Source organism: Rhodococcus sp. LMD (assembly GCF_056108245.1).
In genome coordinates this window covers 3,655,951-4,117,323 of the sequence record NZ_CM148557.1, presented here as the reverse complement: position 1 = coordinate 4,117,323, position 461,373 = coordinate 3,655,951, and the positions used below count along the sequence as shown (strand labels likewise).

395 protein-coding genes, 4 tRNA genes, 3 pseudogenes and 2 riboswitches (2 of these 404 cut by a window edge) are annotated in these 461,373 nt (G+C 71.0%); of the genes and pseudogenes, 265 read left to right on the top strand and 137 right to left on the bottom strand.

The genetic code is table 11. From position 1 onward, the window contains the following. Both ACWPQI_RS18840 and ACWPQI_RS18835 read right to left on the bottom strand, forming a co-directional pair. Nucleotides 1-710, bottom strand: the 5' portion of a protein-coding gene (locus ACWPQI_RS18840; RefSeq protein ID WP_040270668.1) for a glycosyltransferase family protein. It extends 349 nt beyond the left edge of the window; 710 of the gene's 1,059 nt are visible here — the first part of the coding sequence; the start codon lies at nucleotides 708-710; the stop codon falls past the left edge of the window. 283 nt (nucleotides 711-993) lie between these two features. Continuing rightward, on the bottom strand, nucleotides 994-1,461 hold the full coding sequence (locus ACWPQI_RS18835) for a pyridoxamine 5'-phosphate oxidase family protein (RefSeq protein ID WP_010593184.1): 468 nt from the start codon (nucleotides 1,459-1,461) through the stop codon (nucleotides 994-996). A 63-nt stretch (nucleotides 1,462-1,524) separates the two neighbouring features. Here ACWPQI_RS18835 and ACWPQI_RS18830 point away from each other — a divergent pair, with 63 nt between their 5' ends. Next, nucleotides 1,525-2,475, top strand: coding sequence for a helix-turn-helix transcriptional regulator (locus tag ACWPQI_RS18830; protein WP_017680713.1), 951 nt, complete (start codon nucleotides 1,525-1,527; stop codon nucleotides 2,473-2,475). 128 nt (nucleotides 2,476-2,603) lie between these two features. Here the strand turns inward: ACWPQI_RS18830 and ACWPQI_RS18825 are convergent, their stop codons facing one another. Then, entirely contained in the window at nucleotides 2,604-3,254 is a 651-nt protein-coding gene (locus ACWPQI_RS18825) for a hypothetical protein (RefSeq protein ID WP_010593182.1), read from the bottom strand. 264 nt (nucleotides 3,255-3,518) lie between these two features. Between ACWPQI_RS18825 and ACWPQI_RS18820 the strand changes: the two genes are divergently transcribed. Beyond that, nucleotides 3,519-4,808 carry an adenylosuccinate synthase gene (locus ACWPQI_RS18820; protein ID WP_010593181.1) on the top strand — a complete coding sequence of 430 codons (1,290 nt, stop codon included), beginning with the start codon at nucleotides 3,519-3,521 and terminating at the stop codon, nucleotides 4,806-4,808. A 19-nt stretch (nucleotides 4,809-4,827) separates the two neighbouring features. Here ACWPQI_RS18820 and ACWPQI_RS18815 read toward each other — a convergent pair whose 3' ends face one another. Then, nucleotides 4,828-5,367 carry a methylated-DNA--[protein]-cysteine S-methyltransferase gene (locus ACWPQI_RS18815; protein ID WP_474738431.1) on the bottom strand — a complete coding sequence of 180 codons (540 nt, stop codon included), beginning with the start codon at nucleotides 5,365-5,367 and terminating at the stop codon, nucleotides 4,828-4,830. 66 nt (nucleotides 5,368-5,433) lie between these two features. Between ACWPQI_RS18815 and yczR the strand changes: the two genes are divergently transcribed. Together yczR and ACWPQI_RS18805 are read left to right on the top strand one after the other, a co-directional pair. Then, the gene (yczR, locus tag ACWPQI_RS18810; RefSeq protein ID WP_017680711.1) at nucleotides 5,434-6,897 is read left to right on the top strand and encodes a MocR-like transcription factor YczR; all 1,464 of its coding nucleotides are present in this window, start codon (nucleotides 5,434-5,436) and stop codon (nucleotides 6,895-6,897) included. Between the two features lie 110 nt (nucleotides 6,898-7,007). Then, a complete protein-coding gene (locus ACWPQI_RS18805) occupies nucleotides 7,008-10,487 on the top strand; it encodes a protein kinase domain-containing protein (protein WP_474738430.1) in 3,480 nt (1,159 codons plus the stop codon). A gap of 70 nt (nucleotides 10,488-10,557) precedes the next feature. Here ACWPQI_RS18805 and ACWPQI_RS18800 read toward each other — a convergent pair whose 3' ends face one another. Both ACWPQI_RS18800 and ACWPQI_RS18795 read right to left on the bottom strand, forming a co-directional pair. Beyond that, entirely contained in the window at nucleotides 10,558-11,655 is a 1,098-nt protein-coding gene (locus ACWPQI_RS18800) for a CaiB/BaiF CoA transferase family protein (protein ID WP_010593175.1), read from the bottom strand. Nucleotides 11,656-11,744: 89 nt separating this feature from the next. Next, entirely contained in the window at nucleotides 11,745-12,125 is a 381-nt protein-coding gene (locus ACWPQI_RS18795; protein ID WP_006945477.1) for a nuclear transport factor 2 family protein, read from the bottom strand. A gap of 85 nt (nucleotides 12,126-12,210) precedes the next feature. Here ACWPQI_RS18795 and ACWPQI_RS18790 point away from each other — a divergent pair, with 85 nt between their 5' ends. Then, nucleotides 12,211-12,591, top strand: coding sequence for a VOC family protein (locus ACWPQI_RS18790; RefSeq protein WP_010593174.1), 381 nt, complete (start codon nucleotides 12,211-12,213; stop codon nucleotides 12,589-12,591). A 27-nt stretch (nucleotides 12,592-12,618) separates the two neighbouring features. On the opposite strand, the gene ACWPQI_RS18785 is transcribed toward ACWPQI_RS18790, so the two are convergent. Continuing rightward, nucleotides 12,619-15,258, bottom strand: a complete 2,640-nt coding sequence (locus tag ACWPQI_RS18785) for a vitamin B12-dependent ribonucleotide reductase (protein WP_102031416.1) — start codon at nucleotides 15,256-15,258, stop codon at nucleotides 12,619-12,621. 44 nt (nucleotides 15,259-15,302) lie between these two features. On the opposite strand from ACWPQI_RS18785, the gene purT reads away from it, so the two are divergent. Together purT and ACWPQI_RS18775 are read left to right on the top strand one after the other, a co-directional pair. Next, nucleotides 15,303-16,508, top strand: a complete 1,206-nt coding sequence (purT, locus tag ACWPQI_RS18780; RefSeq protein WP_048772145.1) for a formate-dependent phosphoribosylglycinamide formyltransferase — start codon at nucleotides 15,303-15,305, stop codon at nucleotides 16,506-16,508. Further along, complete coding sequence (locus tag ACWPQI_RS18775) at nucleotides 16,505-16,987, top strand: DUF456 domain-containing protein (RefSeq protein ID WP_010593171.1); 483 nt, start codon at nucleotides 16,505-16,507, stop codon at nucleotides 16,985-16,987. The genes purT and ACWPQI_RS18775 overlap by 4 nt, the downstream gene beginning before the upstream one ends. 91 nt (nucleotides 16,988-17,078) lie before the next feature. On the opposite strand, the gene ACWPQI_RS18770 is transcribed toward ACWPQI_RS18775, so the two are convergent. After that, on the bottom strand, nucleotides 17,079-18,464 hold the full coding sequence (locus tag ACWPQI_RS18770; RefSeq protein ID WP_010593170.1) for an FAD-dependent oxidoreductase: 1,386 nt from the start codon (nucleotides 18,462-18,464) through the stop codon (nucleotides 17,079-17,081). Between the two features lie 294 nt (nucleotides 18,465-18,758). On the opposite strand from ACWPQI_RS18770, the gene ACWPQI_RS18765 reads away from it, so the two are divergent. The 10 genes from ACWPQI_RS18765 (at nucleotide 18,759) to ACWPQI_RS18720 (ending at nucleotide 28,284) form a co-directional block, all read left to right on the top strand. Then, nucleotides 18,759-19,187, top strand: coding sequence for an Rv0361 family membrane protein (locus tag ACWPQI_RS18765; protein ID WP_102031415.1), 429 nt, complete (start codon nucleotides 18,759-18,761; stop codon nucleotides 19,185-19,187). A gap of 62 nt (nucleotides 19,188-19,249) precedes the next feature. Further along, complete coding sequence (locus ACWPQI_RS18760; RefSeq protein ID WP_010593168.1) at nucleotides 19,250-19,660, top strand: rhodanese-like domain-containing protein; 411 nt, start codon at nucleotides 19,250-19,252, stop codon at nucleotides 19,658-19,660. After that, nucleotides 19,657-20,880 carry an O-succinylhomoserine sulfhydrylase gene (locus ACWPQI_RS18755; RefSeq protein ID WP_010593167.1) on the top strand — a complete coding sequence of 408 codons (1,224 nt, stop codon included), beginning with the start codon at nucleotides 19,657-19,659 and terminating at the stop codon, nucleotides 20,878-20,880. The genes ACWPQI_RS18760 and ACWPQI_RS18755 overlap by 4 nt, the downstream gene beginning before the upstream one ends. Before the next feature lie 238 nt (nucleotides 20,881-21,118). Next, complete coding sequence (locus ACWPQI_RS18750; protein WP_474738429.1) at nucleotides 21,119-22,069, top strand: DUF808 domain-containing protein; 951 nt, start codon at nucleotides 21,119-21,121, stop codon at nucleotides 22,067-22,069. Between the two features lie 39 nt (nucleotides 22,070-22,108). Further along, a riboswitch (cobalamin riboswitch) is annotated at nucleotides 22,109-22,251 on the top strand. An 85-nt stretch (nucleotides 22,252-22,336) separates the two neighbouring features. Beyond that, nucleotides 22,337-23,296, top strand: a complete 960-nt coding sequence (locus ACWPQI_RS18745) for an ABC transporter substrate-binding protein (RefSeq protein WP_474738428.1) — start codon at nucleotides 22,337-22,339, stop codon at nucleotides 23,294-23,296. After that, nucleotides 23,293-24,321 (top strand): FecCD family ABC transporter permease, encoded by a 1,029-nt coding sequence (locus ACWPQI_RS18740; protein ID WP_017680701.1) that lies wholly within the window; start codon nucleotides 23,293-23,295, stop codon nucleotides 24,319-24,321. Before ACWPQI_RS18745 ends, ACWPQI_RS18740 begins: the two co-directional genes overlap by 4 nt. Then, entirely contained in the window at nucleotides 24,318-25,124 is an 807-nt protein-coding gene (locus tag ACWPQI_RS18735) for an ABC transporter ATP-binding protein (protein WP_048772153.1), read from the top strand. Before ACWPQI_RS18740 ends, ACWPQI_RS18735 begins: the two co-directional genes overlap by 4 nt. Continuing rightward, nucleotides 25,124-26,470 carry a bifunctional adenosylcobinamide kinase/adenosylcobinamide-phosphate guanylyltransferase gene (locus ACWPQI_RS18730; RefSeq protein ID WP_010593161.1) on the top strand — a complete coding sequence of 449 codons (1,347 nt, stop codon included), beginning with the start codon at nucleotides 25,124-25,126 and terminating at the stop codon, nucleotides 26,468-26,470. Before ACWPQI_RS18735 ends, ACWPQI_RS18730 begins: the two co-directional genes overlap by 1 nt. Before the next feature lie 355 nt (nucleotides 26,471-26,825). Then, nucleotides 26,826-27,530, top strand: a complete 705-nt coding sequence (locus ACWPQI_RS18725) for an MspA family porin (protein WP_017680698.1) — start codon at nucleotides 26,826-26,828, stop codon at nucleotides 27,528-27,530. 64 nt (nucleotides 27,531-27,594) lie between these two features. After that, nucleotides 27,595-28,284, top strand: coding sequence for an MspA family porin (locus tag ACWPQI_RS18720; RefSeq protein ID WP_010593159.1), 690 nt, complete (start codon nucleotides 27,595-27,597; stop codon nucleotides 28,282-28,284). Nucleotides 28,285-28,481: 197 nt separating this feature from the next. Here ACWPQI_RS18720 and ACWPQI_RS18715 read toward each other — a convergent pair whose 3' ends face one another. Both ACWPQI_RS18715 and ACWPQI_RS18710 read right to left on the bottom strand, forming a co-directional pair. Next, a complete protein-coding gene (locus ACWPQI_RS18715) occupies nucleotides 28,482-29,240 on the bottom strand; it encodes an HAD-IIA family hydrolase (RefSeq protein WP_051009369.1) in 759 nt (252 codons plus the stop codon). A 65-nt stretch (nucleotides 29,241-29,305) separates the two neighbouring features. Then, entirely contained in the window at nucleotides 29,306-30,076 is a 771-nt protein-coding gene (locus tag ACWPQI_RS18710) for a sulfite exporter TauE/SafE family protein (RefSeq protein ID WP_010593157.1), read from the bottom strand. 378 nt (nucleotides 30,077-30,454) lie between these two features. Here ACWPQI_RS18710 and ACWPQI_RS18705 point away from each other — a divergent pair, with 378 nt between their 5' ends. The 10 genes from ACWPQI_RS18705 to fgd all read left to right on the top strand — a co-directional run bounded on the left by ACWPQI_RS18705 (nucleotide 30,455) and on the right by fgd (nucleotide 43,160). Then, complete coding sequence (locus ACWPQI_RS18705) at nucleotides 30,455-32,374, top strand: hydantoinase/oxoprolinase family protein (protein ID WP_064065810.1); 1,920 nt, start codon at nucleotides 30,455-30,457, stop codon at nucleotides 32,372-32,374. A gap of 53 nt (nucleotides 32,375-32,427) precedes the next feature. Continuing rightward, the gene (locus tag ACWPQI_RS18700; RefSeq protein ID WP_017681267.1) at nucleotides 32,428-32,850 is read left to right on the top strand and encodes an acetone carboxylase subunit gamma; all 423 of its coding nucleotides are present in this window, start codon (nucleotides 32,428-32,430) and stop codon (nucleotides 32,848-32,850) included. Nucleotides 32,851-32,880: 30 nt separating this feature from the next. Further along, the gene (locus ACWPQI_RS18695) at nucleotides 32,881-35,007 is read left to right on the top strand and encodes a hydantoinase/oxoprolinase family protein (RefSeq protein WP_059174701.1); all 2,127 of its coding nucleotides are present in this window, start codon (nucleotides 32,881-32,883) and stop codon (nucleotides 35,005-35,007) included. A gap of 25 nt (nucleotides 35,008-35,032) precedes the next feature. Further along, on the top strand, nucleotides 35,033-37,357 hold the full coding sequence (locus ACWPQI_RS18690; protein ID WP_017681269.1) for a hydantoinase B/oxoprolinase family protein: 2,325 nt from the start codon (nucleotides 35,033-35,035) through the stop codon (nucleotides 37,355-37,357). Nucleotides 37,358-37,458: 101 nt separating this feature from the next. Beyond that, nucleotides 37,459-38,268: a hypothetical protein gene (locus tag ACWPQI_RS18685; RefSeq protein ID WP_048772162.1), complete on the top strand. Its 810-nt coding sequence runs from the start codon at nucleotides 37,459-37,461 to the stop codon at nucleotides 38,266-38,268. Nucleotides 38,269-38,343: 75 nt separating this feature from the next. After that, complete coding sequence (locus ACWPQI_RS18680; protein WP_010593150.1) at nucleotides 38,344-40,179, top strand: sigma-54-dependent Fis family transcriptional regulator; 1,836 nt, start codon at nucleotides 38,344-38,346, stop codon at nucleotides 40,177-40,179. 147 nt (nucleotides 40,180-40,326) lie between these two features. Beyond that, nucleotides 40,327-40,797, top strand: a complete 471-nt coding sequence (locus tag ACWPQI_RS18675) for a hypothetical protein (RefSeq protein WP_454297153.1) — start codon at nucleotides 40,327-40,329, stop codon at nucleotides 40,795-40,797. Nucleotides 40,798-40,870: 73 nt separating this feature from the next. After that, the gene (locus tag ACWPQI_RS18670; RefSeq protein ID WP_010593148.1) at nucleotides 40,871-41,611 is read left to right on the top strand and encodes a hypothetical protein; all 741 of its coding nucleotides are present in this window, start codon (nucleotides 40,871-40,873) and stop codon (nucleotides 41,609-41,611) included. After that, nucleotides 41,608-42,075, top strand: coding sequence for an RDD family protein (locus tag ACWPQI_RS18665; protein WP_017681271.1), 468 nt, complete (start codon nucleotides 41,608-41,610; stop codon nucleotides 42,073-42,075). Before ACWPQI_RS18670 ends, ACWPQI_RS18665 begins: the two co-directional genes overlap by 4 nt. Nucleotides 42,076-42,146: 71 nt before the next feature. Then, a complete protein-coding gene (gene fgd / locus ACWPQI_RS18660) occupies nucleotides 42,147-43,160 on the top strand; it encodes a glucose-6-phosphate dehydrogenase (coenzyme-F420) (protein WP_026137887.1) in 1,014 nt (337 codons plus the stop codon). A 78-nt stretch (nucleotides 43,161-43,238) separates the two neighbouring features. Here fgd and ACWPQI_RS18655 read toward each other — a convergent pair. Beyond that, a pseudogene (locus ACWPQI_RS18655) lies at nucleotides 43,239-44,182 on the bottom strand (AraC family transcriptional regulator). Between the two features lie 237 nt (nucleotides 44,183-44,419). On the opposite strand from ACWPQI_RS18655, the gene ACWPQI_RS18650 reads away from it, so the two are divergent. From ACWPQI_RS18650 to ACWPQI_RS18630, 5 genes are all read left to right on the top strand, one after another. Continuing rightward, the gene (locus ACWPQI_RS18650; RefSeq protein ID WP_026137888.1) at nucleotides 44,420-44,992 is read left to right on the top strand and encodes a flavin reductase family protein; all 573 of its coding nucleotides are present in this window, start codon (nucleotides 44,420-44,422) and stop codon (nucleotides 44,990-44,992) included. Between the two features lie 31 nt (nucleotides 44,993-45,023). After that, nucleotides 45,024-46,643 (top strand): 4-hydroxyphenylacetate 3-hydroxylase family protein, encoded by a 1,620-nt coding sequence (locus ACWPQI_RS18645; protein ID WP_048772167.1) that lies wholly within the window; start codon nucleotides 45,024-45,026, stop codon nucleotides 46,641-46,643. A 19-nt stretch (nucleotides 46,644-46,662) separates the two neighbouring features. Then, nucleotides 46,663-47,511, top strand: coding sequence for a catechol 1,2-dioxygenase (gene catA, locus ACWPQI_RS18640; protein ID WP_461874628.1), 849 nt, complete (start codon nucleotides 46,663-46,665; stop codon nucleotides 47,509-47,511). Nucleotides 47,512-47,595: 84 nt separating this feature from the next. Next, complete coding sequence (pta, locus tag ACWPQI_RS18635; protein WP_017681275.1) at nucleotides 47,596-49,680, top strand: phosphate acetyltransferase; 2,085 nt, start codon at nucleotides 47,596-47,598, stop codon at nucleotides 49,678-49,680. Then, nucleotides 49,677-50,876 carry an acetate kinase gene (locus tag ACWPQI_RS18630; protein WP_234574693.1) on the top strand — a complete coding sequence of 400 codons (1,200 nt, stop codon included), beginning with the start codon at nucleotides 49,677-49,679 and terminating at the stop codon, nucleotides 50,874-50,876. The genes pta and ACWPQI_RS18630 overlap by 4 nt, the downstream gene beginning before the upstream one ends. 83 nt (nucleotides 50,877-50,959) lie before the next feature. Here the strand turns inward: ACWPQI_RS18630 and ACWPQI_RS18625 are convergent, their stop codons facing one another. Both ACWPQI_RS18625 and ACWPQI_RS18620 read right to left on the bottom strand, forming a co-directional pair. Beyond that, entirely contained in the window at nucleotides 50,960-51,829 is an 870-nt protein-coding gene (locus ACWPQI_RS18625; protein WP_234574691.1) for an endonuclease domain-containing protein, read from the bottom strand. 163 nt (nucleotides 51,830-51,992) lie between these two features. Further along, entirely contained in the window at nucleotides 51,993-54,083 is a 2,091-nt protein-coding gene (locus tag ACWPQI_RS18620; RefSeq protein WP_420803896.1) for a serine/threonine-protein kinase, read from the bottom strand. On the opposite strand from ACWPQI_RS18620, the gene ACWPQI_RS18615 reads away from it, so the two are divergent. Continuing rightward, on the top strand, nucleotides 54,073-54,462 hold the full coding sequence (locus ACWPQI_RS18615) for a hypothetical protein (RefSeq protein ID WP_443216034.1): 390 nt from the start codon (nucleotides 54,073-54,075) through the stop codon (nucleotides 54,460-54,462). The genes ACWPQI_RS18620 and ACWPQI_RS18615 overlap by 11 nt on opposite strands. Here ACWPQI_RS18615 and ACWPQI_RS18610 read toward each other — a convergent pair. Beyond that, nucleotides 54,459-55,424, bottom strand: coding sequence for a glutamate ABC transporter substrate-binding protein (locus ACWPQI_RS18610; protein WP_010592245.1), 966 nt, complete (start codon nucleotides 55,422-55,424; stop codon nucleotides 54,459-54,461). The genes ACWPQI_RS18615 and ACWPQI_RS18610 overlap by 4 nt on opposite strands. Further along, entirely contained in the window at nucleotides 55,421-56,779 is a 1,359-nt protein-coding gene (locus ACWPQI_RS18605; RefSeq protein ID WP_474738427.1) for a hypothetical protein, read from the bottom strand. Before ACWPQI_RS18605 ends, ACWPQI_RS18610 begins: the two co-directional genes overlap by 4 nt. Before the next feature lie 128 nt (nucleotides 56,780-56,907). On the opposite strand from ACWPQI_RS18605, the gene ACWPQI_RS18600 reads away from it, so the two are divergent. Further along, nucleotides 56,908-57,759, top strand: a complete 852-nt coding sequence (locus tag ACWPQI_RS18600) for an NUDIX hydrolase (protein WP_010592243.1) — start codon at nucleotides 56,908-56,910, stop codon at nucleotides 57,757-57,759. A gap of 66 nt (nucleotides 57,760-57,825) precedes the next feature. Here the strand turns inward: ACWPQI_RS18600 and thiE are convergent, their stop codons facing one another. After that, nucleotides 57,826-58,515, bottom strand: coding sequence for a thiamine phosphate synthase (gene thiE, locus ACWPQI_RS18595; protein ID WP_040270720.1), 690 nt, complete (start codon nucleotides 58,513-58,515; stop codon nucleotides 57,826-57,828). A gap of 26 nt (nucleotides 58,516-58,541) precedes the next feature. Continuing rightward, nucleotides 58,542-58,654: riboswitch (TPP riboswitch) on the top strand. On the opposite strand from thiE, the gene thiO reads away from it, so the two are divergent. From thiO to ACWPQI_RS18555, 8 genes are all read left to right on the top strand, one after another. Next, a complete protein-coding gene (thiO, locus tag ACWPQI_RS18590; protein WP_225222524.1) occupies nucleotides 58,652-59,710 on the top strand; it encodes a glycine oxidase ThiO in 1,059 nt (352 codons plus the stop codon). (Overlaps the previous riboswitch by 3 nt.) A gap of 5 nt (nucleotides 59,711-59,715) precedes the next feature. Next, nucleotides 59,716-59,931, top strand: coding sequence for a sulfur carrier protein ThiS (gene thiS, locus ACWPQI_RS18585; protein ID WP_010592240.1), 216 nt, complete (start codon nucleotides 59,716-59,718; stop codon nucleotides 59,929-59,931). Next, a complete protein-coding gene (gene thiG / locus ACWPQI_RS18580) occupies nucleotides 59,924-60,706 on the top strand; it encodes a thiazole synthase (protein WP_040270724.1) in 783 nt (260 codons plus the stop codon). The genes thiS and thiG overlap by 8 nt, the downstream gene beginning before the upstream one ends. 290 nt (nucleotides 60,707-60,996) lie before the next feature. After that, complete coding sequence (locus tag ACWPQI_RS18575) at nucleotides 60,997-61,626, top strand: antibiotic biosynthesis monooxygenase (protein ID WP_010592238.1); 630 nt, start codon at nucleotides 60,997-60,999, stop codon at nucleotides 61,624-61,626. Nucleotides 61,627-61,847: 221 nt separating this feature from the next. Further along, nucleotides 61,848-62,792 carry an ABC transporter ATP-binding protein gene (locus ACWPQI_RS18570; protein ID WP_029539854.1) on the top strand — a complete coding sequence of 315 codons (945 nt, stop codon included), beginning with the start codon at nucleotides 61,848-61,850 and terminating at the stop codon, nucleotides 62,790-62,792. Next, on the top strand, nucleotides 62,789-63,598 hold the full coding sequence (locus ACWPQI_RS18565; protein WP_064066344.1) for an ABC transporter permease: 810 nt from the start codon (nucleotides 62,789-62,791) through the stop codon (nucleotides 63,596-63,598). Before ACWPQI_RS18570 ends, ACWPQI_RS18565 begins: the two co-directional genes overlap by 4 nt. 13 nt (nucleotides 63,599-63,611) lie before the next feature. Continuing rightward, on the top strand, nucleotides 63,612-65,072 hold the full coding sequence (locus ACWPQI_RS18560; protein WP_190242316.1) for a M20/M25/M40 family metallo-hydrolase: 1,461 nt from the start codon (nucleotides 63,612-63,614) through the stop codon (nucleotides 65,070-65,072). Continuing rightward, nucleotides 65,065-65,889 (top strand): adenylate/guanylate cyclase domain-containing protein, encoded by an 825-nt coding sequence (locus tag ACWPQI_RS18555; RefSeq protein WP_474738426.1) that lies wholly within the window; start codon nucleotides 65,065-65,067, stop codon nucleotides 65,887-65,889. The genes ACWPQI_RS18560 and ACWPQI_RS18555 overlap by 8 nt, the downstream gene beginning before the upstream one ends. Here the strand turns inward: ACWPQI_RS18555 and thiD are convergent. Then, nucleotides 65,861-66,703 carry a bifunctional hydroxymethylpyrimidine kinase/phosphomethylpyrimidine kinase gene (gene thiD, locus ACWPQI_RS18550; protein ID WP_010592233.1) on the bottom strand — a complete coding sequence of 281 codons (843 nt, stop codon included), beginning with the start codon at nucleotides 66,701-66,703 and terminating at the stop codon, nucleotides 65,861-65,863. The two genes, ACWPQI_RS18555 and thiD, sit on opposite strands and share 29 nt — an antisense overlap. Before the next feature lie 211 nt (nucleotides 66,704-66,914). On the opposite strand from thiD, the gene ACWPQI_RS18545 reads away from it, so the two are divergent. Further along, the gene (locus tag ACWPQI_RS18545) at nucleotides 66,915-67,265 is read left to right on the top strand and encodes a GNAT family N-acetyltransferase (protein WP_010592232.1); all 351 of its coding nucleotides are present in this window, start codon (nucleotides 66,915-66,917) and stop codon (nucleotides 67,263-67,265) included. Between the two features lie 25 nt (nucleotides 67,266-67,290). Here the strand turns inward: ACWPQI_RS18545 and ACWPQI_RS18540 are convergent, their stop codons facing one another. The 3 genes from ACWPQI_RS18540 to ACWPQI_RS18530 are packed head-to-tail and all read right to left on the bottom strand — an operon-like array spanning nucleotide 67,291 to nucleotide 69,676. Next, a complete protein-coding gene (locus ACWPQI_RS18540; protein WP_010592231.1) occupies nucleotides 67,291-68,094 on the bottom strand; it encodes an exodeoxyribonuclease III in 804 nt (267 codons plus the stop codon). Between the two features lie 9 nt (nucleotides 68,095-68,103). Then, nucleotides 68,104-69,072, bottom strand: a complete 969-nt coding sequence (locus tag ACWPQI_RS18535) for an N-acetylglutamate synthase, CG3035 family (protein WP_017681287.1) — start codon at nucleotides 69,070-69,072, stop codon at nucleotides 68,104-68,106. A gap of 7 nt (nucleotides 69,073-69,079) precedes the next feature. Further along, on the bottom strand, nucleotides 69,080-69,676 hold the full coding sequence (locus ACWPQI_RS18530) for a peptide deformylase (protein ID WP_010592228.1): 597 nt from the start codon (nucleotides 69,674-69,676) through the stop codon (nucleotides 69,080-69,082). A 134-nt stretch (nucleotides 69,677-69,810) separates the two neighbouring features. Here ACWPQI_RS18530 and ACWPQI_RS18525 point away from each other — a divergent pair, with 134 nt between their 5' ends. From ACWPQI_RS18525 to ACWPQI_RS18505, 5 genes are all read left to right on the top strand, one after another. Further along, complete coding sequence (locus tag ACWPQI_RS18525) at nucleotides 69,811-70,170, top strand: DUF3263 domain-containing protein (protein ID WP_017681288.1); 360 nt, start codon at nucleotides 69,811-69,813, stop codon at nucleotides 70,168-70,170. 48 nt (nucleotides 70,171-70,218) lie between these two features. Then, on the top strand, nucleotides 70,219-70,758 hold the full coding sequence (locus ACWPQI_RS18520; protein WP_010592226.1) for a LytR C-terminal domain-containing protein: 540 nt from the start codon (nucleotides 70,219-70,221) through the stop codon (nucleotides 70,756-70,758). A 59-nt stretch (nucleotides 70,759-70,817) separates the two neighbouring features. Next, a complete protein-coding gene (locus tag ACWPQI_RS18515) occupies nucleotides 70,818-71,468 on the top strand; it encodes a superoxide dismutase family protein (protein WP_010592225.1) in 651 nt (216 codons plus the stop codon). A gap of 79 nt (nucleotides 71,469-71,547) precedes the next feature. Further along, entirely contained in the window at nucleotides 71,548-72,669 is a 1,122-nt protein-coding gene (locus ACWPQI_RS18510; protein WP_017681291.1) for a glutamate--cysteine ligase, read from the top strand. A 64-nt stretch (nucleotides 72,670-72,733) separates the two neighbouring features. Continuing rightward, nucleotides 72,734-74,065 carry a phosphatase PAP2 family protein gene (locus ACWPQI_RS18505; RefSeq protein ID WP_048772191.1) on the top strand — a complete coding sequence of 444 codons (1,332 nt, stop codon included), beginning with the start codon at nucleotides 72,734-72,736 and terminating at the stop codon, nucleotides 74,063-74,065. Between the two features lie 31 nt (nucleotides 74,066-74,096). Here the strand turns inward: ACWPQI_RS18505 and mnhG are convergent, their stop codons facing one another. Genes mnhG through ACWPQI_RS18475 form a run of 6 tightly spaced genes read right to left on the bottom strand, consistent with a single transcriptional unit; the run spans nucleotide 74,097 to nucleotide 80,265 of the window. Then, the gene (mnhG, locus tag ACWPQI_RS18500) at nucleotides 74,097-74,429 is read right to left on the bottom strand and encodes a monovalent cation/H(+) antiporter subunit G (RefSeq protein ID WP_010592222.1); all 333 of its coding nucleotides are present in this window, start codon (nucleotides 74,427-74,429) and stop codon (nucleotides 74,097-74,099) included. Beyond that, nucleotides 74,426-74,683 (bottom strand): monovalent cation/H+ antiporter complex subunit F, encoded by a 258-nt coding sequence (locus ACWPQI_RS18495; RefSeq protein ID WP_064066349.1) that lies wholly within the window; start codon nucleotides 74,681-74,683, stop codon nucleotides 74,426-74,428. The genes mnhG and ACWPQI_RS18495 overlap by 4 nt, the downstream gene beginning before the upstream one ends. Next, complete coding sequence (locus ACWPQI_RS18490; protein WP_010592220.1) at nucleotides 74,680-75,246, bottom strand: Na+/H+ antiporter subunit E; 567 nt, start codon at nucleotides 75,244-75,246, stop codon at nucleotides 74,680-74,682. Before ACWPQI_RS18490 ends, ACWPQI_RS18495 begins: the two co-directional genes overlap by 4 nt. Continuing rightward, the gene (locus tag ACWPQI_RS18485) at nucleotides 75,243-76,832 is read right to left on the bottom strand and encodes a Na+/H+ antiporter subunit D (RefSeq protein ID WP_010592219.1); all 1,590 of its coding nucleotides are present in this window, start codon (nucleotides 76,830-76,832) and stop codon (nucleotides 75,243-75,245) included. The genes ACWPQI_RS18490 and ACWPQI_RS18485 overlap by 4 nt, the downstream gene beginning before the upstream one ends. Beyond that, the gene (locus tag ACWPQI_RS18480) at nucleotides 76,829-77,437 is read right to left on the bottom strand and encodes a Na(+)/H(+) antiporter subunit C (protein WP_010592218.1); all 609 of its coding nucleotides are present in this window, start codon (nucleotides 77,435-77,437) and stop codon (nucleotides 76,829-76,831) included. The genes ACWPQI_RS18485 and ACWPQI_RS18480 overlap by 4 nt, the downstream gene beginning before the upstream one ends. Continuing rightward, the gene (locus ACWPQI_RS18475) at nucleotides 77,434-80,265 is read right to left on the bottom strand and encodes a Na+/H+ antiporter subunit A (RefSeq protein WP_017681293.1); all 2,832 of its coding nucleotides are present in this window, start codon (nucleotides 80,263-80,265) and stop codon (nucleotides 77,434-77,436) included. The genes ACWPQI_RS18480 and ACWPQI_RS18475 overlap by 4 nt, the downstream gene beginning before the upstream one ends. Nucleotides 80,266-80,496: 231 nt before the next feature. Here ACWPQI_RS18475 and ACWPQI_RS18470 point away from each other — a divergent pair, with 231 nt between their 5' ends. After that, the gene (locus ACWPQI_RS18470) at nucleotides 80,497-80,919 is read left to right on the top strand and encodes an NUDIX hydrolase (RefSeq protein ID WP_010592216.1); all 423 of its coding nucleotides are present in this window, start codon (nucleotides 80,497-80,499) and stop codon (nucleotides 80,917-80,919) included. A gap of 11 nt (nucleotides 80,920-80,930) precedes the next feature. Here the strand turns inward: ACWPQI_RS18470 and ACWPQI_RS18465 are convergent, their stop codons facing one another. The 6 genes from ACWPQI_RS18465 to ACWPQI_RS18440 form a co-directional block, all read right to left on the bottom strand. After that, a complete protein-coding gene (locus ACWPQI_RS18465; RefSeq protein WP_461874612.1) occupies nucleotides 80,931-82,097 on the bottom strand; it encodes a hypothetical protein in 1,167 nt (388 codons plus the stop codon). Between the two features lie 2 nt (nucleotides 82,098-82,099). After that, entirely contained in the window at nucleotides 82,100-84,277 is a 2,178-nt protein-coding gene (locus ACWPQI_RS18460; RefSeq protein WP_342659651.1) for an AAA family ATPase, read from the bottom strand. A gap of 21 nt (nucleotides 84,278-84,298) precedes the next feature. Beyond that, the gene (locus tag ACWPQI_RS18455) at nucleotides 84,299-85,150 is read right to left on the bottom strand and encodes a CDP-alcohol phosphatidyltransferase family protein (RefSeq protein ID WP_003937424.1); all 852 of its coding nucleotides are present in this window, start codon (nucleotides 85,148-85,150) and stop codon (nucleotides 84,299-84,301) included. 59 nt (nucleotides 85,151-85,209) lie between these two features. Continuing rightward, nucleotides 85,210-85,923 carry a phosphatidylserine decarboxylase gene (locus tag ACWPQI_RS18450; protein ID WP_010592213.1) on the bottom strand — a complete coding sequence of 238 codons (714 nt, stop codon included), beginning with the start codon at nucleotides 85,921-85,923 and terminating at the stop codon, nucleotides 85,210-85,212. Nucleotides 85,924-85,997: 74 nt separating this feature from the next. Continuing rightward, on the bottom strand, nucleotides 85,998-86,465 hold the full coding sequence (locus ACWPQI_RS18445; protein WP_010592212.1) for an SRPBCC family protein: 468 nt from the start codon (nucleotides 86,463-86,465) through the stop codon (nucleotides 85,998-86,000). Between the two features lie 54 nt (nucleotides 86,466-86,519). Next, nucleotides 86,520-87,044, bottom strand: a complete 525-nt coding sequence (locus ACWPQI_RS18440; protein WP_461874608.1) for a DUF1707 SHOCT-like domain-containing protein — start codon at nucleotides 87,042-87,044, stop codon at nucleotides 86,520-86,522. A gap of 123 nt (nucleotides 87,045-87,167) precedes the next feature. Here ACWPQI_RS18440 and ACWPQI_RS18435 point away from each other — a divergent pair, with 123 nt between their 5' ends. Both ACWPQI_RS18435 and hutH read left to right on the top strand, forming a co-directional pair. After that, nucleotides 87,168-87,779 carry a PadR family transcriptional regulator gene (locus tag ACWPQI_RS18435; protein ID WP_474738425.1) on the top strand — a complete coding sequence of 204 codons (612 nt, stop codon included), beginning with the start codon at nucleotides 87,168-87,170 and terminating at the stop codon, nucleotides 87,777-87,779. Nucleotides 87,780-87,912: 133 nt separating this feature from the next. Next, nucleotides 87,913-89,460 carry a histidine ammonia-lyase gene (gene hutH, locus ACWPQI_RS18430; protein ID WP_210062956.1) on the top strand — a complete coding sequence of 516 codons (1,548 nt, stop codon included), beginning with the start codon at nucleotides 87,913-87,915 and terminating at the stop codon, nucleotides 89,458-89,460. Between the two features lie 3 nt (nucleotides 89,461-89,463). Here hutH and ACWPQI_RS18425 read toward each other — a convergent pair whose 3' ends face one another. From ACWPQI_RS18425 to hutU, 4 genes are read right to left on the bottom strand one after another with little or no spacing between them, the layout of a single operon-like run. Further along, complete coding sequence (locus tag ACWPQI_RS18425; protein WP_210062955.1) at nucleotides 89,464-90,702, bottom strand: NAD(P)/FAD-dependent oxidoreductase; 1,239 nt, start codon at nucleotides 90,700-90,702, stop codon at nucleotides 89,464-89,466. A 37-nt stretch (nucleotides 90,703-90,739) separates the two neighbouring features. After that, entirely contained in the window at nucleotides 90,740-91,735 is a 996-nt protein-coding gene (hutG, locus tag ACWPQI_RS18420) for a formimidoylglutamase (protein ID WP_474738424.1), read from the bottom strand. Further along, nucleotides 91,732-92,916, bottom strand: a complete 1,185-nt coding sequence (gene hutI / locus ACWPQI_RS18415; protein WP_203010994.1) for an imidazolonepropionase — start codon at nucleotides 92,914-92,916, stop codon at nucleotides 91,732-91,734. The genes hutG and hutI overlap by 4 nt, the downstream gene beginning before the upstream one ends. Nucleotides 92,917-92,920: 4 nt before the next feature. Continuing rightward, nucleotides 92,921-94,603: a urocanate hydratase gene (gene hutU, locus ACWPQI_RS18410; RefSeq protein ID WP_048772219.1), complete on the bottom strand. Its 1,683-nt coding sequence runs from the start codon at nucleotides 94,601-94,603 to the stop codon at nucleotides 92,921-92,923. Between the two features lie 198 nt (nucleotides 94,604-94,801). On the opposite strand from hutU, the gene htpG reads away from it, so the two are divergent. The 4 genes from htpG to groL all read left to right on the top strand — a co-directional run bounded on the left by htpG (nucleotide 94,802) and on the right by groL (nucleotide 100,118). Further along, nucleotides 94,802-96,733 (top strand): molecular chaperone HtpG, encoded by a 1,932-nt coding sequence (htpG, locus tag ACWPQI_RS18405; RefSeq protein WP_010592203.1) that lies wholly within the window; start codon nucleotides 94,802-94,804, stop codon nucleotides 96,731-96,733. Nucleotides 96,734-96,838: 105 nt separating this feature from the next. Next, nucleotides 96,839-97,615, top strand: coding sequence for an HAD-IIA family hydrolase (locus ACWPQI_RS18400; protein ID WP_010592202.1), 777 nt, complete (start codon nucleotides 96,839-96,841; stop codon nucleotides 97,613-97,615). 100 nt (nucleotides 97,616-97,715) lie between these two features. Continuing rightward, on the top strand, nucleotides 97,716-98,243 hold the full coding sequence (locus ACWPQI_RS18395; RefSeq protein ID WP_010592201.1) for a DUF6764 family protein: 528 nt from the start codon (nucleotides 97,716-97,718) through the stop codon (nucleotides 98,241-98,243). Between the two features lie 249 nt (nucleotides 98,244-98,492). Further along, complete coding sequence (gene groL / locus ACWPQI_RS18390; protein ID WP_010592200.1) at nucleotides 98,493-100,118, top strand: chaperonin GroEL; 1,626 nt, start codon at nucleotides 98,493-98,495, stop codon at nucleotides 100,116-100,118. Nucleotides 100,119-100,585: 467 nt separating this feature from the next. On the opposite strand, the gene ACWPQI_RS18385 is transcribed toward groL, so the two are convergent. From ACWPQI_RS18385 to ACWPQI_RS18370, 4 genes are all read right to left on the bottom strand, one after another. Beyond that, nucleotides 100,586-101,575 (bottom strand): bile acid:sodium symporter family protein, encoded by a 990-nt coding sequence (locus tag ACWPQI_RS18385; protein ID WP_029539851.1) that lies wholly within the window; start codon nucleotides 101,573-101,575, stop codon nucleotides 100,586-100,588. A gap of 113 nt (nucleotides 101,576-101,688) precedes the next feature. Then, nucleotides 101,689-101,895, bottom strand: a complete 207-nt coding sequence (locus tag ACWPQI_RS18380) for a PspC domain-containing protein (protein ID WP_003937438.1) — start codon at nucleotides 101,893-101,895, stop codon at nucleotides 101,689-101,691. 85 nt (nucleotides 101,896-101,980) lie between these two features. Further along, nucleotides 101,981-102,364 carry a phage holin family protein gene (locus ACWPQI_RS18375; protein WP_048772226.1) on the bottom strand — a complete coding sequence of 128 codons (384 nt, stop codon included), beginning with the start codon at nucleotides 102,362-102,364 and terminating at the stop codon, nucleotides 101,981-101,983. A gap of 94 nt (nucleotides 102,365-102,458) precedes the next feature. Next, a complete protein-coding gene (locus ACWPQI_RS18370; RefSeq protein WP_474738423.1) occupies nucleotides 102,459-102,941 on the bottom strand; it encodes a PASTA domain-containing protein in 483 nt (160 codons plus the stop codon). Between the two features lie 111 nt (nucleotides 102,942-103,052). Here ACWPQI_RS18370 and ACWPQI_RS18365 point away from each other — a divergent pair, with 111 nt between their 5' ends. Together ACWPQI_RS18365 and ACWPQI_RS18360 are read left to right on the top strand one after the other, a co-directional pair. Next, a complete protein-coding gene (locus ACWPQI_RS18365) occupies nucleotides 103,053-104,084 on the top strand; it encodes a patatin-like phospholipase family protein (RefSeq protein WP_010592196.1) in 1,032 nt (343 codons plus the stop codon). A 9-nt stretch (nucleotides 104,085-104,093) separates the two neighbouring features. Next, entirely contained in the window at nucleotides 104,094-104,945 is an 852-nt protein-coding gene (locus ACWPQI_RS18360; protein WP_017681260.1) for an alpha/beta hydrolase family protein, read from the top strand. Between the two features lie 3 nt (nucleotides 104,946-104,948). Here ACWPQI_RS18360 and ACWPQI_RS18355 read toward each other — a convergent pair whose 3' ends face one another. Then, nucleotides 104,949-106,961 (bottom strand): prolyl oligopeptidase family serine peptidase, encoded by a 2,013-nt coding sequence (locus tag ACWPQI_RS18355; RefSeq protein ID WP_474738422.1) that lies wholly within the window; start codon nucleotides 106,959-106,961, stop codon nucleotides 104,949-104,951. A gap of 84 nt (nucleotides 106,962-107,045) precedes the next feature. Between ACWPQI_RS18355 and ACWPQI_RS18350 the strand changes: the two genes are divergently transcribed. From ACWPQI_RS18350 to ACWPQI_RS18325, 6 genes are all read left to right on the top strand, one after another. Continuing rightward, entirely contained in the window at nucleotides 107,046-108,362 is a 1,317-nt protein-coding gene (locus ACWPQI_RS18350) for a wax ester/triacylglycerol synthase domain-containing protein (RefSeq protein ID WP_474738421.1), read from the top strand. Nucleotides 108,363-108,498: 136 nt separating this feature from the next. Continuing rightward, on the top strand, nucleotides 108,499-109,338 hold the full coding sequence (locus ACWPQI_RS18345) for an SDR family oxidoreductase (RefSeq protein ID WP_017681257.1): 840 nt from the start codon (nucleotides 108,499-108,501) through the stop codon (nucleotides 109,336-109,338). A 135-nt stretch (nucleotides 109,339-109,473) separates the two neighbouring features. After that, the gene (gene lpdA, locus ACWPQI_RS18340; protein WP_040270821.1) at nucleotides 109,474-110,877 is read left to right on the top strand and encodes a dihydrolipoyl dehydrogenase; all 1,404 of its coding nucleotides are present in this window, start codon (nucleotides 109,474-109,476) and stop codon (nucleotides 110,875-110,877) included. A 153-nt stretch (nucleotides 110,878-111,030) separates the two neighbouring features. Continuing rightward, a complete protein-coding gene (locus ACWPQI_RS18335; protein WP_026137882.1) occupies nucleotides 111,031-112,128 on the top strand; it encodes a ferredoxin reductase in 1,098 nt (365 codons plus the stop codon). 16 nt (nucleotides 112,129-112,144) lie between these two features. After that, nucleotides 112,145-113,548, top strand: a complete 1,404-nt coding sequence (locus ACWPQI_RS18330) for a fatty acid desaturase family protein (protein ID WP_010592190.1) — start codon at nucleotides 112,145-112,147, stop codon at nucleotides 113,546-113,548. A 169-nt stretch (nucleotides 113,549-113,717) separates the two neighbouring features. After that, nucleotides 113,718-114,611, top strand: a complete 894-nt coding sequence (locus ACWPQI_RS18325; protein WP_474738420.1) for a hypothetical protein — start codon at nucleotides 113,718-113,720, stop codon at nucleotides 114,609-114,611. 53 nt (nucleotides 114,612-114,664) lie between these two features. On the opposite strand, the gene atzF is transcribed toward ACWPQI_RS18325, so the two are convergent. The 13 genes from atzF to ACWPQI_RS18260 form a co-directional block, all read right to left on the bottom strand. Then, a complete protein-coding gene (gene atzF / locus ACWPQI_RS18320) occupies nucleotides 114,665-116,392 on the bottom strand; it encodes an allophanate hydrolase (RefSeq protein ID WP_474738419.1) in 1,728 nt (575 codons plus the stop codon). Further along, nucleotides 116,389-119,934 (bottom strand): urea carboxylase, encoded by a 3,546-nt coding sequence (gene uca, locus ACWPQI_RS18315; RefSeq protein ID WP_474738856.1) that lies wholly within the window; start codon nucleotides 119,932-119,934, stop codon nucleotides 116,389-116,391. Before uca ends, atzF begins: the two co-directional genes overlap by 4 nt. Nucleotides 119,935-120,045: 111 nt before the next feature. Beyond that, nucleotides 120,046-120,741 carry a GntR family transcriptional regulator gene (locus ACWPQI_RS18310; protein WP_048772241.1) on the bottom strand — a complete coding sequence of 232 codons (696 nt, stop codon included), beginning with the start codon at nucleotides 120,739-120,741 and terminating at the stop codon, nucleotides 120,046-120,048. A 70-nt stretch (nucleotides 120,742-120,811) separates the two neighbouring features. Continuing rightward, the gene (locus tag ACWPQI_RS18305) at nucleotides 120,812-121,342 is read right to left on the bottom strand and encodes a carboxymuconolactone decarboxylase family protein (RefSeq protein WP_010592183.1); all 531 of its coding nucleotides are present in this window, start codon (nucleotides 121,340-121,342) and stop codon (nucleotides 120,812-120,814) included. Nucleotides 121,343-121,347: 5 nt separating this feature from the next. Then, nucleotides 121,348-122,037 carry a GntR family transcriptional regulator gene (locus tag ACWPQI_RS18300; RefSeq protein ID WP_048772243.1) on the bottom strand — a complete coding sequence of 230 codons (690 nt, stop codon included), beginning with the start codon at nucleotides 122,035-122,037 and terminating at the stop codon, nucleotides 121,348-121,350. Then, a complete protein-coding gene (gene urtE, locus ACWPQI_RS18295) occupies nucleotides 122,037-122,729 on the bottom strand; it encodes an urea ABC transporter ATP-binding subunit UrtE (protein ID WP_048772245.1) in 693 nt (230 codons plus the stop codon). The genes ACWPQI_RS18300 and urtE overlap by 1 nt, the downstream gene beginning before the upstream one ends. Nucleotide 122,730: 1 nt before the next feature. Next, the gene (gene urtD / locus ACWPQI_RS18290; protein ID WP_048772247.1) at nucleotides 122,731-123,513 is read right to left on the bottom strand and encodes an urea ABC transporter ATP-binding protein UrtD; all 783 of its coding nucleotides are present in this window, start codon (nucleotides 123,511-123,513) and stop codon (nucleotides 122,731-122,733) included. Continuing rightward, nucleotides 123,510-124,628, bottom strand: a complete 1,119-nt coding sequence (gene urtC / locus ACWPQI_RS18285) for an urea ABC transporter permease subunit UrtC (RefSeq protein WP_474738418.1) — start codon at nucleotides 124,626-124,628, stop codon at nucleotides 123,510-123,512. Before urtC ends, urtD begins: the two co-directional genes overlap by 4 nt. After that, the gene (gene urtB / locus ACWPQI_RS18280) at nucleotides 124,628-125,512 is read right to left on the bottom strand and encodes an urea ABC transporter permease subunit UrtB (protein WP_017681249.1); all 885 of its coding nucleotides are present in this window, start codon (nucleotides 125,510-125,512) and stop codon (nucleotides 124,628-124,630) included. Before urtB ends, urtC begins: the two co-directional genes overlap by 1 nt. 37 nt (nucleotides 125,513-125,549) lie before the next feature. Next, nucleotides 125,550-126,818, bottom strand: coding sequence for an urea ABC transporter substrate-binding protein (urtA, locus tag ACWPQI_RS18275; RefSeq protein WP_017681248.1), 1,269 nt, complete (start codon nucleotides 126,816-126,818; stop codon nucleotides 125,550-125,552). Nucleotides 126,819-127,002: 184 nt separating this feature from the next. Further along, complete coding sequence (locus ACWPQI_RS18270) at nucleotides 127,003-127,989, bottom strand: hypothetical protein (protein ID WP_268965424.1); 987 nt, start codon at nucleotides 127,987-127,989, stop codon at nucleotides 127,003-127,005. A gap of 159 nt (nucleotides 127,990-128,148) precedes the next feature. Continuing rightward, entirely contained in the window at nucleotides 128,149-129,561 is a 1,413-nt protein-coding gene (gene ramB / locus ACWPQI_RS18265) for an acetate metabolism transcriptional regulator RamB (RefSeq protein WP_017681246.1), read from the bottom strand. 51 nt (nucleotides 129,562-129,612) lie between these two features. Then, nucleotides 129,613-130,767 (bottom strand): globin domain-containing protein, encoded by a 1,155-nt coding sequence (locus ACWPQI_RS18260; protein WP_010592174.1) that lies wholly within the window; start codon nucleotides 130,765-130,767, stop codon nucleotides 129,613-129,615. Between the two features lie 532 nt (nucleotides 130,768-131,299). Between ACWPQI_RS18260 and aceA the strand changes: the two genes are divergently transcribed. The 5 genes from aceA to ACWPQI_RS18235 all read left to right on the top strand — a co-directional run bounded on the left by aceA (nucleotide 131,300) and on the right by ACWPQI_RS18235 (nucleotide 137,442). Then, entirely contained in the window at nucleotides 131,300-132,589 is a 1,290-nt protein-coding gene (gene aceA / locus ACWPQI_RS18255) for an isocitrate lyase (RefSeq protein ID WP_010592173.1), read from the top strand. Nucleotides 132,590-132,706: 117 nt separating this feature from the next. After that, the gene (locus ACWPQI_RS18250; protein WP_003937464.1) at nucleotides 132,707-133,603 is read left to right on the top strand and encodes a 3-hydroxybutyryl-CoA dehydrogenase; all 897 of its coding nucleotides are present in this window, start codon (nucleotides 132,707-132,709) and stop codon (nucleotides 133,601-133,603) included. 108 nt (nucleotides 133,604-133,711) lie between these two features. Next, nucleotides 133,712-135,997, top strand: coding sequence for a 5-methyltetrahydropteroyltriglutamate--homocysteine S-methyltransferase (gene metE / locus ACWPQI_RS18245; protein WP_010592172.1), 2,286 nt, complete (start codon nucleotides 133,712-133,714; stop codon nucleotides 135,995-135,997). A gap of 68 nt (nucleotides 135,998-136,065) precedes the next feature. Further along, entirely contained in the window at nucleotides 136,066-137,106 is a 1,041-nt protein-coding gene (locus ACWPQI_RS18240) for an NAD(P)-dependent alcohol dehydrogenase (protein ID WP_102031383.1), read from the top strand. 69 nt (nucleotides 137,107-137,175) lie between these two features. Beyond that, entirely contained in the window at nucleotides 137,176-137,442 is a 267-nt protein-coding gene (locus ACWPQI_RS18235; RefSeq protein ID WP_010592170.1) for a DUF4235 domain-containing protein, read from the top strand. Between the two features lie 29 nt (nucleotides 137,443-137,471). Here the strand turns inward: ACWPQI_RS18235 and ACWPQI_RS18230 are convergent, their stop codons facing one another. Together ACWPQI_RS18230 and ACWPQI_RS18225 are read right to left on the bottom strand one after the other, a co-directional pair. After that, nucleotides 137,472-138,269 carry a SigB/SigF/SigG family RNA polymerase sigma factor gene (locus ACWPQI_RS18230; RefSeq protein ID WP_010592169.1) on the bottom strand — a complete coding sequence of 266 codons (798 nt, stop codon included), beginning with the start codon at nucleotides 138,267-138,269 and terminating at the stop codon, nucleotides 137,472-137,474. Continuing rightward, on the bottom strand, nucleotides 138,266-138,697 hold the full coding sequence (locus tag ACWPQI_RS18225) for an ATP-binding protein (protein ID WP_010592168.1): 432 nt from the start codon (nucleotides 138,695-138,697) through the stop codon (nucleotides 138,266-138,268). The genes ACWPQI_RS18230 and ACWPQI_RS18225 overlap by 4 nt, the downstream gene beginning before the upstream one ends. Before the next feature lie 281 nt (nucleotides 138,698-138,978). Between ACWPQI_RS18225 and ACWPQI_RS18220 the strand changes: the two genes are divergently transcribed. Next, the gene (locus ACWPQI_RS18220; RefSeq protein WP_010592167.1) at nucleotides 138,979-139,398 is read left to right on the top strand and encodes an STAS domain-containing protein; all 420 of its coding nucleotides are present in this window, start codon (nucleotides 138,979-138,981) and stop codon (nucleotides 139,396-139,398) included. Nucleotides 139,399-139,462: 64 nt separating this feature from the next. Here the strand turns inward: ACWPQI_RS18220 and ACWPQI_RS18215 are convergent, their stop codons facing one another. The 3 genes from ACWPQI_RS18215 to ACWPQI_RS18205 form a co-directional block, all read right to left on the bottom strand. After that, the gene (locus ACWPQI_RS18215; RefSeq protein ID WP_010592166.1) at nucleotides 139,463-139,924 is read right to left on the bottom strand and encodes a DUF4383 domain-containing protein; all 462 of its coding nucleotides are present in this window, start codon (nucleotides 139,922-139,924) and stop codon (nucleotides 139,463-139,465) included. A gap of 98 nt (nucleotides 139,925-140,022) precedes the next feature. Further along, on the bottom strand, nucleotides 140,023-140,385 hold the full coding sequence (locus ACWPQI_RS18210) for a hypothetical protein (protein WP_026137879.1): 363 nt from the start codon (nucleotides 140,383-140,385) through the stop codon (nucleotides 140,023-140,025). Between the two features lie 9 nt (nucleotides 140,386-140,394). Then, nucleotides 140,395-140,628, bottom strand: a complete 234-nt coding sequence (locus ACWPQI_RS18205) for a hypothetical protein (RefSeq protein WP_010592164.1) — start codon at nucleotides 140,626-140,628, stop codon at nucleotides 140,395-140,397. 213 nt (nucleotides 140,629-140,841) lie between these two features. Here ACWPQI_RS18205 and ACWPQI_RS18200 point away from each other — a divergent pair, with 213 nt between their 5' ends. The 3 genes from ACWPQI_RS18200 to ACWPQI_RS18190 all read left to right on the top strand — a co-directional run bounded on the left by ACWPQI_RS18200 (nucleotide 140,842) and on the right by ACWPQI_RS18190 (nucleotide 141,729). After that, a complete protein-coding gene (locus tag ACWPQI_RS18200; protein ID WP_119699949.1) occupies nucleotides 140,842-141,105 on the top strand; it encodes a DUF6480 family protein in 264 nt (87 codons plus the stop codon). 99 nt (nucleotides 141,106-141,204) lie between these two features. Then, a complete protein-coding gene (gene mbp1, locus ACWPQI_RS18195; RefSeq protein ID WP_010592162.1) occupies nucleotides 141,205-141,444 on the top strand; it encodes a microaggregate-binding protein 1 in 240 nt (79 codons plus the stop codon). A gap of 84 nt (nucleotides 141,445-141,528) precedes the next feature. Continuing rightward, nucleotides 141,529-141,729, top strand: coding sequence for a hypothetical protein (locus ACWPQI_RS18190; protein ID WP_010592161.1), 201 nt, complete (start codon nucleotides 141,529-141,531; stop codon nucleotides 141,727-141,729). Here the strand turns inward: ACWPQI_RS18190 and ACWPQI_RS18185 are convergent. The 3 genes from ACWPQI_RS18185 to ACWPQI_RS18175 form a co-directional block, all read right to left on the bottom strand. Continuing rightward, the gene (locus tag ACWPQI_RS18185) at nucleotides 141,686-142,435 is read right to left on the bottom strand and encodes a PAS and ANTAR domain-containing protein (RefSeq protein ID WP_017681244.1); all 750 of its coding nucleotides are present in this window, start codon (nucleotides 142,433-142,435) and stop codon (nucleotides 141,686-141,688) included. The two genes, ACWPQI_RS18190 and ACWPQI_RS18185, sit on opposite strands and share 44 nt — an antisense overlap. 59 nt (nucleotides 142,436-142,494) lie before the next feature. Next, nucleotides 142,495-143,067, bottom strand: a complete 573-nt coding sequence (locus ACWPQI_RS18180; protein WP_017681243.1) for a type 1 glutamine amidotransferase domain-containing protein — start codon at nucleotides 143,065-143,067, stop codon at nucleotides 142,495-142,497. 63 nt (nucleotides 143,068-143,130) lie between these two features. Continuing rightward, nucleotides 143,131-144,669 carry an FAD-dependent oxidoreductase gene (locus tag ACWPQI_RS18175; RefSeq protein WP_048772253.1) on the bottom strand — a complete coding sequence of 513 codons (1,539 nt, stop codon included), beginning with the start codon at nucleotides 144,667-144,669 and terminating at the stop codon, nucleotides 143,131-143,133. Between the two features lie 113 nt (nucleotides 144,670-144,782). On the opposite strand from ACWPQI_RS18175, the gene ACWPQI_RS18170 reads away from it, so the two are divergent. The 6 genes from ACWPQI_RS18170 to ACWPQI_RS18145 all read left to right on the top strand — a co-directional run bounded on the left by ACWPQI_RS18170 (nucleotide 144,783) and on the right by ACWPQI_RS18145 (nucleotide 149,637). Beyond that, entirely contained in the window at nucleotides 144,783-145,790 is a 1,008-nt protein-coding gene (locus ACWPQI_RS18170; protein ID WP_010592157.1) for a DNA topoisomerase IB, read from the top strand. Nucleotides 145,791-145,880: 90 nt separating this feature from the next. Then, on the top strand, nucleotides 145,881-146,339 hold the full coding sequence (locus tag ACWPQI_RS18165; RefSeq protein WP_228287080.1) for a hypothetical protein: 459 nt from the start codon (nucleotides 145,881-145,883) through the stop codon (nucleotides 146,337-146,339). After that, entirely contained in the window at nucleotides 146,336-147,565 is a 1,230-nt protein-coding gene (locus ACWPQI_RS18160) for an Nramp family divalent metal transporter (RefSeq protein ID WP_010592155.1), read from the top strand. The genes ACWPQI_RS18165 and ACWPQI_RS18160 overlap by 4 nt, the downstream gene beginning before the upstream one ends. Further along, nucleotides 147,562-147,966: a hypothetical protein gene (locus ACWPQI_RS18155; RefSeq protein WP_017681240.1), complete on the top strand. Its 405-nt coding sequence runs from the start codon at nucleotides 147,562-147,564 to the stop codon at nucleotides 147,964-147,966. Before ACWPQI_RS18160 ends, ACWPQI_RS18155 begins: the two co-directional genes overlap by 4 nt. Next, complete coding sequence (locus tag ACWPQI_RS18150) at nucleotides 147,953-148,270, top strand: PRC-barrel domain-containing protein (protein WP_010592153.1); 318 nt, start codon at nucleotides 147,953-147,955, stop codon at nucleotides 148,268-148,270. Before ACWPQI_RS18155 ends, ACWPQI_RS18150 begins: the two co-directional genes overlap by 14 nt. A gap of 185 nt (nucleotides 148,271-148,455) precedes the next feature. Beyond that, on the top strand, nucleotides 148,456-149,637 hold the full coding sequence (locus ACWPQI_RS18145; protein ID WP_010592152.1) for a zinc-dependent alcohol dehydrogenase: 1,182 nt from the start codon (nucleotides 148,456-148,458) through the stop codon (nucleotides 149,635-149,637). A gap of 30 nt (nucleotides 149,638-149,667) precedes the next feature. Here the strand turns inward: ACWPQI_RS18145 and surE are convergent, their stop codons facing one another. From surE to ACWPQI_RS18130, 3 genes are all read right to left on the bottom strand, one after another. Next, nucleotides 149,668-150,459 carry a 5'/3'-nucleotidase SurE gene (gene surE, locus ACWPQI_RS18140; RefSeq protein WP_010592151.1) on the bottom strand — a complete coding sequence of 264 codons (792 nt, stop codon included), beginning with the start codon at nucleotides 150,457-150,459 and terminating at the stop codon, nucleotides 149,668-149,670. A gap of 4 nt (nucleotides 150,460-150,463) precedes the next feature. Beyond that, nucleotides 150,464-151,438, bottom strand: coding sequence for a PfkB family carbohydrate kinase (locus ACWPQI_RS18135; protein WP_010592150.1), 975 nt, complete (start codon nucleotides 151,436-151,438; stop codon nucleotides 150,464-150,466). Nucleotides 151,439-151,512: 74 nt separating this feature from the next. After that, entirely contained in the window at nucleotides 151,513-152,151 is a 639-nt protein-coding gene (locus tag ACWPQI_RS18130; protein ID WP_017681239.1) for a DUF2231 domain-containing protein, read from the bottom strand. 72 nt (nucleotides 152,152-152,223) lie between these two features. Here ACWPQI_RS18130 and ACWPQI_RS18125 point away from each other — a divergent pair, with 72 nt between their 5' ends. The 6 genes from ACWPQI_RS18125 (at nucleotide 152,224) to ACWPQI_RS18100 (ending at nucleotide 156,854) form a co-directional block, all read left to right on the top strand. Beyond that, nucleotides 152,224-153,303: an NAD-dependent epimerase/dehydratase family protein gene (locus ACWPQI_RS18125; RefSeq protein WP_010592148.1), complete on the top strand. Its 1,080-nt coding sequence runs from the start codon at nucleotides 152,224-152,226 to the stop codon at nucleotides 153,301-153,303. Between the two features lie 35 nt (nucleotides 153,304-153,338). Beyond that, nucleotides 153,339-153,797, top strand: a complete 459-nt coding sequence (locus ACWPQI_RS18120) for an SRPBCC family protein (protein WP_010592147.1) — start codon at nucleotides 153,339-153,341, stop codon at nucleotides 153,795-153,797. Further along, nucleotides 153,794-155,389, top strand: a complete 1,596-nt coding sequence (locus tag ACWPQI_RS18115; RefSeq protein ID WP_017681237.1) for a phytoene desaturase family protein — start codon at nucleotides 153,794-153,796, stop codon at nucleotides 155,387-155,389. Before ACWPQI_RS18120 ends, ACWPQI_RS18115 begins: the two co-directional genes overlap by 4 nt. Before the next feature lie 69 nt (nucleotides 155,390-155,458). After that, complete coding sequence (locus tag ACWPQI_RS18110) at nucleotides 155,459-155,824, top strand: hypothetical protein (protein WP_017681236.1); 366 nt, start codon at nucleotides 155,459-155,461, stop codon at nucleotides 155,822-155,824. A gap of 120 nt (nucleotides 155,825-155,944) precedes the next feature. Continuing rightward, nucleotides 155,945-156,568, top strand: a complete 624-nt coding sequence (locus tag ACWPQI_RS18105) for a HemK2/MTQ2 family protein methyltransferase (RefSeq protein WP_010592144.1) — start codon at nucleotides 155,945-155,947, stop codon at nucleotides 156,566-156,568. Nucleotides 156,569-156,644: 76 nt separating this feature from the next. Beyond that, the gene (locus ACWPQI_RS18100) at nucleotides 156,645-156,854 is read left to right on the top strand and encodes a CDGSH iron-sulfur domain-containing protein (RefSeq protein WP_026137877.1); all 210 of its coding nucleotides are present in this window, start codon (nucleotides 156,645-156,647) and stop codon (nucleotides 156,852-156,854) included. 126 nt (nucleotides 156,855-156,980) lie between these two features. Here the strand turns inward: ACWPQI_RS18100 and ACWPQI_RS18095 are convergent, their stop codons facing one another. Beyond that, a complete protein-coding gene (locus ACWPQI_RS18095) occupies nucleotides 156,981-157,136 on the bottom strand; it encodes a DUF6131 family protein (protein WP_003937495.1) in 156 nt (51 codons plus the stop codon). A gap of 165 nt (nucleotides 157,137-157,301) precedes the next feature. On the opposite strand from ACWPQI_RS18095, the gene ACWPQI_RS18090 reads away from it, so the two are divergent. Next, entirely contained in the window at nucleotides 157,302-157,715 is a 414-nt protein-coding gene (locus ACWPQI_RS18090; protein ID WP_010592142.1) for a DUF5709 domain-containing protein, read from the top strand. A 60-nt stretch (nucleotides 157,716-157,775) separates the two neighbouring features. Here ACWPQI_RS18090 and ACWPQI_RS18085 read toward each other — a convergent pair whose 3' ends face one another. After that, entirely contained in the window at nucleotides 157,776-158,789 is a 1,014-nt protein-coding gene (locus tag ACWPQI_RS18085; RefSeq protein WP_040270851.1) for an iron-containing redox enzyme family protein, read from the bottom strand. Between the two features lie 74 nt (nucleotides 158,790-158,863). On the opposite strand from ACWPQI_RS18085, the gene ACWPQI_RS18080 reads away from it, so the two are divergent. Further along, nucleotides 158,864-159,778, top strand: coding sequence for an SDR family oxidoreductase (locus ACWPQI_RS18080; protein ID WP_371851033.1), 915 nt, complete (start codon nucleotides 158,864-158,866; stop codon nucleotides 159,776-159,778). Nucleotides 159,779-159,784: 6 nt separating this feature from the next. On the opposite strand, the gene ACWPQI_RS18075 is transcribed toward ACWPQI_RS18080, so the two are convergent. Further along, nucleotides 159,785-160,273 (bottom strand): DUF6328 family protein, encoded by a 489-nt coding sequence (locus ACWPQI_RS18075; protein WP_010592139.1) that lies wholly within the window; start codon nucleotides 160,271-160,273, stop codon nucleotides 159,785-159,787. A gap of 133 nt (nucleotides 160,274-160,406) precedes the next feature. Here ACWPQI_RS18075 and ACWPQI_RS18070 point away from each other — a divergent pair, with 133 nt between their 5' ends. After that, nucleotides 160,407-160,628, top strand: a complete 222-nt coding sequence (locus ACWPQI_RS18070; RefSeq protein WP_010592138.1) for a hypothetical protein — start codon at nucleotides 160,407-160,409, stop codon at nucleotides 160,626-160,628. Between the two features lie 13 nt (nucleotides 160,629-160,641). Here ACWPQI_RS18070 and ACWPQI_RS18065 read toward each other — a convergent pair whose 3' ends face one another. The 3 genes from ACWPQI_RS18065 to ACWPQI_RS18055 are packed head-to-tail and all read right to left on the bottom strand — an operon-like array spanning nucleotide 160,642 to nucleotide 162,659. Then, complete coding sequence (locus ACWPQI_RS18065; RefSeq protein ID WP_010592137.1) at nucleotides 160,642-161,502, bottom strand: PPK2 family polyphosphate kinase; 861 nt, start codon at nucleotides 161,500-161,502, stop codon at nucleotides 160,642-160,644. A gap of 30 nt (nucleotides 161,503-161,532) precedes the next feature. Then, nucleotides 161,533-161,877, bottom strand: a complete 345-nt coding sequence (locus tag ACWPQI_RS18060) for a DUF4873 domain-containing protein (RefSeq protein WP_010592136.1) — start codon at nucleotides 161,875-161,877, stop codon at nucleotides 161,533-161,535. A 41-nt stretch (nucleotides 161,878-161,918) separates the two neighbouring features. Continuing rightward, complete coding sequence (locus ACWPQI_RS18055) at nucleotides 161,919-162,659, bottom strand: TetR/AcrR family transcriptional regulator (RefSeq protein WP_040270853.1); 741 nt, start codon at nucleotides 162,657-162,659, stop codon at nucleotides 161,919-161,921. A gap of 152 nt (nucleotides 162,660-162,811) precedes the next feature. Here ACWPQI_RS18055 and ACWPQI_RS18050 point away from each other — a divergent pair, with 152 nt between their 5' ends. The 7 genes from ACWPQI_RS18050 (at nucleotide 162,812) to ACWPQI_RS18020 (ending at nucleotide 169,567) form a co-directional block, all read left to right on the top strand. Further along, entirely contained in the window at nucleotides 162,812-164,065 is a 1,254-nt protein-coding gene (locus tag ACWPQI_RS18050; RefSeq protein ID WP_225222515.1) for a DUF445 domain-containing protein, read from the top strand. Nucleotides 164,066-164,125: 60 nt separating this feature from the next. Further along, nucleotides 164,126-164,659: a helix-turn-helix domain-containing protein gene (locus ACWPQI_RS18045; RefSeq protein ID WP_010592133.1), complete on the top strand. Its 534-nt coding sequence runs from the start codon at nucleotides 164,126-164,128 to the stop codon at nucleotides 164,657-164,659. Nucleotide 164,660: 1 nt separating this feature from the next. Beyond that, nucleotides 164,661-165,500, top strand: a complete 840-nt coding sequence (locus ACWPQI_RS18040) for a hypothetical protein (protein WP_010592132.1) — start codon at nucleotides 164,661-164,663, stop codon at nucleotides 165,498-165,500. A gap of 75 nt (nucleotides 165,501-165,575) precedes the next feature. Continuing rightward, on the top strand, nucleotides 165,576-165,869 hold the full coding sequence (locus tag ACWPQI_RS18035; protein ID WP_003937507.1) for a DUF2516 family protein: 294 nt from the start codon (nucleotides 165,576-165,578) through the stop codon (nucleotides 165,867-165,869). Between the two features lie 82 nt (nucleotides 165,870-165,951). Beyond that, nucleotides 165,952-166,854 carry an AurF N-oxygenase family protein gene (locus ACWPQI_RS18030; RefSeq protein WP_010592131.1) on the top strand — a complete coding sequence of 301 codons (903 nt, stop codon included), beginning with the start codon at nucleotides 165,952-165,954 and terminating at the stop codon, nucleotides 166,852-166,854. Between the two features lie 70 nt (nucleotides 166,855-166,924). Continuing rightward, nucleotides 166,925-167,962, top strand: a complete 1,038-nt coding sequence (locus ACWPQI_RS18025) for an alpha/beta fold hydrolase (RefSeq protein WP_017681229.1) — start codon at nucleotides 166,925-166,927, stop codon at nucleotides 167,960-167,962. A 63-nt stretch (nucleotides 167,963-168,025) separates the two neighbouring features. Further along, nucleotides 168,026-169,567, top strand: a complete 1,542-nt coding sequence (locus ACWPQI_RS18020; RefSeq protein WP_082061230.1) for a molybdopterin-dependent oxidoreductase — start codon at nucleotides 168,026-168,028, stop codon at nucleotides 169,565-169,567. Nucleotides 169,568-169,585: 18 nt separating this feature from the next. On the opposite strand, the gene purU is transcribed toward ACWPQI_RS18020, so the two are convergent. Both purU and ACWPQI_RS18010 read right to left on the bottom strand, forming a co-directional pair. After that, nucleotides 169,586-170,473, bottom strand: coding sequence for a formyltetrahydrofolate deformylase (gene purU / locus ACWPQI_RS18015; protein ID WP_010592127.1), 888 nt, complete (start codon nucleotides 170,471-170,473; stop codon nucleotides 169,586-169,588). 43 nt (nucleotides 170,474-170,516) lie between these two features. Then, nucleotides 170,517-171,377 carry a class I SAM-dependent methyltransferase gene (locus tag ACWPQI_RS18010; RefSeq protein ID WP_017681767.1) on the bottom strand — a complete coding sequence of 287 codons (861 nt, stop codon included), beginning with the start codon at nucleotides 171,375-171,377 and terminating at the stop codon, nucleotides 170,517-170,519. A 436-nt stretch (nucleotides 171,378-171,813) separates the two neighbouring features. On the opposite strand from ACWPQI_RS18010, the gene ACWPQI_RS18005 reads away from it, so the two are divergent. Beyond that, nucleotides 171,814-175,347, top strand: coding sequence for a protein kinase domain-containing protein (locus tag ACWPQI_RS18005; protein ID WP_459178870.1), 3,534 nt, complete (start codon nucleotides 171,814-171,816; stop codon nucleotides 175,345-175,347). A 73-nt stretch (nucleotides 175,348-175,420) separates the two neighbouring features. Here the strand turns inward: ACWPQI_RS18005 and ACWPQI_RS18000 are convergent, their stop codons facing one another. Continuing rightward, complete coding sequence (locus ACWPQI_RS18000; RefSeq protein WP_010592124.1) at nucleotides 175,421-175,969, bottom strand: GNAT family N-acetyltransferase; 549 nt, start codon at nucleotides 175,967-175,969, stop codon at nucleotides 175,421-175,423. A 64-nt stretch (nucleotides 175,970-176,033) separates the two neighbouring features. On the opposite strand from ACWPQI_RS18000, the gene deoC reads away from it, so the two are divergent. Continuing rightward, on the top strand, nucleotides 176,034-176,699 hold the full coding sequence (deoC, locus tag ACWPQI_RS17995; protein ID WP_010592123.1) for a deoxyribose-phosphate aldolase: 666 nt from the start codon (nucleotides 176,034-176,036) through the stop codon (nucleotides 176,697-176,699). A 13-nt stretch (nucleotides 176,700-176,712) separates the two neighbouring features. Here the strand turns inward: deoC and ACWPQI_RS17990 are convergent, their stop codons facing one another. Further along, complete coding sequence (locus tag ACWPQI_RS17990) at nucleotides 176,713-177,450, bottom strand: LmeA family phospholipid-binding protein (protein WP_474738417.1); 738 nt, start codon at nucleotides 177,448-177,450, stop codon at nucleotides 176,713-176,715. A 102-nt stretch (nucleotides 177,451-177,552) separates the two neighbouring features. On the opposite strand from ACWPQI_RS17990, the gene ACWPQI_RS17985 reads away from it, so the two are divergent. Beyond that, a complete protein-coding gene (locus ACWPQI_RS17985; RefSeq protein ID WP_010592121.1) occupies nucleotides 177,553-178,170 on the top strand; it encodes a type IV toxin-antitoxin system AbiEi family antitoxin domain-containing protein in 618 nt (205 codons plus the stop codon). Here the strand turns inward: ACWPQI_RS17985 and ACWPQI_RS17980 are convergent. The 3 genes from ACWPQI_RS17980 to ACWPQI_RS17970 form a co-directional block, all read right to left on the bottom strand. Continuing rightward, entirely contained in the window at nucleotides 178,116-178,949 is an 834-nt protein-coding gene (locus ACWPQI_RS17980; protein WP_064065787.1) for a hypothetical protein, read from the bottom strand. The genes ACWPQI_RS17985 and ACWPQI_RS17980 overlap by 55 nt on opposite strands. A 9-nt stretch (nucleotides 178,950-178,958) precedes the next feature. Next, complete coding sequence (locus ACWPQI_RS17975) at nucleotides 178,959-179,465, bottom strand: DUF2505 domain-containing protein (RefSeq protein ID WP_064065786.1); 507 nt, start codon at nucleotides 179,463-179,465, stop codon at nucleotides 178,959-178,961. A 63-nt stretch (nucleotides 179,466-179,528) separates the two neighbouring features. Next, a complete protein-coding gene (locus ACWPQI_RS17970; protein WP_124258998.1) occupies nucleotides 179,529-180,053 on the bottom strand; it encodes a DUF2505 domain-containing protein in 525 nt (174 codons plus the stop codon). Nucleotides 180,054-180,124: 71 nt separating this feature from the next. Here ACWPQI_RS17970 and ACWPQI_RS17965 point away from each other — a divergent pair, with 71 nt between their 5' ends. The 4 genes from ACWPQI_RS17965 (at nucleotide 180,125) to ACWPQI_RS17950 (ending at nucleotide 184,863) form a co-directional block, all read left to right on the top strand. Further along, a complete protein-coding gene (locus ACWPQI_RS17965) occupies nucleotides 180,125-181,171 on the top strand; it encodes a UDP-N-acetylmuramate dehydrogenase (RefSeq protein ID WP_010592118.1) in 1,047 nt (348 codons plus the stop codon). A 66-nt stretch (nucleotides 181,172-181,237) separates the two neighbouring features. Continuing rightward, nucleotides 181,238-182,413 carry a L,D-transpeptidase gene (locus tag ACWPQI_RS17960; protein WP_043804083.1) on the top strand — a complete coding sequence of 392 codons (1,176 nt, stop codon included), beginning with the start codon at nucleotides 181,238-181,240 and terminating at the stop codon, nucleotides 182,411-182,413. Nucleotides 182,414-182,736: 323 nt separating this feature from the next. Then, nucleotides 182,737-183,144, top strand: a complete 408-nt coding sequence (locus tag ACWPQI_RS17955) for an alpha/beta-hydrolase N-terminal domain-containing protein (RefSeq protein WP_325051589.1) — start codon at nucleotides 182,737-182,739, stop codon at nucleotides 183,142-183,144. Nucleotides 183,145-183,264: 120 nt separating this feature from the next. Next, nucleotides 183,265-184,863, top strand: coding sequence for an MFS transporter (locus ACWPQI_RS17950; protein WP_010592115.1), 1,599 nt, complete (start codon nucleotides 183,265-183,267; stop codon nucleotides 184,861-184,863). 213 nt (nucleotides 184,864-185,076) lie between these two features. Here the strand turns inward: ACWPQI_RS17950 and ACWPQI_RS17945 are convergent, their stop codons facing one another. Both ACWPQI_RS17945 and ACWPQI_RS17940 read right to left on the bottom strand, forming a co-directional pair. After that, a complete protein-coding gene (locus ACWPQI_RS17945) occupies nucleotides 185,077-185,820 on the bottom strand; it encodes an SDR family NAD(P)-dependent oxidoreductase (RefSeq protein ID WP_010592114.1) in 744 nt (247 codons plus the stop codon). 62 nt (nucleotides 185,821-185,882) lie between these two features. Further along, complete coding sequence (locus ACWPQI_RS17940; RefSeq protein ID WP_432794205.1) at nucleotides 185,883-186,839, bottom strand: TauD/TfdA dioxygenase family protein; 957 nt, start codon at nucleotides 186,837-186,839, stop codon at nucleotides 185,883-185,885. A 395-nt stretch (nucleotides 186,840-187,234) separates the two neighbouring features. On the opposite strand from ACWPQI_RS17940, the gene ACWPQI_RS17935 reads away from it, so the two are divergent. Then, nucleotides 187,235-188,491 carry an ROK family protein gene (locus ACWPQI_RS17935; protein WP_010592111.1) on the top strand — a complete coding sequence of 419 codons (1,257 nt, stop codon included), beginning with the start codon at nucleotides 187,235-187,237 and terminating at the stop codon, nucleotides 188,489-188,491. Between the two features lie 78 nt (nucleotides 188,492-188,569). On the opposite strand, the gene ACWPQI_RS17930 is transcribed toward ACWPQI_RS17935, so the two are convergent. Genes ACWPQI_RS17930 through ACWPQI_RS17920 form a run of 3 tightly spaced genes read right to left on the bottom strand, consistent with a single transcriptional unit; the run spans nucleotide 188,570 to nucleotide 190,877 of the window. Then, entirely contained in the window at nucleotides 188,570-189,604 is a 1,035-nt protein-coding gene (locus ACWPQI_RS17930; protein ID WP_119699938.1) for a tocopherol cyclase family protein, read from the bottom strand. Nucleotides 189,605-189,609: 5 nt separating this feature from the next. Beyond that, a complete protein-coding gene (locus tag ACWPQI_RS17925) occupies nucleotides 189,610-190,071 on the bottom strand; it encodes an SRPBCC family protein (RefSeq protein WP_010592109.1) in 462 nt (153 codons plus the stop codon). A 23-nt stretch (nucleotides 190,072-190,094) separates the two neighbouring features. Further along, nucleotides 190,095-190,877, bottom strand: coding sequence for a PIG-L family deacetylase (locus tag ACWPQI_RS17920; RefSeq protein WP_010592108.1), 783 nt, complete (start codon nucleotides 190,875-190,877; stop codon nucleotides 190,095-190,097). On the opposite strand from ACWPQI_RS17920, the gene ACWPQI_RS17915 reads away from it, so the two are divergent. Both ACWPQI_RS17915 and ACWPQI_RS17910 read left to right on the top strand, forming a co-directional pair. Continuing rightward, the gene (locus tag ACWPQI_RS17915) at nucleotides 190,876-192,066 is read left to right on the top strand and encodes an MFS transporter (protein ID WP_010592107.1); all 1,191 of its coding nucleotides are present in this window, start codon (nucleotides 190,876-190,878) and stop codon (nucleotides 192,064-192,066) included. The two genes, ACWPQI_RS17920 and ACWPQI_RS17915, sit on opposite strands and share 2 nt — an antisense overlap. Before the next feature lie 5 nt (nucleotides 192,067-192,071). Beyond that, nucleotides 192,072-192,893, top strand: a complete 822-nt coding sequence (locus ACWPQI_RS17910) for an alpha/beta fold hydrolase (protein WP_119700324.1) — start codon at nucleotides 192,072-192,074, stop codon at nucleotides 192,891-192,893. Here ACWPQI_RS17910 and ACWPQI_RS17905 read toward each other — a convergent pair. Continuing rightward, nucleotides 192,868-194,046 (bottom strand): acyl-CoA dehydrogenase family protein, encoded by a 1,179-nt coding sequence (locus tag ACWPQI_RS17905; RefSeq protein WP_203010968.1) that lies wholly within the window; start codon nucleotides 194,044-194,046, stop codon nucleotides 192,868-192,870. The two genes, ACWPQI_RS17910 and ACWPQI_RS17905, sit on opposite strands and share 26 nt — an antisense overlap. A 63-nt stretch (nucleotides 194,047-194,109) precedes the next feature. Between ACWPQI_RS17905 and ACWPQI_RS17900 the strand changes: the two genes are divergently transcribed. From ACWPQI_RS17900 to ACWPQI_RS17885, 4 genes are all read left to right on the top strand, one after another. Further along, nucleotides 194,110-194,811, top strand: a complete 702-nt coding sequence (locus tag ACWPQI_RS17900) for a winged helix-turn-helix transcriptional regulator (protein WP_040270891.1) — start codon at nucleotides 194,110-194,112, stop codon at nucleotides 194,809-194,811. 107 nt (nucleotides 194,812-194,918) lie between these two features. Beyond that, nucleotides 194,919-196,256: a D-inositol-3-phosphate glycosyltransferase gene (mshA, locus tag ACWPQI_RS17895; protein ID WP_010592103.1), complete on the top strand. Its 1,338-nt coding sequence runs from the start codon at nucleotides 194,919-194,921 to the stop codon at nucleotides 196,254-196,256. Next, nucleotides 196,253-196,771 (top strand): type III secretion system chaperone family protein, encoded by a 519-nt coding sequence (locus ACWPQI_RS17890; protein ID WP_026138013.1) that lies wholly within the window; start codon nucleotides 196,253-196,255, stop codon nucleotides 196,769-196,771. The genes mshA and ACWPQI_RS17890 overlap by 4 nt, the downstream gene beginning before the upstream one ends. A 379-nt stretch (nucleotides 196,772-197,150) precedes the next feature. Continuing rightward, nucleotides 197,151-197,489, top strand: coding sequence for a transglycosylase family protein (locus ACWPQI_RS17885; RefSeq protein ID WP_474738416.1), 339 nt, complete (start codon nucleotides 197,151-197,153; stop codon nucleotides 197,487-197,489). A gap of 84 nt (nucleotides 197,490-197,573) precedes the next feature. Here ACWPQI_RS17885 and acmB read toward each other — a convergent pair whose 3' ends face one another. Together acmB and ACWPQI_RS17875 are read right to left on the bottom strand one after the other, a co-directional pair. Beyond that, nucleotides 197,574-198,740, bottom strand: coding sequence for a methyl acetate hydrolase AcmB (acmB, locus tag ACWPQI_RS17880; protein WP_048772321.1), 1,167 nt, complete (start codon nucleotides 198,738-198,740; stop codon nucleotides 197,574-197,576). A gap of 124 nt (nucleotides 198,741-198,864) precedes the next feature. Continuing rightward, nucleotides 198,865-199,881, bottom strand: coding sequence for a helix-turn-helix transcriptional regulator (locus ACWPQI_RS17875; protein WP_040270895.1), 1,017 nt, complete (start codon nucleotides 199,879-199,881; stop codon nucleotides 198,865-198,867). A gap of 197 nt (nucleotides 199,882-200,078) precedes the next feature. Here ACWPQI_RS17875 and ACWPQI_RS17870 point away from each other — a divergent pair, with 197 nt between their 5' ends. Continuing rightward, nucleotides 200,079-201,665: an AMP-binding protein gene (locus ACWPQI_RS17870; protein ID WP_102031358.1), complete on the top strand. Its 1,587-nt coding sequence runs from the start codon at nucleotides 200,079-200,081 to the stop codon at nucleotides 201,663-201,665. A gap of 4 nt (nucleotides 201,666-201,669) precedes the next feature. Here ACWPQI_RS17870 and ACWPQI_RS17865 read toward each other — a convergent pair whose 3' ends face one another. Continuing rightward, on the bottom strand, nucleotides 201,670-203,334 hold the full coding sequence (locus ACWPQI_RS17865) for an FAD-dependent oxidoreductase (RefSeq protein ID WP_407040993.1): 1,665 nt from the start codon (nucleotides 203,332-203,334) through the stop codon (nucleotides 201,670-201,672). 117 nt (nucleotides 203,335-203,451) lie between these two features. Then, nucleotides 203,452-205,218, bottom strand: coding sequence for a hydroxysqualene dehydroxylase (locus ACWPQI_RS17860; RefSeq protein ID WP_203010964.1), 1,767 nt, complete (start codon nucleotides 205,216-205,218; stop codon nucleotides 203,452-203,454). A gap of 131 nt (nucleotides 205,219-205,349) precedes the next feature. On the opposite strand from ACWPQI_RS17860, the gene ACWPQI_RS17855 reads away from it, so the two are divergent. The 3 genes from ACWPQI_RS17855 to ACWPQI_RS17845 all read left to right on the top strand — a co-directional run bounded on the left by ACWPQI_RS17855 (nucleotide 205,350) and on the right by ACWPQI_RS17845 (nucleotide 208,223). Next, a complete protein-coding gene (locus ACWPQI_RS17855; protein WP_010592094.1) occupies nucleotides 205,350-206,096 on the top strand; it encodes a phosphoglyceromutase in 747 nt (248 codons plus the stop codon). 145 nt (nucleotides 206,097-206,241) lie between these two features. Then, nucleotides 206,242-207,429 carry a sensor histidine kinase gene (locus tag ACWPQI_RS17850; RefSeq protein ID WP_010592093.1) on the top strand — a complete coding sequence of 396 codons (1,188 nt, stop codon included), beginning with the start codon at nucleotides 206,242-206,244 and terminating at the stop codon, nucleotides 207,427-207,429. A 104-nt stretch (nucleotides 207,430-207,533) separates the two neighbouring features. After that, nucleotides 207,534-208,223 (top strand): response regulator transcription factor, encoded by a 690-nt coding sequence (locus tag ACWPQI_RS17845; protein ID WP_010592092.1) that lies wholly within the window; start codon nucleotides 207,534-207,536, stop codon nucleotides 208,221-208,223. Here the strand turns inward: ACWPQI_RS17845 and ACWPQI_RS17840 are convergent. Further along, nucleotides 208,205-209,035 carry a DUF3109 family protein gene (locus ACWPQI_RS17840; protein WP_059174371.1) on the bottom strand — a complete coding sequence of 277 codons (831 nt, stop codon included), beginning with the start codon at nucleotides 209,033-209,035 and terminating at the stop codon, nucleotides 208,205-208,207. The two genes, ACWPQI_RS17845 and ACWPQI_RS17840, sit on opposite strands and share 19 nt — an antisense overlap. Before the next feature lie 45 nt (nucleotides 209,036-209,080). Between ACWPQI_RS17840 and ACWPQI_RS17835 the strand changes: the two genes are divergently transcribed. The 3 genes from ACWPQI_RS17835 to ACWPQI_RS17825 are packed head-to-tail and all read left to right on the top strand — an operon-like array spanning nucleotide 209,081 to nucleotide 212,138. Beyond that, entirely contained in the window at nucleotides 209,081-210,034 is a 954-nt protein-coding gene (locus ACWPQI_RS17835) for a Ppx/GppA family phosphatase (RefSeq protein WP_082061233.1), read from the top strand. Continuing rightward, a complete protein-coding gene (locus ACWPQI_RS17830) occupies nucleotides 210,031-211,161 on the top strand; it encodes a hypothetical protein (RefSeq protein WP_140188757.1) in 1,131 nt (376 codons plus the stop codon). The genes ACWPQI_RS17835 and ACWPQI_RS17830 overlap by 4 nt, the downstream gene beginning before the upstream one ends. 14 nt (nucleotides 211,162-211,175) lie before the next feature. Further along, nucleotides 211,176-212,138 carry a sugar phosphate isomerase/epimerase family protein gene (locus tag ACWPQI_RS17825; protein WP_017680057.1) on the top strand — a complete coding sequence of 321 codons (963 nt, stop codon included), beginning with the start codon at nucleotides 211,176-211,178 and terminating at the stop codon, nucleotides 212,136-212,138. Here ACWPQI_RS17825 and ACWPQI_RS17820 read toward each other — a convergent pair. Then, a complete protein-coding gene (locus ACWPQI_RS17820) occupies nucleotides 212,094-212,513 on the bottom strand; it encodes a hypothetical protein (RefSeq protein ID WP_017680056.1) in 420 nt (139 codons plus the stop codon). The two genes, ACWPQI_RS17825 and ACWPQI_RS17820, sit on opposite strands and share 45 nt — an antisense overlap. An 82-nt stretch (nucleotides 212,514-212,595) precedes the next feature. On the opposite strand from ACWPQI_RS17820, the gene ACWPQI_RS17815 reads away from it, so the two are divergent. The 7 genes from ACWPQI_RS17815 (at nucleotide 212,596) to ACWPQI_RS17785 (ending at nucleotide 218,044) form a co-directional block, all read left to right on the top strand. Then, a complete protein-coding gene (locus ACWPQI_RS17815) occupies nucleotides 212,596-213,345 on the top strand; it encodes a MerR family transcriptional regulator (protein WP_474738415.1) in 750 nt (249 codons plus the stop codon). Then, nucleotides 213,342-214,196, top strand: a complete 855-nt coding sequence (locus ACWPQI_RS17810; protein WP_017680054.1) for a thioesterase family protein — start codon at nucleotides 213,342-213,344, stop codon at nucleotides 214,194-214,196. The genes ACWPQI_RS17815 and ACWPQI_RS17810 overlap by 4 nt, the downstream gene beginning before the upstream one ends. A 49-nt stretch (nucleotides 214,197-214,245) precedes the next feature. Next, the gene (gene proC, locus ACWPQI_RS17805) at nucleotides 214,246-215,064 is read left to right on the top strand and encodes a pyrroline-5-carboxylate reductase (RefSeq protein ID WP_026137606.1); all 819 of its coding nucleotides are present in this window, start codon (nucleotides 214,246-214,248) and stop codon (nucleotides 215,062-215,064) included. A gap of 121 nt (nucleotides 215,065-215,185) precedes the next feature. Continuing rightward, nucleotides 215,186-215,422, top strand: coding sequence for a helix-turn-helix domain-containing protein (locus tag ACWPQI_RS17800; protein ID WP_003937551.1), 237 nt, complete (start codon nucleotides 215,186-215,188; stop codon nucleotides 215,420-215,422). 202 nt (nucleotides 215,423-215,624) lie between these two features. Continuing rightward, the gene (locus ACWPQI_RS17795) at nucleotides 215,625-215,726 is read left to right on the top strand and encodes a 30S ribosomal protein bS22 (RefSeq protein ID WP_003402602.1); all 102 of its coding nucleotides are present in this window, start codon (nucleotides 215,625-215,627) and stop codon (nucleotides 215,724-215,726) included. A 234-nt stretch (nucleotides 215,727-215,960) separates the two neighbouring features. Next, nucleotides 215,961-217,031, top strand: a complete 1,071-nt coding sequence (locus ACWPQI_RS17790; protein WP_017680052.1) for an NAD-dependent epimerase/dehydratase family protein — start codon at nucleotides 215,961-215,963, stop codon at nucleotides 217,029-217,031. Beyond that, nucleotides 217,028-218,044, top strand: coding sequence for a lysophospholipid acyltransferase family protein (locus ACWPQI_RS17785; RefSeq protein WP_040270916.1), 1,017 nt, complete (start codon nucleotides 217,028-217,030; stop codon nucleotides 218,042-218,044). Before ACWPQI_RS17790 ends, ACWPQI_RS17785 begins: the two co-directional genes overlap by 4 nt. Before the next feature lie 9 nt (nucleotides 218,045-218,053). On the opposite strand, the gene ACWPQI_RS17780 is transcribed toward ACWPQI_RS17785, so the two are convergent. Further along, nucleotides 218,054-219,070 (bottom strand): HAD family hydrolase, encoded by a 1,017-nt coding sequence (locus tag ACWPQI_RS17780; RefSeq protein WP_026137603.1) that lies wholly within the window; start codon nucleotides 219,068-219,070, stop codon nucleotides 218,054-218,056. Between the two features lie 185 nt (nucleotides 219,071-219,255). Here ACWPQI_RS17780 and ACWPQI_RS17775 point away from each other — a divergent pair, with 185 nt between their 5' ends. From ACWPQI_RS17775 to ACWPQI_RS17730, 10 genes are all read left to right on the top strand, one after another. Beyond that, nucleotides 219,256-219,546 (top strand): glutaredoxin family protein, encoded by a 291-nt coding sequence (locus ACWPQI_RS17775; RefSeq protein ID WP_010592079.1) that lies wholly within the window; start codon nucleotides 219,256-219,258, stop codon nucleotides 219,544-219,546. Between the two features lie 160 nt (nucleotides 219,547-219,706). Then, the gene (locus ACWPQI_RS17770; RefSeq protein WP_082900274.1) at nucleotides 219,707-220,699 is read left to right on the top strand and encodes a redox-sensing transcriptional repressor Rex; all 993 of its coding nucleotides are present in this window, start codon (nucleotides 219,707-219,709) and stop codon (nucleotides 220,697-220,699) included. Continuing rightward, complete coding sequence (locus tag ACWPQI_RS17765) at nucleotides 220,696-222,150, top strand: glutamyl-tRNA reductase (RefSeq protein ID WP_010592077.1); 1,455 nt, start codon at nucleotides 220,696-220,698, stop codon at nucleotides 222,148-222,150. Before ACWPQI_RS17770 ends, ACWPQI_RS17765 begins: the two co-directional genes overlap by 4 nt. After that, nucleotides 222,147-223,160: a hydroxymethylbilane synthase gene (gene hemC, locus ACWPQI_RS17760; protein WP_010592076.1), complete on the top strand. Its 1,014-nt coding sequence runs from the start codon at nucleotides 222,147-222,149 to the stop codon at nucleotides 223,158-223,160. The genes ACWPQI_RS17765 and hemC overlap by 4 nt, the downstream gene beginning before the upstream one ends. 63 nt (nucleotides 223,161-223,223) lie before the next feature. Continuing rightward, the gene (locus ACWPQI_RS17755) at nucleotides 223,224-224,789 is read left to right on the top strand and encodes a bifunctional uroporphyrinogen-III C-methyltransferase/uroporphyrinogen-III synthase (RefSeq protein ID WP_474738414.1); all 1,566 of its coding nucleotides are present in this window, start codon (nucleotides 223,224-223,226) and stop codon (nucleotides 224,787-224,789) included. 71 nt (nucleotides 224,790-224,860) lie between these two features. After that, nucleotides 224,861-225,838, top strand: a complete 978-nt coding sequence (gene hemB / locus ACWPQI_RS17750) for a porphobilinogen synthase (protein ID WP_010592074.1) — start codon at nucleotides 224,861-224,863, stop codon at nucleotides 225,836-225,838. Further along, nucleotides 225,835-226,398, top strand: a complete 564-nt coding sequence (locus ACWPQI_RS17745; protein WP_436799901.1) for a hypothetical protein — start codon at nucleotides 225,835-225,837, stop codon at nucleotides 226,396-226,398. The genes hemB and ACWPQI_RS17745 overlap by 4 nt, the downstream gene beginning before the upstream one ends. Before the next feature lie 204 nt (nucleotides 226,399-226,602). Further along, the gene (locus tag ACWPQI_RS17740; protein ID WP_010592072.1) at nucleotides 226,603-227,088 is read left to right on the top strand and encodes a DUF3093 family protein; all 486 of its coding nucleotides are present in this window, start codon (nucleotides 226,603-226,605) and stop codon (nucleotides 227,086-227,088) included. A 25-nt stretch (nucleotides 227,089-227,113) separates the two neighbouring features. After that, the gene (locus tag ACWPQI_RS17735) at nucleotides 227,114-227,398 is read left to right on the top strand and encodes a metal-sensitive transcriptional regulator (RefSeq protein ID WP_003937563.1); all 285 of its coding nucleotides are present in this window, start codon (nucleotides 227,114-227,116) and stop codon (nucleotides 227,396-227,398) included. A 20-nt stretch (nucleotides 227,399-227,418) separates the two neighbouring features. Beyond that, nucleotides 227,419-228,573, top strand: coding sequence for a PQQ-dependent sugar dehydrogenase (locus tag ACWPQI_RS17730; RefSeq protein ID WP_010592071.1), 1,155 nt, complete (start codon nucleotides 227,419-227,421; stop codon nucleotides 228,571-228,573). On the opposite strand, the gene soxR is transcribed toward ACWPQI_RS17730, so the two are convergent. Beyond that, entirely contained in the window at nucleotides 228,570-229,025 is a 456-nt protein-coding gene (soxR, locus tag ACWPQI_RS17725; protein WP_010592070.1) for a redox-sensitive transcriptional activator SoxR, read from the bottom strand. The two genes, ACWPQI_RS17730 and soxR, sit on opposite strands and share 4 nt — an antisense overlap. A 58-nt stretch (nucleotides 229,026-229,083) precedes the next feature. Between soxR and ACWPQI_RS17720 the strand changes: the two genes are divergently transcribed. The 3 genes from ACWPQI_RS17720 to ACWPQI_RS17710 all read left to right on the top strand — a co-directional run bounded on the left by ACWPQI_RS17720 (nucleotide 229,084) and on the right by ACWPQI_RS17710 (nucleotide 232,605). Continuing rightward, nucleotides 229,084-230,526: an MFS transporter gene (locus tag ACWPQI_RS17720; RefSeq protein ID WP_302069424.1), complete on the top strand. Its 1,443-nt coding sequence runs from the start codon at nucleotides 229,084-229,086 to the stop codon at nucleotides 230,524-230,526. Between the two features lie 71 nt (nucleotides 230,527-230,597). Then, entirely contained in the window at nucleotides 230,598-231,740 is a 1,143-nt protein-coding gene (locus ACWPQI_RS17715; protein ID WP_202637480.1) for a PQQ-dependent sugar dehydrogenase, read from the top strand. 13 nt (nucleotides 231,741-231,753) lie between these two features. Beyond that, nucleotides 231,754-232,605 carry a cyclase family protein gene (locus ACWPQI_RS17710; RefSeq protein ID WP_010592067.1) on the top strand — a complete coding sequence of 284 codons (852 nt, stop codon included), beginning with the start codon at nucleotides 231,754-231,756 and terminating at the stop codon, nucleotides 232,603-232,605. Nucleotides 232,606-232,627: 22 nt separating this feature from the next. On the opposite strand, the gene ACWPQI_RS17705 is transcribed toward ACWPQI_RS17710, so the two are convergent. Both ACWPQI_RS17705 and ACWPQI_RS17700 read right to left on the bottom strand, forming a co-directional pair. Further along, on the bottom strand, nucleotides 232,628-234,565 hold the full coding sequence (locus tag ACWPQI_RS17705) for an acyl-CoA dehydrogenase family protein (RefSeq protein WP_474738413.1): 1,938 nt from the start codon (nucleotides 234,563-234,565) through the stop codon (nucleotides 232,628-232,630). Between the two features lie 9 nt (nucleotides 234,566-234,574). Then, nucleotides 234,575-236,143, bottom strand: coding sequence for an ATP-binding protein (locus ACWPQI_RS17700; RefSeq protein ID WP_010592065.1), 1,569 nt, complete (start codon nucleotides 236,141-236,143; stop codon nucleotides 234,575-234,577). A gap of 81 nt (nucleotides 236,144-236,224) precedes the next feature. Between ACWPQI_RS17700 and hemL the strand changes: the two genes are divergently transcribed. The 7 genes and pseudogenes from hemL to ACWPQI_RS17665 all read left to right on the top strand — a co-directional run. After that, nucleotides 236,225-237,547, top strand: a complete 1,323-nt coding sequence (hemL, locus tag ACWPQI_RS17695; RefSeq protein ID WP_010592064.1) for a glutamate-1-semialdehyde 2,1-aminomutase — start codon at nucleotides 236,225-236,227, stop codon at nucleotides 237,545-237,547. A gap of 52 nt (nucleotides 237,548-237,599) precedes the next feature. Continuing rightward, nucleotides 237,600-238,250, top strand: a complete 651-nt coding sequence (locus ACWPQI_RS17690; RefSeq protein WP_003937572.1) for a histidine phosphatase family protein — start codon at nucleotides 237,600-237,602, stop codon at nucleotides 238,248-238,250. Further along, on the top strand, nucleotides 238,247-238,861 hold the full coding sequence (locus ACWPQI_RS17685) for a TlpA disulfide reductase family protein (RefSeq protein ID WP_040271939.1): 615 nt from the start codon (nucleotides 238,247-238,249) through the stop codon (nucleotides 238,859-238,861). The genes ACWPQI_RS17690 and ACWPQI_RS17685 overlap by 4 nt, the downstream gene beginning before the upstream one ends. A 1-nt stretch (nucleotide 238,862) precedes the next feature. Then, nucleotides 238,863-239,723, top strand: coding sequence for a cytochrome c biogenesis CcdA family protein (locus tag ACWPQI_RS17680; protein WP_474738412.1), 861 nt, complete (start codon nucleotides 238,863-238,865; stop codon nucleotides 239,721-239,723). After that, complete coding sequence (gene resB, locus ACWPQI_RS17675) at nucleotides 239,720-241,396, top strand: cytochrome c biogenesis protein ResB (protein WP_017680036.1); 1,677 nt, start codon at nucleotides 239,720-239,722, stop codon at nucleotides 241,394-241,396. The genes ACWPQI_RS17680 and resB overlap by 4 nt, the downstream gene beginning before the upstream one ends. Then, nucleotides 241,393-242,376, top strand: coding sequence for a c-type cytochrome biogenesis protein CcsB (ccsB, locus tag ACWPQI_RS17670; RefSeq protein ID WP_010592060.1), 984 nt, complete (start codon nucleotides 241,393-241,395; stop codon nucleotides 242,374-242,376). The genes resB and ccsB overlap by 4 nt, the downstream gene beginning before the upstream one ends. A 35-nt stretch (nucleotides 242,377-242,411) precedes the next feature. Next, nucleotides 242,412-243,422, top strand: a pseudogene (locus ACWPQI_RS17665) (MinD/ParA family ATP-binding protein); the annotation flags it as partial. Between the two features lie 156 nt (nucleotides 243,423-243,578). Here the strand turns inward: ACWPQI_RS17665 and ACWPQI_RS17660 are convergent. Then, nucleotides 243,579-243,779 carry a hypothetical protein gene (locus ACWPQI_RS17660; RefSeq protein ID WP_010592058.1) on the bottom strand — a complete coding sequence of 67 codons (201 nt, stop codon included), beginning with the start codon at nucleotides 243,777-243,779 and terminating at the stop codon, nucleotides 243,579-243,581. A 126-nt stretch (nucleotides 243,780-243,905) separates the two neighbouring features. Continuing rightward, the gene (locus ACWPQI_RS17655) at nucleotides 243,906-244,115 is read right to left on the bottom strand and encodes a BldC family transcriptional regulator (RefSeq protein WP_006935908.1); all 210 of its coding nucleotides are present in this window, start codon (nucleotides 244,113-244,115) and stop codon (nucleotides 243,906-243,908) included. 243 nt (nucleotides 244,116-244,358) lie between these two features. On the opposite strand from ACWPQI_RS17655, the gene ACWPQI_RS17650 reads away from it, so the two are divergent. The 6 genes from ACWPQI_RS17650 to ACWPQI_RS17625 all read left to right on the top strand — a co-directional run bounded on the left by ACWPQI_RS17650 (nucleotide 244,359) and on the right by ACWPQI_RS17625 (nucleotide 247,805). Continuing rightward, nucleotides 244,359-244,628, top strand: a complete 270-nt coding sequence (locus ACWPQI_RS17650; protein WP_172603578.1) for a DUF4229 domain-containing protein — start codon at nucleotides 244,359-244,361, stop codon at nucleotides 244,626-244,628. After that, nucleotides 244,629-245,720, top strand: coding sequence for an L-cysteine desulfhydrase Cds1 (gene cds1, locus ACWPQI_RS17645; protein ID WP_017680034.1), 1,092 nt, complete (start codon nucleotides 244,629-244,631; stop codon nucleotides 245,718-245,720). 65 nt (nucleotides 245,721-245,785) lie between these two features. Then, on the top strand, nucleotides 245,786-246,523 hold the full coding sequence (locus ACWPQI_RS17640) for a lysophospholipid acyltransferase family protein (RefSeq protein WP_010592054.1): 738 nt from the start codon (nucleotides 245,786-245,788) through the stop codon (nucleotides 246,521-246,523). A 67-nt stretch (nucleotides 246,524-246,590) separates the two neighbouring features. Then, nucleotides 246,591-246,806 (top strand): hypothetical protein, encoded by a 216-nt coding sequence (locus ACWPQI_RS17635; protein WP_003937583.1) that lies wholly within the window; start codon nucleotides 246,591-246,593, stop codon nucleotides 246,804-246,806. Nucleotides 246,807-246,812: 6 nt separating this feature from the next. After that, nucleotides 246,813-247,367: a Clp protease N-terminal domain-containing protein gene (locus ACWPQI_RS17630; protein ID WP_010592053.1), complete on the top strand. Its 555-nt coding sequence runs from the start codon at nucleotides 246,813-246,815 to the stop codon at nucleotides 247,365-247,367. A 54-nt stretch (nucleotides 247,368-247,421) separates the two neighbouring features. Beyond that, nucleotides 247,422-247,805 carry a phage holin family protein gene (locus ACWPQI_RS17625; RefSeq protein ID WP_010592052.1) on the top strand — a complete coding sequence of 128 codons (384 nt, stop codon included), beginning with the start codon at nucleotides 247,422-247,424 and terminating at the stop codon, nucleotides 247,803-247,805. 19 nt (nucleotides 247,806-247,824) lie between these two features. Here the strand turns inward: ACWPQI_RS17625 and ACWPQI_RS17620 are convergent, their stop codons facing one another. From ACWPQI_RS17620 to ACWPQI_RS17595, 6 genes are all read right to left on the bottom strand, one after another. Beyond that, nucleotides 247,825-248,694, bottom strand: a complete 870-nt coding sequence (locus tag ACWPQI_RS17620; protein WP_010592051.1) for a 1,4-dihydroxy-2-naphthoate polyprenyltransferase — start codon at nucleotides 248,692-248,694, stop codon at nucleotides 247,825-247,827. A 98-nt stretch (nucleotides 248,695-248,792) separates the two neighbouring features. Further along, nucleotides 248,793-249,935, bottom strand: coding sequence for an o-succinylbenzoate--CoA ligase (gene menE, locus ACWPQI_RS17615; protein ID WP_010592050.1), 1,143 nt, complete (start codon nucleotides 249,933-249,935; stop codon nucleotides 248,793-248,795). Then, a complete protein-coding gene (locus ACWPQI_RS17610; protein ID WP_010592049.1) occupies nucleotides 249,932-250,231 on the bottom strand; it encodes a DUF3349 domain-containing protein in 300 nt (99 codons plus the stop codon). The genes menE and ACWPQI_RS17610 overlap by 4 nt, the downstream gene beginning before the upstream one ends. A gap of 12 nt (nucleotides 250,232-250,243) precedes the next feature. After that, a complete protein-coding gene (locus ACWPQI_RS17605; RefSeq protein WP_010592048.1) occupies nucleotides 250,244-250,582 on the bottom strand; it encodes a DUF3349 domain-containing protein in 339 nt (112 codons plus the stop codon). 37 nt (nucleotides 250,583-250,619) lie between these two features. Continuing rightward, nucleotides 250,620-250,883: a hypothetical protein gene (locus ACWPQI_RS17600; protein ID WP_017680030.1), complete on the bottom strand. Its 264-nt coding sequence runs from the start codon at nucleotides 250,881-250,883 to the stop codon at nucleotides 250,620-250,622. Further along, nucleotides 250,880-252,094: an inorganic phosphate transporter gene (locus ACWPQI_RS17595; protein WP_010592046.1), complete on the bottom strand. Its 1,215-nt coding sequence runs from the start codon at nucleotides 252,092-252,094 to the stop codon at nucleotides 250,880-250,882. The genes ACWPQI_RS17600 and ACWPQI_RS17595 overlap by 4 nt, the downstream gene beginning before the upstream one ends. 275 nt (nucleotides 252,095-252,369) lie before the next feature. Between ACWPQI_RS17595 and ACWPQI_RS17590 the strand changes: the two genes are divergently transcribed. The 5 genes from ACWPQI_RS17590 to ACWPQI_RS17570 all read left to right on the top strand — a co-directional run bounded on the left by ACWPQI_RS17590 (nucleotide 252,370) and on the right by ACWPQI_RS17570 (nucleotide 257,991). Next, nucleotides 252,370-253,788, top strand: coding sequence for an ABC transporter substrate-binding protein (locus ACWPQI_RS17590; RefSeq protein WP_010592045.1), 1,419 nt, complete (start codon nucleotides 252,370-252,372; stop codon nucleotides 253,786-253,788). An 85-nt stretch (nucleotides 253,789-253,873) separates the two neighbouring features. Continuing rightward, nucleotides 253,874-256,159 (top strand): branched-chain amino acid ABC transporter permease, encoded by a 2,286-nt coding sequence (locus ACWPQI_RS17585; protein WP_102031348.1) that lies wholly within the window; start codon nucleotides 253,874-253,876, stop codon nucleotides 256,157-256,159. After that, complete coding sequence (locus ACWPQI_RS17580) at nucleotides 256,152-256,889, top strand: ABC transporter ATP-binding protein (RefSeq protein WP_010592043.1); 738 nt, start codon at nucleotides 256,152-256,154, stop codon at nucleotides 256,887-256,889. The genes ACWPQI_RS17585 and ACWPQI_RS17580 overlap by 8 nt, the downstream gene beginning before the upstream one ends. Continuing rightward, nucleotides 256,886-257,629: an ABC transporter ATP-binding protein gene (locus ACWPQI_RS17575; protein ID WP_010592042.1), complete on the top strand. Its 744-nt coding sequence runs from the start codon at nucleotides 256,886-256,888 to the stop codon at nucleotides 257,627-257,629. The genes ACWPQI_RS17580 and ACWPQI_RS17575 overlap by 4 nt, the downstream gene beginning before the upstream one ends. Nucleotides 257,630-257,631: 2 nt before the next feature. Continuing rightward, nucleotides 257,632-257,991 (top strand): hypothetical protein, encoded by a 360-nt coding sequence (locus ACWPQI_RS17570; protein ID WP_010592041.1) that lies wholly within the window; start codon nucleotides 257,632-257,634, stop codon nucleotides 257,989-257,991. A 51-nt stretch (nucleotides 257,992-258,042) separates the two neighbouring features. On the opposite strand, the gene ACWPQI_RS17565 is transcribed toward ACWPQI_RS17570, so the two are convergent. The 3 genes from ACWPQI_RS17565 to ACWPQI_RS17555 all read right to left on the bottom strand — a co-directional run bounded on the left by ACWPQI_RS17565 (nucleotide 258,043) and on the right by ACWPQI_RS17555 (nucleotide 259,900). After that, nucleotides 258,043-258,423 carry a VOC family protein gene (locus ACWPQI_RS17565; protein ID WP_010592040.1) on the bottom strand — a complete coding sequence of 127 codons (381 nt, stop codon included), beginning with the start codon at nucleotides 258,421-258,423 and terminating at the stop codon, nucleotides 258,043-258,045. Between the two features lies 1 nt (nucleotide 258,424). After that, complete coding sequence (locus ACWPQI_RS17560) at nucleotides 258,425-258,871, bottom strand: hypothetical protein (protein ID WP_026137596.1); 447 nt, start codon at nucleotides 258,869-258,871, stop codon at nucleotides 258,425-258,427. Between the two features lie 135 nt (nucleotides 258,872-259,006). Next, nucleotides 259,007-259,900, bottom strand: coding sequence for a 1,4-dihydroxy-2-naphthoyl-CoA synthase (locus ACWPQI_RS17555; protein ID WP_003937599.1), 894 nt, complete (start codon nucleotides 259,898-259,900; stop codon nucleotides 259,007-259,009). Between the two features lie 151 nt (nucleotides 259,901-260,051). On the opposite strand from ACWPQI_RS17555, the gene ACWPQI_RS17550 reads away from it, so the two are divergent. From ACWPQI_RS17550 to ACWPQI_RS17540, 3 genes are all read left to right on the top strand, one after another. Then, nucleotides 260,052-260,690 carry a PaaI family thioesterase gene (locus ACWPQI_RS17550; protein ID WP_010592038.1) on the top strand — a complete coding sequence of 213 codons (639 nt, stop codon included), beginning with the start codon at nucleotides 260,052-260,054 and terminating at the stop codon, nucleotides 260,688-260,690. Continuing rightward, a complete protein-coding gene (locus ACWPQI_RS17545) occupies nucleotides 260,687-261,670 on the top strand; it encodes an o-succinylbenzoate synthase (RefSeq protein WP_474738411.1) in 984 nt (327 codons plus the stop codon). Before ACWPQI_RS17550 ends, ACWPQI_RS17545 begins: the two co-directional genes overlap by 4 nt. Nucleotides 261,671-261,740: 70 nt before the next feature. Continuing rightward, nucleotides 261,741-262,181, top strand: a complete 441-nt coding sequence (locus tag ACWPQI_RS17540) for a DUF6918 family protein (RefSeq protein ID WP_064066045.1) — start codon at nucleotides 261,741-261,743, stop codon at nucleotides 262,179-262,181. Nucleotides 262,182-262,234: 53 nt separating this feature from the next. Here the strand turns inward: ACWPQI_RS17540 and ACWPQI_RS17535 are convergent, their stop codons facing one another. Together ACWPQI_RS17535 and ACWPQI_RS17530 are read right to left on the bottom strand one after the other, a co-directional pair. After that, entirely contained in the window at nucleotides 262,235-263,074 is an 840-nt protein-coding gene (locus ACWPQI_RS17535; RefSeq protein ID WP_017680025.1) for a siderophore-interacting protein, read from the bottom strand. Between the two features lie 76 nt (nucleotides 263,075-263,150). After that, a complete protein-coding gene (locus ACWPQI_RS17530; RefSeq protein WP_010592034.1) occupies nucleotides 263,151-263,738 on the bottom strand; it encodes a flavin reductase family protein in 588 nt (195 codons plus the stop codon). Between the two features lie 104 nt (nucleotides 263,739-263,842). Here ACWPQI_RS17530 and menD point away from each other — a divergent pair, with 104 nt between their 5' ends. The 4 genes from menD to ACWPQI_RS17510 all read left to right on the top strand — a co-directional run bounded on the left by menD (nucleotide 263,843) and on the right by ACWPQI_RS17510 (nucleotide 267,901). Then, nucleotides 263,843-265,462 (top strand): 2-succinyl-5-enolpyruvyl-6-hydroxy-3-cyclohexene-1-carboxylic-acid synthase, encoded by a 1,620-nt coding sequence (gene menD, locus ACWPQI_RS17525; protein WP_010592033.1) that lies wholly within the window; start codon nucleotides 263,843-263,845, stop codon nucleotides 265,460-265,462. 7 nt (nucleotides 265,463-265,469) lie between these two features. After that, on the top strand, nucleotides 265,470-265,883 hold the full coding sequence (locus ACWPQI_RS17520; protein ID WP_010592032.1) for a DUF3592 domain-containing protein: 414 nt from the start codon (nucleotides 265,470-265,472) through the stop codon (nucleotides 265,881-265,883). A gap of 88 nt (nucleotides 265,884-265,971) precedes the next feature. After that, nucleotides 265,972-267,114: a glycosyltransferase family 4 protein gene (locus tag ACWPQI_RS17515; protein ID WP_474738410.1), complete on the top strand. Its 1,143-nt coding sequence runs from the start codon at nucleotides 265,972-265,974 to the stop codon at nucleotides 267,112-267,114. 88 nt (nucleotides 267,115-267,202) lie between these two features. After that, nucleotides 267,203-267,901 (top strand): demethylmenaquinone methyltransferase, encoded by a 699-nt coding sequence (locus tag ACWPQI_RS17510; protein ID WP_026137594.1) that lies wholly within the window; start codon nucleotides 267,203-267,205, stop codon nucleotides 267,899-267,901. A gap of 11 nt (nucleotides 267,902-267,912) precedes the next feature. On the opposite strand, the gene ACWPQI_RS17505 is transcribed toward ACWPQI_RS17510, so the two are convergent. Next, nucleotides 267,913-269,184: a geranylgeranyl reductase family protein gene (locus ACWPQI_RS17505; protein ID WP_010592028.1), complete on the bottom strand. Its 1,272-nt coding sequence runs from the start codon at nucleotides 269,182-269,184 to the stop codon at nucleotides 267,913-267,915. Between the two features lie 137 nt (nucleotides 269,185-269,321). Here ACWPQI_RS17505 and ACWPQI_RS17500 point away from each other — a divergent pair, with 137 nt between their 5' ends. Together ACWPQI_RS17500 and htpX are read left to right on the top strand one after the other, a co-directional pair. Then, nucleotides 269,322-270,368 carry a polyprenyl synthetase family protein gene (locus tag ACWPQI_RS17500; protein WP_010592027.1) on the top strand — a complete coding sequence of 349 codons (1,047 nt, stop codon included), beginning with the start codon at nucleotides 269,322-269,324 and terminating at the stop codon, nucleotides 270,366-270,368. Nucleotides 270,369-270,472: 104 nt separating this feature from the next. Beyond that, a complete protein-coding gene (gene htpX, locus ACWPQI_RS17495; protein WP_010592026.1) occupies nucleotides 270,473-271,333 on the top strand; it encodes a zinc metalloprotease HtpX in 861 nt (286 codons plus the stop codon). Between the two features lie 75 nt (nucleotides 271,334-271,408). Here htpX and ACWPQI_RS17490 read toward each other — a convergent pair whose 3' ends face one another. Then, nucleotides 271,409-271,900, bottom strand: a complete 492-nt coding sequence (locus ACWPQI_RS17490; protein WP_010592025.1) for a YajQ family cyclic di-GMP-binding protein — start codon at nucleotides 271,898-271,900, stop codon at nucleotides 271,409-271,411. Between the two features lie 147 nt (nucleotides 271,901-272,047). On the opposite strand from ACWPQI_RS17490, the gene ACWPQI_RS17485 reads away from it, so the two are divergent. The 27 genes from ACWPQI_RS17485 (at nucleotide 272,048) to ACWPQI_RS17355 (ending at nucleotide 299,160) form a co-directional block, all read left to right on the top strand. Continuing rightward, nucleotides 272,048-272,130: transfer RNA gene (locus ACWPQI_RS17485), tRNA-Tyr, on the top strand. A 229-nt stretch (nucleotides 272,131-272,359) separates the two neighbouring features. Continuing rightward, nucleotides 272,360-272,432 (top strand) — tRNA-Thr (locus ACWPQI_RS17480). 44 nt (nucleotides 272,433-272,476) lie between these two features. Next, nucleotides 272,477-272,552 (top strand) — tRNA-Met (locus ACWPQI_RS17475). A gap of 58 nt (nucleotides 272,553-272,610) precedes the next feature. After that, nucleotides 272,611-272,778, top strand: coding sequence for a 50S ribosomal protein L33 (rpmG, locus tag ACWPQI_RS17470; protein WP_003937613.1), 168 nt, complete (start codon nucleotides 272,611-272,613; stop codon nucleotides 272,776-272,778). A gap of 87 nt (nucleotides 272,779-272,865) precedes the next feature. Further along, nucleotides 272,866-273,441 (top strand): (3R)-hydroxyacyl-ACP dehydratase subunit HadA, encoded by a 576-nt coding sequence (gene hadA, locus ACWPQI_RS17465; RefSeq protein ID WP_010592024.1) that lies wholly within the window; start codon nucleotides 272,866-272,868, stop codon nucleotides 273,439-273,441. Continuing rightward, a complete protein-coding gene (gene hadB / locus ACWPQI_RS17460; protein WP_010592023.1) occupies nucleotides 273,428-273,853 on the top strand; it encodes a (3R)-hydroxyacyl-ACP dehydratase subunit HadB in 426 nt (141 codons plus the stop codon). The genes hadA and hadB overlap by 14 nt, the downstream gene beginning before the upstream one ends. A 174-nt stretch (nucleotides 273,854-274,027) precedes the next feature. Continuing rightward, nucleotides 274,028-274,100 (top strand) — tRNA-Trp (locus tag ACWPQI_RS17455). A gap of 32 nt (nucleotides 274,101-274,132) precedes the next feature. After that, complete coding sequence (secE, locus tag ACWPQI_RS17450) at nucleotides 274,133-274,555, top strand: preprotein translocase subunit SecE (RefSeq protein WP_010592022.1); 423 nt, start codon at nucleotides 274,133-274,135, stop codon at nucleotides 274,553-274,555. A 46-nt stretch (nucleotides 274,556-274,601) separates the two neighbouring features. Continuing rightward, on the top strand, nucleotides 274,602-275,444 hold the full coding sequence (gene nusG / locus ACWPQI_RS17445) for a transcription termination/antitermination protein NusG (protein WP_010592021.1): 843 nt from the start codon (nucleotides 274,602-274,604) through the stop codon (nucleotides 275,442-275,444). 70 nt (nucleotides 275,445-275,514) lie between these two features. Further along, the gene (rplK, locus tag ACWPQI_RS17440; protein ID WP_003937618.1) at nucleotides 275,515-275,949 is read left to right on the top strand and encodes a 50S ribosomal protein L11; all 435 of its coding nucleotides are present in this window, start codon (nucleotides 275,515-275,517) and stop codon (nucleotides 275,947-275,949) included. Between the two features lie 123 nt (nucleotides 275,950-276,072). After that, nucleotides 276,073-276,786 (top strand): 50S ribosomal protein L1, encoded by a 714-nt coding sequence (rplA, locus tag ACWPQI_RS17435; protein ID WP_010592020.1) that lies wholly within the window; start codon nucleotides 276,073-276,075, stop codon nucleotides 276,784-276,786. 372 nt (nucleotides 276,787-277,158) lie between these two features. Continuing rightward, the gene (gene rplJ / locus ACWPQI_RS17430; protein WP_003937620.1) at nucleotides 277,159-277,692 is read left to right on the top strand and encodes a 50S ribosomal protein L10; all 534 of its coding nucleotides are present in this window, start codon (nucleotides 277,159-277,161) and stop codon (nucleotides 277,690-277,692) included. 105 nt (nucleotides 277,693-277,797) lie between these two features. Beyond that, nucleotides 277,798-278,184 carry a 50S ribosomal protein L7/L12 gene (gene rplL / locus ACWPQI_RS17425; protein ID WP_003937621.1) on the top strand — a complete coding sequence of 129 codons (387 nt, stop codon included), beginning with the start codon at nucleotides 277,798-277,800 and terminating at the stop codon, nucleotides 278,182-278,184. Nucleotides 278,185-278,497: 313 nt separating this feature from the next. Beyond that, nucleotides 278,498-279,598: an ABC transporter ATP-binding protein gene (locus ACWPQI_RS17420; RefSeq protein ID WP_026137592.1), complete on the top strand. Its 1,101-nt coding sequence runs from the start codon at nucleotides 278,498-278,500 to the stop codon at nucleotides 279,596-279,598. 8 nt (nucleotides 279,599-279,606) lie between these two features. Then, nucleotides 279,607-280,407 carry an MlaE family ABC transporter permease gene (locus tag ACWPQI_RS17415; RefSeq protein WP_010592018.1) on the top strand — a complete coding sequence of 267 codons (801 nt, stop codon included), beginning with the start codon at nucleotides 279,607-279,609 and terminating at the stop codon, nucleotides 280,405-280,407. Between the two features lie 4 nt (nucleotides 280,408-280,411). Next, a complete protein-coding gene (locus ACWPQI_RS17410) occupies nucleotides 280,412-281,272 on the top strand; it encodes an MlaE family ABC transporter permease (protein WP_026137591.1) in 861 nt (286 codons plus the stop codon). Continuing rightward, entirely contained in the window at nucleotides 281,269-282,636 is a 1,368-nt protein-coding gene (locus ACWPQI_RS17405) for an MCE family protein (protein ID WP_010592016.1), read from the top strand. Before ACWPQI_RS17410 ends, ACWPQI_RS17405 begins: the two co-directional genes overlap by 4 nt. Continuing rightward, nucleotides 282,633-283,712, top strand: coding sequence for an MCE family protein (locus tag ACWPQI_RS17400; protein WP_040271964.1), 1,080 nt, complete (start codon nucleotides 282,633-282,635; stop codon nucleotides 283,710-283,712). Before ACWPQI_RS17405 ends, ACWPQI_RS17400 begins: the two co-directional genes overlap by 4 nt. Continuing rightward, nucleotides 283,709-284,704 carry an MCE family protein gene (locus ACWPQI_RS17395; protein WP_010592014.1) on the top strand — a complete coding sequence of 332 codons (996 nt, stop codon included), beginning with the start codon at nucleotides 283,709-283,711 and terminating at the stop codon, nucleotides 284,702-284,704. The genes ACWPQI_RS17400 and ACWPQI_RS17395 overlap by 4 nt, the downstream gene beginning before the upstream one ends. Continuing rightward, nucleotides 284,704-285,951 (top strand): MCE family protein, encoded by a 1,248-nt coding sequence (locus ACWPQI_RS17390; RefSeq protein ID WP_017680018.1) that lies wholly within the window; start codon nucleotides 284,704-284,706, stop codon nucleotides 285,949-285,951. Before ACWPQI_RS17395 ends, ACWPQI_RS17390 begins: the two co-directional genes overlap by 1 nt. Continuing rightward, complete coding sequence (locus ACWPQI_RS17385) at nucleotides 285,948-287,222, top strand: MCE family protein (protein ID WP_026137590.1); 1,275 nt, start codon at nucleotides 285,948-285,950, stop codon at nucleotides 287,220-287,222. Before ACWPQI_RS17390 ends, ACWPQI_RS17385 begins: the two co-directional genes overlap by 4 nt. Beyond that, nucleotides 287,222-288,469: an MCE family protein gene (locus tag ACWPQI_RS17380; RefSeq protein ID WP_010592011.1), complete on the top strand. Its 1,248-nt coding sequence runs from the start codon at nucleotides 287,222-287,224 to the stop codon at nucleotides 288,467-288,469. Before ACWPQI_RS17385 ends, ACWPQI_RS17380 begins: the two co-directional genes overlap by 1 nt. A 95-nt stretch (nucleotides 288,470-288,564) precedes the next feature. Further along, nucleotides 288,565-289,161, top strand: a complete 597-nt coding sequence (locus ACWPQI_RS17375; protein ID WP_040271969.1) for a type II restriction endonuclease — start codon at nucleotides 288,565-288,567, stop codon at nucleotides 289,159-289,161. A gap of 21 nt (nucleotides 289,162-289,182) precedes the next feature. Further along, nucleotides 289,183-290,043 carry a hypothetical protein gene (locus ACWPQI_RS17370; protein WP_474738409.1) on the top strand — a complete coding sequence of 287 codons (861 nt, stop codon included), beginning with the start codon at nucleotides 289,183-289,185 and terminating at the stop codon, nucleotides 290,041-290,043. Nucleotides 290,044-290,383: 340 nt separating this feature from the next. Continuing rightward, nucleotides 290,384-293,890: a DNA-directed RNA polymerase subunit beta gene (gene rpoB, locus ACWPQI_RS17365; RefSeq protein ID WP_010592008.1), complete on the top strand. Its 3,507-nt coding sequence runs from the start codon at nucleotides 290,384-290,386 to the stop codon at nucleotides 293,888-293,890. A gap of 111 nt (nucleotides 293,891-294,001) precedes the next feature. Next, nucleotides 294,002-297,973, top strand: a complete 3,972-nt coding sequence (locus ACWPQI_RS17360) for a DNA-directed RNA polymerase subunit beta' (protein WP_010592007.1) — start codon at nucleotides 294,002-294,004, stop codon at nucleotides 297,971-297,973. Between the two features lie 197 nt (nucleotides 297,974-298,170). Beyond that, entirely contained in the window at nucleotides 298,171-299,160 is a 990-nt protein-coding gene (locus ACWPQI_RS17355; protein ID WP_119699923.1) for an iron-siderophore ABC transporter substrate-binding protein, read from the top strand. A 106-nt stretch (nucleotides 299,161-299,266) separates the two neighbouring features. Here the strand turns inward: ACWPQI_RS17355 and ACWPQI_RS17350 are convergent, their stop codons facing one another. Beyond that, nucleotides 299,267-299,758: a SixA phosphatase family protein gene (locus ACWPQI_RS17350; protein WP_010592005.1), complete on the bottom strand. Its 492-nt coding sequence runs from the start codon at nucleotides 299,756-299,758 to the stop codon at nucleotides 299,267-299,269. 23 nt (nucleotides 299,759-299,781) lie between these two features. Then, the gene (locus ACWPQI_RS17345; RefSeq protein ID WP_140188748.1) at nucleotides 299,782-300,636 is read right to left on the bottom strand and encodes an acyl-[acyl-carrier-protein] thioesterase; all 855 of its coding nucleotides are present in this window, start codon (nucleotides 300,634-300,636) and stop codon (nucleotides 299,782-299,784) included. 154 nt (nucleotides 300,637-300,790) lie between these two features. Here ACWPQI_RS17345 and ACWPQI_RS17340 point away from each other — a divergent pair, with 154 nt between their 5' ends. The 8 genes from ACWPQI_RS17340 to ACWPQI_RS17305 all read left to right on the top strand — a co-directional run bounded on the left by ACWPQI_RS17340 (nucleotide 300,791) and on the right by ACWPQI_RS17305 (nucleotide 307,516). Next, nucleotides 300,791-302,485 (top strand): FAD-dependent oxidoreductase, encoded by a 1,695-nt coding sequence (locus ACWPQI_RS17340; protein ID WP_010592003.1) that lies wholly within the window; start codon nucleotides 300,791-300,793, stop codon nucleotides 302,483-302,485. A gap of 304 nt (nucleotides 302,486-302,789) precedes the next feature. Beyond that, nucleotides 302,790-304,319, top strand: a complete 1,530-nt coding sequence (locus ACWPQI_RS17335) for a DHA2 family efflux MFS transporter permease subunit (RefSeq protein WP_010592002.1) — start codon at nucleotides 302,790-302,792, stop codon at nucleotides 304,317-304,319. Between the two features lie 101 nt (nucleotides 304,320-304,420). Next, nucleotides 304,421-304,909 carry a Rieske (2Fe-2S) protein gene (locus ACWPQI_RS17330; RefSeq protein WP_017680013.1) on the top strand — a complete coding sequence of 163 codons (489 nt, stop codon included), beginning with the start codon at nucleotides 304,421-304,423 and terminating at the stop codon, nucleotides 304,907-304,909. Between the two features lie 88 nt (nucleotides 304,910-304,997). Then, nucleotides 304,998-305,636 carry a hypothetical protein gene (locus tag ACWPQI_RS17325; RefSeq protein ID WP_029539835.1) on the top strand — a complete coding sequence of 213 codons (639 nt, stop codon included), beginning with the start codon at nucleotides 304,998-305,000 and terminating at the stop codon, nucleotides 305,634-305,636. Between the two features lie 35 nt (nucleotides 305,637-305,671). Next, nucleotides 305,672-306,235 carry a DUF6529 family protein gene (locus ACWPQI_RS17320; protein WP_040271976.1) on the top strand — a complete coding sequence of 188 codons (564 nt, stop codon included), beginning with the start codon at nucleotides 305,672-305,674 and terminating at the stop codon, nucleotides 306,233-306,235. A 42-nt stretch (nucleotides 306,236-306,277) separates the two neighbouring features. Further along, nucleotides 306,278-306,730 carry a QcrA and Rieske domain-containing protein gene (locus ACWPQI_RS17315; RefSeq protein ID WP_017680010.1) on the top strand — a complete coding sequence of 151 codons (453 nt, stop codon included), beginning with the start codon at nucleotides 306,278-306,280 and terminating at the stop codon, nucleotides 306,728-306,730. Between the two features lie 59 nt (nucleotides 306,731-306,789). Further along, nucleotides 306,790-307,158, top strand: coding sequence for a YidH family protein (locus tag ACWPQI_RS17310; protein ID WP_010591997.1), 369 nt, complete (start codon nucleotides 306,790-306,792; stop codon nucleotides 307,156-307,158). A gap of 37 nt (nucleotides 307,159-307,195) precedes the next feature. Continuing rightward, nucleotides 307,196-307,516, top strand: a complete 321-nt coding sequence (locus ACWPQI_RS17305) for a DUF202 domain-containing protein (RefSeq protein WP_010591996.1) — start codon at nucleotides 307,196-307,198, stop codon at nucleotides 307,514-307,516. 75 nt (nucleotides 307,517-307,591) lie between these two features. Here ACWPQI_RS17305 and ACWPQI_RS17300 read toward each other — a convergent pair whose 3' ends face one another. Continuing rightward, nucleotides 307,592-308,023, bottom strand: coding sequence for a PaaI family thioesterase (locus ACWPQI_RS17300; protein WP_040271979.1), 432 nt, complete (start codon nucleotides 308,021-308,023; stop codon nucleotides 307,592-307,594). A 63-nt stretch (nucleotides 308,024-308,086) separates the two neighbouring features. Here ACWPQI_RS17300 and ACWPQI_RS17295 point away from each other — a divergent pair, with 63 nt between their 5' ends. Next, on the top strand, nucleotides 308,087-309,004 hold the full coding sequence (locus tag ACWPQI_RS17295; protein ID WP_017680005.1) for a LysR family transcriptional regulator: 918 nt from the start codon (nucleotides 308,087-308,089) through the stop codon (nucleotides 309,002-309,004). Between the two features lie 118 nt (nucleotides 309,005-309,122). Further along, complete coding sequence (locus ACWPQI_RS17290) at nucleotides 309,123-310,763, top strand: MFS transporter (RefSeq protein ID WP_017680004.1); 1,641 nt, start codon at nucleotides 309,123-309,125, stop codon at nucleotides 310,761-310,763. A 25-nt stretch (nucleotides 310,764-310,788) separates the two neighbouring features. On the opposite strand, the gene ACWPQI_RS17285 is transcribed toward ACWPQI_RS17290, so the two are convergent. Further along, entirely contained in the window at nucleotides 310,789-311,670 is an 882-nt protein-coding gene (locus ACWPQI_RS17285; protein ID WP_026137587.1) for an EamA family transporter, read from the bottom strand. Nucleotides 311,671-311,815: 145 nt separating this feature from the next. Here ACWPQI_RS17285 and ACWPQI_RS17280 point away from each other — a divergent pair, with 145 nt between their 5' ends. The 15 genes from ACWPQI_RS17280 to tuf all read left to right on the top strand — a co-directional run bounded on the left by ACWPQI_RS17280 (nucleotide 311,816) and on the right by tuf (nucleotide 328,506). Next, complete coding sequence (locus ACWPQI_RS17280; protein ID WP_010591990.1) at nucleotides 311,816-312,607, top strand: TIGR03084 family metal-binding protein; 792 nt, start codon at nucleotides 311,816-311,818, stop codon at nucleotides 312,605-312,607. Between the two features lie 71 nt (nucleotides 312,608-312,678). Further along, nucleotides 312,679-314,364 carry an acyclic terpene utilization AtuA family protein gene (locus tag ACWPQI_RS17275; RefSeq protein WP_474738855.1) on the top strand — a complete coding sequence of 562 codons (1,686 nt, stop codon included), beginning with the start codon at nucleotides 312,679-312,681 and terminating at the stop codon, nucleotides 314,362-314,364. Then, nucleotides 314,361-315,509, top strand: a complete 1,149-nt coding sequence (locus ACWPQI_RS17270; RefSeq protein WP_237210768.1) for an acyl-CoA dehydrogenase family protein — start codon at nucleotides 314,361-314,363, stop codon at nucleotides 315,507-315,509. Before ACWPQI_RS17275 ends, ACWPQI_RS17270 begins: the two co-directional genes overlap by 4 nt. Further along, complete coding sequence (locus ACWPQI_RS17265) at nucleotides 315,506-317,104, top strand: acyl-CoA carboxylase subunit beta (RefSeq protein WP_010591987.1); 1,599 nt, start codon at nucleotides 315,506-315,508, stop codon at nucleotides 317,102-317,104. Before ACWPQI_RS17270 ends, ACWPQI_RS17265 begins: the two co-directional genes overlap by 4 nt. A gap of 7 nt (nucleotides 317,105-317,111) precedes the next feature. Further along, the gene (locus tag ACWPQI_RS17260) at nucleotides 317,112-319,352 is read left to right on the top strand and encodes an acetyl/propionyl/methylcrotonyl-CoA carboxylase subunit alpha (protein ID WP_432794161.1); all 2,241 of its coding nucleotides are present in this window, start codon (nucleotides 317,112-317,114) and stop codon (nucleotides 319,350-319,352) included. Next, nucleotides 319,352-320,512 carry an acyl-CoA dehydrogenase family protein gene (locus ACWPQI_RS17255; protein WP_010591984.1) on the top strand — a complete coding sequence of 387 codons (1,161 nt, stop codon included), beginning with the start codon at nucleotides 319,352-319,354 and terminating at the stop codon, nucleotides 320,510-320,512. Before ACWPQI_RS17260 ends, ACWPQI_RS17255 begins: the two co-directional genes overlap by 1 nt. A gap of 11 nt (nucleotides 320,513-320,523) precedes the next feature. After that, entirely contained in the window at nucleotides 320,524-321,303 is a 780-nt protein-coding gene (locus ACWPQI_RS17250; RefSeq protein WP_010591983.1) for an enoyl-CoA hydratase family protein, read from the top strand. A 147-nt stretch (nucleotides 321,304-321,450) separates the two neighbouring features. Beyond that, on the top strand, nucleotides 321,451-322,107 hold the full coding sequence (locus ACWPQI_RS17245) for a TetR/AcrR family transcriptional regulator (RefSeq protein ID WP_010591982.1): 657 nt from the start codon (nucleotides 321,451-321,453) through the stop codon (nucleotides 322,105-322,107). After that, nucleotides 322,104-322,733: a TetR/AcrR family transcriptional regulator gene (locus tag ACWPQI_RS17240; protein ID WP_010591981.1), complete on the top strand. Its 630-nt coding sequence runs from the start codon at nucleotides 322,104-322,106 to the stop codon at nucleotides 322,731-322,733. Before ACWPQI_RS17245 ends, ACWPQI_RS17240 begins: the two co-directional genes overlap by 4 nt. A gap of 9 nt (nucleotides 322,734-322,742) precedes the next feature. Further along, the gene (locus tag ACWPQI_RS17235; protein WP_048773952.1) at nucleotides 322,743-323,285 is read left to right on the top strand and encodes a DUF3558 domain-containing protein; all 543 of its coding nucleotides are present in this window, start codon (nucleotides 322,743-322,745) and stop codon (nucleotides 323,283-323,285) included. Continuing rightward, on the top strand, nucleotides 323,282-323,815 hold the full coding sequence (locus tag ACWPQI_RS17230) for a DUF3558 domain-containing protein (protein WP_010591979.1): 534 nt from the start codon (nucleotides 323,282-323,284) through the stop codon (nucleotides 323,813-323,815). Before ACWPQI_RS17235 ends, ACWPQI_RS17230 begins: the two co-directional genes overlap by 4 nt. Nucleotides 323,816-324,125: 310 nt before the next feature. Continuing rightward, a complete protein-coding gene (gene rpsL / locus ACWPQI_RS17225; RefSeq protein WP_003937662.1) occupies nucleotides 324,126-324,500 on the top strand; it encodes a 30S ribosomal protein S12 in 375 nt (124 codons plus the stop codon). Then, entirely contained in the window at nucleotides 324,500-324,970 is a 471-nt protein-coding gene (gene rpsG / locus ACWPQI_RS17220) for a 30S ribosomal protein S7 (RefSeq protein WP_003937663.1), read from the top strand. Before rpsL ends, rpsG begins: the two co-directional genes overlap by 1 nt. A 147-nt stretch (nucleotides 324,971-325,117) precedes the next feature. Beyond that, a complete protein-coding gene (gene fusA, locus ACWPQI_RS17215; RefSeq protein WP_010591978.1) occupies nucleotides 325,118-327,220 on the top strand; it encodes an elongation factor G in 2,103 nt (700 codons plus the stop codon). A gap of 95 nt (nucleotides 327,221-327,315) precedes the next feature. Further along, on the top strand, nucleotides 327,316-328,506 hold the full coding sequence (gene tuf, locus ACWPQI_RS17210; RefSeq protein ID WP_003937665.1) for an elongation factor Tu: 1,191 nt from the start codon (nucleotides 327,316-327,318) through the stop codon (nucleotides 328,504-328,506). Nucleotides 328,507-328,734: 228 nt separating this feature from the next. On the opposite strand, the gene ACWPQI_RS17205 is transcribed toward tuf, so the two are convergent. The 5 genes from ACWPQI_RS17205 to ACWPQI_RS17185 are packed head-to-tail and all read right to left on the bottom strand — an operon-like array spanning nucleotide 328,735 to nucleotide 331,297. Beyond that, the gene (locus ACWPQI_RS17205; RefSeq protein ID WP_010591977.1) at nucleotides 328,735-329,304 is read right to left on the bottom strand and encodes an Asp23/Gls24 family envelope stress response protein; all 570 of its coding nucleotides are present in this window, start codon (nucleotides 329,302-329,304) and stop codon (nucleotides 328,735-328,737) included. Then, nucleotides 329,301-330,338, bottom strand: coding sequence for a DUF6286 domain-containing Asp23/Gls24 family envelope stress response protein (locus ACWPQI_RS17200; RefSeq protein WP_010591976.1), 1,038 nt, complete (start codon nucleotides 330,336-330,338; stop codon nucleotides 329,301-329,303). The genes ACWPQI_RS17205 and ACWPQI_RS17200 overlap by 4 nt, the downstream gene beginning before the upstream one ends. Next, on the bottom strand, nucleotides 330,331-330,525 hold the full coding sequence (locus tag ACWPQI_RS17195; RefSeq protein WP_010591975.1) for a hypothetical protein: 195 nt from the start codon (nucleotides 330,523-330,525) through the stop codon (nucleotides 330,331-330,333). Before ACWPQI_RS17195 ends, ACWPQI_RS17200 begins: the two co-directional genes overlap by 8 nt. Beyond that, nucleotides 330,522-330,839, bottom strand: coding sequence for an Asp23/Gls24 family envelope stress response protein (locus ACWPQI_RS17190; protein WP_010591974.1), 318 nt, complete (start codon nucleotides 330,837-330,839; stop codon nucleotides 330,522-330,524). The genes ACWPQI_RS17195 and ACWPQI_RS17190 overlap by 4 nt, the downstream gene beginning before the upstream one ends. Then, nucleotides 330,836-331,297, bottom strand: a complete 462-nt coding sequence (locus ACWPQI_RS17185) for an Asp23/Gls24 family envelope stress response protein (protein WP_010591973.1) — start codon at nucleotides 331,295-331,297, stop codon at nucleotides 330,836-330,838. The genes ACWPQI_RS17190 and ACWPQI_RS17185 overlap by 4 nt, the downstream gene beginning before the upstream one ends. Before the next feature lie 179 nt (nucleotides 331,298-331,476). On the opposite strand from ACWPQI_RS17185, the gene ACWPQI_RS17180 reads away from it, so the two are divergent. Together ACWPQI_RS17180 and ACWPQI_RS17175 are read left to right on the top strand one after the other, a co-directional pair. After that, entirely contained in the window at nucleotides 331,477-332,667 is a 1,191-nt protein-coding gene (locus ACWPQI_RS17180) for an NAD(P)/FAD-dependent oxidoreductase (protein ID WP_010591972.1), read from the top strand. A 31-nt stretch (nucleotides 332,668-332,698) separates the two neighbouring features. After that, complete coding sequence (locus ACWPQI_RS17175; protein ID WP_010591971.1) at nucleotides 332,699-333,514, top strand: glutamate racemase; 816 nt, start codon at nucleotides 332,699-332,701, stop codon at nucleotides 333,512-333,514. Between the two features lie 13 nt (nucleotides 333,515-333,527). Here the strand turns inward: ACWPQI_RS17175 and ACWPQI_RS17170 are convergent, their stop codons facing one another. Both ACWPQI_RS17170 and ACWPQI_RS17165 read right to left on the bottom strand, forming a co-directional pair. Continuing rightward, nucleotides 333,528-334,139, bottom strand: a complete 612-nt coding sequence (locus ACWPQI_RS17170) for a TetR/AcrR family transcriptional regulator (protein ID WP_010591970.1) — start codon at nucleotides 334,137-334,139, stop codon at nucleotides 333,528-333,530. 105 nt (nucleotides 334,140-334,244) lie between these two features. Then, a complete protein-coding gene (locus ACWPQI_RS17165; RefSeq protein WP_010591969.1) occupies nucleotides 334,245-334,610 on the bottom strand; it encodes an SPW repeat domain-containing protein in 366 nt (121 codons plus the stop codon). A gap of 227 nt (nucleotides 334,611-334,837) precedes the next feature. Between ACWPQI_RS17165 and ACWPQI_RS17160 the strand changes: the two genes are divergently transcribed. After that, nucleotides 334,838-336,085, top strand: coding sequence for an MFS transporter (locus ACWPQI_RS17160; protein ID WP_017679998.1), 1,248 nt, complete (start codon nucleotides 334,838-334,840; stop codon nucleotides 336,083-336,085). Between the two features lie 19 nt (nucleotides 336,086-336,104). On the opposite strand, the gene ACWPQI_RS17155 is transcribed toward ACWPQI_RS17160, so the two are convergent. Then, nucleotides 336,105-337,160, bottom strand: a complete 1,056-nt coding sequence (locus ACWPQI_RS17155; protein WP_040272178.1) for a ferredoxin--NADP reductase — start codon at nucleotides 337,158-337,160, stop codon at nucleotides 336,105-336,107. 318 nt (nucleotides 337,161-337,478) lie between these two features. Between ACWPQI_RS17155 and mdo the strand changes: the two genes are divergently transcribed. The 4 genes from mdo (at nucleotide 337,479) to ACWPQI_RS17135 (ending at nucleotide 342,303) form a co-directional block, all read left to right on the top strand. After that, on the top strand, nucleotides 337,479-338,750 hold the full coding sequence (gene mdo, locus ACWPQI_RS17150) for an NDMA-dependent methanol dehydrogenase (protein WP_010591966.1): 1,272 nt from the start codon (nucleotides 337,479-337,481) through the stop codon (nucleotides 338,748-338,750). Nucleotides 338,751-338,835: 85 nt separating this feature from the next. After that, on the top strand, nucleotides 338,836-339,939 hold the full coding sequence (locus ACWPQI_RS17145) for a MadB family AAA-type ATPase (RefSeq protein ID WP_017679997.1): 1,104 nt from the start codon (nucleotides 338,836-338,838) through the stop codon (nucleotides 339,937-339,939). Nucleotides 339,940-339,943: 4 nt separating this feature from the next. Then, nucleotides 339,944-341,500 (top strand): MadC family VWA domain-containing protein, encoded by a 1,557-nt coding sequence (madC, locus tag ACWPQI_RS17140; protein WP_048773962.1) that lies wholly within the window; start codon nucleotides 339,944-339,946, stop codon nucleotides 341,498-341,500. Between the two features lie 176 nt (nucleotides 341,501-341,676). Beyond that, on the top strand, nucleotides 341,677-342,303 hold the full coding sequence (locus ACWPQI_RS17135; RefSeq protein ID WP_017679995.1) for a carboxymuconolactone decarboxylase family protein: 627 nt from the start codon (nucleotides 341,677-341,679) through the stop codon (nucleotides 342,301-342,303). Here the strand turns inward: ACWPQI_RS17135 and ACWPQI_RS17130 are convergent. Then, on the bottom strand, nucleotides 342,284-342,643 hold the full coding sequence (locus ACWPQI_RS17130; RefSeq protein WP_234420101.1) for a hypothetical protein: 360 nt from the start codon (nucleotides 342,641-342,643) through the stop codon (nucleotides 342,284-342,286). The genes ACWPQI_RS17135 and ACWPQI_RS17130 overlap by 20 nt on opposite strands. 310 nt (nucleotides 342,644-342,953) lie before the next feature. Between ACWPQI_RS17130 and ACWPQI_RS17125 the strand changes: the two genes are divergently transcribed. From ACWPQI_RS17125 to ACWPQI_RS17115, 3 genes are read left to right on the top strand one after another with little or no spacing between them, the layout of a single operon-like run. Further along, nucleotides 342,954-344,129 carry an iron-containing alcohol dehydrogenase gene (locus ACWPQI_RS17125; protein WP_010591962.1) on the top strand — a complete coding sequence of 392 codons (1,176 nt, stop codon included), beginning with the start codon at nucleotides 342,954-342,956 and terminating at the stop codon, nucleotides 344,127-344,129. Continuing rightward, nucleotides 344,126-345,565: a MadS family sensor histidine kinase gene (locus ACWPQI_RS17120; RefSeq protein ID WP_010591961.1), complete on the top strand. Its 1,440-nt coding sequence runs from the start codon at nucleotides 344,126-344,128 to the stop codon at nucleotides 345,563-345,565. Before ACWPQI_RS17125 ends, ACWPQI_RS17120 begins: the two co-directional genes overlap by 4 nt. After that, nucleotides 345,562-346,230, top strand: coding sequence for a MadR family response regulator transcription factor (locus ACWPQI_RS17115; protein WP_010591960.1), 669 nt, complete (start codon nucleotides 345,562-345,564; stop codon nucleotides 346,228-346,230). Before ACWPQI_RS17120 ends, ACWPQI_RS17115 begins: the two co-directional genes overlap by 4 nt. A gap of 20 nt (nucleotides 346,231-346,250) precedes the next feature. On the opposite strand, the gene ACWPQI_RS17110 is transcribed toward ACWPQI_RS17115, so the two are convergent. Further along, nucleotides 346,251-346,736, bottom strand: a complete 486-nt coding sequence (locus tag ACWPQI_RS17110) for a hypothetical protein (RefSeq protein WP_010591959.1) — start codon at nucleotides 346,734-346,736, stop codon at nucleotides 346,251-346,253. 291 nt (nucleotides 346,737-347,027) lie between these two features. After that, nucleotides 347,028-348,245, bottom strand: a complete 1,218-nt coding sequence (locus tag ACWPQI_RS17105) for a lipase family protein (protein ID WP_043804041.1) — start codon at nucleotides 348,243-348,245, stop codon at nucleotides 347,028-347,030. Nucleotides 348,246-348,400: 155 nt separating this feature from the next. Between ACWPQI_RS17105 and ACWPQI_RS17100 the strand changes: the two genes are divergently transcribed. After that, a complete protein-coding gene (locus tag ACWPQI_RS17100) occupies nucleotides 348,401-349,363 on the top strand; it encodes an ABC transporter ATP-binding protein (RefSeq protein WP_010591957.1) in 963 nt (320 codons plus the stop codon). Beyond that, nucleotides 349,360-350,994 carry an ABC transporter permease gene (locus tag ACWPQI_RS17095; RefSeq protein WP_040272188.1) on the top strand — a complete coding sequence of 545 codons (1,635 nt, stop codon included), beginning with the start codon at nucleotides 349,360-349,362 and terminating at the stop codon, nucleotides 350,992-350,994. Before ACWPQI_RS17100 ends, ACWPQI_RS17095 begins: the two co-directional genes overlap by 4 nt. A 127-nt stretch (nucleotides 350,995-351,121) precedes the next feature. On the opposite strand, the gene mftM is transcribed toward ACWPQI_RS17095, so the two are convergent. Together mftM and mftR are read right to left on the bottom strand one after the other, a co-directional pair. Continuing rightward, nucleotides 351,122-351,931 (bottom strand): mycofactocin oligosaccharide methyltransferase MftM, encoded by an 810-nt coding sequence (mftM, locus tag ACWPQI_RS17090; protein WP_010591955.1) that lies wholly within the window; start codon nucleotides 351,929-351,931, stop codon nucleotides 351,122-351,124. Next, the gene (mftR, locus tag ACWPQI_RS17085) at nucleotides 351,928-352,587 is read right to left on the bottom strand and encodes a mycofactocin system transcriptional regulator (RefSeq protein WP_010591954.1); all 660 of its coding nucleotides are present in this window, start codon (nucleotides 352,585-352,587) and stop codon (nucleotides 351,928-351,930) included. The genes mftM and mftR overlap by 4 nt, the downstream gene beginning before the upstream one ends. A 124-nt stretch (nucleotides 352,588-352,711) precedes the next feature. On the opposite strand from mftR, the gene mftA reads away from it, so the two are divergent. From mftA to ACWPQI_RS17050, 7 genes are read left to right on the top strand one after another with little or no spacing between them, the layout of a single operon-like run. Further along, nucleotides 352,712-352,807 carry a mycofactocin precursor MftA gene (gene mftA, locus ACWPQI_RS17080; protein ID WP_010591953.1) on the top strand — a complete coding sequence of 32 codons (96 nt, stop codon included), beginning with the start codon at nucleotides 352,712-352,714 and terminating at the stop codon, nucleotides 352,805-352,807. Further along, on the top strand, nucleotides 352,792-353,127 hold the full coding sequence (gene mftB / locus ACWPQI_RS17075; protein WP_010591952.1) for a mycofactocin biosynthesis chaperone MftB: 336 nt from the start codon (nucleotides 352,792-352,794) through the stop codon (nucleotides 353,125-353,127). The genes mftA and mftB overlap by 16 nt, the downstream gene beginning before the upstream one ends. 46 nt (nucleotides 353,128-353,173) lie before the next feature. Beyond that, entirely contained in the window at nucleotides 353,174-354,421 is a 1,248-nt protein-coding gene (mftC, locus tag ACWPQI_RS17070; RefSeq protein ID WP_010591951.1) for a mycofactocin radical SAM maturase, read from the top strand. Nucleotides 354,422-354,458: 37 nt separating this feature from the next. After that, nucleotides 354,459-355,634, top strand: a complete 1,176-nt coding sequence (mftD, locus tag ACWPQI_RS17065; protein ID WP_010591950.1) for a pre-mycofactocin synthase MftD — start codon at nucleotides 354,459-354,461, stop codon at nucleotides 355,632-355,634. Nucleotides 355,635-355,650: 16 nt separating this feature from the next. Continuing rightward, nucleotides 355,651-357,549 carry a mycofactocin system FadH/OYE family oxidoreductase 1 gene (locus tag ACWPQI_RS17060; RefSeq protein WP_040272191.1) on the top strand — a complete coding sequence of 633 codons (1,899 nt, stop codon included), beginning with the start codon at nucleotides 355,651-355,653 and terminating at the stop codon, nucleotides 357,547-357,549. A gap of 36 nt (nucleotides 357,550-357,585) precedes the next feature. Then, nucleotides 357,586-358,398 carry a mycofactocin-coupled SDR family oxidoreductase gene (locus tag ACWPQI_RS17055; RefSeq protein ID WP_010591947.1) on the top strand — a complete coding sequence of 271 codons (813 nt, stop codon included), beginning with the start codon at nucleotides 357,586-357,588 and terminating at the stop codon, nucleotides 358,396-358,398. Beyond that, nucleotides 358,395-360,365 carry a mycofactocin system FadH/OYE family oxidoreductase 2 gene (locus tag ACWPQI_RS17050; protein ID WP_102031333.1) on the top strand — a complete coding sequence of 657 codons (1,971 nt, stop codon included), beginning with the start codon at nucleotides 358,395-358,397 and terminating at the stop codon, nucleotides 360,363-360,365. The genes ACWPQI_RS17055 and ACWPQI_RS17050 overlap by 4 nt, the downstream gene beginning before the upstream one ends. Before the next feature lie 57 nt (nucleotides 360,366-360,422). On the opposite strand, the gene ACWPQI_RS17045 is transcribed toward ACWPQI_RS17050, so the two are convergent. Together ACWPQI_RS17045 and ACWPQI_RS17040 are read right to left on the bottom strand one after the other, a co-directional pair. Beyond that, entirely contained in the window at nucleotides 360,423-360,830 is a 408-nt protein-coding gene (locus ACWPQI_RS17045; RefSeq protein WP_228287072.1) for a hypothetical protein, read from the bottom strand. Between the two features lie 75 nt (nucleotides 360,831-360,905). Further along, complete coding sequence (locus tag ACWPQI_RS17040) at nucleotides 360,906-361,637, bottom strand: hypothetical protein (protein ID WP_010591944.1); 732 nt, start codon at nucleotides 361,635-361,637, stop codon at nucleotides 360,906-360,908. Between the two features lie 126 nt (nucleotides 361,638-361,763). On the opposite strand from ACWPQI_RS17040, the gene ACWPQI_RS17035 reads away from it, so the two are divergent. Further along, nucleotides 361,764-363,332, top strand: coding sequence for an HD domain-containing phosphohydrolase (locus tag ACWPQI_RS17035; protein ID WP_210062928.1), 1,569 nt, complete (start codon nucleotides 361,764-361,766; stop codon nucleotides 363,330-363,332). A gap of 67 nt (nucleotides 363,333-363,399) precedes the next feature. Here ACWPQI_RS17035 and ACWPQI_RS17030 read toward each other — a convergent pair whose 3' ends face one another. The 3 genes from ACWPQI_RS17030 to ACWPQI_RS17020 form a co-directional block, all read right to left on the bottom strand. Beyond that, nucleotides 363,400-364,413 (bottom strand): DUF1648 domain-containing protein, encoded by a 1,014-nt coding sequence (locus ACWPQI_RS17030; RefSeq protein ID WP_474738408.1) that lies wholly within the window; start codon nucleotides 364,411-364,413, stop codon nucleotides 363,400-363,402. Further along, on the bottom strand, nucleotides 364,410-364,763 hold the full coding sequence (locus ACWPQI_RS17025; RefSeq protein ID WP_010591941.1) for a GntR family transcriptional regulator: 354 nt from the start codon (nucleotides 364,761-364,763) through the stop codon (nucleotides 364,410-364,412). Before ACWPQI_RS17025 ends, ACWPQI_RS17030 begins: the two co-directional genes overlap by 4 nt. A 90-nt stretch (nucleotides 364,764-364,853) precedes the next feature. Next, nucleotides 364,854-365,477 carry a TetR/AcrR family transcriptional regulator gene (locus ACWPQI_RS17020; protein ID WP_225222521.1) on the bottom strand — a complete coding sequence of 208 codons (624 nt, stop codon included), beginning with the start codon at nucleotides 365,475-365,477 and terminating at the stop codon, nucleotides 364,854-364,856. A 55-nt stretch (nucleotides 365,478-365,532) separates the two neighbouring features. Between ACWPQI_RS17020 and ACWPQI_RS17015 the strand changes: the two genes are divergently transcribed. Continuing rightward, a complete protein-coding gene (locus ACWPQI_RS17015; RefSeq protein ID WP_474738407.1) occupies nucleotides 365,533-366,351 on the top strand; it encodes an alpha/beta fold hydrolase in 819 nt (272 codons plus the stop codon). Between the two features lie 16 nt (nucleotides 366,352-366,367). Here the strand turns inward: ACWPQI_RS17015 and ACWPQI_RS17010 are convergent, their stop codons facing one another. Further along, the gene (locus ACWPQI_RS17010; RefSeq protein ID WP_017679985.1) at nucleotides 366,368-367,363 is read right to left on the bottom strand and encodes a GNAT family N-acetyltransferase; all 996 of its coding nucleotides are present in this window, start codon (nucleotides 367,361-367,363) and stop codon (nucleotides 366,368-366,370) included. 32 nt (nucleotides 367,364-367,395) lie between these two features. Here ACWPQI_RS17010 and ACWPQI_RS17005 point away from each other — a divergent pair, with 32 nt between their 5' ends. Continuing rightward, the gene (locus ACWPQI_RS17005) at nucleotides 367,396-368,184 is read left to right on the top strand and encodes a hypothetical protein (protein ID WP_474738406.1); all 789 of its coding nucleotides are present in this window, start codon (nucleotides 367,396-367,398) and stop codon (nucleotides 368,182-368,184) included. A 67-nt stretch (nucleotides 368,185-368,251) separates the two neighbouring features. Here ACWPQI_RS17005 and ACWPQI_RS17000 read toward each other — a convergent pair whose 3' ends face one another. Together ACWPQI_RS17000 and ACWPQI_RS16995 are read right to left on the bottom strand one after the other, a co-directional pair. After that, a complete protein-coding gene (locus ACWPQI_RS17000) occupies nucleotides 368,252-369,523 on the bottom strand; it encodes an RNA polymerase sigma factor (RefSeq protein WP_119699911.1) in 1,272 nt (423 codons plus the stop codon). Then, a complete protein-coding gene (locus ACWPQI_RS16995; RefSeq protein ID WP_010591935.1) occupies nucleotides 369,520-369,864 on the bottom strand; it encodes a YciI family protein in 345 nt (114 codons plus the stop codon). Before ACWPQI_RS16995 ends, ACWPQI_RS17000 begins: the two co-directional genes overlap by 4 nt. Before the next feature lie 162 nt (nucleotides 369,865-370,026). On the opposite strand from ACWPQI_RS16995, the gene ACWPQI_RS16990 reads away from it, so the two are divergent. Beyond that, complete coding sequence (locus tag ACWPQI_RS16990; protein ID WP_010591934.1) at nucleotides 370,027-371,028, top strand: endonuclease/exonuclease/phosphatase family protein; 1,002 nt, start codon at nucleotides 370,027-370,029, stop codon at nucleotides 371,026-371,028. A 5-nt stretch (nucleotides 371,029-371,033) separates the two neighbouring features. Here the strand turns inward: ACWPQI_RS16990 and ACWPQI_RS16985 are convergent, their stop codons facing one another. Further along, nucleotides 371,034-371,399, bottom strand: a complete 366-nt coding sequence (locus tag ACWPQI_RS16985) for a dihydrofolate reductase family protein (protein ID WP_010591933.1) — start codon at nucleotides 371,397-371,399, stop codon at nucleotides 371,034-371,036. A 220-nt stretch (nucleotides 371,400-371,619) separates the two neighbouring features. On the opposite strand from ACWPQI_RS16985, the gene mftE reads away from it, so the two are divergent. From mftE to ACWPQI_RS16935, 10 genes are all read left to right on the top strand, one after another. Further along, nucleotides 371,620-372,306 (top strand): mycofactocin biosynthesis peptidyl-dipeptidase MftE, encoded by a 687-nt coding sequence (gene mftE, locus ACWPQI_RS16980; protein WP_010591932.1) that lies wholly within the window; start codon nucleotides 371,620-371,622, stop codon nucleotides 372,304-372,306. Next, on the top strand, nucleotides 372,303-373,691 hold the full coding sequence (gene mftF / locus ACWPQI_RS16975; RefSeq protein WP_474738405.1) for a mycofactocin biosynthesis glycosyltransferase MftF: 1,389 nt from the start codon (nucleotides 372,303-372,305) through the stop codon (nucleotides 373,689-373,691). The genes mftE and mftF overlap by 4 nt, the downstream gene beginning before the upstream one ends. Before the next feature lie 17 nt (nucleotides 373,692-373,708). After that, nucleotides 373,709-375,184 (top strand): mycofactocin dehydrogenase MftG, encoded by a 1,476-nt coding sequence (gene mftG, locus ACWPQI_RS16970; RefSeq protein WP_342661282.1) that lies wholly within the window; start codon nucleotides 373,709-373,711, stop codon nucleotides 375,182-375,184. Nucleotides 375,185-375,233: 49 nt separating this feature from the next. Continuing rightward, entirely contained in the window at nucleotides 375,234-376,535 is a 1,302-nt protein-coding gene (locus ACWPQI_RS16965; protein ID WP_010591929.1) for a helix-turn-helix domain-containing protein, read from the top strand. A 100-nt stretch (nucleotides 376,536-376,635) separates the two neighbouring features. Beyond that, nucleotides 376,636-378,159 carry an aldehyde dehydrogenase gene (adh, locus tag ACWPQI_RS16960; protein WP_003937356.1) on the top strand — a complete coding sequence of 508 codons (1,524 nt, stop codon included), beginning with the start codon at nucleotides 376,636-376,638 and terminating at the stop codon, nucleotides 378,157-378,159. A gap of 159 nt (nucleotides 378,160-378,318) precedes the next feature. Beyond that, nucleotides 378,319-378,855, top strand: coding sequence for a DUF779 domain-containing protein (locus tag ACWPQI_RS16955; protein WP_407040981.1), 537 nt, complete (start codon nucleotides 378,319-378,321; stop codon nucleotides 378,853-378,855). 116 nt (nucleotides 378,856-378,971) lie between these two features. After that, nucleotides 378,972-380,426 carry an ethanolamine permease gene (gene eat / locus ACWPQI_RS16950; RefSeq protein WP_017679980.1) on the top strand — a complete coding sequence of 485 codons (1,455 nt, stop codon included), beginning with the start codon at nucleotides 378,972-378,974 and terminating at the stop codon, nucleotides 380,424-380,426. After that, nucleotides 380,423-381,838, top strand: a complete 1,416-nt coding sequence (locus ACWPQI_RS16945; protein WP_017679979.1) for an ethanolamine ammonia-lyase subunit EutB — start codon at nucleotides 380,423-380,425, stop codon at nucleotides 381,836-381,838. The genes eat and ACWPQI_RS16945 overlap by 4 nt, the downstream gene beginning before the upstream one ends. Then, nucleotides 381,835-382,599 (top strand): ethanolamine ammonia-lyase subunit EutC, encoded by a 765-nt coding sequence (eutC, locus tag ACWPQI_RS16940; protein WP_010591923.1) that lies wholly within the window; start codon nucleotides 381,835-381,837, stop codon nucleotides 382,597-382,599. The genes ACWPQI_RS16945 and eutC overlap by 4 nt, the downstream gene beginning before the upstream one ends. 121 nt (nucleotides 382,600-382,720) lie before the next feature. Then, nucleotides 382,721-383,269: a hypothetical protein gene (locus ACWPQI_RS16935; protein WP_010591922.1), complete on the top strand. Its 549-nt coding sequence runs from the start codon at nucleotides 382,721-382,723 to the stop codon at nucleotides 383,267-383,269. An 8-nt stretch (nucleotides 383,270-383,277) separates the two neighbouring features. Here the strand turns inward: ACWPQI_RS16935 and ACWPQI_RS16930 are convergent. After that, nucleotides 383,278-383,701 (bottom strand): annotated as a pseudogene (locus ACWPQI_RS16930) (protein-tyrosine phosphatase family protein). A 215-nt stretch (nucleotides 383,702-383,916) separates the two neighbouring features. Between ACWPQI_RS16930 and ACWPQI_RS16925 the strand changes: the two are divergent. From ACWPQI_RS16925 to ACWPQI_RS16900, 6 genes are all read left to right on the top strand, one after another. Continuing rightward, nucleotides 383,917-385,284 (top strand): MFS transporter, encoded by a 1,368-nt coding sequence (locus ACWPQI_RS16925; RefSeq protein ID WP_371851035.1) that lies wholly within the window; start codon nucleotides 383,917-383,919, stop codon nucleotides 385,282-385,284. A 166-nt stretch (nucleotides 385,285-385,450) separates the two neighbouring features. Then, nucleotides 385,451-387,109, top strand: coding sequence for an AMP-binding protein (locus tag ACWPQI_RS16920; protein WP_304433821.1), 1,659 nt, complete (start codon nucleotides 385,451-385,453; stop codon nucleotides 387,107-387,109). Next, complete coding sequence (locus ACWPQI_RS16915) at nucleotides 387,106-388,752, top strand: sigma-54-dependent Fis family transcriptional regulator (RefSeq protein WP_010591918.1); 1,647 nt, start codon at nucleotides 387,106-387,108, stop codon at nucleotides 388,750-388,752. Before ACWPQI_RS16920 ends, ACWPQI_RS16915 begins: the two co-directional genes overlap by 4 nt. Nucleotides 388,753-388,873: 121 nt before the next feature. Next, on the top strand, nucleotides 388,874-390,373 hold the full coding sequence (locus tag ACWPQI_RS16910; RefSeq protein WP_017679973.1) for an aldehyde dehydrogenase family protein: 1,500 nt from the start codon (nucleotides 388,874-388,876) through the stop codon (nucleotides 390,371-390,373). Between the two features lie 25 nt (nucleotides 390,374-390,398). After that, complete coding sequence (locus ACWPQI_RS16905; RefSeq protein WP_017679972.1) at nucleotides 390,399-391,511, top strand: NDMA-dependent alcohol dehydrogenase; 1,113 nt, start codon at nucleotides 390,399-390,401, stop codon at nucleotides 391,509-391,511. A gap of 155 nt (nucleotides 391,512-391,666) precedes the next feature. After that, the gene (locus ACWPQI_RS16900; RefSeq protein ID WP_010591915.1) at nucleotides 391,667-391,933 is read left to right on the top strand and encodes a GlsB/YeaQ/YmgE family stress response membrane protein; all 267 of its coding nucleotides are present in this window, start codon (nucleotides 391,667-391,669) and stop codon (nucleotides 391,931-391,933) included. A gap of 73 nt (nucleotides 391,934-392,006) precedes the next feature. On the opposite strand, the gene ACWPQI_RS16895 is transcribed toward ACWPQI_RS16900, so the two are convergent. Continuing rightward, the gene (locus tag ACWPQI_RS16895) at nucleotides 392,007-392,645 is read right to left on the bottom strand and encodes an SACE_7040 family transcriptional regulator (protein WP_010591914.1); all 639 of its coding nucleotides are present in this window, start codon (nucleotides 392,643-392,645) and stop codon (nucleotides 392,007-392,009) included. Between the two features lie 114 nt (nucleotides 392,646-392,759). Between ACWPQI_RS16895 and ACWPQI_RS16890 the strand changes: the two genes are divergently transcribed. The 12 genes from ACWPQI_RS16890 to ACWPQI_RS16835 all read left to right on the top strand — a co-directional run. Further along, a complete protein-coding gene (locus ACWPQI_RS16890) occupies nucleotides 392,760-394,367 on the top strand; it encodes a carboxyl transferase domain-containing protein (RefSeq protein WP_010591913.1) in 1,608 nt (535 codons plus the stop codon). Between the two features lie 11 nt (nucleotides 394,368-394,378). Further along, nucleotides 394,379-396,400 (top strand): acetyl/propionyl/methylcrotonyl-CoA carboxylase subunit alpha, encoded by a 2,022-nt coding sequence (locus tag ACWPQI_RS16885; protein WP_474738404.1) that lies wholly within the window; start codon nucleotides 394,379-394,381, stop codon nucleotides 396,398-396,400. 10 nt (nucleotides 396,401-396,410) lie between these two features. Continuing rightward, nucleotides 396,411-397,571, top strand: a complete 1,161-nt coding sequence (locus ACWPQI_RS16880; RefSeq protein WP_119699904.1) for an acyl-CoA dehydrogenase family protein — start codon at nucleotides 396,411-396,413, stop codon at nucleotides 397,569-397,571. Beyond that, complete coding sequence (locus tag ACWPQI_RS16875; protein ID WP_040272224.1) at nucleotides 397,568-398,053, top strand: MaoC family dehydratase; 486 nt, start codon at nucleotides 397,568-397,570, stop codon at nucleotides 398,051-398,053. Before ACWPQI_RS16880 ends, ACWPQI_RS16875 begins: the two co-directional genes overlap by 4 nt. Next, a complete protein-coding gene (locus ACWPQI_RS16870) occupies nucleotides 398,050-398,886 on the top strand; it encodes an HpcH/HpaI aldolase/citrate lyase family protein (protein WP_474738403.1) in 837 nt (278 codons plus the stop codon). Before ACWPQI_RS16875 ends, ACWPQI_RS16870 begins: the two co-directional genes overlap by 4 nt. A gap of 144 nt (nucleotides 398,887-399,030) precedes the next feature. After that, the gene (locus ACWPQI_RS16865; protein WP_279635709.1) at nucleotides 399,031-399,888 is read left to right on the top strand and encodes an HpcH/HpaI aldolase/citrate lyase family protein; all 858 of its coding nucleotides are present in this window, start codon (nucleotides 399,031-399,033) and stop codon (nucleotides 399,886-399,888) included. Beyond that, nucleotides 399,885-401,846 (top strand): acetoacetate--CoA ligase, encoded by a 1,962-nt coding sequence (locus ACWPQI_RS16860; RefSeq protein WP_040272228.1) that lies wholly within the window; start codon nucleotides 399,885-399,887, stop codon nucleotides 401,844-401,846. The genes ACWPQI_RS16865 and ACWPQI_RS16860 overlap by 4 nt, the downstream gene beginning before the upstream one ends. Before the next feature lie 77 nt (nucleotides 401,847-401,923). After that, nucleotides 401,924-402,271 carry a hypothetical protein gene (locus ACWPQI_RS16855; protein WP_017682323.1) on the top strand — a complete coding sequence of 116 codons (348 nt, stop codon included), beginning with the start codon at nucleotides 401,924-401,926 and terminating at the stop codon, nucleotides 402,269-402,271. Nucleotides 402,272-402,559: 288 nt separating this feature from the next. After that, nucleotides 402,560-423,376, top strand: a complete 20,817-nt coding sequence (locus ACWPQI_RS16850) for a non-ribosomal peptide synthase/polyketide synthase (protein ID WP_474738402.1) — start codon at nucleotides 402,560-402,562, stop codon at nucleotides 423,374-423,376. Nucleotides 423,377-423,519: 143 nt separating this feature from the next. Next, a complete protein-coding gene (locus ACWPQI_RS16845) occupies nucleotides 423,520-453,063 on the top strand; it encodes a non-ribosomal peptide synthase/polyketide synthase (protein ID WP_474738401.1) in 29,544 nt (9,847 codons plus the stop codon). A gap of 218 nt (nucleotides 453,064-453,281) precedes the next feature. Then, on the top strand, nucleotides 453,282-460,670 hold the full coding sequence (locus ACWPQI_RS16840; protein ID WP_474738400.1) for an amino acid adenylation domain-containing protein: 7,389 nt from the start codon (nucleotides 453,282-453,284) through the stop codon (nucleotides 460,668-460,670). A 183-nt stretch (nucleotides 460,671-460,853) separates the two neighbouring features. Continuing rightward, on the top strand, nucleotides 460,854-461,373 hold the 5' end (the start) of the coding sequence (locus ACWPQI_RS16835; protein WP_474738399.1) for a non-ribosomal peptide synthetase. 11,609 nt of this gene lie beyond the right edge of the window; the window shows 520 of its 12,129 coding nt (coding positions 1-520); it begins with the start codon at nucleotides 460,854-460,856; the stop codon falls past the right edge of the window.

Genomic DNA, 461,373 nt, shown 5'->3' with positions numbered 1-461,373 from the left:
TCGACGCCCGGCCGGTCCCCGAAGGCGAGGATCTTCGCCCCGGCCTCGGGGGCGTACCAGTGGTTGTCCGGATCGAAGATCTCGTCGTGGACGTTGATCCGCAACTGCGCGCCCGGCAGGTCACGGACGGTGTGGGAGAGGACGTCGAGGACGGGGAAGACGTCCATGTTGGCGCGCAGGCTCTTCGCGTGCACCCCGACGACGAACGGCTCGTCCGGGGACCGGTTCGCGCGCGCGAACCAGGGCTGTTCGACGACGTGTGGGTGGGGCAGGACGGTGGGGGTGCGGCCCCACATCGTCTCGATCCGTCCGGCGGCGCCCTCGGTGAGGGTGATCAGTTCGGTGGCGGCGGGGATCAGGACGTCGAGCTGCTTGTGGTGGGTGCCCGACGTGGGGTGGTGCGGGTTGCGCAGGTCGTGCACGGTGTAGACGAGCGGGATGTCGTGGTCGGCGAGTTCCGCGACCACGTCCTGCAGGGCCTCCGGTTCGATCGCGTCGAAGCCGAAGTGGATGTGGAACACGTCGAACTCGGTGTGGTTGGCGGCGATCCATCCCGGCTCGAGCATCAGCGGCGGCCACCATCCGCCCGGTACCTTGCGTCCGTCGGCGGGCACCGGATCGGCAAGCCGCACCACCTCGTCGTCCCCGTGCGGTCCGGTCAGATGCCGGACGTAGACGTGCGACGCGGGCACCGAGGCCACTCGGATCATGTCTCACCCTCCCCGTGACAAACGACCGGCCACGCACGCGGAGCGGCCGGCTCCGAGGGGCGGCTACCCGTTCGGCGGGGAGTCCACACCTCGCCCGCTCGGGCGTCGCGGGGAGCGATTTCGGGTCCGGAGGTTTCGACCGCGCCGCAGGGGGCACAACGGTCGGGGCTGTTCCGTAGTCCGGATGCGGGCCGGCCAAGGCGCCCCGGGTTGAACTCGACAGCCCGGGGCGCCGAACTCTCCGTGCCGAACCTCTCCGTGCCGGGCCGCGCGGCGGGCCCGGTCAGCGGACGAAACGCTCGACGGCGGCCCCGGGCCGCCACAGATCCACGTACAGGTGTTCCTCGTCGACCGTGGTGAGCACGGCCTCGGCCAGGTCGAGTTCGAACAGGTGCATCGGCCCCGGCGGCACCTCCTCCGGGTAGGCGGCGAGCACGGCCGCCTTCACGTCGTCGTGCAGTTCCCGGGCCCGGCCGCGGACCTTCGCGTCGCCGCCCGTCATCGAGTGGTGCCCGGGATTGGAATGCAGGGCGTAGCGCGGATCGCGCTGCAGGTCGCGGGCTTTCCTCGCGCCGGGCATCGACCCGAGCACCAGTCGGCCGTCGACGATCTCCACCTCCGTCCCGCTGACGCGCGGTGAACCGTCCCGCCGCAGCGTCGCCAGGACGTGATGCTTGTGCGCCTGTAGTCGTGCGGCGATCGCCTGTGCCAGATCCGGTGCCTGCTCGGAGAACTCTTTCCATGGACTCATGAGGTCAGGATGCGCCGATATCACTGACATCGAGTGTCAGTGATTTTTGCGTAGGCTGCGGTCATGCGATCGGCACGCCTGCTCGCGATGATGCTGCGTCTGCAGGGCACCGCGGGCCTGACCGCGCAGCGGCTCGCGGACGATCTCGGCGTCTCGGTGCGCACCGTGTACCGCGACGTCGGTGCCCTGTCCGCCGCGGGGGTCCCGGTGTGGACGGAGAGCGGACCGGGCGGCGGCATCCGCCTGCTCGACGGGTGGCAGTCCCGGCTCAGCGGGCTCACCAGCGACGAGAGTGCCGCGCTGATGCTGCTGGGGGTGCCCACCCTCGCCGCCGACCTCGGTGTGGAACTCGATGCGGCCCGCGGCAAGCTGCTCGGGTCCATGCCGGTCGCCCTGCGCAGCGCCGCCCAGGCCTGGCGCGACCGGGTCCACGTCGACGTCCCCGGCTGGTTCGCCGCACCGGGGGACAACACGCACCTGCCGGCCGTCGCGTCCGCCGTGTTCGACGAGCGCCGCCTGAACATCCGCTACCGGCGCGGCGACCGGACCGTGGCGCGCACCCTCGACCCGCTCGGGCTCGTCGCCAAGGCCGGGGTCTGGTACCTCGTCGCCGCGCACCGCGGTCACGTCCGGACCTACCGGGTCGGGCGCATCGCGTCCGCCGCCGTCCTCGACGCCCCGGCCCGACGGCCCGACGGATTCGACCTGCCCGCCTACTGGGCGGCGTCCGCGGCGGAGTTCGATCGTGCGCTGCGCAGGTTCGCCTGCACACTCCGTCTCGGCCCGGCCGCGTGGCGGCGCCTGCCCCGCGTGGTGGGCACCGACGCCGCCGACGTGGAACCGGGACCGCCGGACGCGGACGGGTGGGTGCGGGTGGACCTGTTGCTCGAGTCCGAGGAGGTGGCGCTCGACCAGCTCCTCGCCCTCGGCGGCGGGGTCGAGGTCGTGGCCCCGGAGTCGTTGCGGGCCGCACTGCGCGCCGCCGGCGAGGCCCTCGCCCGGTGCAATGCGTGACGCCGGTGAGGGCTGCGCCCGCGGACCCCGCCCGCGGCGGAATCCGGTGTGCGGGTGTCCGGCGGGGGCGGAGGAAATCACGACAAGCGCTCAGCCGGAACGGCTTTCGTACCGCGACGGCAGCCCGCTCAGCGCACCAGCTTCCACTTGTGCTCGTGCCGGTAGAAGGTGGAGCGCTTGACCGCCCGCGGATTGGCGACCCCGTCGCGGGTGAGCACGGCGCCGGGTGAGCCGAGCTGCACGGCACGGCCGGTCACCCAGCGGTAGCCGCCGAACCAGCGCGGCCGATCGATCGCCGCCCGCAGTCCCGGCATGTCGACGGTCGGCTCGATCCGCACACCCGGGGTCATCCCGCTGAACAGCCGGGTGTCGTCGACGTACGCCTCGCCCACCAGCTCACCGACCTCGCCCTCGACGAGGGCACGCCCGACGAGGGCGATGCCGGCGTCGTCGCGGATGAGCGGCACCGGCCGTGCCGTGCCCTGCAGTGCGACGGTCGCGGCCTTCGATCCGAACCGCAGTCCGTACGCCTCGGCGGCCGGGGTGCGTCGCTCCGGCACGTAGGCCAGTTCGATGCCGAGCCGCTCGGTGCGCATCATCCGGGTCAGCGTCGCGGCGAAGGCGGCGTCCCCGCCCACCACCACGAGCCGGGGGTCCTCGACCGACTCGAGATGCGCGAACACGTCCTCGAAGTCGTCCTTGCCGGGCAGAGCCGGGGCGGTCAACGTGGTCAGGGATGTCAGTGTCAACGGCAGTGGGGCATCACCGCACTTGAGCACAACGGGGGTCAAGAGCACTCCTCTCGCGGGCGACGATGCTCCACTCACTCTAGTCACGACTCGCCTCACCGCCGGACGCTCGAACGCGGCACGGTGAGTCGGGTGGATCGTCGGCACCCGTCACAGTCGGGACGGCGGCCCGCGGACGCCGGGGGCGGTGCCGCACGTGTGGTCCGCTAGACTGTCCCCCCGGCTTCTGTTCTGTGACGGCAGAACCCTGCAGGCGGAGGGCGCCCGCACGTCGACACCCTAGGAGACAGCGAAATGCCGGCAATCGTCCTGATCGGCGCCCAGTGGGGCGACGAGGGCAAGGGCAAGGCCACCGATCTGCTCGGTGGCCGGGTGCAGTGGGTGGTGCGCTACCAGGGGGGCAACAACGCCGGCCACACCGTCGTCCTCCCGAACGGGGAGAACTTCGCGCTGCACCTGATCCCTTCCGGCATCCTCACTCCCGGCGTCACCAACGTCATCGGTAACGGCGTGGTCGTGGACCCGGGCGTGCTGCTCGACGAGCTCGCCGGTCTCGAGAACCGCGGGGTCGACACCACGAACCTGCTGCTCAGCGCCGACGCGCACCTGATCATGCCGTACCACGTGGCCATCGACAAGGTCACCGAACGCTTCCTCGGCGCCAAGAAGATCGGCACCACCGGCCGGGGCATCGGCCCGTGCTACCAGGACAAGATCGCCCGCGTGGGCGTCCGCGTCGCCGACGTCCTCGACGAGAAGATCCTCACCCACAAGGTGGAGGCCGCCCTGGAGTTCAAGAACCAGGTGCTGTCGAAGATCTACAACCGCAAGGCCCTCGACCCGCAGCAGGTCGTCGACGAGGTGCTCGGCCAGGCGGAAGGGTTCAGGCACCGCATCGCCGACACCCGGCTGCGCCTGAACAAGGCCCTCGAGGCCGGCGAGACGGTACTGCTCGAGGGATCGCAGGGCACGCTGCTCGACGTCGACCACGGCACCTACCCGTACGTGACGTCGTCGAACCCCACCGCCGGCGGCGCGGCCGTCGGATCGGGCATCGGTCCCAACCGGATCGGCACGGTGCTCGGCATTCTCAAGGCCTACACCACCCGGGTGGGGTCGGGTCCCTTCCCGACGGAACTGTTCGACGAGCACGGCGCCTACCTGGCCAAGACCGGCGGCGAGGTGGGTGTCACCACCGGCCGGGCCCGGCGCTGCGGCTGGTTCGACGCCGTGATCGCCCGCTACGCGACCCGCGTCAACGGCATCACCGACTACTTCCTCACCAAGCTCGACGTCCTGTCGAGCCTCGAGACCGTGCCGATCTGCGTCGGCTACGAGGTGGACGGGGTCCGCGTCGACGAAATGCCGATGACGCAGACCGACATCCACCACGCCACGCCGATCTACGAGGAGATGCCCGGCTGGTGGGAGGACATCTCCGAGGCCCGCACCTTCGAGGACCTGCCGGAGAACGCCCGGAACTACGTGCTGCGGCTCGAGGAACTCTCGGGTGCGCGGATGTCGTGCATCGGTGTCGGCCCGGGCCGCGACCAGACGATCGTGCGCCGCGACATCCTGAGCTGAAACCCGCTGCGGCCCCGCGTCAGAACAGGGTCGGATCGCCGAAGCCGGGGGCGTGCTCGAGGGCGAGCAGCTCCCGCTTCGTGACGGTGCTTCCGGGCGCGGAGAAGCCGCCGATCCCGCCGCCCGCGGCGAGGATCCGGTGGCACGGCACGATCAGCGGAACGGGGTTGCGTCCCAACGCCTGTCCGACGGCCTGGGCGCCGGCCGGCCGGCCGACCCGGCGCGCCACCTCGCCGTAGGTTGCGACCGCGCCGGGGGCGACGGTGCGGGCGAACTCGTAGACCGCCGTGTCGAATTCGGAGACGTTCCGGTAGTCGACCGGAACCCGGCGCAGGTCGTCGGGCGCCCCCGCGAGATGCGCGGCGACGGCGTCGATCACGGGCTGCACCCCCGCCGGGACGGGCCGCTCGACCGCGGCCGGGAACCGGCCGAGCAGTGCGTCGCGCGTGGGTTCGGGCGCGGTCTCGGGCAGTTGCACGCCGACGACGCCGGCCGCGGACCACACGAGCCCGCACGTGCCGACGGCGGTGTCGAACAGGGTGTAGCCGAGGGTGGTCACGCCGTCAGTATGAACTGGCCCGGGGACAGGTGACCACCTCGCCGACTGGACTGCGATACTGGACTGGTGATCACGCGTGCGATCGGAGCCGGTTCCCTGGCCCGCGACCTCGGCAACTGGCAGGACACCGCCGATCGGCGGCCCGCGTACCGGGCTCTCGCCGACGGGATCCGGCTGCTGGTGCACGACGGTCGCGTTCCCCTGGGCGTGGCGCTGCCCAGCGAGCGTGAGCTCGCCGCCGCCCTGGCGCTGAGCCGCACCACCATCACGTCCGCGTACACGGCTCTGCGCGAGGCCGGCTACCTGCGCAGCCGGCAGGGTGCGCGCAGCACCGTCGCGCTGCCGCCGCGGCGACGGGGCACGCCGGCGCGTTCCGCCGCCCCGGCCGCCGCGGAAGCGCCGGAGCCCGTGGATCTCAGCTCCGCGTCCATGCCGGCGCCCGCCGCCGAGATCGAGTCGGCCTACGCCGCCGCGCTGCGGTCGGTGCCCGCCTACCTCGACTCCCACGGCATGGAACCGATCGGCCTGGCCCTGCTGCGGGAGGTGATCGCGCGGCGCTACCGGGACCGCGGGCTGCCGACCGGGGCGGACCAGATCATGGTCACCTCGGGCGCGCAGCACGCGCTGCGCCTGCTGCTCGGCGTGCTCACCGACGCCGGCGACCGGGTGATCGTCGACCATCCCACCTATCCCAATGCGCTCGAGGCGATCCGGCGGCACGGGGCGCGGCCGGTCGTCGTGCCGGTGCGGCCCGAGGGCGGCGCCGACGACGGCTGGGACCTGGAGGGCCTGCGCAGCGCCGCCCGGCAGACCGCGGCGCGAATGGCGTTCCTGATCCCGGACTTCCACAGTCCCACCGGGCTGTGCATGGGCGCGGCGGGCCGGGCCGAACTCGTCCGCATCGCGGAGGAGACCCGCATGACGCTCGTCGTGGACGAGACGATGGTGGACCTGTGGCTGGACACCCCGCCGCCGCCCGCCGTCGCCTCGTACGGCGCGGACCGCTCCGTCGTGACGGTGGGCTCGACCGGCAAGTCCCTCTGGGGCGGTCTCCGGGTGGGCTGGATCCGCGCCGACCGATCCCTGATCACCCGGCTCGTGGGGGCGCGCTCCGCCGTCGACCTCGGCACGCCGGTCATGGAGCAGCTCGCCGCGGCGCACCTGCTCGGCGACGTCGAGGACCTGCTCGAGCGGCGACGCGGACAGCTGCGCCGCCGGCGGGCGGCGATGCTCGGCGCGCTCGACGAGTTCCTGCCCGACTGGACGTACACGGTCGGACCGGGCGGGATGTCGCTGTGGGTGCGGATGCCCACGCCGGTGTCGACCGCGCTCGCGGCGACCGCCCCCACTCACGGTGTGGTCCTCGCCGCGGGACCCCGCTTCGGGGTGGAAGGCGCCTTCGAACGGTTCCTGCGGCTGCCCTATGCGCGCGAGGCCGACGAGGTGCGCCGGGCGGTCGCGTCCGTGGCCTCGGCGTACGACGCGCTGGCCCGCGGCCGGGACCTCGTCGAACCACACCTCGTGGTCTGATTCGGGGGTGGCCGGACCCCGACCGGGAACGGGTCCGCGGCGTTATGCTCGAGGGGTACGAACGGGTGGCCGCCTGGGAGTCGCCATATCGGACGGATGCGAGAGTTACTGTGGCCGAACACGATCCGTACGCGACGCAACGCGACGTCGGGGTCGACCTCGCCGCCGAGCTGGCCGACGCCGGATTCGACGACGCGCGTGAGATCGGGCGCGGCGGTTTCGGGGTCGTCTACCGCTGCTACGAGACCGCACTCGACCGTCCGGTCGCGGTGAAGGTCCTCACCTCCCACATGGACCCCGACAATCTCGAACGCTTCCTGCGGGAGCAGCGCGCGATGGGCCGGCTGTCCGGGCACCCGAACATCGTCAACGTCATGCAGGTCGGCACCACCCGAACGGGACGCCCGTACCTCGTGATGCAGTACCACTCGCGCGATTCGCTCGACGCGCAACTGCGCAGTACCGGCCCCGTGCCGTGGCCGGAGGTGCTGCGCATCGGCATCAAGCTGGCCGGCGCCCTCGAAACGGGCCACCGCGCCGGCATCCTGCACCGCGACATCAAGCCGGGCAACATCCTGCTCACCGAGTTCGGCGAGCCGCAGCTCACGGATTTCGGCATCGCACGCGTGAGCGGCGGCTTCGAGACGGCGACGGGCGAGGTGACCGGGTCGCCGGCCTTCACCGCCCCCGAGGTGCTCAGCGGACGTGCGCCCACACCGGCCTCGGACGTCTACAGTCTCGGCGCCACGCTGTTCTGCGTGCTCACCGGACACGCGGCGTTCGAACGGCGCAGCGGCGAGCGGGTCGTGGCGCAGTTCGTCCGGGTGACCACCCAGCCCGTTCCGGACCTGCGGGAGCGGGGGATCCCGGATGCGCTCTCGTCGGCGATCGAACGCGCCATGTCGGTGGACCCGCAGACCCGGCCCGCGAGCGCCGCCGAGTTCGGGGAGATGCTGCGCGAGGTGCAGGCGGACGAGGGGCTGCCGGTCGACGAACTGCCCGTAGCCGGGGAACTCGAGCCGGGTTCGGAGTCCGGTCACCATCCGTCGCCGTCCGTGGCGGAGCGACGGGGCACCTACCGGTCCGGTGTGCGCGCGACCACCCCGCCGGCTCCGGCCACGCGGTTCCGGCCGCCGTCGACGCCGCGCCGGCTGGTGCCGCGCCGGCGCCTGCTGTCGATCCTCGACGCGGACCAGCGACGGAAACTGACCGCCATCCACTCGCCACCGGGATTCGGCAAGACCATGCTGGCCCTGCAGTGGCGCTACGTGCTCACCGGGAAGGACGTGCCCGTCGCCTGGCTCAACGTCGACCACGACGACAACAACGTGGTGTGGTTCCTGACGCATCTCGTCGAATCCATCCGGCAGGTCCGGCCGTCGCTCGCACGCGAACTCGGCCAGGTGCTCGACGAACACGGGGACGAGGCGGAACGCTACGTGCTCACCTCGCTCGTCGACGAAATCCACGAGGCCGGTGAACGACTCGTCGTCATCATCGACGACTGGCATCGGGTGACGGATCCCGCGACGGTCGCCGCGATGGCGTTCCTGCTGGACAACGCCTGCCACCATCTGCAACTCGTCGTCGTCGGGCGCACCCGCTCGGGCCTGCCCACCAGCCGGATGCGGGTGCGCGACGAACTCGTCGAGATCGACTACGAGCAACTGCGTTTCGACGTGGACGAGGCCCGCGTGTTCCTCGTCGACCTCGCCGGCCTCGACCTCGACGACGACGAGGTCGCCGACCTGACCGCCGCGACCGACGGGTGGGCGGCGGCCCTGCAGCTCGCGGCGATGTCGCTGCGCGGGCGCGACGACCCGGAGGAGCTGATCTCACATCTGTCCGGCCGGCACCGGGCGATCGGCGAGTTCCTCGCCGAGAACGTGCTCGCCTCCCTGCCCCCGGCCGACGTCGAGTTCCTGCTCGCCTCCTCGATCACCGAACGCATCTGCGGCAGCCTCGCCACCGCCCTCACCGGGCACGAACGTGGCCAGGCGCTCCTCGAGAGCATCGAGGAGCGGGATCTGTTCCTGCACCGGATCGACGAGGACGGCCGCTGGTTCCGGTATCAGCCGCTGTTCGCCGAATTCCTCCGGCAACGGCTCGAACGCGAACACCCCGAACGCATCCCGGCCCTGCACCGGACCGCGTCCGAATGGTTCGAGAGCCATGCCATGGTAGGTGAGGCCGTCGACCATGCCCTCGCCGCGGGGGACGAGGACCGCGCGACGGATCTCGTCGAGGAGAACGGGCGCCGGCTGCTCGAACACGGCCATGCGACCACCCTGCTCGGCCTCGTCGCCAAGCTGCCGCGCCGGGCCGCCTCGGGCCGGATCCACCTGCAACTGTCCATCGCGTGGGCCAACATCCTGCTGCACCGCTCGGCACCGGCGCTGCGCGCGCTGGAGGTGGTCGAGGCGGCGGTCGCGGACTCCGGCACGGACGCCGAGGAGGCGGCCGACATCGCCGTCGAGGTGGAGGTCGTGCGCGGCGTCGTCGACCTGCGGTGCGACCGCATGGAACGCGCCGACGATCTCGTCGAGCACTGCCTGGCCCGGGCCGACACGCTGCCGCCGCTGGTGATCGCGTCCGGGCTCAACGTCGCCACGTTCGCTGCGGTCTACCGCGCGGACTACGACGAGGTGGTTCGGCTGCAACAGCTGGCCCAGCCGTATCACGACCTCAACGAGGGGCCCTACAACCTCATGCACGGCCGCGCCCTGCTGGGCCTCGCGGCGATCGAACAGCTCGACGTCGCCGGCGCCGAGGAGCACTTCCGGGCGGGTCTGCGGGCGGCGCGCCGGGGCGCCGGCCGGCACTCGTCGGCGGCGATGCTGGCCGGGTCGATCCTCGGCGAGCTGCTCTACGAACGAGGCGAACTCGACGAGGCCGAACGGCTGCTCGACGACGGCTACGCCCTCGGGTCCGAGGGCGGGGTCGTGGACTTCAAGATCTCGCGGTACGTCGTCGGTGCGCGGCTCAAGGCCGTGCGCGGCGACCGCGACGCGGTGGTGTCGCGACTGGCGGACGGTGGCCGCGCGGCCGCCGTCATGGACCTGGAGCGGCTGGCGGCTGTCGTGGAGAACGAACGGGTCCGGCTCGGGCTCGGGCCGTTGCCGGGGGTGGCGCCGCCGCCACCGGTGTCCTACGGCACGCGTCCGCGACCGGACCACGGCACGGCGGCCTGGACAGCGCAGTTCGAGGAGACCACGGCCATCCGGTTGCTGCTGGCCGACCCCACACCGGAGAACACCGAACTGGCGTGCCGGTGGGCCGGCGAGTGGGTGCAGCTGCTGCGCGGCAGCCGCCGGGAGCGGAGGCTGTTGCGCGCGGAGCGACTCGAGGTGGCGTGCCTGGCCGCGGCCGGACGGCACGAGGAGGCGGTGACCCTGCTGGCCTCCGTCGCCGCGCGATGCGAACGAGCGGGCCTGCACCGGTTCCTGCCCGACGGCGGCCCGCTCGTACTCGACGTCGCGCGCCGCCTCGCGGACGAGCTCACCGCAGGCAGGGGCCGCGCCGGCCGCCCGGACGTGTCCCCGGCGTTCCTGCACGAGGCCGTGGACACGGGCGCCGTGCATCTCCTGTAGGCGCCTGCGGCGCCGGTGTGTCCTTTGGGCGGCCCTGGCCGCCCAAAGGACACACCGGCAGCTTCGCTGCCTAGCGCCAGACGGAGTCGATGTCGGTGGCCTCGCCGGCCGGGGGGGTGGGGGCGCCGGCCGGGGTGCGGGAGAAGCGGGGCGCCGGGGCGTGCTGGGTGACGCCGTCGAGCTCGATCAGCGAGCCGCGGGCCGCGATGTGCGGGTTGGCCGGGGCCTCGCCGAACGTGAGCACGGGGGAGACGCACGCGTCGGTGCCGTCGAAGATCGCGGCCCACTCGTCGCGAGTCTTGGACAGGAACTTCTCCGTGAACAGCTTCTTCATCTGCGGCCACGCCGACGTGTCGAGCTGCTGCGGCAGCTCGGCCGGGTCGAGCTCGAGACCCTGCAGCAGCAGCGCGTAGAACTGCGGCTCGATCGAGCCCACCGCCATGTACCTGCCGTCGGCGGTCTCGTACACGTCGTAGAACGGTGCGCCGGTGTCGAGAAGGTTCACGCCGCGCTCGTCCGACCACACGCCGCGGCCGCGGAACGCCCACATCATGTGCGAGAGCGCGAGCGCGCCGTCGACCATCGCGGCGTCGACGACCTGTCCCTTGCCGGAACTCTGGCGTTCGACGAGGGCGGAGAGGATGCCGAAGATCAGGAACATCGAGCCGCCGCCGAAGTCACCGACCATGTTCAGCGGCGGCACCGGCCGCTCACCCTTGCGTCCGACGGCGTGCAGCACACCGGTCAGCGAGATGTAGTTGATGTCGTGCCCGGCGGCGTGGGCGAGCGGCCCCTCCTGCCCCCATCCGGTCATCCGGCCGTACACCAGGCGCGGATTGCGGGCCAGCGCGACGTCCGGGCCGAGGCCCATGCGCTCGGTGACCCCTGGGCGGAAGCCCTCGATGAGCACGTCGGCGCGTTCGATCAGCCCGAGCACCTTCTCGACCTGCTCGGGATCCTTGAGGTCGGCCTCGACGACGCGGCGGCCGCGCTGGATCTGGTCGCGGTGCCCGGCGGGCGGAATCAGACCCGGACGCTGCACGCAGACGACGTCGGCGCCGAGGTCGGCGAGCAGTGTCGCGGCGTGCGGGCCGGGACCGAGACCCGCGAACTCGACGACGCGGATACCCGCGAGCGGACCCTTCTTCTCAACAGCTTCAGCGGACACTCGTCGAACCTCACTCGGGTGCGTTGGGACCATTCCCCGAGGAGGCTACCTTAGCGATCGTTAGGGTGTGCCGAGGGTCACGGCGTGCCCTATCCCTCGTACAGATCACCCTCGTTGAGGCGAGTGGCCTCGAACGCCTCCTCGAGCGTGTCGTGCCGGTACACCGAGACCACGTGGTCGCCCACCACGCGGAACGCGATCGCTTCACTACGCGGGTGCTCCGGATCGGCCGCCCACGTCGCGGTCTCCTCGACGACGACGATGCCCTCGTGCACGAACATCCGGCCCGGCCGGAACGTCACGCCCGCCGTCGTCGCCCACTCGCGCAACTCGTCGAGGCCCTGGTCCTCGTCGTCGTCGCCGGTGGGCAGCACGATGTCGTCGCTCGACAGCGCCAGCAGGGTCTCGATGTCGTTGGAGTTGACGGCGTCGTGCCAGGCCAGGACGGTCGCGATCTCGGAGGTGCTCATGTCGCAGATGCTAGTACTCCGGGCCCGCCACGCTCGGATTGTCGCGTCCTTGCCTGGCCGCGAGGCGAGGCGCACAGTGGAGCCCATGACGATCAGCGGTCAGCTCGTGAGCTTCCTGCCCAGTACCGACCTCGACATCTCGGAGATGTTCTACGTCGACACGCTCGGTTTCGAGAAGCTGTCCCGGGACCATTTCACGCTGATTCTCGACGGTGGCGGTGGCGCACCGGTCCGGGTGACGTTGGTGCAGTCCCGCTCCGACACCGGCTACACCGCGCTGGGGTGGCGGGTGCCGAACCTGGACGCGACCGTCGACGCCCTGCGGGCCAAGGGTGTCGAGTTCGTCCGCTACAACGGAATGGACCAGGACGACCACGACGCGTGGACCTCGCCCGAGGGCATGCGGGTCGCATGGTTCCGCGACCCGCACGGCAACGTCCTGTCGCTGATGGAGGTCGCCGGCTAGGCACACCCGGGCGGGGTCGCCGCCTCGTCAGCTGCACCCGCTGGTGTTTCCGCACGACGGACACGCGTGGCAGGAGCCGGAACGCTGCATCTGCACCCCGCACTGCATGCAGTACGGCGCGTCGCTGCCGCGGGCGCGTCCCTGGCGCGTGTCCACGACGACCTCGGCGGCGGGCTCGCTGCGTTCGGCGCCGGTGCGGATGCCGAGTTCGGCCCGCTCGTCCGCGTCGAGGTACTCCACCGCCAGGCGCCGGAAGATGTAGTCCAGGATCGACGTCGCGATCCGCAGGTCCGGATCGTCGGTGATGCCCGCCGGCTCGAATCGGGTGCTCGTGAACGCGTTGACGAACGTGCGCAACGGAACCCCGTACTGCAGGCCGTAACTCACCGCCATCGAGAACGCGTCCATGATCCCGGCCAGGGTCGAGCCCTGCTTTGCCACCCGCAGGAACATCTCGCCCGGACGGCCGTCGTCGTACTGGCCCACGGTGACGAAGCCCTTGCAGTCCGCGACGCGGAACTCGAAGGTGCGCGACCGGCGCAACCGGGGCAGCCGTTCCCGCCGCGGCCGGGGCACCGTCGTCGCGCGCGGCGCGGCCGTGGCCGACAGTGGTTGTCCCAGTTTGCAGTTGTCGCGATACACCGCGATCGCCTTGAGTCCGAGCCGCCACGCGTCGAGGAACAACTCCTCGATGTCGGCCACGGTCGCCGCCTCCGGCAGGTTCACGGTCTTCGAGATCGCGCCCGAGAGGAAGGGTTGCACCGCGGCCATCATCAGTACGTGTCCGCGCGGTTCGATCACGTTGTCGCCCATGGAGGTTGCGAACACCGGCAGATGCTCGGCCCGCAACTGCGGCGCGCCGACGACCGTGCGGTGCGTGTCGATGTGCGTGAGCAGCTCGGCCACCCGATCCGGGGGATAGCCGAGCCGGGACAGGGCCCGCGGCACCGTGCGATTGACGATGGACAGCGTCCCGCCGCCGACCAGCTTCTTCGTCTTCACCAGCGCCAGATCGGGTTCGATACCGGTGGTGTCGCAGTCCATGGCGAGGCCGATCGTGCCGGTCGGCGCGAGGACCGTCACCTGGCTGTTGCGGACCCCGTGTGCCTGGGCGAATGCGCACGCCGCGTCCCAGTCCTCCCGCGCCGCGGCGAGAACGTCGGCGGGCGCGAGTTGTTCGTCGATGTCGTCGACGGCGCCACGATGACGAGCCAGCACCGCGAGGGTGTGCTCCCGGTTCTCGGCGAATCCCTCGAACGGCCCGAGCCGACGAGCCATCCGCGCCGAGACCGCGTACGCGTGCCCGGTCATCAGGGCCGTCAGAGCCGCGGCGTAGGCCCGGCCGGCGTCACTGTCGTAGGGCAGCCCCAGCGCCATCAGCAGCGCCCCGAGATTGGCGTAGCCGAGGCCGAGCTGCCGGAACCGCCGCGACGTCTCCGCGATGCGTTCGGTGGGGTAGTCGGCGCGGCTCACGAGGATCTCCTGGCCGGTGAGCACCACCGCGACGGCGTGCCGGAACCCGGCGACGTCGAACGTGCCGTCGTCGCGCAGGAACGCCAGCAGGTTCAGGCTCGCCAGGTTGCACGCCGAGTCGTCCAGGTGCATGTACTCCGAACACGGATTCGATCCGTTGATCCGGCCCGTCGCGGCCGCGGTGTGCCAGCGGTTGACGGTGGTGTCGAACTGCAACCCCGGATCGGCACACTCCCAGGCGGCGGCGGCGATCCGGTGGAACAGGTCGCGGGCGGGCACCGTGCGCACCGTCGCACCGGTGGTGACCGCGCGCAGCGGCCACTCGGCGCCGTCCGCGACGGCCTGCATGAACTCGTCGCTCACCCGCACCGAGTTGTTGGCGTTCTGGTACTGCACCGAATGGATGTCGCGACCGTCGAGCCCCATGTCGAACCCGGCCTTCGCGAGCACCCGCGCCTTGCGTTCCTCGATCGCCTTGCAGTCGACGAACTCCTCGACGTCGGGATGGCCGACGTCGAGGATCACCATCTTCGCGGCCCGGCGCGTCTTGCCGCCGGACTTGATGGTGCCCGCCGAGGCGTCGGCGCCGCGCATGAAACTCACCGGGCCCGACGCGGTGCCCCCACCGGCCAGCGGCTCGGCCGACGACCGGATGCGCGACAGATTCGCCCCCGCGCCCGACCCGCCCTTGAAGATCACCGCCTCCTGCCGGTACCACTCGAGGATCGAATCGATGCTGTCCTCGACCGACAGGATGAAGCACGCGCTGGCCTGCTGCGGAGTGTCGGGCACCCCGATGTTGAACCACACGGGGCTGTTGAACGACGCCCGCTGCGTCAGGACCAGGTAGGTCAGCTCGGCGGCGAACGCCTCCGGGTCGTCGAGGTGGCCGTCGGCCGCGCCCCACGCGGTGATCGTGTCCACGATGCGCGCGACGACGTCGCGCAGCGACCGTTCCCGGGCGGCGGTGCCCGGAGCGCCGCGGAAGTACTTCTGCGCGACGATGTCGGTCGCGTTCTGCGACCAGGCGGCGGGGAACTCGACGTCGCGCTGTTCGAACACCACCGCGCCGGTGCCGTGGTGGACGATGCGGGCGTCGCGCCGCTGCCAGTCCATCTCGTCGGCGGGATCGATCCCGGCCGTGGTGAAGAACCGTCCGGTGTCCGACTCGAGATTCGGTTCGGCGACGTCCATCGCGACCTCCGGGTGCGACCTGAGGGGCACATATAGTCCCCCCCATGGTCTCACCACGAATCGGTACCCCGCTGACTCCCGGCGCCCTGCGCGTCATGCTCCTCGGTGCGGGTGAGCTGGGCAAGGAGGTGGTCATCGCGCTGCAGCGGCTCGGTGTCGAGGTCATCGCGGTGGACCGGTACCCGAACGCGCCCGGGCATCAGGTGGCGCACCGCGCGCACACCGTCGACATGAACGACCCGCAAGCCCTGCTCGCACTCGTCGAAGCCGAGCAACCCCACCTGGTCGTGCCCGAGATCGAGGCGATCGCCACCGACGCGCTCGCCGTCGTCGAGGAACGCGGTCTCGCCGAGGTCATCCCGACCGCGCGGGCCACCCGGCTGACGATGAACCGGGAGGGCATCCGGCGCCTCGCCGCGGAGGAACTCGGGTTGCCCACCTCCCCGTACCGCTTCGCCGAATCCCTCGACGAGGTCCGCGCCGCCGCGGCCGAGGTCGGGTTCCCGTGCGTGATCAAGCCCGTGATGTCCTCGTCCGGCAAGGGCCAGTCCACGGTCCGCACACCCGACGAGATCCCCGCCGCCTGGGATTACGCGCTCGCCGGCGGGCGCGTCGACCTCGGCCAGGTCATCGTCGAGGGATTCGTCGACTTCGAGTACGAGATCACCCAGCTCACCGTCCGCGCCGTCGGACCGTCGGGGCAGGTCGAGACGTACTTCTGCGAACCGATCGGGCACCTGCAGCGCGCCGGCGACTACGTCGAGTCCTGGCAGCCCCAGCCGATGAGCGAGCGGGCCCTGGCCCGGTCCCGGGAGATCGCGGCGACGGTGACCGGCGCGCTCGGCGGCCGCGGCGTCTTCGGGGTGGAACTGTTCGTCGCGGGCGACGACGTGTACTTCTCCGAGGTGAGCCCCCGCCCGCACGACACCGGCCTGGTGACGCTGCGCTCGCAGCGGTACTCCGAGTTCGAGCTGCACGCCCGCGCGATCCTGGGCCTGCCCGTCGACACCGCACTCCTCGCGCCCGGGGCGTCCGCGGTGATCTACGGCGGCCTCGAGGCCGCCGGCGTCGTCTTCGAGGGCGTCGCCGACGCGCTGTCGGTGCCCGACACCGACCTGCGGCTGTTCGGCAAGCCCGAGTCGTTCGTCCGGCGTCGCATGGGGGTGGCGGTGTCCACCGGTCCCGACGTCGAGACCGCGCGGGCCCGCGCGGTCGAGGCGGCCGCTCGCGTGCGGGCGGTCGCACCGTGACCGCCGGGGCGGAGGTGCTCGTCGGTCTGGCCGTCCTCGTCGGCCTCGTCGGCATCGTCGTGCCGATCCTGCCGGGCACCCTGTTGATCTTCGGGGCGATCGCGGTGTGGGCGTGGCTCACCGGCGGCACCGTCGCGTGGACGGTGTTCGCCGTCGCGACGACGGCCTTGCTGGTGACCGGCATCGTGAAGTACACCTGGCCGGGCGGCCGGATGCGACGGGCCGGGGTGCCGACGCGGTCGATCGTCGCCGGCGGCCTGCTCGGCATCGTCGGGTTCTTCGTCGTTCCCGTGATCGGGCTGCTGCTCGGGTTCCTGCTCGGCACCTACCTGTCCGAGGTGCAGCGGCACCGCACCCACCGTGACGCCTGGGTGTCGACCGTGCACGCGACCAAGGCGGTGGCGCTGTCGATCCTCGTCGAACTGCTCGGTGGCCTCGTCGCCGCCGGCGTGTGGCTCGGCGCGGTGCTGTTCACCTGACCGGACGTGCCCCGGTACGACTGTGGCCGAATGTCACATCCGGTCGATCGAATCGACGCGATGTGACATTCGGCCACCAGGGGTCGGGGTGTCAGGCCTTGTGCGGCTCGGACGCGCGGAACATGTCCTCACGCTCGACGACCTTGACGCGCTCGCGGCCCTCGGCCTCGCCGAGGCTGCGCTCGTGCGCGTCGAGCCGGTACCAGCCCTGCCAGGTGGTGTAGGGCAGCTGCTTGTCCTCGAGGAAGGCGACGATCGCGTCCTCGGACGGATCCTCGGGGGTGTTCAGCAGGCCGTGGGCCCGGTCGGCGAGCAGGTTCGCGACGGTCTCGTTCGCGTCGCCCTTGGTGTGGCCGATCAGTCCGACGGGACCGCGCTTGATCCAGCCGGTGACGTACGTGGCGGGCAGGAAACGCGCGGGACCCTCGGCGGACTCGTCGGCGACGACGCGTCCGGCCTCGTTGGGCACGGTGCCGGCCTGCTCGTCGAACGGCAGCTTGGCGATGTTCTGCGACAGGTAGCCGACCGCCCGGTACACGGCCTGGACGTCCCAGTCGCGGAAGCGGCCGGTGCCGCGGACGTTGCCGGTGCCGTCGAGCTCGGTGCGCTCGGTGCGCAGGCCCACGACCTTGCCGTCCTCGCCGAGGATCTCGGCCGGGGACTCGAAGAAGTGCAGGAACAGCTTGTGCGGGCGGTCTCCCACGTCGCGGATGGCCCAGTCCTGCAGGGTGTTGGCGACCATGTCGACCTGCTTGGAATTGCGGCGCGCGGCCTCCGAGCCCTCGTCGTAGTCGATGTCCTCGGGATCGACGATGACCTCGATGGTGGGCGAGTGATCGAGTTCACGCAGCTCGAGCGGCGTGAACTTGGCCTGAGCGGGACCGCGGCGGCCGAACACGTGCACCTCGACGGCCTTGTTGTTCTTCAGGCCCTCGTAGACGTTGGCGGGGATCTCCGTCGGCAGCAGCTCGTCGCCGGTCTTGGCGAGGACGCGCGCGATGTCGAGGGCGACGTTGCCGACGCCGAGCACGGCGACCTTCTCGGCCTCGAGCGGCCAGCTGCGCGGCACGTCGGGGTGGCCGTCGTACCAGGAGACGAAGTCGGCGGCGCCGTAGCTGCCGTCGAGGTCGATGCCCGGGATGTTCAGGGCCCGGTCGGCGTTGGCGCCGGTGGAGAAGATCACCGCGTCGTAGAAGCGGCGCAGGTCGTCGAGGGTGATGTCGGTGCCGTAGTCGAGGTTGCCGAGCAGCCGGACCTGGGGCTTGTCGAGCACCTTGTGCAGGGCGGTGATGATGCCCTTGATGCGGGGATGGTCCGGCGCCACGCCGTAGCGGATGAGACCGAACGGCGCGGGCATCCGCTCGAACAGGTCGATGCTGACCTCGGTGTCGGACTTCATGAGCGCATCGGCGGCGTAGATACCGGCGGGGCCGGCACCGACGATCGCGACGCGAAGGGGACGAGTCTGATCGGTCATCAGGGGTCAACTACCTCTTCGGTGTGCGGACGGACGTGATTCAGCTTAAATGAGGAAGGGAGTCGGCAGGGGTGGCTGCCAGGGGGCACGCGGGAGCGGCAAGAACTGCGCGACGAACCGGGCGTGACGAGAATTCGCTTCAGCGACAACACATGTGGGCGCTCACTCGACACAGGTCGACGGCGAGACGTCGAACGAGGTGCGTAGAGGCCATGGCCAATTCCTACCTCGAGAGGGTTTATCGGGGCAAATGCGCCCGCGTGGGGCCGTGCCGGTGCCGCCTAGGATCACCCCATGGCAGCCGAACGCGCACCCGAGCCCGACCCGGACGAAACGGACCGCAGCAGCGCGACGCCGTTCCTCGCGGCACTCGCGATCATCGTGGTGCTCGTCGTCGGGGTGTTCGTCGCCCAGCTGGTGTCGCCGTCGGACCGCAGCGCCACCGGCACCGAACTCGTCGTGCGGACGGTCGACGACTACGTCCGCGCCCACAACGCCGGCGACCGCGCCGCGCAGGACCGGCTGCGCTGCGACCGGCTCGCGGCCGACCGGGCCCCCTGGGCCGGCGTCGACGGCGAGGTGCAGCTCGAGGCCGTCGAGAACGTCGAGACGGACGACGACCGGGCCACCGCCGACGTGCGTGCCCGGTCCGCCGGCGGCGAGCAGACCAGCACGTGGCAGTTCGTCCGGATCGACGACGTCTGGCGGATCTGCACGTTCTGACCGGCGGCCGGCACCACCCGCCCGCCTGGTCGGCTCGCCGTGAGCTGTGAAAAGCTGGTGCGGTGAGCTACGCAGGTGATATGACGCCGCAGCAAGCCTGGGAGCTGCTGCGCGAGAACCCGGACGCCGTGCTCGTCGATGTGCGTACCGACGCCGAATGGAAATACGTGGGGGTTCCCGAGACGTCCTCCATCGGGCGTCGCGCCCTCTTCGTCGAGTGGGTGCGCTACCCGAACGGCGCCCGCAACGAGCACTTCGTCGACCAGCTGAAGGACGCCGGCGTGACCGGCGGGCCGATCGTGTTCCTGTGTCGCTCGGGACAGCGTTCCATCGCCGCCGCGGAGGCGGCCACCGCCGCGGGCCTGGCCCCGTCGTACAACATCCTCGAAGGATTCGAAGGCGGCCTCGATGCCGAGAGGCATCGCGGCGCCGAGGGCTGGCGGGCCGCGGGCCTGCCGTGGAGGCAGTCGTGAGCACAATTCCCAGGGGCGGCGCGTTCGAGCGGCCGCTGCCGGCATCGGTGCGTCCCGCCACGCTCGGCGTGCGCGGCGGCACCATGCGGTCCGGATTCGAGGAGACCTCCGAGGCGATCTACCTCAATTCCGGCTTCGTCTACGAATCGGCCGAGGCCGCGGAGCAGGCGTTCACCGGCGAGGTGGACCACTTCGTCTACTCCCGGTACGGCAACCCGACGGTGAAGATGTTCGAGGAGCGGTTGCGGCTGCTCGAAGGCGCCGAGGGCTGCTACGCCACCGCCTCGGGCATGTCGGCGGTCTTCACCGCGCTCGCGGCGCTGCTCGGCAAGGGCGACCGGCTGGTCGCGGCCCGCAGCCTGTTCGGCTCCTGCTTCGTGGTGTGCAACGAGATCCTGCCGCGCTGGGGCGTCGAGACCGTGTTCGTCGACGGTGAAGACCTCGACCAGTGGGAGCAGGCCCTGTCCGTGCCCACGACGGCGGTCTTCTTCGAGACTCCGTCCAACCCGATGCAGACCCTCGTCGACGTGCGCCGGGTCTCCGAAATGGCCCACGCCGCCGGCGCCAAGGTGGTGCTCGACAACGTCTTCGCCACGCCCCTGCTGCAGCGCAGCCTCGATCTCGGCGCCGACATCGTCGTGTATTCGGGCACCAAGCACATCGACGGTCAGGGTCGCGTACTCGGCGGGGCGATCCTCGGCCCGCAGGACTACATCGACGGCCCGGTCCAGCACCTCATCCGCCACACCGGCCCGGCGCTGAGCCCGTTCAACGCCCACACCCTGCTCAAGGGCCTCGAGACGATGGCGGTGCGGATCCGGCACTCGGTGGAGTCGGCCGAGCGGATCGCCCGGTTCCTCCAGGACCACGCCGCGATCCGGTGGGTCAAGTACCCGTTCCTCGAGTCGCACCCCCAGTACGACCTGGCCCGGTCCCAGATGAGCGGCGGCGGAACGGTCGTCACCTTCGAACTGGACGCCCCGGAAGGCGCCGGCAAGAAGCGCGCGTTCGAGCTGCTCGACGGGCTGCGCATCGTCGACATCTCCAACAACCTCGGCGACGCCAAGTCGCTGATCACCCATCCGGCGACGACGACGCACCGGGCGATGGGGCCGGACGGCCGGGCGGCGATCGGCCTGTCCGACGGCGTGGTGCGGCTGTCGGTGGGGCTCGAGGATCCGGAGGATCTGCTCGAGGACTTCGAGCAGGCGCTGCGGTAGCCGGCGGCGAGGTCGAGGGCCGCAGCCGCATCGAGGCCCCGTCGACGTGGCGGGGCCCCGATCCACCGCCCGGAACTGCCGGGGCGACGACACCGGCCGGACCGGGCAGCGCCGGAGACCCGACCCCGCGGTCGCGCGCGCTTCGGTAAGTTCGTGCGCGCTTCGGTAAGTTACAGAGTCGACCCGCAACTGCGTGTCGTTCGATCGGCTCTGCACAGCCGAACTGTGGGAGGTTCCCGTGGCTGGTGGTCTCGTCGCCCTGCTGGACGACGTCGCGGCACTGACGAAAGCGGCAGCGGCGTCCATCGACGACATCGGCGCCGCGGCCGGCAAGGCCGGGGTCAAGGCGGCAGGTGTCGTCGTCGACGACACCGCAGTCACCCCGCGCTACGTGCACGGGTTCACCCCGGACCGGGAACTGCCGATCATCCGCAAGATCGCGATCGGGTCGATCCGCAACAAGCTCCTGATCATCCTGCCGGTGGCGATGCTGCTGAGCCAGTTCCTACCGCAGGCGCTGCCCTACCTGTTGATCGCCGGTGGCCTGTTCCTGTGCTTCGAGGGAGCCGAGAAGGTCTACGAAGCGCTCACCGGCGGTTACCACGACGACGACACGACGGCGGCGCAGAGCGGCCCCGAGTTCGAGAAGGCGATGGTCGGTGGCGCGATCCGCACCGACCTCATCCTCTCGGCCGAGATCATGGTGATCTCCCTGTCGTCGGTCGAGGACGAACCGTTCCTCACCCGGCTGGCGGTGCTCGTCGTCGTCGCGATCCTCATCACCGCGCTGGTGTACGGCGCGGTCGCGCTGATCGTGAAGATGGACGACGTGGGCCTGTCGCTCGCCGGCCGCCGGTCGTCGTTCAGCCGACGGGTCGGCCGGGGGCTCGTGGCCGCGATGCCGAAGGTGATGACGGTGCTGACCGTGGTCGGGATCGCCGCGATGCTGTGGGTCGGTGGCCACATCCTGCTCGTCAACGTCGGCGAGGCCGGATTCCACTGGCCGGCCGATCGCCTGCACGATCTCGAACACTGGTTCGGCGATCTCGTCCAGGGCGGCTTCGGCGGTGTGCTGTCCTGGACCGCGGGGACCGTGGTGTCCGCGCTCGTCGGGCTCGTCGTGGGCGCGATCATCGTGCTGATCGCGCACCTGATTCCGAAACGGAAGAAGCGCGAGGCGGCGCACTGACGGACCCCGGGCTGCCGTCCCCGGGCCCGGAGCCCTGCGATACGCTGCGGTGACCCCGCTTCCGGGTGGGGTGCCGCAGCGTATCGGTGAAGTCCGGTGTAATCCGGCACTGTCCCGCAACTGTGAGGCCGGCAGCGCGCTGCCGGACGAGTCAGGTCGGCCGGCGCGGCGGTCACGTACTGGTCCTCGGACGAAGGACGGTGTCGTGCCGCAACGGTGATCGTTGCAGCCGTGCTGTTTTCGTCCTCCGCCTCACGGAGGATGGTTGTGCCTGCCCCCACTGTGCCGGCCCGCCGGCTGTTCGCCGCCGGACTCGCCGCGTTCGCCCTGTTCGTCGCGTCGTGCGCCTCGAGCGGCGGCTCCGAACCGGCCTCCGCGCCCTCCGGGGACGGGAGCTTCCCCGTCACCGTGAGCTCCGGCGACGGAGCGATCACCCTCGATGCGGCCCCGGATTCGATCGTCTCCCTCAGTCCCACCGCCACCGAGATGCTCTACGCCGTCGGCGCCGGCGACCAGGTCGTCGCGGTCGACGACCAGTCCGACTTTCCCGCCGGGGTGCCCGTCACCGGCCTGTCCGGATACTCACCGAACGTCGAGGCCGTGCTCGGCTACGAACCGGATCTCGTGGTGGCCATGGACGACGTGGGCGACCTCGTCTCCGGCCTCGATGCCGCCGGCGTCCCCACGCTCCTGCTGCCGGCCGCCACCACTCTCGACGAGGCGTACACGCAGATCGAACGGCTCGGCGCCGCCACCGGGCACGTCGGTGACGCGGCCGAACTCGTCGCCTCGATGCGCAGCGACATCGACGAGGTCGTCGCCGGGTTGCCCCCGCGCCCGGCTCCGCTGACCTACTACCACGAGCTCGACGACACCTACTACAGCGTCACCGGCGACACCTTCGTCGGGGGCATCTACGAAATGCTCGGCCTGCGTTCCATCGGCGACGCCGCCGGTGCCGACGCCTACCCGCAGCTGTCCGCCGAGTACGTCCTCGACGCCGACCCCGACCTGATCTTCCTCGCCGACGGGCAGTGCTGCGGCGTCACCCCGGAAACCGTGGCCGCCCGCGCCGGCTGGGGTGAGCTGACGGCCGTCCGGTCCGGACAGATCCACGTGCTCGACGAGGACGTCGCCAGCCGCTGGGGACCGCGGGTCGTGGACCTCGTGCGGAACCTCGGGGCGATCGTGGCTGCCGCCGAACCCGCCGCCCAGCCCACCCGGTGACCCGCGCCGCGCGCCATCCGGCCCTGGTGCTCGGCGCGGCAGCCCTCGTCCTGGTGATCGTGCTGCACGTCGGGGTGCTCGTCGGCCCCGCCGGACTGACCGTGCGCGGCGTGTTCCTGGAACTGATCGACGCCCTGCCCTTCGTCGACGTCGACTCCGGGCTGACGACCCGGCAGCAGGCCATCCTGTGGAACATCCGCATGCCGCGGGTGGCGCTCGGTGCGCTGGTCGGCGCGATGCTCGCCATCGCCGGCGCCACCTACCAGGGGGTGTTCCGCAACCCGCTGGCCGACCCCTACCTGCTCGGGGTGTCGAGCGGCGCCGGCCTGGGCGCGACGCTCGCGATCGCCCTCGGCGGAGTGCTCGCGTCCGTCGGGGTGCCGGTCGCCGCGTTCGCCGGCGGCCTCGTCGCCGTCGCCGCCACGTACGCGCTCGGGCGCAGTGTCGGCGGGATGCGCTCGGAGGTGGTGATCATCCTGGCCGGCGTCGCGGTGGCGGCCTTCGCCAACGCGGCGCAGACGTTCGTCCAGCAGCTCTACGACGACACCCTGCGGCAGGTGTACACGTGGCTGCTCGGCCGCCTCAGCACCGACGGCTGGTCCGACGTGGTCGTGGTCCTGCCGTACGTCGTGGTGTCCGCGGCGGTCATCCTGCTGCACCGCCGGATGCTCGACGTGATGGCGGTGGGCGACGTCGAGGCCGCGAGCCTCGGGGTGAACCCGGCGCGGGTCCGGCTGATCCTGGTGTGCGTGGCGACCCTCGGCACCGCCGCCGTGGTCGGCGCCAGCGGCCTCATCGGTTTCGTCGGAATCGTGGTGCCGCACGCCATCCGGCTGATCGTCGGACCGGGGCACCGGCTGCTGCTGCCGCTGTCGCTGATGATGGGAGCTGCCTTCCTCGTCCTCGCGGACGTGCTGGCCCGGACCGTGATGTCCCCGGCCGAACTGCCCATCGGCGTGGTGACCGCGGCCGTCGGCGCGCCCTTCTTCCTGGTGGTGCTGCGCCGGCATCGGGGGGTGTCGTGAACGCCGTCGACTGCCGGGGCCTGCGCGTCGACCGCGGCGGCAAGACCGTCCTGCACGGGGTGGACCTGACCGTCGGGCAGGGGGAGTGGATCGCCCTCGTCGGGCCCAACGGTGGGGGGAAGACCACGCTCCTGCACGCGCTGGCGGGACTGGTACCCGCAACCGGCCGGGTCCGCGTCGGCGGACTGGACCCCGCTCACGCCGGGCGCCGGGCGATGGCCCGGACGGTGGCGCTCATGCCGCAGCGGCCCGTCGTGCCCGAGGGCATGACGGTCACCGACCTGATCCGGCTCGGCCGCACCCCGCACCTGCCGCGGTTCGCGACCGAGTCGGCGCACGACCGTGACGTGGTCGAGTCGGTCCTCGACCGGCTCGACCTGCGCGGGCTGGCGGCCCGTCCGGCGACGGAACTGTCCGGCGGCGAGCTGCAACGGGTGGTCCTCGGGCGCGCACTCGCGCAGGAGCCGCAGGTGCTGCTGCTGGACGAACCCACTAGCGCCCTCGACATCGGCCACCAGCAGCACGTGCTGGACCTGGTGGAGTCGATGCGCGCGGAGAACGGGATCACGGTCCTCGCGGCGATGCACGACCTGACCTCGGCGGCGCTGTACGGCGGACGGCTGGTACTGCTCACCGACGGTCGCGTGGTCGCCGACGGTGCGCCCCGGCAGGTGCTCACGGCCCGGCGCATCGCCGAGGTGTACGGCGCGCGCGTCGAGGTGCTGGACCGTCCCGGTTCCGGTCCGGCCGTCGTGCCGGTGCGCGGAAGTTCTTCGGGCCGAGTCGAATCGGAGGATCCGTGATGGAGGTACTGCTGCTGGGCACGGGTGCGGCCGACGGCTGGCCGAATCCGTTCTGCCTGTGCCGGTCCTGCTCGGACGCCGCCGCCCGCGGCGAGATACGCGGGCAGACGGCCGCACTCGTGGACGACGTGCTCATGCTCGACTGCGGTCCCGAGGCGCCGCGCGCGGCCCTGCGCCACGGCCGCACGCTCGCCGGGGTGCGGCACGTCCTGCTCACCCACTCCCACCCCGACCACCTCGGTCCGCAGGCGCTGCTGTTCCGATCCTGGGCGGCAACGGATTCCGAGATCGAGGTGATCGGCCCAGTCGACGCGCTGGACCAGTGCCGGGACTGGATCGCACCCACCGACCCGGTGCGGTTCGTGCCGGTCGCGGCCGGGGACGTGCTGACAGTCGGCGAGTACCGGGTGCGGGTGCTGCCCGCCGCGCACCGCGTCCTGGTCGACGGAGACTCCGTGCTCTACGACGTGCAGGGCCCCGGTGGTGACCGCATGTTGTGGGCATGCGACACCGGACCCCTGCCCGTGGAGTGGTTCGACCGGGTCGCCGGTGCGGAATACGATGCGGTGTTCCTGGAGGAGACGTTCGGGGACCGACTGGATCTGGGCTCCGCGCACCACACGCTGCCGGCGTTCGGCGAGACGGTGCGCACCCTGCGCGCGTGCGGGGCGGTGACCGAGCGGACGGAGGTGGTGGCCGTGCATCTCGGCCACCACAACCCGCCGGTGGGGCAGTTGCGGATCCGGCTGGCGGCCAGCGGGGCGCGACCAGGCGACGACGGTGAGGTGACGACGGTGGGACGCACGACCGGCAAAGCCGCTGCGACGCAGCGCACTCTGGTACTCGGCGGTGTGCGTTCCGGCAAGTCGCGGCACGCCGAGGAGTTGCTCGAATCGTTCCCGGCGGTGACGTACGTGGCGACGGGCGGCACGCGCGACGGCGACGCGGAGTGGGCCGAGCGCGTCGCGCTGCACCGTGCCCGCCGGCCGCGGTCGTGGACGACGGTCGAGACCGACGACGTGGCGGCCGTGCTCCGCGAGGCGGACGAGCCGTTGCTGATCGACTGCCTGGGGACCTGGCTCACCGCGCGCCTGGACCGTCACGACGTGTGGTCGGGTGGGGACCTCGCCGCGGTCGAGGCGGATGTCGAGCAACTGCTCGATGCGTGGCGTTCGTGTGCCGTGCCGGCGGTGGCGGTCAGCAACGAGGTCGGCAGCGGCGTGGTCCCGCCGACGGCGTCCGGCCGGCTGTTCCGGGACCTGCTCGGTCGGCTCAACGCACGGGTCGCGGCCGAGTCGCAGGCGGTGACGTTGGTCGTCGCGGGCATCCCGACGCGGTTGCGCTAGATCATCGAACTGCGTTCTGCGCAAGTAGGATTCCCAGTCACAGATAACCCCTCTGCCGCACACGGCTGTGCTCAGATGTGATCTGGAACACAGGCGTAACTGTTTAGTGACCCTTTGCACCGGGCGTGTTATCGTTCCGAAACGAACTGGGGTCCGAGCGGGGGTGTCGGTCCACAGTGCCCCTCGGGGCAGGCACACCAACGACACCTGAATCCGCTTGTGCGAGAAACCGACCGGTATCTCGCCCCGACCTGACCAGAATGCACATCCGAATCGACCGCGGCGGCTGCCCGCGGCCGTGATCAGCCGTGCCCGGGGGCGCCCGGGTAACCGCACACCTGAGTAGGGGAATGAATTGAGCAACAAGCACACGTCCGGCCTCCGCCGCGGCGCACGCATCGGTGGTGTCGCAGCAGCGGCCGCCGTCGCCCTGGGCTTCCTGTCCGCAGGTGCGGCGAACGCCGACACCTTCGTGCCGCTGCCCGACGGCGAGATCGTCGCTCCCGACGGAAACCGCATCACGAGAGTTGCCGAGAGCGCTCTGATCTCGCCCTCGCTCGCGGCGAACGGGGCGGGTCGCGTGGCCTGGGTGTCCGGCACGGTGACGGCCGAGGCGAAGAATGTTCCGGCCGACGCGAAGCAGGGACCCACCAACGGTGGCATCAACATGAACGATCTGACCGGCACTCAGGGTACGGGCGGCACCTCCACCGACGGTGTACCCCGTCTGACCACCGGTTACATCGTGGGTTGCCAGATGGACATCGCCGGCCTGAAGGGCAGCTTCGGCGGCGGTATCGACGTCGGTCCCTCGGCCGGCGGCGGCAGCCTCTCCGGGTCCATCAGCGTTCCGATCGCTGCCGGTCAGGTGAAGTTCGCGCGCGTGGACAGCAAGGCCATCCCGGCGGACGGCACGTACACCATCCAGTACCAGGACGCGCAGATCGAGGTCCAGGGCTGCGGCGGCTTCGCGCAGGCACGCTCGTACACGGTCCTGGAGATCACGGGTGCGAACTACTCGAAGACCACCCTGTACGGCCAGCCGTTCAGCATCGGCTGATTCTGTCGCCGCCCTCCACCCGACTCTTCGCTCACGCGAGCATCGAAACCTCGAGAGAGAGAACATGAAGACCAGCATCGCCAACGGCCTGCGCCGTGGTCTCAAGGCGGCCGGCGTCGGCGCCACCGTCGCCGTCGCCATCGGATTCGCCTCCGCCGGTGCGGCCAATGCCGACACCTTCGTCGAACTGCCCCGCGGGGAAATGACGCAGACCCTTCCCGACGGAACCTCCGTGACCGTCCGGCTCGACCGGGAGACCGCCAACATCTCCCCGTCCATGGGCGCCACCGCGCTGCACCGCAACGTGTGGGTCTCCGGACAGGCGAGCGTGCAGCTCGACGGTCCGGGAGCAGCAGCGGCCAAGACCAAGCTGCAGCCCGGCTACATCGTCGCCTGCCAGCTCAACCTCGGCGGCACCGCCGGCGTCGGTGCCGGCGTCAAGGCGAGCTACGCCGGCCAGAACGGCTCGATCACCCCGTCCGCCAACGGCAACGGGACCGTCACCCTCGGCCCCGGGCAGGCGATGGACTTCAAGATCATCGACCGCACGATCGCCAACGCGTTCGACGAGGAACAGCACCTGCCCTTCAACCAGATCTCGGGCCCGCAGAGCGTGACCTGGCAGGATTCGACGATCGCCATCGGCGGGTGCGCCGGCTACGCCCAGGCCCGCAGCTACGTCAAGGCCACCGTCGAGACCGCAACCACGACCCAGCAGGTCACCCTCTGGGGCCAGCCCTTCAGCATCGGCTGATCGAGGCGCCTTCCGGAGGTGAGCAGCCCCGCCGACGAGAACCTCATCCTCTCGTCGGCGGGGCGTTGTCGCTGCCCGGTCCGGTGGGGGCCGGGCAGTGGCGCTGTGGGGTGAACAGCGAGAGGGAGGTTGTCGCGGCATCGCCCGAGTGGCATGCGCGAGAACCTCCCTCTCGCGGCCGGAACCGCCCGCTCCGGTCAGAACGGATTCGCCGTGCGCCCCACCAGTTCCGCGACGGATTCGATGACCCGGGTGGGCCGGTAGGGGAACATCTCCACGGACTCGCGGGTCGAGATACCGGTCAGCACCAGCAGCGTCTGCAGACCCGCCTCGAGGCCGCAGACGATGTCGGTGTCCATCCGGTCGCCGATCATGAGCGTGTGCTCCGAGTGCGCACCGATCGCGCGCAGCGCGGACCGCATCATCAGGGCATTCGGTTTGCCGACGAAGTACGGTTCGCGGCCCGTCGCGCGGGTGATCAGCGCCGCGACGGCCCCGGTGGCGGGGAGCGAACCCTCACGCGACGGTCCGGTCGGATCCGGATTGGTGGCGATGAACCGGGCGCCGCGCTCGACGAGCCGGATCGCGGTGGTGATCGCCTCGAACGAGTAGGTGCGGGTCTCCCCGAGGACGACGTAGTCCGGGTCGTTGTCGGTCAGGACGTAGCCGATGTCGTGCAGAGCCGTGGTCAGTCCCGATTCGCCCACCACGTACGCGCTGCCGCCGGGTCGCTGATTCGCCAGGAACGTCGCGGTCGCCAGCGCCGACGTCCAGATCGCCTTCTCCGGGATGTCGAGGCCGGTGCGTAGCAGCCGGGCGCGCAGATCCCGCGGAGTGCGGATCGAGTTGTTGGTGAGCACCATGAACGGTGTGCCGTTCTCCCGCAGTTCGGTCAGGAACGCGTCGGCGCCGGGTATCAGGTGTTCCTCGTGCACCAGGACGCCGTCCATGTCCATGAGGTAGTTCCAGACCGGCGCGGGTACGGGTTCGTCGTTCACCGTTCGAGTGTGTCACCGACCGCTCACGCCAGCAGCCGGTACAACCCGATCGAGCCGACCACGACGATGACGGCCCGCAGTGCCGTGGGCGAGAGCCGGCGGCCGTACCGGGAGCCGAGGGCGCCGCCGATCAGCGAGCCCACGGCGATCAGCGCCGCCGCCGTCCAGTCGATCCGGTCGAACGCAACGAGTGTGTAGGCGACGGCAGCCACCACGTTGACCAACAGCGAGAGCAGGTTCTTCGCGGCGTTCTGCCGCTGGATGTGGTCGTGCAGCAGCGCCCCGAACAGACCCATCAGCAGGATGCCCTGCGCGGCCGTGAAGTAGCCGCCGTACACGCCCACGGCGAAGGTGCCGACGACCAGCGCCGTCATGCGCGCCGGCCCGATCTGCTCGGCCGGGCCGCTGGAGCGTCGCAGCACCCACTGCTGCAGCTTCGGCTGGAACACGACCAGGAGCAGCGCCAGCACGAGCAGAACGGGCACGATCGTCTCGAAGGCCGTTTCGGGCAGGTTCAGCAGCAGCCACGACCCGAGGACCGCGCCGGAGACGGAGGCGGGGATCTGCCATCGCAGCCGCGGCCACTGCCCGCGCAGCTCGCGCCGGTACCCCCACGTGCCCGACACCCCACCCGCGACGAGCCCGACGGCGTTGGACATCGTGGCGGTCACCGGGGGCAGCCCGAAGGCGACGAGGGTCGGGAAGGTGATGAGGGTCCCGGAGCCGACCAGCGCGTTGATCGCGCCGGCGCCCAATCCGGCCAAGGCGACGACGAACAGTTCCAGCGGTGTCACCGAGCCGACCTTACGTCAGCGGCCGAGGTGAGCGGTCGCCGCCACCCCTGCTCGGCACGCCTGTCCGAATCCGGTGTCCGGAGGGGGCTTTCGCAGCCGCCGACGCGGGACTGAGCGGCCCGCCGCGCCGGAAACCTCTACCCGGCTGCGCACCGTCCCATTTCGGGACACCGCTCGTCGGCGGGAGCCGTCCCGCAACCGGGGCGGCCGGACGTCCCGGTGCCGTGCCGCGCCGAACCCGCAGGTAGAGGCCGCCTCGAGCCGGAAGATGAGCCACGTCATAGCCGGTGTCCGGAAGTGGCACACTTCACATCCCACGGCCGGGCCCAGGCTTTCCCCATTCGAACCGCAACACGCAACCCGAACGGGGGACACCCGATGGACAGACTCATCAACATCGACAACGGTGGCACGCTCACCGACATCTGCGCCTGGGACGGCCACGAATTCAGCTTCACCAAGACCCTCACCACACCGTTCGATCTGTCGCAGTGCCTGTTCGACGGACTGACGAAGGTGTCGAAGGAGATCTACGGCGCCGAGGACCTGCCCACCCTGCTGCACTCCACGGCGCACATCCGCTACTCGACCACGCAGGGGACGAACGCGCTCGTCGAGCGCAAAGGTCCCCGCATCGGCATCGTCACGGACTCGGCCACCCTCGTCGACGAACTGCGCCGCACCCCCGAGCAGCGGGCGCTGTTCGACGACCTCGTCGGCACCCGCGTCGCCGTCGTCGACACCGACGCGGCGGACCTCGAAGGCGAACTGGTCGCCCGGGTCAACCGTCTGACCACCGACGGCGCCGCCCGCATCGTCGTCGCCGTCGGGAACACCGACGACGGACGTGAACGGACGCTGCGCGGCATCCTGCTCCGCAAGTTCCCGCGCCACCTGCTCGGGTCGGTTCCGTTCCTGTACTCGTGGGACTTCACCACGGACCGCACGCCGGCCCGGCGGGTCTGGTCGGCCGTGATCAACACGTTCCTGCACCCGACCATGGAACGGTTCCTCTACAACGCCGAGCACCGGCTGCGCGACCACCGCGTGAAGAACCCGCTGCTGATCTACCGCAACGACGGCGCCTCCTCGCGCGTCGCGAAGTCCGTGGCCCTCAAGACGTACTCGTCCGGCCCGCGCGGCGGACTCGAGGGCACCCGGGCGCTCGCCGAGATCTACGGGCTCAAGCACGTTCTCATGATCGACGTCGGCGGCACCACGACCGACATCGGCACGGTCGCCGGACGCGAGATCCTCACCGACCGCCGCGGCACCATCGCCGGCATCCCGACCTCCTTCCCGATGTCGAACGTCGAGTCGGCCGGCATCGGCGGCAGCTCCGTCATCACCGTCACCGACGGGGCGATCACCGTCGGACCGGAAAGCGTCGGTGCGGCACCCGGACCGGCCTGCTTCGGCTTCGGCGGCACGTCCGCGACCATCACCGACGTCAATCTCCTCCTCGGCGTGCTCGATCCGGCCACCTACCTCGACGGCGACTTCACGCTCGACGCGGACCGGGCCCGCGCCGTCGTCACCGCCACCGTCGCCGAACCGCTCGGACTCACCCTCGACGAGGCCCTGCTGGCGATGGAACAGGCGTACTTCACCGCGATGGGCAACGCCGTCGCCCCCGCGGTGTCCGACGCCGACGAGACCACCATTGCCGCGTTCGGCGGCGCCGGCCCGATGAGTGCCTGCGGCGCGGCACGGGTCGCGGGCGTGCGCAGCGTGCTCGTCCCCAAGCTCGCCGCGGTGTTCTCCGCCTTCGGCATCGGGTTCTCCGACATCGGGCAGAGCTACGAGGCCGACGTCGCAGACACGACCGAGACGACCCTCGCCGCGGCCGTGACCGACCTCCTGGCCAAGGCCGAGCGGGACATGTTCCAGGAAGGGCACGCCCTCACCGACTGCGAGCTGTCCTGGACGCTGACCACCGAGGATGCGCACGGCGCCACGGTCGACGAGACGCCGTACGAGCCCGGGGAGTGCGTCGAGCTGCTGCCCGGCGCGTCCACCGCACTGACCCTGGTGGCCACCCGCCGGATGAACCGGATCGAGCTCCCGCACGGCTCCTTCGCCGAGGCCCGCGCCCCCCGCGCGGCGGGCGAGCGCACCGTGCTCGGAGCCGCCGGCCGGCAGCCGGTGCCGGTGTTCACGCTGGCCGACCAGGAGCCCGGCGCCACCGCCGAGGGCCCGGCCATCGTCGAAGGCCCCTTCTTCACCGCCCGGGTGCAGGAGGGCTGGAGGTTCGAGGTCACCGCCGGCGGCGACCTGCTGCTCACCGACACCCACTGACCGACAGATCCCGAAGCCTGTTCGACCGCAGGCTCGTTCGAAGGACGCACGACATGCAGATCCCCATGACCGAATACCTGGTCATCGACCTCGACAGCGAACTGTGGGTGTGCCGGGTGTGCCGGCACGAACTCGGCAGCGCCCGCGGCAACTACAAGGAAGGCACCCTGGTCTACGACCGCGACCCGCGCGAGATCCACCAGCCCATCATCGATCCCGACCGCTACGAGTTCACGTTCTCGCCGGATCCGAACTACTGCCGCATCCTCGAGTACTACTGCCCCGGCTGCGGCACCCAGATCGAGACCGAGTACATCCCGCCCGGACACCCCCCGACCGTCGACATGGAATGGGACGTCGACGCCTTGCGCGCCCAGTGGCTCGAACGCGGCACCGATCCCGGACAGGTCGTCACGTACGGCCCCGGCCAGGACGCCGAGGGCGAGTTCGAAGGCCGGCGCCACAACCACCACTAGTCACCGCGACCCGCAAGGAACCCCGTCACCATGAAACGAATCTCCGTCGACATCGGCGGCACCTTCACCGACTGCTTCTTCGCCTGGGACGACAAGTACGTCGAGGCCAAGGCCCTCACCACTCACCACAACCTGGCCCAGGGTTTCAACGAGGCCCTCGACCTCGCCTGCCGCCGCGCCGAGCTGGACCGGGACGACGTGCTGTCCCAGGTGGATTCGGTCCGCTACGCCACCACACTCGGCACCAACGCCCTCATCGAACGCAAGGGTCCGCGCGTCGGTGCCATCGTCACCCACGGCTTCGAGGACACCATCCCGCTCTCCCGCGGACGGGGCTACGGTGAGGGCCTCGATCCGTCGATGCAGCAGAACCTTCCGGCCGCGGAGCGCCCCGACCCGCTGGTCCACCGCAGCCTGATCCGGTCGGTCCAGGAGCGGGTCAACTCGGCCGGCGAGATCGTCGTCCCGCTCGTCGAGCGGAACGTGCGCGAGATGGTGCGCGAGCTCGTCGACGCCGGCGCGCAGGCGCTCGTGGTGTCGCTGGTGAACGCCACCGAGAATCCCACCCACGAGCTGCGGATCATGGAGATCATCCAGGAGGAGTACCCGGAGCATCAGCTCGGCGCGATCCCGGTCCTGCTCGGCCACCAGGTTTCCGGACGCAAGGGCGAGTACGTCCGCGCGACGTCCACCATCGTCGACGGCTTCCTGCACGGCATCATGTTCCACGCCATGAGCCAGCTCGCGAACAACCTGCGGGACTCGGGCTACGACAAGCCGATGCTCATCATCCACAACTCCGGTGGCATGGCCCAGATGAACTCGACCGATGCCCTGCAGACCATCCACTCGGGACCCGTCGCGGGTGTCAGCGCCGCCGAGCATCTGTCGGAGTCCTCGGGGATCGGCAACATCATCACCACCGACATGGGTGGCACGTCCTTCGACATCGGCCTGGTGCCGGCGGGCGGCGTCAAGCACTACGACTTCCAGCCCACGATCGACCGCTGGCTGGTCTCGGTCCCGATGATCCACCTCGAAACCCTCGGCGCCGGAGGCGGATCCATCGCGAGCTACGACCGGATCCACCACTCGGTCCGGCTCGGGCCCGAGTCCGCCGGCTCGGACCCCGGTCCGGCCTGCTACGACCGCGGCGGGCTGCGCCCCACGGTGACCGACGCCGACCTGCTGCTCGGCTACCTGGACCCGGACAACTACGCCAACGGTTTCATCAAGCTCAACCGCAAGCGCGCGGTGTTCGCCGTCGAGGAACAGCTGTGCGACGAGCTCGACCTCGACGTCATCGACGTCGCCAAGGTCATCAAGCGATCGGTCGACGAGCAGATGGCGATCGGCATCGCCAAGGAGCTGCGGGTGCGCGGCTACCTGCCGGAGGACTTCACGATGCTCGCCTACGGCGGCAACGGCCCGCTGCACGCGTGCGGGATCGCCGACCAGGCCGGCATCCGCAAGATCCTCGCCCCGCCGTTCTCCTCCGTGTTCTCCGCGTGCGGTGCCGGCAACATGAAGCAACTGCACATCCACGAACGCGGCGTCCACGTGGTGCTCTACAACGCCACCACCCGCGGGCTCTACGACAGCTACGACGAGTTCAACGAGATCGTCGCCGCGCTCGAGGCCCGGGGCGCGGAGGACCTGCGCCGTCAGGGCGTCGGCGACGGCGCGATCGAACACCGCCTCGAGATGGACCTGCGCTACGGCAACCAGCTCGTGACGACCGCGGTGGCGTTCGACATCAACCGGATCCACGGGGTCGGCGACGTGCTCCACCTGATCCGCACGTTCTCCGACATCTACTCCAAGCGCTACGGCGAGGGGTCGGCCGCACCCGAGGCCGGCATCCGCGTCCAGACCATTCGCGTCGCGTCCTACGTCAACGGTGAGACCGTCGAGTTCGATTCCCTGCACCACGACGGGAAACGGACACTGCCGGCCCCGGTCGGGCACCGCGACGTCCACTTCGTCGCGCATCCCCGGGCGATCACCACCGCGATCTACGACGCCGACGCGCTGAGTCACCACCACGTGATTCCCGGTCCGGCGATCGTCACCACCGAGAACACGACCTACCTCGTCGAGCCGGGCTGGCGCCTCGAACCCTCACCGCAGGGCGCCGTCTGGTTCCTCAAGGACTAGCGCAGAAAGCACAGGAGACACAGCCATGACCGCACTTCACGACGACCTCGCAACCGCTGCGGAGCAGCGCCTGACGGCATCGCTGAACGAGCAGGAACAGCAGTGGGTCGACGACTTCATGGACGAGACGACGCTGTTCCTCGGCCCGGATCGCGACATCATGCGTTCGCACCACATCACCTCCCGCAGCGAGTTCGAACAGCAATGCCTCGCTGACGGTGTCGACCCCCTGCAGGTGGACCGCATCCGCAAGCGCCTCGCCGGCGCCCTCGACGAGGGCTTCGAGATGTGCGAGGCGATGGGCGCGGCACCGGGCGCCAAGTGGGGCGACCTCACCACGGCCATCTACACCGCGGCCGGGGACGTCACCTACCTGTCCTGCCACGGCGTGATCGCGTTCTCCGCGATCCTGCACCACCCGATCCGGTACATCATGAAGTACTGGAAGGACGAGCCGACCGTCGGAATCCACCCCGGCGACGGGTTCATCCACAACGACGCCCGCTTCGGCAACGTCCACAACACCGACCAGTCGATGATCATGCCGATCATCCGGGACGACCGCATCATCGCCTGGGTGGCCGCCACGATCCACGAGGGCGAGAACGGCGCCTGCGAACCGGGCGGCATGCCCTCCGGTTCGGAGACCCCGTTCGACGACGGGCTGCGGATGAGCCCGTTCAAGATCGTCGAGCGCGGCGAGTTGCGCCGCGACCTGCTCACCTTCCTGCAGCACTCGGTTCGCGACCCGAAGCTCCAGCTCGCGGACCTGAAGGTGAAGATCGGTGCGGTCCAGCGCATCCAGGAACGCGTCGACAAGATCATCGACGAGGTCGGCGTGGAGACGTTCGTCGCGGCGCTGCGGATCACCGTCGAGGACGTCGAAGCCGAGGTGCGCCGGCGCATCCGGGAACTGCCCGACGGCACGGTCCGGTTCAACCAGTTCATGGACTCCACCCTCAAGGAGAACATCCTCATCAAGCTCGCCTGCTCCATCACGGTGAAGGGCGACAAGATGACCATCGACCTGCGCGGCAGCGGACCGGAGATCCTGAACCGGGCCATCAACTCGCCGCTGTGCTCGGTCAAGTCGATGATGATGCAGGCCATCCTCGCGTTCTGGTGGCCGGACCTGCCGCGCTGCACCTCCGCGATGAGCCCCATCGAGATCATCTCCGACGAGCACACGTGGTCCGACGCCGGCTACGACGCCCCCATGGGCCAGTCGCTGCAGGCCTCCTTCCGCGGCTTCTCGGCGCTCCAGAACCCCTGGGCCAAGTTGCAGTTCTCCAACCCGGAGAAGTTCTCCAACGTCATCGCGCCCTGGTTCAACCAGATCAACACCTTCCTGTGGGGCGGGGTCACCCAGCACGGCGACCAGGTCGGCAACCTGTGCGCCGACCTGAACGGAATGGGCGGCGGCGCCAAGGCCTTCCGCGACGGCGAGGACGCGGTCTCCCCGCTCTTCTGCGCGATGGCCGACACGGCCGAGCAGGAGGTCATGGAGGAGGAGGTGCCCTTCATGCAGCTGGTGAGCAAGCGGATCGTCCGCGACAACCAGGGATTCGGCAAGTACCGCGGCGGCATGGGCTACGAGATGATCGTCGCGGCCGAGGGCACCCCGCTGTGGGGCTTCATGACGGTGACCTCCGGCGCGAAGTTCTCCTCCGTCAGCGGGCAGTTCGGCGGGTACGGCTGCAACACCTACCCCCTCGCGACGGTCAAGGGCGTCAACGTCTACGACGAACTGCGCCGCAACCCGGAACGGTTCGACCTGTCCATCGAGAAGGTGATGAACGAACAGCCCTTCGAGGGCGCCGAGTACAGCACCAGCCACATGGGTCTGCAGTTCGACGTCGCCAAGGACGGTGAGCTGTACATGATTTCGCAGGGCACGGGCGGAGGCTACGGAGATCCGCTCGAACGCGCCCCGGAGGACGTGGTTGCCGATCTCGAGATCGACCGGATCTCCGCGAAGGTGGCGCACGACATCTACGGCGTCGTGTACGCGCCGGACACCTTCGTCGTGGACGTCGACGCCACGGAGGCGCTGCGTGCCTCGATGCGGCGCGACCGGCTCTCGCGCGGTGTGCCCTACGGGGAGTTCGTCGAGAAGTTCGTGACGCCGGAGCCGCCGCAGGACCTGCTGTACTACGGGTCCTGGGGCGACACCGAGGAACTGACGGCCACGCACTTCACCGTCCACGGGGCCGAGCGGGTCACCACGACGATCGACCGGATGCCGATCATCATGATGCCCGACCGCCGGGAGCTGAAGATCGCCGAACTCGCGGCCCGGGTGAAGGAACTCGAGTCGAAGCACGGCGAGATCGTCCACCGCAAGTCCTGAAGCCGGTCCGGCCCGCTCCGGCCACCGGATCCACCCCGAACCGGGTGCCCGCACGTGTGCTCCCCTCACCGTGCGGGCACCCATTCCCTGGAGTCACGATCATGACCATCTCGTTTCCCGCCATTCTCGACGCGCCGGTCTCCGGGCGCCGGGTCCCCCTCGTCGTCGACCATCTCGACTACAGCCGCCGGGTCCTGCTCCGCGGCAACCCCGTGCCGTGGACCGATCCCACCGCGCTGTCGAACTTCCTCAACCAGGCGCACGGGCTGCTGCGGCCGGACGTCACACTGCTCGATCTCGGCGAGTTCTACCGCCTCGCGGCGGACGACCCGCGGCTGGGCGAGGCGATGGCCGCCCGGTCCCGGACCGGGTACGCGTTGCGGGCGCTGCTCGCGGACGCCGCGACCACCCGCGCCGTGACGACGCTCGCCGCCACGGTGGCCGGCACCACCCGGTTGCCGCTGCTGCTGCAGATCCCCTCACCGCGGGCCTGGCTGGCGGCGACCCATCCCGGAGACGTCGCGGACCTGGACGCGGACCGTGTCGAGGCCGCGGCCATGTACGTCGCGGACTGGCTGCGCGGCTTCGCCGAGGTGCCGGTCGCGGCGGTCCTGCTCGACGAGCGGATCGCGCCGGGCGCTGCCGCCGCGTTGCCGCCGGCCGATCCGCAGTCGTACGTGCCCGTGACCAACGTGGCCGCGCACTACCGGTGGGAGATCGGACTGCGCGGCGAGGACACCGTCTCGATCGGCGAGCACGAGGGTGACGTCCTCGGCTCCGAGTACTGGCTCGCCGACGAGGCTGCCGTCCCGGACACGCACGGCGTGTTCCGGCTCGCGCACCTGCCGGCGGACGCGGTCCCGGAGACGGTGCTCGCCCGGCTGGCCGCACTCGACGGCCCCGGTGCCTGATCGTGGACGACCTGCACGCCGGTGCCGCGGGGAGCGGCACCGGCCGGAGGACGGGCGCTACCCTGGAGACGTGACATGCATCACGACCACACCGGGGCGGGGCGGCCGGTGAAGAGCGCGGACCGACGGCTGCGGGTGGCGGTGGCCCGGGCCGGATTCCTCGACTCCGGCGAACCGGACGATTCGCTGGTCTCGTCCGTCGTGTCCGCGTCGTGGCGACGCTCCGCCGCGGCGGGCGTCCGCCCGTCCGGTGGGGAGGTCCGGTTCGCGGGTGAGGTCGACCGGGCCTCCCGCCTGGTCCAGTGCTCGCTGCCGGTCCTGGACCGGCTCGCGGAGGAGACCGTCGACGTCCCGGTGAGCATCGCCCTGACCGACGCCAAGGCGCAGGTGCTGATGCGCCTCGACGGTGCCCGGGCCATCGGACGGCTGCTCGACCACGTCTCGCTCGCACCGGGCTTCGACTACAACGAGGGTCAGATCGGCACGAACGGCGTCGGCACGGTGCTCGAATCCGGGCGGGCCGTGCAGATCGAGGGCGCCGAGCACTTCCACGAACGGTTCCAGCCGTTCGCCTGCTCCGGGGCACCGATCCGGGACCCGTTCAGCGGACGCGTCGCCGGCGTCATCGACATCAGCTGCCTCACCGAGCATTCGTCGCCGCTGCTCACGACCGTGGTGCGGACCGCGGCAGCGGAGATCGAACAGAATCTGTTCCGCGACCGCAGCGCCCGTCAGCACGCGCTGTTCGACGCGTTCGTGCGCGCCGACGCCCGCGGCGGGGCGGCCCTCATGGCGATCGGGAGCGCGATGTCGCTCGCGAATCCGCTCGCCCACACCCTCCTCGCGCCGGAGGACCAACGCCGGGTCGGTGAACACGTCGACTACGTCATCGGGCACCGCGCGCGAATCGACGAACTGCTCGAACTGAGCACCGGCCTGTCCGTCCGGGTCCGGGCGACCCGGATCCTGGCGGGCGAGGACACCGCCGGATACCTCGTGGAGGTCTCCGAAGCGGCCGCGTCCGCGGCACCGCTGCCGTCCGTGCCGAACCGCGTTCGCGAGCACCGCATGCACTCCGGACGGGTCGGTCTGGCCGCGGCCGGCACGGATCGTCTCCGCTCGAGCGGTTCCTCCGCGCTGTGGATGCGCGCCTGCGACGAGATCGAGGAGGCCCTGTCCGCCGGGGCGAAGCTGCTCCTCACCGGCGAGCCGGGCACGGGGAAGGCCTCTCTCGCGTCCGAGATCTTCCACTCCCTGTACGCCGGGGGGCGGAGCATCCTCGTGGACGGCAGCGAGACCGATCTGTCCGGGCTCACGGTGCCCTCCGCCAACCCCACCCTGTACGTGCTGCGCAACATCCAGGCGATGCCCGGCCCGCTCACGACCACCCTGGCCGAGACCCTGGCGGAACCCGTCGCCGAGCACGTCTTCGTCGTGGCCACCATGGAGGAGTCCGAGGAGCCGCCCTCCGAGACCCTCGCCCCGCTGCTCGCGGCGCTCGACCGGACGGTGCACGTTCCCGCCCTGCGACACCGCACGGACGACATCGCAGGAGTCGTGGCCCAGGTCCTCCGCAAGATCACCGGATCGCAGAGCCGCACCGTCGCTCCCGACGCCATGCGGGTGCTGGCACGCTATCCGTGGCCGCGCAACATCCACGAGGTCGAGGCGGCGCTGCGCTGCGCCGTCGCGCACCGGCCTGCCGGTGCCATCACGGTCGAGGACCTACCCGAGTGGTGCCGGCACGGTCCGCGCCGGCAGCTCAACGCGGTCGAGTCCGCCGAACGGGACCTCATCGCCAAGGTCCTGCGGGAAACCGGTGGCAACCGGGTGCACGCCGCGCGCGCCCTGGGAATCTCCCGGTCGTCGCTGTACCGGAAACTGACCCTGTTCGGTTTCACCGGCGAGTAGGCCCCCGCCGGTCGTCGAATCTGCCGCCGGTGCTCGCACGGTGCGAACCCGTGTCCGGATGTGGGACAGTTCACGACCGCCCCTCCTGCCGAAGATGGAGACAGCACATCTCGTCAGCGCGAAGGAGGAACGAGAGTCGTGGACGTCATGGACGAGCCGTTCTTCAGCTGGAACCGGCGACGAATGATCCTGCACACCAAAAGATGTCCGGTCCCCGAATCGTCCGGGTCGCCGGCCGGCGCCGAGCTCGTCTCGGACGTCCCGCTGACGGTCGGAACCCGGCGAGGGCGTCTGATCACCGTCGTCGTCGACGACGACGAGTACGTGGCACTGGTGGTGGGCGACGTCCGGGGGCGGCACGATGTGCCGGTGCGCCGGGTGGTCACCGAAGGGTTACTGATCGAGGGGAGCCGCAGCCGGCTCGACGCGGAGATCCTGTTGCCCGTTTCGGAGGCACCCGTCGTTCCCGTACCGGATGTCCGGCGGATCCCGGACCCTCGGGGCCCGTACACCGAGGCGGTGCAGGCACTCCTCGCGTACTCCGGAGCCCGGTCCGTCACCGTCGAATTCGCCCCGGCGTCGCGTCCGGCCGCTCGGGTCCTGAACCGATCCGCGTGAACGTTCCGGTCGGAGATCCCCCGCAGATCGGGAACTACGTGCATTTCGGGCGCCGGAGGGCTTTGATATCGGTATGAACGGCAGGACCGCCCCGGACCCGGTGCGCGTGGCGGTGGGGGCCGCGGCCACCGTGGGCGACGGGATTCGTCGCATGCTTCTGTTCGGCGTCGACGCAGCGCGCCGGCTACCGGGTGTGGACCCGGCGCTCGTCGCCCTCGAGTCGCGCGGCGCCGAGACCCTGCGCGCCGGGGACGAGATCGCGGACCGGGTGCTGCACACCGTGGTGCGCAGGGTGGTGGACGCGGCCCTGGACGTCGTGGACATCACCGCCGTCGTGCGGGACCACGTGGACCTCGACGTCCTCGCGGAGGGGATCGACATCGAGCGGATCCTCGACCGGGTGGACATCGACGCCGTCGCGGCACGCATCGCGATCGCACCGATCCTGGCCCGCGTCGACATCGACGCGGTCGCCGCGCGAGTGGACGTGGCGGCGATCGTCGACCGCGTGGACCTCGACGCGCTCGCGGCGAAGATCGACGTCGAGGCGATCATCGACCGCGTCGACCTGGACGCGCTCGCGGCGAAGATCGACGTGGACGCGATCATCGGGCGGGTCGACCTCGTCGGCCTCGCGAACGCGGTGATCGAAGGGGTCGACCTGCCGAGCATCATCCGCGAGTCGACGGGGTCCATGTCCACCGAGGCGGTCCGCGGCGTCCGCAGCCAAGGGATGCACGCCGACGACGCGGTGTCCGGGTTCGTCGGGCGGTTCTTCGGACGCGTGCCGGAAACCCCGGAAGCACCCGCGTGACCGGCGGCGGGCAGCCGCACGGGCCGGCGGGGATCGTCACGCGGGGTATCGCGGCTGCCGTCGACCTCGGCGTGGTGCTCACGGTGATGGGCGGGATCTACCTGGCCGTGCTGTTCGCGCGACTGCTGTTCTCGCCGCAGGAGTTCACCCTCCCGGACGCACAGATCCTGCTGTCCGTCGCCGTGTTCGTCGGTGTCGCGGTGGTGTACCTGACGGCGTGCTGGGCGACGACGGGACGAACACTCGGCGCGGTGGTGATGGGGCTACGGGTGGTCAGCCGCAACGGCGACCTCGTCGGGTGGATTCGTTCCGCGGCGCGGGCCTGGCTGTGCGTGATGTTCGGCTTCGGGTTGCTGTGGGTGGCGGTGGACCGGCGCCGGCGGTCTCTGCAGGACATCCTCCTGCGCACCAGCGTCGTCTACGACTGGCAACCGCATCTGCATCCGGCCGAATTCGAGACGTGACGTCGCGCCCGTCACAGTCGGCTGGGCATACTCGAACCCGGCTGAGAAACGTAGACGGGTAGGAGTTCGTGGTGTCGCAGGGTCTGAAGTTGGGGTACAAGGCGTCGGCGGAGCAGTTCGGGCCGCGGGAGCTGGTGGAGCTGGCGGTGCTCGCGGAGGAGCGGGGGATGGATTCGGCGACGGTGTCGGATCATTTCCAGCCGTGGCGGCACAACGGGGGGCATGCGCCGTTCTCGTTGGCGTGGATGACCGCGGTCGGGGAGCGCACCTCGCGGTTGCAGCTGGGCACCTCGGTGCTGACCCCGACGTTTAGGTACAACCCGGCGGTGATCGCGCAGGCGTTCGCGACGATGGGGTGCCTGTATCCGGGGCGGGTCATGCTCGGGGTGGGGACGGGGGAGGCGCTCAACGAGATCGCCACCGGCTACGAAGGCCAGTGGCCGGAGTTCAAGGAACGCTTCGCGCGGTTGCGCGAATCGGTGCGGCTGATGCGGGCGTTGTGGACGGGGGAGCGGGTCGACTTCGACGGCGAGTTCTACGCCGCGAAGGGGGCGTCGATCTACGACGTGCCCGAAGGTGGGATCCCGGTGTACATCGCGGCGGGCGGTCCGGTGGTGGCGCGGTATGCGGGCCGGGCGGGGGACGGGTTCATCTGCACCTCGGGCAAGGGCATGGAGCTCTACACCGAGAAGCTGTTGCCGGCGGTGGCGGAGGGCGCCGAGAAGGCCGAACGCGACGCACGCCGGATCGACAAGATGATCGAGATCAAGATTTCCTACGACACCGATCCGGAGAAGGCGTTGGAGAACTGCCGGTTCTGGGCGCCGCTCTCGCTCACGCCGGAGCAGAAGCATTCGATCGACGATCCGATCGAGATGGAGGCGGCGGCGGATGCGTTGCCGATCGAGCAGGTGGCCAAGCGGTGGATCGTGGCGTCGGATCCGGACGAGGCGGTCGAGCAGGTCGCCGCGTACGTGAAGGCCGGGCTCAATCATCTGGTGTTCCATGCGCCGGGGCACGATCAGCGGCGGTTCCTGGAGTTGTTCGAGCGTGATCTGGCGCCGCGCCTGCGTGCGTTGGCCTGACGCGGCTGACGCCGCCGGTGTGCCTTTTGGGCTGCCCTGACCGCCCAAAAGGCACACCGGCGGCGGAGGCGCCTGGGATCAGGCGGTCACGCCGCGCAGCGTCTCGGACGGGCTCACGCCGTACTTGCGCCGGTACGCGGCCGCGAACCGTCCGGTGTGCATGATGCCCCAGTGGAGCGCGACATCGGAAACAGTTGCGGTGCAATCGCTCACGGACAGATCTGCATGGACACGCTCGAGCCGGACGTCGGCGAGGTATTCCATCGGTGTCATGCCGACGCACTCGCGGAACCCCTGCTGAATGCGACGGACACTGACGCCGACGAGTTCGGCCATGTCTGCGGCGGTCCACTGACGCGCCGGATCCTGCTGGATCGCGTCCATCACCCTCTTGACGGTCCGCGGACGTGCTCCGGCCGGGCAGTCGCGGTCGTCCGGCGCGGCGGCGAGCACGAGGGCTGTCGTGACGGCGCGGCACAGCTGCTCGGCCACCTGGTCGCTGCGGAGCAGGACGTTGTCCCGCAGCGACTCGTCCGCGATCGCACGCACGAGACGCAACCAGTCGGCCCCCGCGCCGGACCGCAGATCCAACTGCGCGGGCAGCCGCCTGCCGGGGCGGGGGAGCAGGCGGTCCATCTCGCGCTGCACGTAGTCGCGGTCGACCTTGAACCCGATGATCTCGCACGAACTGCTCCACCGGGTGATGACGGTCGGCTCCCGGGCGGGCAGACCGTCGCCAGCCCGGGAGCCGACACGACCTCGTCGCGGCCGACGGCGGTGACGAGGTGCCCGGTCAGGGGAATGTTGATGCCGTACGCGCCGGGGTGCTCGGAACGGATCGACACGTCCACCCCGAAGCCGATCCGCGCCAGCCGCGAGGCGCCGAGCTGGGTCGATTCCAGCGACGTGCGGGCTGCGGGCCCACGGCCGAGAAGCGTCAGCTGGTGCGGGAAGTACGCCTGGGACACCACGTCGTGCACTTCGTCCCAGTCCGTGAAGCCGCGGCTCTCCGGTGCTCGCATTCGCCCTTCCAACCCTCCCAACTGGTGCTGTGCCGGTGTGTGGGCAACTCCCCACGCTAGCACCGTACTGTGACGACGGTCACGTGTCGCCCGGTCGATCCGGCCTGGTCCGAGCCCGCTTCGCAATGCGGATCGCCCCTTCGCAACGCGGATCGACGGAGTGTGATCCGGGTCATACGTTGGTTCTCGTTCCGGATCGACCCGCAATCGCACATCGTGCAGGAAGGCGGTCTCCCCATGGACCAGCGAGCACTTCGCAACATCTTCGGCCAGTTCGCCAGTGGGGTCACGGTGGTCACGTGCGCCGGCGCCGAGGGCACCCCGCACGGGGCCACGGTCACCGCCTTCACGGCCGTCTCGCTGGAGCCGAGGCTGTGCCAGGTGACGCTGACGCGGACGTCGAAGGCGTGCGGCTACCTCACCGACGCGCCGTTCGCCGTGAACATCCTCGCGGCCGACCAACTCTCCACCGCACTGCATTTCGCCGGCAGGCCGCAGGCCGTCGCACCGGACTGGGACGACACCGGGATCGCACCCGCCTTCCCCGGTAACGCCGCCACCCTGATCTGCCGGCCGTGGGCCGAGTACGACGGCGGCGACCACGTCATCTTCGTCGGCGAGATCGTCGACGCCTCCGTCGACGCCGAGAAGGACCCGCTCCTGTTCTTCCGCAGCACCTTCCACGACCTCGGGGACCGATCCGGCTCGACCGCATGGAACGGGTGCCTCGACGATCCGCACAGCGGATGGTTCGACGCCACAGCCACATTCACCCCACTGCCCGCGCAGCTCGCCCGCGCTGCCTCCTGATCCCACGCCCGCCTCTCTCGAAGGGAAGAGCATGACCACCACCGAAGCAGCCCCCGCCACCGGCACCGTCGACCGGTCGAAGGTCAACGTCGCCGCGGACCACCCGACCAATCAGCAGCAGAACTTCGCCGCCCGGCCCATGACCGGCGACGAGTACATTGCGTCGATCGACGACGGCCGCGAGATCTACCTGCACGGCGAGCGCGTGAAGGACTTCACCAACCACCCCGCGTTCCGCAACTCCATTCGCATGACCGCCCGGCTGTACGACGCGCTGCACACCGGCGAGCACGTCGGCACCCTCACCACCCCCACCGACACCGGCAACGGCGGGGTGACCATGCCGTTCTTCCGCACCCCGAAGTCCGCGGACGACCTGCGCGCCGACCGCGACGCCATCGCCACCTGGGCGCGGATGACGTACGGCTGGATGGGCCGGTCCCCCGACTACAAGGCCTCCTTCCTCGGCACGCTCGGCGCCAACGACGAGTTCTACTCGCCGTTCCAGGACAACGCCAAGCGCTGGTACCGCGAATCGCAGGAGAAGGTCCTGTACTGGAACCACGCCATCATCAATCCGCCGGTGGACCGGTCGCTGCCCCCGGACGAGGTGGGCGACGTGTTCATGAAGGTCGAGAAGGAGACCGACGCCGGCCTGATCGTCTCCGGCGCCAAGGTCGTCGCCACCGGCTCGGCGATCACCAACTACAACTTCATCGCCCACTACGGCCTGCCGATCAAGAAGAAGGAATTCGCCCTGATCTGCACGGTGCCGATGGACGCTCCCGGCATCAAGCTCATCTCGCGGGCCTCCTACAGCCAGAACGCCAATGTCGTCGGCTCGCCGTTCGACTACCCGCTCTCGTCGCGCATGGACGAGAACGACGCCATCTTCATCTTCGACAAGGTGCTGGTGCCGTGGGAGAACGTGTTCATGTACGGCGACGTGGAGAAGATCAACAACTTCCTCGGCGGCTCCGGCTTCCTCCAGCGCTTCACCCTGCAGGGCTGCACCCGTCTGGCGGTCAAGCTCGACTTCATCGCCGGCCTGCTGATGAAGGCCCTCGACGCGACCGGCGCCGGCGGGTTCCGCGGCGTGCAGACCCGCGTCGGCGAGGTCATCGGCTGGCGCAACCTGTTCTGGTCGCTCACCGACGCGATGGTCGACAACCCGGAGCCGTGGATCGGGGACACCGTCATCCCGAAGCTCGAATACGGCCTGACCTACCGGATGTTCGCGATGCAGGGCTACCCGCGCATCAAGGAGATCATCGAACAGGACGTCGCGTCGGGCCTGATCTACCTGCCCTCCTCCGCGGCCGATTTCAAGAATCCGGACGTGCGGCCCTACCTGGACAAGTACGTCCGCGGCTCGGACGGCATCACCGCGGTGGACCGGGTCAAGGTGATGAAGGCGCTGTGGGACTCGATCGGCTCCGAATTCGGCGGCCGACACGAGCTCTACGAGCGCAACTACGCCGGCAACCACGAGAACGTCAAGGCCGAGCTGCTCTTCGCGGCGGAAGGCCGCGGGGACGTGTCCTCGATGAAGGGCCTGGCCGAGCAGTTCATGAGCGAGTACGACCTCGACGGCTGGACCGTGCCCGACCTCGTCGGCAACGACGACGTGTCCCACTTCCGCCGCGCCTGACCACTTCCCGGGAGACACCATGACCATCACCGAAAGCCCCACCGCCGTCGCCTCCGGCAACGCCGCCACCGACAAGTTCAAGGGCGAACGCTTCACCGCCGACACCTCACCGGAGCGGTTGTCCGCCATCGCGACCGAAGCCCTCGCGGGATTCAGCGCGCTGATCCAGAAGCATGCCGTCACCTACGACGAGTACCGCGTGCTCAAGCAGTGGCTCATCGACGTCGGCGAGGGCGGCGAGTGGCCCCTGCTGCTCGACGTGTTCGTCGAGCACGAGATCGAGGACGTCAACTCCCGGCGATTCCGCGGCACCAAGGGCAGCATCGAGGGGCCGTACTACGTTCCGGGCGCCCCCGAACTAGCCGCACAGTGCACCCTCCCGATGCGCGACGAGAATCGCGTCCATGCCCCGCTGGTCCTGCGCGGGCAGGTCACCGACCTCGACGGCCGGGGCCTCGACGGCGCACGCATCGAGATCTGGCACGCCGACGACGAGGGCTACTACTCGCAGTTCGCCCCGCACCTGCCGCAGTGGAATCTGCGTGGCACCGTCGTCGCCGACACCGAGGGCCGTTACGCGATCACCACCATCGAACCGGCCCCGTACCAGATCCCGACGGACGGGCCCACCGGCCGGTTCATCGAGGCGGCCGGCTGGCACCCGTGGCGCCCCGCCCACCTGCACCTGCGGGTGACCGCGCCCGGCCGGCACCCGATCGTCACCCAGCTGTACTTCGCCGGCGGTGAGTGGCTCGACGACGACGTCGCGACGGCGACGAAGCCGGAACTCGTCCTCGACCCCCAGGCCGACGACGCCGGGCGCAGGGTCGCCACGTACGACTTCGCGCTCGACCCGCTCGCGGACTGACACCGCCCCGCCGCCGGTGTGTCTTTCGGGTTGCTCCCGCAGCCCAAAGGACGCACCGGCGGCGAGCCGCCTATCGTGTGAGCCATGAGCGCCGCCGCCGAGTCCGTGTCGAGCATCTACATCGCCGCCCCGGAGGGCGACACCGGCAAGTCCACCGTCGCGCTCGGCCTGCTCCAGGCGCTGTGCGCCTCCGCCGCGCGGGTCGGTGTCTTCCGCCCCATCGCCCGCTCCGACGGCGACCGCGACTACATCCTCGAACTGCTCCTCGAACGCATCACCGTCGACCTCGACTACGACGAGTGTGTCGGCGCCACCTACGACGACGTGCACGCCGACCCCGAGGCCGCCCTCAGCGAGATCGTCGTCAAGTACCACGCCGTCGCGGACCGCTGCGACGCCGTCGTCATCGTCGGCAGCGACTACACGGAGATCGCCAACCCCAGCGAACTCGGCTACAACGCCCGCATCGCCGCGAATCTCGACGCGCCCGTCCTGCTCGTCCTGCGTGGCTCGCGGCGCACCCCCGACGAGGTGGCGCAACTGACCGGCGTGTGCACCGCCGAACTCGCCGCCCAGCACGCCCACCTGACCGGCATCGTCGTCAACCGCTGTCCCGCCGACCGGCTCGACGAGATCGCCGCGGCCGTCGGCGACCGGGGGGTGCCGCTGTGGACGCTGCCGGAGGTGCCGATCCTCGTCGCGCCGACCATGGGGGAACTGCTCACCGCGGTCGACGGCGAACTCTACAGCGGTGACCCGGAACTGCTGCACCGCGAAGCGCTGCGCGTCATGGTCGGCGGCATGACCGCCGAGCACATCCTCGAACGCCTCACCGAGAGCGTCGTGGTCATCGCGCCCGCGGACCGCTCCGACGTGCTCCTCGCCCTCGTCAATGCCAATGCGGCCGAGGGGTTTCCGTCGCTGGCCGGGATCATCATGAACGGCGGGCTCCTGCCGCACCCGGCGGTGGCGCAGCTCGTCGCCGGGCTCAAGCCCAGCCTGCCGATCCTGACGACGAGCCTCGGAACCTTCGACACCGCGTCGGCGGCCGACCGGACGCGTGGCCGCATGGCTCTCGGCGCGCACCGCAAGATCGACACCGCCGTCGCGCTGATGGAACAGCACGTGGACACCGATCAGCTGTTGAGCCGCCTCGACGTGCCCCGGCCGTCCGTCACGACCCCGCAGATGTTCGAGTACCAGCTCATCGACTGGGCACGCCGCCGGCGCCGGCACATCGTGCTGCCCGAGGGCGACGACGATCGGATCCTGCGCGCGGCGGGCCGTGTCCTGCAACGCCGGATCGCCGACCTGACGATCCTCGGCGACGAGACCCAGGTGCGGCGCCGGGCCACCGAACTCGGCGTCGACCTGAGCGCCGCGGAAGTGCTCGATCCCAGATCGTCCGACCTCGCCGAGCAGTTCGCCGAGGAATACGCCCGGCTGCGTGCCCACAAGGGAATGACGATCGAACGCGCCCGCGAAATCATGAGCGACATCTCGTATTTCGGCACGATGATGGTCCATCTCGGCATTGCCGACGGCATGGTCTCCGGTGCCGCGCACACCACCGCCCACACCATCCGGCCGTCCTTCGAGATCGTCAAGACCGAACCCGGCGTGTCCACGGTGTCGAGCATCTTCCTCATGTGCCTGTCGGACCGGGTGCTCGCCTACGGCGACTGCGCGGTGGTCCCCGACCCCACCACCGAACAGCTCGCCGACATCGCGATCTCCTCCGCCGCCACCGCCGCCCGTTTCGGCATCGAACCGCGCATCGCGATGCTGTCCTACTCGACCGGCGAATCCGGGTCGGGCGCCGACGTCGACAAGGTCCGCGCCGCCACCGCCCTGGTGCGCGAACGCCGGCCGGATCTGCCGGTGGAAGGACCGATCCAGTACGACGCCGCGATCGAACCGTCCGTCGCCAGCGCCAAACTGCCCGGCTCGGAGGTCGCCGGCCGGGCGACCGTGTTCATCTTCCCGGACCTCAACACCGGCAACAACACCTACAAGGCCGTGCAGCGCAGCGCCGGAGCCGTCGCCGTCGGGCCGGTACTGCAGGGCCTGCGCAAGCCCGTCAACGACCTGTCGCGGGGGGCGCTGATCCAGGACATCGTGAACACGGTGGCGATCACCGCCATCCAGGCGCAGGAGGCCGACGAATGAGCGCCCGGACGGAAGGCACCGTGCTGGTGCTCAACTCGGGCTCGTCGTCGATCAAGTTCCAGCTCGTCCACCCCGAGACCGGGGAGTCGGTGGCGCACGGTCTCATCGAGCGGATCGGCGAGCCGGAGGGCCGGGTCGTGTTCCACCACACCACCGGAACCGAGGAACACGTCGGTCCCATCGAGGACCACCGGGCCGGACTGCGGATCGTCCTCGACTGGGTGGAGGGACTGGGCCGGCCCCTGCGCGAGGCCGGCATCATCGCCGTCGGCCACCGGCTCGTCCACGGCGGTGAGGTGTTCCACGAGCCCACCCTCGTCGACGACGACGTGGTGCGCACCGTCGAGGAACTGTCCGTTCTTGCGCCGCTGCACAATCCCGCGAACGTCATCGGCATGGAGGTCGCGCGCGAGGAACTGCCCGACATTCCGCACGTCGGGGTGTTCGACACGGCGTTCTTCCACGCCCTGCCCGCCGCAGCCGCGACCTACGCGATCGACCGGGACGTCGCCCGGGCACACGGAATCCGGCGGTACGGGTTCCACGGCACGTCGCACCAGTACGTGTCCGAACGTGCGGCGCGGTTCCTCGGACGCGAGCTGTCGGAGCTGAACCAGATCGTGCTGCATCTCGGCAACGGTGCGTCGGCCTCCGCGATCGCCGGCGGCCGGCCCGTCGACACGTCCATGGGACTGACCCCTCTCGAAGGTCTGGTGATGGGAACCCGGTGCGGTGACATCGATCCCGGCGTGCTGCTGCATCTGAATCGCAGCGCGGGGATGGACGTCGACACCATCGACGGCCTGCTCAACCGGCGCTCCGGGCTCAAGGGCCTGTCGGGTGTCAACGACTTCCGGGCGCTGCTGCGGCTCGTCGCCGAGGGTTCCGAGGACGCGAAGCTGGCCTACGACGTCTACGTGCACCGGCTGCGCAAGTACCTCGGCGCATATCTCGTCGAACTCGGCGGCGTCGACGTCGTCGTGTTCACCGGCGGGGTGGGCGAGAACAACGTCGACGTCCGCCGCGACGCCCTCGCCGGCCTCGAACGCCTCGGCATCGTCGTCGAAGACGCACGCAACGTCGCGCCGGAGCGCGGCGAGCGACGCATCTCGGCGGACACGTCGCAGGTGGAGGTCCTCGTGATCCCCACCGACGAGGAGCTCGCGATCGCGCGGGCGGCCGCGGCGCTGGTGTAGGCGAGAGGGACGTTTCTGCGCCGAGCGGGAGGTTGTCGTCGAGGCCACTCGGCCGATGCCGCGAGATCCTCCCGCTCGCTTCCTCACCACCGGGCGCCGGCCGCCCGCAACGCCGCCCGTACTCGCTCGAGCACGACGTCCGGGCGCTCGGCGAGCAGTCGAGCGTCGACTCGGACGACCCGCCGTCCCGCGGACTCGAGCAGCGCGTACCGGTCGATGTCCCGGGTGCGCTGGGCGGGGTCCGTCCAGTGGTGTCCGCCGTCGTACTCGACGAGAACCCGCCAGGATCGCCACCCCAGGTCGGCGCGGGCGAGCAGTCGTCCGTCCGCGGCACGGACGTGGATCTGGGTCTCGGGAACAGGAAGCCCGCCGCGCACGAGCAGCAGGCGCGTCCGTGTCTCGGGCGGGGACTCGGCGCCGCCGTCGACGAACTCGAGCACCTGACGCAATGCGGACACCCCACGCGCTCCCGCGTGCCGGCAGGCGAGCTCGCGGATCTCCGCAGGCTTCACACCGGTGGCGTGACACAAGGCGTCGAGGAGTTCGACAGCACGGTCCCCTTTCGCAGTGCGGCCGAGGTCGAACCCCGTCCGCGCCGGACTTGTCACCGTCATTCCGTCCACGCGGCACAATTCGTCGTCGTCCGGGATGCCTTGCCGGACGACGATGCCGGAGGGCGCACGCACGTGACCGGCCCGAAGCAGCTCCGCCGGGGCGGAGCCGTCGATCCACTTCGTCCCGTGCAGCGCCGCGGCCGACAGTCCGGCGAGCGTTCCCCTGCCCGCCGACCACAACCACGCCGCCCGGGCCCTGTTGCGTGCCGTAGGCGCGACACCTCGCCGCACGTAAACATCGCGGTGCAGGCGGACGAATCCGTGCCGCAACTCGTAGGCGGTCAGCGCACCGGACGCGATAGCCTCGGTGCCCCGGAAGGGAGCGTCGAAGGAATGCACGGACGCACACGATGCAGGGCGTCCGGCCGTTGCGGAACCCACCTCGCCGGACTGTGGACAACTTCGGAGTTGTCCACAGGGACGGTGATCGGGCGACCCCCGCGCCGAGCGGGAGGTTGTCGTCGAGCCTACTCGGCCGATGCCGCGAGATCCGCCCGCTCGCTCACAGCAGGCTGCGGGGGCGGATGGCGTTGGCCAGGTCGACGAGCGTGAAGCGGTGGGCGCGCGTCGGCGCGTTGCGGGCCAGGTCCCGCAGACCGGTCTCGGTACCGCTGCGAAGACCCCTCTCGTCGAACGGGACGTCGAGAATCGGGTCCGATTCGCGCCGTGCCGAGTGCCCGGCGCGGACCCAGTCGAGAGCGATCGAGAGCACCAGGGTGCGCATCTGCAGAAGCCGTCCCTCCTCGGGCGACAACGTCGCCACCCGCCGCGCGGCCTCGCGCAGGTCGGCCTCCTCGATCTCCTCGACCGGACGGTCGTGCAGCAGGATCAGCACGGTCGTCATCCGGGCGACGGCGTGGTGCCGGGAACTCGGCGGCACCTGGTCGAGAGCGGCGATCGCGGCTGCCCGATCGCCGCGGAGGGTGAGTTGCCGCGCCAGACCGAACGCGGCACTCACCACGTTGTGGTCGGTGCGCCACACGGTGCGGTAGTAGTTCTCGCAGAACGCGCGCCAGGCACCGGGATCGTCGCTCTCCCAATGCTGCAGGATGAGTTCGGCCGTGGCCGCCAGGGCGAGCTTGGGTGCGGCCTCGCCGGGCGTCGCGGCGAGCACCTTCTCGAATCTGCCGAAGGCGGACTCGTATTCGCCGTTGATCAACTCGGCGAGACCGGCGTACCAGTCGATGCGCCAGTCCGCTCCCAGGTCACGTTCGAGCTTGCCCAGGATCTCGGTGGCGCGCACGCCGTGCCCGAGGTCGAGATGGGCGCGGACCTCGGCGAGGGTGATCTCCCGGGAGAACGAGACGTCGGCCGTGCCGACGACGCGCTCGATGCCGTTGTCGCGCGCGTGGCGCAGCGCGTCGAGGGTCTGCTGAGGTTCGCTGTGCACCGCCGCCGCCAACAGTGCCGCGCTCGGATCGAGCGGGTCGAGCAGCGGAACGGGCAACGCCGCCGCCACATCACGCGCCGCGAGGTTCTCGTCCCGTTCGACACCGTCGACGATCGAATCCGTGCGCCCGACGGCCTCGTCCGTGCCGAACGTCGTCCGCTGCCGGCTGAACACCGACGACAGCCCCGGATGCTCCTCGCCGGTCTGCTGCGACAGGATCTCGCGCAGGACACCGGTCAGCTGGCTCGCCATCTCGTCGGCCGACTCGAACCGCCGCTGCGGATCGGAATCGGTGGCCCGCAGCAGCAGCCGGTGGTAGGACTCGTACTCCGCCAGCAGCGGCGCCTCGGCCGGCGTGGGGAGGCCGTCGGCCGGACGCCCCTGCTTCCACGGCATGTCGAGGGTCAGCACGGCGAGGGTCCGGCCGACGGTGTAGATGTCGGACGCCACGGTCGGGCCGGTGCGCACGATCTCCGGGGCCTGGTAGCCCGGCGTGCCGTACAGGTAGCCGTAGTCCTCGATTCCGGTGACGGCACCGAGATCGATGAGCTTGAGTTGCTCCTCGGTGACCATGATGTTCTCGGGCTTGAGGTCGTTGTAGACGAGCCCGACCGAATGCAGATAGCTCAGCGCCGGCATGATCTCGAGGACGTACGCGACGGCCTGCTCGACGGGCATCCGCGCGGGCTTGGGGCAGGTGTCGAGCACCTCGCGCAGCGAGTGCCCGCCGACGTATTCCATGACGATGTAGCCCATCGGGCTGCCGTCGGGGCGAGGGTGTTCGACGAAGTTGAAGATCTTCACGATGCTCGGATGCGTCACCTCGGCGAGGAACTGCTTCTCGGCCAGCGCGACGGCCTGCGCCTCGGCGTCTCCCGAGTGCAGCAGACCCTTCAGGACCACCCAGCGATCGCTGACGTTCCGGTCGATCGCCAGGTAGATCCAGCCGAGACCACCATGGGCGAGACAGCCCTGCACGACGTACTGTCCGCCGACGACGTCGCCGACCGCGAGCATCGGAGTGAACTCGAACGGGGTTCCGCACGAAGGGCATCGGCCCGACGTCGCGCCCGGTCCGTTGGGGGTGCTGCGGCCGACCGGCTTGCCGCACTTCCAGCAGAACCGTTTGCCCTCGGCGACATGCGGGTCGCGCAGGACGACGGACTCGGGATCGACGGGGGTCGGGACGGGGATGTCGACCATACCTGCGAGACGTCGCCGCGACGGCAGCCGCGACCGGGAGCGGCGCGAGGACGACCGCTGCGACGGCACGCTCGCCTGGCGGCTGCGCTGTGTTTCCGGACCGATGCTCGGTGCTGTTTCCGGACCGATGCTCGGTGCTGTTTCCGGACCGATGCTCGGTGCTGTTTCCGGACCGATGCTCGGTGCTGTTTCCGGACCGATGCTCGGTGCCGTTCCCGGACCGATGCTCGGTGCTGTTCCCGGGCCGGCGCTCGGTGCGGTCGCCGGACCGGACTCCGGCGGGGCCGCCGGTGCAGTGGCCGGACCGGAATCCGGGGGTGCCGCGGACGCTGTCGCCGGTCCGGTGTCGTCGTCGGTGTCGGACATGGGTTCTCTCTAGTCCACGTACGTCGGGGGCGGCGGCGCCGGGGCGGGCCCCAGGACGGTGAGCCAGCGGTTGTAGATCTGCGTCCACGTGCCGTCCCGACGGATCCGCTCCAGGGTGCCGTTGACGAACCGCACCAGATCCTCACGGCCCTGCGCGATCCCGATGCCGTAGGGCTCGGTTCCGATCGGCGCCCCCACCAGTTCCAGGTACGGGTCCTGGGAGGCGAGCCCGGCGAGGATCGTGTCGTCGGTACTGACCGCGTCGACCTGGCGCTGCTGCAGCACGACGAGACAGTCCGCCCACGACGGGACCGTCAGGATCGCCGCGGACGGCTGCAGTTGCCGCAGACGCATCAGCGACGTCGTGCCGCGCACGACACACACCCGCCGGCCGGCGAGATCGGCGACGTCCCGGACGTCGGAGCCCTGGACCACCAGGACACGCTGCTGGGCGACGAAGTACACCGTGGAGAAGTCGACGCGTTCACGTCGGGCGCACGTGATCGTCATCGTCTTCGCGACGATGTCGACGGTGGAATCCTGCAGGGCCTGCTCCCGGTCCGCGGAGTTCAGGATCCGGAAGTCGAGCAGGTCCGGGCTGCCGAGCAGATCCCGGGCGATCTCGCGGGCGATGTCCACGTCGAACCCGGCGATCCGGCCGGTCGAGGGGTCGCGGAAACTCATCAGGTTGCTGCCGGTGTCGAGCCCGACGACGAGGCGCCCGCGCGCCCGGATCGCATCGAGGGCGGGCCCGGTCGTCGCCCCGTCGGGACGCAGCCCGGCGGTCGGGTCGCCGCAGTCCGGCTCCGGGGGGATCGGCACGTCGGTAGGCGCGAGTGCGGCGCGCTCCGGCAGCGGCGGCTCGGTGTAGGACACGTCGGGGCCGACGACGATCTCCGGCTGCGACGTCGCGCACCCACCGGTGAGGACGGCCGCGGCGACGACGGCGGCGAGGAGGGCGTTGCGGATGTTCACAGGTACTCCCGGATCCGTGGCGCCAGTCCTCCCACGACGCCGATCCCCGCGAGCACGGTCAGCACCCACGCGGCCGGTGCGAGCGCGGACAGCGTGTCCGCGGCGCGGACTTCGTTGCCGCGGAGTTCGGCGCGCGCGAGGTCGATGCCCCGTTCGAGGGCGCGGTCGACGGCGTGGAACTGGGCCGCCGCCTCGTCGGGCCCGGGGCCGGTGGCGAGGATCGCGGCAGCCGGGTAGTCGCCCCGGTCGAGCGCCGCCTGCACGCGGTCGTGCGATGCCAGCCAGGCCGTGCGCGCTTCGGCGGCGCGGCCGGCGGGTTCGGCCTGGGTCTCCACGTCGGCCGCCGCGGAGCCGGTGAGCAACTCGTCGAGACGGTCCATGCTGCCGTCGAACATCGCGTCGTATTCGCCGGTGACGTCCCGCCGGACCAGCTGCAGCGTCTCGGCGGTCCGGGCCTGCTGGGCGAGGATCCGGCTGTCGGTGAAGACCCCGAGCGGTTCGCCGCCGCGCTCGACGGCGTTCCGGGTGGCGCTCGACGAGATCAGTCCCGCAACGAGGAGCCAGCACAGCAGGATCCCCGTCGAGGCGATGGCCGCGAGCAGACCGAGGTTCAGGGTGCGGCGGCTGATCCGCGAGACGATCACGTGCACGCCGGTCAGCGCGACGACCGTCACCAGCAGCATCCCGATCGACGTCCACGGCGGCTGCACGGCCGCACGCTGGGTGGACGTGACGGCGGACGAGCTGCGTTCGTACAGTTCCTGCGCCATCGGCAGCAGTTCGGACTGCATCAGGTGCGAGGCCTCGCCCAGGTAGGCGGCGCCCACGGGGTTTCCGACGCGGTTGTTCGCACGAGCCGTCTCCACCAGGCCGGTGTAGACGGTGAGCCGACCGGCGATGTCCGCCACCAACCGGGCGCCCACCCTGTCGTCCGCGGCGATTCCGCCGGCCGCGGCGACGAGCTGGGTGGACGCCTCGCCGACGGCCTGGGTGTAGCGTTCCCGCACCTCCTCGGGTTCGATACCGCCCGCGATGAAGCCGGTGGCGGCGGCCGCGTCCGTGACGGACAGGGCACTGTAGAGACTCTGGGCGGCGTCGGCGAGGGGTTCGACGGAGGTGAGCAGCCGACTGTGCGTGGCCTGCCGGCTCGTCACGGTCTGACCTGCGACGATGCCGGAGACGATGAGGAGGATCAGCAGCAGGGCGCCGAGCGTGAAGAGTGCGACGGGGGTGGATCGGAGCAGGGCGCGCCAGTCGTCGGCGCGGCGGTCGTGGTCGACGACGGGACCGGACACGTCGCCGCGCTGGAGGCGACCCCCGACCGCGCCGAGCGTGGGGGTCACGCGCACGTCCACGAGAGCACCCCTTCCGATGTGGCACTGTGTGTGGCGAGCATATAAGCAGTACTGGGATGTTGTTGCCGTCCGAGGACGGTGGACGCCCGGCTCGCGGCCTGCGACCGGGCGGCAGGGAGGCGGACGCGATGCGAGGTGACGGGGACGGCTGGGCCGTCGGACCCGACGGTGGTCGCCGGTGGGGCAGATTCGGCGCGGCCGGGCTGCTGCTGCGTGCACCGCTGCCCGACGGCACCCCGGCCGTGTTGCTGCAGCACCGCGCGGCGTGGAGCCACCAGGGCGGCACGTGGGCGCTGCCCGGCGGCGCCCGCGACAGCGACGAGAGTCCCGTCGTCGCGGCTGTACGGGAAGCCGAGGAGGAGACCGGGATCGACCCGGCTGCCGTGAGCGTGCGCACCGAGCGGGTCACCTCCGGCGTCGACGGAGGATGGACGTACACCACGGTCGTCGCGGACACCCCGAGCCCGATGGAGACGACCCTCAACGGGGAGAGCACCGAACTGCGCTGGGTGCCGGAGGCGGACGTCGAGACCATGCCCCTGCACTCCGGGTTCGCGGCCGCCTGGCCGGACCTGCGGACCCGGGCGGTGCGGATGCTGCTCGACACGGCCAACGTCCTCGGCGCGCGGCCGAACGGCTGGTGGCGCGACCGGCCGGGCGCCACCGCACGACTGCTCGCGGAGCTGGCGGAGTCGGTGCCCCGCACCGTCGAGCTGCCCGGCGGCTCGTTCGGCTGGGTGAGCCGCATCGAGGCGGTCCTCGAGGGGCAGGCCCGCGCGGCGGTGATCGACGACGACCGCACCCTGGTGCACACCGCCGCCGGCAGCGGAGACGACGAACTGGCCGTCCTGGCGAAGGGCACGTCGGCGGTCCTGGACCAGGTGCTCACCGTGGTGGTGACGGCCGACCGGGGACTGCGCGCCCGGCTGCCCGGGGATGTGCCGACCCTGGCGCCGTCGACGGTGCTCGACTGGCTGTGACGGACCGTCAGCGGGCGGCGCCGCCAGTGCGGCCGCCGCGGGTGCGCGACCGGCTGTGACGGACCGTCAGCGGGGCAGCGCGGCCTTCAGCGCGGCCGCCGCGGTCCGCGGATTCGGTGCCGCGGTGATGGCGCGGACCACCGCGATGCGGGTGGCGCCGGCGTCGAGCACCTCGGGCAGCCGCTCGGCATCGATGCCGCCGATGGCGAACCACGGCCGCCGCGGCTGCGACCGGGCCACCTCCCGCAGCACCTCGAGGCCCGCTGCGGTGCGGCCCGGCTTGGTGGGGGTCTCCCACACCGGTCCGTTGGCGAAATAGTCGACGCCGTCCTCGATGTCGGCCAGGCTGGCCTGGGCCCGGCTGGCGGTGGAGCGGCCGATCACCACGTCGTCGCCGAGGACCTGCCGGGCGTACCGCACGGGCAGGTCGCCCTGCCCGAGGTGCAGGATGTCGGCGCCGGCGGCCAGGGCGATGTCGGCGCGGTCGTTGACGGCCAGCAGGGCCCCGTGCCGGTGGCAGGCGGCGGCGAGCACCTCGAGCGCCTCGAGCTCCTCGCGGGCCTCGAGCGGGCCGAACTTCTTCTCGCCCGCCGAGCCCTTGTCGCGGAGCTGGACGATGTCGACACCGCCCGCGAGTGCCTCCTCGACGAATCGGGCCAGGTCGCCGGTGTCGCGACGGGCGTCGGTGCACAGGTAGAGCCGGGCCTGCGCGAGGCGTTCCCGGGGGGCGGGACGGTTGCCGCGGTAGGTAGTCACGGCGGAGACGGTAGTCTCTGCTCTGAACGAATCGACACGGGAGTCCCGGGGATCGCGGGGCTGAGAGGGGGCCTGCCGGCCCCGACCGTCAGCACCTGAACCGGATCATGCCGGCGCAGGGAGTGAGGTGGACGAACTGTTGGGAACCGTATCCGTCGTCGGCGGAGGCGTGATCGGGCTGTCGATCGCCTGGCGCACGGCCCGGGCCGGCTGGACCGTGACCGTGCACGACCCGTCCCCGGGAGCGGGGGCGTCGTGGGTGGCCGGGGGGATGCTCGCACCGTTGTCGGAGGGCTGGCCGGGTGAGGAACACGTCCTCGAGCTGGGTGCCGCGTCGCTGGCCCGCTGGCCGGCGTTCGGTGCCGAACTGCTCCGGGAGACCGGCCTCGACCTGTTCACCTCCACCGCCTCGCTGACCGTCGCGCTGGACGCGGCCGACGCCGCCGACCTGCGCACGATCGCCGAGTGGGTGTCGGCGCAGGGGCACGAGATGCGCGTGCTCGGCCGCGCCGAGGTGCGCGAACTCGAGCCGTCGCTGGGGCCGCGCATCCGTCTGGGTCTGCTGGCCCCGGACGAGCTGGCCGTGGACAACCGGGTCCTCGTCGACGCGCTGCGACGGGCTGCCGCCGGGGCCGGCGTCAGCTTCGTCGACGAGCCGGTGCGTGACGTCACCGAACTGGACGCCGACCGGGTCGTGCTCGCGGCCGGTGCCGCCTCGGCGCGGTTGTGGCCGGGCCTGCCGGTGCGGCCGGTCAAGGGGGAGATCCTGCGGCTGCGGACCCGGCCGGGCGCGGCTCCCGCCCCGCACCGGACGGTCCGCGGCAGCGTGCACGGCCGGCCCGCGTACCTGGTGCCGCGCGCGGACGGACTCGTCGTCGGCGCAACCCAGTACGAGGCCGACGACACGCAGGTCACCGTCGCGGGGGTGCGGGATCTCATCGCCGACGCCGAGGCGCTGTTCCCGGCGATCGGCGAGTACGAGCTGTACGAGGCGAGTGCGGGGCTGCGACCCGTGAGCCCGGACAACCTGCCGCTGATCGGCCGGCTGTCCGAGCGGGTGATCGCCGCGACCGGGCACGGCCGCAACGGCGTGCTGCTGACCCCGGTCACGGCGGACGCGGTGGTCGCGGAGCTCGCGGACGAACCGCTCGCTGTGGCGAAATATGCTGATCCGCAACGATTTACCGAGGAGTGAGTGTGATGAACGGTGCGCCGACGGTGGGAGTCACGGTCAATGGGGAGGAGCGCTGGTTCGCCCAGGCGCCGACGATGGCCGAGCTGCTGAGCGGACTCGGCCTCCCCGACCGGGGGGTCGCCGTCGCCGTGGACGGTGCCCTCTTCCCCCGGGGACGGTGGTCCGAGCGCGTCGAGAAGGGCTGGCAGATCGAGGTGCTGACGGCGGTGCAGGGTGGCTGAGCGCAACCCCGGCCACGACCTGCCGCCCCTGACGATCGCCGGACGCAGCTTCGCCTCGCGGCTGATCACCGGCACCGGTGGGGCCGCGAATCTCGCCGTGCTCGAGGAGGCCCTCGTCGCCTCCGGCACCGAACTGACCACCGTGGCGATGCGCCGGGTGGACGCGGCGTCCGGGACCGGCGTGCTCGATCTGCTTCGCCGCCTCGACATCGCGCCGCTGCCCAACACCGCCGGCTGCCGCGGCGCCGCCGAGGCGGTGCTCACCGCGCAACTCGGTCGCGAGGCGCTCGGGACGGACTGGGTCAAGCTCGAGGTCGTCGCCGACGAACGCACGCTGCTGCCCGACGCGATCGAACTCGTCTCGGCCGCCGAACAACTCGTCGACGACGGTTTCGTCGTGCTGCCCTACACCAACGACGATCCGGTGCTGGCGCGACGGCTCGAGGACGTCGGCTGTGCCGCCGTGATGCCGCTCGGCTCGCCCATCGGCACGGGGCTGGGCATCTCCAACCCGCACCACATCGAGATGATCGTCGAGGCCGCCGGGGTGCCGGTGATCCTCGACGCGGGCATCGGTACCGCGTCCGACGCCGCGCTCGCGATGGAACTCGGGTGCGACGCGGTGCTGCTGGCGACCGCGGTGACCCGGGCGAAGGACCCGGCGCTCATGGCGTCGGCGATGCGCCACGCCGTCGAGGCGGGCTTCCGGGCCCGGCACGCGGGCCGCATCCCGAAGCGGTTCTGGGCGCAGGCCTCGTCGCCGCTCGAACCCTGAGGCGACCGGATGTGAGGCGGTGACGGTCGGTTTCTCGACGGACCCGGTGGTGCCGCACGCGTCGCGGCACCCCCGGCCTCGTCGAGGGCGGAGAACGGTCGTGCACGGGGGGGGCACTGCCCGCGCTCGCAGGGCGGCAGCGGCGGCGGACGAAGGTCGTGCGAAACCGGTCGCCCCGCAATGCCGGCGCACGCCCGTCTATTGCCTCCAGCGGATCGGGGGAGCATGGTGAAACCCGGGGGGACGACAACGACCGGCGGCGCCGCGTCGGCACCGCCCTGAGGAGAAGGGTGCCGATCGTGTTCGCACGCTCGACCACAATTCACGCGCATCCGTCGTACATCGACGCCGGGATCCGGCACGTACGCGACACCGTGATGCCCACGCTGGCAGACATCGAGGGCTGCCTCGGCATGTCCCTGCTCATCGATCGCGGCACGGGCCGGTGCATCGCGACCAGTTCGTGGCGGGACGAGGACTCGATGCGCGCCAGCGAGGACACGGTGCGCATGCTCCGTGACGACGCGGCCAGGATCTTCCACGGCACCACGGAGGTGTCGCGGTGGGAGATCGCCGTCGTGCATCGCGACCACCGTTCGGATCGCGGGGCCTGGTGCCGGGTCACGTGGGTCGAGACCGACCCGGCGCACATGGACCGCGGCGTCGACCTGTGGAAGATGGGCGCACTGCCCGAGCTGGAGGAACTCGACGGGTTCTGCAGCGCCAGCCTGATGATCGACCGCGCATCCGGCCGCGGGGTGTCGTCCGTGACGTTCGACAGCGCCGAGGCGATCGAACCCCACAGGGAACGCCTCGACGGTATCCGGGCCGCAGTGACTCGCGAGGCGGGCGCGGAGATACTCGACACCTGCGAATTCGAGCTCGCCATCGCGCACCTGCACGTCCCCGAGACGGTGTGAACCGCAGGCTCGGGACCGGTCGTCCTCGATCCGGCGAAGTCTCGTCGCCGGCCGAAATGTCGCCCTGGCCGGAGTGAGCGCGGTGCGGGGTCTTCGGTCCGGACGGACCTGCGCGGTCGCGGGTGGGACTCGCGCCTGCTGAACCGTGGCGGTGGGTGAGTGTCGGGGCGGAGGACGACCCCGCGCGGCGCGATCCGGCCGAATCGGGCAGGCTGTGGGTCATGATCGAAGTGACCGGACTGACGAAGACCTTCGGTTCCACCGTCGCCGTCGACGACGTGACGTTCACCGTCCGGCCGGGGATCGTCACCGGATTCCTCGGCCCCAACGGTGCCGGGAAATCCACGACGATGCGGATGATCCTCGGCCTCGACCGGCCCACCGCCGGGACCGCGCTGATCGGCGGCGTCCCCTACCGCCAGCTGAAGCGGCCGCTGCGGACCGTCGGTGCCTTGCTGGATGCGCGCTGGGTGCACCCGAACCGGTCGGCGCGGGCCCACCTGCGCTGGCTCGCCGCATCCAACGGGCTGCCGAACTCGCGGGTCGAGGAGGTGCTCGCGCTCGTCGGCCTGACCGAGGTGGCCGACAAGCGCGCGGGCGGCTTCTCGCTCGGCATGTCGCAGCGGCTGGGACTGGCCGGCGCGCTGCTCGGGGATCCGAAGGTGCTGTTGTTCGACGAGCCCGTCAACGGCCTCGACCCCGAGGGCATCGTGTGGATCCGCCGATTCATGCAGGCCCTGGCGGCGGAGGGGCGCACCGTGCTCGTGTCGAGCCACCTGCTGTCGGAGATGGCGCAGACCGCGGATCATCTGCTGGTGATCGGCCGGGGCCGGCTCATTGCGGACACGTCCGTCGCGGAGTTCGTCGAGCGGGCGTCGGAGGCGACGGTGCGGGTGCGCAGCCCGCAGCTCGACACCCTCCGCACGGCACTGGCCGGGCAGGGCCACGCCGTCCGGGACGACGACGGCGCGCTGATCGTCAGCGGCGTCACCACCGCGCAGGTCGGGGAGCTCGCCGCCGCGCACTCGGTCGTGCTGCACGAGCTGGCGAGCCGGAACGCCTCGCTCGAGGAGGCGTTCATGAAACTGACCGGAGACGACGTGGAGTACCAGGGAGCCGTGGCCGGAGACCCGGCCGTGCAGCCCATGAAGGGGGAGCTGCGATGAGCGTGGCCGTCGACAACACCGGGGCGGCGAGCGTGGCCGTGGACACCGTCAAGGCGGAACGGATCAAACTCACCTCCACCCAGTCGCCGTGGTGGTGCACCGTCGTGATCGTTGCGCTCGGCCTGGGCCTCGCCGCGATCCTCGGCGCCGCCTCCAAGGCGAGCATGTCCGTCGACGACGAGATGGGCCGGTTCTACCCGACCGTGGACGTCGCGGTCAGCGGCGTCGCCGGCTTCGGCGTGCTCGTGCTGATGATCCTCGCGGCGCTGTCGGTGACGAGCGAGTACCGGTTCGGGGTCATCCGCACCACGTTCCAGGCGATGCCGAACCGCAGCGTCGTGCTCGTCGTCAAGGCGCTGCTGATCGGGCTGTTCGGCGCGGTGCTCACCGGCGTGCTGGCGCTCGCGTCGTTCGCCCTCGCCAAGGCCCTCGCGGGCCCGGAGGCCGGGCGGGAACTCGTCCTCGAGGGCGACCAGGCCTGGCGGTCGATCTACGGCGTCTCGATCTACGCGCTGCTGTGCGCAGTGCTCGCCGTCGCCGTCGGGGCGCTGCTGCGCCAGTCCGCCGGCACCATCGCGCTGCTGTTGCTGTGGCCGCTGCTGATCGAGTCGCTGTTCGCCTTGTTCGGTTCGTTCGGCCGGCAGGTGCAGCCCTTCCTGCCGTTCGCCAATGCCAACCACTTCCTCGGCAGCGATCAGGGCATCGACTTCCACTGGGGACCGTGGGGTTCGCTGGTGTACTTCGCGGTGTTCGTCGCCGTGGTGTTCGCTGCCGCGCTGCTCGTGGTGAACCGGCGCGACGCGTGAGTATCCTCGGCGGATGAACCGGGGAGCGCGGGTACGGGCCGGGGGCGTCGCCGCAGCGATCGTGCTGCTGGCGGCGGCATGTTCGGAGGAGCCACCGCCACCACCACCGGTGGATCCGGCCGCGCTGGCGCAGGCCGTGGGAATCGATGCGGTGGTCGGGCATCTCACCGAACTCGACCGCATCGCCACCGAGCACGACGGCAACCGCGCCGTGGGCACCGCCGGCTACGACGCGAGCGTGGACTACGTCGCCGGCCGGCTGCGCGACGCCGGATTCGACGTGCAGACCCCGGAGTTCGACGTCCGCAGTTTCGACGTCGAGGCCGAGACCCTGACCGTCGCCGGCGCGCCGGTGCCGGTCCGGGCCCTCGAGTTCTCGCCGTCGACCGGTCCGGACGGGCTCACCGCCCGCCTCGTGCCGGTGCCCGCCGACGACACGCCCGGGTGCGAGGCCTCCGACTACGAGGGGCTCGACGTCTCCGGTGCCGTCGTGCTCGTCACCCGCGGGGTGTGCCCGTTCTCCGTCAAGCAGCAGGTCGCTGCGGAACGGGGGGCGGCGGCGCTCCTCGTCGCCAACAACGAGGACGGTGCGCTCACCGGCGCGACGCTCGGCGAGGAGGGCGACGACCGCGTGCCCGCCGCGGGGATCAGCGGCGCCGACGGCCGCGCGCTCGCCGCTGCCCCCGCCACCGTGACCCTCCTCCTCGACACCCGCATCGAGAGCGTGCGCTCGCGCAACGTGCTCGCGCAGACCGCCACGGGCTCGACCGACGACGTGGTCGTCGTCGGCGCCCACCTCGACAGCGTCCCGGAGGGCCCGGGCGTCAACGACAACGGCACCGGCGTCGCTGCGGTGCTCGAGACGGCGCTGCAACTCGGCAGCGAACCGGGCGTCACCAACGCGGTGCGGTTCGCGTTCTGGGGCGCCGAGGAGGTCGGGCTGGTCGGCTCCACCGACTACGTGGCCTCCCTGGACGACGCCGGCCGCGAGGACATCGCCCTGTACCTGAACTTCGACATGCTCGGCTCGCCCAATCCGGGATACCTCGTCTACGACGGCGACGACTCCGACGCGGTGGGCACCGGTCCGGGACCGGAGGGCTCGGCGGGCATCGAGCGCACGTTCCTGGCCTACCTGACCTCGCGCGGCATCGCCGCCGACGGCACCGATTTCGACGGGCGCTCCGACTACGGGCCGTTCGTGGACGCGGGCATCCCCGCGGGCGGTGTGTTCTCCGGTGCCGACGACCGCAAGACCCCGGAGCAGGCGCAGAAGTGGGGCGGCACGGGCGAGGAACCGTTCGACCCGAACTACCACAGCCCGCAGGACACGCTCGCGAACATCGACCGGGCGGCACTCGCCGTCGCCGCCTCGGCCGTCGGATACGGGGTCGGCACGTATGCGCGGGCCGTCACGGGACCGGACGGGGTTCCGGTCGGACCGCAACGCACCGAGGTCCGATCCGATGGATGAGACACCGGGGTTCGGTCGTCGCCTCGTGGACCGATTCGCGGCCGTCGACCGGCGGCCCGAACTGGTCCGGCTGGCCCGGCGGCTGCGACGCACCCTGCCCGGCGACCCCGGCTTCGGCGATCCGTTGTCCACGGCGGGGACCAGCGGGCCGCAGGCGGTCGCGCGGCTGGCCGGGAGGTGGCGAGACGTCGACGAGCCGAGCGCGGTGCACGAACTCGGCTTCGGCGTGCTGCAGGCGTGGCAGGCGCTGCTCGAACGCACCGGCGCCGGGCGCGGCGACCGGGAGGTCACCGTGGTCTTCACCGACCTCGTGGGATTCTCGACGTGGTCCCTCGCCGCGGGCGACGTCGCCACCCTCGACCTGCTGCGGCGCGTCGCCTGGGCACTGGAGCCGGCGTTCACCGACCGTGGCGGCACCATCGTCAAACGGCTCGGCGACGGTCTGATGGTGGTGTTCGACCGGCCGGAACGGGCGCTGGAAGCGATCTTCGCGGCCCGCGCCGCCCTGACCGAGGTGACCGTGGACAGCTACCGGCCACGGATCCGGGTCGGCGCTCACACCGGCCTGCCCCGGCGGATCGGCAGCGACTGGCTGGGCGTCGATGTCACCGTCGCGGCCCGCATGATGGAGCTCGCCGGGAACGGGCACGTGGTGGTGTCGTCCGCGACGCTCGACGCCTTGCCGCCCGGCGCGGTCGACGCGCTCGGTCTCGAGGTGCGCTCGCATCGGCGTGGGCTGTTCACCTCGGCCCCCAAGGGTGTGCCGCCCGAACTCGGGATCTGGCGGGTCAGGACTGCAGTCGCCACAGGGGGTTGACCGGGCCGTGCCCGGCGCCGAGGTCGTACGACCACTCGAGGCACCGGGTGACCCACTCCTTGCCGAACGCGACGGCGTCGGGCACCGACCACCCGTGGGCCAGGGCCGACGCGATCGCCGCGGCGAGCGTGTCGCCGCCGCCGTGGTCGTTGCCGGTGTCGATGCGGGGACTGGTGAACTCGAGAAAACGATCCCCGTCGAACAGCAGGTCGGTGCTGACCTCGGAGGTGCGCAGGTGCCCGCCCTTGACGACGGCCCACTGGGCGCCGAGGTCGTGCAGCGCCTCGGCGGCGCGCCGCGCGGAAGCGTCGTCGACGACCTCGATACCGGTGATCAGCCGCACCTCGTCGAGGTTCGGCGTGACCACGGTGGCCTGCGGGATCAGGGTGTGCCGCACCGCGTCGAGGGCCTCCGCGTGCAGCAGGGGATCGCCGTGCATCGACGCGCACACCGGGTCGACCACGAGCGGTACCGGCCGGTCCCGGCCGATGCCGACCTCGGTGCACACCGCGGCGACCGCCTCGATGATCCCGGTGGAGGCGAGCATGCCGGTCTTGGCGCCCGAGACCCCGATGTCCTCCACCACGCAGCGCACCTGCGCGGCCACCGTCTCGGGCGGGATCTCGTGAAAGCCGCTGACGCCCACGGAGTTCTGCACGGTCACGGCCGCGACGGCGACGCAGGCGTGCACGCCGCACATCGCCATGGTGCGCGAGTCGGCCTGGATCCCGGCCCCACCCCCCGAATCGGTGCCGGCGATGGTGAGGGCACGGACCGGGGTTCGGCCCTTCGGGGGCAGGGGCAGCAGCTTCACGGCTGCGACCCTACCGATCCGGTCCGATTGCCGGCCCGGCCCCCCGGCTCGGATCCCGGCCGCGCGTGCGGCCGCCGATGTGCGCTGCCACACCGGCGCGGCACCGTCCCGGGGCAACGTCCAGTTTTGTCTCACACGTCTCGGCAGATGCACCCTGCATGCTCTATAGTGGCGTAGGTCACAGTTCGGTTACGGCACCACGGAGGGGATCATGCTCGTCAACTCGCCGCGCACCGAGGTGACCGACAACAAGGATCAGAACCGCTTCGAGCTACGCCTGAACGGGGATCTTGTCGGGATCCTCGGGTATTTCGACACGGATCGTCCCTCCGGCGTGCCCGGACGCAACCATCCCGTCGTCGACTTCCTGCACACCGTCATCGTCGAGGACTTCGGGCACCGTGGGCTCGCGGGCGTTCTCGTGGGCCGCTCCCTGGATCTCGCGCGCGAGCGGGGCTGGCGGGTCCGTCCCGTGTGCACCTATGTGCAGCGCTTCCTCACCGCCCACCCCGAGTATCGGGACGTCGTGCTGCCCCTCGAGCCGGCCGCCGGTCGTCGCTGACGCGCCGGGCCGGGGACCGGACGTCTCAGTCCGCGAGGTCGACGACGACCGGCGCGTGGTCGCTCGCCCCCTTGCCCTTGCGCTCGTTGCGGTCGATCTCCGCGCCGGCCACACGCGCCGCGAGCGCCGGGGAACCGAGGACGAAGTCGATCCGCATGCCCTGACGCTTCGGGAATCGGAGCTGGGTGTAGTCCCAGTAGGTGTACACCCCCGGGCCCGGGGCGTGCGGGCGCACCACATCGGTGAAGCCGCTGTCGAGGAACGCGCGGAACGCCTCCCGTTCCGGCTCCGACGTGTGGGTCTTCCCCTCGAAGAACGCCGGATCCCACACATCCTCGTCGGTGGGCGCGATGTTCCAGTCGCCGACGAGCGCGATCTGCGTCTGCGGGTCGGCGGCGAGCCAGGCCTGGGCGTCGGCGCGCAGCTTCGCGAGCCACTCGAGCTTGTAGACGTAGTGGGGATCGGCCAGTTCGCGGCCGTTGGGCACGTACAGGCTCCACACCCGCACCCCGCCGCACGTCGCGCCGATCGCCCGGGCCTCCTGCGCCGGGTCGGCGTCCGGGTCCTTGGTGAATCCGGGCTGGTCCTCGAACCCGATCTGCACGTCGTCGAGACCGATGCGGGAGGCGATGGCCACGCCGTTCCACTGGGAGAGCCCGACGTGTGCGACCCGGTAGCCGAGCTCTTCGAACCGCTCGTACGGAAACTGCTCGTCCTTGCACTTGGTCTCCTGCATGGCGAGCACATCGGTGCCCGACCGCTGCAACCAGTCGAGGATCCGGTCGGCACGGGCACGGACGGAGTTCACGTTCCAGGTAGCAAGACGCACGGTCCCACTCTAGGCGAGCGGGCGGACAGGTTCCGTCGCGTACCGGTAGCGATGGTGCTCGACGAATCCGAGCGCCCGGTACAGGCCCCGGGCGGCGTCGTTGTCCGCTGCGACCTGCAGGTATGCGTGGGTGGCGCCGTGGTCGCGTCCCCACTGCAGCAGGGCGCCGCACACGAGCGTGCCGAGGCCGCGCCGGCGGTGTGCGGCGGCCACCTCCACGGCGGTCAGCCCCACCCAGCGCCGCCCGTCGGGGGCATCGGTGACCGCGGCACGGGCGATCGCCAGGGTCGCGGTGTCGCTGCCGATACGGCCGAACCCCAGCGCGCCGCCCAGGACGGACTCGACGACCGCCCGGCCCTCGGCGGGCACCGGAGCACCGCGATACCGGTACAGCGACAGCCAGCCGGCGTCCGGGCGGGGGCTCACGGCCACGGGGGTGGTGACACCGGGCAGTGGCACGTTGTCGAGGTCGGCGGCCAGCACCTGCACCTCGTCGCTCGGGGTCCATCCGTGCGGGATGCGCGCGAGCCGGTCCGGCAGCAGGAGCCGCAGCGGCAGGCCCCGTTCCGCGAACCACCCGCGCATCCGGGCGTGCACGTCCGGGTCGAGGGGGTCCGCGACCGTGCCCGGGTCGCCCAGCGGCGTGGCGGAGTTCGCACGACCGGTGAAGCCGGCGCCGGCCCGCAGGAGCCAACCGTCGATCCAGCCCTGCTCGAGCCCGGGCCAGGCGGCGGCTGCGGCGTTCTCGAGGGCGCGGATCTCGCCGGTGCGGATCGGGCGGGCGCCGAGTGCCTTGAGCGCCACCACGGCGTCGGGCGCGACCTGCACGAGACGGCTGTCGGCGGTGCGGACCACCACGGCCGGGTCGAGGGCGACCAGTTCCCCGATCACGTCGGTCATCGGGTGGCTGTACCCGGCGGGCAGCCGGTAGCGCAGCACCACCCGGGTGCCGACGGGCACGGGCTGCTCGGTCGTCACCGGGGCGTCAGTCCTCGTCGTCGTGGCCGAACGGGTCCTCGACCGTTCCCGGCACCCAGCTCAGGCCGGGCACGCCCCATCCGGCCCGCTTGATGGTCTTCTTCGCGGCCCGGGCGTTGCGACCGATGAGCTTGTCGACGTACAGGTAGCCGTCGAGGTGGCCGACCTCGTGCTGCAGCATCCGGGCGAAGAAGCCGTGGCCCTCGATCTCGACCGGGTCGCCCTGGGCGTCGGTGCCGGTGACCTTCGCCCACTCGGCGCGCCCGGTGGGGAACTGCTCGCCGGGGACCGACAGGCATCCCTCGACGTCGTCGTCGGGGTCGGGCATGGTCTCGGGGATCTCCGACGTCTCGAGCACCGGGTTGATCACCTCGCCGCGGCGGCGGACCACGGTGCCGGACTCGTCCAGGTCGGGGCAGTCGTAGACGAACAGCCGCAGGTCGACTCCGACCTGGTTGGCGGCCAGGCCGACGCCGTTCGCCGCGTCCATCGTCTCGTACATGTCGGCGATCAGCTGGGCCAGTTCGGCCGGCGACTGGGTGACCGGTTTCGTCGGGTGATGCAGGACGGGGTCACCGACGATCCGGATCGGAAGTATTGCCATGGTGCAAGAGGATAGTGGGCGGGACTCGCCCGTCCGTTGAGCCGGTACCTGTCGTACCACCGTGGTTGAATTGCCCTCGGAAACACCCGGGTCCGATCGGATGCCGGTGTGATTCGAGGCAGTCGAGGAGTGAGATGGACGGCGCAGCAGCGCATATCGGTAACGAATCCGAGCAGGTTTCCGACCGGAGCAACCACGCCGAGAACAACCCCGCCGTCGTGGATCCGGCGGGCACGGACGGTCTGTCTCGCCGCGAACGCGACATCCTCGCTTTCGAACGGCAATGGTGGAAGTACGCGGGTGCCAAGGAAGAGGCGATCAAGGAGCTCTTCGGTCTGTCCGCGACCCGTTACTACCAGGTCCTCAACGCCCTGGTGGACCGGCCGGAGGCCCTGGCGGCGGACCCCATGCTCGTCAAGCGGTTGCGGCGCCTGCGCGCGAGCCGGCAGAAGGCCCGGGCCGCGCGCCGGCTCGGGTTCGAGATCACCACGTAGTGCGAGTACGACGGTGCTCCGGCGGACGCGGCAACTAAGGTCGACAGCGTGAGCACAACCTCGGAATCGTCGGGTCCGCCGCTGCGAGCGCTCGCGATGGTGCTGATCTCTCTCGCCATCCTCTTCGCGGGCCTCGGCCTGGCCTCGCTCGGAAGCTCCGATTCCGAGGGCTCTGCTCCCGAGCCTGCGACCGAACCGGCCGCCGCGCCGGCGACCACCTCCGTGACGTCGGCGCCGTTCGCCGCGACCTCGGCGCGGACGACGACCGCCGGCGCGACGACGACGGTCTCCGCCACCACCTCCCCCGGGACTGCCGCCGCACCGGTACGGGTGTTCAACAACAGCAACGTCTCCGGGCTCGCCGCCCAGACGGCCGGCCTGCTCGAGGACGAGGGATTCACCGTCTCGGAGACGGGCAACTACAGCGACGGCGTGATCGAATCCACGTCCGTGTACTACGGCACGGGTCCGGGGGAGCGGCAGACCGCCGAGGCGGTGGCCGAGGCGCTGGGGGTGACGGCGCAGCCGCGCTTCGCCGGGATCGAGGACTCCGCGCCCGGGGTCATCGTCATCGTCACCTCACCGTGAGGGCGTCCGCCGCCCGGTTATGATCGGGTGACTTTTCGCCACTTCGAAGGAGCGGTTTGATGGCCTCGAGTTCCACCCGTCGCATGTCCTGGCGTGCCCTGGCCCCGATCGTCGCGATCGCTGCGGTGGGCCTGAGCGCGTGCTCGAACAGCGAGGAGCCGAGCGACACCCCCGGCACCACCCCGCCGGTGTGGACGGGTTCCCCCGCCCCGGAAGGTGCCGACGAGGCCCACGGCGGCGGCGCCGTCCCGGGCGAGGCCACGGCGGGCGCATCGGGTAGCCACGGCGGCGGCGCGGACAACTCCGCCGAACTGCGGACCCCGGCCGGCGAGGCCGCCGGCACGGTCACCTTCACCGAGGTCGACGGGGGTATCGAGGTCACGGTCGACCTCGAGGGCATGCCGGCCGGCTACCGCGGCGTCCACGTCCACGAGGTCGGCAAGTGCGAGACCAACTCCACCGCACCGACCGGAGGCGAGCCCGGCAACTACCTGTCCGCGGGCGGGCATCTGCAGGCCGGCGGCAACACCAGCGTCCCCGAGAGCGGGGACCTCGGCGCGGTCGTGGTGCGCGAGGACGGCACCGGGTCGCTGACCGTCACCACCGAGGAGTTCACCCTCGACGACCTGCAGGGCGGGGACGGCACCGCCGTCGTCGTCCACCAGGAAACCGCCGCGGGTGAGCGTCTCGCCTGCGGCGTCGTCTCCTGACGGCGACCTCCCGACACTGCCATCCACAGGGCCCCGGCGACCGGCGACGGTCACCGGGGCCCTGTGGTTGGATCGACTCGTGCCCGTACCGTTTCCCGGTTCGCCCCGCCCGACCCTCGGCGTCGAGTGGGAGATCGCGCTGGTGGACAAGAAGACCCGCGACCTGTCCAACACCGCCGCCGTCGTCTTCGACGCGGTCGAGCGGCGTGCCGGTCAGACCCCGCGGCTCACCAAGGAGTTCCTCCGCAACACCGTCGAGCTCGTCACCGATGTGCACGACACCGTCGCCGAGGCCGTCGACGACCTCGCCGAGTCCCTCGACCTGTTGCGCACGGCTGCCGATCCTGCGGGTGTGGATCTGATCTGCGCCGGCACCCACCCGTTCGGGCAGTGGACCGACCAGGTCGTCACCCGGTCCCCGGACTACGACGAGATGATCGAGCGCACCCGCTGGTGGGGCCGGCAGATGCTCATCTGGGGGGTGCACGTCCACGTCGGTGTCTCCTCCGCCGAGAAGGTCATCCCGATCCTCAATGCGCTGCTGGTGAAGTACCCGCACATGCTGGCCCTGTCGGCGTCCTCGCCGATCTGGGCGGGCGTGGACACCGGTTACGCGAGCAACCGTGCCCTGATGTTCCAGCAGCTGCCGACGGCCGGGCTGCCGTACCACTTCGAGAGCTGGGCACAGTACGAGAGCTTCATCGAGGATCAGCTCAAGTCCGGTGTCATCACGAAACCGGGCGGCATGCACTGGGACATCCGTCCGTCGCCGAGGTGGGGCACCATCGAGATCCGGGTGTTCGACGGCATCACCAACAAGGCCGAGCTGGCCGCCCTCGTCGCGCTCGTGCACTCGCTCGTCGTGTACTACGACGAACGGCTCGAGCAGGGCGAGCAGCTACCCACCCTGCAGCCGTGGCACGTCAAGGAGAACAAGTGGCGTGCCGCCCGCTACGGCCTCGAGGCCGAGGTGATCCTCGACCCGGTGTGCCATGAACGGCTCGTCACCGACGACCTGAACGATCTGCTCGAACAGCTCACCCCCACGGCTGCGCGGCTCGGCTGCGCGGACGAACTCGCCCAGGTGGCGCAGATCCCCGTGCGGGGGGCCTCCTACCAGCGGCAACGCCGGATCGCGGAGCAGACCGGCGGCGACCTCGTCGCCGTGGTGGATTCACTGGTGGAGGAACTGCGGGCCTGACCCGGCAGCCGCGTTCCCGCGCAGTTCACGCGCTGTTTACCATGTGTCGGTGTCGATCCGAGAGGTGGAGCGCCCGAAGGCGCAGCCGGCGCATGTGCCGCAACTGTTCGTTCCCCTCGCTCTGATCGGCGCGATTCTCGGGGTCCTCGTGGCCGAGGCGGTCGCGCGGTACAGCGGGTTCCCCGGGCCCATCCCGGGACTCGTCGGTGACGTCGTCGGCGTCCCGACGTCGGCGTCCGTGCCGTGGGCCGGTCTCGCGTTGGCGATGGTGGGGCTGACCACGCGCCTGCGGGTCGTCTCCCTCACTGCCGCGGTGCTGCTCGACGCGGCGTTCGCGGCCGAGCGGTACCTCACCGGTGGACCCCTGACGGCGGGGAACGGGCCGACGATCGTGCTCGTGCTGCTCGCCGGATACGCCGCGGTCGCGTTGCAGGGCGGCCCCCGGCGAGGTGCGCTGCGCGGCGTCGCCCTGGGTGTGCTGCTCGTGCTCTCCGTCAAGATCGGCGACACCTGGCTCGAGCTGACCGCGCGGACCCGGCCGGAGGTGCTCGACGAGTACGTCCAGCTCGCCGACCACGCGCTGGGCAATCCGTCGTGGCTGGCCGGTCAGGTCCTCGAATGGCTCGGGCCCGGGGTGTACGCCGTGCTGCACTGGGTGTACATCGAACTGCCCGTCGCGGCGATCGTCGTCGCTGTCTACCAGCTCCGCCACGTCGGCGGGGGCCGCCCCTGGCCCGCGCACCACCTGGTGCGCACCTTCCTGCTCATCGGCCTGGTGGGCCCACTGATCTACATGCTGTTCCCGGTGGTGGGCCCGATCTTCGCATTCGGCGACCACGGTGAGGGCTGGCAGGTGGGGACCTTCTGGCCGGGTGCGGTGCCGTGGAATCCCGACCCGCAGCCGATCCCGTTCGACACGATCACCCCGCGCAACTGCATGCCGAGCCTGCACACCGCGTGGGCGCTGGCGCTGTTCCTGCACACCCGCGGCGGCCCCGGCTGGCTGCGGCTCCTCGGCACCGGATGGCTCGGGTGCACGCTCGCCGCCACGCTGGGCTTCGGCTACCACTACGGCGTGGACCTCGTCTCCGGCGCGGTGCTGTGCCTGACACTCGAGGCGGCGCTGCGCGACCCCGACCGCGGATGGGGCTGGTTCCGCATCAGGCTCGTCGCGGGCGGTACGGCGGTGCTGGCCGCGCAGCTGGCGGCCTACCGGTACCTGCCGCACCTCATGGCGGAGCACGCGCTGCTCGCCGGGCCCCTGCTGATCGGTTCGCTGGTGGTGGTGGCGGTGGCCTTCCACGTCACGTTCGCGGGCACCGGCGCGTACCCCGAGGGCGCTCGATCCGGATCCGGTGCACCGTCCCGGGCGGACAAGACGAACGAGGCCGCGTGACGTCGGCGTCGACCCGAGGGCCGGGTGGACGTCACTCCGAGGGCAGTTCCTCCGGCATCGGGAGGCCGTCGCGACCGAGTTGCTCCCGGTAGGCCACCCGGCCCACCCGGTGCGCGACGACCGGTGCGGTCAGCACCATGAACATCGACGCGAGCACCAGCATCCAGATGTCGACGCTCCCGCGCAGGTTGAGGATGGCCCCGCTCAGCACGAGCAGGACGCCCACCACCTGCGGCATCGTGGCGGGGTGCATGCGTGCCAGGGTGTCGCGGAAGCGCACGACGCCGATCGCCCCGGCCAGGCAGACCGCCGAGCCGAGGAGGATGAGGATGTGTCCGACCACTTCCAGGATGTCCGTGATCATTCGTCACGCACCCGGAAGCGAGCGATGGACACCGAACTGATGAAGCCCACCAGGGAGAAGGCCACGAGCGCAGGAACGATGCTGGTGTCGCGGCTGTAGACGGCCCACACCGCGATCCCGCACAGCGTGAGGGCCAGGACACAGTCCATGGCCACCAGCCGATCGAGGGAACTCGGTCCGGCCAGAGCCCGGAAGATCAGCAGCGCGGCTGCCGACGCCAGCAGCACGCCGGACAATGCCAGTAGCACGGTCATGCGATGTCCTCCACGTTCGCCGAGGTCCGGTCCCGGTACCAGGGACTGGGTTGCCATTCGGAGTTCCGTTCGAACGTCGAGATCAGCAACCGCTCGATCCGGCGCGCCGACCGATAGAACTCGGCCACCGCCCGGTCGCTGCTCAGGTCGAGGACGTGCACGTAGACGATCCGTCGCACCCGGTCGATCTCGAGCACCATGGTTCCCGGGATGTTGTTCATGATGTCGGTCCACAGGGTGAGGACCAGGTCCGACTTGATGATCAGCCGGCAGCGCAGGACCCCGGTCAGTGGACCGGGTCCCGGCCTGATGCTCAGCCAGGCCACCGACGCGGTGCTCCTGATCGTGTCGCCGAAGATGACGAGCGCCAGTTTGAGCAACGAGAACAGGTGGACCCGGCCCTCGACGGGCACCCTCGGCAACGGCAGCAGGAACATGATCGCCAACGCGACGACGAGGCCGCTGAGGGCGTTCGCGACGGAGAAGGTGCCCCACAGCAGCACCCAGACCAGGACCATCCAGGCAAGGACGAGGAATCGGAGCAGCGATGCGCGACTGGTCATTCGGGGACTCCTCCCAGGACCGCCTCGACGTAGACGGAGCGGTCGCGTAGGTTCTCCGCGGCACGATCGCTGATGTCGATCAGCGGCCCGGCGAAGACGGTGAGACCGAGGCCGACGAGCGCGAGACCCACCGTCGGGACGAGCATCGCGGGGGGCATGCGTCCCACGTCCGCCCGGTCGCCGAAGGCGATGTCCTCCTCGGAGCGGTCGAGCAGGGCGGACGGCGCCGTGTCGGCGAGGTCGCCCTCGGGTGCGTCGGCACGCGCGCGCCAGAACGCCTTCGTCCACACGCGGGCCACCACGTAGAGGGTGAGCAGACTGGTGGCGGTGCCACCGGCCACGAGCACCCACGCCAGTACGGAGCCCTCGGATGCGCCGGCCTGCAGGAGAGCGACCTTCCCGATGAATCCGGAGAACGGCGGGATGCCGCCCAGGTTCAGGGCCGGGACCAGGAACACGATCGCCAGCAGCGGGCTCGCCAGGGCCAGCCCGCCGAGACGACGCAGGGACGCCGATCCGGCCTGGCGTTCGATCAGCCCCACCACCAGGAAGAGGGTGGTCTGGACGAGGATGTGGTGCGCGACGTAGTACACCGCGCCGGACAGCCCGGCCTGTGTCGACAGGGCGATGCCGAACACCATGTAACCGATGTGACTGACGAGGGTGAACGACAGCAGGCGCTTGATGTCGTTCTGCGCGATGGCCCCGAAGATGCCGACGAGCATCGTGAGCAGGCCGGCGATCAGCAGGACGTCGTCGAGTTCCCCGCCCGGGAACAGGAGGGTGTGCGTGCGGATGATCGCGTACACACCGACCTTGGTGAGCAGGCCGGCGAACACGGCCGTGACCGGTGCCGGGGCGGTGGGGTAGGAGTCGGGCAACCACGAGGACAGGGGGAAGACGGCGGCCTTGATACCGAATGCGACGAGGAGGACTCCGAAGATCGCCGCCCGCGTGCCGGCGGGCACGTCGTCGAGACGCAGGGACATCTGAGCCAGGTTCAACGTGCCGGTGGCGGCGTAGGCGAGCGCGATCCCCGCGAGGAAGATCAGCGACGAGACCATCGACACCATCACGTACGAGACGCCGGCGCGCACCCTGTCGGCGCTCGCCCCCAAGGTGAGCAGCACGAACGACGCGGCGAGGAGGACCTCGAACCCGACGAACAGGTTGAACAGGTCTCCCGCCAGGAACGCGTTGCACACGCCTGCCGTCAGCGCCAGGTACGTCGGCAGGAAGATGGACACGGGTTGCTGCTCGGTGCCGTCGTGGATGCCCTGACCGACCGCGTACAGCATGACGGCGAGCAGCACGATCGCCGACACCACGAGCATGAGGGCGGACAGACGGTCCACGACCAGCGTGATCCCGATGGGCGCCTCCCACCCGCCGACCTGCAACGTCGCGATGCCGTCCCGATCCGCGAGATACAGCAGCAGGCCCGCCACGACGAGCACCGCGACGAGGGATACGACCGTGACGGCACGCTGGGCACGCGGCCGGCGCCCGAGGATCAGGGTGGTGGCCGCCGCGAGCATCGGAATGAGGACGGGCAGCGGTATGAGGGCGGCTGCGGACAGGGTCATCGGGTCCCTCCTCGCGGGGACGGCGCATCGTCTCCGCGTGCCGGCTCACCATCGCTGTAGGCGGAGTCGGTCTCGTCGTCGAAGTCCCCGTCGTGCAGGTCCTCGTAGCACTCGAGATCCTCGATGTTGGTCAGCTCCTCGAGGGGGATGGGGTTGCCGGCGGAATCGAAGGCGTCGCCGATCTTGCTCGGCTCGCCCGTGACCGGATCGTCCGAGCGGTCCCGGTCCGGGGCGTCGGCGCGCGTCCGGCGCTGGGACACCTTGGTGTCCTCGGGGTCGTTCTCGACCTCGTCGCGCGCGCTGAGCGTGAAGGACCGGTACGTCAGGGCGAGCACGAACGCCGCGACACCCATCGTGATGACGATGGCGGTCAGGATCATCGCCTGCGCGAGCGGATCGGCCATCTCCTCGTGGAGTTCGTTGCCGAATCCGATGATCGGCGGTTCGCCGGCGGGACCGGCGAGCCCGATGATCAGCAGGTTGATGCCGTTGCCGATCAGCAGGAGCCCGAGCAGCATCTTGATGATGCTGCGCTCGAGCAGGAGGTACACCCCGGAGGCGACGAGCACCCCGGTGGCGATGAGCAGCGTCAGGTTGACGGTCATCGGCGTTCACCGACGATCTCGGCGTCGAGCCGGGCCCCGAGGCTGCGGAGCACATCGACCACCAGGCCGACCACGATCAGATACACACCGAGATCGAAGAACAGGGCGGTCACCATCTTGACGTCTCCCAGTAGGGGCAGAGTGAGTTCGAGTGTCGCCGAGGAGAGCGCGGGCGCCCCGAGGAACAACGAGACGAGCGCGGTGCCCGCCGAGAAGGTCAGGCCCAGGCCCAGGATCTTGCCCGCGTCGATCGGGACGGCCTCGCCGAGTTCGTAGCGACCACCGGCGAGATAGCGCAGCACCAGAGCCAGGCCGGCGGTGAGCCCACCGGCGAAGCCGCCGCCCGGGGCGTTGTGGCCCGCGAAGAAGAAGTACACCGACAACACCATCATCGTGGGGAAGACCAGCCGGGTCGTGACCTCGAGGATCAGCGACCGGTGTCGCGGATCGATCAGGTCCCCACCCCGGAGCCAGGTCGTCTCGGTGCTGGCGGCCACGGCATCGAGTTGCGCGGCGGGGGCGTCGGCGACCCGGGGGGCCGCTCCGAACCGCCGGGTACGGAAGACCAGGCTCGCCACGCCCGTCGCGGCCACGAGCAGCACCGAGATCTCCCCGAGGGTGTCCCACGCCCGGATGTCGACGAGCAGGACGTTGACGACGTTCTTGCCGTCGCCCAACTCGTAGGCGGCCTGCGGGAGGAGCAGGGCGATCGGTTCGGTGCTGCGGGCCGCGACGGCGAAGGCCCCGATTCCGGTGACCGTCGCGCCGACGGCCACCCCGAGGAGGGCTCGGCGGAGGCGGTTCCCGGCGACGTGCCGGTTCTCGGCCGGCAGCTTGCGCAGCACCAGCACGAAGATCACCAGCGTCAGGGTTTCCACCAGCGCCTGCGTCAACGCGAGGTCCGGGGCGCCGTGGAAGGCGAAGAGCAGGCCGCAGCCGTATCCGGTGAGGCCGACGACGAGCACGCCGGCGATCCGGTTGCGCATGATCGCGGCGGCGAGGGCACCGCCGATGATCGCGAGCACCACCACGAACTCGAACGGGCTGTCCCACCAGCGCAGCCGGGGACGTTCCGCGACACCGAACACGAACAGCAGGATCGTGGGGAGCAGGACCAGCGTCACCAGGATCGTCGCCTGGGTCAACGGCAGCGATCCCCGCTGGAGGAAGCCGGTCAGACGCATCGACACGGTGTCCATGAGCCGCAACGTCTCGTCGTACATGCGGTCGGCGTTGCCGAGCATCGGACGTTCGAACTTCAGGCGCGAGATGGTGCGGTGTGCGAGGTACAGCGTGGTTCCTCCGACCACGACGACGGCAGTCAGCACGAGGGGGAGTCCGACGCCGTGCCACAGCGCGAGGTGGTACGGCTTGTCCAGGGTGCTGGGCAGCGTGTCCGCGTAGGGGGAGAGCAGCGTGTCGATCCACGGCGCGGCGAGTCCGGCGGCCAGCCCGCCGAACGCCAGGACGGTCGGAGAGAACAGCAGCAGTGGCCCCGGCTCGTGGAAGCTCTGCACGGCCGGACTCGGGCGCTTGAGTTGCTTGCGTCCGAAGGCGCCCCACACGAAACGGATGCTGTATGCCAGGGTGAGGATCGATCCGACGACGATCGCGGTGAGGACCGCGATCCGCGCGCCCGGACTCAGCAGGGTCGTCACCTGCACGGCCTCGAGGGCGGCCTCCTTGCCGACGAACCCGATGAACACGGGCAACCCGCCCATGCTCATCGCGGCGACGGCCGCGACGGCCGCGAGGAACGGCGTCCGTTTCCCGAGGTGCGCGAGCTTGCGGATGTCGCGGGTGCCTGCGCCGTGGTCGACGATGCCCACCACCATGAACAGGCAGGCCTTGAACATCGCGTGGGCCACGACCATGGCCATGCCCGCCAGCGCTGCCTCCCGGCTGCCGATCCCGACGAGCGCGATGAGGAAGCCGAGCTGGCTGACGGTGCCGAAGGCCAGGATCAGCTTCAGGTCGAAGGCCCGGAACGCGCGCCAGCCGGCGAGCAGCATCGAGGCCAGGCCGAGGGTGACGACGATGGGCCGCCAGGGCGCCGCATCGGCGAACGCCGGAGCCAGCCGCGCGACCAGGTAGATGCCCGCCTTCACCATCGCGGCGGCGTGCAGATACGCGGAGACGGGCGTCGGGGCCGCCATCGCCCCGGGCAGCCAGAAGTGCAGCGGTACCACCGCGGATTTCGACAGGGCGCCGACCAGCACCAGGGCGATGCCCACCCCGGCCAGCCAGCCGCTCGGGGCGGCCGCGATCACGTCGGAGAGGTTGTAGCTGCCCACCAGTTGCCCGAGCACGATGACGCCGACGAGCATGGCGAGGCCACCGGCGGTGGTGACGAGCAGGGCCTGGGTGGCCGCGCGGCGGCTCGACGCCCGCTCCGCGTAGTGGCCGACGAGCAGGAACGACAGGACCGTCGTCAGTTCCCAGAAGATGTAGAGAACCAGCATGTTGTCGCTGGTCACGAGACCGAACATGGCCCCGGCGAAGGCGACCATCTGGGCGGCGAAGATCCCCAGGCGGGGCTCGTCGTCGGTGAAGTACCGGGCGCAGTAGAGCAGAATGAGCGCGCCGATGCCCAGCACCAGCGCCGACATGATCGCTGCGAGGGAGTCGAAGCGCATGTCGATGTTCATCGACAGACCCGGAGCCCAGGCGATCTGCAGGGTGCGTTCGGTGCTCCAGTTGCCGATCACCCAGCCGAGACTCGCCAGCGGCACCAGCGCGAGCGGCAGGAACGCATTTCTCCCCATGACTCTGACCAGAGGCGGCGCGACGAGCGTGGCGACCGCGTGAGCGATGAGTATGGCGAGCAAAAGGCACTCCGTCGGGGTCGGGCCTGGCGGCGGGGTGTAACAGGCTTGCAATTGGTGGGCCCCGCCCGCAGGGGACGATGCCCGAACTGCGCGGAACCGGGAAAGCCCCGGCACACGCGCTGCCGTGCAAATGGACAAATCGGATTGGCCCGAAGTCTACCGGCATCGTTCGCAACGTTGCGAACGGACCGTCGACGCCCAGGCGTCCGCCTCCCATCGTAGAGTCCCTCCATGCCCGACACCGGCTCGATCCGTACCGCCGCGCTCGCGTACGTCCGTGACGGACGCCTCTTGCAGACCCGTTCCGTCGGCAAGACCACCTTCTACATGGCGGGCGGCAAGATCGACCCCGGCGAGACGCCCGAGCAGGCCCTGCACCGGGAGATCCGCGAGGAACTCGGCGTCGACCTCGTCGACGGCACCGTGGCCGAGGTGGGGATTTTCGAGGCCGATGCGTTCGGCCATCCGCCCGGCACCCGACTGCACATGACCTGCTTCACGGCCGAACTCGCCGGCGAACCGCGTCCGGCGGCGGAGATCGCCGAGCTCGGCTGGTTCACGGTCGCCGACTACGCCGCCCTCCCCGAGGTCGCGCCGGGCTCGATGCTCGTGTTCGAGCACCTGCACGCCCTCGGTCTCGTCCGGGCCCGGTGAGAGCGGCGACGTCAACCCCGGCAGCGCCAGGCACACACCGCGCCGGTTGCGACCAGCGCACCGGTGAGCATCCGCTGGTCGGCGGGTAGGGCCGCCACCGCGGCGACCGTGGCCGCCGTGAACGGCAGCGCCAGACCCATCGCGGCGACCGGCGCCGCCCGCGGCAGCGCCGCTCCCAGCGCGAGACCGGTACCCGCGGCGACCAGTGCGACGCGCACCAGCAGCTGCGGGCCGTCCGCCCCGACGCCCGGCCACAGCGCAACGGTCAGCGTGACGATCAGGGCCACCCCCAGTCCCAGGTCGACCCGCGGCACCCGCCACGCCAGCGCCGCTCCCGCCGCGACGGCCAGCAGCCCGGTCGCGGGCACCCACGCGGACACTTCCGTCCCGGCGAGATCGTCGACGAGCGGGTACGCCGCCGCCGTCGCCCCGAGCGAGGCGACGGGGAACCGGCCGTCCGCGAAGGGCAGGACACGCGCGACGGCCTCGACGCCGAGCACCGTCGCGGCGAGCGCGCCGACGGCGACCGGCCACATCCACGCCCCTGCCGCGTGCTCGCCCACCCAGCCTCCGAGCACGTGCAGACCGACGACGAGCACCGCGGTCGCTCCGACCGCGACGATCGGCAGCCGGGCATCCGGCCGCTGCACCCGGGCTCCGGGCCCCGCGACGAGCGCGGCGAGCACCACGGCTCCGGCCCCGACGGCGAGCGGCCACTGCAGCGGCGACGGCAGCGCCGACGACTGCAGCGACGTCCCCGTCGGACCGGCGACGAGGAACACCGCCCACGTCCCGGCGACCACCGCCCACTGCCCGATCGGTTCCCCCCACGCCGCGGCGATCGCCGCCCCCAGCAGGATCCCGGCCGCCCCCGCCCCGGTCAGGTCCAGCGCGGTGAGGGTGTCGACGTCGGCGGCCGGCACCGCGAAGCGCACCGTTGCGAGCACCACCGTGCAGCCGGCCGCCAGCAGCCACGCCGTGCGGCGTGAGCCGGAGCGTTGCAGCCCCGCGACCGCCAGCACCGCCGCCACCGCGAACACGATCGGTGCCGCCGCGCTGCCGGTGCCGGCGGGGAGCGCCACCACGTCCGCCGACACGGCGAAGCCGGCGAGAGCGCCCGCACACAACGCCGCGAGCCCCGCGACGGGTTCGTCCACCCGCACCGTCACCGCCGGCATCGTCAGCGTCCCTCGGCGTAGGCGCGCAGGTGTTCGACCTGTGCGGCGTCCAGCGAGGGGCGCACCGCCTTCCGTGCCGTCGCCACATCGTCGGCGGTGACCGCCGCGGCGTCCACGCTGCGGCGCATCGCCGCGAGCGCCGCCTCCCGCAGCAGCGCCGCACAGTCCGCCGCGGAGTACCCGTCGAGGTCGGCGGCGAGGGCGCCGAGGTCCACGTCGTCGGCCAGCGGCACCGACCGGCCCGCGGTGCGCAGCACCGCCGCGCGGGCCTCGGCGTCCGGCGGCGGCACGAACACCAGCCGCTCGAGCCGGCCGGGGCGCAGCAGAGCCGGATCGATCAGGTCGGGCCGGTTGGTGGCGCCGAGCACCACGACATCGCGCAGGGGTTCGACCCCGTCGAGTTCGGTGAGCAGCGCGGCCACCACCCGGTCGGTGACCCCGGAGTCGGAGCTCTGCCCGCGCCTGGGGGCGAGCGCGTCGATCTCGTCGAGGAACACCAGTGCCGGTGCGGAGTTGCGGGCCCGCTGGAACAGCTCCCGCACGGCCTTCTCCGAGGCACCCACCCACTTGTCCATCAGCTCGGCGCCCTTGACGGCGTGCACGCTGAGCTGTCCCGAGCTGGCCAGTGCCCGCACCAGGAAGGTCTTGCCGCACCCCGGGGGCCCGTAGAGGAGCACACCGCGTGGCGGCTCGACGCCGAGGCGCGCGAAGGAGTCGGGGTGCTGCAAGGGCCACAGCACCGCCTCCGTGAGCGACTGTTTGGTGTCGACCATGTCGCCGACGTCGTCCAGAGTGACGCTGCCGATGGCCAGCTCCTCGGTGCCCGACCGCGACAGGGGGCGGATCACCTCGAGGGCACCGAGCAGGTCGTCCTGGGTCAGCTTCGGCTCGGTGTCGTCGCGACTCGCCCGCGCCGCCGCCCGCAGGGCCGCCTCCCGGCACAGGGCGGCCAGGTCGGCGACGACGAAGCCGGGTGCGCGGGCGGCGACGGCGTCGAGGGCGAGGTCGCCGGTGGGCACCCGGCGCAGCAGCACGTCGAGGAGGGCGCGGCGGGTGGCGCCGTCGGGCAGCGGCAGGGCCAGTTCCCGGTCGCAGATCTCGGGGGACCGGACCCGCGCATCCACCTCGGTGGGGTGGGCCGTGGTCGCGACGAGCGCAACCCCGACGGTGTCGACGGCGCGGCGCAACTGGTCGAGGATCAGCGCCGACACCGGTTCGGGGTCCGCGGGCAGCAGGGCATCGATGTCGGTGACCAGCAGGACCCCGCCGGCGGCCAGGTCGGCGACGGCGGCCGTGACCCGGCGCAGCCGGTCGTCGGCGGCGGTGGCGCCCACCCCGGGCCCGTCGAGTTCGACGACGCGACGGGAGGCGAGCACCGCGCGGGCGAGGGTGGCCTTGCCGACCCCGGCGGGCCCGGTGATCAGCACCCCGAGGTGGGGGGAGGCGCCGAGGGTGCGCAGCAGTTCGGGCTCGTCGAGGGCCAGCTTCAGCCACTCGGAGAGCTTGCCGGCCTGGGTCTGCACGCCGACGAGGTCCTCCACCGGTGGCGGCGGCGGTGCGGGAGCCGGGGCCCGGACCGACCGCACGGCGTCCGGGGCCTCGGCGACGAGTCGTCCGGCCGGGGCGCTGCCCCAGCGCACCGCGGTGTTCGGCTGCACACTCACCGGTGCACCGGGGTCGACGGCGGTGACGGTGAGCAGTTCCGTGGTCCAGGCGATCCCGAACGTGCGGGACAGCGTGCGGGTGGTGGGGGCGGTGCTCGTGCCCGGTCCGAGGTCGCGGGGCAGCAGGGACACCGCGTCGCCGACGGTGAGGACCTTGCCCAGCAGTGCCTGACGCAGCGTGACGTCGTCGATCGTGTGGGTGGCGAGCGCCGATCCGGTGACCGCGACGGTGCGGGCGCCGCGGACGACGACCGGGCCGACGAGGACGGTGGCGTCCTCGCGCAGCCCCACGTTGGACAGTGTCACGTCGTCGAGCAGGATCGTGCCGGTGGGGGTGCCGGCGGGGGCGAGGCCGGCGACGGCCGCGGTGCGACGCCCGCCGATCAGGCCGATCGCATCCCATTCGCGCAGGCCCAGCGCGGTGAGCACCTCCGGGTGCACGCGGACCACGCCGCGGCGTGCATCGGCCGCGGAGGTGTTCAGACGGACGGTCAATGCGAGTTCGGGGCTGCTCACCCCGCCGAGCCTAGAGCGTCGTCAGCGTCCGCGGGGGCGGCGCAGACCGAGCCGCGCGGCGGACTGCCGGGGCTGGGGGGCGCGCCGGATCCCGACCCGGCGGGGCCGCAGGGCGCGGTGCTCGGCGCGCAGGGCGCGCCGCTCGGACGGTTTGATGTTCCAGGTCTCCGGACGCGCCGCCACCCAGCGCTTGGAACGGACCGCGAACGGGATGTGCGCCAGGTACAGGCCGACGAGGACGAGCATGAGCACGTACGGGTAGGTGACCAGCGCGGCCGCCGCGACCGCCACGAGTACCAGCAGGACCACCGCGTAGCGCGGCGGGACGGACACCGACTTCATCGCCAGGGTCGGGATCTGACTGACGACGAGGGCGGCGGTGAGCAACGTCCAGACGGCCACCACCGGGTAGGAGTCCCACCAGCCGTCGCCCCACTGGACGTGCGCGGCGACCGGTGCCAGGGCGACGAGGGCACCGGCGGGGGACGGCACGCCGACGAAGTACTCGCGTGCGTACGCGGGCACCGTGTCGTCCTCGAGCAGCGTGTTGAACCGGGCGAGGCGCAGCACGATGCTGACCGCGTACAGCAGGGCGACGATCCAGCCGAAGGGGCTGCCGTCCAGCAGCGTCACGTACAGCACGAGGGCCGGCGCCACGCCGAACGCGACGGCGTCGGACAACGAGTCCAGTTCGGCGCCGATCTTGGTGGTGGCGTCGAGCAGGCGGGCGATGCGCCCGTCGAGGGAGTCCAGCACGGCCGCCGCACCGATCATGCCCAGCGCGGTGCCCAATTGGCCGTCGAGGGCGAACTTCACCGCCGACAGGCCGGCGGAGAGCGCGAGGATCGTGATGACGCTCGGCAGCAGCCGCACGGCCTGCGGACGCCCGCGGCGTCTGCGTTCCGGGGCTGCCTGGGATGCTGCGGACCGGCTCACGGGAGCTGAGCGATGACGGTCTCGGCGCCGATCGTCTTCTGCCCGCGCTCGACGAGGAGAGTGCTGCCCGGGGGCAGGTAGGTGTCGACGCGGGAACCGAAACGGATCAGGCCGTAGGTGTCGCCGATCGGCAGCGTGTCACCCACCTGGGCGTCGCACACGATGCGGCGGGCGAGCAGCCCGGCGATCTGGACGACGGCCACGTCGGCTCCGTCGCGGGTCTCGAGCAGCATGCTGTTGCGCTCGTTGACTTCGCTGGCATCGGCGAGATCGGCCGAGAGGAACTGCCCCGGCCGGTGCACGACCTTGGTGACGGTGCCGCCGACGGGACTGCGCTGGACGTGCACGTCCAGCACGGAAAGGAAGATGCTCACCCGCGGCCGTGGTTCGGTACCCATCTCGAGTTCGGCGGGTGGCACCGCCGTGTCGACGAGGGCCACCTCCCCGTCGGCGGGCGCCACGACGACGCCGACCCGGTTCGGCGGCACCCGGTGCGGGTGCCGGAAGAACCCGGCGGTGGCGGCGGCCGAGACGAGGCCGGCGCGACGGATCCACTTGCGGTTGCGGCCGAGCGCCGCGACGGCGAGGGGCGCGGCGACGAAGGGGATGCCGGCCGGGTGGAGCGGTGGAATCGTCTTCCGGACCAGTTCGAGTACGTGTTCGACGCTGGTGGGCGGTGGGGTTCCGGGGGGTGTGGGCTTTCGGGCCACGGCTCCTCTTAGTGTCGCGCGGTGTGACCCGCGGGCGTGCGGCCCGCGGGCTCTCACAGCCTACGCGAGGAGGGTCACCGGGCGAGGGCCGCGCCCTCCGCCTCCCGCTTGATGCGCGCGAGGGTGGCGTTCATGCCGACGACCATGTCGTCGTCGAAGGCGGTGGCGCCACCGAGAACCTTGTCGATGAGGAACTGCGAGACCTTGCTGGTGCCGTTGGGGGCTTCCCGCCTCTGGGTCACACGGGTGCCGGTCTGCGTCGGTTCCAGAGCGAACGACCAGACGGTGCCGTTCTCCGCGACCCGGAAGCGGAGCAGGCGGCCCGGCTCGAACGAGAGCACCTTGGCGGTGGTGGGCCACACGAGCAGGCCCTTGCGGTTGATGTTGATCGTCTTGGTCCCCGCGCCGACGGGTCCGCCGAGGACGACCATCTTCCGGCACTGCGGGCTCCGCTCGCCCATCCGCTTCAGGTCGGAGATCACCTGCCACACCTGCTGCGGCGATGCGGTGATCTCGACGGTGGCTTCGAGGGTCTTCGACACGGGGGTCCTCCCTGATCCTTCGCGTAACCGCGAGTTACAAGTAATTCCCGTCGATCATAGCCGAGTTTGTGATGCGCACCACCGGAGGGTGTGCCGGCCGCCGAGGCCGGGGCCCCTCGGGAGGGTGGTGCCCTCTCGGCCGGCGAGCGTTCGGCCGAGCAGTACCAGTCCCCACGGTCCGATCACCCAGATCGGCCACGGGTACACCGTCGCGCCGACGGCGATCGACACGATCGACCAGATCACGAGGTTGATCGTCCCGGCTGCAGCCCACGCCGCCCATTCGATCCGCTGATGCGCGGGGAGCCGGGGGGCTGCGGTGCGGGCGGGGGTGCGGGCGGGGGTGCGGGCGGGGGTGCGAGCCGGGGCGCGGACGGGTGCGGGGGCGGGTGGGGGTGCCGCGGGAAGGTCGCTCAGCACGCGGCGCGCCTCGTCGGTGGTGACAGATCGGTACACCGCTCCGACGCGCTGGTCGAACTCGCCGATCGTGAGCCGGCCGGCGGTGAGGTGCCGGCCCAGCTCGTCGACGAGGCGTTCGCGTTCGGAGTCGGAGATGCGGATGCCGTCGGCGTAGTCCATCGCTGCCTCCCGGAGGGGTCGAAGCGACCGAGGGTCTGCGGATCGAGGTTCCACAATGGAAGGTCGCTATCACCATGGTGGATATGCCACAGTGGAATGTCAACCCCCTGGAAGGTGCCGAATATGGCCGATCGCCCGTCCGAGGCCCCCGCCCGTCCGCACGAGGCCACTGCGGCTCGTCCGCTCGAGGCCACCGCGGCGCGCCCGCTCAATGCCACCGCGGCATCGCTGCTGGGATTCCTGCACGAAGGGCCGAAGACGGGGTGGGACCTGGTGGTGACCGCGCAGGAGCGGATCGGGAAGTTCTGGTCGATCACGACCAGCCAGGTGTACCGCGAACTCGCCGCGATGGAACGGGCCGGTCTGGTCGAGGCCGGCGAGGTGGGCCCGCGCGACCGCAAGCCGTTCGCGCTCACCGGCGCCGGCCGGGCCGCGTTCGCCGAGTGGATCGAACGCGAACCCGGGCCGGAGAACATCCGCTACCCGCTGCTGCTCACCGTCGCGTTCGGCAGGCACCTGCCCCCCGGCAGGCTGGCCGAGATGCTCGCCGTTCACCGTGTCGCCCACGAACGCCGGCTCGCCGACTACGAGCGCGCGGCCGCCGAGTGCGGTGCGGACCCGTACTCGTCGGCGACCCTGGACTTCGGCATCGTCTACGAACGAGCCGTGCTCGAGTGGTTCGACCGGGTCGAGGGCTCGTTGGGGGGCGGACTCGTGAACCCGGACGCCGTGTGAACCCGAGGCAGGCGACCGCGCCCCCGATCGAACCGGACCTGCCTCGGTCACCCGGCCGGCCTTGCCGCCGCGATTCCGCGGCGCACCGGCCGGTGCCCGGGACACAATCCGGATAGCGCGTATCGATCGGGAGGTGACCGTGGCCGGGGAGGTCGTCGTCGGGGTCGGTCCCGTCGCCGCGGACGACGTCCTGCGCGTGGCGCGGTCCGGTGTGCCGGTCCGGATCTCCGCGGAGGCGCTCGCCCTCGTCGGCGCCGCCCGCGCAGTGGTCGACGCGCTCGCCCACGACCCCCGGGCCGCGTACGGCATCACCACCGGCTTCGGCGCGCTCGCCACCCGCCACATTCCGCCGGAATCACGAATCGATCTGCAGCGCAGCATAATCCGATCCCACGCCGCCGGGACCGGCCCCGAGGTGGAACGGGAGGTGGTCCGCGCGATGATGCTGCTGCGCCTGTCGACCTTCGCCACCGGGCACACCGGGGTCCGTCCCGGGACGGCCACGGCCTACGCCGCGATGCTGAATGCGGGCATCACCCCGGTGGTGCCCGAGCACGGCAGCCTCGGCTGCTCCGGGGATCTCGCGCCCCTCGCCCACGTGGCCCTCGCACTCACCGGCGAGGGCGACGTCCGCGACGCCGCGGGCAGGCTCGTACCGGCCGCACAGGCTCTCGCCGCGGCGGGCCTCGATCCCGTCGTGCTCGCCGAGAAGGAAGGACTCGCCCTCGTCAACGGCACCGACGGGATGCTGGGCATGCTGGTCCTCGCGTGCCACGATCTGCGCGCCTTGCTGCGGCTCGCCGACGTCACGGCCGCGATGAGCACCGAAGCGCTGCTCGGCACGGACCGGGTCTTCGCCGCCGACCTGCACGCCCTGCGGCCGCACCCCGGCCAGGCGGTGGCCGCCGCCAACATGACCCGGCTCCTCGCCGGTTCCGCCGTCGTGGCCAGCCACCGCACCCCCGACTGCCCGGTGGTGCAGGACGCCTACTCGCTGCGGTGCGCCCCGCAGGTCGCGGGAGCGGCCCGCGACACCCTCGTCCACGCCGAGCAGGTCGCCGGGCGCGAACTCGCCTCCGCGATCGACAACCCCGTCGTCACCGGCGACGGCCGGATCGAATCGAACGGCAACTTCCACGGCGCCCCGCTGGCGTACGCCCTCGACTTCCTCGCGATCGTCGTCGCCGACGTCGCGAGCATCAGCGAACGCCGCACCGACCGGCTGCTCGACGTGGCCCGCAGCCACGGCCTGCCGCCGTTCCTCGCGCACGACCCCGGCGTCGACAGCGGGCACATGATTGCCCAGTACACCCAGGCCGCGCTCGTCGCCGACCTCAAACGCCTCGCCGTGCCGGCCAGTGTCGACTCCGTTCCGTCGTCGGCCATGCAGGAGGACCACGTGTCGATGGGCTGGTCCGCTGCCCGCAAGCTGCGCCGCAGCCTCGACGCACTGACCCGCGTCCTGGCCATCGAGGCCCTGACCGCGGCGCGCGCCCTGGACCTGCGTGCCCCGCTTGCTCCGGCGCCCGGGACCGGCGCTGTCGTCGCCGCACTCCGCCGGTACGTGGCCGGGCCCGGCCCGGACCGGTGGCTCGGTCCCGAGATCGACGTCGCGGTCCGGCTCGCCGCGAGCGGGGAACTCGTCGCCGCGGCGGAGGCGGCGATCGGGGCGCTGGACTGATCGTCAGCGCAGCGGATCGAAGTGCCGCAGGACCGCCGCCGGCGTACCGGTCATCGCGTCGGCCAGCAGCCGCCCGGTCAGCGGGCCGAGCGCCACCCCCCACATGCCGTGACCGCCGGCGACGAACACGCGCGCCGAGCGGGTCCCCCCGACCAGTGGCAGACCGTCCGGGGTGCAGGGACGCGAGCCCACCCATTCCTCCGTGCGGGCGGACCAGTCGATGCCGGTGAGCAGCGGTCGTGCGGCGTCGACGATGGCCTGGATCCGGCGCGGGTCGAGCGGGGCGTCGGGCCGCCGGAACTCCATCATCCCGGCGATGCGGAACCGGTCGTGCAGCGGCGTGCACGCGACCCGCTGGGCCGGGAAGTAGATCGGGTTCTTCGGCAGGTCCGCCGGGCGCACGCTGAAGCTGTACCCGCGGCCGGCCTGAACCGGCGTCCGGACCCCGAACGGCCGGGCCAGGTCGGTCAGCCTGGCCCCGGTGGCCAGCACCACCGCATCTGCCGCCCGGTCCGTGCCGTCGGTACCGACTACCCGCACACCCCGAGCGTCGTCCCGGACCGCCTGCACCTCGCATCCGGTGACGACCGCACCTCCGCGGTCACGCACCGAGTCCGCCAGTGCGGCGACGAACCGCGGCGGATCGACGAACCGCTGCCCCCGCAGGCGGATCCCGGCCCGCACCCCGTCGCCGAGCAGTGGTTCCAGAGTGCGGATCGTGTCCCCGTCGAGCAGGTCGAAATCCACCTCGCCGCCGGCCGCGGTCACCTGCCGGAACTCCTCGACGAGGACGCGACGGTCGTCCTCGGACGCGAACGCGGCCAGGAACGGATCCGCCGGGCGGGTCTGTTCGACGACACCGCCGCGGGCCAGATCGTCGTAGGCGCCCAGCGCGCTCCGGTTCACCTCGGCGAACACGGTCATCGCCGCCCGCCACCGGCGGGGGGTGCAGTGCCGCGCGAAGCCCACCAGGAACCGCCACAACCGCAGGTCGACCGCGGGCGGCACGTACACGGGCGACGACGGCGTGAGCATCGATCGGATCCCGTACCGCAGCACCGCCGGTTCCGGCAGCGGCAGCGTCAGCGCGGGCGCCAGCCAGCCGGCGTTGCCCCACGACGCATCCGCCGCCACCCCGGTCCGGTCGAGCACCGTGACCTCGACGCCGCGCTCCTGCAGGAACCACGCCGTCGACAGGCCGGCGAAGCCCGCCCCGACGACGACGACCCGACGAATCGCCATGACGCACTCCCGATCTCGAGGTACCCCATCACCTCCATCATGGACCGCCGGCGGGTTCGGTGCCCGCGAACCGGGGGTGGCCGCCGTCCGGCCGGCCCGTGACGATCCGGTGGACCAGCCGCGCCGCCGCCCGCGCCGTCCGCCCGTCGACGTCGAAGGCCGGCGCCAGTTCGGCGACGTCGACGAGCGCGAGCCGGCCGCTGCGCGCCACGACGTCGCACACGTGCTGCACCACCTCGAACGCGACCCCGCAGGCCGCCGGGGCGCTCACCCCGGGCGCCACCCAGCCGGGCAGCACATCGAGATCGATCGTCAGATGCACCGCGTCCAGATCGCGGACGAACTCCTCCACGAACGTCTCCACGACGGGCAGGTTCGTGGCGCGGCACTCGTCGTCCAGCAGGTACCGCGCCCCGATCGCGTCCGCGGCGGCGAACAGCGCGGCCGTGTTGCTCGGCTGCGCGATGCCCACCACCGCGTAGCGCAGCGACCGGCCCTGCTCGCGTTCGCGTTCGGCCATCTGCCGGAACGGGGTGCCCGACGTCGCGACGGGCGCGGCCCGCAGGTCGAAGTGCGCGTCCAGGTTCAGCACGCCCCACCGGGCCCCGGACCGCGCCGCCGCGGACCCCGCCCAGCCCAGGTAGCTGCCGAAGGCGACCTCGTGCCCGCCGCCGAGAACCACCACCGCGTGCTCCGCGTCGAGCAGCGCGGCGACCGCGGCACCGAGACGGCGCTGCCCGTCGTCGAGGGCGCCGCAGCGCACCTCGATGTCACCGGCATCGTGGATGACGGCCGGCGCGGGCAGCGCCAGCGACGCCAGGGCGCGCCGCAACGCGACCGGCCCGTCCACCGCGCCGGCCCGCCCCTGGTTGCGGCGCACGCCCTCGTCACTGCGGAATCCGATCAGGACCTGAGCCCGCGCCGCGTCCGCCGGCAGCGGCGAGACCACGCCGTGCCAGCGCAGGTGTTCGACACCGGGCCCGTCGTCGCGGCCCGTCCACGGCACCGGCGGCACGTCGACCGGAATCGTCACATCAGCAGTCCCTCCAGCCAGACCTCACGGATCAGCTGCACACCCGGCCGGTACGCCAGGTGCAGATACGACGGGGCGTCCAGCGCGATCAGATCTGCCCGTGCGCCCTCCCGGACGACGCCGACATCGGTGCGGCGCAACGCCGCGGCGCCACCGGCGGTCGCCGCACCGACCGCCTCCTCCGGGCTCATGTGCATCTCGCGCACCGCCAGCGCGACGCAGAACGGCATGCTCGTCAGGTAGGAGGTGCCGGGGTTGCAGTCGGTGGCCAGGGCGACGGTCACGCCCGCGTCCAGCAGTGCCCGCGCGTCCGGATACCGGTTGCGCGTGCAGAAGTCGGCGCCCGGCAGCAGCGTCGCGACCGTGCCGGAACCGGCGAGCGCCGCCACGTCCGCCGCCGTCGTGTACGTGACGTGGTCCACCGACGCCGCGCCGAGCTCCACCGCCAGCTGCACGCCGGGCCCGGGACCGAGCTGGTTGCCGTGCACCCGCGGGGTGAGGCCGTGCGCCATCCCCGCCTGCAGCACGGCCCGGCACTGATCGGCGTCGAACGCGCCCCGCTCGCAGAACACGTCGATCCACCTGGCGTGCGGAGCGCACGCGGGAACCATCTCCTCGCACACCAGCCGGACGTAGTCGTCGGGGCGGCCCGCGAACTCCGGCGGCACGACGTGCGCGGCGAGCAACGTCGTCTCGGGTGTGTACACCTCGGCGATCTGCAGGCTGCGCAGTTCGTCGGCGACGGACTGGCCGTACCCGGACTTGCACTCGACCGTCGTCGTCCCGGACCCCCAGCCCTCCGCGACGAGCCGCGACGCCGTCGCCGCGAGCGCGCGATCGGTCGCCGCGCGGGTCGCCGCGATCGTCGTGGCGATCCCACCGGCCGTGTAGGGCACACCGGCCATCCGGGCGGCGAACTCCTCGGCGCGCTCACCGGCGAACACGAGATGGGCGTGACTGTCCACGAACCCGGGCAGCACGGCTCGGCCCTGCAGGTCGTGCCGGGTCCCGGCGGCGCCCTCGGGGATCCGTGCGCTCGGCCCCACCCACCGAACCAGACCCTCGCCGACGACGACGGCGGCGTCGACGAGCACCCCCAGCGGGCCCCGGCCCAGCTCCGGGTCGTTCGTGACGAGGCAGCCGATGTTGTCGAGCAGGGTCCAGTTCCGTCCGGGCGACATGGCGTCAGCTCTCCCGCATCGGGATGCGCAGTCCGCGACGCGCCGCGACCTCGGTGGCCCGGGAATACCCGGCGTCGGCGTGCCGGAGGACGCCGGTGCCGGGGTCGTTCGTCAGCACCCGCTCGAGCTTGCGCGCGGCGAGGTCGGTGCCGTCGGCGATGCACACCTGTCCGGCGTGCAGCGACCGGCCGATACCGACCCCGCCGCCGTGGTGGATCGACACCCACGATGCCCCGGACGCCGTGTTGACCAGGGCGTTGAGCAGCGGCCAGTCGGCGATCGCGTCCGAACCGTCGGCCATCGCCTCGGTCTCGCGGTACGGCGAGGCGACCGACCCGGCGTCGAGGTGGTCCCGGCCGATGGCGATCGGAGCGGAGAGCTCTCCGGCGGCGACCATCTCGTTGAACCTCAGGCCCGCCCGGTCCCGTTCGCCGTAGCCGAGCCAGCAGATGCGGGCCGGCAGCCCCTGGAACGGCACCGCGCGTCCGGCCAGCGTGAGCCATCGGGCGAGATGCTCGTTCTCGGGGAACAGTTCGAGCACGGCGCGATCGGTGGCGGCGATGTCCGCGGGATCGCCCGACAGCGCGACCCACCGGAACGGTCCGCGGCCCTCCTCGAACAGCGGACGGAGGTACGCGGGGACGAAGCCGGGAAACGCGAACGCCCGGTCGAAGCCGCCCTTGCGGGCCTCGTCGCGGATGGAGTTGCCGTAGTCGAACACCTCGGCGCCGCGATCGAGGAACCCGACCATGGCTTCCACGTGCCGGGCCATCGACCGGCGGGCCTGCTCGGTGAACCACACGGGGTCCTTCGCCGCGAGGGTGGGCCACTCCTCGACCGTCACCCCGCGCGGCAGGTAGGACAGCGGGTCGTGGGCCGAGGTCTGATCGGTGACGATGTCGATCGGGGCCTGCATCGCGAGCAGCTCCGGCACGACGTCGGCGGCGTTTCCGACCACTCCGATCGAGCGTGGTTGCCGCGCATCCCGTGCCGCGAGCGCCTCGGCCAGCGCCGCTTCGACGCCGTCGGCCTTGGTGTCGAGGAAGCCCTGCGCGAGCCGGCGGCCGACCCGGGCCTCGTCGACCTCGACGCAGATCGCCACACCCTCGTTCATCGTGATCGCCAGCGGCTGCGCCCCGCCCATGCCGCCCAGGCCCGCGGTGAGGGTGACCGTTCCGGCGAGAGTGCCCCCGAACCGCGCGCGGGCGACGGCCCCGAACGTCTCGTAGGTTCCCTGCAGGATGCCCTGCGAGCCGATGTAGATCCAGGACCCGGCGGTCATCTGCCCGTACATCGTCAGTCCCAGCGCCTCCAGGCGGCGGAACTCCTCCCAGTTCGCCCAGTCGCCGACCAGGTTCGAGTTGGCCAGCAGCACGCGCGGTGCCCACTCGTGGGTGCGCAGCACCCCGACGGGTTTGCCGGACTGCACGAGCAGCGTCTCGTCGTCGCCGAGGGTCTCGAGGGTCCGCACGATCGCGTCGAATGCGGCCCAGTTGCGGACCGCCCGGCCGGTGCCGCCGTAGACCACCAGGTCGTCCGGCCGTTCGGCGACGTCGGGGTCGAGGTTGTTCATCAGCAGTCGCAGCGCGCCCTCCTGCTGCCAGCCCCGGCACCGCAACCCGGGGCCGCGCGGGGCGCGCACGGGCCGCGGTCCGGGCCCGGGGGAGGGGGTTGTTCCGGTGGCCATGGGGCCTCCTCTCGACACCGGCGCGCCTTCGCCTCACTCCATGACACTGCGGTGGAGCACCCCACGACAACAGGTCCGGGCGGATGTGTCGGATCCGAGACCGAGTGCCGCCCGCGGCCCGGGCGCGGCCCCTTGGAACAGTGGACCGGACCGGTCGTACGATTTCGTCGAACGTTCTGCTGTCGAAGGGAACCATCCATGACTACGGGTATCGAACAGCTCGAGTTCCAGGCGGAGACTCGTCAGCTGCTGGATCTGCTGATCCACTCGGTGTATTCGAACAAGGACACCTTCCTCCGGGAACTCGTCTCCAACTCGTCGGACGCGCTGGACAAGCTCAAGCTCGAGGCATTCCGCAACAAGGACCTGCAGGTCGACACCTCGGACCTGCACATCGAGATCGAGGTCGACAAGGAGCAGCGCACCCTCACCGTCCGCGACAACGGCATCGGCATGTCGCGGGACGAGGTGGTCGACCTGATCGGCACCCTCGCGAAGTCGGGCACGGCGGAACTGCGGCGCAAGCTGCGCGAGGCGCAGGAATCGGCTGCGCCGGCAGAGCTCATCGGGCAGTTCGGCGTCGGCTTCTACTCGACCTTCATGGTCGCCGACAAGGTCACCCTGCTGACCCGCAAGGCAGGGGAGCACGACGGCACCCGGTGGGAGTCGAGCGGTGAGGCGACGTACACGATCGAGACGGTCGAGGGCGCACCCCAGGGCACGTCGGTGACGCTGCATCTCAAGCCGGAGGACACCGAGGACCACCTGTTCGACTACACGGCCGAGTGGAAGATCAAGGAGATCGTCAAACGCTACTCGGATTTCATCGCGTGGCCGATCCGGATGCAGGTCGAACACACCGAGCCGGCCGAGGGTGAGGGGTCCGTCGCCGAGGTGGTCCGCGAGACCGAGACCCTGAACTCGATGAAGGCGCTGTGGGCGCGCTCGAAGGACGACGTCTCCGCCGAGGAGTACAACGAGTTCTACAAGCACGTCAGCCACGCGTGGGACGAGCCGCTCGAGGTCATCCCGATGAAGGCCGAGGGCACGTTCGAATACCAGGCGCTGCTGTTCATTCCGTCGCAGGCGCCGTTCGACCTGTTCATGCGTGAGCGCAAGACCGGGATCCACCTCTACGTCAAGCGCGTGTTCATCATGGACGACTGCGAGGAACTGGTCCCGGAGTACCTGCGCTTCGTCAAGGGCGTGGTCGACGCACAGGACCTGTCGCTCAACGTCTCCCGCGAGATTCTGCAGCAGGACAGGCAGATCCGCGCGATCCGCCGGCGGCTCACCAAGAAGGTGCTGTCGACGATCAAGGACATGGCGGCCACCGAGCCGGAGAAGTACCGGACGTTCTGGTCGCAGTTCGGCCGGGTCCTCAAGGAGGGTCTGCTCTCGGACTTCGACAACCGCGACACCCTGCTCGCCGTGTCCTCGTTCGAGTCCACGCACAGCGAGGACGCGACGACGACGCTCGCCGAGTACGTCGCGCGGATGCAGGAGGGCCAGGACGAGATCTTCTACATGACCGGCGAGTCCCGGCAGCAGATCGAGAGTTCGCCGCACATGGAGGCGTTCCGCGCCAAGGGGCTCGAGGTGCTGCTGCTCACCGACCCGGTCGACGAGATGTGGGTGGGGTCCGTCCCCGAGTTCGAGGGCAAGCGGTTCCAGTCGATCGCCAAGGGCGAGGTGGACCTCGGTACCGAGGACGAGAAGAAGGCCGCGGAGGCCGAGCGCGAGGAGCGGGAGAAGGAGTACGCCGACCTGCTGTCGTGGCTCGGCGAGACGCTCGACGAGCATGTGAAGCAGGTGCGGTTGTCGTCGCGGCTGACCACGTCGCCCGCGTGCCTCGTCGGCGACACGTTCGCCATGTCGCCCACCCTCGAGCGGATGTACCGGGCGTCGGGCCAGCCCGTCCCGCACACCAAGCGCATCCTCGAGCTCAACCCGGACCATCCGTTGGTCACGGCCCTGCGCGACGCGCACGCTCAGCGCGCCGACGATCCGACGCTCGGTGAGACCGCCGAATTGCTGTACGGCACCGCGCTGCTCGCGGAGGGCGGCGAACTCGACGACCCGGCGGCGTTCGCCCGCCTGCTCGCCGATCGCCTCGCGCGCACGCTGTAGCCGCTCACCCTTCCGGCCGAATGTCACATCGCGTCGATCGAATCGACGCGATGTGACATTCGGTCCGTGGGCGGCGGGGGCGGGGCGACCCGATAGGCTCGCACCATGGCCGGTGTGGACGGGGTGTTGTTCGATATCGAGGGCGTGATCGTGACGTCGTGGGTGCCCGTGCCGGGCGCCGCCGAGGTGCTCGCCGGGCTTCGTGAGCGCGGCGTGCATCGGGCCTTCCTGACCAACACCACGTCGCGGACGTGTGCGCAGATCGCCGAGACCCTCTCCGGCCTGGGCATGCCGGTCGAACCCGCCGAGATCGTGACGGCCGCGTCCCTCACCGCCGAGTATCTGCGGCAGACCTACCCGGACCGGCGCTGCTGGGTGCTCAACCACGGCGACGTGGAGGCGGACCTCGCGGGCATCGTGCGCGACGAGGACGATCCCGAGGTGGTCGTGCTGGGCGGGGCCGGGCCGGAGTTCAGTCACCGCGCCCTCAGCCGTGTCGCCGAACTGATGCTCGACGGGGTGCCGGTGGTGGCGATGCACCGCGGCGCCACGTGGCAGGCCGCGGACGGGTTGCACATCGACACCGGCGTCTACCTGCCGGGTCTCGAGGAACTGAGCGGGCAGACCGTCGTCGCGGTCGGGAAGCCGTCGATGCGGGGCTTTCTCGCCGCGGCCGAGCTGATGGGCACCGAACCGGACCGGATGGCGGTGGTGGGCGACGATCTCCACGCCGAGGTCATTCCGGGCCAGCGCCTCGGTATGACGGGAATCCTGGTGCGCACCGGCAAGTTTCGGCAGTCGGTGCTCGATCTCGCGGTCGAGCGTCCCGACCGGGTGATCGATTCGGTGGCCGACCTGCCGGAGCTGCTCGACACGCTCTGAAGACCTCTCGCTCCGGAAGGGTCCGGCCGGTACCCTCGCGCCGGGGGAGTCGCCCCCGTCCGCAGTATCCGAGCCCCGGCCCAGCGCAGAGGAGACCTTGTTGTCCATCCGATCCATCCGTGCCGTCGTAGTCCCCCGCCGTCTCCTCCGGGCCGGTGTGGTCGCCGCTCTCGGTGTCGCATCGGCGGCCCTGCTCGGCGTGGGCACCGCCGCGGCGGCACCGGTGACGTGCGTGTCGCCGCCGTCGGCCAACGAGATCCTGGTGTCCGACGCCGCGAGCTGCGGTGCGACGGCCACCGAGGGCGGCACGGCCCACTCCTTCGCCTCCGAGAGCGGCACCGCGGTGTCGTCGGCCCGGACGGCCGGCGCGGCCGAAGCCCGTGCGACGGGCTTCGGGACGGCCTTGAGCGGCGCCGGGGACGGTGGCCGCGCCTACGCGTACGCCCTCGGCGGCGGGCTGAGCCATTCCTCGGCCCAGGGCCCGGTGACGACGGTGTCCGTCGCCGGCTGGGGTTCGGGGGCGACGGCCGATCCGACCGGCGTGACCTGCGTCGGTCCGCAGTCGTTCGCGGTCAACACGGCCACCGGCCAGTGGTGCGCCGTCGGCGTCGGTTCCACGCGTCGCTGAGCCCACCCCGGACCGGTCCTGCACGACGAGGGTGGCGGGTGCTCCAAACCTTGCACTCGCCACCCTCGAGTGCTAAGAATGCTCTTGGCACTCGCAACACGTGAGTGCCAGGTCGGGACGGTGAGGCCGGGAATATCGACACCCCTGGTCGTCCGTCGCGGGCACTGCTTCCGGCCGAAGGCGTACATGGGGCGACCCGACGAGCGGTCGCCCTGCGTGTCACCCCCATATCCGGAGGATCACTTCGCAATGGCCAAGATCATCGCGTTCGACGAAGAGGCCCGTCGCGGCCTCGAGCGGGGCCTGAACAGCCTCGCCGACGCTGTCAAGGTGACGTTGGGGCCCAAGGGTCGCAACGTCGTGCTCGAGAAGAAGTGGGGCGCCCCCACGATCACCAACGATGGTGTGTCCATCGCCAAGGAGATCGAGCTCGAGGACCCGTACGAGAAGATCGGCGCCGAGCTGGTCAAGGAAGTTGCCAAGAAGACGGACGACGTCGCGGGTGACGGCACCACCACCGCCACCGTGCTCGCCCAGGCGCTGGTGCGCGAGGGTCTGCGCAACGTCGCTGCCGGTGCGAACCCGCTCGGTCTCAAGCGCGGCATCGAGAAGGCCGTCGAGGCCGTCACCGCCAAGCTGCTCGACACCGCCAAGGAGGTCGAGACCAAGGAGCAGATCGGCGCCACCGCCGGCATCTCCGCGGGCGACCCCGCGATCGGTGAACTGATCGCCGAGGCCATCGACAAGGTGGGCAAGGAAGGCGTCATCACCGTCGAGGAGTCCAACACCTTCGGCCTCCAGCTCGAGCTGACCGAGGGTATGCGCTTCGACAAGGGCTACATCTCGCTGTACTTCGCCACCGACGCCGAGCGTCAGGAGGCCGTGCTCGAGGACGCCTACATCCTGCTCGTGTCGGGCAAGATCTCGACCGTCAAGGACCTGCTGCCGCTGCTGGAGAAGGTCATCCAGTCCGGCAAGCCGCTCGCGATCATCGCCGAGGACGTCGAGGGCGAGGCCCTGTCCACGCTGGTCGTCAACAAGATCCGTGGCACCTTCAAGTCGGTCGCCGTCAAGGCCCCCGGCTTCGGTGACCGTCGCAAGGCCCAGCTCGCCGACATCGCCATCCTCACCGGTGGCGAGGTCATCAGCGAAGAGGTCGGTCTCTCCCTCGAGACCGCCGGCCTCGAGCTGCTCGGCCGTGCGCGCAAGGTCGTCGTCACCAAGGACGAGACCACCATCGTCGACGGTGCCGGCGACGCCGACGCCATCGCCGGTCGCGTGAACCAGATCCGTGCCGAGATCGAGGCGTCGGACTCGGACTACGACCGCGAGAAGCTGCAGGAGCGCCTGGCCAAGCTGGCCGGCGGTGTCGCGGTCATCAAGGCCGGCGCCGCCACCGAGGTCGAGCTCAAGGAGCGCAAGCACCGCATCGAGGATGCCGTCCGCAACGCCAAGGCTGCGGTCGAGGAGGGCATCGTCGCCGGCGGCGGCGTCGCGCTGCTGCAGGCCGCTCCGGTTCTGGACGACCTGAAGCTCGAGGGTGACGAGGCCACCGGTGCCAACATCGTCAAGGTCGCCCTCGAGGCTCCGCTGAAGCAGATCGCCTTCAACGCCGGCCTCGAGCCCGGCGTCGTCGCCGAGAAGGTGCGCAACCTGCCCGCCGGCCACGGCCTCAACGCCGCCACGGGCGAGTACGAGGACCTGCTGGGCGCCGGCATCAACGATCCGGTCAAGGTCACCCGCTCGGCGCTGCAGAACGCGGCGTCCATCGCGGCCCTGTTCCTGACCACCGAGGCTGTCGTCGCCGACAAGCCGGAGAAGGCCGCCGCTCCCGCCGGCGACCCGACCGGCGGCATGGGTGGCATGGACTTCTGATCCACCCCCGACCGTCTTCGAGGCCCGGTTCCACTTCGGTGGGGCCGGGCCTCGTGGCGTCGGTCGTTCGGGTGATTTCTCCGATTTCCGCGTTCTCGGGTCGTCGACTCTTGTAACAATGGCGTCGCGGCCGTACTTCCAGGACCGCGCATCCGTGACACGGACGAAATCAAGGAGGAGTCGCCATGGGATCTCTCGCGGACATCATCGGCTGGGTGCTCGAAAACTTCGATCTGCTGGAAGTTCTGGACTCGCTGAGTGCAGACGACTAGCGGCCACCCACGACCTGGACGGAGAAGATCATGATCGGCAGCCTGCTCGACCTCATCACGCCCATCCTCGAACTGATCGCCGACCTCGGCTCGGGCAGCGCGGACTAGTCCCGGCCCGAGAGCACACCCGAATCGCAGCCGCAGCGCCGGGATCTCCCGCCGCTGCGGCTGCGTTCGTGTGAGGTGCCGACCGGGTCAGACCGCGACGGCCGGGGCGGCCGCGCGCTTCGCCAGCCGCGCCGCGATCGCCGCGCACACCAGCAGCTGGATCTGGTGGAACAGCATGAGTGGCAGGACGATCAGTCCGATCGGTTGGCCCGGGAACAGGACCGTCGCCATCGGCAGGCCCGTGGCCAGGGACTTGGTCGAACCGCAGAACAGGATCGTCGCGCGGTCCTCGTAGGCGAAGCCCAGGCGCGGTGCGCCGAACCACGTGAGCGCCAGGACCAGGGCGAGCAGCACGAGGCAAACACCCGCCAGGGCGAGCAGCCGCCCGAGCGACAGGCTCGACCAGATGCCCTCGTTCATGCCGCGACTGAACGCGACGTACACGACGAGCAGGATCGAGCCGCGGTCGACGATCTTCAGCGGCCCGCCGTGCCTGCCGACCCATCCGCCGATCCAGCGGCGCAGGAGCTGGCCGGCCAGGAACGGGACCAGCAGCATGAGCACGATGTCGAGCACCGCGGAGGCGCTGAACGTCACGCCCTGCGTGGTCATCGTCAGCGCGACGAGCAGCGGCGTCACGACGATGCCCAGCAGGCTCGAGGCACTGGCGGAGACGACCGCACCCGCGATGTTGCCGCGGGCCACGGAGACCAGCGCGATCGACGACTGCACAGTCGACGGCAGCAGGCACAGGTAGAGGACCCCGAGATACAGCGGTTCGGTCAGGACGGTCGGCACCAGCATCTTCGTCGCCAGCCCGAGCAGCGGAAACAGCGCGAACGTGGTGGCGAGGATCGTCAGGTGCAGGCGCCAGTGCCGGAGGCCCTCGAATGCCTCACGCGTGGACAGTCGCGCCCCGTAGAGGAAGAACAGCAGACCGATGGCGATCTTCGCAGCCCACGTGAAGATGTTCAGGGCCGTGCCCGAGGCCGGCAGCAGTCCCGCGACCGCGACGGTGGTGAGGATGCCGACGAGGAACGGGTCGAGGCGACCGAGCACGGGAATCCTGGAGAACATGAGTCGACGCTAGGACACCGCCGGGACGAGCCGACACCCGGTGTGGGAAGCGTGCACCCTCTCCGGCGTCCCGGAGCGGGTGCATGCTTCCTGGAACGGGTGCAGGCTCGCGGTCACTCCGGCAGCAGCATCCACAGTGCCAGGTAGACCAGGGCGGCGCCGCCTCCGGTCACGAACGCGGCGACCACCACGCCGGCGCGGACGAGGTTGACGTCGATGCCGAAGTACTCGGCGAGGCCGCCGCACACACCGCCGAGCATGCGCTGCGAGCGGGACCGGGCGAAGGGACGGGGAGCGGGGGTGTTGTTCTCGAATGTCATGCGACAAGAGTGCCGCCACGGGCCTGCCGGTCGCATCGGGTGACGCCCCGATTCCTACCCTGATCTTTCGTCTCGGGGTGTGTCCTCAGCGCTTCTGGGCAAGCGTCTTCTTGAAGACCACCAGGGGCAGCAGCATCCGGGCGACCAGCGCGACGGCCCACACGATCACCGTCGCGAGGATCCAGGTCGCCGCGCCACTGATCTGCAGTCCGTCGCTGACGAGTGAGGTGACGATCAGCGCGACCAGCGTCGAGACGAGCGCGCTGCTGCCCAGGAGCGCCGGGGTCTTGGTGACCGCCAGCTGGCGCAGCAGCGGGTCGACGAGCATCGCCGTCACGGTGAACAGGGCGACGGCGATGACGAAGGCGACGCCGTCGAGCGACATGCCGGGCAGGACCCAGGCGCCGACGAGCAGCGCCAGGGCATTGGCGAGCAGTGCGACGACCGCGGACGCGAGCAGACGGACCATGCGAGGAGAGTAGCCTTCCCGGCCGGGTCGGTGAACCGGAAAGACGATCGGGCGGGCCGGAATCCCGGCCCGCCCGATCGTCGGCGAGAACTCGTCAGTTGCAGACCACCGTCAGGCCCACACCCCGCCAGATCGGCGTCTCGACACGTTCGAACTCGTTCTTCTCGTGGTTGTACTGCATGTCGACCTCGGTGCGGTAGCCCCGGTCGCGCTGCCCGGTGACGTGGCAGTGGCCGGACGCCGTGCCCGCGCGGTTGACCACGCCGTACGGCACGCCCTGCGCCTCGAGCGTGGCCCGGGCGCTCTGTTCGCTCATGCCGACCACGTTCGGGACCGGCCGGGTCGCAGCCTGGGCCGCCGCCGTCCCGGCGCCCAGGAGCACCGCCGTCCCGGCGCCCAGCAACACCGCCGTCCCGGCGCCCAGGAGCACCGCCGTCCCGGCGCCCAGCAACACCGCCGTCCCGGCGCCCAGCAGCACCGCCGCGGTGCACACGGCGGCGACCGAGGCGCGTATCGAACGTCCTGCGCGGTGCGCGGTTTCGGGTACGACGAGAGAACTGCTCGAAGTGGATGTCATGCCTTCGAGCGTGCCGGGCGCAGGACCCGCTCCACATCGGGTGACGCCCCGATCCGCACCCTGAACTTTCTTCTCGGGGTGCGCGCCGACGATGCTCCGTAGGATCTGGGAATGGCCGGACCGACGCGGGTGGCGCTCGCCCTGGGCAGCGGGGGTGCCCGCGGCTACGCCCACATCGGTGTGATCGAGGCGCTCGAGGAACGCGGACTCGAGATCGCCGGTGTGGCGGGCTCGTCCATGGGCGCGCTCGTGGGTGGGTTGTACGCGGCCGGCAGGCTCGACGACTACACCCGCTGGGCGACGTCGTTGACGCAGCTCGACGTGCTGCGGCTGCTCGACGTGTCGCTGTCCGCGCCGGGCGCCATCCACGCCGAGAAGATCCTCGACAAGGTGCGCGAGATCCTCGGCGACACCCCCATCGAGGGGCTGCGGATCCCGTACACGGCCGTCGCGACGGACCTGGCCGCCGGACGATCCGTCTGGTTCCAGCGCGGCCCCGTCGACGTGGCGATCCGCGCGTCCATCGCGATTCCCGGCGTGATCACCCCGTACGTGCTCAACGGGCGGGTGCTCGCGGACGGCGGGATCCTCGATCCGCTGCCGCTCGCCCCGATCCTCGCCGCGGGTGCCGACGTCACCATCGGTGTCAGTCTCGGGGCCGAGGAACGCGACGTCGACGGCGGCGCCCCGGCCCACGCGAGTGCGGAGCCGCGACCGGTCGACGAGTGGATCGGCCGATTCCGCCGCAGCGCCGCGCAACTGCTCGAGCGGGACGTCGTCCGCTCGATGGTGGGTCGTTTCGGCGGTGGGCCGGGGGCGCGCAGCGACGCCGCGGAGGACGTGGCATCCGAGGACGCCGAGGTCGTCGACGATCCGGTCCCGGTCCCGAAGCTGAGCCGTTTCGAGGTGATGAACCGCTCGCTCGATCTGATGCAGTCGGCCCTGGCCCGCTACCAGCTCGCCGGGTACCCGCCGGACGTGCTCATCCGCATCCCCCGCAAGTCGGGTCGCAGTCTCGACTTCCACCGCGCGGCGGAGATGATCGCGCTCGGCCGCAGCCTCACCGAGTCCGCCCTCGACGCCGCGGGACTCGGGACCGCGCCGGCGGCCGAACCGCCTGACCCGGACACCGGAACCGCCTAGGCTGAGCCGGTGGAGACCGTACCGATCCAGCTGCCGGGCGGCACGACGACACCCGTTCGCCTGTTCCCCGGTCCGGAACAGCCGGCCCGCATCGACGCGCCGCGGCCCGTGGTAGTGATCCTGCCCGGTCTCGGCATTCCGGCGGGCTACTACGAGCCCTTCGCCGACGCCCTGACCGCGCACGGGTTCGACGCCGCGCTCTGCGAGCTGCCCGGACAGGGCGACAGCCGGCCCCGCCCCGGACCCGACAGCGACTACGGCTACCAGGAGCTGGTGGCCGTCGACCTGCCGGCCATGCTGGAGGTGGTGCACGAGCGGTTCCTCGACTCCACCCCGTACCTGCTGGGACATTCGATGGGCGGGCAGCTCGGGGCGCTCTATGCCGCCCGCAACCCCGGACGGCTCGGCGGGCTGGTCCTCGTCGCCGCGGGGACCCCGTACTACCGCCACCACGCGGGCATCCGCGGGCCGGGTCTGCTCCTCGGGTCCGCGGCGATGTCGATCACCGCGAGCATCGCCGGATTCTGGCCCGGCGACCGGCTCGACGTCGCCGGTTTCGGTCGCCAGTCCCGGCAGCTCATCTCGGACTGGGCGCGCCTGGCCCGGAGCGGGCGTTTCGAGCCCCGCGACGCCGACGTCGACTACGAGCAGCGGCTCGCCGAGCTGAGCCTGCCGGTCCTGTCCGTCACTGTCGAGGGCGACGACCTCACGCCGGTCGCCGCCGCCCGGCACCTGCTCGAGAAGATGCCGGGCGCGGACGTGACGACGTGGCACCAGTCCCGGCCGCTGGGGCACAACGGCTGGATTCGCGACAACGCGGACACCGTCGACCGCATCGCGGCCTGGTTGAAGGACCGGTGAGTTCTACCCGGACAGCATGCGTTCGAGGAACGTGAACGTCAGCGCCGCCTTGAAGGCGGCCTGGGCGTTGTCCGCGGCACCGCCGTGGCCGCCCTCGATGTTCTCGTAGTACCAGACCTCGTGGCCCTGTTCCTCGAGCCGCGCCACCATCTTCCGGGCGTGCCCGGGGTGCACCCGGTCGTCCCGCGTCGACGTGGTGATGAGGATCGGCGGGTACTTCGCGTCCGCGGCGGTGTTCTGGTACGGCGAGTACTCGCGCAGGTAGGCCCACTCGTCGGGGTTGTCGGGGTCGCCGTACTCGGCCATCCACGACGCTCCGGCGAGCAGCAGGTGGTAGCGCTTCATGTCGAGGAGCGGCACCTGGCACACGATCGTCCCGAACAGTTCGGGGTAGCGGGTGAGCATCACGCCCATGAGCAGGCCGCCGTTGCTCCCACCCTGGATGCCGAGACGATCGGCGGTGGTGATGCCCCGCGCGACCAGATCTCGTGCCACCGCGGCGAAGTCCTCGAACACCTTGTGCCGGTTCTCCTTCAGCGCCTGGGTGTGCCACTGCGGTCCGTACTCGCCGCCGCCGCGGATGTTGGCGATCACGTACGTGTACCCGCGTTCGAGCCACGCCAGGCCGACACCGCCGCTGTACGCCGGCACCATCGAGTTCTCGAATCCGCCGTAGCCGTACAGCAGGGTCGGAGCCGGGGACGAGGTGTCGCGGCCGACCACGAAGTACGGAATCCGGGTCCCGTCGTCCGAAGTGGCGAAATGCTGTGTGACGGTGATGTTCTCGGCTTCGAAGAACGCCGGTGCCTGCTTGATCGACGCCAGCGGCCCGCCGACCGTGCCGGACAGCAGCGTCGCGGGCACGGTGAAACCGCTGGAGTTGAGGAAGAACTCGTCGTTCTCGAGCGGATCGACGTCGATCACGGAGGTGGTGGTCGCGGGCGGCACGTCGTCGACCGGCCGATCGGTCCACCCGTCCATGCCCGGGGTGAGCACCCGCACCTCGGTCTGCACGTCGCGCAGCACGACCGTCAGCAGGTGGTTGCGCGTCCAGGCGTACTGTTCCAGCGAGCTGTGCGCGTCCGGCGCGAACAGCACCGTCATCTCCCGGGAGCCGGCCAGGAAATCCGGGTAGTTCGCGGCCAGCAGGGTGCCCGCCGGATGTCCGAGCCACGGCGACCGGGTCCGGATCAGCAGGTGGTCGCGGTACACGGAGACCTTCGCATCGTCCGGGGCCTCGATCCGGACGAGTTCCCCGTCGGGCCGCAGTTCGAACCGGTGCGACGTGTAGAAGTCGATCGCGCGCTCGACGAAACTGCGCTCGAAACCCGTGCGGTCGTACCAGGCGGAGACGGCGACGTCGGATCTGTCGCCCTCGTACACCGTCTCGGCCTCCGCCAGCGGCGTACCGCGGCGCCAGCGCTTGGCCAGGCGCGGGTACCCGGAGTCGGTGAGCGAGCCGTCGCCGAAGTCGGTGCCGACGTACACGGTGTCCGCATCGATCCAGCCGATGTCGGTCTTCGCCTCCGGCACCGTGAAACTGTCCGGTCCGTCGACGAATTTCCGTGACTCCATGTCGAACTCGCGGATCACGGTGGCGTCGGCGCCGCCGCGTGACAGTCCGATCAGGGCCCGGGACTGGTCGGGTCGCAGCACCTGCGCCCCCGACCACACCCAGTTCTCGCCCTCCGCCTCGGCGACCGCGTCGAGGTCGACCAGCACGTCCCAGTCCGGTTCGTCGCGCAGGTACTGCTCCATGGTGGTCCGCCGCCACAGGCCGCGCACGTGCCGAGCGTCGCGCCAGTAGTTGTACAGATACTCACCGCGGCGCCGCGCGTACGGGATGCGCGCGTCGGTGTCGAGCACCTCCCGGATCCGGGACTGCAGCGTCCCGAACGCCTCCGTGCGGGTGTATTCGTCGACGGTGCGGTCGTTGTGCGCGCGCACCCACCCGAGCTGGTCGTCGCCGGTGACGTCCTCGAGCCAGAGGTGCGGGTCGTTCGTGTCGTCGGCCATAGGCAATTCTTACCCATCCGGCCCGGGACGACCCGGCGGGGACCGCGGGCGCGGCTCCCGCGCCGCGCCCGCCACACTGGCGGAATGCAGTTGCATCCCTCCGACGCCCTGCGGGACTGGCTCGACGACCGTGTCCGCAGCGACCAGTTCCTGCTGTTCTGTTTCGAAGGGGAAGCCGGCGACCCGGACACCCTGATGACCGAGCTTCGGCATCGGGCGTCGGCCGTCCCCGAACTCCGGTTGCGCGCCGTGCCGGTGCCGGGTCGTCTGGACTATCCGTACTGGGCGGCGGGGCTAGTCGGCGCCGACCGGTTCGTCGTGCACCGGCTGCCGGATCCGTCCTGGCCGGGAGTGCAGCGGGCCCTCGGTGAACTGCTCACCGACCGGCTCGACATCACGACCTCGCCGTGGCGAGTGCATCTGCTGGCCGGCGTGACGGGGGCGCCCCGCTGCGCCACAACCGCAACCGTTGTGGTGCTGCAGGTTTCGCACGCCTTCGCGGACGGGATGCGCGCCTCGACCCTGGCCCGGGCGTTGCTGTCGGGTACGGGCCCGGCCGCCGACGGTACCCCGACGGGGCCGGAGGCGCCGTCGGTGCCGGCGATGCTGCTGCGTGCCGTGGCCCGGGTGCCGATCCAGCTGGGCGCACTGCTGGCGACGGGGGTACGCGCGGGCCGCGCCGAACGGGACCTGGCCGATCCGGCTGTCCCGCCGGCGGCCCCGGGATGTCCGCTGAGCGCCGTGAACACCGACCCCGGCCCGGGGCGTGCGGTGCGGACGATCGTGTGCTCCGCGACGGACCTGCGCACGGTGGGGACCGTGACCGTCGGTGCACTGACCGCGATCGCGTCCGCGCTCGGCGAGTTCCTCGGCGACTTCCCGGCCGACCGGCTCGGCGCGGAGGTGCCGGTCTCCGTCGCCCCGAACGGGACGGCGCGCAACTCCTACCGCAGCGCCGGTGTCCGGCTGTTCGCGCACGTGGACGATCCCCGGGAGCGTGCCGCGGCGATCGCCGCCGACCTGGCGCTGCGGCGACGACGGCTCGTGCATCCGGCCGTGGATCTCCGGGACCGTCCGTTCGCGCACCTTCCGGCGCCGCTGTTGCGGTTCGGGCTCGCCCGCGCCGACCTGGGTGCGGTGCCGCGAACCGTCACCGGCAACACGGTCGTGTCCAGCGTGTACCGCGGCGCGGACGACCTGGTGCTCGGCGGGGCCGCCGTGCGCTTCACCGCCGGTTTCCCGGGGTTGTCGCCTGTCATGGGCCTGACCCACGGCGTGCACGGAATCGGCGACGCGGTCACGTTGTCGATCACCACCAGTCCGCAGGTGATCGGGCTTGGGGAGCTGGACCGGTACGAGAGCTTGCTGCGCGGCGCCGTCGCGCGGCTCGCGCGCGCGTAGGGGGCGCCGTCGCGCGGCTCGCGCGCGTAGGACAGGCGCGCCCGGAGGCCCCGAGGTGGCGGGCGAGCAACTGCTTGGTTCGGGGCGGCTCCGGCGGTAGCGTGCCGGTCGGAACCGGATCGACGAGGGAGTGGCGATGGGCGTGTACGCGGTGACCGGGGCGGCGTCCGGCATGGGCGCGGCGAGCGCGGACCGGCTGCGGGCCGCGGGCCACACCGTGATCACCGTCGACCTGAAGGAGGCCGACGTCGTCGCCGACCTCTCGACCCCCGCGGGGCGGTCCGCGGCGGTGCGTCGAACCCTCGAGCGGGCCGGGAACCGGCTCGACGGTGCGGTGCTCGCGGCGGGTCTCGGCCCGGTGCCCGGCAAGGAGCACACCCTCGCCCAGGTCAACGTCCGGGGCGTGATCGAGTTGCTCGAAGGGTGGCGGCCGGCGCTCGCCGCGGCCGGAAACAGCAAGGTCGTGGTGTTCGGGTCGAATTCGACGACCACCACCCCGGCCGTGCCCATGTCGGCCGTGCGGGCGTTTCTCGCCGGCGACCTCGAGAAGGGGGTGCGGCGGGCGGGACGCATCAGGCCCGCGGCCGCCCCCTTCACCTACGCCGCGTCGAAGATCGCCGTCACCCACTGGGTGCGCCGGAACGCGGTGACCCCGGACTGGGCGGGGGCGGGGATCCGCCTGAACGTCCTCGCGCCGGGCGCGGTGTCGACCCCCCTCCTCGACACTCAGCTCGCGAGCCCGGAGGGCGATCGGGTCCGGAGTTTCCCCGTCCCGATCGGGGGGTTCGGTGAGCCGGACCGGATTGCCGAGTGGGTGGAGTTCATGCTGTCCCCGGCCGCCGACTTCCTCGTCGGCTCGGTCGTGGTGGTCGACGGCGGCAGCGAGGCGTGGTTCCGTGCCGTCGACTGGCCGCGACCGGTGCCGGTGCGGAAGGTGCTGCGGTACGTGCGGCGGATGCGGAGCTTCCGCCGCTGACCGGGGGCTGCGCCCGCCGCTTCCGCCACGTTCGGGCCCGTGTGCACGCCCGATTCGTGCCTGGTGCCGGGACTACCGGCGGGTAACCGGACCATCCGCAGACACGCCGGAGCGGCAGGTCTACGCTGTTTGTTCGTGACCTCACACTATGACGTCGTTGTCCTCGGAGCCGGTCCCGGTGGGTACGTCGCTGCTATCCGCGCGGCACAGCTGGGCCTGAGCACCGCCATCATCGAGAAGAAGTACTGGGGTGGTGTCTGCCTGAACGTGGGCTGCATTCCCTCCAAGGCGCTTCTCCGCAATGCCGAACTGGCGCATCTCTTCACGAAAGAGGCCAAGACGTTCGGCATGTCCGGGGACGTGTCCTTCGACTTCGGTGCGGCCCTGGACCGCAGCCGCAAGGTCGCGGACGGCCGCGTCAAGGGCGTGCACTTCCTGATGAAGAAGAACAAGATCACCGAATACGACGGTGCCGGCTCGTTCGTCGACGCCAACACCATCTCGGTCGAGCTCAACAAGGGCGGGACCGAGACGGTGACCTTCGACAACGCGATCATCGCGACCGGGTCGGTGACCAAGCTGCTGCCCGGCACGCAGCTGAGCGAGAACGTCGTCACCTACGAGGAGCAGATCCTCACCCGCGACCTGCCGGGCTCGATCCTGATCGTCGGCGCCGGTGCCATCGGCATGGAGTTCGGCTACGTGCTGAAGAACTACGGCGTGGACGTCACCATCGTCGAGTTCCTCGACCGGGCGCTGCCCAACGAGGACGCCGACATCTCCAAGGAGATCGCGAAGGCGTACAAGAAGCTCGGCGTGAAGATCATGACCGGGGCCGCGGTGCAGTCCATCGACGACGACGGCAACAAGGTGACCGTCGCGATCAAGGACAACAAGTCCGGCAACGTCGAGTCCGTGGTCGTCGACAAGGTCATGCAGTCCGTCGGGTTCGCCCCGCGGGTGGAGGGCTTCGGCCTCGAGAACACCGGTGTCGAGCTCACCGACCGGGGCGCCATCGCCATCGACGACGTGATGCGCACCAACGTGCCGCACATCTACGCCATCGGCGACGTCACCGCCAAGCTCATGCTCGCGCACGTCGCAGAGGCGATGGGCGTGGTCGCGGCCGAGACCATCGGCGGCGCCGAGACCCTCACCTTCGACGACTACCGGATGATGCCGCGTGCGACGTTCTGCCAGCCGCAGGTCGCCAGCTTCGGACTGACCGAGCAGCAGGCGCGCGACGAGGGTTACGACGTCAAGGTCGCCACCTTCCCCTTCACCGCGAACGGCAAGGCCCACGGCCTCGGCGATCCCAACGGCTTCGTCAAGCTGATCGCCGACAACAAGCACGGAGAGCTGCTCGGCGGCCACCTGATCGGCCCCGACGTCTCCGAACTCCTGCCCGAGCTGACCCTCGCGCAGAAGTGGGACCTGACGGTCAACGAACTGGCCCGCAACGTCCACACCCACCCGACGCTGAGCGAGGCGCTGCAGGAGGCCATCCACGGCCTCGCAGGCCACATGATCAACTTCTGATCCCGGCGCGTCGAAGATCCTCCGCGCGGGCAGATCCCCGTTCGGATGTACCGGCCTCAGCCCGCGGTGACCGAAACGTCGCCGCGGGCTGTCGTCGTCTCGGGCAACGACGAAACCTGATTGGATACCCGTGACGCGGGGTACCTTGTCGGCATGGCAGAACGGGGTGCGCGTCCCAGGGTGCATCCGGTGCGCAGAATGATGTTGCGCGCCGTCCGACACCTTTTCACTCCTCTCCGGCCCGACGACTACCTCGAGATGATCAATCCCCTGTGGACCACGAGGGAGTTGCGGGGCCGGGTCGAGCGGGTGGTACCGGAAGGTCCCGACGCGGCGTCCGTGCTCATCCGTCCCGCCTACGAGTGGCGCGGACACCGCCCCGGTCAATACGTACGACTGGGCGTGATCATCGACGGCGTCTACCACTGGCGTGCCTACTCGCTGACCTCCGATCCCGATCCCGAGGACGGGCTCATCAGCGTCACCCCGAAGGTGGTCGAGACCGGCGTGGTCTCGCCGCACCTGGTGCGCCGCATCCAGCCCGGCGACGTGGTGCGGCTCGGCGAGGTCGAGGGCGTGTTCACCCTGCCCGATCCACTGCCTGCGAAGATGCTGTTCGTCAGTGCCGGCAGCGGTATCACCCCCATCATGAGCATGCTGCGCAGCCTGGACCACCGCGACCGCCTCGACGACGTCGTTCTGGTGCACTCGGCGCGCACCGCCGACGAGGTCATCTTCGCTTCCACGTTGCGTGACCTCGAGGCACGCCGGTCCGGGTTCCGGCTGGTGCTGCGGCTCACCGCGGAGCAGGGCCGCATGACGCCGGCCGATCTGGACGAGCTGTGCCCCGACTGGCGGGAGCGGGAGGCGTTCTGCTCCGGCCCCGGCGACATGCTCGACGCATTCGTCGAGCACTGGAACGACCACGGTGATCCGAAAAAACTCCACATGGAGCGTTTCCAGCCGATCATCGGCGGGAATGCGGGATCGGGTGAAGGCGGCACGGTCCACTTCCTCGACAGCGAGGCCGACGTCGAATGCGACGGCGGCACGCCGATCCTGGTGGCGGGCGAGAAGGCGGGTCTGCAGCTTCCGTACGGATGCCGGATCGGGATCTGCCATACCTGCGTGGGCACGCTGCGCTCCGGCAAGGTGCGGGACCTGCGCACGGACGAGGTCGCCGAACCCGTCGGCGCTGCGGTCCGCACCTGCATCCACACCGCCGAAGGCGACATCGAAATCGAGCTGTGAACGGAAGGAACGCGAGATGACGACGGAGATCGAGAGTCCACTCGCGCATCTGAGCGAGGAAACGCTGGACGCGTTGGCGAAGGAGTTCGACGCCATCCACGACAGGGTCTACTCCGAGCTGGGGGAGCGGGACCGTCGCTACATCAAGACCGTGATCGCGACGCAGCGACAGCTCGCCGTCGCCGGCCGTGCGCTGCTCCTGGGTTCGGCGTCGAAGTCGGCCTGGGTCGCGGGCACGGCATGCCTCGGCATGGCCAAGATTCTCGAGAACATGGAGATCGGCCACAACGTCATGCACGGGCAGTGGGACTGGATGAACGATCCGGACATCCATTCGTCGGTGTGGGACTGGGACACCGCCTCGACCGCGGCGGGCTGGAAGCACTCCCACAACTACATCCACCACACCTTCACGAACATCCGCGGCAAGGACAAGGATCTCGGGTACGAGATCATGCGGATCGATCCGCACCAGAAGTGGCACCCGGTCTACCTGGCCCAGCCGTTCTACAACGTGCTGCTCATGGCGTTCTTCGAGTGGGGGGTGGCGCTGCACGACCTCGACCTCGATGCGTTGTGGGCGGGAGAGAAGACGCCGGGGCAGGTGCTCGAGGAGCTGAAGGGCATCGCGGGCAAGGCGCGGCGGCAGTTCGTCAAGGACTACGTGGGTTGGCCCCTGGTCTCGGCCGGCGCGTTCGCGGCCGCGGCGCTGCTGTCGGGAGGGCGGATCCCGCAGCCGCGGACCTCTCGCATCGGACGCCGGCTGCGCGGACTCGGCCGTCTCGGGCGCGGCGGTGCCGCCCCGCGGGCCGACGCCGTCGCCGACGTGCTCGACAAGGTCCTGCCGGGCGTGGAGAAGACGTTCCTGGCCACCCTGGCGGCGGACTTCACCGCCAACATCATCCGCAACGTGTGGTCGCACGCGATCATCTTCTGCGGGCACTTCCCGGACCAGACGTACACCTTCAGCCGGAAGGAGGTGGAGAACGAGAGCCGCGGCGGATGGTACGTCCGCCAGCTGGTCGGCGCGGCCAACATCGAGGGCAGTCCGCTGTTCCACGTCATCAGCGGAAACCTCGGCTACCAGGTCGAACACCACCTCTACCCCGACATGCCGAGCACCCGGTACTCCGAGGTGGCGCCCGCGGTGAAGGACATCTGCGAGCGGTACGGGCTGCCGTACAACACCGGACCCCTGTCGAAGCAGTGGGGCACCGTGCACCGGACGATCCTGCGCCTCGCGTTCCCCGGCGGCAAGCCGCGACCGAAGCCCGGTCCGTACCACAGCGCGGACGATCCGTCGCGCAAGACGGCGCCGAGCGAGGCGGCCCGCTTCCGCAGCCGGCTGCCGGCAGACCACCCGGCCGCCGGTCCGGAGCACGAGCACGGTGGCGTGGAGGTCGAGCCGCCGCCGCGCTGACGATCGCGGATTCGCGCGCCCCTTCGGAATCCGCTCACGTCGTGGCGTGAGCGGATTCCGAAACGCCGTGGGAATCCCGGTTATCCACAGGCTGCGGCTTCATCCCCAGATGTGCCGGTCCGCGCAAAGTCGAGCCGCGGCCGCCCGAGCGGTGCGTCACCCTCCTTGCATGACCGATCCCATCGCCGTGACGAGACCGGACCTCCTGACGCAAGGCGTGCCGGACGACCGGATCCGGGCGGCGCTGCGTGCCGGAGACCTCGTTGCGCTGAAACCCGGCGTCTATCTGCGCCGCACCGACGTCGCGTCCCTCGACGACGTGAGCCGCCACCGGGTCCTGGCGCGGCACTTCGCCGCGGCTCTCCGCCCCGGGGAGGCACTCAGCCACGTGTCTGCCGCCGTCCTGCTCGGACTGGACGTGTGGAACGTCGACCTGCGCCGGGTGCACGTCTCGCGGGCATCCGCGAGCGGGCGCAGGGCCACGTACCTCCACGTGCACGGGACCGACTGGCGCGACGGCGACGTCGTCGCAGTCGACGGCGTCCACGTCACCTCGGTGGCGCGCACCATCGTCGACCTCGCGCGGTCGTTGCCGCTCGACGAGACCGTCGTCGCCGGGGACTCCGGCCTGCGCGCCGAACCGTCCGCGCGGGAACGCCTGCCGGATGTTCTCACCGCCGCCCGCCACCGCACCGGGGTGTCCCGGGCGGCCGCCGCGGTGCGTCTGCTCGACGGGCGCAGCGAGAGTGTCGGAGAGTCGTTGTCTCGCCTGCGGATGACGCGATGCGGCCTGCCGCGGCCCGAACTGCAACACGAGGTCGTGGCTCGGGACGGACGCCGGTACCGGGTGGACTTCTTCTGGGAAACCCCGGGCGTCGTCGGCGAGTTCGACGGCGCCGGAAAGTACTCCGACCGACGCGACCTCGTGGCCGAGAAGCACCGCGAGGACGCGCTGCGCGATCTCGGCCTCGAGGTCGTCCGGTGGACGTGGGCGGACCTGGAGCGGTTCGACCTCGTCGCCGAGAGATTCGCCCGGGCCGTCGCTCGGAAATCGAAGCGGTGAACCGGAATCCGCCCACGCCGTGGCGTGGGCAGATTCCGAAGTCGCGCACCGATTCAGCGCGTCCGGTAGGCCACCCAGCCGCCGAACTCGGTGATGTCGACGGCGTCCGCCGCGGCGTCGTGCGTGCAACCGAAACCGACGACCCAGCGCCCGTCCGAGAGTTCGACGCTGGTGAGCGTCATCGGAGCGGGCAGTGCGGCCAGAAACCGGCCGAGGCCCGCCTCGGAGAGCCGGAAGAGCTCGCCGGCGATCGGCGCGCCCCGGCCCGCGCCGTGCCGGACGAGACCGGGCTTCGGGGGAGTGGTCCTCAGCGCCGTCAGCCGGTACGCGTCGGAGGTGCGGACCTCGTCGACGAACCGGGCACCGATCTGCTCCAGTTGGACGTGCAACGGCTGGCCGCGCAGGTGCGCCCCGAACACCGCCAGCTCCACCCCGCCCGAGACGAACTTCGGCGTGGGGACACCCGTCAGCCGGGCCGCGAGATCGACAGCGATCTGATCGGCGAAGGCCGGCACGACGAACATCACCCCGAAGGGACGATCCTCGGCGGTCGGTGCACCCGGTACCGCGACGGCCGCCATGTCGAGCAGATTGCAGAAGTTCGTGAACGTGCCCATCCGCCGGTTGATCCCGATCGGGTCGGACTGCACCGCCGCGATCGTCGGGTGCTCGGTGGTGGTGGGCAGCAACAGCCCGTCGAACCCGTCCAGCAGGCCCGCCGCGAACGCCTTGGCGTGGGTCAGCGCGTCGAGGTCGGCCACCAGCTCGTGCGCCGCCGGGTGCTCCGCGGCCGCGACGATCGCCGCGACCGTCGGATCGGCTCCGGCGGGGTTCGTCGCCAGGAACTCGCCGACGGCCGCATACCGCTGGGCGACGACGGCGCCGTCGTAGAGCAGTGTCGCGGCCTCCAGGAGCGGGGTGACGTCGACCTCGGTCACCTCCATCCCGGCGTCGCGCGCCGCGCCGACGGTGCGCGCGAATGCGTCCCGGTAGTCGTCGCACAGCGCGACGAGATTCTCGGCGCGCGGAACCGCGACCCGCGGCGACGCGGGCGCCGCGAACGGTACGTCGGCCGGCCACGTCCGGCTGCGCGGGTCGCGCGGTTCCGGCCCGGCCATGACCGCCGCGGCGGTCGCCGCCAGGTCGAGCGACGTGGCGAACACCGTGAGGCAGTCGTAGTCCACGCATGCCGGCACCACGCCGTGGGCGGGGATCACGCCCAGCGTGGCCTTGATCCCCACCAGGCCCTGCAGCGCGGCCGGGACCCGGCCGGAACCCGCGGTGTCGGTACCGATCCCGACGTCCGCGATGCCGAGCGCGACCGCCGTCGCCGAACCCGAACTCGAGCCGCCCGACACCCATTCCGGATCCCAGGAGCAGCGCACCGCGCCGTACGGGCTGCGGGTGCCGACGAGACCGGTGGCGAACTGGTCGAGATTGGTCTTGCCCAGGATCACCGCGCCGGCGTCGACGAGCCGCGCGACGCCCGCCGCGGTATCGGTGGGGGTGTACGCGAATTCGGGACAGCCCGCCGTGGTCGGCATCCCGGCGACGTCCACGTTGTCCTTCACCGCCACGAGCAGGCCTGCGAGCGGCAGGTGCTCGCCCGCCGCGACGCGCGCGTCCACGGCGTCGGCGTCGGCGAGCACCTCGGCGGCAGGCCGCAGCGCGATCCACACCTCGGGCCGGTCGACGTCGTCGATCCGGCGCAGCGCCGCCTCCGCTCGCGCCCGGCTCGATGTCGATGCAGCCGAGAGTTCCTGTTCCACAACGATGCTCATGCTGCTCCGATCACGAGAAGGGGAGTGCCGGGGGCGACCTTCGCGCCCGGCCCGACGAGGACTTTCAGGACGATCCCGTCCACGGCGGCCGGCACCGGCATCTCGAGCTTCATGGCCTCGAGGATGACGGCGGTGTCGTCGGCGCCGACCTGTTGGCCCTCCGCCACCTCGACCCGCCACACGTTGCCGACCATGGGGGCTTCGACGACGACCGATCCCGCCGGCATCCCGGCGAGCGGGTCGACGGCCTCGGTGACCTCTGCCGGTGTCGTCTCGGCCCGGTCGAACTCACCGGCCGCGTGCCATGCCTGCTTCTCGGTCTCGAACGCCGCGGCCTGACGCTCGTGGAACGCGTCGATGGACTCGGCATTGTCCGCCAGGAACCGCAGATGGTCGGCGAGGGCGAACGTACCCTCCGAGACGTCGGCGTCGAACCGGCCCGCCAGGGACGCGGCGCGGTACTCGAGCAGCTGTTCCGGGCTCACCGGTTCCCATACGATCCGGTCGAAGAAGCGGAACAGCCACGGCTTGCCGTCCTCGAACGGCCCGGACTGCCGGTATCCGGACCAGATCGGTACCGTCCGCCCGATCAACTGGTAGCCGCCGGGGGACTCCATCCCGTAGACGCACAGGTACTTGCCGCCGATGCCCACGGCGTCCGACGGGGTCCACGTGCGTGCCGGGTTGTATTTCGTCGTCACGAGCCGGTGCCGGGGGTCGAGCGGGACGGCCAGCGGCGCACCGAGATACACGTCGCCGAGACCGAGGACGAGGTACTCGGCGTCGAACACCGTGTCCCGGACCTGTTCGACCGAGTCGAGTCCGTTGATGCGCCGGATGAACTCGGTGTTCGACGGCAGCCACGGCGCCGAGTCGCGCACACCGCTGTGGTAGCGGGAGATCGCCTCGGCGATCGACGGGTCGTCGAACGAGAGCGGCAACCGGACGGTGCGGCTGGGCACCACCAGATCGTGCGTGGCCGGCAGTTCCGTCTCGAGGTCCTGCAGGGCCCCGAGCAGGCGGTGCTGGGGCAGCACGTCCGGGTCGAAATGCACGTGCAGCGAGCGCACCCCGGGCGTGACGTCGACGATCCCCGACAGGCGCAGCGCCGCGAGCGCCTCGGACAGGGCGTGCACCCGCATCCGCAACCCCAGGTCGAGCACCATGTCGCCGTACTCGACGAGGATGTTGTCGTCGCCGCCGCGCAGGTACCCCACCTCGGGACTGTCCAGGAAAGCCGGGGTACCGGCCAGCCGGCCGCCGTCGAGCGCGGCGGGCCGCGCCACTGGCGGGACGTCGAGGGCGCGGGTGGCGGCGCCGCGCAGCTCGACCGCCGCCTCGTCGGTGACGGGGACGAACCGCACCGAATCCCCGGGCCGGATCTGCCCCATCTTCCAGCGGTGACCGGAGACGACCGTGAGCGGGCAGGCGAACCCGCCCAGGCTCGGACCGTCCGGGCCGAGCAGGATCGGGGTGTCGCCCGAGACGTTGAGCGCGCCCACCGAGTAGGGGTTGTCGTGCAGGTTCGACGGGTGCAGCCCGGCCTCGCCGCCGTCCGTCCGCGACCAGGTGGGCTTCGGGCCGTCCAGACGGATGCCGGTGCGGTTCGCGTGGGACTGCACCGTCCACGTGGTGTCGTAGAACTGGGCCAGGTCGTCCTCGGTGAAGTAGGCCGGTGCGGGCTGCGGACCCTCGGTGACGGCGAGATGCCACGTGTGGGTGAACTCCGGCCGACGGTCCACGGGTACCGGTGCCGGGGAGGCAAGCGCGCGGGACTCGGCCACACCGAGCACGTCGCCCGTGGCCACGGCCCTGCCGGTGAGGCCCCCGAAGCCGCCGAGTGTGAACGTCGAAGCGCTGCCGTGGTAGAGCGGGGCGTCGAGTCCGCCACGCACCGCGACGTAGGTGCGCAGGCCCTGCTCGGCCGGGGATCCGACGTCGAGCACGCCGCCGGCCGGCACCTCCAGGGGCTCCCACATCGGCACCGGGGTCCCGTCGACGGTGACGACGACCGGGGCACCGGTGACGCACACGAGCGTCGGGTCGGAGAACTCGAGGCGCGGGCCCTGCAACGTGCACTCCAGCGCCGGTGCCCCCTCCGGGTTGCCGACCGCGCCGTTCGCGGCGCGCATCGACAGGTCGTCCATCGGACCCGACGGCGGAATGCCGACCGCCCACAACCCGATCCGGCCGGGGAAGTCCTGCACCGTGGTCATGGTGCCCGCGCGCAGCACGTCGATGCGGTGGCCCGTCGCCCGTACCTCCCGCAGCGTCGCGGTGGTGTGGGTGGCCCCGAGCACCTGCTCCGCCGTGCAGATGCGCCGCAGCTGCGGCAGATTCGTCTGCACGCCGTACAGGTGCGTGTCGTCGAGCGCCTCGGCGAGCGCCGCGAACGCGGTGCGGCGGGACTCGCCGCGCACGATGATCTTGGCGAGCATCGGGTCGTAGAACGAACTCACCTCGGTGCCGGTGTCCACCCACGTCTCGACGCGGGTGTGGGCCGGGAACTCGACGGCGGTGAGCAGTCCGGCGCTGGGCCGGTAGTCGTGCCCCGGGTCCTCCGCGTACACGCGCGCCTCCACGGCGTGACCGAGGATGCGGGGCCCGCTGTCGGGCAGGGCGTCGAGCATCTCGGTCTCGCCCCGGCCGAGCCGCAGCATCCACTCCACCAGGTCCACGCCCGTGACCTCCTCGGTGACCGGATGCTCCACCTGCAGACGGGTGTTCATCTCGAGGAACGAGGCCTCACCGCGTTCGACGTCGTACACGAACTCCACGGTGCCGGCGGAGCGGTAGCTCACCGACGACGCGAGCCGGCGCGACGACGCGAGCAGTTCCTCGACGACCGCGTCGGGCAGGTTCGGGGCGGGCGCCTCCTCGACGACCTTCTGGTTGCGTCGCTGCAACGAGCAGTCGCGCGTACCGAGGCTGATCGTGCGGCCGCGACCGTCGCCGAACACCTGCACCTCGAGGTGGCGGGCGTGGGCGACGAACCGTTCGAGGAACACCCCCGACGAGGAGAAGTGTGCGGACGCGAGACGCTGCACCCGCTCGTACGCGTCCCGCAGTTCGCCCGGAGTGTGGCAGGCCTGCATCCCGATGCCGCCCCCGCCGCCGACGGCCTTGAGCATCACGGGGTAACCGACGGTGTCGGCGGCCGCGAGGGCGGCGTCGACGGACCCGAGCAGGCCGCTGCCCTCGACGAGCGGGACGCCGACGGCGCGTGCCGCCTCTCGCGCGGTGTGCTTGTCGCCGAAGACCCGCAGCTGCCCGGGGGTGGGCCCGATGAACGCGATGCCCGCCTTCTCGCAGGCGTCCGCGAATTCGGCGTTCTCCGAGAGGAATCCGTAGCCGGGATGGACCGCGCCGGCGCCCGCCGACAGGGCCGCCTCGATTACCAGATCCGCCCGGAGATACGACTGCGCTGCCGGGGCCGGGCCGAGACGCACGGCCATGTCCGCCATCTCGACGTGCGCGGCGGACGCGTCCGCATCCGAGTACACGGCGACGGTCTTCAGCCCCAGCGCGTGCGCCGAACGCATGATGCGGCAAGCGATCTCGCCGCGGTTGGCGACGAGCAGGGTGTCGAAAGCGAACGTCACGACAGGCTCCTTCGGTGACGGGGAAGGGGAAGGTATGGGGCGGAACGGACCTCAGTGAGCGAACGACATCGCCGACACGGCGCGGGTCACCCGGTCGAGCACCACCGCGAGGGATTCGCCGATGTGCCGGTGCAGCAGCCGGTGGGCGAGTTCGAGTTCGTCGCCGAGGACGGCATCGACGATGGCGAGATGTTCGGCGATCGACGTCTCGATCCGGCTGTTGACCATGAAGTCGTACATCCGCACGTGCCGGATCCGGGAGTTGACCGACTCGAGCGAGCCGGCCAGTTCCGCATTGCCCGACGCGGCTATCAGGGCCATGTGGAACTCCTCGTCGAGCACCACGAAACCCGGTTCCTGCTGCGGCGGGTCGGCGGACAGACGCACCCACCGTTCGCGTTCGGCGGTGAGGGCGACGCGGTCGTGCCGCACATCGGGATTGTCGATCGCGCGCGCAATGCCCTGCAGTTCGAGGGTGATCCGCAGCTCGTAGAGGTCACGGACGCGGGGAATGCTCACCGGGACCGGCGAGAATCCGAACTCCTCGCGGCGCAACAGCCCGTCCGCGCACAGCATCGCGAGCGCCTCCCGGACCGGGGTACGGGAGATCCCGAACCGCGCGGACAGTTTCGGCTCGGTCAGCCGCTCGCCGACGCGGATCGAGCCGTTCATCAGCTCGGTGCGCAGTTCCCGGTACACGCGCGTCCGCAGCGGTTGCGCCGTGGCTGTATCCGTACGTGTCGACATAGCTGTATACGCTATGGACGTCGTGTTTCGCCGAGATTGCCCGCGGTAAAGCGGCGGTTAGGAAGAGCTCTCAGAAGTCCCGCTCGAGGCGCAGCACGCCGATGGTGGTGGCCAGTCCGTCGTATTGCGCTACGAGCAGGCAGAATTCGATCATCCGACGGTCGTCGAGGTGAGCGGCCAGCGCCGCCCACGTCTCGTCGCCGAGGTCTCCGGTGGCGATCAACTCGTCGACGGCTGTGAGCATCGCCCGGTGCCGCGGGCTCCAGCCGGGCGCGCCGGGTCCGTCGAGGATACGCTGCAGGATCTCGGGGGTGATGCCGGCGCGACGGCCGAGCCGGGTGTGGTGGTCCATCTCGTAGCCGCACTCGCGTAGGTGCGCCACCCGCAGGATGACCAGTTCGGATTCGAACCGGGGCAACCGCCCGAACGGCATGAGCTTGCCGGAGTAGTGCAGCCAGCCGCGGAACAGGCCGCCGGTGCGGCCCAGGGTGCTGAACAGGTGCGCGTCCTTCGTTCCCGCCGCGGTCGAGAGCACGCGCCAGACCGCCCAGTTGAGCGGGCCGAGTTCCTTGAACCGTCCGGGCCGGATGCGAGGCGACATGCCGGTCAGTCTCGCACGGCACGCGCCAATCGGGCCATCGTCCGGGCCTGCTCGGCGCGCTGCACCACCACCGCCCGTGAGGTGTCGATGTGGGCGAGGAGCTGGTCGTGGGCGTCCTCGAGACGGCCGGCGAGCACCGCCTCCGCCACACCGATGTGTTCGTCGACGGTCGCCGCGATCCGGTCGTGCGTCAGGTAGTCGAACATGCGCACGGGCCGGACCTTCGCGTTCACGGCAGCCAGCGCGTCGCACAGGGCCGGGTTGCCGGCGGCGGCCAGCAACGCCAGGTGGAACTGTTCGTCGAGGACGACGAAGCCCGCATCCGGCTCGGGGAGGTCGCGCCGCAGCGCGTACCACCGGTCGAGCTCGGCGCCGAGCACGTCCGGATCGTGGCGGATCGAGTGATCGGCCAGCGCGCGGCGGATGCCGCGCAGCTCCAACGTGGTCCGCAGCTCGTACAGGTCGGCGAGGTCGTCGAAGCGCGGCCGGTACGGGAACAGCCCCTGCTCGCGCCGCTCGACCAGACCGTCGGACACCAGCCGCGCCAGCGCCTCCCGTACCGGCGTTCGGGAGACCCCGTACTGCTCGGCGAGCCGTTCCTCGCCGAGCCGTGTGTCCGGCGGCAGAACGCCCGTCATCAGATCCGAACGCAGCGCCCGGTAGACCCGATCACGCCGCGTGCCGCCGGCGCTCATCAGATCGCCATGGCCGCGCGGACGGTGCCTGCGGCATCGGTCCCGCCGTCGCCGCTGGCGGTGATGCGTCCGGATTCGAGGACGTAGTACCGCTGCGCCGCCTGCAGGGCGAAACCGATGTGCTGCTCGACGAGCAGCACCCCGAGGTCGCCGCGCCGGCTGAGTTCGACGACGGTGCTTTCGATCTCGGCGACGACCGACGGCTGGATCCCCTCGGTGGGTTCGTCGAGGATGAGCATGCGGGGCTCGGTGATCAGGGCGCGGGCGATCGCGAGCTGCTGGCGCTGGCCTCCGGAGAGCAGACCGGCGCGCCGGTCCAGCAGTGGCACGAGGGCGGGGAACAGCTCGAGCATGTCGGCGACGAGCTGCTTGCCGCGCTTGCGTCCGTCGGCGACGACCTGCAGGTTCTCGGCGCAGGTGAGCTGCGCGAAGGACTGCTGGCCCTGGGGGACGTAGGCCAGGCCGCGGGCGACGCGCGCGGCCGGCCGCAGCGAGGTGATGTCCGCACCGTCGAGGAGGATCCGGCCGAAGGTGGTGGGCAGCAGGCCGACGGCGGCGCGCAGCAGGGTGGTCTTTCCGGCTCCGTTGTGACCCATGACGGCGACGACCCCGTCGGCGGGGACGGTCAGGGTGGCCCCGTGGATGATCTCGGTGCGGCCGTAACCGGTCCGCACGTCGACGAGCTCGAGCATCTCACGCCTCCTGTACTGCAGTGGCGGTCCCGAGGTAGACCTCCTGGACCTGCGGGTTGTTCTGCACCTGTTCGACGGTGCCGTCGGCGATCACCCTGCCGCGGGCCAGGACGGTGACGGAGGTGGCGAAGGCGCGCATGAAGTCCATGTCGTGTTCGACGACGACGACGGTGCGCTGCGCCCCGATCCGGCGCAGCAACTGCCCCGTCTCCTCGCGTTCGTCGTGGCTCATCCCGGCGACCGGCTCGTCGAGCAGCAGCACGTCGGAGTTCTGGACGAGCAGCATGCCGATCTCGAGCCACTGCTTCTGCCCGTGGGCGAGGATGCCGGCGGGCACGTCGCGCAGGCCGGTCAGGCCGATCGTCTCGAGGGCTTCCTCGATCTGCGGCAGCACGGTCGTGCGGCGGCGCAGCAGCGACCACGGGGAGCGGCCGGAGCCGGCGGCGATGTCGAGGTTCTGCAGCACCGTGAGTTGCTCGAACACCGACGCGGTCTGGAAGGTGCGGCCCACCCCGAGGCGGGCGATCTTGTGCACCTTCTTGCCGAGCAGTTCGATGCCGGACTTGGTGACCGACCCGGTGGCCGATACCAGGCCGGTGACGGCGTCGACGAGGGTGGTCTTGCCGGCGCCGTTGGGGCCGATGAGGAAGCGCAGGTCGCCCTGCAGGAGGGTCAGGTCCACGCCGTCGACGGCGGTGAAGCCGTCGAAGCTGACCCGCAGGTCGCGGATCTCGAGGTACTCGCTGGACATGCCGGCGTTGCCGCCGTAGTGGGGTTCGGTCATCTCGCCGGCTCCATCGTCGTGGTCGGTTCGGGAATCGGGCGCGCCGGGCCGGTGCGGGTGCGTCGCTGGCGCAACGTCGCCAGCCCGGCGAGGCCCGCGGGGAAGAACCCGATGACGACGATGAACAGCAGGCCCTGCGCGTAGGTCCACGCGGACGGGAAGCTCTCCGACAGCGCGGTCTGGGCCCACGCGACGCCGATGGCACCGAGGGCCGGGCCGAGCAGGGTCGTGCGTCCGCCGATGGCGACGCCGATGAGGAATGCGAGGGAGGGGACGACGCCGACGTCGGCGGGGGAGATGATGCCGACGATGGGCACGAACAGCGCCCCGGCGATGCCCGCGAAGAAGGCCGCCGTGGCGTAGGCGACGACCTTGACGTCGGCGGGGTCGTAGCCGAGGAAACGGACCCGCTCCTCCTGGTCGCGCACGGCCACGAGCAGTTCGCCGTAGCGGGAGAACATCAACTGCCGGGTGAGCGCGACGACGGCGAGCAGGACACCCGCGGCGACGAAGAACAGCATGCGCTTGTTGGCCGGGTCGGCGAGGGACAGGCCGAAGAAGCTGCGAAAGCGGTTGAGCCCGTTCGATCCTCCGATCGACTGCTGGCCGATCAGCAGGATCGCGAAGGCCGCGGTCAGGGCCTGGGACAGGATCGCGAAGTAGGCACCCTTGACGCGGCGCTTGAACACGCCGAGCCCGAGCAGCACCGCGACCAGGGCGGGCAGCACGAGGATCGCGGCGATCGTCACCAGCGGAGAGGCGAACGGCGCCCAGTAGCCGGGCAATTCGCGGATACCGGCGATCTGCATGAAGTCCGGGACGGTGTCGCCGCGCAGCCCGGCGTCGGCGATCTTCAGGTGCATCGCCATGAGGTAGGCGCCGAGGCCGAAGAAGACGCCCTGGCCGAGGGTGAGCATGCCGCCGCGGCCCCACGCGAGACCGATCCCGACGGCGACGATCGCGAAACACAGGAACTTCGCGAGCAGGTTCAGACGGAAGTCCGACAGCACGGCGGGGGCGAGGGCGAACAGAACGAGTGCGGCGAGGGCGAACCCGGCCCACGTGCGGGCCGGGCCGGGCCGGGTGAGCGCCGGAAGACGTGTCGGGGCAGGCATCAGACCAGGCTCCTTGTCTTGACCGCGAACAGGCCCTGCGGCCGGACCTGCAGGAAGATCACGATGAGCACGAAGACGATCACCTTCGCGATCGATGCGGTGGTGGAGTATTCGATGAACGAGTTGAGCAGGCCGAGTGCGACCGCCGCGATGACGGCACCCTCGATCCGTCCGAGGCCGCCGATGACGACCACCAGGAACGCATCGATCAGGTAGGACTGGCCGATGGTGGGGCTCGTGGAGCCGATCAGGGTCAGCGCCACGCCGGCCAGGCCGGCCAGGCCGGAGCCGAGGAAGAACGTGGTGATATCGGTGCGCCGCGACGAGATGCCCACCGTCTCGGCGAGGTCGCGGTTCTGCACGACGGCCCGGATGCGTCGGCCCATCGGAGTGAACTTCATCGCCGCGATCAGGATCGCCACGCACACCACGGCCAGCGCGAGGATGAACAGCCGGGTCCTGGGCACCACCGCCCCGAGGATCTCCACGCCACCGGAGAGCCACTGCGGCGCAACCACGTTGACGGCCGGTGCGCCGAAGATGTCGCGGACGGCCTGTTGCAGCAACAGGCCCACGCCGAAGGTCACCAGCAGGGTGTCGAGCGGGCGGTGGTACATGCGGCGGATGAGGGTGACCTCGAGCAGCACCCCCATCACGCCGCCGACCAGGAAACCGACGAGCAGCGACACCAGCAGGGACACCCCGGCGGCCGAGACCACCTGCTGCACCACGTACGCGGTGTAGGAGCCGGCCATGATGAACTCGCCGTGGGCCATGTTGATCACGCCCATCTGCCCGAACGTCAGCGACAGGCCCAGCGCCGCCAGCAGCAGGATCGAACCGATGCTCAGTCCCGTGAACAGCTGTCCTACAACGACATCCATGTCGCCTCCCTTCTCGTCGGCTTCCCGGTCACGATGGTCAGCTGCCGGACAGGCCGGCGGCCCAGTCGTAGCTCTCGAGGTACGGGTCCGGCTCGATCGCCCCGTTCGACTCCCACACCGTGTAGATCAGTCCGTCGCCCCGGATCTCGCCGATGCGGGCCGTCTTGGTGATGTGGTGGTTGTCCCCGTCGATCGTGACGGTGCCCTCGGGCGCGTCGAACGAGACGCCGTCGGCCGCGGCCTGCACGTCGGCGACGGCGAACGAGTCCGCCTTCTCGACGGTGTTCTTCCACAGGTACACCGACGCGTACGCGGCCTCCATCGGGTCGGAGGTGGGCTTGTTCGCACCGTACTTCGCCTTGTACGCATCGACGAACGCCGTGTTCTCGGGACCGCCCACGGTCTGGTAGTAGTTCCAGGCCGTGAGCTGGCCGGCGATGTTCTGCGCGCCGATTCCGACCACTTCCTCCTCGGCGATCGACACCGAGATCACCGGCATGTCGGCGGCGGTGAGGCCGACGTTGGAGTACTCGCGGAAGAACGCGACGTTCGAGTCGCCGTTGAGGGTGTTGAACACCGCGTCCGCGTCGGCGGTGCGGACCTTGTTGACGATCGTGGAGAAGTCGGTGGATCCGAGTGGGGTGTAGTCCTCACCCTTGATCTCGATGCCGTTGGCCTCGGCGTACGCGCGGATGATGCGGTTCGCGGTCTGCGGGAAGACGTAGTCGCTGCCCACGAGGTAGAGGGACTCGACGCCCTTCTCCTTCAGGTAGTCCAGCGCCGGCACGATCTGCTGGTTGGTGGTGGCGCCGGTGTAGAAGATGTTCGGCGACGACTCGAGGCCCTCGTACTGCACGGGGTAGTACAGCAGCGAGTTCAGGTCCTCGAACACCGGCAGCATCGCCTTGCGGCTCGACGACGTCCACCCGCCGAACACCGCGGCCACGCAGTCGGAGCTGATCAGCTTCTCGGCCTTCTCGGCGAACACCGTCGGCTCCGACGCGCCGTCCTCGGCCACGATCCGGATCTGCTTGCCGAGAACGCCGCCGTTCGCGTTGATCTCCTCGACGGCCAGCGCGATCGAATCGCGCACCGTGACCTCGGAGATCGCCATGGTGCCGGACAGCGAGTTCAGCGAACCGACCTTGATCGTGTCCCCGGAGGTGTCGACGCACGAGGCGGACCCGGCGGCGTCGGTACTGTCGGTGGCCTTGCTGCCGCAGGCGCTGAGCACGAGGCCGACGGCGGCCAGCGCGACCGGCGCGGCGACGGCGCGCCTGGCGAACGTGGATGTGGCAACTGGCATGGAGGTGCCCTTCGTCGAAGGTGGGAACCGGACGGGGCCCGGTGTATCCGGGCTGCGTATACAGCGCTGTATCCGTGGGTCCGAAGAGTAGGCGGCCGGTGTTGCGTCGGAATGTCTCGCGGTGACGAGTTCATGACGCGTGTTACGACCTCGTTGCCGAACGCGCACACCCCGAGGTAGCACCTTATCCGCACCACGAATAGCCGTCCGCGCCAGCAATTGCCGATGCGGATGCCTGGGAGTTTCGCGGCTGTTCGCAGCGACGCGATCGGGCGATGGCCCGTTCGAAGCGGGCGACGACGGTCGGGAACCGGAACAGCTCCGCCCACGTCCAGCGGACCACCTCGAAGCCGAGGTCTCGCAGCGCATCCTCGCGCAGCTTCTCGCGCCGCACCGTTTCGGCGGTGGCTCCGGGGTCGCCGGTCCCGTACTTGCCCATGCCGTCGAACTCGCCGACGATCCCGGTCTCTTCCCAGAAGAAGTCGGTCCGCGCGACGAATCGGCCCTCGCTCGTCCGGACTTCGTGCTGGAGCGCCGGGGCCGGCATTCCGGCCTGGTGGATGCGGAGCCGGCTGATCGATTCGCCGGGACTCTCGCTGCGACCGTCCAGGAACGGGACGATGCGCCGTGCCGCGCCGATTCCCGTCCGCGCCCCGGCCCGGTGAAGTGCGGCGGCCAGCGCCGGCCGCAGGCCGGGATGCCCGCGCAACGCGGAGTCCCCCGCCACCACGGCCTCCTCGGCGGTGACCGTGCGCGAGAGGTCCACGACCGTCCGCGCAGCCGAGGTGACGCGGATCCCCTCCACGGTCTCGACTTCGTCGTGGGGGAGGGCCGCGGCGTGGACGTGCTGACGCGGAGTGCGTCGACCGCCCGACGCGCGATCGCGGGTGAGGTGGATGCGGGACAGGTCGGTGCGCCAGACCGCGAAGCCGTGGACGACGGCGGCCGAGACGTGGCTGATAGCGGCGCCCTCGTGCAACCGCGCTGCGCCCGACCGGATCCGCAGCACGTGGCGTGCCACGTCGTCGAGTTGCCCGGCGTCCTCACGCTCGAGGTACACGCCGGGCACGATGCGTTCGAGACGACCCGTACGGATTCCTCGGCGTAATTCGGCGTCGGTGATCCCGGTTGCGAGGACGGCAGGACGCAGCAGTGGCGTGGGTTCGCTCATACGGGGAGCGTGCCCGAATACCGGCGCTGCGTCCGCGAGCCGCGGGCGTGAGGTGGAGATCTGTGGATGAATCGTCCGCCTGTGGACAGAGTATCCGCGAACGTCGCAGTCAGCCGCGCACGCAATTGCTTTCGCGCACGGCGAATACGTGCGCGGGTGTTACTTGATGAGGTAGGGGGACACCGAGCTCTGGTGCTCGTTGATGACGAGTTCCTTGCCCAGCGGGGGGAATGCGCGCTGCGGGCAGTTCAGACGCTCGCACACTCGGCAGCCGGAACCGATGGGGGTACCCGGGTTGGCGTCGCTGAGGTCGAGTCCGTCGGCGTAGACGAGGCGGTGGGCGTGGCGCAGTTCGCAGCCGAGGCCGATCGCGAAGGTCTTCGACGGCTGCCCGTAGCGGGCGGCGCGGCGTTCGACCGTGCGCGCGACCCACAGGTAGCGACGTCCGTCGGGCATCTGGGCGAGCTGGGTCATGATCTTGCCCGGGTACGCGAACGTCTCGTACACGTTCCACAGGGGACAGGTGCCGCCGCTGGTGGAGAAGTGGAAGCCGGTGGCGGACTGGCGTTTGGACATGTTGCCCGCCCGGTCCACGCGGACGAACGAGAACGGCACGCCGCGCAGCTTCGGCCGCTGCAGGGTCGACAGCCGGTGGGCGATGGTCTCGTAGCTGACCGCGTAGAAGGCGGAGAGCCGCTCGACGTCGTATCGGAAGTCCTCGGCCATCTCGTGGAACTGCGCGTACGGCAGCATGATCGCCGCGGCGAAGTAGTTGGCGAGGCCGTGGCGGGCCAGGGCGAGGGAGGCCTCGCTGGTGAACGCGCCCTCGGCAACCAGCTTCTCGATCAGCTCTCCGCACTCGAGGTAGGCGAGCTCGGTGGCGAGCTTGAACACCTGCTGGCCGCCCGACAGTCGCGCGGAGATCTCGAGGGTGCGCGTGGCGGGGTCGAACCGGTGCAGGACGTTCTCGCCGAGGTCGACGCGACGGACGAGCTGCACGTCGTGCACCGTCTCCATGCGCTTGATGATGCCGCCGGAGATGTCGCCGCGATGGAAGCGGATCCGGGTGGCGAGTTCCTCGGCGGCGGTGTCGAGGTCGTGCAGGTAGTTCTGCCGCTGGTAGAAGTAGTCGCGGACCTCCTCGTGCGGCATGGTGATGGTGCCGGTGCCGCTGCCGTCGCTGTACCGGTCCTCGGTGGCGGCGGCGAGTTGCGCGGTGGTGTTGCGGAATCGCCGGTGCATGTTGACCATGGCCCGTGCCAGCCCGGGGTGGGCCGACACCATCGCGGCGATCTCCTGGGCGTCGGCGTCGATGCCCATCTCCTGGTCGAGAGCCACCTCTCGCATCTCGGCGATGAGCCGGGTGTCGTCCTGGGACGAGAAGAACGTGGTGTCGACCCCGAAGACCTCGCTGATGCGCAGCAGGACCGGAACCGTGAGCGGCCGCACGTCGTGCTCGATCTGGTTGAGGTAGCTGGCCGAGATCTCCAGGGTCTTGGCCAGTGCTGCCTGGCTCAGTCCCCGCTCGGTCCGCAGCTGGCGCAGGCGGGCGCCGACGAACGTCTTTGGCATCACCCCAGCGTACGAGCGTCTACACAGCTTTGCAACGGCGGATTCGCAACGTTAGCTCTCCTCGAGTCCCAGCCAGGATCCGGGCGCGAAGGCCTCGTAGTGGACGGCGTCGGGCGACACCCCCGCAGCGAGCAGCGTCTGCCGGATCGACCGCATGAACGGGACCGGACCGCACACGTAGACCTGCGGGTCGGCGGGCAACTCGACCCCGTCGAGCGGGGAGTGGCCGTCCTCGCGGAGTTCCTCGAACTCGGAGTAGCGGGTCTGCATGCGGGCCCGCGGCAGGCGATCGACCAGGGCCTGCGTCTCCGCGCGGCGGGCATGGTCGTAGGGGGAGCGGTCGACGTGCACGACGAGAACCTCGCGCTCGGATCGGTGCGCCGCCAGGTGCTGCAGCGCCGCGAGCGTCGGGGTGATGCCGATGCCGGCCGAGATCAGCACCAGGGGATCGTCGCCGTCCTCGACGACGAGACTGCCGAACGGATGGGAGACGACGAGTTCGGTGCCGATGCCGACGCCCCCGGCGAGGAACGGGGAGACGATCCCGCCCCGGACCCGCTTGACGGTGACGGCCCACTCGCCCGGGACGTGGCTGCGCACGAGGGTGTACTGGCGGATCTGGCGGGTGCCGTCACCCAGCGTGGTGGCGACGGAGATGTACTGTCCGGGAAGGAAATCCGGCAGCGGGGTGCCGTCGGGGGAGCGCAGCGTCAGCGTCGCGACCTCGGCGCCGTCGAACTGGACGTCGCTGACCACGACGACGCGCCAGATCTGACCGGGCCGGACCCCGGCCTTGTCGTAGAGGGCTGCCTCCTGCTCGATGAGCGAGTTGGCCATCAACGTGTAGACCTCGCGCCAGGCCGCGGCGACCTCGGGGGTGACCGCGTCGCCGAGCACCTCGGCGATCGCGGCGAACAGCTGGTGCCGCACCACCTCGTAGTGGGGCGCCTGGACGCCGAGCGAAGCATGCTTGGCGGCGATCCGGGCCATGATCGCGTCGATGTCCGCGGCGTCCTCGGTGACCAGGAGCGTCGCGAACGCGGCGACCGAGCTGGCGAGTGCCTTCTGCTGCTCCCGGTTCTCCTGGTTGGTGCGGTTGAACAGGTCGGTCCGCAGCGAAGGCGCGGCCGCGAAGAGCTTGTCGTAGAACAGTTCGGAGATCCGGCCGATATGGGCGCCGACGATCGGCAGGGTGGCCTCGATCACCGGCTTCGATGTGGCGGAAAGGATGGCGCCCTCCTCGACTCGTGTGCGAGTGGGGAGTGGGCACGCCCGATCGGCGTGACCGGCCCCGACTGATCAACGCGCACATGGTAGACGAGCGATCTCGAGCCCCCCACCGATTCGACCGGCGCGACTTCCCGATTTGCCGGAGTGCATCTTGTGAGACTGATCACAATCGCGACGGCATCCCTTGCTCCTGTGGCTGGTGGGCTCGCGTTCGGGGGTTTCGTGACCCGCGCCCGGCCGAGGCGCCGGCGCGGACAATGCCGAGGTAGTTGCTACCGGCGGGTAGCTCGGGGCTCGGCGGCCGCGTTCGTTGGACGCCCCGAACATTTACAACCTTTGCAAGGGTGTGGGAAAACCTAGCGAAGATTGGCATTAGCAACAGGTAGACGGCACTTTCCGGGTGTGTCATTGTCGAGTGGTACATCCGAAAGGTCCGCGAAGGATGTGAAGTAGTACGCACGTACTGCAGAGCTTCCGGCGCGGATCAGATCTAGAGAGTGGAGCTTAGATGTCGACCACCGGCACCCCGAGGACCGCTGAGGAAATCCAGAAGGATTGGGACACCAACCCGCGCTGGAAGGGGATCACCCGCAACTACACGGCCGAGCAGGTCGCGAAGCTGCAGGGCACCGTCGTCGAGGAAGCCACCCTCGCCCGCCGCGGCTCGGAGATTCTGTGGGACCTCGTGAACAACGAGGACTACATCAACTCGCTGGGCGCCCTCACCGGCAACCAGGCCGTGCAGCAGGTCCGCGCCGGCCTCAAGGCCATCTACCTGTCCGGCTGGCAGGTCGCCGGCGACGCGAACCTGTCCGGCCACACCTACCCGGACCAGTCGCTGTACCCGGCGAACTCGGTGCCGCAGGTCGTCCGCCGCATCAACAACGCGCTGCTGCGCGCCGACGAGATCGCCAAGATCGAGGGCGACACCTCCGTCGAGAACTGGCTCGCCCCGATCGTCGCCGACGGTGAGGCCGGCTTCGGTGGCGCGCTCAACGTCTACGAGCTGCAGAAGGCGATGATCGCGGCCGGTGTCGCCGGTTCGCACTGGGAGGACCAGCTCGCGTCGGAGAAGAAGTGCGGCCACCTCGGTGGCAAGGTGCTCATCCCGACCCAGCAGCACATCCGCACCCTGACCTCGGCTCGCCTCGCGGCCGATGTCGCCGACGTCCCGACGGTCGTCATCGCCCGCACCGACGCCGAGGCCGCCACGCTGCTGACCTCCGACGTCGACGAGCGTGACCGCGAGTTCCTCGACGGCACCCGCACCGCCGAAGGCTTCTACGGCGTCAAGAACGGGATCGAGCCCTGCATCGCGCGCGCCAAGGCGTACGCGCCGTACTCCGATCTGATCTGGATGGAGACCGGCGTGCCGGACCTCGAGGTCGCCAAGAAGTTCGCCGAGGCCGTCCGTGGCGAGTTCCCGGACCAGCTGCTGGCCTACAACTGCTCGCCGTCCTTCAACTGGAAGGCGCACCTGGACGACGCGACCATCGCGAAGTTCCAGAAGGAGCTCGGCGCGATGGGCTTCAAGTTCCAGTTCATCACCCTCGCCGGCTTCCACTCGCTGAACTACGGCATGTTCGACCTGGCCCACGGCTACGCCCGCCAGGGCATGACCGCCTTCGTCGACCTGCAGGAGCGCGAGTTCAAGGCGGCCGAGGAGCGCGGCTTCACCGCCATCAAGCACCAGCGTGAGGTCGGCGCCGGCTACTTCGACGCCATCGCCACCACCGTCGACCCGAACACCTCCACGGCTGCCCTGAAGGGCTCCACCGAGGAGGGCCAGTTCCACTAGGAACCGGCAACGGATGCAGGCGCGGCGGGATCTCGGACGACCAGGTCCCGCCGCGGCCGTATCCACCCTCTGTCGAAAACCACCTTCACGACCCCCACATGACGAGTAGGAGCTGACGTGACCAGCGAAAAGATTCAGCGCGTCGGCGTGATCGGCGCCGGGATGATGGGCGCAGGTATCGCCGAGGTGTGCGCGCGCGCTCATGTCGACGTACTTGTGTACGAGCAGACCCGCGAGCTCGCGGCTGCCGGGCGTGCCCGCATCCTCCGGTCCCTCGACCGCGGTGTCAGCAGCGGCAAGATCACCGAACGGGAGCGTGAGCAGGCCGCCTGGCGGCTGCGCTTCACCTCCGACCTCGGCGACTTCGCCGATCGCCAGCTCGTCGTGGAGGCGGTCGTCGAGGACGAGAAGGTCAAGGCCGAGATCTTCGCGGAACTCGACAAGATCGTCACGGATCCGAATGCGGTGCTGGCGTCCAACACCTCGTCGATCCCGATCATGAAGCTGGGCATCGCCACCACCCGGCCCGAGCGGGTCATCGGCATGCACTTCTTCAACCCGGTTCCGGTGCTGCCGCTGGTCGAGCTCGTCACCACGCTCAAGACCAGCCCCGCGGTCTCCCAGCGCGCGGAGGCCTTCGCCTCCGAGGTGCTCGGCAAGCAGGTCGTCCGGTCCTCCGACCGGGCCGGCTTCATCGCCAACGCGCTGCTCGTGCCCTACCTGCTGTCGGCGATCCGGATGGTCGAATCCGGCTTCGCCACCAAGGAGGACATCGACAAGGCGATGGTTCTCGGATGTGCGCACCCGATGGGTCCGCTCGCCCTGACCGACCTGGTGGGTCTGGACACGGTCAAGTCGATCGCCGACTCGATGTACGGGGAGTTCAAGGAGCCGCTCTACTCGGCTCCGCCGCTCCTGCTGCGTATGGTCGAGGCGGGCCTCGTCGGCAAGAAGTCGGGCGCCGGCTTCTACGAGTATGCCGACAACGGTCGTGCCGCCAAGAAAGTCAGCTAGGTAGGTAGCACCACACCGCATCTCGGCGCCCGTGTGCCGACAGCACAGCCGTTGCGCTGGCTGTCGGGGCACGGGCGCGAGGTGCATCGAGGGAAAGGTCGACCCCTGATGGCCAGCAATGCAGACGGATACGGCTCCAGCATTCTCGGGTATCCGCGCATCGGACCCCGCCGTGAGCTCAAGCGTGCGCTCGAGGCCTACTGGCACGGGACCGGCACGCGCGACGAGCTCGTCGCCGTGGCCCGCGAGATCCAGGAGTCCACCTGGAGCGAACTCGCCGCCACCGGACTCACCCAGGTGCCGGGCAACACGTTCTCCTACTACGATCACGTGCTCGACAACGCACTGCTGTTCGGTGCGATCCCCGAGCGGTTCCGTCCGCTCGTCGGCGAGCTCGATCCGCTCGACTTCTACTTCACGCTGTGCCGGGGCCGTGAGGACTTCCCGCCGCTCGAGCTGGTCCGCTGGTTCGGCAGCAACTACCACTACCGGCAGCCCGAGCTCGACGAGACCACCACCTTCGCGTTGAACTCGGCGGCGGTCCTCGACGAGTTCGAGCGCGCCAAGGCCCGTGGCATCGAGCTGCGGCCGGTCGTGCTCGGCCCGATGTCCCTGCTGCTGCTGTCCAAGGTCTCGGAGACGTCGGAGCAGGACGGGTTCTCCACGCTCGATCTGCTCGACCGGCTGCTGCCGGAATACGAGAAGCTGTTCGCGGAGCTCGCGCGCGCCGGCGCCTGGTGCGTGCAGCTCGACGAGCCGTCCTTCACCGAGGATCGCACCCCGCAGGAGCTCGAGGCGTTCGCGCGCGCCTACGACACCCTCTCCCACGCACCGCTGCGCCCGCGCCTGCTCGTCACCGGTCCCTACGGTCACCTCGGCGAGGCGCTGCCCCTCCTCGCTGCCACCAAGGTCGAGGCCATCGGTCTCGACCTGGTCAACGGCCGGATGAGCGCGGAGGAGCTGGCCGCGGTGCCGGGACTCAAGCGCAAACGCATCTACGCCGGGGTCGTCGACGGCCGCAACGTGTGGAAGGCCGACCGGCACCGCACGCTCGAATACCTGAGCAGCCTCGCCGCCGTGGCGCCCGACCTGGTGGTCTCCACGTCGTGCTCGCTGCTGCACGTGCCCTACGACGTGCTCGCCGAGTACGACATCCCGGGCGACGTGGCGGACCGGCTGGCGTTCGCCAAGCAGAAGGTGGGAGAGGTGGTCTCGCTCGCCAAGGCGCTGACCACCGGGGCGGAGGAGCGGTGGCGCAAGCCGCCGACCTCGGTGCACTTCAAGCAGAAGCACACGATCCGCGCGCGCGTCAACGCCCTGCGACCCGAACACCGCCGCCGGGTCCCGTACGAGGAGCGCCGCGCCGCGCAGCAGGAGCGCCTGAAGCTGCCCCCGGTGCCGGCGACCACACTGGGGTCGTTCCCGCAGACGGCCGAGGTCCGCAAGGCTCGCTACGAGCTGGGCGAGGGCCGCATGTCGTGGGACGACTACGTCAAGCGCATCCAGGAGGAGATCGAGTCCACCATCCGGTTGCAGGAGGACATCGGTCTCGACGTGCTCGTCCACGGCGAGCACGAGCGCAACGACATGATCCAGTACTTCGCCGAACTGCTCGAGGGCTTCGCCACGACGCACTTCGGCTGGGTGCAGGCCTACGGTTCGCGGTGCACGCGTCCGCCGATCCTCTACGGCGACATCGTGCGGCCGAAGCCGATGACGGTGGAATGGATCGCGTTCGCGCAGTCGCTGACCGACAAGCCGGTCAAGGGCATGCTCACCGGCCCGGTCACGATGCTGGCACGGTCGTACGTGCGGCAGGACCAGCCGCTGCACGAGACGGCCGACCAGCTGGCGCTGGCGATCCGCGACGAGATCGCCGATCTCGAGCGGGCCGGCATCGCGATCATCCAGGTCGACGAGCCCGCGATCCGGGAACTGCTGCCCTTGCGGCAGGACGGCCGGGCCGAGTACCTGGACTGGGCGGTCGACGCATTCCGGCTCGCGACCGGCGGCGCCAAGCCCGAGACGCAGATCCACACGCACCTGACCTACTCCGGTCAGGCGTCGGTGGTCGACGCGATCGCACGGCTCGACGCGGACGTCACGGCGATCGTCGCGACCCGTTCGATCCGCTGGGTGCTCGAGGCCATCAAGGACAAGGCGCTCACCCACGGTGTCGGGCCCGGGGTCTACGAGAGCCGATCGGCACGCATTCCCGACATCGACGAACTCGACGAATTGCTCAGCACCGCTGCGGAGTCCGTCGAACTCGACCGGTTGTGGGCCAATCCGGACGGTGGGCTCAAGACCCGGCACTACTGGCAGCTCGAGCCGTCGCTGCGCAACCTGGTCGCCGCCGCACGTCGACTGCGGCGCCGGGCCGCCGGACGGTAACCGCCGGCGCGCACCCGCGAGCAGCCCCGCGGGTGCGCGTCGTCGCGCCGGCAGGTAGGCATGAACGCATGACTACCGTTGCTGCGTACGCCGCCACCGCGGCGGACGCTCCCCTCGTCAAGACCACCATCGAGCGGCGCGAGCTCGGTCCCCTCGACGTGCTCGTCGAGATCCGGTACGCCGGGATCTGCCATTCCGACATCCACACCGCCCGCAACGAATGGGGCGGCACCCGTTACCCGGTCGTTCCCGGTCACGAGATCGTCGGGGTGGTGAGCGCTGTCGGCGCCGAGGTCACCAGGCATGCGGTCGGCGACCGGGTCGGTGTCGGCTGCTTCGTCGACTCGTGCCTCGAGTGTGAGGCGTGTACCAGCGGCGACGAGCAGTACTGCGCCGGCCGGGTCACCGGCACCTACAACGCGGTCGGCCGCGACGGCGAGGTGACCCAGGGCGGATACTCCACCCATATCGTCGTCACCGAACACTTCGTCCTGAAGATCCCCGACGGCCTCGAGCTCGATGCGGCGGCGCCGCTGCTCTGCGCGGGCATCACCCTGTACTCCCCGCTCCGGCACTGGGGCGCCGGGCCGGGCAGGAAGGTCGCCGTCATCGGCATGGGCGGTCTCGGTCACGTCGGCGTGAAGATCGCCGCGGCGATGGGTGCCGAGGTGACCGTGCTGGGGCATTCACTGGCCAAGCGGGAGGACGGGCTGCGCTTCGGGGCCGTGGACTACCGCGCCACGACCGATCCGCAGACCTTCGTGGATCTGCGGGGCACGTTCGACCTGATCGTCAACACCGTATCGGTGAACCTCGACATGGATGCCTACCTGTCGATGCTCGCCCGCAACGGCACCCTCGTCGAGTTGGGTCTGCCCGAACACCCCATCACGGTCCGGGCGTTCTCGCTCGCCCGGAACCGCCGCAGTCTCGCCGGCTCCATGGTCGGCGGGATCCCGCAGACGCAGGAGATGCTCGACTTCTGTGCCGAACACGGGATCGGCGCCGAGATCGAGGTCGTCTCGGCCGACCGGATCGACGAGGCGTACGACCGCGTCGTCGCGAGCGACGTGCGCTACCGATTCGTCATCGACGCCACCACCATCTGAGCCGTCCGGCAGGTGTGAGACCGCGACGGCCGGGTACTCCCGCCTCGTACCTCGACACGTGGAGGAAATGTGAAGAAGGCGTTGTACCGGCCCGTGAGCCTCGTAGTCAGTTCCCTGGCGGGTGTGGCCGCCGGAATGGTGTTCCGGAAGGTGTGGGCGCTCGGTGCCGGCCAGGAGGATCCGCCCGAGGCCATGGACAGCCGCTTCGGGTGGCGTGAGGTGCTGGTCTCCGCCGCCGTGCAGGGTGCGATCTTCGGTGCGGTGAGCGCGGCGGCGAACCGCGCGAGCGCGGTCGGCTTCCGCCGCGTCACCGGCACCTGGCCCGGAAAGGAATGACCCGGGGGACGGGCACGCGACTCGCGGTCCTAGAAGCCCTCGCCCAGTTGTTCACGCAGCTGGGCGAGGGTTTTCGTCAGCAGCCGTGACACGTGCATCTGGGACACGCCGACCCGTTCGGCGATCTGGGTCTGGGTCATGTTCCCGAAGAAGCGCAGCAGCACGACCGTGCGCTCGCGTTCCGGCAGGGCGGCGAGCAGCGGACGCAGCGCTTCGTGGTTCTCCACGTGCGCGAGCGCGGCGTCGTAGTCGCCGAGGGTGTCCGCCAGGGTGACGCCGTCGTCCCCGGCCGGGGCCGGTCGGTCGACCGAGACCGCCTGGTAGGCGTTGCCGGCGACGAGGCCTTCCGCGACCTCTTCGGGATCGAGGCCCAGTTCCGCGGCGAGTTCGGCCGCCGTGGGGGCACGGCCGAGGCGCTGCGACAGCTCCCCGGTCGCCTTGCTCAGCGCCAGGTGCATCTCCTTCATGCGGCGCGGGACGCGCACCGCCCACCCGGCGTCGCGGAAGTGGCGGCGCACCTCGCCCATGATGGTCGGAACCGCGAAGGACACGAAGTCCGAGCCTCGCTCGGGATCGAACCGGTCCACGGCGTTGACCAGGCCGAGGCGGGCGACCTGGAGGAGGTCGTCGAATGCCTCGCCGCGGCCGTCGAATCGGCGGGCGATGTGTTCCGCGAGTGGCAGGCACCGTTCGACCAGGCTGTCCCGCATGGTTCCGCGGGCGGGATCGTCCTCGCCGAGCGTCGTCATCTCCTCGAAAAGGGGGATGACGTCGGCGTATTCGTCGGCGGCTCGGCCGCTGCGCCGTTGGGCGCCGGTCCCCGTCACAGAACAGCGCTGCTGTCGGTCAGGGACACGTCGATGGTGGTGACAGACCCCTCGTCGGTCTCGTCCACCTTCACGTCGACGGAGTCGGCGAGCGCATTGAGCACGTGCCATCCGAAGGTCCGCGAGTCCGCCGTCAGTCCGCCGTCGACCGTGAGGGCGGACGCGCTGATCCGCAGTGCAGGCGGCATCGCCTGGAACCGGCACGACAACGTCGCACCTTCCGGCGCGCGGGTGATGAGCCGGGTGCCCGCCTCGTCGATCGCAAGCTTGACGTCGGCCACCGCGTCGAGGTCGAAACCCTGCTGGATGGCGATGGCGGCAGCGACCGCGCGCAGCACGGGAAGCTGGCCTGGTTCTGCGCGTACCCGCAACTCCACTACGGGATGGGTGCGTTCGAGGGCCGGATCGATCGATGCCGTGTTCGCCATGTGTGTTGTATCTCCGTTGCGGCAGGTTGAGGGCCCGGGCGAGCGGGTGTTCCTGGCGAGACTACCCGCGACGCGGTGTTCTCAATCATGCGGAAGCGGCCCCCGGCCGGACGCATCGGGTCCGGCAGATCGGCTCTTTGCAGTGCCGCAACGGCTGCCGTAGGGTGTCAGTGAGGTTGAGCACACAGCCTGACTCGGAGGTGCCGCATACCTGCGGAGACCGGTGTCGGTGCGGTCCCGCTCTGTCGACGCTTCCATCCTCTTCCGAAGATGGGAAGCTCATGACTGTCGCTACTCAACGCAAAGTCACATCGCTGTGGGTCACCCGTTCGGATCGGTCGTCGACCTTCTTCGCCTCGACCGGTGCCGATTTCTCCACCGAGAGAATCAGTTCCGCTCTCGTCCGGGTCGCTGTGGCGGGCGAACTCGACCTTCGCAACGCTCCCGCGTTGTGCAGCTACGCGGGCGCCCGGCTGCACACCTCGTCGCGTCTGGTGCTCGACCTGTCGGAGGTGGAGTTCTTCGGCTCGGCAGGACTGACCGTGTTCGAGGAACTCGACACCCTGGCCCGGCATCGGAGCTCTCGGTGGGCGCTCGTGGGCGGACGGGCGGTGAACCGGCTGCTGCGGGTGCTCGGCGAACCGGTCCACGCGCATGCCACCCTCGAGAGCGCGATCCACGCCCTCCGAGTGCCGGCCTGATCCGTACTCGCCCTGATGCGCCGACGCGACGTTGCGTCCGAGCACCGGCTCGCTCGACTGCGGATCAGGCAGGTTTCGGGGGCTTCGGGCGACGGTTACCGCGCGGATCGACCGCCAGGACGAGCAACAGCACGCCCAGGGCCAGGTGCAGCCAGTTGTCGGCCGCGTTGACCGGCACCACGTTGACACGGCTGTCGTGTCCGACCACCATGCCGAACGCCGACAACGCCAGGTATCCGGCACCACCCGCGATCAGGTAGATGCGCGACGCACGCACCTTGCGGGCGGCCAGGATTCCCACCGCGCCGTAGGCGAGGTGCAGCAGGTTGTGGGCGATCGAGACCCGGAACAGACCCAGCAGATGGGCGTGCGACTCCTGTCCCGCGAGCGTCATCGAGTCGTACCCGCTGGTCAGGCCGGGCACGAATCCGAGCGCCCCGATCAGGAGGAACACGATGCCGACCGCGAAGGCATAGCCCTGGACCCGGGTGCGCTGCACCCTGGGATACGGACTGGGTCGGATCATCGTTCCTCCATCGGGGTGCGCGGGGCGTCGCGCCCCGGGACGGAGGAATAGCCCGGGCGGGTGTTCCCGAAACACGCCCGGCGGGCGTCCTCGCCGGCTCACCCCGTGACGAGGACGCCGGACGAGATCGTCCCGTACACCAGGGTCAGGATCATCAGCCCCCAGCCCGTGCCGTGCCAGATCGGCCATGTCCCGCCTGAGCGCCACACCCGGTAGGTCTGCACGAATGCGCCGACCGCGCCGAGGAGCAGGATCGCCGTGGGGCCGAGGGCCAGGACCAGCCGTGCCGGGTCGGTGCACACGAGGAACTCCTCGTCGGCGCACCGGTCACCGTTCGCGGCGGCCCAGATCACCACCGCCGCCATCAGCAGCAGGGCCGCGACCACGACGACGGCCGCATAGCGCACCGCCGAGCGCGCGGTGCGGGGATCCCGCCATCGCTTCTCCACATCCTGTGTCACACTGTCTCCTCATGCTCGGTCGGTGAGCGCACTCTGCCCCGATTGCCGGGCGCAGTGGGCGCAGCAGAACATGGTGCCGTCGGCTTCGACGCCGTGGCCGAGAATGCGGCAACCGCAGTGCGCGCACTGCGGCGCCATCGCCTGTGCCGCACATTCGAAACTGTCGAATGTGCCGGAGACGTCGCCCCGGGTCACGGTGAAGGTCTTGTCGTAGTCGTTGCCGCACGTATCGCACGTGGTCATCACGGTCCTCCTCTCCGGATGTCCGGTCCTGTGGATCGGGTGCCCGGCGCCCGGACCCCTCAAACTGCTCGTCGTCGCCGGCCCTCCACGCCCGTCGTAACCCGGCCGGTTGGCCGGAGACGGTGCGGGAATTCTCCGAGGGATGGGGTGCCCGCTGCGGTCGCGAACCCGTCGGTTCCGGGGTCACCGGCCGCCGAGAGAAAGGAGTGGGTGATGAACGCACCCGATCCGCGCAACATCCCCGATCCGCAGGCACATTCCGGTACCGATCCCGATCCTGCCCGCACACCCGATCTGGAGCCCGGCGGCGGGGTGGCACCGGGGTCGACGCCGCCGGACTCGGGAACCACCTCCGGACTGTCGGCGCCCGAGCCGCGCACTCGGAACAATTTTCCGCCCACCGGCGTCCTCGCGATCGTTGCGGTCGCGCTGATCGTCGTTCTCTTCCTCGTGGTGATCGTGGGAATTCTGCTGTAGGCGGCGCAGGTTCGGCTGCCGCACGCGCGCGTGGTTTGCCGGAGTCCGCCGAGGGTATTCCTGGCTCGCAAGCGAGGAACGCCGACGAGGGAGAGTCGCATGGCAGAGAACACGAGCGGACCGAGCGAAGGCGTGAAGGGCGTCGTCGAAGACGTCAAGGGAAAGGCCAAGGAGGCGGCCGGCGCCGTCGCCGGCAACGACGAGCTCACCCGGGAGGGGCGGGCCCAGCAGGACAAGGCGGACAGCCAGCGCGAGGCCGCGAAGAAGGAAGCCGAGGCCGAGAAGGCCCGCGCCGACGCCGACGTGGACGAAGCACGGCAGCGCTCGCATCAGCAGTGACGGGGAGCGGCCCCCGGGTCGCGCCCGTCGTTCGTCCCACGACCCGGGGGCCGCTCGGCTCCCGGGTCTTCGTCCCTAGGAGCAATGATGCGCATTCTGACGTTCGTGGTGCTGGTGTGGCTGGTGATCGGAGCGGTTGCGGCGGGCCAGCGCGGATACTTCACGGAAGCCGAACAGAACTGCGCCGACTTCGCCACCGTCGCGGTCACGGTGATCGCGGGACCGCTGAACTACGCCGGGGTCAATCCGAAGGTGGAGTGCGAGCTTCCGCAGCCGAGTCCGTGACCGGACCTGGAGGCGTCTGCACAGACGGGACGCGCTCGTGCACGGTCATGAGCAGATGGTCGAACTCGTTGCGGAAGGTCGTCGGTACGTCGAGTCCGGTGGAGACGTCCCGGACGAGCTGCTCGGCGAGCGCGCGGAGCTTGACATTCGACTCCTGCGACCGCCAGGCGAGGATCTCGAAGGCGTGATCCGCCTGGATCCGGTAGACCGCCATGATCATGCCCTTGGCCTGTTCGATGACGGCACGGTCGTGCGCGAGTGCCGAGACCGCCTCGTCGACGCCCTCGCGGACCTCGTCCTCGTACGCGTCGGACAGGTCCACATAGAACCCGGCCGTGCCGACGATCCGTCCGCACTCGTCCAGCAGACGGTCGGCGACCACGACCACCGGCCGGACCTTGCCGTGCGCATCGACGATGCGGTGCCGGCCGCTGAACGGCTCGCCGTTGCGCTGCATGGCGCCCAGCAGGGCTGCGACCTGGACCTTGTCGTCGGGGTGCTTGTGCTTCAGCAGCAGTTCGGTGGTCGGCCGTACGGTCCCGGGGGTGTACCCGTGCATCCGTGCCACGTCGTCCGACCATTCCCACGTGTCGTCGCCGATCAGATAGCGGAAACTGCCGACCCGCTGCGGCTTCACACTCGCGAACACCTGTTCGAAGGCGTCGCCCGCCCTCGTGTCGCTGATGCGCGTGCTCGGTTCACTCACGCACCGATTATGCCCCCGGAAGCGCGCACGACCGCCGGGGTCGCATGAGGGGACCCGAGCTAACCGGCGCGCTGCTCCGCGTTCGCGAACACCTCGACGAGGGTCGTGCAGAACGCGGGCAGATCCTTCGGATTGCGGCTCGACACCAGGTTCCCGTCGACGACCACCTCCTCGTCGACCACGTTTCCGCCCGCGTTGCGGATATCCGTGCGGACACTCGGGTAGGACGTCAGGGTCCGTCCCCGGACCACGTCGGCCTCGACCAGCGTCCAGGGGCCGTGACAGATCACCGCGACGGGCCGGCCCGACTCGACGAAGTCCCGTACGAACGCCACGGCGGTGGAGTCCTGGCGCAGGTGATCGGGGTTGGTGGTGCCACCGGGCAGGATCAGCGCGTCGAAGTCCGACACCGACGCCTCCTGCACCGCCTGGTCGACCCGGTATCTTCCGGCCGCGTTCACGTCGGACTTCATGGCCTGGATCTCGCCGGGTTCGAGCGACAGCAGGCGCACCGTACCGCCCGCTTCCTCGACCGCGCGCCGCGGCTCCACCAGCTCGACCTCCTCGACACCGTTCGTGGCGAGGACGGCCACGGTGCGTCCCGCCAGCCGGCCGTTTCCTGGATCACTCATCGCCGAGTCGTCCTTTCGTCGTGGTTCACCGGTCGCGTACCCGACGCCGGCAACGGGGAAACGTCACTCCCGCGGCAGGTCCCGGGTGGCGGGACCCTCGAGCAGGCCCCCGTCCGCGGCGAAGCGGGAGCCGTGCAGCGGACAGTCCCAGGAGGCTTCGGCATCGTTCCACCGCAGCACACCGCCCAGGTGCGGGCACACCGCGGAGACCCGGTGCGTGGTGCCGTCCACGGTGCACACCCCGACCGGGCGGAGCTTGTCCCGGCGAACCTCGCCGCTGCCGTCGGGCGGCGGCGCGCCGTCCCCGGACAACTCGGCACGCATCCATCCGCGCGTCATCTCCACCGCCACGGCGGCATTGAGACGGGTCGCGGCCGGGAGGTCGAAAACCTGCGTGGGATTCCAGGACTGGAACGCCGATCCCCACTCCGGGGCTGCCTCGCCGAGGATGCGGTCCGCCAGCAACCGGGCCGCAGCCACCCCGTTCGTCATTCCCCACTTGCCGTACCCGGTCCCCACGAGCAACCGGTCGTTTCCGGGTAGCAGCGGACCCACGTACGGCAGATGGTCGAGCGTCGAATAGTCCTGCGCCGACCAGCGTGCCACGGTCTTCGCGCCGGGGAAGTGGCGGCCCGTCCACGCGACGAGATCGTCCGCGGCGCCGCGATGATCGTGTGCCCGCCCGACGGTGTGCCCGTTGCCGCCCACGAGGAAGTACTGCCCCCCGTACGCCGTGCGCAGCGAGCGCGTCGGCGAATCCACGGACAGGTACATGCCGCTCGGGACGTCGCCCGGCACTTCGAATGCGGCCGCATACGACCGTTGGGGCTCGAGGCGGGCGAAGAATCCGCCGCGATCGAGGATCGGTGTCCCCGTTGCGAGCACGATGTGCCCGGCCCGCACCTCGCCGCGATCGGTGACGGCCACGCATCCGTTCCGGTCCGAGCGGACCTTCCGGACCCGGCAGCCGGTGAACAGCGCGCCACCGCGTTCCCGGAATTCCCGGACCAGTTCGTGCAGCAACGGCATCGGATCGATCTGCGACTGGTCCGCCAGCGTCACCGCGGCGGCCACGGGGTACGGCAGTTCCGTCTCGGTCGTCATGCGGGCGTCGAGCCCGGCGGCGCGGCAGGCCTCGTACTCGGCGCGCACCGTGGCGGCGCCCTCCTCCCCGGCGCTGTAGGTGAAGGCCGCCGCGGATTCGATCGGCAGATCCCGTTCGCGGCACAGCTGCACCACCCACCGTTGGGCCTCGAGGTTGCCGGCCACGTAGTTGCGCAGGACGTCGCGCGAATGGCCCCTGGCGATACTCGAGAGGGTGCTGCCCTGCAGCAGGCTGACCTTGCCGGTGGTGTTGCCGGTGGTGACGGCGCCGACCGTGCGGGCCTCGAGGACGGCCACGCGGTGCCCGGCGCGCGCGAGCAGGAGAGCGGTCACCACTCCGGTGAGGCCGGCCCCGGCCACGACGGTGTCGAAGCGGGCCGGACCCTCGGGCCACGGAGTGTCGTCGAGGCGGGCGGTGTCGTCGAGGCGGGCGGTGTCGTCGAGGCGGGCGGTGTCGGTGCGGGCGGTGCCGGTGCGGGAGAGCCACAGGGAGGTCACCTGTGGGGAATGCCCCGTGCCGCGGACGGGAAACCTGCGATTGTCCGGGTGCCCGCAGGGGTATCCGCGGCGCAGCGCGCCGGTGGACGAGTGCGCGAGGAGGAGCGACCGGGATGCGAGTGCGGCGGAGCAACCCGTTCGGTCCCGGCATCCGGCGGGTGCGGCGCGGGCGGGGCTTCACCTATCAGGACGCCGACGGCAATCGTGTGACCGACGAGGCCGTCCTCGCCCGTATCGACGAACTCGTCATCCCTCCGGCGTGGCGCAAGGTGTGGATCTGTCCCCACCCCGACGGGCACATCCAGGCCGTGGGCATCGACGCCGCCGGTCGGCGCCAGTACCTGTACCACCAGCGGTGGCGCGAGGAGCGTGACGAGGAGAAGCACGACCGGGTCCTGGCGATGGCGGCCCGGCTGCCGGCCTGGCGGGACCAGGTGCAGGCCGACCTGACCGAGCGGGGGGTCGGGCGGCGCCGGGCCGAGGCGGTGGCGCTGCGGTTGCTGGACCGGGCCGTGTTCCGGGTGGGTGGGGAGGAGTACGCGGCCGAGAACGGAACCTACGGGGTCGCGACGTTGCTGCGCAGCCACGTGCGGCTGCGTGATACCGCCCTGACGTTCGACTACCCGGCCAAGGGCGGAATCCGGCGGGTCGTCACGGTCGACGACGCCGACCTGGCGACGGCTGTCCGGGCGCTGCGCCGGGTCCGCAGGGGGCCCGGCCGGCTGCTGGTCTACCGCGACGGTGACGCGATCCGCGAGTTGCACGCGGACGACGTCAACGCCCGGTTCAAGGAGCTCGCCGGTGAGGACTGCAGTGCGAAGGATCTGCGCACGTGGGGTGCGACGGTGCTGGCCGCCGCGGCCTTCGCCGAGCACGACGTGCCTGGGAGTCGGCGCGGCCGGGCGCGGGTCGAGGCGGCCGTGATGCGGGCGGTCTCGGAGGAGCTCGGCAACACCCCCGCCGTGGCACGGGCCTCGTACGTCGACCCGCGCGTGGTGCGGGCCTGGGCGGAGGGCCGCACGATCCGTGCCGCACTGCGGCGAGCCGGAAAGTGCGGCGATCCGGACGAATCCCGGGCCGTCGTCGAGCGCGCCGTGATCCGGCTGCTGCGCCGGTCCTGAGTCCGCCCGCGTGTTTCGACGCGGGCGCGGGGCGGTATCCGGCAGTGCCCGCTCGTGGACCCGCGGGCATCGGACTGCGAGGTGGATCCGGTGGGAGCAGGGTACGGGAGCGTGGGGCGGACGGTCGCCGCATGGCTCGTCGCATCGGCCGCGGTGCTGAGCGGCTGTGCGGGGCTGCCGGGTGGCGCGGAGGGTGACCTCTCGCGGGCCGCAGCGCAATCCGCCTCGGCCACCGCCTCCGCGGGACTGGCGATGGAACTGGTGTCCGAGCACCGCACCACCCGCGCCCACGCCGTGACCGTGCTGTCGGACGCACTCGACGAGGTGCTCGCCGCCTACTCGGCCGTGGCTGCGGTCGAGGTCGCCACCGGGCAGCAGGCGGCGCACCGCGCCGCGCTTCTCGACCGGATCGATGCCGCCGCCACCGTCCTCGGCGAGGCCCGCGCTCGAACGGACGCCGTCGCCACAGCCCCGCCCGCGTCGGACCTGACGGGCCGCCTGGCCGATCTCACCGGCTACCTGTCCGAGTTCGCGGAGGGACGCCGATGAAGAGACTCCTCGGTGTCGCCCTCGGAATCCTCACGGCCATCGGCGGCTTCCTCGACATCGGCGACATGGTCACCAACGCCGTGGTGGGCTCGCGGTTCGGGCTGGGCCTGGTCTGGGTCGTCGTCCTCGGGGTCGGCGGCATCTGCCTGTACGCGAGCATGGCCGGGCGCGTCGCCGCGGTGAGCGGCCGCGCGACCTTCGAGATCATCCGGGAACGGCTCGGCCCGCGCGCGGCGCTGGCGAACCTCGCTGCGTCCTTCCTGATCAATCTGCTGACCCTGACCGCCGAGGTCGGTGGGGTGGCCCTGGCCCTGCAACTGGCCGCGGGGACGGGACCGCTGATGTGGATGCCCGTGGCGGCGCTCGCGGTGTGGCTCGTGATCTGGCGGGTGCGGTTCTCGGTGATGGAGAACGTCACGGGACTGCTGGGCCTGTGTCTGATCGTGTTCGCCGTCGCGTTGTTCCTGACGGGCCCGGACTGGGGAGAACTCACCGGTCAGGCTTTCGCGCCCGCGATCCCCGAGTCCGAGGCGACGTCCGTGTACTGGTTCTACGCCGTCGCCCTCTTCGGTGCCGCGATGACCCCGTACGAGGTGTTCTTCTTCTCCTCCGGCGCCGTGGAGGAGCGGTGGACGGTCGCCGATCTCGCCCGCTCCCGGATCAACGTGGCGGTGGGGTTCCCGCTCGGTGGGATCCTGTCGGTCGCGATCGCCGGATGCGCCGCGGTGGTTCTTCTTCCCCGCGGCATCGAGGTGACGTCGCTGTCGGAGGTCGTGATGCCCGTCGTGGTGGCCGGGGGCACGCTCGCGTTGGCGTTCGTCCTCGTCGGGATCGTCGCGGCGACCTTCGGGGCGGCGCTCGAGACCACCCTGTCGAGCGGGTACACGCTCGCGCAGTTCTTCGGGTGGTCGTGGGGCAAGTTCCGGCGGCCGGCGGAGGCAGCCCGGTTCCACCTGTCGATGATGATCGCCCTGGTCGTCGGTCTCGCGGTGCTGGCGACCGGGGTGGACCCGATCCTGGTCACCGAGGTGTCGGTGGTGTTCTCGGCGGTTGCCCTGCCGCTGACCTACCTGCCGATCCTCCTGGTCGCGAACGACCGCGAGTACATGGGAGAACACGTCAACGGACCGGTCGTCAACGCGCTCGCCCTCGCCTACCTTCCGGTGATCGTGGTCGCGTCGATCGCAGCGGTGCCGTTGCTGGTGATGACGGGAGCGGGAGCATGAACGAATCCGGACGGCTGCCCGAGGCGCCGCTGCGCGGCCGGCTCGTCGATGCCCGGCTGCATCTGCTCGACCGGCTGGTCGTGGACGTCGACGGCCGGCCGGTGACCACCGTCGACGATGTCGACCTGGCCGGGGTCGAGGTGGGGACGGACGTCGACCCCGCCGCGCCGGCACCGACGGTGCGGGCAATTCTGAGCGGAAACGCGCTTCCCACGAGGATATTCGGCGGCCGACCGCCCGATTCCCGACTCGACACGATCGACTGGTCGGACGTCGCCCGGCTGGGCACCACGGTGGAGTTGCGCGTGACCGGTGACCGGCTGGACCACCTGTGGGTCGAGCGGTGGGTCCGGGACCGCATCGTCGCGCGCATCCCCGGAGGTCGTCGTGCGCCTCAGTGAACTCGTCGGGGCGCGGGTGCACGACGCGGACGGTCGTCGCGTGGGTTTCGCCGTCGATGTGCGGTTCGTGGAGTCGCCGCAGAACCGGCTGCGGCTCGAGGGCCTGCTCGTCAGCCCGAGTTCGAGCGGCTCCTTCCTCGGCTACGAACGCACGGAGGAGATCCGGCCCGCGCTGATCGCCCGGTATCTGCGGTGGCGTCACCGTGGTGCGTTCCTCGTGCTGTGGCGCGACGTGCGCCGGGTCGGTGACGGCCGGGTCGAGCTGCGGCCGGGGTATTCGCGCTGGTCGCCGATGCTGCGGTAGGGCAGGGAAGGTTTGCGCCCCGCCGTGCGGGGTAGGCGGTTCGAGCCGGCGTTGTGCCGCGTAGCCCACGAGGAAGAGAGCCCGGCACGGCCGGGGTGAGAAGAGCCCGGCACGGCCGGGGTGAGAAGAACCCGGCACGGCCGGGGTGAGAAGAACCCGGCACGACCGGGGCGAGAGGAGCGGCGATGAAGGCAGTGACATGGCAGGGCAAGCGGAAGGTGAGCGTCGACACGGTCCCCGATCCGAAGATCGAGCAGCCCACCGACGCGATCATCCGTGTGACGACCACCAACATCTGCGGTTCGGATCTGCATCTGTACGAGGTGCTCGGGCCGTTCATGTCGCCGGGGGACATCCTCGGGCACGAACCCATGGGCATCGTCGAGGAGGTCGGGGCGGACGTCACGAAGATCAAACCTGGTGACCGCGTGGTCATTCCGTTCCAGATCTCGTGCGGCAGCTGTTTCATGTGCGGGGACGGCCTGTTCTCCCAGTGCGAGACCACGCAGGTGCGGGACCAGGGATCCGGTGCGGCGCTGTTCGGGTACTCGAAGCTGTACGGGAGCGTTCCCGGCGGCCAGGCGCAGTATCTGCGTGTGCCGCATGCGGATTCGACCCACATCTCGGTTCCGGAGGGGCCGTCGGACTCGCGGTTCGTCTACCTGTCCGACGTGCTGCCCACCGCGTGGCAGGCCGTGGAGTACGCGCACGTTCCCGACGGCGGTTCGGTGACGGTGCTCGGCCTCGGACCCATCGGTGAGATGGCCGGGCGGATCGCGGTGCACCACGGCTACCGGGTGATCGGTGTCGACATGGTGCCCGAGCGGCTCGGGCGGGCCGCCACGCGCGGCATCGAGACCATCGACCTGAAGGAGGCCGGGAACTCGCTGGGCGAGATGATCCGGGACCGCACGGACGGCCGTGGCACGGATTCGGTGATCGACGCCGTCGGCATGGAGGCCCACGGGTCACCCGTCGCGACGGCGATGCAGACCGCGACGGGCCTGCTGCCCTCCGCGCTGTCGGCGCCGCTGATGACCCACGTCGGCATCGATCGTCTGCACGCCCTCTACACCGCGATCGACGTGGTACGGCGGGGCGGCACGATCTCGCTCAGCGGCGTGTACGGCGGCATGACCGACCCGATGCCGATGATGACCCTGTTCGACAAGCAGATCCGGCTGCGGATGGGTCAGGCGAACGTCAACAACTGGGTGCCGCAGATCATGCCGCTGCTCACCGACGACGATCCGCTCGGTGTGGACACCTTCGCCACGCACCGGCTGCCGCTGTCGGACGCCCCGCACGCGTACGAGATCTTCCAGCGCAAGCAGGAGGGGGCGATCAAGATCCAGCTCGAACCCTGACCGGGTTCCCGGCTTTCGGTGCCGCCGGGGTCACCCCAGGTCGGCCGCGGTGCGCGGCAGATCCTCGGTGGCGACGTCGGCGGCCTCGAAAGGCGACCGCAGCACCGTCGCGGTCGCCCAGCCCTGGGCGAGCAGGCCCGCATCCGTGTCCTCGGACTCGTCGGCCCGGATGTCGCTGAACGTCACCGTCACGAACCGGCGGTCGTCGTCGTCCGGGGTCTGGTCCGACTCGCCGATGTCGGCCTGCACGGCACCGAATGCAGCGAGCGGTGCCGTGCGCAGCCCCCGCAGCTCGCTCAGCGGGACGTCGGGCACGTTGACGTTGAGCACGGTGCCCGGCACGCCCTGGCCCAGCACCCATTGCAGGGCATGCCGGGCGATGACCTCCGCGCCGTCCCAGTGTTCGTGGACCGATCCCGCCAGGGACACGGCCAGGGCCAGACTGCCGTGGTTGGCGCCGGTCAGCGCCGCGCCGACCGTTCCGGAGTGCAGGATCGCATGACCGGTGTTGGGGCCGTGATTGATCCCGGAGAGCACGATGTCGGGCCGGGGACCGAAGGCGCCGTACATCGAGACGAAGGTGATCAGTGCCGGCGACGCCTCCACGGCGAGCACCGTCGTGTCCGGCAGGTCCGGGAACGTGCGCGGCGAGACGACGAGCCGGCCGTCCTCCTCGAGGGCGCTGAGCGAGGCGCTGGCGCCGCTGCGTTCGGCGTGCGGCGCGGCGACCACCACGTCGAGACCGGCCTCGACCGCCACCCGGCTGAGCACCGAGATGCCGTGACTGTCCACCCCGTCGTCGTTGACGATCAGCGCTCTCACGTGACTACCTCCCCTTCTTCCCCTTCGCGAACGGCCGGACCTCGACGCTCTCGGCGACCTTGGCGACGAGTTCTCGCTGCCCGGTGGCCAGCCCGTGCCGGGTGACGTTGACGGCGCCCGCGGCCGCCCCGAGCCGGAGGGCCTCGGCGAGGGGCCGCCCGGCAGCCAGCGCAGCTCCGATCCCCGCGGTCATGGAGTCGCCGGCGCCGCGGTGGTCGGCAATGTTCAGCGGCGGCGAGACGATCTCCATCAGTTCGTCGTCGACGAGCGCGAGCGCCGGGTCGCCGGCACGGGAGAGCACCACGTTCCGGGCCCCCTGGGCGACGAGTTCCTTCATCGCGGCGATCAGGTCGTCGACGTCGTCGGACCGGGCGCGACCGTCTTCGATGAGATCCTCGTGGCTGACCTTGAGCACGCTGAGGCCGCCCTCGAGCGCCGCGGTCATCGTCGGACCGGACAGATCGGCGACGACGGGGACGTTCATCGCGGTCAGGTCGGCGGCCAGCCGGGTGTAGACGTCGTGCGGTATCGCCTCGTCGCAGTGCGGGCCGCCGAGCAGCGCCACGTCCGCGTCGAGACCCTCGGACAGTGCCGCACCGAACAGGTCGTCGGCCTCGTGCCGGTTGAGTGTCGGCGGCGGGACCTCGACGATCTCCTCGCGCTCGCCGCCGCGACGGTCGTGCACGTACGAGCCGTTCTGCCCGGCGGTGACCACCGGCCGCACCGACACGCCCTCGCGTGCGATGAGATCGCTGACGACGGGACCGGTCTCGCCACCGAAGGTGCCGCACAGCCGCACGTTCAGGCCGAGGGTGGCTGCCATGCGGGCAATCCAGAACCCCTGCCCGCCGGCGTGGATGTGCAGTTCCGGGACGTCGGACGGCGACGACTCGATGGTGACGGTGAGCAGCGGGGTGGGAGCGAAAACGAAGGCGGAGGGGGCACTGTCGTCGTTGCCGTCTCGGGGCGGGGGAGTCATGCGGATCCTTCGGAGAGAGGTGGACGCGCCGCCCGTGGGGACGGGCGTGCAGTTCGGATGGCGGTGTCGGCCCGTCAGGCTGTTCCGTCGGGCGAGCCCGCGAGGACGGGATCGTAGGCGGGAGCGTTCGGCACCTCGGCCGGGCGCACGTTGGCGCCGAGCGAATACGCGAGGTGACCGCCCAGCAGACCACCCAGTCCGATCAGTGCCGCGCCGGCGGCGCTGAGTGCCACCGCGCCGGGGGCGTTGAGTGCCACCGCGCCGGGGGCGTTGAGTGTCACCGCGCCGGGGGTGCGCCCGCGCCGCCGGCGGCGGTAGGACAGGGCCATCAGGGCCGCTCCGGTGCCGTTGACCACCGCATGGATCAGCCCGACCCGGCGCTGCACGGTGTCGGTGTGTACCCAGTCGACCCAGCCGGCCAGGACCGTCGGCGGAGTCGCCAGCAGTCCGAGCCCGATCAGCCGCCGCGCGGCCTCGGGTTGCCGCAGGGCGTCGAAGGCGACGGCCGCGGTCCATGCCCCGATGGGCACGGTCACGAGTGCCGGATGCAGTGGGTGACCCACCGGCGTCCCGTGGAGCACGGCGCCGACCGGAGTGTCCGCCAGCCGCGAGAGCTGCCTGCCCAACAGTTCGGCGGGGCCGTCCAGCCACGTCGCCGATTCCGTCCCGGAATAGAGGATCTCCATCTGCGAGCCCGTCATGCCCACGGGCATACCCGTCCCCGAGCGGGTGAAACCTGCCACGACGGGTGTACGACGCAGCCCGGTGGGGTAACTCCTGCGATCATGGGACAGCGCATCGTGATCACCGGCGCCAGCGGCAACGTCGGCACCGCCCTGCTGCGACGACTCGCTCTGCGATCGGAACCGCCGGAGATCGTCGCCGTCGCCCGCCGCGTGCCACCGGCCACCGAACCCTACGGCGAGATGACCTGGCACAGCATCGACCTCGCCGCGCCCGACGCCGGGACCAGGCTGCGCCCGGTCGTCGAGGGCGCCGACGCCGTTGTGCACCTGGCCTGGGGCTTCCAGCCCTCGCACCGCCGGGACTACCTGCGCCGCACCGGGGTGGACGGCACCGCAGCCGTGATCGACGCCGTCCTCGCCGCGGGTGTCGGGCATCTGGTCCACATGTCCTCGGCTGCGGTGTACGCGGCCGGGGCGTACGGCCGTGCGGTCGACGAGTCGTGGCCCGCGACCGGCATCGACTCGTGCGCGTACAGCGTCGACAAGGTCGCGGCGGAGCGGCTGCTCGACCGACGCGTCGCGGACGCGGCCGCGGCGCCGACCGTCACCCGGTTCCGGCCGGGATTCATCGGTCAGTACGCGGGTGGCAGTGCGTTGCGACGCTACGCGGTGCCGGGATACGTGCCCGACCTGGTGCTCCGTCACCTACCGTTGCTGCCCGTGGACCCCGGAACGACGATCCCCGCCGTGCACGCCGACGACGTGGCCGCCGCCCTCGACGTCGCTCTGGAGCGGCGCGCACCGGGGGTGTTCAACCTCGCGACGCCCGAACCGCTGCGGGCGGCCGACATCGCCGGCGCGTTCGGGGCGCGGGCCGTCCCGCTGCCGCGGCAGGTACTGCGTGCCGTCGTCGAGGCGACCTGGCAGGCCCACCTGCAACCGATCGCCGGTGGCTGGATCGACCTGGCGTACAACACCCCGATGCTGAACTGCGACCGGGCCCGCCGGGACCTGGACTGGGAACCGACCGTCCCGGGTCCCCGGGTGTGGCGCGAGGCCATTGCGGGTATGCAGGCCGAGGCCGGCACCGACAGCCCGGTCCTGCGCAGTCGCGGACCGCTCGAGACGATGAGCGCCCTGCTCGGGCGGGGGACCGTCGGGCGCCGCGTGCCGCCGTGACCACTCGCGGCGGAGCGACGAGAGAGGGTATCGGGATGAGTGAGACGGCGCAGCGCGACACCACGGCGACGTCGCAGCAGGTGTGGGACGTCCTCGCCGACGGCTGGTCGTACGCGAGCTGGGTGGTGGGGGCCTCCCGGATCCGGGCGGTGGACGACACGTGGCCGGCGGTGGGCAGCCGCATCCACCACTCGGTGGGGGTGTGGCCCGCCCTGCTGAACGACCACACCGAGGTGGTGGCGTCGGTTCCCGGCAAGGAGCTGAAGCTGCGTGCGCGGGCGTGGCCGGCCGGACAGGCCGAGATCACCATGCGCCTGCACGAGCGACCCGGCGGTTGCCGGATCGAGATGGCGGAGAAGGCCGCCGCCGGCCCGGGTCAGCTCGTTCCCGATGCGATCCAGGCCCGGCTGGTGCTGCCGCGCAACATCGAATGCCTGCGCCGGCTCGTCCTCATGGCCGAACGCGCCACCGAGCCGAAGGGCGTCGGCGAGTGAGTACCGAGACCGTCGATGCCGTCGTCGTCGGCGCCGGTCAGAACGGCCTGACGGCCGCGGCCGTGCTCGCCGACGCCGGGTGGGACGTCCTGGTGCTCGAGGAACAGCACGAGGTCGGCGGCGCGGTCCGCACGGCGGAACTGCACCCGGGCTTCCGGATGGACCTGTTCAGCGCCTTCTATCCCCTCGCGGCGGCCTCCCCGGCCTTCCGCGCGCTCGACCTGTCCTCGCACGGGTTGCGGCTGCGCCGGGCGCCGAGGGTGTACGGGCACGCCGCCGGTCCGCACGACGAGGACGCCGCGGTGGTCTTCCCGGACGTCACCGAGACCGCGGCCGAACTCGAACGGCGGCATCCCGGCGACGGCAGCACCTGGATCCGGCTGACCGAGCAGTGGAAAGACATCCGTGAACCGTTCCTGAGCGCCCTGTTCGAACCCTTCCCGCCCGTGCGCGGCCCGGCGGGGCTGATCCGCCGACTCGGTACCGCGGACGCTCTGCGCTTCGTCCGGATGCTGGCGCTGCCGGCGCGCCGGATGTCCGAGGAATTGTTCGGTGGCGAACACGCGCGGCTGCTGCTGCTCGGCAACGCGATGCACGCCGACACTCCCGTCGACTCGGCGGGCAGCGGAATCATGGGGTACGTGCTGACCATGCTCGCGCAGGATGTGGGCTATCCGGTGCCCGAGGGCGGGGCCGGGGAGCTCGCGGCGGCCCTGGCGCGTCGCGGCGAACACAGCGGGGCCCGGATACTGTGCGGCCGGAAGGTCACCGGCATCGAGGTCGGCGGCGGCAGGGTGACCGAGGTCCGCACCGAGCAGGGCGAACGCGTCCGGGTCCGGCGGGCGGTACTGGCCGACGTGTCCGCGCCGGCGCTGTTCGGCTCGCTCCTGCCCGCGGACGCCGTGCCCGCCGCCGTCCGGGACGACCTGCGGCGCTTCGAGTGGGACACACCCGTCGTGAAGGTGAACTACGCGTTCGACCGGCCGATTCCGTGGCGCTCGCAGGCACTCGCGACGGCCGGGACCGTCCATCTCGGCGCCGACGCCGACGGTCTCGTGCACTGGTCGGCCGACCTGGCGACCGGCCGCGTGCCGGAGCACCCGTTCATCATCTTCGGTCAGATGACCACCACCGATCCGGCCCGCTCCCCGGAGGGGACGGAAAGCGCCTGGGCGTACACCCACCTGCCGCGCGGTGTCGCCGACGACGCCTCCGCCGAGGAGCTCGCCCGGCGCGTCGACGCGGAGCTCGAGGCACACGCTCCGGGGGTGCTGAGCTCGATCGTGCACCGCAGCGTGCAGCGTCCCCGCGACCTCGAGGCCGCCAACGCGAACCTGGTCGGCGGCGCGGTCAACGGCGGCACCGCTCAGATCCATCAGCAGCTCGTGTTCCGGCCGTTGCCCGGCTTCGGTGGTCCCCGCACGCCGGTCGAGGGCGTGTATCTGGCCGGATCGTCGACTCACCCCGGCGGCGGTGTGCACGGCATGTGCGGGTGGAACGCGGCCCGCGCAGCCCTGCGTGACCACGGCGTGGGCGGCAGGCTGCGCCGGCGGCTGAACGAGGCGATCTCGGACGTGCTGACGCGCAGCTGATTTCCCGATGCCGTTGCCGACGCGATTGAGCAGTCCGCCGAACGGGTATCAGTAGGCATGGGAATGCCAGTGGGAACACCGATCCGGCAGGTACACGGCCCGTCGCTCGTGCCGCAGGCGCTGCGCGAGGTGGAAGGCGGAGTCGCCGCCCTCGCTGCCGGGATCTGCGTGATCGCCGCCGTCGGTGTGGGTGTGCTCTCCGCTTCCGCGCTCACGGGCGTCGGGGCCGGACTCGCTGTGGCGGCGGGCCTGTCGTTCATGCTCGGTTCGCTGACCTCGGCACCGGCCGCCGGACAGCCGGATCCGGCGCGGTCCTCGGCGGTCCGCACTCGACCGGACGGAGCCGCGGTGTCGCGACGCGGCACCGCCACCGCCACCGCCTTCCGCCGGCACCGGGTTTCGGGGGGCGTCCCGGAGGGGTACTCCCACGTATGACAACGACGTCTCGCCCGGAATTCATCGTGTCCCTCGCCCGGTCCACCTACGGGGGCCGTGCCGTCACAGCCGGGGTCCGGTAACGTGCCGGCGCCCAGGAGGGTGTGGCGACTGCCCGGTGTGTACCGCCCGCAGGAGGATTCGCATCTGCTCGCCGGAGCGCTCGACCGTGCTGCGGCACCCCCCGGCGCCAAGGTGCTCGACTTCTGCACCGGCACAGGCTTCATCGCCGTGTCGGCGGCGATGTCCGGAGCCGGGTCCGTGACGGCACTGGACATCGCCCCCCGCGCGGTCCTCGCGGCGCGTCTCAATGCGAGGTCGCGGAAGCTTCCGATCCGCGTCGTGCGCGGCGGGCTGGACGAGGCCGGCCGGCACGGACCGTTCGACGTGGTCCTGTCCAACCCGCCCTACGTTCCGCACGACGCCGATTCCGGCGACGCCCGCTGGGACGCCGGGGCCGACGGCCGGGCCGTGCTGGACCCGCTGTGTCGGAGACTGCCGAACCTGTTGTCTCCCGGCGGTTTCGCTCTCGTCGTGCATTCCGAGTTCTCCGGGGTGGACGAGACGCTCGTCCGGTTGCGCGACGCCGGTCTCAAGGCCTCCGTCGTCGCCCGGCGCCGGATTCCGTTCGGGCCCGTGATGCGCAGCCGCGCCGGATATCTGCGGACGCGCTACGAGCTGCCTGCCGGCGTCGACACCGAGGAAGTGGTGGTGATCCGTGCCGATCGAACACACTGCCCGTGAGGTAGCCACGGGTGACAGCCCCCGGGACACGTCCCCCGGGGGCGTCGCTGTGCCCGGCCTGTGCCCGGGACTGCGGGTGGAGGGTCTCGCGGCGGAGGAGCCGAGGGTCGTCCGGCTGATCCGCGGCGGTCCCGCCCTGGTGGAAGGTCCGGTGCGCATCGTCGCCGAGGACGGCGACGAGGTGGAGTCGGACCGGTTCGTCGTCGCGATCTGCCGGTGCCGTCGCAGCGAGCGGTACCCGCTGTGCGACACCAGTCACCGTCGGCCCCGGCGCGATCCGCGCTGAGTCCGGTCCACGTCCGGTCCACGTCGACCGGCCCCTGGCGCACGGCACGCACACAGCGGGGCGGGCGGTTCCTGAGGAACCGCCCGCCCCGCAACGCGTCACACGTCACACGTCACACGTCACGCGTCAATACCAGTACTTCCGGCCGCCGACAGCCCGGCCCGTCGCTCCGAGGATCGCCAGGATTGCGCCCACCACCAGGAGAATGATCCCGAGTGTCCACAGGATCGAGATGTTGGTGAGGAAACCCACCACGAGCAGAATCAAACCCAGAATGATCATGAGTGTCACCTCGCTGTCGGTGCCCGTTGCCGGTCGGATCCGGGCCTTGCCGAGGGGATACCCGCATCGGATGTGCCGAAACCTCACGAACCTCACACCGGTGGACAGCAGGTACTTCGCGTCGATTCGTGGCGCGCCGACGGTCCCGGTGGCATTGTCTGGGGCATGCCTACTTCGGAGAACCCCGGGGACAGCGTCCCGGGCGAGTACAGCGTCGACGACGAGGACCAGTTGCAGCCGGAGGACTCCCTGATCGACCGCGGCGTCGACGACGTCCTCGACGAGGGATTCTCACCGATGGAACGGCCCGTCGGCCTCGACCGGCACGAGACCCTGGACGAGCGGCTCCGTGAGGAGGAGCCCGAACGGGAGGACGAGGGCGAGAGCGAGTTCCGCAGCTCCGTCGCCGAGGCCGGCCGGACGCGCGCCGGGCGCCTCGTCGCGCCGGACGAGGGCACCGCCGAGGACGAGGACGCCGAGTTGTTCGGAACGGACGTGGGAATCGACGGGGGCGCCGCGTCCGCCGAGGAAGCGGCCGTGCACCTGATCGACGAGGAGGATTCCGGCCGGGAGGACTGAACGGCGACGGCCCGGCACCCGAGAACTCGGATGCCGGGCCGGATATCAGCCGGGGGACGCTCAGCCGGATCCGGTGCCGAGCAGGGACGATTCGTCGTTCTTCCACCGCTCGAGCAGGTACGCGGCGAGCCGGCCCTCGAGGTATTCCATCGCCTCTGCGCCGAACGCGACGTCGCCGGCGCAGCGCGGCTCGCGCTCGACGAGATCACCCGCCACGTCGTAGCGGAGCACCTGCTCGTGCACCGCGTCCGCCTCGATGTGCTCGGTGTAGAAGTGGATGCACGCGTCCGGCGCGCCCAGGCGTTCGAGGCCGCGTGCCATCCGGCGCGCCATCGGCGAGGAGGTGATCTCCGCGGAGGCGAACAGGCCCACGAGTTTCGGGGTGTGCGCGCGGTGCAGTCCGCACAGGGACATGAAGTTCACCGTCGCGAGCGTCTCCGCGGGCACCCGGTCCAGATAGGCCAGGTATCCCGTGTCGAGACCGGCCGCGGCGAGCAGGTCCGAGTAGAGGACCGAGTGCATGCGCTCGGCCCGGCCGCCGCCGAACTCGTCGAACTCCACCGCCACCAGCGCCGCCTTCGCCCTGCCGGTGAGCCGCGGGATGGCGAACGAGTGGGGGTCGGCCTCCTTGAGGTGGTAGACGGACCGGTGGACGAAGAACTCGCGCACCTGCTCCCACGTGCCCCGGTCACGGATGTGATGGGACACGCCCCACGCGTCCTCGGGTTCGCGGCACAGGTCGTCGAACACCCGCTGGGGATCGTCGCCCGACGGCACGTCGGCGCGCAGCCGGTCCAGGAAGAGCCGTTCGAGACCGGCTCGGACGGCCAGCGGGCCCGGCGCCCATTCCCAGCCGGCGTCGACCCCGTCGAACCCGCGGTAGGACAGTTCGTACAACACCGTCAGAGCCAGCTGGGCATCCTCGCCGTAGGGGTCGGTCCCGGCCACCTCGATCGGCCAGAGGCCGGTGTCGGCCGGACGCGCGAGCCGTTCGATCACCTGCCGGGAGACAGGCCCCCGGGCCTGGGGGAGGGCGGCGGACTGCAGCACGGCGGTCGCAGAATTCGCAGGCATGTGCGCGGATACCCGGACCCGATTCGTGCGAAACGCCGGGTGTGGGGCGGGTCCGGGCGGGTATCCGCCCGGACATGAACAGTGAAAAAAGCGACGGTGACAACAGCGACGTGGAGAACGGGACTGCATCCGGCGGCGAGGATGTCGAGCGCCCGCCGCACACGATCGATTACCCCGGTGAGACGGCCGACATGGCCGAGCAGCCCCGCGACGAGATGCGGAACTATCGGGGCCGCGACCTGCTCGCCGGCCGCAAGGCCCTGATCACCGGCGGTGACTCCGGTATCGGGCGCGCGGTGGCGGTGGCCTTCGCGAAGGAGGGCGCCGACGTCGCGATCGCCTACCTCGACGAGCACGACGACGCCGAGCACACCGCGGACCTCGTGCGGCGTGCGGGTCGTCGATGCCACCTCCTCCCGGGAGATCTCGCCGCGGCGGACCACTGCCGGGCGGTCGTCGCCGAGACGGCCGCGGCGCTCGGCGGCCTCGATCTGCTGGTCAACAACGTCGCGTACCAGGAGCCGGTGGACGACCTCACCGAACTCGACGACGCCCAGTGGCGGCGGACGTTCGCGGTGAACATCGACAGCTACTTCCACGTGACGAAGGCGGCGCTCGCCCACCTGCCGCGCGGTTCCGCGGTGATCAACACCGCCTCCATCAACGGTCTGCGGGGCAACAAGTCGCTGATCGACTACTCGGCCACCAAGGGTGCGGTGCTCGCGCTGACGTACTCGCTGGCGCAGTCGTTCCAGGACCGGGGAATCCGCATCAACTGCGTCGCGCCGGGACCGGTGTGGACGCCGCTGATCCCGGCGACCATGGATGCGGAGAAAGTCGCGACGTTCGGGCAGCAGGCCCCGTTCGGCCGGGCGGCGCAGCCGGACGAGATCGCACCCTCGTACGTGTTCTTCGCCTCCGAGACGATGTCGTCGTACTACAGCGGTGAGGTGCTCGCACCGATCGGTGGTGAGACGCTGCCGGGCTGAGCCGGGTCAGCGTCGGTATCGCCAGGGGTAGGCCACCCACAGGGTCAGGAACAGCACGACCGTGACGATGCCCCCGGCGATGCCGGCGGCGGTGTTGACCACCAGCCCGACGACCAGCACGACGACGCCGGCCATCGCGACCCCGAGCAGGAGCAGGCCCGCCATGGCGAAGCGGTGCGCCGTGACCACCAGTTCCGGGAGGCGGCGCTGCCGGAAGAGCAGGCGGTGCATACCGACGGGGGCGACGAGCAGGATGGTGGCCGTGATCGACGCCAGCACGGTGACGAGATAGACGCCGCGCTGGAAGCCGGTCAGCTCGTCGAACCGGCTCTGGAACGGCAGGGTGAGCAGGAAGCCGGTGAGGAGCTGGACGCCGGTCTGCACGACGCGCAGCTCCTGCAGCAGACTCGACCAGTTCCGGTCCAGTCGCTGCACGGGCGTCTCGTGCCGGACCCGCTTGTTCCAGTCCTCGTTCGGAACCGCTGTGGGCTGCACTCTCTCGGCATGCCCCGTACGGCGCTCGTCAAACCTCCCCGGTAGCACCACCGTCCTCTTGTGACCTGTGTCACTGTGGGGGTACTGTCGGCTCCACCAGGGACAACGTCGCTCCGAGGAAAGGAGGGCGGTCATGAAGCTCAATCTGTTCGTCGCATGGACCGGCTACATGCTCGCGTTGGTCTCGATCGTGAGTCTTGCGGGTTTCCTCTACGCCGCGGGGTCCGGCAACGGCGGGTGGGCGCTCGTCGCGGGCGCGGTGTGCGTCCTCGCGGTGGCGTCGGCGATCGCGATGATCGGTAGTACCGTCCATCACGACCATCGTCTGCATCGCGAGACACCGCACCTGTTCTGACGGTTCCGCCGTCTCACGCCTCGGCCAGGCGCCGCTTCTCGAGTTCCACATCGAACCCGGCTGCCGGCCAGTCCAGGTCGAGGCGCTCGAACGCGTCGACGAGCAGTTCCATGACGGCGATGCGGCTGTACCACTTGCGGTCGCAGGGCACGACATACCAGGGGGCGTGCTCCGTCGAGGTCTTGTCCAGCATCGCCTGGTACGCCTCCTGGTAGGCGGGCCACAGCGTGCGTTCGGAGACGTCGCCGGGGTTGTACTTCCAGTGCTTGTCCCGCCGCTCGAGCCGTTCGGCCAGGCGGCGCTTCTGCTCGTCGAGCGAGACGAACATCGCCACCTTGACCAGCGTGGTCCCACTGTCGACGAGTTCACGCTCGAACTGGTTGATCTCGTCGTACCGGGTGCTCCACACGCTCTCGGGCACGAGGTTGCGGACCCGCACGACGAGCACGTCCTCGTAGTGCGAGCGGTCGAACACCCCGAGTTGTCCCGCCCGCGGCAGCGCCTTGTGGATGCGCCACAGGTAGTGGTGGCGCTTCTCCTCGGGCGTGGGTACACCGAACGACGTGTGGTCGACGCCCTGCGGATCCACGTGGCCGATGACGTTGCGGACCATGCCGCCCTTGCCCGCGGTATCCATGCCCTGCAGGATCAGCAGGATTGACCGGCGGTCCCCCGAGCGTCCGTTGGCGAACAGCATCTCCTGCAGGCGCGAGAGCACCGCCCCGCGTTCCTCGATGAGCCGTTCGCCGGTGGCCTTGTCGCCGGTGAAGCCCGGGGTTCCGTTCGTCTCGATGTCGGCGACCCTGGTCCCGGGGTGGGCACGGAGCACCTCGACGGCCGGCGCCTGCCACGGATCGGTGCTCTTGACGGTCATCTGCCGAGCGTGCCACATCCCGTGGCCGGATCAGCCGAGTTCGAGCTCGGTGTCGTCCGGGCGGGTGGGGTAGGGCGGAGCCGACATCCCGTCGACCATGTGGCTGCCCCACAGGTCCGTCTCGGTGATCCGGGCGATCGCCGGAACGGGGCCGTCGGGTCCGGGCACCGTGAGGTGGACGTCGGTGCCGGGGGAGAGGTCGGTGCCCGGCAGGGCTGCCGCGAGTCCGCGGAGACGCCCCCGCCAGCGGTAGCGGCCGCTGATCGGGTCGAATGCCCCCGAGAGCTGGACCTCCGTCGTGGCGTGCTGCTCGCCGACGGTGACCTCGGCGGGGCCGCGGTAGCCGTCGGGTTCGTCGTCGTGTGGGTCGGACATGCCCGCGACCTTACATGTAAACGTCAGTTACACAAACAGGGTCACGGGGTGCCGGCGTCCGGAAGCAGCGGGTGCGGCCGGCTCTTGAAGCGGGCCGGCGAGCCGCCGACGGCTGCGATCCCGGATATGCCGCCCCAGGTCATCATCGTGAGGTAGTCGGTCAGGTCCTCCGCCGACATCGACTTGTTGGAAATCCACCAGTGGGTGGCGAGCTGGATCGCGCCCACGATCGCGTACGCCCACGGGACGGACCCGCCCGAGTCCATCTCCAGGTGCCGCAGCCGCTCACCGATCACCGTCGCGACGAGCTCGGCGATCATCCGCTCCGAGTCGGCCACGACGTCGCGCCCGGCCGCGGCGCTGTTGGTCATCACGTACAGATACACCTCGGGATCGGAGGCGACGGTCTCGACGTAGGTGGCGATCGCGACCCGGGTCAGGTCGTACTCGTCGAGGTCCTCGGCCACCGCCGCGTAGATGCGCGGCGCCAGGATCGTCTCCACGTACCGCAGCATCGTCGCCGTGGTCAGGTCGTTCTTGTCGGTGAAGTACCGGTAGAGAACGGTCTTGGAGACACCGATCTCGGCGGCGATCTCGTCCATCCCGACGTCGCGTCCGCGGGACCGGATCGCCTTGATCGTGCCGTCGACGAGTTCCTCGCGCCGGGCGATCTTGTGTTCGTGCCAGCGACGCTTGCGGCCGTCCTGTTTGGTCGGCGCGGCGGCCGTCGGGACCGGCGTGTCGGTCGGGGACGGGGGCTGGGGAACTCGGTGGTTCGGCACTGGGTGGCACATCCGTTCGCTCGATCGTCCGTCCAGTTTAGAGGGGGCCACGCGGCCGGCCGTGCGGACGTCCCGTTCGGGGCACGACGTCCGTTTCCGCCGCGTCCGCCCTCGCCGGGCGCAGCTTCGGCACAATAGCGGAGGTGCAGCTGATGAGCATCGACGATGACGCCAAGCGCAGGGACCTGCGCCGGATGAAGGCGGTCGCCACCGGCTTCCTGCTCGTGGCGACCGCAATCTACCTGTTCTGCCGCTGGCAGGAGACGCGCGGCGCCGGCGAATGGGTGGGGTACGTGCGGGCCGCCTCCGAGGCCGGGATGGTCGGCGCGCTCGCGGACTGGTTCGCGGTCACGGCGCTGTTCCGGCATCCGCTGGGCATCCCCGTTCCGCACACGGCCATCATCAAACGGAAGAAGGATCAGCTCGGGGCGAGCCTGAGTTCGTTCGTCGGCTCCAACTTCCTCGCCCCCGAGGTGGTGTCGGCGAAGGTCGAGAACGCCCGGATCCCGCTGCGCCTGGGAACCTGGATGGCGGAGCCCGAACACGCCGAGCGGATCGCGCAGGAGACGTCGACGGTGCTGCGGGGACTCGTGACGGTCCTGCGCGAGGAGGACATCCAGCAGATCATCGACAACACCATCGTCAAGCGCATCGCCGAGCCGGAGTGGGGGCCGCCCATCGGCCGGGTGCTGTCCGAGCTGCTCGCCGAGAACCGGCAGCTGCCGCTGATCGACATGCTGGCCGAACGGGCTCACCAGTGGGCCCTCGGCAGCCAGGAGACGATCGATCGCATCATCAGCCGCGACTCGCCGTCGTGGTCGCCGAAGTTCGTGGACCTGCTGCTCGGCGAGCGGATCCACCGCGAGCTGGTCGAGTTCACCTGGAAGGTGCGGTCCGACCCCGACCACGAGGTGCGTGTGGCCGCGAACCGGTTCCTCGCCGACTACGCGCGGGACCTGCAGCACGATCCGGTCACCATCGCCAAGGCGGAGAAGGTCAAGGCGGAGATCATGGGTCGGGAGGAGGTCACCCAGCTGGCCTCCGCGACGTGGCGGGCGGCCAAGCGGATGATCCTCGAGTCGGTCGACGACCCGCACAGCACGCTGCGCACGAAGGTCACCGAGAACGTCATCCACTTCGGGGTGCGGCTGATGGAGGACCACGAGCTGCGCGGCAAGTTCGACCGCTGGCTGCTCGACGGGGCCCGGTACATCGCGGCCAACTACGCCGACGAGATCACCGCGGTCATCCGGGAGACGGTGGAGCGCTGGGACGCGGAGGAGGCCAGCCGCAAGATCGAGCTCCAGGTGGGGCGCGATCTGCAGTTCATCCGGATCAACGGCACGGTGGTCGGGTCGCTCGCCGGTCTGGCCATCTACACGTTCTCGAATCTGCTGTTCGCGTGACGTTCCACACCTGCTAGCAGAGTGCTTGCTACAGCTAGCACTTGTCGGTACAGTGGAACCGTGTCCACGAAGGAACGGGGTGAACCCGCCGACGGAGGGGACGATGACAAGGACGATGCGTCCGGCGCCACCGAGATCGCCACGCGGGTGGTCAGCACTGCCGCGCAGGACATCGGCAGTTTCATCCGCTCGCAGCGCGAGGCGGCGCAGGTGTCCCTGCGTCAGCTTTCCCAGCTCGCCGGCGTCAGCAATCCCTATCTGAGCCAGATCGAGCGAGGGCTGCGCAAGCCCTCGGCCGAGGTGCTCGGGCAGATTGCCAAGGGGCTCCGGATGTCCGCGGAGGTCCTCTACGTCCGGGCCGGGATCCTGGAGCAGCGCCCGACGAGCGCGGTGCGCGACGCGCTGCTGGCCGACGCCGTGCTCAACGAACGGCAGAAGCAGGTCCTGCTCGACATCTACGAATCGTTCTGCCGAGAGAACGGTTCCCACCCTTCCGGGGCGGACCTCTCACCCGAGGTGTCTGCACCCGAGGTATCCGCACCCGCGGCCGCTGCCCCGAACGGCGCGACCGACCCCGATCGACAGGAGAACTGACATGACCGATCCGAAGAACCTCGCCACCCCGCTGTACGCCGCTGTCGGCGCCGGCGACACCGTGGTCCAGGCGGTGGCCGACATCGTGGCTCGCACCCGCCGTCGCGCCGAGACCACCCAGACCGACGTCGGCGACCGGGTCGACAGTGCCCGGGGCCGTCTCGCCGACTTCCAGGAGGACCTGACCGAGAACGTCGAGTCCCTGCGCGAGCGGCTCGCCGGCCTGCCGGCCGAACTGCCCGAGGATCTCGCCGAGCTGCGCGAGAAGTTCACCGCAGAGGAGCTGCGCAAGGTCGCCGAGGCCTACCTGAAGGTGGCCTCCGACATCTACACCGCACTCGCCGAGCGCGGTGAGGAGACCATCGAGCGGCTGCGCAAGCAGCCGGTCGTGGAGGAGGGCATCGGTCGCGCCGAGGCCGCGTTCGGTGACGCCGTCGAGCTCACCGAGGAGGCGCTGGGCACCGTGGCCCGACAGACCCGCGCCGTGGGCGAACAGGCCGCCCGGCTCGCGGGCCGCGCCGCCGGCCGGATCGAGGAGACCGCCGGCGACGTCGGCGAGGCCATCTCCGGGGCCGGCGAGGAGGCCGGCCTGCGGGTGCTCGACCTCGGTGGCCAGGCCCAGGAGGCGGCTTCGGAGGCCGCGGACCGGGTCGAAACCGCCGCGCTCGAGCTCGACGAGGCCGCCACCAAGGTCGAGGAGGCCGCGGAGAAGGCAGCCGCGCCGAAGACCGAGGCTCCGGCGCCCAAGACGCCGGCCAAGGCCCCCGCCAAGGCTGCGGCCAAGACGCCGGCCAAGGCGCCCGCCAAGAAGGCGGCGCCGCGCAAGACCACCGGCGCCTGATCACACCGGTCGGTAGAACCGCCGACGGCCCCCACGCGACCTCCGCGTGGGGGCCGTTGCTCGTACCATGGGAACGTGCCCAACGTCGATTCTCTCGCCGCCCTGATCATTTTCGCTCTGCAGATCGTCGCGCTCGCCGGGGCGGGTTTCGCCCTCCTGCATGCCGTGCGGCAGCCCGCCGAGGCGTTCCCCGCGGTCGACAAGCTCACCAAGCCGGTGTGGCTCGGCATCCTCGCCGCCTCGCTGCTGGTGATCGTCGTCTTCTGGGGCACCTTCATGATGCTCGGAATCATCGCGGTGATCGCCGTGAGCGTGTACCTCGTCGACGTGCGACCGCGGGTGGACGAGGTACAGCGGCCGCGCTGGTAGTTCCGCTCGGAGGCCTTGACAAGCGCCGAGCGGTTGATGACACTTCGGGTAACGGGTAATTACCGAGACGAGGTGATCGACGATGGCGCTCACCCGGACCGTCCGCACGGACGACCGTGAGGACACCGCCGAGAGGCTGCTGGCCTCCGCGGCCCGTTCCTCCTACGACCCGGCCCTCGAGATCGACTGGGACGCCCCTGTCCCCGCCGACAAGTACGGGATGACCCCCGAGTGGAGCAGCCTCTACGGCACCGCCCTGTGGGAGTCGATGAGCGAGCGGCAGCGGATCGTCCTGACCCAGCACGAGGCCGCCAGTATCGCCGGCACCGGCATCTGGTTCGAGATGATCCTGATGCAGATGCTCGTGCGCGACCTCTACCGCCGTGACCCCGCCACCGCCTACGTCCAGTTCGGGCTCACCGAGATCGCCGACGAATGCCGGCACTCGACGATGTTCGCGCGCGCGGCACAGCACTTCGGGATCCCGTCCTACCGGCCGAAACGCTGGATCCGGGAGAGCGGCCGGCTGTTCAAGGCCACGGCAGGCGGGGCCCTCGCGTTCGGTGGAACCCTGTTCGCCGAGGAGATCCTCGACGCGATGCAGCGCGACTTCATGCGCGACGAGCGGGTCCAGCCCGTCACCCGCACCGTCAGCCGCATCCACGTCGTCGAGGAGTCCCGGCACATCCGCTACGCGCGCGAGGAGATCGTCCGCCGCACCCGCCACCTGTCCCGCACCGAGCGCGTCCGCGTCCGGCTGCAGCTGGGCATCTCCGCGTACTTCGTCGTCACGAGCCTCGTGCACGACGACGTCTACGCCGCCGCGGGGCTCGACGTGGCCGAGGCCACGGCTGCGGTACGGGCCAACACGCACTACCACGACCGGCTCCGTGAGGGCGCCCGACGGACGATCGAGTTCCTCGACGGCGTGGGCCTGATCGGGGGGCCGTCGACCCTGCTGCTCCGCCGCGCCCACGTCCTGTGATCGCGGACCCGTCCCTCGGCCGTCGCGTCCCGCGACGGCCGTCGTTCCAGGAACCAGGAGAACAACACAGGTGAAGAAGCCGTCCCGCAGGACCACCCTGGCGCTCGCCGGGGTGGCCGGCGCTGCCGCCGTCGCCGGACTCGTGGCCTACCGCGCCCGCCGTCGCCGCACCGTGGTGCGCGCCGCCGACCGGCCACCGCATGCGCTGCTCGCGCCGCCCACGCTGGACCCCGACATCGTCGACCTCACCACCGACGACGGCGCTCACCTCCACATCCGCGCCTACGGCGATCCGGACGCCGACCCGATCGTGCTCAGCCACGGGTGGACGTGCAACGCCGACTACTGGATCCCGCAGATCAACGCACTCGCCGGGCGCTACCGGGTGATCACCTACGACCAGCGCGGTCACGGCCGCAGTGACCTCGGTACCCGGACCTTCGGCCCCGACGTTCTCGCCGACGATCTCGCAGCGGTCCTCGCGGCGACGGTGCCGGCCGGCCGCAGGGCAGTGCTCGCCGGGCACAGCATGGGCGGCATGAGCATCATCGCGTGGGCCGGCCGCCACCCCGAGCAGGTGCGGGAGAAGGCGTCCGGAGTGCTGCTCGCGAGCACCGGCACCGACAGCCTGCTCGCCGAGGCCGCGCTGCTGCCGCCCCGCCTGGGCCGGGTACCGGAGCCCGTCGCGCGGCGTGTTCTCGGCGCCGCCGTGCCGCTCGTCGCCTCCCCCCTGACCACCCGCGCGCTGAAGTACGTCGCCCTCGCGCCCGGCTCGAGCACCGCCGAGGTGGAGTTCTGCGAGAAGATCGTGCTCGGCTGCACCCCCCGGGCCCGGGGCAACTGGGGGACGGCGCTCAGCGCAATCGACATCCGAACGGGCCTCGAGCACCTCACCGTCCCGACCACCGTGCTGGTCGGCACGGCGGACCGCCTCACGCCGCCGGTGCACGCGCACCGGCTCGCCGAGGCCCTCGAGGCCGCCGGGCACCTCGAGCATTTCGTCGTCCTCGACGGGATCGGGCACATGAGCTCGGTCGAGGCGATCGACGCGTTCGACGACGAACTGCTGTACCTCGCCGAACGGGAGCCCGTGCAGGCAACCGCCTGACGCTCCCATCCGCGGCGGCCGCGGCACCGAACCCCCCGTGTGCCATCCACTGGAGAAGGACCCGTGACCGTGTCGGGCCACCGCGCCGCGCGTGCCCTCGCCGGACTGGTGTCGTTCGGTGTCGTCCTCGGCGTCGGCGAACTGCTCGCGGCGCTGGTCGGGCCGGCATCGTCGCCGTTCTACGCCGTCGGCGCCACGACTGTGGACCGGGCGCCCGCGTGGGCCCGCGAGTTCGCGATCGACACGTTCGGAACGTCGGACAAACCGGCGTTGTTCATCGGCATGTCGGTGATCCTCGCGGTGCTTGCCGTGGCGGCGGGGCTGCTCGAACAGCCCCGCCGACCGCGCGGCGGCGTCGTCCTCGCGGTCCTGGCCGCCGTCGGCGGATACGCGGCACTGAGCCGGCCGGGTGCCACCGCCGTCGCTGCGCTGCCCACCGTCGTCGGCACCGTCGCGGGCGCGGTGCTGCTGCAGTACGCCGTCCGGCTGCTCGCCGCATCCGGCGTCCGCGACGACGGGACGGCAACCCCGGCGGCGTGGCCGCGCCGCCGGTTCCTCACGGTGCTCGGCACCGCCGCCGCGGTGGCCGTGGCCGCCGGCGCCGCCGGCCGGCACCTCACCGACCGGCTGGCGCGGGCCGTCGAGGATCGTGCCCGGTTCCTGGTCCCGCGACCGGCCCGGGCCGCCGCACCCGTGCCGGCGGGCACCGAGGTGACGGCCCCCGGGGCGACCCCCTTCCTCACCTCGCCGGCGGAGTTCTACCGCATCGACACCGCGCTGCGGGTGCCGCGGTTGCGCACCGCGGACTGGCAGCTGCGTATTCACGGCATGGTCGAGCGGGAAGTGACACTCACCTGGGACGATCTGGCCGCGTTCGAACCCGTCGAACGGATCCTCACCCTCACCTGCGTGTCCAACGAGGTCGGCGGCAACCTGGCCGGCAACGCCCGCTGGATCGGATACCGGATGAGCGACCTGCTCGCCCGCGCCGGAGTCCGGGCCGACGCCGATATGCTCCTGTCCACCAGCGCCGACGGCTTCACCTGCGGCACCCCCGTCGACGCCGTCCTCGACGGCCGCGACGCCCTGCTCGCCGTCGCGATGAACGGCGAACCGCTGCCGTTCGAACACGGGTACCCCGCCCGGCAGGTGGTGCCCGGGCTGTACGGGTACGTCTCCGCCACCAAGTGGGTCGTCGACTGGGAACTGACCCGATTCGGCCGGGCCGAGGCCTACTGGACGCAGCGCGGCTGGGCGGAACAGGCCCCCGTCCGGACCGCCTCACGCATCGACGTCCCCGCCGCCTTCGGCCGGCTCGAGCCGGGGGCCGTGGTCGTCGCCGGTACCGCGTGGGCGCAGCAACGCGGCATCGACCGCGTCGAGGTCCGCGTCGACGGCGGCCCCTGGAACGACGCCGAACTCGCCGAGGAGTACTCGCTCGACACGTGGCGGCAGTGGACGTGGCGATGGGACGCGACGCCCGGCACGCACACCCTCGAGGTGCGTGCCACCGACGGGGAGGGCCGGGTGCAGGACGAGCAGCGCCGCCCGCCGATCCCCGACGGCGCCACCGGCTGGCACAGCCGCACCGTCACCGTGGGCTGACCGGCCGATGCCGCGCCGTCAGCTGAAGACGACGGTCTTGCTGCCGTGCACCAGCACCCGGTCCTCGAGGTGCCAGCGCAGCCCGCGGGCCAGCACCAGCTTCTCGACGTCACGACCGAGGCGCACCATGTCGCCGACGGTGTCGGCATGACCGACGCGCACCACGTCCTGCTCGATGATCGGGCCGGCGTCCAGCTCGGGGGTCACGTAGTGGCACGTCGCGCCGATCAGTTTCACGCCGCGGGCGAAGGCCTGATGGTAGGGGCGTGCGCCGATGAACGACGGCAGGAAGCTGTGGTGGATGTTGATCGCCCGGCCCGCCCAGTGCTCGCACAGCTCGGGCGGCAGGATCTGCATGAACCGCGCGAGCACGACCGCGTGCGGGTCGTGCACGTCGACGAGTTTGCGCACCTGCTCGAACGCGGGCCCGCGCTGCTGCGGATCCTTGGGGAAGGACACGTAGTGGAAGTCGATGCCGTGCCGGCGGGTCACCCGCTCGAGGTCGGGATGGTTCCCCACGACCGCACAGATCTCCGCGTTCAGCTCGCCGGCGGCCACCCGGCCCAGGATGTCGTGCAGGCAGTGGCCTTCCTTGCTGACGAGGAGCACCACCCGCTTGGTCTCGCCGGTGTCCTGCAGCGTCCACTCGGTTTCCGGGCCCAGTTCCGCCGCGACGGTCGCGAATCGCTGGCGCAGTTCGTCGAGGCCGAGCGGAATGGAGGAGGCGCGCACCGCCTGACGAGTGAAGAACCAGCCGCTGTCGGGGTCCGCGTGGTAGCCGGCTTCGACGATCGAGCCGCCCACGTCCGCGAGGAAGGTCGAGATGCGGGCGACGATGCCGGTGGCGTCGGGGCAGCCCAGTGACAGTACATACCGACGGTCGTCGGACGAGGCAGCGGAGGTCATGCCGTCCAGTCTCTCAGGTGGGATCCCGGCCCCACCCGACCGGTCACACCGTCGCGGGGGGCCGCCGGACCGTGGCGGTCCCGACGAGGGTCGTCGCGTCGATCGTGTGGATGCCGCGCTCGGTGACGGCCGCGAGGAATTCGGCGCGCACCGCGGCGACCGCGTCGGCGTCGAGCCCGGCCAGGACCGCCCGCAAGCCCGATCCGGTCACCAGTGCCCAGCACAGCTCGTCGGTGGCGGGGAGCAGGTTCGACAGGGTGCGTACCTCCACCGAGTGGGTGCCGGCGGCCGCGAGCCACGCCTCGAGGGTGCGCGGCAGATCGATCGTGTGCAGCGGCGTCCGGTCCCGCAGCGACGGCCGGCCGGCCACCGCCGGGTTGCGCAGGCCGACGACGTCGAACAGCGTCGCGCTGATCTCCTCCATCGCCCCGGCCCGCCATACGGTCACACCGACCCGGCCGCCGTGCCGCACCAGGCCCACCAGACGATCGAACGTCGCGTCCATGCGGGGCAGCAGGAACACCCCGTAGGAGACGGCGAGCGCGTCGTACCCGTCCTCCGGGACCGCGGACGGCGGTTCCCACGTGGTGGCGTCCGCGCACACGAAGTCGATGTTCTGCAGCGCCCGCTCGGCGGCGACGAGCCGGCCGATCTCGAGCAGGTCGTCGGCGACGTCGATCGCGTGGACCCGGCCGGTCGGTCCCACCGCCGCCGCAGCGGGCAGCGCCGAGGCGCCGGCGCCGCAGCACACGTCCAGCACCGTCGCGCCGGGACCGGGCCCGAGCTGGAAGATCAGCGCCTGCCCGGCCGGACCCCACACCGTCGGGGTGAGCCGGTCGAAGTCGCCGCTCGCGTCGTCGAAGGTGCTCGCGAGCCGTGCCGTCTCGTCCACTGCGTCGGCCATGCCTGGTCCTCGGGTTCTCGAAGCCGGGGCCGGAGCCCCGGACGCCCAGCGGTGCAGCCGATACCTTATGGCAATACCGAACGTTTCAGTTCCGTAGGCTGGATGGCCCCTTCGCGTCCGGTGAGACGAGTGCGGTGCGGCGGCGAGGACGGGGATGCCGGTCGTGACCGTCTTCCGGGCGACAGGAAGCGTTGGGCGAGTTCGACGTCGGAGCCGGGGTGCGCATGGTCACCGCCGGCGCGGTGCCGTTCACCCGCGCAGGACCTCGCGCTCCTCGCCGGCAGGGAATCACCCGGGAATCCGGCCCCAGCCGTGGAGAGAACCGGCCCGTCGGCACGACGGACTTCGCGCGGGCGGCGCCTAGAATCGGAAGCAATCCGAGGTGGCGTCATGATCAGGTCCGCAGATCACCGGCCGGCAGAACCGGCCACCGGCAGTGCCGCGGTACACCTCCCGGAGTGCCGGGCGCAGTCCGAAGACCGGGTGCACAGTGTCCGGTGACGCCGCTGCACGTTCCGCTGATCCGCCCCCGAGGGAGCTCGCGGACGAATTGGGCGCGGCCGGTTTCGTCGAGCCGCGGGTGGCAGGGCGGGGAGGGTTCGGCATCGTCTACCGCTGTCGTCAGCCCGCCCTCGACCGAGTGGTAGCGGTCAAGGTGATGAGCCCCAGTCCGGACGAGACCGACCGCGTGCGGTTTCTGCGCGAGCAGCAGGCGATGGGCCGGCTGTCGGGGCATCCGAACATCGTGCACGTGCTCGAGGCCGGCGTCACCCGTACCGGGCGTCCCTTCATCGTGATGCCGTTCCACCGCCGGGACTCCCTCGAAGCGTGGATCGACCGGCGCGGGGCCCGCACGGTCGCCGAGGTTCTCGACATCGGCATCAAGGTGGCCGGGGCGCTCGAGACGGCGCATCGGGCGGGTGTCCTGCACCGCGACGTCAAACCGGCGAACATCCTGATCTCCGAGTACGGCGAACCGCAACTGACCGATTTCGGGATCGCCCGGCTGTCGGATCGGCAGGACACCACGCGGGGCTTGGTGGTGGGCTCGCCCGCCTACACCGCGCCGGAGCTGCTGCACGGGCAGTCTCCGTCGGTCGTCTCGGACGTCTACGGACTCGGCGCCACCTTGTTCACCGCTCTGGCCGGCCGGCCTGCCTACGCGCGCCGCCGTGGGGAGGAACTGGTGGCGCAGCTGCTGCGGATCAGCACCGAACCGATTCCGGATCTGCGCGAGCGGGATGTTCCGGAGGGGGTGTGTGCGGTGATCGAGCAGGCGATGGCCCGGGAGCCCGCCCACCGTTTCGGTACGGCGGCGGCGTTGGGGGAGGCGCTGCGCAGCGCCGGGACCGATCTCGGTTACCTCGTTGCCGACCTGCCGCTGCCGTTGGCCTGGGACGAGGAGAGCCCACCGCAGCAGGAAGGTCGCGAATCCCCCGCGACCGCGGCGTATCTGCGCCTCGACCCGTCGGCTGGTGGATCCGTGCCCGCTCGTCCGCCCGCCGCGGCGACCAAGTACCGTCCACCGGTCGCGGCTCATGCGATGGTGCAGCGCACCCGGTTGCTCGACCGGCTCGGTACCGCGACCCGGGCGCGACTGATCTTGATCCACGGCCCGGCCGGATACGGCAAGACCACCGTGGCCGCCCAGTACGTGCGGATGCTCGAGCACGACGGTGGCAAGACCGCGTGGTTGTCGATCGACGAGGACGACAACACCCCCGCCTGGTTTCTCGCGCATCTCGTCGATGCGGTCACGGTGACCCTGCCCCGGCTGGGCAGAGAGCTGACCCGTGTCCTGGAGGGACACGGGGAGGGTGCCGAGCGGTTCGTGCTGACCACCCTCATCAACCGGACACACACGGGCGGGCAGCACATCGCGGTGGTACTCGACGACTGGCACCGGGTGACCAACCCCGCCAGCCGGGCCATCGCCCGGTTCCTGCTCGAGCAAGGGTGCCACCACTTGCAGCTGGTCGTCACCAGCCGGGCCCGGCAGGGTCTGCCGCTGAGCGGCCTGCGCGTGCACAACGAGTTGATCGAGATCGACGCCGCCGCATTGCGCTTCGATGTCGACGAGTCCCGCGAGCTGCTCACCGGTACTACCGGATTGACCATGGAGGACAAAGACATTGCCGAGCTCGAGGAAACAACCGATGGGTGGGCGGCGGCCCTGCAGCTGGCCTCGCTGGCACTACGCGAACACCATGACCCCCGGACGGTCATCCGCCAGCTGTCGGGCCGGCATCGCGCCCTCGGCGAGTACCTCGCCGAAAACGTCCTCGACAGCCTCGAACCGGACCTGCTCGACTTCCTGTTGGCCACCGCGGTCAGCGAACGCACGTGCGCAGCCCTGGCCACCGCCCTGACCGGCCGCCGGGACGCCCAGGCCGTGCTCGAGGACGTCGAAGACCGGGACCTGTTCCTCACCCGGCTCGACGAGGAAGGACAGTGGTTCCGTTACCACCACCTGTTCACCGACTATCTACGCCGCCGGCTCGAACGAGGCGACCCGGAACGGCTGCACGAGCTGCACCGGACCGCGGCCCGGTGGTTCGCCGATCAACGCCTGTCGAGTGCGGCGGTCGATCATTTCCGCGCTGCCGGCGACGACGACGCGGCGATCGACGTGGTCGAGCGGGAAGCGATCCCACTGCTCGAACAATCCCGGATGAACACTCTGCTCGGGTTGGAGACCAAGCTACCGACGACCGCCGGCGCGATGCGGCCACGCCTGCAGCTGGCGGTGGCCTGGGCGCACGCACTGCTACACCACCGCACTGCGGCCAACGACGCCCTCAGCCGCCTCGAGACAGTGCTGCCGACCGTGCCCGGCGACGAAGAGGCTGACGCCCGGGCCGAGGCCTCTCTCATCCGGGCCACCATCACCGTCTTCGACGACCGTCTCGACCACCTCGGCGAGGCACTCGAGGCATGCATCGCCCGCGCCGACAGACTCCGTCCGTGGATTCTGTGCGGTGTTGCCGATGTGGCCTCGTTCCGCGAGATCCAGCGGTTCGACTTCGACGAGGCCCGGCGCTGGCAGCAATGGGCACGCCCGTATCACCGCCGCGCCTCCGGGCCGTTCAGTGTCATCTACGGCTATTGCCTCGATGCGGTGGCCGCACGGGAACAACTCGATCTCGACGGCGCCGAGACGAGCCTGCGCCACGCCATGCACCTGGCCACCGCTTCCGACGAAGACAATTCCTACAGCTCCCGCCTCACCGGTGCCCTCCTCGGGGAAATGCTGTACGAACAGGGAAACCTCGCCGAGGCCGAAGGCCTGCTCGACGAGAGCTACAGCCTCGGCGCCGAAGGCGGAACCGTCGAGTTCATGCTCGCCACGTACGTCATCGGCGCTCGCCTGAAGCATCGCCTGGGGCAGCACGAACAGGCCGCCGAGCGACTGGCCGAAGGGGAGCGGCTGGCACTGTCACTGCAACTGCCCCGTCTGGCGGTGCATATCACCAACGAGCGCATCCGGACCGGCATCGGGATACCGCAGGTCTCCCCGGACGCCTTCCCTGCCGGGCTTCCGAGCGACGTTCCTGACGGGATCGCCCAGGTCACGGCCGAGACCACGGAAGAGGCGGCAATCCGGCTGCTGCTCGCCGCCGGCTCCGACAGTGACCGGACACACGCGTGCCGGCGCGCCCGAATCCTCACCGAGTCGATCAGCGCCACCGACCGGCCCCGAGCGTCCCTCTATGCCCGCTTGCTGCTGACCGAGTGCCTTGTCACGGTCGGCTCACTCGCGGAAGCGGAACGAGTGTTGCTGCCCGTCCTCGAGCAGTGTGCACGGTCGGGGTTGGTCCAGCCGGTCCTCGATACCGGACCCGCTGTGCGAGAACTCGTTCGGCGGGTCGGTGCGGACCGGCACGGCCGCAGCATCAGCCCCGCCCTCGGCCACTTCCTCGATCGGCTGCACACAGCACCACGGCCGTCCGCAACACCGGAGGACACGTGAGTCCTCCCACCCCGGGGAACACCGGATCGAGCGCATCGCGACACCGCGATTGCCGCCCCGACGATCCCCCGCGCTAGCCGATCTCGTAGAACGGAGGGGCGTAGCGGAAGACGCCGCGCAGCTGCGGCCGGTGCGCGGTGAGGGCGCGGGCCTGCAGGTGCGACGCCCATTCGGGCACGTCGGGATCGACACCGAGCTCGGCGGCCGGGACGAACCCGAAACGCGGGTAGTAGTCCAGGTGCCCGAGCAGCACGACGAGCGGTTCGTCGAGGGCATCCGCCGCGCCGAGCACCGCGTGCATCAGGGCGCCCCCGACGCCGGCGCGCTGCCACGCCGGCAGCACCCCGATCGGCCCGAGCGCCAGCGCCGGCTCGCCGTCGACCGTGCCGCGGGTGACGCACACGTGCCCGACGACCGAGCCCTCGGCTCCGGTTGTGCCCGAGTCCTCGGCTCCGGTTGCGACGAGCGAGAGCCGGGGCAACCACGCCGGGCCGGCACGCAGCGCCTCGACGAGGCCGGGCTCGACCGGCTCCACGCCGGCGGGAGCGAGCGGCGCGAATGCGGCGCGGTGCACGTCGCCGATCGCAGGGACATCGGCGGGACGTTCTCGTCGGATGAACACCAGAGCAGTGTGGACACCGGCGCCGGGCCGGGCAACGGAATATCGCTGTGGAAAGCTGACGGGCATGCCGGAGACCACCCTCACCCGTGCCCGGGTCGCCGCGATGGTCGACCACACCCTGCTCAAACCCGAGGCGTCGGGCGCCGACGTGCGCGCGCTCGTCGACGAGGCCCGCGAACTCGGGGTCTGGTCGGTCTGCGTGTCGCCGTCGATGCTGCCGCTGCGGGCGGACGGACTCGTCGTCGCCACCGTGGCGGGCTTCCCGTCGGGCAAGCACCATTCGCTGATCAAGGGCGCCGAGGCCCGGCTCGCCGTGGATCAGGGCGCCGCCGAGATCGACATGGTGATCGACATCGGCGCGGCCGTCGCGGGGGACTACAACGCGGTGCTCGCCGACATCCTCACCGTCCGGGAGGCGATCGGGTTCGAGCCCGTGCTGAAGGTGATCCTCGAGTCGGCGGCCCTGTCGGACGAGGCGATCGTCGAGGCGTGCCGGTGCGCCGAGCGGGCGGGCGCGAACTTCGTCAAGACGTCCACCGGGTTCCATCCCGCCGGGGGCGCGTCCGTGCACGCGGTGCGGCTGATGGCCGAGACCGTGGGCGGCCGGCTCGGCGTCAAGGCCAGCGGCGGCATCCGCACGGCCGAGGCGGCGCTGGCCATGATCGAGGCCGGTGCCACCCGGCTCGGCCTGTCCGGCACCCGCGCGGTGCTCGACGGCCTGCCCGAGTGAGCGGGCCGCGGCCTCAGCAGTCGAGCTGGTTCTGCGACTGCTGGCCGGCCGGCGGCTCGGGCATCGTGTAGGCGCCGCCCTCGAGCGTCACCGCGATGCCGGAGTCGGTGACCGACACGGACGTCGCCTGCATGTCCAGCGGGTACTGCTGCAGGCTCTCGGTGAGGATCTGCACGATGCCGTCGACCAGCGCTGTCGGCAACCCGATGCCGAACAGCGACGCATCCACCGTCTCGATCGCGATCGTCCCGTTCCGGGCCTCCGGGCGCACGGTCAGTTCCGCCAGCCCGGCGCCGCCCACGGTGAATCGGAGGGTGCCGGCGTCCGCGTCGGGGGTGACGTCGGTGATCAGCGAGCCGAGGGGCAGCGTCTGCACCGTCGCGAGAATGCCCGGCGACGGCCACACGACCTCCGCGCTCGAGCTGCCGATGGTCCCGGCGCCGGCGGCGCTCTCCCGCAGGTCCACGTCGCGGACCACGGCGTGTACCTGCATCTCCTGGGCAGGGCCGAACGCCGTGTCGTCGCTGTCGAGCGTGACGGACGAGACCTGCTTGTCCACGAGCGAGAGCAGCACCGGTTTCCACCCGAGATCCACGTCGACGTTCGTGCCGAGTTCGCTCTCGAACGACTGCGCGAGGCAGTTGGTGGCACGGTTGCGGACGTAGACCTCGGCGCCGACGAGCACCGCGACCAGCGCGACGGCGAGGACGATGCCGATGGTGGCGAAGGGGACACGCTTCCGGTTCGTCATGGTTCCGGATTCTCCCGAAGAACTCTGAGGAAGGTCTGTGAAGATGCGCCGCCGGGACCGGAAAGTGTGAGGTGTACCACAGTTGTTCGGTACTGTGGCGGCATGACGGGCTGGACGGAACCTGAACACGACGCCTCCGGCCGGGTGGATCCGGACGAGGCCCTGCGACACACCGCGCTCGCCCAGGCGGGCTTCTTCACCACGCGGCAGGCCGTGGCCCACGGCATCGCCACGATCGACTTCGTCGGCCGGATCGCGGCCGGGCACTGGGTCCGGATCCAGACGGATCTGTTCCGGCTCGGTGACAGCCCGCACACGAAGTTCGACGAATTCGCGCAGTGGTGCGCCTGGTACGAGGGCGCCGCGGTGGTCTCCCACCAGAGCGCGGCGGACCTGCACGGCATGGGCCACCTGCAACCCCGCTTCCTGCACCTGTCGACGGCCGACCAGCGGACGGTGCCGAGCAACCGGCTCGCCCTGCACCACCGGCAGCTGCGCGAGCAGGACTGCGAACAGGTGGGGTGCTTCCGCATCACGACCCCCGCGCGGACCGCTGTCGACCTGGCGGCGGGCGGAGTCTCCCAGGAGGTGCTCGACGAGCTCGTCGGCGACGCCATCGCCATCGGACGGGTCACCTCGGCGCAGCTGCACGCCGCGGTCGTCGATCAGCCCGCGGCGGTCGCCGACCGCATCGAGCTCGCGCTGCTCGCGGCCGGCTGAGTCTGCGCGGGGGCGACGAAGTCCCACGGCACGGTCAGCACACAGTCCCGCAGGCGACGGCGTTGCGGCGCCGCCGGCACCCCCTGGGCGCGCAACAGGTCCAGGGTCGCGCGCCAGCGCACGCGCGGCCCGAACGCCGCGTGCGGGGCCGCCGCCGCCCAGGCCCGATCCGCCACCTGCAGCAGCTCGTGGATCCGTTCCCCCGGCACATTGCGGTGGATCAGCGCCTTCGGCAGCCGCTCGGCCAGGTCCGACGGTGTGGCCGAATGGAACGGGCTCCACGCGAGGGTGAGCGTGCGCGGGCCGTGCTCGTCGAGCAGCACCCATGCGCACCGCCGGCCCAGTTCGTCGCACGTGCCGTCGAGCAGCAGCCCGCCCGGTGCGAGCCCGGCCCGCAGCCGAGCCCACGCCGGCGCCACCGCCTCCTCCGGGTACTGACGCAACACGTTGAATGCGCGGATCAGCACCGGCCGGAGCCCGGCCAGCTCGAAGCCCCCGCGGGCGAACTCCACGCCGTCGCGGCCCGGCACCACCCGCTCGGGATCGATCTCGAGACCCACCACCCGCAGCCGGCGGCGCACCGTGCGCAGCCGCGCGGCCAGTTCGAGGGTGGTCACCGGCATCGCGCCGTAACCGAGGTCGACGACGAGCGCATCGTCCCGCGAGTGCAGGACGCGGGCGACGTCGGGATGGTGCATCAGCCACCGGTCGCTGCGGCGCAGGCGATTGATGCCCGTGGTGCCGCGGGTGACGACACCTTCCGGGCGCGGTACGCGCACGGGGGGGAACTACCCGAACCGGCGCGCGAGCCAGTCGGCGGTGATCTCCGCCTCGGTGCGGAACAGGTCGACGAGGTTGACGAGCATGAGCTGCTCGAGTTTGCCGCCGATGAACGGCAGGAAGACCTTGGCCTCCGACGTGGTGCGCAGGGTGCTGCCCCCGTCCGAGGCGAACAGTTCCATCGTGCCGGTGAGGCTGCCGGGCCCGGCGGGGATCGAGGCCTGGTAGCTGCCGGTGATCGTGTCGCCGAGGGGGGTGTAGGTCTCCTTGCGGGTGATGACCATGTCCTTCTTCATCACCGTCCGGGCGATCTCGGGCAGTTCCGTGCGGGGCAGGACGTGGTGCAGGACCAGGTCGATACCGTCGTCCGACACCTCGAACTCGGCGAGATGGTTCTCGGAGTACTTGCGCATCTCCACGATGCGCGCCTCCCAGTGCGTGCGGTCCGAGAGCGCCTCGTACACCTGCTCCGGGCTGTACGGATAGCGGGCGGAGTAGTCGATTCGCCGTGCCATGACAGCCGAGGTTACCGGTTCGTTACCGAACCACGGAAATCGTCACGGCTCCGCAACGGCACGTCAGTGTGGTTCGGACAGCCGTCGGTGCGGTTCGGACAGCCACTGCGCTGTGAACGTGCGCTCGACGTCGAACAGTTCGACGATCTGCTCGACGATGATGCCCTCGATCTTGCCGCCGAGGAAGGGGATCCGCACCTCGGCGGTGCCGTCGATCTCCACGATGGTGCCCGAGCCGTCCGGGGCCATCGTGGACGTGCCGTCCACCTTGCCGGGCAGCCCGTCCACGTGCGCGGAGAAGCTGCCCGTCGCGCGGTCCCCGCTCAGCGGCTGCCACGACTCGTGCCGATGGATGACCAGGTCGCCGGGATGGAAGTTGGTGACGAAGCTCGGCAGGTGCTCGGCCGGGATGGACTGCGTCATGTGCAGGTCGATCGTCCCGTCGCCGATGCGCACGTCCTCGAGGGTCGCGCCCGGGCCGCCGATCTCCGCCAGCCGGGTCCGCCAGTAGTTCTCGTCGACGAGCGCCGCGTGCACCGTGGCGACGGGGAACGCGTAGTGCGAGTAATGGTCGATGCGGCTGCCCATGGTCGGCACGCTACCGTTTGCGGGTGTCTGATCCGCGTATTGGGGCCCAACTCGTCGAGGCGGGCGCCGCTGTGTCCGAGCACGTGCCGCTGTCGACGCTGACCACGCTGCGGCTGGGCGGTCCGGCGCGGTGGCTCGCCGAGTGCACCACCACCGACACCCTCGTCGACGTCGTCCGCCTGCTCGACGCGGCCCGCGTCCCCACCCTGGTCCTGGCGGGTGGCTCCAATCTCGTGATCGGCGACGCCGGATTCGACGGCGTGGTGGTGCGCATCGCGACCACCGGGATCGAACCGGGGGAGGACACCGTCCGCGCCGAGGCGGGCGCGGTGTGGGACGACGTCGTCGCCCTCACCGTGAAGTCCGGTCTCGGGGGACTCGAGTGCCTGTCGGGGATCCCCGGCTCCACCGGCGCGACCCCGGTGCAGAATGTCGGCGCCTACGGGGTGGAGGTCGGATCGGTCCTGCGCGCCGTACGGCTGCTCGACCGCACCAGCGGCGACGTCCGGTGGGTCGGCCCCGGGGAACTCGGGCTCGGCTACCGCACCAGCGTCCTCAAACATTCCGACGACGCGCTGGTGCTCGAGGTGGACCTCGCCGTGCGGCCGGACGGGGCGAGCGCACCGCTCGGCTACCGGGAACTGGCGTCGGCGCTGCACGCCGAGGAAGGGGAGCGGCGCCCGGCGGCGGAGGTGCGTGAGCAGGTGCTGACGCTGCGCCGCGGCAAGGGCATGGTGCTCGATCCGGGCGACCTCGACACCTGGAGCGCCGGATCGTTCTTCACCAACCCGGTGCTCTCCGACGACGAGCTGTCCCGGGTGCTCGCGGTCGTCGAGGAACGCGTCGGGCCCGACGTGCGGATCCCGCGATTCCCCGCGGACGGCGGCACCAAGCTCTCCGCGGGATGGCTGATCGAGCGAGCCGGGTTCGGCAAGGGCTTCCCCGGGGCCGACGCACCGGTGCGGCTGTCCACCAAGCACACCCTCGCACTCACCAACCGGGGAGCCGCGACCACCGCCGATCTGGTGGCCCTCGCCCGGGAGGTGCGCGACGGCGTGCAGGACGCGTTCGGGGTGCGGCTCGAGCCGGAGCCGGTGACCGTGGGCTGCTTCATCTGAGAGCCGGTCTGCCAGACCTGCCGCCGCGCTGCGACGCGACAGCGCGGCGGGCGTACCCTCGTCGGAGTGCTCCACCTGGGTGAACGAAGTCGTCGGTTGTTGTGGTTCGGGCTGCTCGCACTCGTCGCGGTGCTTGCGGCGTGCTCGTCGGGTCCCGGCGGGAGCGCGGTACCCGCCGGCACCGGGCCCGTCGTGTCGATCGTCACCGACCCCGCCGACGGCGCCACCGACGTGAACCCCACCGCCCCGGTCCGTGTTTCGGTCACCGACGGCGAGCTCACCGACGTCGCCCTCACGAACGTCGGAACGAGCGCCGTCGTGCGTGGCGCCCTCGCCGCCGACCGCCGCAGCTACACCGTCGCCGAACCGCTCGGCTACGGCGCGACCTACCGCTGGTCCGGCACGGCCGTCGGCTCCGACGACGAGACCGTGGCCGTCGAGGGCAGCTTCGACACCGTCGACCCCGACCGGGTCGTCTCCGCGAACCTGAACATCGCCGACGCACAGCCGGTCGGAATCGCCGCCCCGATCATCGTCCAGTTCGACGGCCCGATCACCGACAAGGCCGCCGTCGAGAAGGCCATGGTGGTCGGCACCGACCCGCCGACCGTCGGCAGCTGGGCGTGGCTGCCCGACGACAACGGCGGTGCCCGCGCGCACTGGCGCCCGCAGCAGTACTGGACGCCGGGCACCGCGGTACACCTCGACGCGCGGCTCTACGGCCTCGACTACGGCGACGGCGCCTACGGGGCGGAGGACCTCACCCTCGACTTCACCGTCGGCCGGAGCCAGGTCGTCGTGGCCGACGCCACGTCGCACCGCATGCAGGTCGTGCGCGACGGGGTGACGATCATGGACATCCCGGTGAGCTACGGGCAGGGCAACCAAGCCCGCAACGTCACCCGCAGCGGCGTCCACGTGGTCACCGAGAAGCACGAGGACTTCCTGATGTCCAACCCGCCGTACTACGAGAACGTGCGGGAACGCTGGGCGGTGCGGATCTCCAACAACGGCGAGTTCATCCACGCCAACCCCGCGACCCTCGGCCAGCAGGGCGCGACCAACGTCACCAACGGCTGCATCAACCTCTCGCTCGGGGACGCCCAGGAGTACTTCGCGACGGCGATGTACGGCGACCCGGTCGAGGTGTCCGGAACGTCGATCGAGCTGTCCGCCGCGGACGGCGACCTGTACGACTGGGCGATCGACTGGCCCACCTGGCAGTCGATGTCCGCGCTGTAGAAACCCGCCGGAACCGGGGCGGCACCGAGCGGCAACGGGTGCAGGCTGCGGCGCTGTCGGGGGGACCGCGCGTCGTCGGTGGCCACCGAGTATCCGCTGAATTCTCACGTGCTGGAAAAGCTCTTCGGTGCCGAGGTGCAGAAGCTCCCGACGCGGGCAATCAGGGACCCGGTCGTGCTTGTGGGATCGCGACCGATCGCATCCGAAACGCCGGCGACGGGACGGCGTGAGGGTGATCATGTAGGCGGAGGTAACCATGGAACCGAAGGTCCCGGGTTCGCGCGGCGGTTCGCTGCCGAGCACCCCAGAGGCACCGGACGACCATGGAGTTCGGCTCGAGACCGGGCAGGGTGCCGCGGCGGTCCGGAATGCCGCCGGCACCGACGCTGGTGGGCCGCCCGAGGCCGGGGAACGCCGGAAGCTGCTGTACGTCACCTTTCCGGGGTGCTGGGGTGCACTCGTTTTCGCGTGTCTGTCGTTCACGCCGTCGCTCGCTCCCGCGCGGCGGGCTCCTGCAGGGCATGATCTGCGGGATCACTGCCGCGATCGGATACGGGCCGGGCGTGCTCGCAGCCTTCGTGTGGCGCGCGTTCGCCGACCGCCCGGCCCTGGAGCCGATTCGGAGCTATGCCGGGCTCACCTCGGCCGAGGACTCCGAGAGCCGGGCGGCCGTGGCAGTCGAGGGCCTGACCCGGGTCGGGGTTTCCAGCGCGGCGATTCGGTCGTGGTGACGACGACCGGGAGCGGCTGGGTGGACCCGGCCCTGGTGGACACGCACCCGCCCCCGCAAGCCCGACGCGGGCGACCGGGCGTTCGACCACGTCCACGGATGCGAGGAGGGTGGGTCTGCCGTGACCGAAGAATCGACCGCCGCCGGTTCCGCGGGGGCAGCGCGCCCGCAACGACTGCTGGCCATCCTGCTGGCGATGGCGATGTTCGTGCTGGTCGTCGACACGTCACTGATGAACGTCTCGATCTCGTCGGTGGTCCGGGATCTCGAGACGACCGTGAGCGGCGTCCAGGCGGCGATCGCGCTCGAGGCGCTGGTGTCGGCGGCGTTCATCCTGATAGGTAGCAAGGTCGGCGATCTGATCGGACGCAAACGTGCCTACGTGCTGGGTCTGCTCGGCTACGCCGTAGGTGCGGCGGCGATGGCACTCGCGCAGAGCCTGACGGCGGTCATCGTCTTCTGGGCACTTCTGGGTGGAATCGGCGCATCACTCCTCCTGCCCGCGATGCAGTCCCTCATACACGGCAACTTCGAAGGAGACGATCAGAAGAAGGTCTACGCCCTCGTCGGGGCGGCGGCCGCGATCGCCGCGGCCGTCGGACCGCTGCTCGGAGGTTTCATCACCACCTACCTTTCCTGGCGCCTCGCGTTCGTGCTCGAGGTCGTCATCATTGCGATCGTGCTGTCCGGCATCAGACTTGTCCGAGATGTGCCGTACACAGGACCTCGGGGCGTCGACACAGTCGGTGCCGTGCTCTCGGTGTTGGGCATGGGCGGCATCGTGCTGGGAATCCTGGTGTGGCAGGAGGGCGGCGAGGCAGTCGCCGCGCTCCTGGTGAGCGGTGCGGCGGCCCTGGCCGGACTGGCGTACTGGCTCGGGCGGCGCAAGCGGCGAGGCGAACCCAGCCTGCTGGACCCGGATCTGTTCACGTCCAAGATCTTCAGACTGGGGATCTCCCAGCAGATGCTCCAGCAGATAGCGCTGGGTGGCACCATGATTGCGCTGCCGATCTACCTGCAGATGGTGCTCGAATACAATGCGATGCAGGCGGGTTTGTCCCTCGCACCCCTCTCCCTCAGCATGTTCGCAGTGGCGCTGCTCGCGGGGAAGAAGGCGGGCGATCGGCGCCCCAGCAGCATCATCCGGTGGGGATTCGTTCTGCTCACGATCGGGATCGTGGCGCTGATCCCGATCGTGCCCCGGGCAGAGTTCGGTTGGGCCCTGGTGGTCCCCCTCATGATCGCGGGGTCGGGTCTGGGGCTGTTGGTGTCGCAACTCAACAACTACACGCTGGCTCCGATCTCGCAGGAGCGTGTCAGCGAGGCAGCAGGTGTGAACTCGGCGGCCGGATCGTTCGGGTTGTCGTTCGGGTTGGCGTTCGCCGGTGCCATCATGCTGGCAACGCTGTCCATCACGTTCACCGCGATGGCGGAATCGAGCACCGTCCTTCCCCCAGCCGAGCAGCAACAGGTGGCACAGGTGCTCGAGGACGACGCCGAGGTCATGAGCAACACCCAGCTCACGGAGTTGCTCGCCGATCAGCCCCCGGACGTTCAGGACGAGATCATCCGCATCAACACGGACGCGCGGCCTCTCGCCCTGCAGGTGGCGCTGCTCGTTCCGCTCCTGGCCGGTCTCCTCGGGCTGTTCAACTCGTTCCGAATGAATCGGCTACCGGACACCCCGTCCACGGTCTCCGACCGGACGGAACCGCACTGACGGACGGGAATGTCACGGCTCGGGTGGACCTTCGACCCGAGATCGTCCGTCCCCCTGCCGTGGACGGACGATCATCATGCCCGAGCCGCATGCCGTGGAGTTCCGCGCGACGTCGTTGCGTGGCAGGAATGACTGCAGTACTCCGGCACGCGCACGCCACTCGTCTCGTCGGTGCACCGCGACTCGGTGGACTGCGGTTCAGGGGATCGGGACTCAGTGGCGGTGGAACCTCGACGGGCTGGCCTGGTCGCGCGGCTGCACGATGATCTGGTCCAGATTCACGTGCGACGGGCGCGACGCGACGAACCCGACGATCTCCGCGATGTCCTCGGCCACCAGCGGCGTGATGCCCTCGTACACCTTGGCGGCGCGCTCGGCGTCGCCCTCGAACCGCACGAGGGAGAACTCGGTCTCCACCGCGCCCGGCGCGATCTCGGTCAGACGCACCGGCTTGCCGAGCAGCTCACCGCGCAGCGTCCGGTGCAGCACCGCCTGGGCGTGCTTGGCGGAGGTGTAGCCCGCGCCGTTGTCGTAGGCGTGGAACGCCGCCACCGAGGTGATCGTGACGATCAGGCCGTCGCCGGAGTCGACGAGCTTGGGCAGCAGGGCCTTCGTCATCCGCAGTGTGCCGAGGACGTTGGTCTCCCACATCCAGCGCCAGTCGTCGAGGTCGGCCTCGGCGACCGGGGCCATGCCCTTGGCGCCGCCCGCGTTGTTGACCAGGACGTCCACCCGGGGGAGCACCGTCGTGAAGGCGGTCACCGAGTCCTCGTCCGTGACGTCCAGCTCGAGGGCCGTGCCCCCGATCTCGTCCGCGAGCTTCTCGATCCGGTCGACGCGGCGAGCGCCGACGACGACGTGGAAGCCCTGGGCTGCGAGGGTGCGGGCGGTGGCCTCGCCGATGCCGGAGGAGGCACCGGTGACGACGGCGACGGGGGAATCGGGAGAAATCGTCATGCGAGCGATCCTAGGGTGCCCCGGGTGCGGTCGCGCGGGGGTCCGCGCGACCGCGGCACCCGCTACGACGCGAGCGGCCGGGGCGTCTCGATGATCGAGTAGGCGCCCGCGTCGCCGGCGACGGACCGGCTCGTCTCGTCGTGGACGCTCACCGGGACGTCGCCGGCGAGGGTGATGCGGTGCAGCCGACGATGCCGGCCGTCGTAGTCGGCGACGGCATAGTGCTGGGTGGCCCGGTTGTCCCAGATCGCCACGTCGCCGGCGGCCCAGTGCCAGCGGGTGGTGTACTCGAGCCGCGTCTGGTGGTCCTGCAGCAGCCGGAACAGCGCCTGCGACTGCCGGCCGCTCAACCCGACGAAGCCCTCGACGAAGTGGCCGAGCAGCAGCGACCGCTCCCCGGTCTCGGGGTGCACGCGCACCACGGGATGCTCGGTCGCGAAGTACTCGGACCGGAACTCGGCGCGGTACTCGGCGACCCGCTCGTCGGCGCCGTCGCGGAGGTGCTCGGCGCTCTCGGCGGCGTAGTCGTACACGTTGGTGTGGGTGGCCCACAGGTTCTCGGCCAGTGTCTTCAGCGGTCCGGGCAGGCCCTCGTAGGCCGCCACGCCGGAGGCCCACGTGGTCGAACCACCGTAGGGGGGCAGTTCCACCGCGCGCAGGATCGACGCCTTCGGGATGCGGTCGACGAACGAGACGTCGGTGTGCCAGCTGTTCGCTGTGCCGTAGTCGGAGTCGATGGGCAGCACGTGCGCCCCGCGCGACGTCACCGTCGGGTGCGCGGTGGTCGGTGTGCCGAGCAACTCGGCGAACGCGTACTGCGACGCGTCGTCGAGGTGGTGCTGGTCCCGGAAGAAGATCACCTTGTGCTCGGCCAGCGCGCGACGGATCGCTTCGACGGTGCGCCCGTCGAGGTCGCCGCCGAGCCGGACTCCGTCGATGCGGGCACCGACGTGCCCGCCCAGGCGGACCACGGTCACGTCGCGAGCGGGTGCGGTGCGGGTATCGAAATCGACAGACATGAAGGACCTTTCGTGGATCGGATATCGGTACCGTCGACCTCATCACCGGTGATGTTCCGGCGTAAGGGTTTTCGTCACCCTGATCGGGATGGTTGCCTGCGCGTCGCCGGGCGGAGTGGACACGGCGGCGCGCGGCGGCTAGGTTGCGGGTATGTCAGCTCGCCGTCTCCGTGCTCCGCGGGTCACCTATGTGACCGCCGCGCTGGGCTCGCGGCTGCCGCTGGCGCGCGACCTGTGTTGTCGCTGACACCGCACCTCGCGCCCCGCTTCGTCGCCCGCCGTCACCCGGCGGATCGCCACGGTCGAGCGGATCGGCGCCTCCCCGTCACGCCCCGGGTCCTCGAACCCGTCCCCGAGGAAGAGCCGCAGTGTCTGCAGCAACCACATCGAATGTCTTGTACCCCAATGTCGTCCGTCCGAAGACCGGTGCCCGGTCCCGCGGCGCCGCCGCCCGCGTGCAGCCGACGGCGCGCGTGCAGATCGTGCCGCCCGAACTGAAGATCGCCGACGGCACCGCCGCGGCCGTGTTCCGGACCGCCGCGGCGCGCGGGCCGATCTGCCGCGACCAGGCGGCAGCGGCGACGGGCGCAAGCATCGCCACCGTCAACCGACAGGTCTCCGCGATGCTCGCCGCGGGACTGCTGCGGGAGCGGCCGGAGCTGATCGAGTCCGGCGCCGTGGGCCGGCCCCGGGTGCCGTTCGAGACCGACCACGAGCGCTACCTGACCGTCGGGATCCACGTCGGGGCGGCCGTCACCGGTATCGTCGCGAGCGATCTGCGCGGGCGCGTGATCGGCGGGGTGGAGATCCCCACTCCGCGCGGCGGCCAGGAGGCGGCGCTCGGGACGATCACCGGCAGTGCGAGGGCCTTCGCGGCGCGCTGGCATCGGCGCATGCCGCTGTGGGCGGGCGTCGCGCTCGGCGGGCGCGTCGACTCGGCCACCGGAACCGTGGACCACCCGCGGCTCGGCTGGGCGGATGCGCCCGTCGGCGCGGTGGTGAGCCGGGGTCTGGGCCTGCCGGTTTCCGTCGCCGCGCACGTCGAGGCGATGGCCGCGTCGGAGCTGCTGCTCACCCCCGACCGCGACACCGCCGACGTCGAGGGCGCCACCCTGTACTTCTATGCCCGTGAAACCGTGGGTATCGCAATCGCATTCGACGGCCGGGTGCACACGCCGCGCGGTGGCCCGGGTTCGGTCTCGCACCTGCCCACCGGATCGTCCGTGCCGTGCGCCTGCGGTGCCCGCGGCTGCCTCGAGGCCACCGTCGCCGACCGGGCGGTGCTGGCCCGGGCCCGCGCCGCCGGGTTGCTCGACGCGCGTGCCACGTCCGTCGCCGCGCTGTACGCGCTGGCCCGCAACGGCTCTCGCGAGGCGCACGAGATCCTCGCGGAGCGCGCGCAGGTGCTGGGGCGGTCCGTCGCGATGCTGCGCGACCTGTTCAATCCGGACCGGGTGATCCTCGGCGGCCAGGCGTTCACCGCGTACCCGGCGGCGGCGCCGCACGTCGCGCGCGCGCTCGGGTCGACGTCGGGCGCCGACGTCCGCGTCACCGGATTCGGCGACCGGGTACAGGCGCACGCCGCGAGCGTGGTGTCCCTGAGTTCGCTGTACTCCGACCCGCTCGGAGCGATGCGCCGGGCGCTGAGCTGATACGCGCACGAAATATCCATCCGAGCATACGATTTCATTCGCGTGTGGCCGGAAAGTGCGCGGATCCGGGGCCGCCGGTCATCGGCTGCGCAGGGGCGGGCCGTCCGTGGCGTCCGCCGGCGCAGCGCGACGGTCCAGTTCGGCCCGTGCGCGCGCCAGACCGCCGTGTTCGAGTGCCGCGAGGGGGGACTCGTCCGCCCACACCGGGGTGCCGCGGTCTCGGACCGTCACGCTCAACGAGCCCGCCAGGTGCTCGAGGGAGCCGGGCACGTTGCGGCGTTCGAGCGGCAGCGGGACCGGCAGCACGTGCGCGTCGCCCAGCGGGGCGGTCCCCTCGATCTCGACGGTCCACCGCGGCCCGCGCCCGAACAGCGACCACCGCTCGTCGGTGACGTGGGCCCGCACCGGCGAGACCACCGGGTTGCCGAGCCGGATCACGGGCCCGTCCGGCAGGGCGACCACCACGGCCGTCACCTCGGTCCGCAGGGGACCGGCGTGGACCTGCCCACCGGCGAAGGCGACGCACGCGGCGGAGTCCGCGAAGCCGTGTGCCTGGCCCCACCACCACGACTCCGGGAAACCGCCCCTGCCCCAGTTCTTCTCCGCGTACACCTGCGCGCCGTCGAGGTTCCACGTCTCGCCGCCGAGCACGGCCTCGCCCTCGGCCCGCCCGTCGAGCAGCCACGGGTGCCAGTACTGGTTGAGGGCGGGAACCGCGTGGAAGACGCTGGAGCCGCCGAATCGGCGACGCGGCCACGGCCGGGGCGCCGTCACTCGCACGTCGAGGCGTGCGTCGTCGCCGAGGTCCACGCGCAGCCGGTCGGGTTCCCCGCGGAACGCCGTGCCCGCCGAGGCGCCGAGCCGCAGGGGGTCGGCGAATCCGTCCGGATGCGCCGTCGTCCGCAGGAACCCGCCCGGGTGCGCCGCCAGGCCGAGCGTCGCCCACGACCCGTCGCCGGCGCGGTTGACGCCGCACAGCGCGATCACCACCCGTTCGGTTCCGGGTTGGGTGAATCGCCAGAAGTACCCCTCCATCGCGACGTCGTGGGCCGTCAGGGGGTCGCCGAAGGGCAGGTCGGCGCCGGTGGCGCGGTAGCGCGAGTGCAGCGACACGGCGCTCAGATCCCGGCCCGGGCCGCGGCCGCGATGTCGTCGAGGTCCCGCTGCAGCGCCGTGCGCGTCGCCCGCAGGCCCAGCGGAGCGAGGAGCGCCGTCAGTACCCGCCGGATCCGGCCGGGACGTCCGTCGTCCGCGGAGAACCGCACGGTCAGCATCGTGCCGGCCCGATCCGGGGCCACGTCGAATTCGGTGCGGTAGCGCACCCCGCCGGATTCGGCCTCGACGACCGTGTGCCGCCCCGGCTCCACGGCCGTCACCGTCATCTCCTCGGTTGCCGCCCTGCCGAACATCGTGCGTGTCTCGCGCCAGCGGGTGCCGACCTCGTAGCCGACGCCCGCGAGCCGTTCGACACTGTCCACCCCGCTCAGGACCTGCGGGGCCGAGTCGACGGAGGTGAGCACCCGCCACACCCGGTCGGGTGGGGCGTCGACGGAACGGCTCAGCTCGATGTGGTGGCCCATTCGTGCTCCTTCGGTCGGATCGGTCACAGGGGCAGGGCGTGCTCGCGCAGCGCCGGTTCCGCGCCGCGCCGGCGGAACCACTCGAGCCCGAACGCGCTCGCGAGCTGTTCCGGCGTCATCGCCAGCATCGGCCCGAAGTCACCGACCTGCGAGGCGTGCGCGAGCATCGCCGCCCGTTTCGCAGGGATCGTCGCGGACACGTCGATCGTGGTGGTGATCTCGGCCTCCGGCAGGCCGAACGTGTCCAGGTCCGGTGGCGCCGCGTCCGGGCTCACCTCCGGGGCGGCGGCGAGCAGGCGACGGATGTGGTCCCGGTTCATGGCCGCCTCGTACACCGACGGGTGTGCCGTCAGCTCCTGGGCCCGGGCACCGACGCGGTGCACCTGCACGTGGTCGGGGTGCCCGTACCCGCCGTTGGGGTCGTAGATGGTGACGACGTCGGCGCTCTCCTCCTCGAGCACGGCTGCGAACCGGGCCGCGGCCGCCTCCACATCGACGTTGCAGAACGCCGCCGGGTCCGAGTTCCGCGGCGTCCCCGCCATGCCCGAATCGGCGTAGCCGAGCGGCACCAGGCGGGCGACCCCGAGCGTCTCGGCCGACGCCTCGAGTTCGGCGCGGCGGCGCTGGGCCAGGGACTCGCCGGGACCGAGCAGGCCGTCGGGAACCTCGCCCGCGGCACCGTCCGTGGCCACGACCAGCACCACCCGATGCCCCGCGTCCGCGGCCAGGCGCATCACCCCGCCGGTGGTGAACACCTCGTCGTCGGGATGGGCATGGAAACACACCAGCACGCTCACGTACTGCATGCTGGCACGAATGCGCTCCTACCGTGCACTGTTCACCGCACCGGGCGCCGCCGCGTTCTGCCTGGCGGGGTTCGTCGCGCGGCTGCCGATCGCGATGGTCGGCATCGGCATCGTGACGATGTTCTCGCAGCTGCGCGGCGACTACGGCCTCGGCGGCGCCCTGGCCGCGGTGTTCGCGCTGTCCTACGCCGCGCTCACCCCGCTGGTCTCGCGGGCCGCCGACCGGCACGGACAGTTCCGCGTCCTGCCGGTCGCCGCCGGGATCAGCGCGGCCGCGACCGCCGCGATGCTGGCGGGGGTGCGGTGGGAGGCCCCCGAGGCGCTGCTGTTCGCGTGCGCGATCCCGGCGGGACTGATGCCCACGATCGGTGCCATGGTCCGGGCCCGGTGGACCGAGCTGCTCCGCGGCACCGATCGGTTGCGGACCGCGTTCGCGCTCGAGGCGGTGATCGACGAACTGTGCTTCATCGTCGGGCCGGTGCTGTCGGTGGGGCTGAGCGTCGCCGCGTTCCCCGAGGCGGGCGCGTTGCTCGGGGCGGTGCTGCTGGTGATCGGCACCGTCGCCCTCGCCGTGCAGCGCGGCACCGAACCTCCCGCGCGCCCGGTCGCCCGGGGTGCGCCCGGGGTGAGCGTGCTGCGGATCCCGGTGTTGCTCGTGCTGGTGGTCGCGATGACGGCGATGGGCACGATCTTCGGTGTCGTCGACGTGGTCGGGGTCGCGTTCACCGCCGAGCAGGGCGTGCCCGGCGCCGCGACCGTGGTGCTGGCGATGTTCGCGACGGGATCCGCGCTCGGCGGCCTCGTCTTCGGTGCGGTGCGGCTGCGGGCGCCGCTGACGCGGCAGCTACTCGGGGCGACGACGGCCGTCGCGGTGCTGCTGTGGCCGCTGCTGCTCGCCGGCACCGTGCCGGCCCTCGCCGTGCTCTACCTCGCGGCCGGGGTGGCCGTCGCCCCCACCATGATCGTCGCGACCTCCCTGACCGAGCGGATCGTGCCGCCGGGCCGGCTCACGGAGGGCATCACCTGGACGGTCACGGGACTCGGGGTCGGGGTCGCGGTCGGCTCCGCCGTCGTCGGTCAGGTCATCGACCGGTCCGGGCCGAGTGCGGGCATCGCGGTCGCCGTCGTGGCCGCGCTCGTCGGGTGCGCGTGTGCCGTGGGAGTGGCCCGGCTCGCCCGGCTAGGGTGACCCGCATGACAATCCGTGAGGTCGAGAGTTCCGACGGCACCCCCATCGTCTACCGCGTCACCGGCGATCCCGCCCACCGCCCGCTGGTCCTGCTGCACGGATGGGCCCAGTCGTCGCGGTGCTGGGGCGAGTCCGTGCTCGACGAGCTGGCCCGCACCCACCGGGTGATCGCCGTCGACCTCCGCGGACACGGGTACTCGGGCGCCCCGGAGACCGGATACGACGAGTCGAAACTGTGGGCCGGGGACGTGCAGGCCGTGCTCGGCGCCGAGGACGCCCACGACGCGGTGCTGCTCGGCTGGTCCTACGGCGGCCTGGTGATCTGCGACTACCTCGCGACGCACGGCACCGACCGCGTCGCCGGGATCGTGCTGGTCGGCGCGATCACCAGCATCGGGCGCGGTGAGAAGGGCGGCAAGGTCGGGTCGGCCATGCGCGCCGCCGTCCCCGACGCGATGTCCGAGGATGCGGCGACGGCGATCCGCGCACTCGGTGCCTTCGGCACCGCCCTCACCGGGACCGGGGCGGACACGGGCGTCGCGGCGCAGGCGCTGTTCGGCACCAGCCTGTGCACCCCGCCCCGCGTGCGGGCGGCGATGTTCGCCCGGACGGTGAGCAACGACGAGCTGCTGCGCAGTCTCGACATCCCGGTGCTCGTCCTGCACGGCACCGCCGACTCGGTCGTCGACGTCTCGGCCGCCGAGCACGCGGCGGCACTGCTGCCGAACGCGACGACGTCGTACTGGGAGGGCACCGACCACGGCCCGTTCGTCGAGGACCCGCAGCGGTTCGCCGCGGAGGTCACGCGCTTCGCGGGATCGCTGTAGCGTCCACCGACCCGATCGCCTGCGTCCCGGCGAGCAGGAGCGTCTCCTCCGGTGTGAGCGGGTGGAACTTGACCCCGCGCACGTCGCGATAGCACTGTTCGAGCGGGCTCGACCGGTAGAAGCCGCGGCCCCCGGCGACGTCGAGCGCCAGGTCGCACACCTCGATCGCGGTCCGCGCGATCTCGGCCTTGGCGGTCATCACCGCGGCGACCGTGCTCATCGACGGCACCGGATCGTCGCCGACGGTGTCGAGGGCACCGTCGAGGGCCCACGACGCGACCTGCAGGCGGGTGGCCGCCACCCCGAGCTGGCGGCGCACCGTCGGGTCGTTCGCCCGCGGGGTTCCGGCGACGAGTGCGTTCGCGGTCGCGTGCGCGGTCTCGGCGACGCCGAGATAGACGGCCGCGACCACGGGCATGGCGACGCTGAGCACCAGCTGGAACGGCGGGTCGATCACCCCGTAGGGGCGGCGGGCGACCACGGCCGCGTCCGGGACGAACACGTCGGTCAGCTCGACGTCGTGGCTGCCGGTGCCGCGCATGCCCAGTGAGTCCCAGTTGTCGTGGACTCGTACCCCGTCGGTGTTCATCGGGATCATCATGTTGAGCACGATGCGGCCCTCGTCGGGGTCGTCGAACGGGAACATGGTGGCGAGCACGTCGCCGACGGGGGCCTGGCTGCAGAACACCTTGCGGCCGTCGACGCGGTAGCCGCCGGGCACCTTCCGGGCGGACCCGCGGGGGTGGGTCTGGTCGGCGCCGCCGGTGGAGACGAGCACGAGCGCCTCCTCGGCGACGCGGCGCAGCATCCGGTCCGCGCCGGGCGCGCCGTGCCGGTACCGCCACGCGGCGGCGAGCACGACGTGGTGGTGCATGGCCGAGGCGAGCGCGGTCGCCGCGCAGTGGTGTGCCAGGGTGCGCTGCACGGTGGCGACATCGCGCACGGTCGCGCCGCCGCCGCCGAGTTCGCGGGGGACGGCGAGGGCGAGACGGCCCTCCGAGCGCAGGATCTCGTAGGCCTCGGCGACGAACGTGCCGTCGCGGTCGTGGGCGCGGGCGTAGGGGGCGATCCGCCGGCCGAGTTCGTCGGCGCCGGCGACGAGTTCCTCGCGGGGCCGGGATCGGGGGTACTGGGTGATGTCTACGGTGGTCATGTCTCGACGGTAGGAGCACGGATCGATACCGCCCAGTGCACGTTCTGGACCTACTCTGGAGGTGTGCGCGAGTACGGGCAGTACTGTCCGGTCTCGATCGGCAGCGAGGTGCTCGCCGACCGGTGGACCCCGCTGATCCTGCGCGAAATGGTCTACGGAAGTACCCGCTTCAACGAGATCGAACGCGGTCTGCCCGGCATCTCGCGCACCCTCCTCGCCACCCGGCTGCGGCACCTCGAGCGCAAGGGCGTGCTGGAGCGGGTCCCGCAGGCGCGGGGCTGCGAGTACCACCTCACCCCGGCCGGCCGCGAACTCGCCCCGATCCTCGTCGCGATCGGGGAGTGGGCGGTGAAGTGGTTGTTCTCCGAGCCCCTGCCCGCCGAGGTCGACCCCGTGACACTGACCTGGTGGATGCACCGGCGGGTGGACCGGGACCGGGTGCCGCCGCAACGGGTGGTGATCGAGTTCGACTACACCGGTCCCGCCCCGATCCGGTTGTGGATCGTCCTGGACCGCGGCGAGCCGTCGGTGTGCCGGAAGCATCCGGGCTTCGACGTCGACGTGTACGTGACCGCGGAACCGGTGGCCCTGATGCGCGTGTTCGCCGGCACGCGGACGCTGATCGAGGCGCTCGACGACGGCAGCGTGCGACTGCACGGGCCGGCCGCGCTGGTGCGCGGGTTCGGCGTCTGGTTCCTGTGGAGCCCGTTCCACGCCGCGGTGCGCCGCGCAGTCACGGGTTCCGAGACGGGCGAGCGGTCCTGACCGGCCGGGTGCGACGTCGCGCAGACGAGCCCGGTCGGGGCGCAGCGGGACGGAGCGCAGGGGAGGGCGGAACCGGACGGGGATGCCCGGCAGGGCAGTATGGAGAAGTGACGTCGAAGTCGAACAGCCGTCCCCGCCGCGTGGCCGTCCTGTCGGTCCACACCTCGCCTCTCGCCCAACCCGGCACCGGGGACGCCGGCGGAATGAACGTCTACGTTCTGCAGACCGCCGTGCAGCTCGCGCGGCGCGGGGTGGAGGTGGAGATCTTCACCCGGGCGACCTCGTCGGCGGACCCCGTGGTGCAGGAGGCGGCACCGGGCGTGCTGGTACGCAACGTCGCCGCCGGTCCCTACGAGGGACTCGACAAGCACGACCTGCCCACGCAGTTGTGCGCCTTCGCCGCCGGGGTGCTGCGGGAGGAGGCCCGGCACCCGCAGGGCTACTACGACCTGGTGCACTCGCACTACTGGCTGTCCGGCCAGGTGGGCTGGCTCGCCCGCGACCGGTGGGGCGTCCCGCTCGTGCACACCGCCCACACTCTCGCCGCCGTGAAGAACGCCTCGCTCGCCGACGGTGACGTGCCCGAGCCGGCGGCCCGGCAGATCGGCGAGCAGCAGGTGGTCGCCGAGTCCGACCGGCTCGTCGCCAACACGATCGACGAAGCGGCGCAGCTCGAGCGCAGCTACGGTGCCGACCCGTCACGGATCGACGTGGTGGCGCCGGGCGCGGACCTGTCCCGCTACCGGCCGGGGGACCGGGCGCTCGCCCGCGCCGAGCTGGGGCTGGACCCGAACGAGACGATCGTGACATTCGTCGGCCGGATCCAGCCGCTCAAGGCACCCGACGTGCTGCTGCGCGCCGCCGCGGCGGCGATGGCCGCCGACCCCGAGGTGCCCCTGCGGGTGCTGGTGGTGGGCGGGCCCTCGGGCACCGGGCTCGAGCGCCCGCACTCGCTGATCGACCTGGCCGCCGAGCTCGGGATCGCCGCCCGGGTGACGTTCCTGCCCCCGCAACCTCCCGAACGGCTCGTGCAGGTCTACCGCGCGTCGGACGTGGTGGCGGTGCCGAGCTACTCCGAGTCGTTCGGCCTGGTGGCGATCGAGGCGCAGGCGTGCGGGACCCCGGTGCTGGCGGCGAACGTCGGCGGCCTCGGCGTCGCGGTGCGCGACGGCGAGACCGGACTGCTCGTCGACGGGCATCGCACGAGCGACTGGGCCGCCGCGCTGCGCTCGCTGGTCACGGATCCGGGTCGGCGGGCCGTGCTGGCGGCGGCGGCGCCCCTGCACGCGGAGAACTTCTCCTGGGAGCACACGGCGGACGGGCTGCTCGCCAGTTACCGTAAGGCCGGTGCGCTGCGGAACCGCTCCCTCGCGAGCGGCGAGTTTCCGCTGCGCCGGCAGCGCGGAGTGTGGAAGATCCGGCGGACGACGGGGGTGCGGGCGTGAGCGAGCGACTGAGCGAGACGATCGAGGCGACGCTGCGCGATCGCGGCCTCGAGTTCTCCCGCAAGGAGGGTGGGCACTTCGTCGTCGACCTGCCGGGGGAGAACAAGCTCAAGACGACGACCCTGCTCTCCCTCGGCAACCACGGCCTGCGGGTCGAGGCGTTCGTGTGCCGCAAGCCCGACGAGAACTTCGAGGGCGTGTACCGGTTCCTGCTCCGGCGCAATCGGCGGCTGTACGGGGTCGCGTACACCCTCGACAAGATCGGGGACATCTACCTCGTCGGCCGGATGTCGGAGGCATCGGTCACTCCGGACGAACTGGACGCGGTGCTCGGCCAGGTGCTCGAGGCCGCCGATCACGACTTCAACGTCATCCTCGGGCTGGGTTTCCTCGCCTCCATCAAGCGGGAGTGGGAGTGGCGGGTCTCCCGGGGCGAGTCGCTGCGCAACCTCGAACCCTTCCGGCACCTGATCGAGGACGGCCGGCCCTTCGTGGTGGAGGACGCGCAGCCGTAACGGCGCGATATCGGTGACCCGTCCCACAATATTACTGTGAGCCTGGTCACATAACGGCCGTGTAACTACGCGGTGTCGAAACGGCGATACTTCCCATGCCACCTGGGAAAACGGCGCCGCCCGATCTTGGAATGTGGGACGCACGTGCCGGAAAACAGCGCGTGACCGATCCGTGATGACTCTCTAGCGTCGTAATCAGCCCGATACCACCGGGCAAGCAAGACCGGCCCGTCGCCGCTGACTCTGCCCCGCGGGACCGGAACTCGATACCTGATCGAGGGGCAGGGACGAGGCACAGATCCGAATCCGGGCAGCGGGATCGACATCGTCGGCCGCCGCAGTGCCTCGCCAGCAGACGCGAGAGGAATTCAACCGCATCATGGCTAACTTCACCTTCAAGCGCGCCCTCGGCACCGTCGCCGCCACCGCGGCCCTGGCCGTCACCCCGTTCGCCTTCGGCGCCGGCACCGCCAACGCCGCGTCCGGCAACTGGGACGCCGTCGCACAGTGCGAGAGCAGCGGGAACTGGGCGATCAACACCGGCAACGGCTACCACGGCGGCCTGCAGTTCGCTCCGAGCACCTGGAACGCCTACGGCGGCCAGCAGTACGCCCCCACCGCCGACCAGGCGACCCGGGAGCAGCAGATCGCCATCGCCGAGAACGTCCTGGACGGCCAGGGCCGCGGCGCGTGGCCGGTGTGCGGTCAGTACCTCTGATCCGACACTCGGACACGTGCCCGGGCTCGCGCCCGTAGCAGCGGAACGAGCCCCGCGTGCACCGCACGCGGGGCTCGTCGCATCTCACCGGATCGCCGCACCTCGATAGGCGGCGGTCTCGAAGTCGAGATAGCCCTGGAACGACACGGCGTCCGCGAACGGCAGGATCTGCGTGGCCCAGAAGCCGCCGAGCCCGTTCTCCCGGTCGATCCAGTAGTAGAGATTCGCCAGACCCGCCCAGCCGAGGGCACCGGCCGGGCGGCCCGTCGGCGCCGGCTCCTCGTTCACCAGGAACGTGTACGCCCAGTTCTTGGCCAGCCCAGGGAAGAACTCCGCGTCGTTCGACAGCGCCGGGACGACCCCCGGCAGCGCGGTCACCTGCTGCCCGTCCAGGCCGCCACGCACCGCGTCGGCGACGGTCGCGGGCGAGAGAACCCGGTCACCGCCGGGGGCCGCGCCGTCGCGCAGCCACATCCGGATGAATTTCAGGTAGTCCGGCACGGTGGTGTAGAGCCCGTGCCCTCCCATGTGGATCTCCGGGTCCTGGGGCAGCACCATCTCCGGCATCGGCGCGAGTGCTCCGTCCTCGCTGCGCTGGTGGACGACGGCCAGCCGCGCGCGCATGTCGTCGGTGAGTGCGAACGCCGTGTCGCCCATCCCGAGCGGCTCGAAGATCCGCTCGCGCATGACCTCGCCGAGGCGCCGGCCCCGCACGGCCTCCACCACGAGACCGCACCAGTCGATGTTCGAGCCGTACATCCACCGGTCGCCGGGATCGAACAGCAGCGGTGTCGTCAGCGCGGCCTTCGATCCCGTGATCACGCTGGGCTGACCGTGCTCCTCGGCGAGACGCCGGTAGTTCTCGTCGAAGAAGTCGTATCCGAGACCGGCCGTGTGGAGCAGCAGCATGCGGGTGGTGATGTCGCGCTTCGGCGCGCGCAGCAGGGGCGCGCCGTCCGTTCCGAAGCCCTCGAGAACCTGGAGTTCCCCGATCTCCGGGACGTAGCGGGCGGCGGGGGCGTCGAGGTCGAGCAGGCCCTCCTCGACGCACTGGAGTGCGGCGGTGCCGGTGATCGCCTTGGTCGTGGAGAAGGCGGCGAACACGGTGTCCGCCGTCATCGCCGAGCCCGAGCCCGCTGCGCGTTCCCCGGCCACCCCCTCGTACACGACACCGTCCCGGTCGGTGAGCATGGCCACCACGCCCGGCACGCCCGTCGGGCGGTGGGTGAGTTCTCGCAGGGTTGCGTCCATCGTGGTCGCGAAGTCGTCTGTCACGGTTCCTCCTGTGTGCGGTCCGCCGCCGGCCGGCGTCGGAGGGGGACGCTACGGACGGAGCTGTGACGCGGGCCACCTCGGATCGGCACGCGTTGTCGGATTACGGCACTCGGCGCCCGCGGGCCCGGGCGAGCGTGCGCGACGGATTCTCGCCGAATCGGCGACGGTAGGCGGCGGCGAAGACCCCCATGTTGACGTAGCCCCACCGGGCCGCCACCGCCGAGACGGTGCACTCGGCCGACGGGATGGAGAGCTCGTCGCGGATGTGCCGCAATCGCACGTCGGTGAGGTACCGGTTCGGCGTGGTGTCCAGGTGGCGGCGGAACGCCCCCGACAGGGCGCGCACGCTGACACCCACGGCGGCAGCGACCTCGGAGACCGTGGGCAGGTCCGCGGCGTGCTCGCGGATGTAGCGCTCCGCGTGCCGGACGTACGCCGGGGCGGCCGGCGGTTCGCCGGGGTCGAGCGCGACGCCCGCCGCGGCGGCCCATTCGGTGACGAGGTGACCGAGGAGCAACTCCTGCAGATGGGCGCCCGGCCGGCCCTGCGCGATCCGCACCGGATCGGCCCGGATCGCGCGGACCGCATACGCGAGCAGCGTGTTCCAGCCCGACGACCCGGTCCCGACGACGCACTTGTGCTGCCACAGGCGATCGTCGGGGACGACGCCGAACCAGCGGTCGGCGAGGTCGGCGACGAGCCGGTGCGGCACCGTCAGGTTCAGCTGCAGGTGCTCGTCGTCGAAGTCGACGCGATGCTCGATGCGGCTGCAGTCGGCCACGAACGTGGCGCCGGAATCGACCTCCACCTCGCCCGCTCCGACGCGGTGCCGCGCGTGCCCACGGATCGTCGTGAGCACGAGGATGTTGCCGGCCTCGGCGGAGAGCCGGTCGACGGTCACCGGAATGCCGTAGCGGAACCGGGTGAGCACGATGTCGCCGATCGACGCCGAGAACATGCTCGATCGCGGGTGCAACAGGCGTCCGCTCGGCCGCACGCGATAGGGCATGTACACCCGGTCCGACCACGTCCGGATCTCGTCCCAGTCGGTCGAGACCGTCGCGGGCGAGGAGCCGCGGCCGGAGAACGGGTCCAGCGAGTGCACGACGTCCGTCATCCGGTCGAGCCTAGGGTGCCGGACCGGCCGCCGACACTGCCCGATCGGCCGGGCTCCGGGGCGCGTGACCGGGCCCGCGACGGTCCCCGACCCGGTAGTGTCCGGCATGCCTGTGACTGCCTTCACAGCCGTCGGATACCGTACTCCCGGCACGTCTGGCACGGCGTGCCACAGATTCCTGCCCCCGAGGAGAACCAATGAGCTTTCGCAGTCCCTTTCCCGACGTCGACATCCCGGCACTGAGTGTCTACGACTTCCTGTTCGGTTCGATCGCGGAGTCGGACCTCGATCGTCCGGCGTTGACCGAGGGCGCGACCGGGGCCGTCACCGACTACCGGACCCTGATCGGGCAGATCGACGCGATCGCCGGTGCGCTCGCGGCGCGCGGTGTGGGAGTCGGCGACGTCGTCGGCCTGCTCTCGCCGAACGTGCCCGCCTTCGCGACCGTGTTCCACGGCATCCTGCGGGCGGGGGCCACCGCGACCACCGTCAACGCGCTCTACACCGCAGAGGACATCGCCAAGCAGCTCGAGGATTCCAAGGCGACGTTCTTCTTCACGGTCTCGCCGCTGCTGCCGCACGCGAAGGAGGCCGCGGCCGCGGTCGGTATCCCCGACGATCGCCTGGTCGTGCTCGACGGCGCCGAGGGGCATCCCTCCCTGCGCGACCTGCTCGCCGAGAACGCCCCCGCCCCCGAGGTGTCGTTCGATCCGGCCACCCATCTGGCGGTGCTGCCGTACTCGTCCGGCACCACCGGTCGCCCGAAGGGCGTGATGCTCACGCACACGAACCTGGTGGCCAACGTGTGCCAGATCAAGTCCCCGATCAGGATCGACCCCGACGACCGGATCCTCGCCGTCCTGCCGTTCTTCCACATCTACGGCATGACCGTTCTTCTCAACGCCGCCCTGTTCAACCGCGCGTCGCTGGTGACGATGCCGAAGTTCGACCTGCCGGAGTTCCTGCGGATCGTCTCCGAACAGAAGTGCACCTACGTGTTCATCGCACCGCCCGTCGCGGTCGCCCTGGCCAAGCATCCGCTCGTGGACCAGTACGACCTCTCGAGCGTGCACACCGTGTTCTCCGGCGCGGCGCCGCTGGACAGGGCGCTCGGGAACGCGGTCGCCGCGCGACTGGGATGGAAGGTCCGTCAGGGGTACGGCATGTCCGAGATGAGCCCGGTCAGCCACGCCATCCCGTTCGACGGCGACGACGTGCCACTCGACTCGGTGGGACCGACGATCGCCAACATGGAGTGCAAGCTCGTCGACCCGACCACCGGCGAAGAGGTCGAGTACCCCACCGGTGAGGGTGTCTCCGAGCCGGGTGAGCTGTGGTGCAAGGGCCCCAACGTCATGGTCGGCTACCTCGGCAACCCGCAGGCCACCGCGGAGACCCTCGACGCCGACGGGTTCCTGCACACCGGCGACATCGCCACGGTCGATGCGGCCGGCAACGTCACCATCGTCGACCGGCTCAAGGAGCTGATCAAGTACAAGGGCTACCAGGTGCCGCCCGCCGAACTCGAGGCGCTGCTGCTGACCCACCCGAAGATCGCCGACGTCGCGGTGATCGGTGTGCTCGACGACGAAGGCGAGGAGGTGCCCAAGGCGTTCGTGGTGCGTCAGCCGGACGCCGAACTCACCGAGGCCGAGGTCGTCGAGTTCGTCGCCGAGCGGGTCTCGCCGCACAAGAAGGTGCGGCAGGTGCAGTTCATCGACATCGTCCCGAAGTCCGCCGCCGGCAAGATCCTCCGGAAGGATCTGCGCACCCCGGCGACGTAGCCGGTCATTGCCCGGGCCGCAGGATCCGGCCGAGATGCGCCGCGAGCGCCTCGATCGTCGGATCCTGCGCCCGGAACCCGACGTAGCCGTCCGGCCGCACCACCACAGCCGCGGCGGCACCGTCGAAACCGTACGCCCGCGCGGCGCGGCCCGCGTCGTCGCGCAGTACCCGGCCGTCGGCCGGGCTCCCGGTGCTTCCCGCCACGAGCACGTACGCCCGCAGCGCGTCACCGAAGCGGTCCGTCGCCCGCTCGGCGAGCTCTCGCTGCGCCTGCAGCGCCTGCGCCGTGGGCGCCCACAGCAGCACGGTGTGACCGGGATGGCGCAGCAGCTCGTGCAGCCGCAGCGGCGAGGCGACGGCGTCCTGCCGCAACTCCGTCGCATCGGGGGCGCGATCGCCGGGAGCCGGACCGCCGCCGTGCGGCACGTCGCTACCGCCGCCGTGCGGCACGTCGCTACCGCCGCCGTGCGGCACGTCTTCACCGACGAGCGGGCTGTCCCGGTAGCCGAGCAGCAGCTGGGCCTCGCGCGCGATCGCGGTCGCGGCGTCCGTCTCGCCGGCTCCGAGGCCCTGCCGGGCGTGCCGCACGGTGCGGCCCACCACCTCCGCCCCGACGGGCCGGCGCTCGGCGTCGTAGCTGTCGAGCAGGCCGTCGGCGGCGCGTCCCTGCACCGCCAGGGCGAGCTTCCAGCCGAGGTTGTAGGCGTCCTGGATGCCGGTGTTCATGCCCTGTGCCCCGGTCGGGGGATGGATGTGCGCGGCGTCTCCGGCCAGGAACACCCGGCCCCCGCCGTAGCTCCCGGCGAGGCGGTGGCTGATCCGGAACACCGACGACCAGCGCAGGGCACCGGCCCGGGTCGGTTCGGGCGCCAGCCGGTCGAGCACGGCCTGGATGTGGCCGAGCGTGGGCCGGCGCCCGCCCTCCAGTCCGTGCGCCACGGCTCCGGCGCCGGACGCGGAGGTCGCCAGGTCCGGCGCGACGAAGGTCGACAGGCGGTAGCGGCCGGTGCCGGGCAGCGGGATGCACACCATCATGTCCGTGGTCGTGCCGTCGCTCGTCGTCGAGGCGCGGATGCCGTAGCCGCCCGGCATCGACCAGTCCAGTTCGACGTCGGCGAGCATGTACTCCTCGGGGAACGCGTCGCCGTCGAAGGACACCCCGAGTCCTTTCCGTACGGCGCTGTGCGCACCGTCGCAGCCGACCAGGTAGCGGGCCGCCAGCCGCGTCGTGTCGTCGCCGTCGCGCAGGTCGGCGACCACGCCGTCCGCGGTCTGCTCGAACCCGGTGAGCTCGATGCCGCGGCGCACGACGGTGCCGTGCTCGGCCAGGGCCTGCGTCAGCACCCGTTCCGTGGCGTACTGGGGCATGCAGACGAACCGGTACGGCACGTCCTCGGGCAGTTCGAGTTCGAGGCGCATCACCTGCCGGCCGTCGACGTAGACGATCTGCCCGTGCATCGGCGCGGACACGTCGAGCGAAGGGCGGACCACGCCCATCGCGTCCCAGACCTCGAGGGTGCGCGGCTGGATGCCGACCGCTTTGGCGTACTGCGGCGGTTCCGGCAGCCGGTCGACGATCACGACGTCGACGCCGCGCCGGCGCAGTTCCAGCGCGGCGGTCAGTCCGACCGGGCCGGCGCCGACCACGAGTACCGAGGTCTCGCTCATGGGCATGCCCTTTCGTCGCGTTCGAGGGCAGTATGTCGGAATTCGGCGGCCGCGCGGGCCTGTTCGCCGCATCCGGATCCTCGACGTGAGCGGTGCCCGGCGCCGGAACGCGCGCCGTCACACGTCGAGCAGGTGCGGCAGGCCCGCGCGGTAGCGGTCGGCGTCGATGCGGCGCATCGGTTCGAGTTCGGGTGGCTCGTGCAGTCGGTACAGCGCCGGCGGTGCGGCGGGCGAGTCGGCGGCTTCGAGCAGCGCGGTGACGGCCGCACGCGCGGATTCGCCGGCCGACTCCATGGTCGCGAGATCGATGTCGGTGCGGACGTAGTCCCCGGCCAGGAAGAGGTTCGGGATCGCGGTGCGGGCGTCGGGCCGGTCGGACAGGGAGCCGACGGTGTTGACGAGCAGGGGTGTGGCGTTGGTGTTGCGGCCCTGCGCGGGATCCCACCGGATGCCGGGGTCGAGGAACCACGAGACGATGTCGTCCTCGTCGAGGACGCTGGTGCCGGTGTCGTCGAGGCATGCCGACATCTGGGCCCACGTCTCCTGGGCGATCTCCTCGGCCGTGCACTCCTTGGCGGTCTTGCCGTGGAGGACGCCCGGGGTGTCCCAGTCGGAGATGTCCACGGACAGGCAGTCGTGGGCGCTGCCGTCGCCGTAGCGGCCGGCGAAGTCGCCGCGCCAGAACTGGCCCTGGCTGATGGAGGTCAGTGCCCACGGCGAGCCGAGGTATGCGACGTGGCCGGCGGCGATCGGGGTGGGCCGGCGCAGGAAGTACTGGATGCCCACCATCCAGTCCGTCTGCAGGTTCCGCATGCCTTCGAGGCGAGGATCTGCGGCGAGGATCCGCGGTGACCACAGGGGCGCGGCCCGTTCGACGGGCATCGCCGCGACGTACCAGTCGGCTTCGGCGACGGACCGGGTGCCGTTGCCGTCCACCAGCCGCACTCCGGTGATCGAACCGGACGCGATGTCGAGTGCTTCTGCCGCCCAACCCATTTCGAATACGACGCCCAGGTCGCGCAGGTGCGCGGCCCACGGGCCGATCCACGCCTCGTCGGTGGGAGCGGCCAGGACCCGGTCCAGATGGCCGTATGCGGGGACGGTGCCCATCGCGTTCCACACGAACGCCTGGCCCATGATGCCGATGGTGCGGGTGGAGGCGACGGTGGGCCGGGCGGCCACCAGTTGACGGGTCAGGGCCGAGACGAGGATGTCGCGGTAGGCCGACGACTTGCCGTCGGCCTCGAGCGTCTGCGACCACGTCCGGTGTTCCCACTGGCCGTCGCGTCGTTCGAGACTGCTGGTCAGGAACATCACCAGCTTGCGGGTGAAGACGGCCAGTTCGTGCGGGGGGATGGCGTTGCCGAGGGAGAAGGCCGCGGCCAGGGATTCCTGCAGCGAGGCGGGATCGAGGACGCCGTGGGGGAGCGGGGCGATCGACGCCGGGGCGATGAGGTCGGGCCCGCCGGGGATCGCCATCCGGAAGGCGGCGCCGGCGACGAGATTGTCGAACACGCCGTTCGGATTGCCCGGGAAGGGGATCCGTCGCATCGTGTCGGGGATGTGCTGGTAGAAGCCCGGGAAGAAGCGGAATCCGTGCTCGCCGGGCAGGTCGGCGCGGCCGCCGGCCGCGGTGCCCGGCGACGGGATGCTGCGGGCCTTGCCGCCCAGGGCGGTCGGTTCGAAGACGGTGACGTCGAAGCCGCGTTCGATCAGTTCGTGGGCGGCCGTCAGGCCCGCCACCCCGCCGCCGAGCACGGCGACGCGGCGGCCCGTCGAGCGCAGCGCCGGGGAGCGCGGGGCGGCGTGGGCGGGGGCGGGCGCGACCGCGAGGGCGCCCAGGGCGGTGAGGAAGGTGCGGCGGGAAAGTCGGGTGTCGAACACGAGAAGCCCCCATCCGGACGTCGTTCTGAAAACAACCGTTGTCACATATATCCGATGTGTGCGTCTCGCGCGGGGAATTCACTGAACGGTGCCGACGTAGCGTTGCCACGCGGGCGTGCCAGGATTGGCCCATGACCAACGGAACACTTGTGTTGCTCCGCCACGGCGAGAGCGAATGGAACGCGATGAACCTCTTCACGGGATGGGTGGACGTCCACCTGACCGACAAGGGGATCGCCGAGGGCAAGCGGGCCGGCGAACTGCTCGCCGAGCACGATCTCCTGCCGGACGTGCTCTACACGTCGCTGCTGCGCCGCGCCATCAGCACCGCCAACTACGCGCTCGACGCCGCGGATCGGCACTGGATTCCGGTCGTGCGCGACTGGCGCCTGAACGAGCGGCACTACGGTGCGCTGCAGGGCAAGAACAAGGCGGAGATCAAGGCGGAGTTCGGCGACGAGCAGTTCATGCTGTGGCGCCGCAGCTACGACACCCCGCCCCCGCCGATCGAGCCCGGCAGCAAGTACAGCCAGGACAGCGACGTCCGGTACGCGGACGTCGACGAGGTGCCGCTCACCGAGTGCCTGAAGGACGTCGTCGATCGCCTCATCCCGTACTGGGAGGAGACCATCTCCCAGGACGTGCGGGCCGGCCGGACCGTCCTGATCACGGCCCACGGCAACTCGCTGCGTGCTCTGGTCAAGCACCTCGACGGGATCTCCGACGAGGAGATCGCCGGGCTGAACATCCCCACCGGCATCCCGCTGCGTTACGACCTCGACGAGAACCTGCGCCCGCTGAACCCGGGTGGCACGTACCTCGATCCCGAGGCGGCCGCGGCGGGTGCCGCCGCCGTCGCGGGTCAGGGCGGCCGGTAGTTCCCAGGGGCCGCGGGCGACTGTCCGCGGCCCCGGGAAACGGGCGGTGAACACGCGGCAAATGCTGCGAACATGCGGTGTGACGTGCGGCGGAATGCCCCGACCCGCTGTCACCGCCGCGCCGCGCGTACGTACGATTCGAGACGTGACTGTTGCGCAGGCCGTGCTGCTCGCCGGGGCCGCCGTCCTCGGTGCCGTGTCCGCGATCGTGCTGATGCGGCTCCTCCGGCGCCGGGCCGCCGACCGCACCGACGCCGACCTCACCATGGCGCAGGTCCTCGATCGCGTGGTCTTCGGCGCGGACACCGGCATCGCCGTCGTCGACCGGTTCCACGACGTCGTCCTGTTCAATCCGCGTGCCGAGGAACTCGGCCTGGTCCGCAACCGGCTCGTCGAGGACTCGGCCTGGGCCGCCGCCACCCGTGTCCTCGAGACGGGTGAACCCGCCGAACTCGACCTCACCGCGAAGACGCCCCGCGGTCGCGAGCGCGTGGCGGTGCGCTGCGTCGCGCGGCGTCTGCTCGACGACGACGCGCGCTTCGTCGCGCTCTACGCCTACGACGACTCCGAGCAGGTCCGGATGGAGGCCACCCGCCGGGACTTCGTCGCCAACGTCAGTCACGAACTCAAGACCCCCGTGGGCGCGATGGCCCTGCTCGCCGAAGCCCTGCTCGAATCCGCCGACGACCCGGAATCCGTGCGGCACTTCGGAACCCGGCTACAGAGCGAGGCCAACCGGCTCGGCAACATGGTGACCGAACTGATCGCGCTCTCGCGCCTGCAGGGGGCCGAGAAGCTGCCGAACCTCGAGGTGGTCGAGGTCGACGACGTCGTCGAGGAGGCGCTGCGCCGCACCCGCCTGACCGCCGAGAACGCGCAGATCACCGTCACCACCGACGCCGCCGGCGGGTACGAGGTCCTCGGCGACCAGACCCTGCTCGTCACCGCGCTGGCCAATCTGATCGAGAATGCGATCGCCTACTCGTCTCCGGGTTCGCCGGTGTCGGTCAGCCGGTCCCTGCGCGCGGGCAAGGTCGCGATCGCGGTGACCGACCGCGGCATCGGGATCGAGAAGGAGGACCAGGAGCGCGTCTTCGAACGGTTCTTCCGGGTCGACAAGGCCCGTTCCCGCGCCACCGGTGGCACCGGTCTCGGGCTGGCGATCGTCAAGCACGTCGCCGCCAACCACAACGGGGAGATCCGGTTGTGGAGCCAGCCGGGAACCGGGTCGACGTTCACGCTCCTCATCCCCGCCTGTTCGCCCGATCCCCGCGAATCCCACGGAGCCACACCTCGCCACGAGGGCGGCCCCGCGCTGACGGTGGAGCGGTGACGGGCGAGCGGTGACGGTGGAGCGGGGCGACCATGCCGACACCTACGACGAGAATCGGAAATGAGCCGGATGCACCAGGTGACAAAGGGTACGGAGGACCAGCAGTGACGCGTGTGCTGATCGTGGAGGACGAGGAATCGCTGGCGGATCCGCTCGCGTTCCTCCTGCGCAAGGAGGGCTTCGAGACCACCGTCGTCGGTGACGGACCGTCGGCGCTCGCGGAATTCGACCGCGCCGGCGCGGACATCGTCCTGCTGGACCTGATGCTGCCCGGCATGAGCGGCACCGATGTCTGCAAGCAGCTGCGCAACCGGTCCGGCGTGCCGGTGATCATGGTGACCGCGCGCGACAGCGAGATCGACAAGGTGGTCGGCCTCGAACTGGGGGCGGACGACTACGTCACCAAGCCGTACTCGGCGCGCGAACTCATCGCCCGCATCCGTGCGGTGCTGCGCCGCGGCGGGGAGAACGACGCCGAGGCGACGCAGGACGACGGGATCCTCGAGGCCGGGCCGGTGCGGATGGACGTGGACCGGCACGTCGTGCACGTGGCCGGGAATCCCGTCACGCTGCCGCTCAAGGAGTTCGACCTGCTGGAGTACCTGCTGCGCAACTCCGGCCGGGTGCTCACGCGCGGCCAGCTGATCGACCGGGTGTGGGGTGCCGACTACGTCGGCGACACCAAGACCCTCGACGTGCACGTCAAGCGGCTGCGCTCGAAGATCGAGGCCGACCCCGCCAAGCCGCAGCACCTGGTCACGGTCCGCGGCCTCGGCTACAAGCTCGAGGGGTAGGGGCCCGCCCCCGGGGTGCGCTCGGCGGCGGCCGTCGTCGCGGGATGCACGGCGATCAGGCCCAGCCCCTCGCGACGACGGCACAGCCGCGCGAGTTCGTCGTAGGCGGCGTCGCCGATCAGCTCGCGCAGTTCCGGTGCGTACGACTGCCAGACCGGTGCGGCCCCCACGTGGGCGTCCGGCGAGCCGGAGCAGTACCAGTCCAGGTCGTGGCCGCCCTCGCCCCAACCGCGCCGGTCGTACTCGGTGACGACGGTGCGCAGCACCTCGGTGCCGTCGGGACGCTCGACCCAGTCCTGGGTGCGGCGGATCGGCAGTTGCCAGCACACGTCCGGCTTCACCTCGAGAGGCTCGATGCTGCGTCGCAGCGCCATCTTGTGCAGCGCGCAGCCGATGCCGCCGGCGAAGCCCGGCCGGTTGAGGAAGATGCACGCCCCCTTGTAGCGGCGAGTGCGCAGGGCCGGCTCGTCCTCGAGGTCGTCCTCCTCGAGATAGCCCTTCTTGCCGAGTCCCTTCGGCATCAACTGCCAGTCCTCCGGCGTGAGATGTCTCACTGCGGCGTCCAGCTTGGCGCGATCGTCGTCGTCCGACAGGAACGCGCCGTGCGAGCAGCATCCGTCGTCCGGCCGGCCGGCGATGATGCCCTGGCACGCGGGCGTGCCGAACACGCAGGTCCAGCGGGAGAGCAGCCACGTCAGGTCGGCGGCGACGACGTGCTCGCTGTTGTCCGGGTCGATGAACTCCACCCATTCGCGCGGGAAATCGAGGGGCACTTCGGGGGCCGGGACCTGCTTGTGTGCGGCACCGGGCATACCTGCTGTCACAGGACCCGACGGTAGACCCAGTACCGTATGTATGTGCGCCTTGGGGTACTCGACGTCGGAAGCAACACCGTTCATCTACTCGTGGTGGACGCTCATCGCGGTGGCCATCCCACCCCCATGAGCTCGACGAAGGCAACCCTGCGCCTGTCCGAGAACACGGACGACCGCGGTGACATCACCCCGCAGGGCGCCGACCGGCTGGTCGAGACGGTCGCCGACTTCGCCGGCATCGCCCGCACCTCCGGATGCGAGGAGCTGATGGCGTTCGCGACCTCCGCGGTGCGCGATGCCACCAACTCCGACGCGGTGCTCAGTCGCGTCCGCGCCGAGACCGGCGTCGCGCTCGAGGTGCTCTCCGGTGTGGACGAGGCCCGGCTGACGTTCCTCGCGGTGCGGCGGTGGTACGGCTGGAGCGCGGGACGCATCCTGTGCCTGGACATCGGCGGCGGCTCCCTGGAGCTGACCTTCGGCGGCGACGAGGACCCCGATGTGGCGTTCTCGCTGCAGCTCGGTGCCGGGCGCCTGACTCGGGACTGGCTGAGCGAGGACCCGCCCGGTAAGCGGCGCGTCGCGGTGCTGCGGGACTGGCTCGATGCCGAACTCGTCCGGCCCGCCGAGGAGCTGCGGGCGGCCGGTGCTCCCGACCTGTGCGTGGGGAGCTCGAAGACCTTCCGCACCCTCGCACGGCTGACCGGTGCCGCCCCGTCGTCGGCGGGCCCCCGGGTGCGGCGCACCCTGACCGCCGCCGGGTTGCGTCAGCTCATCGCATTCATCTCCCGCATGACGGCCGCGGACCGTGCCGAGCTCGAGGGCGTGAGCTCCGACCGGTCGCAGCAGATCGTCGCCGGTGCCCTCGTCGCGGAGGCCGCCATGCGCGCGCTGGGAGTGGAAACTCTCGATATCTGTCCCTGGGCCCTGCGCGAGGGGCTCATTCTCCGCAAGCTCGACACCGAGATGGGGGGCGAACTGATGGTGGTTTCGCAATGACGGACGGCAGCAGCACCGACACCGGGCAGATCTCCGTCGCGGAGCTGCTGGCCCGCAACGGCCAGAAGGTGAATTCCCGCGCCGGCGGACGCCGCCGCCGTGGCGTCAGCGGCGGCATCTCGGTTGCGGAACTGACCGGCGAGATTCCCGTGACCGCCCCGGAACCGGCCCAGGCGCCGAAGACCGGAGTCTCCGAGGCCGACGTCCCCGAGACCGAGGCTGCCGAGACCGAGGCTCCCGAGACCGAGGCCCCCGAGACCGAGGCTCCGGAGAGCGAGGCCCCGGAGGCCGAACCCGTCGTGTCCGCTCCGCCGAAGGCGCAGGCGCCGGTGCCCTCGACGACGCAGGCGCCGGTGGCTCCGAAAGCGCTGGCGCCGGTGGCTCCGAAGGCGCAGGCGCCGGTGCCGCCGCGGCCGGACCGTCGCGAACCCGAGCCCGAACCCGAACCGTCCGAGACCGAGGCGACCGGGCCCGGGACCCCGGCCCCGACGTCCCCGCCCCGGACGCGCGAGGAGCCGGCGGCCGAGCGGGTGCCGGTGAAGGTCGAGTCGCCGACCGAGATCATCCGTCCGGCCGTCCTGCCGCGACGAGCGCGCGCGCACGCCGAGGTGGCCGTGAGTGCTCCGGCGCGGCCCGCGGATACCCCCGAGCCGAGGCTGCTGTCCGGGCCCGCGAGCGACCTGCGGGGCAGCGGCGACGACACCGCCGATGGCGAGACCGAGACGATCGGCAAGGCCGTGGCCGCGGACGAGCCGGACGTGGAGCAGCGGGAGAAGCCCGCGTCCCGTCGCAGCGACGCCGCAGCGGCGGAGACCCCGTCCGCGGCGGAGTCCGACGTCTCGTCCGGCACCGGCGAGTCCCGCAGCGCGATCGCGCAGTGGGCCCGGTTGATCGGCGAGGGTGTCGTCGCGATCGTCGCGGGCGCCCTGCTGTTCAAGGGCTTCGAGCAGTTGTGGGATGCGTTGCCGTGGGTGGCATTCGCACTCGCCCTGCTGGTCATCGTCGGCCTGGTGGCGATGGTGCGCATCCTGCGCCGCACCGACGACATCGCGAGCCAGCTCATCGCCCTTGCCGTGGGTGCCTTCGTGACGTTCGGTCCGCTGTTGTTCCTGCTGCCCACCGGCTGACCCGGCACATCGTCATGAGCACCCTGTCGCGAGAGATCCTGGTCGGACTGTCCACCGCTTCGGTGTACCCGGAGAACACCGAGGCGGCCTTCCGCTATGCGGCCGAACTCGGCTACGACGGCGTGGAGCTGATGGTGTGGGCGGAGTCGGTGAGCCAGGACGTGCGTGCGGTGCAGGCGCTGGTGCGCAAGTACGGCATACCGGTGCTGGCGGTGCACGCGCCGTGCCTGTTGATCTCGCAGCGTGTGTGGGGTTCGGATCCGGCCGCGAAGCTCGAGCGGTCGGTGCGCGCAGCGGAAGCGCTCGGGGCCGCGTCGGTGGTGGTGCATCCGCCGTTCCGATGGCAGCGCCGGTACGCGGAGGGCTTCGCGGATCAGGTCGCGGACCTCGAGGACCGCAGCCACGTGGTCGTGGCGGTGGAGAACATGTACCCGATGCGCGCCGACGTGTTCTTCGGCGGCCGCGACCGCACCGCGCAGCGCATGAGACGGCGTGGCGGGCCCGGCCGTGCGGTGTCGGCCTTCAGCCCGTCGATCGATCCCACCGACACCGGCTTCGCGCACTACACACTGGACCTGTCGCACACGGCCACGGCGGGGATGGACGCGATGGCCCTCGCCGAGCGGATGGGCGGCGGTCTGGCTCATCTGCACCTCGCGGACGGTCACGGCGCGTCGACGGACGAGCATCTGCTCCCGGGCGACGGCGGCCAGCCGTGCGAGCAGGTGTGCCGGCTACTGGCCGAGAGCGACTTCACCGGGCACGTCGTCCTGGAGGTCAGTACCCAGGGGGCGCGCACGCGGTCCGCGCGGGCGGGAGCGCTGACCCGGTCGCTGGCCTTCGCGCGCGAGCATCTGCACCGGGCCCCCCGCCTGGCGATCACCACCGGGCCCGAGCATCCGCGTGCGACGACGATCGAGCAGGTGCACCCGTCAGGCCAGAGCACCGAGTCCGGCGCCGAGAACCACGACTCCTGAGATCGTCACGCCGGCGACGAGGGCGGCGGCACCCAGCCATACGCAGGCGATCATGGCGCCCGGCCGCCTGGGGTCCGGGCCGAGCACGGACAGGAAGAACCCGGCGGGAATCAGGATCGCCGAGCCGAGCACTGCGATCGCGCCGGCGGCGGCCCATCCGGGTGAGGCGCCGACGGCGTCGGTGAGCACGGCGACCAGCAACCCCAAGGTGACGAGGACGCCGGCGTGGGCGTGACCGGCGCGGAAGAAGGACTTCTGCAGGTCGTTGGCCGGCACGTGCCCGCCCGCGACGCGCAGCAGGAACGTGCCGCCGAAGGCGATCCCGGTGACGGTGAGCAGGGTGGCGCCGAGAGCGACGACGAGTACGGGGTGCACGGAATCCTCCTCGCGGAGTATTGGATAGTTGCAGTATCCAATACTGGATAGTTGTACTATCCACTGTCAAGGGGAGGTGGCAATGCGGATCTCGGAACTGGTGGACCGGACCGGCGTCCCGCTGGCGACCGTGAAGTACTACCTGCGCGAGGGGCTGCTGATGCCGGGCGAGGCGACCAGCGCCACCCAGGCCCGGTACGACGGGCGGCACGTGCGGCGCCTCGCGCTGATCCGTGCGCTCGCCGCCCAGGGGCTGCCGCTGCCGCGCATCCGCGAGATCGTCCGCCTCCTCGACGGCACCGACGAGTCGCTGTTCGTCGCCCTCGGCCGGGCCATCGCGGCGCTGCCGCCCTACCCGCCGGGCGACGGCGAGTCCGTACCCCACGACTATCCGCGCGCCCGGCACGTCCTCGAACGGCTCGGTCAGCTCTACGACCCCCGGTTCGCCGCCGTCGCACAGCTCGAGCGGGCCCTCGCCGCCCTCGACTCCGCCGGCCTGACGATGAGCGACGAGCGCATCGACGTCTACGGACGGCACGTGCTCGGCATCGCCGAGATCGACATCGACCTGCTGCCCACCCGCTCCCGGGAGGCGACGGTCGAGGCGGCGGTCCTCGGCACCGCCCTGTACGAACCCGTCCTCACCGCGATGCGCCGTCTCGCACACCAGCACCTTGCCGCCCGTCGCCTCACCGAGTCCGGCCCGCCCGTCCCCGATTCACCGGACGGACCCGTCCCCGATTCACCGGACGGACCCGTCCCCGATTCACCGGACGGACCCGTCCCCGATTCACAGGACGGACCCGTCCCCGATTCACAGGAGCAGCAATGACCGACACCGTGCCCGATCCCGGCAACCACCCCTTCCGCGACCTGACGACGCTCGACGCCGCCGGCGACGACCGTTGGCTCGCGCACATCGCCCCGGTCTGGACGATCGGCCCCAAGGTCCACGGGGGCTGCATGCTCGCGGTGTGCGCCGCGGCGGCCCGGTCGGCGGCGCAGGCGGCGGGAGCCGATCCGGCGGTGCAACCTCTTGCGGTCAGCGCCGGGTTCGTTGCCGCCCCCGACCCGGGCGACGTCCAGCTGACCACCATCGTCCGCAAGCTCGGGAAGCAGGTCGGGCTCGTCGACGTGGAGCTCTCGCAGGGCGATCGGGTCGCGGTCCGTGCCTCGGTGACGCTCGGTCGGCCCGACACCGGCGAGCCGCGATACACCACTGCCCATCCGGTGGCCGAACTGTCGGTGCAGCCGCCCGCGGACGCGCCGCTGATCGGCCCCGGCCACCCGATGGCCCAGGTGGTGAACCTGTGCGGGGGCGCCGACCTCGTGGTGGACGAGACCAGTGCCCGTTTCCTCGCGGGAGAGCAGGGTGAACCGGTGGTGCGGATGTGGGCGCGGCCGTGGCCGGGGGACGAGGCCGACGTCGACACCGCCGCGCTGTTCGCGCTCATGGCCGGGGACATCTCGGCTCCGGTCACCATGAACCGGGGCCTGTTCGGCTGGGCGCCGACCGTGCAGCTCACCGCGTACCTGCGGCGACTGCCGGCGCCCGGCTGGCTGCGGATCATGGCCGACAGCACGGTCCTGGGCAACGCCTGGTTCGAGGAGGACCACACCGTCGTCGATGCCACCGGCGCCGTCGTCGTGCAGAGCCGTCAGCTCGCCATGGTCCCGCGCTGATCGTCGGGGCGATGCGGGCCCCGGCAGCGGCCGTGGCAGGCTGTTGCCCATGACGAGAATTGCGGTGATCGGCGGCGGCAGGATCGGTGAGGCGCTGGTCTCGGGGCTGCTGCAGAGTGGATTCGCGACCAAGGATCTGGTGGTCGTCGAGAAGTTCCCGGCGCGGAGCGAGGAGCTCACCGCCGAGTACTCGATCCGGGTCACCGACTCGATCGCCGACGCGGCCGAAGGTGCGGACGTGCTGGTGATCGCGGTCAAGCCGGGCGACGTCGACGTCGTGCTCGCCGATCTGGGCAAGGCAGACCTCGACAGCGAACGCGAGAAGCTGCTGATGTCGCTGGTCGCCGGCGTGCCCACGTCCCGGTACGAGAACCGGCTGCCGGCCGGATCGCCGGTTGTGCGCGTCATGCCCAACACCCCGATGCTGGTGGGGGAGGGCGCGAGCGTGATCGCCGCCGGCCGGCACGTCAAGCCCGACCACCTGGCGCTGGCACGTGAGGTCCTGGAGTCGGTGGGGACCGTGACGGTGGTTCCCGAGTCCCAGATCGACGCGGTGACCGCTGTGTCCGGTTCCGGTCCGGCATATTTCTTCCTCGTCGCCGAGGCGATGATCGACGCGGGCGTCGCCCTGGGACTGACGCGGGCGACGACGACCGAGCTCGTGGTGCAGACGATGACCGGCTCGGCGGCCATGCTCGCCCGGTCGGGGGAGAACGCCGCCGACCTGCGCGCGGCGGTGACATCGCCGGGTGGAACCACCGCGGCGGCGATCCGGGAACTCGAGCGCGGCGGCGTGCGGACGGCGTTCTACGAGGCCCTCGCGGCCGCCCGGGACCGCTCTGCGGCACTCGGTTCGTCCGCCGATTGAGGAAATTGGTCGTCCGCATCGTCGCACGGGAACCATTGGTCACGCTAAGCTCGATTGAGCACGTGCGTGTCTGTTCCGCCGGAGGGGAAGCCGGCGGCGCGGGACGTGCCGGAGGTGTGTAATGGTATCTGGAAGCAAACCGTCGAAGGGTCAACCCGAGGACGGTCAGTCGGTTCTCTCCGGCACCCAGTTCCTCACCGTCGCCGAAGTGGCGGCGCTGATGCGGGTGTCGAAGATGACCGTGTACAGGCTGGTGCACAGCGGGGAACTGCCCGCCGTGCGAGTGGGACGTTCGTTCCGGGTGCACGCCAAGGCCGTGCACGATTACCTGGAAACGTCCTACTTCGACGTCGGCTGAGCGGTCGACGGCCGCAATCGGAGCCCGGAGCGGACCTCGGTTTCACTACTCGAAACCCGCCCCGGTACGATTGCTTGTCGTCGTACCGGCCACCCGGTGTCGTGAGGCGCTGAGCTCGTCACCACGCGGCCCAGCGTCGACTACAGGCGTACGTCACCGGCGTGCGCGCAGGAACGCTAGAGAGAACGTGAGGGAAACCCAGATGGGTTCTGTGATCAAGAAGCGCCGCAAGCGCATGTCGAAGAAGAAGCACCGTAAGCTGCTCCGCCGCACCCGAGTGCAGCGTCGTAAACTCGGCAAGTAGATCGATTCCCCGATGCCCGTCACCCGTGTGGTGGCGGGCATCGAGCGTCTGTGCCGACGGCCCGTCACGAGGTCGTCCGCGGAACGCCCGATCCGGGTGGTATGCGGAGTCCGGGTGGCTGAGGACGAACGTCCCGCCTCCGGGTCTTTCCAGTGATCGGTTACGCCGGTGTAATGCTTTGTTGCGAGAGTCACCGTATCGTGAGAGACCGGAGTGACAGCAGGGGGTGAGTGGGTGAGTTCGGAGATCGACGGCATCGACCCGCCGAGGGTGGCTCTGGTCACCGGCGCGAGCCGATTCCTCGGCGGGTACCTGGTCACCCGTCTGGCCCAGCACCCGGACGTCGAACGCGTCATCGCGGTCGACACCCAGTCGCCCACCAAGGACATGCTGCGGCGCATGGGCCGCGCCGAGTTCGTGCTCGCCGACATCCGCAACCCCCTCATCGGCAAGGTCATCCGGAACATGGACGTCGACACCGTCGTCCACACGTCCACCCTCACCAAGGCGCCGAAGTCCGGCAGTCGCGCCGCCATGAAGGACATGAACGTCCTCGGCGCGATGCAGTTGTTCGCCGTGTGCCAGAAGACCCCGTCCGTGCGACGCGTCGTGCTGCGGTCGTCGTCGGTGGTGTACGGATCGAGCGCGAAGGACCCCGCGAAGTTCACCGAGGAGATGAGCGCGCGCCGCCGTCCGACCGGCGCCTTCGCCCGCGACATGATCGAGGTCGAGGGCTACCTGCGCGGGATGGCACGCCGGCGGCCGGACATCGCGGCGACGATCCTGCGCCTGGCCCCGACGGTGGGCAACCACCTGCCCGGCTCCGTCTCGCGATACCTCACCTCCCCGATCGTGCCCACCATTCTCGGCCGCGATGCCCGGTTGCAGTTGCTGCACGAGGAGGATGCGCTCTCGGCGCTCGAGCGAGCCACCGTCGCCGGCCAGTCCGGGACCTACAACGTCGCCGGGGACGGCATCGTGATGATGTCGCAGGCCGTGCGGCGGGCCGGCGGACTGACCGTGCCGATGCCCTACGGCTTGTTCCGCACCGTCGGGCAGGCGCTGATGGGGCCGGTGATGAAGTCGTTCAACAAGGAAGAACTCGACTACTTCCACTTCGGGCGCGGGCTGGACACCACGCGGATGCGCACCGAACTCGGCTTCGAGCCGAGGTGGACCACGAGGCAGGCCCTCGACGACTACGCTCGCAGCGTCGGGCTGCGGCAGGTCGTCAGGACGGAATGGGTCGATCGAACCGAGTCGATCCTGCTCTCGGCGCTCGGAGAGCGAATGGAGGCGCGATGACAGAAGTGGCCAAGGTGATTCCACTCCACGGGGGAGCGGGGTCGGCACGACGGGCGGGTGCACGCCCGGGCGCCGGTTCCGGTCACCCGTCGACGTACGGCTCCCCGATCCCACCCGAACCGCCCGCGGCGCCGGTGCAGGAGACGGCGGCGGACGGGTTCCTCGACGACCTGCGGCACAAACTGGTCGGGCAGATCACCGGCACCGCCGAGTTCCTGCGGCGACGGATCACCGGCGACTACGAGGTGGACGACTTCGGCTTCGACCCGCATTTCACCGACAACGTCCTGCTGCCGGCGCTGCGGCCGCTGTTCGAGAAGTGGTTCCGTGTCGAAGTGCGGGGCATCGAGAACATCCCGGCCGACGGGCGCGCGCTGATCGTCGCCAACCATGCCGGCACCTTGCCCGTGGACGCATTGATGACCTCCGTCGCGGTGCACGACCTCGCCCACCGTCCCCTGCGTATGCTCGCCGCCGACCTCGCCTTCGGTATGCCGGTCGTCGGCAGCGTCACCCGCAAGGCGGGGCACACCCTCGCGTGCCATCCGGACGCCGAGCGGCTCCTGCGCGAGGATCAGGTGGTCGCGGTGTTCCCCGAGGGGTACAAGGGTCTCGGCAAGCCGTTCAGCGAACGCTACAAGCTGCAGCGGTTCGGGCGCGGGGGCTTCGTCTCGGCTGCGCTCCAGACGAAGGCACCGATCGTGCCCTGCTCGATCGTGGGTTCGGAGGAGATCTACCCGAAGATCGCCGACCTGACGTCCATCGCCCGGCTCCTCGGTCTTCCGTACTTCCCGATCACCCCGTTGTTCCCGGCCCTAGGCCCGCTGGGCATCGTGCCGCTGCCCTCGAAGTGGTACATCGAGTTCGGTAGTCCGATCGCCACCGACGTCTACGACGATGCCGCGGTGGAGGATCCGATGGTGTTGTTCGAGGTGACCGACCACGTGCGGGAGACCATCCAGCAGACGCTGTACCGGTTGCTCACCAAACGGCGCAACGTATTCCTCGGTTGAGTCCGGCCGTCACGCCGCGGAGTCGCGGCGACGGCCGAGAGCGGCGGCGAGCGCGCCCCCCGCGGCACCGAGAGCCAGCGCCGTCGGAACGCCGATGCGCGCCGCCTTGCGGGCCGTGCGGAAATCCCGGATCTCCCACCCCCGGGTCTTCGCGAGTTCCCGCAGGTCGGCGTCGGGGTTGACGGCGACCGGCGTGCCGACGAGCGAGAGCATGGGTACGTCGTTGTGGCTGTCGGAGTACGCCGTGCAGCGCTTGAGGTTCAGTCCCTCGCGGATCGCCAGGGCCCGCACCGCGTGGGCCTTGCCCAGGCCGTGCAGGATGTCGCCGACGAGACGGCCGGTGAACACGCCGTCCTGCGACTCGGCGACGGTGCCGAGGGCGCCGGTCAGACCGAGGCGCTCGGCGATGACATTCGCCAGTTCGACCGGGGTGGCGGTCACCAGCCACACCTGCTGCCCGGCGTCGAGGTGCATCTGCGCCAGCGCGCGAGTGCCGGGCCAGATCTTGTCCGCGATGATCTCGTCGTAGATCTCCTCGCCGAGGCGGGCCAGCTCCGCCGTGGACCGGCCGGCGACGAACGACAGCGCCTTCTCGCGGCCGCTGGCGACGTCGTCCGAGTTCTCCTTGCCGGTGACCCGGAACTTGACCTGCTGCCAGGCGAACTCGGCCAGGTCGGACTTGGTGAAGTAGTCGCGGGCGGCGAGTCCGCGCGCGAAGTGGATGATCGACGCGCCCTGCACCATCGTGTTGTCGACGTCGAAGAACGCGGCCGCGGTCAGATCCTGCGGAACGGGAGTCGTCGAGATGCCGACGGGCTCGGCTTCGGTGCGGGCCTCCTGCAGGGCGAGCGCGGCATCGGCACTCGCCTGTCCGGCGAGGTTCGCGCGGACCTCGGCCTCGCTGGGGCCGAACTTGCTCCACAGCCGGCGCCGGCCCGGCCGGATCAGACCGGCCAGGGTCTCGCTGACGCGACCGGCCAGGTTCTCGCCGAATCCCCAGCCGTGTGGCACTGGACGTTCCGGCACCTGCACCTCCCTGTTGCGCGACGGCCGTGCCGTCGAGTGCTGCCGGCCGGGTTTGCCGGCGGCCGGCCGTCGTGTGTGGCAGACCGCCTCAGCCTAGCCCGCGCCGTGCCCCGCTCCGCGCGTTGCCGCATGTGGACCGGGGGTGTGACATTCGTCTCGGCGGGGTATGGCGCACAGTTGACCTCATGAGCGAACACCTGTCCGGGCCCGCCGCCACACCCGGCGCCCGCCACGAGATCACTCTCCTCGTCCGAGCCGGCTGCGGCGCCTGCGCTCCCGCGCTGGCGCTGCTCGAGCAGCTGTGCGACGAGTTCGGCGCGGGCCTGACGTGCATCGATGTCGATCGGGCTGCCTCGACGGATCCCGACCTGCGCGCCGAATTCGGCGATCGTCTGCCGGTGGTGCTGCTCGACAGCCGGGAGCACAGTTACTGGGAGGTCGACGAGGCACGATTGCGGGCCGATCTGGCCGGTTGAACACCGTCGGGCGGAACCGTGGTGCAGGTGAGAAGCACATTCGGGGCCGTTCGAGCAACTTTGTGCAGGGCTTCACAAGCGGTTACCGTGGTGTGAACGAATCCCCCGGATCACCGTGAGGACCGACGTGTACCCGTCGGCCGGACGAGGAGCCACGAACGTGACAGAGCTGCACCCCCCGCAGGGCGATGCCGCCCGCGGCGGCGTCGCCGAAGTCGACGGGGGTGCGTCTCCCGGTGTCCCCGTGCGGGACATCCCCCAGGCTACTGTGACGCGTCTCGCGACGTACCTGCGGGTCCTCGGAATGCTCGCCGACGAGGGCACGCTCATCGTCTCGAGCGAGGAACTCGCCACCGCATCCGGGGTCGGTTCCGCGAAACTCCGCAAGGATCTGTCCTTCCTCGGCCCCAACGGGGTGCGTGGCGTCGGGTACGACGTGCTGCGCCTGCAGGCCCGCATCGAGAACGCGCTCGGCCTCGACCGGGGACACCGCGTGGTCCTCGTCGGCGTCGGCAATCTCGGTCGCGCACTGGCCGGCTACGCAGGGTTCGACCGCCGCGGCTTCACGATGGCCGGACTGTTCGACGCCGACCCGGCGCGGGTGGGCACCCGGGTGGGCAACCTGACCATCCGGCACGTCGACGGGCTCGAAGCGGCCGCCCGCGAACTCGCCGCCACGATCGGCGTGATCGCGACCCCGGACGACGCTGCTCAGGGCGTATGCGACCTGCTGGTGCGGTCCGGCGTCCGGTCCGTGCTGAGCTTCGCCGCGGCACCGCTCGAGGTACCCGACCATGTCGAGGTCCGGCGGGTCGATCTGTCCGTGGAAATGCAGGTCCTCTCGTTTCACAGCGCCCGCAACGACACGCCGGTGGACGGCGGTCGCGCCGGTCTGCCCGACATCCGCCGGGTCGCGTCGGGCGAAGCACGACGGGCCGCGACCGGCGCGTCCCGGCTCACCGCCCAGAGAGCGAGCGCGACCGGGCGCACCGCGCCGAGCGCGACCGGGCGCACCGCGCCGAGCGCGACCGGGCGCACCGCGCCGAGCGCGACCGGGCGTACCGCGCCGGGCGCGACCGGATTCACCGCATCAGGAACGCCGAGCCCAGTGGCCTCGGCAGCGACAAGAAACGGATCGGTGATTGCGCCGTGAGTGTTCTCCTCGTCGGGGTCTCGCACAGGACCGCGCCCGTCTCGGTGCTCGAAAAGGTGGCCGTCACCGACACCGACCGACCCAAGCTCACCGACAAGATGATGGCCTCCGGCCACATCTCGGAGGCGATGATCGTCTCCACCTGCAACCGGGTGGAGATCTACGCGGTGGTCGACGCGTTCCACGGCGCGCTGGCCGACGTGAGCGAGCTCATGGCCGAGCACTCGGGTCTGACCCTCGTGGATCTGCACAAGCACGCGTACGTGCGCTACAGCGAGGCGGCCGCCGAGCACCTGTTCGCCGTGGCCAGCGGCCTGGACTCGATGGTGGTCGGTGAGCAGCAGATCCTCGGCCAGATCCGTACCGCCTACGCGAGTGCCGACGCTCAGCAGGCTGCCGGCCGGGCCCTGCACGAGCTGGCTCAGCAGGCGCTGCGCGTGGGCAAGCGAGTGCACACCGAGACCGGCATCGACGCGGCGGGTGCGTCCGTGGTGTCGGTGGCGCTGGACAAGGCGGCGACCGTGCTCGACGGTCTGGCCGGCCGCACCGCCGCCGTGATCGGTGCGGGCGCGATGGGCGGGCTCGCCGTCGCGCACCTCACCCGCGCCGGGATCGCGCGCATCGTGGTGGTCAACCGGACCCGGGAGCGCGCCGAGCGGCTCGCCGAGACCGCCCGCGGCAACGGCATCGAGGCCGACGTGCTGCCGTTCGACCGGCTCGCGGCCGCGTTGTCGCAGGCCGATGTGGCCGTCACCTGCACGGGTGCGGTCGGTACGGTCGTCACTCTCGCCGACGCACACCGGGCCCTCGCCCAGCCCGAGCGCGGCACCCGTCCGCTGGTGATCTGCGATCTCGGCCTGCCGCGCGACGTGGAGCCGGCCGTCTCGGGTCTGCCCGGCGTCACCGTCTTCGACATGGAGTCGCTGCAGCGCGATCCCGCGGCCGGCGCCGCCGCCTCCGATACGGACGCCGCGCGTTCGATCGTGGCCGCCGAACTCGCCGACTATCTCGCCTCCCAGCGTCTGGCCGAGGTCACCCCCACCGTCACCGCGCTGCGTCAGCGCGCCGCCGAGGTCGTCGAGGGCGAACTGCTGCGGCTCGAGTCCCGGTTGCCGGGGCTCGACGACGGCCAGCGCGGCGAGGTGGCCCGCACGGTGCGCCGCGTCGTCGACAAGCTGCTGCACGCGCCGACGGTGCGGGTCAAGCAGCTGGCGTCCACCCCGGGCGGCGACCAGTACGCCGAGGCGCTGCGCGAGCTGTTCGAATTGCGGCCGGGTGCCGCCGAGGCCGTCGCCACCCCGGTGGCGAAGGAACTCGGTGCTCTTCCCGACGTGACCGGCGCGACCGACCTGTCGGCCGCGCTGGATCCGGCCGTCACCACGGAGCTGCGGTCGCCCCGGAAGCAGTCGCCCGGAGCACTGGGAGCTTCTCGAGAGGAAAGGCAGGCATGAGCGCCGAGGTCGCATCGGACACCCGGATCGAAGCCGGAACCGGCAGCCGCACGCTGCGGATCGGAACGCGCGGCAGCCTGCTGGCGACGACGCAGGCGGGCACCGTCCGGGATGCGCTGATCGCCGCCGGCCATCCCGCCGAACTGGTCGTCATCACCACCAAGGGTGACGTCACCGCGGGCCCGGTCGAGCGGATCGGCGTCGGCGTCTTCACCGCCGAGCTGCGTGAGGCGCTGCTCGCCGGCGACGTCGACCTGGCCGTGCATTCGTACAAGGACCTTCCGACCGCGCAGGATCCGCGACTGGTGATCGCCGCCGTGCCGCCGCGTGAGGATCCGCGCGACGCGCTCGTCGCCCGCGACGGGCTGGTCCTCGGCGAGCTGCCGCCGGGCTCGCGGGTGGGCACCTCCGCGCCGCGGCGGCGTGCCCAGCTCGCCGCCATGGGTCTGGGCCTCGACATCCGGCCGCTGCGCGGGAACATCGACACCCGGCTCGGGAAGGTCGCGTCCGGCGAACTGGACGCCATCGTCATTGCGCGCGCGGGACTTTCGCGTATCGGCCGCCTCGACCGGATCACCGAGTCCCTCGAACCGGTGCAGATGCTGCCGGCGCCCTCCCAGGGTGCTCTCGCGGTCGAATGCCGCGCGGAGGACACCGCACTGATCGAGATCCTCGCCGGTCTCGACGACCGCGCCAGCCGCGCGGCAGTCGTCGCCGAGCGGGCGCTGCTCGCGGAGCTCGAGGCCGGCTGCACCGCCCCCGTCGGGGCCGTTGCCGAGGTCGTCGAATCCCTCGACGACGACGGCCGCGTGATCGAGGAACTGTCCGTGCGCGGCTGCGCCGCCGCCCTCGACGGCTCGGATGTGCTGCGCGCGAGCGCCGTCGGCGCCACCGCGCGCGCGGAGGAACTGGGCCGGGCGGTGGCTCGCGAGTTGCTCGATCTCGGTGCGCGTGAGCTGATGACCAGCCGGGGGGACGACGCGCCGGAACAGGGCACGGCCGATGTTTGACGCCGTCCGCCCGCACCCCAGGTTTCCCTTTACCGCAGATTCGACCGCACTGGAGAATGACCGATGAGCCGAGTCCGTAAGCACAATCCCGGACGGATCCTGTTCGTGGGAGCTGGGCCGGGCGACCCGGCTCTGCTGACCGTGCGCGCCCGCGACGTGCTCGCGGGCGCGACGATCGCCTTCACCGACCCCGACGTCGACAGGGGGGTGGTGGCGCTCGTCGGCACCACCGCCCGCCGGGACGCGGAGACCGGGGAGCCCGTCGCCGAGGTGCGTCCCGCGCTGGGCGAGCCCACCGAGGTCGCCAAGACCCTCGTCGCGGAGGCGAAGAACGGCCACGATGTCGTGCGCCTCGTCGCCGGCGACCCGCTGACCACCGACTCGGTGATCGCCGAGGTCAACGCCGTCGCCCGCACCCACGTGGTGTTCGAGGTCCTGCCGGGCCTGACCCCCGGCTCCGCCGTGCCGAGCTACGCCGGCATGGCGCTGGGCTCGTGCCACACCGAGGTCGACGTGCGCGGCGAGGTGGACTGGGCGGCGCTCGCCGCCGCGCCCGGCCCGCTGGTGCTGCACGCCACGTCCGGTCATCTCGCGGAGACTGCGAGCGCCCTCGTCGAGCACGGGCTCGCGCCGCAGACCCCGGCGGCGATCACCGTCCGTGGCACGACCCGGCAGCAGCGCACCGTCGAAGCCACCCTCGCCACGCTCAACGACGCCGGTTCCGAGCTCGTCGGTCCGCTCGTCGTCACCGTCGGCAAGATCGTCTCGCAGCGCGGCAAACTCTCGTGGTGGGAGTCCCGCGCCCTGTACGGGTGGACGGTGCTGGTGCCGCGCACCAAGGAGCAGGCCGGGGAGATGAGCGAGCGGCTCGTCACGCACGGAGCGATCCCGATCGAGGTGCCGACCATCGCGGTGGAGCCGCCCCGCAGTCCGGCCCAGATGGAGCGGGCCGTCAAGGGACTCGTGGACGGCCGCTACCAGTGGGTGGTGTTCACCTCCACGAACGCGGTGCGCGCGGTGTGGGAGAAGTTCGAGGCGTTCGGCCTCGACGCTCGCGCCTTCTCGGGTGTGAAGATCGCGTGTGTCGGGCAGGCGACCGCGGACAAGGTGCGCTCGTTCGGGATCACCCCCGAGCTGGTGCCCTCGGGCGAACAGTCCAGCGAGGGGCTGCTGGCCGAATTCGCCCCGTACGACGACGTTTTCGATCCGGTCAACCGAGTGCTGCTGCCGCGCGCCGACATCGCCACCGAGACCCTCGCGGAGGGCCTGCGCGAGCGGGGCTGGGAGATCGACGACGTGACTGCCTACCGCACGGTGCGGGCGGCACCGCCGCCGGCCGAGACCCGCGAGATGATCAAGACCGGTGGGTTCGACGCGGTGTGCTTCACCTCGTCGTCGACGGTCCGCAACCTCGTGGGTATCGCGGGTAAGCCGCACGCGCGCACCATCGTCGCGTGCATCGGGCCGAAGACCGCGGAGACCGCGATCGAGTTCGGGCTGCGGGTGGACGTGCAGCCGGAGACCGCGCAGATCGGTCCCCTGGTGGAGGCGCTCGCCGAGCACGCCGCCCGGCTGCGGGCCGAGGGCGCATTGCCGCCGCCCCGCAAGAAGTCCCGCGCCCGCCGCTGACCCCCGTGCGCGGTTCCGGTAGCCCCCGCTACCGGAACCGCGCACGGCTTGCCCGGAAGGTGAGTCCGCCGATGTATCCCGATGTCCGTCCCCGCAGGCTGCGCACCACCCCGGCCATGCGCCGGCTGGTTGCCGAAACCTCCCTCGAGCCGCGGCATCTGGTGCTGCCGATGTTCGTCGCCGACGGCCTCGACGCGCCGCGGGAGATCCCGTCGATGCCCGGTGTGTACCAGCACACCCCCGATTCGCTGCCCGCCGCGGCGACCGCGGCGGTCGAAGCCGGTGTGGGTGGGCTGATGCTCTTCGGCGTGCCGCGAGCCGAGGACAAGGACGCCCGCGGCTCGGGCGGCACCGACCCCGACGGCGTGCTCAACCGTGCGCTGCGGGACCTGCGCGCCGAACTCGGCGATGCGACGGTCCTGATGGCCGACACGTGCCTCGACGAGTTCACCGACCACGGTCACTGCGGCGTCCTGGGCGCCTCGGGTGCGGTGGACAACGACGCCACCCTCGAGCGGTACGCGGAGATGGCCGTCGCGCAGGCCGAGGCCGGCGCGCACCTGCTCGGTCCGAGCGGGATGATGGACGGTCAGGTCGCGTCCATCCGCGCGGCGCTCGACGCCGCGGGGCATCAGGACGTGGGGCAGATCGCGTATTCCGCGAAGTACGCCTCCGCGTTCTACGGGCCGTTCCGGGACGCGGTGGGGTCCTCGCTCGAGGGCGACCGGCGCACCTACCAGCAGGATCCGGCGAACCGCCGGGAGGCGCTGCGCGAGGTCGATCTCGATCTCGCCGAGGGCGCCGACCTGGTGATGGTCAAACCCGCGATGTCGTACCTCGACGTGCTGCGCGAGGTCGCCGACCGCTCGGACGTGCCCGTCGCGGCGTATCAGATCTCGGGCGAGTACGCGATGATCACCGCTGCCGCGCAGAACGGCTGGATCGACCGGGACACGGCGATCCTGGAGTCGCTGACGAGCATCCGCCGCGCCGGTGCCGACATCGTGCTCACGTACTGGGCGGCCGAGGTCGCGGGCCGGCTCTCGTGAGCACGCCCGAACCGTCGCAGTGGCCCGGGCCGCCGGACACCCCGCCCGGGCCGGCACCGGTGCAGCGGCGCCCCACTCCCGTGGACGTCGAGACCGCGTTCCAGTTGTGGTGCGCGGTCGCGGTCCTGGGGTTGGTGTACCTCGGCGCGAGTGTGCTGCTGATGTGGGAGCGCCGGGACGAGTTCGTCGACCAGATGACGGCGGAACTGGCCCGGCAGACGCCACCGGTGGACATGCCGCGCGAGACGGTGGAATCGTTGCTGCCGTTGGGATTCGGCATCACCGCCGTCCTGGGGCTCGTGTTCACCGGCCTGTTCCTGCTCGTGGCCTTCGCGATGCGGCGCGGCCGGAACTGGGCGCGCATGCTGCTCACGATGATCGGTGTCTTCCTGACCGTCACGGCGATCCCGACGGTGTTCGGCGTGGGTGCGCTGGGCGGCGGTGCCGGCCTCGTGATCGGTCTGGTGAGCATCCTGCAGGGGGTGTGTTCGGTCGGGGCGATCGTGCTCATGCACCGCCGCGAGCCGAATCTGTACTTCCTCCGGTTGCCCCCGAGCTGACCCGACGAGCGCGCGGAGTACGGTGTCTGACGACCCACGGCCCGCGCGGTCGTTTCCGACGAGCGAAGAGGACTTTCATGCAGGTGGAGCCCCGGCCCTACGGTCGTCGTCGTGAGCTGGTCCTGATCGGCCTCATCGCCGTCCTGGGCGTGGTGACGCTGGTGCTGGTCGTCGTTCCGGGCATGCTCAGCGCCTGATCACGACGTGAACGAGTCGGCCGAGCCCCGCTTCCACGAGCCCGGTGGCCGTTGGCGCACCGTGGCGTTCGGGCCGGTGCTGTGCCTCGTCGCGCTCGTCGTCGAACTGGCGACCGGGCCGGTGGTGCACTGGGTCGCACTGCCGGTGATCGCTCTGGTGCTCAGCGGCTTCGCGTACGTGATGGTCGTCGCGGCCCGGCGGCACGTGAGCGTGGAGCTGACCGCGAAGACGCTGCGCCTCGGGACCGAGGAACTGCCGCTCGAGGAGATCGAGGCGGTGCTGTCCGCGGCCGATCCCCGGGCCCGGGATCCCGAGCGGTGGGAGACCGCCCGGCCGTTGGGGGAGCTGGCGAACGTGCCGCGGGGCCGGACGGCCGTCGGCCTGCGGTTGCGGGGTGGCGCCCTGGTGCGGGCGTGGGCCCGGGACCACGAACGGCTGCGGTCCGAACTCGAGGCGGTGCTGGCCGAGCGCGCCGATCCGCCCTTGCTCTAATACCCCCTAGGGGTACGATACGAGTATGGCCGGATACACCCCGCACCAGGAGGACCTGCTCAAGCGCCTGCGCCGCATCGAGGGGCAGGTCGCGGGCATCGCCCGGATGATCGAGGACGACCGCTACTGCATCGACGTCCTGACCCAGGTCTCCGCCGTCACCAAGGCCCTGCAGACGGTCTCGCTCAAGCTGCTCGACGCGCACCTGGCCGGCTGCGTCGTCGACGCCGCCCGGCAGGGCGGACCCGAGGCCGACGCGAAGATCCAGGAGGCCTCGGACGCCATAGCGCGCCTCGTCCTCAAACCCTGACCACCGAGGAGCCGATCGGCATGCGGATCGCCCACGGACTGTGCGCTGCGGCGCTGGCCTGCGCGCTGACCGCGTGCGCGTCGGAGGAGCCCGCGCGGACGGTGCTCTCGGGCGCACCCACCGCGGTCCCCGACGCGGGAACCCCGCCGCGGGTCACCGTCACCACCGTCGTCGACGGTCTCGACCATCCGTGGGACGTGGTGCAGGCCCCCGACGGGACGTTGCTGACCGGTGAACGCTCGGGCCGGTTCGTCGTCCGCCGGCCCGACGGGCGCGTCGAGGAGCTGCGCGCCGACCTGTCGGACCTGTACGCGGTGGGGGAGACCGGCCTCATGGGCGTCGCGCTCGCCGTCGACTTCGGGGTCAGCCGCACCGTCTACACGTGCCAGGGACACCGCGACCCCGACGACGTCCGCGTCTACGCCTGGACCGTCGATCCCGGCTGGACCACCATGACGCGGCAGCGCACCGTCGTGGAGGGGCTGCCCGTCGCGCGCGGCGGCCGCCACGCCGGCTGCCGCATCCTCGCGCACCCGGACGGCACCCTGTACATCGGCACGGGCGACGCCACCCGCCCGACGGCGCCGCAGGACCCCGGCAGCCTCGGCGGCAAGGTGCTGCACCTGAACCCCGACGGGTCGCCGGCCCCCGGCAACCCCGACCCGGGCAGCGTGGTGTTCACCCTCGGCCACCGCAACGTGCAGGGGCTGGCGCTGCAGCCCGGCACCGGGCGGCTCTACGCGGTCGAGCAGGGCAGCAGCCGCGACGACGAGGTCAACCTGCTCGTGCCGGGCGGCAACTACGGCTGGCGACCCGACCGGGAACCCGGAATGTACGACGAGTCGGTGCCGATGACCGATCCCGAGCGCGTCCCCGGCGCGATCCCGGCGGTGTGGAGTTCCGGGTCGCCCACCATCGCCACCCCCGCGCTGGCGTTCGCGGCCGGACCGGGGTGGGGCCCGTGGTCCGGCGCGCTCGTCGTCAGCAGCCAGCAGGACGAGAAGCTGCTGCTGCTGCGCCTGTCCGAGGACGGCCGCAGCGTGACCGAATCGACCGACCTGCTCGAGGGGGAGTACGGGCGCCTGCGGTCGCTCACCCCACTGCCCGACGGCTCGCTCCTCGTCACCACCGACAACGGCTCCGACGACAGGGTGCTGCGAATCGCCCCCGTCTAACGTGCCCCTGGGTCGACGCGCCGCGCGCCCGCGCCGTCCTTGCCCAGCCGATCGCCCGGATTGAACAGTGTGCACGCCTGCAGCGACAGGCAGCCGCAGCCGATGCACCCCGCCAGTTCGCGCTGCATCCGGTCGATCGCCTGCTTGCGCTCCTCGAGTCGCTCGTGCCACGCCCGTGAGATGCGCATCCAGTCCCGTCGGGTCGGGGGCCGTTCGGCCGGCAGCGCCGAGAACACCTCGGCCACCTCGGCAAGCGGAATGCCGAACCGGGTCGCCAACTGGATGATCGAGATGCGCCGGATCGTGTGCCGGGGGAAGCGGCGCGTGCCGCCTGCGGTGCGGTGTGCGGTCACGAGTCCCAGCGACTCGTAGTAGCGAATCGCAGACACGGCGGCTCCGGTGCGCCGGGAGACTTCACCGATCGCCAGCAGTTCTTCGCTCGTGCGGCTCATCACGACTCCGTTCCCCGCGCTTGATCTCGAGTGCACTTTAGACTCTACAGTCACCGTCATGCACGGATCCACGACTCGCGCCGTCGCCTGGTCGGAACTTCTCGGACGCGAATACCTCGGTACGGCAGCGGTTCTCGCCGGCGGAGTTGCCCTCTACGCCGCCAACGTGTACCTCACCACGAGCCTGCTGCCGACCGCGGTCGAGGAGATCGGCGGCCACGCCTACTACGCGTGGACGGCGACGGTGTTCCTGCTCGCGTCGGTGATCTCCTCGACGGCCGTGGCCCGGACCCTCGCCGTCCGCGGACCCCGGGGCGCCTACCTCGTGGGGCTCAGGTCTTTCGCGGCCGGCACCCTCGTGTGCGCGCTCGCACCGTCCATGGAGGCGCTGCTGGCGGGCCGGGCGGTCCAGGGGCTCGGTGGCGGCCTGCTCGCCGGACTCGGCTACGCAGTACTGAACAGTGCTCTGCCGGAACGTCTCTGGAGCCGCGCCGCGGCGCTCGTATCGGCGATGTGGGGTGTGGGGACCTTCGCGGGACCCGCCGTCGGCGGCGTGTTCGCCCAGTTCCACGCCTGGCGATGGGCGTTCGGCGCGTTACTGGTCTGCACGCTCGCGGTCGCAGCCGCGGTGCCGTTCGCCCTGCCGGCGCACGCCCGCGGATCGCGCGCTGCCGGCAGGATTCCACTCGTTTCGCTGGCCCTGCTCACCGCCGCGGCCCTGGCGGTCGGCGTGGCCGCCGTCGTGACCGGCGGTGCGCCCACGATCGCCCTGCTCGCGGTCGCGTCCGCCGCCGTGGTCGCGTTCGTCGCCGTCGACCGCCGCAGCCCGCACGGCATCCTGCCGGCGGCGACGTTCACCACCGCCCGGCTGCGCTGGGTGTACCTGACGATCGCAGTGCTGGCGGTCGTCTCGACCGCCGAGACGTTCGTCCCGTTGTTCGGGCAGCGCCTCGCCGGCCTCGCGCCGCTGGCCGCCGGCTTCCTCGGCGCCGCCCTCGCGGTGGGGTGGACGCTCGGCGAGATCCCGAGCGCCTCGGCGTCCGCGCCCCGAACCGTGCGCCGCATCGTGGTGAGCGCTCCGGTGCTCGTCGGCCTCGGTCTCGCGCTCATGGCGGCCGCCGTGCGTGACGAGGCCGGACCGGCTGCGGTCACGGTGTGGGTCACGGGACTGGTCGTCGCGGGCGCGGGCATCGGCATCGCGTGGCCGCACCTCGCGGTCGGCGCGATGAACGCCGTCGCCGACCCGCGCGACAGCGGCAAGGCGTCCGCTGCGATCAACACCGTCCAGTTGATCGCGAACGCGTTCGGCGCAGCACTGGCCGGAGTCCTCGTCAACGCGGGACAACCGTCCGACGTGCGTTCGGCGCGGCTGCTGCTGTTCGGGTTCGCCGCCGTGGCGGTGCTCGGCGTGCTCGCCGCGCGCCGCGCGGTTCCGGCGCGCGCGCACCGGAACCGGTCGGCACCCGCGGACGCCTCCGCAGCGGAACCCGAACGAATCTGACGCCGCCGCGCGTGTCGTCGCCGTCCGGCGCATCGTCTTCCGTAGCATCGCCGGGATCCGACGACGAGGAGATGCGCGTGCGAATCTCGGGGAGATGTGCGGCGGCGATCGCAGTCGGCGTGCTCGCGGCCGGGACGCCGAGCGCCCACGCGGCGCCACCCGAGGCGGGCGCGCTGCCCGAGCTGACCGTGACGCCGCTGATGGAGGGGCTGAGCAAGCCCTGGGACGTCGTCGCCGCTCCGGACGGGACGATCCTGACCGGGGAACGGCGGGGCCGCTTCGTGGTCCGGGATCCGGACGGTGGGATCCGGGAGGTGCGCGCCGACCTGTCCGGCCTGTACGCCGAGGGCGAGACCGGCCTGATGGGTCTGGCGCTGGCACCGGATTTCGGGACGAGCCGGACCCTCTACAGCTGTCAGGGCCACCGCGGCCCCGACGGCACCGACATCCGCGTGCAGTCCTGGACGGTCGATCCCGGATGGACGGAGCTGACCCGCGGCGCCACGGTGCTCGCCGGCATCCCGGTCGGGCAGGGCGGCCGGCACGGCGGGTGCCGGTTGCTCGCCCATCCCGACGGGTCGCTGTTCGTCGGGACGGGCGACACCGCCCACCCCCAGGTGCCTCAGGACCGGAACAGCCTGGGCGGCAAGGTGCTCCACATCGATCCCGACGGCACCCCGGCGGCGGGAAACCCCGACCCGGGCAGCCCCGTGTTCACTCTCGGGCACCGCAACGTGCAGGGACTGGCGCTGCGTCCCGGGAGCGGCGAGCTCTATGCCGTCGAGCAGGGCACCGTCCGCGACGACGAGGTGAATCTCCTGCAGCCCGGCGGCAACTACGGGTACCGCCCCGACCGCTTCCCGTTCGTCTACGACGAGTCGGTGCCCATGACCGATCCGGCCCGCGTGCCGGGAGCGATCGGGGCCGTGTGGAGTTCCGGTGCCCCCACCCTCGCGACTCCCGGCGGCACGTTCGTCTCCGGCGCCGGCTGGCAGGGCTGGGACGGCGCGCTGGTGATCACGAGCCAGCAGCAGGAGAAACTGCTGTTCCTCGAACTCACCGCCGACGGCCGGTCGGTGGACGAGACCGCGACGGCGCTCGAGGGGCGGTTCGGCCGGCTGCGGTCGGTGACCGCACGACCCGACGGGGCGCTGCTCGTCACGACGGACAACGGCCGCGACGACCGGGTCCTGCTGGTGGAACCCGCCGACTGAGAGGCCGAGACGAATGTGCTCACCGACCGTGCTCGACCGGGTGTACCGCGAAATCGAGGACGGCCGGCCGCGGTTCGGCCGCCGGTCCTTCCTCGCCGCCCTCGGCGTGAGCGCCGCGGGTCTGGGCGCGGCGACCGCCGCCGCGGCGCCGGCACGAGCCGGCGGGGACACGGCCGCCGTGCGGGCCGACGCGGTGATCGACCTGACCCACACGCTGACCCCGCAGTTCCCGGTGTGGCCCGGCAACGAGCGGTTCGCGATGCGTCCCGTGGCCACGTTCGACACCGGACGGTTCGCCGTCAACGCGATGTCGCTGTGGGAGCACACCGGCACCCATCTCGACGCCCCGGCCCACATCGTGCGCGGCGGCGCGACCGTCGAGGCGCTGCCGGTGCGCGACTTCGTGGCCCCGCTCGCCGTCGTCGACATCGCCGGCAAGGCCGCGCAGGACGACGACGCGGTGGTCACCGTCGACGACGTGGCGACGTGGGAGCGGCAACACGGCCCGATCCCGCCGGCCGCCTTCGTCGCGATGCACTCGGGATGGGAGGCCCGCCTCGCCGACCCCGGCCGCTTCGTCAACGCCGACGCACTGCGCATCCCGCACGCACCGGGCTTCGACCGCGAGGCCGTGCGCATGCTCGTGCACGAACGGAACGTCGTGGGGCTCGGCGTCGACACCCTGAGCCTCGACCGGTCGGGCGAGGTCGGCGCCCACGTGGAGTTGCTCGGCGCGGGCCGCTACGGCATCGAGGCGATGGCGAACCTCGCGGCCGTGCCGCCACGCGGCGCGACCGTCGTCGTCGGCGCGCCGAAGCACGCCGGCGGCACCGGTGGGCCGTGCCGGGTGCTGGCACTGGTCTGAATCCCGCACCCGGCCCGGCGGGTCAGCCGAGGCGACCGGCGTCCGTGCCCGGGCCGTCGAGCATCGCCGACCCGAGCAGGTGCTCCGGCACGCCGAGGCCCTCGACGAGGGTCGTCACGTGGGGACGCAGGGTCCGGCAGCGCTCGTTGATGCCGCGCAGCACCGCCTTCGCCCGTTCCACCGACAGCTGCCGGTGCTCCATGTACCAGGCCTTGTCCTCGTCGATGACGCTGAGCGCGTACAGATCGCACAGGTCCGACAGCAGCTCGCGGGCCTCCTCGTCGGGACACGACTCGATCCCGGCGACGAACGCCTCGAGCACGACCCGGTCGATGTGGGCGCGCGCCGCGTGCAGCACGTGGTCCTGCACGAAGTTGAAGGCGTCGAACAGGTTCTCCTCGCGGTTCGACGCGGCCTGCAGTCGCCGCGCCGCCGTCGAGAGCAGGTATTGTTCCCGGTCCTCGAACATCGCCATCTGCGTGCCCCGATCGAAGAGGCTGCCGTCCTCCTCGTTGTCCTTCCGGGTGTCGACGAGCGTCTGGAGGATCTGCTGGGCGGCGGTGCGCTTCTTGACGATGTCCGACACCGTGACCGCGGCGAACTTCATCCATTCCACCGGGCTCATGCCGCGGACCTCGTCCGCGTAGGCGGTGAGGAGTTCCTTGGCGACGAGCTGGGTCAGCACGTGGTTGTCGCCCTCGAAGGTGGTGAACACGTCCGTGTCCGCCTTCAGCGCGGTGAGCCGGTTCTCGGCCATGTACCCGGCACCGCCGCAGGCCTCACGGCACTCCTGGATGGCGCGCGTCGCGTGGGCGGTGTTGGCGACCTTCAGCCCGGCGGCGCGGCCCTCGAGCTCACGCTGCTCCTGCGGGTCCACCTCCTCGACGGGCGTGGTCTGGATCCGGTCCATGGTGGAGATCAGCTCGTTCTGCGCGAAGGTCAGCGCATACGACTTGGCGATGAGCGGCAGCAGGCGGCGCTGATGGACCAGATAGTCCATCAGCAGCACTTCCTTCTCGTCGCCGGGGGCGCTGAACTGGCGGCGCTGCAGCGCGTACCGCGTGGCGACCGACAGCGCGACGCGGGCCGCGGCACCGGCCGAGCCGCCGACGGTGACCCGGCCCCGCACGAGCGTGCCCACCATGGTGAAGAAGCGGCGGTTCGGATTCTCGATCGCCGAGACGTAGGTGCCGTCGGGCTCGACGTCGGCGTACCGATTGAGCAGGTTCTCCCGGGGAATCCGCACGTGGTCGAACATGATCCGGCCGTTGTCCACGCCCGGCAGGCCACCCTTGTGGCCGCAGTCGGAGGTGGTGACCCCGGGCAGATCGTCGCCGTTCTCGTCGCGGATCGGCACGACGAAGCAGTGCACGCCCTGGGACTTGCTGCCGGTGATCAGCTGTGCGAACACCGCGGCGACCGTCGCGTGCTGTGCCGCCCCGCCGATGTAGTCCTTGCGCGAGGACGGGGTCGGGGAGTGGACGACGAACTCCTCGGTGCCCGGGTCGTACGAGGCCGTCGTCTCGAGCGACTGGACGTCGGAGCCGTGGCCGGTCTCGGTCATCGCGAAGCAGCCGAGCAGATCGAGATCGATGAGCGGGCCGATGTAGCGGTCGTGGTGCCGGGCCGTGCCGAGATTCTCGATCGCGCCGCCGAACAGACCCCACTGCACACCGGCCTTGACCATCAGGGACAGGTCCGACATGGCGAGCATCTCGATCGACGCCACCGCGCCGCCGGCGTCGCCGCCGCCGCCCACCGCTTTCGCGAAGCCCGCCCGGGCGTAGCCGGATTCCGCGAGCATCCGCATCTGCTTCAGCGTGATCGCCCGGGCCTCGTCCAGGTCCGGTGTGTAGTGCGGGGCGAACTCGGGCCGGTCCAGGTCCGTGCGTGCCCGCTCGCGTGCCTGCCGCCACGCGCCGTCCAGGGTGATGCGGATGTGCTCAGCTGTGGTCGTCATGGACCGACATTAGGACGATTCGAGCCCGTCGTGTGGGTATGTGCGAACGTCGGTATCGGCTGCGGCATGCGCCCAGTCCGTCGGCACGTCCGCGCCCCCTTCCGGACTGACCCGGGTGCCGACGCGCGCGAGCAGCGGAGTCGGGGCGATCGGCCCGGCGAACAGTGCCTGGCCGAGTCCGAAGGTGGTGGCGCGTTGCAGCATCGCCGGGGGGACGTGGGAGAACAGGTGGGACAGCTCCTCGATGTCGGTGCTGCCGTTCATCCGCATCAGGAGCAGGTTGTCGCACTGGGAGACGACGTTCGGATGCACCTTCCCCGGCCGCTGCGTCGCCACGAACAGGTGCAGCCCGAACTTGCGTCCCTCGCCGGCGATGAGCACCCCCAGATCCGCGGTGCTCGACAACAACGGATCCGCCGTGACCGACGGCAGGATGTTGTGGGCCTCGTCCACCACGACGAGCATCGGCAGGCGCCGCCGTCGCAGCATCCACAGCCGGCCCAGCAGCCCGAGGGACACCGCGGCGCGCTCCCCGGGGCTGTTCAGACTGCCGAGATCGATCACGAAGCACCGGCCCGTGCGCACGTCGAGTTCGGCGGCCGAGCGTTCCTCCCCTCGCCGCCACAGCTCCCACGACGCGATCCCCAGATTGTCGATGCGGGTCGCGAGACGCTCCGTCGCGGGGTCCGCCGCCGCCGCGGACCGCACGTCCGCGACGGAGTAGGGCGCGTCGAGGGCAGCGGTGACGCGGCGCAGGGCCGAGTACTCGTCGAGATCGTGCACCGGGTCCAGGCGCAGCAGCAGCGCCTGCGCGACGAGGGGAAGGTCGCTCAGGTCCAGGCACAGCAGGTGGTCGGAGCCGGTGCCGCGGGCCCGTACCACCCGCACTCCGGTGGCGGCCCCGCGATGCCGCTGCGCGGCGGGGGAGTCGTCCTCCGGATCCCGCAGCCGGCCGAGGTGTACGTGGTCGGAGTTGGGGTCGAGCACCACGATCGGCAGGGTCGTCGCGGCGAGCAGCCGCTCGAGGACCGCGCCGGTGGTGTACGTCTTGCCGGAGCCGGACTGGCCGCACATGAAGGTGTGCCGGGCGAAGCCCGCCGGGTGCAGCCGCGCCGCCACGGCCGGGGCGTGCAGCAGGGTGCCGACGTCGAGACTGCCGGTGAGGGCGGCCGCGAGCGTCGCCGTCTCGGCCGCGGTGGCCGGGCGCACATGCCGCTCGGGAAACGGGGCGACTTCCGCCGTGGCGGCGAACCGGTCGTCGCCGAACACGCCCAGCACACTCGCGGACCCCGCCAGCGTCCGCACCATGGCGCGGCCGCGCACGGAGCGCACCGGCAGACCCGGTTCGTCCACGGCGACGTCGACGTCCGCGCCCTCGCGCTCGACGATGCGCACGCTGCGGACCTGCACGGCGAGACGGCGCTCGTCGTCGAGTTCGACGACCGCGAATCCGCCGACCTCCAGGCCGACGTCCACCGGTCCGGTGAGAAGTACCTCACGACCGTCGGCGGACAACGCGGCGGTGACGACCCGGAACCGGTCGGCGAGGGCGGTACGGACGTCGTCGAACGAGACCATGGTCACATTCCTACCGCAACGACCGCCGTTGCAGGGCCCGCGCCTTTTGGCAAATCCCGCGAAACTGGGACACTGGAGGTCGTGACTGCGACCCCCGATGCATCTCGCGCCCGCGACTCCGTTTCCACCGCACTGTTCGACCGGGCGTCGAAGGTGATTCCCGGGGGTGTGAACTCGCCGGTCCGCGCGTTCGGATCGGTCGGCGGCACCCCGCGCTTCGTCGCCTCCGCATCCGGCTGCACCCTGACCGACGTGGACGGCAATTCGTATGTCGACCTGGTGTGTTCGTGGGGGCCGATGATCCTCGGCCATGCGCACCCGGCCGTCGTCGACGCGGTGCGCAGTGCCGCCACGACCGGGCTGTCGTTCGGCGCGCCGACCGCCGGTGAGGTGGAACTCGCCGAGGAGATCGTGGCCCGCATCGAGCCCGTCGAGCAGGTCCGGCTCGTCAACTCCGGTACCGAGGCGACGATGAGTGCGGTGCGACTGGCACGCGGATTCACCGGCCGGACCAAGATCGTCAAGTTCGCGGGCTGTTATCACGGTCACGTCGACGCCCTGCTCGCCGACGCCGGCTCCGGCGTCGCCACCTTCGGGCTGCCGACGTCGCCGGGTGTGACGGGCGCCCAGGCCGAGGACACCATCGTCCTGCCGTACAACGACCTCGAGGCGGTGCGCGCGGCGTTCGCGGCCGAACCGGGGAAGATCGCGGCGGTGATCACCGAAGCCGCGGCCGGCAACATGGGCACCGTCCCGCCGCTGCCCGGCTTCAACGCCGGTCTGCGCGAGCTGACCCGCGAGCACGGCGCGCTGCTGATCATGGACGAGGTGATGACCGGGTTCCGGGCGGGACCGGCCGGGTGGTACGGCATCGACGGCGTCGCCGGTGACCTCATGACGTTCGGCAAGGTGATGAGCGGCGGACTGCCCGCGGCCGCGTTCGGCGGCCGCGCCGACGTGATGGCCCATCTCGCGCCGGCCGGGCCCGTCTACCAGGCCGGCACCCTGTCGGGCAATCCGGTCGCCGTCGCCGCCGGCCTCGCCAGCCTGCGCGCCGCCGACAGCGACGCCTACGCCGCGCTCGACCGCAACGCCACCACCCTCGGACGGATGCTCGGTGAGGCGCTGACGGCGGAGGGCGTGGCCCACCGGGTCCAGTTCGCCGGCACCATGCTCAGCGTGTTCTTCACCGAGGAGCCGGTCACCGACTACGCGCAGGCCAAGGCCGCGCAGACGTGGCGGTTCCCGGCGTTCTTCCATGCCCTGCTCGACCACGGCGTCTACGCCCCGCCGAGCGCGTTCGAGACGTGGTTCGTCTCGTCCGCGCTCGACGACGACGCGTTCTCCCGCATCGCCGACGCACTGCCGCACGCCGCGAAGGCGGCGGCCGCCGCCACCGCCTGAGCGCGCCCCTTCCAGGCCGTCCACACCCGCCGCACACCCGAGGAACTCCCACGTGACCGAACCTGCCCCGTCCGAGACCCGCACCATCGTGCACGTGCTCCGGCACGGCGAGGTGCACAACCCCAGCGGCATCCTCTACGGCCGGCTGCCCGGCTTCCGGCTGTCCGTGACCGGGGAGGCGCAGGCCCGGTCGGTGGCCTCGGCCCTCGCCGACCACGACATCGCGCACATCGTCGCCTCCCCGCTCGAGCGGGCCCAGCAGACCGCCCAGCCCATCGCGGACAAGCACGGCCTGCCGGTGGCGACGGACGAGAACCTCGTCGAGGCGGGCAACCAGTTCGAGGGCCTGCGGGTGGCCGTCGGCGACGGGGCGCTGCGCCGCCCGCGGCACTGGTGGAAGCTGCGCGACCCGTTCACCCCCTCGTGGGGTGAGCCCTACCTGCAGATCGCGCACCGCATGCTGGCCGCGGTCAACGCCGCTCGTGTCGCCGCCGTGGGCCGCGAAGCCGTGTGCGTGAGCCATCAGCTTCCGGTGTGGACCCTCCGCCGCTTCCTCGAGGGGGAACGGCTGTGGCACAACCCGCAGCACCGGCAGTGCAGCCTGGCGTCGCTGACCTCGCTGGTGTACCAGGGCGACACCCTGGTCGACATCGTCTACTCCGAACCGGCCGGGGCCTCGGACCCGACCGTCCACGGCGCATGAGTCGCCGGGCCACGCGACGGGCGGCGCTGGCGGCGACGGCGCTGGCCTGCGGCGTCCTCACCTCGTGCGCCACCGGCGACGACGCCGTCGCCACCGGCGGCACCTTCGACTTCGTCTCGCCGGGCGGTCAGACCCGCATCTTCTACGACCCGCCCGCCGAGCGCGGCACCCTCGGGACGCTCTCGGGGGAGGACCTGATGAACGAGGGCGAGACGATCTCGCTCGACGACTACGCCGGCCAGGTGGTGGTGCTCAACGTGTGGGGCCAGTGGTGCGCCCCGTGCCGTAGCGAGGCCGACGACCTCGAACAGGTCTACGAGGCCACCGAGGATCAGGGCGTGCAGTTCCTCGGCATCAACGTCCGCGACAACCAGCGCGACAAGGCCCAGGACTTCGTCGTCGACAACCGGGTCGGCTACCCGTCGATCTACGACCCGTCGATGCGCTCGCTGCTGGCGCTGGGAGCGAACTACCCGACGTCGGTCGTCCCCACCACCGTCGTCCTCGACCGTGACCACCGCGTCGCGGCGGTCTTCCTCACCGAACTGCTCGCGAGCGATCTGCAGCCCGTCGTCGAGCGGGTCGCCGCGGAAGCCCCCGCCGAGCAGTGACATGGGTGGTGCAGTCGTGAGCAGCAATTCGCTCGTGAGCGAAGCCGTCCTCGCCGCGGGCATCGGGGACACCTTCCAGTCGGTCGCCTCGTCCGGCCCGCTGCTGCTGGCCCTCGGAGCGTGCCTGCTGGCCGGGCTCGTGTCCTTCGCGTCGCCCTGCGTGGTGCCGCTGGTGCCCGGCTACCTGTCCTATCTGGCCGGGGTCGTGGGCGCCGAGGCGCCGGCGGTCACCGCCGCCGAGGCGCGTGGACGCACCACCACCGTCCGCGCCGACGGACGGCTGCGCGTCGCCGGAGCAGCCGCGCTGTTCGTCGCCGGATTCACGGTGGTGTTCGTCCTCGCCACCGCGTCGGTGTTCGGGGCGATCTCCGCGCTCGCCGTCAACCGCGAGCTGCTGATGCGGATCGGCGGGGTGGTCACCATCATGATGGGCCTGGTTTTCGTCGGCCTGATCCCGGCGCTGCAGCGCGACACCCGCCCCGAACCCCGGCGGATCTCCGGCCTGGCCGGCGCGCCGCTGCTCGGCGGCGTCTTCGCCCTCGGCTGGACGCCGTGCCTCGGTCCCACCCTTGCCGGGGTGATCTCCCTGGCCGCCGGCACCGAGGGCGCCACCGCCGCCCGGGGCGTCGCGCTCATCGTGGCGTACTGCCTCGGTCTCGGGTTGCCTTTCGTCGTACTCGCGCTGGGCTCCGCCCGGGCCCTGCGCGGGGTGGGCTGGTTGCGCGCCCACGCCCGCACCGTCCAGCTCGTCGGCGGCTTCATGCTCGTGGCCGTCGGAATCGCCCTCGTCACCGGCGCCTGGGACGTGTTCGTCTCCTGGATCCGGGACGCCTTCATTTCCGAGGTCACGCTCCCCATATGACGGCCACCGACACACCCACCGCCCCACCGTCACCGACCCCGCCGCGGCAGGGCCCGGCCGGTCGCGCCGCGGCGTTCGTCCGCAACACCTGGCGCGGCCTGACGTCGATGCGCACCGCGCTGGTGCTGCTGTTCCTGCTCGCGCTGGCCGCGATCCCCGGCGCCCTGCTGCCGCAGCGCAGCCTCAACGCCGGCAAGGTCGACGAGTACATCGCCGCGCGCCCGACCCTCGGTCCGCTGATGGACCGGCTGGAGCTGTTCGACGTGTTCGGCAGCTTCTGGTTCACCGCGATCTACGTGCTGCTGTTCGTCTCCCTGATCGGCTGCATCCTGCCGCGCTGCACCGAGTACTACCGGGCGCTGCGCACCCGGCCCGTGCCGGCGCCGCGCAACCTGTCGCGACTGGCGCACCATCTCGAGACCACGGTCGACGGCGCCCCGGACGAGGTGCTCGCCCGGGTGCGGGGCCAGCTGCGGGGCTGGCGCGTCGCCGAGCGTGGCGAGACGGCCGCCCGCCGGGGCGCGCGCGACGGGGAACTCACCCTCTCCGCGGAGAAGGGATACCTGCGCGAAGCCGGCAACCTGCTGTTCCACCTCGCGCTGGTGGGGCTGCTCGCCGCGGTCGCGGTGGGCAAGCTGTTCGGCTACGAGGGCCAGCGCATCCTGGTCGCCGACGGTGAGGAGTTCTGCACCAGCTCGCCGGCGGCGTTCGACTCCTTCCGCGCGGGCAACACCCTCGACGGCACGGGCCTGACTCCGATGTGCATCCGCGTGAAGGACTTCTCCGCGGACTATCTCGACAACGGCCAGGCGGAGATGTTCACCTCGAACATCGACTATCAGGCGGGCGCCGACCTGGCGACGAACACCTGGCGCGAGGCCCAGCTGAAGGTCAACCACCCGCTGCGGGTCGGCAGCGACCGCGTCTACCTGCAGGGCCACGGTTTCGCGCCGTCCTTCACGGTGACATGGCCCGACGGCGAGACCCGCACCGAGACGCTGCAGTGGCGACCGGACGACGCGACCACCTTCCTCAGCAGTGGTGCGATGCGGTTCGACCCGCCGGGCGGAATGTACCCGGATGCCGACGAGCGGCGGCGCAACCAGATCGCGATCGAGGGGCTGTTCGCGCCCACCGCGGTGTTCCACGGCAACCTGTTGTCCTCCGGCTACCCGGCGCTGACCGATCCCGCCGTCGCGATCGACATCTACAAGGGCGACACGGGCCTGGACACCGGCACTCCGCAGTCGCTGTTCTCCCTCAACGGCGAGCTGATCAACCAGGGCCGGCTCGTCAAGCAGGACCGCGTGAACCTGTATGCGGGAGAGAGCGTGACACTCGCCGACGGGACGCAGATCCGGTTCGACGGCGCGACCGACTTCGTGAACCTGCAGGTCTCCCACGACCCGGCGCAGACGTGGGTGCTGGTGTCGGCCGTCACGATGATGGCGGGGCTGCTGGTGTCGCTGCTGATCAAACGTCGCCGCGTCTGGGTGCGGGTCTACCCGGCCGGTACAGTGGCCGACGGGGAACGACGTACCGTAGTAGAACTCGGTGGTCTCGCCCGGACCGACCAGGCCGGATGGGGTGACGAGTTCGAGCGTCTGACCGGCCGACTGCTCGGCGACGACACGACCGCACGTGCGAAGGCAGCACAGGAGAAGAAGGCATGACCCTCAACGAGACCCTCGCGCAGTACAGCGACTGGGCGTTCGAATCGGCGTTCGCGGTACTGGTGCTCGCGCTGGTGCTGCTGATCGCCGAGTACGCGTCGCACCGGGCCGACCTCGTCGCCGAGCGCGAGCGCAAACTCGTCGCCGTGGGCGCGGCGGCCGAGCCGCCGCCGGTGCCGGCCGGGCCGGGCCGGGTCGAGGAGGTGGGGGGCCGGACGCTGTCCGAGCGACTCGGCAACATGGGGCGCGCGCTCGTCGTCGTGGTGGCTGCCCTGCAGGTGACGTCGATCGTGCTGCGCGGGCTGTCCACCGAGCGCTTCCCACTCGGCAACATGTACGAGTTCGTGGCCATGGCGTGCGCCGCGGCGGTGCTGTTCGGGCTGGTGGTGCTGCGCAAGCCGGCCTACCGGATCATGTGGGTCTACCTGCTCGTGCCGGTGCTGATCCTGATGTTCCTCGCGGCGACCGTGCTGTACGCCGACGCCGCCCCCGTCGTGCCCGCCCTGCAGTCGTTCTGGCTGCCCATCCACGTGACCATCATCAGCGTCGGCAGCGGCATCTTCCTGGTCTCCGGCGTCGCCAGCCTGCTGTTCCTGCTGCGCATCCGGTTCCCGAAGGGCGAGGAGGGCCGCGGCGTGTTCGGCCGGATCGCCGAACGCCTGCCCGACGCGCAGACCCTGGACCGTCTCGCCTACCGCACCACCATCATCGGGTTCCCGCTGTTCGGTGCCGGCATCATCCTGGGCGCGATCTGGGCCGAGGCCGCGTGGGGCCGGTTCTGGGGCTGGGATCCCAAGGAGACCGTCTCCTTCATCACCTGGGTGATGTACGCGGCGTACCTGCACGCCCGCGCGACGTCGGGCTGGCGCAACACCCGTGCGGCGTGGATCAACGTCGCCGGGTTCGTCGCCATGCTGTTCAACCTCTTCATCATCAACATGGTGGTCTCCGGTCTGCATTCGTACGCCGGCCTGAACTGATCTGTTATCGTCCGCGTCGGCCGGGCCGTGGGGGACCGGGGACGGGGGACGACAGCGTGGTGCCGCAGGAGGGCGAGCGGGCGGGGACAGCACAGCCGTCGGCGCGGGATCTGGACGCGTCGCTGCTCGTGAACCGGGTACAGTCGGCGCCCGCGCGGGGGTGGCGTCGGGCCGTGTACCGCGGCACCGGCGGGCGCATCGATCCGGGCGACGGCCGGCGGGACCGGCAGCGGCGTGAGTTGACAGAGCAGGTGCGCGGACCGCTCCGGGGCTGCTACCGGATCGCACTGCTGAGCTTGAAGGGCGGGGTGGGAAAGACCACTACCACGGTCACGCTCGGATCCACGTTCGCGTCCCTGCGAGGCGACCGGGTGATCGCGGTGGATGCCAACCCCGACCGGGGAACGCTCAGCCAGAAGGTCGCCGACCGGACCTCGGGGACGGTGCGCACGCTGCTGCGCGACGAGGCGAGCATCCGCCGCTACGGCGATGTCCGGGCCCATACGGCACAGAATCGGCATCGGCTCGAGGTGCTGGCCTCGGACAGCGATCCGGCCGTCTCGGAGGCGTTCAGCGCGCGGGACTACGAGCGGACGCTGGCAATCCTCGAACGTTTCCACACGATCGTGCTCACCGACTGCGGCACCGGACTGATGCACTCGGCGATGCGGGCGATCCTCGAGAACGCGGACACACTGGTGGTGGTCAGTTCCGGCTCGGTGGACGGTGCGCGCAGCGCCTCGGCGACGCTGGACTGGCTCGACGCCCACGGCTACCGGGCCCTCGTGGCCCGTTCCGTGGCTGTGGTCAACGCCGTGCGGCCCCGGTCCGGCAAGGTGGACGTGGACCGGTTGGTCGAGCACTTCGCGCGGCGCTGCCGCGCCGTCCACGTGCTGCCGTTCGATCCGCACCTCGAGGAGGGCGCGGAGGTCGACCTGGCCCGGCTGCAGCCACGCACCCGGCGGGCGCTGCTGGAACTGGCGGCGGGGGTCGCCGCCGACTTTCCGCGCCGAGGCGGCCTCGGCGAGCGCAGCGACGGGGCATGAACCTGGGCGAGCGCAGCGACGGGGCATGACCCTGGGCGAGCGCAGCGACGGGGGATGACCCTGGGCGAGCGCAGCGACGGGGGATGACCCCTGCGAGCGCAGCGAGGGATCACTCCGGCGCGAGCGCAGCGACGGAGCGGGCGCCGCGGCCCGAGGTCAGTCTCCGGGGTCCTGATCGGGGCCGGGGGTGCCGTCGGTGGACCTGCGACGGAACTCCCGGTCGACCTTCCAGAGGAAGTCCGGGTCGTCGTCGGGGCCGATCACGCGGGTGGGCTGGGAGCGAAGTCCGGGACCGAACGCCTTCCACAGCAGCACCGCAATCGTGAGGGCACCGACTATGGCCAACAGGTAGAGCACCACGCACCTCCTCGCCGCGAGCAGTCCGCCGGCGTTTCCGCGGCCGGCCGGGCCTGCTCCTTCAGTCTATTCGTTGTGACGAGGGTGCCGGTGCGCCCCGGGTCCCCGATGCGGCGTGGGCCCGGGTCAGCGGGTGGCTTCGGTGGTGAGGGAGCGCAGCAGCGCCAGCACCTCGGACTCCCGGAAGCGGCGGTGCCCGCCCGGGGTTCGCAGCGAGCCGAGCCGGCCGGCGTGGGCCCAGCGGGTGACCGTCTTCGGGTCCACGTGGAACAGCGCCGCGACCTGGCCGGGGGTCAGCAGTGATTCCTTCGCGCCGTTGAATGCGGGTGCGCTCATCGATGGTCCTTCCGGGTGTTTCGTCTCGTTCGGATCGTCGTGGCCATGTTGACACCGAATACCCTGGTTGCTCGAACGGTCTACGGTTGGTAAAGCGGAAGTAATAGACAAAACGGACGGTCGACCAGATGGGCCGCGGCGCGCGGCGGTTACCCTGGACGGGTGAGTGAAGCATCGCAGAACCGTCCTGACCAGCCCGGAAATCCCGGCCGGCCCGGCAACGCCGGCACCGACAGAGGCACCCTGGCCCGGGACGTCGCCCTCTACTCGCTGGCCCGGCTGGGCCTCGTCCTCGTGCTCGCCGTGGTGATCCTCTACCTTCCCCGCCTGTTCGGGGTGGAGATCCCGTTGCTGGTCGCCGCGCTCTTCGCGGTGCTGATCGCGCTGCCGCTCTCGCTCGTCGTGTTCGCGCCGCTGCGCCGCCGGGTGAACGCGGGCATCGCATCCGTCGACGCGCGCCGACGCGCCGACCGGGCCGACCTCCAGTCCCGGCTGCGTGGCGAGGATCGTTAGGTGAGCGAAGGCGTCGTCGACCGCAGTGCGTCGCGGGAGTGGGTGGATCGTGCCGTCCAGCTGATCGAGGCCGACTCCCAGCGCAGCGCCGACACGCATCTCCTGCGCTATCCGCTGCCTCCCGAGTGGGGCGTGCAGCTGTACCTCAAGGACGAGTCCACGCACATCACCGGCAGCTTGAAGCACCGGCTCGCGCGATCGCTGTTCCTCTACGCCATCTGCAACGGCTGGGTGCGTGCGGACACCCCGATCATCGAGGCGTCGTCCGGCTCGACCGCCGTCAGCGAGGCGTACTTCGCGAAGCTGCTCGGCCTCGACTTCGTCGCGGTCATGCCGCGGAGCACCAGTCCGGCCAAGGTTGCGCTCATCGAGGCGCAGGGTGGGCAGTGCCACTTCGTCGACCGGCCGCCGGAGATCTATGCCGAGGCGCGCCGGCTCGCCGCCGAGCTGGGCGGTCACTACATGGACCAGTTCACGCACGCGGAACGAGCCACCGACTGGCGCGGCAACAACAACATCGCCGAATCGATCTTCACCCAGCTGCAGCTCGAGGAACATCCGATCCCGGAGTGGATCGTCGTCGGCGCCGGCACCGGCGGCACCAGCGCCACCGTCGGCCGGTACATCCGGTACCGCCGGCACCGTACCCGGCTGGCCGTCGTCGATCCCGAGAACTCCGCGTTCTACGGCGGGTACGAGACGGGATCGGCGGACTACACGACGGGCATGCCGTCGCGGATCGAGGGCATCGGACGGCCCCGCGTGGAGCCGTCGTTCGTCGGGCAGGTGGTGGATCGGATGATCCGGGTGCCGGACGCCGCCTCGATCGCCGCGATGCGTCACGCGAGCGAAGCGCTGGGCCGCCGCGTCGGGGGCTCGACCGGGACCAATCTCTGGGGTGCGTTCGGCCTGATCGCGGCGATGATCGCCGACGGCCGGCACGGCAGCGTCGTCACCCTCCTGTGCGACGGCGGGGAACGCTACGCGGGTACCTATTTCGACGACGAGTGGGTGGCCGGGGAGGGTCTGGACCTCGCCGGCCCGACCGCGACGCTCGAGAAGTTCGCGGCCACCGGCAGATGGGCGGCCTGAGCCTCGCCGCCCCGGACCCTACGAGTCCGTAGCCTACGGGTGCGTAGGTTCGGTATCGTGAGGACATGGAGCGCCCCGCCGTGTCCCTGGACAACTACGAAGCCGTGTACGACTTCTACCTCGGGCACCGGCAGAGCCGGCCCGTCGCCCGGGCGGCCTACGCCCTGCTCGCCGCTCGGTATCGCCCCCGGGTGTGCTGCGCAGGGGACGTCCGCGATCGTCTCCGCGAACTCGTGCGGGGCGGGACGCCCCTGCTGATCGTCGCCAACCATCTCACCCACAGCGATCAGTACGTCCTCGCCGCGACGGCGTGGCGCTCGCCGCTGCGCCCGGTGATCGGCAGGACGCGGGTGCTGGCGAAGGACGAGCTGTTCGCCGACGAGTCACGACGCCGCAAGGTCGACATGATGGGTGGGATCCCGGTCTTCCGGGCCAAGAACCACGGCCTGCGGGCGGTCTCCGACGCCGGACGCCGGATGATGGACGTCTCCGCCGCCCGGCTGCATCGCGGCGACAGTGTCGCGATCTTCCCGGAGGGCACCTGCAACGAGGGCGACCCCACGCGGTTGCAGCCGCTCGGGACCGGCATCGGCCACATCGTCCGCCGGGCGCGCGACCTGGGGGCGCAGCCCGCCCTGGTGTGCGTCGGGATCGGATACGGGCCGGACAAGGACCCGTCGCGTCCGGCGAGTGTGTTCCTCACCGGCCCGGTCACCGACCTCGACGGCAGGGTCCGTGACGTCACGCGCCTGGTGCAGGACGAACTACAGCGTGCCGTGGACGCTGCCGTCGCGCGGTACTGATCGGGTGGCCGGACCCGTCCTGTCAACTTGTCTTGACGTTCGCCGGTTGTCAACGTAAATTGACGGCATGACCGAGGCCACCACGCTCGCCGCCGCCGCCGGAAGCCCCGATCCCGCGGAGGGGCTGCGGGCGGTGCGCGCCCTGCGACGGTTGCTCGAGCGGCTCGAGGCGATCCAGGTCGACAACGCCCGCCGGCAGGGCTGGTCGTGGCAGGCGATCGCCGATGCGCTCGAGGTGAGCAGGCAGGCCGTCCACCAGAAGTACAACCGGAAGCGTGGGTGATCCGCCGTGTTCGAACGATTCACCGCCGGCGCGCGAGCCGCCGTCGTCACCGCGCAGGAAGAGGCCCGGGAGCTGGACGCCCGACGGATCGAGCCGGCCCACCTGCTGCTCGGCGTCCTCGGCACCGCGGACACGACGCTCCGTGACCTGCTCGCCGACCTGGGTCTCACCGCCGGGACCGTGCGCAGCGAACTGGTCCGGGACGCCGGGATGCTCGGCGACGAGGACGCCGCCGCGCTCGGCGCCATCGGCATCGACCTCGATTCCGTCCGGGCGAGGCTCGAGGAGAGCTTCGGCGAGGGCGTCCTCGATCGGGGACCAGGCGGCGGCCGGCGGGGACCGTTCGCGCGGCATCTGCCGTTCCATCCTGCCGCGAAGAAGTCCCTGCAACTCGCCCTGCGGGAAGCTCTCGCGCGGCGGGACCGCGTCATCGGCTGCGAGCACCTGCTGCTCGGAATCCTGCGCTCCGACGACGATCGTGCCCGCACGCTGGTCGAGTCACACGTCCCCCGCAGGGTCCTGCGCGACCGTCTGCGTGACTACCGGGGCCGGGCGGCCTGACCGTCCGGGATTCGCGACGGCGTCCCCGGGGGCCGGATGTGGAACAGTGTCGGCATGATCAACTTCCTGGTCCGGCTGGTCCTCAACGCCGTCGCCATCTGGCTGGCGGCCCAGTGGGTCTCCGGCATCGACTTCACGGGATCCGGCACCGGCGCCACCGACGAGATCATCGCCCTGCTGGTGATCGCGCTCGTCTTCACCGTCGTCAACGCATTCGTCAAGCCGCTCGTGCAGTTGCTGTCGCTACCGCTGCTCATCCTGACGCTGGGTCTGTTCACCCTCGTCGTGAACGCGCTGATGCTCCTGCTCACCGCATGGCTGAGCGAGTTCACCGACTACGGTCTGACCGTCGAGGGCTTCTGGACCGCGTTCTGGGGCGCCCTGATCATCTCGATCGTCAACTGGGCGCTCGGCCTGCTGGTGCCCGACCGGAAGTGAGGTTTGCGGGCGCGACCGCTCAGGCGACGAACAGCGCCGCCGCGGTCGCGACGGCCCAGGCCAGCATCGCCACGCCCGAGTCCCGCAGCGCCGGGATCAGGTGCATACCGAGACCACCGGATCGCACCGGTGCGTGGGCACGCACCGCGAACGGCAGCGCGAGCAGGCCCGCCAGCGCCCACGGCGTGCGCGCCACCAGGGCCAGCGACGCCACGAACGGCACGGCCAGCAGGATCAGGTGCAGCGTCCGGGTCCGCGGGTCGCCCAACCGCACCGCGAGCGTGCGCTTGCCCGAGACGGTGTCGGTGGGGATGTCGCGCAGGTTGTTGGCCACCAGCACCGCGCTCGAGAACGAACCCACTGCCACCGCGCACGCCAGCCCGACCCAGTCGATCCGGCCGGCCTGCACGAACTGCGTGCCCGACACGGCGACCAGCCCGAAGAACACGAACACCGCGACCTCGCCGAACCCGCTGTAGCCGTAGGGACTGCGGCCGCCGGTGTAGTACCAGGCGCCGGCGATGCACACCGCACCGACCAGGAGCAGCCACCACGCGCTCGTGAGCGCCAGCGCGATCCCGGCGATCGCGCCCACTCCGAAGCACGCGAACGCGGCCCGCTTGACCGCGGCCGGCGCCGCCGCGCCCGAACCCACCAGCCGCAGCGGACCGACGCGGTCGTCGTCGGTCCCGCGGATGCCGTCGGAGTAGTCGTTGGCGAAGTTGACCCCGACGATCAGCGCGAGCGCGACCACCAACGCCAGCAGCGCCTTCCACCACACCGCGCCGTCGAGCGCGGCTGCGGCGCCGGTACCGGCGACGACCGGGGCGATCGCGTTGGGAAGTGTGCGCGGACGGGCGCCTTCGAGCCATTGACCAGCGGTTGCCATGCGTCGATCCTGCCATCGAGCGAATAGGGCATCCCGCCGGGCCGAGGAGACGACCGAGGGAGATGACCGATCCGCCCGCTCGGCCGTGACGGGTCGACCTACGAGAACCGGGCGACCAGCGCCCGCCGGTCCACCTTGCCGGGGCCGCGCAACGGCAGGGCGGGGACGACGTACAGCGCCCGCGGGGCCGCGGTGACGTCCAGCGAGGCGCTCGTCCAGGCTCGCAGTTCGTCGAGGGTGGGGGAGGCGCCGGCCTCCGGGACGACGACGACCGCCACCCGCTGGCCGAGCCGCGGATCGGGCAGGCCGATCACGGCGCACTCGCGGACCGCGGGGTGCTCGAGCAGGACGGCCTCGACGACCTGCGGCACGACGGTGAGGCCGCCCGTGGAGACGGCCTCGTCCAGGCGCCCCAGGATGCGCAGGATCCCGTCGGCGAGTTCGCCCGCGTCGTCCGTGCGGAACCAGCCGGGCTCCGCGAACGCCGGATGATCGGGCAGACCACGGTAGCCGCGGGCAAGGGTGACCCCGCCGAGCCACACCCGGGACTGCGCGTCGACCCGGACCGTGGTCCCGGCCAGCGGGACGCCGTCGTACACGCACCCGCCGCACGTCTCGCTCATCCCGTAGGTGCGGACCACGGTGATCCCGGCGTCCCGCGCCCGGCGCAGGGCCGGAGCGGGCGTGGCGGCACCGCCCAGCAGGATCGCATCCAGCTCGGCGAGAGCCGCGACGGCGGCCGGGTGATCGAGGGCCTTGATCAGCTGGGTGGGCACCAGCGACGTGTAGCGCCGTCCTGCGGGCATCGCGGCGATCGCCGCGGGCAACCGGACCGGATCGAAGCCGCCGGCGACGTCGATCACCACGGGCCTGGTTCCCGCCAGCAGGCCCCGCAGCAGCACCTGCATGCCGGCGATGTGGTGGGCGGGCAGCGCCAGCAGCCACGAGCCGGGCCCGCCGAGACGCTCGTGCGTGGCGTCCCCGCTGGCCCGCAGCGCTGCGGCGGTCAACTGGGCGCCCTTCGGGGTGCCCGTGGTGCCCGAGGTGGCGACGACGAGACCGATGCCGTCGTCGACGGGTTCGCCCGGGCGCAGGGCCCCGGTCAGTCGCCGGATCTCCCGGTCGTCGGCGGCCGGCACCGGGAGCAGGGCCGGTCCGTCGCCGTCGAGCATGCGCCGGAGTGCGGGCAGGACCGCCTGCACGGCGTCGCCGGAGGGGACTGGCAGCACCTCGAGGTTCATGTGGCGGGGCCGGTGAGGGGCCATCCTCCGGTCTCGAGGTGCCGGCGCACCCGATCGATGTCCTGTTCGAGCGGCATCTCGTTGGTGATCTTCGTGATCAGCACGGCGATGTCCGTCTTCGAGATGGGCAGGTCCCCGTCGTCGACGAGGGCGTGCGCGACCTGGTCGACCTCGTCCTCCGACAGCCGCCGGCTGAGCAGCGCGAACAGCGGCACGTAGTCCTGTTCCGGCACGCCCTCCGGATAACCGGCACGCAGCCATTCGATGATGGAGGTGAGGAACGGCGGAAGCGTCACGGGGGCACCTCCTCAGTCCGTCCCGTCGTCGCCGGTCACCACGGTCCCGTCCTCGGCGACCACCGGCCAGCCCCCCGCGGCGAGGTGCCCGGCGACTCGTTCGAGGTCCTCCTCCGACGGTTCCTCGTGGAGCACGCCGGCGATGATCTGCTTGAGCGTGTCGTAGTCGACGTGGCGCTCGGGATGCTCGTGGGCCGTGGCGATCGACATCTCGCACACTTCGGCGATCTCCTCGTCCGTCAGACGCCGGCGCAGCACGGCGAGCAGCGCGAAGTGATCCTTGGCCGGGATGCCTTCCGGGTAGCCGGCACGCAGCCAGTCGAGGACCGAACGGAGCGAGTACTTGGACAATGTCGTTCTTTCGTGGGACGGACGGCGGGGCGGTGGCTCAGAAGAGGTCGAGGCCGAAGGTGCTCGACAGGAAATCCGAGGCCAGCAACAGTATCCCCGCGACGATCGCGATCAGCACGACGGCGAAGCAGACGACGGCACCGGCGATGCCGAGCGGGTTCGGCCGGGCCTGCTCACCTGCGCGACCCGCCACGAGCGAGCGCATGCCGAGCGCGAAGACCGCCGGCAGGCCCGCCCCGAAGAAGAGGCCGACGAGGACGACCTGCCACAGCGAGCTCAGGGTGTTCGTCAACAGGGTCACGGGCGTCCCTCCGTGGGAGTGGTCGGTGCGGCCGGCACGTCCTCGGGCGCCGGGGCCGGGGCCGGGGTCTGCGCGGGAGCGAGCTTGCCGTCCCACTCCGCGGTGACGTTTGAGGCGTCGATCGGCTGCCGGCGCGAGCGCACGTACATCAGCAGCGACAGCGCGCACAGCACCGCGAACACCACCACCACACCCGGCAGGCCGCCGATCAGATGGGCCAGCCCCCAGCACAACGCGCCGACGAGAGCCGCCGACGGCAGGGTGATCAGCCAGGCGACGGCCATGCGGCCCGCGACGCCCCAGCGCACGTTCGCCGAGCGGGTGCCCAGACCGGACCCCAGGATCGACCCGGTCGCCACGTGGGTGGTCGACAGGGGCAGGCCGAAGTGGCTCGAGGTGAGGATGATCGCGGCCGACGACGACTCGGCCGCCATGCCCTGCGGGGGTGCGATCTCCACCAGCCCCTTGCCGAGCGTGCGGATGATGCGCCAGCCGCCGAGGTACGTGCCCAGGGCGATCGCGACGGCGCAGGAGAACTTCACCCAGAACGGCATCTCCGCGTCGGCGGTGATGCTGCCGTGCGCGACGAGCGCCAGGAAGATCACGCCCATCGTCTTCTGCGCATCGTTGGTGCCGTGCGCGAGCGAGACCAGCGAGGCCGAGCCGATCTGGCCGATGCGGAAGCCGTGACCGCGCGTCTCGTCGGGCACCGCGCGGGTGATGCGGTGCACGGACCAGGTGCCCACCGTGGCGACGAGGGCCGCGACCACCGGCGCCAGCAGCGCCGGAATGATCACCTTGCCGATCACTCCGTCCCACACCACGCCGCCGATTCCGAGCGACGCCAGGGCCGCGCCGATGAGGCCGCCGAACAGCGCGTGCGACGAGCTCGACGGCAGGCCGAACAGCCACGTCGCGAGGTTCCAGAGGATGCCGCCGACGAGACCGGCGAACACGATGAGCAGCAGGGCCTCGCCGCCGGTGCTGTCCAGGTTCACGACGCCCTTGGCGACCGTTGCGGCGACCTCGACCGACAGGAACGCGCCGACCAGGTTCAGCGAGGCGGAGAGGGCGACCGCGACCTTCGGTTTCAGGGCGCCGGTGGCGATCGATGTCGCCATCGCGTTCCCGGTGTCGTGGAAGCCGTTGGTGAAGTCGAATGCGAGGGCAGTGACTACCACCACCAGGAGGACGACAAGCTCTGCGGTCACATCTGCCGATTGTGAGGTAGCCGGTGGGTAAAAGTACAGCGACGGGTCGGTGAACACCGACACCTCGACGGTTCCGCCGGTGGCAGGGTGCCCGCGGCGGTTCCCCGCTGTGCGGAGATTCACTCACCGATCGGTGTGTGACCGACTTCACCGCAGGTCTCACTGACCGGGAATCCCACGTCGCGGCCTCCGCGGCCCTGGCTAGCTTTCGCCGCACCACCCCTCCCGCGCCGACCGCCGGACAGGGGTTGCTGTGACGAAGGAGACACCCGACCTTGAACAAGCACACACTCGCCAGGACCGTGCTGGCGCTCACGGCCTCTGTCGCGTTGCTCTCGGCCTGTGCCGGCGAGCGCGGCGCCGACCCGTCGGGCGGGGCCGGCACCGGCGGCACCGGAGCCGCCGCGGCCGACACCCTCACGGTGGACAAGTTCGGCACCCTGGACTCGCCGTGCGGCGAAGGCGACGCCACGGGTGCCACCGACCAGGGCGTGACCGACACCGAGATCAGGATCGGCTACGGCGACGACCGCGGCTACGCCAAGAGCCCCGGCCTGAACAAGGAGATGTCCGACGCCGTCTCCGCGATGATCGACTGGTGCAACGCCCAGGGCGGCATCAACGGGCGCACCATCGTCGGCACCGACTACGACGCCGCGATGACCCAGGCCAACTCGGTCATGCAGGATGCGTGCCGCTCCGAGTTCATGATGGTCGGCCACGGCTTCGCGATGGACCAGACCGCCGAGCAGACCCGCGTGGCCTGCAACCTCGCGGCGGTGCCCGGGTTCACCGTGTCCCCGGAAGCGGCCAACGGCCCGATGACCTACCAGGGCGTGCCGTTCCCCGTGGACTACGCCAACGGCTCGGCCTGGTTCCAGCTGGCACAGCTGCGACCGGACCTGAAGGACAAGTTCGACCTCGTCGGCAGCACGATGCCGACGATCGTCACGTCCCTGACGAAGGTGCGCTCGATCGCCGAGGCCGCGGGGTTCGAGCTGAAGAACTGCGGCGTCACCATCAACTACGACGGCGAGGCCAGCTACGTCCCGTTCGCCGAGAAGTTCAAGGAGTGCGGCGTCGAAGGCCTGTGGACCTCCCGGTCGCCGGTGCCGAACGAACTGAACTTCTTCAAGGCACTCGGACAGGTCGGCATCGATCCCGTCCTGATGGGTGAGGCCACCTGGTACGGCGAGACCGTCAAGGAGGCCAACGCCGGGGGTCTGCTCGACAACCTGTACGCGGGCATGGGCTTCCAGATGCTCGAGAACGCCGACAAGGTGCCGGCCGTCCAGCAGTACGTCGACCTCGTCGAGGAGCAGGGCGGCAAGACCGCGTTGCTGGGCATGCAGGCCACCTCGTCGTTCCTGCTGTGGGCCACCGCGGCGAAGGAGTGCGGGTCGGACCTGACCCGGCAGTGCATGATCGACGAGCTCTCGCAGATCCACGAGTGGGACGGCGGCGGTCTGCACGCCGTCACCGATCCCGGCGCCAACATGCCCGCCAAGTGCGGCCTGATGGTCTCGCTGAAGGGCGACGCGTACACGCAGGCGTTCCCGCAGTCCTCCGGCGAGTTCGAATGCAACGACGAGTACCTCGTCGCCACCGCACCCGAGACGTGGGGCACCGAACTCGGTCCCGACCGGATCGCCACCAAGTTCATGAACCCGAACGTGCTCGCGCCGCAGGACTGACCGGCCTGCACCGACCGGCGGGGCGGTGCCCGCGCGGCACCGCCCCGCCTCCACACGACCGGTTCTCTACCGACAGGGCTTCACCATGAACACATTCGTGACGTTCACGATCCTGGGCCTCGTGCTCGGGTCCGTGTACGCGATCGCGGCCTCCGGGCTCGTTCTGACCTACAACACCTCCGGAATCTTCAACTTCGCGCACGGCGCCCAGGCGATGCTCGGCGCGTTCCTCTACTGGCAGCTCACGGCCGGCTGGGGGCTGCCCGTCCCGCTGGCCCTGCTGGTGGTGCTGTTCCTCGCGGGGCCGCTCATGGGCCTGGCGCTGTACGTGGTGATCATGCGGGGCCTGCGGGACACCGCCGAGGTCACCAAGATCGTCGTGACCGTCTCGATCATGCTGGGGATGCTGTTCCTGTCCCAGTGGTTCTGGCATCCCGAGAAGCCCCGCTCGCTGGGCATGTTCTTCGGCGACGACACGGGGATCCGGGTGCTCGGCGCGTTCGTCCGCGTCCACGAGATCCTGTGCGTGCTCGCGGCCGTGGGGATCGCGGTGGGATTGCGCATCCTCTTCCAGCGCACCCGGACCGGCGCCACGATGCGCGGCGTCGTCGACGATCCCGACCTGCTGCGCCTCAACGGGCACAACCCCGAACGGATCGCGGCGTTCTCCTGGGCGCTCGGCTCCACGCTCGCCGTCCTCGCCGGCGTGCTGATCACCCCGATCAGCGGCGGCAGCCTCGAGGCCAACATGCTCACCCTGCTCGTCATCGACGCGTTCGCGGCCGCCATGTTCGGCCGGCTCAGCTCGATCCCGCGCACCTTCGTCGGTGCCCTCGTCCTCGGCCTCGCCGGCGCCTACCTGATCGGCTACGCCCCCTCCTCGTGGGCGTGGACGTCGAATCTGCGTGTCTCGCTGCCCATGGTGGCGTTGTTCGTGGTGCTGATCGTGCTGCCCCAGGACCGGCTGCGCGGCGCGGCGATGCGCACCCGCGAGCGCTACCACGTGCCGAGCGTCCGCAAGGCCGTGGTGTGGGCGGTCGCTCTCGTGGCCATCGTCTACCTCATCCGCCTGCTCATGGTGGAATCCGCGATCACCACCTTCACCCTCGGCATGACCTTCGCGATCGTCGCGCTGTCGCTGACCCTGCTCACCGGGTACGCGGGGGAGATGAACCTCGCCCCGCTGTCGTTCGGGGCGATCGCCACGATCGTCGTGTTCCACTTCGGGATCACCGGCACCGGACTCGACCAGCGGCTGACCGTGTGGGGTGTGCTGCTCGCCGTGGTCGTCACCGCGCTCGTCGGCGGGCTCGTCGCGCTCCCGGCGCTACGCCTGCGCGGCCTGTACCTCGCGCTCGCCACCATGGCCTTCGGCGTGTTCGTCTCCAACATGGTGCTGCGCGACACCACCGAACACGAACTGTTCGGCGTCGAGTTCTCGATCTTCACGGGCGGTTCGCTCGTGATCCCGCCGCTGCGGATCGGCCCGCTCGACCTGCAGGACGAGACGACGTTCCTCATGACGGCGACGGTGCTGTTCGCGCTGCTCGGTGTCGGGGTCGTCGCCCTGCGCAACAGGGGCTACGGACGTCGCCTGGCGGCCATGAAGGACAGCCCCGCCGCATCGGCCATGCTCGGGCAGAACCTGATCACCCTCAAGCTGAGCGTGTTCATGCTCTCGGCCGCCATCGCCGGACTCGGCGGTGTGCTGATGTCGAGCGCCACCGGTGCCGTCGCGGGCGAGAACTTCAACATCATCGTGAGCCTGACCCTGCTCATGCTCACCGTCGTCGCGGGCATCGGGTACGTCAGCGGCGCGCTGTTCGGCGGTGTCATGGCCGGCGTGGGCTTCGCGGTCATCATGGTCTCGTTCAACAACCTCGCCAAGACGCAGCCCGAACTCGAGGGCCTGTACCTCCTGCTGGGCAACATCGCCGCCGTCAGCCCCGCGCTGATCGGTATCGGGGTGGGTCACAATCCGTCCGGCAGCGTGCACCAGATGGTCGAGGGCTACCGCCGTCTGCTCTCCGCCCGGCCGGTGCTGTACGGCGGCGGCGCGGCGATCGCGCTGCTCTACGTCCTGGCCCTGACGGGCGTCCTGGGCAACTGGTGGTTCGCGGCCCTGACCATCACGATCGTGTTCCTGCTGCCCGTCGTCGGCGAGTGGCTCATGCCCGGTGCGGTGCTCGGCGCCGACGAAATGGAACGGCGCCGCACCACCCCGCCCGAACTCGTCGGTCTCGACGAGCCGTACACGGCCGAGGGGCGCTACCGCCTCGACCGGGAACTGGGCCTGCCCGCGGCGCGGCCCACCCCGGCGGCGCCCGAATCGTCCGCGAGCGTCGCGAAGGAGCTGAGCGCGCATGTCTGACACCCTGCTCGAGACCCGGGGCATCACGGTCCGGTTCGGCGGGCACACCGCCGTCGACGACGTGAGCATCAGCGTCGCCGCGGGCACCGTGACGGGGCTGATCGGCCCCAACGGTGCCGGCAAGACCACCCTGTTCAACACCGTCACCGGACTGCAGAAGCCGACCGCCGGGCAGGTGTTGCTCGACGGCGTCGACCTCACCCGCGCCGCGCCCTACAAGCGCGCCCGGCGCGGACTGGCCCGCACCTTCCAGCGGCTCGAGCTGTTCCTGTCGCTGTCGGTGCGCGACAACCTCCGGGTCGCCGGCGACATGCACCGCACCGCGACCCGTGCGCGGCACGACATCGACGCCGAGACCGACCGGCTGCTCGACCTGACCGGACTCACGGACGTCGCGGACATGGACGTCTCCGACATTCCCACCGGCCGCGCCCGCGTCGTCGAGGTCGCGCGGGCGCTGATGACCCGGCCGCGGGTGCTGCTGCTCGACGAACCGGCGTCCGGACAGACGGAACAGGAGACCGACGACTTCGCGGACCTGCTGTGCCGGCTCGCGGACGACGGCCTCGGGATCTGCCTCGTCGAGCACGACCTGCCGCTGGTGATGCGGGTGTGCTCGCGCATCCACGTCCTCGACTACGGCGCGCTCATCGCCTCGGGCAGCCCCGAGCAGATCCGCAACGACCCCGCGGTGATCGCCGCGTACATCGGAACCGAGGAGGTGGCATGAACGCCCCCGTCACCGATCTCGTCGACGTCTCCGGCGACGAGCCGACCCCGTTGCTCGAACTCGTCGACGTGCGGGCGAGCTACGGACCCATCGAAGTGCTGCACGGGGTGAGCCTGACGCTGCAGCCGGGCTCGGTGGTCGCCCTGCTCGGGCCGAACGGCGGCGGCAAGACCACGACGCTTCGGGTGTGCTCGGGCGTACTGCCCGTCGAGCACGGCGAACTGCGCGTCGCCGGCCGCGTCGTCAACGGTGTCGACGCCGCCGCGCTCGCCCGGCTCGGCGTCTGCACCATCCCGGAGGGGCGGGGGATCTTCCCCAACCTCACCGTCCGGGAGAACCTGTGGGTCGCCACCGGCACCGGCGTGTCGCTCGAGGATCTCGAGACCGTCGCCTACGAGCGCTTCCCGATCCTCGGGAAGCGACGCGGCCAGCTCGCGGGGTCGATGTCGGGCGGCGAGCAGCAGATGCTCGCCCTGTCCCGCGCCCTGGGCACCGATCCCACCGTGCTGCTGCTCGACGAACTGTCCATGGGGCTCGCCCCCCGGATCGTCACCGAGATGTACGACATCGTCGGCCGGCTCGTCGAGGACGGGTTGTCGATCCTCGTCGCCGAGCAGTTCGCGCGGGCGGTGCTGCCCATCGCGACGTCGGCCGCGCTGATGCTGCAGGGCCGCGTCGTGCGGATCGGTGAGCCCGCCGACATCGAGAACGAACTTTCGACCAGTTATCTAGGAGGATGACCATGACCGCACTCACCGAGGAGCGGCGCGCCAAGTTCCGGAAGGACGCGGCGGAGCTGAAGCTCGACACCGGATCCGCGAAGGGGGACGGACCCGCACGAATCGGCGGGCTCGTGCTGATGATCGGCGGTGCCGTCGCCGCGTTCGTCGTCTACTTCGCCTCGCTCACCCAGGCGGACCTGCGCAACATCGCGTCGTACCAGATCCTCGCCACGGCGTTGCTCATCGTCGCGATCCTCGGCGCCGCGCTGTACGTCGCCGGCGCGATCGCCCGGGTGCTGAGGCTGTGGCTGCTGCGTCAGCTCTACGAGTCGCAGGCCCACACCGAGCAGATCGCGGCCGCCCTCGAGACCCGCCGCTGACGCGGCCGGTGTGTCCTTTGGGCTGCCAGGGCAGCCCAAAGGACACACCGCTCAGCGGGTGTCGCGGCGCAGGGGGTGATCGGCCGGGATCTGCACGAGCACGATCGGGATGCCGTCCGGATCCGCGATCCACAGTTCGTGCAGTCCCCACGGCTCCTGCCGGGCCTCCCGCACGATGGGGACGCCCTTCGTCACCAACTCGGCCTCCGCGTCGTAGACGTCGCGCACCTGCAGCCACAGTGCGCCCTCGAAGTGCTGCGGCCGGGCGCTGCCGCCGTGCGCGGCCACCTCGAGGAGCGACTGACCGGCGAAGAACACCGTTCCGCCGGGATACTCGCGGTAGATCGCCAGACCCAGGACTTCGCCGTAGAACCTCAGGGCGACGTCGTAGTCCGACGGCCGCAGGATCGTCCGGCCGGCGAGAATCTCCATCTCACCCGTCCTCGACCGGTCTGGCCTCGTGCCCGCGTCGCCCGTGGGTGCGGCGGTCCTCCTTCATCTCGGCCTCGAACAGATGCCGGCGGCCGGCGACCAGCTCGTCGCGCACCTGCCGGTCGAGCTCACGGAACTCCGTCCAGTAGCCGTCGTCGAAGTCCTCCACGATCTGGAAGGTCCACCGCCCCTCGACAACGTTGCGTCCGACCATCTCCGTCCGGACCCGGTCGGCGAGCTCGCGGTGACCGGCTTCGGCGAGCTTGTCGACGGCGTCGCCGAGCAGCAGGTCGGCGCGGCCCATCAGCTGGTGGAAGGCGTACAGGTTGCCGCGGGCCTGCTCGACCGTCTCGAGCGCCTCGGAGAGTTTGCCGGCGGCCGCGACCGTCTCGTCGGAGACGCCGGCGGGGCGGATGTGGTCGGGGAGTGGTTGCTCGCGATCCGTCATGGTCAGGAGTGTGCCCGATTCGGACCGTTTCAATCGGGACGTTCTCGCGACGAGCGGGAGGTTGGCGTGCACTGCACCCGGACGACGAGGCGACAACCTCCCGCTAACCTCCCGCTCCGCGCGGGCAACTCCCGATCAGTAGTGCCAGGGGTAGGGCGACCAGTCGGGTTCGCGTTTCTGCAGGAACGCGTCGCGGCCCTCGACCGCCTCGTCGGTCATGTACGCCAGCCGAGTGGCCTCGCCCGCGAACAGCTGCTGGCCGACGAGCCCGTCGTCCTGCAGGTTGAACGCGTACTTGAGCATGCGCTGGGCCTGCGGGGACTTGCCGTTGATCTTCGCGGCCCATTCGAGCGCGACGTTCTCGAGCTCGGCGTGGTCGACGACGCGGTTGACCGCGCCCATGTGGTGCATCTCCTCCGCCGTGTAGGTCTCGCCGAGGAAGAAGATCTCGCGGGCGAACTTCTGCCCCACCATTTTCGCGAGGTACGCGCTGCCGTAGCCGCCGTCGAAGCTGCCCACGTCGGCGTCGGTCTGCTTGAACCGGGCGTGTTCCCGGGACGCGAGCGTCAGGTCGCACGTGACGTGCAGACTGTGCCCACCGCCGGCGGCCCAGCCGTTGACGAGGGCGATCACGACCTTCGGCATGAACCGGATCAGCCGCTGCACCTCGAGGATGTGCAGCCGGCCCGCCCGGGCCCTGTCCACGGTGTCGGCGGTCTCGCCGTTCGCGTACTGGTAGCCGCTGCGCCCACGGATCCGCTGGTCGCCGCCGGAGCAGAAGGCCCAGCCGCCGTCCTTCGGGCTGGGGCCGTTGCCGGTGAGGAGCACCGCGCCGACGTCGGACGTCATGCGGGCGTGGTCCAGCGCCCGGTACAACTCGTCGACGGTGTGCGGACGAAACGCGTTGCGCACCTCGGGCCGGTCGAACGCGACGCGGACGGTGCCCTGCGTGACGTGCCGGTGGTAGGTGATGTCGGTGAGGTTCTCGAACCCGGGTACGGGCCGCCACAGCTCGGAATGGAAAGTCACCCGTCGACCATAGAACTCCGATGCGCCACCGCGGCACCGACGTCCTGCCGGAACACCGTCCTGCCGGAACACCGTCCTGCCGGAACACCGTCCTGACCGGAACACCGTCCTGCCGGAGCACCGTCGTGCTGGAACGCGTTACCGTGCAGGCATGAGCGAGCAGACGGACAGCACGGTGGACGCCGAGTACGAACATCACGGCGGGTTCCCGGTGTACACGCCCGTGAAGGCCGGACCGAACTTCGGCCGCCTCGTCGAGGCCCTGCGGCGGCTGCAGGATCTCGCCGTCTCCACCCACCTCCCCGACGACGTCGTCGACCGCGCCATCGAGCAAGCCGAGGCGCTCGGGGACCTGCTCGAGCCGCACGTCGTGCCCGAAGGCCGGTCTCCGGCCGGCTTCAACGTCGACCTGCCCGGCCGCGGCAGCCTGCTGATGCTGCCGTGGATGCTCGAGAAGTTCGATGCCGAGTCGGTTCGCTCGCGGGGCACGTTCCGGGTCTATCACCGCGGCGGCAACAGCGCGGCGCACGGCGGAACCCTGCCACTGCTGTTCGACGACCTGTTCGGGATGGTCGTCCACGCGGCCGGTCATCCCATCGCCCGCACCGCCTACCTGCACGTGAACTACCGCAAGATCACTCCGCTCGAGACCGAACTCGTCGTCGAGGGCCGGGTCGACCGGGTCGACGGGCGCAAGTTGTTCTGCTCGGCCGAGCTGCGCGACGTCGACGGCACGCTGCTCGCCGACTGCGAGGCCCTGATGGTCCAGTTGCGGCCCGGCCAGCCGTGACCGCCGCGGCCCTGCCGCCCCTCGACGAGATCCTCGATGCCGCCGTCGTGGTGTCGCTGCCCATGCGGGTGCGGTTCCGCGGCATCACCGCACGTGAGCTCGTGCTCGTGCGAGGTCCCGCCGGCTGGGGAGAATTCGGGCCGTTCCCCGAGTACGCCGACGAGGAGGCCGCCCACTGGCTGCGTTCGGCCCTCGAATCCGCGTGGCTCGGGCCTCCGGCTCCCCGCCGGGACACCGTCCCCGTCAACGCCACCGTCCCGGCCGTCGGCCCCGGCGACGTACCGCAGATCCTGGCCCGGTTCCCCGGAGCCCGCACCGCGAAGGTCAAGGTCGCCGAACGTGGACAGGACCTCGCGCAGGACGTCGCACGGGTGCGGGCCGTGCGCGAGCTGGTGCCGAACGTCCGCGTCGACGCGAACGGCGGGTGGAGTGTGGACGAGGCCGTCGTGGCGCTCGGGGAACTCGTCGCCGACGGCCCGCTCGAGTACGCCGAGCAACCCTGCGCGACCGTGCCCGAACTGGTCGAGGTGCGTCGCCGCATGCCCGACGTGCCGATCGCGGCGGACGAGAGCATCCGGCGCGCCGAAGACCCCCTGGAAGTGGTCCGGGCCGGCGGCGCCGACGTGGCGGTGGTCAAGGTGGCCCCGCTCGGCGGGATGCGACGGCTGCTGACACTGGCCGACGAGCTGGCCGGGCACGGCGTGCCGGTGGTGGTGTCGAGCGCACTCGACTCGGCCGTCGGAATGGGGGCCGGACTGGCCGCCGCGGCCGCGCTGCCCGCGCTGCCCTACGCGTGCGGACTGGGCACGGGCGGGTTCTTCACCGCCGACGTGGCAGCGCCACGGACGATGGCCGACGGGCAGCTCCCGGTGGGACAGGTGACGCCGGATCCGGCGCTCCTCGACACGGTGCGAGCCGACCCCGAACGGACGCGCTGGTGGTTCGACCGGGTGCGGCGGTGCCGCGCCGCGCTCGACTAGGTGCGGCTCGGGTCGTCGTATATCGTTCCGGGCGTTCGTACTCACGAGTCACATTACGGAGGCAGTGGAAGTGGTTGCAGCTCTGGATGATGCCCTGCTCGGCGCCGACAAGGTCCCGGCGGTCGTCGCCGACGTCGAGACGCTGATCGACGCCGAGGTGGCGGACAAGAAGGGCGCGTCGGGTCTCGCGCTCAAGGCCGGTTACGCGGCGGTGACGAAGCTCGGCCCGTCGATCGTGCCCAGCGCCGTCGAGGGCCTGCTGCCGGAGTTCGTCGCCAAGATCCAGCCGTTCTGGCAGGACTACGCCGGCAACGGTGACTTCGCCGACTACCTCACCGCGCGCGGCGAGACCGTGGCGGACTCGCTGCTCGGGGTGACGGACGCGCGCATCGCGGCCTCGTCGCGCACGGCGATCAAGAAGGTCTACGACAAGCTGCGTCCGTCGGCGCAGAAGCACGTCGTCGAGGCCCTGCCCCGCGTGGGCGCGCTGGTGCAGAAGCACGCCGGCTGAGACGTCGACGGCGCCCTTCCGGTCCCCGCACACAGGGCCGGAAGGGCGCCGCCTCAGTACGCGGCGGCCCCGTACTTCCAGTACCCGCTGAACGTCACGGCCGACTTCTCGAGGCCCCGTTCCCGCACGAGGTGACGGCGCATCGCCGTCACCAACCCGGACTCTCCCACGACGAATCCGTAGCCCGGCCCGTCCGGCAGCTCCGCGGCGCGCACCGCGTCGAGCACCTGCGCTCCGGGCCGCACATCCGTCCGGGTCACCGGATGCACACGGGTCCGCGGTCCCGTCACCAGGTTCTGCGCCGCGACGTCCTCGAGGTGGGAAACCTCGACGAACACCTCCGTGACCGTCGCGTCGTTCCGCTCGGCCGACGAGGCGAGGATCCCGGCGATCGCCGGCAGCGCACTCTCGTCGCCCACGACGATCTGCCAAGTCGCCCCGGCCGGGCGGTGGAACATGATGCCCTCGTCGAGCAGCGCGAGCGCCGCACCCGGTTCCGCTGTCCGCGCCCACGCCGACGCCGGTCCGGTGTCGCCGTGGGTCGCGACGTCCACGACGAGTTCCGCTCCGGGCCCGTAGCGGCCGCAGCCCGCCTCCCGGTAGTCGCGCACCGTGTAGTTGCGCAGGATCGGACGTATCTGTTCCGGCATCGCCTGCATCTGCGGCCACCAGCTGTGGTCGGCGGCTCCCGGCAGGGTCGGCGCGTGCCGGCCGGGACCGGGCAGGAACATCCGGAACCACTGGTCGAACCCCATCGGCGCGAACCGGGCGAGTCCGTCGCTGCCGACGGTCACGCGCACGAAGCTCGCCCCGAGTGGTTCGGCCGCGAGGACGTGGGCGGTGACGATCTCGCGGGTGGCGGGCGGCGTCCGGGTCGTGGTGCGCGCAGCCATACATAACCTCCGTCCCGAGACGCCGGGCGTCGTCGGCGACACTCGGTCGACGATAAAATCAGCGGAGGCTAACCTATCATTCGGGTCGATCGAGGTGGCGCACCCGCGGTGTCAGACCCCACTCGTTCCGCCCCAGCCGGCTCGCCGGTGCCAGAGCCGCCACGTCCGGCAGCCCGTCCTCGGCCAGTACGTCGGCCCGGACCGACACGGCCACCACGTCGCCCATCACCACGAAGCAGTCCCCGACCTCGATCACCCGGTGCAGAGTGCACTCGATCGCCGCCGGCGATTCCGCGACCCGGGGTGGATGCACCCGCTCGCTGCGCTCGGGCCGCAGGCCCACGGTCGCGAACTCGTCCACGTCGTGCGCGAATCCCGCCGACGTCGCGTTCACCCGTTCCATCAGCGGCACGGTCGCGACGTTGATCACGAACTCGCCGGTCTCCTCGATGTTGCGGACGCTGTCCTTGCGCCCCACCGAGGTGAACTGCACCACCGGCGGGTCCACGGCGGCGACGGTGAAGAAGCTGTACGGCGCGACGTTGGGCACACCGTCTGCGGACACCGTCGACACCCACGCGATCGGCCGCGGCACGATCGTGGCGGTCATCAGTCGGTAGAAGCGGCCGGTGCCCAGCTCGCCGGGATCGAAGACGGTGCGCATCGGCCCATTGTCGCTGTGACCCGCGTCCCGCGCCGCCCGGGGGACCGGGGCGCGCCGCCCGGGGGACCGGGGCGCGCCGCCCGCCCCGCACTACTCTGGGTTCCGTGAACCCGTCCACCGCCCAGGCCACCGCCGTCGTCGACGAACTCGCCCGAGGGGGCGTCCGCGACGTGGTGCTGTGCCCCGGCTCCCGCAACGCACCGCTCGCCTTCGCGCTGCAGGCCGCCGACAATGCGGGCCGGTTGCGGCTGCACATGCGCATCGACGAGCGCACCGCCGGATTCCTCGCGATCGGCCTGTCGGTTGCCTCCGGCCGTCCGGTGCCCGTCGTGATGACCTCCGGCACCGCTGTCGCCAACCTCGCGCCGGCCGTGCTCGAAGCCAACTACGCCCGGGTGCCGCTCGTGGTGCTCAGCGCCAACCGGCCCTACGAGCTGCTCGGCACCGGCGCCAACCAGACCGTCGAACAGCTCGGCATGTTCGGCACCCAGGTCCGCGCCACCATCAGCCTCGGCCTGGCCGAAGGGATCGAGCAGAACAGCCAGTGGCGCTCCGCGGTCAGCCGCGTCCTCGCCGCCGCCCGCGGCACCCGCTCCGGCAACGCCGGTCCGGTCCACTTCGACATCCCGCTGCGCGAGCCGCTCGTCCCGGACGTGCACGCCCAGGGCCCGGGACCCGAGGGCCGCCCCGACGGCAGCGCCTGGACCACCACCGTGCACGCCACCCTCGACGTGCCGATGGACCTCGACATCACCGCCGACACCGTGGTGATCTCCGGGCACGGCTCCGCCTACCGGCCCGAACTGTCGGCACTGCCGACCGTGGCCGAACCCACCGCGCCGCTCCACGGTGTCCCGCTCCATCCGATGGCGCTGCCGCATCTGAAGCCGCGGCAGGCGATCATCACCGGCCGGCCCACGCTGCACCGGCCGGTCTCCAAGCTGCTCGCCGATCCGTCGGTGGCGGTGTACGCCCTCACCACCGGACCGCGCTGGCCCGACGTGTCCGGCAACGTCCTCGCCACCGGCACCCGCGCCGTCGTCACCGGCCGGCCCGATCCGGCCTGGCTGGAACGCTGCCGGAACCTGTCCGCCCACACCGACAAGGCCGTGCGCGCCCAGCTCGACGCCCATCCGAAGCCGACCGGCCTGCACGTCGCGGCGACGGTCACCGACGCGCTGCGGGAAGGGGACCAGCTGCTGCTCGGGGCCTCCAACCCGGTGCGCGACGCGGCGCTGGTGAGCTACCCGCGCGACGGGGTGCGCGTGCTCTCCAACCGGGGTGTCGCGGGCATCGACGGCACCGTCTCGACCGCCGTCGGCGCCGCCCTGGCCTACCCGCAGGGCCGCACCGTCGCCCTGATGGGCGACCTGACGTTCCTGCACGACGCGTCGGGGCTGCTGATCGGCACCGCCGAACCGCGACCGCAGAACCTGACCGTCGTCGTCGCCAACGACGACGGCGGCGGCATCTTCGAGCTGCTCGAGCAGGGCGACCCGCAGTACGCCGGCGTCTTCGAGCGGGTGTTCGGCACCCCGCACGGCATGGACCTCGCCGCGCTGTGTGCCGCGTACCGGGTACCGCACGAGCGGGTGGACCTTCCCGCACTGACCGCCGCGCTGGCCGACCGGGCCGAGCTCCCCGGCGGCATCCGGGTGCTCGAGGTGATCACCGACCGTTCCGGCCTGCGGGAACTGCACGCGGCCGTGCGCGCCCAGCTGTGACGGACGCATGAGCGGAATCGACAGGGCACGCCGGGCGGTGCTCGGCGTCGCGATCGGCATCTCGGTGCTCGCCGTGATCCTGGTCCTCGCGGCGTGGCGCAACGACCATCTGATCGCCTCCGACATGGGCACCGCCACGGCAGAGGTGCTTTCCGCCGGGTCGCTGCGCTCGGCGATCAGCTTCGTCACCCCCGACGGTGTCACCCACAATCCCGAGCTCGGTGTGCTGTATCCGACGGGACTCACGGCCGGGCAGCGGATCGCCGTCGAATACGCCCGCAGCGACCCCGACCTCGTGCGGGTCACCGGCCGCGACGCCCGGGTCGCCCTCGTGCCCGCCGCCTCGCTGATCGTGGTGACGTGGCTGGTCGCGGCCCCCGTGCTCACGTATCTCCGGCGGCGCAGCGAGGCGCGCGCGTAGCGGTGCAGCCGGGAGGATTCGCCGGAACTTCGCCCGGCGGACACCTCGACCACCCCGCCCGGACCGCCGCCACGGCGATGCTGGGCCGGTGCGAGTAGCCATCGTCGCGGAATCCTTCCTCCCGAACGTCAACGGCGTCACCAACTCGGTGTTGCGCGTGCTCGAGCACCTCGACCGCCACGGCCACGAGGCCCTGGTCGTCGCTCCCGACACCGTCGCCGGTCTGCCGCCGGCGCCCGCCCATCACGACGGCATCCCGGTGCATCGGGTGCCGGCGGTGCACGTGCCGAAGGTCAGCTCCCTGCCCGTGGGGCTGCCACAGCCCGCGCTCACCGGCATCCTGCGCGGATTCGCACCCGACGTCGTGCACCTGGCGTCGCCGTTCCTGCTCGGTGCCGGCGGCCTCGGCGCGGCCCGCAGGCTCGACCTGCCCACCGTCGCGGTCTACCAGACCGACGTCGCCGGATTCGCGTCCAGCTACGGTCTCGGCCTCGCGGCCCGGGCCGCCTGGCAGTGGACACGCCGGATCCACCGGGCCTGTGACCGCACGCTCGCGCCGTCGACGGCCGCCGCCGCGGACCTCACCGCGCACGGCATCCCCCGGGTGCACCGCTGGGCGCGGGGCGTCGACACCGCACGCTTCACCCCGGCCCGGCGCAGCGACGCGCTGCGCCGGGCCTGGTCGCCGGACGGCCGGCTCGTGGTGGGTTTCGTGGGCCGGCTCGCCCCGGAGAAGCACGTCGACCGTCTCGCGGTCCTGTCGGCCGACCCCCGCTACCGGCTCGTCGTCGTCGGGGACGGCCCCGAACGCGCCCGGCTCGAGACGGCCCTGCCCGGGGCGGTGTTCACCGGCCACCTCGGCGGTGACGCCCTGGCCGACGCCTACGCGAGCCTCGACGTGTTCGTCCATCCGGGCGAGCACGAGACGTTCTGCCAGGCCGTGCAGGAGGCGCTCGCCAGCGGCGTCCCCGCGATCGCGCCCGACGCGGGCGGCCCACGCGATCTCGTCGCGCACTGCCGCAACGGCTATCGGCTGCCGGTCGACGGCTTCACCGACCTGCTGCCGGGCGCGGTCGGCGCACTCGCCGACCCGGTGCTGCGCGCCCGGTTCGGCGCGGCCGCGCGGCGCGGTGTGCTCGGCCGCACCTGGCCCGCGGTGTGCCACGAACTGCTCGGGCACTACGAGCAGGTCTGCTCGGTCCGGCCGGGCACGCTGCGGCGCAGCGCGTAGCGGTAACGTCGGCACAGCGCGTAGCGGTAACGTCGGCACAGCGCGTAGCGGTAACGTCGGCACAGCGCGTAGCGGTAACGTTTCGACCGTGGCAACTACTCACGGGTCGCGGGCCTCGCTCGCGAAGGATCCGCGCGAGGTCGCGTCGATGTTCGACGGCGTCGCCCAGCGATACGACATCACCAACACCGTGCTCTCCTTCGGGCAGGACCGCAGCTGGCGACGAGCCACCCGGGCGGCGCTGGACCTGCGGCCGGGGGAGCGCGTCCTCGATCTGGCCGCCGGCACCGGGGTGTCGACGGTGGAACTCGGCCGGTCCGGTGCGTGGGTGGTGGCCACCGACTTCTCCACGGGAATGCTGCAGGCGGGCGCGTTCCGGCAGGTGCCGATGGTCGCGGGCGACGCGATGCGCCTGCCCTTCGCCGACGCGGTCTTCGACGCCGCCACCATCTCCTTCGGGCTGCGCAACGTCTCCGACTTCGAGGCCGGGCTCCGCGAGATCGCGCGGGTGACCAAACCCGGCGGCCGCCTCGTGGTGTGCGAGTTCGCCACACCCGTCTCGGCTCCGCTGCGCGTGCTCTACCTCGAGTACCTGATGCGGGCACTGCCGCGGGTCGCGCGGACCGTCAGCAGCAACCCCGACGCGTACGTCTATCTCGCCGAGTCGATCCGGGCGTGGCCCGCGCAACCCGAGCTCGCCGAGCGGATCCGGGCCGCCGGCTGGCGGTCGGTGCAGTGGCGCAACCTCACCGGCGGGATCGTGGCCCTGCACCGGGCGGTGCGCTGACCGGACGCGGCTCAGGCGAAGAGCGGTCGGCGGTCCCAGCGCAGCGACGCGCCGCCCCCGGCCCGCCACGCCCGTGCGACGACATCCTCGTCGCGCTCGGTGACGAGGTTGCCCATCACCCGGACGGCCACCGTCATCAGCGACGTCGAACTCATCCCCACAGGCCCGGTGGCCGGCAGAAACCGCGGCAACGTCAGCAGCCCGGCCAGTCGCCGGGCTGCGGAGAACGCCCGCCCGTAGCGCTCGCGCAGCAGGGCCGGCCACAGCTGCGTGAGATCGTCCGCATCCAGGACGCCGGCGACGAGCCGCCCACCCTCGAGGCCGTAGTCGATGCCCTCGCCGTTGAGCGGATTCACACACGCCGCGGCGTCGCCGACCAGGGCCCAGTTCGGGCCCGCCACACCGGACACCGCACCGCCCATCGGCAGCAGCGCCGACGCCACCCGGGTCGTCTCGCCGAGTCCCCACTCGCCGCGCCGCCGCGACGCATACAGCTCGATCAGCGGGCGCAGCGACCCGACGGCCGGCCGCTTGGAGGTGGCGAGCGTGCCCACGCCGATGTTGACCTCCCCGGTGCCGAGGGGGAACACCCAGCCGTAGCCCGGGTGCAGCGTGCCGGCGTCGTCGCGCAGCTCCAGGTGCGACGTGATCCACGGGTCGTCGCTGCGGGGGGAGGTGGCGTAGGCGCGGGCCGCGACCCCGTACGCGGTGTCGCGATGCCACTGCCGGCCGAGCAGCCTGCCCAGCGGAGAACGGACCCCGTCCGCCACGACGAGTCGTTCGCACCCGACGGTGCGCGGACCGCGCGCGGTCGCGAAGGTCACCGCGGTCACCCGCGTTCCCTCGCGCTCGACGGCGACGGCCTTGGTTCCCTCGGCGGCCGCGGCGCCCGATTCGAGGGCGACGCGGCGGATCCGGTCGTCGAGTTCGGTGCGTGGCACGGCGCTGCCCTGGGCCGGGAAGGAACCCGACGGCCACGGAAGTTCGAGGCTGCGACCGAAGCCTTCGAGCCGCAGGCCCCGGTTGACGGTGCGCGTGCGCACCCAGTCGCCGAGGCCGAGGCGGTCGAGTTCGGCCACCGCCCGCGGGGTCAGGCCGTCGCCGCACGTCTTGTCCCGGGGGAAGGTCGCGGCATCGACGAGCAGTACGTCGCGGCCGGCGCGGGCCGCCCAGGCGGCGGCCGCCGACCCGGCAGGACCTGCGCCGACGACGAGCACGTCGGTACGGTCGGGGAGCTCCGGAAGGTCGGGCCGCGGTTCGGACCCAGCGTGTTCTGCCACCACGGCTCCATCCTTCCAGGTACGGCTTCGGTGCCTCGGGGAGGTAGCCGACCGGCGGAGCGGCTAGGTTCACTACCGTGGAGCCGATTCGACAGCGGACAGCGGTAGCCGGGTCGACAGAACAGGATGGGTACCTCATCGTGAGCACTGAAGGGGCGGCGCAGTCCGCCGGTCCGTCCGGCGCGACGTCGGACACGGTGGTGGCCGGGGTGGACCTCGGCGATCCGGTCCTGGCGGGCGCCGTCCGGGACGGTCTCGCCCGGGTCGAGGAAGTGCTGATCTCCGAGCTCTCCGACGGCGAGGACTTCCTGACCGAGGTCGCACTGCATCTCGCCAAGGCCGGCGGCAAGCGGTTCCGTCCGCTGTTCACCCTCCTGACCGCCCAGCTCGGTCCGAAGCCGAACGATCCGGCGGTCGTGACGGCGGCGACCGCGGTCGAACTCGTGCACCTGGCCACGCTGTACCACGACGACGTGATGGACGAGGCCACCATGCGCCGGGGCGCACCCAGCGCGAACGCGCGGTGGAGCAACAGCGTGGCCATCCTCGCCGGGGACTTCCTGTTCGCGCATGCGTCGCGACTGGTGTCGACGCTCGGTCCCGCTGCGGTACGGACCATCGCCGAGACGTTCGCCGAGCTCGTGACCGGACAGATGCGCGAGACCATCGGCAGCGGGAAGGAACGGGACCCGGTCGAGCACTACCTGAAGGTGGTGTGGGAGAAGACCGGCTCGCTGATCGCGACGAGCGGACGCTTCGGCGGGACGTTCTCCGGCGCCGACCCGGACCAGATCGCGCATCTGGAGCGGCTCGGCGACGCCGTCGGCACCGCGTTCCAGATCGCCGACGACATCATCGACATCTCGTCGGCGTCGACGGAGTCCGGCAAGACCCCGGGGACGGATCTGCGCGAGGGTGTCCACACCCTGCCGGTCCTCTACGCCTTCCGTGAGACCGGGCCCGACGCCGATCGGCTGCGCGAACTGCTCGCCGGACCGGTCGAGGACGAGGCCGCCGTCGCCGAGGCCCTGGAGCTGCTGGCGCGGTCGCCGGGAATGGCGGCCGCGAAGCGGACGCTGGGCGAGTACGCGGACAAGGCCCGCACGGAACTGGAGTCGCTGCCGCCGGGACCGGCGAACGAGGCCCTGCGCCGGCTCGTCGACTACACGATCGCGCGCGTGGGGTAGGAACCCGGACGTCGGGAGGCCGCTGCAGCCGATGACGGCAGGGAACCCGCTCCCCACCCTGCTTCGTTGAATGCTGGGGCAAGATCGACGGGAAGAGGCGTGACGTGCACGGGAATGCGAACCGGCTGAAGACGGCGGGGCTCCTCATCGGGATGTCCGCCCTCATCGTGTTCATCGGCGCCCTGTTCCGCAACCCGACGATCCTGATCGGGTCGATCGTCCTGGCCGTCGGGATGAACGCCTACGCCTACTTCAACAGCGACAAGCTGGCGTTGCGGGCCATGCATGCCCAGCCGATCACCGAGGTACAGGCGCCGGTGATCTACCGGATCGTGCGCGAGCTGGCGACCACGGCGCATCAGCCGATGCCCCGGCTGTACATCAGCCCGACCAGCGCACCCAACGCGTTCGCGACCGGCCGCAATCCCCGCCATGCGGCGGTGTGCTGCACGTCCGGGATCCTGCAGATCCTGAACGAGCGGGAGTTGCGCGCGGTGCTCGGGCACGAGCTGTCGCACGTCTACAACCGGGACATCCTGATCTCCTCGGTGGCCGGTGCGATGGCGGCGGTGATCTCGGGGCTGGCGAATCTCGCGTTCTTCGCGAACATGTTCGGCAACCGCGACCAGGGCACGAATCCGCTGGCCCTGCTGCTGGTGTCGCTGCTCGGTCCGATCGCGGCGACCGTCGTCCGGCTCGCGGTGTCGCGTTCCCGCGAGTACCAGGCGGATCAGTCCGGCGCCGAACTCACCGGAGATCCGCTGGCGCTGGCCTCGGCGCTGCGCAAACTCGAGCAGGGCACCCGGGCGGCGCCCCTGCCCCCCGAGCCTCGGATCGCCGCGCAGTCGCACATGATGATCGCGAACCCGTTCCGTCCGGGGGAGCGGGTGAGCCGATTGTTCTCGACCCACCCGCCCATGGCGGAGCGCATCGACCGGCTCGAGCGCATGGCCCGCGGGGGCTGACGCCCGCACTGCCTACCGGACGCACCGCCTACCGCCCGCACCGGCTACCGGACGCACTGGTAGTCGATGCACTGCCTACCGGTAGTTGACGAACTGCAGCGCGATGTCGAGGTCGGCGTTCTTGAGCAGTGCGATCACGGCCTGCAGGTCGTCGCGCTTCTTGCTGGTCACGCGCAGCTCCTCGCCCTGGATCTGCGCCTTGACACCCTTGGGTCCCTCGTCGCGGATCAGCTTGGAGATCTTCTTGGCGTTCTCGGTGCTGATGCCCTGCACCAGGGACCCGCTGATCTTGTAGACCTTGCCGGACTGGGTGGGCTCGCCGGCGTCGAAGGACTTCAGGGACAGATTGCGCCGGATCAGCTTCTCCTTGAACACCTCGAGGGCGGCCTTGACGCGTTCCTCCGTGTCGGCGGTCAGGGTGATGGACTCTTCGCCGCTCCACTCGATGCCCGCCCCGGTGTTGCGGAAGTCGAAACGGGTGCCGAGTTCCTTGGCGGCCTGGTTCAGCGCGTTGTCCACCTCCTGGCGGTCGACCTTGCTCACCACATCGAACGACGAATCAGCCACGTGCACTCCACTTCGGATCGGTTCTGTACGGGTTGCCGCCCCGACGCTATCGGGTGGCGCAGTGCCGCTGTCCACCCGGTTTGCACAACAGGGGGGTGTGCGTTGTATTGTTTCAAACGCGCCAGGGACACGGTCCCGATCGCGCCCGGCAGGTTGCCCGAGCGGCCAATGGGAGCGGACTGTAAATCCGTCGGCTTACGCCTACGTAGGTTCGAATCCTACACCTGCCACCGGAACGGCCCCGATCCGAACGGATCGGGGCCGTTCTGCGTTCGCAGACGTTCCGGTACCGACCAGTCGCCGGGTTTCGGCGGGCGCAGACTTCAGAGCGCCTCCGGGTGTTCGGCCGAGGGGTGAAAAAGTCGATTTACGGCCCCTGAACTGGCGATTTTGTTCCTGCAGAGGAGTGTGTGTAATCTTTTGGAGGCCGCAGCGAGCAGAGATGCTCACGGTGGTCGCGCCCCCTTAGCTCAGTCGGCAGAGCGTTTCCATGGTAAGGAAAAGGTCGACGGTTCGATTCCGTCAGGGGGCTCGCTGGATTGTGGTGCCGCCGTTGTTCGCGACACTCGACACCGAGGCGGTGTAGCTCAGTTGGTAGAGCAAACGACTCATAATCGTTGCGTCGCCGGTTCAAGTCCGGTCACCGCTACCACAGTTGAATGAACCACCCTGATCGTCGTTGATCAGATTGACGCGAAAGAAGGCATCCCGTGGCCTCCTCCACCGACGTGCGGCCGAAGATCACCCTGGCCTGCGAGGTGTGCAAGCACCGCAACTACATCACGAAGAAGAACCGTCGCAACGACCCCGACCGGTTGGAGCTGAAGAAGTTCTGCCCCAACTGCGGCACTCATCGCGCACACCGCGAGTCGAAGTAGTCGTACAGGGTCGACGTCGACGCGTGAGCTCCCCGCACAATCGCCCACGCCGGCCGGCGTCCGGGCGAAGTTGCGGGAGTTCTGCGTATGACGGGCACATTCGTGAGTGAAGAATCGGTCGTGGACGGCACCGAACAGGCCGGGATCCAGTTCGATGTAGCGGCACATGCGGCCTCGATGGTCGGTCACCACTATCGCGTCGAGGACTTCTACGAGGTCGGGCGGGAAAAGGTCCGCGAGTATGCGCGCGCCGTGCTGGACAACAATCCGGCACATCACGACGAGGAAGCGGCGAAGGGCCTCGGCTACGACGGCCTCGTCGCGCCCCTCACCTTCATCTCCATCGTCGGCATGATCGCCCAGCGCAAGCTGTTCGACGAGGTCGTCACCGGATACGACCTCAGCCAGATCATGCAGACGGACCAGCGGCTGGTGTTCCACCGGCCCATCCAGGTGGGCGATCGGTTGTTCTGCGACGTGTACCTCGACGATTTCCGTCAGGCTGCCGGCAGCGACATCATCACCACCAAGAACATCATCACCGATCAGCACGACAACCTCGTGATGACCTCGTGGACCACCCTGGTGGGCCGCACCGGTGGCGAGGTGGACGAGAACATCGCCCACGCAGTCAAGGATGTGATGATGCATGTCGCGCCGTAGGTTCGAGGACGTCGCCGTCGGTGAGGAGCTGCCCGTGCGGGTGGTGACGCTCACCCGTGGCAACCTCGTGAACTACGCGGGTGTGTCGGGTGATCCCAATCCGATCCACTGGAGCGACGAGGTCGCCAAGCTCGCCGGCTTGCGCGACGTGGTCGGCCACGGCATGCTCTCCATGGGCATCGCGGCCGGCTTCGTCACCGACTGGCTCGGTGACCCAGGGGCGGTGACCGAGTACAACGTTCGGTTCACCAGTCCGGTCTACGTCGAGGCCCACCGGGCCGCCGAGGTGGAGTTCTCCGGCAAGGTCAAGTCGGTGGACGCGGACAGCAAGACAGCAGTGGTCGCGATCGTGGCGAAGTCCGAGGGACGTAAGATCTTCGGGCGGGCCACGGCAACGGTCCGTCTGGCCTGACCGGCCGGCGGATTGGGTTTGTCCCGGGGCTATGAAGTACACTAAGACTTCTGGGATCGCATAGCGCAGCGCGCTGCTCTCGAAGGCCGTAACGGCTCACGGGGTGGCGCGCATGTCATGTGGTCGCAGATGGGTCGATCGAGACGCCGGTTTTCCGGCGGAGGCATCGACCAGAGGGGCGTAGCTCAATTGGCAGAGCAGCGGTCTCCAAAACCGCAGGTTGCAGGTTCAAGTCCTGTCGCCCCTGCCCCCGGACGGCCAGCGACCGAGAGGAACGATGTGAGCGAGGAGCGCGGTAAGCGCGACGGCGGTACCGCAGGGACTTCCAGCCCTGAGGACGCCGGATCGGCGACCGACGCGACCCCCGGCGCTTCCTCCGCATCCGCTGCCCCCACCGGCAAGAAGTCCCCGCGGCGTTCCGCTGCTCCGGCGTCGACCGCGGTGGCGGCAGGTCGCCGGCCCGAATCGAAGCCGGCCAAGTCCGCCGCTCGCTCCGGTGCCCAGGGCACCGAGAACATCTTCAAGCGCCTGCGGCGCTTCTTCCGTGAGGTCCTCGCCGAGCTGCGCAAGGTGATCTGGCCGAATCGCAAGCAGCTGGTCACGTACACGACGGTCGTCGTGGTCTTCGTGGCGGTCATGACCGCGTTCATCTTTGGATTGGATCTGGCGTTCGTGAAGGGCGTCAGCTGGTTGTTCGGCTAGCGCGTCAGCGTGCCGGCAAATGTGATCGACGAGAGGAAAGTGCCCGGTGAGCACCCCCGAGAACGACTCCTACGAGCCCTCGGCCGAAGAGCGCGTTTCGGACGAGGTCTTTGTCGACGACTCCGTGACCGTGGACGCGGCCGACGAGTCGGCAGGGGAACCGGCCGACGAGACGGACGGGGAACCGGCCGACGAGACGGCAGAGACGGGCATCGAAACCGACGAGACGGCCGGTGACGAGCCCGAGGCGCCCGCGGAGGCCCCGGCCGAGGAGGTCGATCCCGCGGAGGCCCTCGAGAAGCAGCTTCGGCTCGAGCCCGGCGACTGGTACGTCGTGCACTCCTACGCCGGTTACGAGAACAAGGTCAAGGCCAACCTCGAGACCCGCGTGCAGAACCTGGACCTCGGGGAGTACATCTTCCAGGTCGAGGTGCCCACCGAAGAGGTCACCGAGATCAAGAACGGCCAGCGCAAGCAGGTCAACCGCAAGGTCCTGCCGGGCTACATCCTGGTGCGGATGGAACTGAACGACGAATCGTGGGGCGCGGTGCGCAACACCCCCGGCGTCACCGGATTCGTGGGTGCCACCTCGCGCCCGTCGCCGCTGACGATCAAGGAGGTCGTGAAGTTCCTCCTGCCGCAGCAGGCGAAGAAGAAGCCCGCCGCCGCGACCAGTGCCGCCGAAGGCGCTGCGACGGCTGCCAAGCCCACCATCGAGGTGGACTTCGAGGTCGGCGAGTCCGTCACCGTCATGGACGGGCCCTTCGCGACGCTGCCGGCGTCGATCAGCGAGGTCAACGCCGAGCAGCAGAAGCTCAAGGTCCTGGTGTCGATCTTCGGTCGTGAGACCCCGGTGGAGCTGTCCTTCAACCAGGTGTCGAAGATCTGACGGTCCGACCCACTCAAACTTGCGATAGCAGTACGCAAGAACCACACCGAGCAAGAAACTAGGAATAGAGATGCCCCCGAAGAAGAAGAAGATTGCCGGGCTCATCAAGCTCCAGATCCAGGCAGGTCAGGCCAACCCGGCTCCGCCGGTCGGCCCCGCGCTGGGTCAGCACGGCGTCAACATCATGGAGTTCTGCAAGGCGTACAACGCGGCGACCGAGTCGCAGCGCGGCAACGTCGTGCCGGTCGAGATCACGGTCTACGAGGACCGCTCGTTCGACTTCAAGCTCAAGACCCCGCCGGCAGCCAAGCTGCTGCTGAAGGCCGCGGGTGTGCAGAAGGGCTCCGGCGAGCCGCACAAGACCAAGGTCGCGAAGGTCACCATGGACCAGGTGCGCGAGATCGCCAAGACCAAGCAGGAAGACCTGAACGCCAACGACGTCGAGGCCGCCGCGAAGATCATCGCCGGCACCGCGCGTTCGATGGGCATCACGGTCGAGGGCTGAGCGCAGCGCCGCTCGGGACCCGCAGGGCCCAGTGCCCGGCAGCAGTAATCCGTGGGAGGGCCGGCCAGGCTCGACAACCACGACCGAACCGTTCACCTTCCGGTGACAAGTTAGGACAGAACAATGGCAAAGCGCAGCAAGGCGTACCTCGCCGCCGCTGAGAAGATCGACGCCTCGACGCTCTACAGCCCCCTCGCGGCCGCTCGGCTCGCGAAGGACACCTCGTCGAAGAACTACGACGCCACCGTCGAGGTCGCCATGCGCCTCGGTGTGGACCCCCGCAAGGCGGACCAGATGGTCCGCGGCACGGTCAACCTGCCGCACGGCACCGGTAAGACCGCCCGCGTCATCGTGTTCGCGGTGGGCGAGAAGGCCGCCGAGGCCGAGGCCGCCGGTGCGGACGCCGTCGGCGCCGAGGACCTGATCGAGCGGATCCAGGGCGGCTGGCTGGACTTCGACGCCGCGATCGCGACCCCGGACCAGATGGCCAAGGTCGGCCGCATCGCGCGTGTCCTCGGTCCGCGCGGTCTGATGCCGAACCCGAAGACGGGCACGGTCACCCCGGACGTCACGAAGGCCGTCGCCGACATCAAGGGCGGCAAGATCAACTTCCGCGTCGACAAGAACTCGAACCTGCACTTCGTGATCGGCAAGGCGTCGTTCGACGACGCGAAGCTGGTGGAGAACTACGCTGCCGCGCTGGACGAGGTCCTGCGTGCGAAGCCGTCCACCGCGAAGGGGCGTTACGTCAAGAAGGTCACCATCGCGACCACCACCGGCCCGGGCATCCCGGTGGATCCGTCGCGCACCCGGAACCTCCTCGAGGACGCCGAGTAAGGAGACCGGTACCCGGTCTTCGCAGGCAACGCACGAACGGCCGGCACGGAACTGCTCCGTGCCGGCCGTTTTGCGTCGGCGCGTCCCGTCGGGTACGCTGGCTCGCGGAGTTCGGCGCGTGCCGATCTTCACCCCGATCATGTTCTACCCAAGACCGTTGGTCACCGGGTCCGCGTGTGGATTCGGTTGAAGGTCCGGGATTGCCCGGCGGCCCACGCAGGAGGACGAGGTAGGGGAGATACGACATCGTTCGCGATGCCGTCCTTCTCTCTGTACGCCCCGTGTGCCCTGCACCGGGGCGTTTTGCATTTTACGGATTTCGAGTGGAACTTCCCGAGCGGGAAAACGACTGTTACTGAGAGGAGGCGAAGTATGGCAAAGCCTGAGAAGGTTTCCGCGGTTGCGGAGATCACCGAGCAGTTCAAGGACTCGACTGCCGCCGTGATCACGGAGTTCCGTGGTCTGTCGGTGACCAGTCTGACGCAGCTGCGACGCGCTCTCGGAGAGGGTGCCACCTACTCCGTCGCCAAGAACACCCTGGTCAAGCGTGCCGCCGCAGAGGCGGGCGTCGAGGGCCTTGACGACCTGTTCGTCGGACCGACCGCCATTGCGTTCATCAAGGGCGAGCCGGTCGACGCTGCGAAGGCCCTGAAGACCTTCGCGAAGGACAACAAGGCGCTCGTCATCAAGGGCGGCTACATGGACGGCGCTGCGCTGTCCGTGGAACAGGTCAACCAGATCGCGGACCTCGAGTCCCGCGAGGTGCTGTTGGCCAAGCTCGCCGGCGCGATGAAGGGCAACTTGGCAAAGGCCGCCGGCCTGTTCAACGCTCCTGCCTCGCAGGTGGCCCGTCTCGCGGCCGCTCTGCAGGAGAAGAAGGCGGACCAGGAGTCTGCCGCAAGCTGATCCGCACCCTCGCGAATCACTGACCCACCCACCCCGCGCGCCCCGGCGCGTATCCCATCCGGTCGCGGATCAGCGACATGGGATCCACAAGGAAGGACCGCCACCATGGCGAAGCTCACCACCGAAGAGCTGCTCGACGCGTTCAAGGAACTGACCCTCCTCGAGCTCTCGGAGTTCGTGAAGGCCTTCGAGGAGACCTTCGAGGTCACCGCTGCCGCTCCGGTCGCCGTCGCCGCTGCCGGCGCCCCGGCCGCTGCCGCCGAGGCCGAGTCCGAGCAGGACGAGTTCGACGTCATCCTCGAGGGTGCCGGCGACAAGAAGATCCAGGTCATCAAGGTCGTCCGCGAGATCGTTTCGGGCCTCGGCCTGAAGGAGGCCAAGGACCTCGTCGAGGGCGCTCCGAAGCCGATCCTGGAGAAGGTCGCCAAGGACGCTGCCGACGCCGCCAAGGCGAAGCTCGAAGAGGCCGGCGCCAAGGTCACCGTCAAGTAAGAGGTGCGAGGCTGCTCGACTCCGGTCGAGCGATCCGGCAAGGCCGCTGCCCACGGATTCACGTCCGTGGGCAGCGGCCTTTTCGCGCATTCGTGACCGGTTCGGCGGGCACGCGGAATGCATCCGCGATAGGTTGACGTCAATGCCGCACGGGGACGGCAAAGACGCAGGTCATCACCCTGATCGACGGGTGTTATGCCCGAGTTGACCTGTGTTCTTACTCGCTAGTAGGATCCCGTGTCACAGGTAACACTTCGATGCGCTACAGTGACGCAATCCACAGTGGGGAACAGCATCGAGCCGTGCGGAGGTAATGGTGGGAGTCGAAGTAGCTGTCGAGGGCTTGACGAAGTCCTTCGGGTCTCAGCGGATCTGGCAGGATGTGACGTTGACCCTCCCGGCGGGCGAGGTGAGTGCCCTGCTGGGCCCGTCCGGCACGGGCAAGTCGGTGTTCCTCAAGTCGCTGATCGGTCTGCTGCGGCCGGAGCAGGGCTCGATCGTCATCGACGGCACCGACATCCTGCAGTGCTCGAGCAAGGAGCTCTACGAGATCCGCAAGCTGTTCGGGGTGCTGTTCCAGGACGGCGCGCTGTTCGGGTCGATGAACCTCTACGACAACGTGGCGTTCCCGCTGCGCGAGCACACCAAGAAGTCCGAGTCCGACATCCGCAAGATCGTGATGGACAAGCTCGAGCTCGTCGGTCTGCTCGGCGCCGAGGACAAGCTGCCCGGCGAGATCTCCGGCGGCATGCGCAAGCGCGCCGGGCTGGCGCGGGCACTGGTGCTCGACCCGCAGATCATCCTGGTCGACGAGCCGGACTCGGGACTCGACCCCGTGCGGACCACCTACATCTCCCAGACACTGATCGACATCAACGCCGAGATCGACGCGACGATCCTGATCGTCTCGCACAACATCAACCTGGCGCGCACGGTGCCGGACAACATCGGCATGCTGTTCCGGCGCGAACTGGTGATGTTCGGTCCGCGTGAGGTGCTGCTCACCAGCGACGAGCCGGTGGTCAAGCAGTTCCTCAACGGCACCATGATCGGGCCGATCGGGATGTCGGAGGAGAAGGACGAGGCCACGATGGCGCAGGAACAGGCGCTCGTCGAGGCCGGGCATCACGCCGGTGGCGTGGACGACATCGAGGGCATCGTCCCGCAGATGAAAGCCACCCCGGGGATGCCCGAGCGGCAGGCGGTGCGCCGCCGGCAGGACCGGGTGCGGCACATCCTCCACACCCTGCCCGAGCCCGCCCAGCACGCCATCCTCGAATCCTTCGAGGAGAGCAACGGATCGCACGCGGCACCGGCGTATCAGGACCATTCCTACCGCGACGACGACACGCAGGTCATTCCGGCGTACCCCGGTGACGGGTACGACGAGTCCGCCCGCCACCACACCAGCTAGGAGAACACATGGGGGTCGGTTCGGGCACCAGCTCGTTCGTGCGTCCGATACACGGTGCACTCACCCAGGCCGGAAACATCGTCGAGTTGTTCGTCGACGTCGTGCGCAACCTGTTCCGCCGGCCGTTCCAGTTCCGCGAGTTCATCGAGCAGGCGTGGTTCATCGCGAGCGTGACGATCCTGCCCACCGCCCTCGTGGCGATTCCGTTCGGTGCCGTCGTCTCGCTGCAGACCGGGTCGCTGATCAAGCAGCTCGGCGCGGAGTCGTTCACCGGCGCCGCCAGCGTACTGGCGGTGATCCAGCAGGGCAGTCCCATCGTGACCGCGCTGCTGATCGCCGGCGCGGCCGGTTCCGCGGTCACCGCCGACCTCGGGTCACGCACGATCCGCGAGGAGATCGACGCGATGGAGGTGCTCGGTATCAACCCGGTGCAACGCCTCGTGGTCCCGCGCGTGCTCGCGATGGTGCTCGTCGCGCTGCTGCTCAACGGGCTGGTGTCCGTGGTCGGCATCGCCGGCGGCTACTTCTTCAACGTCATCCTGCAGGGCGGAACTCCGGGCGCCTACCTGGCATCCTTCTCGGCCCTGGCCCAGCTACCCGACCTCTACGTGGCCGAGATCAAGGCAGCGATCTTCGGTGTCATCGCCGGCGTCGTCGCGGCCTACAAGGGCCTGCACCCCGGCGCCGGACCGAAGGGTGTCGGTGAGGCCGTCAACCAGACCGTCGTCATCACCTTCCTCCTGTTGTTCTTCGCGAACCTGATCCTGACGATGGTGTACCTGCAGATCGTTCCGGCGAAGGGATCCTGACTCGATGACAATCGCAAAGGGCCGCGGAGATGTCATCTGGCTCCGCGGGCGCAGAATCGTGCGCGCTCCTCTCGACATGCTGGATCGGGCAGGCGACCAGATGTCGTTCTACGCGCGGGCCATCGCCTGGACCCCACGCACCCTCGTCCACTACCGCAAGGAGGTGCTGCGGCTGCTCGCCGAGGTCACCTTCGGCAGCGGCGCGCTCGCCGTCATCGGCGGAACCATCGGCGTGATCGCGATGATGTCGGGATTCACCGGCGTCGTCGTGGGTCTGCAGGGCTATGCCGCCCTCGAGCAACTCGGCTCCTCGGTGCTCACCGGCTTCCTGTCGGCATACGTCAACACGCGCGAACTCGCGCCGATCGTCGCGGCGCTGGCGCTGTCGGCGACGGTGGGCTGTGGTTTCACCGCCCAGCTCGGTGCGATGCGGATCAGCGAGGAGATCGATGCGCTCGAGGTGATGGCGGTGCCGTCGGTGCCGTTTCTCGTCACCGCCCGGATGATCGCCGGTTTCGTCGCCGTCATCCCGCTCTACATCATCGGCCTGCTCGCCGCGTACCTCGCGACACGCGTGATCAGCACGATGTTCAACGGGCAGTCGTCGGGTTCGTACGACCACTACTTCAACCTGTTCCTGCCACCGGAGGACGTGCTGTACTCGTTCGCGAAGGTGCTCGTCTTCGCGTTCTTCCTGATCCTCATCCACTGCTACTACGGCTTCAACGCCAGCGGTGGTCCGGCCGGCGTCGGCGTGGCTGTCGGCCGTGCCGTCCGCACCGCGATCGTTACGATCGCCGTGCTCGACTTCTTCCTCAGCCTCGCCATCTGGGGCACCTCCACGACCGTGAGGGTGGCCGGATGAACCCGACTCCCTCGACCCTCAAGCGGAGGGTCCTCGGCCTCATGTTCTTCGTCGTGCTGGGGTTGTTCCTGTTCGTCACGATCGCTATGTACAACAAGACCTTCAAGAAGGTCGTCGAGGTGGACCTCGTGACCGACGAGATCGGCAACGCGCTGCCGATGAACGCGGACGTCAAGGTGCGGGGGCTGATCGTCGGCGAGGTGCGCGGCACGACGGCCGAGGGCGGGACGGTGACCGCGCATCTCGCGCTCGAACCGGACAAGGCCGCCCTGATCCCCGCGAACGCGACCGCCCAGCTGCTGCCGAAGACGTTGTTCGGCGAACGGTACGTCTCGCTGATCCTGCCGGACCAGCCGGCGCGCCCGGTCCAGGCAGGGGACACCCTGGTGCAGGACACGAGCGCCGAGACCGTCGAACTCGGCGAGGTGCTCGACGGCCTGCTGCCCCTCCTGGAGGCCATCCCGCCGCAGGACCTCGCGAACACCCTGGGCGCCCTGGCCCAGGGCCTGAGCGGACGCGGCGAGACCCTCGGGCAGACCGTGGACCGGCTCGAACAGGTGTTCCGCGAGGTCAACGTGGAACTCCCGGCCGTGCAGGAGGATCTGCGCGGACTCGCGGACTTCTCCCAGACCTACTCCGACGCCGCGCCCGATCTGATCAGTGCCCTCGACAACCTGCGCACCACCGGCAACACGGTGGTCGAGCAGGAGAACCAGCTCGAGACGTTGCTCGTCACGGCGACGGGAGCGTCGTCGGCGACCGCCGGGCTGCTCGAACAGAACGCCGCCTCGATCATCAGCATCGCCGCCGACTCCAAGCAGGCTCTGCAGCTGCTGGCGCGGTACTCGCCGTCGTACCCGTGCATGCTGAAGGGCTTCGCCGACGCGGCGCCCGCCGCCGCCGGCGTGCTCGCGGCCGACGACCCGTTCCCCGGCGTCCGGGCGAGCATCCAGTTCGTCAATCCGAAGGGCCGGTACCTGCCGAACCAGGACGAGCCGCGCCTGCTCGACACTCGTGGCCCCACCTGCTACGACAACGTCACGGCCCCGGGACGGTTCTTCCCGCAGTACCCCGGCGGCTCGATCAACGACGGTTCCTACCAGGTGCCGTCCCGGAATCCGGGGCCGGAGTCCATGTCGTATTTCCCGGCGCCCGAGGGGTCCGGGGTGCCGAACGACGTCGGCGAGCTGATCGGGACGACCCCGGCGACGGCGCAGGTCGCGTACTCCGGGTCCCGGGCCGAGCAGGACGCCCTCGACGTCGTGTACGGGGAGGCGACGGGCATCGCGCCCGAGGACGTGCCGACCTGGACGACGCGCCTGGGTGCGCCCGCACTGCGTGGAACGGAGGTGAGCTTCCGATGAGAGGCCTGGCAGCACCACTGATCAAGCTGATCGTCTTCGCCGTGGTCACGATCTTCGCCACCGGGATGCTCGCGGCGACCATCGCGAGCCTCGGCGGCGGGGGCGGGACGAAGTTCCACGCCATCTTCTCGGATGTGACCTCGCTCAACGAGGGTGACGACATCCGCATTGCCGGCGTCCGCGTCGGCCAGGTCGAGGAGATCGAGATCGTGGACCGCAGCGAGGCGCGCGTGACGTTCTCGGTGTCCGATCGGGACTGGCTGCCCGCCGCGACCACGGCGACGATCCGCTACCGCACGCTCGTCGGCCAGCGGTACATCGCTCTCGACCAGGGTGAGGGCATGCAGGGGATGAAGCTGACCGACGGCGACACCATCCCGCTGGAACGCACCAAACCGGCCGTGAACCTGACCACCCTGTTCAACGGTTTCCGCCCCCTGTTCCAGACCCTCAGCGCCGAGGACGTCAACACGCTGTCCTCGCAGATCGTCCAGGTGTTCCAGGGCGAATCCGGGACCATCGACGACCTGGTGCGCACGACGGCGAGCCTGACCAACACGATCGCCGACAAGGACCGGGTGATCGGCGCGGTCATCGACAACCTGAACTCGGTGCTCACCAACATCAACGAGCGGGACGCGCAGCTCGACTCGCTGCTCGTCAACACCCAGGCGCTGGTGAGCGGACTGGCCGCCGACCGCGACACGGTGGGTGCGGCAGTACAGTCGCTGGCCGGGCTGACGGACGCGACGGCCGATCTGCTCGAGCCGACCCGGCCGGCGATCGCCGGTTCGATCACGGCGGTCGAGCAGCTCGGGGCGAACCTGAACAACAACCGCGACGCGGTCGACGAGATCCTTGCGACCCTTCCGGTCAAGCTCGAGAAGCTGGGCCGGGTCGCGAGCTACGGGTCGTGGTTCCAGTTCTACCTGTGCGGCATCGACGTGATCGCCGGTCCGGGTTCGGTTCCGTACCTGAATCTGCCGACGGGTCTTCCCACGGTGAACCAGCCGATCTACACCAATGCCGCGAAGCGCTGTACGCAGGACGGGATGCAGGAGTTGCAGGGACGATGAGCAGACGTCGCAGTCCGGCCGTGTCCGGCGCCCTCGGGATTCTCGTGGTCCTGCTGGCCACCCTGTCGGCCTTCTTCCTGGATTCGCTGCCGATCATCGGGGCCGGCGCCACCTACCGCGCGGAGTTCACCGAGGCGGCCGGCCTCAAACCCACCAACGAGGTGCGCATCGCCGGCGTCAAGGTCGGCCAGGTCACCGACATCGAGCTCGACGGTGACCGGGTGCTCGTGTCGTTCAAGGTCAAGGACGCCTGGCTCGGCGACGACACCTCCGCCTCGATCCAGATCAAGACCATCCTGGGCCAGAAGTACCTCGCCCTGGAGCCGCGGGGCACGGAGGTGCTCGATCCGGACGATCGGATTCCGTTGTCGCGCACCGTCGCCCCGTACGACGTGATCGAGGCGTTCTCGTCGGCGGCCACCACTCTGGGCGAGATCGACTCCGAGCAGCTGGCCACGAGCTTCGACACCCTCTCGGAGGCGTTCTCCGAGACACCGGACGACATCCGGGCCTCGCTGGACGGCGTGACCAGGCTGTCGCAGACGGTGGCGAGCCGGGACCAGGAACTGAAGCGGCTGCTCGAGGCGACCGGCCGGACGTCGCAGATCCTCGCGGACCGGAACGCGGAGTTCAACCGGCTGATCAGCGACGGAGCGCTGCTGATCGCCGAACTCAACAACCGCCAGCAGGCCATCTCACAGCTGCTGACGGGGACGCAGCGGCTGTCGGCGGAGTTGACCGGCCTGGTCCGTGACAACGAGGCGACGATCGGTCCGGCGCTCGACCAGCTGCGGGGTGTCGTCCAGATCCTGCAGGACCGCAACGACGATCTGGACCGGGCGATGAAGCTGTACGAGCCGTTCGTCCGGCTGTACTCGAACGTCGTCGGCAACGGCCGCTGGTTCGACCAGGTCGTCGTCAACCTCATTCCGCCCGGATTGCCCGAGATCCCCGGATACCGCGATCCGGTTCGCACGTTGGGAGAGAACTGATGTCGCATGCCGAGTCCGGTGGCGGCTCACGGCGCGGCCCGATCGTGCTGATCGCCGCGATCGTCGCGGCCGTGGTGCTGATCGCGGGCGTGCTGTGGTGGGTCTTCAACCGCATGGGCACCACCGAGATCACCGCGTACTTCGACAAGGCCGTCGGCGTGTACGAGGGGTCCGACGTCCGGGTCCTCGGCGTCGAGGTCGGTAAGGTCACCGCGGTCGTCCCGGAAGGGGACCAGGTGCGGGTGGACATGCGTGTCGACCGCGGCGTCGACATCCCCGCCGACGCCAAAGCCGTGCAGATCACCCCGTCGGTCGTCGCGGACCGCTACGTGCAGCTCGCTCCCGCGTACACCGGTGGCGAGACGATGGCCGACGGCGCCGTCATCCCGCGGGAACGGACCGCCACCCCGGTCGAGGTGGACGAGCTGTACGCCAGCGTCGACGAGCTGTCGCGGGCTCTCGGCCCGGAGGGCGCGAACAAGGACGGGGCACTGACCCGATTCGTGGAGACCGGCGCCGAGAACCTCGAGGGCAACGGTGCTGCGCTCGGCCAGACCATCGAGCAGCTCTCCGCCGCGTCGCGCACGCTCAACGAGTCGCGGGGTGACCTGTTCGGCACCATCGAGAACCTGCAGATCTTCGTATCCGCGCTGGCGGCGAACGATCAGCAGGTGCGCGAGTTCAACACCCAGCTGTCGGACCTGTCGGGCTACCTGGCCGGTGAACGGGAGAACCTCGGGCTCGCGCTGAATCAGCTGTCGGAGTCGCTCGGGGTGGTCGCGCAGTTCGTGAACGACAATCAGGCGGCGCTGAAGGACAACGTGGACGCCCTGGTCCCCGTGACGAACAACCTTGCTGCCAACCGGGATTCACTGGTGAATTCGCTGACCCTGCTGCCCCTGGCCGTGAGCAACCTGGTCAACTCCTACGACGCGGAATCCGGGTCGCTCGCCTCCCGTCTGGTGGTGACCGACCTGCAGGACCCGGCCGGCGTGATGTGCAAGCTCATCGATCTCGGTCGGCTCGTGCCGGGCGACCCGAGGTTCGAGCAGCTGGGCCGACAGATGCAGCCGCTGATCGATCAGTGCTCCGGCCTCGCCGAACAGATCACCAACGACATCCGGACCCCGGATCTGATCCTGCCGTTCGGTGTCCTCAGCGGCGAGAACATCCAGCGTCAGGTGGTGCCCGGCACCGTGCCCGGTGTCGAATCCCAGCGCCTGAACCTCGAGGAGGGCGGACAGTGAGACGCTCGGTGATTCTCGGTGCCGGAGCCTGCGCGACGGCCCTCGCGGTGTCCGCGTGCGGTGGCGCCGAGAGCCTGCCCCTGCCCGGTGGCGCGGACGTCGGTTCGGACCCGATCCACGTGACCGTGCAGTTCGACGACGTGCTCGACCTCGTGCCGCAGTCGACCGTCAAGGTGGACGGCGTGCCCGTCGGCCGGGTGGAGACGGTGTCCGTGGGACCCGACGGGTGGACCGCGGACGTCGGGATCGTGGTGGACTCGGCGGTGGAGTTGCCGGCCAACGCGTATGCCGCGGTGGAACAGACCAGCCTGCTGGGTGAGAAGTTCGTCCAGCTCACTCCGCCGCCGAGCGACCCGTCGAGTGAACTGCTCGCCGACGGCGACGTCATTCCGCTGGACCGGACCCGGCACGCCACGGAGCTCGAACCCGTACTCGGTGCGCTCTCGCTGCTGCTCAACGGTGGCGGCGTCGGCCAGTTGCAGCCCGTGGTCGAGGAGCTGTCCACCGCGTTCGAGGGACGCGAAGGCACCACGAAGAGCCTTCTGCAACAGGCGGATCGGCTCATCGACGGTCTCGATCGGCAACGTGACGACATCACCCGCGCCCTCGACGGCCTCGACGTGCTCACCGTCCGGGTCGCGGAGCAGAACGACCGGGTCGCGGCGATCCTCGACGACCTGCCGGTGGCCACGGCGGTGCTCGAGCAGCAGCGTCCGCAGCTGACCGAGCTGCTCGTCCAGCTCGACCGGCTGGGAACCGTGGGCACCGACGTGCTCGACCAGTCCAAGGAGAACCTGATCGCCGACCTGCTGGCCCTGCGCCCCACGCTGCAGCAGCTCGCCGCGTCCGGGGACGACCTGGTGAAGGCGCTGCCGTTCATCCCGACGGTGCCCTTCCCGGACGGGGTCGAGAGGATCGCCCTCGGTGGCTCGGTCAACCTGTTCCTCGCTGTGGACATGCAGATCGGGGACGCGCTGGCCTCGCTCGGCGTCGGACAGGGTGAACCGGTCTACCGGCAGCCCAAGTTCGGTGAGCCCAAGCCCGTCGTGGATCCGTCGAATCCGTACTACAACGGCAACGGGCCGAGACGGGGCTGGCCCACGGTCTCGCTGCTGCCGGAGCTTCCGGAGCCGAGGCTGCCGGCGGGACTCGAACTGCCGCCGGGGGTGACGCTGCCCGGCCTGCCCGCCGCGGCGCCGGACTCCGGTGCAGCGCCGGCCAATCCGCTGGAAGGCCTGCTCAACCAGCTCGGAGTCGGGGGAGGGCGATGATGAAATCGCGATTGCTGCGGGTACAGATCGTCGCGTTCGTGGTGATCGCGCTGCTCGGCGTGGTCTTCGTCGGCGCGCGGTACGTGCGCCTCGACAACCTGCTCGGGTTCGGGCAGTACACCGTCCACGCCCGGTTCGCCGATTCGGGGGGCATCTTCACCAACGCCGAGGTCACCTACCGGGGCGTGCCGGTCGGGCGGGTCGGGGAACTCGGTCTGACCGAGGACGGCATCGACGTCACCCTCCTCCTCGACAACGGCGGGCCGCAGATCCCCGCGTCCACCCGTGCCGTGGTGGCGAACCGCTCGGCGATCGGCGAGCAGTACGTCGACCTGCTGCCGGACACCGACGAGGGTCCCTACCTCGAGGAAGGCTCGGTGATCGGGGAGGACGCCACCGACGTGCCGGTGCCGGTGCAGGACCTCCTGGTGAGCACGAACGCGCTCGTCCGGTCGGTGCCGGTGGACTCGCTGCGCACGGTGGTGACCGAACTGGGGGCCGCGTTCGACGGCCGCGGCGGCCAGCTGCAGACCCTCGTGGACTCTCTGGCCCAGCTCAGCGACGCCGGAGTGCAGTACCTGCCCCAGACGGTGTCGCTGATCCGCGACAGCCAGACCGTGCTCGACACCCAGTCGGTGCAGGCGTCGGCGATCCGGCAGTTCAGTGCGGATCTGGACCTGGTGACCGCGCAGCTGCGCGACAGCGACCCGGACGTCCGTCGCCTCCTCGAGACCGGGACGGCGGCGAGCGAGGAACTCACGCAGCTGGTCGCGGACTCGGGCCCCGGCCTGACGGCGAACCTGACGAACCTGGCGCTGCTCGGCGACAAGCTCGGCCCGCAGGCGGTGGCCTTGCAGCCGCTGCTCGCGTTCCTGCCGGCCGTCGCGGCCAGCGCCGGGACCGTGGCGCCCGGCGACGGTGCGGTCCGGCAGGGCATCCTGTTCGAGACGAACAACCCGCCGTCGTGCACCATCGGGTACGAGGGCACCCAGGCGATCCTCGACGAGATGCAGCGCCGGGATCCCAACTTCGACGACACCCAGCAGGACTTCCCGTTCAACACGGAGGCATCCTGCGAGGTCCCGCAGGGCAGCGTCACCGGCGTGCGGAGCGCGAACCGGATCGTGTTCGCCGACCCGGCCACGATCCAGCCGTGGGACTTCACGCCGAAGAAGGACCCGGACAAGCTCAATTTGAATCCGATCGCGACGCAGCTCGCGCCGCTGCTCGGAGTCACCCCGAAGTAGGTAAGTAGGTTGGTGCAGTGAGTTCAGAAACGACGTCCCGTCCCCCGCAGACGGCGGGGGCGGGCGGCGACACGATACGCAGGATCGTTCTGGCAGTGGTGAGTGTGCTGGCGGTGGTCGCCCTCGTCGCGGCCGCCTGGTTCGGCTTCGGGTGGGGGCGGGCCCTGCTCGTGGACCGTCCGGCGGCCGAGGCGCGGGACGCGGCCCTGTCCGGGGCGATGCAGGCCGCGATCAACCTCAACAGTGTCGACGCCGCCGACGTCGACACGTCGATCGAGAACATGCGGTCGTCGATCACCGGCGAGGCCCTGAACAACGATCTGGCCGCGACGGAGCAGCAGATCCGGGAGCAGGTGGCCCAGACGGGCACGGGCATGTCGGCAGACGTGCTGTTCGGTTCGCTGACCGCGCTGGACACGGACGCCGACACGGCGCAGGCCCTGATCGTCCTGGCGGTGAAGACCACCTGGCCCGACAACTTCGTCGAGAACAAGGTCACCGTGAACGTGGCGATGCGCAAGGACGGCGACGTGTGGAAGGCGGAGACGATCCAGCCGCTGGACTCGGTGCAGCTCGGTGCCGGGCCGGCGGAGGGCGCGCAGCAACCCGCGCCGCCCGAACCCGCCCCCGTGCCCCCGGCCGAACCCGCCCCCGTGCCCCCGGCCGAACCCGGTCCCGCCGCAGGCGAGTGAGCCGATGAAGGAGAGTGTGTAGTGCCCCCGCAGCGTCGCAAGCCCAATCCGGCCGGCCCCCCGAGGGGGCGACGGCCCAAGATCGCGGGGACGGGCCGGACAGGCGGTGCCGTCCGCCCCGAGGCCACCGGGCCCACCCCGAGCGGACCCACCCCGCCGGAGTCCCCCTCGCCCGAGTCCACCCCGCTCGAGCCGACCCCGCCCGAGTCCCCCCCGGCTCCGACGGCGGGAGCGGGAACGGCGGCCGCCGAAGCGACCGGGTCCTCGGCGGCCCCGGCGGGGCCGGGCTCCGGATCCGACCGGACGAGCGCCCCGGAGCCGCATGAACCGGCGCCCGTCGACGACGGTGGGGACGCGGAGGAGCCGGCAGCGCAGGCCGCCGGCACCGCCTCGCGCGGCAGCTGGCGTGCGGTGGCGATCGTCGGCGGGGCCGCGCTCGCGCTCGGTGCGTTCGCCGCGGTCGCGGCCGCCCGTCCCGGCGCGACGGGGAGCAACGAGGCGTGGGTCGACAGCACCGCGACGTCCGAGGTCACCGCCGCTGCCGGCAATGCGATCGAGACGATGCACGGCTACAACTACGAGACGATCGACGAGGACTTCGCCGAGATCCGCGAGGTCCTCACCCCGCCGATGCGGGAGGAGTTCGATCTGACCGCGGAGGTCACCAAGCAGGCGGCGGTGCAGACGCACACCGCGACGGAGGTGCGCATCGACCACATCGGTGCGTCGATGCTCGACGACGACCGGGCCGAGGTCGCGGCGTTCATCAGTGTCAGCGCGACCGGCGACGCGGTCGCCCAGGGCAGTGCGTCGGCGCCGCTTCTGGTGCGGATGGAGAAGATCGACGGCAAGTGGCTGGTCTCGGAGATCCGGGACAGCTGACGAGCGCGCCGACCGGGAATCGGCCCGGTTGCTCTTGACGCGGGCGGCGTGAGCGGTCACTCTATCGGTACGCACGCACGAACATGCGTCCTGGGCGCCCGGGGTCGGGCGCTTCTTTTCGTGCCGTCGCTCGACATCTGCGACTTTTGGGTGTAAGTTCGGACTTTGCGCTGGCTGCCTCCTGTCCATCTCTCGACCGCATCGCGGGGAGCGTTGCCCTCCGGGGCCCGTTCCGCCGACTTCGCGGTGGGGTTGTCGTTCGGGTCGCAACCAGCGATAACGCCCCACATGAAGAAGCAGGTACAGCGGCGGTCGCACCGGTTGGAGCGGCCCGCGTGAGGTGCTGGAAGGACGCATCTTGGCAGTCTCTAGCCAGACCAAGGCAGTTGCCGGAATCCCCGGAGCCCCGAAGAGGGTCTCGTTCGCAAAGATTCGCGAACCTCTCGAAGTCCCCGGGCTCCTCGATCTACAGACAGATTCCTTCGAATGGCTGATCGGCTCCGAGCGCTGGCGCGCGCTCGCTGCCGAACGCGGTGACGGTCCCGTCGTCGGCGGCCTCGAGGAGATCCTGGCGGAGCTCTCTCCGATCGAGGACTTCTCCGGGTCGATGTCCCTGTCCTTCTCCGACCCGCGCTTCGACGAGGTCAAGGCCTCCGTCGAGGAGTGCAAGGACAAGGACATGACGTACGCGGCGCCGCTGTTCGTCACTGCCGAGTTCATCAACAACAACACCGGCGAGATCAAGAGCCAGACGGTCTTCATGGGTGACTTCCCGATGATGACCGACAAGGGCACCTTCATCATCAACGGCACCGAGCGCGTCGTCGTCTCGCAGCTGGTGCGTTCCCCGGGCGTGTACTTCGACCGCGCGGTCGACAAGAGCACCGAGAAGGACCTGCACAGCGTCAAGGTGATCCCGGGCCGCGGCGCGTGGCTCGAGTTCGACGTCGACAAGCGCGACACCGTCGGCGTGCGGATCGACCGCAAGCGCCGCCAGCCGGTCACCGTGCTGCTCAAGGCGCTCGGCTGGACCAACGAGCAGATCGTCGAGCGCTTCGGCTTCTCCGAGATCATGATGTCCACTCTCGAGAAGGACAACACGGCCGGCACCGACGAGGCCCTGCTCGACATCTACCGCAAGCTGCGCCCGGGCGAGCCGCCCACCAAGGAGAGCGCGCAGACCCTGCTGGAGAACCTCTTCTTCAAGGACAAGCGCTACGACCTGGCGCGCGTGGGACGTTACAAGATCAACAAGAAGCTGGGCCTGAACGCCGGCCAGCCGATCGAGGCGTCGACCCTCACCGAGGAAGACATCGTCGCCACCATCGAGTACCTGGTGCGCCTGCACGCGGGGGAGACCACCATGACGGCGCCGGGCGGCGTCGAGGTTCCCGTCGAGGTCGACGACATCGACCACTTCGGCAACCGTCGCCTGCGCACCGTCGGCGAGCTCATCCAGAACCAGATCCGCGTCGGCCTGTCCCGCATGGAGCGCGTCGTCCGTGAGCGGATGACCACTCAGGACGTCGAGGCCATCACGCCGCAGACGCTGATCAACATCCGTCCCGTCGTGGCCGCGATCAAGGAGTTCTTCGGAACCTCCCAGCTGTCGCAGTTCATGGACCAGAACAACCCGCTGTCGGGCCTGACCCACAAGCGCCGCCTCTCGGCGCTGGGCCCGGGTGGTCTGTCCCGTGAGCGCGCCGGCCTCGAGGTCCGCGACGTCCACCACTCGCACTACGGCCGCATGTGCCCGATCGAGACCCCGGAAGGCCCGAACATCGGCCTGATCGGCTCCCTGTCGGTGTACGCGCGGGTCAACCCGTTCGGTTTCATCGAGACCCCGTACCGCAAGGTCGAGAACGGCATCGTCACCGACCAGGTCGACTACCTCACCGCCGACGAGGAGGACCGCCACGTCGTGGCGCAGGCCAACTCGCCGGTCGACGCCGACGGCCGCTTCAGCGAGGAGCGCGTCCTCGTCCGCAAGAAGGGCGGCGAGGTCGAATTCGTCGCGGCGACCGAGGTCGACTACATGGACGTCTCGCCGCGGCAGATGGTGTCCGTGGCCACGGCCATGATTCCGTTCCTCGAGCACGACGACGCCAACCGTGCCCTCATGGGTGCGAACATGCAGCGTCAGGCCGTGCCGCTGGTGCGCAACGAGGCCCCGGTCGTCGGTACCGGCATGGAGCTGCGTGCCGCCGTCGATGCGGGCGACGTCGTCGTCACCGAGAAGTCCGGCGTGATCGAGGAGGTCTCGGCCGACTTCATCACCGTGATGGCGGACGACGGCACCCGCCGCACCTACCGTCTGCGCAAGTTCGACCGTTCGAACCAGGGCACCTGCTCGAACCAGCGGCCGATCGTGGACGAGGGGCAGCGCGTCGAGTCCGGTCAGGTCCTCGCCGACGGCCCCTGCACCGAGAACGGTGAGATGGCGCTCGGCAAGAACCTCCTCGTGGCGATCATGCCGTGGGAAGGCCACAACTACGAGGACGCGATCATCCTGTCGCAGCGCCTCGTCGAGGAGGACGTGCTCACCTCGATCCACATCGAGGAGCACGAGATCGACGCCCGCGACACCAAGCTCGGTGCCGAGGAGATCACCCGCGACATCCCGAACGTCTCGGACGAGGTCCTCGCGGACCTGGACGAGCGCGGCATCGTGCGCATCGGCGCCGAGGTGCGCGACGGCGACATCCTCGTCGGCAAGGTCACCCCGAAGGGCGAGACCGAGCTGACCCCGGAGGAGCGGCTGCTGCGCGCGATCTTCGGTGAGAAGGCCCGCGAGGTGCGTGACACGTCGCTGAAGGTGCCCCACGGCGAGACCGGCAAGGTCATCGGCGTCCGCGTGTTCTCGCGCGAGGACGACGACGATCTGCCCCCGGGTGTCAACGAGCTCGTCCGCGTGTACGTCGCGCAGAAGCGCAAGATCCAGGACGGCGACAAGCTCGCCGGCCGGCACGGCAACAAGGGCGTCATCGGCAAGATCCTCCCGCAGGAGGACATGCCGTTCCTGCCCGACGGCACCCCGGTGGACATCATCCTCAACACGCACGGTGTCCCGCGTCGTATGAACATCGGCCAGATCCTCGAGACGCATCTCGGCTGGATCGGCAAGGCCGGCTGGAACGTCCAGGTCGCCGGCGACGGTGAGCGTCCCGAGTGGGCGAAGAACCTGTCCGACGACATGCTCGCCGCCGATCCGGACACCAACATCGCCACCCCGGTGTTCGACGGTGCCCGCGAGGACGAGCTGACGGGTCTGCTCGGCTCGACGCTGCCGAACCGCGACGGCGAGGTCATGGTCGGCGCGGACGGCAAGGCGACGCTGTTCGACGGCCGTTCCGGCGAGCCGTTCCCGTACCCGGTGTCGGTCGGCTACATGTACATCATCAAGCTGCACCACCTGGTCGACGACAAGATCCACGCCCGTTCGACCGGCCCGTACTCGATGATCACCCAGCAGCCGCTCGGTGGTAAGGCGCAGTTCGGTGGCCAGCGGTTCGGTGAGATGGAGTGCTGGGCCATGCAGGCCTACGGTGCCGCGTACACGCTGCAGGAGCTGCTCACCATCAAGTCGGACGACGTGGTGGGCCGCGTGAAGGTCTACGAGGCCATCGTCAAGGGCGAGAACATCCCGGAGCCGGGTATCCCCGAGTCCTTCAAGGTGCTCCTCAAGGAACTCCAGTCGCTGTGCCTGAACGTGGAGGTGCTCTCCAGCGACGGCGCGGCCATCGCGATGGCCGACGGCGACGACGAGGACCTCGAGCGGGCGGCGGCCAACCTGGGCATCAACCTTTCCCGCAACGAGTCGGCCACGGTCGACGACCTCGCGAACTAGGAGCCGACCCGATGGGATGCACTCCCGCACGGCGGACTGCATCTCGTCGGGCCCCGGCAGCAACAGCGACAACTAGCAGCAACAAAACCCGTGAAGGGGAAAGGAAGTTACGTGCTCGACGTCAACTTCTTCGATGAACTCCGCATCGGCTTGGCCACTGCGGAAGACATCCGCAACTGGTCGTACGGTGAGGTCAAGAAGCCGGAGACCATCAACTACCGCACGCTCAAGCCCGAGAAGGACGGCCTCTTCTGCGAGAAGATCTTCGGCCCCACCCGGGACTGGGAGTGCTACTGCGGCAAGTACAAGCGTGTCCGCTTCAAGGGCATCATCTGTGAGCGCTGCGGCGTCGAGGTGACTCGCGCCAAGGTGCGCCGCGAGCGCATGGGCCACATCGAGCTCGCCGCGCCGGTCACGCACATCTGGTACTTCAAGGGTGTGCCGAGCCGCCTCGGTTACCTGCTCGACCTGGCGCCGAAGGATCTCGAGAAGATCATCTACTTCGCCGCGTACGTCATCACGGCCGTGGACGACGAACTGCGCCACAACGAGCTCTCGACCCTCGAAGCCGAGATGGAGGTCGAGAAGAAGTCCGTCGCCGACCAGCGCGACGCCGACCTCGAGGCACGCGCGCAGAAGCTGGAAGCCGACCTGGCCGAGCTCGAGGCCGAGGGTGCCAAGTCCGACGTCCGCCGCAAGGTCAAGGACGGCGGCGAGCGCGAGATGCGTCAGCTGCGTGACCGTGCCCAGCGCGAGCTGGACCGGCTCGAGGAGATCTGGAACACCTTCACCAAGCTCAAGCCGAAGGACCTGATCGTCGACGAGCTGCTCTACCGGGAGCTGCAGGACCGCTACGGCGAGTACTTCACGGGTGCGATGGGCGCCGAGTCGATCCAGAAGCTCATCGAGAACTTCGACATCGACGCCGAGGCCGAGTCGCTGCGCGAGACCATCCGCAGCGGCAAGGGCCAGAAGAAGCTGCGCGCCCTCAAGCGCCTGAAGGTCGTCGCGGCCTTCCAGCAGTCCGGCAACTCGCCCATGGGCATGGTCCTCGACGCGGTGCCGGTGATCCCGCCGGAGCTGCGCCCGATGGTGCAGCTCGACGGTGGCCGCTTCGCGACCTCCGATCTCAACGACCTGTACCGCCGCGTCATCAACCGCAACAACCGCCTCAAGCGACTGATCGACCTCGGTGCCCCCGAGATCATCGTCAACAACGAGAAGCGGATGCTGCAGGAGTCGGTGGACGCGCTGTTCGACAACGGCCGTCGCGGCCGGCCGGTCACCGGCCCGGGCAACCGTCCGCTCAAGTCGCTGTCCGACCTGCTCAAGGGCAAGCAGGGCCGGTTCCGTCAGAACCTGCTCGGCAAGCGTGTCGACTACTCGGGCCGTTCGGTCATCGTCGTCGGCCCGCAGCTCAAGCTGCACCAGTGCGGTCTGCCGAAGCTGATGGCCCTCGAGCTGTTCAAGCCGTTCGTGATGAAGCGTCTGGTCGATCTGAACCACGCGCAGAACATCAAGTCCGCCAAGCGGATGGTCGAGCGGCAGCGTCCGCAGGTGTGGGACGTGCTCGAAGAGGTCATCAACGAGCACCCCGTGCTGCTCAACCGTGCTCCCACGCTGCACCGTCTCGGCATCCAGGCGTTCGAGCCGCAGCTCGTCGAGGGCAAGGCCATCCAGCTGCACCCGCTGGTGTGTGAGGCGTTCAACGCCGACTTCGACGGCGACCAGATGGCCGTGCACCTGCCGCTGTCCGCGGAGGCGCAGGCCGAGGCCCGCGTGCTGATGCTGTCGTCGAACAACATCCTGTCGCCGGCATCGGGTCGTCCGCTCGCCATGCCGCGTCTGGACATGGTGACGGGTCTGTTCCACCTGACCCGCCTGGTCGAGGACGCGCCCGGCGCGTACCGGCCGGCCACCGACGGTGAGCCGGAGCAGGGCGTGTACTCGTCTCCCGCCGAGGCGATCATGGCCGTGGACCGCGGTGTGCTGTCGGTGCAGGCCCCCATCAAGGTGCGCCTGGAGCGGCAGCGGCCGCCGAAGGACCTCGAGACGGAGCTGTTCCCCGACGGCTGGAACTACGGCGACGGCTGGACCGTGCAGACCACGCTCGGTCGCGTGCTGTTCAACGAGCTGCTGCCGGTGAACTACGGCTTCGTCAACGACGTCATGCCGAAGAAGCGCCAGGCCGCGATCATCAACGATCTCGCCGAGCGCTACCCGATGATCGTCGTCGCGCAGACCGTCGACAAGCTCAAGGACGCCGGCTTCTACTGGGCCACCCGTTCGGGTGTGACCGTGTCGATGGCCGACGTGCTGGTGCCGCCGGAGAAGAAGGAGATCCTCGAACGCTACGAGGCGTCGGCGGATCAGCTCGAGCGCAAGTTCGCTCGTGGTGCCCTCTCGAAGGAGGAGCGGCGCGACTCGCTCGTCAAGCTGTGGCAGGAGGCGACCGAAGAGGTCGGTCAGGCCATGGAGGCGCACTACCCGGACGACAACCCGATCCCGACGATCGTGAAGTCCGGCGCCGCGGGCAACATGACCCAGATCCGCTCGCTCGCGGGCATGAAGGGTCTGGTGACGAACCCGAAGGGCGAGTTCATCCCGCGTCCGATCAAGTCCTCGTTCCGCGAGGGCCTGACCGTGCTCGAGTACTTCATCAACACCCACGGTGCGCGTAAGGGTCTGGCCGACACCGCGCTGCGTACCGCCGACTCGGGTTACCTGACCCGTCGTCTGGTGGACGTGTCGCAGGACGTCATCGTCCGCGAGACCGACTGCGGCACGCCGCGCGGCATCGAGATGATCATCGCCGAGCCCGAGCGGGACGGGACGGGCGCCGAGACCGGTCGTCTGGTGCGCGACGCCCACATCGAGACCAGCACGTACGCCCGTACGCTGGCCACCGATGCGGTCGACGCGGACGGCAACGTCGTCGTCACCCGGGGCAGCGACCTCGGCGACCCGGCGATCGAGGCCCTGCTGGCCGCCGGCATCCGGAAGGTCAAGGTCCGCTCCGTGCTGACCTGCGACACCGGTACCGGCGTGTGCGCCACCTGCTACGGCCGCTCGATGGCGACCGGCAAACTCGTCGACATCGGCGAGGCCGTCGGTATCGTCGCCGCCCAGTCCATCGGTGAGCCCGGCACGCAGCTGACGATGCGTACGTTCCACCAGGGTGGCGTCGGTGAGGACATCACCGGCGGTCTGCCCCGAGTGCAGGAGCTGTTCGAGGCCCGCGTTCCGAAGGGCAAGGCGCCCATCGCCGACGTCTCCGGCCGCGTGCGACTCGAGGACGACGACCGCTTCTACAAGATCACCATCGTCCCGGACGACGGTGGCGAGGAGGTCGTGTACGACAAGCTGTCGAAGCGTCAGCGTCTGCACGTCATCCGTAAGGCGGACGGCACCGAAGGTGTCCTCGCGGACGGCGACCACGTGGAGGTCGGTCAGCAGCTGCTCGAGGGTGCGGCCGATCCGCACGAGGTGCTGCGGGTCATGGGACCGCGCCAGGTGCAGGTCCACCTCGTCAACGAGGTCCAGGAGGTGTACCGCAGCCAGGGTGTGTCGATCCACGACAAGCACATCGAGGTCATCGTGCGCCAGATGCTGCGCCGCGTGACGATCATCGACTCGGGGTCGACGGAGTTCCTCCCCGGATCGCTGGTCGAGCGCAGCGAGTTCGAGGCCTCGAACCGGCGCGTCGTTGCCGAGGGCGGGGAGCCGGCTGCCGGCCGTCCCGTGCTCATGGGCATCACGAAGGCGTCGCTGGCCACCGATTCGTGGCTGTCGGCGGCGTCGTTCCAGGAGACCACTCGCGTGCTGACCGACGCGGCGATCAACTGCCGCTCGGACAAGCTGATCGGTCTGAAGGAGAACGTGATCATCGGCAAGCTGATCCCGGCCGGCACCGGCATCAACCGGTACCGGAACATCCAGGTGCAGCCGACCGAGGAGGCCCGCGCGGCCGCCTACGCGATCCCGTCGTACGAGGATCAGTACTACTCGCCGGAGGGCTTCGGCCAGAACACCGGCGCTGCGGTTCCGCTCGACGACTACGGTTACTCCAGCGACTACCGGTAGAGCCGTCGCCGCAGCCGGTTCGCCGGCCGCGGTCAGGCACCTGCCGTAGCCACGAAGGTCCCGCCCTCTTCTCTTCGGGGGCGGGGCCTTCTGGGTTCCGGGGGTACCCGCGCGGCGACCCAGTCGATCCGCTAGTTTGGGTAGGCACTCCTAATTAATCGAAGGGAACGCCAGTGCCGTCGACCCGAATCCCGAGATTGCTTGCCGCAGCCGGTCTCGCCCTCGCATTCGTCCTGACCGCGTGCTCGTCGGGCGGCGACGACCCCTCCGAGGCATCCGGCTCGGGCGCGGGCGCGTTCCCCGTGACGATCGAGCACGCCCTCGGCAGCACCACGATCGAGACCGAACCCGAACGGGTGGTCACGTGGGGCTTCGGGAGCACCGACGCCGCGCTCGCGCTCGGGGTCGTCCCCGTCGCCATGCCGGCACAGTCGTACGGCGGTGACGAGCAGGGTGTCCTGCCGTGGATCGGAGACGAGCTCACCGAACTCGGTGCCGAGACACCGACGATCCTGCAGAACGACGGCACGGACGTGCCGGTCGAGCAGATCGCGGCGGCCCGCCCGGACGTCATCCTCGCCAACTACTCCGGGCTCACCCAGGATCAGTACGACACCCTCAGCCGGATCGCTCCCACCGTCGCGTACCCCGGTGAGCCGTGGGCCACCCCGTGGCGCGACGTCGTCTCCACGGTCGGGCAGGCGCTGGGCCGGTCCGCCGACGCCGAGCGCCTGATCGCCGACACCGAGGCGATCATCGCCGACAAGGCCGCCGCGTACCCGCAGTTGCAGGGCCGCACCGTCGCCGCGGTATGGGACACGGGCGACACGTTCTACGTCTACAAGCCCGCCGATTCGCGGGTGGAGTTCCTCACCGACCTCGGTCTCGTCAGCGCCCCGAGCGTCACCGAACTGAGCACGGACGAGTCCAGCTTCTACTTCACGATGAGCTTCGAGGAGGTCGGCAAGCTCACCAGCGACATCCTCCTCTCCTACGCCGACGACGCCGCAGCGCAGGAACGCACCCTCGCCCAGCCGTGGGCGCAGACCATGCAGCAGGTCACCGAAGGCAGGGTGGCGACGGTGAACGGCACCGAGCTGATCGCCGCGGTGTCGCCCCCCACGGTCCTGTCCCTGACCTGGGGGATAGATGCCTACCTGGAGGCGCTCGCCGCCGCGGTGAAGTAGGGGCTCGCCGCGGTGCAGTAGGGGCGGCTCGCCGCGGTGCAGTAGGGGCGGCTCGCCGCGGTGCAGTAGGGGCGGCTCGCCGCCGTGCAGTAGCGGCCGTTCCCGGTCAGCGCGGGATGTGGAAGTCGACCAGGGCGGCCTCACCGGCACCGAGGTCGTGCCACGTCCCGCGCACCTCGAGCACCGCCACGGCGGAAGTCGGGAACTTCTCGACGATCTGACGGGCGGCGTCGGAGTCGTGGTCGGCCGAGAGCAACAGCGTCGTCGCCGACAGGACGGGCTCGTGTCCCACGACGAGCAGCGTGGACACGTCGTCCGGGACCCGGCGGATCGCGGCGACCACCCGCTCCGGTGTGGTCTCGTAGAGGTCGTCGAGGAAGTCGGTGGACGCCTCGACGGCGGCCTCTGCGAGCGTCTTGCGGGCCCGCGTCGCGGTCGAACACAGCACCGCGTCGACGGGGGGCTGGTGGGCCCGCAGCCAGCGCCCGGCGAGACCGGCCTCGCGCCGCCCGCGGGGGGCGAGCGGGCGCTCGTGATCGGCGACGTCGTCCGGGTACGCGGACTTCCCGTGCCGCAACAGGATCAGGGTGCGGGTCATGGGTTCACCCTAGGCGGTGACGTTCACCGGCGGCCGACGCGTGCCACCGCCCGCACCTCGTCGTCGACCGTGAACCACAGGGTCAGCGAGTCGGCGTCGTGCCGGGCGCGCAGGACGAGCGTGTCGCCGGCGACAACCGGTCGAAGATGCTCGATCGCCGCACGATACGGGGCCGTCTGCAACTCCGGCCGTCCGGCGAGGTGCTCCTCGATGCCGTGCCAGTAGGCGGCGTTGTTGACGTGGTCGAACGGGTCGATGTCGGTGGCCCGCAGCGGGAAGTGCGTGCCGGCGTCGGCGTCTGCGGACGGCGTGGGCGGCAACCATGCCCGCCACCGCAGACGGGTGTCCGCGGCGTGACGAGCCATGTGTTCCCAGAGCCGGTCGCTGATCCGAGCCGGCATGCCGTTGGTGGGCCCGATGTTGATCCAGAACGCCGACGTGTCCATCGCGGCGCCGCCGGTGCCCTCGAACCGCACACGGACGTTGGCCCATCGCGTGGACAGGGCGTCACACCATCGGCGCAGTTCGAGCTGTTCCCGGAAGCGGGCCGGCCGGTGCACGTCGACGACGGTGCGGCGCACGATCCACAGCGGATCGGTGTCGGTGGCGTCGACGGCGTCGAGGTTGTCGGTGCCGATGTCCTGCAGGTAACGGGCCACGCCGTCGAGCCGGAGCCGTTCCCGGCTGTCGACGTCGCCGGTGCGCACCGTGCGCGTGGACCGGAACGCGTCGTCGGGCGGGGGAGCGGTGGCGAGGGGCTGCGCCCAGGCGTCCTCGGGTACGTGCTTTCCCGGTGCCGCTGCCGCGGCGGTATCCGTAGGTGCCGCTCCCGCGGCGGTGTCTGCGGTTGCCGCTCCCGCGGCGGTATCCGAACCCATGCGTCCCCCTGGTCTTCGTCGGGCCCCGCCGATTCTGACAGTTGCGGGGCAGGCCCGCAGCGAATCTTGCGAGCGGCGGACCCCGAGGCTACAGTCGATATAACTGTTACCGGATGTCACATGAAATCCGGTCCCGGCTCTTCGAGGACGCGACATGGCCTACGTGATCACCCAGACGTGCTGCAACGATGCGAGCTGCGTCGCCGTGTGCCCGGTGAACTGCATCCATCCCACTCCGGAGGAGCGGGAGTTCGCACAGACCGAGATGCTGCACATCGATCCGCAGACCTGCATCGACTGCGGCGCGTGCGCGGACGCCTGCCCGGTCGAGGCGATCTTCCCCGAGGACCGGCTCACCGAGGCTCAGACCCGGTTCAAGGACATCAACGCGGAGTACTACACGGCGCATCCGATGCCCGAGAACTGGAACCCGCTCACCCCGACGCCCGCCCCGCCCCGGGGGCAGGAGACTCTGCGCGTCGCGGTTGTCGGGGCCGGGCCGGCGGCGTGCTACGCCGCGCAGGAACTACTCGAGCGCTCGAATGTCGAGGTGGAGATGTTCGACCGGCTGCCGACCCCCTGGGGCCTGGTCCGCAGCGGCGTCGCGCCCGACCATCCCGGGACGAAGGCTGTCACCGAGTCGTTCGAGTGGTCGTTCCGTCGCGAGGCGTTCGCCCTGCACCTCGACGTCGAGGTGGGCCGCGACATCGACCACGACGAGCTGCTCGCCCATCACCACGCCGTCGTCTACGCCACCGGCGCGTCCGCCGACCGCAGTCTCGGCATTCCCGGCGAGGACCTGCCCGGCAGCCATGCCGCCACCGAGTTCGTCGCCTGGTACAACGGCCACCCCGACTACGCCGACCGGGTCTTCGATCTCTCCGGTGAACGCGCCGTCCTCGTCGGCAACGGCAACGTCGCACTCGACGTCGCCCGCATTCTCACCATGGACGTCGACGAGCTGGCCCGGACCGACATCGCCGACCACGCGCTCGAGGCGCTGCGCCGGAGCAACATCCGCGAGGTCGTCCTGCTGGGCCGCCGAGGGCCGGCGCAGGCGGCCTACAGCAATCCGGAGTTCCTCGCCCTCGGTGATCTGAACGGGGTCGACGTCGTCGTCGACGAGTCCGAGCTCGACCTCGACCCCGCCAGCGCGGAGCTCGCCGCGGCGGATCCCGCCGTCGCGATGCGGATGCGGCTCGCCCGCGAGTACGCGCGCCGCGAACCCCGGCCGGGGAACAAGCGCATCGTGTTCCGTTACCTCGTGTCACCCACCGCGATCGAGGGCACCGACCGGGTCACGGGCCTGCGGGCGGTGCGCAACGAACTGATCCCCGGCGACGACGGTGCGCTCGTCGCCCGCCCCACCGAGCAGACCCTGCATCTCGACGCGCAGCTGGTGCTGCGCTCGATCGGCTACCGCGGGGTTCCGCTCCCGGGGGTGCCGTTCGACGAGCGGCGCGCGATCGTTCCCAACGAGGACGGGCGGGTCACCGGGGCCGGACCTGGCGTGTACGTCGCCGGGTGGATCAAGCGCGGGCCGAGCGGCGTGATCGGCACCAACAAGGCATGCGCCAAGGAAACGGTCGCGGCTCTGCTCGCCGACTTCGACGCCGGTCGGCTCGCGCGGCCGGCGTACGGCCGGCGGGAACTCGATCGCCTGCTCGGGCAGCGGCGCCCGAGCCGGGTGGGACTGAGCGGCTGGCACGAGATCGACGAGGCCGAGCGCGCGGCCGGTCGTGCGGCCGGCCGGCCACGGGTCAAGCTGACCGATCGTGCGCGCCTGACGAAGACGGCGGCCGGCCGCCCGCGGTCGGGACGCAGCCTGCTGCGTCTGGTCCGCCGATAACCGGTTGGGGCTTCGTCTGCACCGGCACTAGAATCTTCCGACGGTGCCCGGCACCGCCCGCGGCGACGTCCGCCGGGGGAGCGCAGGCCGGGATGTCGATCCGCCGCGCTGTCGGGGCGCGCGCTGGTCGCCGGGCACGTCGAGGGTGACACGCGGTCCACACCGGCGGTGACACGCGGCTCGCGCCGGCGGTGACACGCGGCTCGCGCCGAGACGGTCGTCGCCGTCCGGCACGACGTGGTGCCCGGCCCTCGACTCCGTTCCGGCAGGTCCGCCTGCCCTCGCGCCTCGAGAGGACCGACCCATGACAGCCCCCCATGCGGGCCCGGCCGCCGCGCCGGTGAGCGACAAGCTCGACGCGGCAGTTCTGAAGATCGCCTCGGTGGTGGTGCTCGGCGCCATCATGTCGATTCTCGACGTGACCGTCGTCTCCGTCGCCGTGCCGACGTTCATGGAGGAGTTCGACGCCGGCTACGCGACCGTCGCGTGGACCATGACCGCCTACACGCTGGCGCTCGCCAGCGTGATTCCGCTCACAGGCTGGGCCGCGGACCGGTTCGGCACCAAGCGCCTCTACCTCGCCGCACTCGTCCTGTTCGTCGCCGGTTCCGTGCTGTGCAGCATGGCGTGGGACATTTCTTCGCTCATCGCATTCCGGGTCGTGCAGGGCCTCGGTGGCGGCATGCTCATGCCGCTCGGCATGACGATCATGACCCACGCGGCGGGCCCGCACCGGGTCGGCCGCGTGATGGCGGTGCTCGGTATCCCGATGCTGCTGGGCCCGATCGGCGGCCCGATTCTCGGCGGGTGGCTGATCGACACCGCCAGCTGGCACTGGATCTTCCTGATCAACCTGCCCATCGGTGTCCTGGCGCTCGTCGCCGCCGTGGTGATCCTGCCCAAGGACCGCCCGAGCAGGTCCGAGTCCTTCGACTTCGTGGGCATGGCGCTCCTGTCGCCGGGGCTGGCGCTGTTCCTGTTCGGTGTCTCCTCCATCCCGGAGGTCGGCACCGTCGCCGCGACGCGGGTCCTCGTCCCCGGCGTGATCGGCGTCGCGCTGATCGCCGCGTTCGTGTTCCACGCCATGCGCGCCCGGAACCCGCTCATCGACCTGTACCTGTTCCGCAACCGCCAGCTGACGTTCGCGGTGCTCACCATGTCGGTGTTCGCGATCGCGTTCTTCGGTGCGGGGCTGCTGTTCCCCAGCTACTTCCTCCAGGTGCGGGGCGAGTCGACCCTGGCGGCGGGCATCCTGCTCGCACCGCAGGGCCTCGGCGCCATGCTCACCATGCCGGTCGCCGGTCGGCTCGTCGACCGGATAGGCCCCGGGAAGATCGTGCTCGTCGGCCTGACCCTCGTCACGCTCGGCATGGCGGTCTTCACGCAGGTGGGCACGGACACCTCCTACGTCCTGCTCCTCGGCGCGCTGTTCGTCATGGGCATGGGCATGGGCGCCACGATGATGCCGACGATGACGGCCGCGCTGCAGACGCTGACCCATCAGAGCGTGGCCCGCGGGTCGACACTGATGAACATCGTCCAGCAGGCCGCCGGCTCCGTGGGCACCGCGACCATGTCGGTGATCCTGAGCAGCCGCCTCGCGACCCCGGCGGGGGCACCCGAGGGCGGGGGACAGATGGACCAGGCGGCGCTCGACCAGATGCCCGCACCGGTACAGGAATCGATCCTCACCTCGCTCGCCGACGCGTTCGCGACCACGTTCCTCGTCGCGACCGTTCTCATGGCGCTCGCGGTGATCCCCGCGCTGTTCCTGCCGCGCACCCGCGTCAAGCATCCGGCGGGGGAGGGACTGCAGCCGGTCGTCGTCCACTGAACCACCCGCCCGGAGGGGCCGTGACGTAGGTCGCGGCCCCTCCGCGCGTCTGCGGCTAACCTCGTTCCGGCACCACGACGGCGACCCGAACGGACGATCCCATGAGCATCGAACCCACCGACCCACGCTCCGCGTCGACAGACGGACAGCCGCGTCTGTGCCGGCGCACCCTCTTCGGCGGGGCCGGTGCCGTCGCCGCCGCCGCGGTCCTGTCCGCGTGCGGCGCCGAGAGCGAGGGCACCGAGCGGGCAAGCACCGACAGCGCCCCCGCCGCGCCGACCACGCCGCCGGAGCCCGGTCCGGACGCCACGGTCGTCGCCGCCGCGGCCGACATCCCGGTGGGCAGCGGTGTCCTGTTCGCCGACCGGCGTCTCGTGGTGACGCAGCCCGTCGCCGGGGACTACCGGGCGTTCGTCGCGCTGTGCACGCATTCGGGGTGCAACATCACCGGTGTCGAGGCCGACGAGATCGTCTGCGACTGTCACGGCAGCCGGTTCCGTCTGGACGGGACCGTGAGCCGAGGTCCCGCCCGCAAGCCGCTGAAGGCGCGCCCGGCCGCGGCCCGCGGTGCGGACGTCGTCGTCGACTGATCTACGCGATCGGCTGAGCGGACGGGCGGGGGCGGAGTAGATTCGACCGCGACATCATCCCTGAAGTGCTGACCGGCAAGGGGACCCCATGGTGCGCAGGGGGCCGTTGATCACGTTGGCGGCGGTGGTGGTCCTCGCCGCCGTGCTGCTCGCGGTGAATGTCTCCAAGGAGGACGACGGCGCGACGCCGGCCCCGGGTCCTGCCGCGACGGCGGCGCCGGACCCCACGACGACGGCGACCTCGGCTGCGGTGGAGTTCCCCGCGCAGGCCACCTACGTCGGACAGATCCCCGTCGCGACCGGGACTCTCACGCTCGCGATCGCCGTCGAGGGCAAGGACGCCGTCGCGTACGCGTGCGACGGCAGCGCGGTCGAGTCGTGGCTGGCCGGCGACGCAGAGGCCGGCCGGCTCGAGCTCGAGGGCCGGGAAGGAGCCCGTCTCGACGGCGAGTTCGACGGCGCGACGGTGCGCGGCACCCTGTGGCTCGGCGACCGCAGCTGGACCTTCGACGCCGCGCCGGCCGAACCGCCCGCCGGCCTCTACCTCGCGAACGTCGGCGATGTCCGGGCGAGCTGGATCGTCACGCAGGACGGAACCGTCACGGGCGTGCTCCGCGGCGGCGACGGCGGCACCACACCTGCCCCGGCCCTCGCACCCGACGGGACGGCGGTCGTCGACGGGGAGACCGTGACCGCGGACCCGGTGTCCGGCAGCGACACATTCTGACGTGCCACCGCGCGGTGACACCGAGAGGAGGACGGATGAGCACACCGCAGGTCCATCCCGCCGCGCCGCCGCGCACGGCCCCCGTGATCGTCGCATTCCTGGTGGGTGCCCTCGTCGCGGTGGGGCTCGGCGCCTACGGCCGTGTGCACGAGCCGGCCTTCTTCTCGATCAACGTCGCCGGGTTCTCCAGCCCGACCGCGGTCAAGACCTGGCTGGCGACCCTCGCCGGCGTGCTGGCACTGGTGCAACTCGTCTCGGCGGCCGGGATGTACGGCCGGTTGCCGGGACTGCGCACGCCGAGCTGGATCGGGACCCTGCACGTATGGTCGGGCCGCCTCGCTGTGCTGGCGACCGTCCCCGTCGCCGTGCACTGCCTGTATGCGCTCGGTTTTCGCACCGGCGAGCCGCGGGTGCTGTGGCACTCGCTGGCGGGATGCCTCCTCTACGGGGCGTTCGTCACCAAGATGCTGCTGCTCAGTCGGCGGGGCCTGCCGGGATGGGCGGTTCCGGTGGCCGGCGGTGTCCTGTTCACGGCGATCGTGGTCGTGTGGACGACCTCGGCGCTGTACTTCTTCCGCACGACGGGCATCACGTTCTGACGCACCGACCCACTGTGTCCCTCCCACGATCGGAGCCGGAAAATGGATCTCGAGCAGTTTCCCGTCAGCCGCCGTTCGGTGCTGCTCGGTGCCGGGGTGGCCGCCGTGGCCGCCGCCGCGGCCTGCAGCACGTACGGCGACGAGCCGGCCTCCGGGCAGACCTCCGCGGCGGAGGACGCCGGCACCGGGGCCCCGGCCGGCGCGGCTGCAGGACAACCCCTCGCGGCCGTCGCCGACATCCCCGTCGGCGGGGGACAGGTCTTCCCCGATCAGAAGGTCGTGGTGACCCAGCCGGCCGCGGGCGAGGTGCTCGCGTTCAGCGCGATCTGCACCCATCAGGGCTGCACGGTCGCGGCCGTGCAGGACGGCACGATCAACTGTCCCTGCCACGGCAGCCGGTTCAACCTCGACGGCACCGTCGCGAACGGTCCCGCCGCGCGTCCCCTCGAGAGCAGGGCTGTCACCGTCGACAACGGCGAGATCACACTCGCGTAATCGGTTCCGCCGTCCCGTCGCCGGACCGTCCGGGGCGGCACCGGGATAGGGTCGACTGCGTGATCGGACCTCTGCGCGACTGGCGGCCGCGGGCGTTGCGTGACGGCGACGAACCCGACGCCCGCTTCACCCTCGCCAACGAGCGCACGTTCCTCGCGTGGATCCGCACCGCGCTCGGCGTGATCGCGGCGGCCGTCGCGCTCGAGACCTTCGCCGGCGACGTCGTGGGACCGGTGGTGCGCACCACGCTGGCGTGCGCCCTGCTGGTCTTCTCCGCGGTCCTCGTGGTCGCCGCACTGCGGCGCTGGCTGCAGATCGAGGCCGCGATGCGCACCGCACGCCCCCTGCCGCCGCCGCGGATCGCCTTCCTGCTCGCCGCGATGCTGGCGGTCGGGGCTCTGGCCCTCGCCGCGGCGCTCCTCCTGTGACCGTGCCACCGGGTCCACGACGCGAGCCGGGTCGGCGATGAGACACGACGACCCCGGGTTGCAGCCGGAGCGCACCACTCTCGCGTGGCTGCGCACGGCGACCGGCCTGGGAGCGGTGGTCCTGCTGTTCCTGCGCCTGGCGCCCGGCCCGGCACCCGTGGTGGTGGCGATCGGCCTGCTGTGCCTGCTGCCGGCGCTCGTGCTGCTCGTGACGAGCGGACGCGAGCACCGGGCCCGGGTGAGCCGCTTCATCGAGGGACGGGCGAAGCATCACTGGTGGCGCAACATCGTCCTGACCGTCACGGTCGTCGTCCTGGCGCTCGCCGCCACCGCGCTCATCGTCACGTCGAAGGTGTGAGCGCCGCCCAGGCCGAGGCTCCGGCCGGTTCGGCTCCTTGGAACCGGACCAGACCCGTCCGGGCCACCGCGGCCCCTACGAACCGGCCCCCTGCCCCGAACGCCGGTCGAGGTCGATCACCCGGGCGCCGCCCTGCGCCGCGGCCACCCTGGTCTCGGTACCGTCCTCGGTCACGGCGACGATCTCGCACCGGCACAGCGCCTGTCGCCGGCTCGAGTCGACGACCGTCGCCTCGGCTCGCAGCAGCGTGCCGCGACCCGGGCGCAGGTAGTCGATGGTGAACCCGGTGGTCACGATGGACGATCCGAGCACGGTTCCCGCTGCGAAGGTCAGGGAATTGTCCGCCGCATAGGCCAGCACTCCACCGTGTACGAACCCGAACTGCTGCAGCAATTCCGGGCGCAAAGGGATCTCGAGCACCGCGCGTCCCGGCTCGTACCCGACGACCCGGGCACCGACCAGGACGCTGAACGGTTGCGCGGCGAGCACGGCCGCCGCGTCGTCCACTCCGCGAAGTTCCACGGCCTGCAGTCTGCCCCACCCTGTCGGGAAGGGCCATATCATTCGCGCATGACGCAGCCACCTCCGTCGCCGACGGTCCGTTGGCCCGACCTCGCCGCCCTCGAACTGCTCGTCGGCATCGACGATCACGGCGGGCTCGGCGCGGCTGCTCGCGCGGCCGGTGTCGCGCAACCCAATGCCAGCCGTGCGGTGCGCCGCCTCGAGAAGCAGCTCGGGGCCGTGCTCGTGCGCCGGGGGCGCGCCGGGTCGGCGCTCACCCCGGAGGGCACCGTGGTCGCGCACTGGGCGCGGCAGACCCTCACCGACGCCCGTCGACTGCTCGACGCCGCGGCGGCGTTGCGCACCGACCGGCAGGCCGAACTGACCGTGGCGGCCAGCATGACCGTCGCCGAACACCTCATCCCGCGCTGGCTGGGCCGCTTCCGCGGTCTCCACGACGACGTGCACATCCAGTTGCAGGTCCACAACTCGCGGCAGGTGTGCGACGCCGTCGCGGCAGGCCGCTGCCACGTCGGATTCGTCGAAGCTCCCGCCGTTCCACCGGGACTGCACAGCACCCCGGTGGCGCAGGACCGGCTGGTGGTGGTCGTCACGCCGGCTCATCCGTGGGCGCGCCGCCGGCGACCGCTCACCGTCGCCGAACTCGCGGCGACGCCGCTCGTCGTGCGTGAGGAGGGGTCGGGGACGCGGCACACGCTCGACCTCGCCCTGCGCGAGTTCGATCGGCCGGCACCTCTGCTCGAGCTCGGCAGCGGCGCCGCGGTACGCACCGCGGCGCTCGGGGGTGTCGGTCCGGCCGTGCTCAGCACCTTGGCCGTGGCCGACCACCTCGCGGCCGGGGAACTGCGGGCCGTCGACGTCGAGGGCCTCGATCTGGCCCGCACCCTGCGCGCGGTGTGGCGCCCCCCTCGCAAGCTCGCCGGCCCGGCCGGGGACCTGGTGCGGATGATCGTCCGCGGCGCCTGATCGCGTGCCGATCGCCCCGATCGGCCCGGATCAGCGTTCCGGTGCGTCATCATGATCGTCGAGGACACTGCCATCGGGAGTGGGACATGGACGCATCGCGGCACCACGGGACGTCGCGGTGACGGTCGCCGAGGTCGACCGTCGCCCGCAGCGAGCGGGCTCGGTCCTCGCGACGCTGATCCTGGTCGCCACCGTCGCCAACCTCAATCTCTCGGTGGCCAACATCGCACTGCCCGCGATCGGCCGGGCATTCGACGCGAGCCAGACGGAGTTGAACCTGGTCGCCGTCGGGTATTCGCTGGGTCTGGCCGCGTCGGTGCTGTACCTGGGGGCGCTCGGGGACCGCTACGGCCGCAAGCAGTTGCTCGTGCTCGGTGTCGCCCTGTCGATACCCACGTGTCTGCTGGCGGCCTTCGCGCCGAACATCGAGGTGCTGTTCGCGGCCCGGCTGGCCGGCGGTCTCGCCGCGGGACTGGCATATCCCACCACTCTGGCGCTGATCACCGCGTTGTGGTCGGGAGCCTCACGGACCCGCGCGATCGCGTTGTGGTCGGCGACCGGCGGGGCGGTCGCCGCGCTCGGACCGCTGTTGTCCGGTCTGCTCCTCGAGTACTTCTACTGGGGCTCGGCCTTCCTGATCACCCTGCCGCTCGCCGCCCTCGCCCTCGTGGCGGCCGCAGTGCTGATCCCCGCGCACGTCAACGAGACCACCGGTCCCGTCGACCATGTCGGCGGAGTCCTGTCGGTGCTGTTCGTGGCGGCGCTCGTGATGACGGTCAACCTCGCACCCGAGAGCGGCCGCGCCACGGCAGCCCTGGTCTGCGCGGCCGTCACCGCCGTCGCGGGCGCGGTGTTCGTGTGGCGGCAACGGCGGGTGCCCGAGCCGCTGTTCGACCTGAAGGTGGCCGCGCGGCCGACGTTCTGGGTGGCTGCGGTGGCAGGCATCATCGTGTTCGGAACCCTGATGGGCGCGATGTTCGTCGGGCAGCAGTTTCTGCAGAACGTGCTCGGTTACTCCACGCTCGCCGCCGGGTCGACGATCCTCCCCGCCGCCGCGTGCATGCTCGTCGTGGCTCCGTACTCGGCCCGCCTGGTCGAGAGCCGGGGTGCCCGCACCACATTGCTGCTCGGCTACGCGTTCATCCTCCTCGGGCTCACCGTCGCACTGACGATGTGGGACGAGACCTCCAGCTACTGGCAGATCGCCCTCGCGTACGCCTTCGTCGGGGCCGGGGTGGGTTTCGCCGGCACGCCCGCCTCGCGCTCGCTCACCGGCTCGGTGCCGGTGACCCGCGCCGGGATGGCGTCCGCGACGGCCGACCTGCAGCGGGACCTGGGCGGGGCCGTGATGCAGTCGGTCCTCGGGGCGTTGCTCACCGCCGGGTACGTGGCGTCGATCTCGGCGGCCGTCGCATCGTCGCCGGACGCGGACGAGATCAGCGACCAGACCCAGGCTGCGCTGACCAAGTCGTTCGCGAGTGCCGCCGATCTCGCGGAGCGGTACCCGCAGTACGCCGACGCCATCATGGCCGCGGCGCGCGCGGCATTCCTCGCCGGGGACACGAAGGCATATGCCGCCGCCCTTCTCGTCGTCGCCGCCGGAGCCGTCCTGGTGTTCTTCGCATTCCCGAAACGCGACGCCGAACGGCGGCTGCTCGCGTCGTACCGCGCTCGAGACGAACGCGCCGAGCCGGCGGTGGACGAACGCGCCGAGCCGGACGGCCGGTCGGAGGCCGCGCCCGGCGACGTGGACCGTTAGCGCGGTTCGCCGCCGCGGTGCCGGGTCAGCGCGGTTCGCTGCTGCCGTGCAGGGCGCCGACTCCGGCGACGATCACCAGCGCGATGCCTGCCGCCGCGGCGGGCTGGACCCATTGGCCGAGCACCAGCGCACCCGCCAGTGCCGCCGCCGCCGGTTCGAGGGCGATGAGGATCGCGAACACGTTTCTCGGCAGATCGCGCAGCGCCCGCATCTCCAGGCTGTAGGGGATCACGGAGGACAGCAGGGCCACCACCGCCCCGGCGCCGAGAATCGCAGGATCGGCCAGGCCGGCGCCGGCGGTTCCGAGACCGAAGGGCAGGACGAGCACCGCCGCGACGGTGGTGGCGACGGTCAGGCCCGCCGCGCCGGAGACGGTGGCGGCCACGTGCGAGCCCGCGACGATGTACCAGGCCCAGCCGGCCGCGGCGAGCAGCGCGAATCCGACCCCGGCCGGGTCGAGCGCGTCGCCGTCCCCACCGAGGCCGCGCGCCCCGAGGAGGGCCACCCCGGCCAGCGCGAGGGCCACCCACAGCGCGTCCCGCGGGCGGCGGGAGAGCACCGCGGCGAGGGTGAGCGGTCCGAGGAACTCGATCGTGACCGCTGCCGCGAGCGGGAGCCGGGCGATCGCCACGTAGAAGAAGCCGTTCATCGCGGCCAGGCTCACCCCGAGGGCGGCCGCGCCGCGCCACTGCGCCCGGCCCCAGTGCCGCACCGACGGCCGTACCGCCGCCCACAGGATCACCGCGGCGAGCGTCAGCCGCAGCGTGACCGTGCCGAGGGCGCCGACGTCGTCGAACAGGGTGCTGGCGAAGGCCGCACCGAACTGCAGGGAGAGCACCGAGCCGAGCACGGCCGCGACGGGCACGGTCCGGCTGCCGCCTCGTGGCGCCCGTGCCGTGCTGCTCATGCGTCCTCCGGAAGTCCCGGGATCCGTCGTCCCGCGTGTGACGAATGTTGCCGCACGGCAGCACGATCGGCAGCAGCGGCGACGCCGCGCAAAAAAACAATCACAAGAGCTTGCTTTTCCGTGCCGCGAGTGTGACTCTGGTCGCATGACGGAGCTGCAACCGCTTCTCGACGATCTGCGTGCCGAGGGCGAGGACCTCGATGCCCTCGTCGCCGACCTCCCGGACGAGCGCTGGGCGACTATGACGCCCGCCGAGGGCTGGACCATCGCCCACCAGGTCGGGCATCTGCTGTGGACCGATCGGGCCGCCCTCACCGCCGTCGAAGACCCGGAGGCGTTCGTCGCCGGGCTCGGCGAGATCACCGACCCGGACCGCTTCGTCGACGACGGGGCGCGGGAGCAGGCCCGCCGGCCGCCGGCCGAACTGCTCGCCGACTGGCGCGCGGCGCGACGCGCCCTCGCCGACGCCCTCGCGGCCGTTCCGGCCGGGACCAGGATCGTCTGGTACGGCCCGCCCATGAGCGCGGCTTCGATGGCCACGGCGCGGCTGATGGAGACCTGGGCGCACGGCGCCGACGTGGCCGACGCGCTGGGCGTCCCCCGGACCCCCACCCACCGGCTGCGCCACATTGCCCATCTCGGTGTCCGCACCCGCGACTTCGCGTTCACCGTGCACGGGCGCACCCCGCCGGCCGAGCCGTTCCGCGTCTGCCTCACCGCTCCCGACGGGCGGGAGTGGACGTGGGGTCCCGAGAGCGCCGCCCAGACCGTCACCGGATCCGCCGTCGACTTCTGCCGCCTGGTGACCCAGCGGGTCCACCGCACCGACACCGACCTCGTCGCCACCGGACCGGACGCGGATGCATGGCTCGAGCTCGCGCAGGCGTTCGCCGGTCCGCCCGGCGCCGGGCGCACCCCGGACGGAGCGACCGCGTGAACGCGCAGCCGGCGGGCCGTGCGGTGCGCATCGGGAACTGTTCCGGCTTCTACGGCGACCGGCTCGCAGCTATGCGGGAGATGCTCGAGGGCGGCGAACTCGACTACCTGACCGGCGACTATCTCGCCGAGCTGACCATGCTCATCCTCGGCCGGGATCGGATGAAGGACCCGGAACTCGGCTACGCCAAGACGTTCCTGCGGCAACTCGAGGACTGTCTCGGGCTCGCCGTCGACAAGGGCGTGAAGATCGTCGCCAATGCGGGGGGACTCAACCCCGCCGGGCTGGCGACGGCCGTGCGCGACCTCGCCGGCCGGCTCGGACTCGACGTCGCCGTCGCCCACGTCGAGGGCGACGATCTCATCGCCCGGGCCGCCGAACTCGGGCTGGCCGCCGATCCGCCGCCCCTGACCGCCAACGCCTACCTCGGCGCCTGGGGCATCGCCGAATGCCTGACCGCCGGCGCCGACCTCGTCGTCACCGGCCGGGTCACCGACGCGTCGGTGATCGTCGGTCCCGCGGCAGCCCACTTCGGTTGGGCCCGGGATGATTTCGACGCTCTCGCGGGCGCGGTGGCAGCCGGGCACGTGATCGAGTGCGGCGCCCAGGCCACCGGCGGCAACTACGCCTTCTTCACCGAGATCGCCGATCTCGACCGGCCGGGCTTCCCGATCGCCGAGATCGAGGCCGACGGAAGTTCCACGATCACCAAGCACCCGGGCACCGGCGGCGCCGTCACCGTCGGCACCGTGACCGCCCAGCTGCTGTACGAGGTGACCGGGGGCCGCTACGCCGGCCCCGACGTCACCACCCGCCTCGACACCGTCCGGCTCACCCCGGACGGCCCGGACCGGGTTCGCATCAGCGGCGTCCGCGGTGAGGCGCCGCCACCCACGCTCAAGGTCTCCCTCAACGCCCTCGCCGGCTTCCGGAACGAAGCGGTGTTCGTCCTCACCGGTCTGGACATCGAGGCCAAGGCCGCCCTGGTGCGGCGGCAGGTGGAGGCGAGCCTGACCACCCGGCCCGTCGAGCTCGAATGGACACTCGCCCGCACCGACCATCCGGACGCCGACACCGAGGAGGCGGCCAGCGCCCTGCTGCGCTGCACCGTCCGCGACCGCGACCCGAAGGTCGTCGGCCGCGCCTTCTCGTCGGTCGCCGTCGAGTACGCGCTGGCCAGCTACCCGGGCTTCGCGCTGACCGCCCCGCCCGGCAACGGACAACCGTACGCGGTGTTCACCCCCGGCTACGTCGACGCCGCCGAGGTGCCGCACACCGCGGTGCTGCCCGACGGCAACCGGGTCCCGATTCCGTGCGTCACCCCGACGCGTGCACTCGAACCCGTCGGCGAACCCGAGCTCCCCGAGCCGCTACCGCCCGGGCCCGCACGACACGCACCGCTCGGACTCGTCGCCGGCGCCCGCAGCGGCGACAAGGGCGGCGACGCGAACGTGGGGGTGTGGGTGCGCACCGACGACCAGTGGCGGTGGCTGGTGCACACCCTCACCGTCGACACGTTGAAAACCCTCCTGCCCGAATCGAAGAACCTGACCGTGACACGTCACGTGCTGCCGAACCTGCGGGCGGTGAACTTCGTGATCGAGGGCATCCTCGGCCGCGGCGTCGCCTCGCAGGCCCGCTTCGACCCGCAGGCGAAGGGTCTCGGCGAGTGGCTGCGCAGCCGATACCTCTACATCCCCGAGGTCCTCCTGGAGGGCGGCGGGACAGCGAACCCCGAGAGGAAGTACACCGAGTGAGCATCTGGGACACCCCCGAACGCCGCGAGCTGCGCTCGACGGTCCACTCCTTCGTCCGGCGCGAGATCCTGCCGCATCTCGCCGCGTGGGAGCGCGACGGTGAACTGCCCCGCGAACTGCACAAGAAGGCCGCCGCTCTCGGGCTGCTCGGCGCCGGATTCCCCGAGGCCGTCGGCGGTTCCGGGGGCGACGCGGCGGACACCCTCACCGTGTGCGAGGCCTTCCACGAGGCCGGCGCCTCCGGCGGCGCCTTCGCCTCCCTGTTCACCTGCGGCATCGCCCTGCCACACCTCGTCGCCGCCGGCGACGAAGCGCAGATCGGCAAGTGGGTTGCCCCGACCCTCGCGGGTGAGCTCGTCGGCTCCCTCGCGATCACCGAACCCGGCGGCGGCTCCGACGTCGGGCACCTGACCACCACCGCCGTCCGCGACGGCGATCACTACATCGTCGACGGCGCCAAGACCTACATCACCTCCGGCTGCCGCGCCGATTTCGTCGTCACCGCTGTGCGCACCGGCGGCCCCGGCGCCGCCGGTGTCTCGCTGCTCGTGATCGAAAAGGGCACACCGGGTTTCACCGTCTCGCGCAAGCTGGACAAGATGGGCTGGCGTGCCTCCGACACTGCGGAACTGTCGTTCGCCGGTGTGCGCGTGCCGGTCTCGAATCTCGTCGGAGCCGAGAACAGCGGCTTCGCGCAGATCGCGCAGGCGTTCGTCGCCGAGCGGATCGCCCTCGCCGCCCAGGCCTACTCGAGCGCGCAGCGGTGCCTGGATCTGACCGTGTCCTGGTGCCGGGACCGCGAGACGTTCGGCCGGCCCCTGATCTCCCGGCAGTCGGTACAGCGCACCCTCGCCGAGATGGCACGGCGCATCGACGTCGCGCGGGTGTACGGCCGGCGGGTCGTCGAGCGATCCCTCGTCGGTGACGGCGACCTCGTCGCCGACGTGTGCTTCGCCAAGAACACCGCCGTCGAGGCCGGGGAGTGGGTCGCACACCAGGCCGTGCAGCTCTTCGGCGGCCTCGGCTACATGGCCGAGTCCGAGGTCGAACGACAGTACCGCGACATGCGCATCCTCGGCATCGGCGGCGGCACCACCGAGATCCTCACCGAACTTGCCGCGAAACGATTGGGGTACACCGCGTGAGCATCCTGCAGACGACCGTCGACCCGTCCTCGGCGGAGTACGCCGCCGCGGCCGAGGCGATGGCCGCCCAGCTGGCAGAGCTCGAAGCCGAACACGCCAAGGCCCTCGCCGGCGGCGGGGAGAAGTACGTCCGACGGCACCACGAACGCGGCAAGCTGCTGCCACGCGAACGGATCGAACTGCTCCTCGACCCCGATTCGCCGTTCCTCGAGCTGTCCCCGCTCGCCGCCTGGGGCACCGAGTTCCCGGTCGGCGGCAGCACCGTCACCGGAATCGGCGTCGTCGAGGGCGTCGAATGCCTGATCGTCGCCAACGACCCCACCGTCCGCGGCGGCACGAGCAACCCGTGGACGCTGCGAAAGGGATTCCGCGCCAACGACATCGCGATGCAGAACCGGCTGCCGGTCATCTCCCTCGTCGAGTCGGGCGGCGCCGACCTCCCCACCCAGAAGGAGGTGTTCATCCCCGGCGGGCGCATGTTCCGCGACCTGACACAGCTGTCCGCCGCCGGGATCCCGACCATTGCCCTGGTGTTCGGCAATTCCACCGCGGGTGGCGCCTACATCCCGGGCATGTCGGACCACGTGGTGATGATCGAGAAGCGGTCGAAGGTGTTCCTCGCCGGGCCGCCCCTGGTGAAGATGGCCACGGGCGAGGAATCCGACGACGAATCCCTCGGCGGCGCGGAAATGCACGCCCGCACCTCCGGCCTGGCCGACTACTACGCGGTCGACGAACCCGACGCGATCCGGATCGGCCGGGGCATCGTCCGTCGTCTGAACTGGCGCAAGCAGGGCCCCGAACCCCACCCGGAGGTACGCGAGCCCCGCCACGATCCCGAGGAACTGCTCGGCATCGTGCCCGCCGACCTCAAGGTGCCGTTCGACCCGCGCGAGGTGATCGCCCGCATCGTCGACGACTCCGACTTCGACGAGTTCAAGCCGCTGTACGGGTCGTCGCTCGTCACCGGCTGGGCCCGTCTGCACGGCTACCCGGTGGGAATCCTCGCCAACGCCCGCGGCGTGCTGTTCAGCGAGGAATCCCAGAAGGCCACCCAGTTCATCCAGCTCGCCAACCGTGCGAACACGCCACTGCTGTTCCTGCACAACACCACCGGCTACATGGTCGGCCGCGAGTACGAGGAACGCGGCATGATCAAGCACGGTTCGATGATGATCAACGCCGTCTCCAATTCGACGGTGCCGCACATCTCGATCCTGCTCGGCGCCTCCTACGGGGCCGGCCACTACGGGATGTGCGGCCGCGCCTTCGACCCGCGGTTCCTGTTCGCCTGGCCCAGCGCCAAGTCCGCGGTGATGGGCGGCGCACAGCTCGCGGGCGTCATCTCCATCGTCGGACGGGCCGCTGCCGAGGCGCGCGGTCAGGCGTTCGACGAGGCCGCCGACGAGGCGATGCGCGCGGCGATCGAGAACCAGATCGAGGCGGAGTCGCTGCCGATGTTCCTGTCCGGCCGGCTCTACGACGACGGGGTCATCGACCCGCGCGACACCCGCACCGTGGTGGGGATGTGCCTGTCGGCCATCGCCAACGCGCCGATCGAGGGCACCGACAGCTTCGGTGTCTTCCGGATGTGAGGCAGCAGTGAACCGTTCCGACACCGTCACCACCGTGCTCGTCGCCAATCGCGGCGAGATCGCCCGCCGGGTGTTCGCCTCCTGCCGGCGGGCCGGCCTCGGCACCGTCGCCGTGTTCTCCGACGCGGACGCCGACAGCCCGCACGTCACCGAGGCCGACGTCGCGGTGCACCTGCCCGGCACTGCCCCCGCCGACACGTACCTCCGCGGCGAGGCGATCATCGCGGCTGCCCGCACGGCGGGGGCCGACGCGATCCACCCGGGGTACGGGTTTCTCTCGGAGAACGCCGAATTCGCGAGGGCGGTCCTCGACGCGGGACTGACCTGGATCGGGCCGGACCCGGACTCCATCGCCCGGATGGGTTCGAAGGTCGAGGCCAAGAAGATCATGGCCGACGCCGGCGTGCCGGTGCTGGCCGAGCTGGACCCGGCCGCGGTGACCGAGGCCGACCTGCCCGTGCTGATCAAGGCCTCCGCCGGGGGCGGCGGCCGCGGCATGCGGGTCGTCCGCGACCTGGCCGAACTGTCCGACCAGCTCGCCGCGGCCCGACGTGAGGCACAGTCCGCATTCGGCGACCCGACGGTGTTCTGCGAGCGCTACCTCGAAACGGGGCGGCACATCGAAGTGCAGGTCCTCGCGGACCGGCACGGGACCGTGTGGGCGGTGGGGGAGCGCGAATGCTCGATCCAGCGGCGGCATCAGAAGGTGGTCGAGGAGGCCCCGTCGCCGCTCGTCGACGCCACCCCCGGCATGCGGGAGCGGCTGTTCGAGGCGGCCCGGCGCGCCGCGCACGCCATCGACTACGAGGGCGCCGGGACGGTCGAGTTCCTCGCGACCGGGGCGAGCGAAGCGACGGGAAATGTCGCCGGGGCGAGCGAAGCGACGGGAAATGTCGCCGGGGCGAGCGAAGCGACGGGAAATGTCGCCGGGGCGAGCGAAGCGACGGGAAATGTCGCCGGGGCGAGCGAAGCGACGGGAAATGTCGCCGGGGCGAGCGAAGCGACGGGAAATGTCGCCGGGGCGAGCGAAGCGACGGGAAATGTCGCCGGGGCGAGCGAAGCGACGGGAAATGTCACTGCCGGAGGTGAGTTCTTCTTCCTCGAGATGAACACCCGGCTGCAGGTCGAGCACCCGGTCACCGAGTGCACCACCGGGCTCGACCTCGTCGACCTGCAGCTCCAGATCGCTGCCGGCGGCCGTCTCGATCCCGAACCCCCTCCGGCGAGCGGACATTCGATCGAGGTGCGGCTCTACGCGGAGGACCCCGCCGAGGACTGGCGGCCGCAGTCCGGCACGGTGCACCGCCTCGCCCTGCCCGGTCGCGTCCCCGAGTTCGAGGTGCTGCCCGGGCCCGGGCTGCGTCTGGACGCCGGCGTCGAGGACGGCTCGGTGGTGGGCGTGCACTACGACCCGATGCTCGCCAAGGTGATCGCCTACGCCCCGACCCGGGACCGCGCGGCCCGCATGCTCGCGACGTCGCTCACCCGTGCCGAGGTGCACGGCCTGCGCACCAACCGGGACCTGCTCGTGAACGTGCTCCGGCATCCCGAGTTCCTGGCCGGCAACACCGACACCGCCTTCTTCGACACACACGGGCTCGCCACGCTCGCCGCACCCCTCGCCGACGCCGCCGCCGAGTCGCTGTCCGCGCTCGCCGCGGCCCTGGCCGACGCCGCCGCTCGTCGTGCGACGGCGACGGTCGGCCGCGGCCTGCCGAGCGGCTGGCGCAACCTGCCGTCGCAGCCACAGGTCAAGCGGTACGACGGCGACCACGGTGAACACGAGGTGCGGTACCGGCTCACCCGGCACGGCCTGGTCGCCGACGGCCATCCGGGCATCGTCCTCGTCGCACACACCGAGCGCCGGGTGGTGCTCGCGATCGACGGCGCGCAGCGGCAGTTCCACGTCGCGCGCTACGGCGACACGGTGCACGTGGACTCCTCGCTCGGTCCGGTGCGGTTGCGAGCGATCCCGCGGTTCGTCGAACCCTCGGCCCATGTCGCCGCGGGGTCGCTGCTCGCGCCGATGCCCGGGTCGGTGATCCGGATCGGGGCAACGGTCGGCGACGCGGTCGACGCGGGGCAACCGGTCCTGTGGCTCGAGGCGATGAAGATGGAACACATCGTCAAGGCCCCCGCCGCGGGCGTGCTCACCGAACTGCCCGTGGCCGTCGGCACCCAGGTCGAACTGGGCGCCGTGCTGGCCGTCGTCACCCCCACCGAGTCCACCGACACCCAGGAGAAGTGATGAGCGTCATCGAAACCGACGAGCAGAAGCAGCTGCGGGCTGCGGTCGCGGGCCTGGCCAAGCGCTACAACTACACCGACTACGTGCTGCCGAAGGCCCGCAAGGGCGAACCGCTGACCGAGCTGTGGCGGGAGGCCGCCGGGCTCGGATTCCTGGGCGTGAACCTGCCGGAGGAATTCGGCGGCGGCGGGGCCGGCATCTACGAACTCGCCCTGGTGCAGGAGGAACTCGCCGCGCAGGGCTGCGGGCTGCTGCTGGTGGTCGTCTCGCCCGCCATCTGCGGCACCATCATCGCCAAGTTCGGCACCGACGAGCAGAAGCAGCGCTGGCTGCCCGGGCTCGCCGACGGCTCGAAGATCATGGCGTTCGGCATCACCGAGCCCGATGCCGGGTCCAATTCGCACCAGATCACCACCGTCGCGCGCCGCGACGGCGAGGACTGGATCCTCCACGGCAGCAAGATCTACATCTCCGGCGTGGACCAGGCCGACGCGGTGCTCGTCGTCGCCCGCACCGAGGACGCGAAGAGCGGGAAGCTGCGGCCGGCGCTGTTCATCGTCCCGACCGATGCCGAGAACTTCGTCAAGACGCCGATGGAGATGGACATCGTCGAGCCGGACCATCAGTTCACCCTGTTCCTCGACGACGTGCGACTGCCGGCGGACGCGCTGGTGGGGGAGCCGGACGCGGCGCTGATGCAGTTGTTCGCGGGCCTAAATCCGGAGCGGATCCTCGGCGCGGCGATGGCCGTCGGGATGGGCCGCTACGCCCTGGACGCCGCGGTGCGGTACGCCAACGAACGCACCGTGTGGAAGTCGCCGATCGGGGCTCACCAGGGCATCGCCCACCCGCTCGCCCAGTGCAAGATCGAGCTCGAGCTGGCGAAGCTGATGATGCAGAAGGCGGCGGTGCTGTACGACAGCGGCGACGACTTCGGTGCTGCCGAGGCCGCGAACATGGCCAAGTACGCCGCGGCCGAGGCCAGCATCAAGTCGCTCGACCAGGCGATCCAGACCCACGGCGGGGGCGGGCTCACCCGGGAGTACGGGCTGGCCGCGATGCTCGGCGCGGCGCGCATCGCACGGGTGGCGCCGGTGAGCCGGGAGATGATCCTCAACTTCGTGTCCCAGCATTCGCTGGGTCTGCCCCGGTCGTACTGAGGGGAGCGCCGGTGTCCGAGACGTTCGTCCGGTACGAGGTGAGCGAGGGATTCGCCACCCTCACTCTCGACTCGCCGCACAACCGCAATGCGATCTCCGCCAGGCTCGTCGCGCAGCTCCGGCAGGGACTTGCCGACGCGGCCGCCGACGACGGGGTCCGCGCCGTCGTGCTCACCCACGAGGGCGGCACCTTCTGCGCCGGGGCCGACCTGAGCGAGGCGAGCACCGCGGAGGGCGGCGTCGCCGCGGCGGCCGCCGCCCGGACCCGGGAGATGACGGCGGTGCTGCGTTCGATCCTGGAGCTGCCCAAACCGGTGATCGGGCGGATCGACGGGCACGTGCGCGCCGGCGGCATGGGGTTGGTCGGCGCGTGCGATCTCGCCGTCGCCGGGCCCCGGTCGACGTTCGCGCTGACCGAGGCCCGGCTGGGCCTGGCCGCGTCGATCATCTCGCTGACGGTGCTGCCGCGGCTCACCTCCCGCGCCGCGAGCCGCTACTTCCTCACCGGGGAGCGGTTCGGGCCGGAGGTCGCGGCGGCGATCGGCCTGGTCACCGTGGAGACCGACGATCCGCGGGCCGCGGTGGCGGAGATCCTCGCCCAGCTGCGGGAGTGTTCCCCGCAGGGGCTGGGCGAATCCAAGCGGCTGACCACGATGCGGATGCTCGCCGACTTCGATCGGTACGGCGACGCGCTGGCGGAGCAGTCGGCGCGGCTGTTCGGCTCGCCGGAGGCGGTCGAGGGGATGACCGCGTTCCTGCAGAAGCGGCCGCCGGCGTGGAGCCGTCCGTGAGGGACGGTCCGCCGCCCCGGCCGGGACGTGCCCGAGACCTGCCGGGCGCGCGCGTGCGGGCGGTCGTCGGCGGCACCCGTCCCGGGCACCTCACGTGGACGGTCACCCTCCGCGAGCCGGCGCGCCGGTCTGCCTAATCTGATCGCCATGAGCAGCCCGTCCCCGGACACCCGCCGTCGCGGCGAGCAGGAACGCAGCCGCGCCACCCGCAAGCGGATCCTCGACGCGGCGGTGGCCGTGCTGGTCGAGCACGGCTACTCCAACGCCACCACGGTGCGCATCCAGCAGGCTGCCGGCGTGTCCCGCGGACGGCTGCTGCACCACTACCCGTCGCGGGACGCCCTGCTCGTCGCCGCCGTGCACCACCTCGCCGCCCAGGGCGTCCAGGGCCTCGACGGCGACCATCCCTGGCCCGCCGACCCGGTCGAACGTATCGCCGTCGCGGTCGATCGGATGTGGTGGAACTTCCGGCAGCCGTACTTCTGGGCCTCGATGGAGCTGTGGCTCGCCGCGCGCGGCCACGAGGAACTCCGGGCCGAGCTGCTGCCGCTCGAACGAATCCTGGGCCGGATGATCAAGGAGCAGACGACCGCGAACTTCGGTCCGGAGATCGCCAACCGCCCCCGGTTCGTCGAGGTGCGCGACCTGATCTATCAGGCGATGCGCGGGGCGGCCCTCGGGTACGCCATCGACCCGCGCGACCCGCTGACCGAACCCCAGCTGGCGGTGTGGCGCCGCCAGATGGAACGGGTCCTGGTGGACGACGAACCCGGGGATTCCGCCGCCGGGGGTGCGCTGCGATGACCCGCCAGCCCAAACAGGATCGGAGCCGGGCCACACGCCGCCGGCTGCTCGAGGCGAGCATCGACTGCCTCGCGGAGCTGGGATGGGGCGCGACCACCGTGGGCGTCGTCGCCGAACGGGCGGGAGTCTCCCGCGGCGCCGCGCAGCACCACTTCCCGACCCGGGAGGACCTGATCACCGCGGCGCTCGAGTTCATGTTCGACAGCCGCATGGACCTCGCCCGCCGCGAGCCCGTCGACATGCCCGTCGGCGCGGCCCGCACCGAGGCGGTGGTGCGCCGGCTCGTCGACTACTACACCGGCAGCCTGTTCAAGGCGGCGCTGCAGGTGTGGACGGCCGCGGCGGCCGATCCGGAACTGCGGGCCCGCATCGTCCCCCTGGAGGAACGCTTCGGCCGCGTCGCCCACCGGGTCGCCGTCGAGCAGCTCGGCGTGGACGAGGTCGACCCGACGGTGCACCGCATGGTGCAGGCGACCCTCGACCTCGCGCGCGGGCTCGGCCTCGCCGACGTCCTCACCGACGACTCGCGGCGTCGGGCCGAGATCGTGCGGCACTGGGCCGCGCAGCTCGACACGGTGCTCGACGCGGCCCGGCAGCGTTCGGCGGCGCAGCACCCGGCCGGTTAGGTTGGTGTCATGCCTCCCAAGCTGGCCACGGTCGCGGTCCTCGGGCTCGCCGGTGCCGTCGTCGCCGGATGTGGTTCGGATGCGGCCGAGGCCCCGGCGCCGGGCGCGGCGCCCACGCCGCAGGTGACCGAGCCGGGCCCGTTCTTCGGTGCGTGCGGGTCGGTCACCGACGACGAGGTGGCCCGGGCCTTCGGGCTGGGGTCGTTCGCACAGGTCACCCGCAACTCGGTGGGGTGCGAATGGGAGCTGGTCGGGGCGGGCGGCCCGAGCGTGACGTTCTCCTGGTACCGCGGCAGTCCGATCGGCCGCGAACGGGCCGGCTCCGATCTGATCGGCCGGCCCGCGATCGACGTGGAGATCGACGGCAGACCCGGCTTCCAGGGCTCGGCGCAGAACGACGTCGGGCAGACCGTGCTGTGCGAGATCGGCGTGCAGTTCGGCGGTGACTTCGTGCACTGGTCCGTGACGTACGGACCCTTCACCCCGGCCGCGGACGCGTGCGTGGTGGCCCGCGACCTGGCCGAGCTCAGCGCGGAAAGGGCACAGGAGTGACGCGGACGAAGCGGGCAGCGGCGCTGCCGGTGGCGCTGGCCCTGGTTGCGGCGCTCGCCGGGTGCGGCAGCACGATCGAGGGGCAGGCGGTGCCGCAGGGGGCCGGATCGGGTGGTGCCTCCGCCGAGTTCACCCGCCTGCTCACCGAGTGCGACGCCGTCACCGACGAGCAGATCGCGGAGGCGGTCGGCGTGGAGGCGATCGAGCGAGGCTTCTTCGGGGCGATCTGCCGGTGGGACACCGCGGGCTCGGCGAAGGTCACCTTCAACTGGTTCGAGACCGGTTCCCTGGACACCGAGCGGGGGACGGCGCAACGGCTGGGATACACGGTGGAGAACACGACCGTGGAGGGTCGGCGGGCGGTGCTGATGCGCCCGCCCGACGACCCGGCGTCCTGCGGGATCTCGGCGGGAGCGTCCACGACGGGGATCTTCGGCTGGTGGGTGCAGTACGCCCCCGGCTCGCAGTCCCCGGATCCGTGTGCGGCGGCCGTCACGCTGGCCCGACTGACCCTCGACCTCAGCAGTTGAGCGGCGGCGGACCCCCGTGGCTCGCTTTGACCTTGCGCCGCGCCGCCGGGTATCGTTGTGGGTCGTGTCCGGCATGCCCGGGCCGATCTGTGTGCCTATGCGAGGTAGTGCCGTGCGCGCGGTCTGTGGAATCTCCGCAGGAGCGAGCCCCCGGCTGCCTGTGTGGGGGTACGCGACACGCCCGACCTCGTGTGCACACGAGGGGTGGGTGCGGGGCAGCAGCTCTCTTGCCCCAACCGATGGATCCCTAATTTCAGAACAGCCAAGGTTGCTCGTGCGAGCAGTCTTCAGACAACGAGAAAGCCGGTAGATGCCAACCATCAATCAGCTGGTCCGCAAGGGCCGCCGCGACAAGGCCGCCAAGGTCAAGACCGCGGCCCTCAAGGGCAGCCCGCAGCGTCGCGGCGTGTGCACTCGCGTGTACACCACCACCCCGAAGAAGCCGAACTCGGCGCTCCGGAAGGTCGCCCGCGTGCGTCTGACCAGCTCCGTCGAGGTCACCGCCTACATCCCGGGTGAGGGTCACAACCTGCAGGAGCACTCGATGGTGCTCGTGCGCGGTGGTCGTGTGAAGGACCTCCCCGGTGTCCGCTACAAGATCATCCGCGGTTCGCTCGACACCCAGGGTGTCAAGAACCGCAAGCAGGCGCGCAGCCGCTACGGCGCGAAGAAGGAGAAGGGCTGATGCCACGTAAGGGTCCCGCTCCGAAGCGTCCCCTGATCGCCGACCCGGTCTACGGGTCGCCGCTGGTCACCCAGCTGGTCAACAAGATCCTGCTGGACGGCAAGAAGTCCACCGCCGAGCGCATCGTCTACGAGGCACTCGAGCGGGCGCGCGAGAAGACCGGCACCGATCCGGTCGTCACCCTCAAGCGCGCGCTGGACAACGTCAAGCCCGCTCTCGAGGTGCGCAGCCGCCGTGTCGGTGGCGCCACCTACCAGGTGCCGGTCGAGGTTCGTCCCGGCCGGTCGACCACCCTCGCGCTGCGGTGGCTGGTCACCTTCTCGCGTCAGCGTCGTGAGAAGACGATGGTCGAGCGTCTCGCGAACGAGCTCCTCGACGCCAGCAACGGCCTGGGTGCGTCCGTGAAGCGTCGCGAGGACACCCACAAGATGGCCGAGGCCAACAAGGCGTTCGCGCACTACCGCTGGTGAGTCGCCGCCGGCCGGGAGGATCCGGTGCTACCGACATCCTCCCGGCCGGCCGCTCGCACAACTGTGTCGGTCCCTCAAGGCCGGCTGAACATCCGAGAACACTGGTCCGCACCCTAGGACCGACACGAGCTACGAGCGGGGTTACCTGTGGCACAGGAAGTGCTGACCGACCTGAACAAGGTCCGCAACATCGGCATCATGGCGCACATCGATGCCGGCAAGACCACGACGACCGAGCGCATCCTCTTCTACACCGGTGTGAACTACAAGATCGGTGAGACCCACGACGGTGCGTCGACCACCGACTGGATGGAGCAGGAGAAGGAACGCGGCATCACCATCACCTCCGCCGCGGTGACCTGCTTCTGGAACAAGAACCAGATCAACATCATCGACACCCCCGGTCACGTCGACTTCACGGTCGAGGTCGAGCGGTCGCTGCGCGTCCTCGACGGTGCGGTCGCCGTGTTCGACGGCAAGGAGGGCGTCGAGCCGCAGTCCGAGCAGGTCTGGCGGCAGGCTGCCAAGTACGACGTTCCGCGCATCTGCTTCGTCAACAAGATGGACAAGATGGGCGCGGACTTCTACTTCACGGTCCAGACCATCATCGACCGCCTCGGCGCCAAGCCGCTCGTGCTGCAGCTGCCGATCGGTGCCGAGGACGCGTTCGACGGCGTCGTCGACCTGGTCGAGATGAAGGCCTACACGTGGCGTGGCACCGTCGAGATCGGTGCCGAGCCGACCGTAGAGGAGATCCCCGCGGACCTGGCCGACAAGGCCGCCGAGTACCGCGAGAAGCTGCTCGAGACCGTCGCCGAGAGCGACGAAGAGCTCATGGAGAAGTACTTCGGTGGCGAGGAACTGACCGTCGCCGAGATCAAGGGCGCCATCCGGAAGCTGACCGTCGCCTCCGAGCTGTACCCGGTGCTGTGCGGGTCCGCGTTCAAGAACAAGGGCATCCAGCCCATGCTCGACGCGGTCATCGACTACCTGCCGAACCCGCTCGACATCGGCGAGGTCGAGGGCCACAAGCTCGGTGACGAGGAGGAGGCCCTCACCCGCAAGCCGAGCAAGGACGAGCCCTTCTCCGCGCTGGCGTTCAAGATCGCCGCGCACCCGTTCTTCGGCAAGCTGACCTTCGTGCGCGTGTACTCCGGTCGCATCGAGCCGGGCGCCCAGGTGCTCAACGCCACCAAGGGCAAGAAGGAGCGCATCGGCAAGCTGTTCCAGATGCACGCCAACAAGGAGAACCCGGTCGACGAGGCGGTGGCCGGCCACATCTACGCGATGATCGGCCTCAAGGACACCACGACCGGCGACACCCTGTGCGCGCAGGACGCCCCGATCGTGCTCGAGTCCATGACCTTCCCGGATCCGGTCATCCAGGTCTCCATCGAGCCGAAGACCAAGTCCGACCAGGAGAAGCTGGGCACCGCGATCCAGAAGCTGGCCGAGGAGGATCCCACCTTCTCCGTCGAGCTGGACGAGGAGACCGGCCAGACCGTCATCGGCGGCATGGGCGAGCTCCACCTCGACATCCTCGTCGACCGGATGCGTCGCGAGTTCAAGGTCGAGGCCAACGTCGGCAAGCCGCAGGTGGCGTACCGCGAGACCATCACCAAGCGGGTCGAGAAGCTCGAGTTCACGCACAAGAAGCAGACCGGTGGTTCCGGCCAGTTCGCGAAGGTCATCATCGCCCTCGAGCCGTTCGTGGGCGAGGACGGCGCGACCTACGAGTTCGAGAACAAGGTCACCGGTGGCCGCGTGCCGCGCGAGTACATCCCCTCGGTGGACGCCGGCGCGCAGGACGCCATGCAGTACGGCGTGCTCGCCGGGTATCCGCTGGTGAACGTCAAGGTCACCCTGCTCGACGGCGCCTACCACGACGTGGACTCGTCGGAAATGGCGTTCAAGATCGCCGGTTCGCAGGCCCTGAAGGAGGCTGCGCGCAAAGCTGCGCCGGTCATCCTCGAGCCGCTCATGGCTGTCGAGGTCACCACCCCCGAGGACTACATGGGTGAAGTGATCGGCGACCTCAACTCCCGCCGTGGCCAGATCCAGGCCATGGAGGAACGCAGTGGTGCCCGTGTCGTGAAGGCGCTGGTTCCGCTCTCGGAGATGTTCGGTTACATCGGGGACCTGCGGTCGAAGACCCAGGGTCGCGCGAACTTCTCCATGGTGTTCGATTCCTACGCTGAGGTTCCGTCGAACGTCTCGAAGGAAATCATCGCCAAGGCGACCGGCGAGTAACCTCGGTTGCAGAACCGGTCGGCTGCACGACCAAGTAAGTAACAAAACCGCACTGCTGCATACTGCAAGCAACAACAGTCCAGGAGGACCCTCAAGTGGCGAAGGCGAAGTTCGAGCGGACCAAGCCGCACGTGAACATCGGCACCATCGGTCACGTCGACCACGGCAAGACCACCACCACGGCTGCCATCACCAAGGTGCTCGCCGACAAGTACCCGGACCTGAACGAGAGCTTCGCGTTCGACCAGATCGACAAGGCTCCGGAGGAGAAGGCTCGTGGTATCACGATCAACATCTCCCACGTCGAGTACCAGACCGAGAAGCGCCACTACGCGCACGTCGACGCCCCGGGTCACGCCGACTACATCAAGAACATGATCACCGGTGCGGCTCAGATGGACGGCGCGATCCTGGTCGTGGCCGCCACCGACGGCCCGATGCCGCAGACTCGCGAGCACGTGCTGCTCGCCCGTCAGGTCGGTGTGCCCTACATCCTGGTCGCCCTGAACAAGGCCGACATGGTCGACGACGAGGAGATCCTCGAGCTCGTCGAGATGGAGGTCCGCGAGCTGCTGGCCGCCCAGGAGTTCGACGAGAACGCCCCGGTCATCCCGATCTCGGCGCTCAAGGCGCTCGAGGGCGACGAGAAGTGGGTCAAGTCCATCGAGGACCTGATGGACGCCGTCGACGAGTCCATCCCGGACCCGGTCCGTGAGACCGACAAGCCGTTCCTCATGCCCGTCGAGGACGTCTTCACCATCACCGGTCGTGGCACGGTCGTCACCGGCCGCATCGAGCGCGGTGTCATCAACGTGAACGAGGAGGTCGAGATCGTCGGTATCCGCCCGACCTCGACCAAGACCACGGTCACCGGCATCGAGATGTTCCGCAAGCTGCTCGACCAGGGCCAGGCCGGCGACAACGTCGGTCTGCTGGTCCGCGGCATCAAGCGCGAGGACGTCGAGCGCGGCCAGGTCGTCGTGAAGCCGGGCACCACCACTCCGCACACGGAGTTCGAGGGCCAGGCGTACATCCTCAACAAGGAGGAGGGCGGCCGCCACACGCCGTTCTTCAACAACTACCGTCCGCAGTTCTACTTCCGTACCACGGACGTGACGGGCGTTGTGACCCTTCCCGAGGGCACCGAGATGGTCATGCCGGGCGACAACACCGAGATGTCGGTCGTCCTGATCCAGCCGGTCGCCATGGACGAGGGCCTGCGCTTCGCGATCCGCGAGGGTGGCCGCACCGTCGGCGCCGGTCGCGTCACGAAGATCATCAAGTAGGCACCGCCTACGCGATCATCAAGTAGGCACCGCCTACGCGATCATCAAGTAGGCACCGCCTACGCGATCATCAAGTGAGCTAGTTCTCGCTGACGTCGGACGGCGTCCATCCCTCGGGGTGGGCGCCGTTCGGCGTTTCCGGGATCGAGCGGAAGTATCGCCGAGTCCGACGAGGTGAGCGGCACATTCGCTCGGCTCGGTGGGCGGCCCGGGAGACGACCGACCGGGCTACGCGGCCGGTTCGGGGTGAGCCGGATCCAGGTGCAGCAGGACCTGCGTCGCCACCCGGGCCCCGCCCAGGGCGCGAGCGGCCCGCTCGGCGGTTTCCTCGGCACGGGCGGTGAAGTCGGCGACGTCGATGTTCGGGTCCGCGTACACCGTGATCGACAGGGTCGGCAAGTGGCGTTCGACGACGGCCCGGCTGCGGGTGGCCCGCACACCGGGCAGGGCCGCCAGTTCGCCGGCGACACCGTCGGCCACCGGTCCGAGTTCCACGGCCAGAGTGGCCTCGGTGACCTCGTCGTACAGCTGCACCCGCGACGTCCGGCGCCGGGAGAAGTTGACCGCCAGGAGCACGATCCCGATCGTCACGCCCACGGCCACGGCGGTCCACAGCGCCCCCTCCCACCAGGACTGGTCGGGGACGTCGATGATGCGGGGGCGGTCCAGGCGGGCCAGCCATTCGCGGGCGAAACGCACCTGCCAGACCCAGGCCAGGGCGAACGCCCCGGCGCCGAGCAGCGCGGCGCCCACGGCGAACGTGAGCAAGCGGTTGACCAGGACGGTGCGCAGCTTCATCGTGCCGTCCTCGGTCGGTGCACCTGCACCACGAGCGTGATCGGCTCGGCGAGCAGTGCCAGGTTCGGGGCCACCGCGCCCCGGACCGCGGCGACCAGATCGGCGGTCGACTCCTCACCCGACCCCACGATGCTGACCAGCGCGCGACGGCGATCGACGACGGTGCGGGCCGTGTGCACTCCGGGCAGTGTCGACGCGTGGGCGCTGCACATCCGGGCCAGGTCGGTTCGGCGCATCCACACCGTGGGGACCGGTCCGGAGACCTGCAGCGGCACGTGCGTGCGGCGACGCGGCTTGACGGCCACCACCACGAGCACGACCCCCAGCAGGACCAGGGTCGCGGCGACGGGTGCGATCCAGCTCTGCCAGTGCAGCCGGCCGAACCACTCGAAGGAGTTGCGCAGCCACGGTGCGCCCGCGTACGTGCCGCGGACGATGAGCAGTTCCCGGGCCGCGGCGAACGCGAGCGCGAGTGCCCCCACGGCGATGAGCGCGGCCGCCGGCGCCGCGGCCGGGTGGGCGAGGGGCGGCAACGGCGCGACGACCGGGACCGGAGCCCGGTACTCGGTCCGGGCGACGATGTCGGCCTCGGTGTACTCGACCGGCACCGACGGTTCGTTGCGCTCGGCCGGCTCCGCGACGGACGTCGCGGCGACGAGGACGTTGAGTTCGTGCACCGGCAGACCGGTCAGCTCGTGGAGTTGACGGTCGACGGCGTCGTGCACCCGCCGGGTGAGGGCGGCGGCGTCGTAGGGCCATTCGGCCGCGATGTACAGGTTGACCGCGACGGCGCCGCCGCCGGTGGTGACGTCGGCGCGGGGCAGGTCCCGCCCGGTGAACAGGCTGAGTCCGCCGCGCTGGCGGGTCACCCCGGGCACCTGGAGTGCGGCGGCCGCGGCGATCCGCTCGACGGCGCGGTCCTTGATCACCAGCTGTCCGCGGTGCCCGACGGGGTCGACCGTCTCGGGGGCGACGGCGTCGGCGCCGGCCCGGGACGGCAGGGTCTCCGGCTCGGTGGGCGTGGAGTCAGCCACGGCCCCGGCTCCGCAGCAGGGCGCCCAGGTCGAGGAGGCCGTCCCGGTGGGCGCCGATCACCATGCCGACGGCGCCGAGCAGGATGCCGAACAGCAGACCGCTGAAGCCGCCGAGGATGCCGGCGAGGGCGAGGAGCAGGCCCGCCAGGAGTCCGACGGCGGTGTTGCTGACAGGGGTGTGGTTCATGGGGTCACCTCACTGGTCGGGTGCTCACCGTCGGGCGACGGGATCCGCAGGTCTTCGATGGTCACGTCGACGGGGACGCCGACCAGCGGCCCGAGCCGGTCCCGGACCGCGGCCGCGACGGCGTACAGGTCGGCCGGGTACTCGACGACGATGTGGACCGCGCACGTGTCCGCACCGAGGCGGATCCCGGTGACACGCCGGCCCGGCAGATATGTCGCGACCTCGCCGAAGGCTCCGCCGTGCAGGTCGGCGACGCCGGGCACCTCGAGGGCGGCGGCCGCGGCCAGTTCTGCGGGCTCGGCGGGAGTGGTCACTGGACGCGGGGTTTCAGGTCGTCGGCGACGCCCGTGGCCTCGTCGAACAGCACGACGTCGAAGACGGTGATGTTGACTTCGGTGACCTCGAGGCCGGTCATCCGTTCGACGGCGGCGATCACGTTGTGGCGGATCGCGACCGCGAGTTCGTGCAGGGCCACGCCGTATTCGGCGACGATGCCGATGTCGATCGCGGCCTGTTTCTCCCCGACCTCCACGGCGACGCCCTGGCCGTGGTTGATCCGCGCGCCGGGGATGCGGTCCCGCAGCGCCCCGACCACTCGTGCGGTGCCGGCGCCGACGTCGTAGACACCGCTGATCTCGCGGGTCGCGATTCCGGCGATCTTCGCCACGACCGCGTCGGCGATGATGGTGCGCCCCTGGGTGTCGACCGGCCCCGGAGCGATTCCGCTGCCGAACTGCACGCGGCTGATGCCTGCGCCGCTGTCGCTGGTCATGGGGGCTCCTCGTCGGCCTGCCGGATGAAGTTCTGTCCCTTCCGACTCTAGTAACTCCCGGCGGGTACGGGGTGCGCGGCTCGCGCGAAGGACGCCCTGTCCGGGAATCCCCGGATTTGGTAAAACAGTTGCACGGATTGTGGTGGCGTGGGTCACTGCCGGAGGAGAGGGCGCAGCGGGTGGGTGTGACGGGAGTACAGCGGATCGTCGTGGTCGGGGCCGGACTGGCGGGGGTGCGCGCCGCCGAGGAACTGCGTCGCGGCGAATTCGACGGGGAGCTCGTCCTGATCGGCGACGAACCGCACCTGCCCTACGACCGGCCGCCGCTGTCGAAGGAGGTCGTCCGGGGCGGCACCGACGACACCACGCTGCGGCCCCGGGAGTTCTTCGACGAACAGCGCATCGAGCTGCGGCTGGGCGTGCGGGCGCGGGAGCTCGACCCCGCGACCCGCACCCTCGCCCTGTCCGACGGGCAGAGCGTCGGCTTCGACGAGCTGATCATCGCCACCGGACTGCGGCCGAGGCCGCTGCCCGGCACGGACGGGCTCGCCGGAGTGCACGTGCTGCGGTCGTTGGACGACAGCCGGGCCCTGCGCGCGGGGATCGTCCCGGGCGGGCGGGCGCTGATCGTCGGCGCGGGGTTCATCGGGTGCGAGGTCGCGGCGAGCCTGCGGGGGCGGGGCATGGACGTGGTGCTGGTCGAGCCGCAGGCCACCCCGCTCGCGTCCGTGCTCGGCGAGCGGGTGGGCGCGCTGGTCGCCCGGCTGCACACCGAGGAGGGCGTCGAGGTCCGCACGGGCGTCGGGGTGCGGGAAGTACGCGGCGACGGCCGGGTCACCGGGGCAGTCCTCGGTGACGGCACCGAACTCGACGTGGACGTGGTCGTCGTCGGTATCGGCTCGGTGCCGGTCACCGACTGGCTCGACGGTTCGGGCGTGCGCGTGGACGACGGGGTGGTGTGCGACGGCGTGGGCCGCACGTCCGTCCCGCACGTGTGGGCGGTCGGCGACGTCGCGGCATGGGAGGTCTCGGACGGCCGCCGCGCGCGGCTCGAGCACTGGACGAACGCCGGTGAGCAGGCGAAGGTGCTCGCCGGCGCGCTGCTCGGCTCCGGTGTCGATCCGGTCGCGCAGGTGCCGTACTTCTGGAGCGATCAGTACGACGTGAAGATCCAGGCGCTCGGAGCGATCCGGGCCGACGACACCGTGCACGTGGTGCGCGACGACGGCCGCAAGTTCCTCGCCTACTACGAACGCGACGGCCGTCTCACGGGGGTGGTCGGCGCGGGACTGCCCGGGCAGGTGATGAAGATGCGCGGGAAGATCGCCGCGGGCGCACCGATCACGGAGATCCTCGCGCCCACGTCGTAGCCGCCGCGTCGGCGAACGCTAGATTCGTAGGGTGATCGTTGCGCTCATCGACTCGGGTCTCGGCCTGCTGCCGACGTCTGCCTGGCTGCGCCGATTGCGTCCCGAGCTGGACCTGATGCTGTCGATGGACCCGGACGGCGCCCCGTGGGGCCCGAAGCCCGGGGACTGGGTGATCGACCGGGTCGTGCGCACCGCGGAGCGGGCCGTGACCCGGGGTGCCGAGGTGGTCGTCCTGCCGTGCAACACGGCCTCGGTGACCGCGCTCGAGCATGTGCGCGAGGCCCTCGGCGACGAGATCCCGGTGATCGGAACCGTGCCGGCGATCAAGCCGGCCGCCGCGGCGTGCGAGTCGGTGGCGATCTGGGCCACCGCCGCGACCACCGCCAGCCGATACCAGGCCGACCTCGTCGCCCGGTTCGCCGGCGACCGCACGGTGGTGGGGGTGGCCTGTCACGGGCTCGCCGACGCCATCGACCGCGGCGACACCACCGCCGCGGCCACGGCCATCGCGGCGGCGGCGCAGCGCACCCCGCCCGACGTGGGTGGTGTCGTCCTCGGCTGTACCCACTACCCCCTTGTCGCCGACGTCATCGCCGCGCACCTACCGCCCGGGGTACGGCTGTTCGACAGCGCCGAAGCGGTGGCGGCGCAGACGCTGCGGCGCATCGACGCCCTCGGCCGGCCGTGGGCGGGCAGCGGGCGGGTCGAGGTGTTCCTGAGCGGCAGGCCCGGCGAGCTGCCCCCCGGCGCCCTCGGCTACCCGGCGGGCCGGCGGCTCGTCGACGGCATCGGCGACCCGACCGCGGGGCTGCCCGGCGACGAGGCTCCACGCGCCGAGACGCGCTGACCGGCCGTCCCGCTCAGCCCATCCCGGTCATGCCCGCGGCGACGAGGCGCGCGACGCCCCAGAGCTCGTCGGGGGAGGTGCCGTCGAGACCGAACAGCCGGTCGACCGTGGCAGCGGAGAACATGGCCGACACCCACGTCGTCGCGCAGGCCCGCAGGGTGCCCGGTTGTATCGGGCCGGGCACGCTGGCCTGCAGGACCCGCATGGTGGCCTCCTGGAGGGAGGTCCGCAGCCGGCGCAGCGGGACGCGCAGTCCGGGGTGGCTCTCGGCCTCACGCCAGATCACCCGGAGCAGCGAGGAGTGGTGGGTACGCAGGTCGAGGGCGGCGTCGAGGTTGACGAGACTGGCCGCCGGGTCGCCGGGGGAGACGAGGCCGGTGACGTCCTGGATCGGTTCGGCGGGCAGCCGCTCGGCAACGAGTGTCTCGAGGATCGACTCCTTGGTGGGGAAGTAGTAGAAGATCAGTCCCTTGGGTACATCCGCGGCGACGGCGATCGCCGTCGTCGAGGTGGCGTCGAAGCCGTGGGCGGCGAAGAGGGTTTCGGCGGCGTCGAGGATGTGCACGCGCGCGGCGTTGTCCCGCCGGGCGCGACGGCGCGGCGGTTTCGAGCCCGGGGTGCTCATGGCGTTCACCTCCGGGGGCACGGGCGGGAATGTGACGGCGCCAGGGGCGTGGGCGGACGGCCGGCATGCCGGCCGTCCGCGGGGTGTGTGACGCGGGGTGTGTGATCAGTGGTGCGTGGCCAGTCCGCCGTGTCCGTGCATCCGGGCGTTCATCGCGGGCAGCGCTGCTACCGCGACGACCACGGTGAGCACGCCCACCACCCAGGCCGTCCAGGATGCACCGCTGTACTCGGTGTAGCCCATGACCCAGGGGGACAGGAACAACAGCACGCCGAGCACACCCATCGCGTAGTCGATCGCTGCCATCGTGGGCCGGACGATCTGCGCGAGTCCGGTCAGCGCGATCAGCACGCCGAGAACGACGAGGGTCCACGTCGTCGTGGTGTCGGTGGTGACCCACAGGGGGGACAGGGCGGTGAAGACGCCCAGGATCACGGCCACGTAGTCCTGTAGCCGGCTGTCGGAGAACATGTCGAGCCTCCTCGTGCGTATCGGGTCCTGCCTTCGGTATAGACCTGATCGACCGGTCGGTCAACGGCCGGGACGTTGCACTGCGATAACACTCGAGCGCAGGTGAGAGGCGGTTTTTACCGGGAAGTGACCGGGCGGGGAATGATCGCCGAGGGCGGCATGTTCCACTAGTTCGTTGCCTTGGTCAACGAACTGTCGACCGTTCCCACGAGTTCCGAGGAGGTCCGATGCCGGAGTCGACGCCGGGTCGCTCCCTGCCACGCCGTCACGGTTTCCTGGCGGTCGGCACGGCCAGCTTCCTGCTCACCGCGTCGTCGTCCGCTCCCTCCCCGCTCTACCCGCTGTACCAGCAGCAGTGGGGCTTCTCGCCGGGGATGCTGACCGCCGTCTTCGCCGTGTACGCCCTGGCCCTGCTCGCCACCCTGCTGACGATCGGCTCGATCTCCGATCACGTCGGCCGCCGGCCCGTGCTGATCGGGGCGCTGCTGCTGCTCGTGGTGAGCATGGGCGTGTTCGTCCTCGCCGACGACGTGGGCTGGCTCGTCCTGGCCCGGGTGCTGCAAGGCCTCGCGGTCGGGGCCGCCACCGGCGCCGTGAGCGCCGCCGTGATCGACCTGCAACCGAGCCCCCGGCTCGGATCCTTCGTCAACAGTGTCGCGCCGTCGCTCGGGCTCGCCCTCGGTGCGGCCGGGGCGGGGCTGCTCGTGCAGTTCGCGCCCTTTCCCACCGTGCTGGTCTACGTCCTCGTCGTCGTGATCGCGCTGTCGCTGGCCGTCGTGCTCGTCTTCGTCCCCGACCGGGTGCCCGCGCCGGGCTTCGCGTCCCGCGGGGCCGCGCTGCGCAGCCTGCTGCCGAGCGCGTCCGTGCCGGCCGGGGTGCGGGGCCCGTACCTGGTGATCCTGCCGGGCCTGCTGTCGGCGTGGTCGCTCGGCGGGCTCTACATGTCCCTCGGGCCGTCGATCGTGGGTACGGTCTTCGGGATCGGCAACCGCCTCGTCGCCGGCCTGGCGATCTGCACGCTCTTCGCCTCCGGTTCGGTGGCGGCGACGATGCTGCGCGGCTTCGATCCGCGGCGCGTCGTCGTCGCGGGGACCGTGATCCTGGCCGCCGGCGTGGGCGTCGTCGTGACCGCCGTGCTCGGCGGGTGGGCCGTCGCCTACTTCGCCGGTACCGCCGTCGCGGGCTTCGGCTGGGGCGCGGCGTTCCTGGGAGCGATGAACGTCATCGGCGCCCTTGCGGCGCCACACGAGCGCGGGCGCCTGTTCGCCACCACGTTCGTCGTCTGCTACCTCGCGTTCTCCGTGCCGGCGGTGATCGCGGGCCTCGCGGCCGGCGTGTACGGGCTCACCGCGACGACGCTGGGCTACGGCGGCGCCGTGATCGTGCTCGCGCTCGGCGCCGGGGCGGGTGTGGCGCTGCGCGGCCCACGAAAGCCGGGCGTCCACCGGGTGGAGACGCCGGTCCTCGTCCGCTGAGACGAGGACCGGCGACGTCTCAGAAGACGATCTTGACGGTGTCCGTCACCGGGCGGGCCTGGCAGCCGAGGACGTAGCCTGCCTCGATGTCCTCGGGGTCGAGGATCTCGCAGTGCTCCATCTCGACCTTGCCGTCGAGGACGGTGCACGCACACGAGCCGCACTCGCCTTCCTGGCAGGAGTAGGGCACGTCGAGTCCCTTGGAGAGCATGATGTCGACGAGGGTCTGCGAGCGCGGCCACGGAATCGTGTGGGTTTCCCCGTCCAGCTCGACCTCCACCGTCGCGGCGTCGGCCGCCTCCTCGTCGCTCACCTCGAGGGGCGTGTGGTCGGCGAACGGGTCTCCCGCGAGGGAGTTGAACACCTCCGCGTGCACCTGCGTGCGCGGCATGCCCGCGATCTGCAGCGCCCGGTGCACGGCATCCATGAACGGGCCGGGGCCGCACATGAACGCCTCGTGGCTGCTGAACGGAGCCGCCAGGGTGGCGAGCTGCTCGGCGGACGGCAGGCCCTGCACGGACTCGAGCCAGTGCACGACGGTCAGGCGGGTCGGGTACTTATCGGCCAGGGCGCGCAGCTCCTCGGCGAAGATGACCGACGCCTCGTCGCGGTTGGCGTAGACCAGCACGACCTTCCCGGAGCCCTGGGTCAGGGCCGACTTGAGGATCGAGACGACCGGGGTGATGCCGCTGCCCGCGCCGAACAGCAGGAAGTCGTGGTCGAGCGACTTCGGGGTGAAGACGCCCGACGGCGGCAGGACCTCGATGCGGTCGCCGGCGGAGATCCGGTCGCACAGCCAGTTGGACCCGTAGCCGTCGACGGTCCGCTTGACCGTGACCTTGGGGGCGTCGTCGGTGTACGGGGAGCTGGCCAGCGAGTAGCAGCGGGCCACGGAGCCGGTCTGCTCGCTCGGAATGCGCAGGGTCAGGAACTGTCCGGGCTTGTACGCGAACTTGTCCTGGAGCTCGGCCGGCACGTCGAAGACGATCGAGCGCGAGTCCGGCGTCTCCTCGATGACTGCGGAGACGGTCAGGATCGCGGATCGCGAGCCGTGCGGCACCTCGACTGTCGTCATGGCCAGGTCGGTCCTTCCGTGGTGCGGGTGAAGCAATCTAGAACGCGTTCTAGTTCCAGGTTATCAGCAACACGACGCTACCGGGACGGGGCGCGTCGGCCTGCGGTCGGCTCCCGATCAGCGGGAACGGACCCCTGCCCGATCGGGCAGGCCGCCCCGCTCGACCGGACGGCTTCGGTGCCGCGACCGGACGGTTCGGGCCCGAAGGCCTTTCCGTGGGCGTGATCGAGACCGAAGGTGGAGAAGCGAAGAGACGCCGGTCACACCGGACGCCGCATTCGAACCACCACTTCCGGCCGACACATCAGGAGAGACGCGATGGCCATCGAACTCAACCAGATCTGGGACTTCCCCATCAAGGAGTTCCACCCCTTCCCGCGGGCACTGATGGGTGTCGGTGCCCACGACATCATCGGTGTCGAGGCGAAGAACCTGGGCTTCAAGCGCACCCTGCTGATGACGACCGGTCTGCGCGGTTCGGGCATCATCGAAGAGCTGATCGGCAAGATCGAGTACCAGGGTGTCGAGGTCGTCCTGTACGACAAGGTCGAGTCCAACCCCAAGGACTACAACGTCATGGAGGCCGCCGCCCTCTACCAGCAGGAGAAGTGCGACTCCATCATCTCCGTCGGCGGCGGCTCGAGCCACGACGCCGCCAAGGGCGCCCGCGTCGTCATCGCCCACGACGGCCGCAACATCAACGAGTTCGAGGGCTTCGCCAAGTCCACCAACAAGGAGAACCCGCCGCACATCGCCGTCTCCACCACCGCCGGCACCGGCTCGGAGACCTCCTGGGCCTACGTCATCACCGACACCTCCGACATGGACCACCCGCACAAGTGGGTCGGCTTCGACGAAGCCACGATCGTCACCCTCGCCATCGACGACCCGCTGCTGTACTACACCTGCCCGCAGCACTTCACCGCGTACTGCGGCTTCGACGTCCTCGCCCACGGTTCCGAGCCGTACGTCTCGCGGCTGGACTTCGCCCCGTCGCTCGGCAACGCCCTGTACTCGATCGAGCTCGTCGCCAAGCACCTGCGTGAGGCCACCTTCGAGCCGCGCAACCTCAAGGCACGCGAGGGCATGATGAACGCCCAGTACATCGCCGCGCAGGCCTTCAACTCGGGCGGCCTGGGCATCGTCCACTCCATCTCGCACGCCACGTCGGCCTTCTTCGACAGCCACCACGGCCTCAACAACGCGATCGCGCTGCCCCGTGTCTGGGAGTACAACCTCCCGTCGCGCTACGAGCACTACGCCCGCATCGCCACCGCGATGGGTGTCGACACCCGCAACATGACCACCGTCCAGGCCGCGGACGCCGCGGTCGAGGCCGCCATCCGGCTCGCCAAGGACGTCGGCATCCCCGACAACTTCGGCCAGGTGCGCGTCGACTCGTACGAGAAGAACCGGATGAACACCGGCAAGTACGCCGGCCGCGGCGACGTCATCAAGGGTGACGAGAAGACCGTGCGCGCCATCTCCGAGCACATCCAGGGCGACTGGTGCACGCCGGGCAACCCGCGCGAGGTGACGGTCGAGTCGATGATCCCCGTCGTCGACCACTGCATCAACCGGTCCTACTGACCCACCGCCCGACCGATCCGTGTCCGGGGCGGGGCCACCCGCCCCGGACACACCCACCTCGAGTGCCGACGACACAGGAGCACCGATGACCAGCTTCACCAGCGGACCGGAACTCGCCGACGCGCTGCGCCGCCACGACTACATCGCCGACGACGAGTTCGCGGTCGTCGTCCACCTCGCCACCGCGCTCGAGCGGCCGCTGCTGCTCGAGGGCCCGGCCGGCGTCGGCAAGACCGAACTGGCCAAGGCGCTCGCCGCCGTCGGCGGACGCAAGCTGGTACGGCTGCAGTGCTACGAGGGTCTCGACGACAGCCGGGCGCTGTACGAGTGGGACTACGCCAAGCAACTGCTGCACGTGCAGATGCTGCGGGACCGCATCGGCGAACAGCTCGCCGCCTACCCCGACGTCGCCGACGCGTCCCGCTTCCTCGCCGCGCAGGACTTCGGCCTGTACTCCGAGACGTTCCTGGCCGTGCGTCCCCTGCTCGAGGCGATCCTGTCTCCGGAGCCGGTGGTGCTCCTCGTCGACGAGGTGGACCGCACCGAGGAATCCATGGAGGCGTTGCTGCTCGAGGTCCTCGCCGAGCGGCAGGTCACCATTCCCGAGGTGGGTACCTTCACGGCCCGGTCCGCGCCGTGGGTGATCCTGACCTCCAACGACACCCGCGAACTCTCGCCCGCCCTCAAGCGCCGCTGCCTGCACTACCACGTCGGCTACCCCACCCCCGAGCGCGAACGCGAGATCGTCACCGCCCGGGCCCCCGAGGTCGACACCGTGACCGCCGGCGAGGTCGTGGACCTGGCCCGCACCCTGCGGGAGCTGCCGTTGCGCAAGAGCCCGTCCATCTCGGAGGTCATCGACGCCGCGCGCGCCGCGACCGTGCTGCGGCGCGGCGGCGGCGACCACACCTCCCTCCGGCAGATCCGGGACATCCTGCTCGCCGCGCTGCTCAAGTACACCGGCGACGCCGACCTGGTCCGCGCCCGGCTCGGCGGTGACGCCCCACCCCCCGCACCGACGACCACCGCACCGACGACCACCGCACCGACGACCACCGCACCGACGACCGCCGAACCTGCGGGGGAGCGACCCGAGCGGGCCACGGTCGCCTCCCGGCCGGCCAACACCACCACCGCGGTGTTCCGCGGGCGCGGCGGCGGCGGTGTCGGCATCGGCGCGCGGCGGTGACCCGATGCCGGTGACACCGCTCGCGACGACGCCCGTGACACCGCTCGCGGCGATGCACCCCTCGTACCCTCTCGACGTGGTGGCCGCCGTCTTCGGCCGCCTGCTGCGGCGGCACGGGGTGTCCGCCTCGCCCGCCGAGACCATCGAGGTCCGCCGCGTGCTCGGGCTCGTCGGTGCCCGCGACCGCGACGTGCTGCGAGCCTGCCTGCGCGCGGTGTGCGCGAAGTACCCGCACGAGCAGGTCGGTTTCGACCGCGCCTTCGACGCGCTGTTCGCCGCGGCGGACGCGGCCGGCGTGACGGACGGGAAGTCCTCGCCGCGAGCGCAATTCGCCGAGTCCCTGCCGACCGCGCTCGAGCTCGACGACGATCCGCAGGTCGCGCGCTACGCCGAGTACAACGAGCGTGCCGCGGAGGTCGGCGACCACTTCGACACCCCGGAGGCGGACAAGGGCTTCAATCCCCACAAGGACGACGACGACGTCTCGATGACCTCGTCCGACGCGGCACTGTCGGTCGACACGGGCGCCGACTCGGGCCGGCGCGGGGTCACCTACACCGTCGACGTGGATCGGGCCGGGACCGCAGCGGTCGGCGAGCTGGCCGCGAACCCGGGTGCCGCCGTCGTCGGGTCGCTGTCGTGGGACGATCCCGAATCCATCCTCGCGTGGCTCGACGCCTACGACCCGCGCCGCGTCTACGGCGACGACCACGCAGACGAACCCCTCAGCGCGGCACAACTGAACCGGCTCGTCGAGGCCGTCGAGGCGTTCGTCGCGGCGCTGTCGCAGGCCGGGCTCGGTGGTCCGCTGCCGGACGGTGAGCCCGATGCCCCCGACACCGCCGGAGACGTCGCGTCCCGGGCCGAGATCGAGCTGGCGTGCCACGAGGTGCTGCGCCGCATGCGCGGCCCGGCGCGGCCGGTGCCGCGCGAGCTGACCCGCGGCCGGCTCGACATGCGTCGCACGGCGCGTGCCGGGATGCGCACCGAGGGGGTGCCGTTCCACCTGATCGTGCGTGCCCCGCGTCCCGACCGGGTCCGGTTGCTGATCCTCGCCGACGTGTCCCTGTCGGTGCGCCCGATCACCGCGTTCACCCTGCGCCTGGCGCAGGCCATGCACGGCCGGGCCCACCGCTGCCGCGTCCTGGCGTTCGTCGACCGGCCCGTCGATGTGACGCGGGAACTGCTGGCCGCCACGGGCGACGGCGCCCTCGCGGCCGTGCTGGCGCATCCCGGCCTCGACCTCGAGGCGAGCAGTGACTACGGCCGGGTGCTCGACGAACTGCTCACCGAGCACGCGGGCATCGTCGACTCGCGCACCAGTGTGCTCGTCGTCGGCGACGGGCGCTGCAACGGCCTGCCCGCCCGCGTCGACCGGCTCGCCGACCTGCGTCGTCGCGTGCACCGGCTCGCCTGGATCACCCCGGAGCCCCAGCGCTACTGGGCGCAGGCGACGTGCGCGATGCCCGAGTACGCCGAGGAGTGCGATCGCGTCGTCGTCGCCCGGGACGCCGCCCAGCTGCTGTCGCGGGCGGCGGAACTCGGGCACGCACTGCGTTGAGCGTGTGCACCCGTCCGGCTCCGGCGGGGCAACGGCCGGTGGTTACTATGGACCGGTAAATACCCCCCGGGGTGTGTGTGTGCGCCGTCCGCCCACGCCACCGCCGGCGGGCCGGCCGCCGTACGGGAGAGTGCTCCGGCACACGGGCATCCCGGGCGCAGTTGAGGAAGACGACGATGCAGTTCGCGAAGAAGCACTATTCGATCCGTGAGGCCTACTGGATCTTCTACCGGGGCGTTCGATCGATGAAGCACCTGATCGGCGCCAGGAAGCGCGCCGAGTTGAGCCCCGAGTTCGTCGAACGGATCATGCTGGCGGTGACCGAGGTGAACGGCTGCGGCGCCTGCTCCTACGCCCACACGAAGATCGCTCTCGGGGCCGGAATGAGCAGCGCCGAGATCCGGAACATCCTGGCCGGGGTCCTCGACGACGTTCCCGACTCCGAGGTCGCTGCGGTTCTTTTCGCCCAGCACTATGCCGACACCCGGGGCAACCCCACGGCCGAGGCGTGGGATCGCCTCGTGGACGTGTACGGGAAGTCCGCCGCCGAGGGGATCCTCGGAGCGATACGGGCCATCATGGTCGGCAACGTCCACGGAATCGCGTGGACCGCGCTGCGCGGCCGGTTGAACGGGAGCCCGGATCCGCGCAGCAGCGTGGCGTACGAGGTCGCCATGTTGCTGATCGTCCTGGCGTTCTTGCCGATGTCCGTCGTGCACGCTTCGATCTCCGGCGTGCGCGGTGCGCCGCTCGTGGAGTTCGACAGGTGGGCCGGCGACCGGGTCAGGGGTCGCGCTTCGTGAGCCGGACCCGGTCGGGGCGGAAGTGCTCGAGGGCCTCGTCGTAATTTGCGCGTGCGAGCCGTTCCGACGTCCATCCCTGCGAGATCCACCGGTCCACGCCGAGCGGGTACCGGATCTCGACCCGGTGGGTGCCGCGGATCGCCGTGCGGCCCTCCGCGTCTTCCCGCGCCCGGACGTATGCGGCGAACTCACTGCCCAGCACCAAGGTGCGGTTGGGGCGTTCGATGACCGGATCCCCGACCCGCCGGTCGGAGTGGAGCGCCCGGTACGCCGAGTCGAGCGCCGCGGCCTCGTTGTCGTGGACGTGCCACGTGACGCCGTCCACCTCGTGCCACCACACGATCCATCGGTCGTCGATGATGCTCTCCCAGGGTCGTTTCCGCCGGTGCGCAGCCTGCTTCCTGCGTATCCGGTCCACCCCTGCGACGTGCATCCTATATGTCCCGTTTTCGGGGAGGCCGCGGTGGTGGCATTCACTTCGTATTCACCCCGCGGCCGGCTCGCGGAGGCCCGGCCACACTCGGACCTACCTACCCGATCGGGCAGGTATCGCCCCTGCCGTTCGGTCCGGTGCCGACCCGTCGTGGAGGGGCTAGGCTCGGAAGCCACGTAAGCTGGATCACAGCAGTCGGGATCGTCAGGAGTGTGCAGTGGCCGTCGCATCGGAGCACACCGCGACGACGCTGGCCAAGTTCCACGCCCCGGAGATCGTGTTCGGGATCGGATCGCTGGTCGAAGCGGCGCACGCGGCGGTTCGGCTCGGCGCGGTCCGGCCCCTCCTGGTCACCGACCCGGGGCTGATCGAGGCCGGCTGGGTCGACGAGCTGCGCGGTCATCTCGTCGAGCAGGGCCTCACGCCGATCGTGTGGGGTGATCTCACCCCCAACCCCAAGGACCACGAGGTCACCGCCGGACACGAGACGTACCGCGTCCACGGCTGCGACGTGCTCGTCGCGCTCGGTGGCGGCTCGGTGATCGACGCCGCCAAGGGCATCGCGGTGCTCGCCGCCAACGGCGGCAGCATCCTCGACTACGAGGGTGTGGACCGGGCGGCCGCTCCGATCCCACCGATGGTGGTGGTGCCGTCGACGTCGGGGACGGGCGCCGACGTCTCCCAGTTCTGCGTCGTCACCGACACCGTCCGAGGCACCAAGATCACCATCATCGGTCGTTCACTCGTCCCGGACCTGACCGTGATCGACCCGCGGCTGCTGACCACCATGCCGGACGAACTGAACGCCGCGACCGGGCTGGACGCCCTGACTCACGGCGTGGAGGCGTTCGTCTCCCGCGCCCACAACCCGCTCACCGACCACCACGCCCTGCGTGCCGTCGGTCTCGTCACCGACACGCTGGTACGCACGATCGAAGACCCCCGGGAGATGGCGGCCCGATCGATCATGGCGCAGGCCAGCCTCGAGGCCGGCCTGGCGTTCACCAACGCGATCCTCGGTGCCGCGCACGCGATGAGCCACCAGGTCGGGGGTCTGCTCGACCTGCCGCACGGCGTCATCAACGGAGTGCTCCTCCCGCACGTCATCCGGTTCAACGCAGCCTCCGATCCCGAGCCGTTCGTCGCGATCGCCCGGGCGCTCGGGCTCGACGAGCACCGCGGTCCGGCCGTGGAGGCCGCACTCGCCGTCGCGGACCGGGTCGAACGGCTCGCCCGCGAGGTCGGGGTGCCGCGCGGACTGCGGGAACTCGGGGTGCAGGCGACCGACCTCGAACGTCTGGCCGCGGGCGCGCTGCGCGACGCGTGCATGTCCACCAACCCCCGCGAAGCGACGCACGAGCAGATGGTCGCGCTGTTCCGGGCGGCGTTGTGACCGCTCCCGACCTGTCGCGACTGACCGGACTGCGTTCCGGCAAACCCACGTTCTATCCCCAGTACCGCGGAGCCGCCGAACGTCTCGAGCGGGTTGTTCACGCGCTCGAGCTGATCTCGCGTGCCCTGGTACGCACCGTCGAGGGCCCCGAGACCCTGATCTGCGCCGTGGCGGAGGCCGCGCGTGCCCACCTGAGCGCCCGCTGGGTGGTCTTCGCCCTGACCGACAGGACCCTGCCCGACGCAGGGCCGCGCCGGCTGGTCCTCGGACCCGATGCCACCCCGTTCCTCGTCGACAACGTCGAAGGCCCACCCCTGCCCGACGACGTGGTGCGCTGCCTCGAGGACATCCGATCCGGCTCGATCGGCCGGGACGCCACCGTGGACACCCATCGGGCCTTCGTCCCCATCGTCCTCGACGGCGGGGTGGCGGGTGCGATCGCCGCGTGGACACCCGAACACCGCACCATCGACGGCACCGACCACGCCGTGCTGTCGATCCTCGCCAGCCAGACCGCCGTGGCCCTGCAGAATTCCGCGCTCTACCAGCGGGGCCAGCTGCTGCTCGGGCGGGCCGAGCAGGCCTACCAGGAGGCGAATCGCGCGGCGGCAGACCTGCAGGCCCGCAATGCCGAACTCGAGGCGACGTTGCGCCAGCTGGAATTGACCCAACGGCAACTCGGTGCCGCGCATCGGCACCAGGCGCTCGACGAGGAACGTCACCGCATCGCGCGGGAGCTGCACGACAGCGTCACCCAGGCCGTGCTGTCGGCCGGCATGCAGATCGAGGTGTGCCGCAGCGACATTCCCGACGCCGAGCGCGGCGAGCGTCTCGACCTGGCCAAGGAGCTCACCCGGCGCGCGGTCGAGCAGCTGCGCTCGGCGATCTACGCGCTCAACCACCCGTCCGACTCGGATCGCACGTCGCTGCCGGAGATGCTCGAACAGCTGTGCAGCGCGCACACGCCGGGCGAACTCGACATCACCGTCCGGGTGGGCGGCCCGCCGGTCGAATTGCCGGGCGAAGCCGAACATTCGCTGCTGCGCATCGCAGGGGAGGCGCTGTTCAACGCCGCGGTGCACGCCAACGCCCGGCGCGTGGTGCTGCGGCTGACCTACCGGCCGGACTCGGTGCTGTTGTCGGTCGCCGACGACGGGGACGGCGACCCGGCGCGGATGCGGCTGATGCTGCGCCTCGCCGCGGACAACGACTGGGACGGCCGCCATCGCGGGCTGGCCAACATGCAGGCCCGCGCGCACGAGCTCGGTGGCACTCTCGAGGTGCGTCGCGCCCGCCTCGGCGGGGTCCGGGTGGCGGTGCGCATCCCGGTGCCCGAACCGGCGGTCGACGCGGAGCGGGACGCCGACGAGACGACCGGAACCAGCGGGAACAGTGCGGCGCCGGCACCCGCGGCGCGGACAGGAGATCAGCGATGAACGTGGCAACCCCGGCCGGGACGGTGAATCGCACGGTCCGCATCGTCCTCGTCGACGACCACGCGATCCTGCGCCAGGGGCTGCGCTCGATACTCGAGCGGGAGCCGGACCTCGAGGTGGTCGGCGAGGCCTCGCACGAGGCCGAGGCGCTCACCCTCGTGGGCCGGGTCCGGCCCGACATCGTCCTGATGGACCTGAAGCTCTCCGCCGGGTCGGACTACGAGGGGCTGACGTTGTGCGGGCAGCTGTCGGCGGCCCACCCGGGGCTGGGTCTGCTGGTGCTCACCACGTTCCTCGACGAGCAGCTGGTCGTGCGTGCCGTGCACGCCGGGGCACGCGGGTACGTCGTGAAGGACGTCGACACGACCGAGCTGGTGCGTGCGATCCGCGCGGTGTCGCGCGGCGAGAGTGCCTTCGACTCGCGCAGCGCCGCGGCGGTGGTGCGTTCCCTCAACGGGCAGACCACGCCGCAGGAACAACTCACCGAGCGCGAACTCGAGGTGCTGCGGCTGCTCGCTGCGGGCCTGTCCAATTCCAAGATCGGTGAGCGCCTTTTCATCTCGGGCACCACGGTGAAGTTCCACGTGAGCAACATCATGCGCAAACTGAGCGTGAGCCGCCGCGCCGAGGCCGTGTACGCCGCCAGCAAGCGCGGCCTGATCTGACGCGGCGGCGACGCCGTGGGTCAGCTGCTGCCGAACGTCGGCGGGGTTGCGGGTACGGTGACGACGGGGGAGGCCTGCTGGACCGGGTAGGCGGTGACCGGCAGGGGCGCCAGCTGGTCTGCGATGCCGGGGTAGTCGGAAACCCACATGGTTGCCAGGCCGTCCGTCGAGCACGAGGCGAGGACGACATAGGTGCCGTCGGGAATCTCGGTCACGGTCTGGGTGGTTACACCCGGCTGGACCCGGCCTGACGTGCTCAGCGTCTGACCCTGGGCGATGACCTCGGCGACGGGCGGCAGTACCCCGCCGGGAGCTGGGGCGAGCCCGGTCATGCAGTCCAGTGGCGTGCCCGAGTCGTTGGTGATCGTGTTCGTCACGGTCGAGCCGCTGACGGCGAACGCGAAGGCGACCTCGCCGGCGTCGGCCGCCGACGCGAGGGCAGGTGCTGCCAGGGCCGAGGGAACGGTGGCCACTGCTATGAGCGCGGCACGGGTGGTCGATCGCATCGGTGTCCTTCCGGTCGAATGTGCGTGTCCCACGTGATGCTGCCGCAAAAGCGACCGTTCGGCACGGTTTTCGGGTTCCTGCCCTGTCGGCGCCGCACTCGTTGCTCGGGTGCGTGACCCGCTTCGGCCGAGGACGGCCCCGGTTCCGAACTCGACCGAGTGCCCGGGAGCAGCAGCGTTGTCCGCCGATCGGCGGCCCGATGCTGCGAGGACGCCCCGCTTCGTGGCTGTGCTGGCGACTTCCGTGGACGCGCCGCGCCGTTCAGTCCGGGTCCGGTGGGCGTGGCCGGGTCAGCAGGTTCCGGTGACCGGTGCTCCGTCGAACCGCTCGCCCAGGAACTCGAACGCGTCCGGCAGACCGAGCACCGCCGCCGACATGTGGTCGGGACTGGGGGTCTCGACGCGGCGCACCGGCGCGCCCGCGGCGCAGTAGCGGTCGAGCGTCGCGTCGATGGAGTCCACCGGGACGAGTGCGTCGGTGGGGCTGTGCCATTCGAACACGGGCACCGTCGGCACGCCCGGGTACAGCTCGAGGCTGTTCTCCTCCGCGACGGCGACCGCGTCGGCATCGTCGGCCAGGTGGGCATTGGTGCTCACCTGCCGCAGGCTGCCACCGGCACCGCGCGCGAGGATGTCGTTGGTGCAGGCGTCGGCCAGGGCGTCGCGCATCGCCACACCCGCAGGGGTCAGGTCGGCGCTGATCCGCATCCGTTCGGGGTACTCGCGTTCGAGACCCAGCGCGGCCGCGAACGCCAGACCGAAGGCGGGGTGCGGGTTCTCGCCGAGCGCCTCGGCCATCTTGCGGATGTTCATCGGCACCCCGCCCATCGCCGCACCCACCAGTTTCAGGTCGGGGGCGTAGGTCGGAGCCAGTGCCGCGGCCCACCCGGTGGCCATCCCGCCGCCGGAGTACCCCGCCAGCGCGACCGGGCTGTGGGCGAGCTGCAGCTCGGGTACCTGCTGCACCGCGCGGATGCCGTCGAGGGTGATCTGCCCGCCGAGGCGAGCCGCGCCGTAGGCGCTGTTCGGTCCGAGATGGTCCGGGATCGCGACCGTCCAGCCCCGCCGGAGCACCACGTTGAGGGCCGGAGCCTCCCGGACGGCGAGATCCGGGTCGCTCGTCCACAGCGTCTGCGACGGCGCGCAGTGCGTGCCGAGGGCGTTGATGACGTGCTGGAACGACAGCAGCGGACCGTCCGGAGCCTTGCCGACGGGGGCGAGGACCGTCGTCACCGCAGGGATCGGGTGGCCGGTCGAATCCGTCGACCGGAACCGCACCTGCCACGCCTCGACGTCGAGGATGCCGGGTGGTGCGGGCACGCGCCGCACCTCGAGCGCATCGCCGGCCGGTGCGTGGGTGATGTCGGCGGCCGCGCGGTAGAACGGATCGGCCGGCGGCACCGGATAGACGGGTGCGGCACCCGCGGTTCCGGTTCCGGCGACGATGGCGCACACCGCCGCCGCGCCGACCGACGCATTGCGGATTCCCCGACCGAACCGTGCGGCCACGTCCCCCACCTCTCCAGCGCACCGACCGGTGCCGTTCCTCGAAAATCAGCGATCCCGGCGAAGCCTAAACGACCGATTTGCGAGGGTTCACCCGACCCCGTGCGCTGTGCGGATCGTCGCCACACGGACCCCCGAATGGGCGTAGCCTCGGCAGCATGTCGACGGCGATCTCCGTGGAACAGCTCGTCAAGTCGTTCGGAACCACTCGGGCTCTCGACGGTCTCGACCTCGAGCTCCGCCGAGGCGAGGTGCACGGATTCCTCGGCCCGAACGGATCCGGCAAGTCCACCACGATCCGCATTCTGCTCGGGCTGCTGCGTGCGGATTCCGGCCGGGTCGAACTGCTCGGGGGCGACCCGTGGCGCAACGCGGTGGACCTGCACCGGCGGCTCGCGTACGTACCCGGCGAGGTCAACCTGTGGCCCAACCTCACCGGCGGGGAGGCGATCGACCTGCTCGCCGGCCTGCGCGGCGGCATCGACGAACGCCGCCGTGCCGAACTGCTCGAACGCTTCGAGCTCGATCCCACCAAGAAGGCCCGCACGTACTCCAAGGGCAACCGGCAGAAGGTCGCGATCGTCGCCGCGCTCGCCTCGGATGTGGAGTTGTTCCTGTTCGACGAGCCCACCTCGGGTCTGGACCCGCTCAAGGACGAGGTGTTCCGGGACTGCGTCCGCGAGGCCGTCGCCGACGGGTGCTCGGTGCTGCTGTCGAGCCACGTCCTCGCCGAGGTCGAGGCGCTGTGCGACCGGGTGACCATCATCCGGCAGGGCCGCACCGTCGAATCCGGCACGCTGACCGAACTGCGACACCTGACCCGCACGTCGGTGGTCGCCGACACCGTGCGCCCGGTGGCCGGGCTCGAAGCGGTCCCCGGGGTGCACGACCTGCAGGTCGACGGCCTGCGGGTGCGCTGCGAGGTCGACACGGCCCGGATGGACGCGGTGCTGCGCGAGCTGCTCGACTTCGGCATCACGTCGCTCACCAGTACCCCACCCACCCTCGAGGAACTGTTCCTGCGGCACTACGGGGACGACCTGCCCGGCGAGCACATCCACGTCCCCGGCGAGCACCTCGCACACGGCCGCCCGGCCGTCGGCGACGGGGACGGCGCATGAGTGCCGCATTCGTCGGCACCGGCCGGCTGGTGCGTCTGGCGGCCCGCCGCGACCGCGTGCAGCTGCCGGTGTGGCTGGTGACGATCACGATCGTGTACGCGATCTCGGTGTCGAGCTTGAAGGGGCTCTATCCGACCGAGGAGGACCTGCACCTCATCGCCGTCAGCTCCGCCGTGTCGCCGGTGGTGCTGGCCACCAACGGCCTGGTCTCCGGGGACAGCCTCGGCGCGGTCGTCGCGGCGCAGACCCTGCTGTTCCTGGCCCTGGGGGCGGGTCTGATGAGCACGATGGCCGTGGTCCGGCACACCCGGCAGAACGAGGAGACCGGCCGCGCGGAGCTCGTCGGCGCCAATGTGGTCGGTCGGCGTGCCCTGCTCACGGCGGCCCTGATCGTGGCCACGGCGGCGAATGTCGCGCTCGCGCTGCTGCTCGCGATCGTCTCCCTGGGTTTCGGACTGCCGCTGTCCGGATCCGTCGCACTCGGGGCGGCGACGGCGGCGGCCGGGATCGCGTTCGCGGCCGTCGCGGCGGTGAGCGCGCAGGTCGTCGAGGGGGCCCGGGCCGCGAACGGACTGGCCGGTGCCGCGCTGGGGTTCGCGTTCCTGCTCCGCGCCGTCGGTGACAGCGCCGGCACCGTCGATCCCGACGGGGTCAGCGTCACGAGCATGTGGCTGTCGTGGCTCTCGCCGATCGGGTGGGCGCAGCAGATCCGGCCGTTCGACGAGGACGCCTGGTGGATCCTGGTGTTGTTCGCGATGTTCACCGTCGCGGCGACGTGGTCCGCGTACGAGCTGACCGGACGGCGCGACCACGGTGCCGGGCTGGTGCAACCGCGCCCGGGACCGGACCGCGCGGCGGCATGGCTGCCCACCGCGTGGGGCTTCGCGTGGCGGGTGCAGCGCACGACCTTGATGTGGTGGGCGTTCGGCATCGTCGTTCTCGCCGCGACGTACGGCAGCGTCGCGAACGAGATGGACAACTTCCTCGACGAGGGCGGCGCCGTCGCCGACATGATGAAGCAGCTCGGCGGCGGGGCGCAAGCCCTCACCGACGCGTACTTCGCGATGATCTTCCTGATGATGGCGTTGTTCACCAGCGGGTACGCGGTGCAGGCCGTGCTTCGGACGCACAGCGAGGAGACATCCGGGCGGGTCGAGCCGCTGCTGTCGACGGCCCTCGGCCGGGTGCCGTGGATGCTCGCCCACATCGGCATGGTGACGATCGGGGTGATCGTGCTGCAGGTCGTCACGGGCGTCACGCTGGCGGTCTCGTACGGTCTGACGGTCGGCGACGTCACCGGATCGCTCGGCAACCTGCTGCCGGCGTCGTTGGCGTTCGTCCCGGCCGTTCTCCTGGTGGGGGCGATGGCGGTGCTGTGCGTGGGCGTGGTGCCGCGGCGCGCCTCGAGCGTCGCATGGGGTGTCTTCGCCGTGTGGTTGCTCATCGGGCAGCTCGGCGTCCTGCTGGACCTGCCGCAGGCGGTGCTGGACCTGTCGCCGTTCGTCCACGTACCCCCGGTGCCGGCCGCGGAGATGCGGATGCTGCCGTTGCTGGTCCTGCTGGGTCTCGCGGTGCTCACGGCGACGGCGGGGGTCGGCGCGCTGCGCCGTCGCGATCTCGTCGTCCAGTGACCCGCCCCGTGTGCGCGGCCGAATGTCACATCGCGTCGATGTGACCGACGCGATGTGACATTCGGTCACAAGGCGTTCGGTCACAAGGCGTTCGGTCACCGCGCCGTTCGGTCACAAGGCCCTTCGGTCACCGCGCGTCGAGCACGAGCCAGCCGCCGTGGTGTTCGAAGGCCTCGAAGGCGCGGCCGGTCGATTCGCCGAGGGTGTGCAGGGCCGGCAGGTCGAACGTGCGTACGTGGCCGTGGCAGGCCGTGGCCTCGTCCTCGAACGGCACGGCGATCACCACGCGTTCCCGGGCGATCCGCAGCGCCTCGGCGACGACCGCCGCGCCGGTGGCCGCGTCGACGTGCTCGAGCAGGTGGATCGCGGTGACGGTATCGGCGCTGTCGTCGGGCACGGGCACGTGGGCCGCGTCGCACACGAGGGTGTCCACCGCGAGGCCGAGGCGGGGCGCGACCGCGTCGAGCAGGGTCATGGTGCCGGGCAGGATGTCGGTGGCGGTCACGGCGACCCCGGCGCGGGCCAGGCGCAGGGGGAGGAACCCGAAGCACGAGCCGAGATCGAGGACGCGGCCACGGACGAGTTCGGCGGCCTTGTCGTGGATCGGGGCGAACTCGGCCGTGCCGTCGAGCAGTTCGGTCAGCGAGTTGCGGTAGTAGGTGACCCACGAATCGAGGGCGCCCGGCACGGTGGAGCGCACCAGCCCGACCATCGTCAGCTCGAACTCCTCCCGGCCGAGGTCGCTGCCGGCGATCGAGGCGGTGACGTCGGCGACCAGGCGTTCGCTGAGATCCTCCGGTCCGAGGGAATGCGTGACGTGCAGTCGTCCCGCGTCGCGCCGCAGCGAGATCGGGCCCGCAGGTACCCGTTCCACCGTGACGTGGGCGTGCGACCACCGGCCGGTCGGGCAGGGGGCGAGAGAGTCGAGCACAGTCATTGCAGCGCAGCCTTTTTCGATGAGGTGGGGACGTCGGGGCCGGTGATGGACGGCGCGGCCGCGTCGAGGCCACTGTAGAGGGCGCGCATGCCGGCCGACAAGAGATCGGGCAGGGCGAGGGAGTCGTCGGCGAGCCACTGCTCGTACGCCGCCATCGCGACGCCGAGGACGAGATAGCCCACGGTGCGCGGGTAGTGGTCCTCCGTGGCGCCTCCGATGCGGTGCGCGACGTACTCCGCGATCACGCGGCGCCAGCCCTCGTACATCACCACCGAGTACGCCTGCAGCGCCGGGACCCGCAGGATCAGGCCCATGCGGTCGCGGTGCAACGTCGCCTCCGAGGCGGGAAAGGTGTTGAAGTCCAGCAGTGCCGAGGTCAGTGCCTCGGCGAGGGGCACCTCGGGCGGCAGGGCGTCGAGATGGGCGCGCATCTGCTCGAGATGGGCGTCGAAGTCGCCCCAGGGCACGGCGTTCTTGGACGGGAAGTACCGGAAGAAGGTGCGCCGGGCGATTCCCGCGGTCTCCGCGATCTGGTCGACGCTGGTCTCGTCGAACCCCTGGGTGCGGAACAGTTCGATGCCGATCGCACTGAGGCCCTCCCTCGAGGTGGAGGGGCGACGACCTATCCGAGCGGACGGTTTCCGGCGGCTACGCATGGTGTGAGCCTTCCATGGGTGACATTCTGCACTCGATGCCATTACAGTGGTGAACCGAGTCACAGCGCAACAGGCCTGTGACGACCGACTCCGACCGTGGAGTCCCCATCCGAGGAGGAATGTCATGTCCGATCGTGACAACAGCGTCGTCGAGTCCGACCTGATCGAGGAGTCCCTCGTGGAAGAGGTCTCCATCGACGGCATGTGCGGCGTGTACTGATCGTGCCCGCCGACGCCGCCGCCACCGTGATCGACTCGACCGAGGACGACTCGGCAGGGTTCGATCCGGACACGACGTGGAGGCTGCACCCGCAGGTAGCGCTTCGCCCCGAGCCGTTCGGGGCGTTGCTCTACCACTTCGGGACCCGCAAGCTCTCGTTCCTGAAGAACACCACGATCGTCCGGGTCGTCGAAACCCTCGATCAGCATCCGTCCGTACGGGCTGCGCTCGCTGCCCACGGAATCGACGAGCCCGCGCAGCGTCCGTACCTGCGTGCGCTGGCCACGCTGGCCGACTCCCACATGATCGTGCCGGCCTAGACCCTGCCCGCACACCTCCCGCCCGCCACCGACGAGGACGCAGCCCATGACCTCAGTGCTCGAATCCGCCGCAGTACGAGACGCTTCCGCCCCACCGAAGGTCGGCCGCCTGGTCGACCAGTTCGAGAAGGGCCTCGACGCCCCCATCTGCCTGACGTGGGAGCTGACCTACGCCTGCAACCTGTCGTGCGTGCACTGCCTGTCCTCGTCCGGTCGGCGGGACCCGCGTGAGCTGACCACCGAACAGTGCAAGGCCATCATCGACGAGCTGCAGCGCATGCAGGTGTTCTACGTCAACATCGGCGGCGGCGAGCCGACCGTGCGCTCGGACTTCTGGGAGCTCGTCGACTACGCCACGGAACACCAGGTGGGCGTGAAGTTCTCCACCAACGGCGTCAAGATCGACAAGAAGGTCGCCGCGCGGCTGGCGGCCTCGGACTACGTCGACGTGCAGATCTCGCTCGACGGCGCCACCGCCGAGGTCAACGACGCCGTGCGCGGCCCCGGTTCGTTCGCGATGGCCGTACGGGCACTCGAGAATCTCGCCGAGGCGGGCTTCCGCGACGCGAAGATCTCCGTCGTCGTCACCCGCCACAACGTCGACCAGCTCGACGAGTTCAAGGCCCTGGCCGACAGGTACGGCGCCACCCTGCGCATCACCCGGCTGCGCCCGTCGGGCCGCGCCGTGGACGTGTGGGACGACCTGCACCCCACCCACGAGCAGCAACGCCAGCTCTACAACTGGCTCGTCGCCCACGGCGAGGGCGTGCTCACCGGCGACTCGTTCTTCCACCTGTCCGCGTTCGGCGGGGCCGACGGTGCCGGCGCGCTGCCGGGGCTGAACCTGTGCGGCGCGGGCCGGGTGGTGTGCCTGATCGACCCGGTCGGCGACGTCTATGCCTGCCCGTTCGCGATCCACGACAAGTTCCTCGCCGGAAACATCCTGTCCGACGGCGGATTCCAGCAGGTATGGCAGCATTCGGAACTGTTCACCGAGCTGCGCTCCCCGCAGACCGGCGGTGCGTGCAGCAAGTGCACGTTCTACGATTCGTGCCGCGGCGGCTGCATGGCCGCCAAGTTCTTCACCGGTCTGCCGATGGACGGGCCGGACCCCGAATGTGTCCAGGGCTACGGCGAATCCGCGCTCAGCGCCGACCGCACCGTGCCCAAGTCCAGTGTCGACCATTCCCGCACCGGCGAGCGCCGCACCCCGCGCGCCCCCGTCCCCCTGAAGCTGATGGTGCGCCCGCCGTCGCGGGCGTGCGACGAGAACCCGCTCGCCGGAATGCAGTAGCCGGCGCCTTCCCCGCAGTACGAGAGGCAGATCCCCCATGGGCAACGACTGGTTCGAAACCGTTGCGGTCGCGCAGCAACGCGCGAAGAAGAAGCTCCCCAAGTCCGTCTACGGGGCCCTCGTGGCCGGCTCCGAGAAGGGCATCACCGTCGAGGACAACACGGCCGCGTTCGCCGAGCTCGGCTTCGCCCCGCACGTCGCGGGCCTGTCCGACAAGCGCGAGATGGGCACCCACGTCATGGGTCAGGACGTCGGCATGCCCGTGCTGATCTCCCCGACCGGAGTGCAGGCGGTGCACCCCGACGGCGAGGTCGCCGTCGCCCGTGCCGCCGCGGCCCGCGGCGTCGCGATGGGTCTGAGCTCGTTCGCGAGCAAGTCCATCGAAGAGGTCTCCGCCGCCAACGACAAGACCTTCTTCCAGATGTACTGGGTGGGCAGCCGGGACGTGCTCGTCCAGCGGATGGAGCGCGCCCGGGCGGCCGGCGCCAAGGGCCTGATCATGACCCTGGACTGGTCGTTCTCCAACGGCCGGGACTGGGGCAGCCCCGCGATCCCGGAGAAGATGGACCTCAAGGCGATGTTCCGGTTCGCACCCGAGGGCATCCTGCGGCCGAGCTGGCTGCTCGACTGGGCCAAGACCGGCAAGGTGCCGGACCTGACCACGCCGAACCTGACGCCGCCCGGTGGCAGCGCGCCGACGTTCTTCGGCGCCTACGGTGAATGGATGGGCACCCCGTTGCCCACGTGGGAGGACGTCGCGTGGCTGCGCGAGCAGTGGGGCGACGCGCCGTTCATGCTCAAGGGCGTGATGCGGGTCGACGACGCCAAGCGCGCAGTCGACGCCGGCGTCACCGCGATCTCGGTGTCCAACCACGGCGGCAACAACCTCGACGGCACCCCGGCCCCGATCCGCGCGCTCCCGGCGATCGCCGACGCGGTCGGCAAGGACGTGGAGGTGCTGCTCGACGGCGGCATCCGGCGCGGTAGCGACGTCGTCAAGGCCCTCGCGCTCGGCGCCAAGGCCGTCCTGATCGGCCGCGCGTACCTGTGGGGCCTCGCCGCCAACGGGCAGGCGGGCGTGGAGAACGTCCTCGACATCCTCGCCGGGGGCATCGGCTCGGCGCTCATCGGACTCGGCAAGACGTCGATCCACGAGCTGACCCCCGACGACATCGTCGTCCCACCGAACTTCCGGCGCGACCTCGGAATCTGAGCGGTCCCCTCTGCCGATGGGCACTCTCACCGAACCGATCACCCTGGCCGGCCGCGACGCGCCGGCCAGGGTGCTCTTCGGACCGCACGAAACCAACCTCGGTGTGGGGAGGGCCTTTTCGCCTGAACACGTGGCGTACTACGAGCGCCGCGCCCGCGGCGGAGCCGGGTTGCTCGTCACCGAGGTCGCCTCCGTGCACCCGCACGACCAGCCGTACGAGCGGGCACCCCTGGCCGCGGAGGGCGGCCCCGGATGGGCGTCGATCGTCGCCGCGTGCCGGCCCCACGGCACCCTCGTGCTGGCCGGGCTCGGCCATGCCGGCCTGCAGGGGTCGAGTGCGTGGACGCAGGCTCCGCTGTGGGCACCGTCGCGGGTGGCCGACCCGGCCGGGCGCGAACTGCCGATGGAGGTCGGCGACGACGAGATCGGGGAGCTGGTCGAGGGGTTCGCCGCCGCCGCCGCCGTCGCGGTCGCGGCAGACGTCGACGGAATCGAGCTGGACGCGGGGCCGAACTCGCTGCTGCGCCAGTTCCTCTCGGGACTGACCAACCGGCGCACCGACCGCTACGGTGCCGACCGGTCGTTGCTGCTGCGACAGGTGATCGCGGCCGTGCGCGCCGAACTCGGTCCCGGCCGGATCCTGGCGCTGCGCCTGAGCTGCGACGAGGAGGCGCCCTGGGCCGGCATCACACCGGAGCAGGCCGCCGGTCACGCGTCCGTGCTCGCCCCGCACCTGGATCTGCTCACCGTCGTGCGCGGCGGACTCTACGCCCCCGGCGTGTACCGGCCCGACGCCCACACCCCGGCCGGGTTCAACACCGGGCTGTGCCGCGCCGTCCGCGATGCCGTGGCCGGCGCCGTGCCCGTCGTCCTGCAGGGCAGCATCGTCGAGCCCGTCGCCGCGCAGCGCGCCCTCGACGACGAAGTGTGCGACCTGGTGGAGATGACCCGCGCGCAGATCGCCGATCCGGACCTCGTCGCCGCCGTGCGCGACGGGCACACCCCCCGGCCGTGCGTGCGATGCAATCAGGCCTGCCTGGTGCGCGACTTCCGCAATCCCCGGGTCGGCTGCATCGGCAACGCGGAGGCCGGGCACGAGACCCGCACTCCGCAGCCCCCGACGGCCGTGACGCGCGACGTACTCGTCGTCGGTGGGGGGCCTGCCGGGCTCGAGGCCGCCCGCGTGCTGGCCGAACGCGGTCACCGGGTCCGTCTCGTCGAACGCGCCGGGCGCGTGGGCGGGATGCTGCGCACCGCGGCGGTGGGCACGGGACGCGACACGCTCTCCGCACTCGTCGACTGGCTCGAGGTCCGCTGCCGCGCGCTCGGCGTGCGGATCGACACCCGCAGCGCCGTCGCCGCCGCGGACCTCGACGCGGCCGCCGCCCAGGGGACGGTCGTCGTGCTCGCGACCGGCAGCCGCGACCGGCCCCCCGAGTACCCGGCGGAGGACGGGCACGTCGTGACCGCCGCGGGGCTGCTCGCCGGCGGCCCGATCCCCGTGCGGCCGGTGGTGGTGTGGGATCCGGTCGGCGGGCCCGTCGCCGTGGGCATCGCGGAACAACTCGCCGCCCAGGGGTACGACGTCTCGTATGCGACGACGGACCCGATCGCCGGTGCCCGGCTCGCGCCGACGGGCGACCTGGTCGCGGCCAACGCCCGGCTCCAGCGAGCGGGAGTCACCCGGCATCTGGGGGTCACCGTGCGCCGGGTCGGCGCCGACGCCGTCGAACTCGAGCACCGGCTGACCGGGCAGCGCACCGACGTCGCGGGCGCGCTGCTCGTCGACTGCGCCCCGGGTCTGCCGGAGGACAGCCTCTACCGCACCGGACTCGTGCGGATCGGGGACTGCCTCGCGCCGCGCAGTGTCCACCACGCGGTACGCGAGGGCCACGCACTCGGATCCGAACTGTAACCTGTTCCAAAACGCTGGGATCGGAAGGATCGGCACATGGGCGAGTTCGACGGCAGGGTCGTGTTCATCACGGGTATCGCGCGCGGCCAGGGCCGCAACCACGCGATCCGGTTCGCGCGGGAGGGCGCCTCGATCATCGGCGTCGACATCGCCGGACCCGTCTCGGCGTACAACACGTACGCGCCGGTCACCGAAGCCGACTTCCACGAAACCGTCCAGCTCGTCGAGGCCGAAGGCGCGAAGATCCACGCCCGCATCGCCGACGTCCGCGACAGCGCCGCCCTGCAGGCCGTCGTCGACGAGGGCGTCGCCCAGTTCGGCCGCCTCGACGTCGTCGTCGCCAACGCGGGCATCTGCAACTGGAACCGCTTCTGGGAGATGCCCGACGAGCAGTTCGAGGAACTGATCGACATCAACCTCACCGGCGTCTTCAAGACCCTCAAGGCCGCCACGCCCGCCATGATCGAGGCCGGCAACGGCGGGTCGATCGTCGTCGTCAGCTCCGTCGCGGGTCTGAAGGCCATGCCCGGCCAGGCCAACTATGCCGCTGCGAAGTTCGGCCTCGTCGGCCTGACCCAGACCGCCGCCAAGGAGCTCGGTGAGTACCGCATCCGGGTCAACTCCATCCACCCCTACGGCGTGAACACGCCGATGGGCACCGACCACGGTGCGCTGAAGATGTTCGAGAAGTACCCGCACTGGTTGCCGAGCTTCGCGCCGATCCTCACCGAGAAGCCGATCGCCGACGTCGACGACATCACCGAGGCCGTGCTGTTCCTCGCGAGCGACCGGGCCAGGACGATCACCGGCAGCCAGATGGCCCTCGACCAGGGGAACTCGAAGGTGTGAGCGAGCCCCGCTCCGCCCGACCGTACCCGCGGCTGGCCGCCCCGCTGCGGCTCGGCCCGGTCACGCTGCGCAACCGGGTGGTGTTCTCCGCGCACCTGACCAACTTCGCCGTCGACGGCCTGCCGACCGCACAGCACGCCGCCTACTACGCCGCGCGGGCCCGCGGCGGGGCCGGTCTGATCGTCTCCGAGGAACACACCGTGCATCCGACGGACCGGCCCTACGAGAAGCTCATCCGCGGCTACGACCCCGCCGTGGTGCCCGGCTACCGGCGCATCACCGAGGCCGTGCACGGCCACGGGGGGCGAATCCTCGCGCAGCTCAACCACAACGGCGCCCAGGGCTCCGGCATGTACACCGGCCTGCCGCTGTGGGCCCCGAGCGCCGTGCCCGACCCGCTGTTCCGGGAGGTGCCCAAGGCCGTCGAGGAGCACGAGATCCGCGAGCTCGTCGACGGGTATGCCCGCGTCGCCGCACACTGCCGTGCCGGCGGGTTCGACGGTGTCGAACTGCAGTGCTCGCAGGCGTCGATCGTGCGGCAGTTCCTGTCGCCCGGCACCAACCGCCGCACCGACCGGTACGGCGGCCCGCTCCGGAACCGGGCACGGTTCCTGCTCGAGGTCGTCGCGGCGCTGCGCGCGGCCGTCGGGCCCGGCCTGGTCGTGGGGGTCCGGCTCAGCGGGCACGACGGCACCGACGGCGGGATCACCCTCGACGACGCAGTCGCGCTCGCCGCCCTGGTCGAGGACAGCGGGCACGTCGACTACGTCAACACCTCGATCGGCGTGGCCACCGAGACGCTGCACCTGATCGAGGCGTCCATGGCGACGCCGCACGGCTACGCGCTCTTCGTGCCCGACGCGATCCGGCGGCGGGTGCGCCTGCCGGTGGTCGGCGTCGGTCGCTTCACGACCCCGGCGCAGGCCGAGGCGGCGCTCGCCGCCGGGCGCTGCGACCTCGTCGGCGTCGTGCGCGGCCAGATCGCCGATCCCGACTTCGCCGCCGAAGCCCTCGCCGGCGACGACGAGGCGGTGCGCCCGTGCCTGGCCTGCAACCAGGAGTGCATCGGGCGGGTCGGCCTCGGGCGGTGGATCGGCTGCGTGGCCAACCCTCGCGCCGGACGCGAGGCGCAGCCGCTGCCCGATCCTCGCCGGCCCGGCCGGCGGATCCTCGTCGTCGGTGGCGGCCCGGCCGGGCTGCGCGCCGCCGCGACCGCCGCGCAGCGCGGGCACCGGGTCACCCTCTGTGAGAGCGCGGATGTGCTGGGCGGGCAGATCCGCACGGCCGCAACCGCGCCGGGCCGCGGCGAGCTCGGCGGTCTGGTCCGCAGTCTCGAGATCGAGTGCCGGCGCGCGGGCGTGGAGATCCGCACCGGCGTGCACGTCGACGCCGCGGTCGTGCGCGACGCGCATCCCGACGCGGTCGTCGTCGCGACCGGTGCGCGACCGCGGCGCCCGGACTGGGCCGGCGACACCGACCTCGTCGTCGACGTCCGCGACGTCCTCGACGACCGGGTGTCACCGCACGGCGACGTCCTCGTCGTCGACGACCTGGGCTTCCACCACGCGACGTCCGTGGCGGAGTTGCTCGCCGGCCGCGGCGCCGCGGTCACCGTCTGCACGGCCGGGATGATCGTCGGCCAGGACCTCGGGCTGACCCTCGACATGGAGGGCTGGACCCGCCGGGCGTACACCCTCGGCATCGAACAGCTGACCGACACGCTCGTCACCGCCGTCGCCGAACGCGACGGCAGGCTCGACGTGGCGCTGCGGCACCACCCGACCGCCGTCGCGCACCAGCGCACGGTCGACCGGGTGGTGGTGGCCACCCATCAGGATCCGGTGGACGAACTCTGGACAGCCTTGTGCGACAGCGCATTCCACGTCGTGCGGATCGGTGATGCGCTCACCCCGCGGCGCGCGGACGCCGCGATCGTCGAGGGCGAGCGCGCCGCGATCCACTTCTAGCCGTGCGCGTTTCCGGTAGCCACCGCTACCGGAAACGCGCACGGGCCGCGCAGCGGCCTATCGGCTCGCGCGCTTGGTGGCCTCGGCCCAGGACTCGACCGCCGCGTACCCGTCGCCCACGCCCTGGGTGAACGCGACCAGGGCCCCGTACATCCGGGTGCCTTCCACGGCGAGTTCCGTCTTCGCCACCCAGTCCGCGGCACGGGCCATCACGTGGGCGGAGATGTCGGCACCGTCCTGGGTGCCGCGGGAGGCGTGCAGGAACGACTCGTCGGCGATCTGGAAGGTCTGCACCACGGCGCGCCAGTAGTACTCCGCGTCCATCGCCGCGCGGACCTCGTAGTAGTCCGTGGCGTTCTGCCGCGCCACCGCCTCCTGCAGCGTCGTCGCCGCTCCGGAGATGCTGCGCAGCGGCACGTACACGGGATCGTCGGACGCCCCCCGTGTGGTTCGTCTACTCGTCACCGGCACGATGCTTTCAGACAATGGCACCCCCTCGATGGTCCACAAGATCATCGCACGCGCAAGTGCCGGCGCGGGTCAGCAGGTGAGCGCATCGCCCGGGCACGCCGGCGCGTGCCGCTGCGGATCGAACGGTTCGAACCACGCGTCGACGGTCGCGAACAGGGCGCGCTGGGGAATCCGGAAATCGCCGAGCCGCTCCTGTTCGGGCAGCGGCCCGTCGTCGCCGAGGTCGACGCCGCCCACCGTCGCGGCGACGGTGCGGACGGACCACAACCGGCGCGGTGCGGCACGGAACCACTGTCCGTTCGGTACGTCCCCGGTGAGGCGGATCCGGCCGGCGCCCAGGACCGGCCCGGCGAGGCGCGCCACCGCGGCCAGGACCGCGGGGTGGTGCCGTATGCGGTCGGGTAGGAGCCGACCGGTCAGGGTCGCCAGGGCGGTGGACGGCGACGAGGTCACCTCTACGTCCCAGACGACGTCGTCGCCGGCCGTGATGTGCAGCCGGGACGGGCCGGTCCATGCGGCGGCGACGTCGGTGCGCACCGTCCGGTTGAGGGCGGCGCCGAGGTAGCGGGGGCATCCGTGCTCCGGCGCGGCATCGCTGTAGACGGTCCACCGGCCGTGCGGGTCGCGATGCCAGACCGAGGTGAAGGCCGGGCCCACCGATCCGGCGGTGAACCGGCGCAGTGCCAGACAGTGCCCACTGGCGAACGGTGCACCGATCACCGCGTATCCGGTGAACCGTTCCCCGGCGACCCCGGCCAGGACGCGGGGCTCCTCGGCGGCTGCTTGCGGCGTGGTCTTCATGTCGTCCTCCTGCGGTGTTTCGGTTGTTCCGATCGTGCGCCGTGTCGTGTCCGGAAGGCATGGGGCCGATGCCTCATCTTTTGCCCGGGCGGGCCCCCGATTCCCGCGGCGGAGGACAATGGAGCCGTGCAGCGCAGGAGCGGGTCGTCTCCGGCGCCGCGGGACGGGCCGCGGCGCGCCGAGTTGCTCGCAGCGCTGTCCCTGGCGATCGACCTGGGCCTGGGGCAGCCCATGGAGCACATGCTGCGCTCCGCCGTACTGGCCGGACGGATCGCCGAGCGCATGGGGCTGGACGCCCGGCAGCAGGCCGTCGTCTACTACGCGAACCTCGTCGCCTGGATCGGATGCCACGCCGACTCGCACGAACTGGCGCAGGTGTTCGGCGACGACATCGCACTCCGCGCCGACACCTACGGGGTCGACATGACGGGGTTGCCGTTCCTGCGGATGCTGACGGGTCACGTCGGGCGCGGGCTCGACGGCCCGCGTCGCGGACTCGAGGTCGCCGCGTTCCTGCTGACCGCCCGCCGTCGCATGGCCGAACTGATCGGTTCGCACTGCGCGTCGGCGGGAGCGCTGTCCGACCGGGTGGGCCTCGACCGGCAGGTGGGTGCGGCCCTGGCCTATGCGTTCGAACGATGGGACGGGGCCGGGCTACCCGCGGGGGTACGCGGCAACGACATCCCGCTCGAGATGCACATCGTGCACCTGGCGGAGGTCTGCGAGGTCCATCTGCGAACCGGCGGGCCGTGGCGGGCCGTCGAGGTCGCCCGAGCGCGCAGCGGGACCCAGTTCTGTCCGCGGGTGGCACGGGTGTTCCGGGAGGGTGCGGACGAGTTCACCCACGATCTGCTCGAACGGGACGCATGGGCGGCGGCACTGGATCGGGCACCCGACCGTGAGTGCGTCCTCGCCGACGGCGAACTCGACGCGCTGCTGCGCGCGACGGCGGACTTTGTCGACCTGAAAGTCCCTTTCCTGCTGGGCCATTCGCGGTCCGTCGCCGAACTCGCGGCGGCGGCGGGTCGCCTGCGCGGCCTGCCGGAGACGGACACCGCGGTGCTCTACCGGGCCGGTCTCGTCCACGGTCTCGGGCGAATGGGGGTGTCCAACCGGATCTGGGAGAAGCCCGGTCCGCTCACCGCCACCGAATGGGAGCGGGTCCGGCTGTATCCGTACCTGACCGGGCGGATCCTCAGCCGTGTCACCGGCATGGAGGACGTCGTCGCCGTCGCGACCACGCACCGCGAACGCCTCGACGGCTCCGGATATCCCAACGGCGTCCGCGGCCGCGACCTGAGTGTCGCCGATCGGCTGCTCGCCGCGGCGGAGACGTACCAGCGCTTCGGGGAACCCCGGCCGCATCGTGATGCGCTCACCCCCGATCACGCGGCGGAGCGCCTGCGGCGAGAGGCCCGCGGCGGCCGCCTCGACGCCGAGGCCGTCGAGGCGGTGCTGACGGCGGCCGGGCACCGGCAGGTGCGACGCGCGCCCTGGCCGGCCGGACTGACCGCCCGGGAGGTGGCGGTGTTGCGGCTCGTCGCCCGGGGCCGCTCCAACCGGCAGATCGCCGCAGAGTTGTGCATCGCGGAGAAGACGGCGCGCAACCACGTCGAGCGCGTCTACGTCAAGCTCGGGGTGGACAACCGCACGCGGGCCGGCCTGGCCGCCGTCGACCTCGGGCTGGCGTGGTGAACCACGGGCGGACGACGGCCACGAACGGTGCACGGCCGGGTGTCGCGGTGCTCCCGCCCGGCCGGGTTCAGCGGCTCGGGTCGGTCCTGGCGCCGCCCCTCCGCTCCACGAGACTGTTGACGAGTCCGGCGGCGGTCGCGGCGTCGTCGACCACGACCAGGGTGCGCGCGCCGTCGCGCCGGTTCAGCACCAGGGCAGGGCCACCGCGCAGGACGAACCCCCGTGCACCGGGCAGCGGGCCGAACACTGCCATGCGGTATCCGTAGCCACCGAAGTGCCGCAGCGGTGCCACGTCGGTGACGGAGGCGGAGGCGATGTCACCGAGCCGAGTGTGCAGGTGCGGCCACCCGAACATTCCCGCGACGGTGACCCCGCGGGCGTCGACGGTGACGCGGATCGAGCAGGTCGCAGCCACCAGCACCGCGAGCAGCACGGCCAGGCCCAGCAGGATCCACAGCCGGGTCAGCACGCCCATCGCGGCGACGAGGCCGATCGCCGCGACCAGCGCGCTCGTCGTGACGTTGCCGGTGGCCACCGAGCGGGTCCACACCACGAGTTCGTCTGTGCCGACCGGAATTCGTGGTGCCTCCGCGGCCGGGGGAGTGGCGGGTCCCCGCGACCACCGTGGTATCGCCGCGGCGGCGGCCCCGAGGGCGAGGCCGACGCCGAGTGCGGCGAGGAGCGACGTCCCCGGCGGTGCGGCTGCGGTGGCGTCGGCGAGACCCCGTTGCGAGCCGGTCGCCAGCACGATCAGGGTGGTCACGAACGCGACGGTGCCGGTGACGGTCGCGGCGACCGCGCGGGTGAGGGCGGGGTCGGCGGCGGCAGCCCGGGCGAGACCGAAACCGAGGGCGGCGAACAGCGCACCGAATCCCAGCACCAGCGCGATGGTTGCGGGGAGTCCGGCGAATCCGTCCGCGGTGCCGTCGAGGTTCCAGTGCGTCGCGATCGGATCCGGCAGTTGCGCACGCCAGTTCCGGAGCACGAGCGCGCCGGCGGCGGCGACCCCCAGCGGGGCGACCGTGGAACCGAGGAGGATACGGCCGGCGGGGCGCCCGCCGGTGCCGGGATCGTCTGTCATCTGTACTCCGCTCTGATCAGGTCGACGAGGCCGTCGGCGCTCAGCCCGACGCGCTTGGCGTGCGCGACGACCTCAGCGACGGCGGAATGAACGGCGGCATAGCCGGTTTCGGCGCGATCGGTGACGACCGCACCGCGTCCGCGACGCAGCTCCACCAGGCCTTCGTCGCGCAGCTGCTGATAGCCCCGCAGCACGGTGTGGACGTTGAGGCCGAGCGAGGCGGCCAGGTCGCGTGCACCGGGGAGGCGCTCGCCCGCCCGGACCTCGCCGCGGGCCACCGCGCCGCGCACGGCCGCAGCCAGCTGCACGAACAGCGGGTCCGGCGAGTTCGGATCCAGTCTGATGAGCACGACACCAGCATATTGTTCTATTTGAGATAGAACAAGTCGGCTATTTGCAGCGGCTGGTGCGTCCGGTCGCTGCCGAGCCGGGCGGGGGACTCAGTCGCGGGCCTGCCATCCGCGATGGAGCATGTCGAGTGCCTCGTGCAGCAGCGCGTCCCTGTCGGCGGGGACCGAGGCCGGGATCTGGTGCAGTGCGGCCAACCGGGCGATGCCGTAGACGGTGCCCCACGCGGCCGCGCACCGTCGCAGAACGTCGGCTTCGTCGATGCCTGCGGGTTGGCAGGCCGCGACGGTGTCGTGCAGCAGCTCCCAGTAGTCGGCCGCGGCCTGCTGCAGGCGTGGGTGGTCGGCCTTGTCGACCGTGGGCCCGTAGGCCAGGTCGTGCACGTGCGGGTTGTCCCGCACGAAGCGCACGTAGGCGCCGGCGAGGGCGTGGAGCCGGTGCAGGGGGTCGGGGCCTGCGGCTTCGACGGCGGCGGCGGCCGTCGCCGCGGCCCGCCGGAGTCCGGTCCCGGCCACCGCCGCGAGGAACCGGCGCTTGGTGCCGAAGTGCACGTAGGGCGCCTGGTGGCTCACGTCCAGTTGTTGTGCCACCCGGCGCAGGCTGAGCCGTTCCGCGGGCTCCTCGCGCAACTGCTCGAGTGCGGTCTGGAGCAGGCGTTCGTCGAGGCTCGGGCTCGTCCGCCCGGCTCCCGGGCCCCCATTGACACTGTCAACCATGCGGAGGACCATAGCACTTGACAATGTCAACCGGGAACCGGAGGCGGTGAGGGCGATGACCCGGAAGATCTCGACCGGAGTGGGCTCGCTGGCCGTGCGAGTGCGGGGCCAGGGTCCGACCGCCGTGCTGTGGCACAGCCTGTTCGTCGACGAAAGATCCTGGGGCCGAGTCGAAGACGAGCTGGCAACCGAACGGCGGGTCGTGTCCGTCACCGGCCCGGGGCACGGGGCGAGCGATGATCCCGACCGGCGCTACACCCTCGCCGAATGCGCCGCGGCGGCCGGAACGATACTCGACGAACTCGGCGTCGACGAACCCGTCGACTGGATCGGCAACGCCTGGGGCGGCCACATCGGCATCGTCTTCGCGACCGACGCGGCGCCGCGCTGCCGGACGCTGGTGACGCTGGGGACGCCCGTCCAGGCGCTGAACCGGACGGAGCGCGCACGCACGGTATTCCTCCTCGCCGCCCACCGGATGCTCGGCCCCGTCGGCTTCATCCGCTCGGGGGTGACGAACGTATTGCTCTCCGCCGCAACGAGGAAACGCGATCCGGAGGCGGTCGCCCTCGTCGGGGACTGCCTCGTCCGCGCCGACCGGGCGGCACTGCGCAACGCGGTCGTCTCCATCTCGCTGCACCGCCCCGATCTGACCGACCGTCTGCCCGGGCTGTCCGTGCCGACCCTCTTCGTCACCGGCAGCGACCACAAGGGGTGGACGCCGGAGCAGGCGCGCGCGGCGAGCCGCCTGGTGCCGCAGGGCTCGTGCGCCGTCGTGGACGGCGCCGCGTACCTCGTCCCGCTCGAGGCGCCCGCCGAGACGACGGATCTGGTGCGGCGATTCTGGTCGGCGTCGGTGCCGGAGTACCCGTGACGGCGTTCGACGCCGTTCACAGTCCGCGTCGCATCACCGCCCGCGGCCACCGATCCAGACCGCGGGCGGCCTCCTCACGACGGATCCGGCGCAGGCCCGGACCGAGGTCGTCGTCGCGCACGAACTCGAAGCCGAGCCGCCGGTAGTAGGGCCCGTTCCAGGGGACGTCGACGAAGGTGGTCAGCGTCAGCGCGGGCAGCGCCCGAACGCGTGCCCAGGTCGCGAGGTGATCGATCAGGACCCGGCCGAGCCCGCGGCGCGCGTGCTCGGGATGCACCGACACCTGCGCGACGTGGGCGGTGCCGTCGACGATCTCGGCGAGTAGGTAGGCCACCGGGCGGTCGTCACCGTCGGTACCCACCCACACGCGCCCGGCGGTCACGTACTCGCGCAGCTCCGCGAGCGTGGGCGGCGCGTCGTCGGCGACGGCGTCCATGCCGAGCTCGGTGAACGCCCGTCCGGCCGCACGTTCGATGTCCTGCAGCAGCGGCAGGTCCGCCGCGGTGGCCGGGCGGATGCGGTGCGCGGCGTCCTGCGGCGGCAGGTCCTTGGCGAAGTACAGCGACGAGTCCGAACAGGCGTACTCACCGAACCGCTCGGCCAGCGGAACGTACCCGGCCGCCGCGTACATCGCGAGCGCCTCGGGCTGCTCGGTGCCGGTCTCGAGCACCATGCGGCGCCGGCCCGCCTCGGCGGCGGTGCGCTCGAGCTCGGCCAGGATCCGCCGCGCCACGCCTCGTCGGCGCAGACCCGCGCGCACGTACATGCGCTTGATCTCGGCGTCGCCGTCGCGCAGTCCGGGGTGCGCCGAGTTCCGCGCCCGCCATCCGCCGATGCCGGCCGGGACGTCGTCCAGCGACGCGAGCAGGAAGATGCCGTGGGGTGGATCGAACTCCTGCGGGTGCAGCAGCGTGTGGTCGGGACCGCCGTACCGGCGGACGTATTCGAGTTGCACCTCGTCGACGAGCGAGTGCACCGCGGCGTCGTCGAGGGAACGCGGTTCGATGTGCACGCCCGCAGGCTAGCGCGCGGAATACTGGGAGCATGAGCACCGTCGCCGACGGAGTGGACTTCGTGGCCGCTCCGTGGCTCTACCCCGGACCCGCCGCGCCGGGGACGGGCCTGCTCACCCGCGACGGCTACCACCGCGCACGTGCTCGCGCCGACTTCGGTGCGAGCACCCTGCGGCTCGCCGGTACCAGCCGGACCGTCGACGGCGCGCTCCGGGCGGCCGGCGTCGACGGCGTCCGGGACCGGCGTCTCGTCGTCGCCGTGGGGTCCAACGCCTGTCCCGCGGTGGTGGCGCGCAAGTTGACGGCCGGGCACGTCGACCCCACCGTGCCTTTCCTGCGCGCGACGGTGACGGGCATGGCGGTCGGGCACAGCGCCCACGTCAGCGTGGCCGGTTACGTCGCGGCGACCGCGTTCCGCTGGCCGGGGGCCCGCACCGCGGTGTTCGCGTCGCTGCTGGACCGGGACCAGCTCGCGTGCCTCGACGCGACGGAGCCGAACTACACGCGCCGCGCCGTGACCGCGGACGAGTGCATTCTCGCGATCGACGGGGGAGCGCGGCCGGTGGGCTTCGACGTGTACGTCTCGAGGTGGGGCACCCTCGCGCCGCCCGGGGGGTCGCCGATACCGCTGCAGACCCAGGAGGCGCTGTTCGGCACACTGCTGCGCGAGTGCGCCGGCTTCGCGGCACTCGTGGGCCGCCGACCGCACGAGTATCGGTCCGTGATGACGGAACTCGCCGGAGCGGCAGACCTGCGCGCCGCCCTGCGACGGTCGTTCGCCGCGTCGGGCTGGGCCTCCCGCAGCGGCTTCGGCGACTGATCCGGGTGCCGAAAGACGGGTGCGGCCGCTCGGCCGATGCGGCGACGACACCCCGAATCGATCCCGGTCACGACCGGCCCGTCTCCTCCAGACGACGGCGCAGGTGCGCGCGTTCGGGTTCGGTTCCGGCCAGCTCGAGTGCCCGCCGGTAGGCGACGGCGGCCTCGTCGTCGCGGCCGAGCCGGCGCAGCAGCTCCCCGCGGGCCGTGAGATACGGGTGGTAGCCGCGCAGCCGGGGCTCGTCCGCGAGGGCGTCGAGCAGCACCAGACCGGCCTCCGGACCGTCCCGCATCGCCACCGCCGCGGCGCGGTTGACCGCGACGACCGGCGAGGGCGCCAGGGTGGTCAGGACGTCGTAGAGCGCGACGATCTGCGGCCAGTCGGTGGAGGCGACGTCGGCGGCCTCGTCGTGCAGCGCGGCGATCGCGGCCTGCACGCCGTACGGGCCCGGCGGGCCACCGGTCAGCGCCACGGGCACGAGAGCGGTGCCCTCGGCGACGAGAGCGCCGTCCCAGCGTGCACGGTCCTGGTCCGCGAGCAGAACCACCTCGCCCTCCGGTCCGGTCCGGGCGTCGCGGCGCGCGTGGGTCAGCAGCATCAGGGCGAGCAGCCCGGTCACCTCCCGCTCACCGGGCAGCAGCCGGTGCAGGATCCGGGCCAGCCGGATCGCCTCGTCGGCGAGGTCCGGACGCTGCAGGTCCGGCCCGGAACTCGCGGCGTATCCCTCGGTGAAGATCGAGTACAGCACCTGCAGTACGCCTGGCAACCGCTCCGGCAGTTCGTCCCGCTCGGGCATCCGGAACGGAATGCGGGCCTGCCGGATCTTCTTCTTCGCCCGCACGATCCGCTGCGCCATCGTCGCGGTGGGGACCAGGAAGGCCCGCGCCACCTCGGGCGTCCCGAGCCCGGCCAGGCACCGCAGGGTCAGCGCCACCCGGTCCTCGGTCGCCAGCGCCGGGTGAGCGCAGGTGAAGTACAGCTGCAGGCGCTCGTCGGGCACGTCGCTGCCGGCCACGGGGGTGGGAGAGTGGTCCGCCCGATCCGAATCCACCTGCAGGACGGCCAGCCGGGCGGCGTAGGCCTGATCCCGCCGGAGCCGGTCGACGGCCTTGCGCCGCGCCGTCGTCAGCAACCAGGCCCCCGGCTTGGCCGGCACGCCCCGGACGGGCCAGTGCACCAGCGCCGCTTCGATCGCCTCGCCGGCCACGTCCTCGGCCAGGTCGAGGTCGCCGAAGCGGTGCACGAGGGCGGCGAGCAACCGCCCCCGCTCCTCCCGGAACACCGCTTCGACGGCTGCGTCGACCCGCGCGCCGGCGCCCGGCCCGTCCGTCGCGGTCACTGCCCGAAGTCGGCGATCGGCCGCACCACCACGGATCCACCGCCGCGCGCTCCGGGGCAGCGGGCCGCCCAGTCCAGCGCGACGTCGAGGTCGGGCACGTCGACGACGTAGAAGCCGCCGAGAACCTCGCGCGTCTCGGCGAACGGCCCGTCCGTGGTGACGGATCGCGCCCCGTCGGGACCGACCCGCACGGTCGTGGCGGTGGTCAGGTCGGCGAGCGATTCCGAGGCGACGACGACTCCCGCCTCCTGGATCTCCTTGTCGAAGACCATCCACTCCTCGACGGTGCACTGGTCGCCGGCCTCGGCCGATGCGGCGTTGATCAGCATCATGTACTTCATATCGAGCCCTTCTCGTAGGGTGGGTGTCCTGCACGGCAGGGTTGCCGTACGACATGACGACGAACGGAACCGGGTCGGATCGACAGGAGCCGCCGGTTCGTTCCGGACTACGGCCGCGCCGGGTGTCGCGCGGAGGCATGCAGCCGGGGTGAGGAGGCATTCATGAGCGTGCCGCGACGGCTCGCCGCCCTCGTCTCGATCGCCGCGACGGTGCTCGGGCTCACCGCGCTGGTGGCCTCCGCGACGGACGTGGCGAGCAACGCCGTGATCGCCTGGGCGTCGCTCGGCCCGTACCTGCTGCTCGGGACGGTGGCGGGTGCGGTCGTCGCCGCCCTCGCCCGGCGCCCGGTTCTGCTGGCCTCGGCGCTCGCGGTCGTCGCCGCCGGAGCCTGGACCCTGGGACCGTTGTACGTACCGGGTGTCCGGGACGACCGGCCGGCCTCGACTTCCGGTCCCACGATCCACGTGATGCAGGCCAATCTGATGGTCGGGCAGGCCGACCCGGATGCGCTGGTCCGGACGGTGCGCGAGCGGCGGGTCGACGTCCTGACCGTGCAGGAACTGACCGAGGACGCGGTGGCCGCGCTGCGGGTCGCGGGACTCGACGACCTGCTTCCGCACCGCTTCCTGGCCCCGACGCCGACCGGCGGTGCGGGCGCCGGGATCTACAGCCGGTTCCCCGTCTCGGCCGGCCGCACGCTCGACGGGTTCGGGCCGACGAACCTGGCCGCGACCCTGGACACCGGCCCCGGGCGGCCGCTGATCCTGTACGCCGTGCATCCCGCGCCCCCGTACCTGACACCGGCTCCGGCGTGGGCGGCCGAGCTCGAACGCCTGGACGAGGAACTCGAGTCGGTGACCGGCCCGGCCCCGGTCGTGGTCAGCGGGGACTTCAACGCGACGTACTCGCACACCCGCTTCCGCGACCTCCTCGACTCCGGGTACGTGCACGCCGCGGACCGGGTCGGCGGCGGGCTCGTGCCGACGTATCCGGCGGACCGCCGCTATCCGGCCGTCGTCGGGATCGATCACATCCTCACCCGGGGCGCCACGGCGATCTCCCTCGACCGGATCGAGCTCCCCGGCTCCGATCATCACGGCCTCGTCGCCGTCGTCCGGCTCCCGCCGCCGGCCGGGGACGAGAGTTCCGGCGACGGCGAATAGCAATCTCACCGCACGACCCGCAGCCGGATGTCCGTCGCCACGGGGCCCTGGGTGGTGCCGAGACGTTCCAGCGCGAGCGGGTCGCCGACGAACGTCACCCCCGGAACCGGCTCGGCCGGCGGGCGGTGGGTGAGCACGAACTGCGGTCCGCTCCAGCCGCCACCGAACGCCTCGCCCTCGGTGGGTGTGCCCTTGTGCGGGTCGTCGCCGCGGAAGGTGCGGTTGCCGACGAGGAGCGCACCGATCTCGCCGACGAGTTCGTCGATCGCCGGATCCGGCCCCAGGTACGGCACCAGCCACGACATGTCGTCGCCGGGGCCGGCGATGAATCCGTCGATCGACATCGTGGCCGAGTACAGCAGCTTGCTCATGGCTCACCTTCCGCTCGCGGCGTCTCGATTCTGTCCGTACCGACCGCCGAACGGGCGAGAACTCGTCGCGGCACCGTGCTCCGCGTCCACGGGGACCGTCGCGCCGGCCGGACGAACGCGCTGCTCAGCGCGTCCACCGGCAGCGGGTGCCGGCTCGGGTCGAGCATGCACTCGCCACTGCCGACGGCGACCCGAAGGGCACACCCCTACCATCGGACCGGTGACCCGCGACCTCGCCACCGCCTACTGGCCCGACATCGAACCGGGCCGCGCGACGGTCGCGGTTCCCGTCGGCGCGCTCGAACAGCACGGGCCGCATCTTCCGCTCGACACCGACACCCGGATCGCCCGGGCGCTGACGGCAGCCCTGCCGGGTGTGCTCGTCGCGCCGGCCCTCGAGTACGGGGCCAGCGGCGAGCACGAGGGCTTCCCCGGCACCGTCTCGCTCGGCGCCGACGCGATGGAGACCGTCTTCGTCGAATACGGACGTTCGGTGTGCCGGTGGGCCGCGCGCCTGCTGTTCGTCAACTGGCACGGCGGCAACGTGCCCGCACTGACCAGAGCGGTGTCCCGGCTCCGGTACGAGGGCCGCGACGCGGCGTGGCTGCCGTTCGCCGTGCCCGGCGGCGACGCCCATGCCGGCGTCACCGAAACCAGCCTGCTGCTGCATCTGGATCCGCACGTGGTGGACACCGCCCGCGCCGAGAAGGGAAACACCGGCACCCTCGCCGACCTGATGCCACGAATGCGCACGGGCGGTATCGTCGCCGTGTCCGCGAACGGCGTGCTGGGGGATCCGACGCCCGCGAGCGCAGCGCAGGGGGCACGATGGTTCGCCGACATCGTCGATCGAGCGGCGGCACAGACGACCCGGTGGGAGCCGGATGCGAAAGGAAGACTCCGTTGACGAGCACGGCCCGACTGCCCGACGGATTCGGCGTCCGTATCGATCCGCGGGTGCGCGCCTACTCCGACGGTCGCGTGCTCATCGGCGGTTCACCCACGCGCATGCTCAAGCTCGCCCCCGCGGCCGCGTCGATGATCGGTGACGGCTACGTGAAGGTCGTCGACTCGCAGACCGCCGTCGTGGCGCGACGCCTGCTCGACTCCGGCGTCGGAAACCCCCGTCCCACCGCGTTGCCCGCCACCTCCGACGTCACCGTCGTGATTCCCGTGAAGAACAACCCGGCCGGGCTCGAGCGCCTGCTGGCCGCCGTCGAGGGCCTGACGGTGATCGTCGTCGACGACGGCTCGGACGTTCCGTTGTCCGCCCCGGCCAGGGACTCGCTCCGGGTGCTGCGGCACGAGCGGTCCCGCGGCCCGGCCGCGGCCCGCAACACCGGCCTGCGCGCCGCCACGACGCCGTTCGTCGCCTTCCTCGACTCGGACGTGGTGCCGCGCAAGGGCTGGCTCGAGGTGATGCTCGGGCACTTCTCCGACCCGGCGGTGGCGCTCGTCGCGCCGCGCGTCGTCGCGCTCGAACCCGACAGGGGCGCCCTGGGACGCTACGAACACGCGCGCTCGTCGCTCGATCTCGGCCGCCGCGAGGCCGCCGTCAAGTCCGGCAGCCCGGTCGCGTACGTGCCGAGCGCCGCGATCATCGTCCGTCGCGACGTGCTCACCGCGACCGGCGGATTCGACGAGACCATGCACGTCGCCGAGGACGTCGACCTGTGCTGGCGGCTGCAGGAGGCCGGCTGGCGGCTGCGCTACGAACCCGTCGCGCACGTGGCGCACGATCACCGCGTGGGGTTCCGGAAGTGGTTCACCCGCAAGGCCTTCTACGGCACCGGTGCGGCACCGCTCGCGAGCCGCCACCGCGGTTCGGTACCGACGATGTCGATGTCCGGGTCGATGCTGTTCGCGTGCGTGGCCGCCGCGAGCCGCACCCGCCTCGGGGCGGTCGGCGCGGTCGCGTCGCTGTCGGTGACGATGCTCCGGCTGCGCCGGATGTTCGCCGAACTCGACCAGCCGACCCGGATCGCGGCGGTGCTCACCGCGCAGAGCTTCGCCGGCGGACTGTGGCAGGTCGCCTCCGCGCTGTGCCGGCACTACTGGCCGATCACGTTCGTCGCCGCCGTGGTCTCGCCGAGAGTGCGTCGCGCGGTCCTCGGCTTCGCCGTCGCCGAGGGGCTGTGGGACTGGTACGGCCACCGCGAGGACGGCGGCCTCGACCCCCTGCGCTACGTGTTCTACAAGCGTCTCGACGACATCGCCTACGGCGCCGGACTGTGGTGGGGTGCGGTCGTCGCCCGGGATGCGGCGGCGCTCGCGCCCCGCATCCAGGGTTGAGCGGGGTAGTCGCGCCCGTGGCCGCGCCGGCGCACGCCGACGTCGTCGTCGTGGGGGGTGGCAGTTGCGGCTGCGTGCTGGCCGCCCGGCTCAGCGAGGATCCCGACCGGACGGTCCTGCTGCTCGAGGCCGGCCCCGGCTACCGCTCCATCGCGGACATCCCGTCCGCGGTGCTCGACGCGACCGTCCTGCCGGTCGGTCCGGACAGCCCGTGGACCTGCGCCTACCCGGTCCGGCTGACCCGACGTCGCCCGTCCGTCGTCGCCCGCGGCCGGCTGCTGGGCGGCTCCGGCGCGGTCAACGGGGCGTACTTCGTGCGGGCCCGCCCGGACGACTTCGAGGCCTGGCCGCCGTCCTGGTCGTTCGATCGGGTGCTGCCGCATTTCCGCGCCACCGAGACCGATGCCGACGCCGGGACGGGTGTGCACCGTCGCTGGCACGGGACGTCCGGTCCCGTGCCCGTCGCCCGTACGCCGTGGGAGCGGCTGCACCCGGTCGGTGCCGCATTCCACGACGCGGCCCTCGCCGCCGGACATCGCCGGATCGCCGACCTCAACGCGCCCGGACCGGACGGGGTGGGCCCCGTCCCGCTCAACATCCGCGACGGGATGCGCGTCGGTCCGGCCCACGCGTACCTGCTGCCCGCACTGACCCGGCCGAACCTGACCGTGCGCACGGGAACCCGCGTGCGCCGGGTCGTGCTCTCGGGGTCGCGCGCGGTCGGCGTCGAGACCGAGGACGGCGAGACCGTCGGCGCCGGCCACGTCGTGCTCGCCGCCGGTGCGATCGGCTCCCCGCAGCTGCTCATGCTCTCCGGCATCGGCGCCGGCGCCGAGCTGACCCGCCTGGGCGTCACCCCGCGGATCGAGCTCCCCGGGGTCGGGACGGGCTTCACCGACCACCCGGAGATCGCCGTCCCCTACCGGTACCGCGCCCCGCAACCCGGACCGGCCCCGGTCCTGCAGGTCGTCCTGCACACCGGCAATCTCGAGATGCGCCCCTACACCGCACCGTTCGCCGCGTCCGTCCCCGGAAGCGGCGTCGCGGACCCCGTTCTGGGTGTGGTGCTCACCCGTCCCCGCAGCCGCGGCACGATCCGCCTCGACCCGGCCGATCCGACGCGGCCGCCGCTGCTGGACTACCGCTACCTCGAGGACCCGGGCGACCGTGCCGACCTGCGCGACGGGGTCGCGCACGCCGCGCATCTGCTCGCGGCGATGCCGGACGTCGTGGACCGGACCGGGGTCGATCCCGACGCGTTCGACCCCGGCGACGCCTGGCTCGAACAACACCTCGGGACGTCGCTGCACCTGTCCGGGAGCTGCCGGATGGGCACCGACGAGGCGGCGGTCGTCGACGACCGGTGCCGGGTGCACGCCACCGAGGGACTGAGCGTCGTGGACACGTCCGTGTTCCCGCAGGTGCCCGGCCGCGGCCCGCACGCGACGGCGGTGATGCTGGCGGAGCGGGTGGGCACGGGGGCGGGCTTGTGACTCGGGTTACAATTGTCCGGAGGAGGAACCGGCAGATGAGCAGCACCGCATGACCGACGAACGATCCGGCTCGGCCAACCCGTGGGTGGCGCTGCGGCCCGGTGACGATCCGTCGCAGCTGGCGCAACGGGTGTCGTCGGCGCACAGTTCGTTCCTCGACGCGGCCGACACGTCGGTCGTGCCGGCCTCCGTGCGGTCGGTGGTCCGCGAATCCTGGCTGCGCAGCCGCCGCAACGGGATCAGTCCCGACGCCGTCGAACAGCCGAGCCTGCTCACCGGCCTGGACCTCGAGCGGTACCGGGCCGGGCATCCGATGGCGCTGATCCGTCCCGTCGTGCGCAAGCTGCTGGTGGAGGACGCCGCCGACAGCGGGCTGCTCGTCGCGATCAGCGACGAACAGGGCCGGTTGCTGTGGGTCGAAGGCGACCATGCGGCCCGGGACCGGGCGCTGTCGATGAGCTTCGTCGAGGGCGCCGACTGGAGTGAGGAGCGGGTGGGCACCAACGCGCCCGGCACCGCTCTCGCCGTCGACCACTCGGTCCAGATCGTCGCCGCCGAGCACTTCAACCGCACCGTGCACGAGTGGAGTTGCTCGGCCGCGCCGGTGCACGACCCGAGCACCGGCCGGATCCTCGGCGCCATCGACATCACCGGCGGTCTGCGCGTCGCCGCGCCGGAGGTGTTGCAACTCGTGCGGGCCACGGTCGCCGCCGCCGAGTCGGAACTGCGGCTGCACCTGCTCAGCTCGCCGCGGCTGTTGTCGTCCGCTCGCACGAGCCTCGACACGTTCGGTTCCGGACGGCCCACGTTGCACCGCGACGGCGAGCGGATCCCGCTGTCGCAGCGGCACGCCGAGATCCTGCTGCTGCTCGCCGAGCATCCCGAGGGTCTGAGCTCGGACCGGCTTGCGGTGCTGCTCGACGAGTCCGAGCTCGACTCCGTCACCATTCGTGCCGAGATGTCGCGGCTGCGAAAGGTTTTCGGATCCGAGGGACTCGGTTCTCGCCCGTACCGGCTCCTCGGCGAACTCGTCACCGACGTCGCGGAGGTCCGCGGTGCGCTCGACCGCGGTGACGTGGCGACGGCGGTGCGCCTGTACGCCGGGCCGGTGCTGCCCGGATCGGTCGCGCCCGGCGTCGAGGAGATCCGGGACGAACTGCGCGCCCGGGTGCAGGCGGCGCTCCTCCGCGCCGGCGACGCCCAGTTGCTCGCGCGGTGGACGGCATCGGTGCACGGGCGCGACGACATCGCCGCCTGGGAGGCGTACCTGACCACCCTCGATCCGCACTCGACGCTGTTCGCCCAGGTCAGGGCCCGGATCGAGCTGTTGGACCGCCAGCTCGGCATCTGAGGTTGCAGCTACGCAACGTAGTTGCAACCCACCGGTTCGTAGTGTTCCGGATCACACGCCCCGCATGGGGTGTGTCAGACCATCCGAGGAGTGAACACCGATGACCGTGTACGCCCGTCCCGGCTCGCCCGACGCCCTGATGTCCTTCCAGTCCCGCTACGACAACTGGATCGGCGGCCAGTGGGTACCGCCTGTGAAGGGTCAGTACTTCGAGAACGTCACCCCGGTCACGGGACAGCCGTTCACCGAGGTGGCCCGGTCCACCGAGGAGGACATCGAGCTGGCCCTCGACGCCGCCCACGCCGCGGCGCCGGCCTGGGGCAAGACCTCCGTCGCCGAGCGGTCCATCCTGCTCAACAAGATCGCCGACCGTATCGAGGAGAACCTCGAGTCGATCGCCCTCGCCGAGACCTGGGACAACGGCAAGCCGATCCGCGAGACCCTCAACGCCGACATTCCGCTCGCGATCGACCACTTCCGCTACTTCGCGGGCGCGATCCGTGCGCAGGAGGGCTCGATCTCCGAGATCGACTCCGAGACCGTCGCCTACCACTTCCACGAGCCGCTCGGCGTCGTCGGCCAGATCATTCCGTGGAACTTCCCGATCCTGATGGCGGTGTGGAAGCTTGCCCCCGCCCTGGCCGCCGGCAACGCCGTCGTCCTCAAGCCGGCCGAGCAGACGCCCGCCTCGATCCTGCACCTCATCTCCGTGATCGGCGACCTGCTGCCTCCGGGCGTGGTCAACATCGTCAACGGCTTCGGCGTCGAGGCCGGCAAGCCGCTGGCGTCGAGCCCGCGGATCCGCAAGATCGCGTTCACCGGCGAGACCACCACCGGCCGCCTGATCATGCAGTACGCCTCGCAGAACCTGATCCCGGTCACCCTCGAGCTCGGCGGCAAGAGCCCGAACATCTTCTTCTCCGACGTGCTCTCGGCCAACGACGACTACCAGGACAAGGCACTCGAGGGCTTCACGATGTTCGCTCTCAACCAGGGCGAGGTGTGCACCTGCCCCTCGCGCTCGCTGATCCAGCAGGACATCTTCGACGACTTCCTGTCGCTGGCCGCGGTGCGCACGAAGGCCGTGCGCCAGGGTGATCCGCTCGACACCGACACGATGATCGGTGCGCAGGCCTCGAACGACCAGCTCGAGAAGATCCTGTCCTACATCGAGATCGGCAAGAGCGAAGGCGCACAGGTGATCACCGGTGGCGAGCGCGCCGACCTCGGCGGCGACCTGTCCGGCGGCTTCTACGTCCAGCCGACGGTGTTCAGCGGCCACAACAAGATGCGCATCTTCCAGGAGGAGATCTTCGGACCGGTGGTCTCGGTGACCTCCTTCCGGGACTTCGACGACGCCATCTCGATCGCCAACGACACCCTCTACGGCCTCGGAGCCGGTGTCTGGTCCCGCGACGGCGGCGTCGCCTACCGGGCCGGCCGTGCCATCCAGGCCGGCCGGGTGTGGACCAACACCTACCACCAGTACCCGGCGCACGCGGCGTTCGGCGGCTACAAGCAGTCCGGCATCGGCCGCGAGAACCACCACATGATGCTCGACCACTACCAGCAGACGAAGAACCTCCTGGTGTCCTACGCCCCGAAGGCCCAGGGCTTCTTCTGATCAGGCCCGGCACCTGTCACGTCACCCCCTGCGACGTGGCAGGTGCCGTTCCCATTCCGCCCCGCCCCGAGTCGAGCGAGTGTATCGTTCACTCGATCAGTCGAGGTGAGCGACACGTTCGCTCGGGGGAGGCCCACGTCGACAACCGGAAGGCACCGCATGTCCGTCCCGCTCCGCCTCGTCGCCACCTCCGACGCGGTCGCGCTCCTGCGCCGCCTGGCCGAGCGGCACGGGCCGCTGATGATGCACCAGTCCGGCGGCTGCTGCGACGGATCGGCGCCGATGTGCTACCCGGACGGCGACTTCGTCGTCGGCGACCTGGACGTGCTGCTGGGGATGCTGGACCTGCGTCTCGAGGTGGGACGGACCGCCGACGACCTGCCCGGCGGCACCGACGCCGTCCCGGTGTGGATCTCGGGATCCCAGTTCGAGGCGTGGAAGCACACCCAGCTCGTCCTCGACGTGGTGCCGGGCCGCGGCTCCGGATTCAGTCTCGAATCCCCCGAGGGGCTCCGGTTCCTCAGTCGCGGCCGCGCCTTCACCGCCGAGGAGAACGACGCCCTCGCCCGTGACGCCCCCTTGCTCGGCAAGCAGTGGGCCGCCGGCGCCCGCCCGGATCCGGCCACGGAGCCGACCGTCGTGGCCGAGGCCGCCGACGCGTGCCCGGTGCCGACGACCCGGAGCCACTCCTCGTAACACTTCCGTGACCGCGTACTGACGCGGTGTGTACATGCCTCTCGTACCGTGAGTACTCGCGGTGTCCTCGGCGTGCCTGCTCGACACGTCGCCATCCTCCGTCGAGAAGAGAGATCATGTCGTTGACCGACCCGCCCAGGACCGGAACCGCGGCCCACCACGACGGCGCGGACTTCCACGCCGAGAGTCGTGCCTATCTCGAAAAGCGAAGTCTGAGAAAGGGTTCGGCAGGCTGGATTCTGCTCGCGGGGCTGGGGGTCAGCTACGTCATCTCGGGTGACTACGCCGGCTGGAACAACGGCCTGGCCGAAGGCGGGTTCGGTGGACTGCTCGTCGCCTCGGTGATCATCGCGGCCATGTACTTCGCGATGGTGCTCGGCATGGCGGAGTTGTCCTCCGCGCTGCCGGCCGCCGGCGGCGGCTACACCTTCGCCCGTCGCGCACTCGGACCCTGGGGTGGATTCGCCACCGGCACAGCAATTCTCATCGAGTACTCGATCGCCCCGGCGGCGATCGCCACGTTCATCGGCGGGTACGTCGAGTCGCTGAACCTGTTCGGCATCACCGACGGGTGGTGGATCTACCTCGCCGTGTACGCGGTGTTCATCGGCATCCACCTCACCGGCGCGGGCGAAGCCCTCAAGGCGATGTTCGTGATCACCGCGATCGCACTCGTCGGGCTCGTGGTGTTCGCGGTCTCGGCCGTCGGGCTGTTCGACACCGCCAATCTGACCGACATCGCCGTCGACGAGACCGCCGCCGGTGCGTCGTCGTTCCTGCCCTTCGGTCTGTTCGGCATCTGGGCGGCCGTGCCGTTCGCGATCTGGTTCTTCCTCGCCGTCGAGGGGGTGCCGCTCGCCGCGGAGGAGGCGACCGAACCGGAGAAGAACGTGCCCAAGGGCATCATCGTGTCCATGCTGGTACTGCTCGTCACCGGTGCGACCGTGCTGTTCCTGGCCACCGGCGCGCTCGGCGCCGAGGCCCTGTCCACCTCCGGCAACCCGCTCGTCGAGGCCCTCGGCGACAGCGGCGCCGCGAAGGTGGTCAACTACATCGGCCTCGCCGGTCTGATCGCGAGCTTCTTCTCGATCATGTACGCGTACTCGCGGCAGACGTTCGCGCTCTCGCGCGCCGGTTACCTCCCGACGAGCCTGTCGCTGACCAACAAGCGCAAGGCGCCGGTGCTGGCGCTGATCGTCCCCGGTGTGATCGGGTTCGCGCTGTCGCTCACGGGGGAGGGCGCGATGCTGCTGAACATGGCCGTCTTCGGTGCCGCGGTGAGCTACGTGCTGATGATGGTCAGCCACATCGTGCTGCGGCGGCGCGAGCCGAACATGCCGCGGCCCTACCGCACCCCCGGCGGTGTCGTCACCACCTCCTTCGCGCTGGTCGTCGCGGCCGCTGCCGTCGTGGCCACCTTCCTGGTCGACCCGATCGCCGCCCTGTGGACCCTCGGCGCCTTCGCCGCGTTCATGGCCTACTTCGGGCTCTACAGCCGGCACCGGCTGGTGGCGAACTCGCCCGACGAGGAGTTCGCCGCGCTCGCCGAGGCGGAGGCCGAGCTGAAGTGAGCGTCTACACCCAGCACCTCGCCGGCACCACCTACACCTTCGACGGCCTCGTGGACCTGCTCGCCAAGGCCACCCCGCGCCGCTCCGGCGACGAACTCGCCGGCTGCGCGGCCGAATCCGACGCCGAGCGCGCGGCCGCGCAGTGGGTGCTCGCCGACGTCCCGCTCGACGTGTTCCTCGCCGAGCCGGTGGTGCCCTACGAGACCGACGAGGTCACCCGGCTGATCCTCGACGACCACGACCGCGACGCCTACCGCGCCGTGCAGCACCTGACGGTCGGGGGACTGCGCGACCTGCTCCTCGACACCGTCACGAAGGCCGATGCGGCCGCGACGTTCGCCGCCCTGTCACCCGGCCTGACGCCCGAGATGGTCGCCGCCGTCAGCAAGCTCATGCGCAACCAGGACCTGATCGCGGTGGCCCGCGCGATCGAGGTCACGTCGGCGTTCCGCACCACCGTGGGACTTCCCGGCCGGCTCGGCACCCGGCTGCAGCCCAACCATCCCACCGACGACCCGCGCGGCATCGCCGCCGCGACCCTCGACGGGCTGCTGATGGGGTGCGGCGACGCCGTCATCGGCATCAACCCGGCGACGGATTCGCCCCGGGCCACCGCCGACCTGCTGCACCTGCTCGACGAGATGCGGCTGCGCTTCGACATCCCGGTGCAGTCCTGCGTGCTCTCCCACGTGACGACCACCCTCGGCCTCATCGAGGCCGGCGCCCCGGTGGACCTGGTGTTCCAGTCCATCGCCGGCACCGAGGGCGCCAACGCCGGCTTCGGGGTGAACCTCGCGCTGCTGCGCGAGGCGAACGAGGCCGGTCGCGCCCTGGGGCGCGGCACCGTCGGGGACAACATCATGTACCTCGAGACGGGACAGGGTTCGGCGCTGTCGGCCGGCGCGCATCTCGGCACGGGCGGACGTCCGGTGGATCAGCAGACCCTCGAGACCCGGGCGTACGCCGTCGCCCGCGCGCTCGACCCGCTGCTGATCAACACGGTGGTCGGTTTCATCGGCCCGGAGTACCTCTACGACGGCAAGCAGATCGTCCGGGCGGGCCTCGAGGACCACTTCTGCGGCAAGTTGCTGGGCCTGCCCATGGGCGTGGACGTGTGCTACACCAACCACGCCGAGGCCGACCAGGACGACATGGACACCCTCCTGACGCTGCTCGGGGTTGCCGGCGCCGCGTTCGTCATCGCCGTGCCCGGGGCCGACGACGTCATGCTCGGCTACCAGAGCCTGTCGTTCCACGACGCGCTGTACGTGCGGCGCGCGCTCGGCCTGCGTCCCGCTCCCGAGTTCGAGCGGTGGCTCGCCGGCCTCGGCATGGTCGACGGAGCCGGGCACATCCTGCCGGTGGACGCGGCCGCCTCCCCGCTGCGCGCCCTCGCGGGAGGTGCGGCATGAGCGAGTCCGTCGACCGTGACTTCTGGGCGCCGCTGCGGTCGTCGACGCAGGCCCGCATCGGGCTCGGCCGCGCCGGCGACGGCCTCCCGACCGCGCGGGTGCTCGAGTTCCGGGCCGCGCACGCCGCGGCCCGCGATGCGGTGCACCAGCCCCTCGACGTGCCGGCCCTGGCCGCCGACGTCGAACGTCTCGGACTCGGCGCGCCCGTCGTCGTCGAGAGCCGCGTGCGCGATCGGGGCGAGTACCTGCGCCGCCCGGATCTCGGCCGCGTGCCCGCGGACCTGTCCGCGGTCCCGGCCGTCGGCGCCGACGTCGGGGTGGTCCTCGCCGACGGGCTCTCGCCGCGGGCCCTGACCGAGCACGGCGTCGCCCTGCTCGAGGCGATCGTGGCGGCCCTGCCGCGGCACCTGTCCGTGGCGACGCCGGTGATCGCGACGTCGGCGCGGGTCGCGCTCGGCGACCACATCGGCGCCGCCCTGGGGGTGCGCACCCTGCTGGTCCTGATCGGGGAGCGGCCCGGGCTGTCGGTCGCCGACAGCCTCGGGGTGTACCTGACCCACGAGCCGCGGCCCGGTCGTGCCGACGCCGAACGGAACTGCGTGTCCAACATCCACCCACCCGAAGGGCTGGGGTATGCGGCGGCCGCGTGCGTCGTCGCGGGGCTGGTCGACGGGGCGCGCCGGCTCGGGCGGTCCGGGGTGGACCTGAAGGACACCACGCGGGGCGACCGGCTCGATTCCGCGACGGTGGGGGAGTTGTAGCGGCGAGAACGTGACGCATCCGCGTGGCCGGTTGACATTGCCGCCGCATCCGCCAAATCATGTACTCCGCCCGACCGGGTGACACGTACGGCCCGCGACCGGGCGACGAGGAGAGGACACGATGGCTTTCGCTGGCAATGTCGACGAGCTGGCTCTGCTGCAGACGGTGCGGCTGAAGCAGACCGTCACCGCGGAGGTGATCGCGGCGCATCTCGGGGTGTCCGTCGCGTCCGGCCGGGCGGCGTTCGACGCACTCGTCGCCCAGGGCAAGGCGAAGGAGAGCGGCGACGGCATCTCCCTGACCGACGCGGGTGCTGCGGAGCTGACCGATCAGCTCGACGCGGAGCGCGTCTCGATCGACGAGGATTCCCTCGCGGAGCTGTTCGAACAGTTCGGGCCGCTCGACGACGAGCTCACCGCGCTGCTCGCCGACCCGGAATCCGCCAACTTCCTCGACGAACTGATCGAGCTGGATCGCAAGGCGCAGAATCTCTTCGACGACGTGTCGGCCTTCGTTCCGCGCCTGTCGCGGTACCAGGACCTGTTCGCCGAGGCGCTCGGGAAGATCAAGTCCGGCGCGCTGGCATGGGCCACGGCACCGAACATCGACTCGTACGCGACCGTGTGGCGCGAGATGCGCGCCGAACTCGCCGGCGCCGCCGGTCGCTGACGCGCCGGTCACCGGAACGCGGCGACGAAGCGCCGTTGCCCGGGCGTGTCCACCGCTCGGCGCGAATAGTGCTCGCGCACATAGGCAACCGCGTCGGCGGGCGGCACGCCGTCGAGGATCGCCAGGCAGGCCGGCGCGGTGCCCGTGCGGCCGTGTCCCCCGCCGCAGGCGACTTCGACGCGTTCGGCCACACACCGCTCCCATGCCTCGTGCAGTATCCGGCGCGCGGCCCGGGGATCGGCTGGGAGCCGGAAGTCGGGCCAGCGGATCCATCGGGCCTGCCACGGGACCGTCGGCGGTTTCCGGCCCGAGCGGTAGATCCCGAGTGTGGGGTGCGGGCCGGTCGGCGCCGGCGGACGCCCCGGCCCCGGACGGTCCGGCCCGACGGGAGGGCCAGAACCCCCGGGTGCCCGGTTCCCAGGTCGTCGTCATGGACGGAGCGTAGGCGGCGCGGGCGCGGCCGGTCCGCCCCGGTGGCCGCGCCGGGATGCCCGACGCGCTCCGGTCATTCGTTCGCCGAACTACGTGATACGGCTCACAGCCACCCCCCTTTCGGGGGTAGTGGGGGAGTGAGGCGGATCACTACCTTTCCTTCCATCCCGCGGCGCAGGTCCGCCGCGGCTCGGACGGAAATACGGAGGACAGACGTGACCACAGTGTCGACACCGGGGGCCGAACCCCCCGTGGTACCGGCGGGGCACAAGCCCGCCGCGCCGACCGCTCCTGCCCCGGGCGGCCCCGGCATCCGACGCGTCGCCATCGCCAGCTGCATCGGCACCACCATCGAGTTCTACGACTTCTTCATCTACGGAACCGCCGCAGCCCTGGTCTTCCCGACGGTGTTCTTCCCGGCGCTCGGCGCCACCGCCGGCACGGTCGCCTCGTTCGCGACCTTCGCCGTCGCCTTCATCGCGCGCCCGGTCGGCGCCATGCTGTTCGGGCACTTCGGCGACCGCATCGGCCGCAAGAAGACCCTCGTCTCCACCCTGCTGCTGATGGGCATCTCGACCCTGCTCATCGGGTTGCTTCCGGGCGCCGAGACGATCGGCGTCGCCGCCCCGATCATCCTCGTGCTGCTGCGCTTCGCCCAGGGCTTCGCCGTCGGCGGTGAATGGGCCGGCGCGACGCTGCTCACCGCCGAGTACGCGCCACCGGGCAAACGCGGCCTGTATGCGATGTTCCCCCAGCTGGGCCCGGCCATCGCCTTCGCCCTGTCGAGCGGCACCTTCCTGTTCACCGGCCTGGCCCTCGGCGACACCAACGAGGCCTTCCTCGACTACGGTTGGCGAATCCCGTTCCTGCTCAGCATCGTTCTCGTGGCCGTCGGTCTCTACATGCGCCTCGCCATCCAGGAGACCCCGGTGTTCCGGGCCGAGAGCGAAGCCCGCGCCGCCGCCCCGGCCGAGAAGCGCACCCTGCCGTTCCTCGACGCCCTGCGCTACCAGACCAAGGAGATCCTCCTCTCGGCCGGCGCCCTGGCGATCATGTTCGCCTTCTTCTACATGGGCACCGCGTACCTGACCAGCTACGCGACCAAGACCCTCGGCTTCTCCCGGCCGTTCGTCCTGACCGTCGGCATCGTCTCGTCGCTCGTGTTCGGCGCCGCGATCGTGCTCTCCGCGCTCTACTCCGACCGGGTCGGACGCCGTCGCGTCATCATGATCTCGTGCGGCTTCTCCGTCGTGTGGGCGCTGGCGCTGTTCCCGCTGCTCGACACCGGATCGCCGGTCGCGTTCGTCGTCGGCATGATGGTCACCCTGGCCATCTTCGGCATCGCCTACGGCCCGTGCGGCGCACTGCTGCCGGAGATGTTCCACACCCGGTACCGGTACACCGGCGCCGGACTCGGCTACAACCTCGCCGGCGTCCTCGGCGGTGCGATCCCGCCCATGCTGGCCGCGCCCCTGGCCGCGTCCTACGGCGGCATCGCCATCGGCGTCATGCTCTCCGTGCTCGGCGTCCTGAGCTTCGTGTGCACGAAGGCCCTCGTCGAGACCCGGGACCGAGCGCTCTGATCCCGCCGGCGCCCTCCCCGACACCCCGGGGAGGGCGCCTCGTGCTGTCACCACCCCCTCAACTGTCCAGAATCCGAACACCTGCGGCCCCGGATCGGCGAGCATGGTGGACGAGTCCTCGAGACCCCGTCGCTCGTCCCGGGCCGCGCACACTGCAGGAGCACCAATGACCGGTTTCACCACACCCGAACTGCCCAGCTACACCTCGGGGGCGTGGAACACCCCGCTGCTCGGGGACACGATCGGCGACAACTTCGACCGCACCGTCGCCCGGCACGGTGAGCGGGACGCGCTCGTCGACCGCGCCGCCGGCCGGCGCTGGACCTACACCGAGCTCGCCGGCGAGGTCGACGCTCTTGCGTTCGGGCTGCTGCGGGCCGGCATCGGCAAGGGCGACCGGGTGGGCATCTGGGCGCCCAACTGCGCCGAGTGGGTGTTCGTCCAGTACGCCACCGCGAAGATCGGCGCGATCCTGGTCAACATCAACCCGGCCTACCGCTCGCACGAACTGCAGTACGTGCTCACCCAGGCCGGAATCCGCATGCTGGTCGCGGCCCCGAGGTTCAAGTCGTCCGACTACGCGGCGATGATCGACGAGGTGCGGGGCAACTGCCCGGATCTCGAACAGGTGGTGCTGCTCGGCTCTCCCGACTGGGACGAGCTCGGCGAGTCCGGCCGCGCCGCACTCGCCGACGACCGCACCCGGCTCGACGCCGCGCAGCGCGACCTGTCGGCCGACGATCCGATCAACATCCAGTACACGTCCGGCACGACCGGATTCCCCAAGGGCGCCACCCTCAGCCACCACAACATCCTCAACAACGGGTTCTTCGTGGGCGAGCTGTGCCACTACACCGAGCAGGACAAGGTGTGCATCCCGGTGCCCTTCTACCACTGCTTCGGCATGGTGATGGGCAATCTGGCCTGCACCAGCCACGGTGCGACGATGGTGATCCCGGGACCGGCCTTCGACCCGGCCCAGACGCTGGCCGCCGTCGCCGAGGAGCGCTGCACCTCCCTCTACGGTGTGCCGACGATGTTCATCGCCGAACTCGCCGACCCCGGCTTCGACGGCTTCGACCTGTCGAGCCTGCGCACCGGCATCATGGCGGGCTCGCCGTGCCCGGTCGAGGTGATGAAGCAGGTCATCGAACGGATGGGCATGGCCGAGGTCTCCATCTGCTACGGCATGACCGAGACCTCCCCGGTGTCGCTGCAGACCCGCAGCGACGACACCATCGACCAGCGGGTGTCCACCGTCGGCCGCGTCGGCCCGCACCTCGAGGTCAAGATCGTCGATCCGGCCACGGGCCTGACCGTCCCGCGCGGCGAGCCGGGCGAACTGTGCACCCGCGGCTACTCGGTGATGCTCGGCTACTGGAACCAGCCCGACAAGACCGCCGACGCCATCGACGCCGCCCGGTGGATGCACACCGGCGACATCGGCGTCATGGACGCCGACGGGTACGTCTCGGTCACCGGCCGCATCAAGGACATGGTCATCCGTGGCGGCGAGAACATCTACCCGCGGGAGATCGAGGAGTTCCTCTACACCCACCCGGACATCCTCGACGCCCAGGTGGTCGGGGTGCCCGACCAGAAGTACGGGGAGGAGCTCATGGTGTGGATCCGGATGCGAGAGGGTGCGGCACCGCTCGACGCGCAGTCGCTGCGCGAGTACTGCACGGGCAAGCTCGCGCACTACAAGATCCCCCGCTACGTGCACGTCGTCGACGAGTTCCCGATGACGGTCACCGGCAAGATCCGCAAGGTCGAGATGCGTGAGATCTCGACGGCCCTGCTCGGGGAGGCCGGACAGGGGTGAACGGTCTGCGGCCGGAGATCGCGCTGTCCTGGAAGCGCTCACAGCTGAGCGGGATAGACCCGGGACGGCTTCCCGAACCGACCCTGCTGGGCCCCTCGGACGCGGCCGGGCGGCTGCTCGACGCCGCCCGGCCGGTGCTCGACGAGCTGCGCACCCAGCTCGCCGGCACGGGCTGCTGCATCCTCCTCGTGGACCGCGACTGCCGGATCGTGGCCCGGTTGTTCGACTCGGCACCCATGCAACGGGCCATGGAGGAGATCGGCGTGGTCCCCGGCGCCGCCCTGAGCGAGGACACCTACGGCACCAATGCCCTCGGCACCCCGTTCGAGGTGCGGCAGAGCCTCGTGGTGCACGGCGAAGAGCACTACCTCGAGTCCCTCAAGGACTTCAGCTGCTACGGGCATCCCCTCGTGCATCCGGTCACCCGTCGCATCGAAGGCATCCTCGACATCACCGCCGCCGGCAAGACCGCCAATCCGCTGTTCGCGCCGTTCCTCGCCCGGGCGGCCCGCGACATCGAGGCACGGCTGCTCGAGGGCGCCCGCGAGTCCGACCGGCGGGTCGTCGACGCGTTCCAGCGGGCCGCGCAGCAGCGCGGCGTCGCGGTCGCGGCCATGGGCGAGGACATCATGCTCACCAACAAGGCCGCCGTCGAACTGCTCCTGCCCGCCGATCACGCTGCCCTGCGCGCGATCGCGGTCGATCTGCCGGCGGGGGAGTCCCGCACCATGGACTTCGCGCTGTCCGCCGGCGGCAGCACCCGGTTGCGGATCGACCGCATCCCGGGCATCGGCAGCGGCGCGTTGTTCCTGCTCGACGCCTCCGGGGCACGCGAACCCGTGCCCCGGAGCGACGTCGCGCAGGATGCGACGACGCGGCTACGGCGGCGGCTCGGGCGGCTGCGCGACGGTGCCGGTGGCGTGGCGATCGTCGGCGAGCCCGGCAGTGGGCGAACCTGGGCGGCAAGGGAACTCGTCCGTGAGGCGGGCACGTTCCTGGATGCCGCCCGGATCGTCGGTGAGGGTGAACGCGAATGGTCGGCCCGGTTGCTCACGGTCGCGGCCGCCGCGACGGACCGCGGCTTCGTGGTCGTCGAACACGTGCACCTGGCGCCGGACCCGGTGCCGGCGCTGCTCTCGTCGATGCTCTCCGACCCGGCCGCACCGCGGCTCGTGCTCACGGCCGACCCCGTCGACGGCATCCGGCCGCCGGTGCGGGAGCTGTTGGCACGCTGCCCCGGTCAGGTCCGGGTCCCGGCCCTGCGGCAACGGATCCGGGAACTCGGTGACCTGGCCGCCGCGCTCGCGCAGGAACTCGGCCGACCGGATCTGCGCCTGGGCCCGAGTGCCCTGACGGCCTTGTCGGAACGTTCGTGGCCCGGCAACCTCGCCGAACTGCGGGCGGTGCTCGCCGCCGTCCCGGTGCGGGAGTCCCCGCTGCCGGTGCGACGGGAGGATCTGCCGGTCGACTACCGGGCGACGAGCCGGGTCTCCCGCCTGGGTGGGCGCGAGCGCGCCGAGCGGGAGGCCATCATCGAGGCGCTGCGTGAGAGCGGCGGCAACAAGGTGCACGCCGCGGCGCAGCTCGGTATCAGCCGCACCACGCTCTACAGCCGGATCCGCGCGCTCGGCATCGCGGGCTGACCGTACCCGCGCGGGTCTCGTCGCTCGTATGCGCATGTGCGCACTGTCCAATCCTTGAACAGTTCCCGCGGCCCTGCCCGAAGCAGTATGACCCGTGTCACACTACTTCAGGAGGTTGGGCATGACAGCTGTTGCCGAGCACATCGTCGCTCCGCGGATCCGAGAGTTCCTCTCCGGGACCAAGCAGCTCTACATCGGCGGCGAATGGCTCGACGCCGCCTCGGGCCGCGTCTTCGCGACCTACGATCCCGCGACCGGGGACAAGCTCACCGACGTCGCCCACGGCGGCGCCGAGGACGTCGACCGGGCCGTGCGGGCCGCCCGCAAGGCATTCGACGAGGGCCCGTGGCCGACGATGAAGGCCGCCGAGCGGGAGCGCATGATCTGGCGGGTCGGTGATCTGCTCACCGAGCGCGCCGAGGAGTTCGGCCAGCTCGAGGCGCTCGACAACGGCAAGTCCGCCGTGATCGCCGCGGCCGTGGACACGGCGTGGTCGGCGGACATCTTCCGCTATTACGCCGGGTGGGCCACCAAGATCGAGGGCAGCACGGTGAACGTCACGATGCCGTTCGTGCCCGGCGGCGAGTTCCACGCCTACACGCTGCGCGAACCGGTGGGCGTGTGCGGGCTCATCGTGCCCTGGAACTTCCCGCTGCTGATGGCCGCGTTCAAGCTCGCGCCCGCCCTCGCCGCCGGCAATACCGTCATTCTCAAGCCCGCGGAGCAGACGCCGCTCACCGCGCTGCTGCTCGCCGAGATCTTCGAAGAGGCCGGGTTCCCGCCCGGGGTGGTGAACATCGTGCCCGGCTTCGGCGACGCCGGCGCCGCCCTCGCCGCGCACGACGACGTCGACAAGATCGCCTTCACCGGGTCCACCGAGGTGGGCAAGAAGGTCGTCGACGCCGCCAAGGGAAACCTGAAGAAGGTCTCGCTCGAACTCGGCGGCAAGAGCCCGAACATCGTCTTCGCCGACGCCGACTTCGATGCGGCCGTGCAGGGTTCTCTCGATGCGTGGCTGTTCAACCACGGCCAGTGCTGCGTGGCCGGCACCCGGTTGTTCGTCGAGCGTCCCATCTTCGAGAGGTTCACCGAGGCCGTCGCCGAGGCGGCGAGCAAGGTGAAGATCGGACCCGGTCTCGACCCGGCCACCCAGCTCGGCCCGCTGGTCTCCCAGGAGCAGCTGGATCGGGTCACCGGGTACCTGCGCGAGGGTCTGATCGACGGGGCGCGCGCCCTCACCGGTGGAAAGCGCTGGGGCGACAAGGGCTTCTTCGTCGAACCGACCGTGCTGGTGGACGTGCAGCCCGACTTCAGCGTGGTGCGCGAGGAGATCTTCGGTCCGGTCGTCGCCGCCATGCCGTTCGACGCCGACGACGGCATCTCCGCCGCCGCCAACGACTCGATCTACGGACTGGCCGCGGGCATCTGGACGCGAGACCTGTCGAAGGCACATCGCACCGCGCGGCGGCTCAAGGCCGGTTCGGTGTGGATCAACCAGTACAACGGCTTCGACACCGCCATGCCGTTCGGTGGGTTCAAGCAGTCCGGATGGGGACGTGAGCTCGGTGCGGGAGCGCTGGACCTCTACACCCAGACCAAAGCCGTGAACATCGCCCTCTGACCCGACACACCCGAGGAGAACAACGATGAAGACCAAAGCTGCAGTCCTGCTCGAGACCGGCAAGCCGTTCGAGATCATGGAACTCGACCTCGACGGCCCGGGCCCCGGTGAGGTGCTGATCAAGTACACCGCGGCGGGGCTGTGCCACTCGGACCTGCACCTGACCGACGGGGACCTGCCCCCGCGCTTCCCGATCGTCGGCGGCCACGAGGGCTCCGGCATCATCGAGGAGGTCGGCCCCGGCGTCACCAAGGTCAAGCCCGGGGACCACGTCGTGTGCAGCTTCATCCCGAACTGCGGGACCTGCCGGTACTGCTCGACGGGCCGGCAGAACCTGTGCGACATGGGGGCCACCATCCTCGAGGGCTGCATGCCGGACGGCTCGTTCCGGTTCCACTCCGGAAGCACCGACTTCGGCGCGATGTGCATGCTCGGCACGTTCGCCGAGCGCGCCACCATCTCGCAGCACTCGGTGGTCAAGGTCGACGACTGGCTCCCGCTCGAGACCGCCGTGCTCGTCGGCTGCGGGGTGCCGTCCGGCTGGGGCACCGCGGTGTACGCCGGGGACGTCCGCGCCGGCGACATCGTCGTGATCTACGGCATCGGCGGCCTCGGCGTCAACGCCGTCCAGGGTGCCGTGCACGCGGGCGCCAAGTACGTCGTGGTCGTCGACCCGGTGGAGTTCAAGCGCGACACCGCCCTGAAGTTCGGTGCCACGCACGCCTTCGCCACTGCCGCCGAGGCGGCCGAGAAGGTCAACGAGCTGAGCTGGGGCCAGGGCGCCGACGCTGCCCTGATCCTCGTCGGCACCGTCGACGAGGAGGTCGTCTCGGCGGCCACCTCGATCGTCGGCAAGGGCGGCACCGTCGTCATCACCGGCCTGGCCAACCCGGAGAAGCTCACGGTGCACGTGTCCGGAACGGAACTGACCCTGTTCCAGAAGACCATCAAGGGCTCGCTGTTCGGCTCGGCCAACCCGCAGTACGACATCGTGCGGCTGCTGCGCCTGTACGACGCGGGCCAGCTGAAGCTCGACGAGCTGGTCACCCATCGCTACAGCCTCGAGGAGGTCAACCAGGGCTACCAGGACCTGCGCGACGGCAAGAACATCCGTGGGGTCATCCTCCACGACGCCTGATCGCGGGATGCGCCCCGGCGGCCGGCCGGGGCGCATCTGCGGGCCCGCGCAACATTTTGCAGAAGATTTACCGGAATTCTCCCGAAGCGCGCATATTCCGCGCACTCTGTGGCATACCGTCCCCACGGTTCGATGTTCCGAGAGAGGAGCCCGTGATGGGAGAGATCATCGGCACGATCATCTTCGGTGCGGTCATCGGTGTGCTCGCACGGCTGGTGATTCCGGGGAAGCAGGCGATGGGGTGGCTCATCACCATAGTCATCGGCATCGTCGGCGCCCTGATCGGCTACTGGATCTGGGGCATGATCAGCGATCAGGGTGATACGCCCGGCATCGACTGGTGGCGCTGGATCATCAGTATCGCCGTCGCCGCGGTGCTGACCCTGGCCTACACCTCGATGACGAGGGACAAGGTCCGGTAGCAGCAGTGCAGTGCCGGTAACGGCAGCACGATGGGAGCCCCGTCCGGTGATCCGGGCGGGGCTCCGTGCCTGTTCAGGCGTCGGATTCGGGGTCCCCGGCCCGCTCGGCGCCCAGCGCGGCCAGGGTCATGTGGCGCAACACCGCCCGGGTCGCGGCGGGGGAGGACCGGTCGGCGCTGTGCGGGGTCGAGTTGATGAGCCCGAAGGCGGCATGCGCCATGGTCCGTGCGTCGGACTCTCCCAGGGTGGGGTCGAGGCGGCGCAGGGCGCCCACCCACAGTTCGACGTAGCGCCGCTGGGTCTGGCGCACCTCCCGGCGGGCGTCCGCCGGGAGGGATTGCAGCTCCCGGTCCTGCACCCGGATCAGGTCCGGTTCCCCGAGCGCGAAGTCGAGGTGGAAGTCCACCAGGCGGTCGAGCGTGCGCCGGGGATCGTCGGTGTGGTCGACCACGTCGGTGCCGCCGGCCAGCAGGCGACGGCTGATGTCGACCAGCAGCTCGACGAGCAGCGCGTCCTTGTTGGGGAAGTGCCGGTAGACGGCGGGGCCGCTGATGCCCACCGCTGCCCCGAGGTCCTCGAGTCGTACGCCGTTGAACCCGCGCTCGGCGACGAGGCGCGCGGCGGCCTGGAGCAGCTGCCGTCGCCGGTCGGCCTTGGCCCGGCCGCGTGCGGTGAGCAGCTGTTCGTCGGTGTCCGGCTTCAGCTCGGTCATCGGCCGCACCGTTCCTTCCTGACGGGGTCTGGACAACTCAGTTAATCACAGCTAACCTCATTTTCAGTTATCGAGTATTAACTCAGGCGCCCACCCCAAGGCGAGGACTGTACTGTGACAACCCCCCTGACAACCGCTGCGCGGACCTACCGCGAGCAGCACGTCCAGCTGGTCACCGAGCTGCGCGACAAGCTCGCGACCGCCGCTCTCGGCGGCAGCGAGAAGGCCCGGGAACGGCACGTCGCCCGCGGGAAGCTGCTGCCCCGCGAGCGCGTCGACGCCCTGCTCGATCCCGGCAGCGCATTCCTCGAGATCGCGCCGCTGGCCGCGAACGGCATGTACGACGACGAGTGCCCCGGTGCCGGGATGATCGCCGGCATCGGACGGGTGTCCGGCCGCGAATGCGTCATCGTCGCCAACGACGCCACCGTCAAGGGCGGCACCTACTACCCGGTGACGGTGAAGAAGCATCTGCGGGCCCAGGAGATCGCGCTGCAGAACCAGCTGCCGTGCCTGTACCTGGTCGACTCCGGCGGGGCGTTCCTGCCGCGGCAGGACGAGGTGTTCCCCGACCGCGAGCACTTCGGCCGCATCTTCTACAACCAGGCCACCATGAGCGCCAAGGGCATCCCGCAGATCGCCGCGGTCCTCGGCTCGTGCACCGCGGGCGGCGCCTACGTGCCCGCGATGAGCGACGAGGCCGTCATCGTCCGCAACCAGGGCACCATCTTCCTCGGCGGTCCGCCGCTGGTGAAGGCCGCCACCGGCGAGGTCGTCACCGCGGAGGAACTCGGCGGCGGCGACCTGCACTCGAAGGTCTCCGGCGTCACCGACCACCTCGCCGAGGACGACCGCGACGCCCTGAACAAGGTGCGCGCCATCGTCGCCACGTTCGGGCCCCGCACCCCCCGGCCGTGGGACGTCGCGCCGACCTTCGCGCCCGCCGCGGATCCGGCCGAGCTCTACGACGTGGTGCCCACCGACCCGCGCACCCCCTACGACGTGCACGAGGTCATCGAGCGCCTCGTCGACGGCGACCCGACCGGACCCGGTTCGAGCTTCTCCGAATTCAAGGCCGAGTACGGCAAGACCCTGGTCACCGGGTTCGCCCGCATCCACGGCCACCCGGTCGGCATCATCGCCAACAACGGCGTGCTGTTCGGCGAATCCGCCCAGAAGGGCGCCCACTTCATCGAGCTGTGCGACAAGCGCTCGATCCCGCTGCTGTTCCTGCAGAACATCTCCGGCTTCATGGTCGGCCGGGACTACGAGGCCGGCGGCATCGCCAAGCACGGCGCCAAGATGGTCACCGCGGTCGCGTGCGCGCGTGTCCCCAAACTGACCGTCGTCGTCGGCGGCTCCTACGGCGCCGGCAACTACTCGATGTGCGGGCGGGCGTACTCGCCCCGGTTCCTGTGGATGTGGCCCAACGCGCGCATCTCGGTGATGGGCGGCGAGCAGGCCGCCTCCGTGCTGGCGACGGTGCGTTCGGACCAGCTCGACGCGTCCGGCACGCCCTGGACCGCCGAGCAGGAGGAGGCGTTCAAGGCCCCGATCCGCGAACAGTACGAGCACCAGGGCAACCCCTACTACTCGACCGCGCGGCTGTGGGACGACGGCATCATCGATCCCGCCGACACGCGGGAAGTTCTCGGCCTGGCCCTGTCGGCGTGTGCGAACGCGCCCCTCGAGCCGGTTTCCTACGGCGTCTTCCGGATGTGAGGCAGTTGAACATGTTCGATACCACCGGCCCAGCCGGGATGTTCCATACCGTTCTGGTCGCCAACCGCGGGGAGATCGCGGTGCGGGTGATCCGCACGCTGCGGCAGATGGGGATCCGCTCCGTCGCCGTGTACAGCGACGCCGACGCAGGCGCCCGGCACGTGCGGGAGGCCGACACCGCGGTGCGCCTCGGCCCCGCCGCCGCCCGGGAGAGCTACCTCGACATCGCCAAGGTGATCGATGCCGCGCGGCGCACCGGCGCACAGGCGATCCACCCCGGTTACGGCTTCCTGTCCGAGAACTCGGGATTCGCCCAGGCCTGCGCCGACGCCGGGATCGTGTTCCTCGGCCCGCCCGCCAAGGCCATCGAGGTCATGGGCGACAAGATCACCGCCAAGAACGCCGTCGCCGCGTTCGACGTCCCCGTCGTGCCGGGCATCTCCCGGCCCGGCCTGACCGACGACGAACTGATCGCGGCGGCGGGCGACATCGGATACCCGGTGCTGATCAAGCCGTCCGCCGGCGGCGGCGGCAAGGGCATGCGCCTGGTCACCGAATCCGGGCAGCTCGCCGAGGCGCTCGCCTCGGCGCGACGCGAGGCCGCCTCCGCGTTCGGCGACGACACCCTCTTCCTGGAGCGCTTCGTGCAGCGCCCGCGGCACATCGAGGTACAGATCCTCGCCGACACCCACGGCAACGTCGTCCATCTCGGCGAGCGTGAGTGCAGCCTGCAGCGCCGCCACCAGAAGGTGATCGAGGAGGCCCCGTCGCCGCTGCTCGACGAGGCCACCCGCGCCCGGATCGGCGAAGCGGCGTGCAACACCGCCCGCAGCGTCGACTACACCGGCGCCGGCACGGTCGAGTTCATCGTCTCCGCGGACGCGCCGGACGAGTTCTTCTTCATGGAGATGAACACCCGCCTCCAGGTCGAGCACCCCGTCACCGAGATGGTCACCGGACTGGACCTGGTGGAGTGGCAGGTGCGCGTCGCCGCGGGTGAGGCGCTCGGTTTCGCGCAGGACGAGATCACCCTGACCGGGCATGCGATCGAGGCCCGCGTCTACGCCGAAGACCCCGCCCGCGGGTTCCTGCCCACCGGCGGCACCGTGGTCGACGTCGTCGAGCCGGAAGGGTCCGGCGTACGCGTCGACTCCGGTCTCGAGGTGGGCACGGTCGTCGGCAGTGATTACGACCCGATGCTGTCGAAGGTGATCGCGCACGGACCCGACCGGGCCGCCGCGCTGCGCCGTCTCGACCGGGCCCTGGCCGACACCGCGGTCCTCGGGGTGGTCACCAACATCGACTTCGCCCGCTTCCTGCTCGCCGACCCCGACGTGCAGGCCGGGAACCTCGACACCGGACTGCTCGACCGCCGCCTCGGCGACTACGCCGCCCCGGACACCCCCGATGCGGTGCTCGTCGCCGCGGCCGCGCACCGGTGGCTGCGACGCTGGCCTGCCGCGTCGAGCCACGCCCCCGTCGATCCGTGGGACCGGCCCACCGGCTGGCGCGTCGGCGGATCCGCACCGACCACCGTGCGGCTGCACACCCCCACCCGCACCGACCACGTGCACCTGACCGGCACCCCGGAGGCCGCCACCGCGCGGATCGAGGACAGCCCGGAGCGCGTGCTCACCGCTCGGCTCGAGGGGGACCGCGTCGCGGTCACGCTCGACGGGGTGCGCTCGGAGTTCCGCGTCGCCGAGGGCGACGGGCAGCTGTGGCTCGCCGGCGACGGCGGCACCTGGCCCGTGCGTGAGGCGCGCGAGGCGAGCATCCGCGGCGCCGACGCCCACGCCGGTGAGGCCGAGCTGACCAGCCCGATGCCCGGCACCGTCATCGCCGTGCCCGTCGAGGCGGGGGCCGCCGTCACCGCCGGCACGACCGTCGTCGTCGTCGAGGCGATGAAGATGGAGCACGCCCTGACCACGCCGGTCGACGGCACCGTCGAACTTCTCGTCGCCCCCGGGGACCAGGTCAAGGTCGACCAGCTCCTCGCCCGCGTCGTTCCCACCGACACCACCGAAAGCTAGGACACAGCAGATGACCGACTACCTCTCCACCGGACAGCTTCCCGACGACTACCGGGACCTGAAGGACACCGTCGCCGACTTCGCGCAGAGCGTCGTCGCGCCCGTCGCCGCCGAGCACGACGCCAACCACACCTTTCCGTACGAGGTCGTCAAGGGCATGGCCGATCTCGGCCTGTTCGGGTTGCCGTTCCCCGAGGAGTACGGCGGACAGGGCGGCGACTACTTCGCGCTGTGCCTCGCCCTCGAGGAACTCGGCAAGGTCGACCAGTCCGTGGCCATCACCCTCGAGGCCGGCGTCTCGCTCGGCGCCATGCCGATCTACCGCTTCGGCACCGAGGAGCAGAAGCGCAAGTGGCTGCCGCAGCTCGCGGCCGGCCGGGCCCTGGGCGCGTTCGGGCTGACCGAGCCCGGCGCGGGCAGCGACGCCGGCGGCACCAAGACCACCGCCAAGCTCGACGGTGATCAGTGGATCATCAACGGCAGCAAGCAGTTCATCACCAACTCCGGCACCGACATCACCGAGATCGTCACCGTCACCGCCGTCACCGGCGAGCGGGACGGCAAGAAGGAGATCTCCACGATCGTCGTGCCCACCGACACCCCGGGCTTCGTGGCCGAGCCCGCCTACAACAAGGTCGGCTGGAACGCCTCGGACACCCACCCGCTGAGCTTCACCGATGTGCGGGTCCCGGCGGAGAACCTGCTCGGGGAGCGGGGCCGTGGCTACGCGAACTTCCTGCGCATCCTCGACGAGGGCCGCATCGCGATCGCCGCCCTGTCCACCGGTGCCGCACAGGGCTGCGTCGACGAGTCGGTCAAGTACGCGAAGGAGCGCGAGGCCTTCGGCCGTCCCATCGGCCGGAACCAGGCGATCGCCTTCAAGATCGCCCGGATGGAGGCTCGGGCGCACGCCGCCCGCGCCGCCTACTACGACGCCGCGGCCCTCATGCTGGCCGGCAAGCCGTTCAAGAAGCAGGCTGCCATCGCCAAGCTGGTCGCGTCGGAGGCGGCGATGGACAACGCGCGCGATGCGACGCAGATCCACGGCGGCTACGGCTTCATGAACGAGTACGCCGTCGCGCGGCACTACCGGGACAGCAAGATCCTCGAGATCGGCGAGGGCACGACCGAGGTCCAGCTCATGCTGGTGGCGCGGGAGCTCGGCCTGTGAGCACCCGGGTCACCCAGCGCGGACTGTGGTTCGAGGAGTTCGAGGTCGGCACCGTCTACGAGCACCGCCCCGGCCGCACCGTCACCGAGGCCGACAACGTCGCGTTCACCACGATGACGATGAACACGCAGGCGCTGCACCTCGACGCCGCCTACAGCGAGGGCACCGAATTCGGTGAGCGCCTGGTGAATTCGATGTTCACCCTGTCCACTCTCGTCGGGTTGTCGGTGGCGCAGCTGACGCAGGGCACGATCGTCGCCAACCTCGGGTTCTCGGAGATCAAGTTCCCCGCGCCGGTCCGCCACGGCGACACCCTCTACGCCGAGACACTGGTCACCGACAAGCGTGCGTCCAAGTCCCGTCCCGGGCAGGGGATCGTCACGCTCGAGCACACGGCGCGCAACCAGCGCGGCGACGTCGTCGCGGTCGCGGTGCGCCAGACGCTGGTCCAGTGCCGGCCGGCCGGGGAGGAGCAGGCATGAGGTCCGTGCCCGCCGTCGGCGGCCCGGCGTGGTTGTTCTGTCCGGCGGATCGGCCGGAGCGGTTCGGTAAGGCGGCTGCGACGGCGGACGTGGTGATCCTCGATCTCGAGGACGGGGTGGCGCCGGGGGACAAGGACTACGCCCGCAAGTGCCTGCAGGACACCGCGCTCGATCCCGCTCGCACGGTGGTGCGACTCAATCCCGCCGGCACGTCCGACCATCTCGCCGACCTCGCCGCCCTCGACCGGACCCCGTACACCCGGGTGATGCTGGCGAAGTGCGAGTCGGCGCAGCAGGTGACGTCGTTGGCGCCGCGGGAGGTGGTGGCGTTGATCGAGTCGCCGTTGGGGGCGTTGAAGGTCGACGAGATCGCGCTGGCCGCGGGCACGGTGGGGTTGATATGGGGGGCGGAGGATCTCGTGGTGGGGCTGGGTGGGCAGTCCTCGCGCCGGGCCGACGGGACGTATCGGGACGTGGCGCGGCACGTGCGGTCGCAGGCGTTGCTGGCGGCGAAGGCGTACGGGCGGTTCGCCCTGGATTCGGTGTTCCTGGACATCCGGGATCACGACGGGTTGCGGGCGGAGGCGCTCGATGCGGTGGCGGTGGGGTTCGATGCGAAGGTGGCGATCCATCCGGGTCAGGTGGGGGTGATCCGGTCGGCGTATGCGCCGAGCGAGCAGGATGTGGCGTGGGCGCGGCGGGTGCTGGCGGCGGTGCCGGAGGAGCGGGGGGTGTTCCAGTTCGAGGGCCGGATGGTCGATGCGCCGGTGCTGCGGCACGCCGAGCAGATCCTGCACCGCGCCGAGGAGTCCGCCGCGGCCGCCGACCGCTGACCGCGTCCGCGGCACCGACAGATCCGCGCGCCGCCCAGTCGTACACACCTGAAATTTCCCGCGCGTACGACTATCCGGCGCGCGGATCCTGGGCAAATGCCCTGACAGGGGGCCCTGCGGACAGCATCATCGAAGAGATCACCGATGGAGGAGGTCTCTATGTACGGCGTCGGCGGCCCGGCGTGGTTGTTCTGTCCGGCCGATCGGCCGGAGCGGTTCGGAAAGGCGGCTGCGACGGCGGACGTGGTGATCCTCGATCTCGAGGACGGGGTGGCGCCGGGGGACAAGGACTATGCCCGCAAGTGCCTGCAGGACACCGCGCTCGATCCCGCTCGCACGGTGGTGCGGGTGAACCCGGCCGGCACCGACGAGCACGACGCCGATCTGAAGGCGCTGGCGGTCACGAGCTACACCCGGGTGATGCTGGCGAAGTGCGAGTCGGCGCAGCAGGTGACGTCGTTGGCGCCGCGGGAGGTGGTGGCGTTGATCGAGTCGCCGTTGGGGGCGTTGAAGGTCGACGAGATCGCGCTGGCCGCGGGCACGGTGGGGTTGATGTGGGGGGCGGAGGATCTCGTGGTGGGGCTGGGTGGGCAGTCCTCGCGTCGGGCCGACGGGACGTATCGGGACGTGGCGCGGCACGTGCGGTCGCAGGCGTTGCTGGCGGCGAAGGCGTACGGGCGGTTCGCCCTGGATTCGGTGTTCCTGGACATCCGGGATCACGACGGGTTGCGGGCGGAGGCGCTCGATGCGGTGGCGGTGGGGTTCGATGCGAAGGTGGCGATCCATCCGGGGCAGGTGGGGGTGATCCGGTCGGCGTATGCGCCGAGCGAGCAGGATGTGGCGTGGGCGCGGCGGGTGCTGGCGGCGGTGCCGGAGGAGCGGGGGGTGTTCCAGTTCGAGGGCCGGATGGTCGATGCGCCGGTGCTGCGGCACGCCGAGCAGATCCTGCACCGCGCCGTCGAGGCCCGCTCGGGTGATCACCGAGGGGGCGCGACGGCATGACCGACACGCAGATCCCGCCCCAGTGGACCCCCACCGAACAGGACGTCGCGAGCGCCCGCCTCACCGCCTTCGCCCGATGGGTCGAACGGCGCCACGGCGTCTCCCTCCCCGACTACCACGCCCTGTGGCGGTGGTCCGTCGACAATCTCGGACCGTTCTGGCAGGACGTGTGGGACTGGTTCGACGTACGGTCGCGCACCGACCCGGGACCCGCGCTGGACGACGCCACGATGCCCGGGGCCGTCTGGTTCCCGGGGGCGCGCCTGAACTATGCGGAGCACGCCCTGCGGCACGCGCGCGACGACCGCCCCGCGATCGTGCACGTCGGTGAGGACGGGAAACGCACCGAGCTGAGCTGGGCCGAACTCGCCAGGCAGACGGCCGCGCTGGCCGCCACCCTGCGCGAGCACGGCGTCGGTGTCGGCGACCGCGTCGTCGGCTACCTGCCGAACATTCCCGAGGCCGTGGTCGCGCTGCTCGCCACCGCAAGCATCGGCGCCGTGTGGGCGGCCTGCGGTCAGGACTACTCGGCGCCCGCGGCCCTGGACCGGCTCGGGCAACTCGACCCCACCGCCCTGATCACCGCCGACGGTTACCGGTTCGCCGGCCGTACCCACCCCCGCGCCGAGGCGGTCGCCCGGTTGCGGGAGCAGCTGCCCTCGCTGGCGCTGACCGTCGTGGTGCCCCGGCTCGCAGACCCGCATCAGGACCTCGAAGGTGCGCTCACCTGGGAGGCGGCCACCGTCGGGGAACACCCGCTGAGCCCCGAGCCGGTGCCGTTCGACCATCCGCTGTGGGTCGTGTTCTCGTCCGGGACCACCGGTCTGCCGAAGGGCATCGTGCACGGGCACGGCGGTGTCCTGCTCGAGCATCTGAAGGCGGTGTCGCTGCACACGGACCTCGGATCCGACGACACCTTCTTCTGGTACACGAGCCCGAGCTGGATGATGTGGAACTTCCAGGCGGCCGGGCTGCTCGTCGGGGCGACGATCGTCTGCTACGACGGCAGCCCGTCGCACCCGCGGGTCGACCGGTTGTGGGAGATCGCCGCGCAGGAACGGGTCACCGTCCTGGGCACCAGCCCGGGGTACGTGCTGGCCTGCATCAAGGCGGGCGTCGTGCCCCGGCGGGACCACGACCTGTCCGCGCTGCGCGCGATCGGCGTCACCGGGTCGACGCTGCCGGCGCCGTCGTCGCGGTGGCTGGCCGACAACGTCGGCGAGCACGTGCCCGTCATGTCCATCACCGGCGGCACGGATGTCGTCTCCGCGTTCGTCGGCGCCGTGCGCACCGTGCCGGTGTGGCCGGGGGAGCTGTCGGTGCCGTATCTCGGCGTCGCGCTCGATGCGTTCGACGAGCAGGGCCGCCCGGTCCGCGGCGACGTGGGGGAACTCGTGGTGACCGCCCCGATGCCGTCGATGCCGGTCCGCTTCTGGAACGACCCGGACGGGCACCGCTACCGCGAGGCGTACTTCTCGGTCTATCCCGGGGTGTGGCGGCACGGCGACTGGATCACGATCACCGGGCGCGGGACGGTCGTGATGCACGGACGTTCCGACTCGACGCTCAACCGGCACGGTGTCCGGATGGGCAGCGCCGACATCTACCAGGCCGTCGAGAAGCTCCCCGAGGTCCTCGAAGCGCTGGTCATCGGAGCCGAGCAGCCCGACGGCGGCTACTGGATGCCGCTGTTCGTGGTGCTCGCCGACGGCGTCACCCTCGACGATGCGCTGCGCGAGAAGATCCGCACCGTGATCCGCGAACAGGCCTCACCGCGACATGTGCCCGACGACATCGTCGCCGCACCCGGTGTCCCGCACACCCGCACCGGCAAGAAGCTCGAGGTGCCGATCAAGCGCCTGTTCCAGGGGGCCGACGCGGCCCGCACCGTCGACCGCAGCGCGGTCGACGCACCGGAGTTGCTCGACTGGTATGCGCAGCAGCGGCAGGCGCGGTGACCCGCGCCACCGCCGCCCGGGAGCGATGAGGATCACCTGACTGGACATTTGTCCTGTTCGGGTGGTCCGATGGCCGCATGACGCTCGCCATCGACATCTTCCTCATCCTGCACTTCATCGGCCTCGCCGGCATCATCGGCTCCTGGCTCGCCGTGATCAAGGAACCGCGCGTGGTGGCCGGCATGCTGCACGGCGCGATCCTGCAGGTGGTGACCGGACTCGCGCTGGTCGGGCTCAACGAGGCGGACGGCGCCGACCTGAACCACATGAAGATCGGTGTCAAGCTCGTCGTCGCCGTCGTCATCCTCGTACTCGCGATCGTCGGTCTGAAGAAGGAGCGGCAGAACCCGGGCTCGACCGCAGCCCTGGCACACGCGGCCGGTGCGCTCGGTGTCCTCAACGTCGTCATCGCCGTGCTCTGGTGACCGCTCCGACACCGCGGCGGCAAAGATGAAGCCGACCTTACCGACCCTGTAGATTGGTCCGGTGCGCAAGTCAGGCGGCCGGAAGGCGACCGGCGAGTAACCTGCTCGGGCAGCTCCGCGCCGACAGGCGGGGTGATCGTTGTCCCGGCGGGTCTCGCGGCGTTCGCGCCGTTGTCCGCCGTGTAACGCTCCTCCCCTGAACAGCAGATATACCTGAGCACGGTGCTCGCCCGGGTCACCGGGCGCGACGGTCGGGCCTGCGTCCGACGGTGAGAGAGAGGTTGGGGTTTGGACTCGCTGGGTGTCGGCGGATCGGGTGCGACGAACACGAACGCGGCGAACGTGCCGGACGGTGCCTTCCCCCTCTCTCCGGCACAGCTCGGGATGTGGTTCGCGCAACACGTCGACCCGTCGGTGCCCGCGAACATCGCCCAATACGTCGAGCTCGTCGGCGACCTCGACCGTGGCCTCCTGCTCGAGGCCAGCGCGCGTGCCGCGCTCGAGATGGGCTCCGGTTTCCTCCGGTTCCTCGAGGTCGACGCGCAGCCGTACCAGCTCGTCGATCCGACCCTCGACGCCTCCATCGGATACGTGGACCTGCGGGACGCGGACGATCCGCGCGAGGCCGCGATGGAGTGGATGCGCGCCGACCGCAGCACCCCGGTCGACGTGCTCAAGGACCGGCTGATCTCGGCCACCGTCCTGCAGATCGGCGAGCGCCGCTACTTCTGGTACAACCGCGTCCACCACCTCGCGCTCGACGGTTTCGGCGCCGCGACCTTCATGACCCGGATCGCGGAGCTCTACACCGCCGCCGTGGAGGGCGCCGAACCCAGCCCCAACAAGGCGTCGGACGTGCGCACCGTGTACGAGGCCGAGATCGCGTACCGGAACTCACCGCGGTTCGACACCGACCGCGAGTACTGGTCGACGATCGTCGACGGCATCGACGAACCCACCAGCCTGGCCGGCCGCCCCGCACCGCCGGCCCCCGTCAGCCGGATCGACAGCGCCGCGCTCGGCGCCCGCGTCGAGGAGCTCGTCGACCATTTCACCGAACGCGAGAACACCAGCCTCGCCACCGCGGTGATCGCCGCCTTCGCCGCCTACATGGCCCAGATGACCGGCCGCACCGACGTCGTGCTCAGCCTGCCCGTCGCCGCGCGGACCACCGCGGTACTGCGCCGGTCCGGCAGCATGGTCTCCAACGTGGTGCCGTTGCGCCTCGAGGTGGCCGCCGGCACCACCGTGCGACAGCTCGTCGCGTCGGCCACCGCCGCCGTCTCGGGAGCGCTGCGGCACCAGCGGTACCGCCACGAGGACATCGTCCGCGACGCCGGGAGTGCGGCCGGCGGCCGCTCGACGTTCTTCGGCCCGTGGGTCAACATCATGCTGTTCGACAACGAGGTCCGCCTCGGCGACATGGTCGGACGGATCAACATCCTGTCCACCGGTCTCATCGAGGACCTCGGGGTCAACGTCTACAAGAGCGGTGGCACGCGCACCCACATCGACTTCGAGTCCAACCCCAACCTGTACGGCGTGCAGGAGTCCCGGGCGCACCACGCCCGGTTCGTGGAGTTCTTCGACCGATTCGTCGCGGCCGATCCCGATCGGCGGGTATGGGACCTGCCCCTCGGAACCGGCGCCGAGACCGCCCGGGTGCTCACCGAGTGGAATCGCACCGAGCACCCCGTCGACCACCGCACGCTGCTCGCGGAGTTCGAGGAGCAGGTGGCACGCACACCCGACGCCACGGCCCTCGTGTACGAGGGCGAAAGCCTGACGTACGCGGAATTCGACGCCCGCGTGAACGCGCTCGCGCGGCTGCTCGTGGCGCGCGGCGTCGGACCGGAGTCCCTGGTCGGACTGTCGGTGCGGCGTTCGCTCGAACTGCTCGTCGGCATGTACGCGATCCTCGAGGCCGGCGGCGCCTGGGTGCCGATCGACCCGGATCACCCCGCGGACCGGACCGCCTACATTCTCGACACCGCCCGGCCCGTCTGCGTGGTCACGACCGCGCGTGACCAGGTGGATCTGCCCGCCGGCCTCGATGTGGTCGAGATCGACCGCATCGATCTCACCGGCCTGGACACGCGCCCGCTCACCGACGCCGACCGGCTCGGGCCGGTACGCCTCGACAGCACCGCCTACGTCATCTTCACCTCGGGCTCCACCGGGCGTCCCAAGGGTGTCGCGGTCACGCACCGGGCGATCGACAACCAGATCCGGTGGATGAACGACCAGTACGCGCTGTCGGCGTCCGACGTGTACCTGCAGAAGACCGCGACGACGTTCGACGTGTCGCTGTGGGGCTTCTTCATGCCACTGCGTGTGGGGGCGACCCTGGTGATCGCCACCCCCGACGGCCACCGCGACCCGATGTACGTGGCCGACCGGATCGCCGAACACGGGGTCACCGTCACCGACTTCGTGCCGTCGATGCTCACGGTGTTCGTCGCCAATGCCCGGCCCGGCTCGTGCGACACGCTGCGTCACGTGTTCGTGATCGGTGAGGCGCTGCCGGCCGAGACGGCGGCCGCGTTCGCCCAGCTGTGCCCCGCGCAGCTGCACAACCTCTACGGACCCACCGAGGCCGCGGTCTCGATCACCTACCATCGCGCCACGGCCGAGGACGTGACCACCGTCCCGATCGGCGTCCCCCAGTGGAACAGCCGCGTCTACGTCCTCGACCACCGGCTGCGGCCCGTGCCGCCCGGCAGGCCCGGCGAACTGTACCTCGCCGGGGTCCAGCTCGCGCGCGGCTACCTGCGCCGCCCCGACCTCACCGCCGACCGGTTCCTCGCCGATCCGTTCGGTGCCCCGGGCGACCGGATGTACCGCACCGGCGACCTCGTGTTGTGGTGCCTCGGCGCGGACGGTGCCGGATACCTCGACTACATCGGCCGGACCGACTTCCAGGTCAAGTTCCGGGGTCAGCGCATCGAGCTGGGCGAGATCGAGGCGGTCCTGCTCGCCGCCCCGGAGGTCTCGCAGGCCGTCGTGCTCGTGGTGCCGACGGCGACCGGCGACCAGCTCGTCGGCTACCTCGTCGCCGCCCCCGGCCACGCGATCGACACCGAGGCGCTGACCGAGGCGCTGGGCCGGGCGCTGCCGTCGTACATGGTTCCGGCGTCGCTGATGGTGCTCGACGCGTTCCCGCTCAACACCAGCGGCAAGCTCGACCGCAAGGCCCTGCCCGAGCCGGTGTTCAACAGCGCCCGCATGTTCCGGGCGCCGCGCACCGCCGCCGAACGGGTCGTGGCCGAGACGTTCTCCGAGGTCCTGGGAGTCGCCGAGGTCGGCCTCGACGACGATTTCTTCGAACTCGGCGGCAACTCGCTCGTCGCCACCCAGCTCGTGTCCCGGATCGGCTCCGCCATGGACACCCAGGTTCCGGTGCGGGTGCTGTTCGAGTCGTCCACCGTCGTGGGCCTCGCGGCCCGGGTGGCACGACAGTCCGGATCGGGTGCCCGCCGGCCGCTCGTCGCGGGCCCGCGGCCGGACGTGCTGCCCCTCTCGACGGCGCAGCAGCGGATCTGGTTTCTCAACCGATTCGACGCCGGCACCGCCGCCTACAACCTGCCCTTCACGGTGCGGCTGACCGGTCCGCTCGATCCGGCCGCCCTCGACGCCGCCTTCGGCGACGTCGTCTCCCGGCACGAGACGCTGCGGACCGTCTACCCGGCCGTCGACGGGGAACCGCAACAGGTGATCCTGCCGGTCGAACACGTCGACAGCCGGGTCCCCGTGCTCGACATCACCGCGTCCGAGCTGCACGACCGGGTCGTGGCCCTGGCACAGCGCGGGTTCGACGTCGCCGTCGACGTGCCGTTCCGGATCGCGCTGTACCGGCTGGCGGACGACGAGTTCGTCCTGGCGATGGTGTTGCACCACATCGCCGCCGACGGGTCGTCCTTCGATCCGCTCGTGCGCGACATCGTTGCCGCATACGCGGCGCGGGCGGCCGGCTCCGAACCCGGCTGGTCCGCGCTCCCGGTGCAGTACGCCGACTACGCGCTGTGGCAGCGCGACGTGCTCGGTCTCGAATCCGACCCGAACTCGATCTCCGCGCAGCAGATCGCCTACTGGACTCGGGAACTCGACGGCATCCCGGATCAGCTCGACCTGCCCGCGGATCGTCCCCGCCCGGCGGTCGCCACCTACCGCGGCGACAAGCGCCGGTTCGTGATCTCGGCCGAGACTCACCGTGGTCTCGTCGAGGTCGCCCGCTCGCACCACGCGTCGCTGTTCATGGTGATGCACTCCGCGTACGCCGTCCTCCTGTCGAGACTGAGCGGATCCGACGACATCGCCGTCGGCAGTGTCGTCGCCGGCCGTGGTGATCGTCTGCTCGACGACCTGATCGGCATGTTCGTCAACACGCTGGTGCTGCGTACCCGGGTCGATCCGGGTGCGCGCTTCGAGGAACTCCTCGACCGGGTCCGCGACTCCGATCTGAGCGCCTTCTCCAATGCGGACGTCCCGTTCGAGCGGCTCGTGGAGATCCTCAAGCCGCCCCGGTCCACGGCTCGGCACCCGTTGTTCCAGGCTGCGCTGGCGGTGGAATCTTCTGGAACGCGCGACATTTCGTTCTCCGGGGTGCGCGCCACCGCGGCCGAGTTCGACGTGCCGATCGCGAAGTTCGACCTGCAGCTGTGGCTCGTCGAGCGGACCGACGACGAGGGGCGCCCGGCCGGCGTCAATGCCGTGTTCGAGTACGCGACCGACCTGTTCGACGCCGACACCGTCGACGTCTTCGGGCAGCGTTTCGTGCGGATCCTCGAAGCGATCGTCGCCGATGCGGCCACGCCCGTCGGTGACATCGACCTCCTCGCGCCCGAGGAGGAGGCCCGGCTCGTCTCGGTCCGCGGCCCCGAACTCCATCGTGCGGAGCGACCGCTCGTCGAACTGCTCACGGCCGGAGTGGATCTCGCGCCCGATACGATCGCCGTCCGATGCGGCGAGTCGGCCCTGACGTACCGGGAGCTCGACGAGTGGTCCAACCGCCTCGCCCGCGTCCTCGTCGACAGCGGTGTCGGACCCGAGACGATTGTGGCCCTGGCCTTCCCGCGCTCCGCGGAGATGGTGCACTGCGTGTGGGCCGTCGCCAAGACCGGCGCCGCGTACGTGCCGATCGATCCCGCCCACCCGGTCGAACGCATCCGGCACATCGTCCGGGACTCCGGCGCCGTCCTCGGTCTGACCACCGCCGCGCACCTGCCGGAGCTGCCGGCGGACTTCGACTGGAACGCCCTCGATGCCGACGAGACCCGCGCGGCGATCGAACGGGCCTCGGCCGCGCCGCTCGGCGACGCCGACCGGCTCGCGCCGCTGCGCCTCGACCACGTCGCGTACATGATCTACACCTCGGGGTCGACGGGCCTGCCGAAGGGCGTCGCCGTGACCCACCACGGGCTCGCCGCGCTCGTGCAGGAGAGCGTCGAACTGTACGGCGTCACCGAGCGGTCACGGGTGTTGCACGTGTGCGCGCCCAGCTTCGACCCGTCGGTGCTCGAGTGGCTGATGGCCGGCTCCTCCGGCGCCGAACTCGTCGTGACACCCGCGAACGTGCTGGGTGGCACCGAACTGCACGACCTGATCGAGACGTACGGGGTGACCCATGCCGTCATCACCCCCGCCGTGCTCGGATCGGTCGACCCCCGCGATCTCGACACGCTGCGCGTCCTCAACGTCGGCGGCGACGTCTCCACCGCCGATCTGGTCGCCCGCTGGTCGCCCGGCCGCCGCTACTTCAACGCGTACGGCCCGACCGAAACCACGATCGTCACCACCCGCGGCGAACTGCACCCGGGCGAGCCCATCACCATCGGCACCCCCGTGGCCGGGGTCGGTGCCCTCGTGCTCGACGCGCGGCTGCACCCCGTTCCGGTCGGCGTGTCCGGGGAGCTGTACCTGACCGGGGACGCGCTCGCGCGTGGCTACCACCGGCGGCCCGCACTGACGGCGGACCGTTTCGTCGCCTCCCCGTTCGGCGCGCCGGGCGAGCGCATGTACCGCACCGGCGACGTCGTACGGTGGGACGACGAGGGCCGGCTGGTGTACGCCGGGCGGACCGACTTCCAGGTCAAGGTCCGCGGCTACCGTATCGAACTGGGGGAGATCGACGCCGCCTACCTCTCGCACCCCGCCGTCGACTTCGCCACCACGATCGGGCACGAAATGCCCTCGGGGCAGACCACTCTGGTCACCTACGTCCACGGCGAGGCGGGACTCGACAGCGAGGAGCTCACCGGGTACGTCGCCGGATTCCTGCCGTCCTACATGGTTCCCTCGGTCTGCGTCGTCCTCGACGCCGTCCCCCTCACCCCGAACGGCAAGGTGGACCGCAAGGCACTGCCCGAGCCGGTGTTCGAGGCGCGGGCCTTCCGCGCCCCCACCACGCCGATCGAGGAGATCGTCGCGGGCACATTCGAGAGCGTCCTCGGCATCGACCGGGTCGGGCTGGACGACGACTTCTTCGAGCTCGGTGGCAACTCGCTCGTCGCGACCCAGCTCGTGTCCAGGCTCGGTGCGGCCCTCGACACCCAGGTGCCCGTGCGTCTGCTGTTCGAGGCGTCGACCGTCGTCGCGCTGGCCGCGCGGGTCGAACACCGTGCCGGCGCCGGCCGCCGCATCCCGCTCGTGGCCCAGCCGCGCCCCGACCGGATCCCGCTGTCCCTGGCCCAACAGCGCATGTGGTTCCTGAACCGGTTCGAGCCCGAATCGGCCACCTACAACCTGCCCTTCGCGCTGCGACTGTCCGGTGAACTCGACATCACCGCGCTGCAGGTCGCCATCATGGACGTCATCGACCGGCACGAGTCGCTCCGAACCGTCTACCCCGAGGGGCCCGACGGGCCGATGCAGGTCGTCACGGACGCTGCCACGGCGGTGCCCAACCTGACGCCGACGTCGATCACGGAAGAGAACCTGCAGCAGGAGATCTCGGCGCTCGCGTCCACCGGGTTCGACGTGACCCGCGAGGTGCCCGTGCGGGCCCACCTGTTCGAGATCGACCCGACCGAGCACGTGCTGGCGATCGTCATGCACCACATCTCCGCCGACGGCTGGTCGATGGGACCGGTCGCACGTGACGTCATGGCCGCCTACGCCGCGCGCATCGAGTGGGAGCGTCCCGCGTGGCCGCCGCTGCCGGTGCAGTACGCGGACTACACACTGTGGCAGCACGAACTTCTCGGCTCCGAGAGCGACCCGGAGTCGCTGATCGCCGACCAGCTCGCCTACTGGCGCACCACCCTCGCCGGGCTGCCCGACCAGCTCGACCTGCCGTCGGACCGGCCGCGGCCGGCACGGCAGTCGTTCCGCGGCGGCACCGAGCGGTTCGTCGTGTCCGCCGAGGTCCATTCCGCGCTCGACGACGTCGCGCGCCGGCACGGCACCACGCTGTTCATGGTGGTGCACGCGGCGCTGTCGGTGCTGCTGGCGCGGTTGTCGGGGACCGACGACATCGCCGTCGGCACCCCGGTGGCCGGTCGCGGCGAGCAGGAACTCGACAACGTGGTCGGCATGTTCGTCAACACCCTGGTGCTGCGGACCCAGGTGGACCCGGACCAGCCGTTCACCGAGCAGCTCGCCCGCGCCCGGGAGGCCGCGCTCGGTGCGTTCGCGCACGCGGACGTGCCGTTCGAGCGGCTGGTGGAGGTGCTCAATCCCGCCCGGTCGACGGCGCGGCACCCGCTGTTCCAGGTCATGCTGGCCTTCCAGAATCTCGGGTCGACCCACGTGGAGCTGCCCCGGCTCGTCCTGGAGACACAAGCCATCGACACCTCGGTGGCCAAGTTCGACCTGCAGCTGACGCTGTCCGAGTCCACGGACGACGACGGCGGAGCCGACGGGCTCGTCGCCGAGATCACCTATGCGACGGATCTGTTCGATGCGTCGACGGTGGCGGGGTTCGCGGCGCGGTTCGTGCGGGTGCTCGAGGAGGTGGTGGCCGATCCGTCGGTGGCGGTGGGGGATCTGGAGATCCTCGAGCCGGGGGAGCGGTCGCGGGTGCTCGAGGTGTGGAACGACACGGGGCATGCGGTGCCGGCGGTGACGTTGGTGGGGTTGTTCGAGGAGCAGGTGCGGCGGTCGCCGCAGGCGCCGGCGGTGACGTTCGACGGTGTGTCGCTGACGTACGGGGAGTTCGCCGGGCGGGTGCGGCGGTTGGCGCGGCATCTGGTGTCGGTGGGGGTGGGGCCGGAGTCGCTGGTGGGGTTGGCGATGCGCCGGTCGATCGATCTGCTGGTGGGGATGTATGCGGTGGTGGAGGCCGGGGGCGGGTATGTGCCGCTGGATCCGGATCAGCCGGCCGAGCGCAACGGGTACATCCTCGAGGTGGCGGCGCCGGTGGTGGTGTTGACCACGACGCGGGACGGGTTCGTGGTGCCGGGGGAGAGCTCTGTCCGCACTCTGGTGCTCGACGAGTTGGATGTGTCGGGGTACTCGGGTGCGCCGGTGTCCGATGCGGAGCGGCGGGCGCCGCTGCGGGGGTCGAACACGGCGTATGTGATCTTCACGTCGGGGTCGACGGGGCGGCCGAAGGGGGTGGCGGTCTCGCATGCGGCGATCGTCAATCGTCTGGTGTGGATGCAGGGGCGGTACGGGCTGACCGGCGCGGATGTGGTGTTGCAGAAGACGCCGTTCACGTTCGATGTGTCGGTGTGGGAGTTCTTCTGGCCGTTGCAGGTGGGGGCGCGGTTGGTGGTCGCGGCCCCGGACGGGCACCGCGACCCGGGGTATCTCGCGGCGGTCATGCGCGCCGAGTCGGTGACCGTCGCGCACTTCGTGCCGTCGATGCTCGCCGTGTTCGTCGCCGAGTCCGCGGTCGGCGGGATCTCGTCGCTGCGGTACGTGTTCGCGTCCGGTGAGGCCCTCGCCGCCGCGGTCGCCGCCCGGGTGCGGTCGGTGCTGCCGGCGGTGGTTGTGCACAACCTGTACGGGCCGACCGAGGCCGCGGTGGATGTGACTTTCCACGAGGTGACCGACGCGGATGTGGTGTCGGTGCCGATCGGTGCGCCGGTGTGGAACACGGGTGTGTTCGTGCTCGACGGGCGGTTGCATCCGGTGCCGGTGGGGGTGCCGGGTGAGTTGTATCTGGCGGGTGTGCAGCTCGCGCGCGGGTACGTCGGCCGGTCGGATCTGACCGCGGATCGGTTCGTGGCGAACCCGTTCGGGGCGGCGGGGGAGCGGTTGTACCGCACCGGTGATCTGGTGACGTGGACCGCCGGTGGGGAGCTCGAGTACCTGGGCCGCACGGACTTCCAGGTCAAGCTGCGTGGTCTGCGCATCGAACTCGGCGAGATCGAGGCGGCGCTGCTGGAGGTTCCTGCGGTGGCGCAGGCGGTCGTGCTGGTCCGCGCCGAGCAGCTGGTGGCGTACGTGGTCACGACCGCCGGTGCCGTGTTCGACGAGGACGAGGCCCGGTCGGCGGTGGGGCACGTGCTGCCGTCGTACATGGTGCCGTCGGCGTTCGTGGTGCTCGCGGAGTTGCCGCTGAACGCGTCGGGCAAGCTGGACCGGAAGGCGTTGCCGGAGCCGGTGTTCGAGGTCAAGGCGTTTCGTGCCGCGACGACTCCGGTGGAGGAGATCGTGGCGAGTGTGTTCGCCGAGGTGCTCGGTCTCGAGCGGGTCGGTCTCGACGACGACTTCTTCGCGCTCGGCGGCAACTCGCTGATCGCCACGCAGGTGGTCTCGCGGATCGGGGCGGCGCTCGACGCGTCGGTGCCGCTGCGGGTGCTGTTCGAGAATTCGACCGTCGAGGCGTTGGCCGCCCGGATCGACGGTCACGACGGTCCGGCGCGACGTGCCCCGCTGGTTCCGCAACCCCGGCCCGAGCGGGTGCCGCTGTCGCTCGCCCAGCAGCGCATGTGGTTCCTCAACCGGTTCGATCCCGATTCGACGGCGAACAACATTCCCGTGGCCGTCCGCATGTCCGGCCGGCTCGACGTCCCGGCGCTCGAGGAAGCGGTGTGCGACGTCCTCGCCCGCCACGAATCCCTGCGCACCGTCTACCCCGACCTCGACGGGTACGGCTACCAGAAGGTGCTCGCGCCCTCCGAGGCCCGCGTCCCGCTCGAGGCCGTGCGCATCGACCCGGCGCAGCTGCCCGACGAACTGCGGACGCTGGCGGCCACGCACTTCGACGTGTCCACCGACGTCCCGATCGTCGTGCGGTTGCTGTGCCTGAGCCCCGAGGAGCACGTGCTCGTCGCGGTCATGCACCACATCGCCGGCGACGGCTTCTCGATGGGTCCCCTCACCCGCGACATCATGGTCGCCTACGCGGCCCGGTCGCTCGGCAACGAACCCGCCTGGGAGCCGCTCGAGATCCAGTACGCCGACTACACCCTGTGGCAGCGCGACGTGCTCGGCTCCGAGGACGATCCGGACTCGCTCGTCACCCGTCAGCTCGAATACTGGAAGCAGACGCTCGACGGCCTGCCGGACGGCCTCGACCTGCCGACCGACCGTCCACGGCCCGCGGTGGCGACGAATCGTGGTGCGACACACAGGCTCACACTCGACGAGTCGCTGCACGCTGCGCTCGGCCGGCTCGCCGGCGAACAGCGCGCGACGGTGTTCATGGTGGTTCACGCCGCCCTGGCGCTGCTGCTGGCCCGTCTCGGCACCTCCCGGGACATCGCCGTCGGCACCCCGGTGGCCGGCCGGGGGGAACGCTCGCTCGACAACCTGATCGGCATGTTCGTCAACACCCTGGTGCTGCGCACCGAGGTGGACACTGCCGACACCTTCGCCGAACTGCTCGCCCGGGTGCGCGAAGTCGACCTCGGGGCGTTCGCGCACGCCGAGGTGCCGTTCGAGCGCCTGGTGGACGTGCTCGCGCCGGAACGCACTCAGGCCCGGACCCCGTTGTTCCAGGTCATGCTGGCGTTCCAGAACATCGGCGACGTGGCCCTGGAACTACCGGGACTGTCGGTGGCGCAACTGCCGCTCGACGGCGGCGTGGCGAAGTTCGACCTCATGGTCACGATCCTCGAGGGTCAGGCGGCCGGCACCGACGCGGGTGCTCTCGCCGTCGAGATCTCCTACGCCACCGACCTGTTCGACGCCTCGACGATCGCCGCCGTGGGCGACCGGTTCGTCCGGCTGCTGCGGCTGGTGACCGAACGACCCGACGTGCCGGTCGGCGACCTGCCGATGCTGCCGGGGGCGGAACTCGGTGCGGTCGAGCAGCTTTCGCACGGCCCCCGTCGAGCGCTCGATTCCGACGCCACCCTGGTCGATCTCCTCGCCCGGCAGGCGGCCTGCACGCCCGACGCCGTGGCTGTGGAGTCGGCCGAGTCGACGTGGACGTACCGCGGGTTCGGCTCCCGTGTCAACGCCCTGGCGCGGTATCTCGTCGCGCACGGCGCGGGACCGGACACCGTCGTCGCGGTGGCCGCGAGCCGCTCCACGGAGATGCTCGTGGCGATCCACGCCGTCCTGGCCGCGGGGGCCGCCTACGTCCCGCTCGACCCGGACCAGCCGGCCGACCGGATCGCGTACGTCCTCGAATCCGCTTCGCCCGTAATGGTTCTCGCTCGCACCGGATCTGACCGTCTGCCGGGCGCGGGCACGGTGCCGATCGTGGCGCTCGACGAGGCCGACACCGCACCGTACGGCGACGCGCCCCTGACCGACGCCGACCGGCTCGCACCGCTGCGCCCGGATCATCTTGCGTACGTGCTCTACACGTCCGGCTCCACCGGCCGGCCGAAGGGTGTGGCCGTGCCGCACGCCGCCGTGGTCAACCAGCTGCTGTGGATGCAGGACCAGTTCGGCCCGGGCGCCGGCGACGTCCTGCTGCTCAAGACCCCCGCCACCTTCGACGCCTCGGTCTGGGAGATCTTCCTGCCGCCGCTCGTGGGCGCCCGGATCGTGGTCGGCGCACCCGACCTGCACCGCGACCCCGCCGCGATGGCGGCAGCGATCGCCCGGCACGCCGTCTCCCTGGCCCAGTTCGTGCCCGCCGTCCTCGACGCCGTGCTCGAACACCTCGACCGGGCGACCGCCGCGTCCCTGACCCAGGTCTTCTGCGGCGGCGAGAGCCTCCCGGCCGACACCGTCGCCCGGCTGCACGCACTGAGCGATGCACCCGTCCACAACCTGTACGGCCCGACCGAGACGACGATCCAGACCGTCCACCGGACGGCCGGACCCGGCGACACCGCAACGGTCCCGATCGGTACCCCGGTCTGGAACACCGGCGCGCTCGTGCTCGACGAACGGCTGCACCCCGTGCCGCTCGGCGTCGCCGGCGAGCTCTACCTCACCGGTCCCCAGCTGGCGCGGGGCTATCACGGCCGCCCGGATCTGACGGCCGAGCGATTCGTCGCCGACCCCTGGGCCAGCGGCGAGCGGATGTACCGCACCGGCGACCTGGTGCGGTGGACCGCCGCGGGCGAGCTCGACTACCTGGGCCGCACGGACCTGCAGGTCAAGTTGCGCGGCCTGCGTATCGAACTCGGCGAGGTCGAGTCGCAGCTGACCGCCCTCGACGAGGTGCGCCAGGCCGTCGCCGTGGTGCGCGAGGACCCGCGCTTCGGATCGCAACTGGTCGGCTACGTCGTTCCCGAGCCGGGCGTCGCGTTCGACCCCGCCCGGGCGAAGGACGCGCTGGCCACCACGCTGCCGTCCTACATGGTGCCGTCGGCCTTCGTCGCCCTGGAGGCGTTCCCGCTGAACGCCAGCGGCAAGATCGACCGGCGCGCTCTGCCGGCCCCGACCTTCGAAGCACGCACCTTCACCGCGCCGCGGACCCCGGTCGAGGAGATCGTCGCGGGCGTCTTCGCCCAGGTACTGGGTGTGCCGCGGGTCGGCCGCGACGACGACTTCTTCGATCTCGGCGGCAACTCCCTCGTCGCGACGCAGGTCGCGGCCCGCCTCAGCGACGCGCTCGACGCGTCGATCCCGGTGCGGGCACTGTTCGACGCCCCGACCGTCGAGGCTCTCGCGGTGCGGGCCGAGCAGGAGGCCGGCGCGGGTCGCCGCACCCCGCTGGCCCCGTACGAGCGGCCCGAGCGCATCCCACTGTCGCCGGCGCAGCAGCGCATGTGGTTCCTCAACCGATTCGACCCCGGGTCGGCGGTGAACAACGTCCCGATCGGCGTGCGTTTCACCGGCGCCCTCGACGTGCCCGCCCTGCGCGGGGCGATCCGGGACCTGACCGAGCGCCACGAGGTGCTGCGCACCGTCTACCCCGACGTGGACGGCACCGGCTACCAGCAGATCCTGCCGGAATCCCCGGTGCGGCTCGAGGTCGAGCAGATCGACGCGCAGGCCCTGCCGGACCGTGCCCGCGAACTCGTCACGCGCGGGTTCGACGTCACCACCGAGGTGCCCTTCCGTGCGGTGGTCTTCGAGCTGAGCCGAACCGAGCACGTGCTGCTGTTCGTCGCCCATCACATCGCCACGGACGGGTTCTCCCTGCGTCCGCTCGCCCGCGACGTGATGGTCGCCTACGCGGCCCGCACCCGCGGCGAGCTGCCCGGCTGGGCACCGCTCGAGATCCAGTACGCGGACTACGCCCTGTGGCAACGCGACGTGCTCGGCTCCGAGGACGAGCCGGGATCCGTGGCCGCCGAACAGGTGCAATTCTGGAAGCGCACGCTCGCCGGGCTGCCCGACCAGCTGGACCTGCCGTCCGATCGGGCCCGTCCCGAGCGGGCCTCCGGACACGGCCGCACCAGCCGCTTCCACGTCGACGAGGCGCTCCACGAACGTCTGCAGAACCTTGCGCACGAGAAGAACACGTCGCTGTTCATGGTCGTGCACGCGGCGCTCGCGGTGCTGCTGGCCCGGTTGTCCGCCACCGAGGACATCGCGATCGGCACCCCGGTCGCCGGCCGCGGCGAGGCCGCCCTCGACGACCTGGTCGGCATGTTCGTCAACACCCTCGTCCTGCGCACGGACGTGCAGGGCGCGCAGTCCTTCGCGGAACTGCTCAGCGCGGTGCGCGAGAGCGACCTCGACGCGTTCGCCCACGCGGACGTGCCGTTCGAACGGCTGGTGGAGATTCTCGACCCGGAGCGCTCCCAGGCTCGGCACCCGCTGTTCCAGGTGGTGCTGACCTTCCAGAACATCGGGCAGGCCGAGTTCGAACTCGACGGTCTCGCGCTCGAGGCTCTCGACTACGACCCGCCCACGGCGAAATTCGACCTGCAGTTCACCTTCTCGGAGCAGGTGGCCGAGGACGGTTCGGCGGCCGGCATCGCCGCCGCCGTCACCTACGCCACCGACCTGTTCGACGAGCTGCGCGTCGCCGCCTTCGCCGAGCAGCTGCTGCGGATCCTGCGGGCCGTGGCGGCGGATCCGTCGGTGGCGGTCGGCGACATCGAGATCGTCGACGAGTTCGAACGTGAACTCGTGGTCTCCCGGTGGAACTCGCTCGGCGACGACGTCGCCCCGGCGGACGTGACGCTGGTGGACATGTTCGAGGCGCGGGTCGCCGCCGCACCCGGCGACACCGCGGTGCGGTTCGGCGACGAGGCACTGACCTACGCGGAGTTCGCGTCCCGGGCGCGGCGACTGGCCCGGCATCTGATCTCGGTGGGCGTGGGCCCCGAGTCGCTCGTGGCGGTCGCGCTGCCGCGGTCGCTGGATCTGGTGGTCGCCCTCGTCGCGGTGCTCGAGGCCGGCGGCGGGTATCTGCCGGTGGACCCGAACTACCCGGCCGACCGGATCGAGTTCATGCTCAGCGACGCCGCACCGGCCGCGGTGCTCACCGCCTCCGGCACCGGGATCGAGGTGCCCACCGCGGTGCCGGTGGTCGAGCTCGACACCGTCGACCTCTCGGGGACGGACGACGCGCCGATCCGCGACGAGGAGCGCACCGCGCCGCTGGGCGCCGCGAACCTCGCGTACGTCATCTACACCTCGGGGTCCACGGGCCGGCCGAAGGGCGTGCTGATCCCGCACCGGAACGTGGTGCGGCTCATGGTGAACACCGAGTCGGTCTACGGGTTCGGCCCGTCGGATGTGTGGACGATGTTCCACTCGTACGCGTTCGACTTCTCGGTGTGGGAACTGTGGGGCCCCCTGCTGTACGGCGGCACCCTGGTGGTCGTGGACTGGTTCACCTCGCGCTCGCCCGAGGCGTTCCGCGAGTTGCTCGTGCGCGAACGGGTGACGGTGCTCAATCAGACACCGTCGGCGTTCTACCAGCTCGCCGAGGCCGACCGCACGGCCGGTGGCACGGAGGGCGACCTCGCTCTGCGGTACGTGATCTTCGGCGGTGAGGCCCTCGAGCCGCGCCGGCTGGCGGGCTGGTTCACCCGGCACGGGGACACCTCCCCGCGGCTGGTGAACATGTACGGCATCACCGAGACCACGGTGCACGTGTCGTACCGGGAGATCGGTGCGGAGCTGGCCGAGGCCGGTTCCGCGAGCATCGTGGGCGTGCCGATCGCGGGCCTGCGGGTCTACGTCCTCGACACCCGCCTCAACCCGGTTCCGGTGGGCGTGGCCGGTGAGATGTACGTCGGCGGCGGCCAGCTGGCCCGCGGCTACCTGGGCCGCCCGGACCTGTCCGCGGCCCGGTTCGTGGCCGACCCGTTCTCCGCCGACGGTGGATTGCTGTATCGCACCGGCGATGTCGCGCGCTGGGCGGTCTCGGGGGACCTCGAGTACCTCGGCCGCGCGGACGACCAGGTCAAGATCCGCGGCTTCCGGATCGAGCTCGGCGAGGTCGAGTCGGCCGTGCTGGCCCAGCCGACGGTCGGGCAGGCCGCGGTGATCGTGCGCGAGGACGCCCCCGGCGCGGCGCGCATCGTCGCGTACGTGGTGCCCGCCGACGGCGCGACCGTCGACGTCGAGGAACTGCGCGCCGGGGCGGGTGCGCTGGTGCCGGAGTACATGGTGCCGTCGGCGTTCGTGGTGATCGACGCGATCCCGTTGACCGTCAACGGCAAGCTCGACCGCCGGGCGCTGCCGGAACCGGTGTTCGAGACCCGGGTCTTCCGGGCGCCGTCGACGCCGGTCGAGGAGATCGTCGCGGGCACGTTCGCCGAGGTGCTCGGCGTCGAGCGGGTGGGCGCGGACGACGACTTCTTCGAGCTCGGCGGCAACTCGCTGATCGCGACGCAGGTCGTGTCACGGCTCGGGGCGGCGCTCGACACGCAGGTCCCGGTGCGGACGCTGTTCGAGGCCTCGACCGTCGCCGCGCTCGCGGCGCGGGTCGAGCAGGACGCCACCGGCGGCGCCCGGGTGCCGCTGACCGCGCGCACGCGTCCCGAACGCATCCCACTGTCGCCGGCGCAGCAGCGCATGTGGTTCCTCAACCGCTTCGACCCCGAGTCGACGGCGTACAACATCCCGATGGCCCTGCGCCTGACCGGCGACCTCGACGTCGACGCGCTGCGCGCCGCCGTCGCCGACCTGGTGGCCCGCCACGAGACCCTGCGGACCGTGTACCCGGAGACGAATTCCGGTCCGGTACAGGATATCCGGCCCGCCACCGCGGTCCCGGTCGACCTCGACCCGATCGACGTCCCGGCGGCCGAGCTGGAACCGCGCCTGCGCGAACTCGCCTCGACCGGCTTCGACGTCACCCGCGAGATCCCGCTGCGGATCGCGCTGCTGCGTCTCGCACCCACCGAGTACGTCCTGGTCACCGTGGTGCATCACATCGCCGCGGACGGCTCGTCGATGGTGCCGATGGTGCGCGACGTGATGACCGCGTACGCCGCCCGTTCCGCCGGCACCGAGCCGGCGTGGGCACCGCTCGAGCTGCAGTACGCGGACTACGCGCTGTGGCAGCGGGAGCTGCTCGGATCCGAGGACGATCCCGAGTCGCTCGCCGCCCGCCAGCTCGACCACTGGCGGACCGCGCTGGCCGATCTGCCGGATCAGCTGGACCTGCCCACGGACCGGCCGCGGCCCGTGCAGCAGTCGTTCCGCGGCGACCGGGTCGAGTTCGTCGTGGACGCGGACGTGCACGCCGCGTTGCGCGACCTCGCGCGCGCCCGCAACGCGACCGTGTTCATGGCGATGCATGCCGCGTTCGCGGCACTGCTCGCGCGCCTGTCCGGATCCGACGACATCGCGGTGGGCACGCCCATCGCGGGCCGCGGCGAGGCCGCCGTCGAGAACCTGATCGGCATGTTCGTCAACACGCTGGTCTTCCGCCTCTCCGTCGACGGAAACCGGTCGTTCGACGAACTGCTCGGGGCGGCACGGGAAACCGACCTGCAGGCGTTCGCACACGCGGACGTGCCCTTCGAGCGGCTCGTGGAGGTGCTCAACCCGGCCCGCTCCACCGCGCGGCACCCGCTGTTCCAGGTGGGCTTCTCGTTCCAGAACCAGCAGCGCACCGAACTGGAACTGGCGGGCCTGACCGTCGCCCCGATCGACCTCGAGGGCGGCACGTCGCAGTTCGACCTGCACCTGATCGTCAGCGACCGGTACGACGAGCAGGGCGCCCCGGCCGGGATGGACGCGATCCTGACCTTCGCCACCGACCTGTTCGACGAGTGCACCGCGCGTGCTGTGGCCGAGCGTTTCCGGCAGTTGCTCCGTGCACTGGTGCAGGCGCCGGACGTGCCGGTGGGCGAGCACCCCGTGCTGCTCGCGCGCGAAGAGCACGACGTCCTGGCGGCGTGGAACGACACCGCCCACGAGACCGGCGCGGCCGCAACGCTCGTCGACCTGTTCGACGAGCAGGTACGCCGGGACCCCGGCGCGGTCGCACTGGTGTACGAGGGTGCCGCCGTCACGTACGGCGAGTTCGACGCCCGCGTCAACCGTCTCGCCCGGCACCTGATCGCCCAGGGCGTGGGGCCGGAGGACCGGGTCGCGCTGATCGTGCGGCGTACGCCGGAACTCGTCGTCGGCATGTACGCGATCGCCAAGGCCGGCGGCGCGTACGTGCCCCTCGACCCGGACCAGCCGGCCGAGCGCAACGCGTACATCCTCGACACCGCGGCGCCCACGTGCGTGGTCACGGTCGCGGCGGACCGGATCGACGTGCCCGGCGTGCCGGTCGTCGAACTCGACCGCGTCGACCTCTCCGGTCTGCCGGACACGCCGGTGACCGGGGCCGAACGCCGCGCGCCGCTACGTTCGGCGAACACCGCGTACGTGATCTTCACGTCCGGATCGACCGGCCGGCCCAAGGGTGTGGCGGTTCCGCACTCCGCCGTCGTCAACCAGATGCTGTGGAAGCGGGACGCGTTCGCGCTCGGACCGGACGACGCGGTGCTGCTCAAGACCGTCGCCACGTTCGACCTGTCCGTGTGGGAGTTCTGGTCCGCGCTCACCTCCGGCGCGCGCCTGGTGATCGCGAGTGCCGACGGGCACCGCGACCCCGACTACCTGCTGCGGTTGCTGCGCGACGAGCGCGTCACCACCCTGCACGCGGTGCCGTCGATGCTGTCGATGCTCACGACCGCCGCGGGTGGGGAGGTCGCGTCGTCGCTGCGCCGCGTGCTCGCCATCGGCGAGGCGCTGCCGGCGGCCACCGCGCGGCAGTTCCGGGCGGACAACGCGGCGGCCCTGTTCAACCTGTACGGGCCGACCGAGGCCGCGGTGTCCGTCACCGTGCACGAGACGAGCGACGCCGACACCACGGTCGTGCCGATCGGTGTGCCCGAGTGGAACAGCCGCGTGTACGTGCTCGACGCGCGCCTGCGCCCGGTGCCGATCGGGGTGGCCGGCGAGCTGTACCTGGCCGGCGCGCAGCTGGCGCGCGGCTACCACGGTCGTCCCGACCTGACCGCCGACCGGTTCGTCGCCGACCCGTTCGGCGGCGGCCGGATGTACCGCACCGGCGACATCGTGCACTGGAACCGTGACGGCGAGCTGGTCTACCGCGACCGCGCCGACTTCCAGGTCAAGGTGCGCGGCTACCGCATCGAACTCGGGGAGATCGAATCGGTGCTGCGCGCCCGCGACGGGGTGCGCGACGTCGCCGTCCTCGTGCGCACCGACCCGCACGTCGGCGACCGGCTGGTGGCCTACGTGGTCCCGGCCGTCGGAGCCGACGCTGCCGGAGCGGACGCTGCCGGATTCGATGCGGCCGAGACGAAGACGGCACTGGCGCAGGCCCTTCCGTCGTACATGGTGCCGTCGGCGTTCGTCGTCCTCGAGGCGCTCCCGCTGAACACCAACGGCAAGCTCGACCGCCGGGCGCTGCCCGAGCCGGAGTTCGAGACCGGGCAGTTCCGGGCCCCCACCACCCCGGTGGAGGAGATCGTCGCCCGGATCCTCGCCGAGGTTCTCGGCATCGAACGCGCCGGCCTCGACGACGACTTCTTCGAACTCGGCGGCAACTCCCTGCTCGCGACGCAGCTGGCCTCCCGGCTCGGTGTCGCGCTCGACACCCGGGTGTCGGTGCGGACCGTGTTCGAGGCGTCGACCGTCGCGGCGCTGGCCGGCCGGATCCAGCCGTCCGTCGGCCGCGGTGCCCGGCCACCGCTGGTACCGCAGCCGAGGCCCGACCGGATTCCGCTGTCGCTCGCGCAGCAACGGATGTGGACCCTCAACCAGGTGGATCCCGGGTCCGGGGTCTACAACATCCCCGTCGCGGTGCGGCTGCGCGGCTCCCTCGACACCGAGGCCCTGCGCTCGGCGGTCGCCGACGTGATCGCCCGGCACGAGGTGCTGCGCACGGTGTACCCGGACACGGAGGACGGCCCGGTCCAGGTGGTGCTCCCGACGGCGCAGGCGCTGCCGGACCTGGCCCCGGTGCCGGTGTCGGAGAACGAGATCGTCGACCGGCTCACCGACGTCCTCGGTGCGGGCTTCGACGTGACGGCACCGACCCCGCCGGTGCGGGCACGGTTGTTCCGCGTCGCCGACGACGAGCACGTGCTCGCCCTGGTGGCGCACCACATCAGCGCCGACGGCTACTCGATGCGGCCCCTCGTGCGCGACGTGATGGTCGCCTACGCCGCCCGCGCCGAGGCGCAGATGCCCGGCTGGGCGGAGCTGCCGGTCCAGTACGCCGACTACACGCTGTGGCAGCAGCGGGTGCTCGGCAGCCCGGACGACCCCGACAGCGAGCTGTCCCGCCAGCTCGGGTACTGGACCGACGAGCTGACCGGCAGTCCCGAGCTGCTCGCGCTGCCGACGGATCGGCCGCGGCCGGCGCGGCAGTCCACCGAGGGCGACTCGGTGACGTTCACCATCGGGGAGGCGCTCGCGCAGCGCATCGAGAAGACCGCCCGCGAGCACAACGCGACGGTGTTCATGGTCGTGCACGCCGCCCTCGCGGTGCTCCTGTCGCGTCTGGCGTCCGCCGAGGACGTCGCGGTCGGAACTCCGACCGCCGGCCGCGCCGAGGAGGTGCTCGACGACCTGGTGGGCATGTTCGTCAACACGCTGGTGCTGCGCACCCGCGTGGCCGGCGGGGACACCTTCGCCGATCTGCTCGCCCAGGCGAAGGAGAAGGACCTCGCGGCGTTCGGCAACGCCGACGTGCCGTTCGAGCGGCTCGTCGACGCCGTCGGCCGCAGGCGGTCGAGCTCGTACACGCCGCTGTTCCAGGTGATGCTCACGTTCCAGAACATCGAGACCGGCACGCTGGAACTGCCCGGACTGGCGGTCACCCCGCTCGAGGTGGGCGCCCACCAGGCGAAGTTCGACCTGCAGTGCACCTTCGTCGAGCAGTTCGCGCCCGGCGGCGGCCTCGGGGGCCTCGAGGTGATCTTCACCTACGCGACCGCGCTGTTCGACCGGGAGACGGTCGAGCTGTTCGCCGAGCGGTTCACCCGCATCCTCGAGGCGGTGACGTCGGATCCGCAGATCCGGTTGCGGGCGATCGACATCCTCACCGAGGCCGAACGGGCCCGGCTGGCCGCGCCGCGCAAGCCGCGGACGGTGGCGGACCTGCCGGATCTGGTCGCCGCCGCCGCCGAGGCCGCCCCCGACGCGGTGGCGCTCAGCCACGAGGGCCGGGACGTCACCTTCGGGGAGTTCGCGCAGAAGCTGGCCGCGACGGCCACCGCGACGGGCGGGGCGCTGACCGCGGAGGCGCTCGTGCCTGTGGTGTTGAACACCCTCATCCCCGGCGTCCTGCCCGCGCTGGGTGCCGACGGGTTCGCCGAACTGGTCCGATCCGTGCTCGCCGCGGCCGACGAGATCACCGGTGGGGGGCTCTGACCTGGGCGCTTCGTTTGCTGTCGGTCCGACCGGGATAATCGAACATCGACTGTCGTCCGACCCCGTGGGCACCGGGTGCCACGGGGTCGGACGGAGCGCGCACGACAGTGCGCGACACGCAGAGGTATCGGAGGATGAAGTAGATGGCTGAAGGCATGTCGGGCAAGCAGGCGCTGACGATCGCAGACCTGCCCCGGTTGCTGGCCGGAGTCGTGGACCGCGAGCCCGACCGCGTCGCCCTCGCCCACGGTGACACGCAGCTGACCTACAGCCGGCTCCAGCAGGAGATCGCCACCCTCGACGCCGCGATGGGAGGCGTGCTCGGGATCGAGGCGCTGGTCCCCGTCGTGCTGTCCAACCTCGCGCCCGGGCTCCTCGCCGACGGTGGGCTGCCCGCCGTGCTCGACGGTCTCCTCGCCGACGCCGCCGCCGTCCTCGGTGACGCCGCCGTGGCCCCCGCCGGACCCGACCTCGGCACCCTCGTGGGCCGGTTCGACGCGCAGGTCGCGGCGACCCCCGACGCGGTCGCCCTCGAATTCGACGGCGAGACCCTGACCTACGCGGAGTTCGACGCCCGCGTCAACCGGCTCGCGCGGCACCTGATCGGGCTCGGCGTGGGCCCGGACACCCGCGTCGGCCTGTCGATGCGGCGATCCTTCGACCTGCTCGTCGGCATGTACGCCGTCGTCAAGGCCGGCGGCGCCTACGTGCCGCTGGATCCGGACCACCCCGCGGACCGCATCGCCTACGTCCTCGACATCGCCGAACCGGTCGCGGTGGTCACCACCGCCCGGGACCGCGTGGACCTGCCGGCCTCGGTACCCGTGGTCCTCGTCGACACCCTCGACCTCGCGGCCGTGTCCGCGGACCCGGTGCGCGACGACGAACGGCTCGGCTCCCTGACCGCCGACGATCTCGCGTACGTCATCTTCACCTCGGGCTCCACCGGCCGTCCGAAGGGCGTCGCCGTCGAGCACCGGGCCATCGTCGCCAACATCGCCTGGCGGCAGGCCGAGTACGGGCTGCGCGGCGACGACGTCGTGCTGCAGAAGACGCCCTTCACGTTCGACGTGTCGGTGTGGGAGTTCTTCTGGCCGCTGCAGGTGGGCGCGCGACTGTCGATCGCGCTGCCCGACGGTCACCGCGACCCCGCCTACCTGGCGCAGACCATGATCGAGCGCCGGGTCACCGTCGCCCACTTCGTCCCCTCCATGCTCGCGGTCTACCTCGCCGAGCCGACCGCCGCGGCCGTCACCTCGCTGCGGTACGTCTTCGCCTCGGGTGAGGCGCTGCCCGCGCAGACCGTCGCCCGGTTCCACGCGATCTCCACGGCCGGGCTGCACAACCTGTACGGCCCGACCGAGGCCGCGGTCGACGTCACCTACTACGAGACCCACGGCGACGACACCGTCGTCCCCATCGGTGCGGCCGTGGCCGACACCGATCTCTACGTGCTCGACGAGGGATTGCGGCCCGTTCCGCAGGGGGTCGAGGGAGAGCTGTACCTCGCGGGCATCCAGCTCGCACGCGGCTACCTGCGCCGGCCCGACCTGACGGCGGACCGCTTCGTCGCCGATCCGTTCGGTGCGCCGGGCGATCGCATGTACCGCACCGGTGACCTGGTCAAATGGAACACCGACGGTCTGATCGAGTACGTCGGGCGCACCGACTTCCAGGTCAAGCTGCGCGGCCTGCGCATCGAGCTCGGCGAGATCGAATCCGCCCTGCTCGACCACCCCGGGGTCCGGCAGGCGGTCGTCGTCGTGCACTCCGACGAGACGCTCGGCGATCACCTCGTCGGTTACCTCGTCACCGACGGTGAACCGGTCGACCGCACCGAGCTGGCTGCGGCCGTGCGCCGGCGGTTGCCGGACTACATGGTGCCGTCGCTGTTCGTGGAACTGACGGAGTTTCCCCTCAACGCGTCGGGCAAGCTCGACCGCGGAGCGCTGCCCGAGCCCGACTTCAGCGTTCTGGCAACCGAATACCGCGCACCGAGCACCCCCACCGAGGAAACGGTCGTCGCGGCGTTCGAGAGTGTGCTCGGCGTCGAGCGGCTCGGCGTCGACGACGACTTCTTCGCCCTGGGCGGCAACTCACTGAGCGCCACGCGCGTGGTGGCGCGGATCAACGCCGACCACAAGGTCCGCATCGACGTACGGGAGTTCTTCGACGCCCCGACCGCCGCGCAGCTCGCCACGCTCGTCGACGCGGCGATGGCCGCCGGCGACTCCCACCGGCCCCCGCTGGTGCCGCAGGTGCGGCCGGAACGGGTGCCGTTGTCGCTGGCGCAGCGGCGGATGTGGTTCCTCAACCGCCTCGATCCCGGCTCGGCGGTCAACAACATCACGGTCGTCCTGAGACTGTCCGGGGCGCTCGACGTCGACGCGCTCGGGGCGGCCGTGGCGGACGTGGTGACCCGGCACGAGGTGCTGCGCACCGTCTACCCCGAGACGGAGGGCGTCGGCTACCAGCAGGTGCTGCCCACCTCTGACGTGAACCCGGCGCTCACGCCGTCGGCGGTGAGCGAGTCCGAGATCGTGCCGACGGTCGCGGAGATCGTCTCGGCCGGATTCGACGTCACCACCGAGGTGCCCGTTCGCGTACGTCTGCTGCGGGTGTCGGACACCGAGCACGTGCTGGTGCTCGTGGTGCACCACATCGCCGCGGACGGATTCTCGATGGGTCCGCTCACGCGGGACGTCATGGTCGCCTACGACGCCCGGACCCGGCACGAGGCACCGGCGTGGGAGCCGTTGACCGTCCAGTACGCCGACTACGCCATCTGGCAGCGACAGGCCCTCGGCTCGGAGGACGACCCGCAGTCGGTCGTCACCCAGCAGATCGAGTACTGGACACGTCGGCTCGACGGCGTACCCGAGCGACTGGACCTGCCCACGGATCGGCCGCGGCCGGCGGTCGCCGGCAACCGTGCCGCGGTGCATGCCTTCACCGTCGGCGAATCGGTGCACCGGGGTCTCGTCCGGCTGGCACACGAGACCCGGACGACGCCGTTCATGGTGGTGCACGCCGCCCTGGCGGCGGTCCTCAGCCGCCTGTCGGGCTCGGCGGACGTCACCATCGGCACTCCGATCGCCGGTCGCGGCGAGCAGGAACTCGACGACCTGATCGGCATGTTCGTCAACACCCTCGTGCTGCGCACCGAGGTCGAGCCGGGGGAGCCCTTCACCCGGTTGCTGGCGCGCGTGCGCGAGTCCGACCTCGCCGCCTTCGGTCACGCGGACGTCCCGTTCGAACGGCTCGTGGAGGTACTCGATCCGGTCCGGTCGCAGTCCCATCACCCGCTGTTCCAGGTGATGCTCGCCTTCCAGAATCTCGAACAGACCAGCCTCGAACTGGGTGAGCTCGCGATCAGTCCCGTGACCGCGAACCGCGAACAGTCGCAGTACGATCTGTCGTTCATCTTCGCCGACACCGTGGACGAGAACGGCGAACCCGGTGGTCTCGCCTGCGACCTGCTCTACGCCACCGACCTGTTCGACGAGCCGACCGTCGCGACCCTCGTGCGCCGGTTGCTGCGGGTGCTCGAGACCGTCGCCACCGACCCGGCACGGGCCGTGGGCGACATGGCCCTCCTTTCGGCACCGGAGCGACAGGCACTGACGTCCGTGCACGGTGCCGCCGCGGAGGCCGGCGGCACCCTCGCCGAGATCCTCGCCCTCGCCGCGCGTCGCGACCCGGCGGCCGTGGCCCTGCGGTTCGACGGCCGGTCGGTGTCGTACGGGGATCTGGACGCGACGTCGTCGCGTCTGGCCCGGATGCTGATCTCCCGTGGTGTGGGACCGGAAGACCGCGTGGCCGTGGCCGTGCCCCGGTCGATCGAGTCCGTCACGGCGTTGTGGGCGGTGGTCAAGGCCGGTGCCGCGTTCGTCCCCGTGGACCCGACGTACCCGACCGAGCGGATCGCCTACATGCTCTCCGATTCCGGCGCGGTGCTCGGGATCGCCACAGCCGGAACCTTCGCTACGCTACCGGATTCCGTTCCGTGGCTCGTGCTCGAGGAAGCGATCGAGGCCGGCGCGGGACTGCCGGCGGGACCGGTGGCCGACGCCGAACGCGTGCGCTCCCTGCTTCCCGCACACCCGGCGTACGTCATCTACACCTCCGGCACGACGGGCACGCCGAAGGGCGTCGTGGTCGCGCATGCCGGAGTGGTGAACTTCTGCGCCGAACAGGTGGAGCGGTACGCGGTCACCGCCGACTCCCGCACGTTGCACTTCGCGTCGCCGAGCTTCGACGCCTCGGTGCTCGAACTGCTGCTGGCGTTCGGTGCGGGCGCGACGATGGTCGTCGCGCCGACCTCGGTGTACGGCGGCGCCGAGCTCGCCGGTCTGCTGGCCGGGGAGGCGGTCACCCATGCCTTCGTGACCCCCGCGGCCCTCGGCTCGGTGGATCCCGAGGGCCTCGACTGCGTCCGCGTGGTGATCACGGGCGGCGAGGCGTGCTCCCCGGGCCTGGTGGCACGCTGGGCGACGATCCTGCCCGACGGATCGCGCCGCGCGTTCTTCAACGCCTACGGTCCCACCGAGTCGACGGTGGCCTCGAACATCAGTGACGCCCTGCTACCCGGCGAACCGGTGGTGATGGGCGGCCCCGTCCGCGGAATGCGGGTACTCGTTCTCGACGACCGGTTGCAGCCGGTGCCCGTGGGTGTTCCGGGCGAGCTGTACCTGGCGGGAATTCAGGTGGCCCGTGGGTATCTGGGCCGGGCCGGGCTGACCGCCGAGCGATTCGTGGCCGATCCGTACGCCACCGACGGCAGCCGGATGTACCGGACCGGTGACGTGGTGCGGTGGTCCGGTTCCCCCGGGGACGAGACGACCGGGGTGGTCGAGTACGTCGGCCGGGCCGACGACCAGGTGAAGATCCGCGGTTTCCGGATCGAACTCGGTGAGATCGAAGCGGCTCTCGCGCGGTGCGCCGGCGTCGCCCAGGCGGTTGCGACGGTGCGCCGGGACGGGCAGCGGGGTGAGCAGCTCGTCGGCTACGTCGTTCCCGAGCCGGGCACCGAACTCGACGGCGCCGCCGTGAAGGACTCCGTGGCACAGTTCCTGACGAGCTACATGGTGCCGCACGCGGTCGTGGTCCTGAACTCGATCCCGCTGACGCCGGGCGGCAAGCTCGACCGGCGTGCACTGCCGGAACCGGAGCAGGAAGCCCGGGTCTTCCGGGCTCCGACGACCCCGGTCGAGGAGATCGTCGCGCGGGTCTTCGCCGACGTCCTCGGCGTGGAACGGGTCGGTCTGGACGACGACTTCTTCGAACTGGGCGGCAACTCGCTGGTCGCCACGCAGGTGATCTCCCGGCTCGCCGCCGCGCTCGGCACGGCGGTTCCGGTGCGGACCCTGTTCGAGGCTTCGGCGGTCGCCTCGCTCGCGGCCCGTCTCGAGCAGGCCGACTCCGCCGGCAGCCGGGTGCCGTTGGTGGCACGCCCGCGGCCCGAGCGGGTTCCGCTCTCGTTGGCGCAGCGCCGCATGTGGTTCCTGAACCGATTCGAACCGGACTCCGCGGTGAACAACATCCCGCTGGCCATCCGGTTGTCCGGGTTGCTGGACCGGCACGCCCTGCAGGTGGCGGTCGCCGATGTGCTCGCCCGGCACGAATCCCTGCGGACGGTGTATCCGGACGCCGACGGCGTGGCGTACCAGCAGGTGTTGCCGACCTCGCGGGTGATTCCGGATCTGTCGCCGATTCCGGCCTCGGAGAACGAACTGATCGCCGAGGTCCTGACGATGGCTTCGGCCGGGTTCGACGTGTCGACGCAGGTGCCGTTCCGGGCGCGGTTGTTCGAGGTGTCCGCAACCGAGCATGTTCTCGTCCTCGTCGTGCACCACATCGCGGCCGACGGCTTCTCCATGGGGCCGCTCACCCGTGACGTGGTGGTGGCGTACTCGGCACGGGCCACCGGCGGCGAACCGGAGTGGGAGCCCCTGCCGGTGCAGTACGCCGACTACGCGTTGTGGCAGCGGGAGATCCTCGGCTCGGAGGACGACCCGGACTCGGTCGTCGCGAGTCAGGAAGCGTACTGGAGCGGCGCGCTCGCCGGACTGCCCGACCAGCTCGACCTGCCGTCCGACCGTCCCCGGCCGGCGTCTGCTTCCAACGCGGGTGCGGTGCACGAGTTCTCGCTCGGACCGGAACTCCATGCCGCGATCGGACGGGTCGCACGTGAGCGCAACGCCACCCCGTTCATGGTGGTGCACGCGGCGCTGTCGGTGCTGCTGGCGCGGTTGTCGGGGACCGACGACATCGCCGTCGGCACCCCGGTGGCCGGTCGCGGCGAGCAGGAACTCGACGACCTCGTCGGCATGTTCGTCAACACCCTGGTGCTGCGGACCCGGGTCGAGGGTGGGGAGTCCTTCGAGGACCTGCTCGCGCAGGTGCGCGGCACCGACCTCGACGCGTTCGCGCACGCGGACGTGCCGTTCGAGCGGCTGGTGGAGGTGCTCAATCCCGCCCGGTCGACGGCGCGGCACCCGCTGTTCCAGGTCATGTTGTCCTTCCAGAACCAGGCGACGGGAGCCCTCGAGCTGCCGGGCCTGACCGTCTCGGGCCTCGACTTCGACGCCGCGACCGCCCGGTTCGACCTGCAGTTCTCCCTCGCCGAAACGACCTCCGAGACAGCCGATTCCGTCGGGTACGCGGTCGGGATCACCTATGCGACGGATCTGTTCGATGCGTCGACGGTGGCGGAGTTCGCGGCGCGGTTCGTGCGGGTGCTCGAGGAGGTGGTGGCCGATCCGTCGGTGGCGGTGGGGGATCTGGAGATCCTCGAGCCGGGGGAGCGGTCGCGGGTGCTCGAGGTGTGGAACGACACGGGGCATGCGGTGCCGGCGGTGACGTTGGTGGGGTTGTTCGAGGAGCAGGTGCGGCGGTCGCCGCAGGCGCCGGCGGTGACGTTCGACGGTGTGTCGCTGACGTACGGGGAGTTCGCCGGGCGGGTGCGGCGGTTGGCGCGGCATCTGGTGTCGGTGGGGGTGGGGCCGGAGTCGCTGGTGGGGTTGGCGATGCGCCGGTCGATCGATCTGCTGGTGGGGATGTATGCGGTGGTGGAGGCCGGGGGCGGGTATGTGCCGCTGGATCCGGATCAGCCGGCCGAGCGCAACGGGTACATCCTCGAGGTGGCGTCGCCGGTGGTGGTGTTGACCACGACGCGGGACGGGTTCGTGGTGCCGGGGGAGAGCTCTGTCCGCACTCTGGTGCTCGACGAGTTGGATGTGTCGGGGTACTCGGGTGCGCCGGTGTCCGATGCGGAGCGGCGGGCGCCGTTGCGGGGGTCGAACACGGCGTATGTGATCTTCACGTCGGGGTCGACGGGGCGGCCGAAGGGGGTGGCGGTCTCGCATGCGGCGATCGTCAATCGTCTGGTGTGGATGCAGGGGCGGTACGGGCTGACCGGCGCGGATGTGGTGTTGCAGAAGACGCCGTTCACGTTCGATGTGTCGGTGTGGGAGTTCTTCTGGCCGTTGCAGGTGGGGGCGCGGTTGGTGGTCGCGGCCCCGGACGGGCACCGCGACCCCGCCTACCTTGCTGCGCTGATGGCCGAGCAGTCCGTCTCGGTGGTCCACTTCGTGCCCTCCATGCTCGCGGTGTTCGTCGCCGAGCCGACCGTGGCCGACCTGCCTTCGCTCCGCTACGTCTTCGCCTCGGGTGAGGCACTGCCGGGCGCCGTCGCGGCGCGCCTGCGGACGCTGGTCCCGGGGGCGGCGGTGCACAACCTGTACGGGCCGACCGAGGCCGCGGTGGATGTGACGTTCCACGAGGTGACCGACGCGGATGTGGTGTCGGTGCCGATCGGTGCGCCGGTGTGGAACACGGGTGTGTTCGTGCTCGACGGGCGGTTGCATCCGGTGCCGGTGGGGGTGCCGGGTGAGTTGTATCTGGCGGGTGTGCAGCTCGCGCGCGGGTACGTCGGCCGGTCGGATCTGACCGCGGATCGGTTCGTGGCGAACCCGTTCGGGGCGGCGGGGGAGCGGTTGTACCGCACCGGTGATCTGGTGACGTGGACCGCCGGCGGGGAGCTCGAGTACCTGGGCCGCACGGACTTCCAGGTCAAGCTGCGTGGTCTGCGCATCGAACTCGGCGAGATCGAAGCCGCCCTCGTCGAACACACCGAGGCGGCCCAGGCGGTCGCGCTGGTCCGTGCCGAGCAGCTGGTGGCGTACGTCGTCCCGGCGGCCGGAGCGTTCGACGACGCCTTCGCTCGTCGCACCCTCGAGGCGCACCTCCCGTCGTACATGGTGCCGTCGGCGTTCGTGGTGCTCGCGGAGTTGCCGCTGAACGCGTCGGGCAAGCTGGACCGGAAGGCGTTGCCGGAGCCGGTGTTCGAGGTCAAGGCGTTTCGTGCCGCGACGACTCCGGTGGAGGAGATCGTGGCGAGTGTGTTCGCCGAGGTGCTCGGTCTCGAGCGGGTCGGTCTCGACGACGACTTCTTCGCGCTCGGCGGCAACTCGCTGATCGCCACGCAGGTGGTCTCGCGGATCGGGGCGGCGCTCGACGCGTCGGTGCCGCTGCGGGTGCTGTTCGAGACCTCCACCGTCGAGGCGTTCGCCGCGGAGGTCGGCCGCCAGATCGGTACCGGTGCCCGGCGCCCGCTCGAGGCGGCACCGCGTCCCGAGCGGGTGCCGCTGTCGCTCGCCCAGCAGAGGTACTGGTTCCTCAACCAGTTCGACACCTCCTCCGCGGTGGACAACATTCCCTTCGCGGTGCGACTCCAGGGCGAGCTGGATCTCGCCGCGATGCAGGCGGCGGTGCGCGACGTGATCGGCCGGCACGAGATGCTGCGCACCTACTACCCGGATCCCGACGGCGGACCGCACCAGATCGTGCTCCCCGTGGACGATGCGCTGCCCGATCTGACGCCGTACGACGTCACCGAGGACAACCTCACCGAGGAAATCGTCGCGTTCATGTCCACGACCTTCGACGTGACACGTCAGGTGCCGGTGGCCTCGCGGATCTTCCGGATCACCGACACCGATTACGTCCTGGCGTTCGTCGTGCATCACGTCTCCGCGGACGGCGCCTCGATGGCACCCCTCGCCCGCGACGTCACCATCGCCTACGAGGCCCGGTCCCGCGGGGAGACCCCGGGGTGGGAGCCGCTGCCCGTCCAGTACGCGGACTACGCGTTGTGGCAGCGCGACGTCATCGGTTCGGAGGACGATCCCGACTCCGTCGCCGCGCAGCAGATCGAGTACTGGAAGCGGACCCTGGCCGGTCTGCCCGACCAGATCGATCTCCCCGCCGACCGCCCACGACCTCCGCGTCAGAGCTTCCGTGGCGACTCGCTGCACTTCACCGTCGACGCCGAGTTGCACCGGGGTCTGCAGGATCTGGCACGCCGCCACAACGCCACGCTGTTCATGGTGGTGCACGCCGCCCTGGCGACCCTGATGGGACGGCTGTCGGGTACCGAGGACGTCGCGATCGGTACGCCGATCGCGGGCCGCGGCGAGCGGGTGCTCGACGATCTGATCGGCATGTTCGTCAACACGCTGGTCTTCCGCACCCGCGTGCAGTCCGATGTCGCATTCGACGAGTTCCTGGCTCAGGTCCGGGAGACGGACCTCGGTGCGTTCGCGCACGCCGACGTGCCGTTCGAGCGCCTCGTGGAGGTGCTCAATCCCGTGCGGTCGACGGCCCGGAACCCGCTGTTCCAGGTGGGCCTGTCCTTCCAGAACCTCGCACAGACGAAGTTGGAACTGCCGGGGCTGACCGTCTCCCCGACCAACTTCGAGCTCGAGCTCGCCAAGACCGACCTGCAGCTGACCGTCTTCGACCGCTACGACGAGGACGGGACGCCGGCTCGAATCGACGCGACGTTCACGTGTGCGACGGACCTGTTCGACAAGGGCACCGTGGCCGGTTTCGCGGAGCGGTTCGTGCGGGTGCTCGAGGCGGTCGTGGCGGATCCGTCGGTGGCGCTGGGGGATATCGAGATTCTCGACGGGGCCGAGCGGGTGCGGGTGCTCGAGGCGTGGAACGAGACCGGTCACGAGGTGGATGCGTCGGCGACGTTGGTGGATCTGTTCGACGAGCAGGTGCGGCGGGCCCCGCAGGCGCCGGCGTTGGTGTTCGAGGGGCAGGCGCTGAGTTACGGCGAGTTCGATGCGCGGGTCAATCGCCTTGCCCGGCACCTGATTTCTGTCGGGGTGGGGCCGGAGTCGACGGTGGCGCTGGCGATGCGCCGGTCGGTGGAGTTGCTGGTGGGGATGTACGCGGTGGCCAAGGCCGGCGGTGCGTATGTGCCGCTGGATCCGGATCAGCCGGCCGAGCGGACCGGGTACGTCCTCGAGGTGGCGGCGCCGGTGGTGGTGCTGACCACCGGGCGCGACGGGTTCGAGGTGCCGGGACAGACGATCCCGATGCTCAGCCTCGACACCCTCGACCTCGGTGAGCTGTCGGGTGCTCCGGTGGCCGATGCGGAGCGGCGGGCGCCGTTGCGGGCGTCGAACACGGCGTATGTGATCTTCACGTCGGGGTCGACGGGTCGGCCGAAGGGTGTGGCGGTGCCGCACGGGGCGGTCGTGAACCAGTTGGTGTGGAAGCGGGCGGAGTATGCGCTCGGTGCCGACGATGCGGTGCTGCTGAAGACGGCGGCGACGTTCGATCTGTCGGTGTGGGAGTTCTGGTCGGCGCTGGTCTGTGGTGGCCGGGTGGTGATCGCGGCGCCGGACGGGCACCGCGACCCTCGCTACCTCGCCGGGCTCATGGCCGAGCAGTCCGTGACGACGCTGCACGTGGTGCCCTCGATGCTCGAGGCGCTGCTCGTCGAGACCGGCGGAAGCCTGGCGAACTCGCTGCGGCAGGTGCTCGCGATCGGTGAGGCGTTGCCGGCGGCGACGGCGGGTCGGTTCCTGGCGCACAACGCGGCCCGGTTGGACAATCTGTACGGTCCGACGGAGGCGGCGGTGTCGGTGACCTTCCACGAGGTCGACGACGCCGCGGGTGTGTCGGTGCCGATCGGTGTGCCGGAATGGAACTCGCGGGTGTTCGTGCTCGACGGGCGGCTGCGGCCGGTGCCGGTCGGGGTGCCGGGTGAGTTGTATCTGGCGGGTGCGCAGCTGGCCCGCGGTTATCACGGGCAGGCGGATCTGACGGCGGAGCGGTTCGTCGCGTCCCCGTTCGGTGCCGGTGAGCGGCTCTACCGCACCGGTGACCTGGTGCGGTGGGATGCGGCGGGCCGGCTCGAGTACGTGGGCCGCACGGACTTCCAGGTCAAGGTGCGTGGTTTCCGGATCGAGCTCGGCGAGATCGAGGCCGCGCTGCGCGGACTCGGCAGCATCCGGGACGTGGCGGTGATCGCGCGCGACGACGACCGCGGCGGCGCGCAGCTCGTGGCCTACGTCGTTCCGGCCGGAAGTGCGGAAATCGATGCGGCACAACTCAAGTCGTCCCTGGCGCAGCAGTTGCCGTCGTACATGGTGCCGGCGGCGTTCGTGGTGCTCGAGGCGCTGCCGCTGAACGTCAACGGCAAGCTCGACCGCAAGGCTCTGCCCGCGCCGGTGTTCGAGGCGCGGGAGTTCCGGGCTCCGACCACCGTCACGGAGGAGGCGGTGGCGCGGGTGTTCGCCGAGGTCCTCGGTCTCGAGCAGGTCGGTCTCGACGACGACTTCTTCGCCCTCGGCGGCAACTCGCTGCTCGCCACCCAGGTCGCCTCCCGGCTCGGTGCCGCTCTCGACGTCCGGGTGCCGATCCGCGCGCTGTTCGAGTCGCCCACCGTCGAAGCCCTCGCGGTGTCCGTCCAGCATCAGAGTGCCGACGCACGGCGCCCGCTCGAGGCGCGGCCGCGTCCCGAGCGCATCCCGCTCTCGCTCGCGCAGCAGCGCATGTGGTTCCTCAACCGCTTCGACACGGACACCGCCGCGTACAACGTGCCGATGGCGATCCGGCTGACCGGGACGCTCGACGTCGCGGCGCTGCAGGCGGCGGTCGGAGACCTCGTCGCCCGGCACGAGATCCTGCGCACCTACTACCCGGAGACGGCCGACGGCCCGATCCAGGTCGTCGTGCCCGCCGCCCAGGCCGAACAGGACCTCACCCCGGTCCCCGTCGCCGAGAACGAGATCCTTGCGGCCGTCCACGAACTCGGGTCCACCACCTTCGACGTCACCACCGAGGTGCCGTTGCGGTTGCGGATGTTCCGGCTTGCCGACAACGACCACGTGCTCGCGCTGGTCGTCCACCACATCTCGGCCGACGGTTCGTCGGCGGGTCCGCTCACCCGGGATCTGATGCAGGCCTACATCGCGCGCTCGCAGGGCGAGTTCCCGGCGTGGGCACCGCTGCCGGTGCAGTACGCGGACTACGCGCTGTGGCAGCGGGAGGTCCTCGGCTCCGAGGACGATCCCGAGTCGATCGCGGCGAAGCAGGTGGCGTACTGGAAGAAGGCCCTGGCCGGTCTGCCCGACCAGCTGGACCTGCCCACCGACCGGCCGCGTCCGGCCGTGCAGTCCTTCGCCGGCGCCCGGACCGGGTTCGCCGTCGACCCCGAACTGCACGCCCGCCTGATCGAGCTCGCGCGTCGCAGCAACACGACGCTGTTCATGGTGATGCACACCGCCCTCGCGGTGTTCCTCGCACGGATGTCCGACACCGACGACATCGCGATCGGCACGCCCATCGCGGGCCGTGACGAGCGGGCCCTCGACGACCTCATCGGCATGTTCGTCAACACCCTGGTCTTCCGGACGCAGGTTCGTCCGGATGCGGCGTTCGAGGAACTGCTGGCGCAGGCGCGCGAGGCCGACCTGGGCGCATTCGCCAATGCCGACGTGCCGTTCGAGCGGCTCGTGGAGGTCCTCAACCCCGTCCGCTCGACCGCGCGGCACCCGCTGTTCCAGGTGGGCCTGTCGTTCCAGAACGTCGCTCAGTCCCGCCTCGAGCTGCCCGGTCTGACCATCGCGAACGTCGATGCGGACATGGAGATCTCGCAGTTCGATCTGCATCTGATCGTCACCGACCGGCACGCCGAGGACGGCGCCGCGGCCGGCGTGACCGGCTTCTTCACCTACGCCACGGACCTGTTCGACGAGTCCACGGTGGCCGGATTCGCCCGGCGCTTCCTGTGGTTGCTCGAGTCCGTGGTGGCGGACCCGGCGCTGCCGGTGGGCGACGTGCCGCTGCTCGACGACACCGAGCGGCTCCGGGTGCTCGAGGGCTGGAACGACACCGGTCACGCCGTCGACACCTCGGCGACCCTCGCCGACCTGTTCGACGCGCAGGTGCACCGCACCCCCGACGCCCCCGCCCTGTTCTTCGCGGGCGAGACGCTCACCTACGGCGAGTTCGACGCCCGCGTCAACCGGCTCGCCCGGCACCTGATCTCGACGGGGGTCGGTCCCGAATCGACGGTCGCCCTGGCGATGCGCCGATCGACCGAGCTGCTCGTCGGCATGTATGCCGTCACCAAGGCCGGTGGCGTGTACGTGCCGCTCGACCCGGACCAGCCGGCCGAGCGGACCGGATACATCCTCGATGCCGCGGCACCGGTGGTGGTACTGACCACCGAGCGGGACGCGTTCGAGCTACCGGGGGACAGCTCTGTCCCGCACCTGGCGATCGACACGGCCGACCTGGCGCACTACACCGGTGACCCGGTCACCGACGCCGAGCGGCGGGCGCCGCTGCGGGCGTCGAACACCGCGTACGTGATCTTCACCTCGGGGTCGACGGGCCGGCCGAAGGGGGTGGCGGTCCCGCACGCGGCGATCGTGAACCAGTTGCTGTGGAAGCGCGAGCACTTCGGGCTCGGGTCGCAGGACGCGGCGCTGCTCAAGACCGCGGCGACGTTCGACCTGTCGGTGTGGGAATTCTGGTCGGCGCTGGTCTCCGGTGGCCGCCTGGTGATCGCCACGCCGGACGGCCACCGCGATCCCGGCTACCTGAACACCCTGATGGCCGAGCAGGCGGTCACCACCCTGCACGTGGTGCCGTCGATGCTCGAGGCGCTGCTCGTCGACTCCGACGGGGTGCTGCCCAGGTCTCTGCGCCGGGTGCTCGCGATCGGTGAGGCGCTGCCGGCGGCGACGGCGCAGCGATTCCTGCAGCACAACACCGCGCAGCTGGTCAATCTCTACGGCCCGACCGAGGCCGCGGTGTCGATCACCGCGGGCGAGGTGGCCGATGTCTCCGGGGCCTCGGTGTCGATCGGCGTGCCGGAATGGAACTCGCGGGTCTACGTGCTCGACGGGCGTCTGCACCCGGTGCCGGTCGGGGTGTCCGGCGAGCTGTATCTCGCCGGTGCGCAGTTGGCACGCGGCTACCACGGCCGTGCGGATCTGACGGCGGAACGGTTCGTCGCCTCGCCGTTCGGCGACGGCGACCGGCTCTACCGCACCGGCGACCTCGTCCGATGGGACTCGGCCGGGCGCCTGGAGTACCTCGGCCGCAGCGACTTCCAGGTCAAGGTGCGCGGATTCCGGATCGAGCTCGGCGAGATCGAAGCCGCGCTGCGCGGTGCCGACGACGTGCGCGACGTCGCGGTGATCGCCCGGGAGGACGATCGGACGGGCACGCAGCTCGTGGCGTACCTGGTGCCGGAGGCGGGCGCGGTGCTCGACCTCGCGCACGTGAAGTCCGGGCTCGCCGGGGCGTTGCCGTCGTACATGGTGCCGGCGGCGTTCGTGGTGCTCGAGGCGCTGCCGCTGAACGTCAACGGCAAGCTCGATCGCCGGGCGCTGCCGGAGCCGGTGTTCGAAGCGCGCGAGTTCCGCGCTCCGAGCACCCCCGTCGAGGAGATCGTCGCGGGCGTGTTCGCCGACGTGCTCGGTCTCACCCGGGTCGGTGTCGACGACGACTTCTTCGAGCTCGGCGGCAACTCGCTGCTCGCCACGCAGGTCGTCTCCCGCATCGGCGCCGCGCTCGACGCGAAGATCCCGGTCCGGGCCGTCTTCGAGGCGACCACGGCCGGGGCGCTCGCCGTCGCGGTCGAGCAGCACGCCGGCGGTGGCGGGCGTCCGCCGCTGGTGCCGCAGCCGCGGCCGGACCGGGTGCCGCTGTCGCTGGCCCAGCAGCGCATGTGGTTCCTCAACCGGTTCGACACCGAATCGGCGGCGAACAACATCCCGGTCGCCGTCCGGCTGACCGGCATGCTCGACGTGGACGCCATGCGGGCCGCGGTGCGCGACGTCGTCGCCCGGCACGAGGTGCTGCGCACCGTCTACCCGGAGTCCGACGGGCACGCCTACCAGGTGGTCCTGCCGGTCGCCGAGGCGGCACCCGACCTCACACCCGAACCGGTGTCCGAGGCCGACCTCGTCGCCCGGGTCACCGAGGTGGTCTCCGCGGGCTTCGACGTCACCGACGAGATCCCCTTGCGGGCCAGGCTCTTCCGCGTCGCCGACGACGATCATGTGCTGGTGTTCGTCGCGCACCACATCAGCGCCGACGGCTGGTCCATGGCACCGCTGACGCGCGATGTGATGATCGCGTACGTCGCGCGCGCGGCCGGGCACGAACCGAACCGGGCGCCGCTGCCGGTGCAGTACGCGGACTTCGCGCTGTGGCAGCGTCAGGTGCTGGGCGCGGAGGACGATCCGGACAGCCTCGTCTCCGCGCAGGCCGACTACTGGAAGCGGACGCTCGCCGGCCTGCCCGACGAGCTGAACCTGCCCACCGACCGGCCGCGACCGTCGGTGCAGGCCTTCGAGGGCGGCAAGATCGAGTTCCGCATCGATGCGGGCACCCATCGGCAGGCCGCCGACCTCGCCCGGCGCAGCGGCACGACGCTGTTCATGGTCATGCACACCGCCCTCGCGGTGTTCCTGGCGCGCATGTCCGCCGCCGACGACATCGCGATCGGCACGCCGATCGCCGGCCGCGGTGAGGCCGAACTCGACGAGATGGTCGGCATGTTCGTCAACACCCTGGTGTTGCGCAGCCACATCGACGCCGACGCCGGGTTCGCCGAGCATCTCGGGCGCATCCGCGAGAGCGATCTCGAGGCGTTCGCCCACGCGGACCTTCCGTTCGAACGGCTCGTCGAGATCCTCAACCCCGAGCGGTCCACGGCCCGGCACCCGCTGTTCCAGGTCGCCATGTCGTTCGAGAACCTGCCCGAGACCGGCCTCGAACTGCCCGACCTGAGCGTGTCCACGGTCCCGTTCGACGTCGACAGCGCCAAGTTCGACCTCGCGCTGACCCTGCGGGAGCACACCGCGGCGGACGGCGGGCCGGACGGGATCTCTGCCGAGTTCACCTACGCGCGGTCCCTGTTCGACGCCGACACCGTCGAGGGCTTCGCCGCTCGATTCGCGCACCTCCTCGACGCGGCCGTCGCCGACCCGGCACTGCCCGTCGGTGACCTGCCGCTGCTCGAGCCGCACGAACTCGAGCGGCTGACCCACGTGCGCGGTACCGACGTCGTCAGCGGCGGAACCCTCGCCGACCTCCTGACGGCCGGCGCGTCGCTCGACCCGGACGCGACCGCCGTGCGGTACGAGGGACGGTCGATCACCTACCGCGAGCTCGACGAGGACTCGTCCCGGCTCGCGCGGCTGCTGGTCGAGCGCGGCGTCGGCCCCGAGAACATCGTGGCCGTGGCGTTCCCGCGCTCCTACGACATGGTCCGGGCGGTGTGGGCGGTGGCCAAGGCCGGTGCCGCACACGTGCCGGTCGACCCGTCGTACCCGCCGGAGCGCGTGCGTTACATGCTCTCCGATTCCCGTGCCGCCCTGGGCATCACGGGAACCGCTCACCGGCCCGGCCTGCCCGACGACGCGGAGTGGCTGGTCGTCGACGAACCCGGCCTCGCCTCCGACGTCGCGACCCGGTCGGCGGCCCCGGTCACCGACGCCGACCGTGTCCGGCCGCTGCGCCCGCAGCACCCCGCCTACCTGATCTACACCTCGGGGTCGACGGGCCGGCCCAAGGGCGTCGTGGTCACCCACACCGGTCTCGGCGGCCTGCTGGACACGATCATCGACCTGTACGGCCTGACGTCCCGCTCCCGGTTCCTGCACATCATGTCGCCGAGCTTCGACCCATCGGTGATGGAGTGGATCGCGGCGTTCTCGCAGGGCGCGACGCTGGTCGTCGTGCCGTCGACGATCATCGGCGGCCCCGACCTCGCGGACTTGTTCCGCACCGAACGCCCCACCCACACCATCATCACCCCCGCGGTGATCGGCACCGTCGACCCCGACGGCCTCGACAGCCTCGAGGTGGTCGTCGTCGGCGGTGAGGCACTGCCGCCGGAGCTGGTGAACCGGTGGGCGCCCGGCCGCACGCTGCTCAACGGCTACGGCCCGACCGAGGCGACCGTCATCTCGACCTATGCGCACGTTCTGCCGGGAGACCCGATCACGATCGGCGGGCCCGTGCGCGGCACGACCGCCCTCGTCCTCGATTCCCGGCTGCGCCCCGTCCCCGTCGGCGTCGCGGGTGAGCTGTATCTGTCGGGTGCCGCCCTTGCCCGCGGCTACCACCGGCGTTCGGTGCTCACCTCGGAGCGGTTCGTCGCCGATCCGTTCGCGGCGGACGGTGCGCGGATGTACCGCACCGGCGACATGGTGCGCTGGCGTGTCATGGACGACGACCGGCTCGAGCTCGAGTTCGTCGGGCGCAGCGACTTCCAGGTCAAGGTGCGTGGATTCCGCATCGAGCTCGGCGAGATCGACTCGGCGCTGACGTCCCACGAAAGTGTGGAGTTCGCGGCCACGCTCGGCCGCACGACACCCTCCGGCGGCACCGTGCTCGTCTCGTACGTGCTGCCCAAGGCAGGCGCGACGGTCGACACCGCCGCGCTGACCGAGTTCGTCGGCCGGTCGCTGCCGGCGCACATGGTGCCGTCCGCGATCGTGGTGCTCGACAAGATCCCGCTGACCCCGGTCGGCAAGCTCGATCGCGACGCGCTGCCCGAGCCGGAGCTCGAGGAACGCGAATTCCGTTCCGCGAGTACCGACCTCGAGGAGATCATCGCCGAGGTGTTCGCCGAGGTGCTGCGCCTCGACCGGGTCGGCGTCGACGAGTCGTTCTTCGCGCTCGGCGGCGACAGCATCGTGTCGATCCAGCTGGTCTCGCGCGCCAAGGCCCGCGGTGTCGTGTTCACCCCCCGGGACGTGTTCGAGCGGCGATCCGTCGCCGGGCTCGCCGAGGTCGCGACCCGCACCACCGCGGGGGAGGGCCCGGGCGGTCTGAAGGAACTGCCCGGCGGCGGCGTCGGGGAGGTCCCGCTCACCCCGATCATGCGTGAGGTGCTCGGCTGGGGTGGCGGCTTCGACCGCTTCTCCCAGTCGGTGGCGGTGACGTTGCCGAAGGACATCGACCGGGACGTGCTGGTGCGCACCGTCGGCGCCGTCGTCGACCACCACGACGCGCTGCGGTCGATCCTCGAGTACGACGCCGACGGCGCCCCCGCGCTGCGGGTGCGGGCCGCCGGCACGGTCGACGCCGACGAACTCGTCACCCGCGTCGAGGTGCCCGCCGACATCGACGCCGCCGCGCTCACCGCGGTCGCGTCACGCGAGCTCGACGCCGCGCTCGACCGGCTCGCGCCCACCGAGGGACGCGTTCTGCGGTTCGTGTGGTTCGACTTCGGACCCGGCGACCGCGCCGGCGTGCTGCTCGTCGTCGCGCACCATCTCGTGGTCGACGGCGTCTCCTGGCGGATCCTGCTGCCCGACCTCGCCGTCGCGTGGGGTCAGACGGCCGCGGGACAGGACGTCGCGTTGCCGGCCGTGGGCACCTCGCTGCGCCGCTGGGCCCACGGTCTGGCGGACGCGGCGCGCGCGCCGGAACGCCGGGCGGAGCTCGAGCTGTGGCGGTCGGTGCTCGACGGACCCGATCCGCTGCTCGGCGCTCGTGCGTTCGACCCGGCGGTCGACGTCGCGTCGACCGTGCAACGGCTGGAGGTGACCGTCCCCGCGGCCGACACCGAGTCCCTGCTGACCTCGGTGCCCGCGCTGTTCCACGGCAGCGTCAACGACGGGCTCATCGCCGCTCTCGGCCTGGCCCTGACCCGGTGGCGACGCGACCGCGGCATCGACGCGAAGTCCGCGCTGCTGAAGTTCGAGGGCCACGGCCGCGAGGAGACGGTGGTGCCGGGCGCGGACCTGTCGCGCACCGTCGGCTGGTTCACCAGCGCCCATCCGGTGCGGGTGGACCTGACCGGTATCGACGTCGACGACGCCTTCGGCGGTGGCACCGCCATGGGATCCGCCGTCAAGGCGGTCAAGGAACAGCTCCTGGCGATCCCGGACAAGGGCATGGGCTACGGCCTGCTGCGCCACCTCGACCCGGTCGGCTCGCAGGTCCTGTCCGGCTACACCACCCAGCCGCAGGTGAGCTTCAACTACCTCGGCCGTGTGTCGGCGGCGGACGTGCCCGAGGAACTCGCCGCGATCGGCTGGGTTCCGACGGACGCGCTCGGTGGGGTCGACGCCGCCCTCGACGCGGACATGCCCGCCAACGCCGTCGTCGACATCAACGCGATCGTGTCCGACGGTGCGGACGGACCGCAGCTCGCGGCCGGATTCGCCTACCCGACCGGACTTCTCGGCCCGGACGACGTCGAGTCTCTCGCCGCCTACTGGGTGGACGCGCTCGCGGCGCTGGCCCGGTACGCGAGCGAGCCCGGCGCCGGCGGACTGACCCCGTCGGACGTGCCGCTCGTGTCGGTGACCCAGCAGGACCTCGAGGCGTGGGAGGCGCGCTTCCCGTCGGCGACCGACGTGTGGCCGCTGTCGCCGCTGCAGTCGGGCCTGCTCTTCCACGCCCTCATGGACGAATCCAGCGTGGACGTCTACACGATCCAGGCCGTGCTCGACCTCGACGGCGTGGTCGATCCGCAGCGGCTGCGCGGCGCGGCGCAGGCGCTGCTCGACCGGTACCCGAACCTGCGGACGGTGTTCGTCAACGACGCCGCCGGTGCCGCGGTGCAGGTGGTGCTGTCGGATGTGCGGGTGCCGTGGCGCGAGGCCGACCTGTCGCAGCTCGTCGCCGACGAGGGCGTGCGCGCGACGGTGCCGTTCTGGCGGGAGGAGCAGGCGCGCCGGTTCGCGATGGACGAGGCGCCGCTGATCCGGTTCGTCCTCGCGTCGCTCGGCGGGGGCCGCTACCAGCTCGGCGTGACCGTGCATCACATCCTCGTCGACGGCTGGTCGATGCCGCTGCTGATGCAGGACATGATGATGCTGTACGCCACCCGCGGGGACGAGTCGCCGCTGCCTCGGGCCCGCTCCTACCGGTCGTTCCTGGCGTGGGTCGCCGAGCGTGACCTCGACGCCTCCCGCGCCACGTGGGCGCGGGTGCTCGACGGGTTCGAGGAGCCGACGCTGCTCGCCCCGGCGACCGACCGGCACCCCGGTGCCGAGGGCGCCGACCGCGTACGGCTGCTGCTCGACGACGACCGCACGGCCGAGATCGCCTCGGCCGCAGCCCGGCTCGGGGTCACCGTCAACACCCTCGTCCAGGCGGCCTGGGGTGTGCTGCTCGGCCGGTCGACCGGACGCGACGACGTCGTCTTCGGCGCCACCGTGTCGGGCCGGCCGGCAGACCTGCCCGGTGTGGAGTCGATGGTGGGCCTGTTCATCAACACCCTGCCGGTGCGGGTGACGTTCGATCCGCAGGAGCCGATCGAGCGGTTCCTGCATCGTCTGCAGCGGGAACAGGCGGAGCTGCTCGAGCATCATCATCTGGGACTCACCGAGATCCAGCGGGTCGCCGGGCCGGCCGTCGCGTTCGACACCCTCACGGTGTTCGAGTCCTACCCGCTCGACGAGAAGGGGCTGGCCGAACAGGCGGCGTCGATCGACGGCATGTCGGTCACCGGTGTCGGCACGAACGACGCCACCCACTACCCGCTGAGCCTGTTCGTCCACGTCGGATCCGGCATGGAACTCGACCTGCGTTACCAGCGTCGGCTGTTCGACGCACGGCAGGTCGAGACGCTGCTGTCGCGGTTCGTGCGCGTCCTCGAGACGATCGCCGGGCAGCCGGCGCTGCCGGTCGGCGACGTCGAGCTGCTCGATCCGGCCGAGCTCGAGCAGATCCTGCACGGGTGGAACGCCTCGGACCATGCTCTCGACGGCACCGAGTTGTTGCTGTCCCGGTTCGGGGCGCAGGTCCGGCGCACCCCGGATGCGGTGGCGCTGGCCTACGAGGGGGCCGAGCTGACGTACGCCGAGTTCGGCGCCCGTGTCAATCGGCTCGCGCGGCACCTGATCTCGCAGGGTGTGGGACCGGAGTCCCTGGTGGGCCTGGCGATCCGGCGGTCGTTCGACCTGCTGGTGGGCATGTACGCGATCGTCGAGGCCGGCGGCGCGTGGGTGCCGATCGATCCGGATCACCCGGTCGACCGCGTCCGGCACATCCTCGACACGGCCGATCCGGTGTGCATCGTCACGACCGCCCGCGACGAGTTCACCGTCCCCGACGGACTCACCGTCGACGCCGTCCTGGTCGACGAGCTGGACCTGTCGGCGATCTCGGATGCGCCCGTCACCGATCGGGACCGGCGGGCGCCGCTGCGCCCGGACAACACGGCCTACGCCATCTTCACGTCCGGTTCGACCGGCCGGCCCAAGGGCGTCGCCGTCACCCACCGCGCCATCGTCAACCAGACGGCGTGGATGCTCGACGAGTTCGAGATGACGGCGCGGGACGTCTACCTGCAGAAGACGGCCACGACGTTCGACGTGTCGCTGTGGGGCTTCTTCATGCCGCTGAGCGTGGGGGCGAAGCTGGTCGTGGCGACACCCGACGGGCATCGTGACCCCGTCTACGTGGCGGACGTCATCGCCCGCGAGAAGGTGACGATCACCGACTTCGTGCCGTCGATGCTCACGGTGTTCGCCGCCCACGTCGACCGCGAGTCGTGCACCACGCTGCGCCACATCTTCGTGATCGGCGAGGCACTGCCGCCGGAGACGATCGAGGGCGTGCGGCGCATCAGCACCGCCGCGATCGACAACCTCTACGGCCCGACCGAAGCGGCGGTGTCGGCGACGTTCTGGCAGGCACCGGCCGACGGACCGGTCGACGTGGTGCCGATCGGCGTCCCGGAGTGGAACGTGCGGGTGCTGGTCCTCGACGGCCGGCTGCGGCCGGTGCCGGTCGGTGTCCCGGGTGAGCTGTATCTGGCGGGCGTGCAGCTGGCACGCGGCTACGTCCGTCGCCCGGACCTGACCTCCGACAGGTTCGTCGCGAACCCGTTCGGGGCGCCGGGGGAGCGGATGTACCGCACCGGCGACCTGGTCACGTGGAACGAGGCGGGGGAGCTCGAGTACATCGGCCGCACCGATTTCCAGGTCAAGTTCCGCGGTCAGCGCATCGAGCTCGGCGAGATCGAGACGGCGTTGCTGGCGCACGAGTCGGTGAACCAGGCCGCGGTGCTGGTCGTGCCGACCCCGACCGGCGACCAGCTCGCCGGGTATGTGGTTCCCGCCCCGGGCCGCGAGGTGGATGCCGGCGAGGTGATCGAGTTCGTGTCGCGGACGCTGCCGTCGTACATGGTGCCGGCGGCGATCGTGGTGCTTGCGGAGTTCCCGCTGAACACCTCGGGCAAGCTCGATCGCAGGGCGCTGCCGGCACCGACGTTCGCCGCGCGCGAGTTCCGGGCACCGACGACCCCGATCGAGGAGATCGTCGCGGGCATCTTCGCCGAGGTGCTCGGCGTGGAACGGGTCGGTCTCGACGACGACTTCTTCGCGCTCGGCGGCAACTCCCTGATCGCCACCCAGTTGGTGGCGCGTCTGGGTGCGGCGCTGGATTCGCGGGTGCCGGTGCGGGTGCTGTTCGACGCCTCCACGGTCGAGGCGCTCGCGGCGCACGTCGAGCAGCACGCCGGCTCCGGCGGGTCGGTGCCGCTGGTGGCCGGGCCGCGGCCGGATCGGGTCCCGCTCTCGCTCGCGCAGCAGCGCATGTGGTTCCTCAACCGCTTCGACCCGGAGTCGGCGGCCTACAACCTGCCGGTGGCGCTGCGGCTGTCGGGCCGGTTGAACGTCGCCGCGCTGCAGGATGCGATCCGGGACGTGTTCGCCCGGCACGAGGTGCTGCGCACGGCGTACCCGGAGACCGAGGACGGCGCGGTCCAGGTCGTGCTGCCGGTGACGGCGGTGGTCCCGGACCTCACGCCGGTGGCCACCAGCTGGGACGAGGTGGCCGACCGGATCCGCGAGCTGGCCTACACGGGGTTCGACGTGACGTCGGAGGCCCCGATCCGGGTGCGGTTGTTCACCGTCGGCGAGGACGAGACGATCGTCGCGTTCGTCGTGCACCACATCTCGGCGGACGGCTCCTCGATGGGGCCGCTCACCCGCGATCTGGTGACGGCGTACGTGGCCCGGTCGACCGGCAACGCCCCGGACTGGATGCCGCTGCCCGTGCAGTTCGCCGACTACGCCCTGTGGCAGCGACGGGTGCTCGGCGACGAGAACGACCCGGCGTCGGTGGCCGCGAAGCAGGTGACGTACTGGAAGCAGGCCCTGGCGGATCTGCCGGACCAGCTGGATCTGCCGACCGACCGGCCGCGGCCGGCCGTGCAGTCCTTCGCGGGCGGCAAGATCGACTTCACGATCGATGCCGATCTGCACCGGAAGCTGGTCGAGCTGGCCCGCGGCCGGGGCGCGACGTTGTTCATGGCCGTGCATGCCGCGTTCGCGGTGCTGCTTGCGCGGCTGTCGGGCACCGAGGACATCGCGATCGGCACGCCGATCGCGGGTCGCGGTCAGCGTGAACTCGACGATCTGATCGGCATGTTCGTCAACACGCTGGTCTTCCGTACCCGGGTCGAGTCCGGTGCGTCCTTCGCGGACCTGCTCGATCAGGCGCGGGAGCGGGACCTGCAGGCCTTCGCACACGCCGACGTGCCGTTCGAGCGCCTGGTGGAGGTGCTCAACCCGGAGCGGTCGACGGCCCGGCACCCGCTGTTCCAGGTGGGCCTGTCGTTCCAGAACCTCGCGACGACGAGTCTCGAGTTGCCGGGACTGACCGTGTCCGGTGTGGACGCGGATCTGCAGACCTCGCAGTTCGACCTGCACCTGGTGGTCACCGACCGGTACGCCGACGACGGTGCTCCCGAGGGGATCACGAGCGTGCTCACGTACGCCACGGATCTGTTCGACGAGCCGACCGTCGTGGTGTTCGCCGAGCGGTTCGTGCGGGTGCTCGAGGCGGTCGTGGCGGATCCGTCGGTGGCGCTGGGGGATATCGAGATTCTCGAGGCGGCCGAGCGGGTGCGGGTGCTCGAGGCGTGGAACAAGACCGGTCACGAGGTGGATGCGTCGGCGACGTTGGTGGATCTGTTCGACGAGCAGGTGCGGCGGGCACCGCAGGCGCCGGCGTTGGTGTTCGAGGGTGCGACGCTGAGTTACGGCGAGTTCGATGCGCGGGTCAATCGCCTTGCCCGGCACCTGATTTCTGTCGGGGTGGGGCCGGAGTCGACGGTGGCGCTGGCGATGCGCCGGTCGGTGGAGTTGCTGGTGGGGATGTACGCGGTGGCCAAGGCCGGCGGTGCGTATGTGCCGCTGGATCCGGATCAGCCGGCCGAGCGGACCGGGTACGTCCTCGAGGTGGCGGCGCCGGTGGTGGTGCTGACCACCGGGCGCGACGGGTTCGAGGTGCCGGGACAGACGATCCCGATGCTCAGCCTCGACACCCTCGACCTCGGTGAGCTGTCGGGTGCTCCGGTGGCCGATGCGGAGCGACGGGCGCCGTTGCGGGCGTCGAACACGGCGTATGTGATCTTCACGTCGGGGTCGACGGGTCGGCCGAAGGGTGTGGCGGTGCCGCACGGGGCGGTCGTGAACCAGTTGGTGTGGAAGCGGGCGGAGTATGCGCTCGGTGCCGACGATGCGGTGCTGCTGAAGACGGCGGCGACGTTCGATCTGTCGGTGTGGGAGTTCTGGTCGGCGCTGGTCTGTGGTGGCCGGGTGGTGATCGCGGCGCCGGACGGGCACCGCGACCCGGGTTATCTGAACACCCTGATGGCCGAGCAGTCCGTGACGACGCTGCACGTGGTGCCCTCGATGCTCGAGACGCTCCTCGTCGACGGCGAGGACCGTCTCCCCGCGTCGGTGCGACGGGTCCTCGCGATCGGTGAGGCGTTGCCGGCGGCGACGGCGGGTCGGTTCCTGGCGCACAACGCGGCCCGGTTGGACAATCTGTACGGTCCGACGGAGGCGGCGGTGTCGGTGACCTTCCACGAGGTCGACGACGCCGCGGGTGTGTCGGTGCCGATCGGTGTGCCGGAATGGAACTCGCGGGTGTTCGTGCTCGACGGGCGGCTGCGGCCGGTGCCGGTCGGGGTGTCCGGCGAGCTGTATCTGGCGGGTGCGCAGCTGGCCCGCGGTTATCACGGGCGGGCGGATCTGACGGCGGAGTGGTTCGTCGCGTCCCCGTTCGGTGCCGGTGAGCGGCTCTACCGCACCGGTGACCTGGTGCGGTGGGATGCGGCGGGCCGGCTCGAGTACGTGGGCCGCACGGATTTCCAGGTCAAGGTGCGTGGTTTCCGGATCGAGCTCGGCGAGATCGAGGCCGCGCTGCGCGGACTCGACGACGTGCGGGACGTGGCCGTCGTCGTCCGCGACGACGACCGGGTCGGACCCCAGGTGATCGCCTATGTCGTGCCGCAGCCCGGCGTCGTGCTCGACGTCGCCGACGTGAGCACCCGCCTCGGACGGGACCTGCCGTCGTACATGGTGCCGGCGGCGTTCGTGGTGCTCGAGGCGCTGCCGCTGAACGTCAACGGCAAGCTCGACCGCAAGGCGTTGCCCGCGCCGGTGTTCGAGGCGCGGGAGTTCCGGGCCCCGACCACCGTCACGGAGGAGGCCGTGGCGCGGGTGTTCGCCGAGGTCCTCGGTCTCGAGCAGGTCGGTCTCGACGACGACTTCTTCGCCCTCGGCGGCGACAGCATCGTCTCGATCCAGTTGGTCTCGCGCGCGAAGGCCCGCGGCGTGGTGTTCACCCCGCGGGACGTGTTCGAACGCAAGACCGTCGCGGGGCTGGCGGAGATCGCCACCCTCACCGGCGGTGCCGAGCGCACACTGACCGAACTGCCCGGCGGCGGCATCGGGGACGTCCCGTTGACTCCGGTGATGCGTGCAGCCCTCGAGGCTTCCGGCGACGTCGATCGGCTCGCCGTGTCGACGGCGGTGACCCTGCCCGCCGGCGTCGACGCCGACGCGCTGGCCGGTGCGGTCGGCGCGGTCGTCGATCACCACGACGCGCTACGCGCGATCGTCGAACGTGACGCCGACGGTGCCGTCACCCTGCGGGTGCGGGCCCCCGGCACCGTCGACCCGGAAACCCTGCTGGCACAGGGGGAACCGGCGCCCGGCGTGCCCGACGACCTGCAAACCCGCGCCGAGCGGGCCCTCGCGGCGGCGGTCGAGCGACTCGACCCCGCCGCGGGCCGGATGGTGCAGTTCGTCCGCATCGACGACGGGCGCGGCGAGACGTTGCTGATCGTCGCCCACCGTTTCGTCGCCGACGACACGTCCCGGCGCATCCTGATCGCCGATCTGGCCGCCGCGTACGACGCTCTCGCGGCCGGGCAGCCCGTGGTGCTGCCGCCGGTCGGGACCTCCCTGCGCCGCTGGGCGCACGGGCTGGTCGAGGCGGCCGGCCGCACCGAGCGCCGAACGGAACTCGACCGGTGGCGGTCGATCCTGGACACGCCGGACTTCCCGATCGGGGACCGTCCGCTCGATCCCGCCGTCGATGTCGGCACCACGGTCGAGCACGTGCACACCACGGTGCCGGCTGCGGACGCGGAGGCACTGCTCGTCGCGGTGCCCGAGCGGTTCCACGGCACCGTCCGCGACGGTCTGGTCACCGCGCTGGGTCTGGCCCTGGTGCGGTGGCGCCGGGACCGGGGCATCGACGAGACGGCCACGCTGCTCGAGCTGGACGGGGACGGACGCGACTCCACGGTGGTCCCCGGAGCCGACCTGTCTCGGACCGTCGGATGCCTCACCATCTCCTTCCCGTTCCGTGCGGGATTCGGAGGGATCGACGTCGACGACGCGTTCTCCGGGGGACCGGCGATGGGCGCCGCCGTCAAGGCGGTCAAGGAACAGCTGCGGGCCCTGCCCGACGACGGTGCCGGCTTCGGTCTGCTGCGGTACCTCGACCCCGACTCCGCCGGGGATCTGAGCGCTCCGCGGCCGCAGGTCGCCCTCCACTTCGGCGAGCCGGTCGCGTCCGTCGAGGGCGGCGCGTGGTCCCCGACGGCGGCACCCGGCGACCGGACCGTCCGTCCCGCCGGGACGCCGGTCACCACGACCGTCGACGTCACCGCGACCGTCTCGTACGGACCGGACGGCAGGCGGCTCGAGGCGCACTTCGGCTTCCCCGCCGGGGTGGTCGAGCGCTCGGAGATCGAGGAGCTGGCCCAGCACTGGCACGAGGCGCTCTCGGCGCTGGCCCGCCACGTCCGCGGGCCGGGCGCCGGCGGCCTGACCCCGTCGGACGTGCCGCTCGTCCCGGTCGCCCAGCACGACCTCGACGTGTGGCAGTCGCGGTACCCCTCGGTGACCGACGTGTGGCCGCTGTCGCCGTTGCAGGCGGGACTGCACTTCCACGCGCTCATGACCGAGGCGAGCGTGGACGTCTACACGATGCAGGCGGTGCTCGAGCTCGGCGGGGCGGTGGATCCGCAGCGGCTGCGCGCCGCGGCGCAGGCACTGCTGGACCGGTACCCGAACCTGCGGACGGTGTTCGTCACCGACAGCGGCGACCCGGTGCAGCTGGTGCTGGGCGACGTCGAGGTGCAGTGGCGGCACGAGCACCTCGGCGACCTCGCCGAGGACGCCCGCGACGCCGAGCTGGCCCGCGTCCTGCGCGACGAGCAGGTCCGGCGCTTCGACCTCGGCCAGGCTCCGCTGATCCGGTTCCTGTTCGTCGACGTGGCCGAGGGTCGTTCGCTGCTCGCGGTGACGGTCCATCACATCCTGCTCGACGGCTGGTCCATGCCGGTCCTCATGCAGGACCTCATGGCGCTGTACGTCACACGCGGGGATGTCACCGCGCTTCCCGCCGCCCACTCCTACCGGGAGTTCCTCGAGTGGCTCACCGAACAGGACCGGGAGGCGTCGCTCGAGGTGTGGGCGAAGGCACTCGCCGGTGTCGAGGAACCGACGGTCCTCGCCCCGTCGGTGCGCCGACCGGACGCGGACGCCATCTCCTCGGTGCACGTGGTGTTCGACGAGGAACGTGCCGCGGCGGTGTCGGCCCTGGCCTCGAGCCTCGGCATCACCGTGAACACCCTGGTGCAGGCGGCCTGGGCGGTGCTCCTCGGCCGGATCGTGGGTCGTTCCGATGTGACCTTCGGTGCCACCGTCTCCGGCCGCCCGGCCGAGCTGCCCGGCGTCGAGTCGATGGTCGGTCTGTTCATCAACACCCTGCCGGTGCGGGTGGACACGGACGACGACGAGACGATCGCGCAGCTGCTGCGTCGCGTGCAGGCACAGCAGGCGGACCTGCTCGGCCACCACTACCTGGGTCTCACCGAGATCCAGCAGCGGGCCGGCGGCCGGATCGGCTTCGACACCCTGCTCGTGTTCGAGTCGTACCCGATCGACCGGGCTGCCCTGTCGGCGGCCGCGACGGACCTCGACGGGATGACCGTCAGGGACGTCCGGCTCGACGACGCGACGCACTACCCGCTGACCCTGCTCACCCTCGCGCAGTCGGAGATCGTGTTCACCTTCAAGTACCTCGAGCGGTACTTCGACGAGTCCGAGGTGAACGTGCTCTCGCAGCGGTTCGTGCGGGTCCTCGAGGCATTCGTGGCCGATCCGCAGGCCGTGGTGGGAGACATCGACCTCATGGACGCGGCGGAGCGGGCGCACCTCGTCGCCGAGGCCGAGCCCGCGGCGGCTCCGGTCACGAGCACCGGCCGCACGCTCGCCGCGGTGCTGGCGAACGTGGTCGAGGAGGATCCGGAGGCCCCGGCCGTCGCCGTCGACGGCACCGAGGTGCCGTACCGCGAACTGGACGCGCGGTCCTCGCGGCTGGCGCGGGTGCTCGTCGCGCGGGGTGTCGGTGCCGGCGACGTGGTCGCCGTCGCCGTCCCTCGGTCGGTCCGGTCCGTGGTGGCGCAGTGGGCGGTCGCCAAGACCGGGGCGGCCCTGCTGATGGTCGATCCCGCCGACCCGGCAGCCACGATGCCGGACCCGGCCCGGGTGACGCTGGGTCTGACGGTGACGGGCGTCACCGGCCTGCCCGCCGTCCCGTGGCTGCAGCTCGACGACGAGGAGCTGCGTGCCGAGCAGGCGGCGCAGGCCGCGCACCCGGTCTCCTACGCCGACCGGCTGCGCCCGGTCGAGCCCGAGAGCCCGGCCCTGGTGACCGCGACGCGCACGCTCACCCAGGCGGAGGTGATCGACCGGATCGGTGAGCTGCGCGAGCGGTACGGCCTGACGTACGAGTCGCGCAGCGCCGCGGTCGGCTCGCCGGCGGCGGAGGGCGGGGTCCTCGAGCCGCTGCTGGTCACGGCGACCGGCGCGACCGTCGTCGTGGTGCCGGAGGGCGCCGACTCGGGGGAGGCCCTCGACGCGGCCCTGTACGACGAGTGGGTCACCCACGCCCACCTGACCGCCGACGCGCTCGACACCCTCGAACCCGGGGGACTCGAGGATCTGGCGGTGGTGGTCGTCGTCGACCGCGCACCGGACGAGTTGCTCGAGCGGTGGCGCGCGGCACATCGGGTCGTCGTCGTCTGACGCCGTGCCGGCGTGGTGGGGCTCCCTTCGGTCGAGGGGAGCCCCACCACGTTCGGGCAGGTGGGGCACGTAAAGGTAACGTCGCGGGCGTCTCGGTGGATGAACGGGTGGCGGCTACCGGCCGGTACGGTCCCGCCGAGGACGCCGGGCGCAGTGACTATGCTTGATCGTTCGCGCGTGCTGGCAACGGAATCGAAGCGAAGGATGTGGGCACCTACATGCGGTCTTCTCGACACGACGGCAGTCCGGGCGAGAGCGATCCGGCGATCGCTCCGGAGCCGTCCGCCGGGAGGCACCGCGAACGCCCTGCCCGCAGCCGCCGACCGGCGCCGGCCCGCCCCCAGCGCGGCGCGCGTGCCCGCACCCAGGTGGCACTGCTGCCCCAGCTGCTGGCGTCGACCGTGGAGGAACGCGGCGACCATCCGGCGGTCGTCACGCCCGGCGGAACGGGCCTCACGTACCGGGAGTTGGACGCGAGGTCGTCGCAGCTGGCGCGAGTGCTGATCGCCCGGGGCATCGGGCCCGGCGACGTGGTGGCCGTTGCCGTGCCGCGCTCGGTGGAGTCCGTCCTGTCCGTCTGGGCGGTCGCCAAGTCGGGCGCGACCTTCCTGCCCGTGGATCCGAAGTACCCCGCCGAGCGGGTTCAGCACATGGTGTCCGACTCGGGTGCGGCCGTCGGACTGACCCTGGCCGCCTTCGCCGGCGCTCTCCCGGGATCGACGCAGTGGACCGCGCTCGACGATCCCGCCGTGGCCGCCGACATCGCGTCCCGCCCCAGCCACCCGGTGTCGTACGCCGACCGGCTCCGCCCCCTGTCGGAGCTGCATCCGGCGTGGATGATCTACACCTCCGGGTCGACGGGCCTGCCCAAGGGCGTCTCCGTCCCGCACAGCGGCATCGGCTCGCTGATCACCGCGGAGCGTGAGCACTACCGGGTCACCGCGGACGCCCGGGTGCTGCACATCTGCTCGCCCAGCTTCGACGTGTCGATGCTCGAGCTGCTGGCCACCTTCGGCGCGGGCGCGACCCTCGTGGTCTCGCCGCCGACGATCGTCGGCGGCGCGGACCTCTCGGAGCTGCTCGCGGCCGAGCGCGTCACCCACACGTTCATCACCCCCGCCGCCCTCGGGTCGGTGGACCCTCGGGGACTCGACGACCTGCGCGTGGTCGTGGTGGCGGGGGAGAGCTTCGGACCCGATCTCGTCGAACGGTGGGCCGCACCCCACCGCGACTTCTTCAACGGCTACGGCCCGACCGAGGCGACCATCCTCGCGGTCAGCAGCGCCGCCCTGCACCCGGGTGAGCCGATCCGCATCGGCACCCCGATCCCCGGCGTGGGCGCCTACGTGCTCGACACCCACCTGCGGCCGGTCCCCGCCGGTGTCACCGGCGAGCTGTACCTGGCGGGCGCACAGCTCGCGCTCGGATACCACGCCCGGCCGGGTCTGACCGCCGACCGGTTCGTCGCCAACCCGTTCGCCGACGGCGGGGCGCGCATGTACCGCACCGGCGACCTCGTGCGCCGCGACGAGGGCGGTGCGATCGAGTACCTCGGCCGCTCCGACTTCCAGGTCAAGATCCGCGGCTACCGCATCGAACTCACCGAGATCGACGCGGTCCTCGTCCGGCACCCGGACGTCGAGTTCGCCACCACCGTGGGCCGCCCGCTGCCGTCCGGGGAGACCGCGCTCGTCTCCTACGTCGTACCGGCAGGTGCGGCCGCGGACCTCGACACCGGTGCGCTCGTCGAATTCGCGGCCGGCTTCCTGCCCGACTACATGCTGCCGGCGGCAGTCGTCCCCATCCCCGAGGTGCCGCTCAACCCCGTCGGCAAGCTCGACCGCGCGGCCCTTCCCGACCCCGTCTTCGCGGTCCGCGAGTACCGGGCGCCGCAGACCCCGACCGAGCAGGCCGTCGCCGACGTCTTCGCCGACGTCCTCGGCGTCGAGCGAGTCGGCCTCGACGATTCCTTCCTCGACCTCGGTGGCAACTCGCTCGTCGCCACCCGGCTCGTCGCCCGGCTCGGCGCCGTCCTCGACACCCGGGTGCCGGTGCCGCTGGTGTTCGAGGCCCCGACGGTGCAGGCGCTCGCCGACCGGCTCGAGGCGCAGGCCGGTTCCGGGGCCCTGCCGCTCGTCGCCCGCGACCGCCCCGAGCAGGTCCCGTTGTCGCTCGCCCAGCAGCGGATGTGGTTCCTGAACCGCTTCGCGCCCGAGTCGGCGGTCGACAACATCCCCGTCGCGATCCGGCTCGCGGGACACCTCGACGTCGATGCCCTGCAGGGGGCGGTCGCCGACCTCGTCGCCCGGCACGAGTCGCTGCGGACCGTGTATCCGGAGATCGACGGCGACGGCTACCAGGTGGTGCTGCCGGCGGCCGAGGCCGTCCCGGATCTCACGCCCGTCGACGTCGAGATCGAGGACGTTCCCGCCCGGGTCCTCGAACTGGTCGGCACCGGGTTCGACGTCACCGCCGCCGTGCCGTGGCGCGTCGCCCTGCTGCGGATCTCGGCCGAGGAGCACGTACTCGTCTTCGTCGTGCACCACATCTCCGGCGACGGCTTCTCCATGACGCCGCTGACCCGTGACATCGTCGCCTCCTATCGGGCGCGCACCCGCAACGAGCCGAACCCGTTGCCGCCGTTGTCGGTTCAGTACGCCGACTATGCACTCTGGCAGCGGGAGGTGCTCGGCGACGAGGACGATCCCGAGTCGGTGCTGTCCCGGCAGCTCGCCTACTGGCGCGCGCAGCTCGCGGACCTGCCGGAGGAACTCGGCCTCCCGGCCGACCGTCCGCGCCCCGCCGCCGCCTCCAATCACGGTGCCGCCCTTCGCTTCCCGATCGACGAGGAAGTGCACGCCGCGCTCGCCGAGCTGGCCCGCACCCACAACGCGAGTGTGTTCATGGTGGTGCACACCGCGCTGGCCGTGCTGCTGGCCCGCCTGTCCGGCACCGACGACATCGCCGTCGGCACCCCCGTCGCGGGCCGCGGCGAGGCTGCTCTGGACGACGTGATCGGCATGTTCGTCAACACCCTGGTGCTGCGCACCGCCGTCGTGCCCGGTGAGTCGTTCGCCGACCTGCTCGCCCGGGTGCGGGGCACCGACCTCGAGGCATTCGCGAACGCAGACGTGCCGTTCGAACGCCTCGTCGAGGTGCTCGACCCGCCCCGCTCGCAGGCCCGGCACCCGCTGTTCCAGGTGATGCTCACGTTCCAGAACCTGCCGCAGTCCGCTCTCGAGCTGCCGGATCTGCGCATCTCCGGCGTCGAATTCGACACGGCGATCGCGAAGTTCGACCTTCAGGTCACCGTCGCCGAGCAGGTCTCGGACCGCGGCGCGCCGGGCGGGATGACGGTCGAACTCACCTACGCGACCGATCTTTTCGACGCTCCCACGATGAGGTCCTTCGCCGACCGGTTCACCCGGATCCTGCGGGGGGTCGCCACATCCGCCGCCACCCCGATCGGCACGCTGCCGTTCCTCGGCGACGCCGAGGCCGAGCGGATCCTCACCGAGTGGAGCAGCCTCGGACCCGGCGCCCGGGTGCCTGCCGAGGCGACCCTCGTCGACCGCTTCGAGTCCGTCGTCCGCCGCAGCCCCGACGCCCCGGCCGTCACGTTCGCCGGACGCACCCTCACGTTCGCCGAGCTCGACGCGCGGGCCAACCGCCTGGCCCGGCGGCTCGTCGCGGCCGGAGCGGGCCCGGACGAGCTCGTGGCCGTCGCGCTGCCCCGGTCGGCCGACCTGATCGTGGCACTGCTGGCGGTACTCAAGTCGGGTGCCGCGTATCTGCCCATCGACACCACCTATCCCGCCGAGCGGCTGCGGTACATGCTCGAGGACTCCCGGCCGCGCTGCCTCCTCACCGACGCAGGCGGTGTCCTGCCGGACCTCGGCCTGCCACGGGTGCACGTCGAGGACGACGACCCGCACGCGCCGAGCGGGCCGGTCACCGACGCCGAGCGGATCGCGCCGCTGCGCGCGGACAACCGTGCGTACGTCATCTACACCTCCGGCTCGACGGGCCGCCCGAAAGGCGTCGCGGTCACCCACCGCAACGTGCTGACCCTGTTCGCCAACGCCGAACCGCTGTTCGGGTTCGGCTCCGACGACGTGTGGACGCTGTTCCACTCCTACGCGTTCGACTTCACGGTGTGGGAGCTGTGGGGACCGCTCCTGTACGGCGGCCGGCTCGTCGTCGTCGACTACCTCACGTCGCGCTCGCCCGAGCAGTTCCTCGAGCTGCTGCGGGCCGAGCGGGTCACCGTGCTGAACCAGACCCCCTCGGCGTTCCTCCAGCTCGACGAGGCCGACCGGGTGGCGTCGGTGGAGCGCCCCGACGCCGGTCCGCTCGCCCTGCGCTACGTCGTGTTCGGCGGCGAGGCCCTCGACCTCGGCAGGCTCGAGGGCTGGTACGGGCGCCGGCCCGTGGCCCCGACCCTGGTCAACATGTACGGCATCACCGAGACCACGGTCCACGTGTCGTTCCGGGCCCTCGACCGCGGCGACGCCCGCGCCGGTGCCGCCAGCCGGATCGGCCGCTCGCTGCCGGGTCTGCGGCTGCGGGTGCTCGACCGGCTGCTGCAGCCCGTCCCGGTGGGCGTGCCGGGCGAGGTGTACGTCTCGGGCGATCAGCTCTCGCGTGGCTACCTCGGTCGTCCGGGGCTGACCGCCGCCCGGTTCGTCGCCGACCCGTTCGGGTCGGGCCGGCTCTACCGCACCGGCGACGTCGCCCGGTGGAACGCCGACGGTGAGCTCGAGTACGCGGGGCGCAGCGACGCGCAGGTGCAGTTGCGGGGATTCCGCATCGAACTCGGCGAGGTCGAGGCGGCGCTGGTGCGTGCCGACGGGGTGGCCCAGGCGGTCGCGGTGGTCCGCGACGACGGTCTCGGCGATCGGCTGGTCGCATACGTGGTGCCCCGCGCCGGGGAGGACCTCGACGTGGCCCGCGTGCGCGAGCAGCTCGGCGCCTTCCTCACCGGCTACATGGTTCCGGACGTCGTGGTCGTTCTCGACGAGCTGCCCCTCACCGTCAACGGCAAGCTCGACCGGCGCGCCCTGCCGGTGCCCCGGGCGACCACCACCGCGGGCACGCGCCGCGAGCCGGTCACCGACGCCGAACACGTCGTCGCACAGGTCTTCGCCGACGTGCTCGGCGTCGAGGGAGCCGGGGCGGACGACTCGTTCTTCGACCTCGGCGGCAACTCGCTCATCGCGACGCGGGTGATCGCGCGGGTCAACGAGTCGCTGGGAACCGCCCTGGCGATCCGTGAGCTGTTCGAGGCGCCGACGGTGGCCGAACTCGCCGCCCGGGCCGACGCACACGCGGAATCGGTGGCCCGGCCCGCGCTGACCGCCGGGTCCCGCCCCGACCGGGTGCCGCTCTCCCTCGCCCAGCAGCGCATGTGGGTGCTCAACCAGCTCGACCCCGCCTCCGCGAGCTACAACATCCCGCTCGCGATCCGGCTGCGCGGCCGCCTCGACACCGCGGCGCTCACCGCGGCCGTGCGCGACGTGATCGACCGGCACGAGTCGCTGCGCACCCTGTACCCGCAGGACGAGACGGGGCCCTACCAGCGCATCCTCGACGCCGACGCCGTCGTGCCCGCGGTGGTGCCGGTCGAGGCCGCATCCGAGCAGGAGGCGCTCGCCGAGGTCGTCGCCCTCGCTGCCGAAGGGTTCGACGTCTCGTCGCAGGTGCCGGTGCGCGGCCGGATCGTCTCGGTCGGCGCCGACGACCACGTGCTCGCTCTCGTCGTCCACCACATCTCCGCCGACGGTGCGTCGCTGGCGCCGCTGGCGCGGGACCTGATGACCGCGTACGCGGCGCGGTTGTCCGGAGATGCTCCCGCCTGGGCGCCGCTCGAGGTGCAGTACGCCGACTATGCGCTCTGGCAACGCCGGGTCCTCGGCGACGCCGACGACGCGCAGTCCCCGGCCGGTGCCCAGCTCGCCTACTGGCGTTCCCGCCTGACGGGCGTGCCCGAGCTCCTCGATCTGCCCACGGACCGGCCGCGGCCGCCGCAGCCGTCGCTGCGCGGCGGCACGGTGGCCGTGCAGGTCGACGAGCAGATCCGGCAGCGGCTCGACGCGCTTGCGCTCGCGCACCGGGCGTCGCTGTTCATGGTGGTCCACGCGGCCCTCGCGGTGCTGCTGGCCCGCCTCAGCGGCACTCACGACATCGTCGTCGGCACGCCGGTCGCGGGCCGCGGCGACCGGCGCCTCGACGACCTGGTCGGGATGTTCGTCAACACCCTTGCGCTGCGTACGGACGTGGACCCGGCGGCGTCCTTCGCCGAGTTGCTCGACCGGGCCCGCGCGGTCGACCTCGAGGCGTTCGGTCACGCCGACGTGCCGTTCGAGCGGGTGGTCGACGACGTGGTCGCCGCGCGCTCCCCGGCCCGGCATCCGGTCTTCCAGACGGTGCTGTCGTTCCAGAACACCGAGGCAGCGCGGCTCGAACTGCCGGATCTCACCGTCGAGGCGCTCGACGGCGGCGAACTCGCCGCCAAGTTCGACCTGCAGGTGACGGTCGATCCGCGCGAGCACCCGGGCGGGACGGCCGCCGGCATGCACGTCGGGTTCACCTATGCCGTGGACCTGTTCGACGCCGGCACCGTCGCCACCTTCGCCGAACGTTTCCTGACCGTCCTGCGCGCCGTCGCGGAGAGCCCTCGGGCCGTGGTCGGAGACATCGACATCCGGACCGAGACCGAGCGCTCGGCGCCCGCCGACATCGAGCCCGAGCCGGTGGCGGCCCCCGACCGGGTCGAGCGGACCGTGCCGCAGGAGTGGCAGGTCGCGGTGGAGTCCGACCCGGAGGCCCCGGCGTTCGTCGCGGACGGTGCCGAGGTCACCTATCTCGAGCTCGAGCGCCGGTCGTCGCAGTGGGCCCGGTATCTCATCGCCCAGGGTGTCGGGCCCGGCGACGGTGTCGCGGTCGCCGCGCCGGCCGGGCCGGAACTGGTCATCGCGCTCTGGGCGATCACCAAGGCGGGCGCCGCGATCGTGCCTGCTGTCTCCGGCTCCACGGCCGCGCAGACACCCGGGCTCGGGTTGGCGACGCACGGGGCGGACGTCCGGCCCTCCGCCGCTGCGCGCTGGCTGTACCTCGACGAGCCGGCGACGGTGGCCACCGTGGCGGCGCTGTCCGCCCGTCCGGTCGACTACTCGGAGCGGGTCCGGGTCCTGCAGCCGCAGCACCCCGCGCTGTGGGTGGCCGGCCGTGTGGTCGACCACGGCGAACTGGTCGCCCTCGCCCGCGGCGGAGGGGCGGCGGGGAAGCTGGACTACGAGTCACGGTTGCTGGTGTGCGACGGTACGGCGGAGCAGTGGCGCGTCTTCGCGATCCTGGCGGCCGGGATCGCCGGTGCGGTGGTGGTGGTGCCAGAGCCGGACGCCGACCTCGCCGCCGTGGTGACCGACGAGTGGGTGACCCACGCGTTCGTCGCGTCGTCGCAGGTAGAGGCATTGAACGACGCGCCGGCCGAGGACCTTCGGGTCGTGGTCGTCACCGACCGCGACGAGGTTCCCGCGGGGTCCGCCGCAGCGGGTGACGAGTGGGCGACAGTGGCCGCCGTCGACCCGTGGAGTATGCGGAACTGAATACCGGCCGGTAGATTGCCTGCGGGCGGGACGAGTTCTCCATTCTCTTCCCGCGCGTGGAAGGAGCTGTTCCGTAGTGCAACGCAGGAGCCCGGTCCGGGCAGAGCGAGGTCCGGGCGCGTGAGGCGGGAGTCGGGGGTGCGGCGCCGGGAACCAGGCCGTTCGCGTAGCCGGGCCGCGCGCGTGGCACCGCTGCCGACTCTGCTGACGTCTGCGGTGGAACAGCGCGGCGACCACCCGGCGGTGGTGTGCGCCGCCGGGGGCGGCTCCCTGTCGTACCGGGAACTGGACGAGACGTCGTCGCGGTGGGCACGGTGGCTGATCGGTCGCGGCGTCGGGCCGGGGGATGCGGTCGCGGTGGCGATACCTCGTTCCCTGGAGTCGGTGCTCGCGCTGTGGGCGGTGGCGAAGTCGGGGGCGACGTTCGTCCCCGTCGATCCGCGCTACCCGTTCGAGCGGGTGGAGTTCATGCTGGCCGACTCCGGCGCGGCCCTGTGCCTGACGGTGAACGACTTCTCCGCCGCCGTGCCCGCCGGGGTCGAACAGGTGCGGCTCGACGACGCGGCGACGGCCGGGCAGGTCCGACAGTTGCCCGGGCATCCGATCTCGTACGCTGACCGGACACGCGCGCTCGAGGGCCTCGACATCGCGTGGATGATCTACACGTCCGGCTCCACGGGCCGCCCCAAGGGGGTGGCGGTCA

Excerpts from the sequence above, each read along its gene's own strand:
- ACWPQI_RS18835 (WP_010593184.1), bottom strand. The coding sequence starts at position 1,461 with ATGAGTCCATGGAAAGAGTTCTCCGAGCAGGCACCGGATCTGGCACAG.
- ACWPQI_RS18830 (WP_017680713.1), top strand. The coding sequence starts at position 1,525 with ATGCGATCGGCACGCCTGCTCGCGATGATGCTGCGTCTGCAGGGCACC.
- ACWPQI_RS18820 (WP_010593181.1), top strand. The coding sequence starts at position 3,519 with ATGCCGGCAATCGTCCTGATCGGCGCCCAGTGGGGCGACGAGGGCAAG.
- ACWPQI_RS18795 (WP_006945477.1), bottom strand. The coding sequence starts at position 12,125 with ATGAGCACCTCCGAGATCGCGACCGTCCTGGCCTGGCACGACGCCGTC.
- ACWPQI_RS18790 (WP_010593174.1), top strand. The coding sequence starts at position 12,211 with ATGACGATCAGCGGTCAGCTCGTGAGCTTCCTGCCCAGTACCGACCTC.
- ACWPQI_RS18785 (WP_102031416.1), bottom strand. The coding sequence starts at position 15,258 with ATGGACGTCGCCGAACCGAATCTCGAGTCGGACACCGGACGGTTCTTC.
- purT (WP_048772145.1), top strand. The coding sequence starts at position 15,303 with ATGGTCTCACCACGAATCGGTACCCCGCTGACTCCCGGCGCCCTGCGC.
- ACWPQI_RS18770 (WP_010593170.1), bottom strand. The coding sequence starts at position 18,464 with ATGACCGATCAGACTCGTCCCCTTCGCGTCGCGATCGTCGGTGCCGGC.
- ACWPQI_RS18765 (WP_102031415.1), top strand. The coding sequence starts at position 18,759 with ATGGCAGCCGAACGCGCACCCGAGCCCGACCCGGACGAAACGGACCGC.
- ACWPQI_RS18730 (WP_010593161.1), top strand. The coding sequence starts at position 25,124 with ATGGAGGTACTGCTGCTGGGCACGGGTGCGGCCGACGGCTGGCCGAAT.
- ACWPQI_RS18720 (WP_010593159.1), top strand. The coding sequence starts at position 27,595 with ATGAAGACCAGCATCGCCAACGGCCTGCGCCGTGGTCTCAAGGCGGCC.
- ACWPQI_RS18715 (WP_051009369.1), bottom strand. The coding sequence starts at position 29,240 with ATGGACATGGACGGCGTCCTGGTGCACGAGGAACACCTGATACCCGGC.
- ACWPQI_RS18705 (WP_064065810.1), top strand. The coding sequence starts at position 30,455 with ATGGACAGACTCATCAACATCGACAACGGTGGCACGCTCACCGACATC.
- ACWPQI_RS18700 (WP_017681267.1), top strand. The coding sequence starts at position 32,428 with ATGCAGATCCCCATGACCGAATACCTGGTCATCGACCTCGACAGCGAA.
- ACWPQI_RS18695 (WP_059174701.1), top strand. The coding sequence starts at position 32,881 with ATGAAACGAATCTCCGTCGACATCGGCGGCACCTTCACCGACTGCTTC.
- ACWPQI_RS18690 (WP_017681269.1), top strand. The coding sequence starts at position 35,033 with ATGACCGCACTTCACGACGACCTCGCAACCGCTGCGGAGCAGCGCCTG.
- ACWPQI_RS18685 (WP_048772162.1), top strand. The coding sequence starts at position 37,459 with ATGACCATCTCGTTTCCCGCCATTCTCGACGCGCCGGTCTCCGGGCGC.
- ACWPQI_RS18680 (WP_010593150.1), top strand. The coding sequence starts at position 38,344 with ATGCATCACGACCACACCGGGGCGGGGCGGCCGGTGAAGAGCGCGGAC.
- ACWPQI_RS18675 (WP_454297153.1), top strand. The coding sequence starts at position 40,327 with ATGGACGAGCCGTTCTTCAGCTGGAACCGGCGACGAATGATCCTGCAC.
- ACWPQI_RS18670 (WP_010593148.1), top strand. The coding sequence starts at position 40,871 with ATGAACGGCAGGACCGCCCCGGACCCGGTGCGCGTGGCGGTGGGGGCC.
- ACWPQI_RS18650 (WP_026137888.1), top strand. The coding sequence starts at position 44,420 with ATGGACCAGCGAGCACTTCGCAACATCTTCGGCCAGTTCGCCAGTGGG.
- ACWPQI_RS18645 (WP_048772167.1), top strand. The coding sequence starts at position 45,024 with ATGACCACCACCGAAGCAGCCCCCGCCACCGGCACCGTCGACCGGTCG.
- catA (WP_461874628.1), top strand. The coding sequence starts at position 46,663 with ATGACCATCACCGAAAGCCCCACCGCCGTCGCCTCCGGCAACGCCGCC.
- pta (WP_017681275.1), top strand. The coding sequence starts at position 47,596 with ATGAGCGCCGCCGCCGAGTCCGTGTCGAGCATCTACATCGCCGCCCCG.
- ACWPQI_RS18630 (WP_234574693.1), top strand. The coding sequence starts at position 49,677 with ATGAGCGCCCGGACGGAAGGCACCGTGCTGGTGCTCAACTCGGGCTCG.
- ACWPQI_RS18615 (WP_443216034.1), top strand. The coding sequence starts at position 54,073 with ATGTCGACCATACCTGCGAGACGTCGCCGCGACGGCAGCCGCGACCGG.
- ACWPQI_RS18620 (WP_420803896.1), bottom strand. The coding sequence starts at position 54,083 with ATGGTCGACATCCCCGTCCCGACCCCCGTCGATCCCGAGTCCGTCGTC.
- ACWPQI_RS18600 (WP_010592243.1), top strand. The coding sequence starts at position 56,908 with ATGCGAGGTGACGGGGACGGCTGGGCCGTCGGACCCGACGGTGGTCGC.
- thiS (WP_010592240.1), top strand. The coding sequence starts at position 59,716 with ATGAACGGTGCGCCGACGGTGGGAGTCACGGTCAATGGGGAGGAGCGC.
- ACWPQI_RS18570 (WP_029539854.1), top strand. The coding sequence starts at position 61,848 with ATGATCGAAGTGACCGGACTGACGAAGACCTTCGGTTCCACCGTCGCC.
- ACWPQI_RS18565 (WP_064066344.1), top strand. The coding sequence starts at position 62,789 with ATGAGCGTGGCCGTCGACAACACCGGGGCGGCGAGCGTGGCCGTGGAC.
- ACWPQI_RS18560 (WP_190242316.1), top strand. The coding sequence starts at position 63,612 with ATGAACCGGGGAGCGCGGGTACGGGCCGGGGGCGTCGCCGCAGCGATC.
- ACWPQI_RS18555 (WP_474738426.1), top strand. The coding sequence starts at position 65,065 with ATGGATGAGACACCGGGGTTCGGTCGTCGCCTCGTGGACCGATTCGCG.
- ACWPQI_RS18545 (WP_010592232.1), top strand. The coding sequence starts at position 66,915 with ATGCTCGTCAACTCGCCGCGCACCGAGGTGACCGACAACAAGGATCAG.
- ACWPQI_RS18530 (WP_010592228.1), bottom strand. The coding sequence starts at position 69,676 with ATGGCAATACTTCCGATCCGGATCGTCGGTGACCCCGTCCTGCATCAC.
- ACWPQI_RS18525 (WP_017681288.1), top strand. The coding sequence starts at position 69,811 with ATGGACGGCGCAGCAGCGCATATCGGTAACGAATCCGAGCAGGTTTCC.
- ACWPQI_RS18515 (WP_010592225.1), top strand. The coding sequence starts at position 70,818 with ATGGCCTCGAGTTCCACCCGTCGCATGTCCTGGCGTGCCCTGGCCCCG.
- mnhG (WP_010592222.1), bottom strand. The coding sequence starts at position 74,429 with ATGATCACGGACATCCTGGAAGTGGTCGGACACATCCTCATCCTCCTC.
- ACWPQI_RS18495 (WP_064066349.1), bottom strand. The coding sequence starts at position 74,683 with ATGACCGTGCTACTGGCATTGTCCGGCGTGCTGCTGGCGTCGGCAGCC.
- ACWPQI_RS18490 (WP_010592220.1), bottom strand. The coding sequence starts at position 75,246 with ATGACCAGTCGCGCATCGCTGCTCCGATTCCTCGTCCTTGCCTGGATG.
- ACWPQI_RS18485 (WP_010592219.1), bottom strand. The coding sequence starts at position 76,832 with ATGACCCTGTCCGCAGCCGCCCTCATACCGCTGCCCGTCCTCATTCCG.
- ACWPQI_RS18480 (WP_010592218.1), bottom strand. The coding sequence starts at position 77,437 with ATGACCGTCAACCTGACGCTGCTCATCGCCACCGGGGTGCTCGTCGCC.
- ACWPQI_RS18470 (WP_010592216.1), top strand. The coding sequence starts at position 80,497 with ATGCCCGACACCGGCTCGATCCGTACCGCCGCGCTCGCGTACGTCCGT.
- ACWPQI_RS18465 (WP_461874612.1), bottom strand. The coding sequence starts at position 82,097 with ATGCCGGCGGTGACGGTGCGGGTGGACGAACCCGTCGCGGGGCTCGCG.
- ACWPQI_RS18440 (WP_461874608.1), bottom strand. The coding sequence starts at position 87,044 with ATGGACTACGCCGACGGCATCCGCATCTCCGACTCCGAACGCGAACGC.
- ACWPQI_RS18435 (WP_474738425.1), top strand. The coding sequence starts at position 87,168 with ATGGCCGATCGCCCGTCCGAGGCCCCCGCCCGTCCGCACGAGGCCACT.
- ACWPQI_RS18425 (WP_210062955.1), bottom strand. The coding sequence starts at position 90,702 with ATGGCGATTCGTCGGGTCGTCGTCGTCGGGGCGGGCTTCGCCGGCCTG.
- hutI (WP_203010994.1), bottom strand. The coding sequence starts at position 92,916 with ATGTCGCCCGGACGGAACTGGACCCTGCTCGACAACATCGGCTGCCTC.
- hutU (WP_048772219.1), bottom strand. The coding sequence starts at position 94,603 with ATGGCCACCGGAACAACCCCCTCCCCCGGGCCCGGACCGCGGCCCGTG.
- htpG (WP_010592203.1), top strand. The coding sequence starts at position 94,802 with ATGACTACGGGTATCGAACAGCTCGAGTTCCAGGCGGAGACTCGTCAG.
- ACWPQI_RS18400 (WP_010592202.1), top strand. The coding sequence starts at position 96,839 with ATGGCCGGTGTGGACGGGGTGTTGTTCGATATCGAGGGCGTGATCGTG.
- groL (WP_010592200.1), top strand. The coding sequence starts at position 98,493 with ATGGCCAAGATCATCGCGTTCGACGAAGAGGCCCGTCGCGGCCTCGAG.
- ACWPQI_RS18385 (WP_029539851.1), bottom strand. The coding sequence starts at position 101,575 with ATGTTCTCCAGGATTCCCGTGCTCGGTCGCCTCGACCCGTTCCTCGTC.
- ACWPQI_RS18380 (WP_003937438.1), bottom strand. The coding sequence starts at position 101,895 with ATGACATTCGAGAACAACACCCCCGCTCCCCGTCCCTTCGCCCGGTCC.
- ACWPQI_RS18375 (WP_048772226.1), bottom strand. The coding sequence starts at position 102,364 with ATGGTCCGTCTGCTCGCGTCCGCGGTCGTCGCACTGCTCGCCAATGCC.
- ACWPQI_RS18370 (WP_474738423.1), bottom strand. The coding sequence starts at position 102,941 with ATGACATCCACTTCGAGCAGTTCTCTCGTCGTACCCGAAACCGCGCAC.
- ACWPQI_RS18365 (WP_010592196.1), top strand. The coding sequence starts at position 103,053 with ATGGCCGGACCGACGCGGGTGGCGCTCGCCCTGGGCAGCGGGGGTGCC.
- ACWPQI_RS18355 (WP_474738422.1), bottom strand. The coding sequence starts at position 106,961 with ATGGCCGACGACACGAACGACCCGCACCTCTGGCTCGAGGACGTCACC.
- ACWPQI_RS18350 (WP_474738421.1), top strand. The coding sequence starts at position 107,046 with ATGCAGTTGCATCCCTCCGACGCCCTGCGGGACTGGCTCGACGACCGT.
- ACWPQI_RS18345 (WP_017681257.1), top strand. The coding sequence starts at position 108,499 with ATGGGCGTGTACGCGGTGACCGGGGCGGCGTCCGGCATGGGCGCGGCG.
- ACWPQI_RS18335 (WP_026137882.1), top strand. The coding sequence starts at position 111,031 with ATGGCAGAACGGGGTGCGCGTCCCAGGGTGCATCCGGTGCGCAGAATG.
- ACWPQI_RS18330 (WP_010592190.1), top strand. The coding sequence starts at position 112,145 with ATGACGACGGAGATCGAGAGTCCACTCGCGCATCTGAGCGAGGAAACG.
- ACWPQI_RS18325 (WP_474738420.1), top strand. The coding sequence starts at position 113,718 with ATGACCGATCCCATCGCCGTGACGAGACCGGACCTCCTGACGCAAGGC.
- atzF (WP_474738419.1), bottom strand. The coding sequence starts at position 116,392 with ATGAGCATCGTTGTGGAACAGGAACTCTCGGCTGCATCGACATCGAGC.
- uca (WP_474738856.1), bottom strand. The coding sequence starts at position 119,934 with ATGCGTTCGGCGCACGCGCTGGGGCTGAAGACCGTCGCCGTGTACTCG.
- ACWPQI_RS18310 (WP_048772241.1), bottom strand. The coding sequence starts at position 120,741 with ATGTCGACACGTACGGATACAGCCACGGCGCAACCGCTGCGGACGCGC.
- ACWPQI_RS18305 (WP_010592183.1), bottom strand. The coding sequence starts at position 121,342 with ATGTCGCCTCGCATCCGGCCCGGACGGTTCAAGGAACTCGGCCCGCTC.
- ACWPQI_RS18300 (WP_048772243.1), bottom strand. The coding sequence starts at position 122,037 with ATGAGCGCCGGCGGCACGCGGCGTGATCGGGTCTACCGGGCGCTGCGT.
- urtE (WP_048772245.1), bottom strand. The coding sequence starts at position 122,729 with ATGCTCGAGCTCGTCGACGTGCGGACCGGTTACGGCCGCACCGAGATC.
- urtD (WP_048772247.1), bottom strand. The coding sequence starts at position 123,513 with ATGACCGAACCCCACTACGGCGGCAACGCCGGCATGTCCAGCGAGTAC.
- urtC (WP_474738418.1), bottom strand. The coding sequence starts at position 124,628 with ATGCCTGCCCCGACACGTCTTCCGGCGCTCACCCGGCCCGGCCCGGCC.
- urtB (WP_017681249.1), bottom strand. The coding sequence starts at position 125,512 with ATGGATGTCGTTGTAGGACAGCTGTTCACGGGACTGAGCATCGGTTCG.
- urtA (WP_017681248.1), bottom strand. The coding sequence starts at position 126,818 with ATGCCAGTTGCCACATCCACGTTCGCCAGGCGCGCCGTCGCCGCGCCG.
- ACWPQI_RS18270 (WP_268965424.1), bottom strand. The coding sequence starts at position 127,989 with ATGAGCGAACCCACGCCACTGCTGCGTCCTGCCGTCCTCGCAACCGGG.
- ramB (WP_017681246.1), bottom strand. The coding sequence starts at position 129,561 with ATGCCAAAGACGTTCGTCGGCGCCCGCCTGCGCCAGCTGCGGACCGAG.
- aceA (WP_010592173.1), top strand. The coding sequence starts at position 131,300 with ATGTCGACCACCGGCACCCCGAGGACCGCTGAGGAAATCCAGAAGGAT.
- metE (WP_010592172.1), top strand. The coding sequence starts at position 133,712 with ATGGCCAGCAATGCAGACGGATACGGCTCCAGCATTCTCGGGTATCCG.
- ACWPQI_RS18240 (WP_102031383.1), top strand. The coding sequence starts at position 136,066 with ATGACTACCGTTGCTGCGTACGCCGCCACCGCGGCGGACGCTCCCCTC.
- ACWPQI_RS18225 (WP_010592168.1), bottom strand. The coding sequence starts at position 138,697 with ATGGCGAACACGGCATCGATCGATCCGGCCCTCGAACGCACCCATCCC.
- ACWPQI_RS18220 (WP_010592167.1), top strand. The coding sequence starts at position 138,979 with ATGACTGTCGCTACTCAACGCAAAGTCACATCGCTGTGGGTCACCCGT.
- ACWPQI_RS18215 (WP_010592166.1), bottom strand. The coding sequence starts at position 139,924 with ATGATCCGACCCAGTCCGTATCCCAGGGTGCAGCGCACCCGGGTCCAG.
- ACWPQI_RS18205 (WP_010592164.1), bottom strand. The coding sequence starts at position 140,628 with ATGACCACGTGCGATACGTGCGGCAACGACTACGACAAGACCTTCACC.
- ACWPQI_RS18200 (WP_119699949.1), top strand. The coding sequence starts at position 140,842 with ATGAACGCACCCGATCCGCGCAACATCCCCGATCCGCAGGCACATTCC.
- mbp1 (WP_010592162.1), top strand. The coding sequence starts at position 141,205 with ATGGCAGAGAACACGAGCGGACCGAGCGAAGGCGTGAAGGGCGTCGTC.
- ACWPQI_RS18190 (WP_010592161.1), top strand. The coding sequence starts at position 141,529 with ATGATGCGCATTCTGACGTTCGTGGTGCTGGTGTGGCTGGTGATCGGA.
- ACWPQI_RS18180 (WP_017681243.1), bottom strand. The coding sequence starts at position 143,067 with ATGAGTGATCCAGGAAACGGCCGGCTGGCGGGACGCACCGTGGCCGTC.
- ACWPQI_RS18170 (WP_010592157.1), top strand. The coding sequence starts at position 144,783 with ATGCGAGTGCGGCGGAGCAACCCGTTCGGTCCCGGCATCCGGCGGGTG.
- ACWPQI_RS18160 (WP_010592155.1), top strand. The coding sequence starts at position 146,336 with ATGAAGAGACTCCTCGGTGTCGCCCTCGGAATCCTCACGGCCATCGGC.
- ACWPQI_RS18155 (WP_017681240.1), top strand. The coding sequence starts at position 147,562 with ATGAACGAATCCGGACGGCTGCCCGAGGCGCCGCTGCGCGGCCGGCTC.
- ACWPQI_RS18145 (WP_010592152.1), top strand. The coding sequence starts at position 148,456 with ATGAAGGCAGTGACATGGCAGGGCAAGCGGAAGGTGAGCGTCGACACG.
- ACWPQI_RS18135 (WP_010592150.1), bottom strand. The coding sequence starts at position 151,438 with ATGACTCCCCCGCCCCGAGACGGCAACGACGACAGTGCCCCCTCCGCC.
- ACWPQI_RS18130 (WP_017681239.1), bottom strand. The coding sequence starts at position 152,151 with ATGCCCGTGGGCATGACGGGCTCGCAGATGGAGATCCTCTATTCCGGG.
- ACWPQI_RS18125 (WP_010592148.1), top strand. The coding sequence starts at position 152,224 with ATGGGACAGCGCATCGTGATCACCGGCGCCAGCGGCAACGTCGGCACC.
- ACWPQI_RS18120 (WP_010592147.1), top strand. The coding sequence starts at position 153,339 with ATGAGTGAGACGGCGCAGCGCGACACCACGGCGACGTCGCAGCAGGTG.
- ACWPQI_RS18095 (WP_003937495.1), bottom strand. The coding sequence starts at position 157,136 with ATGATCATTCTGGGTTTGATTCTGCTCGTGGTGGGTTTCCTCACCAAC.
- ACWPQI_RS18090 (WP_010592142.1), top strand. The coding sequence starts at position 157,302 with ATGCCTACTTCGGAGAACCCCGGGGACAGCGTCCCGGGCGAGTACAGC.
- ACWPQI_RS18085 (WP_040270851.1), bottom strand. The coding sequence starts at position 158,789 with ATGCCTGCGAATTCTGCGACCGCCGTGCTGCAGTCCGCCGCCCTCCCC.
- ACWPQI_RS18080 (WP_371851033.1), top strand. The coding sequence starts at position 158,864 with ATGAACAGTGAAAAAAGCGACGGTGACAACAGCGACGTGGAGAACGGG.
- ACWPQI_RS18070 (WP_010592138.1), top strand. The coding sequence starts at position 160,407 with ATGAAGCTCAATCTGTTCGTCGCATGGACCGGCTACATGCTCGCGTTG.
- ACWPQI_RS18065 (WP_010592137.1), bottom strand. The coding sequence starts at position 161,502 with ATGACCGTCAAGAGCACCGATCCGTGGCAGGCGCCGGCCGTCGAGGTG.
- ACWPQI_RS18060 (WP_010592136.1), bottom strand. The coding sequence starts at position 161,877 with ATGTCCGACCCACACGACGACGAACCCGACGGCTACCGCGGCCCCGCC.
- ACWPQI_RS18050 (WP_225222515.1), top strand. The coding sequence starts at position 162,812 with ATGAGCATCGACGATGACGCCAAGCGCAGGGACCTGCGCCGGATGAAG.
- ACWPQI_RS18040 (WP_010592132.1), top strand. The coding sequence starts at position 164,661 with ATGACCGATCCGAAGAACCTCGCCACCCCGCTGTACGCCGCTGTCGGC.
- ACWPQI_RS18030 (WP_010592131.1), top strand. The coding sequence starts at position 165,952 with ATGGCGCTCACCCGGACCGTCCGCACGGACGACCGTGAGGACACCGCC.
- purU (WP_010592127.1), bottom strand. The coding sequence starts at position 170,473 with ATGACCTCCGCTGCCTCGTCCGACGACCGTCGGTATGTACTGTCACTG.
- ACWPQI_RS18010 (WP_017681767.1), bottom strand. The coding sequence starts at position 171,377 with ATGGCCGACGCAGTGGACGAGACGGCACGGCTCGCGAGCACCTTCGAC.
- deoC (WP_010592123.1), top strand. The coding sequence starts at position 176,034 with ATGCCGGAGACCACCCTCACCCGTGCCCGGGTCGCCGCGATGGTCGAC.
- ACWPQI_RS17990 (WP_474738417.1), bottom strand. The coding sequence starts at position 177,450 with ATGACGAACCGGAAGCGTGTCCCCTTCGCCACCATCGGCATCGTCCTC.
- ACWPQI_RS17985 (WP_010592121.1), top strand. The coding sequence starts at position 177,553 with ATGACGGGCTGGACGGAACCTGAACACGACGCCTCCGGCCGGGTGGAT.
- ACWPQI_RS17975 (WP_064065786.1), bottom strand. The coding sequence starts at position 179,465 with ATGGCACGGCGAATCGACTACTCCGCCCGCTATCCGTACAGCCCGGAG.
- ACWPQI_RS17970 (WP_124258998.1), bottom strand. The coding sequence starts at position 180,053 with ATGGGCAGCCGCATCGACCATTACTCGCACTACGCGTTCCCCGTCGCC.
- ACWPQI_RS17955 (WP_325051589.1), top strand. The coding sequence starts at position 182,737 with ATGGAGTTCGGCTCGAGACCGGGCAGGGTGCCGCGGCGGTCCGGAATG.
- ACWPQI_RS17945 (WP_010592114.1), bottom strand. The coding sequence starts at position 185,820 with ATGACGATTTCTCCCGATTCCCCCGTCGCCGTCGTCACCGGTGCCTCC.
- ACWPQI_RS17940 (WP_432794205.1), bottom strand. The coding sequence starts at position 186,839 with ATGTCTGTCGATTTCGATACCCGCACCGCACCCGCTCGCGACGTGACC.
- ACWPQI_RS17925 (WP_010592109.1), bottom strand. The coding sequence starts at position 190,071 with ATGGGCCACCACATCGAGCTGAGCCGTTCCGTCGACGCCCCACCCGAC.
- ACWPQI_RS17915 (WP_010592107.1), top strand. The coding sequence starts at position 190,876 with ATGCTGGCACGAATGCGCTCCTACCGTGCACTGTTCACCGCACCGGGC.
- ACWPQI_RS17920 (WP_010592108.1), bottom strand. The coding sequence starts at position 190,877 with ATGCAGTACGTGAGCGTGCTGGTGTGTTTCCATGCCCATCCCGACGAC.
- ACWPQI_RS17910 (WP_119700324.1), top strand. The coding sequence starts at position 192,072 with ATGACAATCCGTGAGGTCGAGAGTTCCGACGGCACCCCCATCGTCTAC.
- ACWPQI_RS17905 (WP_203010968.1), bottom strand. The coding sequence starts at position 194,046 with ATGACCACCGTAGACATCACCCAGTACCCCCGATCCCGGCCCCGCGAG.
- ACWPQI_RS17885 (WP_474738416.1), top strand. The coding sequence starts at position 197,151 with ATGGCTAACTTCACCTTCAAGCGCGCCCTCGGCACCGTCGCCGCCACC.
- acmB (WP_048772321.1), bottom strand. The coding sequence starts at position 198,740 with ATGGACGCAACCCTGCGAGAACTCACCCACCGCCCGACGGGCGTGCCG.
- ACWPQI_RS17875 (WP_040270895.1), bottom strand. The coding sequence starts at position 199,881 with ATGACGGACGTCGTGCACTCGCTGGACCCGTTCTCCGGCCGCGGCTCC.
- ACWPQI_RS17870 (WP_102031358.1), top strand. The coding sequence starts at position 200,079 with ATGAGCTTTCGCAGTCCCTTTCCCGACGTCGACATCCCGGCACTGAGT.
- ACWPQI_RS17865 (WP_407040993.1), bottom strand. The coding sequence starts at position 203,334 with ATGAGCGAGACCTCGGTACTCGTGGTCGGCGCCGGCCCGGTCGGACTG.
- ACWPQI_RS17855 (WP_010592094.1), top strand. The coding sequence starts at position 205,350 with ATGACCAACGGAACACTTGTGTTGCTCCGCCACGGCGAGAGCGAATGG.
- ACWPQI_RS17840 (WP_059174371.1), bottom strand. The coding sequence starts at position 209,035 with ATGCCCGGTGCCGCACACAAGCAGGTCCCGGCCCCCGAAGTGCCCCTC.
- ACWPQI_RS17830 (WP_140188757.1), top strand. The coding sequence starts at position 210,031 with ATGACGGACGGCAGCAGCACCGACACCGGGCAGATCTCCGTCGCGGAG.
- ACWPQI_RS17825 (WP_017680057.1), top strand. The coding sequence starts at position 211,176 with ATGAGCACCCTGTCGCGAGAGATCCTGGTCGGACTGTCCACCGCTTCG.
- ACWPQI_RS17815 (WP_474738415.1), top strand. The coding sequence starts at position 212,596 with ATGCGGATCTCGGAACTGGTGGACCGGACCGGCGTCCCGCTGGCGACC.
- ACWPQI_RS17810 (WP_017680054.1), top strand. The coding sequence starts at position 213,342 with ATGACCGACACCGTGCCCGATCCCGGCAACCACCCCTTCCGCGACCTG.
- proC (WP_026137606.1), top strand. The coding sequence starts at position 214,246 with ATGACGAGAATTGCGGTGATCGGCGGCGGCAGGATCGGTGAGGCGCTG.
- ACWPQI_RS17800 (WP_003937551.1), top strand. The coding sequence starts at position 215,186 with ATGGTATCTGGAAGCAAACCGTCGAAGGGTCAACCCGAGGACGGTCAG.
- ACWPQI_RS17795 (WP_003402602.1), top strand. The coding sequence starts at position 215,625 with ATGGGTTCTGTGATCAAGAAGCGCCGCAAGCGCATGTCGAAGAAGAAG.
- ACWPQI_RS17785 (WP_040270916.1), top strand. The coding sequence starts at position 217,028 with ATGACAGAAGTGGCCAAGGTGATTCCACTCCACGGGGGAGCGGGGTCG.
- ACWPQI_RS17775 (WP_010592079.1), top strand. The coding sequence starts at position 219,256 with ATGAGCGAACACCTGTCCGGGCCCGCCGCCACACCCGGCGCCCGCCAC.
- hemC (WP_010592076.1), top strand. The coding sequence starts at position 222,147 with ATGAGCGCCGAGGTCGCATCGGACACCCGGATCGAAGCCGGAACCGGC.
- ACWPQI_RS17755 (WP_474738414.1), top strand. The coding sequence starts at position 223,224 with ATGAGCCGAGTCCGTAAGCACAATCCCGGACGGATCCTGTTCGTGGGA.
- hemB (WP_010592074.1), top strand. The coding sequence starts at position 224,861 with ATGTATCCCGATGTCCGTCCCCGCAGGCTGCGCACCACCCCGGCCATG.
- ACWPQI_RS17735 (WP_003937563.1), top strand. The coding sequence starts at position 227,114 with ATGGCCGGATACACCCCGCACCAGGAGGACCTGCTCAAGCGCCTGCGC.
- ACWPQI_RS17730 (WP_010592071.1), top strand. The coding sequence starts at position 227,419 with ATGCGGATCGCCCACGGACTGTGCGCTGCGGCGCTGGCCTGCGCGCTG.
- soxR (WP_010592070.1), bottom strand. The coding sequence starts at position 229,025 with ATGAGCCGCACGAGCGAAGAACTGCTGGCGATCGGTGAAGTCTCCCGG.
- ACWPQI_RS17720 (WP_302069424.1), top strand. The coding sequence starts at position 229,084 with ATGCACGGATCCACGACTCGCGCCGTCGCCTGGTCGGAACTTCTCGGA.
- ACWPQI_RS17715 (WP_202637480.1), top strand. The coding sequence starts at position 230,598 with ATGCGCGTGCGAATCTCGGGGAGATGTGCGGCGGCGATCGCAGTCGGC.
- ACWPQI_RS17710 (WP_010592067.1), top strand. The coding sequence starts at position 231,754 with ATGTGCTCACCGACCGTGCTCGACCGGGTGTACCGCGAAATCGAGGAC.
- ACWPQI_RS17705 (WP_474738413.1), bottom strand. The coding sequence starts at position 234,565 with ATGACGACCACAGCTGAGCACATCCGCATCACCCTGGACGGCGCGTGG.
- ACWPQI_RS17700 (WP_010592065.1), bottom strand. The coding sequence starts at position 236,143 with ATGGTCTCGTTCGACGACGTCCGTACCGCCCTCGCCGACCGGTTCCGG.
- ACWPQI_RS17685 (WP_040271939.1), top strand. The coding sequence starts at position 238,247 with ATGAGTCGCCGGGCCACGCGACGGGCGGCGCTGGCGGCGACGGCGCTG.
- ACWPQI_RS17680 (WP_474738412.1), top strand. The coding sequence starts at position 238,863 with ATGGGTGGTGCAGTCGTGAGCAGCAATTCGCTCGTGAGCGAAGCCGTC.
- resB (WP_017680036.1), top strand. The coding sequence starts at position 239,720 with ATGACGGCCACCGACACACCCACCGCCCCACCGTCACCGACCCCGCCG.
- ccsB (WP_010592060.1), top strand. The coding sequence starts at position 241,393 with ATGACCCTCAACGAGACCCTCGCGCAGTACAGCGACTGGGCGTTCGAA.
- ACWPQI_RS17655 (WP_006935908.1), bottom strand. The coding sequence starts at position 244,115 with ATGAGCGCACCCGCATTCAACGGCGCGAAGGAATCACTGCTGACCCCC.
- ACWPQI_RS17640 (WP_010592054.1), top strand. The coding sequence starts at position 245,786 with ATGGAGCGCCCCGCCGTGTCCCTGGACAACTACGAAGCCGTGTACGAC.
- ACWPQI_RS17635 (WP_003937583.1), top strand. The coding sequence starts at position 246,591 with ATGACCGAGGCCACCACGCTCGCCGCCGCCGCCGGAAGCCCCGATCCC.
- ACWPQI_RS17625 (WP_010592052.1), top strand. The coding sequence starts at position 247,422 with ATGATCAACTTCCTGGTCCGGCTGGTCCTCAACGCCGTCGCCATCTGG.
- ACWPQI_RS17620 (WP_010592051.1), bottom strand. The coding sequence starts at position 248,694 with ATGGCAACCGCTGGTCAATGGCTCGAAGGCGCCCGTCCGCGCACACTT.
- menE (WP_010592050.1), bottom strand. The coding sequence starts at position 249,935 with ATGAACCTCGAGGTGCTGCCAGTCCCCTCCGGCGACGCCGTGCAGGCG.
- ACWPQI_RS17585 (WP_102031348.1), top strand. The coding sequence starts at position 253,874 with ATGAACACATTCGTGACGTTCACGATCCTGGGCCTCGTGCTCGGGTCC.
- ACWPQI_RS17580 (WP_010592043.1), top strand. The coding sequence starts at position 256,152 with ATGTCTGACACCCTGCTCGAGACCCGGGGCATCACGGTCCGGTTCGGC.
- ACWPQI_RS17575 (WP_010592042.1), top strand. The coding sequence starts at position 256,886 with ATGAACGCCCCCGTCACCGATCTCGTCGACGTCTCCGGCGACGAGCCG.
- ACWPQI_RS17570 (WP_010592041.1), top strand. The coding sequence starts at position 257,632 with ATGACCGCACTCACCGAGGAGCGGCGCGCCAAGTTCCGGAAGGACGCG.
- ACWPQI_RS17565 (WP_010592040.1), bottom strand. The coding sequence starts at position 258,423 with ATGGAGATTCTCGCCGGCCGGACGATCCTGCGGCCGTCGGACTACGAC.
- ACWPQI_RS17560 (WP_026137596.1), bottom strand. The coding sequence starts at position 258,871 with ATGACGGATCGCGAGCAACCACTCCCCGACCACATCCGCCCCGCCGGC.
- ACWPQI_RS17550 (WP_010592038.1), top strand. The coding sequence starts at position 260,052 with ATGAGCGAGCAGACGGACAGCACGGTGGACGCCGAGTACGAACATCAC.
- ACWPQI_RS17535 (WP_017680025.1), bottom strand. The coding sequence starts at position 263,074 with ATGGCTGCGCGCACCACGACCCGGACGCCGCCCGCCACCCGCGAGATC.
- ACWPQI_RS17530 (WP_010592034.1), bottom strand. The coding sequence starts at position 263,738 with ATGCGCACCGTCTTCGATCCCGGCGAGCTGGGCACCGGCCGCTTCTAC.
- ACWPQI_RS17520 (WP_010592032.1), top strand. The coding sequence starts at position 265,470 with ATGAGCGGAATCGACAGGGCACGCCGGGCGGTGCTCGGCGTCGCGATC.
- hadA (WP_010592024.1), top strand. The coding sequence starts at position 272,866 with ATGACGGGCACATTCGTGAGTGAAGAATCGGTCGTGGACGGCACCGAA.
- hadB (WP_010592023.1), top strand. The coding sequence starts at position 273,428 with ATGTCGCGCCGTAGGTTCGAGGACGTCGCCGTCGGTGAGGAGCTGCCC.
- rplK (WP_003937618.1), top strand. The coding sequence starts at position 275,515 with ATGCCCCCGAAGAAGAAGAAGATTGCCGGGCTCATCAAGCTCCAGATC.
- rplA (WP_010592020.1), top strand. The coding sequence starts at position 276,073 with ATGGCAAAGCGCAGCAAGGCGTACCTCGCCGCCGCTGAGAAGATCGAC.
- rplJ (WP_003937620.1), top strand. The coding sequence starts at position 277,159 with ATGGCAAAGCCTGAGAAGGTTTCCGCGGTTGCGGAGATCACCGAGCAG.
- rplL (WP_003937621.1), top strand. The coding sequence starts at position 277,798 with ATGGCGAAGCTCACCACCGAAGAGCTGCTCGACGCGTTCAAGGAACTG.
- ACWPQI_RS17420 (WP_026137592.1), top strand. The coding sequence starts at position 278,498 with ATGGTGGGAGTCGAAGTAGCTGTCGAGGGCTTGACGAAGTCCTTCGGG.
- ACWPQI_RS17415 (WP_010592018.1), top strand. The coding sequence starts at position 279,607 with ATGGGGGTCGGTTCGGGCACCAGCTCGTTCGTGCGTCCGATACACGGT.
- ACWPQI_RS17410 (WP_026137591.1), top strand. The coding sequence starts at position 280,412 with ATGACAATCGCAAAGGGCCGCGGAGATGTCATCTGGCTCCGCGGGCGC.
- ACWPQI_RS17405 (WP_010592016.1), top strand. The coding sequence starts at position 281,269 with ATGAACCCGACTCCCTCGACCCTCAAGCGGAGGGTCCTCGGCCTCATG.
- ACWPQI_RS17400 (WP_040271964.1), top strand. The coding sequence starts at position 282,633 with ATGAGAGGCCTGGCAGCACCACTGATCAAGCTGATCGTCTTCGCCGTG.
- ACWPQI_RS17395 (WP_010592014.1), top strand. The coding sequence starts at position 283,709 with ATGAGCAGACGTCGCAGTCCGGCCGTGTCCGGCGCCCTCGGGATTCTC.
- ACWPQI_RS17390 (WP_017680018.1), top strand. The coding sequence starts at position 284,704 with ATGTCGCATGCCGAGTCCGGTGGCGGCTCACGGCGCGGCCCGATCGTG.
- ACWPQI_RS17380 (WP_010592011.1), top strand. The coding sequence starts at position 287,222 with ATGAAATCGCGATTGCTGCGGGTACAGATCGTCGCGTTCGTGGTGATC.
- ACWPQI_RS17350 (WP_010592005.1), bottom strand. The coding sequence starts at position 299,758 with ATGACCCGCACCCTGATCCTGTTGCGGCACGGGAAGTCCGCGTACCCG.
- ACWPQI_RS17345 (WP_140188748.1), bottom strand. The coding sequence starts at position 300,636 with ATGGGTTCGGATACCGCCGCGGGAGCGGCAACCGCAGACACCGCCGCG.
- ACWPQI_RS17340 (WP_010592003.1), top strand. The coding sequence starts at position 300,791 with ATGGCCTACGTGATCACCCAGACGTGCTGCAACGATGCGAGCTGCGTC.
- ACWPQI_RS17335 (WP_010592002.1), top strand. The coding sequence starts at position 302,790 with ATGACAGCCCCCCATGCGGGCCCGGCCGCCGCGCCGGTGAGCGACAAG.
- ACWPQI_RS17330 (WP_017680013.1), top strand. The coding sequence starts at position 304,421 with ATGAGCATCGAACCCACCGACCCACGCTCCGCGTCGACAGACGGACAG.
- ACWPQI_RS17325 (WP_029539835.1), top strand. The coding sequence starts at position 304,998 with ATGGTGCGCAGGGGGCCGTTGATCACGTTGGCGGCGGTGGTGGTCCTC.
- ACWPQI_RS17320 (WP_040271976.1), top strand. The coding sequence starts at position 305,672 with ATGAGCACACCGCAGGTCCATCCCGCCGCGCCGCCGCGCACGGCCCCC.
- ACWPQI_RS17315 (WP_017680010.1), top strand. The coding sequence starts at position 306,278 with ATGGATCTCGAGCAGTTTCCCGTCAGCCGCCGTTCGGTGCTGCTCGGT.
- ACWPQI_RS17305 (WP_010591996.1), top strand. The coding sequence starts at position 307,196 with ATGAGACACGACGACCCCGGGTTGCAGCCGGAGCGCACCACTCTCGCG.
- ACWPQI_RS17295 (WP_017680005.1), top strand. The coding sequence starts at position 308,087 with ATGACGCAGCCACCTCCGTCGCCGACGGTCCGTTGGCCCGACCTCGCC.
- ACWPQI_RS17285 (WP_026137587.1), bottom strand. The coding sequence starts at position 311,670 with ATGAGCAGCACGGCACGGGCGCCACGAGGCGGCAGCCGGACCGTGCCC.
- ACWPQI_RS17280 (WP_010591990.1), top strand. The coding sequence starts at position 311,816 with ATGACGGAGCTGCAACCGCTTCTCGACGATCTGCGTGCCGAGGGCGAG.
- ACWPQI_RS17275 (WP_474738855.1), top strand. The coding sequence starts at position 312,679 with ATGCGGGAGATGCTCGAGGGCGGCGAACTCGACTACCTGACCGGCGAC.
- ACWPQI_RS17255 (WP_010591984.1), top strand. The coding sequence starts at position 319,352 with ATGAGCGTCATCGAAACCGACGAGCAGAAGCAGCTGCGGGCTGCGGTC.
- ACWPQI_RS17245 (WP_010591982.1), top strand. The coding sequence starts at position 321,451 with ATGAGCAGCCCGTCCCCGGACACCCGCCGTCGCGGCGAGCAGGAACGC.
- ACWPQI_RS17240 (WP_010591981.1), top strand. The coding sequence starts at position 322,104 with ATGACCCGCCAGCCCAAACAGGATCGGAGCCGGGCCACACGCCGCCGG.
- ACWPQI_RS17235 (WP_048773952.1), top strand. The coding sequence starts at position 322,743 with ATGCCTCCCAAGCTGGCCACGGTCGCGGTCCTCGGGCTCGCCGGTGCC.
- rpsL (WP_003937662.1), top strand. The coding sequence starts at position 324,126 with ATGCCAACCATCAATCAGCTGGTCCGCAAGGGCCGCCGCGACAAGGCC.
- rpsG (WP_003937663.1), top strand. The coding sequence starts at position 324,500 with ATGCCACGTAAGGGTCCCGCTCCGAAGCGTCCCCTGATCGCCGACCCG.
- ACWPQI_RS17205 (WP_010591977.1), bottom strand. The coding sequence starts at position 329,304 with ATGAAGCTGCGCACCGTCCTGGTCAACCGCTTGCTCACGTTCGCCGTG.
- ACWPQI_RS17195 (WP_010591975.1), bottom strand. The coding sequence starts at position 330,525 with ATGAACCACACCCCTGTCAGCAACACCGCCGTCGGACTCCTGGCGGGC.
- ACWPQI_RS17185 (WP_010591973.1), bottom strand. The coding sequence starts at position 331,297 with ATGACCAGCGACAGCGGCGCAGGCATCAGCCGCGTGCAGTTCGGCAGC.
- ACWPQI_RS17170 (WP_010591970.1), bottom strand. The coding sequence starts at position 334,139 with ATGAGCACCCCGGGCTCGAAACCGCCGCGCCGTCGCGCCCGGCGGGAC.
- ACWPQI_RS17165 (WP_010591969.1), bottom strand. The coding sequence starts at position 334,610 with ATGTTCTCCGACAGCCGGCTACAGGACTACGTGGCCGTGATCCTGGGC.
- ACWPQI_RS17160 (WP_017679998.1), top strand. The coding sequence starts at position 334,838 with ATGCCGGAGTCGACGCCGGGTCGCTCCCTGCCACGCCGTCACGGTTTC.
- ACWPQI_RS17155 (WP_040272178.1), bottom strand. The coding sequence starts at position 337,160 with ATGACGACAGTCGAGGTGCCGCACGGCTCGCGATCCGCGATCCTGACC.
- mdo (WP_010591966.1), top strand. The coding sequence starts at position 337,479 with ATGGCCATCGAACTCAACCAGATCTGGGACTTCCCCATCAAGGAGTTC.
- ACWPQI_RS17145 (WP_017679997.1), top strand. The coding sequence starts at position 338,836 with ATGACCAGCTTCACCAGCGGACCGGAACTCGCCGACGCGCTGCGCCGC.
- madC (WP_048773962.1), top strand. The coding sequence starts at position 339,944 with ATGCCGGTGACACCGCTCGCGACGACGCCCGTGACACCGCTCGCGGCG.
- ACWPQI_RS17135 (WP_017679995.1), top strand. The coding sequence starts at position 341,677 with ATGCAGTTCGCGAAGAAGCACTATTCGATCCGTGAGGCCTACTGGATC.
- ACWPQI_RS17115 (WP_010591960.1), top strand. The coding sequence starts at position 345,562 with ATGAACGTGGCAACCCCGGCCGGGACGGTGAATCGCACGGTCCGCATC.
- ACWPQI_RS17110 (WP_010591959.1), bottom strand. The coding sequence starts at position 346,736 with ATGCGATCGACCACCCGTGCCGCGCTCATAGCAGTGGCCACCGTTCCC.
- ACWPQI_RS17100 (WP_010591957.1), top strand. The coding sequence starts at position 348,401 with ATGTCGACGGCGATCTCCGTGGAACAGCTCGTCAAGTCGTTCGGAACC.
- ACWPQI_RS17095 (WP_040272188.1), top strand. The coding sequence starts at position 349,360 with ATGAGTGCCGCATTCGTCGGCACCGGCCGGCTGGTGCGTCTGGCGGCC.
- mftM (WP_010591955.1), bottom strand. The coding sequence starts at position 351,931 with ATGACTGTGCTCGACTCTCTCGCCCCCTGCCCGACCGGCCGGTGGTCG.
- mftR (WP_010591954.1), bottom strand. The coding sequence starts at position 352,587 with ATGCGTAGCCGCCGGAAACCGTCCGCTCGGATAGGTCGTCGCCCCTCC.
- mftA (WP_010591953.1), top strand. The coding sequence starts at position 352,712 with ATGTCCGATCGTGACAACAGCGTCGTCGAGTCCGACCTGATCGAGGAG.
- mftC (WP_010591951.1), top strand. The coding sequence starts at position 353,174 with ATGACCTCAGTGCTCGAATCCGCCGCAGTACGAGACGCTTCCGCCCCA.
- mftD (WP_010591950.1), top strand. The coding sequence starts at position 354,459 with ATGGGCAACGACTGGTTCGAAACCGTTGCGGTCGCGCAGCAACGCGCG.
- ACWPQI_RS17060 (WP_040272191.1), top strand. The coding sequence starts at position 355,651 with ATGGGCACTCTCACCGAACCGATCACCCTGGCCGGCCGCGACGCGCCG.
- ACWPQI_RS17055 (WP_010591947.1), top strand. The coding sequence starts at position 357,586 with ATGGGCGAGTTCGACGGCAGGGTCGTGTTCATCACGGGTATCGCGCGC.
- ACWPQI_RS17040 (WP_010591944.1), bottom strand. The coding sequence starts at position 361,637 with ATGAAGACCACGCCGCAAGCAGCCGCCGAGGAGCCCCGCGTCCTGGCC.
- ACWPQI_RS17030 (WP_474738408.1), bottom strand. The coding sequence starts at position 364,413 with ATGACAGACGATCCCGGCACCGGCGGGCGCCCCGCCGGCCGTATCCTC.
- ACWPQI_RS17020 (WP_225222521.1), bottom strand. The coding sequence starts at position 365,477 with ATGGTTGACAGTGTCAATGGGGGCCCGGGAGCCGGGCGGACGAGCCCG.
- ACWPQI_RS17015 (WP_474738407.1), top strand. The coding sequence starts at position 365,533 with ATGACCCGGAAGATCTCGACCGGAGTGGGCTCGCTGGCCGTGCGAGTG.
- ACWPQI_RS17005 (WP_474738406.1), top strand. The coding sequence starts at position 367,396 with ATGAGCACCGTCGCCGACGGAGTGGACTTCGTGGCCGCTCCGTGGCTC.
- ACWPQI_RS16995 (WP_010591935.1), bottom strand. The coding sequence starts at position 369,864 with ATGAAGTACATGATGCTGATCAACGCCGCATCGGCCGAGGCCGGCGAC.
- ACWPQI_RS16990 (WP_010591934.1), top strand. The coding sequence starts at position 370,027 with ATGAGCGTGCCGCGACGGCTCGCCGCCCTCGTCTCGATCGCCGCGACG.
- ACWPQI_RS16985 (WP_010591933.1), bottom strand. The coding sequence starts at position 371,399 with ATGAGCAAGCTGCTGTACTCGGCCACGATGTCGATCGACGGATTCATC.
- ACWPQI_RS16965 (WP_010591929.1), top strand. The coding sequence starts at position 375,234 with ATGACCGACGAACGATCCGGCTCGGCCAACCCGTGGGTGGCGCTGCGG.
- adh (WP_003937356.1), top strand. The coding sequence starts at position 376,636 with ATGACCGTGTACGCCCGTCCCGGCTCGCCCGACGCCCTGATGTCCTTC.
- ACWPQI_RS16955 (WP_407040981.1), top strand. The coding sequence starts at position 378,319 with ATGTCCGTCCCGCTCCGCCTCGTCGCCACCTCCGACGCGGTCGCGCTC.
- eat (WP_017679980.1), top strand. The coding sequence starts at position 378,972 with ATGTCGTTGACCGACCCGCCCAGGACCGGAACCGCGGCCCACCACGAC.
- eutC (WP_010591923.1), top strand. The coding sequence starts at position 381,835 with ATGAGCGAGTCCGTCGACCGTGACTTCTGGGCGCCGCTGCGGTCGTCG.
- ACWPQI_RS16935 (WP_010591922.1), top strand. The coding sequence starts at position 382,721 with ATGGCTTTCGCTGGCAATGTCGACGAGCTGGCTCTGCTGCAGACGGTG.
- ACWPQI_RS16920 (WP_304433821.1), top strand. The coding sequence starts at position 385,451 with ATGACCGGTTTCACCACACCCGAACTGCCCAGCTACACCTCGGGGGCG.
- ACWPQI_RS16910 (WP_017679973.1), top strand. The coding sequence starts at position 388,874 with ATGACAGCTGTTGCCGAGCACATCGTCGCTCCGCGGATCCGAGAGTTC.
- ACWPQI_RS16905 (WP_017679972.1), top strand. The coding sequence starts at position 390,399 with ATGAAGACCAAAGCTGCAGTCCTGCTCGAGACCGGCAAGCCGTTCGAG.
- ACWPQI_RS16900 (WP_010591915.1), top strand. The coding sequence starts at position 391,667 with ATGGGAGAGATCATCGGCACGATCATCTTCGGTGCGGTCATCGGTGTG.
- ACWPQI_RS16895 (WP_010591914.1), bottom strand. The coding sequence starts at position 392,645 with ATGACCGAGCTGAAGCCGGACACCGACGAACAGCTGCTCACCGCACGC.
- ACWPQI_RS16885 (WP_474738404.1), top strand. The coding sequence starts at position 394,379 with ATGTTCGATACCACCGGCCCAGCCGGGATGTTCCATACCGTTCTGGTC.
- ACWPQI_RS16880 (WP_119699904.1), top strand. The coding sequence starts at position 396,411 with ATGACCGACTACCTCTCCACCGGACAGCTTCCCGACGACTACCGGGAC.
- ACWPQI_RS16870 (WP_474738403.1), top strand. The coding sequence starts at position 398,050 with ATGAGGTCCGTGCCCGCCGTCGGCGGCCCGGCGTGGTTGTTCTGTCCG.
- ACWPQI_RS16865 (WP_279635709.1), top strand. The coding sequence starts at position 399,031 with ATGGAGGAGGTCTCTATGTACGGCGTCGGCGGCCCGGCGTGGTTGTTC.
- ACWPQI_RS16860 (WP_040272228.1), top strand. The coding sequence starts at position 399,885 with ATGACCGACACGCAGATCCCGCCCCAGTGGACCCCCACCGAACAGGAC.
- ACWPQI_RS16855 (WP_017682323.1), top strand. The coding sequence starts at position 401,924 with ATGACGCTCGCCATCGACATCTTCCTCATCCTGCACTTCATCGGCCTC.
- ACWPQI_RS16845 (WP_474738401.1), top strand. The coding sequence starts at position 423,520 with ATGGCTGAAGGCATGTCGGGCAAGCAGGCGCTGACGATCGCAGACCTG.
- ACWPQI_RS16840 (WP_474738400.1), top strand. The coding sequence starts at position 453,282 with ATGCGGTCTTCTCGACACGACGGCAGTCCGGGCGAGAGCGATCCGGCG.